Source organism: Arthrobacter sp. TMN-50 (assembly GCF_054511125.1).
The window spans coordinates 401,928-792,371 of sequence record NZ_JBTNDG010000001.1; the positions used below are offsets into that span (position 1 = coordinate 401,928).

The following is a 390,444-nucleotide window of genomic DNA, read 5'->3' on the forward strand; positions in this document are numbered from 1 at the left end:
TACCACAGGGTCCTGCTGGACCAGTTCGAAGAACGCTGACAGGCGGTCGACGTCGTAGAACTCGCGGGCCAGGGTGGACGCCAGGTCGAAGCGGAAACCGTCGACGTGCATCTCGGTCACCCAGTAACGCAGCGAGTCCATGAGCAACTGCAGGGAGTGCGGGTTGCCAACGTTGAGTGAGTTACCGGTTCCGGTGTAATCCATGTAGTACTTTTTGTCGTCCTCGACGAGCCGGTAATACGCGGAGTTGTCAATGCCGCGCATCGACAGGGTGGGACCCATGTGGTTGCCCTCGGCGGTGTGGTTGTACACGACGTCAAGAATCACTTCGATGCCCGCAAGGTGGAGTTCGCGCACCATGGCCTTGAACTCCTGGACCTGTTCGCCGGTGTCACCGGCGGAGCCGTAGGTGTTGTGTGGCGCGAAGAAGCCGATGGTGTTGTAGCCCCAGTAGTTGGTGAGGCCCTTTTCCTGGAGCGTGCTGTCATTGACGAACTGGTGCACGGGCATCAGCTCGATGGCGGTGATGCCCAGCTTCTGCAGGTGGGAGATGACGGCGGGGTGCGCGACGCCTGCGTAGGTGCCGCGCTGGTCCTCGGGGACCTCGGGGTGCAGTTGGGTGAGGCCCTTGACGTGGGCTTCGTAGATGACCGACTGGTGGTAGGGAATCCGCGGTTTCCGGTCGCCGTCCCAGTCGAAGAAGGGGTTCACGACGACGCCGAGCATCATGTGGGGTGCCGAGTCGTCGTTGTTGACGGAATTTTCGTCGCCGAAGTTGTAGCCGAACAGCGCGGGGTCCCAGTCCATCTGACCGTGGACGGCCTTCGCATACGGGTCCAGGAGGAGCTTGTTCGGGTTGCAGCGGTGGCCCTCTTCGGGGGCGTTGGGACCGTGGACGCGGTAGCCGTACTTCTGGCCGGGGACAATGTGCGGCAGGTACCCGTGCCAAACGTAGCCGTCCACCTCGTTGAGGTGCACGCGGGTTTCGGTGCCGTCGTCCTCGAACAGGCAGAGCTCCACCCTGTCGGCGATCTCGCTGTACAGCGCAAAGTTGGTGCCGGTGCCGTCATAGGTGGCGCCCAAGGGGTACGCTTCGCCGGGCCAAAGTTCCATGTGTTCTCCTGATGTGGGTATTTCGTGAGGTCGAAAAGTGAACGGTCCAGCTACCTTCATAGCGCAACTGGGTGACTATTGGGTGAATTGTGTCCTGGGCGGGGGGCCGCTGAGCAGGTCCGCGAGGACCTCGCCGACGTACCTCGGCAACTCCGAGACCATCACGGGTCCGAAGCCGGCCGCCCGCCTTCCCGCCAGGCCGTGCAGCAGTGCTGCCCCCGCGGCGACGGCCGCCCACTTGTCCTGGACCGGGACGCCGATACGCTCGACGGCAGCGTCGCCGTCATCGTCGGCGAGCGTCGCCACGAGGGCACCGAGGATGCCGGAGAGCGTGTCCCCCGACCCTGCGGTGGCGAGCCAGGGGGTCGCGTCGTCCTGGCTGAACAGCATGCCCGACGGCGACGCCACCACGGTTACTGCGCCCTTCAGCAGCACGGTGGCGCCGGTGAGCTGAGCCGCCGTGCGCGCGTAGTCGGCCGGGGTCGCTTCAATGTCGTGGCGGGTCGCCTTGACCCGATGGCTGGCCAGGACCGCCTGCAGTTCGCCGGCGTGGGGGGTCAGGATTACCTGGGGTCCCAGCCTGCGGGGCAGCAGGGGCAGCGCGCCGGCGTCGACCACTGTCGGCAGCCCAGAGGAGATGGCGTCGCGGGCTCGTTTCCGCTGCTCCGGGTCGTCTTCGGCGCCCGGCCCCACCAGCCACGCCTGCACGTGGGATCCCTTGACCGTTTCCTGCGAGCAGACGGCTTCCGGGTGGGTCCTGTTGACCAGGTCCGAGACCGACCGCGGGCCCAGATATCTGACCATGCCCAGTCCGGTGGCCAGGGCAGCGCCGGTAGCCAGCACGGCTGCACCGGGGTATTTGGCTGACCCTGCGGCGATGCCGAGCACCCCGCGGGTGTACTTGTGGTCGGTGGGACGCGGACGGCGGTACAGGGCGGCGACGTCGCCCGGTTCCAGGCGGTACACCCCCGGTTCCGGCAGGGTTGGGTCCAGCCCAATGTCGACGACGGTGACCCGTCCGGCGGCCCGCGCCCCGGGCCCCGTGAGAAGCCCGGCTTTGAGTGCCCCAAAGGTGATGGTCCGGTCGGCGCGGAGCACCGGGTCGTTGACCACGCCCGTGTCGGCGTCGAGACCGCTGGGAAGGTCGCACGCGAGGACGAGGCCGGTGGCCGTCGCGGCGAGCCCGCGGACGAAACTGGCGGCAGGTTCGCGCAGGGCGCCGGTGCCGCCGATTCCCAGGATGCCGTCGATGATCAGGTCGGCGTCGGTGCTGGACCTCAAGAGATTATCGGCGGACGCGGGGGTGAGCCATTCGACCCGGCCGCCGGCGCGCTGAAATGCGTCGAGCGCCTGCGGGTGGGTGGATCCGGACATCAGGACTGCTGTGGTGCGGACACCCCTGTTTGCCAGTCGGGCCGCCGCAAAGAGAGCGTCTCCAGCATTGTTGCCGCTACCGGCAAGAATGACAGCCGTCCGGCCATAACAGCCGCCGGTACTGCCGGTCAGTTCCGCCGCAGCGGCGGCGTAGAGTCCATAAGCCGCACGCTGCATCAAGGCGTCGCTGTGCCCGGCCGCGAGGAGGGGGGCTTCAGCCGAACGGATCGCACTGCCCGAATAGGCACTAAGCATACTGAGGAGTCTATCCCGGCGGACGGGGTGCGGATGCCACGGGCGCTGCCTCGGCGACCACCATCGCCGTCGCGACCCCTCCGTCATGACTGAGCGAGAGGTGCCAGCGGTGAACGCCCTTCAGCACTGCTGCCGTCGCAACGGTTCCCTTGACCTCAACCGTGGGGCTGCCGGCGGCGTTGAGCCCGATCCAGCAGTCCTGCCAGTTCATGCCCGCCGGAGCCCCCAGCGCCTTGGCCACCGCCTCCTTGGCGGCAAACCGCGCGGCGAGCGAGCGCAGATTCAGCGCCCGCTCCGCCGGCACGAACAACCGCTCACGCAGGCCAGGCGTCCGCTCCAGCTGCCTGCCGAACCGGTCAACGTCCACCACGTCAACGCCGATGCCCACGATCATTGGCAGTTACTCAACGGTGACTGACTTGGCCAGGTTACGGGGCTGATCGACGTCGTAACCCTTGGCCGAGGCCAGTTCGCAGGCGAAGATCTGCAGCGGCACGGTGGTTAGCAGCGGTGCCAGCAGGGTGGGAGTCTTCGGCACGTAGAACACGTGCTCGGCGTAGGCCTCCACAGACGCGTCCCCTTCCTCGGCGATCACAATGGTGACGGCGCCGCGGGCGCGGATCTCCTGGATGTTCGAGACCACCTTGGCGTGCAGGGAGTCCCTGCCGTTCGGTGAGGGAACGACGACGACGACGGGCTGGCCTTCCTCGATCAGTGCGATGGGACCGTGCTTGAGTTCGCCGGCCGCGAACCCTTCGGCGTGGATGTAGGCGAGCTCCTTGAGCTTCAGCGCACCCTCCATCGCTACCGGGAACCCGACGTGGCGGCCCAGGAAGAGCACCGATTTGGCATTGGCCATCTCGCGGGCCAGCTTCTTGACCTTGTCGGCGTTGTCCAGGATGTTCTGGATCTTCGCCGGCATGTCCGCCAGGTCAGCCAGAACGTCGGCAATCTCGTCTCCGAACTTGTTGCCGCGCAGCTGAGCCAGGTACAGGCCCAGCAGGTAGGCTGCGGTGATCTGCGCCAGGAAGGCCTTCGTGGAGGCGACGGCGATTTCGGGACCCGCGTGGGTATAGAGCACCGCGTCGGATTCGCGGGGAATGGTTGACCCGTTGGTGTTGCAGATTGCCACCACCTTGGCGCCCTGTTCACGGGCGTACCGCACCGCCATCAGGGTGTCCATCGTCTCGCCGGACTGGGAGATGGCCACTACGAGGGTCTTCTCGTTGACGATCGGATCCCGGTAGCGGAACTCGTGGGAAAGCTCCACCTCGGTGGGGATGCGGCACCAGTGTTCGATGGCGTACTTGGCCACCTGGCCTGCGTAGGCGGACGTGCCGCAAGCAAGCACAACAATCTTGTCCACTGACCGCAGGATGGCCTCATCGATGCGCAGTTCGTCGAGGATCAGCTTGCCGGCGGCGTCGGAACGGCCGAGCAGCGTCTGGGCAACAGCGTCGGGCTGGTCGTTGATTTCCTTCTCCATGAAGGAGGGGTAACCGCCCTTTTCCGCTGCCGCCGCGTCCCAATCGACGTGGAATTCCTTGCCGGTGGCGGGAGCGCCGAAGAAGTCGGTGATGAGGACCTCGTCGGGGGTGATGGTGACCACCTGGTCCTGGCCCAGCTCTACGGCGCGGCGGGTGAAGTCGATGAAGCCGGAGACGTCGGAGCCGAGGAAGTTCTCGCCGTCGCCAAGCCCGACGACGAGTGGCGAGTTCCGGCGGGCGGCAACCACGACGCCGGGTGAGTCCTGGTGCACGGCGAGCAGGGTAAAGGCACCCTCCAGCCGCTGACTGGCCTGGCGCATGGCGTTGCTGAGGGGGTCCTGGTCCCCTGCGGAGGTGAGTTCGCGGTAGATGCTGCCCAGCAGCGCGGCGGCCACTTCGGTGTCGGTCTCGGACAGGAAGGTTTCGCCCTGTTCCAGCAGCGCTGCCTTGAGCTCGGCGAAGTTCTCGATGATGCCGTTGTGGATGACCGCAAGGCGCCCGTTGTCGGCGAGGTGCGGGTGGGCGTTGAGGTCGTTGGGCGCACCGTGGGTGGCCCAGCGGGTGTGGCCGATCCCGGTCATTGAGGCGGGCAGCGGGCTGGCCTCAAGCTCGGCCACCAGGTTGCTCAGCTTGCCTGACTTCTTACGTGACTCGACGCCGTTGGGGGTCAGGACGGCAACCCCGGCGGAATCGTAACCGCGGTACTCGAGGCGCCGAAGCCCCTCCATGACAACGTCCAGCGCGCCATGCGTCGCTGATGTTCCGTCTGCTGACACTGTTGCTCGGCCTACATAGCCTACGATTCCACACATGGGCTTAAGACTACCGTCAGCCCGGGGTATCGGGCGCAGCGTGCCGTCGGATCGGGGCACCCCACTCGGGCAAGGTTCGCATCTGGGGCCGCCAACGGGCACAATTCAGACGGTGAGTGAAACAAATCCCGGGGCGACCGCGGGCAATGGTGCGGAGAGCAACTTCACACCCTTCGTCGAATTGGATCGCCAGACCTGGGCCCGGCTATCCAACGAGATCACCTCTCCCCTCAATCTGGAGGACATTCTCCGGCTGCGGGGGTTGGGCGATGAACTCAACCTTGATGAGGTGCGCGAGGTGTACCTTCCCCTCTCTCGTCTCCTGTCCCTGTACGTTGCGGCGGCCGGCGAACTGCACGCCGCCACCACCACCTTCCTGGGCGAGCAGCGCACTCGCACCCCCTTCGTCATCGGTGTGGCCGGTTCGGTCGCGGTCGGCAAGTCCACCACGGCCAGGGTGCTCCGTGAGCTGCTAAGCCGCTGGCCTGACACCCCCAACGTGGAATTGGTGACGACCGACGGCTTCCTGTACCCGAATGATGAGCTGGAGCGGCGCGGCCTCATGCAGCGCAAGGGCTTCCCTGAGTCATACGACCGGCGCCGGCTGCTCAGGTTTGTCAGTGAGGTCAAGAGCGGAGCCGAAGAAGTGCGCGCCCCCTGGTATTCCCACCTGACGTACAACATTGTGCCGGACCGTGAGGTGGTGGTGCGGCGCCCCGACGTCCTGATCGTGGAGGGCCTGAACGTGCTTGCCCCCGCCCGAACCCGGGCCGACGGTCGGTCGGGTTTGGCTTTGAGCGACTTCTTCGACTTTTCCATCTACGTAGACGCCAAAACGTCCTACATCGAGCAGTGGTACGTCCAGCGTTTTCAGTCACTGCGGACCGGGGCCTTCGCTAACCCGCTGTCCTATTTCCACCGGTATGCGTCCCTGACCGACGACGAGGCGCGCGAGACTGCCCTCGGCATTTGGCGCCGGATCAACGAGCCGAACCTGATGGCCAATGTGCTGCCTACCCGTGGAAGAGCACAACTGGTGTTGACCAAAGAAGCCGATCATTCAGTGCGGCGAATGCTGCTTCGTAAGACATAACACGCAGCGCGACTGCCGGACTGCGGGCAGCCGGGTATCCTAGGCGGATGCTAAACGGATTTCGTCATTTCATCATGAAGGGCAATGTGGTGGACCTAGCGGTCGCCGTTGTCATCGGCGCCGCCTTCACCTCAGTGGTTCAGGCTCTGGTCAACAGTGTGCTGATGCCCCTGATCGCGCTCATCTTCGGGGTGCAGAACTTCGATCATTTCCTGGCCTTCGGCGACGTGCAATTCGGGGTGCTACTGACCGCCGTCGTGAACTTCCTGCTGGTCGCCGCGGCAATCTACTTCGGGATTGTGCTGCCCATGAACAAGATGATTGAACATCGGCACCGCCGACTCGGTATCACCGAGGAGGAAGCCGCTGTGGATCCGCAGATTGCGCTGCTGACCGAGATCAGGGACAGCCTCGCCACCCGCCGCTAGGCCCGCCCTAGAAACAGGACGGGCCGCGCGGCCCCGCGCTAGGCCGGGGTTAGAGCCAACCGGAGCTGAACAGTCTCGGCGAGCCGATCAGCGGTAAGCTGAGCGGTTTCCATGTCGGCGGCCTCCACCATCACCCGTACCACGGGCTCGGTGCCGGACGGCCGAAGCAGCACCCGGCCGCTTTCACCCAGTGCCTCCTGTGCCTCAAGCACTGCCTGCTGGACGTGTTCGTTGGTGGTTACGGCTCCCTTATCGACGCCTTTGACGTTGATAAGTACCTGCGGCAGTTTGTTCATGATTTGGGACAGCTCTTTGAGCGACCGTCCGGTGCGTGCCACCTGGGCTGCGAGCTGCAGACCGGTCAGGACGCCGTCGCCGGTGGTTGCGTACTCGGCGAAGATGACGTGGCCCGACTGTTCGCCGCCGAGGCTGTAGCCGCCGTCGCGCATTCCTTCAAGCACATACCGGTCCCCGACGCCGGTTTCCCTCAGACTGATCCCTGCCTCCCTGAGGGCGAGCTTCAAGCCGAGGTTACTCATCACCGTTGCCACGAGCGTGCTGTCCTTCAGGGTGCCTGCAGCGTTCATCGCGACCGCCATGATCGCCATGATCTGGTCGCCGTCAACGATGTTGCCCTCGTGGTCGACGGCGAGGCACCGGTCGGCGTCGCCGTCGTGGGCGATGCCCAGATCGGCGCCGTGCTCGAGCACTGCGGCCTGGAGGGGGCCCAGGTGCGTGGAACCGCAGCCGTCGTTGATGTTGATCCCGTCCGGATCCGCGCCGATGACGACGATTTCAGCTCCGGCGTCGGCGAACACCTGCGGCGAGCAGCCACTAGCGGCACCGTTGGCGCAGTCCAACACCACTTTGACGTTGTCCAGGCGGTTCGGAAGGGTCTGCAGGAGGTGCACCACGTAGCGGTCCTCGGCGTCGGCGAAGCGCTTAATCCGACCAACATCGGCGCCGATCGGCCGCAATGCGGGACGAGTGAGCTCAAGCTCAATAGCGTCTTCGATCCGGTCATCGAGCTTCTTCCCGTCGCGCGCAAGGAACTTGATCCCGTTGTCCGGCGCCGCGTTGTGGGACGCGGAGATCATCACGCCGAAGTCGGCGTCCAGGTCGGCTACCAGGAATGCCGCAGCGGGGGTGGGGAGGACGCCGGCGTCGAACACGTCGACACCCGCACCGGCCAGGCCCGCCTCGACGGCGGCGGCGATGAAGTCGCCGCTGATGCGGGGATCCCGCGCAATAACCGCGGTGGGCCTCCTGCCGTCAGTGGTGCTGTGACCCAGGACCACTGCAGCCGCCTGAGCCAGGCGCATGGCCAGCTCGGGTGTGATCAGTTCATTGGCCAGTCCTCGGACCCCGTCGGTCCCGAATAATCTACTCATCGATGTACATCCTAATTCAGAGGGGATCGATCCCGATCTTAAACACCTAACGCCCGTCCGGTAACCGGACGGGCGTTAGGACCACTGAAGGCCGGGCATCCGAAGTGGAAGCGCGCCGGTCCACGTGGTTGGTTAGCGCTTGGAGTACTGAGGTGCCTTGCGGGCCTTCTTCAGACCAGCCTTCTTACGCTCGATCACTCGTGCGTCGCGGGTCAGGAACCCAGCCTTCTTGAGGATGGCGCGGTTGTTCTCCCGGTCAATCTCGTTCAGGGAACGGGCGACGCCGAGACGAAGCGCTCCGGCCTGGCCCGACGGGCCACCACCGTGGATACGGGCTACCACGTCGTAGGATCCGAGGAGGTCAAGGATCTTGAACGGATCGTTGACTTCCTGCTGGTGCAGCTTGTTTGGGAAGTACTCGGCCAGTTCGCGGCCGTTGACAATCCACTTTCCGGTTCCCGGTGTGAGCCGGACCCGTGCAACTGCTTCCTTACGACGGCCAACGGCTCCGCCGCCAACGGTCAGGGCTGGACGTTCCTTGGCAGCTGCCTCGGTGGTCTCGCCGGTTTCTGAGGTGTAGCTCGTAAGCTCCTCAGTTGGTTCATTCAGCTCTTCAGTGTTCTGAGCCACGGTTCTCCTTGAATTAATTTCTTAGTGTGTGGTGGCCAGGACTACTGGGCGACCTGGGTGATTTCGAAGGTCTTCGGCTGCTGTGCAGCGTGTGGGTGCTCGGCACCGCGGTAGACCTTCAGTTTCCCGATCTGCTGGGCAGCCAGGGAAGTCTTGGGAAGCATGCCTCGGATGGCCTTCTCCACAGCGCGGACTGGGTTCTGTTCCAGCAGCTCTGCGTAGTTGACCGACGAGAGACCACCCGGGAAACCGGAGTGGCGGTATGCACGCTTCTGCTCGAGCTTGGCGCCGGTGAGGGCAACCTTCTCGGCGTTGATGATGATGACGAAATCGCCCATATCCATATGGGGTGCAAAGGTCGGCTTGTGCTTTCCGCGCAGCAGTGTTGCGGTCTGGCTGGCAAGTCGGCCTAGGACAACGTCGGTGGCGTCAATGACGTGCCACTGGCGGTTGATGTCGCCTGGCTTCGGGGTGTACGTACGCACGGTTTTTGCCTTCGTTTCTTGTTCGGTGACGCCTTCACAGCCGGGACATAGTCCCCGCGCGAAAGCTCAGCTTATGCATGCGCTACCGGAACTTCAGGTGAGGGCTGAAAGCCAGTGATCCCGGTTATCTCGGCCATTCCCGCGGGCCAGGTGACTCTGCAACCGAGTCGCCACGCGGGCATGGACGTATCGAGGTGGGATACGCACAACGACTACCAAGATTAGCGCGAAGTAACTGCCTAGGTCAAAACCGTCAAGGTATTAGGTGTCAGACTGTGACTCACGCGCGATCCCGCGGATGGTCTCCCGGGACGGGGACTCCCGCCGAACCAACGCGACCTGCGCCAACACCCTCGCCCTGCCCCGAGGTGGGTACCCCGACCTCGGCCTGGGTCTGCCGGTGCGCGTGGTCGAACGCGACGATACGGGCCTGCACCCCGGCAATAGCGGATTTGAGGTCCTCCACCCAGCGAAGTTGATCGATCATCCCGGCTGAGGCCCTAGTTGGCTTCAGTGCCTCAAGGGGAGTTGATCAAAACCCGCATCCCGGCATCCGTGACAGCGCCACCGCCACCAGCAGGGCCCGGGCCAGAAGCGCACGGGGAGCCGTTCCTGGGAGGGGAAACCCCTTTCGAATCACCGCACTACCCGTGCTGCCGTCCATACAAAGGGTGCCTCAGGCCCCTCTGACATTCTAGGAAAGTCAGAAGCGTGGCGACAATCGCTGATCATGCCCTCCGCGCCGAGACTCGTTGACCTACCGAATCGGCTTCCACCGGAGTGAAACCCGGCTACAAGTACAGACCCCGGGCCGAACCGGCTATTCCGCACATCGGACGATTCGGTACGGAATTAGCGAAGCGTTACCGCAGCAAAGGCAGCCTCTGCGCAGCGTTTGCACAGTATAGGGAAAGCATCAGTAATGAGCGGTTTGGTAATGCTACTTTCTATTCAGCGACGGTATGGTGCCGACGCATCCGTCTCATCTTCTCAGGAGCATCCCATGGTCTCTCTCTTTGCCGCCCTCCACGTCCTCGGCCTCAAAGCCACCGAGCGCCTCCACCGCGAACAGACCGGCGCCACTGCCGTCGAGTACGGCATCATGGTCGGCCTCATCGCCGTCGTGATCATCGTCGCGGTAGGCCTGATCGGCGGCGATCTGACCCAGCTGTTCAACAGAATCGTTACAGCCATCCCCGGCGGCACAGCATAACAAGACGGCACTCGTCGCTGGGGTGGCAAAGACATAACCGTCCTGCCACCCCAGCTTTATGCACAATCATGGAGACTTCCGATGGGCAAGCAGAACGAGACCGGCGCCGTCGCCGTTGAATTCGCCCTGATTCTGCCCATCCTGCTCCTCCTGGTATTCGGCACAGTGGAATTCGGTCGTGCCTATAACACCCAGGTTACGTTGACGCATGCTGCCCGAGAGGGTGTCCGTGCAATGGCTATCCACAATGATCCGGCTGTCGCCCGGACGGCAGCGAAGAACGCCGCCGTGTCGGTGAACCCTAGTCTCACAGACGCTAATTTTCGGTCTATTGCCGCTTGTGTGCCCGGCGCCCAAACCACCGTCACTATCGACTACAGCCTGAATACGCTGACGGGAATCACAGGGCCGATTCTGATGAAAGGTGTCGGGGTCATGCGATGCGGCGGGTGAGGGCCCCCGAAACCTCAGAGCGTGGAGCGATCAGCATCATCGCCGCGCTCCTCATGGTGGTGCTGCTGGGTTTCGCTGCCCTCGCCGTCGACGTTGGACTGCTCTATGCCGAAAAGGCTCAGCTGCAGAACGGGGCCGACTCCGCAGCCCTCGGTGTTGCCCAGGCCTGCGCCGATGTGCCCGTCTCTACAGATTGTTCTGCGTCGTCTCCCCTCGCCGCAAATCTCGCCGACTCGAATGCGCTAGACGGGTTCACCAACGTTCCCCCCCTCGTGCTCGATACAGCCGCTCAAAAGGTCACGGTAGTGACCGGCGCTCAGGAGGCCAGCGGGGAGAATCATGTGTCGTTGTTCTTCGCTAACGCGATCGGCATTCCGACCGCCGAGGTTGGCGCCCGTGCGAAGGCACGATGGGGCACCCCGATTGGGGGGCCCACGGTTTTTCCTGCGACCTTTTCGATCTGTCAGGTTAAGAACAGAGTGGATGGGTCTCCGCAGCGACTCGGGCTGCATGGCGGCCCCTATGCAGAAGACCCTAAGGTCTGCCCCGAGGGACCGTCCGGAGCTCAGGTCGCGGGAGGGTTTGGCTGGCTTGCCCAGGATGCCGGGGAGTGCGGTGGCAGGATCGATGTCCTTACTAACGAGGGCGGGAGCGGCACCGGCAACAACGAGCCACCGAACTGCACTGCTGTTTTCGAGAAGTGGATTTCGGAGATCAACGCCGGCCGCAAGCCGACGGTGTTGCTTCCGGTCTTCGATGCGGTCAGCGGAGAGGGATCCGGTGCGGTCTATCACATCAAGACTTTTGCGGCGTTTGAGGTGAAGGGCTGGAAATTCAACGGATCGCCGGAGGGTCCGAGCAACCCGGGTACTTTCCATAACACCGCCGCCCATGTCGGTGCGCTGGAATGCCCCAACCCTTGCCGCGGGATCATCGGCACCTTTGTCACGTATGTGTCCCTGGCCGAGGGTTATGAATTAGGCACGGTAGACGAGTATGGCGCACGTGTAGTGAAGATGACGGACTAGGAAGCAACAGTGAAATCACGATTGATAGGCGGTGCGATCGCCGTTGTGCTGGTGCTGGTTGGTGCAGTGCTGGTCTTTTCCTACACACAAGGTGCTAACGAGCGGGCAATGGCTGGTTTGGATCCGGTTGGGGTGTTGATCGTTCAGGAGGCTGTTCCGGCGGGCACACCGGTCGAAGATCTCGCGGCCTTCGTGAGTAACGAACCTCAACCATCCGGGGCGGTTCCTGCCAGCGCACTTCAGGATCTTGAAGGTTCAGCGGGCACAGTCACCGCCGTGGACCTGGTCCCCGGAGAGCAGTTACTGGCCGAAAGGCTAGTCGATCCGGCGGAGCTTGAAACGCCGGGAACGGTCCCGGTTCCGGATGGCCTGCAGGAAGTCACCTTCGCCCTGGAACCCCAGCGTGTGGTCGGAGGAAAAATTGTCGCCGGGGATACCGTGGGACTATTTGTCTCCTTCGAAGGAGTCCTGGAAGAGGGGCCTGGTCAGGCTGTCACGCAGCAGGTATTCCATAAAGTCCTGATTACGGGGTTCCAACGCGCTGAAGCCAGTGCCGAACAACCAGTGAACACTGAAGCCCTTCCCACCGGCACGATGCTCGTTACCGCAGCCGTCAACGACATCGATGCGACGAAGATTATTTTCGGTGCCGAGTTCGGCCGGATCTGGTTGACAAAGGAACCCGACGAAGCAACGGAAAGCGAACCGACCCCCATTACCTTCGATGAGGTGTACCCGTGAGCCGGTTTGTCTTGATCACTCCGGATACGCAGTTTGAGCAGCGCCTGCGTACCGCCGTATCAGGCGGGCTGGAGGGAGAGGTCCGCGCATTCATCACCGCTGCGCTACCGGAAGACCCGCACCAGCTGTTTTCGTCGCTCCCGAACCACCCGGAAGTCCTGATCCTGGGCCCGGAGGTTTTAGTCGAGGAAGCACTGCGGTTGGCGACGATCTTTGACGTGCAGTTTCCCGAGATCAGCATCATCCTCGTGGGTGATGCCGATCCGGAGCTTGTGGTCCAGGCCATGCGCGCCGGCATCCGGGACGTCCTTGCCCCCACTGCTGACGCTACCCAAATCAGGGTAGTACTTGAACGGGCATGCCAGGCGTTTGCCACCCGGCGCCGAACCTACCGGTCCGCTCCGGAAGAATCCCAGGACAAGGGCCTGGTCATTGGCGTGTTTTCCCCGAAGGGAGGAGTCGGTAAAACCACCGTTGCTACCAACATCGCTGTGGGCCTGGGCAAGCTTGCTCCCATGGGCGTGGTTCTTGTCGACCTCGATTTGCAGTTCGGCGACGTCGCTTCAGGACTTTACCTCACCCCGGAACACACCATCACCGATGCGGTGTCCACCTCGGCCAGCCGCGATCCCCTCGTGCTGAAGGCGTTCCTCACTGTCCACCCGGCCGGAATCTACGCTCTCTGTGCTCCCAAGAATCCGGCTGAAGCAGATGATATCTCCCCCGACCAGGTGGCGCATCTGCTGGACCAACTCGCCGAGACGTTCCAGTACGTCGTGGTGGACACCGCGCCGGGGCTGCCCGAGCTCGGCCTCACAGCAATGGAACGCTGCACCGATGTTGTCTGGGTTGCCGGTATGGATATTCCCAGCGTGCGCGGGCTGCGGTCCGGACTCGATATTCTCAAACAGCTGGACATCCTGCCTGCCACACGGCACGTGGTCCTGAACATGGCCGATTCAAAAACAGGACTATCCATCCAGGACGTCGAAGCCACCATCGGCGCGCCGGTGGATGTCAGCATCCCCCGGTCACGCGCCGTAGCCTACTCCACCAACAGGGGAATTCCGCTGCTGCAGAACACTCGCAGCGACCGTGCCATGAAAAGCATGAAACGACTGGTCGAGCGCTTCGACCCGGCCTGGAGAACCAAGACGCAACGAAAGCTACACCGCAGGGTCGAGGTCTGATGAAACTTTCCGAACGTCTTAACGCCGTCAACCAGAAGACCGAGCCCGCTGCCGCATTGGTTCCGGAACCATCCGTTATGCCGGAAAATCAGCCGGCGTCAACGGCGAACGAGATACCGGTGGCGCCTGGCCCGTCGAACAACCCGACGTCGGTGTTCGCCAAACAGAAAGTGACGCAGAACAACGCTGTGAAGGGCAGGAGCCCCCAACAGCCGGTGGATGCCCTGGCCGGGCTGAAACAGCGGGCCGCAACGGCACTCTTCGATCGGATGGGCGCTCGTTTCAACGACTCGAACCTGACCGAACAGGATCTTCGGGCGTCGGCGCGGGAAGAGCTGACCCAGGTGATCGACGCCGAACAGGTTCCCCTGTCGGCAGAGGAAAGAACACGGTTGATTCAGGATGTTGCTGACGATGTGCTGGGCTTCGGCCCGCTGCAGCGGCTCCTCGATGATCCCGAAGTCACTGAAATTATGGTGAACCGGATGGACCGGATCTACGTGGAACGGAAGGGAAAGCTGGTACTGACCGATTCCCAGTTCAGTTCGGAGGATCACTTGCGCAGAGTGATCGAACGGATTGTGTCCAAGGTCGGTCGACGCATCGATGAGTCATCTCCCCTGGTCGATGCCCGGCTCGAGGACGGGTCCCGCGTGAACGCGGTGATTCCACCCCTGGCAGTGGGTGGTTCGTCACTGACCATCCGTAAGTTCAGCAAAGTGCCGCTCACAGTACAAAATCTCATCGAGTTTGGCACGCTGACCCCAGGGATGGCCGAACTGCTTAACGCCTGCGTCAAAGCGAAACTTAACATCATCGTTTCCGGAGGAACAGGCACCGGGAAAACAACTCTTCTGAACGTCCTATCCTCCTTCCTGCCCGCAACGGACCGGATCGTCACCATCGAGGACGCCGTGGAACTGCAGATCCAGCAGGATCACGTCGTCCGGCTGGAAAGCCGCCCCCCGAACACCGAGGGGAAGGGCGAGGTGACGATTCGCGAACTGCTCAGGAACTCGTTGCGTATGCGCCCAGACCGTATCGTCGTCGGAGAGGTACGCGGTGGGGAATCCCTGGACATGCTTCAGGCAATGAACACCGGTCACGACGGCTCCCTCTCGACCGTGCACTCCAACTCACCACGTGATGCTGTGGCCCGATTGGAGACCCTGGTCCTGATGGCCGGGATGGACCTCCCCTTGCGGGCCATCCGTGAGCAGATCGCGTCGGCGGTGCACCTGATCATCCAGATTTCGCGGCTCCGGGACGGCACCCGCAGGATCACCCATGTCACCGAAGTACAGGGCATGGAAGGAGACGTTGTGACCTTGCAGGATGCCTTCGTTTTCGATTACTCAGCAGGAGTGGATAAGCACGGAAGGTTTTTGGGCGCTCCTATTCCCACCGGAATACGGCCCCGATTCATCGACCGTTTTGAAGACATGGGCATCCATGTTTCGGCAAGCGTTTTCGCCAGTAAGGAAACCAGCAATGGACGATGAGACAGGAGTGCAATGCAGCTACTGATTGGTACGATCCTGACGATTGCGGCGATGCTGCTCGTGCTCACAGTGGTCCTGAACCCACAGCCGGACGTGCCGTTGGAACGGAGGCGCCCCTACAAGGACGAATCTGTGTCTTCCCTCTCCCGGCTGGCGGGAAGCAGCACAGATGCCGTGAACCGGTACCTCTCAAAAAACAGCCTGAAACTGTTCAACCGGGAGTCTTTGGAGAACGCCGGTCTGAAACACAGCCAGGCCGATTTCCTCATCCTCGTGTTGTCCGCCTCCCTGGCGTCAGCGGTGATTGGATTCCTCGCCGGTGGTTTTCCGGGCGCCGTCGTTCTGTTCCTGCTTACCCCCGCCGGCGCGAGATTTATGGTCACCCAAAGAGCAGGGAAAAGACGAGCCAAATTTGACGCCCAACTCGGAGACACCCTGCAGCTGCTGACCGGCAGCCTGCGGGCCGGTCATAGCATTCTCCGGGCCATCGACGCCGCAGCCGTAGAATCAGCTGCGCCTACGTCCGAGGAAATGCGCCGGGTAGTCACCGAAACCAGCCTCGGAAAGGACCTCCTGTCATCGCTGAACGACACCGCCGCCAGAATGCGTAATGAGGATTTCATGTGGATCGCGCAGGCAATCCAGATCAATCGGGAAGTGGGCGGGAACCTCGCTGAAGTACTCGATCAGGTCAACGAGACGATCCGCGAACGCAGTGAGATCAAGGGCCAGATCAAGTCCCTGGCGGCCGAAGGAAAATTCTCGGCCTACATCCTCATGGCGATGCCTTTCTGCATTGTCGCCATGCTTCTTCTGATCAGCCCCGGTTACATGACCCCACTATTCTCCAGCCCCCTGGGCTGGACGATGATCGGTGTGTCAGCAGTCCTGATGACCATTGGTGGGCTTTGGATGCGCAAAATCATCGATCTGAAATTCTGAAAGGTACGCAATGGACGCGATAGTGCTGATCGGAATGCTGCTGGTCGCACTCCCCCTTGGCTATCTGGGCTGGTCAGGGTTTTCGGTGGACCGGAAAACTTCGGCGGCTATTCAGCTGAACCTGATTAGGGGGAGGGAACGGGAAGACGGTGGGAGCCGGAACCGATCAGGCCTGCTGATGCAACTCGGTCGCCGACTCACACCGGATAACTACGCGAAGAAGTTGGACAGAATGCTCTCCCTCGCCGGGCGTCCCTCCTCAATGCCGCTCGCCCGGCTCCTCGCGGCGAAACCGGCGCTGGCACTTGCAGGGGCTCTCATAGGGTTCCTGCTCAGTCTTAACGGTGCACCTATCCTTAAATTGCTGGGCTTTGGCATGGTGGCTTTCGGATATTTCCTGCCCGATCTCCTACTGCTCAGCAATGGACAGAAGCGCCAGAAAGAGATCCAGCTGGAACTTGCCAATACCCTGGACCAGATGCTGATTTCGGTGGAAGCGGGTCTGGGTTTTGAAGGCGCAATGGCTCGTGCTGGGGAAAACGGCAAAGGGCCTCTGGCCGAGGAAATTATTCGAACACTTCAGGACATGCAGGTGGGTCGCTCCCGCAGGGAATCCTATCTAGCCTTGACCGAGCGGACCAGCGTCCCGGAACTCCGGAGCTTTGTCCAAGCGGTTGTCCAGGCCGATGCCTATGGCATTGCCATTGGCCAAGTCCTTAGGGTGCAGGCGAAAGTTATGCGGGTTAAAAGACGCCAACGGGCTGAGGAAAAGGCCATGAAACTCCCCGTCATGGTCCTATTTCCGCTCTTGTTCTTTATTTTTCCGGTGCTCTTTATCGCGATCCTCGGGCCCGCTGTGATCAACGCTATCGCAACGTTCAGTGGGCAGTAGTACCATCCGGTAAGGTTTCTCAGACTACCTCCGCCCGGTACGCAGCGAACCATTCAGGAACCCGCTCGGCCGGAATCGCGGGAGACCACAAGTACCCCTGCGCAAGCTGCACCTGGATCCGGGACAGTTCGCTGAGCTGTTCATGCGTCTCTACCCCTTCAGCGACCACCCGCAGACCCAGCGCCCGACCCAGCGCGGCAATGGCCTCCACGATGGGGCCGGCATGCGCATCGGTTCCCCCAAGGCCCTCGATGAAGGTCCGGTCAATCTTCAGCGCCGTCACAGGAAACCGCTTGAGGTAGCTTAGCGACGAATATCCGGTACCGAAGTCATCGACAGCTATACCCAGACCGAGGCTACGAAGCTTCGTCAAGGCCTTCAAGGATTGGTCAGCGTCGTCCATCAGCACAGATTCGGTGATCTCCAGTACCAACGCTCCTGGTTCAATCCCGGCAGCGCTTATAGCCTCGGCTACGGCGGCATGAAGCCCGGGATCCTGAAGTTGCCGCGCTGAGAGGTTTACTGAAATTCGCCAGTTTTCAGCACCGGCGATGTCAGCCTTCCAACGCTGCATCTGCCGGATTGCCTGGTTGAGCACCCACAACCCAATAGGAACAATCTGACCGGTTTCCTCGGCGACCGGAATGAAGAAGTCGGGGCTGATCAGACCGTGCTCCGGATGCAGCCATCTCAGCAGCGCTTCGAATCCAATCGGCTCGCCGCTGGCTACATCCATGATCGGCTGGTAATGAACATGCAATTGGTAACGTTCGATAGCACGGGGTAGATCCGACTCCACAATCAAGCGAAGCTCCGCCCTCTGGTGCATTGCCTCGTCGAAAACAACGGCCTTGTTTCGGCCGCTCACCTTCGCCCGATACATGGCGGCGTCGGAGTTGTGCAGCATGGATTCGGGAGTGTCGCCGTCCGAGGAGATCGCAATACCGACGCTTACATCGACAAAAACCTCCCGGTCCGAAAGCTCGAAGGGAGTTTGCACAGCGGATCGAATCCGGTGTGCCAGCTTCTGCGCTGTTTCCTCCGACATGTCCGCGCAGACAATGACGAATTCATCGCCAGCAAACCGAGCCAAAGTGTCTTCTGGTCGCACGACGGTGAGCAACCGCGACGCCAATTGGACCAGCAGACTATCCCCGGCAGCGTGGCCCAGACCGTCATTGATCACCTTGAAGCGGTCGACGTCAAGGAACAGCACACCCACCCGAGTCCCCCGGTTCCCGCACTCTGCAATAGCCTGTTCAATGCTCTCCGTGAGCAGGGTGCGGTTGGCCAGACCGGTCAGCGAATCGCGGAAGGCTAACCGTTCCAGTGCCTCCTCACCAAGCTTCCGCTCGGTGATGTCGAGAGCGGTGCCTACCAGCTTGATGGGTTGGCCGTCGTCGTCCCTCTCCATAGTGGCTCGGGCGAAGACCCACCGGATACCACCATCGGGCGCCCCCACCCGATAGGTGAAATCGGTTGACGTGCCGCGGACCAGCAGGTTTTTCCACAGCTGATAAACCCGGTCGCGATCCGCTGGATGGACGGCACGCAACAAGAGGCCCTTCAAGCCCCCGGAGGTCGCGGGTAGCCCATGGATCTTGCAGTACTCGTCAGACCTCCACACACGATCAGCCACGGCGTCCCATTCCACCGAGCCGACATTTGCCATCTCCTGAGCGGCTGCGAGCCGGTCCCGCTCCAATTCTGATGCTGCCCGCAACGCGTTCAGTTCAGTGACGTCGCGAGCGACCGCCGAAGACCCGATCAGCAGCCCAGCTTCGTCATACATCGGCGATAGGGTTAGCGAAATATCCAGCAGCGTGCCGTCCTTACGCCTCCCCCGAACCTCGTGGCCGATAACCGGCTCGCCGTGGCGAAGCCGGTCACGTAGCGCTTGATCCGGCTCCGAGCGTTCCTCCGGCGAGAGGATCAGCACACTCCGGCCGAGTGCCTCCTCCGCCGTGTAGCCGTAGATCCGCTCGGCTCCCGCATTCCAACTCGTAATGATGCCATCAAGAGTGGCGCCATTGATTGCGTCATTCGAAAACTCAACGAGGCTCGATAGCCGCCTCATCTCCGCCTGGGCTTGCTGTGATCCAGTGATATCGGTCGACACGTCGATGACCCCTATCACGGTTCCGGCTTTGTCATATAGGGGTGTGATCGACGAATACACCCGTAGAGGACGACCGTCACGATGCCTTGTCCAGTGCTCCCCTGTCCACGGCTCTCCGGCAGACACCTGAGCGATAATGTCTACAGCTTTCGAGCCGTCTTCGAAAAGCTGTAGTTCCGCAAAGTGGCGATCCACCGCGTCGCTGACACTCCAGCCCAGCATCAGCTCCGAGGCACTGTTCCAGTAAGTAACCCTGCCCCGCAGATCGATGGCGATGATTGACTGCCCGACGGCGTCGAGCAGCGACGCCTGAAATGAAACTCGCTCCTGTGCCAGCCGCTTCTGAGTGATGTCGATGTGAGTGATAACCAGTCCGCCGCTGTCACTTTTACAAATCCGGGTACGGATCCACCGTTCGCCGCCCTGCGCCGGGTATTCCAGGGCAAGGTTCTGCTGCTTGCTGTTGAGCACCCGATGAAGACCAGCCGAGACCTTCAGCGCCGCGCTGTCTCCACGTTCGGCGGCCAGCTCACACTCCGCGAGGTAGGAAACGCCCGCCTCCTGCGGGACCATAACCTCAGCAAAGGGTTGGATGAAACGCTTCCACTCCCGGTTGACCGCGCAGATCACACCGTCAACGGTCAGGAGCGCCACCGCCACCGGCAGAGCGTCGAGGGTTTCACGCAATCCTACCTGCGCGCGATCCGCGGGATTACCGTCGGCCGGGACCGAGCATCGGTGGATGGTCATAACGACAGCCTATGCCCCCTGCGCGCACTACCACGGAAACCGCAGCTCATAGGAATGGCGCAGCTTTTACGCAGGGTAACGCCTACTATCGCCCACAACCAAGCCAAGGGAAGTATCCTCAGGGAATGAACCCCGGAAACTGCGCCGTGCGTGAGGCGGTGACAACGGTAATCACGGTGGCGGACCTGTCCGCTCCACACACACAGTGCTGCCCGTGATTGATCCGCCGAAGAGGCGGGTCCCCCTCGTCGACCAGGACACCCTCAGGTCTCTCGGCGATCAGCTGGAGAACCCGTCCGCCGTGAGGTCCTTCGTCGCGGATTTCATCCAGGTGTGGGACGAAAGGTATCTGAAACTCGCCGACACCGTCGAACGCCGTGACCGTGACGCGGCCTTGGAGGCAGTACTTAGCGTCAGAACGACGTCGACCATGGTTGGCGCTGCCAGGCTGGCCAACCTGGCAGCAAGCCTTGAGGAACTGATTCGCCTCAACGACATGGCTGAAGCCCTCGATGCGCTCCCGTTTGTGCAGACCTGTGGACTCCAAACGATCCGCGAACTCATCCTCTGCTCTGAATCCGCTGACGGATAGTCCCCATCGCTCGATCTGAGCTAGTCCCGTTTGGGCGCCAACCGGTACCCCACCCCACGGACGGTCAATAGCCACTTCGGTTGCCGGGAATCCTCCCCCAGCTTGCGGCGGAGGTTTCCCATATGCACCTCCACCGCGCGCTCATCGGCGTCGCTGATATAGGCGTCATCCCGGTAGTGGTGGCCCCGCACCACCCGCACAAGGTTCGCCTTGGTACGCACCGATCCGGCGCTGCGCAGCAAATCATGCAACAGATCAAACTCACTCCTGGTCAAGCTGAGCTTGTTACCGGTCAGCGTTGCGGTCCGGGTTTCATGGTTCAGGGCCAGACCGTTATGCTGCAGCACGCCCGGCTCGCCGTCGTCCGGACCTGGCTGAGTGGGCTCAGCCGCTGGCCGCGCTTCCTCACTCCGGGGCCGGCGAAGCATTGCGGCAACCCGTGCCCTCAATTCCCGGGGGCGGAACGGCTTGGTGATGAAATCATCGGCGCCCGACTGCAGGGCAGTGAGAGTGTCCAGTTCGTCGGTGCGGGCTGTCAGCATGATGACGTAGCAGTTGCTTGCCTGGCGAATCCGGCGGAGCACCTCGTACCCATCGATATCAGGGAGCCCGACATCGAGGGTGACGATTGCCGCGTCGTACTTGTGGACCAGTTCAACACCTTCTCGGCCTGAGCTGGCGGAGTGGACCTCGAACCCCGATTGGGTGAGGACTGCGTCGACCAGGTTGCGCACGTCAGCATCGTCCTCGATAACTACTGCCACTCCGGGATCGCTCATATCTCATTCCCTATTGTCCGCTAGTCCAGCCGCTAGGGCCATTGCGCCGCTTAAGGATCCATTCCTCGTATTTCACCATACGTTTCTTTGGTTCTCCAGCATACTCGTTGATTCAACTGCTGATTTTAGAATGCCCTTTATGTGTCGAATGCGCGTCGATCCACCAAAATGCGCGGCTGGAGGGTAGCTAATCCCGGGACACGGGAGATAATGGATCAATGCACCTCTCGCGGCCTGGGGACGCCGATAATCGAATACTCTCGCCCTACTTCCGGAAAGTCGGCCGTGCCTGAGCGGTTTCTGCTGCCCAAAACCGGATGGTACGGGTACAGCCACAGCCTTCGCCGAAAAGCGATAATGTATCAACTGCCGCTTGCGGTAGCTATGGTAATCATCGCCGGAACCGCACCGCTCCTGAATCCAGAACTGCTACAAAGCGGTCTCTTTCTTGCTGGGTTACTGTTGCACGTCATCCTCTTCGTGGCGTGTCTGGTCACTCCGTGGTCGCGCGTACCAGAGCCAGCATTGCTGGCCATTCCAATGCTGGACTTCATCGCCATTGGCCTGTGTCGGAACGGTGCAGTTGATATCCTCCCCGGGTTAGCGGCACTGGCGGCTTTCCCGGTGATCTGGCTAGCCGCCTCAGGTCTGATGCCGGCCGTCAGCGGCGTCCTGAGCTTTGTTGGACCATTCCTCATCGTGCTGTTTCCGCAACTGGTGGACTTCACCACCACCTACTCACTCCTGGTGGAGACACTTCTACTGCCCACCATGGCTCTAGCGCTCTTCCTGATTATGCGGGTCTTCGGACTGCAGGTGCGTATGCAGCAGTTGGAACTGGACCGCAAGGCGGAGAAAGTGCGTGAGCTTGAGGCTGAAAGCGGCGACCGCGAACGGCTGCTGACCGCCGTTTTGGACACTGTCGACGTCGGCGTCCTCGCTATCAATACTGAGGGCAGCGTTCTGTTGTCCAACCGACAGCAGCAGTTGTTCCAGCGAACTGTTGCATCGCCCGAGGACGGCGACGAGCTTAGGTTCTCCGGCAGCAAAGGCTCCACACCTCTTCCTGAGGCACGGCACCCGATCCGCCGGGCAATTAACGGCGAGTCCTTCTCGAATAACCTCCTCTGGCTTGACGACGGCGAGTCACAGCGTGCCGTCTCAACTGCGGCACGGCCCATGACCGATCTCGGCGGCGATTTCACCGGCTCGGTGATCGTGTTCAACGACGTGACCGACCTGGTGACGGCGCTGACAGTCAAGGAAGACTTCGTCTCAAATGTGACGCACGAGTTCAGCACCCCGCTCACCTCCATCCTTGGCCACCTTGACCTGGTCCTTGAGTCGCCCGACACCCTCTCCCCTACGGCATGGGAGTCGTTGACCGTGGCCCGACGGAACGCTGAGCGCCTCTCCATTCTGGTGTCCGATCTTCTTTCGGCCGCGTCTGCGTCCATGAACCTCCACGCCAAGCCGACCGAGCTGTCAGGATTGCTGACAGCCCGGCTACGTTCCGCCCGTGCCCATGCCGCGAACGCAGGAGTCACCCTCGTCTCCGAGGTTCCGGAGCGACTCTGGGCCATCGCCGACCCGCTCCGAATGGGCCAGGTGGTGGACAACCTGCTTTCCAACGCCATCAAGTACTCCCCCGACGGCGGGGACGTTACCGTCCGGGCGCATGCGGGCAAGGACACGGTCTGGCTGGAGGTGGAAGACTGCGGGATCGGCATGACGCAGGATGAGACTGAGCTCATCTACGGTAGGTTTTTCCGTGCACACAGTGCCCGCGAATCGGCAATCCCCGGAGTGGGTCTGGGTCTCGCCATCACCAAGGCGATCGTCGAAAGCCACGGTGGCACAATTCAATGCGCAAGCTCACCGGGAGCCGGCACGAAGTTCACCGTCACCCTGCCCACGTCCGTGGCGCGCGCCCCCGCCACCGCCAACTGATGGATCCGTCCATGACGGAATCCGTGGTCCGTTCCCTGCCAGTTCGCGCGAAGGCGCTGACCGCTGGGGCAGTCGTACTGTTCAGCGCGGTGGTGGTGTGGCGGTTCGGGTGGGTTCCGGAAGTTTTTGCGCTGCTGCTCCTGACAGTTTTTGGGGTGCTGCTGGCGACGATCGACCTGAGAACACGCCTGTTGCCGAATGCGCTGCTAATGCCGTTTGCAATCGCTGCAGTGGTTCTGCTGACCGTGGCCAGCGTTCTGTCGGGAGACTGGGGCCGGCTGGGTGGAGCAGCCATCGGCGGTGTCGCCATGTTTGGCTTGTATCTTGTGCTGGCTCTGGTTTCGCCGGGTAGCCTCGGCATGGGGGACGTGAAGCTTGCAGCAGTGCTTGGCCTCTACGGCGGTTACTTCGGGATGACTGCCTGGCTGGCGACGGTACTGGGCGGCTTCGTCCTCGGCGGCGTGGTCAGTGTAGTGCTGCTCGTCCTGACCAAGGCGTCGGCGCGTTCCGTGTTCCCCTTTGGCCCGCCAATGATCGTGGCCTGTTTCGCCGCGCTGATGGTCTTCGGTTAGAGCAGTTGTTCCCGGACGCTGCCGTCCCGCCGGGCGCGCGTTTCGTCGGCGCGGGAACCGATGGCGTGGTCGTCCGGGTAGCGGACCTCTTCAAGCACGAGCGGGTGCGGGGCGGCCAGCACTGAACGGGCTTCCTTGGTGCGGGCATGCAGCCGTTCGAGCAGCCAGGCCGGTTCCTTCTCACCAACGCCCACCCGCAGGGTGGAGCCAATCAACCCACGCACCATGTTGTGGCAAAAAGCATCCGCTTGGACGGTCGCGATGATCACGCCATTATCAGCCCGCTGAAAATCGAAGCGTTGCAGTTCGCGAACCGTCGTGGCTCCCGGCCGCGGTTTGGCGAAGGAGCGGAAGTCCTGCAGGCCCAGGAGCCGCCGGGCGCCGTCGTTCATCCGGTTAACCTGCAGTTCGTCGGGATGCCACAACGTCACCCCGCGGGTCAAGGGGTCCCGCAGCTCCGGTAGGTCAGCGATTCGGTAGCTATACCGACGCCACAGCGCGGAGAATCTGGCATCGAAACCTGAGGGTGCCAGCGCAACCTTGAGCACGACGACGGCGGGAACCTGGTGCCGCTGTCGGTCGGCCTGATCGAGTTCCCGGCTGATCGTCGCGCCCAGCCGCCGCAGCATTGCCGTTTCGGGTGACAACTCCCGGCCGCGTCGTAGGCCCTCCCACTCCCCCGGGGTGACGTCCACGTGCGCTACCTGGCCGCGGGCGTGGACCCCGGCATCGGTGCGCCCGGCAACGGTCAGCCGGGCCGGACGCCTGAACAGCGTCTCAAGTCCGGCCTCAATGACTCCCTGAACCGTTGGTAGTCCAGGTTGCAGCGCCCACCCGGAGAAGGGGCGGCCGTCGTACGCGAGGTCCAGGCGCACACGCAAAAGCCCGCCGTCCTCACGTTGGACAGCGGGCTTTTGCTCAGTCATGGTGCGCGGGAGTGGCGGAAGAATTACTTCTTGCCGTCGTCCTCGGTGGTTCCTTCTTCAACGACAACAACCTCGTCAGCGCCGGCCTCGGCGCTGATGTTGGTGTCCTCAGCCGCAACCTCGTCGGCCGAAGAAGCTGACTCTGCGGAATCCGCTGACTCGGGTGAGTCTGAAGAATCAGCTGACTCAGGCGAATCCGCAACGACCGGCGCAACTGGAGCTGCGTTGGCCTTGGACTGCTCGGCTTCGGCAACAACCGACTGCTTCGCCGACATTGGCTCGAGAACCAATTCGATGACTGCCATCGGAGCGTTGTCGCCCTTACGGTTGCCGATCTTGGTGATCCGGGTGTAACCGCCTTCGCGGTTCGCAACGGCAGGAGCAATGTCGGTGAACAGCTCGTGGACGATGCTCTTGCTGCTGATGATGCCAAGAACGCGACGCCGTGAGGCCAGGTCGCCCTTCTTCGCGAAGGTGATTAGGCGCTCCGCGTAGGGACGAAGCCGCTTCGCTTTGGTCACCGTGGTGGTGATGCGCTTGTGCTCGAACAGTGAGGCGGCCAAGTTGGCGAGCATCAGGCGTTCGTGCGCCGGACCGCCTCCGAGACGTGGGCCCTTTGTTGGTGTGGGCATGATTGTTTCTCCTCTAAGTGGTCCTGTCCGCCGCTTCCCAGCGGCGGACAGGTCTTTCTAACGTTGTTAGAGCTCGTCGTCGCTGTAGGCGGCGTCGTCTTCTTCAATGGCTGCTGCGCGAGCTGCCAGATCGAACCCTGGAGGGGAATCCTTCAGGGACAGGCCTAGTTCAACCAGTTTCGCCTTGACCTCATCGATGGACTTGGCACCGAAGTTACGGATGTCCATCAGATCAGCCTCGGAGCGGGCAACGAGTTCACCCACGGTGTGGATGCCCTCGCGCTTGAGGCAGTTGTAGGACCGAACGGTCAGTTCAAGATCTTCAATCGGCAGCGCCATGTCGGCTGCCAGGGCAGCGTCGGTCGGCGATGGGCCGATCTCGATCCCCTCGGCCGCGGTGTTCAACTCACGGGCGAGACCGAACAGCTCCACCAGGGTGGTACCCGCTGAAGCCACTGCATCGCGGGGGGCGATAGCGTCCTTGGTTTCGACGTCGACAATCAGACGGTCGAAGTCGGTGCGCTGCTCGACACGGGTTGCTTCAACCCTGAAGGTGACCTTCAGTACCGGCGAGTAGATCGAGTCGACCGGAATACGGCCAATCTCGGAGTCGCCGGACTTGTTCTGCGACGCTGACACGTAGCCGCGCCCACGCTCGATGGTGAGTTCGAGCTCGAACTTTCCCTTCGAGTTGAGGGTGGCAATGTGCAGATCCGGGTTGTGGAACTCGACACCGGCTGGCGGTGCGATGTCCGCAGCGGTGACGACGCCGGGACCCTGCTTGCGCAGGTAGGCGACGACTGGCTCGTCGTGCTCGGAAGACACGGCAAGGTTCTTGATGTTAAGGATGATCTCAGTGACATCTTCCTTGACACCCGGCACGGTGGTGAATTCGTGCAGCACGCCGTCGATGCGGATGCTGGTAACGGCTGCACCCGGGATCGACGAGAGCAGCGTGCGGCGGAGCGAATTGCCGAGGGTGTAGCCGAAACCGGGCTCCAGCGGTTCGATGACGAACCGTGAGCGGTTGTCGGCGACGACTTCTTCAGTCAGGGTGGGGCGCTGTGCAATAAGCACTTACATTTCCTTTCAGGGAGCATCCGCTATATGACGCAACACAAATGGTGGAAAGGGACAGCTAGCAAGCAACGCTTATTAGCTTTAGGGGCGGTGTCGAACGCCGCCCTGCGTTAGCCCAGGTAATGGGATCAAACGCGGAGCGGCATTCGCACCAGAAAAGCTAATTAGACGCGGCGGCGCTTTGGCGGCCGGCAGCCGTTGTGTGCGCTGGGGGTGACGTCCTGGATGGAGCCAACCTCAAGGCCCGTGGCCTGCAGCGAGCGGATTGCCGTTTCGCGACCTGAACCTGGACCCTTCACGAAGACGTCGACCTTGCGGACGCCGTGTTCCTGTGCACGCTTGGCAGCAGCTTCAGCAGCCATCTGTGCAGCGAACGGGGTTGATTTACGAGAGCCCTTGAATCCAACTTCACCAGCGGAGGCCCAGGAAATAACTGCGCCTGAAGGGTCCGTGATGGACACGATCGTGTTGTTGAACGTGCTCTTGATGTGCGCCTGTCCAAGCGCGATATTCTTCTTATCCTTGCGACGCGGCTTACGGACCGCTCCACGAGTCTTGGGGGGCATTGCTTCTCCTACGAAAGGTGATGGGTGAGGTGCCGGGACCGGAGGCCCTGCGGCGAAGTTGCTTGATGTGACGAGCCAGAGCCGGTCACTTCAAGGAGCAGCCAGTTAGCGCGCGGCCTTCTTCTTGCCGGCGACGGTCCGCTTTGGACCCTTACGGGTACGCGCGTTGGTTTTCGTGCGCTGTCCACGCACTGGAAGACCTCGGCGGTGGCGGATGCCTTCGTAGCTTCCGATTTCCACCTTCCGGCGGATATCGGCGGCCACCTCACGACGGAGGTCACCTTCGACCTTGTAGTTGACCTCAATATAGTCACGCAACTGCAGCAGTTCCGCGTCGGTGAGGTCCTTGACGCGCGTGTCCGGGCTGATCCCGGTCTCTGCCAACGTCTTGTCTGCACGGGTCTTGCCCACGCCATAGATATAGGTAAGCGCTATCACTACCCGCTTTTCGCGGGGAATGTCTACGCCAGCGAGACGTGCCATAGTGGCGGTTCTCCTTTGGTATTACTGGAGGTCTGAAACAGAGCGGCCTGCTGAAAATCTCAGCTCCCCGGCCTCCGTGCCCGGGGGTGTGCTCCCTCGAATCGAGGGAACTGCTCTGCTTTTATGGTTGTACTACTGCTGCGTGCGGGCTGTACTTCTCGACAAGAGAAGGACGTTAGCCCTGACGCTGCTTGTGGCGCGGGTTTTCGCAGATCACGAGTACGTTGCCCTTGCGGCGAACCACCTGGCACTTATCGCAGATCCGCTTGACGCTCGGCTGGACCTTCATGGTTTTCCTTTGCGTTGTTTGCAGATTGTGCTGTAACTACACTCCCTACCCTGAGTCAGGATGGGAGAATTCCTTATTTGTAGCGGTAGACGATCCGACCTCTGGTGAGGTCGTAAGGGCTAAGCTCCACTACCACCCGGTCCTCAGGGAGGATCCGGATATAGTGCTGACGCATTTTTCCCGAGATGTGGGCAAGGACAATGTGTCCGTTGGCCAGCTCAACGCGGAACATCGCGTTGGGCAGAGCCTCGTTCACAGTGCCTTCAATCTCAATGACACCGTCTTTCTTGGCCATATCCTCCGCTAACGTCTATGCCCACCGCTCTCGCGGCGGGCGCTTGGGGTTGTGATCGTTGGCCTACTTCCGCCACAGCTCCGGACTACCGGACCGTGCACGCGGGGGCACCCTAAATGGGCACAAGAGTAGAGACAACCAACAGACAACACTACGCCATGGGTACTGAAATGTTAAATCTTGCAGTTCGGCGCAGCTCAGGACAGTGCGACGGGCGTGACGCCGAGCGGCTTGAGCTTGGCTGCGCCCCCATCCTCGGCGCTGAGCACCCAGATGCCGCCGTGGTGCACGGCGACTGTGTGCTCCCATTGGCAGGCGCGTCGTCCGTCGGCGGTGACTACTGTCCAATCGTCGTCGAGCAACGTGGTCTCCAGCCGCCCAAGGACGAGCATGGGCTCGATTGCCAGACACAGCCCCGGCCGGACTTTCGGGCCCCGGTGCCCGCTTCGGTAGTTGAGGACATCTGGCGGCTGATGCATGGCCGTGCCGATGCCATGCCCTACATAGTCCTGCAGGATGCCCATGGGTTCGCCGTCGAGACCTGACACGTAGTCATCGATGGCATTCCCAATGTCCCCGACATGCCGTGCGTCAGCAAGCGCGGCAATTCCGTGCCACATGGCTGACTCGGTTGCGTCGGACAGGCGCCGGTCCTCGGGCCGAGCCTGTCCCACTATGACCGAGCGGGCGGAATCGGAATGCCACCCATCAACAATGGCGCCGCCGTCAATGGACAGGATATCGCCGTCCTGTAGGACATAGTCACCGGGAATGCCGTGGACCACTTCGTCATTCACTGAGGCGCAGATGGATGCAGGGAACCCGTGATAGCCCAGGAAGTTGGAGGTCGCGCCGGACGCTTTGAGCACCCCCGCGAACACTCCGTCGAGCTCCCGCGTCGTCACTCCGACAGCTGCTGCCGCGATCGCTTCGTCGAGCGCCGTCGAAAGCACCAGGCCAGCCTTCCGCATGGTACGGATCTGCTGATTGTTCTTGTATTCGACTTTCGACTGGCGAAACATTTGACCTACCGCGAGCCGTTCAGGGCGGTGACGACTCGTTCGGTCACCGTATCGATAGCACCGATCCCGTCAACCCGTTTCACAATGCCGCGCCCCTCGTACTGGGAGACGACACCCTCGGTCTGCTCGTGGTACAGATCCAGCCGGTGTCGGATCACGGTCTCGTTGTCGTCGCTGCGGCCGTCGAGCTCCGCGCGGCCGGTCAACCGGCGCACCAGTTCCTCGTCGGGTGCCGTGAGCTGCAGGACCGCGTCAAGGGCGAGATGGTTTTGAGCCAGAATGTCATCCAACTCGGTAACCTGGGCAGCTGTCCGCGGGTAACCATCGAGGAGGAAACCCTCACGGACGTCGTCCTCTTTGAGCCGGTCCCGCACCATGGAGTTGGTGACGCTGTCGGGCACGAAGTCACCGGCGTCCATGTACTTCTTGGCTTCCAATCCCAACGGGGTTTCGCGCTTCACGTTGTCGCGGAAGATGTCTCCGGTGGAGATCGCTACCACGCCGAGTCGTTCGGAGATCCGCGCGGCCTGTGTGCCTTTGCCGGACCCGGGAGGACCGATTATGAGCATGCGTGTCATCGCAACAACCCTTCGTAGTGACGCTGCTGAAGCTGAGCGTCGATCTGCTTCACCGTCTCGAGTCCAACGCCCACCATGATGAGAATTGAGACACCGCCGAAGGGGAAGTTCTGGTTTGCGTTGATCAACACGAGCGCAATCAACGGGATCAGTGCGACCAGGCCCAGGTAAATGGCGCCAGGAAGGGTGATGCGGGACAGCACGTACTGCAGGTACTCAGCCGTGGGCCTGCCAGCGCGAATGCCGGGGATGAACCCGCCGTACTTCTTCATGTTCTCGGACACCTCGTCCGGGTTGAACGTGATCGCTACGTAGAAGTAGGTGAAGAAGACGATCATTGCGAAGTAAAGAGCCATGTACAGCGGGTGATCGCCGTTGGCCAGGTACGTAGTGATGAAGTTGACCCATTCCGGCGGTGGTGTCTGTCCGTCGGTCGGGGTGTTGAACTGGGCGATCAGCGTGGGCAGGTAAAGCATGGAGGACGCGAAGATCACTGGGATGACGCCGGCCATGTTGACCTTGATCGGGATGTAGGTGCTGCTCCCCCCGAGCGTGCGTCGCCCAACCATGCGCTTGGCGTACTGGACGGGGATTCGCCGCTGCGACTGCTCAACGAAGATCACCAGCGCAACGACTACCAGACCGATGGCAATGACCGCAACGAAGACCGTCCACCCCTGGGTCCGGAGGATCTCGCCGAGCGAGGTGGGGAAGCCAGCAGCGATGGCGGTAAAGATCAGCAACGACATGCCATTGCCGACGCCGCGCTCGGTGATGAGCTCACCCATCCACATAATTAGTCCGGTACCGGCGGTGAGCGTGATGATCAGCAGCAGGACGGTGATGATGGTGTCGTCGGGGATGATCGGCACTGGGCAGTCGCCGAGCAGTGCACCCGATCGTGCCAGGGAAACAAGGGTGGTGGCGTTCAGCAGGCCTAGCGCGATGGTCAGGTAGCGCGTGTACTGGGTCAGGGTGGATTGACCCTGCGCGCCTTCCTGGTGCAGTTCCTGGAAACGGGGGATGACTACCCGGAGGAGTTGGGTGATGATGCTCGCCGTGATGTAGGGCATGATGCCCAGCGCGAAGATAGACACCTGGAGGAGTGCGCCACCACTGAAGAGGTTCACGAACTCGTAGAGGCCGCCCTCCGTGTTACCGAGCTGCAAACATTGCTGAACATTGCCGTAATCGACACCCGGTGCGGGGATAAAGGCACCCATCCGGAAGATGGTGATGATTCCAAGCGTGAACAACAGCTTGCGCCGCAAGTCTGGCGTCCGGAAAGCCCGGCCAATAGCGCTAAGCAAGCGTCCTCCTGAAGGTCTTGGTGTCCATGGCGGACAGATACACAACAACCGAGTCTAACGGTTGAAACCCGGTGCGTCGGACCCGGGGGTGGCTCGGTGAGCCTATTGGCCATAAAAAACTCTTGGTGAGCCGGAATGTTCCGGCCCACCAAGAGTCTAGTTGCTGGATCGGTTAGATCACAGCGGGTCTGCCTAGAGTCCGGTAACCGAACCGCCGGCTGCAGTGATTTTTTCTGCAGCGCTGGCCGAGTAGGCGTGGACCGTGACGTCGACCTTGACGGTGATGTCGCCCGTGCCCAGTACCTTTACGGGCTGGTTCTTGCGAACCGCACCGTTGGCCACCAGGCTGTCGACCGACACCTCACCGCCGTTCGGGTACAACTCCGAGATTTTGTCCAGGTTCACTACCTGGAACTCGACCCGGAACGGGTTCTTGAAGCCGCGCAGCTTGGGAAGGCGCATGTGCAGGGGAAGCTGACCACCTGCGAAGCCTGCCTTGACCTGGTAACGCGCCTTGGTTCCCTTCATACCGCGCCCTGCGGTCTTACCCTTCGAGCCTTCGCCACGGCCCACACGGGTCTTGGCGGTTTTGGCTCCCGGGGCGGGACGCAGGTGGTGGACCTTGAGTGCGTGAACGCGCTCTGTGTCCGTTGCTGTGGCTGTTGCCACTTTCTTCTCTGCCATTAGTTGGCCTCCTCAACCTTCACGAGGTGCGGAACCGTGTTGACCATGCCAACGGTGACGGCATCAGCGGTCCGGACAACAGTGTGTCCGATGCGCTTCAGACCGAGTGACCGCAGCGTGTCGCGCTGGTTCTGCTTGCCGCCAATGACGGACTTGATTTGGGTGATTTCGAGCTTCGCTGAGCTTACTAACACGCGCTTGGGAGTTGCCATTACGCACCTGCCTTTTGTTCCTGCATTGCGCGCAGCATTGACGAGGAAGCTACCTGGTCCAGTGGCAACCCACGTCGGGCGGCTACTGCCTGAGGCTCTTCCAGCCGCTTCAGCGCGTCAACAGTTGCGTGAACAATGTTGATGGCGTTCGAGGAGCCGAGTGATTTGGACAGGACATCGTGGATGCCGACGCATTCCAGTACAGCGCGCACTGGACCACCAGCGATAACGCCGGTACCTGGGGAGGCCGGGCGGAGCAGGACTACGCCTGCAGCCGCTTCGCCCTGAACCAGGTGAGGAACTGTGCCACCGATGCGGGGAACCTTGAAGAAGGACTTCTTGGCCTCTTCAACGCCCTTGGCGATTGCTGACGGAACTTCCTTGGCCTTGCCGTAACCTACGCCGACCATGCCGTTACCGTCGCCGACGACAACCAGGGCGGTGAAGCTGAAGCGCCGTCCACCCTTGACCACCTTTGACACCCGGTTGATAGCAACCACGCGCTCGACGAACTTGTCCTTGTCGTCGCGTCCGCCGTCGCGGCCACCACGGCCACCATCGCGGCCGCCACGGCCACCGTCCCGACCGCCAGCACCGCCGGCGCCGCTGTTACGGCCACCGCGTTCTCCGCGGGCACCGCCCTTGCGGTCGTCGGCTGCTGCCGTTGCGGGTGCTTCTGCAGTCGAAGCTGCAGCAGCAGGCTGTTCAGTACCTGTACTCAATTCAGGTTCCTTTGCATTGATTTCCTCGGTCACAGTGCCAACCCACCTTCGCGGGCGCCATCTGCGATGGCGGCAATGCGGCCGTGGTACTTGTTGCCGCCACGGTCGAAGACGACAGCTTCGATTCCAGCAGCCTTGGCGCGTTCTGCGACGAGGTTGCCCACGCGCTTGGCCTTGGCGGTCTTGTCACCGTCGAATGCACGGAGATCGGCTTCCAGGGTGGAGGCCGACGCAACCGTGACACCCAGTCCGTCGTCGACGACCTGAACGAACATGTGCCGTGCGGACCGGTTGACTACCAGACGCGGGCGAACCGCGGTTCCAGTGATGCGCTTGCGCACACGGAGGTGGCGACGTCCACGCTGGGCGGACTTGCTCTTGGAGCTTCGCTTCTTGTTAATGCTGATAGCCATGATTATTTACCAGACTTTCCGACTTTACGGCGAACAACTTCGCCTGCGTAGCGCACGCCCTTGCCCTTATAGGGGTCCGGCTTCCGCAGCTTGCGGATGTTAGCGGCGACTTCGCCGACCTGCTGCTTGCTGATGCCGGAGACGGAAACCTTGGTGGGTCCCTCAACGGTCAGAGTGATGCCTTCCGGTGCCTTGACTGCTACCGGGTGGCTGAAGCCCAGTGCGAACTCCAGATCGGAACCCTTGGCCTGCACGCGGTAACCGGTGCCGACAATTTCGAGGTTCTTCTTGTATCCGTCGGTCACACCGATGATCATGTTGGAGATCAGGGTGCGGGTCAGGCCGTGCAGCGAACGCGATTCGCGCTCGTCGTTGGGCCGCGTGACGGTCAGTGTGCTCTCATCAAGTTCAACCAGGATCGGGCTGGGCACGGTGTGGCTCAGCTCGCCCTTGGCTCCCTTGACGGACACCAGGTTACCGGCGACTTTTACCTCAACACCCGCGGGAACGGAGATGGGGAGACGTCCAATACGTGACATGTGTTTACTCCTTCTCTGTTCCGGCTACCAGACGTAGGCGAGGACTTCCCCACCCACGCCCTTCTTGGATGCCTGGCGGTCTGTCAGCAGCCCTGAGGATGTGGACAGAATGGCGATACCGAGCCCGCCCAGAACGTGGGGCAGGTTGGTGGACTTCGCGTAAACGCGCAGTCCCGGCTTGGAGATGCGGCGGATGCCGGCGATTGAACGCTGGCGTTCAGGACCGAACTTGAGGTCGATGGTCAGCTTCTTGCCAACCTCCGCTTCCTCTTCCTTCCAGCCCGCGATGTAGCCTTCAGCCTTTAGGATGTCGGCGACGCGAGCTTTGAGCTTGCTGTATGGCATGCTCACGGTGTCGTGGTATGCGGAGTTTGCGTTGCGCAGACGTGTCAGCATGTCTGCCACAGGATCTGTCATTGTCATGTGGGCTCTTGCCCTTCCTCGTAACGGTTTCCGGGGCCCGGTTTAGGGTGTTCGGCTTGCGCCTTGCCCTGCCCGGTACGGACCTGGAACGTAGTTAGATTAATCTTCGGATTTGAACGGGAAGCCGAGCGCTTTGAGCAGTGCACGGCCTTCGTCGTCGGTCTTTGCTGTGGTGACAACGGTGATGTCCATGCCACGTACGCGGTCGATCTTGTCCTGGTCGATCTCGTGGAACATTGACTGTTCCGTGAGGCCGAAGGTGTAGTTACCGTTTCCGTCGAACTGGCGGCCGCTGAGGCCACGGAAGTCGCGGATACGGGGCAGTGCGAGCGAGACCAGACGGTCGACGAATTCCCACATGCGGTCGCCACGAAGGGTTGCGTGGCAGCCGATGGGCATTCCCTCGCGCAGTTTGAACTGTGCGATGGACTTGCGGGCCTTGGTGACCTGAGGCTTCTGACCGGTGATCTGGGTCATGTCGCGCACAGCGCCGTCAATGAGCTTGGAGTCCTTTGCGGCATCTCCAACACCCATGTTCACAACAACCTTGACCAGGCGTGGAACCTGGTTGACGTTGGTGTAACCGAATTCTTCCTGCAGGCCGGACTTGATTTCGGCGGCGTAGCGCGTCTTCAGGCGCGGGGAGATCTTTGTCTCTACGGCTTCGGTAGTCATTAGAGATCCTTCCCTGATGCCTTGGCGACGCGGATCCGGACCGTACGCTCTTTACCGTCTTTTTCGACGGTATCGATGCGGTAACCGACACGAGTCGGCTTGTTGGTCTCGGGGTCAACCACTGCAACGTTGCTGATATGGATGGGGGCTTCAATGACCTCGATGCCACCGGTCTTGGAGCCGCGCTGCGACTGGCCAACCTTGGTGTGGCGCGTGACGCGGTTGATTCCCTCGACAAGTACGCGGTTGTTTTCGCGGAAGACGCGAAGAACCTTGCCCTGCTTGCCACGGTCTCCGCCGCGTTCCTGCTTGGCACCGCTGATGACCTGAACCAAGTCACCCTTCTTGATCTTGAATTTCACTGTCTTGTTCGCTCCCATGGGTTAGAGCACCTCCGGCGCTAGCGAGATGATCTTCATGAAGCGCTTGTCGCGAAGTTCGCGACCAACGGGACCGAAGATACGCGTACCGCGTGGGTCGCCGTCTGTCTTCAAGATCACCGCAGCGTTCTCGTCAAACTTGATGTAGGAACCATCCGCACGACGGCGTTCCTTCTTGGTGCGGACGATGACCGCCTTGACGACATCGCCCTTCTTGACGTTGCCGCCGGGAATTGCGTCCTTGACGGTGGCGACGATGACGTCACCGATGCCTGCGTAGCGGCGTCCGGATCCACCGAGAACGCGGATGGTCAAGATTTCCTTGGCACCCGTGTTGTCGGCGACCTTTAGCCGCGACTCCTGCTGAATCACTTATTACTCCTGTCGTCGCGCTGGTTCTCTCAACGAGCCTTGCGGAACGGATATGGGTTGGCCCCGTAATACTGGTCCTCAGCCTGCGCGGGCGCGAACACGCCAACGCGAAGAATGCTGAACAAGATTATCGGGCTTTTGTCTCAATCGCCGGTGTGGAAGCACATACCTAACCCACAGGACAGACAAGATTTTCATCTTATCGCGAAAGCGCCCCGGACGCGAAATCGCTGCTGCGATAACTCGTCCGGGGCGCAGTCGTCAACTGCTGGATCCCTGAATGGGCCTACTTGGCGCGCTCGATGATCTCGACCAGGCGCCACCGCTTGGTAGCGGACAGCGGGCGGGTCTCGCTGATGAGAACGTGATCGCCGATGCCGGCGGTGTTCTCTTCATCGTGGACCTTGACCTTGGTGCTGCGGCGAAGAACCTTGCCGTACAGCGCGTGCTTCACACGGTCTTCAACCTGCACCGTGATCGTCTTTTCCATCTTGTCCGAGACTACGTAGCCACGGCGGGTCTTACGGTAGCCGCGGGCGAGATCGTCCGACGTCGTTGCTTCACTCTTCTGTTCACTCACTTGGCGTCCTCCTTAGAAGCCTCGGTACCTGCAGCAGGTGTGCCTGCGTCCGGCGTGCCCGCATCCGGGGCGTCTTTGGTGGAGGCCTTCTTGGACTTCTTGGCCTTTTCAGGCTTTGCTTCCTCAACGGGAGCAACATAGTCAGGCCGAATGCCGAGCTCGCGCTCACGCATCACCGTGTACAGGCGTGCGATGTCGCGCTTTACCGAGCGGAGACGCCCGTGGTTTTCCAACTGTCCGGTTGCGGACTGGAAGCGCAGGTTGAACAGCTCTTCCTTGCCCTTCCGGAGCTCCTCGACCAAACGATCACGATCGAAGCCGTCCAGCTGCTCGGATGTCAGTTCCTTTGAACCAATAGCCATATCTACTCACCACCTTCACGACGCACAATGCGTGCCTTCAACGGCAGCTTGTGGATTGCTAGGCGCAGGGCTTCGCGGGCTACCTCTTCTGATACACCGGAGAGTTCGAAAAGAACCCGACCCGGCTTGACGTTCGATACCCACCACTCAGGGGAACCCTTACCGGAACCCATACGGGTTTCAGCAGGCTTCTTGGTCAGTGGGCGGTCAGGATAAATGTTGATCCAGACCTTGCCGCCACGCTTGATGTGGCGGGTCATGGCAATACGTGCAGCTTCAATCTGACGGTTGGTGACGTATGCCGGGCTCAGAGCCTGGATACCCCATTCACCGAAGCTGACCTGCGTGCCACCGGTAGCAGCGCCGGAACGACCCGGGTGGTGCTGCTTACGGAACTTGACTCGACGTGGGATAAGCATTTAAGCCTGTCCTCCTTCCGCTGCTGCCGGAGCTGCAGCTTCAGCCGGTGCGGCAGTTGCCTGCGCCTCGGTGGGAGCGGAACCGGCAGGGTTACGACGACGACGGTCAGCGCCGCGGTCTCCGCCACGGTCAGCTCCCGCTGGGCCACGGCTCGGACGATCGCTTCCGCCGCCACGTCCACGGGACGGTGCAGCTGCAGCCTGGGCTGCGAGCTCCTTGGCAGTGATGTCGCCCTTGTAGATCCAGACCTTCACGCCGATACGGCCGAAGGTGGTCTTGGCTTCGAAGAACCCGTAATCGATATTCGCGCGAAGGGTGTGCAGGGGCACACGGCCTTCACGGTAGAACTCGGAACGGCTCATTTCTGCGCCACCCAGACGACCGGAGCACTGGACACGGATGCCCTTTGCGCCGGCGCGCTGCGCTGACTGCATAGCCTTCTTCATCGCACGGCGGAACGCCACGCGTGAGGAGAGCTGCTCTGCAACGCCCTGGGCTACAAGCTGAGCTTCCATCTCGGGGTTCTTGACCTCGAGGATGTTCAGCTGAACCTGCTTGCCGGTCAGTTTCTCCAGCTCGCCGCGGATGCGGTCTGCTTCGGCGCCGCGGCGACCGATAACGATACCGGGACGGGCAGTGTGGATATCCACGCGGACACGGTCACGGGTGCGCTCGATCTCAACCTTGGCGATACCGGCACGGTCCATGCCTGTGGCCATCAGTTGACGGATCTTGATGTCCTCGCGGACATAATCCTTGTACCGCTGACCGGGCTTGTTGCTGTCGGCAAACCAGTGCGAACGGTGGTCCGTGGTGATACCGAGCCTGAACCCATGCGGGTTTACTTTCTGTCCCACTAGCGGACCTGCGCTTTCTCAGGGGTGGCTACTACAACTGTGATGTGGCTAGTCCGCTTCAAAATGCGGAATGCACGGCCCTGGGCGCGCGGCCGGAACCGCTTCATCGTGGGGCCCTCATCAACAAATGCCTCGCTGATGAACAGGTTATCTTCGTCGAATGCGACGCCATCCCGGTCCGCGAGGACTCGGGCGTTGGCGACGGCCGACTGTACTACCTTGAATACCGGCTCTGAAGCTGCCTGTGGGGCGAACTTCAGTATTGCCAGAGCCTCATTCGTCTGCTTGCCACGAACCAGGTTGACGACGCGCCGGGCCTTCATAGGCGTGACACGCGAAAAACGCGCAACTGCCTTGGCTTCCATTGCTTTCCTTCTCTCGTCTTCTGCCGCTCGAGCAGCGCCTAGCGGCGCTTGCCCTTGCGGTCGTCCTTTACATGGCCGCGGAAGGTCCGCGTCGCAGCGAATTCGCCGAGCTTGTGCCCGACCATTGACTCTGTGACAAACACCGGGATGTGCTTGCGCCCGTCGTGCACGGCGATCGTGTGCCCCAGCATGTCGGGGATGATCATTGAGCGGCGGGACCACGTCTTGATGACGTTCTTGGTGCCCTTGTCGTTTTCACGAGCGACCTTCACAAAAAGGTGCTGATCGACGAAGGGGCCTTTCTTCAGGCTGCGTGGCATGTCTCCAGGCTCCTATCGCTTGTTCTTGCCGGAACGACGGCGACGCACAATCAGTGAGTCGCTCTCTTTGTTTTTGCGGCGGGTACGGCCTTCGGCCTTACCGTTCGGGTTCACCGGGTGACGGCCACCAGAGGTCTTACCTTCACCACCACCATGTGGGTGATCAACCGGGTTCATGGCAACGCCACGAACGGTTGGGCGGACGCCCTTCCAGCGCATACGGCCAGCCTTGCCCCAGTTGATGTTGGACTGTTCTGCGTTTCCAACTTCACCGATGGTGGCCCGGCAGCGAACATCCACATTGCGGATTTCGCCGGAGGGGAGGCGGAGCTGCGCGAAGCGGCCCTCCTTGGCAACCAGCTGGACCGACGCACCGGCCGAGCGAGCCATCTTGGCCCCGCCGCCTGGACGCAGTTCCACAGCGTGGATCACGGTACCAACCGGGATGTTACGCAGTGGCAGGTTGTTGCCTGGCTTGATGTCAGCGCCTGCTCCGGCTTCCACCGTGTCGCCCTGCTTCAGGCGGTTCGGTGCAACGATGTAGCGCTTAGTGCCGTCAACGTAGTGGAGAAGCGCAATGCGAGCCGTGCGGTTGGGATCGTATTCGATCTCAGCAACACGTGCGTTGACGCCGTCCTTGTCGTGGCGACGGAAGTCAATCAGGCGGTACTGGCGCTTGTGGCCACCACCCTTGTGACGGGTCGTGATCCGACCGGTGTTGTTACGACCACCCTTTTTAGGGAGGGGACGCACCAGGGATTTTTCCGGGGTGGACCGAGTGATTTCTGCGAAGTCAGCAACGCTCGAGCCGCGACGGCCGGGGGTTGTTGGCTTGTACTTAAGAATAGCCATGTGTCATTTCCTCGTTAAAGTGGTCTCCGCCCTAAGAGAGCGGACCGCCGAAGATGTCGATCGTTCCTTCTTTGAGGGTCACGATGGCACGCTTGGTAGCCTTCCGCTGACCCCAGCCGAAGCGGGTGCGCTTGCGCTTACCCGAACGATTGAGAGTGTTGATCGAGTCGACCTTGACGGAGAAAATCTTCTCCACGGCCAGCTTGATCTCTGTCTTGTTTGAGCGCGGGTCGACCAGGAAGGTGTACTTACCTTCGTCGATCAGGCCGTAGCTCTTTTCCGAGACGACCGGCGCAAGGACGACGTCGCGGGGATCTTTGGAGATGGTCGCGCTCACTTGGCGTCCTCCGTAGCTGTTGTGCTCTCGTCAGCATCTACGGTCGTGTCGGTGGAACCGACGAACGTGTCGTAAGCGGCCTTCGTGAAGATCACGTCATCGGAAACCAGCACGTCATAGGTGTTGAGCTGGTCAACATAGAGGACGTGTACTTCCGGGACGTTCCGCACGGACAGTGCCGTGAGATCGTTGGCGCGCTCAATAACGATGAGCAGGTGTGGACGCTCCGAGATGCTGCGAAGCGCGTCGATTGCACCCTTGGTGGACGGCTTCTCGCCGGATACCAGGGATTCAAGAACGTGGATACGGCCGTTACGTGCCCGATCAGAGAGTGCACCGCGCAGGGCGGCTGCCTTCATCTTCTTGGGGGTGCGCTGGCTGTAGTCGCGTGGGGTGGGTCCGTGAACAACGCCGCCACCGGTCATGTGAGGGGCGCGGATCGAACCCTGACGGGCGCGACCTGTTCCCTTCTGCTTGAACGGCTTGCGGCCTGCGCCGGATACCTCTGCACGGGTCTTCGTCTTGTGCGTACCCTGGCGGGCAGCTGCAAGCTGAGCCACGACGACCTGGTGCAGCAAGGGCACGTTGGTCTGCGTGTCGAAGATCTCTGCGGGGAGATCGACCTTTACAGTGTTGACAGCCATTTGGCTATGCTCCCTTCACGGCGGTGCGTACGAGGACGACCTGGCCGCGGGCGCCGGGGACGGCACCCTTGATGAGCAGCAGCGACTTCTCGGCATCCACACCGTGAACCGTGAGGTTCAGAGTGGTCTGACGAACGGCACCCATACGGCCTGCCATTTTCATGCCCTTGAAGACGCGGCTGGGGGTGGACGCGCCACCGATCGAGCCGGGCTTGCGGTGGTTCTTGTGGGCACCGTGGGATGCGCCGACGCCGTGGAAGCCGTGACGCTTCATAACACCGGCGAAGCCCTTGCCCTTGGTGGTGCCGATGACGTCGACCTTCTGGCCGGCTTCGAAGATCTCCACGGAGAGCTCCTGGCCCAGCGAGTAGGTGTCAGCATCGGAGGTACGCAGCTCAACGACGTGGCGGCGCGGCGTGACGCCGGCCTTTTCGAAGTGACCGGCCAGAGGCTTGGTCACCTTGCGGGGGTCGATCTGGCCGAAGCCGATCTGGACGGCGGTGTAGCCATCCTGGTCCGCTGAACGGAGCTGGGTAATGACGTTGGAGTCAGCCTGGACGACGGTAACCGGCACGAGCAGGTTGTTTTCGTCCCAGACCTGGGTCATCCCGAGCTTGGTGCCCAGAAGACCCTTGACCTGACGCGTAAGTGAAGTAGACATTATGATCCGCTCTCCCTTACAGCTTGATTTCGATGTTCACGTCCGCAGGCAGGTCGAGACGCATCAGCGAATCAACGGCCTTGGGCGTGGGGTCAATGATGTCGATCAGACGCTTGTGTGTACGCATTTCGAAGTGCTCGCGGCTGTCCTTGTACTTGTGCGGTGAGCGGATAACGCAGTACACGTTCTTCTCCGTCGGCAGTGGCACTGGGCCAACAACCGTAGCGCCTGCGCGCGTCACCGTCTCAACGATCTTCCGTGCTGATACGTCGATGACCTCGTGGTCATACGACTTCAGCCGGATGCGGATTTTTTGTCCCGCCATGGCGTCTCGACTCTCTCTCTCAAGAATTCTTGAATATCTGTCAGTTCCTGCACGTGCTGCGCCCGTTGCACTGGCGCTCCTCCCACAGACTGAATCCGGAAGTTTCCGGGTTCCTCACCCTGTGGAGGTACCGACCCCCGCGCTCGGGCGTGTCGTGGATTCTTCGCAAACTGATCCTCAGAATGCATCCACGTTTCCAGCCCAGCTGAAATGAGGGTGGTTATATTTGGGCTAACCGCCCGGTGAACACTGACCCTGCATCAGGCATTATCCTGACCGGGACGGTATCTCAAACCGCGCGCGCAAGCGCTTGAACAACTTGTCCAGTTTGCCAGATATCAGTGCAGAAGGCGAATCAGGGTTCCGACACGCCGCCAGCTGTGCTCCGACCGTGGATGACGCCAGCACCCGCCGTCGCCGTCGGCACGCTGGCCTACGCGCAAAAGTGGCAGAGGCGCAGAATCACTGTGGGGCAACCCACCCCCCTCCACCACTCCCGAAGCCTACCTGGCCCTCCCCTACTTTCCGTGCCTTCCCCACTCTCAGTGTCTTCCCCTCTTTCCAGCGGGCGGGCGGGCCGGCGCCGGAGCTCTGCGCCTGGGCTACTCCCGCGCCACTTTCCAGCGGGCGAGCCCAAAAGCGGCAAGCGCGGCACATATAGTAGGGGCGCTTGCCGATTTCTGCGGCGTTAGTCCGATTCAGCAGCGCTGGCCGCGGGACCTACGGCCTCCCCCTGACCGGACGACCGGCTTCCAGCCCCTTGGAGACAAGCAAAGCGAGCAGCCGCTCCGGCTTGTAGACGTCCTCCCAGATCCAGCGCACCACAGTGAACCCCAGCGCGCGCAACCGATCCTCGCGGATCTTCTCGTCGACCACCACCTGGCTGGCACTACGCCCGCCCATGTACTCGGGCTTCTGGTACTTCACCAGACCATCAAACTCGCCGATAAGTCTCCGCTCCCGCCAGTAGAAGTCGGTCTGGGCGACGAACCCATGTGCATCGTTGAACGTTGCTTGAAGCTCCGGCCGCTCTATACCCAAAAGCGCCATCTGTGCCCGGCTGGCAGATTCGCCCGGTGAGCCCGATACCGGATCGCTAAAGGTTAGCACCGTGTCCATTCGTCTTCTCGATGCCGCCGATCCTAGACTTTCTGCGGCTGTTCGAAGCCGCGCTGCATCAGTTCTGTTTCGCCGGAGTGAGTCATCCAGCGCGACGACCGCGCTGGCAAAAGTCGACTCGGTGGCTAGAGCGAGAAGCGTGTAGTCCAAGGAGGTTACACGCAGGCCATCCAGCCGTACCGTGGCCGGCGTATAGCCTTCAGTGAAATGACGGCGGATGTCTTTCCTTGACCTGTCGGACCGCCGGCCCTCCTGTTGTGTGTGCACACGCGGAGGGACACCCAGGATCGGAATTGAATGCAGCACGGCTGCGCTCTCATGAGAGAAAAGGGGCGGGCGCTGGGCGCTGAGGTTGACTGCAAGAACCAGGACCCGGTATCGGTCCCAGCGATTCAGGACCTGCCACTCCCCCGCGTTAATGTAGACACCCTGCCTCACCCTCATCAGAGTTCCGGAACGGCACTGCCGCTGCAGCGCAGTGGGGTCTACGCCTTGGAGCGCCATCTCAGCCGAAGTTCTCAGGTGATTCCGCAGTTCCACTAGTCGACTCATACCCCGAGTCTTGCGGTCCGGCACCGGGCCGGGAGCCGACGTCGCCGTTATGTTGACAACCCTCCTCCGCCAGGGGTCCCAGGACTCTGCTCCCGCCGCCGAAAACCACCCGCGCAGCACTATTCGACAAACGGTGCAGTTATACGTGGGGCGTCTGCAGATTGCGGGGGCATTTGCCGACATGTGCCGCGCTAACGCAGAGCCACCCTGGAGACCCACGACAAAGGAGAGGCCCCGCTGCAGGTGCAGCGGGGCCTCTCCTCAGTGACTCGTGGAGAGTTACTTGATGATCTTGGTAACGCGTCCTGAACCTACGGTCCGGCCGCCTTCGCGAATAGCGAAGCCGAGGCCCTCTTCCATAGCGATTGGCTGGATGAGCGCAACGGTCATCTCAGTGTTGTCGCCAGGCATAACCATTTCAGTACCCTCGGGGAGAGTAATGACACCGGTTACGTCAGTTGTACGGAAGTAGAACTGAGGACGGTAGTTGGAGTAGAACGGGTTGTGACGCCCGCCTTCGTCCTTTGCCAGGATGTAGACGTTGGCATCGAAATCGGTGTGCGGGGTGATTGAACCCGGCTTGACGATAACCTGTCCACGCTCTACATCTTCACGCTTGATTCCGCGGAGCAGGAGACCACAGTTCTCGCCTGCCCATGCTTCGTCGAGCTGCTTGTGGAACATCTCGATACCGGTGACGGTGGTCTTCTGGATCGGACGGATACCGACAATCTCGATTTCCGAGTTGATCTTCAGGGTTCCACGCTCGGCGCGGCCCGTTACAACGGTTCCACGGCCGGTGATGGTGAAGACGTCTTCAACCGGCATCAGGAACGGCTTGTCCTTGTCGCGGATTGGGTCCGGGACGCTGTTGTCGACTGCATCCATCAGTTCCTCGACGGACTTGACCCACTCAGGGTCGCCTTCGAGTGCCTTGAGGCCGGAGACGCGCACCACTGGTGCCTCATCGCCGTCGAAGCCCTGCGCGCTGAGCAGCTCGCGGACCTCCATCTCGACGAGGTCAAGCAGCTCCTCGTCGTCGACCATGTCGGACTTGTTCAGCGCGACCAGCAGGTAGGGAACGCCAACCTGGCGGGCAAGCAGAACGTGCTCGCGGGTCTGAGCCATCGGGCCGTCAGTCGCAGCAACCACGAGGATTGCTCCGTCCATCTGTGCAGCACCGGTGATCATGTTCTTGATGTAGTCAGCGTGGCCGGGAGCGTCTACGTGTGCGTAGTGGCGCTTCTCGGTCTGGTACTCAACATGCGAGATGTTGATGGTGATGCCGCGCTGCTTCTCCTCGGGGGCCGAGTCGATGGACGCGAAGTCGCGTGCCTCGTTGAGATTGGGGTACTTGTCGTACAGCACCTTGGAAATGGCAGCCGTCAACGTCGTCTTTCCATGGTCAACGTGACCGATGGTTCCGATGTTAACGTGCGGCTTAGTCCGCTCGAACTTTGCCTTCGCCACGGGTTCCTCCTAGAACGTTTTGAGAAGATTTGCTTCCCAGCCGCGCTGTTCGCGGCTGAAACTGTTGCAAGTCTACTGGGGGCTTTTACTTTGATGAAATTACTGCATGCCGCAGGAACCGGGTGGCTCCGTTGACGGGTCTACGTTTGGGCTATTCGCCGCGGGTCTTTTGGATAATCTCGTCGGCTACAGCCTTCGGAACCTCCGAGTAGCTGTCGAACTTCATCGAGTACACCGCACGTCCCTGGGTCTTCGACCGCAGGTCACCGATGTATCCGAACATGCCCGACAGTGGAACCATGGCCTTGATGACCTTGACACCACTTGCGTCCTCCATGGACTGCATCTGCCCACGACGGGAGTTGAGGTCACCGATAACTTCACCCATGTATTCCTCAGGGGTGCGGACTTCAACTTCCATCAATGGTTCGAGCAGCACTGGATTGGCCATCCGTGCGGCTTCCTTGAACGCCATCCGGCCGGCAATCTTGAATGCCATTTCAGATGAGTCGACATCGTGGTACGCGCCGTCGAGCAGCACAGCCTTGATGCCAACAACCGGGTAGCCGGCGAGAACGCCGTCGTTGAGGGCATCCTGGATGCCCGCGTCGACGCTGGGGATGTATTCGCGAGGGATGCGTCCACCGGTGACTTTGTTGTCGAAGGCGTACAGGACGCCGTCTTCAACTTCCATCGGCTCGATGGCGATCTGGATCTTCGCGAACTGGCCGGATCCACCCGTCTGCTTCTTGTGGGTGTAGTCGTGCTTGGGAACTGCGCGCTTGATAGTTTCGCGGTAAGCAACCTGGGGCTTGCCCACGTTGGCCTCGACGCGGAACTCGCGGCGCATCCGGTCCACCAGGATGTCCAGGTGGAGCTCGCCCATACCAGCAATGATGGTCTGACCGGTGTCCACGTTGAGGGAGACCTGGAAGGTCGGGTCCTCAGCGGAGAGCTTCTGGATAGCTGTTGAGAGCTTCTCCTGGTCGCCCTTGGTCTTGGGTTCGATCGCGACCGAGATCACTGGATCCGGGAAGCTCATCGACTCAAGAACAATCTGCTTGGAACTATCCGACAATGTGTCGCCGGTCGTGGTGTCCTTCAGACCGATCGCTGCGTAGATGTGACCTGCAAGGGCTTCCTCAACCGGGATTTCCTTGTTGGCGTGCATCTGGAACAGCTTCCCGATGCGCTCCTTCTTGTTCTTCGTGGAGTTGGTCACCTGGGTACCGGCAGAAATCTGACCGGAGTACACGCGGATGAACGTCAACTGTCCGAAGAACGGGTGGGTAGCCACCTTGAACGCCAAAGCCGAGAACGGCTCTTCGGTGCTCGGCTTACGAGTCAGTTCAACTTCCTCGTCCCGGGGATCGTGACCGATCATCGGGGGAACATCGAGCGGGTTCGGCAGGTAGTCAACAACTGCGTCGAGCATGGGCTGCACGCCGCGGTTCTTGAACGCCGAGCCACACAGCACCGGGTAGATTTCCGAAGCGATGGTGAGCTTACGGATTCCAGCCTTGATCTCCGCAGTGGAGGGCTCTTCGCCGGCGAGGTACTTCTCCATGAGCTCGTCGTCGGCTTCAGCAACGGCTTCGAGCAGGCGTGCCCGGTAGTCGTTTGCCTTCTCCACGAGGTCAGCAGGGATCTCTTCGATCTCGTACTTGGCACCCATGGTGACGTCACCCTTGGAGTCGCCGCGCCAGGTCAGCGCGCGCATCTCGACCAGGTCGACGACGCCTTCAAAGTCGTTCTCTGCGCCGATAGGCAGCTGGATAACCAGCGGCTTGGCGCCGAGACGGCTGATGATGGTGTCGACGGTAAAATAGAAGTCAGCGCCCAGCTTGTCCATCTTGTTGACGAAGCAGATGCGGGGAACTTCATACTTGTCGGCCTGGCGCCAGACGGTTTCGGACTGCGGTTCTACGCCTTCCTTACCATCGAACACCGCTACTGCACCGTCGAGGACGCGCAGTGAGCGCTCAACCTCAACGGTGAAGTCGACGTGGCCGGGGGTATCGATGATGTTGATCTGGTTGTTGTTCCAGAAGCAAGTCACGGCGGCACTCGTGATGGTGATGCCGCGTTCCTTTTCCTGTTCCATCCAGTCAGTCGTGGAGGCGCCGTCGTGCGTCTCGCCGATCTTGTGGTTGACACCCGTGTAGAACAGGATGCGCTCGGTAGTAGTGGTCTTGCCAGCATCGATGTGGGCCATGATGCCGATGTTGCGGACCTTGTTAAGGTCGGTAAGCACGTCCTGTGCCACGGTGTCTCCCTAAATCTTGGGTTCGTAGAAGTCGGAGTCTGGTTACCAGCGGTAGTGTGCGAAGGCTTTGTTGGACTCAGCCATCTTGTGCGTGTCTTCGCGGCGCTTCACAGCTGCACCAAGACCGTTGGACGCATCCAGGATCTCGTTCATGAGACGCTCGGTCATGGTTTTCTCGCGACGAGCCTTCGAGTAACCAACGAGCCACCGCAGGGCCAGGGCCATGGAGCGGCCCGGCTTAACCTCGACGGGCACCTGGTAGGTCGCGCCGCCGACGCGGCGGGAGCGAACCTCGAGGGAAGGCTTGACGTTGTCCATAGCCTTCTTGAGTGCTGCGACAGGATCGCCGCCACTCTTGGCACGGGCACCCTCAAGTGCTCCGTAGACGATGCGTTCTGCTGTGGACTTCTTGCCGTCAACGAGCACCTTGTTGATCAGCTGAGTGACCAGAGGGGAACCGTAGACGGGATCTACAACTAGCGGCCGCTTAGGGGCCGGGCCCTTACGTGGCATTACTTCTTCTCCATCTTCGCGCCGTAGCGGCTACGAGCCTGCTTGCGGTTCTTGACACCCTGGGTATCAAGCGCACCACGGACGATCTTGTAACGGACACCGGGCAGATCCTTCACACGACCGCCGCGCACCAGCACGATGGAGTGTTCCTGAAGGTTGTGACCGACACCTGGGATGTAAGCGGTAACTTCAATGCCGCCGTTGAGGCGCACGCGGGCAACCTTACGGAGCGCCGAGTTCGGCTTCTTGGGGGTGGTCGTGTAAACGCGGGTGCAAACGCCGCGCTTCATGGGGCTGCCCTTCAGTGCGGGCGCCTTGGTCTTGACGACCTTAGGTGTCCGGCCCTTGCGGACCAGCTGGTTGATAGTAGGCACTTCTGCGTTCTCCGTAATGTCTAGAGATATTGACTGTCGTTTACGCCGAACCTACATCTGTAAGCCATCGCGACTTGACCGTAGGCGTGCGAAAATGTGGCATTCGTTGTACAAGTTCCCTACAACGCGGAGATACGCCCGCTAGGGCGCCGATCCTCTGCCACACAAACAATTACCTATTACCTTACCAGAGATCGGTTGGCGACCCCGACGCGCTCTGGAACCTGATGCGGCTACTGGCCTCTCCCCCGGTTAAAGCAGCAGGCCCCGCCCACCCGAGGGTGTGCGGGGCCTACTTTGGTCAGTACCTCTTAGCGAGTGCTTCGCTTAGCGGAACTCGGAACCCATGTCGTAGTCATCCAGTGGGATGGCGTGGAACTCTGGCGCCATCGAACCTTCGACTCCTGCGTAGTCAAAGTCGCTGAAGGCGCTAGGACCGGTGAACAGGTTGGCCTTGGCTTCCTCAGTCGGTTCAACAGTGATCTTCGTGTAACGATCCAGACCGGTGCCGGCCGGGATCAGCTTACCGATGATCACGTTTTCCTTCAGACCCAGCAGAGGATCGCTCTTGCCTTCCATGGCGGCCTGCGTAAGGACACGCGTGGTCTCCTGGAACGACGCGGCTGACAGCCACGACTCGGTGGCGAGCGACGCCTTGGTGATACCCATGAGCTCGGGACGGCCTGACGCCGGCTTCTTGCCCTCGGAGACCACGCGACGGTTCTCGTCCTCGAAGCGACGGCGTTCGGCCAGCTCTCCGGGGAGAAGGGTCGACTCGCCTGATTCGATCACGGTGACGCGGCGAAGCATCTGGCGAACGATAACCTCGACGTGCTTGTCGTGGATACCCACACCCTGGCTGCGGTACACGGTCTGTACCTCATCGACCAGGAATTCCTGGGCCTTACGGGGGCCGAGGATCCGGAGGATCTGCTTCGGATCGACAGCACCGAATACCAACTGCTGTCCCACCTCGACATGCTCGCCGTCGGTGACCAGCAGGCGTGCACGCCGCAGGACCGGGTAGGCAATTTCTTCGGAGCCGTCGTCGGGCGTGACAACCAGGCGAAGCTGCTTCTCGCCGTCCTCGATGTTGACCCGTCCCGCAACCTCAGAGATCGGAGCGACACCCTTGGGGGTACGCGCTTCGAAGAGCTCCTGGATACGGGGCAGACCCTGGGTGATATCTTCCGCCGAAGCAATACCACCGGTGTGGAAGGTACGCATGGTCAGCTGCGTGCCTGGCTCACCGATCGACTGTGCGGCGATGATGCCGACTGCCTCACCGATGTCAACGGTCTTGCCGGTAGCCAGCGAGCGGCCGTAGCAGAGGGCACAGGTGCCGACGCTCGACTCACACGTGAGCACGGAGCGCACCTTGATGTCGGTCACACCGGCAGCGAACAGCTCGCCGATGAGAACGTCACCGACGTCGGAGCCTGCCGGAGCAAGCACCTTACCCTTGGAATCCAGTACCTCGGAGGCCAGCGTCCGCGCATAGGCGGAGTTCTCGACCTCTTCGTGCAGGACCAACTCGCCGTCGCTGTTCGGCACCGCAATGGTGACGTTCAGTCCACGCTCGGTGCCGCAGTCGTCTTCGCGAACGATGACGTCCTGCGACACGTCCACCAGACGACGGGTCAGGTAACCCGAGTTGGCGGTACGCAGTGCGGTATCGGCGAGACCCTTACGGGCACCGTGGGTTGCGATGAAGTACTCCAACACCGACAGGCCCTCACGGTACGAGGACTTGATCGGACGAGGGATGATCTCACCCTTGGGGTTCGCCACCAGACCACGGATACCCGCGATCTGACGGACCTGCAGCCAGTTGCCTCGAGCACCAGAGGACACCATACGGTTAATGGTGTTGTCCTTCGGCATGGCACCGCGCATGGACTCGGCTACCTCGTTGGTGGCCTTGTTCCAGATGTCGATCAGTTCCTGGCGGCGTTCCTCATCAGCGATCAGACCCTTGTCGAACTGGGACTGCACCTTGGCGGCCTGCTTTTCGTAGACCTCCATGATGCCAGCCTTGTTGATCGGCGCGGAGATGTCGGAGATTGCCACGGTGACACCGGAACGGGTTGCCCAGTAGAAACCGGCATCCTTCAGGTTGTCCAGCGTTGCCGCGGTGACCACCTTCGGGTAGCGCTCGGCGAGATCGTTGACAATGGTGGACAGCTGTCCCTTGTCGGCAACTTTCTCTACCCAGGGGTAGTCAGCGGGCAGGGTGTCGTTGAACAGTACCTGTCCGAGCGAGGTTTCGATCAGCGCCGGGGTTCCTTCGACCCAGCCTTCCGGTGCAGCCACGTCCGCGCTGGGCACGAAGTGTGGGATCCGGATCCTGACTACCGAGTTCAGGTGCAGCACACCCATGTCGAAGGCCATGATGGCTTCGGCGGGGGTGGTGAATACGCGGCCTTCGCCGGCTGAACCTTCACGCTTGGTGGTGAGGTGGTGCAGGCCGATGATCATATCCTGCGAGGGCAGGGTGACCGGACGACCGTCCGAAGGCTTCAGGATGTTGTTCGAGGAGAGCATCAGGATGCGCGCCTCGGCTTGGGCCTCTGGGCTCAGCGGCAGGTGAACTGCCATCTGGTCGCCGTCGAAGTCAGCGTTGAACGCGCCACAGACGAGTGGGTGCAGCTGAAGGGCCTTACCTTCAACCAGCTGTGGTTCGAACGCCTGGATACCCAACCGGTGCAGGGTAGGTGCGCGGTTCAGGAGCACTGGGTGCTCGGTGATGATCTCTTCGAGAACATCCCAAACCTGTGGGCGGTAACGCTCAACCATCCGCTTGGCGCTCTTGATGTTCTGCGCGTGGTTGAGATCGACCAGGCGCTTCATCACGAACGGCTTGAAGAGTTCCAACGCCATCTGCTTGGGCAGACCACACTGGTGCAGCTTCAGCTGAGGGCCGACGACGATAACCGAACGTCCCGAGTAGTCGACACGCTTACCCAGAAGATTCTGGCGGAAACGACCCTGCTTGCCCTTGAGCATGTCAGAGAGCGACTTCAACGGACGGTTGCCCGGTCCGGTGACCGGACGGCCACGACGACCATTGTCGAAGAGGGAGTCCACAGCTTCCTGGAGCATCCGCTTTTCGTTGTTGACGATGATCTCGGGCGCACCGAGATCGAGCAGGCGCTTCAGACGGTTGTTGCGGTTGATCACACGACGGTACAGGTCGTTGAGGTCGGAGGTCGCGAAGCGGCCACCGTCCAGCTGGACCATGGGGCGCAGTTCCGGCGGGATCACTGGGACGGCGTCGAGCACCATGCCCAGCGGGCTGTTGGTGGTGGTAAGGAACGCGTTGACAACCTTCAGGCGCTTCAGGGCACGCGTCTTGCGCTGCCCCTTACCGTTCTGGATGATGTCGCGGAGCAGCTCGGCCTCGGCCGGCATGTCGAAGTTCTCAAGACGCTTCTTGATCGCCTCTGCACCCATGGACCCCTCGAAGTACAGTCCGTAGCGGTCACGCAGCTCGCGGTACAGGCCCTCGTCACCTTCAAGGTCAGCGACCTTGAGGCTCTTGAACCGGTCCCAGACCTGCTCGAAGCGCTCGATCTCGATGTCAGCGCGCTTACGCACATTGGCCATCTGGCGATCGGCGGAGTCGCGTGCCTTCTTCTTCTCGGCTGCCTTCGCGCCCTCGCCCTCAAGCCGGGCAACCTCATCCTCAAGGTCCTTGGCAATGGTGGCGATGTCGGAGTCACGCTGGTCGATCATCTGCTTCTTCTCCAGGTCGTGCTCAGCCTGGAGGTTTGGCAGTTCGGCGTGACGGTTTTCCTCGTCGACGGCGGTGATCATGTAGGCAGCGAAGTAGATGACCTTTTCGAGGTCCTTCGGTGCCAGGTCAAGCAAGTAACCCAAGCGCGAAGGGACGCCCTTGAAGTACCAGATGTGGGTAACGGGAGCCGCAAGCTCGATGTGGCCCATGCGCTCACGGCGTACCTTGGCGCGGGTGACTTCAACGCCACACCGCTCGCAGATGATGCCCTTGAAGCGGACGCGCTTGTACTTACCGCAGTAGCATTCCCAGTCGCGGGAAGGTCCGAAGATCTTCTCGCAGAAGAGGCCGTCCTTCTCAGGCTTGAGGGTACGGTAATTGATGGTTTCCGGCTTCTTGACCTCGCCAAAAGACCAACCACGGATTTCGTCCGCAGTGGCTAGGCCGATTCGCATGAGGCCGAAGGAGGATTCGCTGGACATATGGTCCCTGTTCTCTCTTTGTTCTCTAAATTCTTGAAGTCTTCATAAGGGGCGGGGAGGAGGTCCGACGGCGGCTGGCCGGGTGCGTTTGCAACCCAGCGAGCCCGCTGGTTCAGGGAGGTGCCCGGAGGAAGGCGGCTTTAATATTTCTAGGCCGCCCACGGCCGACGAAATTTCGTTGCCGCCGTTCCGGGCACCGGACTGAACCGGACGTTCGAGCTAAACCTCTTCGACAGAACTCGGCTCGGCCCGTGACAGGTCGATACCCAGTTCCTCCGCGGCCCGGAAGACTTCTTCATCCGAGTCACGCATCTCTATCGTGGTTCCGTCGGTGGAGAGTACTTCCACGTTCAGGCACAACGACTGCATTTCCTTGATCAGCACCTTGAAGGATTCGGGGACACCCGGTTCTGGAATGTTCTCGCCCTTCACGATCGCCTCGTAGACCTTGACGCGGCCATGGATATCATCCGACTTGATGGTCAGAAGTTCCTGCAGCGTGTAGGCGGCGCCATAGGCCTCAAGGGCCCAGACTTCCATCTCACCGAAGCGCTGGCCGCCGAACTGAGCCTTACCACCCAGCGGCTGTTGGGTGATCATGGAGTAAGGTCCGGTGGAGCGTGCGTGGATCTTGTCGTCCACCAGGTGGTGAAGCTTCAGGATGTACATGTAGCCGACCGAGATGGGGTCCGGGAACGGCTCGCCGGAGCGACCGTCAAAGAGCAACGCCTTGCCGGATTCACCGATGAGGCGCTTTCCGTCGCGGGTTTCCTTGGTGGACTTCATCAGACCAACGATTTCGTCCTCAGTTGCGCCGTCGAAGACGGGGGTTGCAACAGTGGTCGAACCGCTTTCGCGGGGCAGGTTCGGGAGGTTCTTCAACCACTCCGGCTCGCCGTCGATCTTCCAGCCCTGCTTGGCCACCCAACCGAGGTGGATTTCCAGGACCTGGCCGACGTTCATTCGGCCTGGTACGCCCAGCGGGTTGAGCACGATGTCAACAGGGGTTCCGTCCTCCATGAACGGCATGTCCTCGATCGGCAGGATCTTGGAGATAACCCCCTTGTTGCCGTGACGCCCGGCCAGCTTGTCGCCGTCGGTGATCTTACGTTTCTGCGCAACGTAGACGCGGACCAGCTGGTTTACACCGGGCGGCAGCTCGTCGTCGTTGTCGCGGTCGAAGATCCGCACGCCGATGACCGTTCCGGACTCGCCGTGGGGAACCTTCAGTGAGGTGTCGCGGACTTCGCGGCTCTTCTCACCGAAGATAGCGCGCAGGAGGCGCTCCTCAGGGGTCAATTCCGTCTCACCCTTAGGGGTAACACGGCCAACCAGGATATCGCCGGCTTCAACCTCTGCACCGATGTGGATGATGCCACGCTCGTCCAGGGCCCCCAGGACCTCTTCGGAGACGTTCGGGATGTCGCGGGTGATTTCCTCGGCACCAAGCTTGGTGTCGCGGGCGTCAACCTCGTGCTCCTCGATGTGGATCGAGGTCAGGACGTCGTCGGAGACGATGCGCTGGGAGAGGATGATCGCATCCTCGAAGTTGTGACCTTCCCAGGACATGAACGCAACGAGCATGTTCTTGCCCAGTGCGAGCTCACCCTGATCAGTTGACGGACCGTCAGCGATCATCGTGTTGTACTCGACCCGGTCACCCTCGGAAACCAGCACGCGCTGGTTGTAGGCATTGCCCTGGTTGGAGCGGGCGAACTTCATGATCGGGTAGTTCGTCTCGGTGCCGTCGTCGTTGAGGATGCTCACCAGATCGGCTGAGACCTCCTTGACAACGCCAGCCTTGACGGCGGTGACAGCGTCGCCGGCGTCGACTGCTGCGTTCTTCTCCATGCCGGTGCCCACGAGGGGACGCTCGGAACGGAGCAGGGGAACAGCCTGACGCTGCATGTTCGCACCCATGAGGGCACGGTTCGCGTCATCGTGTTCCAGGAACGGGATCATGGCGGTAGCCACCGACACCATCTGGCGTGGGGAGACGTCCATGTACTCGACCTCGATGGCCTCGACCAGGACGGGCTCGCCCGAACCGCCTCGGGTACGCACCAGAACCGTTGGTTCGATGAAGTTGCCCTTGCCGTCGAGTGGGGCGTTCGCCTGTGCGATCAGGCGCTCCACCTCGTCGTCGGCGGTGAGGTAGTCGATCTGCTCCGTGACGATTCCGCCGACAACCTTGCGGTAAGGAGTCTCAATGAAGCCGAACGTGTTGATGCGTCCGTAGGATGCCAACGAGCCGATCAGACCAATGTTCGGGCCTTCAGGGGTTTCAATGGGGCACATACGACCGTAGTGAGACGGGTGAACGTCGCGAACTTCCATGCCTGCGCGGTCACGGGACAAACCGCCCGGGCCCAGCGCTGACAGGCGACGCTTGTGCGTCAGACCTGCCAGAGGGTTGTTCTGATCCATGAACTGCGACAGCTGGGACGTTCCGAAGAACTCCTTGATTGCCGCAACTACCGGACGGATGTTGATCAGGGTCTGAGGCGTGATGGCCTCAACATCCTGGGTTGTCATGCGTTCGCGGACAACGCGCTCCATGCGGGAGAGACCGGTGCGGACCTGGTTCTCGATGAGCTCGCCGACCGCGCGGATGCGGCGGTTGCCGAAGTGGTCAATGTCGTCGACCTCGACGCGCAGTTCGACGTCGCCGCCGTCGCGCTTGCCACCCAGAGTTTTCTCGTTGGCGTGCAGGGCTACCAGGAATTTGATCATCGCGACAATGTCGTCGATGTTCAGGACCGAGGCGTCCTTGTCGTCAAGGCTCTTGTCGATGCCGAGCTTGCGATTGATCTTGTAACGACCAACCTTCGCCAGGTCGTAGCGCTTGGGGTTGAAATACAGGTTGTCGAGGAGCGTCTTGGCGGCCTCAACTGTGGGCGGCTCTCCCGGGCGAAGCTTCCGGTAGATGTCCAGCAACGCGTCTTCCTGTGTTTCGGTGGTGTCCTTCTCCATGGTGGCGCGGATGGAGTCGTAGTCGCCGAACGTTTCGAGGATCTGACCTTCGGTCCAGCCCAGTGCCTTCAGGAGCACGGTGACTGACTGCTTGCGCTTCCGGTCGAGGCGGACGCCGACCTGATCACGCTTGTCAATTTCGAGTTCGAACCAGGCGCCGCGTGACGGGATGATCTTCGCGCTGAAGATGTCCTTGTCACTGGTCTTGTCAGCGGTGCGCTCAAAGTAGGCGCCCGGCGAACGGACCAGCTGGGATACAACGACACGCTCGGTGCCGTTGATCACAAACGTGCCCTTCTCCGTCATCAACGGGAAGTCACCCATGAACACTGTCTGCTGTTTGATTTCGCCAGTGTTGTTGTTCATGAACTCGGCCTTGACGTACAGGGGGGCCGCGTACGTTGCGTCGCGGTCCTTGCACTCGGCCATCGTGTACTTCGGATCAGCGAACTCCGGCTCCGAGAAGCTCAGGGACATGGTGCCCTGGAAGTCCTCGATCGGGGAGATCTCTTCAAAGATGTCAGCGAGACCCGATGTGGAGGCCACACCCTGCAGCTTCTGCTCCAGAGCTTCCTGCACGCGCGCCTTCCAGCGCTCGTTTCCTACCAGCCAGTCGAAACTGTCGGTTTGGAGCGCGAGGAGGTTAGGAACGTCCAGCGGTTCGTGAATCTTTGCGAATGAAAGCCGGGGGGCGACGCTATCGGCGTCGACCTGGCTGGTAGCGGTTGCATTATTAGAGGTGCTCGAGGCGACCAAGAGGGATCCTTCCACAGACCTTCAGGCTTGTTCAGCTATATCCGCCCTCTTTGCACTGCCGCCGCGTATCAACGCGGGGATTGTGTGTGCGAACCAAATGCCTGCCGTCAAGGACCGGAGATGGTAATCTGCCGTTAAATGACGAATGCAAGACAAAGCCCACCGCTATATGAAGGCCGAGGTTAAGAGGAAAGACGCAAATATCTACTGTACGCGAGTGCGCCCGCCGTGTCCAGCCGGGGTGTGGTATACGTTATGCGCTAGGTCAGCCGCATTAAATCAGCCAGATCAAAAGGATAGTCACCGGGAAGCCGGTGAGGAAGTTCAACCTGATAAAGCGCTTCCAGCCTCCGGTTGGCGTCCTCGCCGTTCGCGTCGCTGAGGGTCTCCACGTCCGTAGGTAAAGTAAACACTGGCCCCACATTTTTTAGTTCAACGACCGGGTCGGAGGGTGGTCCCACGGTGGCAGTAGCAGGAGACAGTTCCGCGTCCGGTGCGGAACTGGTGATCCTGGTGGATGAGAGCGGTGTACCCATCGGCACCGAGGCGAAGTCGCAGGTACATCACAGGTCGACGCCGCTGCACCTTGCCTTTTCCACCCACGTCTACAACGACGACGGCTTGATCCTCGTCACCCGGCGCGCGCTCTCCAAACGGACCTGGCCGGGGGTGTGGACCAACTCGTTTTGCGGGCATCCCGGCCCTGGGGAGAGCACCGTCGATGCCATTAGCCGGCGTGCCAGCTATGAACTGGGAATTACGCTCACCGATCTGGCCCCGGCTCTTCCTGATTTCCGTTACCGGGCGGCGGACTTTTCAGGGATTGTCGAGAACGAGATCTGCCCCGTCTACACAGCCCAGTGCGCAGGGGACCTGTCCCCACGGGAATCAGAGGTGAGCCAGTGGGAATGGGTTGACCCGCGGCAGTTGGTCAGGGCGGTGCAGCTAACCCCCTGGGCCTTCAGCCCGTGGCTGACGCTGCAGTTACCCTTGCTCTATCCCTCCGGGTAGGCGCGCCTGCCATCGCCGCCCGATCCGCCCGATCCGCCCGATCCGCCCGATCCGCCCGATCCGCAGAAACGTGGCTCACCTGCGGCTTAGTGGTTGGGCTACCACTTTTTCGCGGCGTAGCCACTTTTTTGCCCGTGCGCCCGGGTGACCCGTCGCTGGAGCCCCACTTCCCCGGCCAGCGTCCGGGGTGCAATGCCACCAGTTAACGAGAAGTCACAGACGATCCGGTCCCTGGGGCCAAGTACGAAGGCCACGTCGGCGTCGTCGTGCACTTCTGGATCGATGATCTTCTTCGACCGCCGACCGCCCTGGGCTTTGGCGGCCGAACTCGTCCGCGGCGCCGCCCTGTTCGGCGTCCTCGCCGCGCTCCTCTGGGGGGGCCGGTGGAGTCGACCGTGCTTGGACTGGTGCTCGGCGGGGTCCTGGCCTTGGGCCGCAACCCCAGCGAGGTGTGGAATTTCGCCGAATGGACCGGCTACACCTACGTCACCGACGAAATCAACCTCGGTTATGCGGACACTCTGGGGGATTTCGCGACGGGAGGGTTGGGTATCTGCTCTCCGGAATGCCTCTGACCTCCGCTACGACGCGTCCCCAAGGTCTAATTTCAGTTAGTACTTCCTAGCTGAGTTGCGCGGGAGGGAGTAGCCTTATCGCAACTGCTTCAAAGACGAAAGTGAGCGATCCACTAGATGAACACTCAAGCTATGTCACAAGCCGACGTCGTGATTGTCGGCGGTGCCCGGACCCCACAGGGCCGTCTGAACGGGCAGTTAGCGTCCTTCACCGCTGTCGATCTCGGAGCCATCGCCCTTGCTGGCGCGCTGGATAAGGCGGGGGTCGACGCCGGTTCGGTTGACGCCGTCATTATGGGCCACGTCATCCAGGCCGGATGCGGCCAGAATCCCGCACGGCAGACCGCGCTGAAGGCCGGGATCGGTTGGGATGTCCCGACGGTCACCATCAACAAGGTGTGCCTCTCCGGTCTGACAGCGGTCATCGACGCCGCCCGGCTAATCCGCAGCGGCGAGGCCACCGTGGTGGTAGCGGGAGGCCAGGAATCGATGACACGCGGACCGCACCTCCTTCCCGGCTCCCGTCAGGGCTGGACCTACGGCAACATCCAGGCCATCGACTCGGTGGCAAACGATGGCCTCACCGACGCGTTCGACAACGAATCGATGGGCGCCTCGACCGAGCGGGGCAACTCAGGACTCGGCATTAAGCGCGAGGATCAGGACGCCGTCGCGGCTGCGTCCCACCAGCGGGCTGCCGCTGCGATCGAGTCAGGTGTCTTCGACGTCGAAATTGTTCCCGTTTCAGTGCCCCAGCGGAAGGGCGACCCGGTCGTTCTGAGCAAGGATGAAGGCATTCGCCCGACGACGACAGCCGAGTCGCTCGCCGGGCTGCGGCCAGCGTTTGATAAGGCAGGGTCCATCACCGCAGGCAACTCGTCACCGCTTTCCGACGGTGCGGCAGCCCTAGTTCTGACCACCAGAGCCCACGCTGAGGCGAACTCACTGGCAATTCTTGCTGTGGTCGGCCAGCCGGGTCAGGTGGCAGGTCCCGATAACTCGTTGCACTCCCAGCCCTCACGGGCGATCGAACAAGCGCTGGGCCGTGCCGGCTGGCAGACTTCGGACCTGGATTTCATCGAGATCAATGAGGCCTTCGGCTCCGTGGCTTGCCAGTCCCTGAAGGACCTGGACTATCCCCTGGACAAGTGCAACATCCATGGCGGTGCGATCGCACTGGGTCACCCAATCGGCGCTTCGGGTGCACGCCTGGCGTTGCATGCAGCCCATGAGCTGAGCCGTCGCGGAACGGGTAAGGCTGCTGTCTCCCTGTGCGGTGGCGGCGGACAGGGAGAGGCCCTGCTGCTCTACCTCGACTGACCAGCGACATGAAAAAACCCCTGACTCTGTGAGCCAGGGGTTTTTTCGTGAAACCGGGAAAAGACTACTTCAGGGTTACCGTCGCGCCAGCGGCCTCGAGGGATTCCTTGGCCTTCTCGGCAGCTTCCTTGGTTGCGCCTTCCAGCACAGCCTTGGGGGCGCTATCGACAACGTCCTTGGCTTCCTTCAGACCCAGTGAAGTCAGGGCACGAACTTCCTTGATCACTGCGATCTTCTTGTCGCCTGCTGCTTCGAGGATAACGTCGAAGGAATCCTTCTCCTCTTCAGCAGCTTCGCCCGCGCCGCCGCCGGCGGGTGCAACTGCAACTGCAGCAGCGGTGACGTCGAAGGTCTCTTCGAACAGCTTGACGAACTCGGAGAGTTCGATAATGGTCAGTTCCTTGAAAGCTTCAATGAGCTCTTCGTTGGTGAGCTTCGCCATGGCGAGAGCCTTCCTTCCTATAGTGGTGCCTGGCATCGAAATCGACGCTGGGCACCGGAGTTTGGTGGATGAAGAAAACTACTTCTCTTCAGGCGCTGCGGCAGCTTCGGGAGCGGCCTCTGACTCGGCTGCTGCGGGTGCAGCTGCTTCCTCTGCAGCAGGAGCGTCGGCGGCTGGCGTCTCTGCTGCTGCAGGCGCTCCACTTTCCTCCTCTTGCTTGATGCGCAAGGCATCGAGGGTGCGAGCGAGTGCTGCCATCGGTGCTTGCAGCACTCCGGCAACCCTGGCCAGCTGAAGTTCGCGCGACTCGAGAGCAGCGAGGGCCTTCACACCGGCAGCGTCAAGGGCCTTACCCTCGAAGATACCGGTCTTGATGATGAGCTGTGGGTTGGACTTCGCGAAATCCGTGAGGCTCTTTGCCGCCGCGATGGCGTCACCCTTGATGAAGGCGATTGCAGTAGGTCCGGCAAGCTGGCTCTCGAACGCGTCGATGCCGGCTTCCTTGGCTGCAATGCCCGTCAGGGTGTTCTTGACGACAGCGTATTTGGTGTCCTGGCCGAGTGAACGGCGCAGTTCCTTGAGCTGTGCAACGGTGAGCCCGCGGTATTCGGTTAGGACTGCAGCATTTGAGTCTTTGAAATCGGTGACGATTTCCTCAACTGCGCTTACCTTGATTGCGGTTGCCATAACCCTCCTTCCGGGGAATTGATGCCGGCTGTGACTGCCCCAATAAAAAACGCCCCGCGCAGATGCACGGGGCTTGATCCAAAAGTCCGGTTTTCACCTGGTCTTCTGGGAAGCTTCGTTCACCTACGCTGGCCGCCCTTTACGGGAACCTTCAGATACATGTCCCGGCCCGCACACCACAGGAGGTCCTGGGAATTAAGGGTGGGATACGCATCGACCGACGGTCTTTGGTTCTTCAAGGGTACGTCACGCCCGTGAGGGTAGCCAAATCCGGCGTAGTCCCGGCCGTCGCGCTACTCCCTGGATGCCGGGCTGCCGGGCCTGCCGGGCCTGCCGGGTCTGCGAAACCCTCTCTCCGGGTTCATTAACCCAGGGCATCGCGGCTAGGCCGAGTCAGTAGTCCAACGGTGCTCGCTCAATCACGAGGTGCTGCGCCCGAGCCGACCTAGGAGCCGGGTCTGCCGGTCAGCATCCGCAGGGACCGGTACGGCCGGTCCGCAGATACCGTCCATGTACAACGCGTTGCCGAAGCTGTCCGCGCCAGCTTCGATGCGGTCCATCTCTTCGGGGAAGATGACCTCGTTCCCACCTGTGGCTCGGGCGATGTCCCAGCGGTGGACGAGCATATCCCAGACATAGAACTGCTCCAGGGTGGCGCCCACGGTGGAGGGTCCGAAGAAGCCGTCAAACGCGGCGTCTGTAACGTCGTCGCGGCTTAGCAAGATCGATACTCGCTCGGCGTGGTCTCGGAACCCAGCGGCGGGATCGGTCAGGTCGGGGGTCGGCCCGAGGTCGTGGCCATGCTCGGTGAGCAGGTTCCGCTGCGTGTCAATCATGTGCGCGACAACGTGCCGTGCGGTCCATCCGGAGCATGGCGAAGGGTCGGCCCATGCTCCGGCCGGAACCGAGTCAAGAATGAGGGAAAGGGGACGGAGGGCGGCCTCGTAGGCGATGGCAGTGGAGTTCATGTGCTCAACGGTGCCAGATAGGGCATCCTAGGTATTGATGGAACCCGACACAGCACCGCGTACCCTGAACGAGATCGAGCGGGCTCATCTCAAGGCACCCGACGACGCTTCGCACGTGATGTACCGGTATCCGGCTCCGTCCGAGCTGGCGAGCCTCGTGCAGCGGTTCTGGATACCGGTCTGGTCCGTCCCCGCCGGCGAGCAGTCCGTGCAGCGGGTTCTGCAATACCCCGTGTCGTTGCTCGTGATCGCTTCGGACTACGCTCGCTTCTACGGCGTCACGACCGGCCTGTCGCAGACCGTACTGACCGGGAACGGGTGGGCCGGAGGTGTCATGTGCACTCCGGCCGCCGGCTCACTCATCGGCCGGGGCTCGATGGCCCGATTCACTGACCGGCACGTCGATGTGTCCGACGTCCTCGGCCGGGCCGGGAAGGAGCTGACCGACCGTGTCCGGGCAGCAATGTTCGATGACCCGCATTCCACGGGCACCGGGCAGTGCTGACTGCGTTCAGCGAGGCCTCCTCCCGCTACTGCCCGTCGACCCGGAAGGTGAACTCGTCGACCGCGTCGTGGCTCTCGTAGAGGAACGCTCCGACTTACTGACAGTCGCCCAACTCTGCGCCGAGACAAAGCTTTCTGAACGTACCTTGCAACGCCTGATCCACCGCCGACTCGGGTTAACCCCGAAGTGGCTCATTCAACGACGCCGTCTCCAAGAAGCCGCGGAGCGACTGCGCACCACGACGGGAACCTTGGCCGGGACCGCCGCAATGCTGGGCTACGCCGATCAAGCCCATTTCACTCGCGATTTCTCCCGAGTCACCGGAACCACGCCGAGCAAGTTCGCCACCGAGCACCGGACGACGGGCACCTGAACAATGTCCCGATAGCCGACCCCCTGGCTGATATGGCACTCGGCTTGCCGTTTTGCGCAGTCAGCTTCTGACAAAGACCAGGATTGTGCAGGGGACTTCGGACATTCGAATGTCAACACTTCATTGGAGTGTCTGGAGCGCCATAGTGTCGGTTGGATCGACGCACGGTCACCGCCGGGTGATCGAAGTGGCTGAGCGCGATGGCGTGCAGCACATCTTCTATACAAGTCTTGCACCGAGGGAGACCTCCTCAGCTTTGCCCTTGCTAATCGGCGGACAGAAGGACGGCTCAGGGCAGACACAACTGCGTGTACTGCGCTACCCCGACGGCCTAACCGCAGAACTGGTAACACTTGCGGCGCTTGTCTCCCGCGTAGGAAAGTGGCCCACCCGCAGAGCCGTGGTTGAGCAACCACTTTCCTGCGGGCGGGCCACTTTCCTGCGTGACGGCCTGCGGGCGGGCCACTTTCCTGCGTGACGGCCTGTGGGGTGGCCACTTTCCTGCGTGACGGTCAGCTGCCTTTCTTCTGCCACGCAGCGGTGTAGCCTGCCGGAACGAAACCCAGCTCGACATTCACTGCAAGCATGTGTTCGTTCTCTTCGGCATTCCAGGTGTAGACCCGGCGTGCGGAAGGCCAAAACGAGGGCACATCGAGGAGGTTAGCCGCCTTCAGCCACATGCCCAGGCGCTTTCCGCGGTGGGTGCGCAACACCAGGGTGTCATCCTGTGACACCACCTCGGGCCTCTCCGGCTGGTACTCGAGGATGGTGTGGCCAGCCAGCAGCCCAGTGGGGAGGTGGCGGACAGCCCGCACCAGGGAATGCCCGCCGGACCGAAGCAGACGGTCCTCACCCTCCCGAATCCGTGCGGCATCCCACACCTCTTCTTCCCACTCCAGCTCTCCCATGGGCACGTCGGTACTCATGGTCTTCCGCAGCTGGGCGTATTGGTCCACCAGCCCATCGGGGCAGCGATCACGCCACTGCACCAATTCGTAGTCATCCCCGGCCACCTCGTGTGCGGCCTGAGCCTGCGCAGCCGCGCGGGGTAGCGAGGTGGTCAAATCCAGCACGCTGCACCGGTCGACCTGCGCCAGTTGGAAACCGTTCCGGAGGGCGAGGGCCGTCGTCGCGCAGTCCCGGGGGAAGGCTCCTGCTCCGGTGGCCGGAACGAGGACATTGGCTGGTGCCGAGATGAAGCCGGCAGGCACGTCGAACCAGGCCATAATGGTTGACCGTCCCACCGATGCCGCATGATTCTCTAGTGCGGCGTAGAGCCGTGCCCCCAGACCCCTCCCCCGATAATTGGGGTGAACCAGCACGAAGACGTAGCAGGTGTTCGAATTGTCGGTCAGCGGGATGTCAATGATTGCCTTCCCGACGACGGAACTGGCGTCCCGGGCCACGAACATCACCCGCGCCTCGTAGTCGTTGGGCCGGGACGCCTCGTAACGTGCCTGGGGACTATAGAAGTGGTCGTCGTTTCCCCACAGGGACCTTTCCACCAGATTGCTCAACTCCGCGGCCGCAACAAAGTCCGCGCCGCCGGGGAGATCAAGGGTTGCCGGGCGGGGCAGGTGATCAATCGTGACGGCTGAGGTTGTCATAGCGACAGCCTAGTCGAGTGATTGATAAATGCCAATCACTGATTCCGGAGCGACAATTCCGGGAGGTTAACAACAAAGGGCCGCAGCTAGTGAGCTGCGGCCCTTCGAACAACGCCCGAAGGCGTCCCGAGACTTACGCCTCGGCGAAGACCTTGGTGACGCTGGGGTCAACGGTGATGCCAGGACCAAAGGTGGTCGAGACGGTCGCCTTCTGGATGTAGCGGCCCTTCGAAGCCGAAGGCTTCAGGCGCAGCACCTCTTCGAGAGCGACGGCGTAGTTCTCGCCCAACTTCTGCACATCGAACGACACCTTGCCGATGATGAAATGCAGGTTCGAGTGCTTGTCGACGCGGAAGTCGATCTTTCCGCCCTTGATGTCGGTGACAGCCTTGGTGACGTCGGCCGTAACGGTGCCGGTCTTGGGGTTAGGCATCAGGTTACGGGGACCCAGTACCTTACCCAGACGGCCAACCTTACCCATGAGGTCAGGGGTGGCGACGGCGGCGTCGAAGTCGACCCAGCCGGCCGCAACCTTTTCGATCATGTCGTCGGAACCAACGAAGTCGGCGCCGGCAGCGATTGCTGCTTCGGCCTTCTCGCCCGTCGCGAAGACCAAAACGCGCTTGGTCTTGCCGGTGCCGTGAGGAAGGTTGACCGTGCCACGGACCATCTGGTCGGCCTTGCGAGGGTCAACGCCCAAACGGAAGGCTACCTCGACGGTCGCGTCGAACGTGGATGGGTTGGTTTCCTTGGCCAGGACTACTGCCTCGAGCGGGGCGTACTGCTTGTCTGCCTCGATCTTGGCTTCGGCCGCCTTATATGCTTTGCTGCGCTTTGCCATCTGCTTTTTCTCCTTATGCAGTTGTGGTCTGCGGACCGCGCGGGCCCTGCCACACTCCGAAGCCCGAATCCGCCTGACCGGCGGTTCGTGCGTCTACGTTTTGTTGGTGAGGTGCACGGCGGACGATGCCGACGCGCGGAGGGTGGAAGGCTTTAGCCCTCTACCGTGATGCCCATGGAACGAGCGGTGCCGGCGATGATCTTGGCAGCTGCCTCGATGTCGTTGGCGTTAAGGTCTTCCATTTTCATGGTGGCGATCTCGTTGACCTGGTCCTTCGTCAGCTTGGCAACCTTGACGGTGTGCGGCGTGGGCGAACCCTTGGGGACTCCGGCAGCCTTCTTGATGAGCTCAGCTGCGGGAGGGGTCTTGGTGATGAACGTGAATGAGCGATCCTCATACACGGTGATTTCGACGGGAACAACGTTTCCGCGCTGGGATTCCGTTGCAGCGTTGTACGCCTTGCAGAATTCCATGATGTTGACGCCGTGCTGGCCAAGAGCTGGACCAATGGGAGGTGCCGGGTTGGCGGCGCCTGCATTAATCTGCAACTTGATCAGGCCGGTGACCTTTTTCTTCGGGGCCATGAAAAGTCCTTCTTTCACATTACGTCATAGGACAGGAGCGTCCCATGGGTTGTTGGTCACCATGGCGTGATGACCTACCGCACCACCTGAGCTAAGCCGGCCCGGGTGGAACGAAAATTGATTACTGCAGCTTCGTTACCTGGCTGAACGAGAGCGTCACCGGAGTTTCGCGCTCGAAGATGGAGACCAGAACAACAAGCTGCTGGGACTCAGGCTTGATCTCGGAGATGGTCGCCTGGAGAGTCTCGAAGGGGCCTTCGTTGACCGTGACCGGCTCGCCGACCTCGAAGTTGACTGTTGCGGGCGTGAGCTGGTTCTTTGCTGGCTTGCCCGACTCAGGATCGGTGTGGACCACCGTGTGTTCCAGCATGGAGAACACTTCACCGAGGCTCAGGGGCACCGGGTTGTGGGCGTTGCCCACGAAGCCAGTGACGCCCGGGGTATGCCTGACGGCACCCCATGAGGCGTCGGTAAGATCCATGCGTACCAGGACGTAGCCCGGGATGCGGACGCGGTTGACGATTTTCCGGGTGGTGTTCTTGATCTCCACCACCTCCTCCATCGGCACCTGGATCTCGAAGATGTGCTCTTCCATGTCCAGGGTTTGGATACGGGTTTCAAGGTTCGCCTTGACCCGGTTCTCGTAGCCAGCGTAGGAATGGATGACATACCAGTCACCCTCCTGGCGGCGCAGCAGCGCCTTGAAGACCGCTACCGGATCCTCAGCTTGAACTGCCTCTTCAGCGGCTTCGTCAGCTTCTAGAACCTCGCCCTCAGCGGAGTCGCCTTCAACAGCGGCGTCGTCAGAGGAGGCGCTGTCGTCGTCCTCGTCGGAGGAGGTGTCCGCCACCGCTGAGTCCTCCACGTCGACGTCGTCTGCAACAGTCTCGGTCTCGCTGTCGGCCGGGGCAGCACTGTCAACCGGGGTCGCTTCGACACCGGAATCAGCTACCTGATCCTCGTTCTCCAGATCATCCTCAACAGAAGTGATCTGCCGTTCGAGTTCTTGCTCGGACACCTAGCCGCCTGCTTTCTAAGATTCTTCAGCTTGTTTACTGCATTACCGCACGGGTCCCGCTATGCGCCGCCGAAGACCCACACCGCAGCCGTCCCGAACAGGAAGTCCAGGGCGGTCACTATCAGCATCATGATGATCACGAAAATCATCACAGTGATGGTGTACCGCACGAGTTCCTTGCGGGTCGGTACAACTACCTTCTTGAGTTCGGAGACAACTTGCCGCACAAAGAGGAAGATTCGGCCGAAGAAACCCCGCTTGGGAGCGTTCTTTTCGGAAGGGCTACCCTGTGGGCTGCCCGCAGCCGTTTCGGTCACCTTCAACCTCTTCCATTTGTGTCGGATTCAGTAGCCCGCACGGACTAATGTGTTACATCGAATGCGCAGGGCAGACAGGACTCGAACCTGCAACCTGCGGTTTTGGAGACCGCTGCGCTACCAATTGCGCCACTACCCTATGGAGTCATTTCGCCGATCCTGCCTGAGCTAACTCAGGCACGGACCATCATGGCGATTTCAACACCGAGGAACAAGTCTACGCAATCACCGCCCCGGCGTCGAACCGAACCATAAGCAGCCCGGCAGTCACCGCTCAACTGGGTGAATCAGCAACGTTGCCCGATGCCGACAACGGCCTAAGCTTGAATCACGTCACAGTCCACAGCACCGCCAACCCAAAGGGAAAACTATGACCGTCACCCCTGCCACCCAGACGCAGGACACCGCGAACGTGCCAGCGCGGCGGATCTCGCAGCGAATTGCCGCCATCGCCGAATCGGCCACGCTGGCTGTTGACGCCAAAGCCAAGGCCCTGAAGGCCGCAGGCCGTCCGGTGATCGGGTTCGGAGCCGGTGAACCCGACTTTCCCACTCCCGATTACATCGTCGACGCCGCGATCGAGGCGGCACGTCAGCCCCGTTTCCATCGGTATTCGCCAGCGGGGGGGTTGCCGGAGCTGAAGCAGGCAATTGCCGACAAAACACTGCGGGACTCGGGCTACACGGTCGACCCCTCCCAGGTGCTCGTGACCAATGGTGGCAAGCAGGCTGTGTACGAATCCTTCGCCACCCTCCTCGATCCGGGCGACGAGGTGCTGGTTCCTACGCCTTTCTGGACCACCTACCCTGAGGCAATCCGCCTCGCCGGCGGCGTCCCAGTGGAAACATTCGCTGGCCCGGAGCAGGGCTACTTGGTGACTGTTGATCAATTGGAGGCGGCCCTGACCCCGCGTACCAAGATCCTGCTGTTTGTCTCGCCCTCCAACCCCACCGGAGCCGTCTATAGCCCTGAGCAGGTCAAGGAGATCGGCGACTGGGCCGCCGAGCGTGGCCTATGGGTGGTCACCGACGAAATTTATGAGCACTTGACGTACGACGGCGTTCCGTTCACCTCGATTGCCACCGCCTCACCGGCGATTGGGGACCGGATGGTCATCCTCAACGGGGTTGCCAAGACCTACGCCATGACCGGGTGGCGGGTGGGCTGGATGATCGGCCCGAAAGACGTGATCAAGGCCGCCACGAACCTGCAGTCCCATGCCACCTCGAATGTGTCGAATGTGCCCCAGATGGCGGCGCTGGCAGCAGTGGCCGGCCCCCTCACCGCCGTGCACGAGATGAAGGCGGCGTTTGACCGCCGTCGTCGGGCAATGGTTGACGGTTTGAACGCTATCGACGGCGTGGAGTGCCCGGTCCCGAAGGGTGCGTTTTACGCGTACGCCGACGTGCGCTCCCTGCTGGGCCGGGAGATCGGTGGTGTCCGCCCGGCAACGTCGGCGGAACTGGCGGCGCTGATCCTCGACAAGGTGGAGGTAGCCGTAGTCCCCGGCGAGGCGTTCGGGCCTAGCGGCTATCTGCGGCTCTCCTACGCGCTGGGCGACGCTGATCTAGCCACCGGCGTCGCGCGTCTACAGGAGTTCCTCGCTACCGCACGATAGTCCGAAGGTTGCCGACCGGTGGCTTAGAGCAACCGCCGCTCGGCAGCCCACCGGGTGAGCTCGTGCCGGGAGGATAACTGCAGCTTGCGCAGGACCGCAGACACGTGGGTTTCGACCGTCTTGATCGAGATGAACAGCTCCTTGGCGACTTCCTTGTAGCTATACCCGCGGGCGATCAGGCGCATCACCTCCAGCTCTCGGGCCGAGAGACGGTCCAGCTCGCTGTCCACTGATGCCACGGCGACTGTGCCGAAGGCATCCAGCACAAACCCTGCCAGCCGCGGCGAGAACACGGCGTCACCGGAGGCGACCCGCAGGACGGCATCGGAAATCTCGGCGCCGGAGATGGTCTTGGTGACGTAGCCACGGGCACCGGCCCGGATCACCGTCACGACGTCTTCGGCGGCGTCGGACACGCTCAGCGCCAGGAACCGTGTTTCGGCGAGCAGCGCGGCGCAACCGGCGAGGACCTCGGCGCCGCCACCGCCGGTTCCGCCCGGCAGATGGACGTCCAACAGGACCACCTGAGGCCGGTGTTCGTGGATGGCAGTGATCGCTTGCTCGACTCCGGCGGCTTCGGCGAGCACCGAAATCCGGTTGTCCAGGTCCGCGCGGAGACCGGAGCGGAAGATGGCGTGGTCATCGACCACCACAACGGTGACGGGCTGCTCTGGGTTATTCACTGGGTTCCATCTGCTTCCTTCTCGGGCATCATCAGCTTAACCTCGGTGCCCTCTGTGTTGCTGCGGATGGATACCTCGCCACCGTGGCGGTCCATCCTGCTGTACAACGAGACCTTGATTCCCATCCGGTCCTCGGGGATGGCCTTCGGATCGAACCCGTGGCCCCGGTCCCTGACGAAAATCGTCGACCCGGTGGGCCCGGCCTCGAGGTAGACCGAAATGCTGCCGCTGGCATGCTTGGCCGCATTGAGGACTGCTTCACGGGCGGCCTGCGCCAGAATCTCCTGCCGTGCGGTCAGCTCGGAGTCTCCCACCACGACGACGTCGATCGGAGTGCCGTAGCTGTCCTCGATCTCGGCGGTGACTGCTCTGATCCGTTCGGCGAGGTTTCCCGACTGGTGGGTGGCATCGGCGTACAGCCAGTTTCGCAGCTCGCGTTCCTGGGCGCGGGCCAACCGCACCACGTCCTGCTCCGAGCCTGCACGGTTCTGGATCAGGGCTAGTGTCTGCAGCACCGAGTCATGAAGGTGCGCGGCTATTTCCGCGCGTTCAGTTTCCCGTGCCCGCCCTGACCGTTCGATCTCCAGATCACGCCAGAACTTGAGGCCCCACGGCGCCAGCACGAGAAAAACCCCAGCCAGCACCGCGCCGGTAGCTACCAGGGTTGACCAGGTGAGCTCCCAGGAGGTGGACCCGGACACCATGATCAGCACACCGACAGTTACCAGTAGCAGGCCAGCGACAAGCCGGGCCAGGCCGCTGGCCTGCGACGCCCCGGCCCGATTCATCAGTCCGGCTCGACGGGTTTCGTCCAACTGAGTCCAGGCCAGCACTGCCCCGGCAACCACAACCCCGACCGGCAGCAGGGTGTCGAGGGGCAAATTAGCGCCGAGTTGCTGGGCAATCGCCACTGCCGCCACCAGCAGGAGCGCTGTGCCCAGCAGAACTTCGCGTTTGCCAATGAGGGAATGTGGGTTGACATGCGACCCAGCCGAGGAATCCGCCGTCGGGCTCGAAGAACGTCCAGAGGTTCCCCCATCCGGGCTGCCAGATACCCGCCCAGCGGGTCTGGTGGCGGTGTCAGGTGGGTTTTGAGACTTAGGAAAGGCAAGGCGTGGGCCCACCGGGTTCGGACCCTGGCGGAGTTGTTCCTCCTGGGTGGGAACCAGGACCCATAACCAGCCATACAGGAAGATCCCTGCGCCGCCCGCGAGGGCCAGCGCCGCCATCGCGAGGCGCGTTGCCCTGACGGTGATGCCCAGGTGGGCCGCCAGTCCTGCACATACCCCTGCAATCATCGCGTCGTTGGAGCGGAGCAGGGCTGGTCTCATGCCCCAATCCAAGCACGATCCGCACCCCACCGGGGCGGGTTTCAGGGAAAGTCAGCCGCAGGTCAGGGACAGCTCAGGGTAGGCCCCGATAGCAACCCACCTCCCCCGGCCGACAGGATTGAGGTATGAACCCGCATCAGGACCCGAATGACCCCCAGCCCGAGCCGTCGGCCGACCAAACTCCTCAACCCGAGCCTGCCTCGCGATCTGGGCAGGCCCCGCCTTCCGGTAACGACACGAACGGGCCGCACGGACTACCCACGGCTGAGCAGTTACCGCCCCAGACCACCCGAACCTCACCAGCGACGTCCACCAACTTTTTCGACTGGCTGCGCGGCCTCGGCGTGGTCAGGGGCCAGGACCGCTGGATCGGCGGCGTCGCCACCGGTATTGCCGCCCGCACCGGTTTGGATCCCGTCCTGATCCGCGGCGGGTTCGTCTTGCTGGCCATCTTCGGCGGCATTGGCATCCTGTTATACGGACTGGCCTGGGCGCTGCTGCCCGAACCAGACAGCCGCATCCACCTCGAATCCGCAACCCGGGGCAGCTGGACCTCGGGCATGACCGGCGCGCTGATCCTCACCATCGCAGGGATCGGCCGCCCCAACTTCCCCTTCTTCTCAGACGGTGGCGGCGGAGCGTTTTTCTGGACCATCTTTTGGATCGGCGCCGTGATCCTCGCGGTGTACCTGGTGGCAACCAGGTCCAACAGGAAGGCTCGGGCTACCAACACTGTCGGCCGGACTCACACCGTCGCCGCTGAAAAACTGGGCTCAGCCCGCCCACCGGGCTCTCTCCCCCCGCCTCCCCTGTACAGCCAACTGTCACCCCCGACAGCTCCGCGGTACAGCCCGCCCGTCCCCCGCAAACCACCAACTCCCAAACCGACGGGGGCCGAGCTGGCCCTCTACCTCGGTGGCGCACTGATCGCCGTCGGGTCCGTCCTGATGCTTGATTACACTGGGATCTTCGACCTGGGAAGCTCGGTGATCCCGGTGGCGATTGCCGCAGGTCTAATCCTTCTGGGACTGGGGATAGTCACCCTGGGCATCCGTGGCCGCGCGTCGGGTTTCCTTGGGTTCATGGCGGCGGTCGGCATAGCGGCAGCAGTGGTGACCGGGTCAACGTTCGGCGATGGAACGATCATCGTTGGCAGTAGCGCCGTCTGGACACCTGCCACCGAGGATCCCGCCAGCGAAGGATACACAGTAGTTGCAAGCCAGGGCACTATAGATCTCAGCAACCTCACCAACCTCGACGATGACGTGGTGGTCCCAGTGAACTCGCTCGCCGGAAACGTGGGCATCCTGATTCCCGACGACGTCCCGGTCCAGGTGCGCTCCTCCGTCGCCCTCGGAGCCCTCAGCACAGTGGACAACGGCCAGGAAGCAACGGCGGGCGGGATGTGGCACCCCGCCGAAATCGATCTGAACCAGAGCGCCTCCGGACCGTCAATCATCCTCGAAATCCTCGGCGCTATGAGCCACACCACGGTCGCCGCTACCCAAACCGAACTTGAAGACGTAGGAGGCATCTCCCGATGAGCACACCCGAGTACACCGCCAAGAACGACGACGGTGACAGGTCAGTCCGCACCGGAACCGTGGTCTGGGGGCTGATAGCAATTGCCGTGGGAGTCCTGGTGCTGTTGTCGCAGCTGGTAGACATCAACCTGGACACCGGCCTGGTGCTGATGGGGCTGCTGGTCGGCACCGGCGCAGCACTGGTGGTCGGCGGTCTGGTCTCCATGGCCAGCCGCAAGTAGCCCTCCGCCCCAGCCTCCTGTTTCTTGCCATCCGGAATCCGGCCCCCGGCATCCTAATTCACCACTCGACTACCAAAAAGGGTTAGCCTGAACCATGGAAAAATTCTTCGATATCCTTCGCAAATCCCCCGTCAAGCGCGCTCCAGGTGGTTGGCTCGGCGGTATCGCCTCTGGCATTGCCGCCCAGTTCAACTGGCCCGTGGCCTACGTGAGGATCGGCATTCTCCTGAGCTTCCTCCTGCCGTTCATCAGTATCCCCATGTACTTTGTGCTGTGGCTGCTCCTGCCCAAGACTGACGGCACCATCGCCTTGCAGAAAATGATTGCTAGCAACTAGCCCTTACCGGTAGCCTCATCTCCCGCCCCCGCTGTTTAGAAGGGTGGTGGGGTTTCCGGTGGTGGTGTTGGTGGTGGGTCTGGTTTGGTGAGGTAGGTTTCCCCGGTAGGGGAGATCGCGATGATGGTCCCGGGTTCGGGTTGGGTGTAGTGCCAGTAGCCTTCGGTTTTGAACATGTGGTGACGTTTACATAGGCAGGCGAGGTTACCGTAACTGGTTTTCCCGCCCCTGGCCCAGGGGGTGGTGTGGTCGAGTTCGCAGAACACCGCCAACCGGTTACACCCCGGATGCCGGCACGTCCCATCCCGCACCCTCACCACGTCCTGTAAGTCCTTCGGCACCCGATACGTGCCCGCATCAGCGCCGAGCCTGGCCCCGGTGTAGGGGTGGGTGAGGATCCTCGTGAACGAGGACGCATGCCCGGCAAGTTTCCGGGCGGTCTCCGGATCGATCGGCCCATACCCCTCCAACTCCCCCGGCGTATCCCCGCCCAACAGGGTGAGCACCGGGACGGTGACGAACACTCTCGCCTGAACACCCCAATACCCGTCACCGTCCCGCGAAGAGCTACTGCCCCCGTCACCACGAGAACCGTTGCCACCATTGTTCTCGACGCCGGTGTCAGGATCGCTACCAGGTTCGGATTCCGACCCGGCAGACTCCGGCCCGCTAGCCGTGTCCCCGGCGGATTCCGACCCGGTGTCCCCGGCGGGTTCGGGTCCGTCTGTCAGGTGTCTGTCTGTCAGGTGTCTGTCTGTCAGGTGGCCGGTGGTTCCGGCGCTGGTGAGGACGTCTACCAGGACGTCGGCGCGTAATTGGGTGAGGGTGCGGGGTTCGTCGGGGCCTTGCAGGTTCCGGGCCGCGGTATCGACCCGGTGGAAAATCCCTGCCGCCTGCTCAACGGGAAGGAACGCTTGAAACCAGGCCATCCCGTCCGGGGCCGGGTCGAGATACACGCGACGATCCAGGACGGCCTTCCGGTGCCGGATCGTAATCGATTCCGGGTGGAGTTTCTCCCGTAACCGTTGGGCCTGGCCGCAAAACTTCCGCACCGTGGTCTTCGCCGCCATCATGATGAGCGTGGACTCGAACACTGCCCTCACGGCGGGGACCGTGTCCGGGATGCTGATCGCTTCCCCGACCACCGCCCACGCGTGGCGCTTGGATAACCTGCCATCCTCCAACGCCGTCAGGGTGGTCGGGAAGTCCCGGACCAAAAGTTCACTATGATCGATCAGGATTCCCGTAGTCACCTCCGGCACCCGTGTGGCCGCCCCGATCTCCGCCGCGGCCAGGGCCCTGACCCGCCCCGGATCGTCGACCCCGGGGTACTCCGTAGCGGTGAGATCGTTGACGTGGGTGACCGCTTTGGCTTCCTGCGCATCGACCCAGGACCGCAACCCTCCAAGACCCTTCAAAACCCCCAGCGTCTGCTCAACATCCAGGCCAGCCACCGCCGTCAAAACCACCCGACCCATCAACCCCGCCACCCCCGGCAACCCCGTCAACCCACCACCAGAGCCCACCCACGCACCAAAACCAGCAACCCCGGAATCAGGAACAGGATCAGGATTAGCCGGGCTCTCCGACGGATCGTCTACCGGGGCACCTACCGGGGCCGTCCACACCGCGTCAACACCCAACGGATCCCCCGGACCATACCCGCCGGAACCGTCCGTAGCAGTCCCCGTAGCAGTGTCCGCGGGCCCGCTCGTGGGGGCGGGATCCGCGCCAGAATCGGGAAAGAATCCCGTCCCGGTAGAAGAAGCTCTACTGCTTTTCATACCCCCATTCCATCACCCGCCACCGACATTATTAGGCCCGGAAAGAGACCCCACCAAAACAATTTCAACAATTTTTTCGGACCACACAACCGGTCCAGAAAGACCTCGGAGGTGGTGCGGTCGCGCGCTCGGAAACATCTCAAGCTGTCTGAGGAGTCCGCGGAGTCCTGTCCTGCTGTAGTAGGACACCGGCAATCGTTCTACCGGACCTATCCCGTGGGCTGGCCCCGGTGACACGCTGGTGCAATGAAACAGTCAGCTGCGACCAGCCGCACCGAAACGTCAGGTTCCGCGCCCCCGAGCTGCCAGCACTGTCCCCGCGCGAACGGGAGGCGCTCCAACGCGTGGCGCAGGGTCTGAGCAACCCCGACATCGCGGTCAAGCTATTCATTGCTGAAACCACAGTGAAGACACATCTGCTGCGGATCTTTGCCAAGCTGGACGTCGATGACCGGACGCGGGCCGTGGTGGTGGCGATGGAACACGGCATTCTGCACGGTGCCTTCCCCAGGGCGCGATAGGGTCCCTCCGCCCAAAGTGTGTTTAGAATCATAGCTGAGCTCAATGGGGCGCTCCGACCCGTTCACCCTCCCCAATCTGCAAGGATCCAGCGCCACATGAAAATCGGAATACTCACCAGCGGCGGCGACTGTCCAGGACTCAACGCAGTGATCCGGGGAGCTGTCCTCAACGGCATCAAGACCCATAACCTTGAGTTTGTCGGGTTCCGCGACGGCTGGCGTGGAGTGGTTGAGGGCGACATCATCGACCTCCCGCGCAGCGCGGTTCGCGGTATCTCCAAGCAGGGTGGCACCATTTTGGGTACCTCTCGTACCAACCCCTTCGAGGGTAACGGCGGACCCGACGCGATCAAAGCCACCCTTGAACGGCTCGGCATCGACGCGATGATCGTCATTGGCGGGGAAGGTACGCTTGCCGCCGCCAAGCGACTCACCGACGCTGGCCTGAAGATTGTTGGAGTCCCCAAGACCGTTGACAACGATCTCGACGCCACCGATTACACCTTCGGCTTCGACACGGCGGTGCAGATCGCCACCGAGGCCATCGACCGGCTGCGAACGACCGGCGAGTCACACAGCCGTTGCATGGTTGCCGAGGTGATGGGACGCCACGTGGGCTGGATCGCCCTGCACGCCGGGATGGCGTCCGGCGCGCACGCCATTCTCATCCCTGAACAGCAGACCAGCCTGGAGCAGATCGCCGACTGGGTGACCGAGGCCAATCACCGTGGCCGGGCGCCGCTGGTCGTGGTCGCCGAGGGATTCGTCCCCGATCACCTGGACCAGGCCCACTCCGAACGCGGTCTCGACACCTTCGGGCGACCGCGACTCGGTGGGATCGCCGACCAGCTGGCACCGGAAATCGAATCCCGAACCGGGATCGAAACCCGCGCTACGGTACTGGGTCATATCCAGCGCGGCGGGGTCCCGTCGGCGTTCGACCGCGTGCTCGCGACGCGCCTGGGAATGGCGGCCGTCGACTCAGTGGTGGACGGGCTGTGGGGCACGATGGTGTCGCTGAAGGGCACCGAAATTGCCCGGGTAGGCTTCGAGTCCGCCCTGGGTAACCTGAAGGTGGTCCCCCAGCACCGGTACGACGAAGCAGCCATCCTCTTCGGCTAACCTTGCCTAAATGGAACTCGATCCCGGCACTGTCTCAATCATCCACCTTGGCTGGTCCCGGCTACTGCAACTCAACGACACCGCGTTTACGGAGGCGGCGGGTGAGCGGATCTACCGCAGGGACGACGACGCCGAGCTGCTGACCTTTGTGCGGTTGTTCGGCGAGGAAGCCCTCGTGGGCCCGGGGTGGGCGCTCGACGCCGCAGCGGAGCTCGACGGCGAAGTCCTCGCCCGCCACTCGACTCTCCTGCGGCTGACCCGACCCCACGGCGGGCGGGGTCTGGGCGAGGCGAACCTGTACTTCTGCGACGATCTGCCGACCCTTGAGCCCCGCGACGACGTGGCGGTGAGCGATGACCTGGCCTTCGCCGTCGACCTTGAACGGCTGTGCCCACCCGATGACGCCGCAGAGGTAGGGCTCAGCGAGCTGGAGCATCGCACCATTCTGGTGGACGATGCCACCGCTCCCCCCACCCCGTTCGCCGGGGCGGGCTACGACATCTGGAGCGGCATCCTGGCCCATCTCGGCGTGCTGACCGCGCCCGAACGGCGAGGTCAGGGGCTCGCCACCTTCATCGCGAAGGTGGCCGTCGAGGACGCCATGGCCGCGGGCCTGATCCCCCAGTGGCGCGCACGCACCGACAACACCGCGTCGATCAGGACGGCACTGCGTGCCGGTTTCATCGCGTGCGGCAGCCAGACCAGTGTGCTGCTGCCGAAATAGCCTGCATCCGAAATAGGCCCGTGCTGGCTGGAGGCTAGACCGGACCGAAGAGGTCGAGGAGTTCCTGACGATTGAACATCTGTGCGGTCTGCCGCGCGGTCGGCTGACCCAGATCGGGGTCACCTCCTGCGCCCAAAAGCACTTCGGCCACGTCCCGGTAGCCTTTAAAGGCCACCCCCGCCAGTGGCGTCTGGCCCTTGTCGTTGACCGCGTTGACGTCAACGCCTCTGTCCGCCAAGTCGGCCACGATGCCCGAATGCCCGTGGTAGGCGGCGAGCATCAGGAGACCGTCGCCCGCAATGTTGGTGAGCGTCGCCGGGACCCCCGCATCGAGGTAACGGCTGAGAGTGGCGGCGTCGCCGGTTCGTGCGGCGTCGAACAGCTGGTGGGCCAGCGCTATAGCCTGATCCGCTCCGTCGTCGGGCGAGCTGGTCTCAACCACGGTTACCTGCGTCCTTTAAGGAAGCCTGTGGCGCGTCCCACCACCTGGCCGGCGTCGGGGGCCACGATGATTTCCTGGGCCGCTGCGTACACCTCGTCACCGTCCTGCACCAACAGGTCACCCAGCGGGTCAACCGAGCGCTTGACGACGGCGAGCGCTACCGCGCCCATCTCATAATGCTGAGCCACCGACGTGACCGTGCCGACGGTGCGGCCGCCCGCGACCACGGCGCTCCCCACTGCGGGGAGTGTGTGCTGGCTACCGTCAAGCTGCAGGAAGACCAGACGGCGGGGCGGATGTCCCAGGTTGTGCACCCGGGCCACGGTTTCCTGGCCCTTGTAGCACCCCTTCGACAGGTGGACGGCGGTACGAATCAGGTCCAGCTCGTGAGGGATGGTCTTCTCATCGGTTTCAGCTCCAGCCCGCGGGCGCCACGCGGCGACCCGCAGCGCCTCGGACGCCATTGCTCCGGCGAGGCTCAGTCCGCCCTCGCCGAGCGCGGCGGCGGTGGAAGCGAGCTCGGCCTGCGGGATCAGGTATTCGAACCAGGGGCGCTCCAACCCCGGGTGGTCTTCCTCGGTCACCACGGAGTAGCCGTAGCCCCCCTCGGCAATATGGGGCCAGGGGTCTACCCAGACGACGCGTTCGGAGAGCACAGCAACAGGTCTCACGGCACCCAGGACCGCCCAGTCCCCCGACACATCGGCAATCTCAACCCGGAGCATGAACTTCATCCGGTCCAGCCAGGCGGCCATGCCGGGCGCCTCGAAACCTTCGACGATCAGCCAGGTAGTGGTCCCGTCGTCGACCACCCGGGCGTTGTACTCGATCCGGCCCTGCACGCTCAACAGCAGGGTTTCCGAACTGCTGCCCGGTTGCAGGCCCAGCAGGAGCTGGGAGGAGAGGGTGTTCAGCCAGCTCAGGCGGTCCGGTCCGGTAACAGTCACGATGCCCCGATGGGACAAATCGACGACGGCGGTACCGCGGGCCAGCGCGCGCTGTTCCTTGAACGGGTCACCGTAATGGGAGGCGGTGCCCTGATCGGGTGCGCCAGCGGCGACCGCGCCGGGCAGGGACAGCAGCGGGCTGAGGTAGGTCATAGTGATGTCAACGCGTCCTTGGGCTTGGCGTATTCCTTGGCCTGCCCCCTGAGGGCACGGCTGATCAGGATTCCTTTTTGAGAATCGCCGAGGCGTGGGCCTTGAGTGGTTGACCATCAGCGGCCACATCCCACCGCCAGTAGAGGTCACCCTCCACCAGGCCATACAGCCTCGTGGCGGCGGTGTATTCCTTGGAGTTCTGGCCCCGCATCACCAGATCGGTGCTGAGCTGGATCTGCGGTCCTTTAATGACGCCGTAATACAGTTCAGCAATTCCGCCGGGGTGCACGATGGTAGCGGTGATATCGAAGCCGTCCTCGGCGTTGCGGAGCTGTTCCACCTCGTCGGCGCTCTTCAACGCGGGAACGATGTCGGCTGGTTCGAGTCCGGGGCCCCCGTCGGCGTCGTTCAGTTTGCGGTCCAGCGCCCAGAATCCGGTTTCCACCGACAGTGGGCGCAGCCGGGTGCCCTGCTCGTCGGTGAGCCAGCTTTCCGCCGTGTACTGGAGATACGGGAGCCCGTTCTGGGTGAAGCTGACCCGCTGTTCAAAGTGCTCGGACTCCGACGAGCCTTCGCCCAGCCTGCCGGACCCTTCCCAGACACCCAGCAACCAAGACAAGGGCACTAACTCGGGCGTAAGGTCGGTGGGAATTTCAAACGACATGACGCGGTGGCAGCCTTACTTCTGACCCTTGTACAGGCGGCTGATCACCAATGCCGCTACTCCGGCCATTGCCAGTGAAGCGAGTACCAGTAGTCCAATGAAGAAGATTTCAAGCGCAAGAATCGACATGCGTCCATCCTAACGCGACGTTTCTGCGGCTCTCGACCTCGTCGCTGCAACGGAGCGGCGCAGACGCGTGAGAGGGAGCGCGAGCGAAGGTTCAGGCGGTGAGCAGCTTGCCCAGGAAGTAGACCAGTGAGCCGATCACCAAAACCGGTGCGACCCCGATGGACAGTGCCGCTGGCAGGCTGGCTGGCGTATCGCGGGCCAGGAGCAGCCGGCGGGCACACACCACCACGGCGCCGCTGACCGCCCCAATAATGCCTCCGGTCAGCCCCGACACATCGGTGAACAAGATGGCTCCGAGCGGTCCGGCGGTGGCGGCCAGCACGGTTCCGAGGGGGGCGATGACGCGATCTGGCCAGGGCAGTAACGATACGGCGAGGGCGATCATGACGCTGATCCCGGTGACCAGCATCATCCCGCTGTTTCCGGCGTTGACGGCCAACCGATCGGCGGCAACCCAGCCGGAGCCAAGGCAGGCCAGGAACACGCCAACACCGCCGCCGAGGGTGGACTCAAGCCGGTGGCTCTGGCCTGTCCCGCGGAAGAGCTGGATAAGAAAGATCCCGCCGAGACCAAGGGCCGTTGCCACCGGCATCCAGCGCATGAAGTCACTGTCGGGGACGGCCAGGGCCGCGGCCGCGGCAGCGACAGCGCTGAGTCCGATCACGGCCGACTGACTCTTCCTGGCTGGGACGCCAAGCACATGGGGCCAACCAACAGCGAACACGAGGATTAGCACGGTGGCGACGCCCAAGACGGCACTGAGGGACAGATAGGAGGCGGCCACTACCGAACTGACGGCAACTGCCGCCGCGACGGCTACACTCCATATTCTCACCCGAGCAATACTGCCTTACCGCTCCGGCAAGTGAAAACACCGCCCCCGGCGTGCGACGCATCACACCCGGTATACTGGATCAAATCTGCCAGGGCTGCGGAGCACAAGATTTACCCCCTTGGCCCGACATAGTCGCCCGATGATGCGCGTCCGAATATATGGAGGACACATGCCGCACATCTTGATGTTGACCAACAGCCCCGGCTCGTCGGTGGGTGTGCTGCCCGCGCTCGAGCTGCTCAACCACAAGGTGCATATCCTGCCCGCCGAGCCAACGGCGCTGCTCGAAACCGAACCCTGCGACGTGGTCCTGGTCGACGCCCGCAAGGACATGGTCGGTGCGCGGTCGCTGACGCAACTCCTGAAGGCCACCGGTCTCAGCGCCCCCTTGATGTTGGTGCTCACCGAGGGGGGAATGGCGGCGGTCGCCGCTAACTGGCTGGCCGACGACGTCGTCCTCGACTCCGCGGGTCCCGCCGAGGTGGAAGCACGGCTACGCCTGGTTATCGCGCGGTCGAGTGCGGCCGAGACTGAGACCAGCAACGAGATCCGGGCCTCCGGCGTCGTGATCGACGAGGCCAGTTACACCGCGCGGGTGGGTGGGGAGCCGCTGAACCTGACCTACAAGGAATTCGAGCTGCTCAAATATTTGGCGCAGCATCCCGGTCGGGTATTCACGCGGGATCAGCTGCTCCACGAGGTGTGGGGATACGACTATTACGGGGGCACCCGCACCGTTGACGTTCACGTGCGGAGGCTCAGGGCCAAACTGGGTGCCGACCACGAGCAGCTGATTGGCACGGTACGCAATGTGGGATACCGGTTCACACTAAACCGCGCAACAGACGATCGCCCAGCCGTGGACGCCTGAGACTTGGCCCTCCAGAACCCGCGCCCATACACACACCGCTTAACTGAAGAAGTCCCTCCCCCATTTGCGTGGCGGTGGGACTTCTTCAGTTAAGCGGTGTTTCGCTTTTACGCTGCTTTTGCCTGTAAAAAGTGGAGGACATACGGGTCGAACGTATCGCGGGCACCCCACTGGTGCATCCCCCGTGAACGATCACTTACGTTACCCCACCGGCGGCGCCACGCCAAAATTGGCCCCCGCGCTGGCCGCCCATGGGCGTTAGGCTGACTGCATGACCACAGCTCACGTCCCGACCTGGCCTATCCTTCACGCCGCTGGCGCCCCCGAGCCCCGATTCCTGCAGGACATCCTCGGACTCGCCGCAGCTGCCGCGGAAGCCGACGGTAATCCGCCGTTGTCCGAACAGACTCTGGTCAACCTCAAGACCGCGGGCGCCCACCCCGGGTCCCTCCTGGTCTTCGCTACCTACGCGATCGACGACGATTCGCCAGCGGCAACCAAGGGAGACCCCGCTGGCGCCTCGAACGACGCCGAGGAATTGGCTGGGGTGGCCGTGGTCAGCCTGCCCCGCGAAGGAACTGATGATGACGCCGGAGTAATTGAACTGGTGGTGCGGCCCACGTACCGCAGCCAGGGTGTGGGGAGCGCACTGGCCGATGCCGTCAAGGCGCACGGTTTGCCCGCGCTACGCGCCTGGTCCCACGGCAATCATGCGGCGGCCGTCAGCCTGGCAACAAAGAACGGCTTCGTTCCCGTCCGGGAACTGTGGCGGATGCGCCAGAGCCGTGCAGCGCTGGAAGCGTCGGTACTAGCCCCGACCGCTGACGCAATCACTCTTCCCGACGGCGTCATCCTGCGTGCGTTCCAGCCTGGCGTCGACGAGCAGGCCTGGCTTACCGCCAACCGGGCTGCCTTTGCCCATCATGCCGAGCAGGGCGCAACCACTCTGGAGGACCTCCAGGCGAGGATGGCCGAGGACTGGTTCGATCCGACCGGGTTCCTACTGGCGGTGCGGGAAGCCGACGGGCAGTTGCTCGGCTTCCACTGGACCAAGGTGCATCCACGGTCCGGTGACCACCCCGCCCTCGGGGAGGTCTACGTCGTCGGGGTCACCCCTGAGGCGCAGGGACTGGGGTTGGGTAAAGCCCTCACCATCGCTGGGATTGAGCACCTCCATTCGCTGGGACTGCAGGCGATCATGCTCTATGTTGATGCCGACAACATTGCCGCCGTGGCGCTCTACCGCAAGCTGGGCTTCACCCGCTGGGACGTTGACGTCATGTATGCGCCACAGGTTGCCGGGGCAAGCTTGTAAGGTGGATCCTGATGCCGTCAAACCCCTCGCGAGAGGGGCGGATACCGGCAACCCACCCGCTGTCAGGAGACACCATGGAATCCGAAACCGCAGCACGCGTTCCGGCACGGTATGGCTCGTCCGAGGTTGCACCCGCGCGTGCCACCCAGGACCGCATCGACATCCCGGAGTTCGCTCCCAGCCTGCTTCCGGAGGGCGCCATCACACCTGACCGGTTTCTGGACCGGGAATCAAGCTGGCTCGACTTCAATGCCAGGGTCCTTGAGCTCGCCGAGGATCCCGACCTGTACCTGTTGGAGCGCGTCAGCTTCCTCTCCATCTTTGCGTCTAACCTGGACGAGTTCTTCATGGTGCGCGTCGCCGGGCTGAAACGTCGGATCGCCACCGGGCTGGCTGTCCCCTCGGCTGCGGGGCTGAGCCCCATCGAGCAACTCGAGCAGATCATGGCCGACGGCTATAAACTACAGCAGCGCCACGCAGCAGTTTTCGCCGAGAACATCCGGCCCGCGCTGGCCGCTGAGAACATTCACCTGACCACCTGGGACGAACTCGACGAGGCCGCCCGCGCTGACCTTAACAAGCTCTTCGCGGAGAAGGTCTTTCCCATCCTGACGCCGCTCGCTGTGGATCCAGCCCACCCCTTCCCCTACATTTCGGGGCTGTCGCTGAACCTCGCCGTTGTCGTCCGCAATCCGGTCAGCGAAAAGGAACTCTTCGCCCGCGTCAAGGTTCCCGACCAGCTGCCCCGCCTGATCTCGGTGGACGGCCCGCGCGCCGGCAACGTCGCTGGGCGCATGGCGCGGTTCATCCCGCTGGAAGATGTCATTGCCGTCCACCTCGACCAGCTGTTCCCGGGCATGGAGGTGCTTGAACATCACACCTTCCGGGTGACCCGCAACGAAGATCTGGAGGTGGAAGAGGACGACGCAGAGAACCTCCTGCAGGCTCTCGAGAAGGAGTTGCTGCGCCGCCGCTTCGGGCCGCCGGTCCGGCTGGAAGTCACCACCGACATCAACCCGAGCATCCGCGCACTGCTGTCCCGCGAACTCGGGGTGGAGGAGGACGAGGTCTATGGTCTCCCAGCACCGCTGGACCTTCGCGGGCTCAGCGTAATCGGCCGGATCGACCGCGGTGAACTTCGCTACCCGAAGCACGTCCCTCACACGAACAGGGACCTCAAGGAGAGCGAGACGTCGAAGGCGGCGAACGTGTTCGCGGCCATGCGGCGTCGGGACATTCTGCTGCACCACCCGTATGACTCGTTCTCCACCTCGGTGCAGGCATTCCTGGAGCAAGCCGCGAATGATCCCAAGGTGCAGGCAATCAAGCAGACCCTGTATCGCACGTCGGGTGATTCGCCGATCGTGGATGCGCTGATCGACGCCGCCGAGTCCGGCAAGCAGGTTTTGGCCCTCGTGGAGATCAAGGCGCGCTTCGACGAGCAAGCAAACATTTCCTGGGCCCGGAAACTGGAGCAGGCGGGCGTGCACGTGGTGTACGGAATCGTGGGGTTGAAGACGCATTGCAAGCTCTCCCTCGTGGTCCGGCAGGAGATCGACGGGCTCCGTCGGTACTGCCACATTGGCACCGGTAACTATCACCCGCGCACGGCCCGCTACTACGAAGATTTCGGGTTGCTGACCGCCAGCGAGCAGGTGGGCCAGGATCTTTCCCGGCTGTTCAACCAGCTCTCGGGGTATGCCCCGAAGTCCACGTTCAAGCGCCTGCTGGTGGCCCCGAGGTCGGTGCGCTCCGGACTGATTGACCGGATTGAGCGCGAGATTGCCAACCAGAAGGCTGGTCTGGCGGCCCGGGTGGTGGTGAAGGTCAATTCGATCGTCGACGAGGCCATCATCGACGCCCTGTACCGTGCCTCACAGGCCGGTGTTACGGTCGATGTGATCGTCAGGGGGATCTGCTCGGTGCGCCCCGGCGTTCCGGGCCTCAGCGACAACATCACCGTCCGGTCCGTGCTGGGCCGGTTCCTCGAGCACTCGCGGGTGTTCGCGTTCGCCAACGGCGGCGACCCCGCCGTCTTCATCGGGTCAGCCGACATGATGCACCGGAACCTTGACCGCCGGGTGGAGGCACTGGTGCAGCTCAGCGCACCTGAGGACATCAGCTATCTCATGTCCCTGATCGACCGGTACATGGACGAAGGCACAGCGAGCTGGCATCTCGATAAGGACGGAAGCTGGACCCGGCACCACAAGGATGCCGACGGTACTCCGCTGGGCGATGTCCAGAGCTGGCTGCTGGCATCCCGTGCCCGCAACCGGTCAGCGGTCCGCCACTGATGGAGCCAATCGATGAGGCGGCGACCTTCCCGGCCCAGGATGCGGCGCCGTCGGTCCTCGCTGCGGGAGCTATCTGCTGGCGGAAGGAGCAGGGGCAGCTTGAGGTTCTTTTGATTCACCGACCGCGCTATTCGGACTGGTCCTGGCCCAAGGGCAAGATCGACCCCGGCGAGACCACCCCCGAGTGTGCTGTCCGGGAGGTCGAGGAAGAGGTTGGACTCCGGATTTCGCTGGGCATTCCTCTGGCGTCCACCCTCTACCCCGTTGCCTCGGGGCCGAAACTGGTCCACTATTGGGCGGCACGCACCGAGCGCATGGTGGTCCGTCCGGACGGCAAGGAGGTGGACAAGTTCCTGTGGGTCTCGCCTTTCCGCGCAGCTGAACTGTTGACAAACCCCACCGACCAGGAGCCCCTTGAGTCGCTGGTGGCGGCACACGAAGCCGAGCAACTGGAAACCTGGCCGCTGATCGTGGTCCGCCACGCCAAGGCGAAGCCTCGCTCATCCTGGACCCGTGCAGAGGGGGATCGCCCCCTGGCCGCAACCGGTCGACGCCAGGCCGCAGCCGTGAGTCGACTTCTCGAAGCCTGGGGTCCTGTGTGGGTAGTAAGCAGCCCCTGGGAGCGGTGCGTGCAGACCATCGCTCCGTATCTCAAGTTCAAGGACATCAAGCTCAAACTCGCTGATTCCATCACCGAGCGGAACGCTGCCCGCAAGCCGGACAAGGCCAGTTCGACTGTCGAGAAATTGTTCGACAAACGCCGACCCGTTGCGCTGTGCACCCACCGCCCGGTGCTCCCGCTCGTCTTCGGTGTGCTTCGCCGTCATCTGCCGGAGTCGCTCGCCGCCGCACTGCCGGTCGACGACCCGTACCTGGCTCCCGGCGAGGTGTTGATCTCCCATGTGAGCAGCAAAACCCCCGGGCGGATTGTCGCCTTGGAGCAGTTCAGGGCCTACGACGACTAGCACCTCCTCCGCACGCCGTCGTTCCCTGCCAAACGCCCCGAAACCGACCAACGCACCAGATATATCTAGCGCGCTTGCCGATTTCTGCTGCGCTGTCCGGGTCTGGCGCGCCTGCTGCGCTGGGTAGTGGGTTTTCGGGCACAGAGTGGCGCCTGAGAGCCCAACCATTAGAGTGGAATGCGTGAGTTCACAACCCATCCCCACACCGTACGAAGATCTGCTGCGCGATGTGATGGCCAACGGCTCGGTCAAGACCGACCGCACCGGCACCGGAACCCGCAGTGTTTTCGGGAGACAGTTGCGCTTCGACCTCGCTGATTCCTTCCCGCTGGTCACCACCAAACGCGTCCACTTCAAATCCGTTGCGCTGGAGCTGCTCTGGTTCCTCCGCGGCGATTCCAACGTCTCGTGGCTGCAGGAACGCGGCGTCAAGATCTGGAACGAATGGGCCGACGACGACGGCGAGCTCGGCCCCGTCTACGGCGTCCAGTGGCGGTCGTGGCCGACCCCCGATGGCGGTCACATCGACCAGATCGAGCAGGTCGTCGAGGCATTGAAGGTCACCCCCGACTCCCGCCGCCACCTGGTCTCGGCCTGGAACGTGTCGGAGCTGCACGACATGGCCCTTCCTCCATGCCATGCGTTTTTCCAGTTCTACGTCGCAGACGGCAAGCTCTCCTGCCAGCTGTACCAGCGCTCCGCCGACACTTTCCTCGGCGTCCCGTTCAACATCGCCTCCTACGCGCTGCTGACACTGATGGTCGCCCAGCAGGTGGGGCTCGCACCCGGCGAACTGATCTGGACCGGCGGCGACGTCCACATCTACGACAACCATGTCGAGCAGGTGAAAGAACAACTGACCCGGCAGCCGTATCCCAACCCACGGCTGCTGATCAACCGAAAACCAGAGACCATCTTCGACTACACGCTGGAGGACTTTGACGTGGTGAACTACCAGCACCATCCCACCATCAAGGCACCGATCGCCGTATGAGTTCAACCAACCGGGGCATCATCGACGCCATTGGACGGGAACCGTTCATCGGCATGATCTGGGCCCAGACGGAGAACGGGGTCATCGGGAAAGACGGCGGCATGCCATGGCGCCTCCCCGAAGACATGGAACACTTCAAGCGGACCACCTCCGGTCACCCGGTCATCATGGGTCGGCACACCTGGCAGTCGTTTCCCGCCAAGTATCGTCCCCTCCCGGATCGGACCAACATTGTGGTGAGTCGTCACGCGTTGGAGGCTGGCGACCTGGCGGGCGCCGTCGTCGTCGGCTCTCTGGAGGAGGCATTTGAGGAGGCCCGGCGCAGTCCCGGCGCTGAACAGATCTGGGTGATCGGCGGCGGACAGATCTATGAGGCCGCCCTGCCGGTGGCTCAGGCCGCGGTCGTCACCGTGATCGAGTCCACCACCAAGGGTGATACGTTCGCTCCCACGCTGGGTCCGGACTGGCAGCTCGACGGCGTGACCCCGCAACAGGGCTGGCTCTCCGGCGCCAACGGCACGCGCTACCGGATCAACCTGTGGACCCGCGGCCGGGACTAGCTGGATACGTCCGGGAAGCTGTTCGTAACCTATCGGGCCTCCCGGACGTGCTGACCTAGACTTGCAGCATGACTTCTGCAGTGAATAGTTTCTCAATTGCGCCCAGCGTTGGTTTCGTCGGCTGGCGCGGCATGGTCGGCTCGGTCCTGATGCAGCGCATGCAGGACGAGGGAGATTTCGACCTGATCAACCCCGTGTTCTTCTCCACCTCGAATGCCGGCGGCTCGGCACCGGGGTTCGCTGAGGGCGCGCCCGCACTCCAGGACGCGTACGACGTCGACGCGCTGGCCAAGCTGTCCACTATCGTCACCACCCAGGGCGGGGACTACACCGCTGAGGTCTACCCGAAGCTGCGCGACAGCGGCTGGACTGGGCTGTGGATTGACGCGGCGTCAACGCTGCGGATGGAGAGCAGCTCCATCATCGTGCTGGACCCGGTGAACCGGGATGTCATTGACGCCGGACTTTCGCGGGGGGTTCGTGACTTCATCGGCGGGAACTGCACTGTGTCCTGCATGTTGATGGGTCTTGGCGGCCTGTTCCGCAACGGCCTGGTCGAGTGGGGAACCTCGATGACGTATCAGGCGGCCTCCGGCGGGGGTGCCCGCCACATGCGCGAGCTGTTGAACCAGTTCGGCTCCATCCACGGTGCCGTGGCACCGAACCTGGACGATCCGGCGTCGGCCATCCTGGCCATCGATCAGGCGGTTCTCGCCCAACAACGCAATCCGGGCATGGACGCGTCACAGTTTGGTGTGCCATTGGCGGGTTCGGCCATCCCCTGGATCGACGCCGACCTGGGCAACGGGATGTCCAAGGAAGAGTGGAAAGCTGGCGCCGAGACCAACAAAATCCTGGGTACCGACGGTGTCGACGGCGCGAGGATCCCGTTCGATGGGCTGTGCGTCAGAATCGGGGCGATGCGCTCCCATTCGCAGGCGCTGACCCTGAAACTCACCGAAGACGTATCGCTGGCCGAGATCGAGCGGCTGATCGACGTCGACAACGAGTGGGCCACGGTCATCCCGAACACCAAGGAAGCCACGATGGCCAGGCTGACTCCTGTTGCCGCGACCGGCTCGCTGACCATCCCCGTGGGGCGACTTCGGAAACTGGAAATGGGTCCGCAGTACCTGAGCGCCTTCACCGTGGGAGATCAGCTGCTGTGGGGCGCCGCCGAACCATTGCGCAGGATGCTGCTGATCGCCACCGGCAACCTCTAGGCTCTGGTCGTTGAGTGGCTGCCGTCCTTTAGAGGCTGCAGCCGATCAGGAGCGGCTCGGGGTGCAGACGGATTCCGAACCGATCCTCGACGCCGTCGGCCACCAAAGCCGCTATCGCCAGGAGGTCTGCGGCCGAGGCACTCCCCCGGTTCGTGACGGCGAGAGTGTGCTTGGTCGACAAGGAGGCTCTCCCGCCAGCGGCCGCGAATCCGGCGTCCTCCGTCAGACCGAACCCCTTCCCGAAGCCTGCCTGGTCGATCAGCCACGCAGCTGAGAGCTTGATCTCTCCGTCCACGGCAGTGGGATACCGCGGAGCATCGTCGGGCAACGTCGCGGCGGTGGCGGCGTCGACAATCGGGTTGGTGAAGAAGGAGCCGGTACTGGAGGTGTCGCGGTCGTGAGGATCGAGCACCATTCCCTTGGCAGCGCGCAGCTTCAGGACGGCACGGCGGACGTCATTCGCGTAGGCCCTCTCCCCGATGGCTACGCCCACCTCCCGGGCCAGCTCGGAGTACCGCACCGGAGCGCTCATGCGACCCAGCGCCAGTTGGAACTCGACGGTCAGCACCACGTACCGCGGCGACCCGTTCGTGGTGGTGCGTTTCAGCAGTGAATCACGATAGCCGAACTTCAGCTCGAAATTGGTAAAGGACTTAACAGTATTGGTTTCGCGATCCCAGGTGCGCACCGTCGCAAGGGTCTGCGAGACATCAGAGCCGTACGCGCCAACGTTCTGCACCGGTGTCGCACCAGTAGACCCCGGAATGCCGGACAATGCCTCCAGCCCGGAAAAGGCGTGCAGCACCGTGTATTCGACAAGGGCATCCCACGATTGACCTGCCTCTGCCTTGACCATTACGCCACCGCACGTGGCGTCGTCGTCGTTCACCACGAATCCGGTCGAGGCCAGCCGCACCACCGTGCCGGCGAACCCGTCGTCGGCAATGATGAGGTTGGATCCGCCGGCGATGATCAGCAGGTGCTCGCCGGCAGCATCCGCTGACCGGATGGCGTCGATAATCTCCGCCTCGGTGCGCGCCTCAATGTACGTGCGGGCGGGGCCGCCGACGCCGGCCGTGGTGAGCTGTGCGAGCAGGGTCACCAGATGCGCACCACGGCCTGGGCCTTGACCAGCACCTTCTGCCCAACGGACGTCACGGTCAGGTCCACCCGGACCGTCGAATTATCCAGATCCACTGCACCGATTTTGCCGGCCACCTCAATGACCGCGCCGGGGGTACCGAGCGCCGTAGTGTCCTCTACGATGACGGGCTTAGTGAAGCGCGTCTGGTAGTCGACGACGGCGGCGGGGTCGCCAATCCAGTCGGTGACGAGCTGGACGGCGGCACCCATGGTGAACATGCCGTGGGCAATGACGCCCGGCAGCCCCACGCCCTGCGCAAAGTCCGAGTTCCAGTGAATCGGGTTGAAGTCACCCGAGGCCCCCGCGTACTTGACCAGGTCCTGACGCGTCGCCTCAACGGTGGCGGAACCGATCTCCTGGCCGACGCTCAGGTCTGCGATAGCGATGCCCATTACTGTTCCTCTCCGCGCACCAGCAGCGACGACGTGCTGGTGGCGGTCTTTTCGCCGTCGGTGGTTGAGATTTCGGCGCGGGTGGTGATCATTGCCCCGCCGCCCATTGCGCGGACGGTGTCCACATGGAGCTCGGCCACCAGCTCATCACCGGCCACGATGGCCCGGTGGTGAATGAATCGCTGGTCGGCGTGCACCACCCGGCTGAAGTCGATGCCGGCGTCGGGGTCGTCGATCAGCTGCGCGTCAGCCAGTTGCGCAACGATGATCGCGAAGGTGGGTGGAGCCACCAGGTCCCGGTGTCCGAGGTCCTGGGCGGCTTCCACGTCATAGTGCGCCGGATGGGTCGCCTTCACGGCGCGGGCGAACTCACGGATTTTTTCGCGGCCCACAAGGTACGCGGGGCCGGCAGGATAGCTGCGGCCCTGCAGCTCTGGATTGATGGTCATGGGACTCCTGACGGATGCGGTAGAAATTCGTTTCCAGCCTAGTGCAGGTGGGTTACTTCTTTTGGGTGCGGGCCTGGTGTCTCCGTTTGGCGTCCCGAGCGCGCACCACCAAGCCAGCCAGGTGCGTCACCAGCCCTGCCGCGAGCACCGGAATCCCCGTGAAGACTGTCACATTGCTGCCGGTAGCGGCGCCCAGGATGGCGATCAGGATTCCGGCCCCGGTCAGCACTAGCGCAGCGACGACCAGCCGTCGATACAGGTCGGATCCGGTGTCCCAGGGGGTGTTCAGCATGAGGTCAAGCGTACCGGGAATGGGTATCTGGCCCGGATTCGCTTGGAGGCTCCGTGGAGGAGCTTTGGAACGTGCCAAGAAATCCATGAAGCAGCGAGGCAGTTCCCTGCAAGTGATCCTCAGTGGCCTCGTACGCTTCCTCGTGGTTACCGCGCAGGATGGCATCGACGATTTTCTGGTGCTGCTGGTTGGAATGCTCAAGATTAGGCTCCAGCAGGGGTATGCAGTCCAAAAGATCACTGACCCTGGCGCGGGCATCAGCCACCGCAGCTGCCAGGCTCGGTGAGCCGGTTACTTCCGCGATGGCTACATGGAACCTTGCATCCTTGGGCCGGTAGGCATTAGCCGACGCCCCTGCCACCTCCGCCAGGGTATCGAGTAGGTGGCGACGCTGGGGAGGGGACAACCTCGCCCTGGCGGCCAGGGAAGCTGCGGCCGGTTCCAGGACACCTCGGAGGATCAGTACATCCTCCACCTCCGCAGGGCTGATGTTGGGATACGCCTCGGGTCCGGGAAGGCGGTTCTGTGCGATGTACGTGCCACCGTAACGGCCGCGTTTGACCTCGACGTATCCGGCTTTGTGGAGTTCGGCGAGGGCCTCCCGAAGGGTCGCGCGGGACACCCCCAGCAAATCGGCAAGCTCACGCTCGGCGGGGAGCTTGTCCCCAGCCGCAAGGATTCCTAGTTTGATGTTCTGCAGGAGTCGCTCGATCGTTTCCTCGAAGGCGTTCCCCTGCCTGACCGGCCGAAGGAACCGGGCAGCGCCCTCAAATGATTCGGCTTCCATCCCCCCATCCTATTCCGGTCTGGAACCAAACCAATCGTGATCGGAGCCTGACCGCACGGTACTAGACAACCATTGACGTACTCCGTGAAATAGCTCACACTGGGATCAACTTCATGGACTAATAAAAGACCATTAAGATCAGAGGAGAGGGAATCGGCATGCCATCAAGACAGCCAGACTCCGAAAAAGCATACCTTCAGCACCGCCAACTCAAACGTGGGGCCGCCGGGTGGGTGCTGCTAGCCGGCCTCGGGGTGGCGTACGTCATCTCGGGGGACTTCGCGGGATGGAATCTAGGCCTGGCACAAGGCGGCTGGGGCGGGCTCCTCATAGCGTTCGTGCTGATGGGGATCATGTATACCTGCATGGTTTTTGGTCTGGCCGAGCTGTCATCGACTTTGCCTGCCGCCGGCGCAGGTTACGGGTTCGCCCGCCGCGCACTGGGACCGCTGGGGGGATTCGCCACCGGAATGGCCGTACTCATCGAGTACGCGGTTGCCCCTGCGGCCATCGCGATCTTCATCGGTGGATACGTCGAGGCCCTCGGCCTTTTCGGTCTAACCAACTCCTGGCCCGTTTACCTGGTCACCTACGCAATCTTTGTGGGCATCCATCTCCGGGGTGTCGGTGAAGCACTCCGGCTGATCTTCGCGATCACAGCTATCGCCGTCGTTGCGTTGGTGGCCGCGGTGATTGGCCTGCTTCCACACGTCAGCGCAACGAATCTTTTCGACATTGTTCCGGACGGTTCGCCGGCATCCAGCGCATTCCTTCCCATGGGAATCAGTGGCATCGTTGGCGCCCTCGTCTATGGGATTTGGTTCTTTCTGGCGATCGAAGGTGTTCCACTGGCCGCCGAGGAGACGGCCGATCCGAAGAAGGACATGCCGCGGGGCATTATCGCCGCCATGCTGATCCTGGTGGTCTTCGGAGCCCTGATGCTGGTTCTGGTACCGGGTGCAGGCGGTTCAGAGGCCATGAGTACCTCCGATAACCCCCTTCCGGAGGCCCTTCGCCTGGTCTATGGCGAAAACTCCGTCCTCGCCGAATTCGTCAACTACGCGGGGCTTGCGGGCTTGGTGGCCAGCTTCTTCTCGATCATCTATGCATACTCCCGCCAGCTATTCGCCCTCTCCCGCGCCGGGTATCTCCCTCGGTGGCTGTCGCTGACAGGTAATCGGCGCACCCCCTACTGGGCACTTATCATTCCGGGCACTATCGGATTCATCCTGGCTGCCGCCACCGGTAACGGTGGACTCCTCATCAACATTGCAGTATTCGGCGCCACCGTGTCCTACGTTTTGCTCAACCTCTCCCACATTGTGTTGCGGAAGAAGGAACCGGATCTTCCCCGGGGCTACCGGACCCCCGGAGGGGTTGTGACCACCTCCATTGCGCTGGCACTTGCCGCCGTCGCCGTCGTGGCCACCTTTGTTGTCGATGTGCTTGCGGCATCGATCACAGCAGGAATCTTTGGTGCAGCCCTGCTGTACTACTGGTTCTACAGCCGTCACCACATTGTTGCTGGTGCTCCGGAGGAGGAGTTCGCCCGGCTGGCCGCTGCCGAGGCGGAACTGAAAAATTGAGGGCCGCTCTGTCCGGCGGCACCACACCCATTCATAAACCAAGTCAAAGTGACGGATAACAGATGACAGATCAGACACTTCCCACACAGGCGCAGCTCAGCATCGATGAGTTGAGGAACCAGGTGGCGGCCGGTGACATCGACACCGTGGTTGTTGCCATCACCGATTCACTGGGCCGGCTCCAGGGCAAGCGCTGCGGCGCCCGGTCCTTCCTTGAGGATGTCCTGGGCCACGGGGCGGAGGGCTGCAACTATTTACTCTCCGTTGACGTGGAAATGAACACCATAGACGGCTACGCGATGTCGTCCTGGGAGAACGGCTACGGGGACATGGTCATGCGCCCGGATATTTCCACGCTGCGCCTTGTCCCATGGTTGCCGGGCACAGCAATGATCCAATGCGACATCCTCTGGCCGGACGGCCGACCCGTAAGTCAATCCCCCCGGCAAATCCTCAGGGCCCAGATCGAACGGCTTGAAGCGATGGGCTACCGCGCCCATATCGGCACCGAGCTTGAGTTCATCATGTTCGATGACACCTATGAGGAAGCCTGGAAAGCCAACTACGAGGGCCTGACACCGTCCACCCGGTACAACATCGACTATTCACTCCTCGCCACGGCAAAGCTGGAACCAGTCATCCGCAGTATCCGCACGGGCATGGAAAAAGCTGGCCTGATCGTCGAGTCCTCCAAGGGCGAATGCAACTACGGCCAGCAGGAAATCACCTTCCGATATGCCCAGGCACTGACCGCCTGCGATAACCACGCGTTCTACAAAAACGGGGCCAAGGAAATCGCGGCCCAGCAGGGTAAGAGCATCACCTTCATGGCGAAGTACAACGAACGCGAAGGCAATTCCTGCCACATCCACTTCAGCCTCACTGACCTCGAGGGGAACCCCGTTCTGGCGGGCGACGGTGAACACGGGTTCAGCCCCATCATGGAGCATTTCATCGCGGGCCAGCTGGCCTCGCTTAAGGAAATGGCCTACTTTGTAGCCCCCAACATCAATTCCTACAAACGGTTCGTCGAGGGCAGCTTCGCGCCGACCGCGATTGCGTGGGGCCTGGACAACCGCAGCTGCGCGCTGCGGGTGGTCGGGCACGGAGCTGGCCTTCGGGTGGAAAACCGCGTAGGTGGCGGGGACGTCAACCCCTATCTCGCCGCCGCTGCACTCATTGCTGCGGCCATCCATGGCATCGAAAATGAACTCCCACTGGAAGCCGTCACCCAGGGCAGCGCCTACCAGTCGGAGGCAGACAGGATTCCCACAACTCTGCGCGACTCCCGCGATTTGCTGGCAGCCAGCGAGATCGCCCGGAAATCTTTCGGTGACGAGGTCGTTGACCACTATGTGCACGCCGCTGGCGTCGAGCTCAAAGCCTACGACAGCGCCGTCACGGATTGGGAGCGGAGGCGTGTCTTTGAACGTCTCTGACCCCTACCGCCCCCGCATCGGGTTGACCACTTATTATCAGGAGGCCGCGTGGGGGGTGTGGACGGCAACTGCCGCCCTTCTCCCGGGTACGTACGTGGAAGCGGTCGTGGCTGCGGGGGGAACCCCGGTGCTCCTGCCGCCCGTCGGCTCCGACCCCTCCATCGTCGATTTGCTTGATGGGCTGATCATCGCTGGCGGGACCGATGTTGGCCCTGAACACTACGGCGCGGAGCCGCATGCACTGACGCATGCGCAACCCTCCCGGGACAGCCATGACCTCGCCCTGACCCGCTCGGCAATGGCGGCAGGACTGCCCCTGTTCTCTATCTGCCGTGGTGCCCAGATCCTCAACGTCGCCCTGGGCGGCTCGCTCATCCAGCATGTTCCGGATGTGTTGCCGAACTCCCGATATCAACCCGCGCCCGGCGTCTTTGGACGTGTCGAGTTCACGACAACGCCCGGAACTATCAGCGCGGCCCTGTTGGGGCCGCGCGGCAGTGCTCCCTGCTATCACCATCAGGCTCTCGACCAGGTTGCTGCAGGACTCCGCGTCACCGCTACGGCGGCTGACGGGACCATCGAAGCCGTCGAGACCACGTCGGACGGGTGGGTCCTCGGGGTACAGTTCCATCCCGAGCAGGATCCCGGCGACCTCCGGCTGTTCGAGGGATTCGTCGAAGCCGCCCGCACCTACTCCAGAACACGAACGGAGGGAACCATCAATGTCGACCAGCACATTTGACGTAGTGAACCCAGCCACCGAAGAGATTATCGAAACCGTTTCCCTGGCCAGCCTGGAGGACACCGACCGGGCCATCGACAAGGCGGCCCGGGCCTTCGAGACCTGGCGACACGTCGCCCCGGCTGACCGCGGCATGCTACTGCGCCGTTTTGCCGCGGCGGTGGACACCGATCTGGAAAACCTTGCCCAGCTGGAAGTCCGGAACGCAGGACACACCATCGGCAATGCCCGGTGGGAGGCAGGAAACGTTCGGGATGTGCTGAACTACTACTCCGCTGCCCCGGAACGCCACCTTGGCCAACAGATCCCAGTGGCCGGCGGAATCAACATCACCTTTCACGAACCTCTTGGGGTCGTGGGAGTGATCGTCCCCTGGAATTTTCCGATGCCCATCGCAGCCTGGGGTTTTGCTCCCGCACTGGCCGCCGGCAACACAGTGGTCCTGAAGCCCGCCGAGGTGACACCGCTGACCGCGCTACGGATCGGACGGCTCGCCGAGGAGGCGGGCCTTCCAGAGGGAGTCCTGCAGATCATCCCGGGGAAGGGTTCGGTGGTCGGCGAGCGATTCGTCACCCACCCGTCCGTGCGGAAGGTGGTGTTTACCGGCTCGACCGCAGTGGGCAAACGGATCATGGCTGGCTGTGCCGAACAGGTCAAACCCGTCACTCTGGAACTCGGGGGCAAGAGCGCCAACATCATCTTCGGCGACGCCGATCTGGAGGAAGCAGCCGCAGCCGCGCCCGGGGCTGCCTTCGATAACGCTGGCCAGGACTGCTGTGCCCGTTCCAGGATTCTCGTTCAAGACACCGTGTACGAGAGGTTCCTCGAACTTCTGGAACCGGTGGTGAAATCCTTGAAGGTCGGGGATCCCCGCGACGAAGACTCTTTCATGGGGCCGCTGATCTCCGCCGCACAGCACCAGACGGTCTCCGGTTTTGTGCCTTCCGGCGCCGCCATCGCCTTCCAGGGGACTGCGCCGGACGGTGAGGGGTTCTGGTTTCCCCCAACGGTGCTGACCCCTTCCCGGGAGGACAGGGTAATGCGCGAGGAGATTTTCGGACCGATCGTCGCCGTCGTTCCTTTCTCTGATGAATCCGATGCCCTCCGCCTTGCCAACGATTCGATCTACGGCCTTTCGGGCTCCATCTGGACCCGGGACATTGGCCGCGCGCTGCGGATGGCGCGCGGCCTGGATTCCGGGAACCTCTCAGTGAACTCCCATTCCTCTGTCCGTTACTCCACGCCCTTCGGGGGTTTCAAACAGTCAGGACTGGGCCGCGAACTCGGCCCCGATGCCCTGGACGCCTTCACCGAGACCAAGAACGTCTTCATTGCCACCCACCCCGTGACTCCAACATCAGCTATAGGGAGCCAGAAATGACCCAGCAGATCATCTCCAACCGCCTCGAGGGCCGCAGCGCCGTGATCACCGGCGGCGCCAGCGGCATCGGTTTGGCGACCGCCCGCAGGTTCGCCGCCGAAGGAGCGCATGTTGTCATCGCGGACGTCGACCCGACCGCGGGCCAGCGTGCCGCTGAAGAGGTCGGCGGCCTCTTCGTCAAAGTCGATGTGACCAGCGAGGAGGAGGTCAAAAACCTCTACGCGGTCACGAACCAAACCTACGGACGGGTCGACGTCTCCTTCAACAACGCCGGCATCTCCCCTGCCGCCGACGGTTCAATTCTGGATACCGGCATCGATGCCTGGCGCAAAGTACAGGAGGTAAATCTCACGTCGGTATTTTACTGCTGCAAGTACGCCATCCCCTACATGCAGGCCCAGGGCAAGGGCTCTATCATCAACACGGCGTCGTTTGTCGCCGTCATGGGTGCCGCAACCTCCCAAATTTCCTATAGCGCATCCAAAGGAGGTGTCCTCGCCATGAGCCGGGAGCTCGGCGTCGAGTTTGCACGCCAGGGGATTCGAGTCAATGCACTGTGCCCCGGCCCGGTCAATACGCCCCTGCTGAAGGAACTTTTCGCCAAGGACCCCGAGAAAGCCGCCCGGCGCCTGATCCATGTTCCGCTGGGTCGCTTCGCTGAACCTGAAGAACTTGCCGCTGCCGTAGCGTTCCTGGCCAGCGACGATTCATCCTTCATGACCGCATCTACTTTCCTGGTAGATGGGGGCATTTCCGGCGCGTACGTGACACCCGAGTGAGCTGCGCTTAGGCTGTCTGACCCGCGTGCTCGCCCTCGGCGATCTCCTCGATCATCTTGTCGTTGAAGGCCGGAAGGTCGTCAGGGGTGCGGCTGGTGACGAAGCCCTGGTCGGTGACCACTTCGTCGTCGCTCCAGTTGGCCCCGGCATTACGGAGGTCGGTCTGCAGCGTGTGATACGAGGTGAGGTCGCGGCCGCTGACCACACCCGCCTCGATGAGCAGCCAAGGTGCGTGGCAGATCGCCGCGACCGGCTTGTGCTGGGCGAAGAATGCGCGGGCAAACTCCTGGGCATCCTTGTCCACGCGGAGATGGTCGGCATTGATGACGCCGCCGGGCAGTACCAGCGCGTGGAAATCGTCAGCGTTGGCATCAGCTACCGCGACGTCGATGGTGAAGGTGTCGCCCTTGTCCGTGCCGTTGAAGCCCTGCACGGAGCCGGAGCCCGGCGCGACCAGCACTGGCTCGCCACCAGCCTGCTTGACTGCGTCCCAGGGGCTGGTGAGTTCAATCTGCTCCACCCCGTCAGTGAGTAGGAACGCTACCTTTTTACCGGAAATGTTGTGGGGGGACATGCTTCCTCCTGTGTTCAGAACGTCGATGTCTTACACCCCAACCCTATGGACAAGCAGGGGTAGTAAGCAAACTGTCTAACTCCTACAGGTCGTCGGCCGCCGCGACTTCGAGCGGAGGGCCAATACAACTACCCGGAATGTAGAGCCGGGGAACATTGCTCCCGACAGCACTATCCCAGGAGCCACCGCTGAGCCGAGTACTTGGGCAAAAGAAAGCAGGTCAGCGGCTCTCAGCCTCTGACCTGCTTGTTTGTAGCGGTGCCGGGACTCGATCCCGGGACCTCACGATTATGAGTCGTGCGCTCTAACCAGCTGAGCTACACCGCCACAAATGAGTGTGCCCGCAGCCGGACCATTTGGCCTGCTTGCGGGACTCCCACTTGAGAGCCCCCCACCGGAATCGATCCGGTGACCTCGTTCTTACCAAGAACGCGCTCTACCACTGAGCTAGGGGGGCAACAGCAGAAAACTTTACCAGCTTCTGCGACCTACACGAAATCAGGTTTCGGCCATTCGGGCCGGTCCCTGATTTCACCGTCAGATCCCCGGAAAACCGGGGATCTGACGAAATCAATCAGCTCCTAAATTACCACTTGTCGCGACGCTGGGTGGTGCCCGCGCCCGCGCCCTTACCGTGACGTTCCTTACGGTCTGCGCCACCGCTGCCAGCGCTGTGACCGGAGGAGCGGAAGCCGCCGTCGTGCCCGCGGTCCTTGTTGAACCCGCCGCCCTCGCCCTCGCGCTTTTTGAACGGCTTCTTGAAGCCGTCGCGGTCACCGGTTGGCTTACGGCCCTTGTCCAGTTCGAGGTGGATCAGCTCGCCGCCGATACGCGTCTTGGACAGGGCACGCCACTGGTCCTTGGACAGGTCGGCGGGCAGTTCAACCAGGGTGTGGTCGGCGCGGATGTCGATGCCGCCGATCTGCGCTGAGGACAAGCCACCCTCGTTGGCAATGGCGCCGACGATGGAGCCGGGCATGACCCGCTGGCGACGTCCGACAGCGATGCGGTACGTGGCGTTACCCTCGGTGAGGCTGCGGGTAGGCCCACGTGAGCCGAAGCCATCCTTGCGCCCTGCTGCGCGTTCCTTCTGCCCTGCCGGTGCAACCGGGATGTCCTTCACCAGGATCGGGTTGCCACCCTGCGCCATGACGGCGAGGGCTGCAGCGATCTCGGTGGCTGGCACGTTGTGCTCGGTCTCGTAGCTGGAGATCAGGTCGCGGAAGATTGACACGTCCTCGGTGGCGATCGTCTCGGTGATCCGGTCAGCGAACTTGTTCAGCCGTAACGCGTTGACGGCGTCGGAGGACGGCAGGTGCATCTGCTCAACAGGCTGGCGGGTTGCCTTCTCGATCGAGCGCAGCAGGTACTTCTCCCGCGGCGTGATGAAGAGGATCGCATCGCCTGAACGGCCCGCACGACCGGTGCGGCCGATTCGGTGCACGTAGGACTCGGTGTCGTGAGGGATGTCGTAGTTGACGACGAGTGAGATGCGCTCGACGTCGAGCCCGCGGGCCGCGACGTCGGTAGCCACGAGGATGTCGAACTTACCGTCGCGTAGGCCTTCGATGGTCCGCTCGCGCTGCTGCTGGGGGATATCACCGTTGATTGCTGCAGCCTGGAAGCCCCGTGAACGCAACTTGTCCGCCAGGTCTTCGGTCGCCATCTTGGTACGCACAAACGCGATGATGCCGTCGAAGTCTTCGACCTCGAGGATGCGCGTCAGGGCATCCAGCTTGTGCGGGCCCATGACCTGAAGGAAGCGTTGGCGCGTGTTGGTGCCGGTCGAGGTTTTGCCCTTGACCGTGATTTCGGCTGGGTTGTTCAGGTACTTTGACGCAATACGGCGAATGGCGCTGGGCATCGTTGCCGAGAACAGCGCCACCTGCTTGTCATCAGGGGTACCCGAAAGGATCTGCTCGACGTCGTCGGCAAAGCCCATCCGGAGCATCTCGTCGGCCTCATCCAGCACCAGGTACTGAAGGTTGGACAGGTCGAGTGAGCCCTTGGAGATGTGGTCGATGACGCGACCCGGGGTCCCCACCACTACCTGTGCGCCACGGCGCAGGCCGGCCAGCTGTGGGCCGTAAGGCGCTCCACCGTAGACGGGCAGGACCGTGAAGTTGTCGATGTGCTTGGCGTAGGAAGCGAATGCCTCAGCAACCTGCAACGCCAGTTCGCGGGTTGGTGCGAGCACCAGGATCTGCGTGAACTTGCTGGGACCGTTCAGGTCAGCGAGCTCGGCCATCCGGGACAGCGCGGGGATAGCGAACGCTGCGGTCTTGCCGGTACCCGTCTGTGCCAGCCCGACGACGTCGCGCCCTTCAAGCAGCACCGGAATGGTGGCGGACTGGATGGGGGAAGGCTTTTCGTAGCCAACATCGCTCAGGGCTGCGAGGACGCGTCCGTCGAGGCCGAAGTCGGTGAACTTGATGTCGTCAGCTTCCGGAGCTTCAGCGTTCTGGGGGGCGTCCACTGCGTCGGGAGCTACAGCGTGTTCTTGTGTCTGGTTTTCAGGCATGAGGGATTGACCTTCAGGTAGATGCCGGACAGCTGGAACAAGGGATGATTCCAGCTGATGTACTAAGAAATCCGGCACTGTTTCAATCCCGCGGCAGGACTTCGCGTCATAACTGGCGGCCGCTATCTCAGCGGTCTGTATGACGTTTTCTTCTAGCCGGCGCTCCCTGATGAATCTGCCCGCATGCTTACTCTGCGAGCCCCAACACAACCTATCCAGCCCAGCAAAATGGGCGGAATTTTAAGGGAATACCGGTGTGGGGGATGATCCAAGTGTACTGCATGGCCGCGCCCGCCCACAGCCGGAACGACGGCCGCGACGCGTGAGCCTGCCCACACTCCCCCGGGTGGTGGTTTACTGAGCCCTTCTCAACACCGCGGCCACTACCTCGTGGATCTCGGGGCTCAGCCTCACGCCTTCCGCTTCGGCTGCTAGGAGCCGCCGGGCGTCGTCGGCGTTGAGCCCTGCGAATACCTGGTTTCCGGTGATGCCGTGCTCTGGGCGCGTCACCACGGCAACGCTGTCGCCTGCCTGGATCGACCCTTTCGTGATAACCCGTAGGTAGGTTCCCACCCGGTTCTCCCCAGCGAACCGCTTCACCCATCGCGGTTCTTTCAGGAAACGAGCGAAATTGACGCAGGGGGTGCGCGGCGCCGTCACTTCGAGGACGACGCCGTCGCCCACCTGCCAGCGTTCACCAATGACCGCGCGGCTGGCGTCAATGCCGTCCACCCTGAGGTTCTCCCCGAACATGCCGGGGGTCATCACTCGACCCAGCTGAGCGTCCCAGAAGTCGGCGTCCTGCTGGGAGTAGGCATAAATGGCCTTGGATTCCCCGCCGTGGTGTTTGCGGCTCGCCTGCACATCACCGGTGAGGCCGAGCTTGTGCACGTTGACGGGCCCATCGACGGCACGCTTGTCGATGGCTGTGACGCCGGTGGAATCCGTCGTGGGAAGCAGCGCGTGGACGCGACACACAGCGAGCAGGGAACCTGTTGTCATAACGTCCATCCTAAAGAGCTTCAGGGTTCAAACCGGTACCCCATCCCGCTTTCGGTGATGAAGTAGCGGGGTCTGCCGGGGTCCGGTTCCAGTTTCTTGCGCAACTGGTTGAGATAGACCCTCAAATACTGCAGTTCTTTGGCGTAGGCCGGCCCCCACACCTCCAGCAGCAGTTGTCGCCCGGAGATCAGCCGACCCGGAGTGGCCACCAGCAGGTCGACAATCTTCCACTCGGTGGGAGTCAGCCGTACCTCGGCGTCGCCGCGTAGGGCCGTCCGGGCACCGGTGTCGAGGATGAAGTCGGGGGTTCGGACGATCGGCGAGGCCGGGACGACGGCGCGACGGCTGGCCGCGCGGAGCCGTGCCAGTAGTTCGTCGAGGCCGAACGGCTTGGTGACGTAGTCGTCCGCCCCCGCATCGAGGGCGTCGACCACATCATCCGATCCATGCCGTGCGGACAACACGATGATGGGGGTCTGGGTCCATTCCCGCAGGGCAGCGATCACGTCCATTCCGTCAATGTCCGGCAATCCAAGGTCATGCACCACGATGTCGGGGCGGTGCTCCGCTGCTGCGGCGAGCGCCGAAGCCCCGTCGACCGCGGTGATCGGGCGGTAGCCGTGGGCCCGCAGGTTGATCTGAAGGGCGCGGAGGATCAGCGGTTCGTCGTCGACAATGAGCACCGTGGTCATGGGATCACGCTCATGACCCGACCCCGGTGGCCAGCGGCAGACGGATCCGCAGGGTCAGCCCGCCGCCCGGTGTTGCTTCGGCGACCAGTTGACCATTCATCACCTCGGTAAACCCCTTGGCGACGGCGAGTCCCAGGCCGACGCCCGCTCCGGCCGGGGCGTCGCTCGCCCGTTGAAAGGGCAGGAAAATGGTGGCGGCGTCGCCGGCTCCGACCCCCTGTCCGTGGTCGACGACGCGCAGTTCCCCGGCCGGCACACCGTCGGTGCCGTCGCCAACTGTCCCTTCCACCGACGCGCTGATCACAATGTCCTCGCCACCGGCATACTTGTCGGCATTTTCGAGGATGTTGGCGATGACCCGCTCCAGCATGCCGGGGTCGGCGTCGACCGGCGGCAGGTTACCGGGTACCTCCACCCGGACCCGGCGGTCCGGAAGGCCAGCCAGCGCACCGGGAATGATATCGGCCCAGTGCACGGCACGGAGGTGCGGGGTCACGGTGTCACCGGTAAGCCTGGACATGTCGAGCAGATTGTTGACTAGCGCATCCAGCCGGTCGGCGTAGTTCTCGATGGTTTCCAGCAGCTCCTTCTCCTCATCGGCAGGGAGTTGGACGGCGTCGTGCCGGAGGCTGCTGACGGCGAGTTTGATACCTGCGAGGGGAGTGCGCAGGTCGTGGGAGACGGCACGCAGGATCGCCGTCCGCATGACGTTGCCTTCGGTGAGCCTGCGGTTCGTCAGGGTACTGGTGATGAGTTCCTGGCGTTGCCGCATCGCGGTGAGCTGGGATCCGAAGGCGGTGAGAAGGCGACACTCCCGTGTGTTCAGGGCCCTGCCGTAGAGGGCCAGCACTAGACCGTCGGGCAGATCCTCGGTGGTATCGGCGGAAAACAGGGATGGGTCGTTTGCTCCGGTACCCGCACTATTTGGCAAGACAGCCCAGTCGCTGGCGATTAGCGTCGGAGCGGCGCCACTGGGGACGCTCCGGTCAAACAAGGCCACCGCCTCCACCCGAAAGTGGTTGCGGACGTGCGCGAGGAAGCCCTGCAGGGTGTCTTCGGCAGCCAGCACACCGCGAGCCAGTTCGCCGAGTGTCGCGGCTTCGGCGGACGCCGCCGCGGCCTCACGGGAACGTCGGGCGGCCAGACCGACCACCAGCGACACCGCGACGGCCACCGCGACAAAGATGATCAGGGTGAAAAGATTCTGCGGGTCGGTGATTTCCAGCGAGCCCACCGGGTCGGTGGAGAAGTAGTTGAGGACCAGCGTGCTGAGTAGGGCAGCCAACAGGGCTGGCCACAGCCCACCCACCAGGGCCACGGCAATGACTCCTGCCAGCTGGAGCAGCACATCGACCGCAAGGAAGTTGCTGCCAATGGTGAACATCGCCCACTCCAGCAGCGGCGGAAGAAGCAAAGCCAGGGCGAACCCGGCGCCCACACGCACGCGGCCCAGGGTGCCTAACGTACTGAGAGGAGATGACGTCATGCCAGCATTCTGTCAGGGATTCGGGCCAGTAACCGTAGCCAAGCGCCGGAGGTTAGCGCCGGCGCTAGGCTGAGAAGCCGCCGTCGGCCTTCACCAACTGACCATTTATCCACCGGCCGTCCCTGGACAGGAGGAACGCGATTACTCCCGCAATGTCCGCCGGGGTGCCGAGCCGACCGGTGGGCTGCCGCTGGGTGAGTGTGTGCCGCACCTCATCGGTCATCCATCCGGTGTCGACAGGACCCGGGTTGAGCGCGTTGGAGCTGATGTTGCGATCGCCGAGTTCCCGGGCAGCGGCGAGCACAATCCGGTCCAGCGCACCCTTGGAGGAACCGTAAGGCAAGTTGTTGACTGTGTGATCGCTGGTCAACGCGACGATCGCCCCTCCGTTGTCGTTGCACTGCAGCGCGAAGGCGTTGATCAGCTGCCAGGAGGCGCGCACGTTGACGGCGAAATGCCGGTCGAAACTTTTCACCGACGTGGTCAGGAGCCCCGAGTCGACGCCTTCGCAATGCGAGAGCACCAACCCGCTCAGGGTGCCGAGCTCCATGCGGGCCGCCGCGACGAGCGCCCCGGGAGTCTTGGGGTCCTCGAGGTCACCCGGGAGTGCAACCACCCGGGAGCCAATGGCCTCCAGTTCGGGGATCAGATCCTGCAGTTCGGACGCCGGGTTGGTGGTGCCGTTGACCCGCTGGTCGTAGGGGTGCCAGTAGCTCAGGGCCAAATCCCACCCATCGACGGCAAGCCGGCGGGCAATCCCGGCGCCGAGGCCTACCGTTCGTCCCACGCCGGTAATGAGCGCAGCTTTCCGTGCCATCGCCTGTTTGTCCTTCCCTCAAGTCAGTTTTCAGTCTAGGCGGCGTGGCATGATGCGCGGGCTCGCCGTGGGGCCCGACCCGTCGCAAGGCGAAGACGGTAGGTTGGAGATCACAACACTTTCTGCCGAAAGGTCACCATCCATGACTGTCACAGCAATCGTCAACGCCCACGTTGTTCCCATTGAAGACGCTCCCTTCGACGGCGCAGTGGTGATGGGAGACGGCAAGATTATTGCGCTGGGGGCGGGCATCTCCATCCCTGACGGCGCACAAATTCACGACGCCGCCGGCCAATGGCTGCTGCCCGGCCTGATCGACGCCCACGTCCACCTGGGCACCCATGAGGAAGGCGAAGGATGGGCCGGCGACGACACCAACGAAATGACCGACCCCGTCACTGCCGGTGTCCGCGCGATCGACGCTGTCAACCCCTACGACCCCGGGTTTGACGACGCCCTGGCTGGCGGCATCACCGCCGTGAACGTTAACCCTGGTTCGGGTAACCCCATCGGCGGTCTTGCCGTCGCCATCCACACCCACGGCCGCTACATCGAGGAAATGGTGCTTCGCTCCCCCAGCGGACTGAAGTCAGCGCTGGGTGAGAACCCGAAACGGGTGTACGGCGACAAGAAGCAGACCCCATCGACCCGGCTGGGCACCGCCATGGTGATCCGCAAGGCCTTCATGGACGCCCAGAACTATATGGGCAAGGCCGACGAAAATGCCCGCGACCCCAAGCTCGAGGCGCTCGCGATGGTGCTGCGCAGGGAAATCCCGTGGCGCCAACATGCGCACCGGGCGGACGACATCGCCACAGCTATCCGGTTGGCAGACGAGTTCGGCTACGAACTGGTCCTCGACCACGGTACCGAGGCACACCTGCTGGCCGATGTCCTCGCCGAACGGGGCATCCCGGTGCTGATCGGCCCGCTGTTCACCACCAAGTCCAAGGTGGAGCTGCGCGGACGGTCAATCGCCAACCCGGGCAAGCTCGCCGCTGCGGGAGTGGAAATTTCCATCATCACGGACCATCCGGTGATTCCGATCAACTTCCTGATCCACCAGGCGACCTTCGCCATCAAGGAAGGCCTCGACCGCGAGACAGCACTGCGCTCAATCACGATCAACCCGGCCAAAGTGCTGGGGTTGGCCGACCGGATGGGGTCACTTGAGGTCGGCAAGGACGCCGACCTCGTCCTGTGGAGCGGGGATCCCCTGGACGTCATGCAGCGGGCGTTGACCGTCTGGATTGGCGGCCGGCCTGTGTACAGCTATGACGTCGAAACCCGGGCCGGCGTCGTCGTCCCGCGCGGCTAGCATGGCCCGTACCCCGCGGGTGACTTTACCCCCGCTACCCTGGACGCTGAAGCTGGGTATTTTCGTGTGGCTGGTGGTGGGGGTCCTGTTCCTGGTGGCGTCGGGCTCGTTCCTGGTGTCTGCGCGACTGCAGGAACAGGACCGCGCTGGTCTGGTGGGACTCGGCGTCGTGATGGGGGTCCTGGCGTTGCTGCAGTTCTTCCTCGTGTTCCGGCTGCGGCGGGGAAAGCGCAGTGCTCGGGAGCTGTTGACGACGCTCGGCATTATTGTGGGCCTGCCGGTGCTGTTGCGTGGGACGCCTGGGCTGTCGGTAGTCGCCGTCGTGATGCTGCTGGCAATGGTGCCGCTGTGGCTTCCACCGAGCGGCGCGTGGCTTCAGAAGGTGGATGCGAAGCCCGAGAACAAGTGGGTGCGACTCATCCGCAGGACACTGAGTCCATTTAGACGGTCTTAGCTGCACCCTTAACTGACAACGCGCCCGGCGTTCTAACCGCGGGCGCGTTGTCAGTTAGGAGTGCTAGAGGGCGGTGAAGGCCTGGTCGAGATCGGCGATCAGGTCCGCGATATCTTCAATGCCGACCGACAGACGGATCAGGTTCTCCGGCACAGCGAGCTCGGTGCCGGCCACTGACGCATGGGTCATGGCGGACGGGTAGTTCATCAGCGACTCGATGCCGCCGAGTGATTCCGCGAGGGTGAACACGTGGGTCGACTCGGCAACCTTGCGGGCAGCTGCCTCGCCGCCCTTGAATGACACGGAGATCATGCCGCCGAAGTCCTTCATCTGTGCTGCGGCGAGATCGTGTCCGGGGTGTTCCGGCAGACCAGGGTAGAAGACCTGCTCCACCTCGGGACGGGCCTGCAGCCATTCGGCGATCGCCCGGGCGTTGGAGCTGTGCCGGTCCATCCTGACGCCGAGGGTTTTGAGCCCGCGCGTCGTCAGCCACGCTTCCATCGGTGCGGAGACAGCGCCGACGGCGAATTGGATGAAGCCAACTTTCTCGGCGATCTCGTCGTTGCTGGTGATCACGGCGCCGCCGCTGGCGTCAGAGTGCCCGCCAATGTACTTGGTGGTGGAATGCACCACGACGTCGGCCCCGAGCGAGAGCGGCTGCTGCAGGTACGGCGTGGCAAAGGTGTTGTCGACCACGAGGATGGCGCCGGCGTCGTGCGTAATGGCAGCAATAGCGGCTATATCCGAGATCTTCATCATCGGGTTCGACGGCGTCTCCACCCACACCATGCGGGTGTTGCCGTCGACGGCGGCCCGGACGGCGTCGAGATCAGACATGTCCACCGCTGCGTTCCTGATCCCCCACGGTGAGAGGACCCGGTCAATCAGCCGGTAGGTGCCGCCATAGACGTCGTTTCCCATCACGATCCGGTCTCCCGGCGCCAGCAGCGCACGGATGAGGGAGTCCTCGGCGGCCAGACCCGACGAGAAGCTGAACCCGTGGGTCGCCCCCTCCAGCGCGGCGAGCTGGGTCTGCAGCGAGTCACGCGTCGGGTTGGTGCCGCGTCCGTACTCGTACCCGTTGCGCAGCTGCCCGATGCCGTCCTGCGCAAATGTGGTGGTCTGGTACAGCGGGGGGATGACAGCGCCCGTCGTTGGATCCGGCGTCTGGCCGGCGTGAATGGCCCGGGTGTTGAAGCCCTGGTTCTCGGCGTGCGTCATGGTGCTCCTTAAAGAGAAAGTCAGATACTCATATAGGTCAGCAAATCGTGGCGCGTCAGAATTCCCACGGGTGACCCAACGAACGTGACCATCAGCGTGTCGGAGTCCACCAGCCGCTCCCGCGCGGTGGCCACTGATTCCAGCGACCCGATGAGCTGCAGCTTGTCATTCATGTGCAGGGAAATCTTGTCGGTGAGTTTCGCCTCACCGTGGAAGAGCTTGTCAGTGAGCAGGCGTTCGTCCACCGACCCGAGCACCTCGCCCATCTTGACCGGCGGCTCCTGTGAGAGGACCGGGATGTTGGAGACGCCGTACTCGTTCATAATATGGATAACGTCGCGCACCGTCTCGGTGGGATGCGTGTGCACCAGGTCCGGCATATTGCCGGTCTTGGACCGCAGAATCTCGCCCACAGTGGCTTCGTCGCCGCTCTCCATGAAGCCGTACGACTTCATCCAGTCGTCGCTGAAGATCTTGCCCAGGTAGCCGCGGCCGCCGTCGGGCAGGAGGACGACGACGACGTCGTCCTTGGTGAGGTTCTTGGCCACCCGCAGCGCGGCGACCACTGCCATCCCGCAGGACCCACCAACGAGCAGTCCTTCCTCGCGGGCGAGGCGTCGGGTCATGGCGAAGCTTTCGGCGTCGGTGACGGCCAGGATCTCGTCGGCCACCGTTTTGTCATAGGCCTCGGGCCACATGTCCTCGCCGACGCCCTCAACGAAGTAGGGGCGGCCGGTGCCCCCGGAGTAGATGGACCCCTCGGGGTCGGCGCCGATCACCCGGACCCTGCCGCTGGGCCGGTCCGCCGAAACGTCCTTGAGGTAGCGGCCGGTGCCGCTGATAGTGCCACCCGTGCCGACTCCGGTGACGAAGTGAGTGACTTTGCCGTCGGTGTCGTTCCAGATTTCGGGTCCGGTGGACTCGTAGTGGCTCAGCGGGCCGTTGGGGTTGGAGAACTGGTCCGGCTTGAACGCTCCGGGGATCTCGCGGGTGAGCCGGTCGGAGACGCCGTAATAGGACTGGGGGCTGTCAGGTGCGACGGCGGTGGGGGTGACCACCACCTCGGCGCCATACGCGGCCAGCACGTTGCGCTTGTCTTCGCCCACCTTGTCGGGCACCACGAACACGCACCGGTAACCGCGCTGCTGGGCGACCAGCGCGAGCCCGACGCCGGTGTTCCCCGAGGTCGGCTCCACGATGGTGCCGCCGGGCCTGAGTTTCCCCTCGGCTTCGGCGGCGTCGATGATCTTCACAGCGATGCGGTCCTTGACGGAGCCGCCGGGGTTCAGGTACTCCACCTTCGCCAGGACGGTGGCCGCAATTCCTTCGGTCACACTGTTAAGTTTGACCAGCGGGGTGTTGCCGATCAGATCCACTACTGAGTTTGCGTACTTCATACCTACAAAGTTACCGCGAAGTGTTCCTGTCCCATGACGGCGCGGACCCGCCGGTCACGCTCCTTTCTGGTTCTCCGGTGCCCCCTACCGCCATCGATCCCGTTTCGGTGGTCAACCTGGACCTCGGTGGCCGATATTTCCCTCCCCGATCTCCACCTTGCTGACCGATGTCCAGATTGCTAACCAGATCACCGTCAGTTCCTCTGGACGTCAGTCCAGCGTGACACCATTGAGCCATGACCGTTTCCGTTGCCCAGGACACTCCTGGGTCGCCTGCGCCCGAGTCGCTGGTGTGGGAGCCGCAAGGGCCTTACAACCTCAAAAGCACGATCGGTCCGTTGCAGTGCGGCGCCTTTGACCCGGCGTTTGTTCACCATCAGGGCGGCGTCTGGCTGGCTTTCCGGAACGACGACGGCGCCGCCACCCTTCGGCTCGAGCAGCGCGGAACCCTACGCGACGCCCGCGTCCATGCACGGGCGTGGGGCCCCGGCGCCCACGCCGCCATTGACTCGGTGCCCACCCTGCTCGGCGACGGCGACGACTGGAGCCACTTCGATAGCCCAGACTTCCTGACTGCCCTGCCGGAACTGGCCCGCAAGGGCCGCTACCTCAATCCCGGGTTACGGTTGCCCTCGACGGGACGGATGCTTGACGCCGTCGTCCGCGTGATTCTTGAACAGAAGGTAACCGGGATCGAAGCCAAGCGGGCGTGGCGCTGGCTGCTGACGCGGCATGGCGATGCGGCTCCGGTCGCACCCGGGGCTCCGAGCGGATTACGGCTGCCGCCCACCCCCGCTCAGTGGCGGCGCGTGCCGTCCTGGGACTGGCATCGTGCGGGCGTCGATGCGAACCGGTCGGACACCATCATGAAGGCCGTGGCGATGGCCAGCGGGCTGGAGCGGCTGGCGGGGGTTCAGTCGTCGGGCAGGGTCACCGCCGCTCTGTGTTCGGTACCGGGGATCGGAGTCTGGACGGCGGCGGAGGTGCTGCAGCGAACTCACGGCTGCCCAGATTCGATTTCCGTGGGCGACTACCATCTGGCTGCTTACGTCGGCGTGGCCCTGACCGGACAACGGACCGACGACCCGGGGATGCTGGAGTTGCTGGCGCCGTGGTGCGGTGACCGGCAGCGGGTGGTGCGGATGCTATATGCGAGCGGTTTCCGGAAGCCTACCTACGGGCCGCGGCTGGCGCCCGAAGATCATCGCCACCGCTAGGCTTAACGGCATGACTGAACCAGTAGATGTGACAGCCGTATTTCTCCCCAACCCCGGTGAAGTGTTCAGGGTGAAGTTGGCCCTGGATATTGCCATCGAGCAGGTGGTCAGCGAGCCAGGATGCATGAGATACGAGATCACTGATGTGGCCGAAGACCGCATTGTCCTGACGGAGCGGTGGGAGTCCGAGGAGCTGTTGACCAAGCATCTGCGGGGTCCCGCGGTGCAGGATCTTGGCGAATCGCTCAGCGCTCTATTAGCCGAGCCGGCCCAGATCACCAAGAGCGCCTGAGATCAAAAAACCCCGACCCTGTGCCAGGATCGGGGTTTCTCTTGAACTTCGCGAGCCCTGGAACTAGCCGGTCTTCTGATTGTCCTGTACCGGCGCGTCGGCTGCTGGCGTCTCTGTCGGCGTGCCAGCCTGGGCCGTGGCCTGCTGCTGGGTCACCTGCTCGTGGACCTCTTTCATGTCGAGACCCTTGACAGCGTCGACAAGCTCGCCAAACTGGGTCGCGTTCATGGCGCCAGGCTGCGAGAACACCAGCACCTTTTCGCGGAAGGCCATCAGGGTGGGGATCGAGGTGATCCCGGCTGCGGCGGCGAGGGATTGCTCGGCCTCGGTGTCGACCTTGGCGAAGGTGATGTCATCGTGCTTTTGCGACACGGCGTCGTACACGGGAGCGAACTGCTTGCACGGGCCACACCATTCGGCCCAGAAGTCAACGAACACGATGTCGTTGGTTTCAATGGTCTCGGGGAACGTTGCCTCGGTTACTTCAATAGTTGCCATGGCTTTAACGCTAACGAAGTTACGCGCGGATGTCTCCCCGTGTTCGCTCTCGATGAAGATCGACGGTCTGCGGTGCTGCAAGTACCGGGTCCGGCACCGAGGCCACCGTCCCGATGGTTTCACGTTCTATCGTTTCCCTGTTTCGCTAGAACGTAGTTGTTTTGGTTCAAGTGGACTTGAATCCATCGGGCCACGTTCTATTGAAACCGTCTGCCTCGCTTCCAGCGGTGCGGAACTTCGGGGCCGCACCGGCCAGTTATGCCCGCGAGCATCCTTCTGTTTCCTGCTGTGGGTGCTCACGAAGAGATCACACAGCGATCCGGTAGATAAGCCACTCAGCGATCTGATTTACGTGCCAGCTCTCGGCGACCGCCTGCTCCACGAAGGTAGCTGCCTGCTCATCGTCTACTTGATATAGGGATGATTGATTGCTGGCCAAGAACACTTGGGCGCAGTTCCATCCCGTCCTCTTATTCCCATCCCTGAACGCATGGTTGTAGGCAATCCCTCGGAGCAAAACCGCGGCCTTTACCGGCGGCGTCTCATAGAGATCGACACCCATATAGGTAGCCTGAAGTTGTTCCACGGCCGAGGCCAGAAGATGCGGGTTATCCAGGGGTGCCGGCGACCAATCGTTGTGGATGGCTACTACACGCCATCCACAGTCAAATACGAGATCAACGATCAGCGAGAAGCTGCATAACGCCGCGCCAGCGAGGAAGCTCCACGGCCGCAACCGCGCGTGTCTCCTCAACAGTCATTTGGCGACCGTGTCCGGTGGGCTTGACTGGGCGAGGATCATCCCTCATCGCCGCGATCGAGTAGTGCCGCCGCATCACAGTTGGTTTGATCTCCACCGACCCTCGCATGATCGGACTGACATCTTCATAAGCAGACTTCCACGGATATTCGTCGTGAGTGAGATCACTCAGTTGCCCGCCAGTCATCCGCCCGTAAAACGCGACAATAGCGTCGACAGTCGCCTTTTGGTCATCACTTAAATCATCACCTGCTGGAAGATCCGCTTCATTCGAGAGGGCGTTATCTGCACGCCATGCGTCGCGCGCGACTGGACCCAACTCCCAAGCTTCAACAGCGTCCTGGAATAGAGGCGAACCGTTCCAGGTGAGGTGCCAAGCCTGAGAGTAGTAGAGGAGCTTTTGGCGCTGCATCCTGCCCGTGGTCGGGTAGCGGCTGCGCAGGTATCGCAACACATCTGTTGAGTTGGTCATTGCAGCCCCCTCCACCGATTGTTTGGTCAAATAGTAAAACGGAACTCAGACGTACTGAATTTCCGAACCTGTCCACAGGGTGTCCCCAAGTTATCCACAAGGTCGTCCACAGGCTCATTTATAGTGAGAGCAACGAACGTTGCGATATCAGGTTGTCCTGCGCGAAACTTCTCGGGGTGCCGGCGGCTGCTCCGGCTAACCTTTGGAGGAAGGTTGGACAGGGCAAAAACGATCGCGGTTTAGACCTTGGCAGGGTGCGACTATCCGATCTGAAAGCGTCGGAAGTGGACGCATGGCGGAGCGTGTAGGGCTTCCAAGAGTGGCATTTCATTATCTCCGGCACTTGGCCGCAACAATCATGCTGCAGAACGGTCTGCAGCTGGGGCAAAAAAAGTAGCCCGCCCGGACCTTCGAAAAGATCCTGACGGGCTTACTTCCCCGGTATACCGGCGTTTGTGGCAGATACTGGATTCGAACCAGTGAAGGCGTTGCCAGCTGATTTACAGTGATTTCACCGCTGTGATCTGCTGGCATCGCCAATGCCAATATGTACGGAATACAACGATTCAGGCGCGTTTTCCTAACCCTGCCGTGTTGCCACGTGGCCACCTGTATCGTGGCGTGTGTGCTCACAAAGCGATCACACGATGGGGGATTCGGAACAAATGGTCGACGAAGTACACCCATCTGTGCCCGTCCTTCCCATCGGCCGCCGTCAGTGGTCGACGGATGAGATTCGGGCCAAATTCTGTCCCACGCCAGAATTTGGCCAAACCCATCGCCAAGTCTTGTGGCAACACTTTGAACTTGCCACCCAGACGCTGCGCTCTGTCGTTCCGGTCGCAGCCGTGTGGATTGGGGGGTCGTTCCTTACCTCGAAGGAATCTCCTGGAGATGTCGATGCTGTCTACATTGTCCGTGCCAGAGCGTACGATAATCTCACCGACGTTGAGAAGCAGCAGGTAAGCCTTTTCAGCGGCGGGGAACAACTAAAAGCGCGCGGGTTATCCGTTGACTCGTACGTCATACATTGGGCACCTAGGGCAAGCAACAGGCCTACAACCGATGAGGAACTCGAACAACTCCTAAGCCGGGGCTATTGGGATGACTGGTTGCAACGCCACAAAGTCGACCGGGCCGTGCCGGCGAGCGACGAAGATTCCTATCCAACACGAGGCTATGTGGAGGTGATCCTGGATGGTTACGCTACCGACAAACCCTGAGGAATTCCTCGCCTACTTCGCCAAAGACATAGCAGAGCAACCGGTCCTCTCGGCCGCCGATCTGAGTCGTGTCAGCCGCGAGCGGCACGAAGGGCTCCAGAGTTTGATTCGAGAAGTCCCTTCGGCTGGTGCGCTTAAGCTGTCTGGCGGGGGTGTAGTAGGCCACGAAGCTCCATTAGACGACGTCACGATGGTCGGGATGGCGCTTCAGCGCCTTTTCACGGCCGTTGGTGCATCCCTAGAAGGGTTCAAAAACATCAGAGGCCCCTTGCCCAGGGATCTTATGAGCAAAACCCGATTGGGATTGCGGGCAGCACCTCGCCCAGGGTCTCTCATTCTGGACTTATCTCCTACGATCTCGCCCTCTGATGAGCTTCGCAGCAACGGAGAAGCGTTCAACGATTCTGATACGCAGCTAGTCGATTCAGTCGTGAGCAAACTTAGCGACGTGATCGCTGCCGCGCTTGTACATGAAGGAGGTGCGGCAGACGACACGGCTTTCAGTTCAGAGGTTCGAGCATTGGGCCCGCGTGCTGCCGGTGCCTTGAGGAGCTTCGCTCACGCTACGTCATCGAGTAACTTCAACGTCGATATGACATGGATCCAGCCATTGCATCACACCGTGAAATTCAGTCTTTCAACTAAAGATGCGGTATGGATCGAAAGCATCATCTCGGGTAGAGAACTAGACGTTGAAAGTGTCACGATCCACGGTGCATTGAAAACTGTTAGTCACGGAAAGAAGTGGGACATCCTGAACTCCGAGTTTGGGAACGTCCGAATCGACATTTCCGAGATCGAAGGACGACCCTGGGCCGATTGGAATCCGGATGACCTTGTGGAAGTAGAGGCGTCGATGACGATCACCGATGCGCCTGGGCGGCCCCCATCTCGAGCGCTTCTTGCCCGACATATCCGCCCGTGGGATGGCTCGCTGGAAGACATTGAACGAGTCGTTGAAGATGACTCAGGTTCAGCCTCACCGATGCCAATGCCGCCGTGGGTTATCTGATTCCCTATCAGCCAACCGGCCTAGATTCCTTTTATTTGCTGGTCCGTTTTGCCTGTGAACACATAGTGAGCACAGTTGAGTCCACGGGATGGCGGAAGAGTCGCCCTCGTACTATCCCGGAAGCCTCCCTACGTGGTGCGGATTGATCGTGTGGCTTCCATGAACTGGCGGCCGTTCAGGTTGAATACCGCGCGCTTGTCTGATGCGGCGATGAATTCGCGCATCAGTTTCCGGTCCTCGGTGCTGAGACCGCCGCCGCTCACCTTCACCTGTTGCGGTTGATAACCACCGGCAGTCCCGCCGGTCATGGTCTGGACGCCAAGCCTCCCGTTCCCCGACACAGCAATTGATGGATCTAGTCGACCGAACAGGCTACCGACGCCGTCGATGGTTCGTTCGAGCTGCTTCTGCTCACCACGCAGCCCCTTGTTGAGTCCGCCCATGATCCATTTGCCAGCGGGCACGAGGAGTTGCTGGTCGTACCGTTTCGGGCCCTTGTTGTCGGCGATCCACTGGCCGATGCCACCAACGAAATCAGTGACAGCTCCCCAACTGTTTTGGAGTCCTTGGAGGAAGCCGCCCATGATCTGACCGCCGGCGTCGAGGAGGAGGCCGCCGAGGTTGCCCAGGGCTGAGACGATCCGCCCTGGTACGCCGCTGACCCAGTCGACGAGGCTGAGGAACCGGTCGACCGCCCCGTCCTTCACGGAGGACACCCAGGCGCCGACGGTTGCGGCGAGGTTGGCCATCGCGGATAGCGCCGAGACGATTCGGCCGGGGATGCTTTGCATGAAACCGACGACGGCGTTGAAGATCGACGTCGCCGTGTTCTGCGCTTCGGTGAACCGGGTCCGGATAGCGGTGACTACGTTCACGGCCGCCTGGGTTACCCAGGCGACGATGTTCGCCCACACATCTTTGAGGAATCCCCACACGGTGTTGAAGACGTCGGTGGTGACTCGGGAGACGGTGTCCCAGTTCGCGATGATCAGGGCGACCAGGCCGACAACGGCGCCGATGACCCAGCCGATAGGGCCGAGGGCGATGAACCAGGCTGCGGCCATCCGTGCAGCTTGGATGAGGGATTGGGCGCCCATGAGGACCCAACCGCCGACGACACGGGCTGACTGGATGACGAATGACGCCGCGCCGGTGACCGCGGATGCGACAACGGTAGCGGTCCACACTGCGGCGGTTCTAGCGCCCGAAATGACGGCTGCGGTGGACATGGCCACCCATGCGGCCGCGACCCGTGCTGCGCTTGCCGCCGCGCTAACTCCGAGGGCAAGGAAGCGCCCGATCATGGTGTAGCTGGTGGCAACGTAGACGGCGGCTGTCCTGACGGCTCCACCGGACATGAGCACCCAGGCCGTGACGTTCGCTGCGGCTGTTATGCCGGATTGGATGGCTAGGCGGATGAACACAGGCAACAGCACGGCGCCAATGATCCCCGCGAAGAGTGCGATGGTCGACTGGTTGGCAGCGAACCACCCACCGAACGCCGACAGGGCCGGCATTGCGGTGCCGGTTATCCACTCCCCCACTTGGATCAGGGCTGGACCCATGGTGCCGGCAAGGAATCCGGCAAAGAGAGTCAGGGCTGGCATGATGCCTGCGTTGACTACACCGATGAGCGCTGTTTCAGCTTGGCGCTTGAAAGCGCCGAACCCGGATTGGGCGTTGCTGTACATGTCCTCGCCGGCTTTATCGACGGCGCCGGACACATCGCCGAGCCCGGACTCCACCGAGGTAAGGGATGCGAGGAAGGCCGGCACATCTTTAGCGGAGAGGTCCTCGAGCGGTACGCCGAAAAGCGCGAGCGACGCCTCATATTGTTTCGCTGGGTCTTCAATGCCCTGCAGGCCCGTAACGATTTCGCTGAAAGCACCGTTTGCGGTGTCTCCGCCTTGAACAATTTTCCGGGCCATATCTTCGCCGGATAGTCCGAGATCGGCGAGAGCTTCTTGTGCGCCTGCATTCCCAAGGTCTGCTGCGATAACGGTGAACTCTTTAAGGGCGTCACCGGTCTTGTCGATGCCATACATACCCTTTTCGGAAGCGGCCACCAGCATGCCCATGGCCTGTTCGCCGCCGATACCGAGTTGCTCGAAGAACACGCTGTACTCGTCGGTAGCGTCGAGGACGTCCTCGCGCAGCGCTACGGGTACCTTCTGCAGGCTTGCCATGAGCAGGTCAGCAGCTTCAGCTCCGTTGCCGGCGAGACCGGTAGTGATCATCTGCCCTGCGACCTGCGAAGCCCGGACGACGTCGATGCCCATGGCATCCGACAGGATCAGCATTTTCTCAGTCATCGCTTGGATGTCAGCGTCGGAAGCGTCACGCATCCCTGAGATTGAAGACATCACCGCTTCGACGGCGCCCGAAACTTCACCTATGGACTCGCCGTAGTTATCGGCATACAGCGCACCCGCTGCCGCACCAGCCGCTGCTGACTGCTTCTCAGTGAGCCCGAGAGACGCCTGGAGCTTGTCGTTGGTGGCTTCCATGTCCATGGCGCCGGCGATACCGACGCCGAGCGCGGTACTGATCACCACGGCCGCCGCGCCGGCGATCACGGCGCCCTTCGCGCCGAAGCCTGAGAGGTTGCCCTGGGCTTTGGCGAGGCCCTTGTCGAAGGCATCAGAATCGAGACCTAGAGTCCCGGAAAGCTCACCGAGCGAAAGTGCCATTGCGGCCTCCTAGAACAAACTGATCCAGAAACGCGACCCAGAATGTTTGAGCCGCTGGCAGACCTTGCAGATGCCAGCGCGCCGCCGTCAGAGTGGCACCTTGAATCCACCCGCCGCCCGGCTTGTCCTCGCGCATCAACTGCAGCGATTTACCCAGCACCAGCTTCGTGAGCTTTCTGTCCGACAGGCAGAGACTGGGGTGAGGATCCTGGTCGGATTCCTCCGCTGCTGCGACTTGAGCGAGGAACCAACTCTGATCCACGTCAAGAGGTTTGATCTTGTAACGCAGCCCTCGGACAGGTATCCACAGGCAGCGCTCGCCAGCGTACCCGCGTTCAAAGAGATTGGCATGATGGTCTGGCTGACCCATGTGGAGAGGTCCTTAACGAAAAGGGAGCCAGACTATCCGCACCGATTCACGATGCGGATAGCCAAGCTCCAAGGGTTATTAAATTCTTCCACCAGCCTATCGACCCGCCACTGACAAAATAGGAAGCCACCCTATGTCGGGAAGCTTCCTATTCGGTAGGACTGTGATCTGGATGGATTAGTGGCCGTCCGGGTGCTTCTCAGCTATGCCTGCCTGGTCGCTTGGCGGGACGTCGAGCTCTATGTGATGGAAGTTCGCTAACCTGTCGCGTACGGTATCGAGTACTTTCTCGACACTCATGCGATCGGTCATTGCTGTCAGGTAGACGAGATGCGCGAGATCATCACGTAGATCTGTTTCGGCGGTTCGAGTTAGAAGTGCTTCCCAAAACCCGTTATCAACCGCCGGCGCCATTTGAAGGCGGTAGCTGAACTTCGCCGCGAACTTAGCGACCTCCGCAATATCTTGTTCGTCGGTAAGTAGGTCGATTCGTGTTTGGCTCTCTGACAGTGCGCGCATTATTCCCCTCGTAATGTTCGGTGTGCTCGATGTAGCCAGCATATGGGTCTCTACGATTGAGCGTCGCGCCTTAGAGGGAATGGCCGCGCAAGGGAGCTGATCGGGTTTCAGCTGACCAACCTTGAATCGTTGCTGCAGCAGGGATGTTCAAGGTCGTGATCACACTGTGAGCACACCCGGTTCGTTCGACTCCCCAGGAGCCTAACCTGGGCGATTCGTGACAGAATTAAGGTGAAGCTGGTGCGGGTTCCCGGAATCAGGACAAACGGGGCCACCCCTTCGCGTAGGGGGCACATGGTGCGTTGAGCGATCGGATAGGCATGGAGGTTCAAATCCTCCCCCGCGCCAGCTTCTCCAATATCACCAGGGCGTCGATCACCAGGGCGTTGGTAGCTTGGCGTGTATGAATCCCCGGCTAGAACGTGACCTGTCCGTCAAGGAACTCGCTGAAATCCTCGGCCACCACCCAACCTTCGTGTCCGAACTCGTCCGCTCAGGAACCTACTTCCCCAACGCCTACAAAGGCGGCAAAGGAGGGTCCCACCGGTCACCCTGGCGGATCCCCTGCAGCGACGTTGAAGCGTACCGGCGCACGCAACCGAGGGCCGGTCAGTGAGGGAACCGGATCTCACGATCAAAGAGCTTGCAGAGCAGCTCCGTCTCAGCGCAGACGGAGTCCGGGACCTTGTGTCCCGCGGGTACTTCCCCAACGCTTACAAGGCCGGGCGGGGTGGGACCACCAGCCCCTGGCGAATACCCGTGACAGACTTGGCCGACTACAAATCGAAACAGCCCAAAGCTCCGCGTCGTACGACATGACAGAAGGATTCGAAAATGGACTTTAGTGATTGGGTCACCGTTGTTGTCAGCCTGATCGTTGGGCTGGGATCAGCGGGGATCACAAACTTCGTCAACACGAAGAAAGCGAAGCAAGATCGGGCCGACGCGATTGCTAAAGAGCAGAGGGACGCGGGCATTGAACGGACGAGGGTACTTCGCAATTATCAACGGGTCCTTGAGGACGTACTAGGCGATTTTGAAGACGAAACCGTATATCAACAGGACGGGCCGATTACGGTTCGGTACGAAACCTATATCCAGGACGCCCGCGCTGAAGCCTTCCACTACTTCCACCTTTTCTCCGAAGAAGAACAAAGATCACTTCGATGGCCCATCGATGTTCCGGAACCGACTCATTCAGGCCCTCCCCCCCAGCACAATGGCGCGAGGAAAGCGGTGGAAACAATAAAGAACTATCTGGCACCTGTACCTGAATAAAGCAACCGCCCGCCGTCGCGCCTTGGAGGGAACGCAACGGCGGACCGGCCCTTATTCGCTGGGCGATTCGGAATCCACAGTGGCAGGCTCATATCGCTGCCCGGATACGAACGGCGTGTTGCCGCTGGCAGGGCTCACCGCCTGGACGCTGACCACATTCGAGCCATGCGGATTACCCCCAGGTCCTGCCGGGCCGGCGTTTACCGGTGCGAGGTAGTCCTCCCGATGGGGATCCACCGCGGCATCCCTCAACGGCGACCCGATCTGCTCAAAGGACCCGCCATCCAGGACGCCGACGGCGAGAGCGTACTCCCCCGGCACACCGTCAACCTTCTCGATCATGTAGCCGGCCGTCCGGGCATACGCCACGAACGCATCATTCTCCGTGTAGCCGACGCCGTCAATGATCCGCACCCGAGGCGCACCCTTGGCCGGGGAACCGATAAAGCTTGTGGTCTTGACCTTGCTGGTGAGCTTGTAGACGGTCATGCCGCGCCGCCCTTCGATTCCTGCGGCTCGGACTCGGTACTGCTGCCCAAGTCCCTCGCCGCGGCCTCCCCCACGTATTGGGCGTCGATGGCGGCATGCATGTCCGAAACACCGGGGTTGGATCCGGAGATCTTCGCCTCGAGGTGCTGCGCTGTCCTGGTGAACTGTGCAGCGTCCACCTCAGCCGCCAATCCTGCCTGGACCTTGCCGGCAGCGTCGCTGTCCAGCACTTCGGTCCAACGTTTGGTGATAGACCGCTGCAGGTGCTTCGGATCGACAGGGGTGTCCCGCAGCCCTGCGAGGCCGGTCTCGCGGGTGGTGGCTGCCTGTGCTTGCAGGTAGGTGGGCCCCCACTCGGCGATGGCGTGGAGCTGGGGGGTGTCAGCGCTGCGGACGATCTCTTGAAGGCTCTTGCCTGCGTCGAGGAGCATCTTCACCTTCGCCCACGCCGTGGAGGTGTCGGCCGGCGGCGCGGGGATAGCCTCGCTGCCTGACTCCTGTGCCCGGCGTGCGTCTGTTTCGAAGTCGCCGCGCAGGGTGTCCAGATGCGCCTTGTACTGCTGGTTCGCACGATCAGATAGCTCTGTCCGGCGGTCCTGCAGTCCCTTGGCGGAGAGGGAGTCGTCGGTGAAGGCTTGCGCCTCGCGGAGGGCCGACTGATGGTTCTGTTGTAGCTGCGTGAGCTTGGTCAGGTATTCGTTTCTTGCCATGGTTGGTGCCTCCTGGGCGGTTGGTGTTGTGCTCACAGTGTGATCACTGCTGCAATTTCCCTTGTATTTATGGGTCTTTTGGGCTGGTGTGCTGATCCTCAATCAGTTCACCAACGGTTGATCTTGGAGCGAGGAGCTGGGAACCGATCGCTTCGAACGCTTGGGCGCGTCCCAGGTCTGCTCTCGCCTGGCGCAGCTGGTTGTCGAGGAACTCACGTTCACGGTCAGTGAGCGGCCGCTGCTGCCGGATCGCCGCGCGCTCGAAAGATCGTGCGGTGCGAACAACTTCCTTCAGATTCCAATCGGCTTTCCTGACCGTGATGGCCGGCCGCAACGGCGCCCTCCTCTTATGGCTTGTACGCCAGGACTTACCAGCCAGCTTCCTCAGCTCGTGGAACGCCTGTTTGCGTAGCGGTGCCGGCGGGGCGAGGACAGCGGCCAGTGCGCGGACGGAATCGGCAGTCGGCCGACTTCGACCGTTCTCAAGGTTCGCCAGGCTGGCGCGGTGCATCCCTGCGAGTTCACTGGCCCGGTCCTGTGAAAGGCCAGCCTCAGCGCGCAAATCCTTTAGCCGGCGCCCGAATCCTGTCGCCAAGTGGATCCGCTCATCGTCTGGCACGCGGCCACGGTCATCCATCGCGCGTGCCCGCTGCGCACGGGGACCCGCTTGGACCGGGCCACCAGCTTCCGGTGGTGGCGCATCGCGTGCGCCCGCCTGCGCATGAGGGGTGGTTCGACCGGTTGCAGGCTGGGACTGGGGCGTCACTGAGGGCTCACTGCGGAGTCTGGTAGGAGTATGACTAACGGAAGTCTGGTGCACTCGTAGTGCAGGACCTCGATCAGTGCCTTCTCCTCCTGGAAGGCGATGTCCTTCGCATCTACCGGTCTCAGCGAATCAGGTGAGGGGACAACGAGCCGGACTATGTCTCCGTTGGGTAGCCAGGTGCCGACAATGTGTAGACCGTGCTCGTATTCCATGTCCGGTTTGCACCGGCCGGTTGCTTGGAATTGGTCCCATTGTTTGTAGCTCACACGGTCGAGTTGGCTGAAGATCCTTTCGGTGAGCGGCATGTCGTTGAGGGCGATGGTTTTGATCGTGATGGTGACTGTTTTGGTGGTCATGGTTTGCCTATGTTCTGGTGGTTCTCGTTGTTGGCTCTGTGGTTAGTGACGTGAGTGACGCGTCCCCGGTATGTCGAATAATGTGTGCGCGCATAGAGCGAACAGGTAAACGCGTCACTCACGTCACTAATCCGCGTCATTACTGGGAATCACCCAAATCGAAGCTGACAGGCAAGGTGTTAGGTTTGATCTCAATTCCTTGCCTTACCCTTACCCCGCCCGACCGGCGCGAGGCGTGGAAGCCTCGCGCTTCCAGTGCTTCACCAAATGGTTTCTTGCCCAGAGGTTTGGCACCGTCTTGAACCGCCCAGGTCGCCCATGCTTGGTGCAAGGACTCTGTGAGTGAGGACAGCCCGGATCCTGTATTGCAGCACTCGGTGATGAAGCGTCCGATCGTGTCGGAGTCGGCCTTGTAGTGCTCTGTTGCGGCGATTACCGCGCCGGGTTCGGCTAGGCCGGTTCGTTGGTATTCCTGCCAGCCGGTGATTGCCCAGGTGAGGACTGCGTCGAGCTCGAGGTGCAGTTTGTCGGGGAGGCGGCTGTCCTGCTCTGCGTCCGGGATGACGACGTCGAAGGGAACGACGCGCAACCGGGCCCAGATCGCGGCGTCGTCGCCTGAGACTTTAGGTAGATGGTTGGTGACGAGTGCTGCGGTGTGGCTGGGTTCGAACTCGACAAAGTCCTGACGCATGCGTCGTGCTTTGATCCGGTCGCCACCGGTGAGCCGCTTTACGGTGGCTTCGGCCAGTTTCCTGCCTTGGTCGGATTCTGAGACGACGATCCAGCGGCGCCCGCGGAGGTCCATTTCTCCTGTTGGGTGGGCTCCTTCTCTGTGCATGAAAAGGTCTGGTTCGGCGACGGCCGCATAGTCTCCGAGTGCGCCGGCGAGCGCCCCGTAGAAGACGCCTTTGCCGTTGCGCCCGGTGCCGGTGAGGATGGCCAGGACGTGTTCCAGTACCCTCCCAGCTAGTCCGACGCCGGCGTAGCGTTGCAGGAACTCGCGGACCTCTTGGTCGGGCAGGACTCGGGTGAGGAACGCTTCCCAGGTGTCCCCTGGGGCGTCGGGGTCGTAGGCTGCGTTAGCGACCTTGGTAATGCGGTCTGCGGGGTTGTGGGGTCGGAGTTCCATCGTGTGTAGGTCCAGGGTTCCGTTGGCGACGTTGAGGACGTAGGGGTCCGCGTCGAGGTCGGCGATGGTGGCTGCGAAGGGTTTGAGGGCGGCGGCGATGTCGAGGACTCCCGCGATGCCTGCAGCTGATTCGCATTTGCGGACGTCGGCGCGCAGGTCAGTGTCGTCGAGAGAGTCGGTGAGCGCGGCGCGCAGGACGTCGAGGACTCCCTGCTTGTTGTGCCCGGTTTGATCTTCCGCCCAACGTCGACCGTCCCAGTAAAGCCAACCGATTCCATGCACATGGAGGAGCTTGCCTTTGTAGGCTTCAGCTAACCTGTAGGCGATTCTCACCTGACCACGGTGTGCAGCGGTCGCAGGTTGTACCGCCTTGGACCGGGGGGCCAAGTTGAGGCATGCATCGTAGGCCTGTTGTCGCAGCTCCGCTTTCCGCTCGTCGGATACGTTTGCCGAGCCGATCCCTTCTGCGGTCAAAAGCTTCGCGAACCGGTGAAGCCACTCGGTTTGATGCTCTTGAGGCACATCAGTCATGCCTGTGATCGTCGGTGTGGTCATGTAGGTTCCTCGGCGGGTTTCGGGATTGGTGGGAGGCTTTCAGCACTGCGCCTCCTTCGGCGTAGCGCCACATGGTTCATACTCATTGGATCGCGGCGCCGCATTTCCATGACCAAATCGCCGCGGTCGTGGCGGTAAAGAAACCTTTCGACGGCAAGGGTGGTCCGGCGGTTCACGCGCTGAGGGATCTCCCAGATTGGGGTGCCCCAGCTGAGCAGGAACTCAATATTCTCGATGTGCGCCTGGGCTTTCGCATCGCATGTTTCCTTGTGCCGGCGAATCGCCTCCGCTGGCCGGGACTGACGAGGAGAATGTTCTGGATTGGTCAGGACAGTCACTGCGGGATCACCTCAGGCATCCGTTCGTCGACTGCCCGTAGGAGGCAGTTCGCCAGGGCGAGGGCTTCCTTGTCTGTGAGGTGGATGCCGGCTGCTTCCCCACGGCCGATGAACACCCCCGACTCTCCCGCGATCACGTGGTGATGCTCAGCATGAACGTTGATGACGTCCATCTTCTCGGTGCCGTCTCCCATGTCTACCCATTCGTGCTGGGAGAGCCTGATCCCCAGGTCCTTGCCGACGCAGTAGGCGTCGTCGCCTAGGTAGTGGCCGTCTCCGTAGATGCACCACGGGACGCAGGCGATCTCTTCGGCCTGAGTGCTCAGCTCGAAGTCTTCTTCGGATGCGGTGATCACATAGTCAGCCGGGCCGTCGAGGTCAACGACTAGCTCCCACTCCCCTGGCTTAGTTTGGGCGGCTGCAACCGGGGTGTTGGTGGGTATAGAAGCGGGACGAAGTTTGGAACTGGGGTCGACGGGGCGGAAAGTCATCCGGCGCTTGGTCGTTGCGTTGTGATCGCTCATCGCCGGGCCCCCTGGATGAGGCGCGTGTACTCGTTGCCGCGTTGCGTGTAGACGACGCCGGGGCCGGTGGGACGCTTTTTGTCAGTCGGTGTTGTTTGAATCTTGATTAGCATGGTGATGGATCCTTTTCTTGACTGTTGAGGATTCGGGTGGCGGTCCTGGACGAACTTTGGTCGGTGAGTCCGGGGCCGCTTTTTTCTTGGGGTTCAGGCCGCGTCCTGTGGCTGGCCTTCGAGCATGTTGACGAGTGCTTTGGTCGGAACGATGATCTTTCTGCCGATCCGCAGGGACCGGATCTGGCCGGTTCGCACCGCTGCATAGGCGGCCTGACGACCGAGACCGAGGACTTGGCCCGCTTCGCCTACTGTTGCCGTCGGGCGGGAGAGGATCCTCTCGACGTCCGCTGCGTACTTGGTTTCCATGTTTTCCCTTTCGGAATATTTTGTACCGTTTCGGTACATCACCATCATGCCTGTTCGCATCTTGCGGTGTCAACCCGTTTCAGTGCATACTCGTTCCGTATTGGAAAATATTTAACGAGGGAAACATGCCACCAAAATCGAAACGCACGCTAGAGGTTGAGAATGGCCTAGCCAAGAAGCTGGCCCACATGCGAATGGAGCGGGGCCTGACCTACGAGGGGCTCTCTCAGCAGATGAGGGCTGTGGGGTGTGACATCCATGCCAGCGGCATTCAGAAGACGGAGAAGTCGGGCCGGCGTATCACCGTTGAAGAGCTCGTGGCCTATTCGCTGGTCTTCGATTGCTCGCTCGATTCCCTGCTTGGACATCGCGACCAGACCGTCGATGTTAAAGCAGGTATGAGCAACTTTGGAGCTGCCCGCCGATTGAAGAAGATCCAGCAGCTCGTCGACAGTGAGTACCGACTGACAGTCGATGCGCTACGCCAACAGATCAGTGAGAGCCCAGAGCTGCGCGGACAGATCGAGGATCGCGTCGAAACAGAAACCGCATTGTTGGCTGAAGAGATGTTCGACGGTTCAGACATCTCTCTTGAGCACCTCGAGGAAAGATTCTGGTCAGAAAGCAGCTCTCCCACGCTGGCAGCAGCCTGGGACATATTGAAGGACGACGACCATGGCTGATGTAAACCGACGATGCGGGTGCCGGGACGAGAGTGGCAAACAGTACGGCGCGCGCTGCCCCAAGCTGAAGAACTCCAGGCATGGAACCTGGGGGTATCGGATGTCTGCCGGCTTCGACCCGGCAACGGGGAAGCGCCGGTACGTCACCAGCTACAAGTTCGACTCAGCCGATGCCGCCAAGAAAGCCAGGAACGCGGACGAGAAGAAGCTCCTGGCGAAGGCCTACAAGTTCGAGAAGGTCGGCGTCGGCGAGTACCTGGTGCGTTGGCTTGACCGGCAGGAGAAGCATGCCCAGCTCAAGCCATCAACGATCAGGATGTACCGCCGGTACATCGACGTCGACATCGTCCCAGCAATCGGCCGGCTACAGCTCGTCAACCTCCGCAAGTACCACGTCGCCCAGCTCGTCGCAGACCTGCAGGACGCCGGCCGCGGCCCCGTCACGATCAAACGCATCCACGCCACCCTCTCCTCCGCGCTCTCAGACGCCGAGGATGAGAACCTGATCGACGACAACCCCGCCGCCCGCGTACGCCTCCCCCGCGTGGAAAAGAAGCGCGTTCAGGTGTGGGAGCCAGCCGAGGCCGGCGCGTTCCTCGACGCGGCCACCGAACACCGCCTGGGCAGCCTCTTCGAGCTGGCTATCCTATCGGGCATGCGCCGCGGGGAACTGTGCGGGCTCCGTTGGTCCGACGTTGACCTGCCCGGCCGGCGCCTCACCGTCCGTGTGCAGCTCGTCCAAGTGGGCAAGGACATCGTGGAGGGGACGATCAAGACCGACGCCGGCCAAGACCGTGTGGTCGCGTTGAGCGACGACGCCGTAGCGGCCCTCGTGGCCTGGCAGATCCAGCAGTCCGGAGAGCGCGACAAATGGGGCGACGCCTACCAACCGTCGGGGCGCGTGTTCACCTACGAGGACGGCCGGCAGCTGCGCCCAGGCTACGCGTCGAAGCTATTCGATCAGCTGATCGACAAGGGTGGGTTCCGTAGGATGCGGTTCCACGATCTGCGCCACCTCCACGCGTCGCTGATGCTGGCCGCCGGTGAGGATATGGCGATCGTTTCCAAGACCATGGGGCACGCCACTAGCCAGATCACCAGGGACCTCTACGCGCACATGGTGGGCGATGCTGCACGGTCGGCAGCGGAGGGCGCAGCGGGGATTCTGCCCCCGCGGACGGCGAAGAGAAACAGCGGTGTGCTCACAAGTGTGATCACCGGTCAATAAAAAAGGCCCACCGGAACCTCCGAAGAGATCCCAGCGGGCCTAATTTCCCGGTGCACCGGCGTTTGTGGCAGATACTGGATTCGAACCAGTGAAGGCGATGCCAGCTGATTTACAGTCAGCCCCCTTTGGCCGCTCGGGTAATCTGCCAAACGTCCCCATTAAATGAGGTTCACCCACGGTAACCGCGGGCAAGACAACTTTACAGAAAATCATCCAAAGAATCGAATCGCGTTGAGAGCAGCTCTCGTTTGACCTACAGTCCCGCGTGGACTCGACGTTCAATCTGCGCGTAGAAGGCATCTGCCTGACCCGCGGTCACAGAGCCGAGCGCGACGGCGTCGTCCAGTTCTGACCTGACGCCCGCCAACCGCTCGGTGCTGGCTGACATCTCGTAGGTGATCTCAACCGTCGAGGACGGGCCGAACGCCACCGCTGGCATCGCAGACAGCCCCGCAATAGACACCGCCGATGAGGCCGCGAGGAACGTGCCCGCGACGGCGTGCCGGACTCGAACTTGGTACTGTACGCGCCGCTTGTGGCTCATGGTCTTCCCTCCAGATTGGTCACTGGAGCAAGACTTCCACCAGCGATTGTGAGAAGGCACCGGAGTTCCTGTTGGTCTGCTGTGAACCGTTGCCAAGAGCCGATCCGCGGAGAACCGATTAGGCTGAGACCAGATCCTTCTCACTACCCCCCAAGGAGACATTGTGGCGAGCGAATCCACTTTCGATGTTGTCAGCAAAGTAGACAAGCAGGAGGTTGCCAACGCCCTGCACCAGGCGCAGAAGGAGATTGTCCAGCGTTACGACTTCAAGGGCATCGGCGCAGAGGTCGACTTCAGCGGCGAGATGATTCTGATGAAAGCCAACTCGGAGGAGCGCGTCCTGGCGGTTCTCGACGTGCTGCAGTCCAAGATGATCAAGCGGGGCATCTCACTAAAGTCGCTGGACACCGGCGAGCCCTACGCCTCAGGCAAGGAGTTCCGCCTGGAAACCACCATTAAAGAGGGCATCGCCCAGGATGTTGCGAAGAAGATCAACAAGCTGATCCGCGACGAGGCCCCCAAGGGCGTCAAGTCCACCATCCAGGGCGACGAACTGCGGGTCAGCTCCAAATCCCGCGACGATCTGCAGGCCACCATGTCGCTTCTCAAAGGCTTCGACGAAGCCGATCTCCAGTTTGTGAACATGCGCTAGGCACCAGCACATCGACCAAAAAAGGTGGCGTCCCGGTATCGGGAACGCCACCTTTTTTTTGCTTCACGGGTCTAAATTAGATGAATCCTTTGACATTTGTTAGCTGAATCACCCACACTTTGAAAACAAAAGTTGCACTTCAGGCTACAAGGCGACAACCCGCCGTCGACCTTTCGAAGAAGGAATGCCCTTTATGACCGACCATTCTGGCCTGATCCAAGAGGACGTCGAAGCCGCTGCTGCGAGCCTCGTCGCAGCGTTTTCGCGAACGGACACAGAAACCTATTTCGCGTCGTTCACCCCCGATGCCACGTTTGTGTTCCACACCGAGGACCGGCGACTTAAACGGCGGGCCGAGTATGAGGCGCTTTGGCAGTCATGGCTCGCCGGGGGCTGGCGGGTGACCGAATGCCTCAGCAGCAACCAGACGATCCAACTGCTGGGAGACGCCGCCGTCTTCTGCCACGACGTTAGGACCACCATCAACACGGGCGAGACCACCCTCGAGCGGGAAACGATCGTCTTTCACCGGGACGATGCTGGCTCCCTCCGCGCCGTCCACGAGCACCTGTCACCCCTCCCCGACTCACCCGAATCCAGGTAGCGCCATGACCACATCACAAAGCACCGGACGTTCCTCCGGCTCGGCATTCTCCCGGCTGTCGGACCACCTAGAGAAGAACTCCGAGGGCTTCGGCCCCATCAGGGGCACCCTCGGCGCGGGCCGGATGGGCATGATCTGGCTGGCCGCCAACCTCGTGGTCACCACCCTGCTCACCGGAACACTCTTCGTTCCCGGGGTGAGCTGGCCCCTCGCCGTCGGGCTGATCATTCTCGGCACGGTAATCGGGGGCGCCGTCCTCGTCCTGGTGGGCAACATGGGTACCCGCACCGGGCTTCCCACCATGTCGCTGACCAAGGGTTCCTTCGGGCTCCGCGGTTCGTTCCTTCCAGTGGCCGCGAACGTGGTGATCCTGATGGGATGGAGTTGGGTTCAGGCCATGCTGGCCGGAGTCACCGTCAACTTCCTGGTGGAGCAGGCGACCGGCTTCTCCAGCCCGATCCTGTTTTCAGTGCTGTGCCAACTGCTGGTCGTGTGTCTGGCGATCTTCGGCCACGCCGGCATCGCCCGTGTCGAGCCGTGGCTCGCCCTCGTGATCCTCTCGTTCATGGCGTACATCTTCGTTACCGCTTTCACGAGCTTCGCGCCGTCGGCGTTCACGGATCTACCTGCCGATCCCGAACTAGGCTGGTCCGGGGTGGTAGTGCTCGACGTCGTCATCGCCACCGCGATCTCCTGGACAGTCCTGTCCGCCGAGTTCAACCGCCTTGCGAAGTCACAGGCCGCTGGCATGATCGGTTCGGGCGTCGGCTACACGCTGTCGACGGTCCTGGCGATGGTGCTCGGCACGACTACCGTGGCCTATCTGGTGCTCGACGGCGGCGAGGCAGTGCCGTTCGACCCCACCGCCATCGTGGCGGCCTTCGGAACGCCGCTCGCCGTCGTGATCTTCCTGTCGGTCATGGCAACGAACACCATGGTGGTTTACGGCATGGTGTCCTCGGTGGTGAACATGGTTCCGTCCAGCAAAGTGAAGTTCCTGCCCACCGCCTTGGTCCTCGGCGGAATTTCCATCCTTGGGTCCACCTGGTTGGCGCTGCTGGACCAGTTCACTTCATTCCTCGTCATCATTGGTTCGCTGTTCATTCCGGTGTTCGCGGTCATGCTGGTGGACTACTACATTGTTCGCAAGCGTCACTACAATCGGGACATCCTGCGCGGCTCCGGCGGTGACTACTGGTACTCCAAGGGCGTCAATATCGCTGCCGTGGCTGTCTGGATCATCGGGGCCAGCGCGTCGCTGCTCCTCACCTACTCAGTGCCGAGTCCTATCGGCGCGACGATTCCAACCTTCATCATCTCCGCTGGCCTGTACCTCGCGTGGGCCATCGTGGCCAAGCGGATTGTGTCCGGGACACCCGAGCATTCGCACCTCAGCGACGAGGTGCCATCCGCCGGCGCAGATTCCCGGCGACGTGCGGGTCGTTGATCTTTCGCATCCCATCGTCACTGGGATGCAGGTTTTTCCCGGCGACCCGGAGGTAACGATCACCGTTGCTGCCGAGCTCGTGGCGGATGGGTTCCAGGTGGCTGCGGTGCACGCGGGCACCCACACTGGAACCCATCTGGACGCTCCGCTACACACCGTGTCGGGAGGGGCGTCGGTGGATCAGATCGACCTCAGCCGGCTAGTCGGCGTGGCGCGGATCATTCGGTTTCCTGTTGTTGCCCCGGGGTATACGTTTGGTTGGCCCGATGTCCAGGCGCAGCTTTCCGATCTGGGCGCCGTAGCCATGGTGTTGTTCCAGACGGGTTGGTCTGCGCACTTTGGCACGGAGTTGTATCTGCGGCATCCAGCGTTCGACGCCGAGATTGCGCTTGGTCTGTTGGATCGTGGTATTTCGGTGGTTGGCGTGGACACCCTCAACCCGGATCCGACCGATCTCTCCGGCGCCGAGGTGGATCTTCCGTTTCACCGGGCTCTGCTGGGCGCTGACGGCGTGATTGTCGAGAACCTGACGAATCTTTCGTCTGTGGATTTTGCTGACCCGTGGGTGTCGGTGCTGCCGCTGCCCTATCTGGGGATGGATGGTTCCCCTGTCCGGGCCGTGGCGATGGAGCTGGGCGCCGGTTAGCGTCAGACCAGCACGCTACCGATGGTCATGACGCCATCGGGGTCGTAGGTGCGGATCGCTCGGCGCAGCCGCGCGATCGTCACGTCGTCATACGCGTCGGCATACTCCTCCGAGGTGAAAGTGAAGTTCGGCAGCCGGTAGCCGCCGCTCCACGCACCCATCGCAGCCAGGATGGCAGCCGCATGGTCCTCCCCTCCGGGCGTCTCAGCGACGCCGACGATCAGGAGAGAGTACGCGGCCCCGCGGGACGAGAACGCGCTGGCGTGCTCGCCGGCCCGGGCGAACGCCCCGCCCATCTGACGCACTTCCACCAACACCTGCGGCGATGTCGTCCCCGGCCCCGCCAGGCAGAGCAGCGTGTCGATGGCCTCCTTCCTTGCCAGCCGCATGGCCTCGGTGAGGAGCCGTGACTTACCAATGCCGGCTGTTCCCTCGACGAGCACGCAGCCGGGGTCCCGGGGGCCACCCCGTCCACCATCCGATGCAATGCAGCTACCTCCTTGACGCGGTCAACGAGGTCGGTCGGTCTCACCGGCTCGGCGGCGGCCCATTCGGGGACGGTCGGTCCAGGGACGGTCGGTCCAGGGACGGTCGGTCCGGAGACGGCAAGCAGATCCACCTGGGCCGCTGCACCGGCCCATCGAGGGCGGGCGATTGGGCGAGCACCGCGGCTTCGAAGGTCCGGAGTGCTGGCCCGGGGTCAACGCCCAGCTCCTCGGAGAACGTCTCGCGTGCCCTCCGCAGTGCCGCCAAAGCACCTGCCTGCCGCTGCGCCCGGTATAGGGCAAGCGCCAGGAGCCGCCAACGCTCCTCCCTCAGCGGGTCCTCGGCAACCAGTGCCTCAAGTTCGCCGATGATCACTGCGGCGTCGCCCTGTTGGAGCCGCGCCTCCAGCCGTCGCTCGCGAGCCACTTCTCGAAGGTCGGTAAGCCGCAGGGCCTCTGGCTCCACCCATGGCTCGCCGTGATACTCGGCGTACGCCGGACCGCGCCACATCCGGAGTGCGTCGTCCAACGCGCGCATCGCCTCTGCCGGCGCGAGGCCAGCCGCCGAGTCCACGGCTCGTTCGAAGCGCCAGGCATCGACGGAGTCGGGCCTGAGCCGGAGGACGTACCCAGCTGCCTCGCTGGCGATGACGCCGTCGCGCGTTCGGGCCACCGCATCGGGTTGCAGGCGTCGTCGCAGGTGACTTACGTACGCCTGAAGGGCGCCGGCTGGGTTGGCGGGCGGGTGATCACGCCAGATGCAGTCGGCCAGACGTTCTGCAGGGACAACCTGGTCACGCAGGATAATCAGGGCGGCAAGGACGGCGCGTTGACGTCGCCCGCCGAGGTGAACAACCGCGCCGTCGCGGGTGGCCGTGAGTTCCCCGAAAACCCGGAGCCCCACCTTCGCTTCGCCGTCCACCCCGCTCCTAGGCCTGATTCGTCGAACGGGCGGCGATCGCCCGAACGGGTACGGTCCAACGGACGCCCCAAACCACCGTTCAGGACCGGGTTCAAGCGTCTCTCGGCAGGACCGACTTGGCAAGACCCTTCGCGGCGCCGTAGATTCCATCTACTCCATCTACTCCATCTACTCCATCACGAGCTTGATCGCGGCCGGTCATCCCCTAACGCCCCGACTGATCTAATCCCGGCAGAGACTCCTGCACGGGATTAGATCAGCATTCTCGGGGTCCGACAATGCCGTCTAGCTAGGCTTTGATCAGACCATGAAAAATGTTTCAAATTCTTTCTCCCGGGACCTCTCCCCGACCTTATTTTGTCAGAGCCCGATGATGGAATGGGGGTATGGAAAGCCGTAACGCTTCTTCTGCCGGGTCGGGATTCCCTGCCGATTCCGGTCCGGGTTCCGCCCACGACGGCGGGGCCACGGACACGGCTGCTGGGACTACCGACGGAACATCTGGCGTGTTTGGTCCCGGCGGCCCGTTGAGCGTCGACGCCATATGGACCGCGCCGGTGGTCAAGCCGCCGGAGCGCCTGCCGAAAAAGGATTTAACTGATTCTCAGACTGACATTCTGAATTTCTTTAGGGTCGGATCGGATCCGGATGAGCGGGCGCGTTCCAGTGAGGAACCACCAGCATTGACTGGTCGGCTCGGGTTGGCGGCGGTCGCCGGTTTGGACTCTGCCCAGGCACTGGATGCGTTGAAGGACATCGGCGAGGCCAGATCCTGGCTTGATGCGCAGGAAGCCAAGCTCGCCACCCGGGTCCTGGATCTTCAAACTGAACGGGGCCACGCAGGCAGCGGAGAATTGGGCTACGAACAAACCCTCGCCGCGAGTGAGATCGGCGCCGCCCTGCACCTGCCGGAACGCACCGCTGCGTTCTTACTGGACCACAGCGTGCTGCTCACCCGGCATTGCCCGACGACGTTGAACGCGCTGGAGCGGGGCAGGCTCTCACGCCGTCACGCGTGGGCGGTCGCCGAAGAGACCAGCAGTATGCCCAACACCATGACCGGCGAGTTTGCCGCCGGCTACGAACAAAGGCTCATCACGTTGGCGGGTCGGACGACGGTGGCGAAGTTCTGCCGCCAGGCCCTCCGGTTACGGGAGGAACTCCACCCGGAATCGATCACGATCCGGCACCAGAAGGCCGCCAGGGACCGCGGAGTCTTCCTCAACCCGGTCCACGACGGGATGGCCTGGTTCGAAGCCTATCTTCCCGTCGAGCAGGCGGCAGGGATTTTCCACCGGGTCGATACCGCGGCCCGGAACCTGCAAGGCCCCGACGAACCCCGCACCCTCACCCAGTTACGCGCCGACGTCCTGGTAGACGTCCTCACCAGCGCCGGAACCACCGGCCACATGACCAGCGGACACCTGAGTGATCCCGAACCCGCCGGGGACACGGCTAGCGGGCCCGAACCCGCCGGGGACACGGCTAGCGGACCCGAACCCGCCGGGTCGGAACCCGCCGGGTCGGAATCCGCTGGGGGTGCTGGGTCTGCACCGATTACCGTTCCCGAAACCAGCACCCCAGGTGAGGATCGCCCGTCGCGGGATGGTGACGGGTATTGGGGTGTTCAGGCGAAGGTGTTCGTCACCGTCCCGGTGCTCACCCTGTTGGGCGGGGATACGCCGGGGGAGTTGGAGGGGTATGGGCCGATCGATCCGGAGACCGCCCGGAAACTTGCCGGGCATGCGTCCTCGTTCACGAGGATCCTCACCCACCCCTACACCGGGGCCAGGCTCGGCGCTGATGCGGGCACGTATCGGGTGCCGAAGGACTTACAGGATGCGGTGAGGGTGCGGGATGGGACGTGCCGGCATCCGGGGTGTAACCGGTTGGCGGTGTTCTGCGAACTCGACCACACCACCCCCTGGGCGCGGGGCGGGAAAACCAGTTACGGTAACTTCGCCTGTCTATGTAAACGTCCCCACGTGTTCAAAACCGAAGGCTACTGGCACTACACCCAACCCGAACCCGGGACCATCATCGCGATCTCCCCTACCGGGGAAACCTACCTCACCAAACCAGACCCACCACCCACACCACCCACACCACCAACACCACCACCACCACCGGAAACCCCACCACCGTTCTAAGCATCCCGGTGGCCCGGCGCAGCTCCAATGCGCCGCACAGCCAGAATCGGTTCCGGACCCTCACAGGCCAACGCCTGCAGCCCGAAGCGCCGGTAGGCTCAGGGCATGCCGAGAACAAAACGAACCAGGGTTTGATCAAAAGAAGCACTCGGTGAAGGTCTTGGTGGTGCGGCTCTTGCGGTGCTGGCGTCATGCTGGCGATCGTCGCGCTGCGCCTCGACTAGACCGGTGCAGCCCGCCGGGCAGTCCCAATCGCAGACACACCAAACACGCAGAACCCTACCTGCCGAGGTGTGAGGTCACGAGACCCGAAACGCCGTCAACCCGCCAGATGTAACTTCTCGGCGGAGGGGGGAAGGCGGCACTCACCCAATGTGAGGACTATCACCTTATTAGCCAATAACGCCCGTCTTTGGCATAGTCGGCGGCTGCACTCAGCAAATTCCAAGCGAAATATGAGAGGACCTCGTCATGCCCGACCAGACATTCCAAATCATCGCAATGGTGATCTATATGGGCGCCATGCTCGGAATCGGATGGTATGCCTTCAAGAGAACCTCGGACCTCGACGACTACATGCTCGCCGGCCGTGGACTCAAGCCGGGCGTGGCAGCCCTCAGCGCCGGAGCCTCCGACATGTCAGGATGGCTCCTCCTCGGACTTCCGGGAGCCATCTATGTGTCGGGTCTGATTGAAATCTGGATCGCCATCGGTCTGACCGCTGGCGCCTGGCTGAACTGGAAATTTGTTGCACCACGGTTGCGCAGTTACACGGAAGTGTCGAACAACTCGATTACGGTGCCGAGCTTCCTCGAGAACCGGCTGAAAGACAAGACCCGCATCCTGCGGATTGTCTCCGGAATCATCATCCTGGTGTTCTTCACGTTCTATGTCTCATCCGGCATGGTCGCAGGCGGACTCTTCTTCGAAAGCTCCTTCAACTCGAACTACACCGCTGGCATGATCATCGTCGCCGCAGTCACCATCGCCTACACCGTGTTTGGCGGCTTCATGGGCGCCACCTACACCGACGTCGCACAGGGTCTGCTGATGTTGGTCGCCCTGATCCTCGTCCCCATTATCGGCCTCGTGCAGGTCGGCGGCTTCGGCGGCCTCACCGCCTCCATCCGCGAAGTTGATCCGTCTCTCCTGAACATCGTTGCCGGCGGCTCAACCGTCGCCATCATCTCCGCAGCGTCGTGGGGGCTCGGTTACTTTGGCCAGCCCCACATCATCGTCCGCTTCATGGCCCTGCGCACCCCGCAGGATGCCGTCGCCGGACGGCGGATCGGAATCGGCTGGATGGTCCTAACCGTAGTCGGCGCCATTTCCACCGCACTCGTCGGCATCGCCTACTTCCAGCAAAACCCGAACCTGTCACTCACCGACCCCGAAGCTGTGTTCCTCGACCTGTCCCAGGCCTTTTTCCACCCGTTCGTGGCCGGCATCATCCTGGCTGCAGTCCTCGCAGCGGTCATGAGCACCATCTCCTCCCAACTGGTGGTCTGCTCCTCGGCACTCGTCGAAGACCTCTACAACATGGTGTCCAAGCGCACCCTGACCAACAAGCAAGGTGTTGTCCTCGGCCGTCTCGGCGTCCTGGTAGTTGCAATCGTTGCCATCGTCTTGGCCTCGGGTCGCAACGAATCGATCCTGTCGCTGGTCGCGTTCGCCTGGGCCGGTTTCGGTGCGGCCTTCGGCCCCACCGTCCTGCTGTCGCTGTACTGGAAGAAGCTCACCATGCCCGGCGCCCTCGCCGGCATGATCGCTGGCGCCGTCGTGGTGTTCACCTGGGGCAACTCGCCCCTCGCCGACACCATGTATGAAATCGTCCCCGGCTTCTTCCTGAACCTGATCATCGCCCTCGTCGTCAGCAAGCTGACCTACAAGCCCAACGCCGACATCGACGCCGAGTTCGACCTCGCCGTCGAAGGCACCCGCTCCTTCAAACGAATCGCCGCCGAGGAGAAGGTCACCGTCTAACCCAGCACCCCGCAACACCCGAGTACGACGACGGCGACGCCTCCCACGCGGAGGCGCCGTCGTCGTACTGGTCAAAAGCCTACCGAAGCGGCTGGCCCGCCATTCGCTCGAGGCGCTGGACGCGATCGTCCATGGGTGGGTGGCTAGCGAACATCTTCTGGACGCCACCACCCCTGAACGGGTTGGCGATCATCAGGTGCGAGGTGTTGACCAACTGCTGGCTTTGCGGCAGGGGCGCCTGCTGCGTGCCGCGCTCCAACTTGCGCAATGCCGAGGCAAGAGCGAGCGGATCGCCGGTCAGTTTGGCGCCGTCCTCGTCCGCATCGTATTCACGGGTTCGCCCAATCGCTGAGCGCACCAGGACTGCCGCAAACGGGGCGAGGACTGCCAGCAAAATCGCTGCGATCGGGTTGCCGCCCGAGTTGCGGTTGCCGCCCATCATGCCGGTGAACGCGAACATCTGCGCCACCGAGGTAATGACGCCAGCCACCGCCGCGGCCATGGAACTGAGCAGGATGTCGCGGTTGTAGACGTGCATCAACTCGTGGCCCAGCACTCCACGCAGTTCGCGCTCGTTGAGCAGATTCAGGATGCCCTGGGTGCAGCACACTGCCGAGTTTTCGGGGTTACGGCCGGTGGCGAAGGCGTTGGGCGCCATGGTGGGTGAAACATACAGGCGAGGCATCGGCTTGTTGGCCTTGGTGCTCAGCTCGCGCACAATCCGGTACATGGCCGGCGCTTGTTGCTCGGAGACCGGCACCGCCCTCATGGCGCGGATAGCCAGCTTGTCACTGTTCCAGTAGCTGTAGGCCACCGAGCCCACACCGATCAGGGCAAAGATCCAGATGAACGCCGAGCTACCCGTGGCGCTGGCAATGACTGCACCGAAGACCAGGAAGATCCCCATGAGAGCACCGAATAACATGATGGTCTTCGGGCCGTTGAAATGATTGTGCACGGAAACTGCCAACTCCTTGAAGTATCGATCAATCACCCAGTACAACGCACTAAAATACTGTGCTGTTCCAGGGGTGTGGCTATGGTTCGGGGTTACGTGAATCGTACTGTGCGAAACGAGGCTGACGCCTCATCAGGACAATTACCAGCAGGATGCAGAGCAGCCCGCCAAAGACGGCCGTCCACCCCTCCCCCAACCACTCGGCGTTCCCACCCGCCACCATGTCGCCCAGCCGCGGGCCGCCGGCCACCACCACGATGAACACTCCCTGCAACCGCCCACGCATCGCATCAGGGGTCGCTGACTGCAGGATGGTGCTACGAAACACTCCGCTGATGGAGTCCGAAATCCCGGCAAACACCAGACACAACGCCGCGGGAATGATCCACGGAGACAGCTCGTCCGGCGGTGCGGCCTGGGAGCTGCCGGCCATCACTACCACCAGCCCAAAAGCACTGATCGATGCGCCCCAACCCACCACCGACCACATCACGGCCAGGCCCTGGCGATGGATGTGGCCCAACGGTCCCGAAAACAGCCCAGCGAGGACAGCACCGACTGCAACAGAGGCCAACAGAATCCCCACGGTCAGTTCTCCGCCGCCGATCAGCACTGCGCCAATTGCTGGGAGCAGCGCCCTGGGCTGCGCCATCACCATCGCGGCCAAATCGATCAGGAAGGTCATCCGGATATTGGGGCGGGTGCCCAGATACCGGAACCCCTCCAGCACGGTCGCGAGGCCGGCCTTCCGGACCTTGCCCTCGGGCGGCAGGGGCGGCAGCCTGAACAGCGCCCACAGAGCGCCGGTGAAGGTCACGACGTCGATGGTGTAGGTCCAGCCGTAACCCACCTGCGCCACCAGCAGCCCCGCGAACAGCGGGCCCACGGTCATGGCGAGCCCGAACGTGATCATGCTCAGCGCGTTGGCGGCCGGCAATAGTTCGGGGCGTACCAGCCTCGGAATGATTGCCGTGCGGGTGGGCTGGTTGATGCCTGCTGCCCCTGAGTGGACAGCGACCAACGAGTAAAGCAGCCAGACGTTGTCGAACTCTGCCCACGCCTGCGCGGCGATAGCCATGGTGCTCCCCCACAGGAAGAACCCGGAAACCAGAGCCACCTTCCGGCGGTCGTGGGCATCGGCGATCGCGCCACCGTAGAGCCCCGCCACGACCAGGGGCACCAGAGCGAACAGCCCAAGGAGGCCGACGCTCAGACTGGACTGGGTCAGGCTATAGACCTGAAGACTTACCGCCACCAGGGTCAACTGGGTGCCGACAGCCGAAAGAGCCATCCCGAAGAACAGCCGACGGAACGCCCGGCTCTCCTTGAGGGGCGTGATGTCGGCTAAAAGTTTGGGCACTTACGAAGTGTAGCGGCGAAATGGTTTCCCCCAGCAACCATAACCTCGGGGTGAATCAGCTGGACTGGTGGTCGGCAATGGCCTGGTCGACGACGTCGAGCAGACGCCCGTCTCCAATGATCCTGAAGTGCCCCATTGTCTCCAGTTCGATGTTCACGGCGCCGGGGAGTTCGCTCCCCTGCGGAATGTGTGGATCAAAGCTGCTGTAAATGGAGGTGATCCGTGCGTTCGACCCAATGTTGGCTAGCTGCGTCCGCAGGAACTTGTTCCGCGGGGAAAACGCCCTAATGCTCGGCAGGATAAAGAAGTCAGCGTAGATAGACCCGGAGAACGGGGAGTTGATGGCTATCAGTTGCCGCACCCGGTCTCCGCTATGGGGCTGCGTCATCACGTACTTGCCGATCAGTCCGCCCTTGCTGTGGGCTACCAGCACGACGTCGGTGAGATCGTGAGCAGCCAGGTAATCCGCCACGAATCTGCCCATGGACTGGACGGATCCGCGGTTGTACCCCAGTTGCTGGACCACATGAACCGGGTGGCCTGCCGCCGCCAAATGAGCCGCGACCGGCCGCATGAACTGCCAGGTTTCATAAATGCCGGGAATGAGCATCACAGGCGGACCGGCCTCGTCATCAGGACCGAGATCCGGCGTGAGGTACCGGGACGGGTCGTCACGAAAGAGGAAACCATGCACCTGCCAGAACCCCACATAGGCGTAGTCCAGCAGCCACGACCAGCCGCGCTTAACGAGCAGCATGGGAAGTTTCCCCGAGACAATGCCGGGCGGTGGCCTCGGGCGAACCATACATCATCACATGCGGCTCGCCAGGGACCTCTGCGGGGATCACGTCGTGACCGGCCGCGGCGAGTCGCAGTACCCAGTCGGCTGGCACCGCGCAGGCCACCTCACCCACAACAACGGTTTGGGAGTGCTCCCAGATAGACCGGCTCATGGACACCCCTCTCAGTGATTCATCAACGGTACCCAACGCCCAGCCATTTCCAGGTAACTGGCACACCTATTATGAGTTTCTCAGAATAAATGGTTGACTGAGGTCATGGCTGAGACAGCAACATCACGGGACGCCGCGGAGGCCCGATGGTCCGCCGCCCTGCGTGCCCACGGTCGTCGGGTGACCCGACAGCGCCTCGCAGTGCTGGCCGCCGTCGAGCTGTCTCCGCATGCCACCACCGAGGACATCGCCGCCAGCGTGCGGGCCGGGTTGCCGGACATCACCGTGCAATCGGTCTACGTGGTGCTGGCTGACCTGACCGAACTGGGTTTGCTGCGACGGATCGAAACGCCCCACTCCCCTGCCCGCTACGAGACCCGGGTCGACGACAACCACCACCACGCGGTCTGCACCGGCTGCGGGCGCATTGAGGATATTGATTGCGCTGTCGGTCATGCCCCGTGTCTCACCCCGCAGTGGCCAGCCGGCACGGCACCCATGACCATCCAGATTGCCGACGTCGTCTATCAGGGTCTCTGTGCGGACTGTCGCTAATTTTCACCTGCCCACAAATCGCCCCAATTCAGAACCGAAGAAACAAAGGAGCCAGATGTCCCCGAACTTCAGCACTACCCAATCAGGTGCACCAGTCGTCGATGACGCCAACTCATCCAGCCTGGGCCGCGACGGTGCGATTCCCCTGACTGACCATTACCTGATCGAGAAACTGGCGCAGTTCAACCGCGAGCGCGTCCCCGAGCGTGTGGTCCATGCCAAGGGCGGCGGAGCTTTCGGCGTCTTCGAAACCACCTCAGACGTCAGCCAATACACCAAGGCGTCGCTGTTCCAGCAGGGCGCAATCACCGAAACGCTGCTGCGCTTCTCCTCGGTCGCTGGCGAGCAGGGCTCCCCCGACACCTGGCGCGATCCCCGCGGGTTCGCCCTGAAGTTCTACACCAACGAAGGCAACTACGACCTGGTCGGCAACAACACCCCAGTGTTCTTCATCCGCGACGGCATCAAGTTCCCCGACTTCATCCACTCACAGAAGCGCCTGCCCGGCACCAACCTGCGCGACGCCGACATGCAGTGGGATTTCTGGACCCTCAGCCCCGAGTCCGCACACCAGGTGACCTGGTTGATGGGCGATCGCGGTCTACCCAACTCGTGGCGCACCATGAACGGCTACGGTTCGCACACCTACATGTGGATCAACGAGGGAGGCGAGAAGTTCTGGGTCAAGTACCACTTCAAGTCCAACCAGGGCCACGAGGTGCTCACCGGCGACGAAGCTGAGGCCCTCGCCGGCTCAGACGCCGACCATCACCTCCGCGATCTGTCAGAGAACATCGCTGCGGGCAACTTCCCCAGCTGGGATCTCAAGGTGCAGGTCATGCCCTACGACGACGCAAAGAACTACCGCTTCAACCCGTTTGACCTCACCAAGGTCTGGCCACAGGGCGACTACCCGCTGATCCCGGTCGGCAGGCTCACCCTGAACCGCAACCCGGAGAACTACTTCGCGCAGATCGAGCAGGCGACATTCGCCCCGTCGAACTTCGTTCCGGGTATCGCTGCCAGCCCCGACCGGATGCTACAGGCCCGTATTTTCTCCTACGCGGATGCCCACCGCTACCGCGTCGGCACCAACCACGCGCAGTTGCCGGTGAACGCACCGAAGAACGAGGTTCGTAACTACTCCAAGGACGGGGCTGCGCGGTACTCCTTCAACTCGCCATCCACCCCGGTCTACGCCCCGAACTCGGTGGGCGGCCCGGCCGCGGATCCGGCACAGTACGGTCCCCACGGCGGCTGGGAGAACGACGGCGATCTGGTGCGTGCCGCTCACACTCTTCACGCCGAGGACGACGACTTCGGCCAGGCCGGAACCCTGTACCGTGAGGTGTTCGACGACGGCGAGAGGGCCCGCTTCCTCGACACCATCACCGGTGCCGTGGGCGGGGTGACCATTGACGCTATCCGGGAACGCGCAATCCAGTACTGGACCAACGTGGACGCCGAACTTGGTGCCAAGCTCCGCGCTGCGCTGGGCCGCGACCCCAATGGTGGCAACACCGAGGCTGAAGCAGCCAACAAGCTCTAACCCAAGCAGCAGCTACCGATGCAGCCAGGAAGGGCGGACCACTGAGGAGCCCGCCTTTCCTGGCTGCGGTCGGCGCTTAGACCGTCCCCGGTGGCGGTTTGACCGCCCGGTCGGCGATATCGAAAAAGGAGCCCAGCATGAGGTGCAGGGCAGCCTCGACGGCTAGCCGGTCCTGGTGGAGGATCAGGTCATACTGCAACCCGTAAAGGGTCGAAATAAACATCCGGGCCGCCGAGTCCGCAAGCTCGGGAGCCACACCCTGTGCCCGCAGCCAGTCTTGGGTGAACCCATGCCAGTAGTCGAACTTTACCCGCGCACTTTCCCGGGGTGATGAGCTGACGGCATCATGGAGTGCAGCTTCAAACTCCAGCCGCTGCAGCTGACGGTTCCGTTCTATTACCGCCCAACTCCACGTCATCAGGATCCACTCCTGGAACTCTGCCCGGCTGAGTCCGGCGGGATTGGGCAGCTTTACTGCATCATCACGACGCTCAATGTGGTTGACGATCTGGTTGACTAGTTCCTCGCGATTACCGAAGTGGTACACCAGCACATAGCTGCTGATGCCTAGCCCATCCGCGAGCGTGCGGAAGCTGAGCCCGGCAAAGGTCTTATCCAGCAAGTAGTCGAGGATCTGGTCGAGCAGTTCCTTCTTGCGTTCTGGGTTGGGGGGTCGAGCCATATCTGGAATAGTACGTTGGCCCAGGACCTATCCGCACCTCAACCTAGGGTGAAACCCTCTCAACCCCTGATCGCGACCTTGTTGACACTGTTTGACGCGTTCGAGGTTTCCGGCTCCAGGCGGGACAGCCGGGCGCCTTCCACATCGACGTCGGGAAGAATGCGGTCCAGCCACTTCGGCAGCCACCAGACATACCTGCCGAGCAGGTACATGGCCGCCGGCACCAGGGTCATCCTGACCACAAACGCGTCGACCAGCACGCCGAAGGCCAACCCAAAGCCGATGGGCCGCACCATGGTCAGGTGCGAGAACACAAACCCGGCGAACACGGCCACCATGATGATGGCTGCGGCGGTCACCACCCGTGCGCCATGACTGAAGCCCACCCGGACCGCGCTCTTCGCGCTGCCGCCGTGCACCCAGGCTTCACGCATGCCGGACACGAGGAACATCTGATAGTCCATGGCCAGCCCAAACAGGACACCGATCAGGATGATCGGCAGGAAGCTCAGGATCGGCCCCGGGTTGGTCACCCCGAAGATGTCACCAAACCAACCCCACTGATAGATGGCCACGGTGGCGCCAAAGCTTGCCAGCAGCGACAGGAGGAAGCCCGCCGTCGCAATCAGGGGTACCAGGATCGACCTGAACACGAGCAGCAGCAGGACCAATGACAGACCCACAACGATTGCGAGGTACAGGGGCATTGCGTCCATCAGCTTCGCTGACACGTCAATGTTTGCTGCCGTCTGGCCGGTCACGGAAATCAGCACACCGGTGTCCGATTCGATGACCGGAGCCGACTCGCGCAGGTCGCGGACCAATTCCTCGGTGCTTTCGCTGGCGGGCCCCTCGGTGGGGATGACCTGGAAAATGCCGGTGCGCCCGTCACGGCTTACCCCGGCCGGAACCGCAGCGGCAGTGTTGTCCACTGTCGCCAGGCGATCCGCGACCTCCAGCTGAAGTTCACTCAGCTCTGCGTCGGTGTCGGTGGCGGGAAGATTGGCCACGACCAGCAGCGGACCGTTGGTCCCTTCGCCGAAGTATTCCCCAGCCAGCTCGTAGGCCTGGTACGCGGTCGAGTCGACGGGCTCGGATCCGCCGTCGGGCAGGCCCACCCTCAGCTCGAGCGCCGGCAACGCAACGACCGCCAGCACTGCGACACCCGCGATCAGCGTGAGGATCGGCTTGCTGGTAGCGAAACCACCCCAGCCGCGACCTCTGGCGGCCCGGCGATCAGCCTCCCGCTGCAACTGCCCGTGGGAGGCACCCAGACCGGACTCGGCTTCGGCTTTGGCCCACCGACGGCGGGAAATGACCTTGCTGCCCATGAAGCCAAGCAGCGCGGGGGTGAGGGTGAGCGCCACGAAGACCGCGACGGCGACTGTGCCGGCGGCGGACAGCCCGAGGAGGGTAAGGAAGGGCAGGCCCGGGACCGCGAGGGCGGCGAGGGCGATAATCACCGTGATGCCGGCGAAGAGGACGGCGTTGCCTGCGGTGCCGGTGGCACGGCCGATCGATTCCTGCAGGTCCATGCCGCGGAGCAGCTGGGTCCGGTGCCGGTTGACGATGAACAGTGAGTAGTCGATCCCGACGGCGAGGCCGAGCATCAGCGCCAGCACGGGAGTGATGGAGCTCATCGAGATGACACCGGTCAGGGCGAACGTCACGCCGACACCCACTCCGACGCCGACGATGGCCATCAGCAGCGGCAACCCGGCGGCGACCAGGGTGCCGAGCATGACGATCAGGACGACGACCGCTACCAGCAGACCGATGATCTCGGCGAATCCGAAGATTTCCGAAATGTCCTGGACGATTTCCTTGCTGTAGTACACGTTGACGCCAGTCTCGGTGGCTGCGTCTGCTGCCACCTGCACCGCTTCACGGGTTTCGGGCGTTACAGCGTCGACCGGTGAGTCGAACTGGACGCTGGCCACCGCCGCAGCGCCGTCGTCGGAGACGAACTGGATTCCCGACGACGCGTCGAGGGTGCGCTCGGCGAGGTCGAGTTCGGTGCGGCCGTCCTCCAGTTGGCTTCGTCCGTCCTCAATCTCGGCCAGTGAGGCGTCGAGCTGTGCCTGACCGTCGTCTAGCTGGGCTTCGATGGCCTGGGCCTGCTCCGGCGGGAGGAGATTGCGGCTCTGTTCGAAGTCGGCGCGTTCGGCGTCGAGCTGCGCCCGTCCCGCCTCGGCCTGCTGCGCGCCGGCCTCCAGGTCAGTAGTGCTTTGTTCGAGTTCCGCCCGGCCCTCCTCGATGCCGGTCCGACCTTCCTCCAGCTGGCGGGATACGTCAAAGGGATTGATCACCGCTTCGACCCCCTCCACCTTTTCGAGGTCGTCGAGGGCAGCTTCGACGGCGGTCTGCTGTTCGGCGGTGATGGCCCCATCGGGGCTTTCGAAGACAACTGTCCCCATCCCCCCGATGGCGTCGGGCATGGTTTCGCGCAGCTCGTCGAGGACCCGCTGGGACTCGGTGCCAGGGATGGTGAAGTTGTTGCTGAGCGTTCCCGAGAACGCGGCAGCCGAGCCTCCAACCGCCAGCAGGATGGCGAGCCAGGCTGAGACGACCCACCAGCGTTGTCGTGCTGCAAACTTGCCTAGGCGATACAGCAGGTGTGCCATGAAGTGTTCCTCGGTTCGTTCAGGTGACTGATGTAGTAGAGGGGAGAAAGCAACGGGAGGCGACCGACGGGCTAGCTGGGGTTGTCGAATCCGTCGCGCAACATCGACAGGGCACGGACAATCTGGTCTTCCAGTTCGGCCGCTGAACCGTCCAGCAGATCCTCGGCGGCTGCGGCCCAGACCTGCATTGCCGCCTTTACGCAGGAGAGCACAGCTCCCACAAGGGACAGCAGGTAGAGCGGGTCAAGGTTGCCGCCCATCCGTTCACTCACGGCCTGGCCGATCCGGGCTTCCGCCCGTTCCCAGGCGTGCAACTGACTGCGCATCAGTTCGGGGCTTCCCTCGGCCATGCGGAAGAGCTCTCCGCAGACGCTGAGGTTGTCAGTCTTGGCGATCGCTGCCAGCGCGGCAATCATCGCGTCCAGCAGTGGTTCATCGGCGGGCCGGGCCATGAATTCCGCAGCGGCCAACTCGAGCAATGCATCGGTGGAGATGGTCAGTGCTTCCTCGGCGCTGTGGAAATAATTGAAAAAGGTTCGACGGGAGACTCCTGCCTCCGCCGCCACCTGATCGACAGTGAAATTTCCCAACCCGTGGGCGCGCGCCAAATCCAGGGCCGATGCCGCGATTGCCCGCCGCGTATCGAGCTTGTTCTGCTCTCGGCGGCCTGGCGCCACAGCGTCAGCCGTCTCCGTCGGCAGCGTCGCGTCAATTGGCACGGACAAATTATTCACATAGTTACACTAAGTGCAAGTTTGCATTTTGTGCAAGTTTCGCGAAGGGTCGGCGACACCAGCGCGCGCTGCCATTGCCGTCGAGCGCTGCAGAAATCGGCGAACGCGCCCCGGTATAGCTGGGGCGCCTGCCGGTTTCTGCAGCGTCAGGCGAACGCACGGCGAACAGAGGTGCCAGTTAGAACATCAGCCGGGATCGGATAAGGAACCGCACTCCTTCTGGTGCTTCGACCGAGAATCCGCTACCTCGGCCGGGCACCACGTCGACAGTCAGATGCGTGTGCTTCCAGTACTCAAACTGTTCACGGGACATCCAGAACTCGATCGGCTGAGCTGGCTCTCCCGATCCCGATCCCGGACCGATATCCAGCACGCCAAGCAGGACGTCGGCCTCTGCGGTGATGAAGTCGTCGGCTGGGTAGCACATCGGCGACGAACCGTCGCAGCAACCACCCGACTGGTGGAACATCAGAGGACCGTGGAGGTCCCACAGCTTCCTGAGCAGTTGCACCGACGGCTCAGTCAGGGCCACCCGGGAGAAGTCCTCGCCGGGCAGCACAATGGTGGCTTCGACTGTCATGGCTTCTCCTTAGAAGAAGCCCAGCTTGTTTTCGCTATGGCTCACCAACAGGTTCTTGGTCTGCTGGTAGTGGTCCAGCATCATCGTGTGGTTCTCGCGGCCGATACCCGAGGACTTGTACCCGCCAAACGCAGCACCGGCTGGGTAGGCGTGATAGTTGTTCACCCAGACCCGCCCGGCCTGGATTTCACGTCCCGCACGGTACGCGACGTTGCCGTTGCGCGACCAGACGCCGGCACCCAGCCCGTACAGGGTGTCGTTGGCAATCTGCATCGCCTCGGCGTAGTCGCTGAACCGGGTTACCGAGACTACCGGGCCGAAAATTTCCTCCTGGAAGACCCGCATGGCGTTGGTGCCCTCGAAGATGGTGGGCTTTACGTAGAAGCCCTCGGACAGGTCGCCGTCCAGAGTGATCCGTTCACCGCCGGTGAGGATCTTGGCGCCTTCCTGACGTCCAATGTCGAAGTAGGAGAGGATCTTCTCCAGCTGGTCGTTGGAGGCCTGCGCGCCCACCTGGGTGTCGGTGTCCAACGGGTTGCCCTGAATCATCTTTTCGGTGCGGGCAACGGCGTCGGCCATGAAGGAGTCATACATCGACTCCTGCACCAGGGCCCGGGATGGGCAGGTGCAGACCTCGCCCTGGTTGAACGCGAACAGGGCGAATCCTTCCAGCGCCTTGTCGTAGAACGCATCATTCTTTTCGGCGACGTCGCCGAAGAAGATGTTGGGGCTCTTGCCGCCGAGTTCGAGGGTGACCGGAATGAGGTTCTGGCTGGCGTATTGGCTGATCAACCGGCCGGTGGTGGTTTCACCGGTGAAGGCGATCTTGCGGATCCGTTTCGACGACGCCAGTGGCTTGCCAGCCTCCACACCGAACCCGTTGACCACGTTCAGCACGCCGGGCGGGAGGATGTCGCTGAGGAGCTCCATCAGCACCAAAATTGACGTCGGCGTCTGCTCTGCGGGTTTGAGCACGACGGCGTTACCCGCGGCAAGCGCCGGGGCGAGCTTCCACATGGCCATCAGGATGGGGAAGTTCCAGGGGATGATCTGTCCCACCACGCCGAGTGGCTCATGGTAGTGGTAGGCGGTGGTGTCGTCGTCGAGCTGGGATAGGCGACCCTCCTGCGCGCGGACGGCGCTGGCAAAGTAGCGGAAGTGGTCGGCGGCAAGCGGCAGGTCGGCGGCAAGCGCCTCACGGATGGGTTTGCCGTTGTCCCAGGTTTCCGCCACCGCCAGCATTTCCAAGTTTTCTTCGATCCGGTCGGCGACCCGGTTGAGGATGGCCGCACGCTCGGCCACCGACGTCTTACCCCAACCCGGAGCAGCCTTATGGGCGGCGTCCAGGGCCAGCTCAATATCCTCGGCGGTACCCCGCGCTACCTCGCAGAAAACCTTGCCGGTCACTGGGGAGATGTTCTCGAAGTACTGGCCCTTGACCGGGGCACACCATTCGCCGCCGATCCAGTTCTCGTATCGTGGCTTGAAGGTAATCTTGGATCCATCCTGGCCAGGCTGGGCGTAAACAGTCATTTGTTTAACTCCTTGGGTTCCGAGGAGGACGTCATCGTCCTTATCCCGAAGTGTAGGCAGGCGTCAGTTGCACGAGGGTTGCACCAGCGCTACCGCGTCCGAACCTCCGGTCAGGGTAGGTTGAGCTCGGCTTCCAGGCGCTCGACATGGGCGACGACGGCCGCCCGCCGCGGCGACCGTGGCGGGAGCACTTTCAGCGCTGCAGTCCACGCCTCGGCGTCGTCGTTAGCCTCAGGCAACTGAAGGTACTGCAGGACCGCGTCGGCCGCACCGTCGTTGAGGACTGCTTCGCGGAGCAGCGAACTGACCTCGGTGCGGAGCCGCACAATGGCAGGCGCCTCAGACCGGGGCAGCACCGGCCCGCGATAGAGGTTCAATGCCATCCGGTGGGCACCACGCTGCAGGTAGTCCAAGACCTGGGACGCGTCGACCGACACCTCGCGGGGCATGCGGTAGGGCCGCGAGCGCGGGACCAAAGAGGGCAACTGCTGCGAAAGGACGCGTCGCAGCCGCAGCATCTCGGCACGCACCGTGGTGACAGAAACGTGTTCGGGGTAGACCATGGCGGCGAGTTGTTCGGCACTGAGCCCGTCCGGATGCAGGGCAAGGAGGGTTACCAACTCTGCATGCCTGGCACTGAGTTCGACCGATCTACGTCCCATCTGGAGGACACCGTGGTCGAGTCCGAGGATGCGCAGGCCCTCCCGAGACACCGGGTTCGCCTTTGTGGCGGCCAGCTTTCGGGCGGGCTGCCTGGCCTGCAGCCGCTGCAGGCTGAGGTGGGCCTCGGCCGCTGCGACGGTGGCTTCCACCAGGGACAGGGTGTGGGTGGCGACCGCGTCGTCGGTCCCCGTGATATCGACGACCCCGAGCACCATTCCCGAATCCGGGTCGTGGACGGGGACGGCAGTACAACTCCAGGGATGGACCTGGCGGCTGAAATGTTCGGCTCCAGCGATCTGCACGCTCCGCCCCAGCGCTAACGCGGTGCCGGGAGCGCTGGTGCCGACGGCGCGCTCCGACCAATCGGATCCGGCAACGAACATCATGCCCTCGGCTCGGCGTCGCAGTTCCCGATCGCCGTCGACCCACAGCAGCCGTCCCTTCTCGTCGCCGACGGCTACCAGCAGGCCACTGCCGATGCAGGGTTGGACCAGAAGTTTCTGAATGATGGGCAGGACCGCCGCAAGGGGGTGGCCGAGGCGGTAGGCCTCAAGTTCGTCATCCGAGTAAAACAGGGGGGCCTGGACGACGTCGGGGTCGGGCAAATGCTTGAGAGAGCGCAGCCAGGATTCCCCGACTAGAGTCCGCACGCCGTAGGGCGTGGCGCTGCCAAGCCGTTCGTGCGCACGGTGGGCGTACTGCTGCAGGGTCCTCGACATGAGTCCCCCCGGACTCGGCAGTTGCTGCTGCGTCATCGACACTCCGCTTCATGGTCTCCCCGCCGGTGGGGTGGGATCAGTCTAGTGCCGGTGCTGACCCTCTGTCGCGGGTTTTTCCTAAGCGGCTTGTTCTCGCGAGAGGTTTTCCCCGTTGCGGTGCCCCTTAGTCCATCTGCTCGGCTACTCGTCGCGGGAGATGGCGATCATCTCGTCCCGGGGAACCACCTTCACACGTTCCCTGACCAGCTCGGCCTTGGCGCCGCCGTCGTGCACAAAGTTGGCGCCGAGCTTCAGCTCGTGGGCGTCCAGCTTGAGCCAACCCTCCCAGGTGGTGTACCGGATTCCCCGCTCGGTGAGCAGATCGATGATGGCGTTTTCGGACGGGTCCTGGGCCGGCGGGAGGTTCAGACGGTCTTCGAGAAGGAACCCAATGGTTTCCAGGGCGTCACCCTTGGTGTGGCCAATCAGGCCCACCGGACCGCGTTTGATCCAGCCCGTGGCATAGATCCCAGGGACGGGGGCGCCCTCCTGGTCGATGACGCGCCCGCCCTCGTTGGGGATGACGCCGCGCTGGCTGTCGAACCCGACCTCGGGCAACTCGGAGCCGAAGTAGCCGATGGCCCGGTAGACCGCCTGCACTGGATAATCGATGAACTCTCCGGTCCCGCGGACCGTGCCCTCGCCGGTGAGTTCGGTGCGCTCGAACCTCATGTTGGCTACCTTGCCGGGGGTCTCGGGCGAATCGGTGATTTCGACCGGAGAGTGCAGGAAGTGGAGGTGCAGCCGGCGGGAAGCGCCGGTCGGCTCGTCGTCGACCAGCCAGTTGGTGAGAGTCTTCACCATGGTTTTGGTCTGGTTGTTACTGGCGATCTGCTGTTCGGAGGCTTCGTCGAAGTCGAAGTCCTCCGGGTAAAGCACAATGTCCACGTCGCGGGAGTGGGACAGTTCGCGAAGTTCCAGCGGAGTAAACTTCACCTGCGCCGGGCCGCGGCGGCCAAAGACGTGGACGTCGGTGACGGGTGAGGCCTTCAGTCCCGCGTATACGTTGTCCGGGATCTCGGTGACAAGCAGGTCGTCGGCGTGTTTGGAGAGCACCCGGGCGACGTCGAGAGCGACGTTGCCGTTGCCGATCACGGCGATTTCCGTGGCGTTCAGCGGCCAATCGCGTGGCACATCGGGGTGCCCGTCGTACCAGGAGACGAATTCGGCGCCCCCGAAGGACCCCTCGAGACCGACGCCGGGGATGTCCAGTTCCGCGTCCTTGATTGCACCGGTGGAGAAGATTACTGCGTCGTAAAATTTGCGGAAGTCCGACAGGGTGAGGTCACGGCCGTAGTTGATGTTTCCGAGGAACCGGATGTCGCCGCGGTCCAATACCTTGTGCAGCGCGTTGACGATGCCTTTGATCCGCGGATGGTCGGGCGCCACTCCGTAGCGGATAAGGCCATAGGGTGCCGGGTGCTGGTCGAAAAGGTCAATGCTGACGGCGAAATCGCCCCCCTGAACTTCCTGGGATTTCGTCAGAATGTCGGCGGCGTACACGCCTGCCGGACCGGCACCGATGATCGCTACCCGCAGCGGACGACCCGCAGCTGAGCTGGACACTGATTGGCCTTCTTCCTAGTCGACTAAAAGAGACGCACGTTTAGCGCACAGTTTCCTATTCTAAATGCCTCACGAGGTGCAGTCTAAACCTGTGATGACGGTCTCCCCCGCGGCCGCCAGCACCGAAACCGGTGTCCGCTGGAATAAATTGGACGGGACCGGCGTTCGAGCCGATGTGACCCCTACCGAAACCACAAGCAAGCGCGAGCCCCGGAGCGAAAACTCGACGGGCATCCTGTACGGAGTCGGCGCGTATGGCCTGTGGGGTCTGCTCCCCCTGTACTTCCTGATCCTGCTGCCCGCCAGCGCAATCGAAATTGTCGCGAACCGCGTTCTTTGGTCGCTGGTGTTCTGCGCTCTACTCCTGACGGTGATGAAGTCCTGGCGGGCCGTCCACACCGCTGCGACGAACCCACGGATCCTTGGCACGCTGGCCCTGGCAGCCATGCTGATCGCGGTGAACTGGTTCGTGTACACCTACGGTGTCACGACCGGCCACGCCATCGAAGCAGCTCTTGGCTACTTCATCAACCCGATCGTTTCGGTGCTGCTCGGCGTCGTCGTGCTGCGCGAGAAGCTGCGCAGGCTGCAGTGGGCAGCGGTCGGCGTCGGAATCGTTGCGGTGGTGGTGCTGGCGATTGGCTACGGCAATGTGCCCTGGATTGCGTTGACGCTAGCCTTCTCGTTTGGTTTCTACGGTTTCGTCAAAAAGCGGGTTGGGTCCAAGGTCGACGCGGTATCGAGCCTCAGCATTGAGACCGCCGTGCTCACCCCGATCGCGGCAGGCATCATGATCTGGCTGACAGCCACCGGCACGGCGACTGTGCTGACCGAAGGCCCGGGGCATTTCTGGATCATGGCGGCGTCCGGGGTCATCACGGCTGTCCCGCTGATCTTCTTCGGCGCGGCGGCGCGCCGGCTGCCGCTGACCACCATCGGGCTCCTGCAATACCTTGCCCCGGTGCTGCAGTTCCTGCTGGCGCTCTTCGTGATCAAGGAAGACATGCCGCTTGAACGTTGGGTTGGTTTCGGGCTGGTCTGGGTGGCCCTCGCAATGCTCACCATCGACATGCTGCACTCGGTCCGCAAGAATGCCAGGCCGCGCCGGCCCCGCGGTTCAGCTCCGGTCGAGGAAACCGCCGCCGCCTAGCGGCGAAGTTCTAGGCGGCGGGGAGATTCCAGTCCCGGGGGACAACAATCATCGGAACGGGCAGCGCGCGGAGCATCTTGTTGGCCGTCGACCCCAGGAACAGTTGGCTGCGCTTCGCGAGGCGGCTCGACCCAACAAAGACAATCTCTCCGGGATCCCACTCGATGTCATCGATGGCTTGCTCGATGGTGCGTCCGTGGGCGACAGTAATCGTTGTTTGGTGCCCTTCGGGGAGCTGCTCCCCTGCGCGGGCCAGCACCGAGTTGGCATGCTGGTGTGCCAGATTAATTGCCTCGCCGGAGTCAGATTGCTCATTGACGTCGAGTGCCACCAGGGAGATCAGCCGTAGTGGCATTCCCCGGCGTGCTGCTGAGTCGACTGCCACGTCCAGGACCGCCTCGGCGCCCGCACGGGTGCCGACGGCGCAGGAGAGCCTGGTCATCCGGTCACGGTGGCGGTAGCCGCGCGGCGCCAATCCCACTGGCACCGGGGAGGAGTGCAGCACCGCGTTGGCCACGCTGCCCACGGTGAACCGCCGCAGCAGGCCATTACTGGCGGCCCCAATGACGATCAATCCGGCGTCAAGATCGGCTGCCACTTCCAACAGGCCCTCAGCGAAGGAGTCGGCCAACTTGATATGGGGCACCACCTCGACGCCGCCGGAAACCCCCGCGATGGCTTCCTCCAAAGCGGCGAGCGCGCGATTGGTCCCGGCGCCGACGCTGCCATCCTGGGGCCGGTCGAGGACCGTCACCAGGTCGATGCTCGCACCCTGGGTCCGCGCCAACGACGTTCCCAAAGCCAACGCGTCGCGGCCACGATCGTTGTTGGTAAAGCCCACTACATAGCGCATACTGCGTGCCTTCCGGTTCGGATGCTGACCGGCGCATCGGGAGTACCGCCGCAGATCTGCTCCCGCAACCTTATCGCGATCAGCGGCCAGGGCAGGCTTCGCGCTGGCCGCCGGGCTCGTCGCTACCGAACGTCAGCCGACGCGCTTCCCTTTCGGAGGGTCTCGCCGCGGAAGAAGCCGGGATTGACCCGGTACATGACCACCATCAGGACTGCGCCTAGAAGAATCACGCCGGTGCCGAGAATGAACACCAGCCCCACTCCTCCAATTTCCGATCCTGAGCCGTACCCAGGGTCCATCGAGTCGGTTGCCGTCTTCACGAACATCACCAGCAGGATCACGCCACCCAGCAGCGGTGCGAGGAACTTCAATGCAAAGTTCCGGGCACTGCTGAATGCGACTGCCCTGAAGTACCAGACGCAGGCCATCGCGGTAATCCCGTAGTAGAAACAGATCATGATGCCAAGCGCGGTGATGGTGTCATACAGAGCGTTTTCGGACACCACCCTGGTGACCACATAGAACGCTGAAGCCGCAATGGCCGCGGCGACGGTGGCGTAGCTCGGGGACTTGTAGGTGGGGCTGATCTTGCCGTAATTCGCGGGTAGCGCTCGGTAATGGCCCATCGCGAGCAGGGTGCGAGCAGGTGAGACGAAGGTTGACTGCAGGGAGGCAGCCGAACTGCTTAGCACCGTCAAAGACATCAAAATGGCGAACGGCCCCATCACGGGCCCCGCTAGTACAGCGAAGATGCTCCCCTGGTTGTCTTCGTTTCCGGCTCCGAACTCGCCGTCGCCGACCCCGGCAAAGGACAGGGTGGCCAGCGCAACAGTCAGGTAGATCACCACGATCACCACGACGGTGAGCGTCGCTGCCCGGCCGGGAGTCCGCTCTGGATCCTTGGTTTCCTCGTTCATGGTCAAGGTAACGTCCCAGCCCCAGTAGACGAAGATCGACAGGGATACACCGGCGGCGAAGGCTGAGAAGGATTCGACCGCAAACGGGTTGAACCAGTCGGGGCTGATGGCCGTGGCATCGAAGGCAGTGCCGTTGGCCACGTGGATAAACGCGGCGATCGCGAACCAGCCCAGCACCAATAGTTGGAAGCCCACCAGCACGTACTGAACCGCCTTCGTGGTCTCCATACCCCGATACGAGACCCAGCAGGCCAGTGCAACAAAGATCAGGGTGGTGGCGATGTTCAGCGGCAGATTGAGGGTTAGGTCTGCCAAGGACTCGTTACCCGTCAGCTGGGCGAGCATGAGGTAGAAGAAGTCGACGGCGACGGCCGCCAGATTCGACAACACAATCACCGTCGCAGCGATCAGCCCCCAGCCGCCCATCCAACCAATCCAGGGCCCGAACGCTCGGGTGGCCCAGGTGAAGGAGGTGCCGGCGTCGGGCATCGCATTGTTTAGTTCGCGGTAGCCGAGGGCGACCAGCAGCATCGGAATGAATCCGGCCAGGAAGATGGCCGGCAGTTGCACACCCACCTCAGCGACTGTGGGGCCTAGCACCGCGGTCAGCGTGTAGGCCGGCGCAATACATGACACACCAATCACCACAGCACCAAGCAAGCCAACAGATCCGGAGCTCAGGCCTTTCTGGCTCAGTCCGGTGGCGGAATTCTTCGTACGCATAGTGCTCACTGCTTCACCTCGGTGGGTTGGACGTCCATGCCCTCTCCGGCATCGGAGCGCTTGTTGACGAACCGCTCCGGCTGGCGCGGCGGATCCTCGGTAGATACGTAGCCGCGCGGGACAACGACCATCGGTACGGTCAGCCCGCGCAGGATCTTGTTGGCGGTGACCCCGAGGAAGAGGCGGCTGTGCTGAGCCAGTCGGCTGGATCCGACCAGCAGGACTTCGCCTTCGTCCCAGGCCAGCACCCCGATTGCTTCCTCGACGGTAGCGCCGTGCACCACTTCGACGCTGACTTGGCCGCCGGCGGCGAGCGACGCTGCGGCCTCAGCCAACCTCGTGTTGGCATGCTCGTGGGCGGCCTCCACGGCTGCGGCGTCCGCGGCTCCGTCGGTGCCGGTCGCCGGGTCGAGTGCGACCAGCGAGACCAGGCGCAAGGGCAGTCCCCGCCGGGCAGCGGAATCGACGGCGACGGCGATGACCTCGTCGGCACCTTCCCGGGTACCGACGGCGCAGGTGAGCCTGGTGATCGGGTCGAGGTGTCGATAACCCTGGGGTGCCAATGCAACGGGCACCGGCGAGGCGTGAAGGAGAGTGCCCGCGACGCTGCCCACGTTGAACCGTTTACTCAGCCCGCGGGAACTCGCTCCGATAATGATCAGGCAAGCGCCGGAATCGACGGCGGCATCAATAAGGCCACCCGCCTGCGAGTCGGCGCTGATGACGTGCGCCCGGGCGGTGACGTCGTCGGGAATCAGAGCGAGGCCTTCGGCCAACCATTCCTGCAACTGCGCCGAGAGGATGCTTTCGAATCCCCGCTGGGGAGGGTAGACGGCATTGTAAGGCGAATGCTCCGGCATCACCATCACGAGCTGAAGGTTGGCGTCCTGGCGGCGGGCGAGCGCGACGGCGAGGCTAACGGCGTCGCGACCGCGTTCGTCAGCCGTGTACCCGACGATGTAATCCATGCGGATCATGCTCCCTCGGCTGCGATGCTCATGATGTTGCGGGCAGTTTGCTGACCCATGCGGACCGCTCCCTCAACGTGCTGGTAGCCCTCCGCCGCAAGGTCAGAACAGGACCAGTGAATCGGGCCGACGGGGGTCAGCTGGTCCGGACCGTAGCGGTGGAGGCCGCCGAGGTCGTAACTGGTGGCGTAGGCGCCCCTGGTCCATTCCTCTGAGCCCCAATCCGACTCGTAGTAGACCTCGGGGGTGAGCGCCTGCGGTCCAAGGAATCCAGCAATGGATTCGAGGATTGCGTGTTTGCGGGCCGCCGGGTCCAGGGCGAACATGGCGTCGGCCTTCTCATCCGACACGAATCCGACCAGCGTTCCGCGGGAGTCCTCGTGATTGGTGTTGTCGTAAACCTCCTGCACAATCGATGAGGCGCTGAACCCGGTGCCGGACAGACCGTCGGCTCGCCAGAACGGTGTCGCGTAGACTGCGTGGACCTTGATGACCAACCCCAGGGACTGATGCTGGTGCATCTGGTGCTGGCGGCGGGGCAAAGGTGGTTCGTAGGACACCCGCGAGTACAGGTTCGGTGGAACTGCCATCACGGCATGGCGGGCCCGGACGGTCACGGTGTCGGAGACTGCGGTCACGCCGTCGTCGTCGGACCAGCGCAGGGTACGGACTGGGCTGCCCAGGACGACGTCGTCACCCAGACGGTCCGCGAGGCGTTCCGAGACCTGCTGCATGCCCCCGATGACCCGTTTGTCGAGGATGAAGTTCTCGTCGACGAGGTTGGTAAAGGAACCGGCGGAGGCTGCCATCAGTACCGCCTGCAGGGTGGAGAAGGCATGCGCTGGTTTGGTGAGCATCCCGCCAGCGATGAAGAGCCCGATGTTGTTGCAGGCTTCCTCGTCGGGTGACTGTTGGCGGAGCCAGTGGTGGAAGGAAATGGTGTCCAGAGCCCTGGCCTCGGGGTGGGTCCAGGGGGCTTCGGGGCCGGCCTCTGCTGCCAGCCGATCAAGCAGTTCGATCAGTCGGTTCATTTCAGCTTCGGTGGCAGCCGACACGGGGAACATGTCGCCCGTGTAGCGGGTGCGGGTGCCGTCGGCGCCGATGTACACGGAGTCGCCGGTGCGGTACCGGTCATAGGTGTCCAGTCCAAGTTCGGCGAGCATTCCCTTGAGTGCTGTTTGATCCGGGGACACCCATTGGCCGCCGATCTCCAGCACGGCACCGTCAATGGTGTCGGTCCAGGTGCGTCCACCGACGCGGTCTCGCGCCTCCAGGACTGCGACGCTGAGCCCTGCCTTACTTAACTCCCATGCCGCGGTGAGGCCCGACGGCCCCGCTCCGACGATCACTACGTCACGTTCCAAATACTCCACAGTTGCCTCTCACACACGGTATGGCCCACGCCACAAAATGAACGTCATTCATTTACTAGGAATACTGTAGCGATACTGTCCCGGTTTGAAAAGGGCGCAGTAGACTGATTCCCCAGCACGGGACAGCGAAGGAGCGGCTATGGGAACTGTGGGAGCGCCGACCAGTCGTCGTCGGGCGGGTCGACCACCGCGTGGGCTGCTGTCGCAGGACCTAATCACCGACGCGGCGCTCGGTCTGATCGCCAGCCAGGGGTATGAGGGGTTGACCATGTCGGCCCTCGCGCAGCGTCTCCGGGTGGCGCCGTCTGCCTTGTACAACCACGCCGAATCCAAGCAGGAGGTGCTGCGGTGGGTCGAGGACCGGGTGATGGCCCAGGTAGATTTCAGCTCGTTCGCCTCGGCCCCATGGGAAGAGGCGGTCCGCGCCTGGGCGTGGTCCTACCGGGGCGTGTTCGCCGCCCACGCCCCCCTGATTTCGGTGATCGCGGTCCTGCCGGTAACCGGCGCCCCCGAAACGCTGGCCATGTATGAGGCTGTGACTACCGGATTCCTCGACGCCGGGTGGCCCGAGGATCGCATCATCCCGGCCATCGTGGCGCTCGAATCGTTCATCTTCGGCTCGGCGTTCGACGTCGCCGCTCCCGAGGACATTTTCGAGTCCGGCAGTCTCGGTCCCGATTACCCGCGGTTCACTGCAGCCGTTCGCCGCCGCAACACCTCGCAGGCCAATTCCGCCGACTCAGCCTTCACCATCGGCCTTGAAGCCCTTATCGCGGGTCTCCGGGCGCAGCTGACGAGCTGACGCCGTCATCTCCGCGCCATGGAAAAGAGTGCCGTTACTTCGCGGCGCGGATGGCCGCCTCGAGGACGTCGAGACCGTCGTTCAGCAGCTCATCACCGATCACAAGCGGCGGCAGCAGCCGGACCACATTGCCGTAGGTGCCACAGGTCAGGATAATGACGCCTTCCTGCAGGCACGCCGCAGCGATGGCTTTGGTGGCCTCCGGGTTCGGTGTCTTCGTCCCGGGCACCACGAACTCGAGCGCGAGCATCGCGCCCCGGCCGCGGATCTCTCCGATGATCGACTCGGCTCCCAGGTCTTTCTGCAGCGCACGGAGCCGGGACGTCGCCAGTTCCTCGATCGCCAGCGCGCGGGCACCAAGATCCTGCTCCTGCATCGTGTCAATTGCCGCAAGTGCTGCGGCGCAGGCCACCGGGTTGCCGCCAAAGGTGCCCCCGAGGCCGCCGGGGTGGACGGCGTCGAGGAGGTCCGCGCGGCCGGTGATGGCAGACAGCGGCATACCGCCAGCAATTCCCTTGGCCATGGTGATGATGTCGGGCACTACGCCTTCATGATCGACGGCAAACCAGGCGCCCGTTCGGCAGAAGCCTGACTGCACTTCATCGGCGATGAACACCACCCCATTGGCCTTGGCCCAGGCGGCCAGCGCCGGCAGGAAGCCCTCGGCCGGAACAATGAAGCCGCCCTCGCCTTGAATCGGTTCGATGATGATCGCGGCGAGTGAACTAGCCCCGATCTGCTTCTCCATCATGGTGATGGCGCGCTGGGCTGCCTCGGCACCGGTGATCGAGGGGTTTTCCTCGCGGAACGGGTAACTCATCGGCAACCGGTAGACCTCGGATGCGAACGGACCGAAGTCACCGGCAGGACCGCCCTTGTACGGCAGGGACTTGGCGGTGAGCGCCATCGTGAGGTTGGTACGCCCGTGGTAGGCATGATCGAACGCGGCGACGGCGGTGCGGCCGGTGGCCAGGCGCGCCACCTTCACAGCGTTCTCGACCGCCTCGGCACCCGAGTTGAACAACACGGTGCGCTTCTCGAAGTCCCCGGGGGTCAGCTCGGCCAGTTTCTCGGCGACCGCGATGTAGCCCTCGTAGGGGGTCACCATGAAGCAGGTGTGGGTGAAGTGCTCCACCTGCTCCTTGACGGCACCGACAACGGCGGGATCGGACGCCCCGACGCTCGTCACCGCAATGCCTGAGCCGAGGTCGATGAACGAGTTGCCGTCGACGTCGTGGATGATGCCGCCGTCGGCGTCGGCCACATACACCGGCACGCCGGAGGCGACCCCTTTCGCCACCACAGCCGCGCGGCGTGCGGCCAGCTCAGTAGACTTAGGGCCGGGAAAGTCGGCGATGATCTTGCGCTTCTGCTCGAGCCGGAACTGCGGCTGGATTGCCTGGGTGGTCATAGTGAAACTGCCTTTCTAAACATCCAGCGCGCTCATGACGTGCTTGATCCGGGTGTAGTCCTCAACGCCGTACATCGAAAGATCCTTGCCGTACCCGGAACTTTTGAAGCCGCCGTGCGGCATTTCCGCGGTGAGGAGAATATGGGTATTGATCCAGACGGCGCCAAAGTCAAGGTCCCGGGAGACCCGCATGGCGGTGCCATGATCGGTGGTCCAGATGCTCGACGCCAACGCATACTCCACGTCGTTGGCCAGTTCAACTGCCTCGTCCTCGGTGGTGAACTTCTGCACCGTGATGACCGGGCCGAATGTTTCCTGCTGGACGATGTCGTCGTTCTGCCGTGCTCCGGTGATGATCGTCGCTTCGTAGAAGTACCCCTTGTCGCCGGAACGCTTGCCGCCAATCTCCACCTTGCAGTGCTCCGGCAGGGCGTCCATCGCCGCATTGACTGCATTGAAGTGGTTGATGTTGTTCAACGGCCCGAAGTAATTCTGGGAGTCGTCGGCGTTGCCCGTCTTCAGCGTCTCGGTGTGCGCCACCAGAGCCGCCACCAGTTCGTCATGCACCGAATCCTTCACCAACACACGGGTGATCGCCGTGCAATCCTGGCCGGCATTGAAGAACGAGAACTCCGCGATCGCCGCGGCGGTCTTCTTGATCTCCGCATCGGCGAACACGACGGCGGGAGCCTTGCCACCGAGCTCCAGGTGGGCTCGCTTGAGGCTTTTGGCGGCGCCGGTGGCGACGGCGATTCCAGCGCGTACGGAGCCGGTGATCGACACCAGCCCGGGCACCGGGTGGTTCACCATGGCCGCGCCAGTCTCGCCGGTACCGAGCACCACGTTCAACACGCCGGGAGGCAGTATCCCCTGGGTCAACTTCGCCAGCACCAGGGTGGATTCAGGGGTGGTGTCGCTGGGCTTGAGGACCACGGTGTTACCGGCCGCGAGCGCTGGGCCAATCTTCCAGATGGCCATCAGCAGCGGATAATTCCACGGCGCCACCTGGGCGACTACACCAATGGGCTCCCGTCGGATATAGGAAGTGTGGCCTTCGACGTACTCGCCAGCTGACTTTCCTTCCATCAAGCGTGCGGCGCCAGCGAAGAACCGCAACTGATCGGCGCCCACCGTCACCTCCTCGGCTGCGATCAGGTCGCGGACCTGACCGGTATTGCGGTGCTGAGCTTCGACGAGTTCGTCGCTTGCCCCTTCAACGGCGTCAGCCAGCTTTAACAACATCAGCTGTCGCTGGCTGGGAGTGACATGTTTGAACGTCTTGAAGGCAGCCGACGCAGCGGTCATGGCGGCATCGACGTCCGAGGCCAGCGAAACGGGCGCCTTCGCCACAACTTCACCGTTGGTCGGATTGACGACATCCAGCAATTTGGTCCCGGCCGGCGTCACGAACTCGCCGTTGATAAAGTTTTGGAGGGTGGTTACCACGGTATTCATCCCTTTTCTGGTGATGGGCCGACGAAGCGCTGCGGACTCGTCGCAGTTCAAATCCATTGCAGACCCTACGCCCCCTCGCGTTCCCCGGCCTAGGGTAATAAGCACAACAACCTTGACCGACCATGGTGCAACCGCACAGGGCACTGGTTCTATAGTTGGGGGATGGCCATTAACCTCCCCACGCTGCTCACGGCCGCCGGTCTCGGACTTCAACCGGTGGGGTCCACCCATGCGCCGGCGATCCCGATCCAGTGGGTTGCGGTCACCGAGCTTGAGAATCCCCTTCCGTTCCTCAGCGGCGGCGAGGTGGTGCTGACCACAGGCCTGCGGCAGAAGACGACGGCGGCGCAACGCGCGTTCGTCCGTCGTGTCCACGAATCCGGGGCGTTAGGAATCGGCTTCGGCACTGGCCTGAGCCATCGACAGGTTCCAGCGGCGCTGATCGATGAGGCCGACACCCTGGGACTTCCCGTTTTCCGGGTGCCCTATGAAACGCCGTTCATCGCGATCGGGAAAATCGTCGCCGATTCCCTCTCCGCGGACCACTACTCACGGCTTGAAAGTCTTCTGAAAGGCCATCAGCTCCTCGCTTCGGCGCTACTCGGCGGGGGCGGTCTCCCCCAGCTGCTCCGCGAGCTCGCCACCATACTCGGCACCGACGTCGCGCTGTCCCAATACGGCGCCCAGCTGTTCACAACGTCTCCAGGCGCGCCACCCCGCCAGACAGGACCGGCTGACGGGCGCTGGTACCGCCTCCCGGTTGGCACCGGGCTGAAGGACCGCTGCACCCTGGCTATCGCCGAGCCGTATACCCCCGAGCCCATCGTGGCGTATGCGCAAAGCTTGATCAGCGTCGAGTTGAGCAACCAGGCCCGACGACGGGCGAGCGAGCGGACCGTGATGGGTCAGCTCTTCCAGGATGTCGTGCGTGGCACTCTCGCAGGGGCCGACGCCGTCGTGCGCCTTGGTGGCGCCGGTATCGATACCGCGCTACGCCAGGTGGTGGTGATTGTCGAGGTCGCCTCGGGGCAGCGTCGGGCGCTGCGGACCCTGCCGACACCCTCAGAATTCGCGCCAGGTGTTGCCGCGCTGGTCGATGAGCGTCTGGTGATCGCTGTGCCGGATGGTGACGGCGCCGCCCTGGGCCAGCAGATGGGGGCCTACCTGCATGGTGCCGGGCTGACCGCCAAGGTGGGGTTTGGGGGAGCGTATGCGCAGGCCAGCGGATTCCGGTGGAGCTACTTCGAGGCGCGTGAATCGCTGACCCGCGGGCAAGCGGTCAACACTCCGGACCGGCTGAGCCTGACCTCCCTGCTGATGGCCAGCGAGGATGTGCCGCTCGCCGATCTTGCCGCCGAAGCGCTGGACCCGGTAGCAGCGTTCGACCAGCGCCACCACGCCGAACTGATGGTCACGCTGGAACGATATCTGGCGCTGAACGGGTCGGTAGCTGCGGTCGCCGAAGCCCTGCAGTTGCACCGGAACACCGTGCGGTACCGCCTGCAGCAGATCCAGGATCTGAGCGGCTACGACCCCGGCATCACCGGCGACCGCGTCCACCTCTACCTCGCCCTGAACGTGAGGGGATTGCGGTAGCCGGTCAACGATGCAATGAACTGTTCGAAAAGGAATTGTCCGAAAAATGCTGGTATTTCCTGATGTGGCGTGGTCAAATTACGTCAGCCAGACAGCACCGCTCCCAGCGTCGCGCATCCGGCGGACGCCACTCAAGGGGGACTTGAGGGCCTTTCTCAAGGAAAAGACGTGGTCTCATGACGCACCGTAATCGCCTGCTGACTTTTGGCACCTGCTCCGCACTCATTGTTGGTTCAGCCTTTATAGCTGCCTCACCCGCTGCCGCCGCGCCCGCCTCGGCGTCCTGCGTCTCCGCCCAGACAGCGCTCGGGGCAGCCCTGGACTCCGCGTCAGTGGACATCGGCCTGGCCTACGATCTGAAAGCCGCTCTGGCCGCCGTCGAGGCTGCCGGTCTGGCCCTTGAAGCGGCCTGGATTGAAGCCGATTTGGCGGCCACTGAGGAGTACGCCGCCGTGGAAGCCGCGTACGCTGCCTATGACGAGGCAGCAATGGCGCTGGAGGCCACCGCTGCGGCTGTCGACGCAGCGCAGACGGTGAAGATCCTTGCCGACGATCGGGTTAAGGCCGCCGAGCTGGCTCTCGCAGCGGTGGCAGCCGACGACACCGCTGGCCGTGTCGCCGCCGAAGCCGAGCTAACCGCAGCACTCGCTGCCCAAGCCGAGGCGACCACCGCGCTGACTGCACGCCAAGCGGAGCGGGACGCTGCACCGGCCGCGCTCGCAGCCGCTGAAGAAGTGCTGATGGAGGCCGAGAATGCCTTGAACCTGGCTACTAATAGCGAAGCAGTGATCGCGGCTGAGAACGCCTACTACGCCGCTGTCGAGGTGATCGAGGCGGTCCTCGCCGACCTGGACGGTGCTGGGACCAGCCCCGAAGAGGTGCAGGTTCTGGTGAACGCCGCACTCGCCGCCTGCGCTGCGACCGGCACGGAAGAGGGAACCGGCCAGGACTTTGAGGTGCCGGTTGTCGCCGTCACTCCCAGCACTCCGCCGGCGCCCGGCGGGGCCGCCCCGGAAACCACAGCCGTAGCCGGGAGGGGGCTGAACATTCAGTCCGCCGCCGCCGATTCAGCGCCTGACAATGCGAGCGTTCTGACCTTCGGCGGGGCAGCGGGAGTAGTGCTGGTCCTGCTGTCGGGTGCTGTCGGGTGGCTACGCCGCTCCGCCAGGGCCTGAGCGTGCGAGGGAGCGTGCGCGGCGCCGCCGGGCCTGGCTCCGCGGCCCGGTGGACGGGCCTGGCGCTGTCCGCTGCCCTGATCATGGGTGCCGCGCCGGTTGTCGGCGCGGCACCCCCGGCGGCTGATTCAGGACGCCAGGTGCAGGCTACCGCGTTCGTACCGACGTCCGCAGCACCCACCGCTGCTTCCCCTGCACCCACCCCGACGACGGCCCCCGCCACCGAGCCAGCCGCTTCGCCGCCGGGCTGGCTCACCGTGGAGGCCGCCGGTATCGACCAGTCAATCCTGCCCCTCACCCCCTCAGCGGAGGAGTTTTCCTCCCAGTCGATCGTGCCGCCCCTAACAGAGGACGCGTATTGGCTGACATCCTTCGGAAAACCCGGCTTAGCGTCGGAGGACACGACGTACATCACCGGCCACAGCTGGGAGGGCCGCGACGCCCCCTTCAATCGGCTGAGCACCGACGCCGAGGTCGGCGATTCGATCGTACTCACCACCGAAACCGGTGTCCTCGAGTACGTCATCGATTCGGTGACCACCCACGACAAGAACACCCTGAAGGACAGTGAGATCTGGGATATCGTGCCTAACCGGCTGGTGCTGATCAGCTGCTACACCGAGGACATCTGGGGCAAAAACGTGGTACTCACAGCCAGCCCAGCCGGGAGCGGCTAGCAGCCGTGCCGGTCCAGTACGTTGCCGCGACTGCGTTGGACGTTGCCCGGGCCCTTGAGCCACTGGGTGGACTCGACAGGTTTCTGCCAGCTGGGGTCCGCGCGGCTGCCGGTCGCCATCGGCATGAGCAGGACCGGTTGACCTACCGTGCGGCGCACGCGGTGTTTCGCCTCCTGGCAGCTCGCGTCCTCGACACCACGCCGTCCCGGGCCGCCGAACTGCCGGTGACACGCTCCTGCCGGACCTGCGGCTCGGAGCTGCACGGCAAGCCTGCGGTTGACGGAGTCGAGCTGAGCCTGTCCCGTTCCGCTGGGACGCTCCTGGTTGCCTCGGCTCCGGCCGGTTCCTCCGTCGGAGCCGATATCGAGCGCGTCCCCGACGCCGTCTTCGATGGGTTCGATGCGTACGCCCTCTCGACTCTGGAGCGGTGTCAGCTCAGGCCCGACGACGCCGAGTCCCGGCTCCGGCTGTGGGTCGCCAAGGAGGCGGTGCTGAAAGCAACTGGGCATGGGCTCAGCATTGAACCTCATACGCTCACCATCTCGGGAAACTCCTGTATGGGGCCACCCGGAGCTCAGTACCTGCGACTGACGTGGGTCGACGCACCTGCTGGGTATGCCGCGGCGATCGCCGCGCCCGCCGAATCGGAGATCACCCGGATGGGGATCGCCCGGTTGGTGTAGCGGACCTGGAACCTCCTCGCGCCCAGCTATCTACCGGACGCGTGATCAATGCAGTATGGTGTCCACGGCCTGGCCTCGAGGCGTCCTGCGGCGATGGCCTTGCCGCAGGACGTGCACACGCCGTAGCTCCCGCCGTCGAGCCGCTGCAAGGCAGCCCGGATCTCGGCTGATCTCTGTCGGGCGTCCCGGGCCAGGACTACTACCTGCGAGAGCTCAGAGGCGATGGTGGTGCCCTCCGGATCATGTTCGTCGTCGACGTTCGAATTATCCCGGGCAGCGCTCACCGAACGGCTATCAGCATCCAGGGCGGCAAGGCTCGCACGGGTGCGGGCAAGCTCAGCGTCCAGGAGCGGCCGATAGCGCTCAAACCGGGTCTCTGATGTCATGCAGCCATGCTACGGGTGCGGCGACTACCGGTACCGGTCAGTGACCGGGCAGCTGAATGAAGCGGCTCCCGGACCAGTTCCCCGGCACGATGCAGCTCGGGCCGCGCCATGTCGGGAAACAAGCGGTGTTCCATCTGGTAGTTCAGCCCGCCCATGAGCAGCCGGACACCGAAGTGAATCGACGTGCAGCAAGTAACCGAGGAAGAGCAGTAGTTGGTGCACACCGGGTGGTCTACGAAATTGCGGCTGCAGCGGAGAAACCGGGGCGTTATTTCTTCGGCGTCGATGGGTGAGTCGACTATCCTATGACTACAGGCACACCCCGCCCCAGGGGTTAGCCGTTCGGCTTGAAAATTGCCCAGCCACAAGGCAGGAGCGGCAGGGATGTCAGGGATGTCAGGGATGTCAGGGATGTCAGGGAATCATGGTTGAGCGGTCTCCCTTCACCACAGATGGTGACAGTGCGAACCTCTGTACTCCCTATCTGGAGGAGCTGCCGGTCACTGGTGCAGCGATCTCAGTTTTCGGCGGTTCCCTGCAGGAGACCGTCTGTTGTAGTGACGATTTGGCCCGCAAGCTAGACGAACTGCAGTTTGAACTCGGGGAAGGCCCGCGCTGGGAAGCCTCGGCGAGTCGCCTGCCGGTCCTGATCCCAGATGTCACTGATGACTGGCATACCCGCTGGCCCGTTTTCGGCAACGCCGTACGAGCAACAAAGGTAAGGGCCGTGTTCGTCTTTCCTCTCACCCTCGGGGCCATCGATATTGGAGTCGTCGAGCTATACCGGATCCGTCCGGGCGGACTGAGCAGCGCCAGCCAGGCCGCGGCGTCGGTCCTCACCGATAGAACCTCATGGATACTGCTACGGCGGATGTTGTCTCGGGAACCCGGCCTCGTTGATTCATTCGGCGGCAACGACGGGACGTCCCTTTCCCGACGGGAAATCCATCAGGCCACCGGGATGGTGCTGGCTCAGGCCAACATCAACGCCACCGATGCCTTGCTGTTACTGCGTGGTTACGCCTTTTCCGAGGGGCAACCCCTTAAAGAGGTAGCGCAGTCAGTTATTGATCGCAGGCTGGACTTCACGCCGAACTCGCGATAGCGGAGTAAACTTTAGTCATGGTTACTTCGACCCGGGCAGAACGCGTGAGCGCTGCTTTCGTAAAGATCGCTGACACGTTGGTCGACGACTACGATGTTCTCGACCTTCTGCATGCCCTGGTCGAGGAATCGATAGCGATCCTCGACGCGTCGGCTGCGGGGCTGCTGCTCGTTGACCAGTATGGCGAACTCCAGGTGCTGGCGTCCACCAGTGAGGAGAGCCAGCTCGTGGAGGTGCTGCAGCGCGAAGCTGGCGCTGGCCCTTGCGTGGAATGTTTCCAGACTGGCGTTGTGGTCACCGTGGACAACATCTCCGAGTTGGGCGATCGTTGGCCCGAATTCAAAGAGGCAGCCCTCTCCCAGGGATTCCTTTCGGTACACGCCATCCCCCTGCGTATCAGGGGGAGGACCATCGGTGCTCTCAATCTCTTCGGGGTGGTCGCTGGAGCCATTTCCAGTGAGGACGCCGCGATTGGCCAGGCACTCGCCGACGTGGCAACGATCAGCATTCTGCAGGAGCGCGCAGTCCGCGAGGCGGGGATGATCAATGATCAGCTCCAACGTGCCCTGACCAGCCGTATCCTCATTGAACAGGCGAAGGGCGTGGTCGCCCAACTTAGTAACGTTGACATGCATGAGTCGTTCACCCGGATCCGCAACCACGCCCGGCAGAATCACCTCACTCTGCATGACACCGCGTCGCGGATCGTCGATCGGTCACTATCGCTGTAGTTTTTACATCATCGCTGTAGTTTTTACATCGTTTTAGTTTTCACCGGGAGTGAGCGGGGCTCGGCGGGTAGGCCCTGAAACGCTTCGTTAACTGAAGTGCGCTGCCAGTCGGCCCGGTGGCTGGGGGGAATACCGGGCCGGCTGACAGCGCAAGTTGTCAGATTGCCGTCAGTGAGTCGATGTACCTAACCGACTTACCGACCGCGGTTTAGCTGCCATATGGTCTCCATCTAAGAGTCGTTTGACTGTCTCAGAACGCATTACTCATATACCTCCCCGAATACCGACGCTTTTGAGGATTAGCTGTACTGCCTTAGCTGGTGAGCTGGAACCGCCCGAGTAAATGAATCTCCACGAGGCTCAGGATCTCTTTGCTTCGAGAGATTATAAAAATGCCCCGTCCGGATACATCCGTGGAATTTCTTTACTCAACACGGTGCCGGGGTCTAGGGCAGTACCCTCATCCTAGTCGGTCGATGGGGTGCCGTCTATGCCTGAGCTGATCTATCTCAAAGCGCAGGTGGGCCAACGATAGTCAGGCGAATGTCCTTGAACACAGCACGCGACTCGGGTAGCCACGGTAGTCCTACGAAAACATGGAAAGCCCCTGGATACCGGTGGAAGGCAACGTCGCCGCCCGCGTCGCTCATCAGGCGGTCGAAGGCCACAGCATCCGCCATGCAGATGTCCCGGTTCCCCTGATACAGCGAGACTGGCGGAAGGGCGGCCAGCGCCTCCGGGGCAGCGAAGACGGGGCTCAGCAGTTGCTCCCGGGTGTTCTCTCCCCCGGCCCACCAGGTGCCCGCCTCAACTGCGCCGGGGACCGCCAGCATCGGGTCCACCCGATCGTACTGGGGGATGTCCGGGTTGGTGCCGGTGATATCCAGCCACGGTGAAAAGAGGATTAGTCGGCCGGGCCGCGGCAAACCGAGCGCGGCAAAGTGTAGTGCCTGGCCTACCGCCAGCCCGCCGCCCGCGGAATCGCCAGCCAAGACGACGTCGTCGGCGTTGGTGGTGCTGAGCACCCCCCGGTATACAGCCGTGAGGTAGTCATATGCTTCCCTGAAGGTATGCTCGGGCGCCAACCGGTACAGCGGCACCGTCACTGTTGCCCCCGTGGCTCTGACCAGCGCTGCGATGATCCACCAGTGGGGGCGGGTAAGTTCGTTGATGTAGGTTCCGCCGTGGGTGTAGATGATGTGCTGCCTCGACGCGCCGGACCGCGGACGCAGGGTGAGCGTGCGGACGCCGTCGACCTCCCGGTCCTCAACAGTGCACAGCCGCCGCAGCGATCGCGTCAACGGTGCGGCGGCTGGATAGCTGCGCTGCAGATACTGCCGGCGCAGCCACTCGGGCGACGAGTAGTGCCTTTTGGTGGACGTCAAGCGCAGGGCCGCGCTGACCAGTCGCATGGGGGCACTTGCCAACGGTGCTCTTGCCGGGCGAAGAGTCGAAGTCATGGGTCTAACCCTGCCACGGACTCGTTCCCACACTTTCACGGCTTCGTCTCCGGAGTCTGGCGCCGATGCGCGCCGCTCCCTAAGGTAAGAGAATGGCACACCCATTGCACACCAGCCTCCAGCACAGCTGGCAGGGCGAGGACGACCCCGGCCGACTCGACACGGCAACAATCAATCTAGAGGCCGACCGGCTCACTGCCCACGGCACCTCAAGGACAGCTGACTACGCAGTCAGCTGGGCGCTCGCGACGGCGTCAGACTGGGTGAGTCACCGGCTCACCGTGACCGTCCACGGGCAGGGCTGGAGCCGCCACCTCGAGCTCGTGAGATCGGACGAGGGTGTCTGGTCCAGTGAGACTCTCAGTTCCGGGGACGCTGACCTTCCCGAGCCGGGCATTTCCGACCCCGTTGGACTGGCGGGTGCCCTTGATTGCGATCTCGGACTGTGCCCTGTGACCAATACGATGCCGATCCTTCGGCTCAACCTGGTCTCCGGTGACGGTGCCCCGGTCGATGAAACCGAGCTGACCATGGCGTGGGTTGAGGTGCCGAGCCTGCGGGTAATCCCGAGCACCCAGGTCTACCGTCTCGTGCGGACTGCGCGGGAGGACAGCCCCGCCATTGTGTTGTACAGCTCGGGGAACGGCGGCCTCACCACCGAACTGACCGTCGACGACGATGGCGTGGTATTGGACTATCCGGGGCTGGCACGGCGGATCCTCTAGAGTCCGCCCGGGCGGCCGTCCGTCGGTAGCTAACATTGGGTAAAATCATGCTGGCCGGGATGCCTCTCGCGCAGACCACAGCCCTATGCAAGCCCGGACGGCGAGGATCCCCATGATTAACGCAGTGGACGTTGCCCTGATGATCGATCTGCTTGGGGTCTTCTTCTTCGCCGTTTCTGGATCCCTGCTTGCGGCCCGCAAGGGCTTCGACCTGGTGGGATCGCTGCTGCTGGCTTCCCTGGCCGGGTTGGGTGGCGGTGTGGCCCGGGACCTGATTATCGACACCGTTCCGGCAGCGTTCTCCGACCCTGCCTACCTGATTCCGCCAGTGCTTGCGACCCTGCTGGTGTATTTCCTGTTCTCCGGTGTGGAGCGGGTGAGCAACCTCCTGGTAATTTTCGACGCGGCGGGCCTGGGCCTGTTCTGCATCACCGGCACGGTGAAAGCCCTCGAATTTGGTCTTCACCCGGTGGCAGGCATCCTGCTGGGGGTGACCACGGCCGTGGGCGGTGGGCTGCTGCGCGACGTGGTGGCCAATGAGGTACCGCAGCTCTTTGATCCACGGGATATTTACGCGCTACCGGCGATGCTTGGGGCCGGGCTGACCACCCTGCTGGTGAGTAACGGGTGGTTCAACGTGGTGACCGGCGCCGTCGTCGCTACCCTGGTGTTCATGCTGAGGGTCCTCGCCTGGCGCTTCAGTTGGCGCGCCCCGCTGGCGGTCCTGGGCTGGAAGCGGACCGGGACGGCGTAGCCCAAGCCGCGGCGGGGGCTAGGATGGTGGTATCCCCCAACCCCAGCCTGGAGTTCCAATTGACTGAGCTATTCCTGGACAAATTCCGTGCGCTGGTTCCGGCGTACTTCGATGACCAGTGGTCGGCGGAAGATGGCTTGTCGAAGGAGGAACTCCAGGACCTGATGGATGGTCAGGACTTTGACCTTCCACTCGCCCTGCGCGACTTCTACCTTGCGGTCGGTGCTGTCGAGGACATCATGGAGGCCTACCACTTTTTTTGGGATCCCGATGAGCTGACCGTCGAGGACGGGCACCTGCTGTTCCTCGAGGACGAAGAGGAAAAGTACACCTGGGGAATCCGCGTGGACCAGTTGGATGTCCCGGATCCCATCATCTGGCGGCGTAACAATGCCCGGGGCACCTGGAAAAGCGAAGAGGGCACGTTCAGTGAGTACGTCCTCGACATGTTCGAGTGGGTGTTCGAAGAAGACACGGACGAAGAGTGACCGGTTGGGTGGGGCACGCGCCTGAAGGTTACCAGTGCCCCTTCTGTGACCTCGCCTCCGGCGAGTTCCGCGTGCCCAGCAACCTCTGTCGTCCCGGCGATGTGGTCTACGCCGACGATTTGGTGCTGGCGTTTATCGCCTCGCATGGTTTCGACCCGCGCCCCGGCCACGTGCTGGTGACACCGCGGGCCCACTTCGAGCTGCTGTATGAACTGCCCGACGACGTCGCCGCCCGCATCATGACCGTCACCCGTGACATGGCGGTAGCCATCAAACGGGCGTGGTCTCCGGACGGCATTTCCACCCGCCAGCACAACGAACCGGCCGGCAGCCAGCACGTGTGGCACTACCACCAGCACGTCCTCCCCCGCTGGCACGATGACGGCTTCTACTTCACTCCAAAGCGGCCCATTGTCGATCCGACGGAGCGGGCCAGGAAAGCAGCAGAACTGCGCGCCGTCCTGTAAGCCCGCCGAGGTCCGGGTTCGCCTGCAGGTTTAGCCGGGTGAAGTACTGCTCCAGGTGGGACGGCGAACGCACCCGAATCCGGCCAGCGCCGCAGATTACTGCGAACGCGGCAGGTATATGTGGGGCGTTTGCCGGAATGTGGGGCGTTTGCCGGGTGGGTGCGTTCGCCGGGTGGAAGCGGAGGCTCGGTGCGGCCTAAACGTCCCGGGTCACCACGGCCTGGGCAAAAGCGGTCAACGCCTCTTTGACGGTGCTCTCCGGGAGTGGCTCGAGGGCGGCGACGGCGTCGTCGGCCCACTGCTGAGCGACCGCCCAGGCGTCCTGCGTTGACGGATGGGCGCTGACGGCGGCGACTGCGTCAGCCAGCGCCTCGTCGGAAGTGAGGTCACCATCGACCAGATCAATCACTGCAACAGCTGAGGCGTCCCCTGCGGCCGCCGCCTGCCGGATCAGGAGAATCGGCAGGGTTGGCACGCCTTCGCGAAGGTCGGTCCCGGGCGACTTGCCGGAGGTGACCTTCACGCCGGTAACGTCGATGACGTCGTCGGCAAGCTGAAAGGCCACTCCAACCTTCTCGCCGTAGGAGAGCATCACATCGATCGCCGACTGCGGTGCCTTACCGAACAGCGCGCCGAGCTGGCCCGACGCCGCGACCAGTGAACCGGTCTTGTCGGCGATAACTGACAGGTAGTGCTCCACCGCGTTCTCGTCGGCGCGGGGCCCCACTGTCTCATGCAACTGGCCCAGGCAGAGCCGTTCAAAAGTGCGTGCCTGGATGCCCAGCGCCCGACCTCCCAGTTCAGACACGAGAATGGACGCGCGGGCGAAAATCAGGTCCCCGGTCAGGATGGCGACGGAGTTACCCCACACCTCATGAGCCGTCGGCGCACCACGGCGGTATGGTGCGGAGTCCATGACGTCGTCGTGATAGAGCGTGGCGAGGTGGGTCAGTTCGACGACGACGGCGGCCTGCACCACCTCGGGGCGACTGGAGTCGCCGAGGTGCGAGGCGAGAATAGTCAGCAGTGGCCGGATCCGTTTGCCGCCCGCTTCCACCAGGTGACGGCTGGTGGCGTCGGCGAGGGGATCGGAGCTGGCGATCGCTTCCCGCAACTGCTTCTCCACCTTGGCCAGGCAGGTGGACACCGCCGGACCCAGCTCGGGATCCTCGGCGATCAGGGCGAACCCGGGAGGCAGCCGGAGGCCGGTGGCAATGGCACCGGTGGCAGTGTCGAGCTCGACGCCGTCGGAGCGTGGATGTCCAGCGCTGGTCCAGCCGGGGTTAGCAGATTCTGTCACTGTCCAAGACTAACTAGTAGAGCGCACGGAGCTGGTATGAGTCCGTGTGCGTGGATGAGATTGGTTGCTGACGGCGGGCACCAGCTGCTCCAGCAGGTGAATGACGCGATCCTCGAAGCCTTTACCGCCAGTATCGGTCAGGTTGGCGAGCATCCGTACCACAAAACGCATCAGGACCGGGATGGGCATGCCGGTCCTGAGCGCGAGTCGCAGGATCGCTGGCTTGCCGATCAGCTGGGCAAAGATCGTTCCGAGAGTGAAATGGCTGCCCCAGAGACCCCGTAGGTGCGGGGCATATCCGGCCAGCACCTGGTCGCGGCCCAGCGGGGAACTCACCCGCTCGGCGCTGACGATAAACTCGGCAGCGTACCGCGCCGATTCCATGGCGTAGGAAATGCCCTCCCCGTTGAACGGCGAAACCATCCCGCCGGCGTCGCCGAGCAGCAGCATTCCCGGACTGTAGTGCGGCGTCCGGTTAAACCCCATCGGCAGCGCGGCGCCACGAATCTCGCCGACCTGCTGCTCTGGGACGAACCCCCATTCGGCGGGCATTCCGGCGGTCCAGTCACGCAAGACCTGCTTGTAGTCGAGCTTGCCGAACTCGGCCGAGGAATTGAGGATGCCCAGGCCCACATTGGAGGTGCCGTCCCCGACGCCGAAGACCCAGCCATAGCCCGGCAGCGGCTTGCCGGTGGCGTCGGGCAATTCAAGCCACCCCTCCATCCACGGGTCCTCGTGGCGCGGGCTGGTGAAGTAGGTGCGCACCGCGACGCCGAGCGGGCGGTCGTCACGCTTGGCCAAGCCGAGACTGACGGCGGTGCGGGTCGAGTTGCCGTCGGCGGCAAGGATGGTGTCGGCATGAAACTGCCGGGTCTGACCCGTTTTGCGCCCCGCCGGATCAAGGATATTGACGACGACGCCGGTCACCCGGCCGGCGTCGTCCCGGATCGCTGAGCTCACCGAATGCCCCTCAAGAATGACGGCGCCCGCCGACCGGGCGTGCTCGGCAAGTTCCTGATCGAACCCGATGCGGGTACGGACCAAGCCGTAATCGGGAAAGTCGGTCAGGTCCGGCCAGGGCACCTCAACAGTGCGTCCCCCGGCTTTAAGCCGCAGTCCGACGTTGCGGCGCCATCCCGTCGATTCCTCATGAGGCAACCCGAGCAGCCGGATTTCGCGAACTGCTCGCGGCGTAAATCCGTCGCCGCAGACTTTCTCGCGTGGAAATATAGACTTCTCGACGACGGTGACGTCCACGCCAGCGCGCGCCAAGTAGTAGGCGGCGGTGGAGCCGGCGGGGCCGGCCCCGACGATCAGTACCGACACCTAGTTGACTGACCGTGTGCTGCGGCGTCGCAGACGGACCTGGGCTGGTGTGGCATCGTTCGCGCTGACAGGCTTGGTGGCACGGTGGATTGCGACGATCCCACCGTTGAGGTTACGGTAGGCAACGTTTTCCCAGCCCGCGTCGGTGAGCCAGCCGGCGAGTGAGTCCTGATCCGGCCAGGCCCTGATCGACTCGGCCAGGTAGACATAGGCGGTCGGGTTGGAACTGACCTTCGTGGCGATGGCCGGAAGGGCCCGCATGAGGTATTCGGTGTACATGGTGCGCCACAGCGGAACGGTCGGTTGGGAGAACTCGGCGATCACCAATTTGCCGCCGGGCTTGGTGACCCGCAGCATCTCCGCGAGGGCCTGCTGTGGGCGGTGCACGTTGCGCAGGCCGAAGGAAATGGTCGATGCGTCGAAGGAGTCGTCGGCGAACGGAAGGTCAGTGGCGTCGCCGGCGATGAAATCGATGTCCGGGCGGCGCCGTTTGCCGACGCGCAACATGCCTAGGGAGAAGTCGCAGGCCACCACGTACACGCCATTGTCTGCGTAGGGTTCGCTGGAGGTGCCGGTCCCGGCCGCCAGATCGAGAACCTTCTGGCCCTTCAGCGCACCGACTGCATCCACCACGATGCGTCGCCAGCGGTGGGTCTGTCCGAGGGACAGGACGTCGTTGACGACGTCGTATTTGGGCGCCACGTCGTCAAACATGGCTGCTACTTCTTCGGGACGCTTTTCCAGAGAGGCACGGTTCACCCTTGTATTGTCTCAAACAATTCACTGGTCCCGAATCGGGCCACCCGACGGCGCTGCCGCCGCGCAAGAGTAGGCTTGGAAATCATGAGCACCCCGTCCCCCCTCGCGGTCGCGCCGCCACTGACACCAGCGCGCGGCCTCCGCAGCATCACCATTCCCCGGGGACAGCTTGACGACACTACCGGGCTGCTCGACTATGTGGCACGGAACGACATTCACACCTGGGTCCGGCGCGGAGACGGTCTTGTGGCCTTCGGCGAATGCGCCCGGTTCACGGCAGCGGGGCCCAACCGATTCATCGATGCCCAGGAATGGTGGCGCACTCAGCTTCTGGACGCGGACACGATCAATCCGCTGGCTGTTCCCGGTTCGGGGCTGGTGGCCTTCGGCTCGTTCGCCTTCTCCAAGACGTCCCGGCACCTGTCCCGGCTGATCGTGCCACGCGTGGTGGTCGGCTGCCGCGACGGCCACAGCTGGTTGACCTATATCACTGACGACGAGCAGTCCGAGGTGAGCGCCGACGCCGCTGAGGCGGCCCTGGCCGAATACCTTGACGAGACCGCCGTTGAACGCGAACCGAACCCCGCGGACCGGCTCGCTCCAGGCATCCTCTCGGAAGAGCAGTGGATGATGGCGGTGAAACAGGGCGTCGAGCACATCCGGACCGGTGAGCTGAGCAAACTGGTGCTCGCCCGTGACGTGGTGGCCGAACTCGGTTCACCGGTGGCGACAGCCCAGGTGCTGCGCGAGCTAGCGGTCAGGTATTCGGACTGCTGGACGTACTCGGTGGACGGGCTGATCGGTTCGACACCGGAGATGTTGATCAAGGTGGAAAACTCGACAGCGCGGGCCAGGGTCCTGGCCGGAACGCTGGACCGGGCAAATGCCCCGGCCGACGACCCAGACTACGCCCAACGGGTGCTCGCTGGCTCGGAGAAGCAGTTGCACGAGCACCAGATTGCTATTGACTCTCTGACCCAGCAGCTCGAACCGTTCACCAGCACCATGACCTCGCACAGCGAGCCGTTCGTCCTGGAACTCCCCAACGTATGGCATCTGGCCTCCGATGTGACGGCGCAGCTGGAACCGGGCGACGACGGCAACGTGCCGACGTCGCTGGCCCTGGTCGGCGCGCTGCATCCGACGGCGGCCGTCTGCGGCACCCCGACCACTGTGGCGGGCGCCCTGATCCGGGAACTTGAGCATCTGGAGCGGGGACCCTACGCGGGACCGGTCGGCTGGGTGGATGCCCGCGGAAACGGAGAGTGGGGTATCGCGTTGCGTGGCGCGGTAATCGAAAGTCCCACTCGGGTGCGGATGTACGCGGGGTGCGGGATCGTCGCCGCCTCGAATGCGAAGGCCGAGCTGGCGGAATCGTGGAGTAAGTTCAGGCCCATGATCGAGGCCCTGGGGATCCGGCGGTAGCATCGCCTGCCGGTCGCAACCAACTACACCCTGTTGATTACCAATACGCAATACCTGTAGCCTGTGATGCACATCTCGATTCAGCTAGAATTTGATACGAAGTTTTCCCGTCCACCAAAGAGGTATTTGCATGTTCGCCAAGCGCTCGACAGTTCCCAAGACCCTTGCCATCGCAGCGATCGGCGCACTGGCGCTCAGTGCCTGCGGTGGTTCCGACGAGCCAGCGGCCGACGATTCCGGGCTCACCCTGATTTCCGATGGCGCCCTCACCGTGTGCTCGGACATCCCCTACGCACCGTTCGAATATGAAGAAGATGGCGAGTACGTCGGTTTCGATATGGACGTCATGCGAGCCATCGCCACCGGGATGGACCTCGAGCTTGAGGTGGTGGACGTCGGATTCGACGGTCTCGCCAGCGGCGCGGTCCTCGCCGCGGGCCAGTGCGATGTCGGCGCCAGCGCCATCACCATCACCGAGGAACGCGCCGCGAACCTGGGCTTCTCCGAGCCGTACTACGATTCCCTGCAGTCACTGCTGGTGCCCACTGACTCCGATGTCGCTTCGATCGACGACCTGGCCGGCGAGTCGGTAGGAGTCCAGGCTGGCACCACCGGCGAGACGTACACCCGTGAGAACGTTCCAGCTGACACTGAGGTAGTGGCCTTCCCAAGCGACGCCGAGCTATACGCGGCACTTCAGGCCGGCAATGTTGCAGCCATTCTCCAGGACCTCCCGGTCAACCTGAATCACACCGAAGACGGCACCTACACCATCGCCGAAGAGTTCGAGACCGACGAGCAGTACGGCTTCGCAATGAAGAAGGAGGGCAGCGAGGAACTTCTCGCTGCGGTTAACGAACAGCTTGCCGAATTGCGGGACAACGGCGAGTACGACGAGATCTACAACACCTACTTCACGGAGTAGAAACCCTGGTCCGGAACCCGTCGCGATCCTGACGGGTTCCGGACCGAAAGTCTCCTGACAACGATTGGCTTCCTCTTGAAACGCTCAACCCGCAGACGCCTGACCCGCGGCGCCCTGTACGCGGTCTTTATCCTCGCGGTCGTCGTCGTCGTGTCGCTCGCCGACTGGACCGCGATCCGCACCTACTTCTTCGATTTCGACATTGCTGCCGAGTCGTTCCCCGACATCATCCTGGTAGCGGCGAAGAACACTATCCTGTACACGGCTATCGCATTCATCGGCGGCTTGATTGTTGGCCTAATCCTGGCCCTGATGAAGCTGTCACCGGTGCTGCCTTACCGCTGGTTGGCGACCGCCTACATTGAGCTTTTCCGCGGCCTGCCAGCACTGCTGGTGATCTTCGGTTTTGCGTTCGCTGTGCCGATTGCGTTCGGGTGGCGGCCACCGGGCGGCAGCGCTGGAGCTGGCCTGATCGCGTTGATCCTTGTCTCCTCCGCCTATATTGCCGAAACCATCAGGGCCGGGATCGAGGCTGTTCCTCCGGGGCAGGTGGAAGCCGCACGGTCGCTCGGGATGCGGCCCTCCTGGACCATGATCTCGGTGGTCCTCCCCCAGGCGTTTAGGATCATTACCCCGCCGCTGACCAATGAGCTGGTGATCCTGATCAAGGACACATCTCTGCTGTTCATTGCGGGCATGGCCCTGGGCGACCGGGAACTGACCACCTTCGCCCGCGACATGGTATCCGCCTCCGGCAACGCTACACCGCTGGTGCTGGCGGCACTGATGTACCTGATCATCACCCTGCCGTTGACCCAGCTGGTGTCCAAGCTCGAACGACATAACAAGAGAGGGCGGTGAGCGCGGTGACTGAAGCAGCGCTCCGCAAGGAGGTGCCGGCCATCGAGGTCCGCAACCTACACAAAAGCTTCGGCGAGAACGAGGTCCTCAAAGGAATCGACTTTCATGTGGACCAGGGGGAGGTGGTCTGCGTCATTGGCCCGTCTGGTTCGGGCAAGTCGACCCTCCTGCGTTGCGTCAACCGCCTGGAGGAACCCACCAGCGGCACCATTGTGGTGGAGGGCGTTGACATCACCGACGGCGAGACCGACCTGGATCAGGTTCGTACCCGGATCGGTATGGTGTTTCAGCAGTTCAACCTCTTCCCTCACCTCAATGTGACCCGCAATCTGACGCTCGCGCAGATTCGGGCGAAAAAACGTAAGAAGGGCGACGCCGAAGAAATCGCCCTGCGCAACCTCGCCAAGGTGGGTCTCGCCGAAAAGGCTACGGCCTTCCCTACACAGCTATCCGGTGGGCAACAGCAGCGCGTGGCGATCGCCCGCGCACTGTCAATGGACCCGGACATGATGCTGTTTGACGAACCCACCAGCGCGCTCGACCCCGAGTTGGTGGGAGACGTGCTCGATGTGATGAAGCAGCTGGCCAAGGACGGCATGACCATGATGGTGGTCACCCACGAGATGGGCTTTGCCCGTGAGGTCGGGGACCGGGTCGTGTTCATGGATGGCGGAGTGGTTGTTGAACAAGGCACGCCCGACGAGGTCCTCGGCAATCCGCAGCACGCACGCACCAAAGAATTCCTCTCCAAGGTCCTCTAGCGGCAGAGTGGGGCACATGGGACGATAGTTCCACCAGATCCACCAACCCGCGGGAATCCTCATGTCCTCCTCTACCCGGGCCGAGCGGCTTCGCGCGCGCCTAGCCTGCGTCATCGTCCTGTGCTGTGCGCTGCTGGGCGGGTTGCTCACCGACCAACCCGCGACCGCTGCCGTTCCCGTGAGTGACCCGAACAGCTATCACGTGCTGGTCACCAAATCCCGCCCACTGAACCCGCTCAACTACGTTGCACCGGATCTGACGTACTACCCGGGCACCAACTATGTGCTGCGGCGCGCCGTCTCGGCGAATCTGCAAAGCCTCTTCGCAGCCGCCCGCAACGCCGGGGCGCCGTTGAGTGTGGTGAGCGCCTACCGTTCCTACAGTGAACAGGCAGCCCTGTACAACTACTACGTGTCCCTCTACGGGCAGGCTGTGGCCGATACCCTCTCGGCGCGGCCCGGGCACAGCGAGCATCAGACGGGGCTCGCCGTCGACGTCGGTAATGCTGACGGCTCGTGCGGGCTCGGCTCCTGCTTCGGGGACACTCCCGGCGGTCGGTGGGTGGCCGCCAATGCACACAAGTACGGTTTCATCGTTCGCTACCCTGCCGGCTACCAGTCGACTACCGGGTACACCTATGAGCCGTGGCACCTACGCTATGTTGGCCAGTCCCTCGCCACCGAGATGAAGACCCGCGGCATCCCGACGCTCGAGCACTATTTCAACGGCTCCAACCCAACCATCAAAAGCGCAACCAGTCTCACCGCGGTCGATTCCTCTGGTGTGCTGTGGACCTACCCGACCAACTGGTCCGGCGGGTTCCACTCGCGTTCCCGGGTGGGCAGTGGGTGGGGTGGGTTGAAGGCGGGCTTCGCCACCGATTGGAACGCCGACGGGGTCCAAGACATCCTGGCCCAGTGGCAGGATGGCAAACTGACCCTATACCGCGGATTGCGCGCGGGCGGGTTCCGGCCGCCCATCACGATTGGCAGCGGATGGGGTGGCCACGAGATTACCGTCGGCACCTGGTGGCGTGGAAGCCGTTATCCGTCGGTGGTGACTAGAGATGGCGCCGGCCGCCTCTGGCACTATGCCAACAACGCCGGTGGGACCCTCTCGTCGACGGCGCGGGGGCAGATCGGTTCGGGCTGGCAGAATCTACGGCTGACGCTGGCGGATTTCGACCGGGACGGCAACCAAGACGTCCTGGCAACCCGCACCAACAGGGAACTGGTGCTCTACCGCTCGGACGGCAAGGCACGGTTCATCGCCGAAAATCGACGAACCATCGGCTCCGGATGGCACAACATTGACGGCGCCCGAGCCGTCTCGGGCTTCCAGGGCCCAGGAACCTACGGACTGACCGGTCGGACCAGTTCCGGCGCGCTCAAGCACTATCCGATCACCAGGAACGGCTGGGGTGGCTCCTTCACCATCGGCACGGGATGGCAGAATTACCGGATTTTCCGGTAGGGCTCAGCTGCTTTCCCCGACCCTTCCCTCCGGGTGTTCGCGCTAGAGGACCCTTTCCTCCGGGTGTCCGCGCTAGAGAACCCGGGCGATGCGCGCCCGGATTGAGGCGTGTAAGGTACGCAGCCCCGATCGGTCGGCGCGGACCTCGACGACCGAGCGTCCCCGAATGGGCCTCGCCAGTGCGGCATCGAGGTCCGCCGCCGAAATGACGTGCTGGTAGCTGACCCCGTAACCACGGGCCAATGCGCCAAGATCGGCTGTCTGGGGGGTGCCGAACAATCGCTCGACGGCGGCGCCGTGGCGCCCGATGTTTCCGTCCTCGCCGTGTTCCAACAAGCCAAAAATGCCGCCGCCGGCGTCGTTGAGCACCACCACCTGCAGGTCAGCCTCGTCCTCGCCTGGCCCTAGCAGCAAACCCCCGGCGTCGTGCAGGAAGGTTAGATCCCCCACCAGGAGGCGCGTGGGGATACCCGTTGCGAGCGCTATCCCGGAGGCGGTGGAAATAGTCCCGTCGATCCCTGCGAGGCCCCGGTTGGCGTACACCTCCAACGGGTGCCAGCCCGGGGACGCCATCAGATCGGCGTCGCGAATGGGATTGGAGGATCCCAGTACCAGGTTGCCGTCGGTGGCCTCCCAGACGGCGTCGGCCACCTGCGGCCCATTCAGCGAGGTGCTCTCCGCGAGCAGCGAACGTAGTGCGGCGTCGGCGCGTGAACCGGCCTGCTGCCACCGTTCCAGCCAGCCGGGCTCGCCCTGACCGGCAAACCGCAGCAGCTCCGGAAGAGTCTCAATGATGCGTTCCCGCCGTCGACCCGCTTCGAACCAGGCCACCGGGCCCGGAAGGTAGAGCGCCTGCTCCACATCCGGCCGAGCCAGCAGCGCGGCAACAGGGCGGGAGAGGGTGGGGCGACCAAACACGACCACCCGCTCGACGTCGGACCCCAGGTGTTCTAACAGCAGCCGGTACTGAGCCACTGCGTTTGGGCCAAAGCGGGCGTTGGACGAGGGCTCAGCGAGCAGCGGAAGGTTGAGATGCTGGGCGAAAACCGCTGCCAGCTCGCCGGCGCCGTGACCTGCCACGACGACGGTTCGGGCAATCGTGGTGGGCGTTGCTGCGGAGAGGGCATCCGGACGCAAGGTGGCGGCAGCCGGTTCGCTGGCGGGCTGCGCGACGGGTGCGAAGGCTGTGGCGGCTGGGTCGGGGATCAGGGGGTCGCGGAACGCGAGATTCAGCTGGACCGGACCGCGGGGACCGGAGAGCGCCTCCGCGAGCGCTCCGGCCACGAATGCCGAGGGGTCGGCGCCGGCCGGGACGTCGAGCGCGCATCTGACATGCGAGCCATAGAGGCCCACCTGATTGGTGGTCTGGTTGGCGCCGCTCCCCCGCAGTTCCTCTGGGCGGTCGGCGGACAACACCACCAGCGGCACCGCGGCGTGGTTGGCTTCCATCACCGCCGGCAGTAGTTCACCTGCGGCGGTGCCCGACGTCGTCAGAACCGCGGCGGGCCCCTGCGACCCCAGCGCCAGACCGAGCGCGGTGAAGCCTCCCACCCGTTCGTCGATGCGCACATGCAGCCGCACTGCGCCGACGGCTTCAGCCTCCGCGAGGGCGTACGCCAGCGGGGCGCTGCGCGACCCCGGAGCGACGACGACATGGCGCACGCCAGCGGCGGTCAGCGCAGCGACGGTCAGCCGGGCGGCATCGATGGAGTTCAGCTGCTCGTTCACGCCTCCATCCTCACACAATCCGGCCGGGCCCCGGCGCGCCCGGTCCAGCCCGGCCGGTTATTGGGTGGGGTAGGAGTCGCCCTACGCTTTCGCGTCCCTGCCGCCGCGGTTGTCATCGTCGCGCGACTTTCCGCGGCCTCGGCCTCGGCCTCGGCGCCCATTGTTGCCTGGGAAGACCTGCACCACTGATGGCCGCGGCACTGCTGCATCTCCCCGGCGCGGTTCGCTGCCTTCTGCCACATAGTCGGGGAAGAGCGAGGTCTGGTTTCCCCAGACCCCGTCCTCACCCGGGTGTTGGACAGCGACGAAGACGTGGCGATCCTTATCCTTGATGATTGGCCCGCAGGTTTCGCCGTCCCGAGGCACCGCCAGGAACTGCTCTACCTTGCCGCGTTCCTCACCCTCAAGCGTGACCTGGAACAAGCCGTCGCAGTAGCCGATAGTGCCGGGCTGCCCATCAGTGGAAATCCAAAGGTTGCCCACCGAGTCGAAGGCCAAATTGTCCGGGCACGAGATGGGTGAGACCTTGTCTGCCGGGAAGCCACTGAAGTAAACGGTGGGGTCTTTGGCCGGGTCTCCGCAGACCATCAAAAGGTTCCAGGTGAACCGGGCTGACGTTTGATCGCCGCCGTTCTCGGATATCTCGACCACATGGCCAGCCCGGTTGGCGGTTCGTGGGTTCGCCTCGTCGGCAGGTGAGTTAGCGCCGACGCCGCGGTTGGTGTTGTTGGTGCAGGCAACGTAGACCTTGCCGGTGCGTGGGTTGGGCTCGACGTCCTCGGCCCGGTCCATTTTGGTGGGCCCCACCTTATCGGCTGCCAGGCGCGTGTAGACGGCCACTTCCGCCGCGCTCATCCCCGCCACTGCCGACTCGTTGTTGATGATCAGCGGCAGCCACTCGCCGACGCCGTCGAACGATCCGTCGGTCGGCACCCTGCCCGACCCGTCGATCTCAACTGTCGAATTGCCCTGGAACCTTGCCACATAGAGTGACCCCTCGGAGAGCAGGGACATGTTCTTCCGCCGAGCGGCGGGCGTGCCGGAGGTATCCATCCGGTTTTTGGAAACGAACTTGTAGAGATAGTCGAACCGCTCGTCGTCGCCGGAGTAGGCGACCACCCTGCCGTCTCCGGCCACGATCACATTGGCACCCTCGTGCTTGAAACGGCCCAGCATCGAGTGCTTCTTCGGCGTCGAGTTGCTATCGAAGGGGTCCACCTCAACGATGTAGCCGAAGCGGTTCGTTTCATTCTGGTACCCCGGGTTGCGGGTGTCCAGCCGAGGCTCGTCGAGCTCCCAACCGCGGGCTGTTGGCTTCGCGGTGAGCCCGTAACGGCGGTCCGAGGCACTGGTTCCCGGGCTGACAAAGTACCCGTTGAAGTTTTCCTCACCGGACAGGATGGTCCCCCAGGGCGTGGTGCCGCCAGCGCAGTTCCCGAGGGTTCCAAGAATGGTGCGGCCCGCGGGATCGTCAATGGTTTTGACCAGATCGGATCCAGCTGCGGGGCCGGTCAGTTCATAGGGTGTGTCCAGGAGGAAACGGCGGTTCAGTGGAGCACCCTGAACATACTTCCAGGGCTTTGACGCGTTCTGCCGTTCCAACTCGACGACTGTCAGCCCGTGCGCGGCGCGGCCGATACCTCGCACCTCGGCGGCGGGCGTGGTAGGTGGCACCATGATGGACTCGTTGGTGTACTCGTGATTGACGAACATCACGGCCCGTCGCCCTTTACTGCCGGGCAGGTCCAGGATGTCCGTGTAATCGCAGTTGTAACCAAATTGCAGTTGCTGTGCAGCCGCGGACTGGTTGAATACATCGAATGCAGGGGAATTGCGGAACAGCGGGTCTCCCCAGCGGATAACTGGCTGCCAGGTGAAGCCCTTCGGCACCGTAAAGTCATCGACCAGCGCATCCACCGGACGGATCGGCGTGAACTTGAGGTTGCTACGGGGCCCGCGCTTCTGCACGGCGACGGCGGGTGCCAGCTGAGGGCCGGCCGGCTGCAACTGGGTGCTTGTCTGCCCCCCAACCATAAGGGCCAATGCCCCAACCGCTCCGACACCGAGTACGTTCCGTCGGGAAAACTCGGTTGAGACAATGTCCCGAAAATAGCTGTTATCGGTGGTGTTGCAGACCGCCGACGCGCAGGCGTTGTCACATTTCAACGCGCAGGTCACAGCACTGCGCTTTCCGTTGGTGTGGCCAAGCATGGGCAGAAAACGCTTCTTAATGTCACTCATGGGGTGCCTTCCAGCAGTGGAACAGGGTTAGCCGCTCCCACACTGGCAAGCTCAGGCAAATTCCACGGGTCTCCAAGGTGACGAAAGGGTGAACTTCCTCCCCCGCTCCGCCGAGCCGCGGGCCACCTGCCGACTTCGGCCCCGCCGAGACATCTAGGGACAGCCGAGGATCCCCCCTACGCGATCCAGCCGGTCCAGCCACCAGGCAGTGCGCTGGGGGTCGGCGGCATGCCGTTCCAGCAGTTCCTCGGACACTTGCACCTGCCCTACCGGCAGCCAGCCGCCGTCGGGCACCAATGGGTTCGCTGTCACGTCACCGCGCATAAGCGACACTGTGCCCAACCCGCAGGCATAGGGCAGGTCAGGGAGGGCTGCCGCAAGAGCCACGCCAGCGCCGATCCCTACTGACGTATCGAGGGCCGAGCTGACGACGGCGGGAAGCCCGGCCTGCGCGACGATGTCGATAGCCCGCCGCACACCGCCGAGGGGTGCCGCCTTGATCACCAGGAGATCGGCAGCGTCTTCCCGTGCGACGCGAAGCGGATCGGTTTCCTTGCGGACTGATTCGTCGGCGGCGATCAAGACCGGGATACCACGACGGCGCAGCTCGAGCCGGACCTCCCGAAGCCCGTCAACCGCCATCACCGGTTGCTCAGCATATTCGAGGGTGTGTTCGGCGAGCAGCGTCAGCGCCGTCACTGCTTGCGGAACCGTCCATCCGCCGTTCGCGTCCACCCGCAGTCCGGCATCCGGCAGCACGCGTCGGACCTCGGCGACGCGTGCCAAATCGTCGGCGAGCGTCTGGCCGCGCTCCGCAACCTTCACCTTCACGGCCGTGGCTGGACCGAACCGCGTCAGGATGGACTCGACGTCGGCTGCAGGGACGGCAGGAACGGTCGCGTTGACTGCCACCCGGGTACGCAGAGCAGGAGGGAAGCCCTCCCAGCCCGCTTCGATAGCTGCGTGCAACCATGGTGCTGCCTCGGCGTCGACGTACTCAGGGAAGGGGCTGAACTCGCCCCAGCCCGCTGACCCGTGAATCAGCAAGGCCTCGCGATGCAGCACGCCGCGAAACTTGACCCGCATGGGAATAGACACCACTTTCGCGGCGGAACGAAGCTCGGCGCTGGAGGGAAGGGTGCTCACTCGTTTAGGGTACCGGCCCGTCGCCGGGGTGCCCGGCCCATTAATCAGGGAACCGGCCGGAGCGCCGACTGGACGATGACCGTGTTCGGCCCATACTCGGCGTCGTAGTGTTCCTGAAGAGTGCCGTCGTCGTACATGGCTGTGACAACGAGGTATCCGTTGGACACAGTGGAGCCTACGATCGTGGGTCCTGCGGCGTCGAACAGCTCGATCTGTAGTCGCTCGAGGTCGGCCTGGTCGCCCGGACCAGGGCTGGCTGGATCCAGTCTCGGATCCAGGTCTGCGATCGGGTCGTAGAGCGAAAGCGGCGTGGCGACGCCAGTCCAGGTGAAGGCAGTGCCGTCCCAGGTGCCCTGCATGGCGTAGGCGCCCCACGTCACTCCGGAAGCGGTTTCCTCCTGGTTCACCCTGCCCCAGTCCCAGTTGAGCAGGTCAGGCCCAGAGCATTGAGGCGGGTAGGACTCCGCAACACCGCCCAGACATAGTTGGGGCAGCGAATCACCCTGCTGCAGGACGGTTCCCTGCGCCAGCACCTCCCCTGCCGCAGCTATGCCGCCGGGCGTCGTAGAAGGGGTGGGCGACGAGTCCGGCCCCGTTGAACCAGAAGAACTGGGAGAATCGGGGGCCGACGGTGCCGAAGCGGGAACCCCGACCGCGCCGCACGCTGACAGCACCGCCGCGGCCGTAGCCAGGGCCGCCGACAGAAACACAGCATGCCGTCTCATGAACTAATTGTCCCGGGTCAGTGGGCGGCCGTGAGCCCGGCAAGATCACGATTGGATTGCAGAAGGGCGACGCCGATGTGAAAGTCTTGCAGGGTGAGCCCACAGAAATCCGCGAACTCGACGGCGCGGCGATTCCCTGCCGCACGCAACCCAGCCCTGTTCCTGCTGGGTTCGCTGCTATGCGCCGTGGCTCTGGTCTGGACCTACTGGGCTTTCGTAAGAACGAGCACGGGTCAATTCGCTGACGAATCGGCGTGGCGTGAAGCTGGCTTTGCCGCCCCGGACACGCAGGAGCCCTTCCTGCAGTTCCTGGATAGCCTGCCCACACTCTCAGTGCTGATCGCCGCCGCAGTCATCCTTTTCGTCACCCTGCGCAGGCAGCGTTGGTCGGCCGCAGTCATCGCCCTCGGAACCATTGCCGGTGCCAATCTCACCACCCAGGTCCTCAAGAACCTGCTGTTCGACCGACCCGACCGTGGGGTCCCGACCCTTGACTTCAACTCACTGCCATCCGGTCATACGACCCTCGCCGCATCGGCGGCGGCGGCAATTTTTCTGGTGGTGACGCCACGTTGGCGGCCCCTGGCGGCCGCGGCTGGTGGTGGCTACTCGGTGGCTGCGGGCGCCGCCACCTTCCTCAACCTGTGGCACCGTCCGGCCGACGTCATCGCCGCATTCCTCGTAGTGGGCGTCTGGACCCTGCTGGGCGGACTGCTGATTATGCGGTTCGGCAACGCCTGGAATGTATGGAGCGGCTTCGGCGAGCACTGGGCAGCCTCAAAACTCTGGCTGACATTGTGCTGGGCAGCGGGGGTTGCCGGTCTGGCGCTTGGTATGATCCTCTACCTGTACGTCCAACTCATTGGTCCCGCCCCCGTACCGGGAACCGCACAGATCCCCTTGTTCTTCTGGTCCGGACTATCGATGATCCTGGGCGTGGGATTTACTCTCAGCGGCGCTGCTGGCTGCCTTTTCGCTCATCAGGCACGACGGCGCGAGCTCTAGTTCCGGGCGGTCGACGTCGACGATGTTGGCTCGCGCGGCGGAACCCAGAACCACAGGACCGCGGCTGCCACCAAGCCCAGGCCACCGGCCGTCCAGATTCCCGCCGAGAGCGTGGCGACGGCGGTTACCGCCGCAAGGACTCCTGGACCCGACATGGTGCCAATATCGCTAAGGAGGCGCCAGATTCCCAGGAATTGTGGCCGTCCCGGACTCGGCGAGAAGTCAGCTCCGAGGGTCATCACGATGCCAGACCCGATCCCATTACCGAACCCGATCAGCAAGGCAACCAGCAGCAGCCCCACCGCGTCTGCGGTGAACGGCAACAAGATCAGGGCTACCCCCATAATCAGCATGGAGGGTACTGCGATCCACCGGCGTCCCTTGACGTCCATGAGCTTGCCTGCGGGGTAGAAAATCAGCATGTCGATGGCACCGGACAGGCCGTAAATCAAGGCGGTGGTGGTGACGTCGAGACCAATATCCTGCGCCCAGAGCGGCAGCACCGCCTGCCGCGTGGCCCGGGTAGCAGCAATCAACACCACCCCGAGTCCCACGGTGGTGAGAATCCTCTGGTGGGAGCGCAGGATTGACCTTACGGTAGGTCTCGTCGGCGGCTCATCGACCGTCCCCTGGACGACGCCGGATCGGGTCATGGCAACCCTTCCAGAGGCGGCCAATTTGGGGACTGCACTGCTCAGTACCGCTGCAGCCAGGGCAGCCCCCGCCCCCACCCAATAAGCGCCGGCCAACCCGGCAAAGCTCATCACCAGGGCGGCAGCGAAGGGTCCGATGAAAACCCCAATCCGCGTCACACCACCCAGCGTAGACAGCGCCCGGGCCCGAAAATGGATGGGCACCACCTCGGTGAGGTAGCTTTGGCGGGCCAGACCGAACACGGCGCCCGCCATCCCGACCATGAAGATAGCCGCCGCAAACACTGAGAGGGTGGGGGCAACCAGCCCCAACACCATGGCCGCGGAGCACCACAGGGACGCACCTACCAGGGCCCGGCGTTCGCCGAACCTGGTGGCGATGAGGGTGGCTGGCACATTGGTGACCAGCGAGCCGATCCCGGTCAGGGTGATGACGAGGGCTGCCGTAGCAACATCTGCCCCGAGACCGCGGGCGGAAAGCGCTATCACCGGGAGGGTTGCACCGGTCGCCATCCCGTACAGCAAGGATGGCCCGTAAGCCCCGACCGCTATCGACGTGAGGTTAAACTGTTCCGGCGGCACGCCTCCACCTTAGCCACCGGGCGGAGCGCGGTCGGGCCGGCACCAGCGTACCGACCCAACAGTCAGGACCGTTAGCCCCTCCTGGTGCGTCGTCCCACCAGAATCACGCCGACGACGGCAAGCACACCTGCAATGCCTTCGGCGACGGCGCTGAGCGCTTTGTCGAAGAACCAGATGGGCTCATACATCGCCGGGATGGGCCCGATCGCCGGCAACTGGATGTATACGGACGACACGACGGCGGCGAACGCCGACAGCGCGACCAGAGCGGCAATCAGGTAGGAGAGCCGGCTACCGCGGATCAGCACATAGAGGGCCGCGAGGATCGCCGCCCCCGCCTGAATGCGGAACAAGTTGCCACCGCCGATTCCCCCAGGGAAGGCCTGCTGGTAGGTGGCGGCCAGCTGGAAGTGGACGAAGGCGTCGATAGCGAGCCCGACGGCGATTGCCACCCTCAGCAACACGAGCGACCGTCCATTGCGGGCCCGGGCGCTGACCGGGTTACTCATCCTTCAACGACCAGCGTGCCGACCATTGCTGGGTGGTAGGTGCAGATGAACGAATAGTCTCCGGGCTCATCAGGGGCGGTAAAGGTGACCGTCTCATTGGGGCCGAACACGGAGTCGAACATTCCCTCTTCGTCAGAGGTCACCGTGTGCGCCGCCGAATCGTTGTTAATGACCGTCACTTCGGCGCCCGGGGCCACTGGACCGGAGATTTCATATTTAAAGTCGGTGATCGTGATGGTGACCTCTTCGGCGGCCGCTTCGGGCTCCTCGGATGCACTCTCCTCGGTTGTAGCTTCGGTTGGGGCTTCGCTGGTCTCCTCCGCCTCGTCCGCCGGGGTGGTGATGGAGGTTTCCGGCTCAGGGGCCGGGCTGCCGGAATCCTCCGACGCGCCACAACCGGCAACTCCAACCAGTGCTCCGGCCAGAAGTACTCCCAAAATGCTCTTACGGATATCCATGATTAGCCTTTCCAACAAGATCCCGATCGGGGCCGTTCTCCAAAGCCCCGGGCACTGACAGCACCATGATCCTCTTCATTATGAGGTTCGTCACGGGCGACCTCACGGATGGCCCGGTAGCGGCCCCGGTCAGGGGGTGGCACCTTGATGCCACTTCCAATGCGCCAACGTGCGGAGGCGGATCAGGAGCGCCCGCGACTGTTCGGGACCGTAGGGCAGGATCGGGATGGCCTTGGTCATGTCTACTGACGCCTCGTCCATGGCCATCTTGGTCACACGCACCGCGGTCCGCATCTTGTAAAGCTGGGCGGTTACAAACTCGACCCCGACGGGGGTGCCGTGGCCGGGGACAAAAACGTCGTAAAGATCCTCCAGAGCGACGATCTTCCCCAGAGTTCGGATCCAGTCAGCCGGGTAGGAGTCGGCGAATCCGGGGTCGCCGCCCTCTTCGACCAGATCGCCGGTGAACAGCACATTGCCAGCACCAACCAGGAGATCGTGATCGGTGTGGCCCCGGCCCAGGTGAAATAGGGTGACCGAGATACCCCCCAGATCGAGGTCGATCGGGCCGCTCTCGACAATACGGTTTGCGGGGTGGATGGAGGTGTGGGGACCGGCGTCGGAGGCCATGGCCGGCTCGCGTTCAGCGGTGAGAGGGCGCAGGCGCTCACCGGTCTCCGCGAGATCCTCGGCGCAGCGCGCGGTGGCCCAGATGTCGTCGACACCGCGGGCCGCGAAGTAGGCATTGCCGAATGCATGGTTGAAATGAGAGTGAGTGTTCACCGCTGTCACCGGCAGGGTGGTCAGCTCCCGCACTGCCTCGAGGATGGCTGCCGCCTGCGCCGGACCAGCTCCGGTGTCAATGACCAGGGCTCGCTCGGTGCCTACCACCAGCCCGGCGTTGATGCCATGTCCGGGGGCGCGCAGGATCCACGTCTGCGGCCCAATTTCCTGCCAACGGGACACAGTGCCCACTGGTTCGGTGCCGACTGGTTCGGTTTTTGCTGCTGGCGTCATAGACATTGATTCCTCTCGACTTCTTTTGGTGTGCGACCGCTTATGCGGTGGATCCCGCACCCAGCATCAAGACGGCCTGCACCGGTGCGTGATCGGACGGCCACGCACCACCGTACCGGGTGACGTTGATTCCTGCCCGCAGCACGGTGAAGCCGGGACTGGAAAGGATCCAGTCGATCCGCTTGGTCCCCCGCTGGGGTTTTCGGTAATGCGGGAAGGTGCCCCACTGTTCGGTGAGCTGACGGTGTGCCGCGGTCCAGGTGTCCTGCAGGCCCCCCGACCCGGTCAGGATGTCGTAGGGGCCAGAGGGTACGTCAATGTTGAAGTCGCCCATCACGATGCCGGGAAGCTTGGAGTCCCGCACCAAACGACGCAGGGTGTCCGCCGAGTATAGCCGCGACCGCCGGGACAAGTGATCGAGGTGCGTGTTGAGCACCCCGAATTCCTTCCCGGTGGTCAGATCACTGAAAACGGCGCTGACCGCAATGCGCGGGATCCGATTCCCCCACGACGTTGAGCCGGGAACTGTTGGGCTGTTGGACAGGGCCAGCTGCTCCCAGCTCAGCAGCGCGAGCCGGTTCCTGTCGTAGAACAGCGGGCACTGCTCGCCGTTGCCATCCGCGTTGCGCCCCTTCCCGATGTTCGAGTAGTTCGGCCCGAGCCCGGCGCGCACGGCGTCCAACTGGGACGGCAGCGCCTCCTGCACACCAAGCAGCGTGGGCTGCTCATCGCTGAGAAGTTGCGTCACCAGCGGCGCTCGCACGGTCCAGGAATCCCGGTTCCCGGGTAGCAGATGAGGCAAAGACCGTCGGATATTGAAGGTCATGACGTGGTGTTCTGGGGCTGCCACCGGGCCGATGAGCGGGGTGGTTACCGCTGGGCCGCGCGCTTCAAAGGTCCGCAAGCACGGTGCCTGGATTCTCGATCGCGTCCGCAACATAGCGCAGGAATCCGCCGGCGACCCCACCGTCACACACCCTGTGGTCGAAGCTGAGGGTGAGTTCGGTGACTTTACGGACCGTCAGGGCGCCGTCTACCACCCAGGGCCGATCGATGATCCGGCCGATGCCCAGGATCGCCACTTCGGGGTAGTTAATGATCGCCGCGCTGCCATCCACGCCAAACACGCCGTAATTATTCAGGGTGAACGTCCCCGAAGTCAGCTCGGCGGGTGTCGCTTTGCCCGCCCGCACGACGGCGGCGAGTCGCCGAATCTCTGTGTCCAGGTCGCGGGCGCTCAGGGTGTCGGCGCGGCGGACACACGGAACCAGCAGCCCGCGGTCAGTCTGGGCGGCGATTCCCAGATTGACTCCTGCGACGCTGAGGATTTCCTGGTGGCCCTGGTCGTCGGTGAGGATGCGGCTGTTTAGTTCCGGGTATCTGACCAGGCCAGCGGTCACGAACCGGGCAACAAATGCCAGCAGCCCGGGCGTGTTTGCCGGGTGTGAACGCTTGAGGGACGTTCTGAGCTCCATCAGTGCCGTGGCGTCGACGTCCACCCACACGGTCGCCTCGGGGATCTCCCGTCGGCTACGCGACATGGCTTCGGCCACGGCCTTCCGCACCCCCCTAACCGGCGTCCGGGAAGTGATGGCAAGCCCAGACCGGCGATCCGTTTCAGCGGTCCCGCCCAACGGTCCGGTCGATCCAGCATCGGGCGCACCGCCGGCGTCGATGCCGGCACTATCTGTGTCACCGGTGGAGGCACCAGCCGCACGTCGGATGGCGAGGTCCACATCCCGCCGCAGCACCAGTCCGTCGGCGCCTGATCCGGCCAGGTCCGCCAGTGGAAGGCCAGCGTCCCTGGCCAGTTTGCGCACCAGTGGCGAAATGAACAGGGGCGCCCCTGGAGGTGAGTCAGCGGAGACCATGGCGTTCTGCGCGGGCCGCGGGGCCGGGCTTGCAGATTCATGGCTTGTGACCGGCAGGTTTTTGGGGCGTCTTCGCCGGCCGGAGGTGATCCCCCCGGGGGTACCGTACCCGATCAGAACGTTGCCGGAACCCTCGTCGGGCGTCAACACGGCTACCGGTGCAGCATTCCCGGACGGGACCATTCCAGCCGCGCGCACTGAAATAAACGGCTTTCCGACGTCCATCGTCTCGCCGACGCTGCCGTGTAGTCTTTCGACGACACCGGCGAACGGTGACGGCACCTCGACCACTGACTTGGCGGTTTCCACTTCGGCGATGGCCTGGTCAACGACGACGACGTCGCCCTCGGCAACCAGCCAATTGACCAGTTCCGCCTCGGTGAGGCCCTCGCCCAGATCGGGCAGGTTGAAAACCTGCAGCGCAGGCGCGCTGGTGGTTGTAGCACTCACGCCTGGTCCTCCCACTGCAGTTCGTCGACAGTGTCAAGAATACGGTCGACACTCGGTAGGAAGAAGTGTTCCAGCTTTGGCGAAGGGTACGGCACATCAAACCCGGTGACACGCCGCACTGGTGCTGCGAGCGAGTGGAAACAGCGTTCCTGGATGCGCGCCACAATTTCCGCTGCCACCGACGCGAACCCTGGTGCTTCAGCGATGACCACGACCCTGCCGGTCTTGCGCACGCTGGCGCACACGGTTTCGTCGTCGAACGGGACAATGGAGCGCAGATCGATGACCTCAAGCGAGCGACCCTCCTCCGCGGCGGCAGCGGCGGCAGCCATGGCGGTGGGCACCGACGGTCCGTAGGCCACGAGAGTGGCGTCAGTTCCCGCACGGGCAACCGTGGCGCGGCCGATGGACGGCGTCCCGGTAGTTGACTCGAAGGCGTCGCGGAGTTCTTCCAGGTCAAGCACTTCCTTGGACCAGTACAGTTTCTTCGGTTCGAGGAAGACCACCGGGTCGGGACAGCGGATCGCCTCACGCAGCATGGTGTAGGCGTCGCGGACTGTTGCTGGGGCGAGGACAGTCAGCCCGGGAGTGTGGGCGTAATAGGACTCGGACGAATCACAGTGGTGTTCAACTCCGCCGATGCCGCCTGCGTAGGGAATGCGGATCACGATCGGCAGCTTGACCTTGCCCTTCGTGCGGTTCGGCATTTTGGCGACGTGGCTAACCACCTGCTCGAAGGCGGGGTAGGCAAACGCATCGAACTGCATCTCCACCACCGGGCGCATTCCGTTCATCGCCATCCCCACGGCCATTCCCACGATGCCGGCTTCGGCCAGCGGGGTGTCGAAACAGCGTCCGGTGCCGAAACGGGCGGTGAGCCCGTCGGTGATCCTGAAGACCCCACCGAGGGCTCCGACGTCCTCACCGAACATCACTACTGACGTGTCGGCAGTCATCGTGTCGGCGAGCGCGGCATTCAGCGCTTTGGCGAAGGTGACTGGTTGTGCACTGCGCGGTTCGCCCCGTACAGGGGCTGCCGCCTCGCTTCTCATCCGTTCGGTGGTATCGGTCATGGGGTCACGTGCTCGGGGGGATGTTCGCGCCTGAGCTCTCCCCGCAACAGGTCGGCTTGTTCGCGCAATTGGCTGGTCTTCTCGGTAAAGACATAGTTGAACAGATCTTCGGGGTCCACCACCGGATCGGCGTTGAGGCCGTCCCTAAGGGTGGCTGCCATCACCTCGGCGTCGGCAGCGATGCGGGCCTCGCCGTCGTCGTCGAGCAGGTGCAACCCGCGCAGGTAGGTGCGCATCCGGCTGAGGGGATCCTTGGGGATCCACTTCTCCACGTCATCGGCGGAGCGGTAGCGGGAGGGGTCGTCCGCGTTGGTGTGGGCCTGCATCCGGTAGGTGTGGGCTTCAACCAGGGAGGGGCCGCCGCCGTCGCGCGCCCTGTTCACTGCCTGCCCCAGCACCGAAAGGAGGGCTGCGAGGTCGTTGCCGTCCACCCGCTCACCCGGCATGCCGTACCCGATCGCCTTGTGGGCAAGCGACGGCGCCACGGTCTGCGATTTCAGCGGAACCGAAATGGCGTACTCGTTGTTCTGGATGAGGAACACCACTGGGACGTGGAAGACTGCAGCGAAGTTCAGCGCCTCATGGAAGTCACCCTCGCTGCTGGCGCCGTCGCCGCACAGCGCGAGCACGACGGTATCCTCGCCCTTAAGCTTGGCCGCGTGCGCCACCCCGACGGCGTGTAGCAGCTGAGTGGCCAGTGGGGTGGCCTGCGTGGCGACCTTGTGCTTGAGGGGGTCATAGCCGGAATGCCAGTCTCCCCGCAGCAGGGTGAGGACTTCCAACGGGTCCACCCCGCGGGTAATCACGGCTACCGTGTCACGGTAGGTGGGGAACAGCCAGTCCTGGCGGTCGATGACGACGGCGGCCGCCACCTGGCACGCTTCCTGGCCGTGGGATGAGGGGTAGACAGCCATCCGCCCCTGTCGGACCAGTGCGTTCGCCTGATCGTTGATGCGACGGCCAATGACGAGCTTCCGGTAGGCGGCCAGGAGTCGCCGGCCTTCGGGCAACGGATAGGTGTCGTTGGGGGTGTGGATTCCGTTCGGGTCCACCAGTTGCACCGGGACGGTCGAGGGAAGCATGGTCGCCTCGGCCAATCCGGGGCGGTCCGTAATGTCTACGGAGCCCGGGGTCACGTTGTTGCCGCTCGAGATGGTCATATCCGCCTCCGTCGTACCGTCCGGTGGGGCGGCGATTCGCCTGATCCCACCCGCCCGGCTGATGCCGGGCGCTGGATGCTGTGTAATCCAATTATGATCTTGAGCGGCTTTTCGTATCTACTAAAGGGGAAGATTATGGACTTTTATCTTTAAAATATCGATTATCGTAGACAAATCGACAGTGTGAGCTGGGTTACCCGGGAAGGCGTAGACAAATGGTGGATCAGCCCTTGGACGAAGTGGACCGGCGGATCCTGGCTGAGCTCACCCGGGATGGCCGATTGTCGGTGACCACGGTGGCCGAGAACGTCCATATTTCCCGCGCACACGCCTACTCAAGGATTGCCCGGCTCACCGAATCGGGAGTACTCACCAAGTTCACCGCGCTGATCGACCCGATCAAAGCCGGGCTCCGATCCTCCGCCTACGTCACGCTCAAGGTTCAGCAGCACGCGTGGCGGGAGCTGAGGGAACAACTTCGCCTCATCCCGGAGATTCACCATATCGCCCTCGTGGGTGGGGACTTCGACGTCATCCTCCTGGTGCGGGCCGAGGACAATGTGGGGCTCCGGCGGGTCATCTTCGACCAGTTGCAATCGATGCCGGGCGTGATGGACACCCAGACCTTCCTGGTGTTCGAGGATATTGACACTCGCTGAGCTGGCGCGTCCAGGTGTGGCCAAGGGACGGCTCCTGACTGGTGGTGACATCCCGTTCTGAATGCCACCCTCCCCCATGAGACGCTAAGGAACCGCCCCTCGACCACGTATCCAGTAAAAGTCATTGCCTAGGGAAAATACTTTGAAAACGCCCTAAGTCCACAAATATTTTCCCAAAAGTTATAAAACTCTTGCCTCCAGTGATTTGCTGGATGATGGTGCTAGGCCGTCTCAGCCCGCTCCCCTGTGGTTTAATTCGATCACCGGCCACAGTAAAAGGCCAACCGTGCCGTCACCAGGCCGGCATCAAAGGGGAACAGCATGACCGAGAACGGTGAGCCGGCCGCGGAAGCGACCAAAATTGATGGTATTCCAGAAGCCAAAGCAGCGGCTCTGTTCGAATCCATTGTGGTCAATGCCAATGATGTGGTCCTGGTAACCAAGGCAGAACCCGTCGATCTCCCCTCAGGCGGCCCTGAAGTGATTTACGTCAATCCGGCATTCACCCGGATGACCGGGTATGAGCCGCACGAGATTGTGGGAAAAACCCCGCGCATCCTGCAGTCGCCGAAGACAAACCAGGCGGAACTGGACCGCCTGCGTGCTGCCCTCAAAGCCTGGGAGCCCGTCGAGGTGGAGTTGCTTAATGTCCACAAGGACGGGCAGGAGTTCTGGGTCCAGCTCAATATCACTCCCGTGGCCAACGCGCGGGGCTGGTTCACCCACTGGGTCGCTATCCAGCGGGACATCACCCACCGCAAGCACCATGAGATCGCCGTGCAGACCATGCTCGCCAACACATCGGATCTGCTGGTCATTCTTGACTACCAGCACCGGGTCACGTCGGTCAGCCCCACCTCCAACCAGCTGCGGGGCACGCCTAGCGTGGCGCCGACCGGTGGTCCCTTCCTCGACCTGGTGCATCCCGACGACGTCCACAGCGCCCGTGACTTTCTAGCGGTCCCTCCCGGGCTGCGGCTGGGCCGCAGCTCCATTGCTGAGCTGCGCCTCCGCCGCAACGACGGCGACTGGCGCTGGTTTGAGGTAAGCATCGCCGACCTCGACACAACCGGTGCTGATCCCGCAAGCTCCCTCATACTGGCCTGCAGCGATATCACCGGCCTCAAGCTGACCGAACTGGAGTTGGAAAAATCGAACCAGCGTTTCCGTAGCGCGTTCGACGACGCACCAATCGGCATGGCAGTAACATCGCACTCCGGTAAATTCATCCAGGTCAACCGGGCGCTGACCGAGTTGTTAGGCCGCGACGAGCAGACCCTCCTCTCCATGTCGGTACAGGAGCTGACCCACCCCGACGACCAGGATCCTGCTGAGCGCCAGCGCCAATCGCTGCTACGCGGTGTCTCCGGCCGACGGCGGCACGAAACCCGGTTCCTTCATGCCGACGGCACTGTGGTGGGCATCCTGCACTCCTCCTCGATGGTGCCCGACGATGACGGCGGCCCCGGGATGCTGATCGACCACATCGAGGACATCACCGACCGGAAGGCCCTCGAAGCGATGCTGCAGCACCAGGTGCTGCACGACACCCTGACCGGCCTCCCGAACCGCGCCCTGCTGGTGGACCGTGTTGGTCAGACCCTCAACGCCGCCCGGAACGGCGGAACCGCCGTCGCCGTCCTGTTCTGCGACCTGGACCGGTTCAAGGCCATCAACGACACGCACGGTCACCAGGCCGGCGACGCCGTGCTCACCGAGGTGGCCCGCCGGCTCCGGTCAGCAGTGCGCCCCGCCGATACGGTGGCCCGGCTGAGCGGGGACGAGTTCGTCGTGCTGTGTGTCGACTCGACCAAAGAGCAGGCCACCGCTGCGGCGGCCAGAGTTCTCGCCGCACTGAAGCCGCCCATCCTGGTGGGCGGGACCGAGGTCTTCGTCTCGGCATCCATCGGCATCGCCCTCTCGGGTGCCGATCGCACCACTACTTCCGAGCTGCTCCGCGACGCCGATGACGCCATGTATGCGGCCAAGGAACAGGGTCGCAGCCGGTCCTCTGTTTACGACGAGGGGCAGCTCAGCCAGGTGAAAACCCGCAGCCACCTGGAGAACGATCTGCTGGAGGGCATCCGGGAGGGGCAGCTTCGCCTGCACTACCAGCCCGAAATGAGCCTAGCCGACGGCGACGTCGTGGGCCTTGAGGCCCTGGTCAGGTGGCAGCATCCTGTCCGAGGTTTGCTGATGCCTGGCGAGTTCATTGATCTTGCGGAGGAGACCGGGCTAATCATCGACCTCGGCGCCTGGGTGCTGGAGGAAGCGCTGCGCGAGGTTGGCAGGCGACGCGCCTCCGGTGTTGACTGCCCGGTGATATGGGTCAATGTGTCGGCGTTTGAGCTGCGGAGCCCCGACTTCGCTGCCACGATCCAACGCGCGCTCGACGCTCATCATCTCCCGGGGAGCGCCCTCGGCCTGGAGATCACCGAGAGCGTCCTGATGGTCAATTTCGACCGTGCCAGGACCACGCTCGACCAGATGCGGGCCATGGGAGTGCACCTGGCAATCGACGACTTCGGCACCGGCTACTCGTCGCTGTCCTACCTCGCCCAGTTCCCCGTTGATACGGTAAAAATTGACGGCTCATTCACTGCGGGGCTCGACGACAATGCGCGACGGCGGGAGAGCTTCGCCGTCGTCAACGCCGTGATCGGGCTGGCAAATGCCCTCAAGCTCAGGGTGGTAGCCGAGGGAATCGAAACCACCAGCCAGGCCCAGGCACTACATGGGCTGGGGTGCGATTTCGGCCAGGGCTATTTGCTGGGGCGGGCCTCTGAGCAGGGACTTCCCACTGAGATATCGGCGCCGCTGAGCATCGACGACCCGAGGGCACCGGCGTTCAGCCCCTAAAGACCGGTTTGCGCTTCTCCTGGAAGGCGGTAAATCCCTCGGCGTAATCATCGCTGCCGCACAGGTCGCCCTGGGCCCTGTTCTCCTCGCTGATCGACTCCCACAGGCCGAGCCGTCGGTCACGGATCCCCGCTACGAGTTCCTTTGAGACCCGGAAGGCACCCGTGGCGCCGGAGGCAACTCGCTGCGCCGTGTCGCGCGTACGCGGCAGGAGCTCATCGGCGGGCATTACCCGGCTGAACAAACCGGCGGCGACGGCATCAGCCCCGCTCATCAGCTCGGCCGTATAGATCAGGTCAAGGGTGCGGTGCGCACCCAGCCGCTCGGTGAAGAGCCAGTGTCCGCCCGAATCCAGGGTGGCCCCCAGATTGGCAAAGGGCGATCCGAGCTTCGCGTTCTCCGCCACATAGACCACGTCAGTGGCCACCAGGAGGCCGAGCCCGACGCCGAGGCAGGCCCCGTGTGCCGCGGCGAAGGTCGGCGCCGGAAAGGTAGCCATTTTCCGCAGCAACGGTGTGACGAGGCCGCCAAGGTAGGCGACGGCGTCGTCGGTCTCGGGGTGAACGTTGGAAATGTCGCGGCCAGCGCAGAACGCGCGTCCTTCGCCGCGGAGCACCAGCGCACGGACGGTGCCGTTGGCTGCGGCCCGGGCAGCCTCGTCGTAGACGTTGGATAGTTTGGCGAGCGCTTCCTCGTTGAGGGAGTTCAGTTTCGCTGGAGCGTTGAGGACAATTTCGGCAACATTGTTCTCGATGGTCAGTTCAATCATTGCCACAGCCTTCCGGTCATTTTCCCCAGCCTAGTGCGGGAATCCAGTTAGGCGTCGTAGTCCACTGCCACGGTGTCGCTGGTGGGACGGGACTGGCAGGTGAGGACGTAACCCTTGGCAATCTCGTCGGGCTCCAGCGCGTAGTTCTCTTCCATCTCCACGGTGCCGGAGATCAGTTTGGCCCGGCAGGTCCCGCAGACGCCGCCAGCGCAGGCGAAGGGCACATCCGGCCTGACCCGCAGGGCGGCGTTGAGGATGGATTCCCTCGCGTGGGTAGGGCTGGACACCCTGCCCTGCAGCCCGTCGAGATTAAACGAGATCGTGAAATTCTCGCCGCCGTCGTCGGCGTGGACGGGACGGCCAATCTGGCCCTCGGGGCGGGTGGGTTCACCGGCGGAGAAGAGCTCGAACCTGATGTTCTCGGGGGCGACGCCGCGCTCCCCCAGGGTGTCGCGGCAGAGTTGGACAAGTTCGAAGGGGCCGCAGAGGAACCATTCGTCGACGTCGTCGGTGCGGATCACGGTGCCCAGCAAAGTCTGCAGCTTATCGGCGTCGATGCGACCGCTCAGCAACGGGGAGATGCGCTGCTCGCGGGACAGCACATGGTGCAGCGCGAACCGTGCGGGGTAGCGGTCCTTCAGGTCGGCGAGTTCCTCGAGGAACATCACGTCCATGGCGGCTTTGTTGGCGTAGATCAGGTCGAAGCGGACGAAGGTGTTCGCGGCCAGGACCGTGCGGGCAATCGCGATCACCGGGGTAATCCCTGAGCCCGCAGCCACCGCGACGAACGAAGTCTCCGCGGCGGCGTCGAGGTTCGCCTGTAGGTCCTCGGGTCGGTTGAGCTCGGCCATCTCATGCTTCGAGATGAATTGGCCCATGGGGCTCATCACGTCGAGCCGGTCCCCGGCCTTCAGGAACTCGTTCGCCCAGCTGGAAAACACGCCGCCAAGATCCTTCTTGATGGCTACCCGGATCTCGCCTGTCCGGGGCTCAGCGCAGATGGAGTAACTGCGGCGAACCTCCACCGGGGAGCCGTCGACGTCGAGCGTGGTGCGCAGCGCCACGTACTGGCCGGGCAGGTAGTTGTACTTGCCGGCCAGGTGGTCGGGTACGGCGAAGGTGACCTCGACGGCGTCACCGGTGAGCCGCCGGACTTCGGAGACGGTGAGCTCGTTGAATGCCGTGCGGCGCTGGGTGGACGGGGCGAGCTTGACTGCCATCTAGAGCACCTTGAAATAGTCGAAGGGTTCCGTGCAGTCCTGGCAGACATAGAGCGCCTTGCAGGAGGTGGAACCGAAGCGGGTGAGTTCGCGGGTATTGAGAGAGGAACATTGCGGGCATTTCACGCTGATGCCCACCCGGACGGGGCCGGTCGCGGCGAGCCCGGTGGGAGGTGCGATGCCGTAGTCGTCCAGTTTTGTTTTGCCGGCGCTGGTCATCCAGTCAGTGGTCCAGGCCGGGGCGAGGGTGAGACGGACCCGGACGTTTCGGTACCCGTGGGCAGATAGGGCGCTGATGACGTCGTCGCGGATGGCGTCCATGGCCGGGCACCCCGAGTAGGTGGGGGTGATGGTCACGGTGATGACGTCGTCCTCGATCTGGGCCGCCCGCAGGATGCCCAGGTCCTCGATGGTAAGGACCGGGATTTCGGGGTCCACCACGGTGGCGGCGATGTCCCAGACCTCTGCGGCTTCGGCGTCGGCGGGACGGCGGGCGGTGTTGGTGTTGGTGGTGCCGGTTGTCTCAATGCTCATGGCTGCACCCAGCCCTACCAGGTGGCGCCGGGATGTTCGCGGGCGAGCACCTGCATCTCGGCTAGCAGGTAGCCCAGATGTTCACTGTGCCTGCCACTGCGGCCACCGCCGACAGCGCCGGGCACGGCAGGATCCTCGAGGTCCGCCTCGGCAAAGAGGGTGGCGATGAGCGCGTCGAACGGTGCACGGAGGGCGCTTGGGCGCACTGCGGCGTCGCCGAGGTCGTCGATGAGCTGGTCGTCGACGAACAGTTCCTTCACATAGGGCCAGGTCAGCTTCAGTCCGGCGATCATGCGGCGGCGGGATTCGTCGGTGCCGAGGGCCAGACGGAGCACCCACTGGCTGCTGTGGTCGCGGTGGTAGTCGACTTCCTTGACGGCCTTGGCGGCGATGGCGGCGAGCGTGGCGTCGGAAGAATGCGCCAGCCGGGAGTAGAGCTCGAACTGGTAGTGCGAGACCACCAGTTGGCGGGCGATGGTGCGGGCAAAGTCCCCGTTGGGCTGCACAAAGAGGTGGGCACAGCGGAATTCCGGTTCCCGGCGGAAGTAGGCAAGATCGTCCTCGGTCTTGTCCAGGCCATGCCCGGCGTAGCTGAGGAATGACCGCGCGTGCCCGATCAGGTCCAGGGCAATGTTCCCGAGGGCCACATCCTCCTCCAGCTCAGGTGCCCGGGAGATCCACCAGCCGAGCCGCTGGGCCAGGATCAGCGAGTCGTCGCCAAGGCGCAGCGCGTACTCGGCGACACCGGCGCTCGGTCTAAGGTCCGACGCGGCGATGTCCTCGGGCCGCAAAGCGTTGCCCGGGGTGATGCGGGTGGCGCTCGCGTTCGATTCGTTCACAGGTGCTTCACCCCGTCGCTTTTCGTGTAGTACGTGGCATGCCGGTAGTCCTTGCCCTGCGGTGATTCAAAAAACTGTCCCTTGGCGTCCGGGTCGCTGGCGATGATGGACGACGCCGGCACCACCCACAGGCTCACACCCTCGTTGCGCCGGGTGTACAGATCGCGGGCGTTGCGGACTGCCATCTCGGCGTCGGGCGCATGCAATGAACCGGCGTGTACGTGGGATAGCCCGCGCGATGACCGGACGAAGACCTCCCACAGAGGCCAGGGCTGGCGCTTCTCAGGAGCTGCCGGGGTCGGTGCTACCGAACCGTCGTCACCCGTCGTTGAACCGCCGGTCATTTAGGCCGCCCGCTGTTCTGCAGCTTTGGCCCGCTTGTCGGCGTAGGCTGCGGCTGCTTCGCGCACCCAGGCGCCGTCTTCGTGGGCTTCGCGCCGACGTTCCATCCGCTGCGCGTTGCAGGGCCCCCGGCCTGCGAGAACTTCCTTGAACTCGCTCCAATCCAGTCGTGCGTGCTCCCACTGCTGGGTGTCGTCGTTAAACCGGATCTCGTCGTCGGGCAGGGTCAGGCCAAGCACCTTGACCTGCTCAACCATCATGCCGACAAAGCGGGAGCGCAGTTCGTCGTTGGAGAACCGCTTGATGTTCCAGGCCATGGACTGCTTCGAGTTGGGCGAATCGTCGTCGGGCGGGCCGAACATCATCAGCGAGGGGGCGTACCAGCGGTTGACGGCGTCCTGCGCCATCTCCTTCTGGGCGGGGGTGCCGTTGGCGAGTTCCAGCAGGATCTCGAAGCCCTGGCGCTGGTGGAAGGATTCTTCCTTGCAAATCCGCACCATGGCCCGACCGTAGGGACCGTAGGAGGCCCGACAGAGGGGCACCTGGTTGGCGATCGCTGCACCGTCAACCAGCCAGCCGATGGCGCCCATATCGGCCCAGGTCACGGCCGGATAGTTGAAGATACTGGAATACCGGGCTTTGCCGGCAATCAGGTCCTCGGTCATTTTGTCCCGGGGGGTGCCGAGCGTTTCGGCGGCCGAGTAGAGGTACAGGCCGTGGCCCGCCTCATCCTGGACCTTGGCCATGAGGATGGCCTTACGCTTCAGCGAGGGCGCACGGGAGATCCAGTTGGCCTCGGGCTGCATGCCGATGATCTCGGAGTGGGCGTGCTGGGAGATCTGCCGGGTGAGGGTTTTCCGGTAGGCGTCCGGCATCCAGTCGCGGGGCTCGATCCGCGAATCTTCACTGATCAGGCGCTCGAACTGCTCTCGACCGGCCTGCTCGTCGGGTGTTTCGGACGGCGTCTGGTCAACCGTTGGTGCTGCTGCCATGGTGTCACCTCACTGTGAGCGTCAAAGTGCGTTGTTGTCGGTCACAGATTAATTACCGACCGTTCGTTCAGGATATCGGGGTGGCGGTCGGACAGTCAACAGCCACTGTCGTCGACCACACACCGGCGTGTCGCCGCCCTCCCCAGGATCCGGTTCCCACAACCCGGGGGAGTCTGCCCGCCTGACTCTCTGGCAGGATGGTTTCCATGACTGCAGAGACTCACTTCCCCGCCCCTCCCGTTGCCAAAAAGGTGCCGACGGAACGCACCCACCACTCGGATACTTTCGTGGACGAGTACGAGTGGTTGAGGGAAAAGGACAGCCCCGAGGTGGTCGCCCACCTCACAGCGGAGAACGCCTACACCGACGCCGTGACGGCCGACCAGGAGCAGCTTCGCCAGGACATCTTTACCGAGATCAAGAACCGGACGCAAGAAACCGATCTGTCCGTACCCTCCCGCAAGAGGGGCTGGTGGTACTACGCCCGCACCGAGGAGGGCAAGCAGTACGCCATCAACTGCCGGGTAGCTGCCACTGGGACCGGTGACCTCGCCAACGACTGGACGCCTCCGGAGATTATCCCGGACAAGCCGATTGATGGGGAGCAGGTCATACTGGACGGCAATGCGGAGGCTGAGGGCAAGCCGTTCTTCTCCCTCGGCGGTCTGGCTGTCACCGAGGACGGAAACCTATTGGCCTACTGCGAAGACAACGCGGGCGACGAGCGCTTCACCCTACGGATCAAGGATCTGCGTACCGGCGAGTTGCTCCCCGATGTGGTGCCGAACATCTTCTATGGGCTGGCCTTCTCCCCCGACGGCACCCAGGTGTTCTACACGGTGGTGGACGACTCGTGGCGCCCCTACCAGGTCAGGTCACACACCCTCGGCACCCCGGTGGAGCAGGACGCGGTGGTGTATCAGGAGGACGACGTTGCCATGTGGACGGGCTTCGACCTGTCAGCGGACCGGTCACTGCTGCTCATCGGCATCGGCTGCTCCGAGTACAGCGAGTACCGCGTGTTTGACCTCGCCAACCAGTCAGCCGGCCTGCTCACCCTGATCCCGCGTAGCGACAAGATTCTCTACGAGGCTGATCCGGTGACGATCGACGGCGAGCGCCACTACGTCCTCACCCACAACCGGAATGCCAAGAACTCGATGGTCAGTCTCGCCGGCGAGGCCGAGTTCAGCAAGCCCCTCTCCGACCAGCACTGGCACACCGTAGTGGAGCACGACGACGCCGTGCGGGTTGGCGGCGTTGCCGTCACCTCCACACACCTGATCGTGTCGGTCCGTAAGGACACCATTGAACGCGTTCAGGTGCTACCGCTCGCGGGTCTAGGCACGCCAGACCAGGCCGTCCCCGAGGAACCAGCGTTCGATGACGAGCTCTTCACCTGCAACCTTGCCGACGCCGAGTTCGATTCACCGATCATCCGACTCTCCTACACCTCCTTCTTTACTCCCCCACGCGTCTACGATTATGTCCTCGACACCGGGAGCCTACTGCTGCGTAAGGAAACCGAGGTGAGAGGCGGCTACCGCCCGGAGGATTACACGGCCGAGCGGCAGTGGGCCACAGCGGTTGACGGCACGCTCATTCCCCTGTCAGTCCTGCGGCGGACCGACCTCGCCGACGACAGCGCAAACCCGGCGCTGGTCTATGCCTACGGCAGCTACGAAATCAGCATGGACCCAGGCTTCTCGATCGCCCGATTGTCGCTGCTGGACCGCGGAGTGGTCTTCGTGGTGGCCCATATCCGCGGCGGCGGTGAAATGGGCCGCACCTGGTACGAGGGCGGCAAGAAGCTCAACAAGAAAAACACGTTCACCGACTTCGTCGACGCAACCCGGCAGGTGGCGGCGTCGCCCTATGTCGACCCCCACCGGATCGCCGCCATGGGCGGATCCGCTGGCGGCCTGCTGATGGGCGCCATCACCAACCTCGCCCCCGACATGTACCGCGCGGTGGTAGCCCAAGTTCCGTTCGTCGATGCGCTGACCACCATCCTCGACCCCGAGCTGCCGTTGTCAGCCCTCGAGTGGGAGGAATGGGGCAACCCAATCACCGACCCCGAGGTGTACCGCTACATGAAGGAGTACACCCCGTACGAGAACATCAAGGCCACCCGTTACCCGCGGATTGCCGCCGTGACCAGCTTCAACGACACCCGGGTGCTGTATGTCGAACCCGCAAAGTGGGTAGCCAAGCTGCGCGACACGACCACCGGCAGCGAGCCGATCGTGTTGAAGACAGAGATGGACGGCGGCCATGGCGGCGCCAGCGGTCGGTACGAGCGGTGGAAGGACGTCGCCTGGGACTACGCCTTCGTCGCGGCGGCCCTCGGCGCCGAAGACCTCCGCACCACCAGTTCCGCCGGATAAACCACCGGGTCCGGGTGGGTGCCGGGAGCCTCGATCTCCTCCAGGAGCATGGCGCCGGCCTTGGTCGCCATCTCCACCATGGGCTGGGTGATAGTGCTCAGCGCCGGCGACGCGAGCGCCGAGATGCTGTGGTTGTCATACCCGACCACTGCGACGTCGTCGGGAACTTTGAGTCCCCGGGACCGCAGGACCTCCAGCACACCGACGGCCATCAGGTCGGACGCAGCGAAGATCCCGTCGGTGTCGGGTGCGGCGTCGAGCAACCGGCGGGTCGCCTTGGCCCCACCCGCCGTAGTGAAATCCGCGAATTCGACCGGGCCTGGCGCCACTCCGGTGCCAAGCAGCCCGTCCTGCCAGCCGCGGAGCCGGTCGACGGCGGCGGTCATGTCCGCGGGTCCAGCAATGGAGGCCGGTCGCTGGCTGCCCGCTGCTAGCAGGTGCTGTGCTGCCAGGATACCGCCGCCATAGTTGTCGGTGTCCACGTAGGTCAGTGGATGCCCACTCTGCCAGGGCCTGCCGATAAAGATGATCGGCAGGCCACTTTCGGCGAGCGGTTCTACCCAGGTGTCCCCCTGATGGTGCGAAACCACGATGGCCCCATCCACATGCCCGCCCCGGAGGTACCGGACCGTCCGCGCCGCGTCGACGCTCCGGGACATGAGCAGGACCAGCTGCACATCGGTTTCCCGGAGCGACTCAGTGACTCCCGTGATAATCATGGCGAAGAATGGGTCCATCATGACGCGCATGTCCGGTTCGGGGATTACCAGGGCAATCGACGAGGTGCGCCGGGTGACCAGCGATCGTGCGGCACGGTTGGGCGTGTAGGCGAGGGCGACGACGGCGGCGTCCACCGCCGCCTGGGCCTCCGGGCTGACCCGGCTGCCCCCGTTGATGGCGCGCGACGCCGTCGACCGGGACACGCCGGCTGCTGCCGCCAGATCCTCGAGGGTGGGACTGTGTTTCGCCCCCGGCGGGTGGGCGAGTTCGGCCCCTGATTGCTGATCATCCATCACCTAGAGAATACGACACGATGACCCGCCATCGGTGGCCTACCTGATGGCAGCCATCGCAGCGTCCCCCGGCTTCGCCACCTCCACGGTGGGGTCCGGCTCCATCAGCTGCGCGGGGCCGGAGGCGGGCAGCGCGTTGGCCGCAGCGACCCGGGCGTACCAAAGCGCACTGGCCTTAGGGGTGCGCTGCTGGGTGTCATAGTCCACCCGGACCAGACCAAAGCGCTGGTGGTAGCCCCACGCCCATTCGAAATTATCCAGGAAGGACCACGCGAGGTAGCCTCGCACGTCGGCGCCGTCGTCGATCGCGGCTCGTACCGCCCGGAGGTGACTGTCGAAGTACGCGAGCCGGTCCTGGTCGTCGACGAACCCCGCCGCGTCAGGAGAGTCATCGTAGGCTGCGCCATTCTCGGTGATGTAGACGGGGATCGCAGCCGGCCCAGTGTACTCAGCGTGCACCCGCAGCAGAAGACGGTGCAGGCCTTCGGGCTGCACCTCCCAACCCATGCCGGTGACAGGGAGTCCGCGGGGAGCGGACCGGACGCCGTCGGCTGCCACATAGGGAGAGGCCGCTGGCCGGCCCTGTGGCGCTTGCTCGCCGTCGTCACCAGCTGGGTCGGCTGCCGTCGTCACCGCCTCACCGTGGTAGTAGTTCACGCCCAGCAGGTCAAGAGGTTCGGAGATGACCGTCAGGTCGCCGTCGTGGATGAACTCCTCCAGTCCGAGGTGGCGGACGTCGTCGAGTACGTCCTGCGGGTACCGGCCCCGGAACACGGGGTCCAGGAAAATCCGGTTGAACTGTCCATCGATGCGGCGGGCAGCGTCGACGTCGGCCGCGCTGGTCGGATCGACGGGATCCGGGACGGTGAGATTCAGCGTCAGCCCCAGCTGCGCTGCGGGGTCACGACGGCGCAGCTCCTGCGCGGCCAGGCCGTGGCCGAGGAGGAGGTGGTGGGCTGCTGCGAGCGCGGCGCGCGGATCCTGGCTGCCCGGCGCGTGAACCCCCGCGGCGTAGCCGAGGAAGGCAGAGCACCACGGCTCGTTGAGAGTGGTCCAGATGCGGACCCGGTCACCGAGCGCCTCATGCAGCACTGCCGCGTACTCAGCGAACCGGTAGGCGGTGTCGCGGTTGGCCCAGCCGCCCTGCTCCTCGAGCGCCTGTGGCAGGTCCCAGTGGTAGAGAGTCAGCCAGGGCTTGATGCCGGCAGCGACCAGCTGGTCCACCAGCCGGGAGTAGAACCTGATGCCTTCCACATTCGGCGTCACGCCGTCCGGCATGCACCGTGCCCAGGAGGTGGAAAAGCGGTAGGCCTGCAGGTTGAGCTGCTTCATCAGCGCCACGTCGTCGCCCGAGCGGTGGTAGTGGTCGCAGGCAATGTCACCGTTGTGTGCGTCGGCGACCGCGCCGGGAACCCGGGAGAACACGTCCCAGATGGAATCCTGTCGGCCGTCCTCGTGTGCCGCGCCTTCGATCTGATAGGCCGCGGTGGCTGCGCCCCAGAGGAACCCCTCTGGAAAGGTGGTGTCGATGTTGGTCATCCTTTGACTGCTCCTTGCATGATTCCTGAAACGAGTTGGCGACCTGCAATAGCGAAAACCAGCAGGAGTGGAATGGTCGAAAGCACCGCACCAGCGAGAACCACAGAGTAGTCGACGAAGTGCGCAGCCTGCAGCAGCTGCAGTGCCACGGGAAGGGTGGGGTTACTCGGATCGAGCACGATGAACGGCCAGAAAAAGTTGGTCCAGGTGGCCATGAAGGTGAACAGCGCCAGCATCGCCGCTGCCGGCCGGGCTGCTGGTAGCCCCACATGCCAGAACGCGCGGATCATCGACGCACCGTCCACCCGTACCGCGTCAATCAGCTCATCGGGAAGGGCGTCCCTGATGTACTGCGTCATCCAGAAGACACCGAACGCGGTCACGAGGGCGGGGATGATCACCGCCCAGAGCGACCCGGTCCAACCGAACCTGGACATCACGATGAACAGGGGAACCACGCCGAGTTGGGTGGGGACCGCCATGGTGGCAATCACAAACACCAGCAACAATTTGCTGCCCCTGAACTTCAGCTTGGCGAAGGCAAACCCGGCCAGTGTGGAAAAGAACACCACCGAGAACGCCGTCACGCTGGAGACCAGCAATGAATTGCCGAGCGCGGCCCAGAACGGAATGCTGTCCAGCACCTTCGCAGCATTGGCCAGGAAGTTCCCACCCGGCAGCAACGGAATGCCCCTCGACAAGACGGTGCTGTCGTGGCTGCCGATCAGGAAAGACCAGTAGAGCGGGAAGAGCGAGCCCAGCAAGACTGCGCCAAGGAACCCGTAAGTGAGGAACCCAGGACGTCGGCCGGTCCCGCCGGAGCCTTTCCGACGACGTCGATCACCCCGGCGGGCAGCAGTACGCGCCGCACCCCTACCGGCGGTCTGTGCGGTCAACGGGATGGAGCTCACTTGGTACCTCCCTGGTTGGCGATGCGCCGGGTGATGAAGTAGTTCAGTACAGCGATCAGGACGATGATAAGGAATAGCAGCCAGGCGACCGCTGACGCGCGACCGAAGTTGCGCTGCCCCCACCCCAACTCCCAGATATACATGGTGAGGGTCTGCCACTGCCGGTCGGCTCCGCCCACCCCGTACTGGTCAAAGACCCGTGCCTCGTCGAAGATCTGCAGCCCGCCAATGGTCGAGGTGATCACCACGAAAATCATCGTGGGGCGCAGCATCGGCACTGTGAGGGAGAAAAACTGGCGGAGCCTGCCCGCTCCGTCAATGGCCGCCGACTCGTAAACGTCCCGGGGAATCGCCTGCATCGCCGCGAGGAAGATCAGGGTGTTGTAGCCGGTCCAGCGGAAATTCACCATGGTGGCTATGGCGATGTGGCTGGCAGTAGCATCGGAATGCCACCGGACGCCTTCAAACCCCAAGGACCGTAGGATCTCGTTGACGAGACCAAACTGGTCGGCGAACAGGTTGTTGAAAATCAGTCCGACGGCCACCGGAGCGACGACGAACGGCACCAGCACTCCCATCCGCCAGAACGTCTTTGCCCGCAGATTCGCGTCAAGGAAGGCTGCGATGACAAGGGCTGCGATCACCTGCGGCACCGAGGACAACAGGAAAATGCTGAATGTGTTGCCCACGGCGTTCCAAAAGAACGGCTGGGACAGGATGAACGTGTAGTTCTCCAGCCCGGCGAACTCCCCCTGTCCGCCGATCAGGTTCCAGTTGTGGATGGAAACCCAGGCCGTGTATCCCAGGGGAAACAGGCCAGTGATGGCGAACAGGAGGAAGAACGGCGAAATGTAAAGGTACGGGGAGAACTTCACATCCCACTGGGACAGCCGGTGGGAGAGTGCAATCCGCCTGACTTTTCTGGACGCCGACGACGGGCGCCGGGGTGGGCCTGGTTTCAGCGCCCGATCGGTGACGGCCATGATGTCAGAGCGCGTTGACCGCGGTGACGAACTTCTCCCAGGAGGATGCGACGTCGTCAGTCTGGTCAACGTCAACACGTGTCAGGGCCTGCTGCATCGCGTCGTTGATGGGGAAGTACTTCGGCCCCTTGAACGGGGTGACATCCACGGCCAGCGCCCGTTCGGCGAGAATTTCACCTGTGGGTGCGTCGTTGAAGAACTCGTTAGTCGCGCCGAGCAGATCGGGGCTCTCCAGAGCCTCGACCTGGCTGGGGAACGTGCCTTTCGCGTTGAACGCCTTGATCTGCTGCTCCGGCGCGGTGAGCCAATCAGCAAGCTTCTTGGCCTCGGCCTGGTTCTCTCCCTGTGTCGGAACGGTCAGATATGATCCGCCCCAGTTACCCCCGCCACCGGGGAAAACATTCGCAATATCCCACCCGTCGACGCCGTCAGCGTTGCCCTCAATGACACCGAGCATCCACCCGGGGCAGAGCATGGTGGCAAAAGCGTCCGACTGGAATCCAGCCGTCCAGTCTTCGCTCCACTGGCCCAGGTGGGCCGAGAGGTTGTCATCAACCGAAGCGGCGAGAACCGTTTCGTAGATCTCCTTCACCTCTTCGTTGTCGGCGGCGACGACAGCGCCGTCCTCCGTCTCATAGGCGTTCTCAACCTGGTTGATCATTCCCTGGTAGGTCGCTCCGGCGGAATCGAACCAGGCAACTCCGTCGCTGGCTGCAACGAACTCACGGCCAGCCTCAAAGTACTCCTCCCAGGTGCCGCCCAACAGTGCTGCGACTTCCTCCCGGTCGGTGGGTAGACCTGCCTCCTCAAAGAGGTCGGCCCGGTAGCAGACGGCCTGTGGGCCGGAGTCCGTGCCGTACCCGATGAGCTTGCCCTCCGGGGTGGTTGCGGCTTCAGACTTCCAGTCCAGCCAGCGGCCCTCGACAGCGGGATCGGCGAGGTCGGCGAACTGGTCGGGGTATTCCATCAGCTCGGCCAGCCAATCGACCTCGATGGCTTCGATGTCGGCGAGTCCCGACCCCGCGGCCAACCGGGTAGTGAGGTTGTCGCGAGCCTCGTTGGTGGTGGCTGCCTTCTTGTGTTCGATGGTGACGTTGTCGTTGAGTTCTTCGTATTCGGTGAAGAGATCTTCGTACCCGAACTCGTTGAAGGTGGCAACGGTCAGGGTGACATCTGATTCACCGGTTGCGCCGTCGATGTCGCCTCCAGTGGTGGAACCGGTGCCGCAGGCTGACAGGGCAAGGGCCAGGCAGGCTGCGCTCGCAGACAGCGCGGTAAGTTTGGCTCGATTTTGCACGGGTGACTCCTTTGTCGGGTGATTGCCAAGCGGCGTGAGAGCGCTCTCACGCTCATGAATAACCCTGAAACGACACGGCTTTCCTGTCAAGTGGGAGCGCTTCCACTCATAAGCAATGAAACCGATTTGTGATCAAGATACCCGACCAGGAGTATGTCCCCCGACTGATCGTGACCTAACTGTTATGTCCGGTACGCCAGTCGAGATTCCAGGACCCGACCCCACAGGCGTCGTCGCTTGACACTGAACCGTGGGCCGGTATTACTTAAGTGGATTACCTAATGACCATTCGGTCACTAAAAGCCAGCCGGGTCGTTCACCTCTGGACTCAGCTCGGTCAGTCAACTCGGTTAGCCAACGCGGTCAATCAATAGTGAGGATCCTATGGCGGACACCGGCGTCCAACCCACGCATCCTATCCTCGAACAGGACCCTGCCTCCCGTTGGCTAGGCATTGAGGTGGTTGATCTTGCCGACGGGCATGCCATCATCACCATGCGCCTCCGCCCCGAAATGCTCAACGGGTTTGGGATCGCCCACGGCGGCATGGTGTTCGCGTTCGCCGATTCCGCCTTTGCCCTGGCCTGCAACCCGGTCGGTGAAACCGACACGATCACTGTCGCATCCGGCGCCGACGTCACCTTTCTCGCGTCGGCTCTACCCGGCGACCTGCTGACCGCCACAGCCAACCGGCGCGGGGTGGCGGGTCGCAGCGGCCTCTACGACATCTCCATCACGGCGCGGAACGACAACGGCATCCGAGCGATTGCCGAGTTCCGCGGCCGCTCACGCACCGTCCCGAACCCGCGCCGTGCCATCCCTGCAACCACTCCGGAAAAGAGTCTCACATGACTAGCACAGCACTCAGGGCCAGCCCTGCCGACCCCTCGACCCTCGACGCCGAGGAGCTGATGACCAGGGACCAGATCGAGGCTATCCAGCTCACTCGGCTTCAGCACACCGTGCAGTATGCCTACGACAACGTTCAGCTGTACCGGGACAAATTCGATGCGGCAGGGGTACATCCGTCCGATCTCAAGGAACTCAGCGACCTGTCAGCCTTCCCGTACACCACCAAGGAAGACCTGCGACGTACCTACCCATTCGGAATGTTCGCCGTCCCGCAGGATCGGGTGGCCCGGATCCATGCGTCGTCGGGCACCACCGGACGCCCAACGGTGGTCGGCTACACGGCTGGTGATCTGGACCACTGGGCTACCTTGGTCGCCCGGTCACTCAGGGCATCGGGCGTCAAGAAAGGCGACAAGGTACACAACGCGTACGGCTATGGACTGTTCACCGGAGGCCTGGGCGCCCACCGCGGAGCCGAGAGGCTTGGCTGCACCGTCATCCCCATTTCGGGTGGGCAGACCGAACGCCAGGTCCAGCTCATCAAGGACTTCGAACCCGACGCCATCCTCGCCACCCCCACTTATCTGCTCACCATCCTGGACACGATGGCCGCGGCGGGCATTGACCCATCAAGCACCTCGTTGAAGACAGCGGTCCTGGGCGCCGAGCCCTGGACCGAAGAGATGCGCCACGAGTTGGAAGGCCGAACGGGGTTCGACGCCTGCGACATCTACGGTCTGTCCGAAGTGATGGGCCCAGGCGTGGCAGGCGAATGCGTCGAGAGCAAGGATGGCTCCCACATCTGGGAAGACCATTTCCGGCCCGAAATCATCGACCCTTTCACCGACAAGGTGCTCGACGACGGTGAACACGGCGAGCTGGTCTTCACCTCCCTCACCAAAGAAGCGCTGCCCATCATCAGGTACCGCACCCACGACCTGACCCGGCTGCTGCCCGGCACCGCGCGGCCCGGGATGCGGCGGATGGGGCGCATCACCGGACGCAGTGACGACATGATCATCCTCCGCGGCGTCAACCTCTTCCCCACCCAAATCGAGGAAATCGCTCTTCGCATCCCGGCGCTCAGCCCGCATTTCCAGCTCGAGCTCACCCGACCGGAGGGCCAGCGGATGGATGCGATGACCGTCAGGATCGAGCCGCGCGAAGGGGTGTCTGACGCCGACGCCGAGGCAGCCGCCGGCCAACTCAGCGAACAGATCAAGATCCACATCGGCTCCAGCTGCGCGATTACCATCGCCGAGCCGGGTTCACTCGCCCGGTCCAACGGTAAACTCCGGCGGATCTACGACCTGCGGCCCAAGGGCGGCGCCTGATGCCCACCACTATCCCGCAGGCGGCCAACCGCCGCGGTCGGCCCGGTTATGACCAGCAGGCTGTCCTCACGATGGCCGTCGACGTGTTTAACCGGTACGGCTACGAGGCCACCTCGATGGGCGTCCTCGCCGAGAACCTGGGGATCAGCAAGTCCGCGATCTACCATCACGTGCCGTCCAAGGGAGACCTGCTCCGCCTGGCGTTGGACCACGCCCTGGGCGGGTTGGAGGCCGTACTGATCGATCCTGCAGCCACGTCCGGCAAGGCGGATGCCCGGCTGGAATTCGTGCTGCGGGGCACGATCGCTGTCCTGATCGAGCGCCTGCCCTTTGTGACACTTCTCCTGCGGTTGCGCGGAAACACGGAGATAGAGCGCGGCGCCCTGGAACGCCGTCGTACCTTCGACCATCAGGTGTCGGCGCTGGTGGACGCGGCCCGGTCCGAAGGTTCACTGCGGTCCGATATTGACCCGCGCACCACCGCCCGGCTGCTGTTCGGCACCATCAACTCGATCGTCGAATGGTACAAACCCGGCGGTGCGGTGTCGCCGGAGGGGTTGGCCGACGACGTCATCACCATGGTCTTCGACGGGCTCCACCGCGTCTGAACTCCCGGCGGAAGGGGTTGAACGTTTCGCTTCGGCGGAGGACGGGGCTACTTCTCGACGAGGGTCAGGACGTCGTAGGTGGCGACGATGTCGTCGTCCTGGTTGTGCAGCACGGCGTCCCAGGCAACCTCGCCATATTCTTCGTCCTCGCGCGGGGTGATGCGCTTGGCGGTCAGGGTGACCCGGATGGAATCGCCGGCCGCGACCGGGGTGATGAAGCGTAGGTTCTCCAGCCCGTAGTTGGCCAGAACGGGACCGGGGGCTGGGTCGACGAACAGCCCGGCACCCCAGGACAGCAGCAGGTAGCCGTGCGCCACGATGCCCGGGAAGAACGGGTTGGCTGCCGCGGCTTCCTCATTAGTGTGCGCATAGAACGTATCCCCCGTGGTGTTGGCGAACGCGGTGATGTCCTCAAGGGTCACCTGCCGCAGGTCCGAACGGACGGCGTCACCAATCTGCAGGGTGGCGAGGTCCTTCCGGAACGGGTGGGTGTCATCAAACTTTTGGTCGGCGCCGGCGTGCCACACCCCCGTGACCGCGGTGAGCATGTTCGGCGACCCCTGGATGGCGGTGCGCTGCATATGGTGCAGCACGGAGCGAATCCCTCCGAGTTCCTCGCCCCCGCCGGCGCGGCCCGGTCCGCCGTGGACCAGGTGCGGCACCGGTGAGCCATGGCCGGTGGAACTGCGTGCGTCCTCCCGGTTGAGCATCAGCACTCGACCGTGGTGGGCCGCGATGCCGAGGACCAGCTCCCGGGCGGTAGCAGGATCGTTGGTGCAGACTGTCGCGACCAGTGACCCGGCCCCCAGGGCGGCGAGCCGCACGGCGTGTGCGGCGTCGTCGTACCCGATCACCGAGGCCACTGGACCGAAGGCCTCGATGGTGTGCAGTTCGATCGCTTCAGCGTTGTCCCAGGTCAGGAGGACCGGGGACATGAAGGCACCGTCGACGGCGGTGTCCACTGTGCCGTCGGCCCGGGTAACGCGTGGTGCGTCTAGGGTACCGTAGGCCAGCTCCCCGCCCGCCGCCAACATGGTCTCGACCGCGGACCGGACGTCGCGAAGCTGCTCCAGGGAGGCGAGGGCTCCCATGGTGACGCCCTCGGCTCGCGGGTCGCCGAGAACGGTGCGCTGCTCGATGCGATCCTTCGCGGCGGCAACGACATCGTTCACCAGCGCCCTGGGCACGATGGTGCGGCGGATGCTCGTGCACTTCTGCCCTGCCTTGACGGTGATCTCGGTGACGAGGGACTTGATGAAGGCGTCAAACTCGGGGGTGCCGGGAACGGCGTCTTCGCCGAGGATGGCGGCGTTCAGCGAATCGGTTTCGGAGGTAAAGCGGACGCCGCCGTGCACCACGTTGTTGTGGGATTTCAGCTGGTTGGCGGTGGCCGCCGACCCGGTGAAGGAAACCAGGTCCCGGTAATCCAGGTAGTCCAGGAGGTCCCGGGCAGACCCGGAAATCAGCTGCAGCGCACCCTGCGGGAGGATAGCGGACTCGATGATGAACTTCACGACGGCGGCGGTCAGGTACCCGGTGGGTGTCGCCGGTTTCACGATAGTAGGAACGCCCGCCAGGAAGGCTGGGGCCAGCTTCTCAAGCATGCCCCAGACCGGGAAGTTGAAGGCGTTGATCTGCACGGCTGCGCCGGGGATGCGGGTGTAGATGTGCTCGCCGAGGAACGTGCCGTCCTTCGACAGAGTCTCGGGTGGGCCATCCACCACGACGTTCGAGTTAGGCAGCTCGCGGCGGCCTTTCGAGCCGAAGGTGAAGAGCACACCGATCCCACCGTCAATATCGACCATGGAATCGATCTTCGTTGCACCGGTACGGGCCGACAGCTCATACAGGGAGCTGCGCTGGTCGTTGAGGAACTGCGCCAGAGCCTTGAGCATCAGGGCACGTTGGTGGAAGGTAAATTGCCCGAGACCACGCTGCCCAGTGGCACGCGCGTAGTCGACCACCCGGGACACATCGAGTCCTTCGGTGCTCACCATTGCAAGGGTCTCGCCGGTGCTGGCATCCCGAACCTCGGCGCTGTTGCGTTCCGTCAGGGACGCAGCGTCGGGTGTCCACCAGGCGTCCTCAATGAAACTGGGAACCGTCTCCACGCGGACAGCTGTTGAAGTCATCGTCGACTTGCCTTTCACCTCTGAGTGTTTCGGGCGCCGAGCGTCCGTACCTCGGGGGATAACTGAACGGACGTTCGGTAATATGTCCAGCGTACATTAATAGAGATTTCCGTATCCCTGAAAAGGAGTCCCCGGTGACCCACCAGCCTTGGCAGATCCAGCTCGGCGAACTCGACGAGAAGATGGGCGTGAAGATCGTTGAGCAGTCAATTGAGCGGGTCGTCGCCACGATGCCGGTGGAAGGCAACCGGCAGTCGTTCGGGCTGTTGCATGGTGGCGCGTCACTCGCCGTCGGCGAGGCGGTGGGTTCGTGGGCAGCGGTGATTCATGCCAGCACCCTGGGCAAAACGGCCGTAGGCGTTGACGTGTCAGCCACCCACCACAAGTCCGCCCGCGAGGGTCTGGTCACCATCACCGCCACCCCCGTCCACCTGGGCGGCACCCTCACCACCCACGAGGTAGTGCTGACCAACGACGACGGTGCACGGCTCTGCAGCCTGCGGATCACCAATCTGCTGCTCGACCGCCGCCAGGGCTAGCGGGTTTTCGACACCTGGTGATTGAGCCCCGCCTTCACCATGGGCCACTCCGCAGCAACGATTGAGAACACCACGGTGTCCCTGAGGCTGCCATCGGATCCCCACCGGTGGGCCCTCAGCACACCGTCCTGTTTCGCGCCCAGCCGAGCGATCGCTTCCCGCGACTGGTGGTTCATCCAGTGCGTACGGAATTCCACGGCTGTGCAACCGAGCTGTTCAAAGGCGTGGGTGAGGAGCAGCAGCTTGCTCTCGGGATTGGTCCCGGTGCCCTGGACGGAGGCCCGGTTCCAGGTGTAGCCGATCTCTACCCGCGGGGTGTCCACGTCGATGTTGCAGTAGGTGGTCATGCCGAGGAGCTGGTCGGTGCCGTTCCGGCGGAGGGCGAACGGCAGCATCACGCCGTGCTCCTGGAGGGCTAGTCGGCGGCCGATTTCCGCTGACATTCCCGCAGGGGCGGGGACCGACGTGTACCAGAGATTCCACAGGTCGCCGTCACAGGCGGCGTCGACCAAGCCGTCGTGGTGGTCAGGCGTCAACGGTTCAAGGGTGACGGTCGGTCCGGTGAGCGTTACCGGCTGAAGGAGGGTCATTGCCTCATTCAACCACGCCCTTTACCGCTCAGCCTGACCCTTAGCGCTGCGAGCTCCGCGGCTGTTAGGCCGGCCTTCAGCAGATAATCCTCGGCGTCGAAGCCAGCCAGCAGGTCCCGCAGGTGCGTCACCGCCCGCTCGAGACACTCCACCAACTCTTCCTCGGATAAGGGTGGCTCCCTCGGCTTCTCCTGGGATGAGTGGAACTCGTTGATCCCTCGTACCCCCAGCGCGTAGTCGGTCACGATTTCCTCGCCCGGCACACCTACCGCGGAGAGCATCACTGCCATTATCATGCCGGTGCGGTCACGGCCAGCGGAGCAGTGGACCACTACGCCACCCTCGGGCGCATCAACCACCGCCCGCACGACAGCGATAATCTTGTCCGGCCAGCGTCGCAGATTCTCCGGGTAGTACTTGGGTGAGCTTAGGTACGGGCCAACCAGCGCCATGAACTCGCCATCAGACTGATCCTCGGTGGGACAGTTGACGATCTTAAAACGGCCCAAACCGTCACCGGTGACGACCGGGTCACTATCCCGCCGCCCAAACTCTCCGGGATTACGGAGGTCAACGACACTGCGCACGCCGTCGTCGTGGGCCTGCAGCCAGCCGGTAGCCGTGAGCCATTCGTGGCGACCCATCCGGTAGATCCGGCCCGGCTGAATGAGGCCACCGACACCACCGAGATCGCGGGCGTTGACTGCGCCCTCCCAGCGGACGGAGCGGGTTTCGGCGATGTGCTGGCCATAGGAATTGCCAGGCCGAGAGGTCATGCACACAGCCTAGCAATTTGGTGCTGCGCGCCGTTGGGAAAGGATCTTTCGGCTGGCCATATGCAAGGTTCTGCCGCAGGAGTAACTTGGTCCCATGAAAACTCCCTACCGCTCCCATTTCGGACGCTGCGCTGCCGCAGCCGTGCTATCGGTCGGCCTGATGGCCAGCGCTGTCGCGGGCCCCGCCGCCGCGACGAATCCCGACAAACATTCTCCAGTCGACTATGTGGCGTTGGGCGATTCCTATGCTGCGGGATTCGGCGCCGGCTCGTACCTCAACGCCTGCGGGCAATCGGCGCTCGGTCTGCCGGGATTGCTGGATGACCGTCGGGGAATTGACCTGACCTTCAACGCCACCTGCAGCGGAGCGAAGGCTGCAGCGAACCGCACCGATGCCGTCCCCGACCTTCCCGAGCAGTTGGAACAGCTCGTCGGCGCCAGCCTGATCGGAGCCGACACCGATCTGGTGACCCTCTCGGCGGGCGGCAACGACCTGGACTTCGGGGCCGTGGTGGGCGCGTGCGCTGCGTTGCCACTGGCAATCTGCGAGCAAGTGGTCGGCGGCCGCACCGTGCAGGCCCAGACCACCCTCGCCGTCGCACTGGATGACCTCTACGGGAACCTGCGCGCTGCCGCTCCGACGGCGAAGATTGTGGTCACGGGGTACCCCCACCTCTTCTCGCCGAAGTCCGGGGCGGAGGTATTGCTCAGCACCGAGGCGCAACAGCTGTTCAATGAGGGGACCGATGCGCTCAACACGGTCATTCGGCAGAACGCCGAAGCCAATGGACTGCAATACGTGGACGTGGTGAAGAGGTTCAAGGGCCATGGCATCGGCGCCAAGGACCCGTGGATCACGTTTGCTGGCGCGTTCGACGACCTGCATCCCACCGCCGAAGGGTACGAGGCCGGTTACCTCAAGTCCTTCCGCAGTACGGTCAATCTGGCTTCCTGGTGAGGGCAGACATCGCCTACCCCAGGAGTTCGTAAAAGCGCCAGAATCCGAAGTCTTCGATCGGGAGCACTTGCGTGTCGGCGAAACCTGCTGCCACGGCATAGGCATGAAAGACGTCGGGGCGCATAACTGTCCCAGTCGCCGTACTCAACGGGTGTGACATGCCGTCGGGCAGGCAAATGAGCAGGCTAAACCCGTACATCAGGCGTTCCAGCTCGTCCCCGGGCGCAGTGAACACGTCAGCGACCGCTTCGTCCATGACGACGACGGTCCCGGTGGGCACCAGCGAGTGGCGCGCCGCGGCGAGAACCTCGACCGGGTGTGGCAGGTCGTGGATGCACTCGAAGGCGAACACGGCATCGTAGGCGGCCGCCGGCATCTGTTTGGCGTCCGCTTCCTGAAAAGTGACCCTGTCCGTAACGCCCTCCCGAGCTGCGTTCGCTGTTGCCAGACTTACTGACGCCGGGTCAATGTCGAAACCCTCCACCGTGGCCCCGGGGTAGGCGCGGGCCAGGGCTATGCTCGACCATCCGCCCCCGCATCCGATGTCAGCAATCCGGGCGCCGGGTCTGCTGAGCCGATGGTCCAGATGCTCGATCCCCGCCAGCGCTCCAGACAACTTCGACTCGAACCACGGCCGGTTCATATCGGCCTGTGACTCCCTGGCGTCCTCCCCAAAGTCCGACCATCCCACACCACCACCCGTTCGGTAAGCGGCGAGGAGGGCCGGTAGCTGCACGGCGGAGCCAGCCAACATGCGCGCGAGCGGGGCCAGGTAGTTGAGGCTGCGCTCATCGGTCAACGCTTCGGCCGTCCCCGGCGGGATCCTGAAGCGGCGTTCCCGCGCTAAGGCGTCGGCACCCGCATCTGGGCCGGGGTCAATGGTGAGCAGCCCAGTAATCGCCTGCTGCTCCAGCCACTCTCGCGTATATCGTTCGGAGGTACCGGACCTCCGGGCCAGCTCGGCGGCCGTTGCTGGCCCGTGGGACTTCAACTGGCGGTACCATCCCAACCGATCCCCAAGGTGGATAGCCAGCACGTCGACCATCCCGAGTGACGCATCGATCACCCGTTGGGCCACCGCGTCGGCGGTAGGCCCCTCGGCCTGCAGGTCGCTATTCTGTGGACTGGGCTCGCTCACGATGCGCCTCCTGGATCACCACATCAGGACTGTGGCTTGCCACTATGGCCCAGTCCGCGATCGCTGGCAAGGCCAACCCCACTCACTCGGTCCAGTCGAAGAACCCCTTGCCCGATTTTCGACCCAGCTCACCGCGAGCTACCTTGTCCCGCAGCAGCTGCGGCGGCGCGAACCGCTCCCCCAGAGTCGATTCCAGGTATTCGGCGATGCCGAGCCTGACATCCAATCCCACGAGGTCGGTGGTTCGCAGCGGGCCCACCGGATGTTTGTAGCCCAGCACCATGGCGGTATCGATGTCTTCGGCCGACGCGACACCCTCCTCGACCATCCGCATCGCTTCGAGTGCAATCACCACTCCCAATCGGGAACTGGCGAAGCCCGGCGCATCGTTGACGATCACCGGGGTTTTCCCCAGCAGTCTCACCCAGCCGCGGGCTGCTTCGGCGAGCTCGTCAAGGGTCCGCGGTGCAAGGATCACCTCGATCAGCGTGGAAGCAGGCACCGGGTTGAAGAAATGCAACCCACAGAACCGGTCCGGGCGTTGCAGTTTTTCGGCTAGTCCACCAACCGACAGTGATGAGGTGTTGGTCGCCAGCCACGCGGTGGGCGCCAACCGTGCTTCGACAGCCGTCAACGTGGCCGACTTCAGGTCGAAATCCTCGGGCACCGCCTCAACCACTAGCCCACAGGCTTCGAACGCCGCGTAGTCTGCCGACACGGAGACTCGCGCGGACAACGCCTCAAGGTCTTCCGATGTGGTCCCGCGCTGCACACTTTTACCCAGTGCGTCGAGGACACGCTGCCTGGCCGCCTCGGCGGCGGCGTCGTCGCGCTCGACGACGACGACTGCGGCGCCCGCAGTGCAGAACGCGTGGGCGATGCCAGCGCCCATCCGGCCGCCGCCCAGGACACCAACCGTGCGGGGGATTGCTGGCGATGGGTTCATTTGTTCTTCCTGTCGAGGAATGCCTGCATCCGGTCGAACTTCGCGTCGGATTCGAACAGGATGCCCTGAGCCAGCTGGTCGATGACCGGGTGAGCCTCGGGCGGGGCGTGGAAGACAGACTTGGTGATGCGGACCGCCAACGGGTCCTGCCGGGTAATCCGGTCGGCGAGCGCATTGGCCCCTGTAAGGAGGGCGTCTGGTTCGTGGATTTCGGTGATGAGCCTGACGGCGAGCGCCTCGTCGGCGCCGAGGATGCGCCCGGCCAGCAGGATCTCTTTCGCCAGTGGTTCGCCGACCAGGTCCCGGAGCCGCCAGGTGGCGCCGGCGGCAGCCAGGATGCCGAGGCCGGTCTCGGGGTTGCCGATCTTCAGGGTAGGCGTGCCGATCCTGAAGTCAGCGGCGTAGGCAAGTTCGGCCCCGCCGCCAAGCGCGTACCCGTCCAACGCGGCGATCACCGGCAGAGGCAGCCGGCCGATGCGTGCGAAGAGGGTGGAGTTGATCCCGGCGAACGCGTCGTCGCGGCGCCGTTCCCGCAACTGGGCGATGTCGGCGCCGGATGCAAACACGCCGTTACTTCCCGCGAGGATGAGGACGCGCGGCTGCCTCTCCAATGATTCACAGACCGCATGGAGCTCATCGACCATGGTCTGGTCGATGGCGTTGCGGACCTCGGGGCGGTGCAGTTGGACGGTGAGGCGGTCGCCGTCGTCAGTGACCTGCAGAGTGGTGAACCGGTCCATCAGACGCGCTCCAGCAGCATGGCGGTGCCCTGCCCCACGCCGACGCACATGGTGGCCAGACCGATGGCCCGACCTTTGCCGGGCGCCTCGCGCTCCAGACGGCCGAGCAGCGTGATCGCGAGCCGGGACCCTGACGACCCGAGGGGGTGGCCGAGGGCGATGGCGCCGCCGTCGCGGTTCACCAGTTCCTCATCGAGCCCGAGCCGTCGGATGCAGGCGATGGATTGGGTGGCGAACGCCTCGTTAAGTTCAACAGCGGTGAGGTCGCCGATGCTCAGCCCCGTCCGCTGAAGCACCTTCTGTGTGGCCGGCACCGGCCCAATGCCCATGATGGCCGGCGGGACGCCCGCTGATGCGCCGTCGAGGATGCGGGCACGGGCGGCGAGGCCCAATCGGTTGACTGCCGCCTCGGACGCGACGATGACGGCTGAGGCGCCGTCGTTCAGTGAGCTGGAGTTGCCAGCGGTGACCACTCCGTCCTTCCTGACGACCGGCCGGAGTCCGGCGAGCACGTCGAGGGTGGTGTCGGCGCGGGGTCCTTCGTCGGTGTCGACGGTGACCTCGCGCTTGCCGTAGCGGGTCTGCACTGGAACGATCTCGTCGCGGAAGTGGCCCGCTTCAATAGCTGCGAGTGCCCGCTGGTGGGACCGAAAGGCGAAGGCGTCGGCGTCGGCGCGGGTGATGCCGTCCACTGACGCGAGCTCCTCGGCCGTCTCTGGCATCGAGTAGGTGGTTTTGTCCTGGGCGGCGAACACCGGGTTGGTGAAGCGCCAGCCGATGGACGTGTCGAAAATCTCCCCGGGCTTGGCGAAGGCCTTGGCGGGCTTCTCCATTACCCAGGGCGCACGGCTCATCGATTCCACGCCGCCGGCGACGACGATGTCGGCGGCGCCGGACTTGATCATGTGGGACGCCATGATGATCGCTGACAGGCCCGACGCGCAGAGCCGGTTGACGGTGATGCCGGGGACCGTGTCCGGGATTCCGGCCAGGAGCGATGCCATGCGGGCGACGTTGCGGTTTTCCTCGCCGGCACCGTTGGCGTTGCCGAGGATGACTTCGTCGATGTCGCCGGAGTCGATTCCTGCGCGGGCCACCGCTTCGCGGATCGCCAGCGCTGCGAGGTCATCGGGCCTGACCCCGGAAAGCGCTCCACCGTAGCGACCCACCGGGGTACGAACCCCGTCGACCAGAAATGCTTCGGCCATGCCTGCCTCCAGAATCATCAGCGATTGTGTTAGTCATCCGGGCAGCTCAATTACTGACCGTTCGTTCTATATTACAGACGTGCCAGGAATGGTGGCGTCCCCGCACACCCGCTGTTGCGCCACCACTCGACTACGGGTGCGCCACTATTCTGGCGGCGTGAGCTGGTGCTCCGCCCCGACGACCCGTCCCGCCTTGAGCCGAAGCTCGCGACCGGTGGGAAGACCGCCGAACCACCGCCGCAATTCGCGGTCGTGGCTGACGACGAGTGTCCCGTCATAACCGGCCAGAGCGTCCTCAAGCTCGCCCACCAGGACCGGGGCGAGGTGGTTGGTGGGTTCGTCGAACAGGATGACGTCGTAGCGGCCTACCAGGAGCCGGGCCAGGGCCAGCCGGCGGTATTGTCCGGCCGAGAGGGTTCCCACCGGGACCAGGAAGTCGGCAGTGCGGAAGAGCCCCAGGTTGAGCAAACGGTCGGCGTGTTCGTCCAGGTCCCCGTGCAGGCCTGCGGCGAAGGCCGGGAGCAGCCGTAACGACGGTTGCCGGTGCGGTGCCAGTTCCTGCGGAAGATACCCCAGGCGACCCCGTTGGGTGACAACGCCCTCGTCGACCGGACAGACGCCTGCCAGGACGTTGAGCAGGGTGGTCTTACCCGCGCCGTTGGGCCCGGTAATAAGGAGGTTCTCCCCCGCCCCCACGCTGAGGGACTCCACCGCCAAGCGCTCACCCACCGAGACACCCGCCAGCTCCAGCACGGGGCCAGTCACCGACTGGCCGCCAAACTGCGCCGACAGGACGAGCGGCTGAGGCGGCCGGTCCACCGGCTGCTCCTCCAGCCGGCGCAGCCGCTCCTGTGCGTTGCGTTTTTGGCTGGTGATGGCTTCCTGCACGGTGCCCTGTTTGAAGTCGTAGCCCATTTTGTCGCCGTCGCGCCGGCGACCGTACCCCATCCGCCCCTCCACCACTGCGGCCTTGGCCCGTTCGGCTTCCTTGGCGTCGAGCCACTGCTGGTAGTCCTGCTCCCAGCGGCGGCGCTCAGCAATTTTGGCCTTGAGATACCCCTCGTACCCGTCGCCGTAGCGCCGCAACTCGCGGCGGTCGCCGTCCACCTCGATGATCGTCGTAGCAAAGGTGCGCAGGAAGGAGCGGTCATGGGTGACTGCGACGACGGCACCACGGTGCGCTGCGAGCTCGCGCTCAAGCCAGCCGACGGCGTCGTCGTCGAGGTGGTTGGTCGGCTCATCCAGGAGCAGGATGGCGGCCGGGTCGGCCAGCAGGCAGGCTAGGGCCAGGCGCTCCTGTTCACCGCCGGACAGGGTGTCGAGGGTACGCGTCCGGGAGAAGTCGCCGAGCCCGAGCTGGCTGAGGGCAGCGTCGACCCGGGAGTCAACGCTGTACCCCTCGTGCAGGTCGTACTCGGACTGGGCGACGCCGTAACGTTCCAGCTCGTCGGCATCGGCTGAATCAAGCGACGCCTCGCGGGTCCGAAGCTCGGCTTCGAGGGCACGGATGCCGCTGAGGGCCGCGTCGATCACCGTACCGACGGTGTCGGTTGGGGCGTGGTCGAGGGTTTGTGGGAGGTGGCCCACCGCGCCATGCACGGCGACCTGGCCGCCGTCGGGAACCTCCACCCCGGCGATCAGGCGGAGCAGCGTTGATTTGCCGGCACCGTTCTCGCCTACCACCGCGACCCGTTCGCCGCGGCCGATGGTCAGCTCCACATGGTCGAGGAGCAGGCGGTCGCCGTACCCATGGGATACGTCGGAAAGTTGTAGATGTTCGGTCAAGAGGTCCTCGCAGTGTCGAAAAGGGCGCCGGCAGGGCAGCACAGGGGCCGGGCGGTCGTCGCCGGCGGGTCAGACGGATGCAAGGCTATTTCCTCATGGGACCAGCGTGCTCCCGTGTGGCCAAGCCGTCAACCTGATACCGGTTGTCGGGCCTGTCGCGGTGGGGACGGATCTCCGACAGGATGGGGCCATGACAGTCTGCCGCTTGCCCTGGTACTGGACAGAGACCAACCCCGGCATGCCGCCGGATCCGGCCCACGACGCCGCCACCGCGTCCAGTCAGCACTGGATACGTGCGGTGGACGTTGAGTGCACAGCGGACCTGCTTTTTGCGTGGACCACCCAGCTTCGCCGGGCACCCTACAGCTACGACCTGCTGGACAACTTCGGGCGGCGCAGTCCCCAGCTGCTCGATCCGCGGCTGATCGACGTTCGAGTGGGAGATCCGGTAATGCGGATCTTCACTGTGTCGGCGGTCGATCCGGGACGGTCGTTCGCGGTCGTACCCCGTTCAGAGCGGGCCGCCCATCTCTTCGGCGCGCTAGTGATCGAGTACGCGGTGGAACCTGTGGATTGTGGGTCGCGACTGGTGGCCAGCCTTTCGGTACCGCTGCCCGCCGGGCCGCTGTCCGGGCTGCGGCAGGCGGCACTCGCGTGGGGTGACCTGGTGATGATGCGCAAACAACTCCGTGAACTTCGGCGGCTGGCCGAACGGGATCATCGCACCCTGGACTCCGGCCCCTGACCGAGGAGCGCGACCGGCAACGCCCGGCGGGGTGGACGCCCTCAGTCGGCCCGGAGTCTGCGGCGCAGCACCAGTAGGGCGGCGACGACGCCCGCACCCGCGACGACCACCGTCGTCGGTCCCTGATCGAACCCACCAATTGTGGCGCCCGTATCGGCGCCACCGACCGGTACCTGCGCTACCTGCGGGACAGGAAGCGCCGGACCGGGGACGGTGGTGAAGGTCTGGTCAAAATCGATGAAGCAGGGGTACCGACCGTCCGAAAACACGATGTTTCCGGGATTGGCTGTGCAGAGGTTCGTTCCGTCGGCGGCGATGACACCGCCCTGGACGAGGGTCACGGTGTGTGGATCGACGACTGTTGCCTGATCGAATGGGACGAGCTGAATGGTGTCCACGGGACGGGCCTCGGCTCCGGTGGCGCCCATCAACGCGAGACTCCCAGCGATTGCGCAACCGGTCAACACTCTGGTGCTGTTCGCTTTCCCCCTCCGGGTGCCCGCCCCTGTGGTGACCTCCTGGTACCGGCACATCAAGCAATCGGCTCATCCGCGAGCACAAGAGGATAACGAAAAGCCCACGGGACCCCGGCGCACCCGCGATCACCCCAAGAGGACGGCGCGAAGCTAGACTCGATGGGTGACTATCGACCTTCCCCCACAGGTTTCGGACCTCTTTGACCCTGCCCGCTGGCGACTCGTGTCAGGGTTCGGAGACCTGCAGGATATTACCTATCACCGTCAGGTCGAGCGGAGCCCCGGCGGGGCGGCGCGGGATCTCCCGACCGTCAGGATTGCGTTCAATCGGCCGGAGGTCCGTAATGCGTTCCGGCCGGGAACGGTTGACGAGCTGTACCGCACCATGGATCACGCCCGGATGACGTCCGACGTCGCCACCGTGCTGCTGACCGGCAACGGGCCATCCCCGAAAGACGGCGGCAATTCGTTCTGCTCCGGCGGCGACCAACGGATCCGCGGCCGCGACGGGTACCGGTACGCTGACGGCGAGACCAGCGAGAGTGTCGACCCCGCCCGTGCAGGACGGCTCCACATTCTTGAGGTGCAACGGTTGATGCGGACGATGCCGAAGGTAATCATCGCCGTCGTCAACGGGTGGGCTGCCGGCGGCGGGCACAGCCTCCATGTGGTGGCGGACCTGACGATCGCCTCCCGCGAGCACGGAAAGTTCAAGCAGACCGACGCCACCGTCGGTAGTTTCGACGCCGGGTACGGCTCCGCGCTGCTGGCTCGCCAGATCGGGCAGAAGAAGGCGCGTGAGATCTTTTTCCTGGCCCGCGAGTACTCGGCCGAGGAGATGGTCGCCATGGGTGCGGTCAACGAGGCGGTGGATCACGCGGAGCTGGAGAACGCTGCCCTGCAGTATGCGGCGGACATCGCGCGGCAAAGCCCCCAGGCGATCCGCATGCTCAAGTTCGCCTTCAATTTGGCCGACGACGGCCTCGCCGGCCAGCAGGTCTTCGCCGGTGAAGCCACCCGGATGGCCTACATGACCAACGAGGCAGTCGAGGGCAAAGAGGCCTTCCTGGAAAAACGGGCGCCAGACTGGTCCGCCTACCCCTACTATTTCTAGGCCACCATGGAATTGCTACCGATCCACACGCCGTCCGGCGCCGACCCCCATGCCGTCCTCACGCCGCTGGCCGCCGCGCTCTCTGGGGAGGGCCCCGCCGTCGCACCCCATGCCGACGCGGGGCAGCGCTTCGAGGGAGAATTGCCCAACGATGAGATTGCCGCGGTCCTCAGCACCTCGGGATCGACCGGCGTCCCCAAACAAACGATGCTCAGCGTCGATGCGCTGGCGGCCTCAGCGATGGGTACCGCCCTCGCACTCAAGGCTGAGGGGCAGTGGCTTCTCTGCCTGCCGGTCCACTATGTGGCAGGTTTCCAGGTGCTGGTCCGGTCGCTGTACGCAGGAACCCGGCCCTGGGCCATGGATCTGGCCGCGCCATTTACCGCCGAGGCGTTCATCCAAGCTGCCGGGGAGCTCACCGACAGGGTCCGCTTCACCTCACTGGTCCCCACCCAGTTGCACCGTCTCCTCCAGGACCCGCGGCCCGAGACGCTTCAGGTACTCCGCCGGTTCGACGCCATCCTGCTGGGCGGCGCCCCGGCCTCCCCTGCACTGCTCGGTGACGCCCACAAGCACGGGCTGAACTTGGTGCTCACGTATGGCATGAGTGAGACGTGCGGGGGCTGCGTGTACGACGGCGTCCCCCTGGACGGGGTCGACCTCACCACCGAGGAGGACCGACTGTGGATCAGCGGACCAGTCCTGGCTGAGGGGTATTTGGGGCAGCCCGAGCTGAGCGCGGACCGGTTCGCGTTCAACTCCGGTCGCCGCTGGTTCCGGACCGACGACGCCGGTGACTTCACCGACGGGATCCTGACCGTTTCCGGGCGGCTCGATGATGTGATTGTGACCGGTGGTCTGAAGGTGTCAGTCGCGGCGGTAACTTCAGTTATTGAAAACATGCCCGGTGTCCGGGAGGCCCTGGTGCTGGGCATCGACAGTGCCGAATGGGGCACCGTGGTGGCCGCCGCCGTCGTCGGGCAGGTCAGTGCCAACGAGGTGCGCCAGCACACACGGGCCTCCCTTGGTGCTCACGCGGTGCCCCGGATCATCCTGGGTCTCGAATCAATTCCACTCCTGTCCAACGGCAAACCTGATCGACTGGCTGTTCGGTCGCTGCTCGAACAATCCGACGCCTAGACTCACCACTCCCCCAAACGAGAAGGACAGCACCGTGGCTACTGCCGCACAATGGCTTGAGGGCGCCCGCCCGCGAACCCTCCCCATGGCTATTGCACCAGTGATCGTGGGTTGCGCCGCTGCGTTCGACCTTGAGGCATTCAGACCCGTCAATGCCCTGCTGGCCGCGGTCGTTGCCATCATGCTGCAGATAGGGGTGAACTACGCCAACGACTACTCCGACGGCGTCAGGGGAACCGACGCGGACCGGGTGGGTCCGCTCCGCCTGACCGGATCCGGCGCCGCACGGCCCGGACAGGTCAAGTGGGCGGCGTTCGCGTGTTTCGCGCTGGCAATGATCGCGGGTACCAGCCTCATTGTGCTTTCCCAGACCTGGTTCCTGCTGCTGGTGGGCGTCGGATGCGTGGCCGCCGCCTGGGGGTACACCGGCGGGCGCAACCCCTACGGGTACATGGGGCTCGGAGATGTGTTTGTGTTCGTGTTCTTTGGCCTGGTCGCGACACTCGGCACCACCTTCACGCAGGCGGGCCAGCTGAACGCTGCAGCCTGGATCGGGGCGATCTGCACCGGGATCATTGCGATGGCGCTTCTGATGGCCAACAACGTGCGCGATATCCCGACGGACCGCGAGGCGGGAAAGATCACCCTTGCCGTGCGGCTCGGGGACACCGCAGCACGGATCACCTACGTGATGATGCTCGCCGCGGCACTGTTGCTGCCCATGTTTTTGGTGTACGACTACCCGTGGGTGCTGCTGGTACTGCTGCTCGTTCCGGCGTGTCTGATGCCGAGCTGGCTGATGCTCAAGGGCAAAAAGCGGCGCAGTCTGATCCCGGTTCTGAAGCAGACCGGTCTGATCAACCTGGGGTTTAGCGTACTGTTCGGCGCCGGAGTGGTCCTCACGACAGTGCTGGCTTAGCCGCGGGGCTTGCGATCCGCGTTGACCGACGTGTTCGGGTCATAGACGTCCTCGGCGGCGGCGTCGTCGAGCTCGGAGAGGTTACGCCGCGGAGGCGCACCGTCCTTGAGCCGGCGCTGCAACGACGAGGAGGCGGCATCACGCAGGGACCGGAAGAACAGGTAGGTCACGCACCAGGCGAGGATGGCTGCGACGACTGCCGAGAAGATGGCACCGAGGCCCAGCCAGTAGGAGATGACGAAGAAAACCACGACGAGGCCGAGGCGGAGGGCAGTGAATTTGAAGAAGGGCACTCATCAAGTTTACTCGCCTACAATTGACAGATGCCTCGCCTGTTGTTGTTTCTCATCCTCGTTGCGGTCGCCGTCATTGTCTACGCGCTGATCGACTGCATTATGACCAAGGCGCACTCGGTGCGCAGCATTTCCAAGCCAGCCTGGATCGCAGCGATCGTCCTGGTACCCCTGCTCGGCGCTGGGCTTTGGTTCCTGTTTGGACGCCCCCGCCCGAGCGGCACCCGCGGTCGTCAGCGTCCCGCTCCCCGGCATCCCACAGCACCCGATGATGACCCCCAATTCCTGCGGAACCTTGAGGCGAAGCGCCGCCAGGAGGCACGCGAGAAAGAGAACCGGCGCAAGGAACGCGAACTCCGCGCAGCGCAGGAGAAGAAGGCCCGCGAGGACCAGCAGAAAGACGACGGCGAAGCCGGCAACGAGCCGGGCGGCAAGACCGTCTGACCGTCGCGTTCAGCGCCGTCACCGGGCCGGGGAGGCAGCACCTGACGGGAGGTCCACCGGCGGATCGCGTTCGCCGTCGTCGTCAACGCCTCCAAATCGGTGAGCAACCCGGACTTTGGTGGCGGCTATACTCAGCACCGATGTCCAGGTTGACCCCCGCGGACCGGATTGCTCACTCAGGCGTAGCTGTGCAGGCCCGAGAAGTAGATGTTCACAATCGTGAAGTTGAAGACAATGCACAGGTAGCCGATGATGCACAGCCAGGCCGCGCGAGTACCGGTCCAGCCGCGGGTTGCCCGTGCGTGCAGGTAGCCGGCGAAGACCACCCAGATCACGAAGGTCCACACTTCCTTGACGTCCCAACCCCAGTAGCGACCCCAGGCTTCCTCTGCCCAGATGGCCCCAGCCATCAGGGTGAACGTCCACATCACGAAGGCGACGGCGTTGATCCGGTAGGAGAGGTTCTCCAGACTGAGCGCCGACGGAACCAGGCGCATGAAGGGCGCGCGGTCGGCGCCACCCGCAGCGAGCTTGCGGATCCGGCTCGTCTGAATGAGTTGCAGGACCGACATAGCGAACGTCAGGGTGAACAGCGCCGAAGCGGCCACCGCAACCGATACATGGATGATGAGCCAGTAGCTCTGCAGCGCGGGGACCACGTTGCCTGCCGGGGTGAAGAACCCGATCGTCGCGGCACACAGCATCACCAGGGTCAGGCCGATCACAAAGGTGCCCAGGAACCGGAGATCCTTGCGAATCAGCACCACGAGGAACACCAGCACCACGACCAGCGCACCGGTGGTGCAGAATTCGTACATGTTGCCCCAGGGAACCCGGTTCGTCGCCAGTCCACGGGAGACCACGCCCGCCGCGTGAATGACCGCGGCCACCACGGTCAGGACGACGGCGATGCGTGCCAGCTTCCGCTGGCCCGAGTAGTCCATCGCGTCGTCGGCGGTGGTGCCGTTGGTAACCCCGGTGGAACCGGCGCGGATGGTCGGCCGGCTACCCTGGTCGGCACCCACGCGCACAAGCCGCTCGGCTTCCTGTGCGGCGGCCAGATTCTCCTCGACCGCGCGGATCCGCTTGCTGCTCTTCACCAGGTCGAGCGTAAAGATAATGAACGCGACCGTATAGGTGAGGGCAGCGAGCAACATGAAGCGCTCGCTAAACTCCCCCAGGGTCTGATTAATTGTTGGCATTAGCTGTCCTTACCATTTCCTGCCTGGTGTGATGCGTGTTCGGTGGTGGTGCTGTCTGAGACGTCAGGCTTTCCATCGTGCTCCTCAACCCGGCCTTCCACCAGCCACCGCTCCCGCAGCGCCTTGTCGATGGCCGCCCCTTCGCCAATAAGCCGATGATCTTCACCGCGGGCCAGTAGCCCATACTCAACCATGATGCGACCATCGGGATGGGTCCCAGTGCGGACCCAGACCCGGCGTCGGCCGATGAACAGGGACGCGCTGAGCCCGGTCAGCGCCAGGGTGGCAAAGATGAGGGCACCCAACTGGCCCGGGTCGTGGCGGACGTCCACGGCAATGTAGCGATCCAGTCCGTCGAAGGTGATCGACCCTCTGCCTTCCGGCAGGTCGTAGGTCTGTCCCGCCCCAAGGACGATTCCGCCCTCGTCGCTGCTGCGGCTGTTGAGCTCGGTCAGGTCCTCGGTGTCCAGGACATAGACGCTGCGCGGTTCGCCGTCGTCGAGACCCAGGTCACCGTAATACGAGTTGAGGTTCAGCTGTGGGTTGAACGGGTCCGGGTCGCGGGAGAAGGCGACGCCGTCCTCACCAACGAACGCCGTCGGAAGGAAGAACCCAACGAAGCCCAGCTGGTCCGGCGCTGCATCGGGAGCCTTGATGACCATGAGCGAAGTGAATAACCCATCCTGCGGGATCGTGACCACCGGCCCCTGCATGGCAATGTCACCGTTGCCATCGCGGACAGTGACTACCGGCGCATACCCGTTGCCGACCAGGTAGATGCCCGTACCGCCGATACTCAGTGGCGAGTTGACCTTCAGGACCTGTTCCACTTCCTCTGCGCCAGGGCCATCCTTGGTGGTGACGTTGGCAGTGAAGTCGAGGGGTTGGCCGTAGTGGGTTTCCTGACGATCGAACTGCACATCGAACTTGTCGAGCCGCAGCGAATACGGTTCGAGTTGGCCAGCACTGAAGTTAGCGCCGGGGGTGAACGTGTCGTAGCCCACCAGGGTATTGACGAAGCTGTCGCCTTCCACAATGATTTTCTGCCCGCTGTAGCCGAACAGACCACCGAGCGCCACGGAGATCAGAACGCCGATCAGCGAGAAGTGGAACACCAGATTGCCGACCTCTTTGAGGAAACCGCGTTCGGCGCCCACCGAGGGTTGCGCCGATTCCATGTCACGCAGGTCCACCCGGTAACCACGCTTCCTCAGCATGGCCGCGGCGTCTGAGGCAGCTGAGGCTGCGGTGATCTGCGAGCCGCCGACCTGTGCCGCGGCGGGGAGAACGAGTGTCCCGTAAATCGGCATCCTGGAGAGCTTTCGGGGCGTCCGGGGCGGCTTCGACTTCATAGCCCGGCCGTGGGCGATGGCCCGCGGGATGACGCAACCGATCAAGGAAATGAAGAGCAGCAAATAGATGGCCGAAAACCAGACCGACGAGTACACGTCGAAGAGCTGGAACCAGTCGAGGATCGGCCCGGTGTCCGGGTTGTCCTGAATGTATTGGGTGACCACCGCCGGATTGGCCGGGCGCTGCGGGAACAGTGATCCGGGCACCGCAGCAACCGCAAGGAGGAGCAACAGAAACAGGGCTGTCCGCATGCTGGTGAGCTGGGTCCAGCCCCAGCGCAAGCTCCCGCGGACGCCAAGAGCGGGCAACGCGACATCTGGCTTGTCACGCTCGGGAGAATCGGGGGTCACTGTCTGCCCCCTTTCGAAATGGTCAGAAGTCATTAGATGGGAAGGGTCACCCCTCCGAGCCAGTTCTGTAGTTCATTGATCCACAGGTTCCAGACGCCGGTGGTCATGAGCACGCCGACCACCACCAGCATGCCGCCGCCGCCGCGTTGCAAGGACAGCCGGTGCTTTCTGAAGAAGGCCATCGCACCCATGCCGCGGCGAACCCCTAACGCGATCAACAGGAACGGGAGCCCCAGCCCCAGGCAGTAGACGAAGGTGAGGGCCGCCCCTTTGGCGGCGCTGGCGTCGTCGTTGGAGAACGCCAGCAGTTGCACAGCCGACAGGGTGGGGCCGATGCAGGGTGCCCAGCCCAGACCAAACGTCAAGCCGAGTAACGGGGCACCCCAGAGACCGGTTGGAACCTTCGTCCGCAGCTTCTTTTCGGTCTGGAACCAGGAAAAGCCGCCCATGAAGATCAGCCCCATCAACACCACCACGACACCCATAACGGGGATGAGCCAACTCTCGGAACCCACCATCCACGCCCCCAACTGGCCAAACAACGCACCGTATGCCATGAAAACCACCGAGAATCCGAGGACAAACAGCGCAATCCCGGTCAACATCCTGCCGCGCTTCTGTTGTTCAAGGTCGACGCCGGTAAGCCCCGTGACGTACCCCAGGTAGCCAGGCACCAAGGGAAGAACGCACGGGGACGCGAAGGAAACAAGCCCGGCGAGCAGTGCCACCGGTAATGCAAGGAGCATGGATCCATTCAGCACCGTATCGGCGAACACGTTGCTGGTGGCCAGCGGAACGGATCTACCGACGGCGGCGCTGAAATAGAGGGGAAAGGTCACAGTCGGTTACTCGGCCAACGCGGCTTCGATGAGGGCGCCGAGCGTACTTTTGTCGGCCAACCCGAGAATCCTCGCGGAGACGCGGCCTTCCCTGTCGATGACGAGGGTGGTGGGCACGGCCTGCGGAGGAACGTAGCTGGTCATGGCCAACAGCAGCCCACCGTCCTGATCATTGATGCTCGGGTAGGGAATGTCGAAGGTACGTTCGAACGCCTCGGCGGTATCTCTGGTGTCGCGGATATTGACCCCATAAAACTGGGCTCCCGCTGACTCGTGTTCCTCGTGCAACGCCACCAAATCGGGTGCTTCTTCGCGGCAGGGCGCGCAGGCGGCGTACCAGAAGTTCACTACGGTGACCTGACCAACCCAGTCCGCCGAGTCCACGGTGGTTCCGTCGTAGCTAGTTCCAGTGATGTCCAAGGGCTCGCCCCGTTCAGCCACCGAATACTCGGTCACCGAACCATCGCCGGCAATGTAGTTTTTGTTGTCGCCGACGACGGCTTGCTGAGCCAACGGATCGTCGGCGGCGCACGCTGAGAGGGCGATTGAGGCGGTTAGCCCAATGGCCAGCGCCACGCCCAGCTTCTGTAGGCGGCCGGCGGATCGATCAGTATTGTTCACAGCTTCTTCCACATTTCTACAACGTGTAGTAATACTATTATGCTCCCGGCAGGTTTGCTGCACCGGCCAAAAGGTCAGCGCCGGGCTCCTCGTAGCGCACCCCGGTCAGGCGCCCGGCGTCGAAATCGAGGGACGTAATCGAGGTCAGCGTGCATTCGCGTTCGCGGGGGTCATGCCAGAGCCTGCGGTTCTCCGCGGCGAGTCGCGAGACCCAGATGGGCAACTGGTGGCTCACCATAATCACCTCGGCTGGCCCTGCGGACCCGTCGGCTTCGATTTGCCCGACGGCGGCGCGCCGGGCGTCGTCAACAGCCGCCATCATCCGCCCGACCTGCTGACTGTAAGGCTCGCCCCAGGACGGGCGAAAGGGGTTGGCGAGCAGCGGCCAGTAGCGTGGATACCGCAACTGGCGGGCAACCTGGGCCATGCCCTCGAAACGGCTATAGGCCTCGATGACCCGGTCATCGGTCACAATATCAAGTCCAAGCTGCTCGGCGATGGGGGTAGCGGTCTCCTGCGCACGGGTCAGCGGGGACGCCACCAATCGGACGATGTGGGCGCCGTCGTTGACTCGCCCGGCGAAGTGTCCCGCAACCCGCTGGGCCATTTCCTGGCCCAGGGCGGAGAGGTGAAAGCTCGGCAGCCTGCCGTAAAGCACGCGCTCGGGGTTGTGGACTTCGCCGTGACGCACGAGGTGGACAGTAGCAAGGGACATGGGTCCAGTTTCTCAGAGTTCGGGCGGGCAGCTAAATCCGCCATGTCGGATTTATTTGAACATTTGAGTAACTTGGGGAATAATTGATGCAAATGCATGTTTATTAGAGGTGACGGCCTTCCGGCCGCCACGGCTGCATAACCCCAGACCGCATTACGATCAGGAGAACCATCATGGCAATTCCCACCGGACTGAACAACGGCACCTGGACCTTCGACGGCTCACACAGCGAGGTCGGTTTCAGCGTCCGGCACGCTGGCATCAGCAAGGTCCGCGGCAACTTCGACACCGTTGACGCCGCCCTGCACGTCGGATCCTCACTCAACGATTCCAAGGTCACCGCCACCATCCAGACCGCTTCCTTCAATTCCAACGACGCCAACCGCGACGGCCACGTACGCGGGGAAGACTTCTTCGATGTCGAGCGCTTCCCCAAAATGACCTTCGAGTCGACCTCCATCGAGGGCGCTGGCGAGACCTACCAGCTCGCAGGCAACCTGACTATCCGCGACGTAACCCTTCCCGTGGTCTTCGAAACCGAATTCAATGGCGTTGCAGTCGATCCGTTCGGTGCAACCCGCGCCGGGTTCTCCGGCAAGACCGTCATCTCCCGCAAGGACTTTGGTCTGACCTGGAATGCAGCACTAGAAGCCGGCGGCGTGCTCGTCGGCGATAAGGTGACCATCAACCTTGATGCGGCATTCGTAGCCCCGGCCAAGTAGTCATTTTCCGCTGGCGGCTGTCGCTCTCCATTGGAGGGCGACAGCCGCTTCCGTTTAATCCCACCGGCGCCCAACCCTCCGCGCTAGGGTTGGCTGTGTGACCCCACAGGGTTTGTACCAGTCCGTCTCTAATGAACAGGAACCGGCAATGAGCACACCTCCCAATGACCACAATTCCGGTCAGGACATGCCTCCGCGCAACAACCCAGAGACACAGCAGCCTGCCTCAGGACAGCTCGCGCCGGACGGCCAGGCGGCCCCCTATGGCTACCAGACAGCTCAGCCTTCCGCCTACAGCTACCCGGGGAACATGGGACAGGTGTCAGTGACGGAGAAGGGCGCTGCGCCGAAGGAAGTGGAGCGGGCCTTCTGGCTGATCATCGCGGCCGGTGTACTGAGCTTCATCTCGAGCATCATCGGCGTGCTATCCATCCCGACGCAGGGGCCTGCCGGGGGCGCTGGCATTGCGTTGACTCTGGTTTTCGCCGCTGTAGCCACCGGAATCTATATTCTGCTTGCGATCTTCATCCGCAAAGGTCACAACTGGGCCAGAATCACTGCAACCGTGCTGGCGGTACTTTCGGTCCTGTCCTACCTATTCGGCCTCCTATCGTTGTCAATGCTCGAGGGTAGTGACTTGCTGCAGGGGCAGGAACTCACGACTCCGGGGCCACTGGAGACCGGCATCGGGATTCTTGCTCTCGTACTTGGTGTGCTTGGGGTCGTTATGACCTTCCTGAAGCCGGCACGCCCATATTTCCAAAAGCAGATAGTTCCCGGTCAGTTCTAGGGGCAAGCAGCCCCTCAGAGACTACTGGGCGGTTCGGGTGCGGGAGTCGGCAGCACTGTCCGGCTCCTGCGCCCGCTGTGCGTGATAGGCAAGGATCTGCAGTTCGGTAGCCATGTCAACCTTCCGCAACTGGACGCTCGCCGGCACCTGCAACACCACGGGGGCGAAGCTCAGGATGCTCGTGATGCCTGCAGCGACCAGCCTGTCGCACAGCGATTGAGCCACGGCCGCGGGGACCGCTAGCACCGCCATATTGGCGCGGGTCCGTTCCAGCACCTGCTCCAGGTCGCCGATCGGGCTCACCCGCAGCCATCCGACTTCTGCCCCGACCACCAACTGGTCAGCGTCGAACAGGGAGACAATTTCAAAACCTCTTGATTCAAAGCCAGAGTAACCGGCCAAAGCCCGGCCGAGGTTGCCTGCCCCGATGATCGCCACGCGCCAGTCCAGGGTAAGCCCGAGCGCGGCGGAGATCTGCCGGTTCAGATATTGCACGTCATAACCCACGCCCCGGGTCCCGTAGGAACCGAGGTAGGACAAGTCCTTGCGCAGGATCGGTGAGTTGACACCAGCCGCTTCCGCCAGCCGATCGGAGGACACTCGTTCGGTTCCCTCGGCCAACAGCGAGGTGAGTGCCCGCAGGTAGATGGTCAGGCGCGTCAAGGACGCTGTCGGGATCTGCCGTGCGGCGGCACCGCTTCCCGACAGGTGTAGCTCTGGTACGTCCGGCGTCGTCACTTTCAATCGCTCCGTTTACTGTCCGCCCACCGCTTGACGGCGAGGCCATACGACGATGGACTGGCCGACGTCGTAGGTATCTCCACCTTAGGGCGCTTGGCGTGCGGCACAAAGCTGGCCATCCTGCGGTCGGTCACTGCGTGATGAGCCGACGAAGGCGCGCCCCGTCGATCTTCCAAAAGTCCCGTTGCACCCCATTGATAAGTAGTACGGGTATCTCCTCGGCAAACCGTTCCAACAACGCCGGCTCGTCGGCGGTCGAAACTTCGCGCCAGGGCACCCCTAGCTCGTCGCAGACCGAGGCGACCACAACCAAAGCGCCGGCGCACAAATGGCACCCGGGACGGGTCAGCAGCTCAACCGTCGGGGGGTTAGGACCGGGCGCTGGCCGCCCGGTCTGCGAAGGATTAGTCATGCCACTCAAGCTACCGCCTCACCATGCACCGTATGACATCACACCCCCTGACCGGGCTCAAGTGATTTAGACTCACACTATGTCCGCTGCCAGCACCGGGCCCCTGCGGGTCATTCCAGGGGTAGCCGCCACCCTCCCCGGACCGGGAGGCGACGCCGCCTTTTTCGACGTGGACAACACCCTGATGCGCGGCGCAAGTCTCTTCCATGTGGCGCGAAAAATGTATCAGCGTAAAGCGTTCACGCTTCGCTTTGCCAGTGGCCTGGCCTGGAAACAGCTACGCTTTGTGATGCGCGGGGAAAATATGACCGATATCAACTCGGTGCGCGACGCTGCGCTGGCCTTTGCTATCGGGATTGCGCACGAGGACGTCAAGGCGCTCGGCGAAGAAGTGTATGACGAAATGATCGCTTCGAAAATCTGGCCTGGAGCGCGCGCACTGGCTGAACAACACCTCAGGTCGGGTCGGCGGGTGTGGCTGGTCACCGGCACCCCGGTGGAGGTAGCGAGCGTTATCGCTAACCGCCTTGGGCTCACCGGGGCCCTGGGCACTGTCGGCGAGGTTGCCGACGGCTTTTACACTGGAAAGCTAGTGGGAGAATTCCTGCACGGCCCGGCCAAAGCGGTGGCCGTGCGCGCCCTGGCAGAAAAAGAGGGCCTGAACCTGCAGCGGTGCTGGGGATACAGCGACTCCTACAACGACATTCCCCTTCTGACCATCGTGGGGCACCCGGTAGCTATCAATCCGGATCGCAGGCTCCGGCGACATGCGCGTGACAATAACTGGCCCATCTACGACTTCCGGAGCGGCCGCCGGGCAGCGACCCTCGGTCTCAAAGCGGCCACGGGCGCCGGCGCGGTGTACGGACTGTGGCGAGGATTCACCAGGATGCGCGGCAGCTAGACAGCCCGTTAACAGTGGAAGGCCCGCCACCAGGGCGAGCCTTCCAACGAAAGTTTATCTACTTCTTATTGCGACGCTGGTGACGGGTCTTGCGAAGCAGCTTGCGGTGCTTCTTCTTGGCCATACGCTTGCGGCGCTTTTTAATTACTGAACCCATAAAGTCCTCACAAACTGATTTTCGGTTTCCGATACGCCGCCCGGGTGGGCGTCACGAACGGATGCTGACAATAACGCAACTACCTACGCGGATCGGCCCTTTCGCCACAAGGGCGCCTAGCCGATAGCGCGTAAAACGCTCCTTAACAGGGTACCGCTTATTGGCGGCACTCCCGACCGGCCCACTTGAAGCATCGCTTCACCGACTATCCGGCTTCCGACTGACCTTCGACGGCTGCACCTTTGACAAACTGTTCAACGGCCGATTCGGGAACCCGATACGAGCGGCCAAACCGCACTGCCGGCATCTCGCCCGCGTGAACCAGGCGGTACACGGTCATTTTGGAAACCCGCATCATGTCGGCGACTTCGGCTACGGTCAAAAATCTGACGTCAGAGAAATTACTCGCTTCTTCCATCCCACATTGCTCCTAACACTGAGGTCTGCACCCCCAACGTGTGCAATCTGAGGCGTGCCACATAGCAGCCGCACGGCGTGTCGTCCAGAATATCAAGGCTTCCCGCCATCACATACTGTAGTGGCTGCTGTGGCCAAAGTGAAAGTGGCGGGAGGTCACAATCCGGCGCCACACCGCGCGAGGCTAGTCCCGGCGGCGTCGAAGCTTGGGCAACTGCGCGAAGAGATCCGCCGCCCGCTCGGCCGCCCGCCCGACTGTGCGTCCGAAGGCAGGCTGACCGACAAGGTCTGTGGCCGGGTCGACAGCCGCTGCAAGCGCTGATGCATGGTGGTGTGCAAGTGCTGCCGTCTCCGGGGCCACCGACTGCGGGACAGATTGGTCAAACGATCCGAGCCATAACTCGATCTCGCGCAGTGGACCCGGCGTAAGGGAGTAGAAGCGACGTTGGCCCTGGGCACGCATCGACACTAGTCCCGCCTCGCGGAGCACTTTGAGGTGCTTGGACACGGTAGGCTGGCTGACTTCCAGTTCGATCACCAGTTCGCCGACCGCTTTATCTCCGGAACGCAGTGATCCGAGAATTTCGCGGCGGGTACCCTCCGCCACGACTGCAAACACATCCTCGATTACCATTCCATTACCCTAACGGCATATATGGGGTTGGTGCTAGTCAAACCAGGGGTCGAGTCCATGGAACGGGAAGACAGCCTTACGGGTCGCCATCACGGTGCGGTCGAGGTCGTCATTCGGGTCGTAGCCGACCTCCCATGAACGCCACCAGGTGTCTGCCCCATCCCCCATCAGCCGTGGCGCATCCGTGCCGTAGTGCTCCAGCACATGGGCGCGCCACGATTCAGGCACGGCCGTCTGCGGGCCGACCGGGGCTCCGGCGGCGACGGCGATTAGTGTCGACCAGGCGCGCGGGACAACGCTGGTGAGGTTGTATCCGCCCCCTCCGGTGGCGATCCACCGCCCCTCGCAGAGCCGGGCGGCAAGATCCCGAATACTGAGCGCCATCTCGCGCTGCGCGTCGATGCTGATCCTGAGATTGGTCAGCGGGTCGTCGACATGGCTGTCGCAACCGTGCTGGCTGAGGATGACCTCGGGCTGGAAAGCCTCGGCCAGTGGCGGGACCACTGCGTGAAACGCCCGCAGCAGCCCGCCGTCGCCAGTGAGAGTGGGCAGAGCGACATTGACTGCCGTACCTTCGGCGCGCGGGCCGCCCGTCTCATTGGCAAATCCAGTGCCGGGGAACAGACTCATCCCGGTCTCGTGCAGTGAAATGGTCATCACACGAGGGTCATTCCAGAAGATGCTCTGGGTGCCATCACCGTGATGGGCATCCACATCGATATAGAGAACCCGTTGCGTACCAGCGTCGAGCAGTCGCTGAATCGCGGCGGCGGCATCGTTATAGATGCAAAACCCGCTGGCCGCCGATCGGCCAGCGTGATGCATGCCACCCCCAAAGTTCACCGCGTGCACGGCGTGTCCACTGAGGACCGCATCCGCAGCTGCAAGTGACCCGCCGACCAGACGCGCGCTGGCCTCATGCATCCCCACAAACGCCGGATTATCCGGGGTGCCCAAACCAACGGCGGCATCAGCCTGATTAGGGTCGCTACCGGCTGTTCGCACCGCCGCAATATAGTCACCGCTGTGCACGGTACCCAACTCGACGTCGGTGGCGACGAAAGGTACCGCCAGTGTGACGCCCTCGCGGTTGAGGAGCCCCAGGTCAGCGGCAAGGCGCGCCGTGAGCGCCAACCGCTGCGGGTTCATCGGATGCGTAGGCCCAAAGTTATAGGCCAGCATGGAGTCGTCCCAGACAACGCTGGTGGGGAACGACGGGGATTCGCTACTCATCATTGACAGGCTACGTGATTTACTGGATGTCTGGACACGCTGGCCCGGTGAAAGTGGTTTACTACTCGAAGGTCATCTGGAGTGATCCATCCGAAGTCGAGACCGCGGAACCGGGGCAAAGCGAGCGCAATGGCAAGAGGACAGCCATCCTGGCTGCGGGAAGAGCAGAGCGTGTACCTCAGGGTGCTGGCTCGTATCCGGGATTTCATCGATGGTGTAGTCAATAGCTCGCCCGCGCGGGTAGCGTTAATCGTCTTTTTCGGCGTCGTCGTCGTCTTCACCGCGTTGCTCAGTCTGCCGATTGCCTCCAGCGACGGCACCGCTACCGCCCTCCACGACTCGCTTTTCACTGCCGTCTCGGCTGTCTGCGTGGTGGGCCTGACGGTCGTCTCGACTGCCGTCCACTGGTCATTCTTTGGCCAGCTGGTGATCCTGATCGGCATCTTCGTTGGCGGTTTGGGGACGCTGACGCTGGCATCCCTGCTTGCCCTGATGGTGAGCAAGCGCCTTGGCGTCCGGGGGAAACTCCTTGCCCAGTCCGCGATGAACAACGCCAGCCGGCTTGGCGAGGTGGGCACCCTGCTGCGGATCGTCATTACCACCTCGGTGGTGGTGGAGATTGTGCTCGCCCTCATGCTCATCCCGCGGTTCATGGTGCTCGGCGAACCTTTCTGGCTTGCCGTATGGCATGGCGTTTTCTATTCGATATCAGCCTTCAATAACGCTGGATTCACGCCTCATTCGGACGGGCTGGTGCCCTACGAAACTGACCTGTTCATCCTGGTGCCGTTGATGGTCGGCGTGTTTCTGGGCAGCCTTGGCTTCCCGGTGATCCTGGTACTCATCCAGTACCGCTTCCACGTCCGTAAGTGGACCCTGCACACCAAACTGACGATGAACGTGTCACTGATCCTCCTCGTCCTGGGCGCCGTCGCGTGGGGAGCACTGGAATGGTCCAATGACAGGACCATCGGAGGTCTCAGCGGCAGCGACAAGCTGATCCATGCCCTGTTTGCATCGGTGATGACCCGGTCGGGCGGTTTCAACCTGGTGGACCAGGCGGAGATGGATTTGACGACCATGCTGCTGACCGACGCCCTGATGTTTGCGGGCGGCGGGTCTGCTTCTACCGCGGGCGGCATCAAGGTCACCACGATCGCCGTGATGTTCCTGGCGATCGTGGCCGAGGCCCGCGGCGACTCGGATGTGAAGGCCTACGGCCGCAAGATTCCCGAAGGCGTGATGCGGGTCGCGATCTCCGTGATCTTCATGGGTGCCACCATTGTGCTGCTCGCGACCGGCGTCCTGCTGTGGATGACTGAAGAGGACCTCAACCGGGTGCTCTTTGAAGTGATCTCGGCGTTCGCTACCTGTGGGTTGAGCACCAATCTCAGCGCTGAGCTGCCACCCGAAGGCAAATACGTCCTTTCCGCCCTCATGTTCGCCGGCCGAATGGGAACCATCACCCTTGCGTCGGCGCTCGCCCTCCGACAACGCAGCACTCTGTACCACTACCCCGAAGAGAGGCCGATCATTGGCTGAAAGACCAGCACACAACGCCCCGGTCCTGGTGATCGGGCTCGGCCGCTTTGGCTCGGCCACCGCCGACCAACTGGTGAAGCAGGGCCGCGAAGTTCTGGCCATTGAACGGGACACCCAGCTCGTCCAGAAATGGTCGGGGGTGCTCACCCATGTGGTCGAGGCCGACGCCACCAACATCGATGCGCTTCGCCAGCTCGGGGCGCAGGAGTTCACAGCCGCCGTCGTCGGGGTTGGCACATCTATCGAATCAAGCGTGCTCATTACCGCGAACCTCGTGGACCTCGGCATCGATCATCTGTGGGTGAAAGCCATCACGCCAGCGCATGGCAAAATCCTGAAGCGGATTGGTGCCAATCACGTCATCTATCCCGAGGCTGACGCCGGGGTGCGGGCAGCGCATCTGGTCGGCGGGCGCATGCTGGACTTCATCGAGTTCGACGACGGCTTTGCGATCGTCAAGATGTATCCGCCCAAGGAGACACAGGGCTTCACCCTGGGCGAATCGGCCGTGCGGTCCAAATACGGGGTCACTGTGGTCGGCGTGAAGTCGCCCGGGGAGGACTTCACTTACGCGCGACCCGATACCAAGGTGACGAGCCGGGACATGCTGATCGTTTCCGGGCACGTCGACCTCCTGGAGCGGTTCGCGGCCCGCCCCTAGCTGACGACGTCGTGTGCGCCGTCGTCGGAACCCCCAGGTTAGGCGCGCTCGGGGTCTAGCTGCCCAATTCCTCCGTGATGGCCTGGGCACGGTTACTGGCCGCCCGCGCTCCAGCGGCGATGATGACCGGCAGATCCAACCGGTCGAACGTCGCGATGGCCTGCTCCGTGGTGCCATTGGGGCTGGTGACGGCACGGCGGAGCGCGGTGGGATCGGCATCCGGTTCGGCCAGCATGAAGCCAGCCCCTGCCACCGTTTCCGTGGCAAGGATTCTTGCCAGTCCCGGGTCCAATCCCAGCTCTACGCCCGCCGCCGCCATGGCCTCCGCAAGATAAAATACATAGGCGGGCCCCGAGCCGCTGACGGCGGAGAGAGCATCCACCTGTTCCTCGGGGATGTCGACGACGGTGCCCGCTGCGCTGAGAATCGCGCGCGTCTGGGCCATCAACGATGCGTCAGCATGGGTGCCCGCCGAGATGGAGAGCACGCCCTTGCCCAGGCGAGACGGGGTGTTGGGCATCGAGCGGATCACCGGCTGCCCGGCAGGGAGCGCAGCCTCCAGCATGGCCAGGGAGATGGCGGCTGCAACGCTGACGACCGTCGTCGTCGATCTCAGGGCCGGCCCGATATCCCGGGCCAGCTCAAGCGTGCCAACTGGTTTGACGCCCAGGATAACGACGTCGGCACTGGCGGCGGCACGGCGGTTCGCCGCCGGGTCCTCGGATGTAGCCAGCACAGTGATTCCATGCGACCGGCGGAGGTCGGCGGCGCGCTCGGCGCTCCGGACGGTGGCGGTCACCAGGCTCGGGGACATCCCACCGGCGAGAAGCCCGCCAAGAATCGCCTCATTCATGGATCCACAGCCAAGGAAGGAAATGGTGGGTTCAGTCGGGTTGCTCATCATCCCATCCTGCCACGGGGACATTCCCGGCGTTGTCCCAGCCTGCCGTGGCAGCAATGAGGAAAAAATAACAGTACACTCGTTATTGCCTGAATAAGGTGCGAGAGATGACGGTCAGACTTTCCTTGGTCTGATCGTCAGGTGCCGGTGAACGACGCAGGATTGCCCCCCACTTTCCTGGACTGCTCACCGGCACCGTCTGTCCGACACATTGAGCTAACAGGTGCCTCCCTGCTAACTCACAAATAGTTGTCCTAATGTTGGTAACACCTCCTAGAGGTGCGAGTGATGAACCGTCAGGTTTCCTTGGCCTGACCCAGGTGCCGTCGAGCAAAAGCGAGTGTGTCCCCCAACCACTTGTCCCGCTCGTCGGCACCTTTCGCTTTTCTGGTGCTCACTTCGACCGCGACGACGCCGCTGAAGCCTGCACCAGCCAGGAACTGCAGCGACTCGGCGCAGCGCTGTGTTCCCTGGCCCGGGAGCAGATGTTCGTCTTTCCCGTTGGGGGTGCCGTCGGTCAGGTGCACGTGGGATAGCCGGTCGCCCAAGATACGCATCTCGTCCAGCGAGTCCATCCCGGCGATCGCCGCATGGGAGAAGTCCCAGGTGATTGCCTCATAGGCCTGCGGCACCGGGTTCCAGTGCGGCAGGTAGGCCTTGGCTTCACGCCCCCGCACCCGCCACGGATACATGTTCTCGACGGCGATCGTCACCCCATACTCGTCAGTAATGCGCCGCACTCCCTCGGCGAAATTCTCCGCGTAGCCGCTCTGCCATCTAAACGGCGGGTGGACTACCACCGTCGTCGCGCCAACCTCGGCCGCCATCGCTGCTGACATTTCCACTTTGGTCCACGCCTTGCCCCAGACCTGCTGCGTGAGCAGGAGAGTGGGCGCATGGATGGCCATGATCGGCTGGTCATATTGGCGGCTGAGCGCGCTGAGCTTGTCAGGGTTCTGGCTCACATGGTTGTTGGTGACCATCACTTCGACGCCGTCGTACCCGAGGCTGCGGGACACAGCGAATGCCTCGTGGACCGCCAATGGATAGACGGACGCACTGGATAGTGCCACCCGCACATCATTACGCTCCGGTGCAGCGTCCCCGTTCACAACGCCGCGCGTCCTGCCCACGGTTCATCCTGGAGGGCTGAACTCAGTTTCACGTGGCCCACGCCGACCGCGGGCATCGGTTCCTGTGCTTCGAACATCAAAGTGTCAAACCTGCGAAGCAGCAGGCCTTCGCGCAGCGCCCACGGGCAGATCCCCACGCTGTCCACTCTGAACGCTTCCAGGGCTGCCTCGGCCACCAAGGCTCCTGCCAGGACCTGAGCGGAGCGAGTTTCCGAGACGCCGTCGAGATTCACGCGGTCACTCACCGACATCGCCGCTAACCGCTTGGTCCATAAGGACAGATCCTCCAGGCGCAGTTCCCGACGTACAAAGGGTCCTGCAGCGGAGGGTGCGGCGCCTGCCAGCCGGGCCAGGGACCGAAAAGTCTTCGACGTGCCAGCCACCAACTGTGGTTCGCCGAGCGCGCTGAACTTCGCGGCGGCTTCCTTCATGGTGGCGCGGACGTACCGGCGGAGGCTTTTCACACTCTTCGCGGTCGGCGGGTCTTCCGAGAGCCAATCCCGGGTCAGCCGGCCAGCGCCCAGCGGCACCGAAATGGCAACCTCTGGCAGCTCATCCTCGCCCATCGCCATCTCGAAGGAGCCGCCACCAATGTCGAGGTTCAGAATGGACCCGGCGCTCCAGCCGTACCAACGCCGAACCGCCTGGAAGGTCATGGCTGCTTCCTGGTCCCCAGTGAGTTCCTGCAACACCACAGCAGTTTCCGACCTGACCCGCTGCAGCACTGCTTCCCCGTTGGCTGCCTCGCGGATCGCCGAGGTGCAAAAGGCCAGGAAATCCTCGGCGCCGTGGCGGCTGGCGAACTTCCGGGCGTCCTTCACGAATGCGATCAGCTCGCGTTGACCACGATCGGTGATGGCACCGGAGTCGTCCAGATGCGCAACGAGCTGGAGCGGCCGCTTGTGGGAGGCGAAGGGCACTGGGCGTGCCCCAGCATGTGCATCCACCAGGAGCAGGTGCACAGTATTTGATCCGATATCCAAAACGCCTAGACGCATGATTCCATTATTCTCGTCGATACTTTCGTTGACGACGCGCCCCACGGCGTCCTGTCCCTCTTGCGGGCCTGGCTGAGAATCCCCGTCACCAGCACTACTTGCGCGCTGCGACCTTGCGCTTGGCCGGCGCACGGCTTGCAGTCTTCTTAGGTGCCGGTCCCTTGGCCCGCTTCTCCGCCAACAGTTCCAGTGCCACCTCACGGGTGAGCTCCTCAATGGCCGTCGAGCGAGGCACGGTGATGTTGGTGATCCCGTCGGTGATGTAGGGGCCGAACCGGCCGTCCTTGACCACCACCGGCTTCTCGGACACCGGGTCGTCGCCGAACTCGGCGAGCGGCGGCGCCGCAGTCCGGCCACCTCGCTGCTTGGGCTGCGAGTAGATCTCCAGTGCCTGCTCTAGGGTGATGGTGAAGATTTCCTCCTCCGACCCGATGGACCGCGAATCAGTCCCCTTCTTCAGGTAAGGACCGAACCGGCCGTTCTGGACCGTGATCTCCTTGCCTTCTGCGTCTGTTCCGAGCACCCGCGGAAGATTCATCAGCTTCAGGGCGTCGTCGAGCGCCACCGTCTCCAGCGTCATGGAAGCGAACAGGGAACCCGTTCGGGGCTTTTCCTTGACCGGCTTCCTGGGCGGCTTGGGCTTGCCGTTCTTGTAATACTCGACCGGCTGCTTCGCCAGCTCTTCCTCCGTCACCTCGGGGATGAGCTCAATGACATACGGTCCATAACGACCGTCCCTCGCCACGATCGAGCGGCCCGTCTGAGGGTCCTCGCCGAGAACCCGTTCTTCGGTGCCCGAAGAGTTCATCAATTCGATGGCCTTCTCGACGGTCAGCTCATCAGGGGCCAGATCTTCCGGAACGTTCGCGCGCTGCGGCTCGGTTCCCTCCTCGGCGTCGGCCGGGAGCGGTTTCTCCAGGTACGGTCCGAACTTACCGACGCGCAAGGTGATGCCCTCGGCGATCTCGATCGAGTTGATCTTGCGTGCGTCGATCTCGCCCAGGTCATTGACGATGGTGTGCAGTCCGGTGACCTTACGGTCCCCGTAGTAGAAGTGGTTCAACCAGTCGACTCGGCCCGCCTCGCCGCGAGCGATACGGTCGAGGTCCTCCTCCAGTTCTGCGGTGAAGTCGTAGTCAACGTAATCGTGGAAGTGCTCCTCCAGGAGCCTGACCACCGAGAATGCGATCCAGCTGGGGACCAGGGCCTGCCCACGGGTCCGCACGTACCCCCGGTCCATGATGGTGGAAATGGTCGCTGCGTAGGTCGAGGGCCGGCCGATACCCAGCTCCTCCAGCACCTTCACCAGTGACGCTTCGGTGTAGCGCGGGGGCGGTGAGGTCTCGTGCCCGACGGCGGTGACCTCCTCGGCACCCAGCTTGTCGCCCGCTGTGAGGTTGGGAAGCCGGGCTTCCCGACCGCCGTCGTCAGTCGCATCCTGCTCGTTGCGGCCCGCGTCCTTGCCTTCCTCGTAGGCGGCCATGAAGCCGCGGAAGGTGATGACCGTACCGGAGGCCGAGAACTCGGCGTCGCGGGTCTTTCCGTCAGGGCCGGCCGCCAGCGCGCCGAGTCGGAGAGTGGCGGTGGAACCCTTGGCGTCGGCCATTTGGGACGCGACGGTGCGCTTCCAGATAAGTTCATACATGCGGAATTCGTCCCCCCGGAGCTGGCCCGCCACCTGGGCCGGGGTGCGGAAGGAATCCCCCGCTGGGCGGATGGCCTCATGGGCTTCCTGGGCGTTCTTCGATTTGCCTTTGTAAACGCGGCGGGCGTCAGGAACGTACTCGGCGCCGTACAGTTCGGACGCCTGACGACGGGCGGCGTTCACTGCCTGGTCCGAGAGCGCGGGCGAGTCGGTACGCATGTACGTGATGTAACCGTTTTCGTACAGACGCTGGGCAACCTGCATGGTGACCCGGGAGGAAAACCGTAGCTTCCGCGCGGCTTCCTGCTGCAGGGTCGACGTTGTGAACGGTGCCGCGGGCCGACGCGTGTAGGGCTTGGTATCCACTGACCGGACAGCGAACTCGGAGTTCTGCAGTTCGGCTGCCAGTGAACTGGCCGTCTCGGCGTCTAGCCGTGCCACAGTCGATGACTTCAGTTCACCGAGGTCGGTGAAGTCCTTGCCGGTGGCCACGCGTGAACCGTCGAGGCTGACCAATTTGGCGCCGAACGACTGACGTTCGTCGCCGCTTTGCGGTGAAAACGTACCGGTGAGGTCCCAGTAAGATGCGGCGCGGAAGGCCATCCGTTCGCGTTCGCGTTCAACCACCAGCCGCGTGGCGACCGACTGCACCCGGCCGGCGGAAAGGCCGCGGGCCACCTTGCGCCAGAGCACCGGTGAAATTTCGTAGCCGTACAGGCGGTCAAGGATACGACGGGTTTCCTGGGCGTCCACCATGGGAATGTCGAGTTCCCGCATTTCCAGCAGGGCGCGCTGGATGGCTTCCTTGGTAATTTCGGGAAAGGTGAGTCGGTAAACCGGGACCTTGGGTTTGAGGACCTCCAGAAGGTGCCAGGCGATGGCTTCACCCTCGCGGTCACCGTCAGTGGCGAGGTAGAGAGCTTCGGCGCCTTTGAGGGCGGCCTTGAGCTCGGCGACGGTCTTCTTCTTGTTGGCGGAGACCACATAGTAGGGCTCGAAGTCGTTGTCCAGATCCACAGCGAACTTGCCGACACCGGTCTTTTTCAGCTCGGTGGGCAGGTCTGAGGGCTGGGGAAGATCCCGGATGTGCCCCATGGACGCCGTGACCTCGAAGCCCTCGCCAAGATAGCCCGCAATGGTCTTGCTTTTCGCGGGTGACTCAACAATGACGAGCTTGCGGCCGGGCTTCTTGTCCGTTGCCTTAGTGGGCACTTCTCTCCTATATATAAGGTAAAGCTGAATGGGTAGCGTTTCAGCGGTAGTCGTACCGGGGGACCCCAGCGATCGGACCCCACACCCTTCACAGTATGCGCTATGCGTTCCTGCAATAGGGTAACGGCTCCGGTGTACCAGTGCTCACACACGGGGGGTAACTGTGCACAAACTCTCCTCACCCGGGGCCACCCGGCGACCCCGCTGCGGGGCCGGGATCCGCCGGGTTTCCGGGGGTCAGGCCTCTACCGGAATCAGGAATCCGTTCACGACGAGCTCGCGGACATCGGACAGCAGCGCGGCCCGGAGGGTGTCGTCGTCCTGGCCCAAAAGGGCCCCGAGTGCGATGGCGATCTGGCCGGCCGACAGCTCGCCGTCGCAGGCAGACACGAACCCAGCCAGCTCGGTGCTGAGCAGGGTGGTGCGCCGGAATCCGGCCCCCTGGCGCAGCAGGATCACACCGGGATGTTCCGCTCCCGGACGTTGGTGGCGTTCCTCGGTGACATCGTCGGCCACCATCAGGTGCTGATGGGCGAAGTCCCCGGCGTGGGACACGGTCCAGTCATGCCGGGCGACGGCTGCCGCGACGTGCGGAGCGATAGGCTGCTCGAGCGCGTGGGTGATTTCCTCGAAACGGCTCAGCGGTGCCGAGGCCTGCCGGGAGCGGAGCAACACCGAGCCGAAGCCAATGAATTCAACAGCCCGGGACGCGAAATCGTCCAGGTAGGCGGCGTAACGGTCAGCGAACCGGACTGGGTCCCGGGATTCAGCGGCGTCCCGCAGCCACGTCTGGGCATAGTCCGACGGTGAAAGCTGTTCCCGTTGAAGGACCCAGCAGTCCACCCCTGCGGGGATCCAGGTCTCGATCCGGTCATGCCAACGACCACCCGCGGGAATCTCCCAGTTGCCCAGCAGTTGGGCTGTGCCGCCCCGAGCAAGGATGCTGGGAAGCTTTTTGATCAAGGTGGAGACAATGTCATCGCCCGGCAGCCCGCCGTCGCGGTAGGTGAACTGGCCGTCAAGGGTTTCGCCGGACTCGCGCGGCGTGATGACGAATGGCGGGTTGGAGACTGCCAGGTCAAACGTCTCCCCTGCCACAGGTTCCAGTAGGCTCCCCTGGCGGAGGGTCACCCGCGCGCCGAGATCCGCCGGGTCAAGGCTGAGACGGTCGGCGTTCAGCAGAAGGTTGAACCGGGTGAAGGCGAGCGCCCGGGCCGAGACGTCGGTGGCGGTGACGTGCTGCGCATGGCCGAGGAGGTGGAAGGTCTGGATCCCGCACCCCACCCCGAGGTCCAGGGCACGATCCACTGCCGGCCGAATGGTCAGCTGGGCTAAGGTGAGCGAGGCCTGGCCGATCCCGAGGACATGATCTCGGCGGAGGACTCCGGGGCGTTGATGCTGGCCGAGGTCGCTGGCGACCCAGAGGTCCCCGCTTGCGTCGGACGAGTAGGGGCGCAGATCAACGATCGCCCGCCACCCGCTGGCGTCAACGCGTTCCGCAAGACCCAACCTGCCCAGTCCGTCGGGTGTGGTGCGGGGAAAGGCCCTGCCCAAATGTGCGTCGGGTACCGGCTCGCCGAGCAGCCAGAGGAGCACCGGAGCCGTCCGCTCAGCCCCGGTGGTTGTCCCCGGCTGACGGCAGGCGAGCAGCGCCGGAATCAGCTGGTCTTTCTCCAACGCTTCCCAGGCATCGAGTCCGATCAGGTCCGCGACGCCGTCGACAGTGTAGGTCAGCGCCCGGAGATCGGCGCGGAGTCGTTCCAGGAGGGCGGGGTCACTGCTGAGTGGGGCGTCATGGACGTCAGCGGTGAACTCGGGGTGCGTCACACGGCACCCGCGGCTGTGGCCTCGGCCTCGTCGGATTCGCAACCCTGGGGGCAGCGAAGCGTCGACGGGGACGCCGCGCAGGTGGCGCAGTAGAGGGTGAGGTTACGGCAGGAAAGGTTGGTGCAGTTCTCAAACTTGTTGGTCGGCGTCTCACACCGGACACATTTACCGATGGTTTTGGCGTCCTTCGAGAACTCGACGTGCATGCGTTTGTCGAACACGTAGAGCGAACCCTCCCAGAGGCCCGCGTCGCCGTATTCCTCGCCGTATCGCACGATCCCGCCGTCAAGCTGATACACCTCGGTGAAACCTCGGTTGATCATCAGGCTGGACAGGACTTCGCACCGGATGCCCCCGGTGCAATAGGTGACCACCGGTTTGTCCTTGAGATCGTCATACCTGCCGGAGTCCAGTTCGTTGACAAAATCCTGCGTGGTTGCGACGTTGGGAACAATGGCGTTCTTGAACCGGCCGATCTGCGCTTCGAGGGAGTTGCGGCCGTCAAAGAAGACCACTTCGTCGCCGTCGGCCTTCTTCGCCTCGACCAGGCGGTGCAGCTCGGCTGGCTTCAGATGCGTTCCGCCGCCCAGCACGCCGCCGTCGTCGACCTTCAGTTCGCCAGGGGCGCCGAAGGACACGATTTCATCCCGTACCTTGACGCTTAGCCGGGGAAAGTCGGCCGCCCCGCCCTCCGACCATTTGATGTCCATCTTCTTGAAGGCCGGATATTCGCGGGTCGCTTTCACGTACTGCTTCATCGCGTTCAGCTCGCCGCCCACCGTCCCGTTAATACCGTCCTTTGACAGCAGGATGCGGCCGCGGAGGCCGAACTTCTCGCAGAGGGCGCGCTGCCATAGGCGGACCGCCTCCGGATCGGACAGCGGGGTGAAGACGTAATAGAGCACAATGCGGTTCATGGACACGCATTTAAGCATAACGGCCTGCTGTCGGGCAGGTCTCAAATCAACTACGGCTGGTACTTCCTATGTTCAATGGAAGCCGTACAAACTATGGTCATTCCATGAGTGCACATCTGTCGAGGGAATTGTTGGCCACGTGGATTTCCGGCTGGTCCTCCTGCCGGGATTATCAGCCGCACGACGACGGCCGCACCGTGTCCGTTTCGTTGACGGATAATGGCAATCAGCAGGAGCATTTCCTCTATGACCCAACCGATGAGCAGGCTCTGGAGCTCGCCGCCGAGACGAAAGCCGATCCGAACCGGCTGCTCACCGTGGTGACCACCCGAATGGACGATCTGCTCGCCACCCTCAACCCGCTGAGGATGAGAGTCATCGACAACCGGCAGGCGCTGATGACGGTGAATATGGATGGACAGGACGTCGAAGATCCTCGGCCACCGGACGACCTGTTCTCGCTCACCCATCTGCGTGAACCGTCGTGCCGCCGGGTGATCGTCACCGTCGATGGTAAGGAAGCTGCCCGTGGATCGGTGGCGGTGGAGGATGGCTTCGCCGTCTACGACCGGATCATCACCGCTGAGCAGTATCGCCGCCGCGGCCTCGGCAGCTATGTGATGCGGGCGCTCACCTCGGCCGTCCTGGAGGACGACGTGGAACACGGGCTTCTGATGGCATCGGCCGACGGGCAGGAGCTCTACCAGTACTTGGGCTGGCAGCACCTGGCTGACGTGTTTGTAATACGCGCCTGACCGCACGGGCCCGGCGGGGTGACAGGTCTGCGGAGTGACACAATGGCAACGTGGCACTACATGACTCCCTGGTCCCCTTACTCGGCGGAGGTGCCGAACCAGAGCAGCTGGTTCACGTGCGGGAGATCCCGGCCCGGAAAGCCATCACGCAGCCCTGGCCGGACTGGGCGCACCCGGACATCATCGCCGCCTACGGGGCGCTGGGCGTGACCACCCCGTGGCGGCATCAGGTTGTGGCGGCCAATACGGCCCACCGCGGCAGACACACGATTGTGGCCACGGGCACGGCATCGGGTAAGTCGCTCTGCTACCAGTTGCCCGTGTTGGACGAAATTCACCGGACGGCCCTGGGCGAACGGGTGTCGCTCGAACCGACCGGTTCGGTGGCTCTCTACCTAGCCCCCACCAAGGCGCTCGCCGCTGACCAGCTGGCGGCGGTGAAGGCACTGAAGATCCCAACCGTTCGTGCCGAGACCTACGACGGCGACACCGCCCCCGCAGCACGTCGCTGGATCCGGGACCACGCGAACCTGGTGCTGGCGAACCCCGACATGCTGCACTACGGGATCCTGCCCAACCACGCATGGTGGGCACGATACTTTCGACGCCTGAAGTACGTGATCATCGACGAGGCCCACAGCTACCGCGGGGTCTTCGGCTCCCACGTGGCCAACCTCCTGCGGCGCCTACGGCGGGTCTGCGAATACTATGGCGTCTCCCCCGTGTTCATCGGCGCCTCCGCGACGTCAGCTGATCCTGCGGTTTCCTTCGGAAAGTTGATTGGTGGCGAGGCGACGCCGGTGGTGGAGGACAGTTCCCCGCACGGGTCAACGACTGTAGCCTTCTGGGAGCCCGCGCTCACCGAACTCAGGGGCGAGAACGGGGCGCCCAAACGGCGGACCGTTATCGCTGAGACCTCCGATCTGTTGGCGAACCTGGTTTCCGCCCAGGTCCGGACGATCGCGTTCATCAAGTCACGGCGAGGAGCGGAAGGCATCGCCGCCACAGCGAAGCGCCTGCTCCACGAGGTTCATCCGAGCCTGCCCAGCAGGGTGGCCGCGTACCGGTCGGGCTATCTCCCGGAGGAGCGCCGGGAACTGGAGTCGGCGCTCCGCAACGGACGTCTTCTGGGGGTGGCGAGCACCCCCGCCCTTGAACTCGGCATCGACATTTCCGGGCTGGATGCCGTGCTGGTCGCCGGCTGGCCCGGCACCCGCGCCTCGCTCCTGCAACAGATCGGCCGGGCCGGTCGGTCCGGTCAGAACGCGCTTGCCGCCTTTGTCGCGAGCGATGACCCGCTCGACACCTACCTGGTGCACCATCCGGAAGCGGTGTTCGACGTCGGGGTCGAAGCGACGGTGTTCGACCCGACCAACCCCTATGTGCTTGGCCCGCACCTGTGTGCCGCAGCGGCCGAGTTGCCCCTCGCGGCGGCGGAGTTGGGCCTTTTCGGTGCTGGGGTTGAAGATCTCCTCGCGAAATTGGTGAATCAGGGCTTCCTCAGGCAGCGGCCTGCCGGCTGGTTCTGGACCCACCCGCAGAGCGCTGCCGGGATGGTGAATTTGCGGGCCGACGGCGGCGGTCCCATCAGCATTGTGGAGACCGGCACGGGCACCATGCTGGGCACCATGGATTCACCACAAAGCCACTATCAGGCTCATGCCGGCGCGATCTATGTGCATCAAGGCCAGACCTATGTGGTGGACGAACTCAACGAGCAGGATCACTGTGCAATGGTCACCAGGTCCAATCCCGATTACTACACCCAGGCCCGGGACATCACTGAAATTGAGGTGATCGGGGCCAGCCGGACGCAGGACTGGGGTGGGGTGCAGATCCGGTTCGGCGAGGTGCAGGTGACCACACAGGTAGTGTCCTTCCAGCGGAAAGCCTTCGTCTCCAACGAAATCCTGTCAGAAGAGGCATTGGAGCTTGGCGCGCGTGACCTTCACACCAAGGCGGTCTGGTTTGAGTTTGACCAGCGGCTCCTCGAGGACGGCGGTCTGACCGCCGCCGACCTTCCGGGCGCATTGCATGCGGCTGAACACGCTGCCATTGGGCTGCTCCCCTTAGTCGCGTCGAGTGACAGGTGGGACATCGGTGGGGTGTCGACCGCCCTGCATGCCGACACAATGCTGCCCACCATTTTCGTCTACGACGGTCACCCGGGCGGGGCGGGGTTCGCCGAACGGGGGTACGAAGCGGTGAGGATCTGGATCCGGGCCACCCTGGACGCGATTACGGCCTGCGAATGTGACACCGGCTGCCCCTCCTGCGTCCAGTCGCCCAAGTGCGGCAACCGGAACAACCCCCTCAGCAAGTCCGGCGCTGCAGCACTGCTGGCCCTGATGCTGGTCCAGGACCCAGCCGCGCGTCTGGCTGACTAACTAATTAGGCTGGCTGCCTGACTGCCTGACTCAGGGTGGCGCCATCTTCCGACTCTAGGGTGGCGGCCCTGCGCGCGCCCGTCCCGTTGCATCCGGGAGGAGCGGGTACCCGGCGACGCCGTTTACCTTCAGGCTGGTCCGCACTTCAACAATGGTGCCCGCCGGGCCGTCCCGGTCGCACGACCGCAAAGATGCACCGTGGGCGGCAGCCGTTGCCGCTGCCACGGCACAGGGATCTCCGGGGATCAGGCCCCGTGACGCATCAGCGGCGGCGAGCGCGGCGAGATCCGCTGCGGTAGCGGCCTGGGCCGCCGCCGTCCCAGCCTGCGCGAGCACGACCACCGCTGCAATCAGCGTGATCACGACCAAAGCGAAGCCGCACGCCAATACCGTACCGGCCCCGGTTTCCGTTCGAGGTCCTCGCGTCATCCTGGGCCTTTCATGTACTGATCGTCACCGGCGAATGCCCGGAAGCTCAGCGCGCGCTGACGCCGAGGCCGACAGTTCCCACCCCACCAGGTCCAGCAACGGCACTGCCAGGCTGGAACTGACTGTCACGGTGGACCAGTCACCGTCCCCGGTCAGCTCCAACCGGGCCTGTCCGCCAGCGAGCCTACTCACCGTCGCCTGCACCTGGACCGAGGGCTCACCCCTCGCCACCTCTCTGGCACCTGCCCGGGCTGCCTCCTCCAACCTCAGCTGCGTTAGACCCGCCGTTGCGGCGCCAAGGAGGAGCGCGAGGAGCAGGACCAGTGACGGCAACGCAACCGCCACCTCTGCCGTCACTGCCCCCCGCTGCGGTGTGTCTGCCGTCACTGCCCCCCGCCGCAGTGTGTTCGGGCGCGGTGTATTCTGCGGCAGCCGCGGCGTGTTCGGCCGCAGGGCATCCAGCGGGACCGGAACCGGTTGCGAGGGGGCCAGCCGCGACCCGTTAGGGTGCCGGTTCCATGGCTTCAGCACGTTATCCGAAGCTCAATGCTGAACTGATCAGGGACATCAGCATTCCCCTGACCTCGCCACTGGACAGAACCGCCACCAGGAGCGCAGCGAACCCGACCGCGGCGAGGGTCGCAATGGCATACTCGGCGGTGGCCATCCCTGCCTCGGAGCCGGTCAGACGGCGCAGCCGGACAGCTAGCCGACGCCCCTCGAAGAAACCCCGTACTTTTTTTGCCAACATATTTTCCTCCAGGTGATTTCTTGGGGTGAGACCAATCACGGCGAGGGCCTCTGCCCGATCGAGCACGTATGCGCTCCGTCATGACTCTGCCCGGTCGCGCCCCGGAGCGGGGCCCGAAAGTCGGTTATGTGGATAAATCTCAGTACTGCTTGACCCGCAGTCATCCCCACTGTGGGACCAGGGCGAAGACCACGGGGAGCACGCCAAGGCAGATGAAGGCTGGCAGGTAGCAAAGGCCTAGCGGCAGTACCAAGCGGACGCCCAGCGTTGCCGCGCGTTGCTCAGCTTCGCTGTTCCTCCTGCGGCGAAGTTGCCCGGCACAGGCATGCACAATACCCGCCGACGACGCACCGGTGAGTGCAGCAAACCGGAGGGCGCCGCCGAGCTCCCGAAGGGTTTTGCCCGTCGTGCCGTCGGTCTGGGCGACAGCTGTGCTCCACGCCGTTTCCCAGTCCGCACCGAGGGCGAGAGCGCCCTGAACCCGCTGCAAGCTGAGCGACAACGATGGTGGACAGGAATCGCCGAGGACCGCCAGCGCGGCCCCGATTGGCGCTCCAGCTGCAAGCATGGCACCGAGCAAGTCAATCATGAGCGCCGGGTCGATCTGGTCCGGATCCCGTTGGGCGGGTCGGCTGGAGGTTCCAGACCGGCCTTGACGAGGCGGGGGCTTGGCCCCGGGGTCAGCCCCGGGGCCTCCCCGGATCCCTGGCGGCTGACCGCCAGTCCCCGGCCGCCAACCGCCGGACCCGCGCACCCCGTATCCGGTCAGTAGGAGAACCACCATAGATAGCAGTACGAAGAGCATCAGGCCGGTCATTTCAACCCTCCTTCGCAGCCGCAGCGACCAGCCGGGCGGACCAGAGCCGACCTAGTGCCATCAGGGACACTCCTACTCCCAGCAACCCCAGACCGGGGACCGATCCCAACAGGATGGCGAGCGGTTGCGCGCCGGTCAGGTAGCCCAGCCCCAGCCCGAAAAGTGGAAGCCAGCCGAGGAGGCGGGCGGTGGCGGCCGGACCGGCCAACGCCGTCGCCCGAGCCGTCGCAGCGTCGAGAGATTGATCGAGTTGGACGGCATACCGCCCCAACACGTCAGCCAGCGGAGCGCCGCTACGTTCAGAAATTTCCAGGCACACGGCCAAATCCCGCCAGAGGCCCAGTCCGTCGGCAGGCGGGGTTCTGGCCCGGCCCGGACGCCACCGCCCAGGCGATGACCGGTCGGCGGCGGCCCGGCGAAGCACTTCCGGCACGCCCTCGCCGATCGCCGCTGCCTGCTGCGCTGCCCAGAGCACGTGCGACGCCCGCGTGCCAAACCCTAAACCAGTTCCTGCGGGGGGCTCATCGTCAGCCGCTGAGTAGACCACGGCAATGTCGTGCCATAGCTGGCGGGGGGATCTGCCCGCCTGCAGCAGCGCCGTCAGCTGATGGACGAAGAGGGGTAGTTCCAGCGGGTCCACCGGAGCCCATCGGCGCGCGGACCACAGTCCTGCCAGCCCGCGCGAAACCGTAGTGGACGTCGCGCCGCTGCTGGTTCCCACACTGCGTCTGTTGGGAAGGGCAAGGAGCAGGAAGGCCATCATCAATAAGACGCCCACGGCAGCCCCAGTCACGGTGGCGGTCCCAGACTCAGCAGTCCCTGAAGTCGGGGCCATCCCGAGGATGGCTCGCATGCGGCGCCGTGCCGAATGAGGGCAGGACGCACGATCAGCGCTCCAGTATCGTCCACTTCCATCAGGCCAATCACGGCCACGCACCGGCTGGTTTGCCCGCGGGTCAGGTGCACTACGACATCGAGAGCGCTGGCCGCCTGTACCGTGACAGCGTCGCGACTCAACCCGGCCAGAGAGCCCAGGGCCATCAGACGGGCGGGGACGGATTCAGCAGAATTGGCGTGGATTGTCCCCCCGGCGCCCGAATGCCCCGTATTCATGGCGGAGAGGAGGTCCCGCACCTCTGCCCCACGACACTCGCCGACAATCAGACGGTCTGGACGCATTCGCAGGGCTTGCCGCACCAATTCGGCCAGGTCGACTGCGCCCGCCCCCTCGGAGTTGCCGTGGCGGCTTTGCAACGGGACCGTGTGTGGATGGCGCGGGTTCAGCTCGGCCGAGTCCTCAACGGTCACCAGTCGTTCGGTGGGTGCACTCAGCGCCAGCAGGGTTGAGAGCAGTGTGGTCTTACCGGTGCCGGTTGCCCCGCTGACCAGAAAATTGAGCCGCCGTTCAACTACTGCCCGGAGCGCGTTGGCCATGAAAGGGTCAAGTGTTCCGGACCGGGTCAGCTCCTCGATGCTGAACTGCCGCTGACGCTGGACGCGGATGGATAACAGCGTTCCACGGGTGGACACGGGTGCAAGGACTGCGTGGACACGAAAGCCCGCGAAGCGGACATCGACGCACGGGTTGCCGTCGTCGAGTCGCCGGCCTCCGGCGGAGATGAGTCGCGCCGCCAGCGCACGCACTTCGGCGTCGGTGCTGAAGCGATCAGTGGTTCGCCGCAGTCCGTCGGCGCCGTCCACCCACACTTCATCGGGGCCGTTAACCAGAATGTCTGTGACAGCAGGATCGACCACAAGATGTTGCAGCGGGCCGAGTCCCTGCAGCTCGGCCTGGACCCGATCCACCGTTCTGAAGGTCCCTGCGGAGCCCAATAATCTGCCGGTAGATTGGACGGCTGCGGCGAGGCGTGCTCCGGTGAGAGGCAGCTGATCCGCCAGGACGACCTGGCGCACCTCATTGACCATGGTGGCCGCGGTGTCGTCGTGCGCCTCAGCACGACGCGGGGCACGCGGCAAGTCATTCATGATGCTGCCCTTTCAATCCCAGCGGGCACGGTGGCCAGCGTTTGGGCGGTGAGCCGCCGAATAGCGCGGTGCCCTCCGACCGTCAGGAGCCGCCCCTCCCGTTCAGCCTCCGGCACGCCGCGCAGGTGGGGAAGGTAGCCGATTAAAGGTTGTCCTACCAGCTCAGCGACCCGGTGCGGATCAAGGCCCGGGCCCAAAGACCCGCGGGCTATCACCGAAATGGGCAAGGACTGCAGGTGTTCCGCTGCTGAGCGGGCTGCAGTTATTGGTCGCGTCCGCCCCGGCACCAGGAGGATGGCTTCATCACAGAAGGGGAGCAGCGGACCGCCCCACGGCCAGCCGGCGGGCAGATCAATTAGTGTCAGATCAAAAACGCTGCGCGCGGCAGCCAGCACCGAGTGAACTGCTGACGAGGCCACGATGCTCGGCTCTCTCGTGGGTGACCCACCCATGGACAGCACGGCGAAACCCCTGACCGTGGGGAGTGCCGCAGAGAGCTGGTCGGGGTTGAGCGTGCCGCTGATTTCTCCGAGGTCCGCCCAGCGGACGCCGGAATGTGTTTCGGGTAGGGCGAGGTGCAGTCCTCCCCCAGCGCAGTCGCCATCGATCAGCAGGGTGGACCGGCCCGAGCGGGCCGCGGCGAGCGCGAGCCAGCAGCCCAGCGAACTCGTTCCGACGCCACCCGAACCTCCGATCAGACCAAGAATATGACCGCGTGACCCCGCGGTCCGGAGGCGCGCGAACCGTTCTGCGAGCCAATCCCCCGCGGCGGGCAGAATCGCGACCCGGGTGGCGTGGAGCCGGGCCGCGACCTCCCATACACTTCCCTCCTCGCCCGACAAGCCCACGAGAATTAGCTCGACGTCGGTGTCCAGTCGGCTCTCTGCAATGTCACTGCCCACCAACACCACTGCTGGGCGCTCCTGGAGCGCCTCGGGTAGGGTCGCCATGACGGTGAGCTCAAGGCCCGCCGCTGCGGCCACCCGGGCCGTCTCATCGCGGATAAGTTGCGAACCGGTGACCAGCGCTGCGCCAGCCCGCCCGGGTGCAGGAAGCCAGGGCCGTCCATCTGTCATGGATCAAGCCTGCACCGGGCCCCCAGCCGAGAGCAGGCTCCGCGGAGGTTTGTGGACAAACCTCCGCTAGCAGGTGCTGTGGAGGACGAGTGCGGTGCCGAAGTCGGACCAGGTCCCAGGCGACGCTGGGGACCGGGAACGCGCGAATGCGGGAGACAATGTAACCATGTATGTTGTCGTGTCCGCGCCGCTGGACAGAACCGCCACCAGCACCCAGGCAGACGCCGGCGCGGACCGGACACAGGATGCCGCCGCCGTGCTGCAGCCTATTGATGTTTCAGGCGCTTCCATGGGGAACACCATCGTGGTCGGCCGGGAAGAGCTTCCCTCGGCGGTCCGCCACTTCGAAGCCCAGAAGGTGCGGTGGGTGTGGGATTCCACCCGCGCCTGGTATCCGGCGCTATTGAATCAGTCGGTCAGTGTTGAACGATGCCATGACCTGAGCCTATGCCGCGACATCATTCGCCACTCCAGCTTCAGCGCCGACCGACCGTACGTCGCCGCGCTCCGGAAACGCGGCGACGTGCAGGGTCAGCTTCCAGCCCGGCAGCTGCCCCCGCTACCCACCCCCGCCGGCCAGTTCAGTCTTTTCGAAACACCCAGCATCCCCAGCGGCCCAGGTCCGACAGATGTCCTCGCCGAGTTCCGCCAGCAGCAGCAGGCCGTTGCTGGCGGAACTCGACCCCAGCGGCTGGCCCTGCTGCTCGCTGCGGAATCGGCCGGTGCCCTGTTGGCTGCCGAGATGGAGGCGGCCGGAATTCCCTGGCGCCGCGACCTGCACGAGGCGCTCCTCGAATCCGAGCTGGGACCCCGACCCCGTGACGGAGTCCGGCCGGCCGAATTGGAACGGATCGCCGGGGAACTGCGCGGCCACCTGAATAATCCGGGGTTCAACCCTGATTCGCCGCAGGAGCTGCTGCGCGCCCTGCACCGGGCTGGCATCGAGGTGACCAGCACCCGATCCTGGGAATTGGAGCGGCATGAGCATCCGGGAATCGAACCACTGCTGCGCTACAAGAAGTTGTCCCGACTGCTCACCGCCAACGGCTGGACCTGGCTGGACGCGTGGGTGCAGGAGGGCCGCTTCCGCCCCGAGTATGTGGTGGGCGGCGTCGTGTCCGGACGGTGGGCGTCACGGGGCGGCGGCGCACTGCAAATCCCCAAGCAGATCCGCGATGCGGTGCGACCCGACGCCGGCTACCGGTTTGTGGTTGCCGACGCGGCGCAGCTGGAACCGCGGGTACTAGCGGCACTCGGACGGGATTCGGCACTTGCGGCGGCGGCGCGCGGCAAGGACCTGTATCAGGGGATCGCCGAGCAGGGCTTTGGTGACCGGGCCAAGGCGAAACTCGCGATGCTGGGTGCAATGTATGGCGCCACGACCGGCGAATCGGGGCGGCTGATGCCACAGCTGGCCCGCACCTACCCGCAGGCTATCCAGGTAGTGGAAGGCGCGGCACGCACCGGTGAGGCGGGAGGGGTGGTGAGCAGTTATCTCGGTCGTGGGTGTCCACCGGCGACCGACGCCTGGGTCGCAGCCCAGCAGACCTCGTCCGCCGACGAGCAGCGCCGGGCCGACAGCCTGGCCCGGTCCCGCGGCCGGTTCACCCGCAACTTTGTGGTGCAGGCAACCGCTGCGGAATGGGCCCTGTGCTGGCTGGCCGAGCTGCGCCGTCGGTTGCGGGCGTCGGCAACGCCTCCGCCGGTCGATCAGCTAGTGTTTTTCCTGCACGACGAGGTGATGCTGCATGTCCCCGAAGGACAGGTCGACGAGGTTTGTCGCCTGGTGACCGACGCCGCCCTGTCGGCGACCCGGCTGATGTTCGGTGACATTCCCATCGAGTTCGCGGTCAACGTGATGGTGGTGGATTCCTATGCCGACGCCAAGTGACAGGTGCTTCGCTGGGGCAGTGGCGCCTCCGGGCACTGCTCCTACAGCGGCGGTGGGATTTGCCGCGAGTCATCCCACGGGATGGTCCACCCCAGGTCGTTGAATAGCGCGTCGAGCAGGATGGCGGTGAAACCCCACACGGTGACGCCTTTGACGAGGAAGGCGGGAGTGGTCCAGGTGACGCCGTTCCGGTGACTGACCACTGACCGGCGATCGGTCGGATTGAGCAGGTCGGCGACCGGGACCCTGAAGACATGCTCAGATTCCGCCTCGTCGACGGCGGCGACAGGCGACTGGCGTGCCCACCACGCGAGCACCGGGGTGACCAGGAAGTTGCTAATCGGCAGCCCCGATTCAGGCAGCGCACCGAGCACCTCGATCCCGGTCGTGTCGACGCCGGTTTCCTCCCACGCCTCGCGGAGCGCCGCGGCCACTGGGCCGGCGTCGTCGTCGTCAATCCGACCCCCGGGAAACGCCACCTGGCCCGGATGATCGGCCAGCGCTCCGGATCGCAGCACCAACAGGACGTCGAGGTCATCCGGCACCGCCTGCGCGTGATACTGCGCCGGCCGGTTGTCGAGCGTACCGAAGAGAATCAGCACAGCTGCGGCACGAGCCCTGGCGGGGTCAATGCCGCGCAGCGTTCCCGGCTTCCCCACTGAGCGCGTCGCCAGGCTGAGCAATTCCTGCCGGGCGCTCATGCCCCAAGACTGTATCCGGCGGCCTGCAGTTCGCCTCGCGTCGCGCCGTTTCTCATCAGGTGCAGCAGGTCTTCCCTGCCGGGCGCCAACTCGTATTTGAGCAGTTTGGCGGCTTTGACGGGGTCCACTTCACCCTCACCATAGGCCGGGCAAAGGGCCGCGAGGGGGCACACGCCGCATGCGGGTTTGCGGGCGTGGCACACCCGACGGCCGTGGAACACCACCTGGTGGGACAGCATGGTCCAGTCCTGGGGATCGAACAGACCGGCGACGTCGGTTTCCACCTTCACGGCGTCGTCCGACTCGGTCCAGCGGAACCGTCGAGCCAGCCGACCGAAGTGCGTGTCGACGGTGATGCCCGGGATGCCGAACGCGTTGCCGAGCACCACGTTGGCGGTTTTGCGTCCCACCCCGGGGAGGGTGACGAGGTCCTCAAGGCGGGCCGGGACAGCCCCGTCAAAGTCGTCAACCAACCGGGTGGACAACGCCAGTAGACTCCTCGACTTGGCGCGGAAGAACCCGGTGGGCCGGATCAGGTCCTGCAGCGCCATTTCGTCGGCTTCGGCCAGGCTGCGGGCGTCTGGATACCTGGCGAACAGGGCCGGGGTGGTGAGGTTGACCCGCACGTCGGTGGTCTGGGCGGATAACACCGTTGCCACCAGCAGCTCGAAGGGGTTCCTGAAGTCGAGTTCCGCCACCGCGTAGGGGTATTCCTCAGCCAGCCTGCGGTGGATCCGGCGGGCGCGCCGCTTTACGGCGAGTGGGCTGGGATCCGATCTCCCGGCCCCCACAGTCCTGACCACCACCGACCGCCTAGCCGTCGCTCGGCGCGCGCTCAATGTTCGTCAGATCCCGCATCACTCCGACCCGGCCAGTGCGCTTGTCCTGGACCAGGAACTCCTCACCGCGGTCCTCGATCCCCACTTCCCAGTCACCTGGCCGCAAGACGAAGAGCTCAACACCCGAGGCCTCGTCAACCACCGGGCGGGATGTCCCGACGGCGAACCAGAATGCCTCGACAACCGGGGCGTCGTTGTCTGATTCCTTGGTCGCCGAGATGGAGTCCTGGGACCCGGCACCCGTCCGTTCAACCACCGGCTGGGCGGTGGTCGCCGCGACGGTCGTTGCTGCCGCCGCCGTGGCTGCTCCCTGGACGGCCCGCTGACCACTCGTGTCCACCGCCGCCTGACCATCTACCGGAGAGCTGGACTCCGGGGCAGCGTTGATGCTCCCCTTCGCCGCCGTCCGATGGCCGGCCGTCGCGTCGACGGGCCGGGCTGTGTCAGTCGACTGTGCCGAATCCGGCGATGCGCCATAGGGGGCGAAATCTTCGTCAGCGAAGCGTGGGTAGCTTGCCGAATCGGAGCCCGCCAGTTCCTTGTCCTGCACCCCGGGGACGGCACCGACTTCGCTGGTCAGAGAGGCATCAGGGGTGCCTTCGGAGGCGCTGGCCGCGGAGGACTGCGACGGGCCGCCGAAGCCAAACCTGCCACGGCCGGTAGACTGCGCCGCTGGTGATGCTGCGGTAGCGGCGACAGCCGACGACGTCGTCGTCGTGCCCTGCAGTTCGCTGAACTCGGTGACCTGCTCGGCGGGAACGGGCTTGGGTGTCTTGGGTTCCTTCGGGGTCTTGGGGGCGACTGGCAGAACACTGCGGGCAACGATGTGGGCGTCAGACGTCGGTCGGCCAGCAAAGTCCGCGGAGAAGCCGGGCAGATGTGGACCGCCCACCGTCGCGGCCAGCATACCGATCGCGCCAAGCAGGCAGATGAACGGTCCATAGTGGAAGGCAGTTACGGTCTGCAGAAAGAAGAAGGCGGTCGCCAGGACTGCGACCACGGAGGCGAACTGGTCGACTGACAGCGAGCCAACCCGCAGGTCGGTGCCGAGCCGCCGGGCGGCAAGCAAGCCAGCGGCTGCCACTGGGAGGATGATTCCGATGCCAAGGAAGAACAGCGACGAGGCGTTCCACAGGTTACCGAAAAAATCTCCGGCCTCGAAGAAAGGTAACAACGAGCCGATGAAAATGACGAGCACCGAGCCGCCGATCACCGCCTCGCGGAGGGTAAATGGACCAACGACCGCCTCGTTGGTACCGGGCACCTTCGATACAATGCGGGTGGATGATGCGTCTGTATCACTACTGCTGTCGGTAAACCGGTCCGTGTTCGGATCTGTCATGTCGAGATTCCATTCGTCGCAGCGGCCGGGCGGGCCGCAGTCGCCAGCATTATTTTCCTCTCACCAGAGTAGTCAACCCTCCCGTCCTCTACTACCCATGCGCGCTGCCGCCCGGCTCACGGGCCGCCGTTCACCGCAGAAACTCAACCATTCACATTTACGGGTGTGAGCGCGCACACACTAGAACAGCGCTCGCAGTTAGTCTGGTCAGCAGTATCGCGGTGCTGCGTGCCGGTTTCGGACCGGGCGCTCGCCGCCTAGAAATCCGGCACGAAGAAGGGTTGAATATGTCTGAGAACACCCAGACCACGCAAGGCGACGCATTCGAGAATCTGCTCCACGAGGAGCGCCGCTTTCCTCCAACACCAGAGTTCGCCGCGAACGCAGTGGCTCAGCCTTCCCTGTATGAGGAGGGCGAGGCCGGACCGGAATTCTGGGCCTCCCAGGCCCGGGCACTGTTGACCTGGGACGAGGACTTCACGCAGGCTCTCGATTTCTCCGATGCGCCGTTTGCCAAGTGGTTCGTCGGCGGGCGGGTCAACGCCGCGTACAACGCACTGGACCGCCACGTCGAGGCAGGCCTCGGCGATCGGGTGGCCATCCACTTCGAGGGCGAGCCCGGAGATACCCGTTCGTACACGTATGCGGAGCTCACTGAAGAGGTCAAGAAGGCGTCCAACGCGTTCCTGTCCCTCGGCGTCGAGAAGGGTGACCGCGTGGCGGTGTACCTGCCGATGATTCCCGAAGCCGTCATCACGATGCTCGCCTGCGCGCGGATCGGAGCCGTGCACTCGGTGGTGTTCGGTGGCTTCTCGGCTGAAGCGCTGCGCAGCAGGATCGACGATGCTGAAGCCAGGCTCGTGGTCACCTCGGACGGCACCTACCGCCGGGGCAAGCCGAGCTCGCTGAAGCCCGCCGTCGACGGCGCCCTGGAGCGTGCGGGGCATACGGTCAGCAACGTGGTGGTGGTCAAGCGTAATGGTGAGCCGGTCGAGTGGACCGAGGGGCGCGACGTCTGGTGGCACGATGTGGTTGGCAACGCGTCCTCCGAGCACATCGCTGTCGGGCATGATTCGGAGCACCCGCTGTTCATCCTGTACACCTCGGGCACCACCGGGAAGCCCAAGGGCATCCTCCACACCACCGGCGGTTACCTGACCCAGACGGCGTTCACGCACAAGAACACGTTCGACCTGCGGCCTGAAACCGACGTGTTCTGGTGCACGGCCGACGTCGGCTGGGTCACCGGGCACAGCTACGTCACCTACGCGCCCTTGGTCAACGGGGCCACCCAGCTGATGTACGAAGGTACCCCTGACACACCTCATCAGGGCCGCTGGTGGGAGCTGGTGGAAAAGTACAAGGTCTCCATCCTCTACACGGCGCCGACTGCCATCAGGACCTTCATGAAGTGGGGCCGCGACATCCCCAAGAAGTACGACCTCACCTCGATCCGTGTTCTGGGCTCCGTCGGCGAACCCATCAACCCCGAGGCGTGGATGTGGTACCGCGAAATGATCGGCGGCGGCAGCGCCCCCGTGGTGGACACCTGGTGGCAGACCGAGACCGGCGCGCACATGATCGCGCCGATGCCGGGCGTCACCCACGCCAAGCCAGGCTCCGCGCAGGTCGCGGTGCCTGGTATCGCCGTCGATGTGGTGGACGAGATGGGCCAGTCGGTGCCTAACGGCTCGGGCGGGTACCTGGTAGTCCGCGAACCGTGGCCGTCCATGCTCCGCGGCATCTGGGGCGACCCGCAGCGGTTCAAGGACACCTACTGGTCGCGGTTCGACAACATGTATTTCGCGGGCGATGGCGCCAAGAAGGACGAGGACGGCGATATCTGGCTGCTGGGCCGGGTCGACGACGTCATGAACATTTCGGGTCACCGGCTGTCGACGACGGAAATCGAGTCGGCGCTGGTGAGCCACCCGTCGGTGGCTGAGGCCGCCGTCGTCGGCGCATCGGATGAGACGACGGGCGAGGCAGTGGTTGCGTTTGTGATCCTGCGCGGTTCGGCCGTGGATGACGACGACATCGTCACCACCCTGCGCAACCACGTGGCCAAGGAGATCGGTCCAATCGCCAAACCACGCAACATCCTGGTGGTGCCGGAGCTTCCGAAGACCCGGTCCGGCAAGATCATGCGCCGGCTGCTGAAGGATGTAGCCGAGGGCCGTGAGGTCGGCGATGCTACGACCCTGTCCGATCCCACGATCATGGCGCAGATCGCCGCTTCGCTGCGGAAGTAGCCACCGAACCACTACCACCCGGGAACGCGCCCGGGTGGTAGTGGTCACCGACCTGATGCCGCCTGCGCCCCGTTGTCATTGCTTCCTGAACATGAGGGAGCGGCGGGGAGCGTGGGGCATAGTTAAGCCATGCCGAAGACCACCACGCTCTTGATCATCAACGGACCGAACCTGAACCTCCTGGGCACCCGCGAACCCGCGACCTACGGGACAGCGACCCTGGCCGACGTCGAATCGCTCGCCGCCAACGCCGCAGGACGTCACGGCTGGGCAGTCAACTGTCTGCAGTCCAACCATGAAGGTGAGCTGGTCGACGCCATCCACGCCGCGACCGGCACCGCGGCCGGCATTGTCATCAATGCCGGCGCCTACACCCACACCTCCATCGCCCTCCGGGACGCGCTCACCGCCGTAGACCTCCCCGTCGTAGAGGTGCATATCAGTAATGTGCACCGGCGCGAGGAGTTTCGCCAGCACTCCTACCTGTCGGCGGTCGCTGATGCGGTCATCGTGGGCGCGGGGATCAGCGGCTACCGGTTCGCCGTCGACTTCCTGATCGAAAAACTCTCCTCCGGATCCGTCGGTTACGGCCCGTCATGAGGGACGATAGGAGCATGATCGACATCACACCCATCGGCGGCGGCACCAGCGACGCCCCGCTCCTCGAGGTCAAAGACCTCGCCGTCACCTTCAGCACCACTTACGGCGATGTGAAGGCCGTCGAGAATGCGAGTTTCACGCTTCGGCGCGGAAAAACCCTCGCGATCGTCGGGGAGTCAGGGTCAGGCAAGTCGACGACGGCGATGTCCTGCATCGGCCTGCTGCCGTCCAACGGTCGGGTCACCGGCGGAAGCATCATGTTCGAGGGCCAGAACCTCGTCACGTTGCCTGAATCCAGGATGCGCGCCATCCGCGGGCGGGCCATCGGCCTGGTGCCACAGGACCCGATGTCCAACCTCAATCCGGTTGCCAAGATTGGCACCCAGGTGGCTGAGACACTGCTGGTCCATGGGATGGCGACCAAGAAAGACGTCAAAGAACGCGTCATCGAGGTCCTGACAGCCGCAGGGCTGCCGGACGCCGGGGAGCGCGCCAAGCAGTACCCTCACGAATTCTCCGGCGGTATGCGCCAGCGCGCCCTGATCGCCATTGGGCTTGCCTGCCAGCCACGGCTCCTGATCGCTGACGAGCCGACCAGCGCCCTCGACGTCACCGTGCAGCGCACCATCCTCGACCAGATCGATAAAATGACCGAGCAGCTGGGCACGTCGGTGCTGCTCATCACCCACGACCTGGGGCTGGCCGCTGAGCGTGCTTCGGATTTGGTGGTGATGCACCGTGGCCGGGTGGTGGAAGCCGGCCCGGCGCTGCAACTCCTCAACGATCCCCAGCACCCCTACACCCAGTCGCTGGTCCGCGCGGCCCCCAGTGTTGCCGCGGTCCGCCTCCAGCCGGGCACCTACAGCGCCGACGCCGGCAAGCGGACGAAAGTGGCTGAGGCTGCGTTCGCCGAACACCAGACCGACGACGCGTCAGCTGTCTCTGCGGCCACCGGACCGGGCCGGAACATTGTGGAAATCCGGGACCTGACCAAGGTCTACCGACGGCGCGGCAGTTCGGAAGACTTCTACGCGGCGAAGAACGTCACCCTTGACGTGCCCCGCGGGCAGACCGTCGCCATCGTGGGGGAATCCGGGTCGGGGAAAACCACCACGGCGCGGATGCTCCTGAAACTGATTGAGCCGACGTCGGGCACCATGACCTTTGACGGGATGGATGTCGGAACACTCAATAAGGACCAGCTGGCCGATTTTCGGCAACGGGTCCAACCCGTGTTCCAGGACCCGTACTCGTCACTGAACCCGATGTTCACCATTGAACGGATTGTTGAGGAGCCCCTTAACGCCTACAAACGTGGCTCCAAGAGTGAACGGCGGGCCAGGGTCCGCGAGCTGATGGACCAGGTGTCTTTGCCGCAGACCGCCCTGCTCCGGTACCCGTCGGAGCTGTCCGGCGGGCAGCGGCAGCGCGTTGCGATCGCCCGCGCGCTGGCGCTGAAGCCCGAGCTGATCATCTGCGACGAGCCGGTGTCGGCGCTGGACGTCCTGGTCCAGGCGCAGATCCTCAAACTGCTCGGCGACCTGCAGGCTGAACTGGGCCTGAGCTACCTGTTCATCTCCCACGACCTCGCCGTGGTTCGGCTGATCTCAGACTACGTCTGCGTGATGAAGGACGGCGAACTGGTTGAGGCCGCCAGCTCCGAAGAAGTGTTCCAAAATCCGCGCCACCCGTACACCCGCCAATTGTTGGCGTCGATCCCCGGCAACGAGCTGAACATCGCCTAGATCGGCACCAGCGAATAAAAAGGATCCCGGCACCAGTGGTGCAGGGATCCTTTTTATTTTGGGTCCTGTCTTGCTACATTCTGCTACTTCTTGCGGGTCTTTGGGTCAAGGGACTCGCGCAGCGACTCGCCCAGCAGGGTGAAGCCTAACGCAGTGACTGCTATACAAATGCCTGGCAAGAACGCCAACTGCGGTGAGTTGGCCAGCTCGCTCTGGGCGTAGGTGAGCATTCTGCCCCACTCCGCCGTTTGCGGCAGCCCACCGCCCAGCCCCAGGAACGACAGCGCGGCAGCGTCGATCACGGCAGTGGCCAGACTAAGCGTTGCCTGAACAATGACCGGTCCGACGCTGTTGGGAAGAACGTGGCTCAGCGTGATGGTCGAGCGGCTCAGACCCAGGGTCTGGGCGGCGAGAACGTAGTCCGATCCGCGTTGGGAGAGCATGGACGCCCTCAGCAGCCTGGCGAAGATCGGTACCTGCGCCACACCGATCGCAATCATCACCGCGTACGGGCCTTGGCCGAGGACCGCGGCGATACTGACGGCCAAAAGCAGACCTGGAACGGACAGCAGGATATCGACGAACCGCATGATGAGACTGTCTACCCACCCACCGAACCCACCGGCGAGCAGGCCCAATAGCATTCCACCTGCCAGGCCGAGCGAAGTGGAAATGACACCAATTAGGAGGGATGCCTGCGCGCCCCAGATGAGCTTGCTCAATAGGTCCCCACCGAACCGGTCCAACCCCAGCGGGTAGGCATCGATCTCGCCGGGCCCCGGGATATTGATGGGCGTGATCTCGGTCCGGCCCGGCAGCTCATTCCCACCGTAGGGCGCCAGTAGGGGCGCGAGGATGGACACGAGGATGAACAATCCCACGATGATGGCACCCGCGATCGCCTGGGGGTTCCGCTTCAGCCGTCGGAAGGAGTCTTTCCAGAGGCCAGTGCTGGCGCCGTCGGGAATGGTTGGGTCGATAGGCGACGCCCCGCCGCCCGGCGCTGGAGGCAAGGTAGTACTCATTGCACACGCACCCTAGGGTCGATGATGCTGTAGGAAAGGTCCACCAGGAGGTTGATCAGGGCGTAAAGGACAGCTATGAAAATGATGAATCCTTGCAGGACAGGGTAATCAAGGCCGAAGATGGCATCACGGAGAAATCTGCCAATCCCGTTGAACGCGAACACCGTCTCGGTGAGTACCGCCCCGGAGATGAGGAGTCCTAGCTGCAGGCCGATGGTGGTCACGACGGGCAGCATGGCATTCCGCAGGATGAAACGGTTCCTAATCGTCTTCTCCAGCAGGCCTTTTGCGCGGGCGGTGCGGACATAGTCGGCGTTTTGCACCTCGAGCACCGAAGCCCGGGTGATCCGTACGATGATGGCCAGGGGGATGGTGCCGAGCGCGATACCCGGCAGGATAAGGTGCTGGAACGCATCCCAGGCGGCATCCCACTCGCCCGTCAACATACCGTCGAGGACGTAGAAGTCGGTGACATGGGTAGCGTCCATCCGTGGGTTCTGGCGTCCGTCCGGCGGGAGAATTGGCCATTGGATGGCGAAGACGTACTTGAGGATGAAGGCGAGGAAGAAGACGGGGACGGTGATACCTAACAGGCTGAGCACCACCGAACCATGGTCCACGAAACGTCCATAGTGGCGTGCGGCGAGGTAACCCAACGGGATACCGATGCCGATCGCGAAGATCAGCGCGACAATCGTCAGTTCAACGGTGGCGGGAAACCGGGTGGCAAATTCCTCCAGCACTGGTCGGCCGGTGTTGATCGAGGTGCCAAAGTCACCCTGCAGAAGCTTGCCCATATAGGTGAAGTATTGAGAGACGATCGGCTCGTTGAAGCCGTAGAGCTCGTTCACCCTTTCCACCGCTTCAGGGGTGGCCCGCTCGCCCAGTAGAGCCGTTGCCGGGCCGCCAGGAAGGTTGCGTACCCACAGGAACAGAAGGATCGACAGGCCGATCAGGGTGGGTATCAGTAGCGCGAGCCGCTTACCTATGACGCGTAGCACGGGGTCCTTTCAAGAACAGATCAACATTGTCCGGTAAGTAGGGGAGCCGGGCCTGAGTGGGCCCGGCTCCCCTACTTACCGACGGACTTACTCGCTGAGTTCGATCTCCGTGAAGACCTCGTCATTGACGGGGCTGGCCGGGTAGGAGGTTACCCGGGGGGCAAAGGCCAGGGACGGCGCCGGGTGAGCCAACGGGATGGCCGGGTTGAATTCGGCAATTTGTTCGTTGATCTCCATGTACGCTTCCGATTGCTGTTCTCTGTCGGTGAGTCCACGGGCTTCGTCCAGGGCTGCAAACAGCTCGGGGTTGTCAAAACCAAATTCCAGTTTCTGCTGCCCGAAGAATACGCCGACGAAGTTGTCTGTGTCGTTGTAGTCGCCAGTCCAGCCCAGCAGGTGCATACCGTGATCCTCGGATCCCTGGATTTTGTCCAGGTAGTCCGGGCTCCACACATCCGGTGAAGGCGTGGCGGTAATGCCTACCTCGGCTAGTTGAGCGGTGATGTTGGTGAAGACCTGCTCAGGGGTGGGCATGTACGGCCGCGAGACGCCCGTCGGGTAGTTGAATTCGACTTCGAAGCCGTCTGGGTAACCCGCTTCCGCAAGCAGTTCCTTGGCGCGTTCCGGATCGTACTCGTAGGTGGTGACATCCTCGTTGTAGCCTTCGACGACGTCGGGGATGAACTGCGTCGCCAACTGCGTTCCCGCTGGCAAGGTCTGATCAATCAGGGCCTGCTTGTCGATGGCGTGGTGGATCGCCTGACGGACCAAGGGATCACCCAGCTCCTCGACCGCGTGGTTGAGGCCTAGATATAAAATGGTAAACGGGTCGCGCGGAACGATCATGAAACCCTCTTCTTCGAGGGTCGGGGTGTCCGCCGGGGAGACCAGATCGAAGCCGTCGATGGTTCCTGCTTGCAGCGCCTGGGTGCGGGCCTGTGGGTCATCGATCATCCTGAAAATAATGGTTTCAATCTGGCCCTGCTCACCCCAGTAGTCCTCATAGGTAGAAAGCTGAAGCTGTTCGCCTACGTTCCACGAGTCAAATTTAAACGGCCCAGTACCGACCGGGTTGCCCTCGGCATAGGTGCTGAGCGACGGAGACTCCGCCGATCCGCCGATATCATCCGCTGTGAACTCCTCCAGCGCGCCGGGGCTCTGCATCGCGAAAGCCGGCAGGGACAGCGCCGGAATAAACCCGGCAAACGGCTTCGCGAGGGTCACTGTGGCTTCAAAGTCACTGTTCACCTCACACGATTCATAGACTGCGGCGTCTGGTGAGTCAGCGAATCCGCGGAACAGGTTGTTATAGAAATAGGAGACGTTGGGCGCCTGCGCTACACCGGTCCAGTTATACCAACGCTCGAAGTTGAAGCAGACTGCTTCGGCGTTGAAGTCGGTGCCGTCATGGAACGTGACACCCTCCTTCAGAGCGAACGTAGTCGAAAGGCCGTCCTCGGAAGTTTCCCAGGACTCGGCGAGCAGCGGAGCCGGGTCGGCTGTCCCCGGTTCAGTACCCACCAGACCCTCAAAGATCTGGCGGCTGACCCGGAAGGTTTCACCGTCGCTGGCGAACGCCGGATCGAGGGTCTTCGGGTCCGTGGAGGCGGCGAAGACGAATGTCGAATCGACGGTCGCTTCACCGCCGTCGGCCGAGCCTTCGTCCCGCTGGCTTTCGACGCAGCCGGAAAGCAACAGCGCACCGACCGCCAATCCAGCCGTCACTGCAAAGGCCCGCTTCCTGACGGGGCGTAAGCTGCGCGAGGGTGTAGCGCTTTCTTGCATGTTGAGCTCCTCATATGCGAATGGTGAGGCAGTGCACGTGACGTGATGCCCTGATGGCGACGCTGAGCGTAACAATCTGTGGAATGAGCGTAACCCGGGGGGAGGACTGTTATGGGATTTACATCACAGAAGAGATTACGATTTGATCACGCGCCCATCGCCCGAAGGCCTTTGATTGGGTGGCCTGGGAGGCGCTCGACCCAGCTATCCGGAGGGGAGCAGCATGCCCGAAAAACTCGACACTGCCGCCAGGTACCGGCGGTTCGCTCGCATTGAGACCCGCGGATATTCACCCACCTACGACGAGTGGTGCACCGGGATCAGCCAGGATAGAGAAGTTTTGGCCATGCTCGACCGCCTGCCCGCAGCGAAACGTCAACCGAACCTGCTGCTGGGCGCCGCACGGTTTCATGGTGCCCAGCCTGAGCCATACCGGAAGTTCCGCGCATTCCTGCTGGAACACTGGCCGCAGGTGCGCGCGACGGTGCTCGCCCGAAGCACCCAGACCAACGAAGCGGGCCGGTGCGCGGTCCTCCTGCCGCTGCTTGCTCGGATTGCTGCGGTCTCCTGCGAGGAAGACACGCCGCTAGCCTTGATCGAGGTGGGCGCCTCAGCGGGCTTGTGCCTATACCCGGACCGGTACGGGTACTCCTACGACGGCGGCCTGGTCCTGTCTGCAGGCGACCTTCCGGACGCGCTGGTCATGGAATGCGCCACAACCGGCAGCCCACCACTGCCCGACAGGGTGCCTCAGGTGACGTTCCGGGCCGGTCTCGACGTGAAACCGCTCGATGTGGCGAACGACGACGACGTCGCCTGGCTTGAGGCCCTCGTCTGGCCTGAACACGCCCGCCGACGGGACCGGCTGCGCGCCGCCGTCGCGGTGGCTCGACGCGAACCGCCGCTGCTGGTCGCGGGTGATCTGGCCGTCGACCTTGAGGATCTGGTGAACCGGGCGCCGGCCGATGCCACGGTGGTCGTGTTTCACAGTGCTGTCCTTGCCTACGTTGATGAGGCGGGCCGGAACGCGTTTCGGGACACGATGCTCCGGCTGACAGCGGATCGCAACCGGCCCCTGCATTGGCTGTCCAATGAAGGTTACGGTGTGCTGCCGGGCGTCGAGGGGGCGCTGCAGAAAGATGACGTCGAAGTGGACCGCTTGTTTGTCCTCGCCCACAATGGGCGGGCGGTGGCCCGGACGGGCGGCCACGGTCAGACCCTCGACTGGTTGAGCTGACCCATTAGCGGCGGTTGCACTGACCTGCCGACACGGTGTCCGTGAAGGTGCCCGCCTGCTCGGCGATCGGCCGCAGTTCCGCCAGGGTGAGTGCGTAGCCCACTGGGGCGTCCTGAATGGATTTGGCGAAGATCACTCCTACCACCCTGCCCTGCTGGTCCAGCAACGGACCGCCTGAATTTCCCTGCTGGACATTCGCGGCGAGGCTGTAGACGTTGACCGACGACGGCTCTGCTCCATAAATGTTGGCAACCAGGACGTCACTGCGATTCTGGATGCTTGCTGGCTGGATCTGAAACGGCCCGCCTGCAGGGTAGCCGGCGAACGCAGCCGTGTCCCCGGTAGCCAGGTCCGCACCGAGCGGCAGGGCCGCGCGATCCAACCCCTCGACGGCGAGAACGGCAATATCCCGGACTGCGTCGAAGTGGACAATCCTGCCGGGCAGGGCCCCCCCGTCGGGAATCTCCACCACCGGCTCGTTGACCCCCGCCACCACGTGCGCGTTGGTCACCACCAGGCCCGGAGCGATGACGAAGCCCGAGCCGGTCTGGTTCTGACCGCATTGAAAAGCCGTCCCAGCGATCCGCAGCACCGACTCGGAGGCAGCGGCTAGTTCCGGGGTGTCCACGGCCGCGTCGGGGACCGGCATTGGGTCCGCCGGGGCAACGCTCTCGAGGATGGTGGGGATCCCGTCGTCGACGGCGATGGTGCGCAGCTGCGCCAGCCAGGTACGCACCGGCGACGGAGTGAGATTGTCAATTCCCCGGATCACCTGGGACGAGGCGATGGCCTGGGAGAGAAAAGGCACACCGAGCGTCCCGATGCTGAAGGCCAGCATGGACATCACCAATGCGGCCACCACCACGTTCACTGCGCCGCCCAGCAGGCGGTCCATCAATCGGATCGGCCGGAAATTGAGGGCGCGGCGGATGCCTCCTCCGAGACGTGAACCGATCGCCTGTCCAGTTACCACCAGCACTAGAGCGGTGAGGATAATCGCGGGAAGCCGCCAGGCGTCGTCGGGCACCCATTCGCTGACGAGGGGGATAGCGAAGAAAGCCGCTACCGCTCCCGCGACGAAGCCTGCGATTCCACCGAGGGTAACCAGGAACCCGTTGCGCGAGCCAGCAACGAGATATCCGACCAGTGCCAGCACCAGCAGGATGTCCAGAATGGTGAAGTCCGGCACGTACGATCTCCCTGATCATCGAGAGGCCCTTCGCCTCTATTTCCTGTGTGAGTCTATCCGGCGGCACTGACAATCCCCTGAGCGCCCGCCAGCTCCCCGATGGGGCAGCGCCCAGCGCCAATTGAGGCCGTTCAGGCCCGATCAATAGTCAATTCAGCTATTCCGACGGCGAACACGGGTGTAGCAGGTGTCACAACTTCGTTATGTACGGCAAGATGGAACGAGTCGACAATTTATCAGGAGCATTCATGGACATCGAGGTACTGCGCCGAGCGCCACTCTTCGCTTCACTGGGCGATGACGTTTTCGCCGCACTCACCGACGAACTGACCGAGGTGGACCTCTCCCGCGGTGCCTCAGTCTTCCGCGAGGGCGATCAGGGTGACCAGCTGTATTTCATCGTGTCCGGGAAAATTAAGCTGGGCCGCACCGCTCAGGACGGGCGCGAGAACCTGCTGGCCATCCTCGGTCCCGGCGAATTGTTCGGCGAGATGGCGCTCTTCGACCCGAGCCCACGCACGGCAACGGCCACTGCCGTCTCCGAAACCCGTCTGGCTGGCTTGAAGAATGAAAACCTGCGGACGCTGCTGGAGACGCGTCCCGAGGTTTCGGCGCAGCTGCTGCAGGCGTTGGCCCGCAGGTTGCGCCGCACCAATGAGTCTCTGGCTGACCTGGTGTTCTCGGACGTCCCGGGCCGCGTCGCGAAAGCCCTGCTCGATCTGGCTGACCGGTTCGGTCGTCCGGCCACCGACGGCATCCTGGTCGCGCATGAACTGACGCAGGAGGAACTCGCCCAGCTGGTTGGCGCTTCCCGCGAGACCGTGAACAAGGCACTGGCCGAGTTCGTGCAGCGTGGGTGGCTGCGCCTTGAGGCGCGCGCCGTCGTCATTCTGGACATCCAGCGGCTGCGTCAGCGCAGCCGCTAAACCTTTTGCGCACCTGTGGCGGGTAGTCGCCACCGTGTTGCCGCCAAAGGTAAAAAATTGTGCAGTTGTGGTGGGTTAGGATGCGTCCAACCCACCACAGCTGCACAATTGTTTAACGCCACCCACCAGAGCTGCACTAATCATTCGGCGGGGATCCTGCCACGGCAGGGAAGGCTGAGGGCGGAGGTGGGTTAGCGGCCGCGCTGACCAGATCCGCCCTCGGTGGCTACCGAACAGGCGACCTCCAGGAGCGGGTCGGCATCCTCGGAGGGCGTGACCAGGTGTGGGTAATAGACCTTCATGGGCCGCTTGTGCGTTAGGTAGGCAACGCACCCCTTCGACGACCCGATCTTCTCCAGCATGAGTTCGACGGCAGGAACCGCTATCTCGTCGAGGGTGCGGCCTACGGAATTGGGCTGGCCCACGTCGTCACCCAGCTCTGTGGTCTCGGCGCGCGCCACTTCCCGGGCGGCACACCGCCACTCACCCCAGATGCCCTTGCTGCCGAGCACCGAGGCCTCCTGACCGGTAGGCTGCGCTGCAGCAAAATAGTGGGTGTCGAACCGGCGGTGAGCGTAATCCGGGCTAAGCCAGTGAGCCAGCGGCTTTAGCAGGTCGGTGCGTAGTCCGAGACCCCGTCGCGTCAGGATTTCGGAGAAGGACCGTTCCTGGGTGGCAATGTCCTCGCGGGCCTTCATCCATTCGGAATTCTTGCTGCCGTCGACGAGGGACACAGCGTCCGGCCCGGCCAGCAACACCCCGGTTTCTTCGAACAACTCGCGGATGGCTCCGACCACATGGCGGCGCGCCACGAACAGGTCGTCAATGCCCATCGCTTTGGCCCACTGAGCCGGCGTGGGGCCAAACCAGGCGACGTCGTCGTCGTCAGACTCCTCGATACTGCCGCCCGGAAACGCGACGATTCCCAGCGGAGACTCGCCCCGCCGGTACGACAGATAGGTTTCCGTGCCAGCCGGGGCGTCCCGGATCAGCACCACCGACGACGCCAGACGGGGTTTGACCGGCGTACGCTCGCCGTGTTCCACCCAGCTGCGCGCCGCGTCAAGCTGGTCTTCAGGAACCGGGAAAAGACGATTGCTAATATGGCCCACAGGAATCAGACAAACTCCGCGATAATCTCGACTTCCACCGGCGCATCGCGGGGAAGAACAGCGACGCCGACGGCGGAGCGCGCGTGTGCGCCGGCGTCGCCGAGCACCTGCCCCAGCAGATCGGATGCTCCATTAATGACCTGTGGCTGGCCGGTGAAGCTAGGATCCGAGGCGACGAAACCCACCACCTTGACGATCCGGCTAATCCGGTCCAGGTCCCCGATCTGGGACTTGATGGCCGCAAGGGCGTTGACCGCGCAAGTTGCTGCATACTCTTTGGCGGCTTCCGGGGTCACCTCGGCGCCCACCTTGCCCAAAGCTGGGAGTTCACCGTTAATAAGGGGGAGTTGCCCTGCGGTGTAGACGTAGTTGCCCGTCACCACTGCGGAAACGTAGGAAGCCAGAGGCTGCACCACGTCCGGGAGGGTGATGCCGAGATCCAGCAACCGCTGCTCGACAGCTGATGTGGGGTTGTCGGTGCTGGTCACGACTGGTTCTTCTCTCGTTTCAAGTAGGCGACGAGGCCCTTGCCATCCGGCCCAGGAACTACCTGCACCAGCTCCCAGCCGTCCTCTCCCCACTGATCCAGAATCTGCTTCGTGGCGTGGATGATGAGCGGAATTGTGGAGTACTCCCATTTGGTCATGGTTCACAGACTAGCGCGTGCTTGTAAACTGGAGTAATGGCTGCTCGTAAATCACCGATCTTTGACACGGCAACCACCCTGGGGAAGATGATTGCGTTTCTCGGAATCAGTGCTTTGAGCGGGGTGCTTGCTGCGGGGCTACTGGTCCCCATCGCTGCGGCGGCGGGTACCGGGGCTTCCGCATCGATTCAGTTCTTTGAGGAACTGCCGGCAGAACTGGAGCGCGGCGCACTGGCCCAGCCGTCCAGGATTCTTGCCTCGGATGGCTCACTCATCGCGACCTTGTATGAGGAGAACCGTCAGCCGGTCACCCTCGACCAGATCTCCCCGAACATGGTGAACGCCCTGCTCGCTATTGAGGACGCACGGTTCTATGAGCATGGCGGCGTGGACCTGCAGGGCATCATGAGCGCCGTGGTGAGCAACGTCAGCAGCGACACCACCCGCGGCGCCTCCACCATCACCCAGCAGTACGTCAACAACGTTCTGATCGATGCCAGTCTGCAGAGCGGTGACGAATCGGTCACGTTCAGCGGCGGGAAGACCCTTGGCGACAAGCTTCGCGAAGCGAAACTAGCCATCGCTGTCGAAAAGGAACTCAGCAAGGACGAGATCCTTGAGGGCTACCTCAACATTGTGCCGTTCACCGGTACCACCTACGGCGTGCAGGCTGCAGCAAAATACTTCTTCAACGTTGAAGCCGTGGACCTGAACATCCAGCAGGCGGCTCTCCTCGCAGGCGTGGTCAATGGCCCCACCTTCTATAGCCCGGAGCTCAACCCGGAGCGCTCCCTTGAGCGTCGGAACCTGGTGCTCGGCGCCATGTTGTCGAACAACCACATCACGCAGGAAGAGTACGACGCGGCCGTGGCCACTGATCTGGGGTTGGTCGTCACGCCCACGCTCAGCGGTTGTGTTGGCGCGGAGCAGGCACCGTACTTCTGCGACTACGTCACCCACCTGATTCTGAACGACCCCGCCTACGGTGACACCCTCGAAGCGCGTCAGGACACGCTTTACCGCGCCGGTCTTACCATTACGACGACGCTCGACACCGCAGCGCAGAACGCCGCGCAAACGGCCATCTCTGAGACTGCCGCCCGCGATTCCACCGACCCCTCGGTCGGCCACTCGATGGTCAGCCTCGAGCCCGGCACCGGAAACATCCTGGTGATGGCGCAGAACACCCGATACATGCCGGGCACTGAGCCAGGCGATTCGGTGCTGAATTTCAACGTTGACGTCTACCAGGGTGGAGACCCCGCTCAGCCACTCGGTGGGGTTGGTGGATTCCAACCCGGGTCGACGTTCAAACCGTTTGCGGTGGGGGGTTGGCTTGAAGACGGCAGGGCCCTGAACACGGTGGTTGACGGCAGTAAGAAAAAGTATCCAGTGGGAGACCGGTGGGAGGCTAGCTGCCTGCAGAATGGTTACTGGGAAAATCCGGGACCCGAAGCCTACGAGCCGCAAAACTACGGTGACATCAATTACGGCAATTACACGGTTCTAGAGGGCCTCGCACAGTCCTATAACACCGTTACCATGGAGACGGCCGACCAGATTGACCTCTGCATGCCGTTCGAGATCGCCGCTGATCTGGGTGTGCATGACGGCAAAAGCGCGGACGGCGAATACACGCCGCTGCAGGTGTTGCCCTCTGCGTTGATCGGTGGCGGCAGCGAAGTGTCTCCGATGTCCATGGCAACGGCCTACGCCGCTTTGGGAGCGGAGGGTCTGACCTGCGAACCACGGGCACTGACCGAGGTGGTTGCTGTTGACGGCACCAGCTTCCCCGTCCCGGAACAGAAGTGCGATCAGGCGATCCCCAAGGAGCTGGCGCGAGGCATCAACTACGCCACCGAAGCCGTAATGGACCGTGGATCGGGTCAACTCCTGGAGTACGGCGACGTGCCTATGGCTGGTAAAACTGGAACCAATGATGATCGGTCACAAACCTGGTTCATGGGCTACAACTCAGGTATGGCGACGGCGAGCTGGCTCGGGAACTGGAAAGCCAACAGCGTTTCTCTTTCTGACTTGCAAATAGGCGGCGAGATTTACGAGGAGATTGATGGAGCGTTTGTTGCGGCACCCTCCTGGGAACGCTTCATGCAGCAGATCCCCGGCCTGTACCCGGCCGAGCCGTTCGCGGATCCTCCTCAGCGGATGCTAAACACGCAACGCCCCACTATCACTCAGCCACGCGACGGTGATCAGGCGGGGCGGCCAGGGAACAACCAGGGTGACCCCGGGAACAGCGGACCACCCGCCGATGCGCCCCCGGGAAACAGCCCCGAGAATCCAGACAACAACGAAGACGAAGGCTGACCTTGGGTTCATCGAAGCTGCTCGATGCCACTACGATCGCGCTGGGAGGTACCGCTGCGGTCGCCGTCGCTGGCCTCGGCTACGCCTCACTCGTGGAACGAAACCTGTTCCAACTGCGCGAGGAAACCCTGCAGATTCTCCCTCCGGGCAGCCGTCCGCTGAGGGTTCTGCACCTCTCTGACATTCATATGGCGCCGCGGCAGACAGCCAAGACGCAGTGGTTGGAGGGCCTGGCCCGGCTCAAACCAGATCTCGTGGTCAACACGGGCGACAACCTCAGCCACCCCAAGGGTGTCGCACCGTTGCTTGAGGCCCTCGGCCCGCTGCTGCAGTTTCCCGGCGTATTTGTCCCAGGGTCCAACGACTACTACGCCCCGGTGCTGAATAACCCGCTGCGGTACTTCTCCGGCCCCTCACAGCACCGCACTGGGCGGGAACCGAAAGCCCTGCCGTGGGCCGAGCTGTTCAGAGGCTTCGGGAACGCGGGCTGGATCGACCTCTCCAACCGCTCCCAGTCGGTAGCCATGGGAAACCTCCGGCTCGACTTCACCGGCGTGGATGACCCGCACCTCAACCGCGATAGTTACGCGGGCTACCCTGCCGGGAGCAGCACCTCCCGCAACGCGCCGCACCTACGGATCGCCGTCGCCCACGCTCCCTACCAGCGGGTGCTGGACTACTTCACCGCCGACGGCGCCCACCTCATCCTCGCCGGCCACACCCACGGCGGGCAGGTCTGCATCCCGGGCTACGGTGCGTTGGTCAGCAACTGCGACCTCCCCACCTGGCGGGCCCGTGGCCTAACTGATTGGGAACACGAGGGCCGCAGCATCCCGTTGAACGTGTCCGCGGGCATCGGGACTTCCCGGTTCGCGCCGGTTCGTTTTGCTTGCCGTCCCGAAGCAGTGCTACTCACGCTGACCCAGCGGTAACCTGCGGCCGCCCGGGACAGCGGTTGAGCTCTGACATAGGATAGTTGCTACGGGACACAAAGTGTCCGCCTCTCGGTAATTTCGCCTCTCAGTGCCAAAGACAGAAGCATGCAGACTCAAACCACCCTGTGGGAATCGCTCGGCCGACTGTACCCGCACATCAAGCCCATCCTGCCGCGGCTGATCCTGGGCCTCGCCTGTGCACTGGGGGCCAGCCTGATGGCGCTGGCCATCCCGCAGGTTTTCCGCGTACTGATCAACGATGCGCTCGCCGTTGGAGGCGCGACGTCGACCGTCTGGATCGCCGCGGGAGTGGTCCTGCTGCTGGGCGTTCTCGAGGCGACCTTCGTGGCGTTGCGGCGCCAGTTCGTCATCGCGCCGGCGACCACAGTCGAGACGAAAATGCGGACTTCCTTCTACCGCCACCTGCAGGATCTGACCGTCGCTTTCCACGACCGCTGGGGCAGCGGCCAGCTCCTCTCCCGGGCCATGTCTGACCTTAACCTGATGCGCCGGTGGATGGCCTTCGGGTTGATCATGCTGGTGGTGACGTCGCTGACCGTAGTGATCGGCGTCGTCGTCATGTTCCTGACCTCCTGGGTGCTGGCCCTGATCTTCCTTGCCGCGGCGCTGCCGATCATGGTCTACGGCTTCCGGTTCCGCACCTCCTATAGCAAGGTGTCCCGCAAGAGCCAGGACCAGGCCGGCGACCTGGCCACCACCGTCGAGGAATCGGTACACGGCATCCGGGTACTGAAGGCGTTCGGCCGCAGCCGCGAAGCCCTCGAGGGGTTCAACCTGCAGGCCGAGGAGCTCCGGCAGACGGAAATCTACAAGGCCCGCTCGCTGGCCAACTTTTCCCTGATCGTGACCCTGCTGCCGGAGCTGGCGTTGGGCACCTCGCTGGTGGTCGGCGTGTTGTTTGCCGCCAACGGGGAGCTCTCGATCGGCGCCCTGGTGGCCTTCTTCGCCACCGCAGCAGTGGTGGCCACCCCGGTCGAATTCATCGGTCCGCTGCTGGCCATGACCTTCGCCGCCAAGACCGCCATCGACCGGCACTACGAGGTGATGGAGTTCGTCAACACCATCACGGACCCCGAGGAGCCGGTACGGCTGGTTGATCCCCGCGGTGAGGTGACCTTCACCGACGTGCATTTCCGTTACCCCGATGCCGAGGACGACACCGCTGATGTGCTCAACGGCATCAACCTCACCATGCGGGCGGGTGAAACGATGGCGCTCGTCGGCGTCACCGGGTGCGGTAAGAGCACCCTCCTGCAACTGGTCCCCCGCCTCTATGAGGTGACCGGCGGTTGCATCAGGATCGATGGGACCGACCTGCGCAGCATCTCCATCGCTGACCTGCGCACCCACGTCTCGGTCGCTTTCGAGGACACCACGCTGTTCTCCAGCTCGGTCCGCGAGAACGTCCTGATGGGAGCAGAACCCCGGGATGACAAACATGCCGAGAACATTCTGGATGAGGCGCTCGACGTCGCCCAGGCGCACTTCGCGTATTCGCTGCCCGACGGCGTCGATACCCTGATCGGCGAAGAGGGCCTGAGCCTCTCCGGTGGACAACGCCAGCGGATCGCCCTGGCCCGTTCCATCGCCGCCAAACCACGCGTGTTGGTGCTCGATGATCCACTCTCGGCCCTCGATGTGCGCACTGAGGAGCTCGTCGAGGAAGGCCTGCGCCAGGTCCTCGACCACACGACCACGCTGATCGTGGCCCACCGGCCCTCGACTGTCGCTCTCGCCGATCGGGTGGCACTGCTCGAAGATGGCCGGATCACCGACGTCGGCACCCACACCGAGCTCCTGGCCCGCAACACTCACTACCGTTACGTGATCGCGAGCCTTACGGATGAGCCAGCCGACCTGGACACCGAACTTGAGGACCTGAAGAACGACGACGAGGGGGCGATCGCGTGAGCACATCACCACAGCCGGACAGTGGGAAGGCACCGGCCGGGGGAACGTCGTCGGGCGTCGCCAACGAGGACGACGTCCTCCTCTCCAAGGCCCAGAACAAATCGGTCCGTTCCCGCTCATTCCGACTGCTGGGGTCCCTGATCAAGCCCAACCGGCGCCAGTTCAGCTGGACCATCTCACTTGTGGTCAGCTCCCAGGCCGCCCGCGTGGCCGGCCCGGCGATCATCGCGTTCGGCATCGACAACGCCCTGCCATCACTACTCGACGGCGACCCGACCTACCTCTGGCTCGCCGGGCTCACGTATCTGATCGCCGCAGTCCTGACGGCCACCCTGACCGCCGGGTACGTCCGGGCCATGGCGCTGCTGAGCCAGGCGATGCTGCTGGACCTGCGGCTCCGCGTCTTCCGGCACACCCAGCGGCTGAGCCTCGAATTCCATGAGAAATACACGTCGGGGCGCATCATCTCCCGGCAAACCTCCGACCTGGAGGCGCTACGCGAACTCCTCGACTCCGGAGTCAGCTCCCTGGCATCCGGCGTCATGTACATGCTGTTTACCGCCATCACCATCTTCATCCTCGACTGGCGGACGGGTCTGCTGATCCTCGTCGCCGCAGTGCCAATGTTCCTGCTGGCGCGCTGGTACCAGAAACACTCGCAGCTCGCGTTCCGCTCCTCACGAGTGGTATCGGCGCGGCTGATCGTCCACTTTATCGAGACCATGACCGGGATCCGCGCCGTCAAGGCCTTCCGGCGTGAGGAAGTCAACGCCGCCAAATACGACGAACTGGCCGAGGACTACCGCAAAGTCACCGTCCGGTCCATCAACCTCAACGGGATTTTCCAACCAGGTCTGGTGCTGATCGGGAACGTGACCGTGGCGGTGGTACTCCTCGTCGGCGGGTTCCGGGTGCTGGACGGTTCACTGGCCGTCGGCGCACTCCTCGCCCTCCTGCTTTACAGCAAACGGTTCTTCCAGCCGGTGGACCAGATGGCCATGTTCTACAACTCGTTCCAGTCGGCGTCCGCGGCGCTGGAGAAGGTGTCGGGCCTGCTTGAAGAAGTGCCCACCGTCCGGCCGCCCAGGAATCCTGTGCCGCTGAAGGATCCCCACGGGGAGATTAAGTTCGACGGCGTGGAGTTCGGATACGGCGACGGTCCGGTCATCCTGCCCACCATGGATTTGCACATCCCTGCTGGCCAGACCGTCGCACTGGTGGGTCAGACCGGTGCCGGCAAGTCCACCCTGGCGAAGGTCATTGCCCGGTTCTACGACGTCTCGACCGGCAGCATCACGCTTGACGGCGTCGACATCCGGGAGGTTGAACCACGCGACCTGCGGCGCGCCGTCGTCATGGTGACGCAGGAAGCCTTCCTCTTCAGCGGCAGTGTGGCGGACAACATTGCGCTCGGCAAGCCGGAGGCCAGCCGGGAGGAGATCGAAGAAGCGGCCCGGTCCGTGGGTGCCGACACGTTCATCAGGTCCCTGCCCGATGGTTACGACACCGATGTGAACAAGCGTGGCGGCCGGGTGTCCTCGGGGCAGCGGCAGCTGATCAGCTTTGCCCGCGCCTTTCTGGCGAACCCTGCGGTGCTCATCCTGGATGAAGCCACCTCCTCGCTGGATATCCCGAGCGAACGGCTGGTGCAGGAGGGTCTGCAGAAGCTGCTCGGCAACCGGACCGCCCTGATCATCGCCCACCGACTGTCGACTGTCTCGATTGCCGATCGCGTGCTGGTGGTTCACGATGGGGAGGTCGTTGAGGACGGCACCCCGACTGAGTTGATCGGCGGCGATGGCCGGTTTGCGACCCTGCACGCGGCCTGGCAGGAGACGCTCGTCTAGCTTTACATCGAAGGGTGCTCAGGTATCCTTTAGGGGTTGCTTCGGTGGCCGCTTTCGACGGTCGCAGAGCGCATTCGGGGTGTGGCGCAGCTTGGTAGCGCGCGTCGTTCGGGACGACGAGGTCGCAGGTTCAATTCCTGTCACCCCGACCAGTGATAAGGTCTCGCGACCCTTTCTCTGCGCGTCGCTGTCACGGTTTCCCACCCACCGCGCACAATCACCGGGAATGTCTAGACTATCCCAGTGATGGAGGCTGATCGGTGGGAGAATCGGCGACGCGACACGAAGGCTAGACGAAGGTGAGTCCGGTCAGCCGCTCGTAGGCCTCGATGTAGCGGCCGCGGGTCTTCTCGATGATCTCGGCGGGGAGTTCCGGTGGCGTGGAGGCCTTATCCCAGCCGGAGGCATCCGAGGTCAACCAGTCCCTCACGAACTGCTTGTCGAAGGACGGCTGCGCCTGTCCCGGCGCATACAGAGCCGCATCCCAGAAGCGCGACGAGTCGGGGGTCAGCACCTCATCGCCGAGGGTGATCTGTCCGTCCGTGGACAGTCCGAACTCCACCTTCGTGTCAGCGAGGATGATCCCGCGGGACCGGGCAATTTCCTCGGCCCGGTTATAGATGGCCAGGGTCAGGCGCCGCAGCTCCTCTGCCACGGGTGCGCCAACGGTGGCGACAACGTCGTCGTAGGCAATGTTCTCGTCGTGCTCCCCCACCGCTGCCTTGGCCGACGGCGTGAACACGGCCGGTTCCAGCCGGGATCCATCCACCAGCCCGGTCGGCAACGGGAGCGAACACACGGTGCCCACTGACCGGTATTCCAGCAGCCCAGACCCTGTCAGGTAGCCGCGGGCGATGCATTCCACCGGAAACATGTCCAGCTTGCGGCAGATCATGCCCCGGCCAGCCACCTCGGCGGGAACGTCAGTGGACAGCACATGGTTCGGTACCTCCGCGAGCTGCTCGAACCACCACAGGCTCAGCTGGGTGAGGACCCGGCCCTTATCAGGAATCTCCGACGACAAGACGAAGTCATAGGCGCTGATCCGGTCGCTCGCGACCACCAGCACCCGGTCAGCCGGCCCGGTCAGCGGGGAGTACAGGTCCCGTACCTTCCCAGAATAGGTGTGCTTCCACCCGGGAATCTCAATGAACGACGGAGCGAAGGTCACGCTCAGGCCCCCGCAGGGCTAGCTGCCGAGGCAGCGGAAGCGGGCGTCAGCGGTGAGGCAACGGTGGGTGCCGCCACGTTCCCACGCGCCGCCTTGAGCGCGATGTCGGTGCGGTACTGCCCACCCTTGAGCTCAAGCAGCGCCATACCGCTGTACGCCTTCTCGCGTGCGGCAGCGAGGTCATCCCCGAGCCCGACGACGGCGAGCACCCGCCCACCGGCCGACACCACCTTGCCGTGCTTCAGTGCGGTTCCGGCGTGCAGCACGTGCACGCCGTCGACGGCTTCGGCCTTCTTCAGGCCGCGCACCCGGTCGCCGATGCGGGGTGCATCCGGGTAGTCTGCCGAGGCGAGGACCACCGCCACCGCTGACTGCGGCGACCAGTTAAGGCTTTCGATCCGGTCCAGCCCGCCCTTGGCAGCGGCCAGCAGCACTCCGCCGAGGGGTGTTCGCAGCCGGGCCAGGACGGCCTGCGTCTCGGGATCCCCGAACCGGGCGTTGAACTCGATCACCCGCAGGCCACGGGCGGTCAGCGCCAGCCCAACGTAGAGCACACCGACGAACGGGGTGCCACGGTGGGCCATTTCGTCGATGGTGGGCTGAGCCACCCGGTCAATCACCTCGTCGACCAGTCCGGCGGGGGCCCAGTCGAGGGGTGAGTACGCCCCCATGCCACCGGTGTTGGGGCCCTGGTCGCCGTCGTGGATTCGCTTGAAGTCCTGGGCTGGTGCGAGCGGCAGCACGTTCCGGCCGTCGGAGAGAACGAAGAGTGACACCTCGGGTCCGTCAAGGAATTCCTCAATCACCACGGTGCCGCCGGCGTCAAAGCAAGCCTGCGCGTGTTCAAGGGCCTGGGTCCGGTCGGAGGTGACCACCACACCCTTTCCGGCAGCCAACCCGTCGTCCTTGACGACGAAGGGAGCACCGAAAATGTCCAGCGCCTCTGCTGCCTCCTCGGTGGTCGAAGCCACCCGGGCCATCCCGGTGGGGACGTTTGCTGCGGCCATGATTTGTTTGGCGAAGGCCTTCGAGGCTTCGAGCTGGGCGGCCTCCTGCGACGGACCGAACACGGGGATCCCTGCCTCTCGCAGCGCGTCGGCCACTCCTGCGGCGAGCGGCGCTTCAGGACCAATAACCACTAGATCCGAACCCAGCAACTGGGCCAGGGCGGTCACGGCTGCGGGGTCTGTTGCGTCGACGTCGTGCGTGGGCACAATGCTCGAGATACCGGCATTGCCGGGGGCTGCGTGCACGTCGTGCACGAACGGATCAGTAAGGAGTGCTCGGACAAGGGCGTGTTCGCGGCCGCCGGGGCCTATCACTAGAACCTTCACAGTAGATCAGCGTACTGTCTCCGCTGAATCCTAGCGAAGCTGTGACGGTCGAATCACCCCTATGACAACCCATACTCGCGCCACGCCACTCCGAATCAAGTGCATGAAAGCTTTACGGCGCCCCGGGCGCAAGGAATCCCTGCTGGCAGCACTGGCCGGAATCGTCTCGGCTGGCCTGGTGCTGGGCGTTGCCGAGTTGCTCGGCGCCTTCCTCACCGCACGCGCCGCGCCGCTGATCGCACTCGGCTCGACTTTCATCGACTTCACGCCGCCGTGGCTGAAGGACTTCGCCATCGCCACCTTCGGCACCAATGACAAGGCGGCACTCTTCGTCGGCATGGGCGTCACCATCGTCATCCTTGCCGCCATCCTCGGGGTCGTCGCCTACCGCAAATGGGTGTTGGGCGTGGCGGGGGTCCTGCTGATGGGCGCGGTCATTGTTGCCGCAGTGATTTCCCGTGCCGGCGCCACCCTGCTGGACGCCGTTCCGACAGTTATCGGCACCGCCGTCGGGCTGCTCGCCTTGCGTTACCTGATCCGTGCACTCCATGCAGCCCACGACGACGGCGCCCAGCGGGCGGACACCGGCGGCGCCAGTAGCACCGCCGCCACCGCCTACGCCGACAGCCCCGCGACCACCGCCGGCGCCAGCCGTCGTACTTTCTTCGCCGCCGCCGGCATCACCGCAGTCATTGCGGGTGCCGCGGCTGCTGGCGGGCGTGCCATCGCTGGCGCCCGCAACACGGTCAACATGGCCCGCGAAGCCCTCACCTTCCCTACCCCGGCCAGCCCAGCGCCCCCGGTACCGTCCGGCGTGGACGTGAATGTCGACGGCGTGGTCCCCTGGCTGACCCCCAACCCTGACTTCTACCGGATCGACACTGCCCTGAGCGTGCCTCAGATTGACCTGGAAACCTGGGAGTTGCGGGTCCACGGCATGGTCGAGGAAGAGATCACCATGACCTTCCAGGACCTGCTCGATGCGGATCTGATCGAACGCCACGTCACCCTGACCTGTGTCTCCAACCCCGTTGGTGGCAACCTGGCCGGCAACGCCAAGTGGCTCGGCTACCCGATCCGCGAGCTGCTGGCCCGGGCCAAGCCCACCGGCGACGCGGACATGGTGCTCTCCACCAGCACCGACGGCTTCAGCGCCTCCACTCCCCTGCCGATCCTGCAGGATGACCGCGACGCAATGCTCGCGATCGCCATGAACGGTGAACCCCTCCCGCTGGAACACGGATATCCCGTCCGCATGGTGGTCCCTGGTCTGTACGGTTACGTGTCAGCCACCAAATGGGTCGTCGATCTTGAGGTCACCCGGTTCGCCGACAAGACCGCCTACTGGACCGACCGCGGGTGGTCCGAAAAGGGTCCTATCAAAACCATGGCCCGCGTCGAGGTTCCCCGCTCCTTTGCCCAGGTCCCGGCCGGCACCTCCACCATCGGCGGGTCGGCGTGGGCGCAGCACCGCGGCATCACCAAAGTTGAAGTCCAGATCGACGACGGCGACTGGGAAGAAGCGACCCTCGCCGCCGAAGCCTCGGTGGACACCTGGCGCCAGTGGTCCCACGAGATCAACCTCGAATCGGGCTCACACACCGTCCGCGCCCGAGCCTACGACCCCGACGGCGTCCAGACCGAGGAGCGGGCAGACACCGTACCCAATGGCGCTTCAGGCTGGCAGTCGGTGCAGTTCACCGTCGCATAAGCCCGCAAAGCTTCCAATCTTGTGCCCACCGGATGTCCGTTCACTCCGGTGGGCACAAGCTCCACCCCGTACCCCCTCCGATGGGCGATACTAGTCTCATGCCTCAGACTTTCTCCTCTTCCGACGCTGTCGACCTGGCTGTCCTGGAACGTAACGGCTTCATCGAATCGCGCCATCTGGGTTCAGCAGTGATCCTGGCCGCCGATGGCTCGGTTGTCACCGAACTGGGTGACATCAACGCGCCCGTCTTCCCGCGCTCCACCCTCAAACCCTTCCAGGCCCTCGCGACCATGCAGTCCGGGGTCCCGCTACGCGGCCCGCAGGTGGCCCTGGCAGCCGCCAGCCATGTTGGCTCACACGAGCACATGGACGTCGTCCGCACCATGCTCAGCGCGGCGGGGGTCTCCGAGGAGCACCTTCAGTGCCCTGCCGACTGGCCCCAGGACGAGGAAGCCCGCAACTGGCTGATCCGCACCGAGAAGGGCAAGCAGCGCATCGCCTTCAACTGCTCCGGCAAACACGCCGCCTTCCTGTGGGCCTGCACCGAAAACAACTGGGACCACTCCACCTATCTCGACCCCTCCCATCCACTGCAGCAGCGCATCGCTGCAGTGATCGAGGAATACACCGAAGAGAAGGTCTCCCACTGGGGAGTCGACGGCTGCGGTGCTCCCCTCGCCGCCGTGTCACTCAAGGGTCTGGCCCGCGGCATCGGGAAATTCTCCCGCGCCCCGTCGGACAAGCACGCCGACGCCCGCGCGGCGACGATTGCCACCGCCATGCTCGATTACCCCTGGGCCGTCCACGGACGCGGTAGGGAAAACTCGGTGGTCATGGAAGACCTGGGCATCATCTCCAAGAACGGCGCCGAGGGGGTGCTGGTCATGGGTACGGACACCGGCGTCTCCCTGGCCCTGAAGATTCTTGATGGCAACATCCGCGCCACCACCCTGGTGGGACTCACCCTGCTGGCCGCAGCGGGCGCCGTCGACGTCGACAAGGTTGGTGCCGTCCTCGACAAGGTCGTGCCACCGGTGCTCGGCGGCAACGAACCGGTCGGCAAGCTCCGGCTCGCCGCGCCGGTCATGGCCCTCCTGGACTAGACCCCATGGCACGACGACGGATCCCCGCCTCAGTCGGCAAACCAGCCCTCGACGCAGTAAGGTCCGGGTCTGCCGCCCGGCCCGACACAGCCACGGCCGTGCGCTACGCCCTGGAGGAACTGGCCGAGCGCGCCCCGGGCAACAGCGTCGAGGTGCGGGTGCCGCCGTTCGGGGTAGCCCAGTGCATCGCCGGTCCCCGCCATACCCGCGGCACGCCGCCCAACGTGGTGGAGACCGACCCCGACACCTGGCTGGCCCTCGTGACCGGAGCCATGCCCTGGGCCGACGCCGTCGGTGCCGGAAAGGTCGCTGCCTCGGGCCAACGGGCCAACCTCGGCGCTCTGCTGCCGTTGTTCGCCGCCCAGGATCACCCGACGTCATGACCGCCCAGCACGCACTCCCGCGGACCTCCTTTATCACCGGGGGAGTGCGGTCCACCGCGTCGGCCATCCGCAGACAGCCTCCCGCAGCCATCATCACCGCGCTCCTGGTCACCGTCCTGTACACCGTCTATTCGGTGGCGCAGTGGAACCGGCTGGACACCCCCTCCTGGGATCTCGGCATCTTCACCCAGCTGGCCAAGGCTTACGCCGGGTTCGATGCGCCGATCGTCCCGATCAAAGGCGACGGCTTCAACCTGCTCGGCGATCATTTCCATCCGCTGCTGGTGTTCCTTGGCCCCGCCTACGCCTTCTTCCCCTCCGGGCTGACCCTGCTGGTGGTCCAGAACATCCTGATCGGGCTGTCCGTCCTGGTGATCGCCCGGCTGGGCATCCGACGGCTCGGGACGGTCACGGGCGTCTGCCTTGGTGTGGCCTACGGGCTGTCGTGGGGCCTGCAGACCGCGGTCGCCGCACAGTTCCACGAGATAGCCTTCGCGATCCTGCTCCTGGCCCTTGGCCTCGAGGCGATGATCAACGGGAGGCTGCGCGCCGCCGTCGTCTGGGCCGGGCTATTGGTGTTCGTAAAGGAGGATCTGGGCCTGACCGTTGCGGCGATCGGACTGGTCATCGCCTGGCGGTATAAGGATCGGATCGGTCTGTGGCTCGCTGCCTGGGGCATCGGCTGGCTGCTCCTCTCCGTGACGGCGATCCTGCCCCTCCTCAACAGTAAAGGCCAATATGACTACTCCGACCGGATCGACGTCAGGGGAATGCTCGCCGATCCTCTGGGCGCGCTGGTCACGATCTTCTCCGCGGGTGCCAAATACGAGACGGTGTGGCTGCTGCTGCTGGCTGGAGGTTTTCTGTTCCTCAGATCACCGCTGACCCTCATCATGGTGCCCACCCTGGCGTGGCGCTTCGTCTCGGGCAATGACGTCTATTGGGGTCCTGAATGGCATTACAGCGCCGTCCTGATGCCCGTCCTGTTCGCCGCGCTGATCGACGCGATTGAGACGTCCCGCCGGTCGCGACGGCGGTGGCTGCGCTCTGCTGACGCTGCAGTTGTTCCCGCCGTCGCCGTCGTCGCTCTCCTGATACTGCCGACCCAACCCCTGGGCGATCTGGCGGACGCGGGCACCTTCCGTCAGTCCGAGCGGTGGGAGACAGCGCACCGGTTGATGGACCTGTTCCCTCAGGGTGCCAGCGTCGAGAGCGGCGTCGTGCTGATGCCATACCTGGTCCCGGACACGGAGGTGTTCTGGCTGGGCAACGACAATCCGCCGCCGGACTACCTGATCGTCGACAACCTGGACTGGAGCTGGGGGCCCACCCATCCCGAGGACGCGGTGGCCCATGCCGAGGAGACCTATCCCGGGTCCTCCTACGAGCTGATCTTCCAGGAAGACGGGTATCAGGTGGTCAGGCGGGCTGGCTAAACGCCGGTAGCCTTAAAGCATGAGTTCAGAGCAACAGCCACCCCGCGACGATGCCAAGGCAGCAACGCCCAACCGCGAAACACCGGTCCGCGAGACACCAGCCGCCACCGACGGCCCGGAAGAAAGCCCCGTCCGCCGTCAAGTGACGGTGCGGCGCGCACCGCGGTTCGCACCGTTCATGGGACTCGGCGTCCTCGTGGGGGTTATTGTCGCGGCGATCGTCGCGTATGCCGGCCCCGGCGATGCCACCCTGACCCGGGAATCCATCTTCGGATTCTTCATCATGGTGTTTGCGATCCCCGGCCTGCTGCTGGGCGCCCTCCTGGTCCTGGTGCTGGACCGGATCAGCGTCCAACGCACCCAGCGCGCGATCGCCGAGCGCACGTACGACGACGAGCTTCACACCGACTGACCGATGGGTGCGCCGACGCCAACGCGTGAGAGAATGATTCAATGGTTCGCGGTGACGGAAATCTTTCCCATGACCTTCTTCCAGGCGAGAAGGGCCCCCAGGATGCCTGTGGCGTTTTCGGTGTCTGGGCTCCCGGCGAGGAGGTGGCCAAGCTCGCCTATTACGGGCTCTACGCGCTTCAACACCGCGGCCAGGAGTCTGCCGGTATCGCCACCAGCAACGGTGAGCGGATCAGCGTCTACAAGGACATGGGCCTTGTCTCACAGGTCTTCGACGAGACCACCCTCAACACCCTTGAGGGGCACATCGCCGTCGGCCACTGCCGGTATTCGACGACCGGCTCTTCCAACTGGGCCAACGCACAGCCCACTCTGGGCGCCACCGCCGTCGGCACGGTAGCTCTCGCGCACAACGGAAACCTCACCAACTCGGCTGACCTGTACCAGATGGTCCTCGCCCGGCATGGGAAGCCCCGCAGCGGCGAGATGGCCCAGGGCAACACCTCCGACACCGCCCTCGTGACCACCCTCCTGGCAGGCGATGACGGCCGGTCCCTCGAGGAGACCGCCCTGGAGCTGCTCCCCAAAATCAGTGGCGCCTTCTGCTTCGTCTTCATGGATGAAGGCACCCTTTATGCTGCACGCGACCCTCACGGCGTCCGGCCGCTGGTCCTCGGCCGCCTGGAGCGGGGCTGGGTGGTCGCCTCCGAGCAGGCCGCCCTGGCCACCGTGGGCGCCAGTTTCATCAGGGAGATCGAGCCCGGCGAGTTCATCGCCATCGACGAGGACGGCGTCCGCACCCGGAAGTTCGCCGAGCCCACCAGGGCCGGCTGCGTCTTCGAGTATGTCTACCTGGCCCGGCCGGACGCTGCCATTGCTGGCCGCTCGGTATACGAAGCCCGGGTGGAAATGGGCCGACAGTTGGCCCGTGAGAACTCTGCCGAGGCCGACGTCGTCATCCCCGTCCCCGAATCCGGTACCCCAGCCGCCGTCGGGTTCGCCGAACAGTCGGGCATCCCGTTTGCGCACGGGTTCGTGAAGAACTCCTATGTGGGCCGCACCTTCATTCAGCCCAGCCAGACCCTCCGGCAGCTTGGCATCCGGTTGAAGCTCAACGCGCTGGAATCGGTGATCCGGGGTAAGCGGATCATTGTGGTCGACGATTCGATTGTGCGCGGGAACACCCAGCGGGCGGTGGTGCGGATGCTCCGCGAGGCCGGGGCCGCCTCGGTGCATGTGAAGATTTCCTCCCCGCCGGTACGGTGGCCCTGCTTCTATGGGATCGACTTCGCCTCCCGCGCCGAGCTCATCGCCAACGGGGCTGCCGTGGAGCAGATCAGCAACTCCATCGGCGCTGACAGCCTGGCTTACATTTCCGAAGATGGCATGATTGCCGCCACCGAGCAGCCCCGCGAACGGCTGTGCACCGCCTGCTTCACCGGCAACTATCCCATCCCGCTGCCCGCGGAGGAGCGCCGCGGCAAGAACCTGCTGGAACGGCTCGATCCGGCCGACGACCCGGGATCCAACGGGTGCGACCCTGGACCCGACAGCGAGTTCGAGGCAGTGCTGACCGACGAAGACAAGAAAGAACGGGTATGACCACCAACTCCCCTATTACGTATGCCAGCGCCGGAGTTGATGTCGAAGCCGGCGACCGCGCCGTCGAGCTGATGAAAGCTGCTGTGCAGGCCACCCATGGCCCGCAGGTGGTCGGCGGAGTCGGTGGGTTCGCCGGTCTCTACGACGTTTCCCGCCTCCTGACCTATCGCAAGCCCCTGCTGGCGACGTCGACCGACGGCGTCGGCACCAAGGTGGCCATTGCGCAGGCGATGGACATCCACGACACCATCGGGTTTGACCTGGTGGGCATGGTGGTCGACGACATTGTGGTGGTGGGCGCTGAGCCGCTCTTCATGACCGACTACATTGCGTGCGGCAAGGTGGTGCCGGAGCGCATCGCCGACATTGTCCGGGGCATCGCGGCGGCCTGCTCGGTCGCCGGGACCGCTCTTGTCGGTGGCGAGACCGCCGAGCACCCCGGCCTGCTGGGGGAACACGAGTACGACGTCGCAGGCGCCGCCACCGGCGTGGTGGAAGCCGATGCGCTGCTCGGCCCAGACCGTGTCAGGGAAGGCGACGTCGTCATTGGGATGGCCTCCTCTGGGCTGCATTCCAACGGGTACTCACTGGTGCGCCGCATCATCAACCAGGCCGGCTGGGCCCTCGACCGTCAGGTCAGCGAGCTGGGGCGCACTCTCGGCGAGGAGCTTCTTGAGCCCACCCGGGTCTACGCCGCGGACTGCCTCGATCTGGCCCGTTTCCTGCCGGTCGGTAACGACTCAAGCGTTCACGGCTTCAGCCACGTCACCGGCGGCGGTCTCGCAGCCAACCTGGCACGGGTGTTACCGCACGGGTTGGAAGCAACAGTGGACCGGTCCACCTGGGAGCTGCCGGCCATCTTCAAGCTGGTCGCGGAGCTTGGGGCGGTACCCCTGCCGGACCTGGAACGCACCCTGAACCTCGGCGTCGGAATGGTGGCCATCGTTTCCGCTCCGGCCGCTGATGCAGCGATTGCCCGGTTGACCGAGCGCGGGGTTCCCGCCTGGGTGATGGGGCAGGTGGCAGCAGCCTCCGCCAGTTCCACTGATGGACCCGATTATGTGCAGGGCGCCAAGGGCGTCGACGGCGGATCAGTGCGCCTGATGGGCCACTACGCCTAGGCTTTCAGCCCCCGTGCGGGTACCCCACTTTTGTGGTGCTACGGGCGATGAATCAACCAGTGCGGCGCGATCCGCCGTCATCCTCGTCGTCATCGTCCACATCGTCATACTTGTCCGCATACGCCGAATAGTCCGGTTCGACCGGCTCCATCGGACCTGCTGAACGTTTGGAGGCTCGCTCTCCTGGGCCTGTGAGCTCTCGCTGCAGTGCCGTGTAGTCAGTTGCGGGACTGAAGTACTTGATGTCCCGAGCCTGCTTGGTAGCTTTTGCCTTTTGACGGCCGCGCCCCATGGCGTGACCCCCTTTTGCGTCGATCCGGAGGTGGTCACTGGGGCCCTATCGGCCCAAGGCTGCAGCGAGGCCCCGGAGTATTTGGTCAGTTTGTCGTACCTATAGATTACATGCTTTCCCGGCTTCCGCGTGCGCTGCCCGGGCCACCCGCAAAACGTGATGCGTCGGTGGGGTTTCGACTCTGGGCAGGCCCTGCGTGGTGTGGGGGAAACTTGGCTAAAGTCGTACCAAACGAGCCTGCTTTTTTAGGCAGCCGCACGAGAACGTAGAAGGCAGGGCGGAACACCATGAGCGATCAGGAGCACACCCCACGGGGCTCCGCATCCAATCCGGAGCAGGACAGCGTTGAGGCGCCGCGGCCCGAACCTGTCGGGGCCGACGAAGTGCAACCTGTCGACCTGGATACCATGCAGCCCAGGGACGCCGATGTCTCTCCGGAGGGCATCGAACCGGAACTGACAGTGACCGCCGACGACGTTGAACTGGTGGAACCGTCCCTCAGCCCGGCTCAGATCAGTGAGGACGCGGCGCGGGACGCTTCTTTGGAGGAGACCGCCGCAGAGGCCCGGCGGGTGGAGCAGGAAGCGCTCGACGCCGGCCAGCTCGTGGCCGGGGCAGGGTCGGTCGTGGACCCGACGGCCGCGGCAGCATCCGCCGGCGGCGCGGCAGGCGACACTGAGGGAGAGAGCTCCCCTGAAGCTCCCGGTGCAGAAGATGGGAACGACGACGCTGTCAACACCAGCAATGTCGCTCCCACTGCAGTGAACTCCGTGGATGGGAACTCCGGAGATTCGAATTCAGGCGATGCAGACGATAATGACGGGCACCCCAGCGAATCCGGCCTGGCGCTGCCCAGTTTCGCCGCTGACGGGGACGCCCCACTGTGGACCGCTGCGGCAACCGATGAGGAACGGTGGGACCGGCTCTTCCACGACGCTGACCCCGAATCCGACGCCGACGCACCCGGCCCAGCCCCAGCGGTCAGTGCCGCCGCTGACCCTGACGCCGACGCCCCCGCCATCGCGGTCCCCACCACCGACCCCGCCGGATTGCCCGGCGGCGCAGCCGAGCCCCAGGGTAGCTACCCCGAGCTACCCCCTGAACAGTCAACCGAACCGGCTGGCGGACCGTATGGACTACCCCCGGCGGGCACCCAGCCTGTCCGACGCCGCGACGGACGACAGGCGGCAGGCAAAGGACAGCGGAAGAAGGGCCTCCTGATCGGCGGGGCGCTGCTCGGACTGCTGGCCCTGGGACTCCTCATCTGGGGTTTGGTATCCCTTATCGGCGGCCTGACGTCGGCGCCGGACAAGGAGCCGATCAGCAACGGCACACCGGGCGCCGACGGCATCATCGCCGAGAACGTCCTGCCCATCGACATCGAGGCGGGCCAGTGTCTGCGGGACTTCGTCGACATCAACACCGGGTCCACAGTGGTAACCTGCTCGACCCCACACAACGCCCAATTGCTCGCCACCGAGTTCTACGCCGACGGTGACGAGTTCCCCGGCGAGGACGCGCTGGCCCTCCGCGCACAGGAGGTGTGCGACGGCGTCGACCTTGATGAGGGTGCAGTCTCCCGCTACGAGAACCTCGAACTCCTGCGCGTCACACCGCAGCAAAACGCCTGGTCCGACGGCGACCGCCGGGTGGACTGCCTCGTGACCAGCAGTGAGGGCAATGTCATCAGCGATACCCTGATCACCGACTAACCCTCCTCCAGCACCTCAGCGGCCACGGTGAGACCGTCCGTTTCGCCGGTGCGGTCCACCAATACAGAGTCGCCGTCGTTGATGGTTCCAGCCAAGATGCCCCGGGCCAGCCGGTCTCCGATTTCCCGCTGTACCAGCCGCCGGAGGGGCCGCGCACCGTAGGCAGGGTCGAATCCAGTGAGGGCGAGCCATTCGCGTGCGGCTTCGGTCACCGCCAGGTTCAGTCGACGCTCGTGGAGCCGGGACGCCAGGGACTGCACCTGCAGATCCACGATGCGGGAGAGCTCGTCAAGGCTCAGGGCGTCGAACAGGACCACATCGTCGAGCCGGTTCAGGAACTCCGGTTTGAAGCTCGAGTTCACCACGGCCATCACCGCGTCGCGTTTCGCAGCGTCGGATAGGGACGGGTCAACCAGGAACTGGGATCCGAGGTTGGAGGTCAGCACCAGGATGACATTACGGAAATCAACGGTGCGGCCCTGCCCATCGGTGAGGCGGCCGTCGTCGAGCACCTGCAACAGGATGTTGAAGACTTCGGGGTGGGCTTTTTCCACCTCATCGAGCAGCAGCACGCTGTAGGGGCGGCGTCGCACCGCCTCGGTGAGCTGTCCACCCTCCTCATAGCCGACGTACCCGGGAGGTGCCCCCACCAGCCGGGAGACCGAGTGCTTTTCGGAGTATTCGGACATGTCGATCCGCACCATCGCGTGCTCGTCGTCGAACAGGAAGTCGGCGAGGGCCTTCGCCAGTTCGGTCTTCCCCACCCCGGTGGGTCCGAGGAACAGGAACGAGCCGGTGGGCCGGTCGGGGTCGGCGATGCCGGCGCGGGCGCGGCGGACCGCATCCGAGACGGTGGCAACCGCGGTGGACTGCCCGATCAAGCGGGATCCGATCACCTGTTCCATGTGCAGGAGCTTCTGGCTTTCGCCCTGCAGCATGCGTCCGGCGGGGATACCGGTCCACGCTGAGATCACCTCGGCAATATCGGCGGCGGTCACGTCCTCGGCGACCATCGGCAGCGGGGTGTCATCAGGCTCCGCGGCCTGCGCAGCATCGAGGTCGCGTTGCAGTGCGGGGATTTCGCCGTAGAGCAGCCGTGAGGCGTGCTCGAGGTCGCCGTCGCGCTGGGCGCGCTCGGCCTGCGAGCGCAGGTCCTCCAGGGCCGCCTTGAGGTCGCCGACCCGGTTCAGCCCCGCCTTTTCGGCTTCCCACCGGGCGTTGAGTGCCGCTAGCTTCTCCTTCTGGTCGGCCATGTCGGCGCGGAGGGCGTGCAGCCGGTCCTGGGAAGCGTCGTCGTTCTCCCCGGCCAGGGCCAGTTCCTCCATGGTCAGCCGGTCAACCGAGCGGCGCAGCTGGTCGATTTCCTCGGGCGCCGAGTCGATTTCCATGCGCAGCCGGGAGGCCGCCTCGTCCACGAGGTCGATCGCCTTGTCCGGGAGTCTCCGACCGGAGATGTACCGGTTGGAGAGGGTGGCCGCCGCCACGAGGGCAGAGTCGGCGATGGTCACCTTGTGGTGCGCCTCGTAGCGTTCCTTGAGTCCGCGGAGGATGCCGATGGTGTCCTCGACGCTGGGCTCGCCGACGTAGACCTGCTGGAACCGTCGCTCCAGGGCCGCATCCTTTTCGACGTTCTTGCGGTACTCGTCGAGGGTGGTGGCGCCGATCAGACGGAGCTCGCCGCGGGCCAGCATGGGCTTGAGCATGTTGCCGGCGTCCATGGAGCCCTCGGATGCTCCGGCGCCCACCACCGTGTGCAGCTCGTCAATGAAGGTGACCACCTGGCCGTTCGCCGACCTGATTTCCTCGAGGACGGCCTTGAGCCGCTCCTCGAACTCGCCTCGGTACTTTGCCCCGGCGATCATCGATCCGAGGTCGAGGCTGATCAGGGTTTTGTCGCGCAGCGACTCCGGAACATCGCCCGCCACGATCCGCTGGGCTAGACCTTCGACGACGGCGGTCTTTCCGACGCCCGGCTCGCCGATCAGCACCGGGTTGTTCTTGGTACGGCGGGACAAAACCTGGATGACCCGGCGGATTTCGCTGTCCCGTCCGATCACCGGATCGAGTTTTCCCGACCGGGCTACCTCGGTCAGATCGACGCCGAATTTCGCCAACGCCTGAAACGTGTTCTCCGGGTCAGCAGTGGTCACGCGCCGGTCGCCCCGAATACCCGGCAGGGCCGCCTCCAGCGCATCCCGTGAGGCACCAGCGGTGCGCAGGAGGGTACCGGTCGCGCCCGCGTCCGCAGCGACCCCCAGGAGCAGGTGTTCAGTCGAGATGAAACTGTCCCCCAGGACCTCGGCCTCCTGCTGGGCGGCTTTGATGGCCTGCAGGGTATCCCGGGAAAATTGCGCCTGTGCCGTCGATGTGCCCGACGACGACGGCAGCGCCTTGATAGCCGCGCTCGCCCGCGTGCTGACCGCGTCGGGGTCTGCGCCCGTTGCCTTGAGGAGTGCCACCGCAACGCCGTCGCGCTGATCCATCAAGGCTTTCAGTACGTGCGATGGGTCAACCTGCGGATTGCCTGCAGTGGAAGCATTCATCGCGGCTGCAGACAGAGCTTCCTGGCTTTTGGTGGTGAACTTGGCGTCCATAACTCAACCTTTCGAACAGCAGTAACCTTCAAGTTGAGTCTACCTCGCTCAACTTCGTCGCAGGAACGGTTCGCTGAAAGCATACGGACCTGCTCCGACCCCCAGTAGAGCACCACGGTCCGTCGATCGGTAGGGGACTAAGACTCCCTTCCCTGCGACACCCAGTTCAAATCGGCGCTCCGCTCCCCTACGACAAGAGCGGCGGCACCGTCAAGCAGATCGAGCTGGGCGTCGGAGAGAACAACAGCTGTGGCGGCAGCGTTCTCGTCGATGCGGGTGGGCTTGCGCGTGCCCGGGATGGGGACCACTGGGAGCCCGAACCGAAGACCCTGCGCCGTCAGCCAGGCGAGCGCTACCTGCGCTGCGGAGGCTCCGGCGTCGGCCGCAACCGCTTGGACCGCCTCGACGACCGACTCGTTGGCGGACATCGCGTCAGCCCCGAATCGTGGCACCCGGTGACGGAAGTCGCCGTCGCCCAGCGTTGCCGCCTGGACAGTACCGGTCAGGAAGCCGCGCCCCAGCGGAGAATAGGGGACAAATCCGACGCCCAGCCGGGCGGCCATCGGCACCACCAACGCCTCGACATCGCGGCTCCAGATGGACCACTCACTCTGGACTGCTGCAATAGGGTGCACCGCATGCGCCGTCTGGAGCTCAGCGGCAGTAACCTCGGACAAGCCAAGGTGGCGCACCTTGCCAGCGGTCACCAGTTCGGCCATGGCCCCTACCGTCTCCTCGATAGGGACACGGGTGTCACGCCGGTGCAGGTAATACAGGTCGATGACGTCCGTTCCGAGCCGGCCAAGGCTCGCTTCGGCCGCTTCACGCACATAACCGGCGTCGCCGCGGATTCCGGAATACCCCTGCGCGGGACTGCCCTGGATCCCAAATTTGGTGGCGAGCTGCACCTCACCGCGCCGATGCACGAGCAACCGGGAAATCAGCTGCTCGTTACTGCCCGCGCCGTAGACGTCAGCGGTGTCGATGAAGGTCACACCGATGTCCACGGCGTGGTGGAGGGTGGCCAACGCCGTGTGCTGGTCCGTTCCCCCGTAAACATCGGTCAGCGCCATGCCCCCGAATCCCTGGGCGCTGACAGTGAAACCGTTGGCAAGGTCAATTCTTGGAATCGTCATAGCAGGCATCGTAAGCCTTGCCCCGGTGGCGCGCGCAAGACTTACCAGCGGGCTACCGAACCCTGCCCCCTGGGCTCACCGCGACGACCGCGACGAGTAGGCAATAATGACTGGATGGGGAAATCTCGACGACCAACATCAATCCTGACGATTGCGGCGCTCGCGCTCGCGCTTACTGCCTGCACCGACACCCGTCCGACCGCCGACGACGCCGCCGCAAGGTTAGCTGAGGGCCTCAGCACCCTCGACGTCACCGGCACATCGTTCTCGACCGGATCCGTGTCCGCGGTCAATGAGGAACTCGCCACCATCACCGCAGCGCTCGACCCGCTGACACCCACCGTGTCCGTCGACGCCGTCGAGTCCGCCTCTGAGGATGAGGCCACCGTACAGTTGAACCACGTCTGGGATGTGGACGAGACCGACGATGACTGGACCTACAGCACCACCGTGAAGCTCACCCGAACCGACGACGTCTGGCAGGTCGTCTGGGACCCGGCCATCGCCGTCGCCGGTCTGACGGCCGGAGAAATCCTTGCTGTGGCAGCAGTGCCGGCCTCCCGCGGCGACATCCTCGGGGCGGGTGGCGAGGTGCTGGTGACGGATCGTCCGGTACTCCGCATCGGCATCGACAAAACCCAGTTCGACGGCGATCAGTTGGCAAGCTCGGCCGCCGACCTTGCCGACCTGGTAGGTGTCGACCCGGCGGGCTTTACCGCCCAGGTGGAAGGATCCGGACCGGAAGCCTTCGTTGAGGCAATAGTGCTCCGGGACGACACGTCACGGACCGTCACTGACGAGGCACTCGACGCCATCCCCGGGGCTCGGGCCGTCCCTGACAAGATTTCGCTTGCCCCCACCCGGACCTTCGCCCGTGAGCTGCTCGGGTCTGTGGGGCAGGCCAGCGCGGAAATGATTGACCAATCCGATGGGGAGCTCGAGTCCGGTGACATCACCGGACTGTCCGGGCTGCAGCTGCAGCACAATGCGCAATTGGAAGGCACTCCCGGGCTGGTCATCTCCGCTACGCCGTTGGAACCTGCCGACGACGGCGAACCCGAGCCGACTGTGCTTTTCGAAACGGAGCCATCGGAGGGAGTTCCGCTGGCTCTGACCCTCGATCCGACGCTGCAGTCCCTCGCCGAAGAAGTCCTTCAGGACGAGCCGTCGGCGTCGGCGCTGGTGGCGCTCCGACCCTCCTCCGGGGAGATCCTCACCGTGGCCAACGGCCCGGGCAGCGCGGGCCTGCAGACCGCACTGCTGGGCCAGTACGCGCCGGGCTCGACCTTCAAGATCGCCACCTCCCTAGCCCTGCTGCGCGAAGGCTTCACCCCTGACTCCCCCACCCAGTGCACCGAGGAACTGGTTGTCGACGGCAGGACTTTCAACAACGCCAGCACTTTTCCCGCAGCGTTCCTCGGGGACATTCCGCTGTTGCAAACCTTCGCCCAGTCCTGCAACACCGGGTTCATTGCGACCCGAGACTCCGTCTCCCAGGGAGAACTTTCGTCGGCCGCCGCTGACCTCGGCGTGGGCATCGAAGCGTCAATCGGCATCCCCGCGTTCTTCGGGTCGGTGCCGGACGTCGCCGACGGCACCGCTCACGCGGCGTCGATGATCGGCCAGGGCGAGGTTCTGGTCTCGCCACTCGCGCTGGCGGTCATGACCGCCAGCGTTGGAGCCGGCGAACGGGTTACTCCTACGCTCCTTGCTTCCGAACCAACGGAGGAAGCGACCGCACCACCGTCGCCCGCGGGCACCCCGAGCGCCCTCACCGCGGAGGAGGCTCAGACGCTGCGCACGCTGATGGCCGCCGTCGTCGCTGAGGGCGGTGCTACTGTGCTCGCTGGTGTGCCGGGTGAACCTGTGCTCGCCAAGACGGGGACCGCTGAGTTCGGCGACGATGTGCCGCCGCGCACCCACGCCTGGATTGTTGCGTTGCAGGGCGATCTGGCAGTCGCCGTCTTCGTGGAGGAAGGCGATCTGGGGTCGACGTCCGGTGGGCCGCTGATGGAGGCCTTCCTGCGGGGCGCTGAGGGCTGACAGGTCAGGGTTTTCCCATGGTCGGTCGACAACAATCGTGGCATGTCCGTCGACAACGTATCCCCCGGAGCGGATTCCGCTCGCGCCCGCGCGAAGACGGGTCTACGTCACCGAGCCCTGATCCCTGCCGCTTTGCTCCTCATCGTCAGCGCCCTCGTCGCTATTGCGCTGTCCGACGAGGAAACTCCTAGCGTTCCACTCGGCGCCTCCGCGGCCGTCACCGGCGGGCTAAGCCGTATTAACGGGATCATTCCCCTCGAAGCGGACAACTGGGACCCTGCGGGAAGCCCCGGCTGGCTGGACGACCCCGTCGGGGACGGCTCACATCGCATCAGGGTGACGCTGGAACTGACGGCTCTGGAACTCGCTGGTATGAACTTTGCCGCCGACGACTACACTATTGCGGGCGTAGGAACCGGCCGCTATGAGGTGGCGTGGGCTCCGGTCGAATCGGCGTTAGTCAATCAAGGGGAGAACCTCACCGTTGACTTGATCTTTGAACTACCGGATCAGGCAGTCCTTTTGTCCCTCGAGAACGACGACGGCGTACGCCTCTCCCTCGGCACCGAGCACCACTCCCGCGGGCAGTAACGCGCACCCCCAATTTTGGGGGTGCATACCCACCCCAGATGGGGCTTTTTGGCGGCGGCGGGAGAGCGGAAAATTTGAGCCATCCACTTTAGGGGGTTTCATCATGGATGCTATAGATCAACCAATGGCCAACCGTCCTGGCCCAGCACCCGTTCACCTATCAATCCAGATCATCGGCAAGCTGCGGGTCCACCGTGGGGAGGATGTCCTGGAAGCCGACCACTTCGGCGGTCCCAAATCGCGCCAGATCCTTGAGATCCTGTTACTGACACTAGGAACACCGGTGTCGAAGGATCGACTCGTCGAGAAGCTCTGGGGGAACCACCCCCCAGCCGAGTCAATGGCAACCCTGGAGAGCTACGTGAGCGTACTGCGGCGCCACCTTCAACCGGGCGCAGGCAAGGCAGGTCCCCTGCGCACATCGAACGGCGGCTATGTCATGGATCCGTCGTTGGTGGATCTTGATCTGGATCGTTTCAATTCCCTGGTGCGTGCGGCACGGGTGTCCTCACCCCCGGTTGCCTATCCTTTGCTCCAGCAGGCACTCGAACTGTCGGCTGACCCGCTGCTGGCCGACGAGCTTCGCCCCGAATGGGCGCAGGAGGAACGGGTCCTGCATTCTGCCCGGGTCACGTCCGCCCTGATCCTCGCTGCCGAAATCGCGTGTGTGCTGCAGCAACCGGGCGACGGAGTCCGTTGGGCACAGCGCGCCGTAGACGCAGATTTCCTCAACGAGGGCGCCTGGGCGGCGCTGGTTTTGGCCCTGGAGCAGGCGGGGCGGCACACCGAGGGCCTCCAGGCGTACGAGCGGTGCAGGCGTGCACTGGATCTTGAGCTCGGCTGCACTCCCGGACCTAAACTTCGGGATGCCCAGCTCCGATTGCTTCGCGCCACGGCGGACGGCCAATCTGAACTGGCCGACGTGCTTGCAGCCCTGCTGATTCTGCATGGCCGGGTGGAGGAGCATGCGCACCAAAATGTGGTCCCCCCTGAGCCCGCAATCGGGAAGACCGTTCGAATCGCGGGAGAGGTATTGTCTTCCTTCCTGCAGAAAGCTCTAGCAATCGCCTAACCCCCAGGGTGATGCTCAAGATTAGCGTAGTTTTTCCTCAAAGTTTCTACAAGATTTACTGGTTTCGCCGCTCCTGAGGATGCATACTCAAATTACACACACAGCTGTTGGGGCGTGACACCGTAGGGGTGATTGTCATGACAGTTCTTGCAGCCGATTCTGTTTCCGTCGAACTGAATCAGATCCGCGTCCTCATCGTCGACGATCACGCAACCTTTGCCGAATTGCTGGCCCAGGCGCTGGCACGGGAACCCGATTTGGCCAGCGTCGGTTTCGCGACCAGCATCGACACTGCGCTCACGCAATTCATGCTGCTGCGTCCCGACGTCGTCGTCATGGATTATCACCTGCCTGACGGTGACGGCATCACCGCAGCCGAACAGGTCCTTGCCCTGGCCCCGGACACCCGGGTGATCATGTTGACAGGCGATCCGGACCTGCAGGCGCTGGCCCGGGCGGCCAGCACTGGCATCTGCGCTTTCCTCCCGAAGGATGGCTCCCTGGTCACGTTGCTTGAGACACTCAGGCATGCCAGGAACGGGGGCATGATGGTGCATCCGCTTCTCGTTACCCAGCTCGCCGCGCGCAGAAAGCGGCCACCTTCCGACACCGGCTTTGCCTCTCTCACCCAGCGGGAGTTGGAGGTCCTGTCGCTGATGGCCGCGGGTAGCGATGTGCGTGCCAATGCGAGAACCCTGGGGATTACCGAAAACACTTGTCGAGGGTATGTGAAGTCAATTCTCGCGAAACTGGGGGCCCATTCACAGCTCGAAGCAGTTGCTGTTGCCGCCAGGCTGGGCCTCCTGATTGACCCCCGGCATGGGTAATAGTATCTGGCGCCGACGGACATCGATGGGCAGTGGGACCGTCGCGCAGCGCTCAGAGGTTCGCAGCGCGGTGGGGCGTTTCCTCCTGACCGGGCTGCTTGTCACGATGTTGATCGCCACGCCCGTCGCTTTTTGGATTCGGGCGGAAGCCGAGAACCATGCACTCGATAATGCGCAGCTCATCACCCAACGCCTCGCCGACTATGCGATCAGCCCGCTGATTAACGACCGCCTGGTCGCCGGCGACCCCGCGGCGATCGAGGAACTTGACGCACGGTTGAAACCATGGCTGGAACGGGGCGCCGTGTTGAGGATCAAGGTGTGGGACGACGACGGGCGGATCGTCTATTCAGACGTGCCATCCCTCATCGGCCAGCAATTCGACCTCCCCGACCGCGGTTTGGGTCTGCTCGCCGGAGCCAGTGGAACCGCCTCTTTGGAGAGTCAACGAGGTTTGGAGAACGAGTACGAAGCGGATTCCGGTGAACTGGTGGAGGTGTACGTCGGCTCGATGGCGGCTACCGGGGCACCGCTGATTTTTGAGGCGTATTACGACGACGACGGCGTTCGCGAGGAGCAGACCCTGGTGCTTTTGGCGATCGCGCCGATCTTCCTGCTCTCCTTCGGCGTCCTCCAACTGGCACAGTTGGTTCCAGCGGTCCGGCTCGCCCGCCGGATCCAGGCACACGAGGTGTCCCGACGCAAACTGCTGCAATACGCTATTGAAGCGTCGGATCTGGAGCGTCGGCGGATTGCCCGGGACCTCCATGACGAGGTAATCCAGGACCTTGCTGGGCTGTCCTACGCCATGGAAGCCGAGGAGAAACGGGGCGCGGCCTCCCAACGTCCCCTGTTTGGCCGGGTCCGGTCCATTCTTCAGGAAAACCTTCGGACGTTGCGCGCCATGACGAGTGAACTCTATCCCCCCGATTTGGACAAGCTGGGGCTACCCGCGGCTCTGACCCGGTTAGCGGAGTCTCTGCGCGAACAGGGCATCGACGTGGCGCTTCAGGTTCCGGACAATTACGAGATGGATCGCGACCACGCGGTCATGCTGTACCGGGTGGCCCGGGAGGTACTCACCAATACAGTGAAGCACGCTCATGCGAATACCGTCCATCTTTCGCTGCTGAGGGAGGATGGAAGTACTGTCCTGACCATCAAGGACGACGGCCGCGGTTTCAACCCGGAGGACGGTTCGCCGGACGGCCATCTGGGACTTCGGATCATGCATGACACCATCAGGGAAGCTGGCGGTTCACTTCAGGTGCTGTCCGGTGGAGGCAGCGGCACCTCGGTGATTGCAACCCTCAGCCACGTGCCCTCTGCAGCGTAGCCGCAGTCAGTTTTATACAGGCTTTTCACAAGCTAGCCCTGAGATCCTCAGCTAACCCAGATCAAAGGAGTTAGTGATGTCCATTTCACGTCGGCAGGTGCTCGTGGGCGGTGGGCTGGGAGCTCTGGGCGCAGGCGCCCTGCTCGTGCCGACTCGCTCAATCGACGCCAAATCCATTAGCCGGCTACCCTCGTGGGAAATGCCCCTCCCGTTTCGGACGGCGTTCGTCCAGGCCCCCATCCTTGAACCAGATTCCACGAGCATCGATCCGGTTGACGGCGCCCCGATCAATCACTACACGATCACCCAGATGGCCGCGACTGCGGCTATTCTCCCCCGGCTCAAAACGCCGATTCTCAGCTATAACGGCATATTTCCTGGCCCCACGATCAGTATTGACCAGGGCACCAAGGCCACGGTGAGGGTACGCAACCAGCTTCCACCGACCCACCCCTTCGATGGCCATCCTTTGACCACATCAACCCATTTGCACGGTTCTGCTTCCCTCCCCCAGTTCGACGGGTATGCGAGTGACATCACCCGCCCTGGGTTCCGCAAGGACTACCACTATCCCAACTTTCAGCCGGCCCGGACCCTGTGGTATCACGACCATGGTGTTCACTTCACCGCCCTCAACGTGTATTTCGGGCTGATGGCGCAGTATCACCTTCACGATGCAGTGGAGCGGGCACTTCTCCCCCAGGGCAAGTTCGATGTGGCCCTCAGCATCTCCGACGCTATCTTCGCAGCAAACGGCACCCTCGGCTACGCAGACAATGCTCACTCGGGGCTGTGGGGGGATGTCATCCTGGTCAACGGCCGCCCGTGGCCCGTGATGAAGGTACAGAAGCGCATCTACCGTTTCCGAATCCTCAACGGCTGCATTTCCCGCTCGCTGAGGCCAACGCTGAGTACCGGAGATCCAGTAACCTTTGTTGGCGGCGACGGCGGGCTGCTGCCGCTGTCCCAGACAGCGGCGATCTGGCGCCACGCCTCCGCGGAACGATACGAGATCCTCATCGACTTCCGGAAGTATTTCACCGGGCAACGCGTCCTGCTGCGGAATCTGTCGAACAAAAACAATGTTGACTACGACCACACCGACAAAATCATGGCCTTCGATGTCACCGACGAACCGGTCGACCGGAGCGACCCCACCTGGAACACCATCCCCGGCGTTCTCGCCACCAATAGCCCAGTCATGGCCCTCACCCCTTCCCAAGCCAAGAAGGTCCGCAGATTCCGGGTCAAGCGTGACGACGCCACCAACCTCTGGACCATCAACGGAGAGACGTGGCAGGACGTCATCACCAGCGGATATAAGCGAGTCATTGCGGATCCCGGGCTCGACGACGTCGAAATCTGGGAGTTTGAGAACAGTTCCGGGGGCTGGTTCCATCCCATCCACCTCCACCTCGTCGACTTCAAAATTCTGAGCCGAAACGGACGGGCTCCCTTTCCCTACGAAAAGGGACCCAAGGATGTGGTCTATGTCGGCGAGGGGGAGACGGTCCGGCTACTGATGAGGTTCGGCCCACACAAGGGGCGTTACATGATCCATTGCCATAACCTTCCGCATGAGGATCACGACATGATGGTGCAGTTCAGGGTCGGGTTGGACGAAAACACGGTCGATCCCAACGACCCACTCACCGCGGCTCCAGCCTCGTGGGACGAATAGGGGCAGCACCCCGCTGGGTCATCGCGGCAGCATTCGTGGGTGCCGCTGCCGTCCTCGGGCTTCGATTGACGGTTTTGGAACCCATCATCGTCACGTCGGACAGCATGGAGCCGAGTGTGCCCCGGGGCAGCATCGTGTTGCTCGTTAAAATGACGCCGAGCGGGGAGGCGGGATCCCTGGTCGCGTTCGACAACCCGGTAGATGGGGCGCTGACCCTCAAGCGCGTCGTCGCGATTGAGGGACAAACCGTAGCCATCCGGGATGCGGAGCTTTACATCGACGAGATCCGCTCCGACGAACCGTTTGTGGACCACGAAAGCATTGACGGCACCTACTACGGACCCGTCACGGTCCCGAAGGGCCACGTTTTCGTCCTGGGTGACAATCGGGCCACGTCCATCGACTCACGGGACTTTGGGCCGATCGCCGTCGGCCAACTGACCACTTCCGTCGTCAGGTTCTTGCCTATTGGCGCGCCCTAGCGCAGCTGCGGAACCGTGCTGCCGCGCGTCTCGATGATTTCCTTGCCAAGTGGTGTCAGCGAGATTGGGATCATTTTCAGGTTTGCGATGCCCAAAGGAATGCCAATGATGCTGAGGAACATGGGAATCGCCGTCAGAACATGCCCGATGGCCAGCCAGATGCCTGCGACAACAATCCAGATGACATTGCCCAGCGTGGAGAACGTGGAAGCCCTGCCGCCCCGGTCCACTATCGACCGGCCGAAAGGCCAGATAGCGTAGGCGGCAATCCTGAAGGAAGCAATCCCAAACGGGATGGTCACGATCAGCAGGCAACAGATCACACCGGCGAGGACGTAGCCCAACGCGAGCCAGATACCGCCGAAGATCAGCCAGATGACATTCAGAATTGCGTTCATGGGTTCAATCTTCCTTCAGAGGACTCGGCTGGTCTATGGGGGACAACCCTGAACAAGCGTTCGCGCACCCGCTCGCTACTCTGACGAGGTACCAAGGCCCAGCATACTGGTCTGTCCTGTTTCGGTGGTCAACCTGGACATTCGTGCCCGATATACGGTATGTCCAGCCCCAATATCCAGGTCGACCCCGCGCGTCCTGATAGCTCACCGTCAAGCGGTCGCGTAAGACGAAAGTGCCCCTCCCCGGAAGGGGGAAGGGCACTTAGCGAGGGCTAGCTAGTTCGAGCGGCGGTCATTCGACGCCGGCGCGGTGGCGCGACGCGGCCCGCTGGGTCGGCGTCCTGCGCCAGTCGACGGGGTGTGGTTGCGCTGGTTGCCCGGCTCCTGCTTGGCGGTCGCGGCACCCGAGCGGTGCACTGACTGCCCGTGGGGCGCGACGTCGGCTGCCCTGGCGCCGCTGGCCGGGCGACGGGTGCGGTTGCCGCCACCGTTACCTGAACCGGCTGGACGGTCGTCGTCGTCGCGACGGCGTGCGCCGCCGTTTGCGGCGGCGGTCTGGCCGCCGAAGCGGGCCGCGCGCGGCTGATCCTGGCGGCGATCGGACCGGTTGCCCTGGGGCTCAGCGGCAACCCTTCCGCGCCCTCCGCGTCCACCACGGCCACCCGTCGAGGGTGCAGCGGTACCGCGGCGCTTGCGCTGGGCATTGGCTCCGGTGGAGGTACCACCACCACGCTGGGCTTCGCGAGAGGCGACCAGCGACGCACGGGTGCGAGGGTCGATCTTCTCTGCGACATCACCGATCAGCTTGCCGACCAGCGGCGACGTGGCCTTTACGTTCTCAAATGCAACGTCGACGCCGGCAGCGCGCATCAGCTTCTGCACCTCGGACTTCTGCTCCGGCAAGGTGATCGTGACGACGGTGCCTGACGAGCCAGCCCGCGCTGTGCGACCCGAGCGGTGCAGGTAGGCCTTGTGTTCGGTGGGTGGATCCACGTGGACCACCAGTTCGACGTCGTCGACATGCACTCCGCGGGCGGCGACGTCGGTGGCGACCAGGACACGCACGTCGCCGGAGGAGAACTCGGCGAGGTTGCGGTCACGTGCGTTCTGCGACAGGTTGCCGTGCAGATCGACGGCCGGGATGCCGGCGTCGGTCAGGGTCTTGGCCAGTTTACGGGCGTGGTGCTTGGTGCGCATGAAGAGCAGGCGGCGTCCGCTACCGGAGGCGAGCTGAACGATCAGCTGCTTCTTCTGGGTCTGGTCGCCGACCAGCAGCACGTGGTGCTCCATGGTAGTGACCGAGGCCTGAGGGTCGTCAACCGAATGGGTCAGCGGATTGGTGAGGTACCGCTGTACGAGCTTGTCCACGCCGTTGTCCAGCGTGGCGGAGAACAGCAGGCGCTGGCCTTCCTTGGGGGTCGTGTCGAGGAGCTTCTTCACGACCGGAAGGAAACCGAGGTCGGCCATGTGGTCTGCCTCGTCCAGGACGGTGATCTCGACGGCGTCGAGAGTAATGATCTTCTGACGCATCAGGTCCTCAAGGCGGCCCGGGCAGGCGATAACAATGTCGACGCCGGCGCGCAAGGCTTTCTCCTGGCGGGCCTGGGAGACACCACCGTAAATGACAGTGGTGTTCAGACCAAGCACTGTGGCCAACGGCTCGATGGTGGCGTTGATCTGGGTGGCGAGCTCGCGGGTCGGGGCGAGGACCAGGGCCAGCGGACGGCCCGGTTTCCGGCGGTACGCGGCTTCCTGCTCGGCCAGGCGCGCCACCATGGGGAGCGCAAAGGCGAGGGTTTTGCCGGAGCCGGTGCGGCCACGGCCCAGGACGTCACGGCCAGCGAGGGTGTCCGGGAGGGTCTTGACCTGGATGGGGAACGGTTCGGTGATTCCCTGGGCGGTAAGGGTTTGGACCAGTGCCTTGGGCACACCGAGGGCGGCAAAAGTAGTCATGTAGGTACACGAACTTTCTTCTCATCTTCCCCACGAATCGGTTGACGCGAGGGGTTCGCCGAAGAAAAGTCAGACAGTGTCAACCGCGCTCACGATATTGGGAGCTCAAATGCGGGACAAAAGAAAGCGTTCATCGACGCAAGCTGCGGTAATAACCGGCTGCCTGGGAGTTTTTCCAGGCAAGCCGACACGCAGGCAAGTCCCCCAACTCTATCAGCGAATGCTCCCACCGACTTGCGCACGGGTCGGTTTGGCCGTGAACTGGGGGTGGAAGTGACTGACACCACAGCTACCGGGAGACCCGATGACAGACTCCACCGAGACAGTGCTGGCCGACGCGCACGGCATCCATGACGATCTGGTGCGGTTGCGACACCGGCTGCATCGGGAACCGGAGATCGGCCTGCAGCTGCCCAGGACCCAGGAGAAAGTGCTCGAAGCGCTCGACGGCCTGCCCTACGAGATCACCCTCGGCCAGGACACGACCTCCGTGACCGCGGTGTTACGTGGTCACGGCTCCCCTGCGTCGGCCGAGAAACCCGTGATCCTGCTCCGCGGAGACATGGATGCCCTACCGGTGCAGGAACAGACCGGAGTGGATTATTCGTCAACCATCGACGGTGCTATGCACGCCTGCGGCCACGACCTGCACACCGCCATGCTGACCGGTGCCGCCACTCTCCTCGCCGACCGGCGGGACCAGCTGCCGGGCGACGTCGTCCTCATGTTTCAGCCCGGCGAGGAAGGGTTCGACGGCGCCGGGGTGATGATCCGCGAGGGAGTGCTGGACGCTGCCGGGCGCAGGCCCGACGCCGCGTACGGGCTCCACGTCATGTCGGCACTCGCACCCAATGGGCTGATGTCAACGCGCCCCGGCACTTTGATGTCCGCCTCGGATGGGCTGCACGTGACGGTGCATGGGGCGGGTGGGCACGGATCGGCTCCGCATCTGGCGAAGGACCCGGTGACCGCCGCAGCGGAGATGGTGACCGCCCTGCAGGTGATGATCACCCGGCAGTTCAACATGTTCGATCCGGTGGTGGTGACCGTCGGAGTACTCAGGGCGGGCACCAAACGCAACGTCATCCCCGAGTCGGCCATGTTTGAGGCGACGGTCAGGACCTTCTCGGAGGCAAACCGGGAGAAGCTGCAGCACGTGATCCCGCGGCTTCTGGCGGGCATTGCCGCCGCCCACGGGGTTGAGGTGACTGTTGTCTACTCGACCGAGTATCCGTTGACGGTCACTGATGAAGCCGAGACGGAGCGCGCCGAATCGGTCATTGCCAACCTGTTCGGCTCCGACCGGTACAGCAGAATGGCCCAGCCGCTGAGCGGGTCGGAGGACTTTTCCCGGGTCCTGGCCGCGGTACCCGGCAGTTTCGTCTTCCTTTCGGCGGTCACCCCGGGAACCGACCCGTTGCAGAGCCCGTTCAACCACTCCCCGTACGCCACCTTCGATGACAACGTCCTGGCCGACGGCGCAGCCCTGTACACCCAGCTGGCCCTGGCACGGATCGCCGAGCTGGCCGCCGTCGTGAGCTGACTGGGGCCTCCGCTGCAGATACCGGCAGCCGCGCCCAATATGACTACCGCGGCTGCAGGAATCTGCAGCGCTGGCCGGTTCCTGCAGCGTTGGCCGGTATGGTGCACCGCCCGGCGCGAGGTGCACTGTGAGGGCTCCTCGCCTAGGGTGGAATCAACGACTAAAGGAGCATTCAATGAAAAAAGTCCTGCTTGTACTGACCAGCGTTTCCGAACTCGGCGATACCGGCGAGAAGACCGGGTACAACGTGGCTGAGGCTGCCCATCCATGGAAGGTTTTCAAGGATTCAGGCCACTTCGTTGACTTCGCCTCCATCAAAGGTGGCCAGCCTCCCCGCGACGAAGTTGATACCTCCGACCCCATTCAGGTGGCCTTCACCGAAGACGAAACCACGAAGGCCGGCCTCTACAACACGGCCCGGGTCGACGTGGTTGACCCATCACAGTACGACGCCGTCTACCTGGTGGGCGGGCACGGCACCATGTGGGACTTCCCGGACAGTGAAGGCCTGCAGAAGCTGGTGGCCAGCGTGTACAACGCCGGCGGTGTGGTCGGGGCGGTCTGCCACGGTCCTGCCGGCCTGTTGAATGTTGAGCTGGAGAATGGCCTGCGGCTTGTTGAAGGCAAGCGCGTCGCAGCGTTTACCAACGAGGAGGAAGTGGCTGCCGACAAGGACAAGATCGTTCCGTTCTTCCTGGCGGACCGCCTGGAAGAACAGGGCGCCACCCACGTATCCGCGGGTGTCTTCGAGGAGAAGGTCATCGTTGACGAGCGCTTGGTCACGGGCCAGAACCCGGCCTCCGCCGGCGGCGTGGCCAAGGAGATGGAGAAGCTGCTCGCTGAGGTCATCCATCAGGAAAAGGCCGAGGAACAGGACGAAGCCGCAGCCCTGCGCGCCGAGAAGGATGCCGAAAAGGCAGCAGCCGCTGCCGCAGCCGAGTCCGACCACTAGCCACCTCCCTGCGACGGCAACACCGTCAGGGCGCGCCCGCAGCAGTGGTTGGAATAACCCGCTTTGGCGGTTCTGTTCCTTCCACTGCTGCGGGCGCGTTTCGTTGTCTTGGATACCCTTAGACCAATGACTACTCATCCAGCAGCCCCGACTCCGGCCGAACCGCACCTGTCCCAACCGGTTTCCTTTGTGCGCAGGGGCTCCCGCCTGCAAGGCCGGCGTCGTCAGGCGTGGGCGGAGCTGGATGGGTTTGTGGTCGAGGTGCCGCGCAACACGATGGCCGATACCTCGGTGGATCCGGACTACCAGTTCGACGCCGCAGCCGAGTTTGATCGCGACGCTCCCCTCGTCGTCGAGGTGGGTTCGGGGCTCGGCGAGGCAATTACCCACGCCGCCGAACTGCACCCGGATTTCAACTTTCTGGCGCTGGAAGTCTACAAACCGGGCCTCGCGCAAACCCTGCTGCGGATCGAGCAGAAGAGACTGACCAATGTGCGCGTGGCGCAGGCGAACGCTGCCGAAGCCCTCGCCACCATGCTGCCGGAGGGGTCCGTCAGTGAACTCTGGGTGTTTTTCCCCGACCCGTGGCACAAGACCCGCCACCGGAAGCGTCGCCTGGTGAAGGCCGACTTCGCCGAGACCGCGGCCCGGGTCCTGGCGCCGGGTGGCCTCTGGCGGCTGGCAACCGACTGGTCCGACTACGCCGTGCAGATGCGCGACGTCCTGGACGGCTCAGACCAGTTCACCAACGTGCACGACGGCGAACGCATCGACGCCGACAGCCCCCTCACCCAGGTGTGGGAGAGCGGGGTGGAACTCGTGGTCGGTGGCGCTCCAGTGCGTGAGGGCAAAGACCCCGTCAGCACCGGGAACACCGGCATCAATGAGGGCATCGACACGCGCGGCGGGTGGGCCCCCCGCTTCGACGGCCGAATCCTCACCAGCTTCGAGAACAAAGCACACGAAGCCGGTCGGATGATCTTCGATCTGACCTATCGCCGGGCCTAGGCAAAAAGGTTTGCCATCCTTGTCCGAGCGCGCCCGCCTGCCGGACCTAAGAAATCCTGCTCAGCGAGACCCTCGGTGAACCGTCGCGGGGCGTGGGATGGGCATCCCAAGGGCAGCCGGGCATACAACCGGATGCTTTGGGCCCTGTTCTTCGCCGGGGTGGCGACCTTCTCCCAGCTCTATTCGGTGCAGAGCGTTCTCACAAGCATCGCCGACGACTTCGCCATTTCCGCTGCCGACGCCGCCCTGACCGTGTCGGCGGCGACGGTTGGTCTTGCGTTGGCGGTGCTCCCCTGGTCCTGGGCGGCAGACCGTGCGGGTCGCAAACGCGCGATGACCTGGGCGATCAGCGTCGCCGTCGTTTTCGGCCTGCTGGTGCCGTTGGCACCCACTTTTGGGCTGATGCTGGTGTTGCGCTTCCTGGAGGGCGCGGCATTGGGTGGGATCCCCGCCATCGCCCTGGTTTATCTCAACGAAGAAGTGCAGCGACTGCACGCCGCGGTCGCTGCCGGGACCTATGTCGCGGGGACAACCATCGGTGGGCTGTCTGGTCGGCTGGTGGCGGGGCCGATGGCGGACCTGTTGGATTGGCGGGCTGGCGTCCTCACGGCGAGCCTGCTGGCAGCGCTAGCGGCAGTGGCGTTCGTCTGGCTTGCACCGGCGCCGCTGGGATTTACTCCGGTGGTCCGGGGCGTTGGTCCCAGGCTTTCGGAGCGCATTGTCCACAACATTCGGTCACTGCGGCAGCTCGGTTTGTATGCCCAGGGGTTTCTGCTGATGGGTGGGTTCGTGGCGGTGTACAACTATCTGGGCTTCCGGCTTGAGCTGGCCCCGTTCGGGCTCCCGGTGGCGGTGATTAGCCTCCTGTTCCTCGCCTACCTCGCTGGGACGGTCACCTCCCGGGTGGCGGGAACCCTCGCCATCCGCTTTGGTCGGCTGCGAGTCATGCTGGCCGGGATCCCGGTCATCGTCGCGGGGCTGCTGATTACCCTTGCCGATTCCCTTCCCCTGATTGTTGTCGGACTGGTGATCTTCACCGGTGGATTCTTCACCGTTCATTCGGTGGCCGCCGGATGGACGCCGCGGCTCGCGGACGTAGGGAGCGCCCAGGCGTCCAGCCTGTATAACCTCTTCTACTACGCCGGGTCCAGTCTGGTCGGCTGGATTGGAGGCTTCTTTTTTGTCGGGTGGGGCTGGACCGGGGTAGCCCTATTCGCCTGCGGTCTGGCAGTAACCGCCGGCGTTCTCGCTGCTTCCACCCTCCGTGGCGCTCCAAACAATTGACAAATGACCGGTCAAGCTTCAGCTCGTCGATTGGAAGGTCTCGAAGGTAAGCGAGAGAACTGTAACCGGCGTCGAAATCATCGATGGATATCTCTATGCCAGCGCGCGCAACTCCCGGAGCACGCCGACCGCCTGAGGGCCGTCCAGCATCAGTCCGACCTCCGCGTCCAGCGCACCCCGGTTCGTCAACTCGGTGAGATCATCTTTCCGGGCAAGAGTCTGCTGCAATCTATGCCTGAAACTTAGGGGCGCCGCTGCAGCTGCAAGGGTCAACCCAGCGAATACGACGGCGAGCAACAGCCCAGCCGTCCGGTAGCCTTCGCCCCGTGGAGCAACGCTAGCTGAACTCCGAGGCGGGCAGATCTTTCTCGTCGCTGCTAATTGCCTCAAGGATCCGGGCCGCTACAGCTTCGGGGTCCTTCCCCTGAGGTAGACGTGGGGCAGACCCCGCAATCGCACGGTTCACCAGCCCAGTCTCGGTATGCGGCGGCCGGGCATCGAGCACTCGGATGCCCTGCCGTCGGGCTTCCAGCGCCAACGCCTTCCCGAAAGCACTCAGGGCCGCCTTACTGGCAGAATACGCGGCCATGCCAGCGGTGGGGCTCTCGGCCACCACGGCACTGATCTGAATCACTATTGAGTCCCGCCGCAGGTGCGACGACACCGCACGGATAAGCCTGATGTAGGCCATGAGGTTCACTAGGAGGAGCTCATCCAGGGTGTCGTCGTCGAGTTCCGCGGCGGGACCGAATGCGACCACACCGGCGGCGTAGACCAACCCGTCGATGTCCCCGCAGGCGTCAGCTATCTCAGCTGGTGCACCGGGTTGGGTGAGATCGGCGGCGATGATACCGGCTACGGAAGCCCCGAGCTCCTCGGCAAGACTGCCAAGCTTTTCAGCGGACCGCCCGGATAAGGTTACGCGTGCACCAGCGGCGACCAACTGCCGCGCCACGGCAGCGCCGAGCACCCCCGTCGCACCGATGACCAGGTAATGGCTGCCACTGATTGTTGTCATGCCGCAGAGTCTACCGACGCCGCCGCCGCGCTATCGGCGTGATCAACCGGAATACGAAAACTAGTCGCCTGGGCGACGGTGCTTCAGCCGCTCCAACTCCCGGTCGGCTGCGGAGCTGGCCTCCAACTCCTCGAAAGCTTCCTCAACCCGGCGGGAGTTGGGGTCGGACCAGGATAGCTCGTCGTGTGCTGCAACCTGGGCCTGCATCCGCCGGGCTTCCAACTCGGCCTGCCGGGCCGCAGCTTCGGCGCCTGCGGCCGCTTGCCCAGAGCCGGTTAGCGCATCCTGCATCCCGAGCTCGGCCTGCGCTGCGCCGTGCCTGGCCTTCAGCGTCTGGTAGCGGATGCCGTTGTCTTCTACCCGGGTCTCCAGCCGTTGAAGGTTTGAGTCGAGCTGGCGTACCTGCGTATCAAGCTCGTTGCGCTGACGCGTAAACGTCTCCAGGCGCTTGGTTACGGCCATACTGCGTCGCAGGGCAGCACGGGCGGCGTCGTCGTCGCCCGCGTTGACAGCGTCGGAGGCAAGGTGCTCGAGCTGATCGAGCTCTGCGCGGGCTTCTCCTGTGAGCAGCTCAAGGCGGTGACGGTTGGCGGCCAGGTCGGCGACGCTGCGGCGGGCCTTATCCATCAGGTCGAGTTGCTGGCGGTGCGCTTCATCGACTGTCTGGATCGGGTCAGCAGGTTTTTCCTTGGCCGCAGTGCGGTTGGCCCGAACGATGCGGGAAAGGCGGCGGCCAATTGACATGGTGATGGTCCTCTCAGCCTCTACTGGATCTGGTCACGGGTGCCGTAAGACGTGCTCCACGCCTGTAGCACATTGATTTCACGCTTGAGGTGGGTGCTAGCCCGATGGATTTCGTTCGCGCCCGTCGGCTGGCCTGCCTCCATCAGTGACCGGCGGAGTTCAGCGGACAGGGTGATATAAGACTGGACCTGCTCGCCGACCCGGCCAGCCAAATCACGTTTTAGCTGTCGGTCGGGTTCGCGTTCGGCGATTCGCAGCTGCTCCTCAAGTGCACGCTCGGCCCGGAACAGGTCTTCAGCCACCAGTGGAAGTTCACCAATCGGACCGCCGCTTCCGGCGGCAGCGTCGAGGGCCCGCCGGGTCGCTTGACCGGAGCGCCGCAGATCCAGTCGGAGCCGTGCGATCCGCCGGACGCCGTCGTCGACCGCGTAGGAACGGGCCGTCAGCACTCCGTGCGAAAAGCTGCGCTGTACGACGCCGGATCGACGCAGCCGCCGGACAATGATCCAGGTGGCGAAGGCCATGCCAAGACCAATCACCAACAGCGTCGCCCCACCGATCAGGAGCAACTGCATGAGCATTTCGCCGAAGTCACCGGCGTCGGAGAACTGTTGAGGCATACTTCCAGTCTGCACCGTAACCGAACGGGTTTCCAGTGGGGCGTCAGCTGGCTGGATCGGCCTCACGGTCGCCACACGACCATTGCCTGGCTGCGCGGGCGGGGCCGCTGTCCGCGGGCGAGGGTGACAACGTCTCCCGCGAGACCCGCTGCGAAGACCCTGCTGGCATCGGGCTGTCGACGGCGGGATGCCAGCTCGGTGGCCAGCTCCTGCACCCGGTACTGAAGGGCCGCCACCTGGTTCTCAAGTTGCAGGATCCTGCGAATGCCTTCCAGTGACACGCCCTCCTGGGACAGCCGCTGCACCTCCCGGAGGGTAGTCACGTCCCGCTGCGAGTAGCGTCGGGCACGGCCGGGCGCCCGGCTGGGGGTCACCAGCCCGAGCCGGTCGTATTGGCGCAGTGTTTGCGGGTGCATGTCCGCCAGTTCGGCAGCGACGGAGATCACGTAGATCGGCAGGGTTGCGTCGATTGGCATCGTGACCTCCTTTTCGCAGCAGTTTGGGTTTTAGAGTTTCGCTTTGGCGGCGAGACCGGCGCGCGGGTCGGCGTCCGCGGTCGCCGCAGCAAACGCCTCCACGGCAGCTTCGGCGTCCTTGTTCAGCTTCTGGGGGACGACGACGTCGATCATCACCAGCAGGTCACCCGACGCCTTCGCGGTAGACACGCCGCGGCCCTTGACGCGCAGAGTGCGGCCCGATGGCGTTCCGGCCGGAACCTTGACCTTGACTGAATCACCCGTGAGCGTGGGCACATCGATCAGCGCACCCAGGGCGGCCTCGGGGAAGGAGACCGGGACGTGCACCCGAATGTTGTCACCGTCGCGCTGGAAAAATGGGTGCGGCTTGACGCTGACGCTGACCATCAGGTCGCCGTTTCCGGCCGCGCCAGCCTGCCCTTTGCCACGGACGCGGACCTTCTGCCCATCTTTGATGCCGGCGGGGACCCGGACATCGATGACCTCGCCGGATGGTTCGCGCAGCCCGATAATGGTGCCGTTGATGGAACCGGCGAAGGAAATGTTGGTGGTGGCCGTCCGGTCGGCACCCTTGCGCGCAGGGGGCTGGTATCCGCCGAATCCACCGCCACCGCCCTGTCCGAACAGGTCCGCGAATTCCGGGGGAAGATTGTTGTAGCCGCCTCCCCCACTGCCGGCTCGTTGGCGTCCGGAGCGTTGCTGCCCGGCACCCTGGCCGAAGAGGTTGCCGAACATGTCCTCGAAACCAGCACCGCCGGCTCCCCCGCCAGGACCGCCAGCGGTGAAACGTGCACCGCCGCCCATCGCCCGGATGGCATCGTACTGTTGACGATCTTCGGGATCGGAGAGCACCGAATACGCCTCCGAGATGTCCTTGAACATCTTGTCGGACCCACCGGTCGCCTGGTTCTGGTCCGGGTGGTGCTTGCGCGCCAGCTTGCGGTAGGACTTCTTGATGTCGGCAGCTGTTGCATCTTTGGGGACACCGAGGATCTTATAGAAGTCCTTGTCCACCCAATCCTGACTAGCCAATTGGTATCCCCTCTCGTAATGAATTCAAAGCTTAGGTGAGTATGTCGGAAGCCGGGGCAGTCCCCGAACGGGCGGCTTTAATATTTTCCGAGCGAGCTTGCGAGCCCAGAAAATTTCGTTGCCGCCGGTTCGGGAACTGCTCCGGCTCAGTAAGACAACTACTCGGGTACTGCGACGATCACCTGCGCCGCCCGAAGGACGCGGTCGCCCATCTTGTAGCCTGCGCGCAGGATCTGACTGACGCTGTCAAACTGCACATCGGCGTTGGGCTGCTGGATCAGGGCTTCGTGGATGTTCGGGTCGAACTCCACGCCGGTCTCGTCGATCCGGGTCAGGCCGTAGGTCTTCAGCGCGTTCTCCAGTTTGGTGGAGATCGCGGCGAAGGGCCCGTCGGATAGGTCGCCGTGCTGGCGGGCGGCATCGATGTCGTCCAGGACTGGCATCAGGGAATTCAGGACCCCGATTACCGCCATATCCCGGGCAACATCCCGGTCACGTTCAACCCGCTTCCGGTAGTTGACGTACTCGGCCGAAAGGCGTTGCAGGTCGGTGCGCAGCTCGGCTTCCAGTGCGGAGGCCGATTCGGCGACGGGTTCGGTGAACCCCTCGCCATCGATCCCGTTGAGGATGGCCTCGGCCTGGGCGAGTGCATCGCTGTCGGCAGGCTGCTCCCCGGCGTCGGCCACCTCGACTGGATCCTGGACGGAGTCCGGTGTCACAGGCTGGTCGGAGGGACCAGCCTGTGCGCCGTCGTCGTCCTGATGCTGCCCACGGACCTTACCTGTCTCAGGATCGATCTTCCGGTTGTTGCGGAAGTTGACCGGTTCTGACTGGTGCTCTTCTTCATTTCCGTGGTGCGGCATGACTACTTCTTTTCGGTGGTGTCGTCTTCGTCGACTACCTCGGCGTCGACGATGTCCTCGTCGTTCGATGAGGAGCCAGCGTCCGGCATCGTCCCGTCCTGCGGGGCGTCGCCGCCTGGAGCGGCCGCGTCCTGTTGGGCCGCTGCGTAGATGGCCTCGCCGAGCTTGGTCTGGGATGCCTGAAGCTTCTCAAACGCTGCCTTGACCGAGTCGGCCGATCCGGCATCCTCGGGGTTGGCTTCCAGCGCCTTTTTGAGGTCGTCGACGTCGGCCTGGACTTCGGTCTTGACGTCCTCGGGCAGCTTGTCTGAGTTGTCAGCAATCAGCTTGTCGACCGAGTAGGCCAACTGCTCGGCGCCGTTGCGGGTATCCGCCGCTTCACGCCGTTCCTTGTCCTCGGCTGCGTGTTCCTCGGCTTCGCGGACCATGCGGTCGATGTCTTCCTTCGACAGTGCGGTGCCGCCGGTAATGGTCATCGACTGCTCGGCGCCGGTGCCCTTGTCCTTGGCGGACACGTGGACAATGCCGTTGGCATCGAGGTCGAAGGTGACCTCAACCTGTGGCACGCCGCGGGGTGCCGGAGCGATACCGGTCAATTCAAAGGTACCCAGTGGCTTGTTGTCCCGGGTGAACTCGCGCTCGCCCTGGAAGACCTGGATAGCCACCGATGGCTGGTTGTCATCAGCTGTGGTAAAGGTTTCGCTGCGCTTGGTGGGGATGGCCGTGTTGCGCTCGATCAGCTTGGTCATCATGCCGCCCTTGGTCTCGATCCCGAGGGACAGAGGGGTGACGTCGATGAGCAGTACGTCCTTGCGCTCCCCCTTCAGCACGCCAGCCTGGAGTGCGGCGCCAACGGCGACTACCTCATCAGGGTTGACGCCCTTGTTGGGCTCCTTGCCGCCAGCAAGTTCCTTGACCAGTTCGACGACTGCTGGCATCCGGGTGGAGCCACCGACGAGCACGATGTGGTCGATGTCAGCAACCTTGATGCCGGCTTCTCCAATGACGTCGTGGAACGGCTTCTTGGTCCGGTCCAGCAGGTCCTTGGTGAGGTCCTGGAATTTGGCGCGCGACAGGTGCTCGTCCAGGTGGACAGGGCCGTCGGGGGTGACCGAGAGGTACTGCAGGGAGATGTTAGTGGAGCTCGCCGAGGAAAGTTCCTTCTTGGCCTGCTCTGCCGCTTCCTTCAGACGCTGCAGCGCGATCTTGTCCTTGGACAGGTCGACCCCCTTGGCCTTCGCCTGGGACAGCAGGTAATCGACGACACGCTGATCCCAGTCGTCGCCGCCGAGGCGGTTGTCGCCGGAGGTGGAACGCACCTGGATGGTGGAGAAATCGTCTTCGTCCTTGCCAACCTCAAGCAGGGACACGTCGAAGGTGCCGCCGCCCAGGTCGAAGACCAGGATGAGCTCGTCTTCCTTGCCCTTGTCCAGGCCGTACGCCAGTGCCGCAGCGGTTGGCTCGTTGACAATGCGCAGCACGTTCAGGCCCGCAATCTCGCCGGCTTCCTTGGTGGCCTGGCGCTCAGCGTCGTTGAAGTAGGCGGGAACGGTGACGACGGCGTCGGTCACCTTTTCGCCCAGGTAGCTCTCGGCGTCGGTCTTCAGCTTCTGCAGGATACGCGCGGAAATTTCCTGCGGCGTGTAGTTCTTGTCATCAACCTTGACACTCCAGTCGGTGCCCATGTGGCGCTTGACGGAGGCAATGGTGCGATCAATGTTGTTAACAGCCTGGCGCTTGGCGATCTCGCCAACCAGCACTTCGCCGCCCTTGGAGAACGCAACAATTGAGGGCGTAGTCCGTGCGCCTTCAGCGTTGGCGATAACGGTGGGCTCGCCACCTTCAAGTACGGAAACCACTGAGTTGGTGGTTCCGAGGTCAATACCTACTGCACGTGACATGCGTATTTCCTTTCAACAGCCCGTAATGAGGGGAGCGCCCGGCCAGCGGACTCCGCGAATCTTCTTTCGAAAGTCGAGGCTTGAGCGTTCTTCACTCAACTGTACCCAGACTTGGTTGTGAGTCAAATCAAAGTTGAGTCATCCCGACTCAACTTTGGGAAAAATGGCTTCCGCGATGGCGGAATGGCGGGGATCCGGCGCTTTCCGGGATGGTTCAGCCGTGAGAGAACGGGCGTCGTCCGGGTTCGAGCCAGAATCGGCTGGGCACGCCCCAAACGGAGCCACCGTCTTTAGGGGCGTCGGGTGACTCCGTTCGGGATACCGTCACTCGTACGGCGTCCAGAGGCGTAGGTGGCGGTCTCGGTACCATCGACTCCTCTTGGATGAGTTTCCACTCCGGGCCTTGGGAAATACCTATGTCAAGGCGGAAGCGCATTCCCTGCCTGTTCCAACGCTCCGACCCGCAACCGAGACACCCCCGCCCCCACCAAACGGGTGGGGCGGGGGTATCTCACTTCGCTGCTCGGCGGGTTACTGACGGTATTACCCGCGGTGGGCTGGCTCAGTGCGGGTCTCATGCTCGTGCCCGCCCGCCGTGTCTGGACCCGACGAGTCTGACGACGAGCCTCGGTGTACCGGCCCGGACTCCCGGCCCAGCCGTGACGGCCACCAGATGCGGTGGCCCAGGTCGTAGGCGAGGGCAGGTACCAACAGCGAGCGCACAATGAGCGTGTCAAGAAGCACACCGAAGGCCACGATGAACGCGATCTGGGCCAGGAACAGGATCGGAATAACCCCGAGGGCGGCGAAGGTCGCGGCCAGCACCACACCTGCCGAAGTGATCACGCCGCCGGTCACGCCCAACCCGCGAAGAATTCCCGGTCGGGTACCGATCCGCAGCGACTCCTCCCGGACGCGCGTCATCAGGAAGATGTTGTAATCCACGCCCAGCGCCACCAGGAACACGAATCCAAAGAGCGGCACCGAGGCATCGGCCCCCTCAAACCCGAACAGGATGTTGAACACCAGCGCCGAAACGCCCAGCGCCGTGGCATAGGACAACACCACGCTCGAGATCAACAGCACCGGCGCAATCACAGAGCGGAGCAACAGCATGAGAATGACCAGGATCACCGCGAGCACAATCGGGATGATCTTCACCAGGTCGGCCTGCGCCGTGTCATTGGTATCGATGGCAATCGCCGTCACGCCGCCCACCAGCGCCTCCGGGCTGGCGTCGTCGAGCGCGGTCCGCAGCTCCCGCACGACCTCCTCGGCCGCCTCGGAATCCGCCTGGGATTGCAGGGTTCCAGTAATCAGCACGTTGCCGTCGCGGACGATGACGGCGGACCCAGGTTCCGGTGACTCAACAGTCAATGCGGCGTCGGCGATGCCTGACTGGTTTTGCACCACCTCCAGCACAGCATCCTGGTCCTGTTCCGGGGCGATGACCGAGACCGGACTGCCGGAGCCGGCGTCGAAGTGGCGTGCCAGGGCGTCCTGCCCGTCCACAGCATTGGATTCGGTCAGGATCAGGGCTGACTGCGGCACCCCATTGGCCTGCAGTTGGAACAAGCCCAGCGATCCTGCGACCAGCGCCAGGAAGGACGCCACCCAGACGGTCCGTGCATGCCGGGAGATCAGCGTCGCAGCCCGCTTCCAGATACCCTGCAGACCTTCCAGGCCGGTGGCGTCGACGCCGTCCGGCTGAACATGGTGGGAGCCGGCCTTCGGCCGCAACGGCCAAAAAGCGGCCCGGCCAAAAAGCAGCAGGAACGCTGGTAGCAGGGTCAGGGCGGCGCCCAGCGAGAAAACGATCCCGATCGCAGCGATCGGTCCAAGGCTCCGGTTGGAGTTCAAATCGGAGAACAGGAGGCAGAGCAGGGCCAGGATGACTGTCGCCCCGGAGGCCAGGATCGGTTCGAACGAGCCACGGTACGCCACCCGCATTGCATCCCACTTGGACTCAAACTCGCCGAGGGCCTCCCGGAACCGGGCCACCAGCAGCAATGCATAGTCGGTTGCAGCGCCGATGACCAGGATGGACAGGATCCCCTGACTCTGGCCGCTGAGCTGGATCCATCCCCAGCTGGCCAGGGCATAGACCAGCAGAATGGACGTCGCGAGCGCAAATACTGAGGTGAGCAGCACCAGGAACGGCAGAATAATGGACCGGTAGACCGCCAACAGGATCACGAAGACGGCCAACAAAGCGACGCCCAACAGCAGCCCGTCAATACCGCCAAACGCGCTGACCAAATCTGTAGCGAAACCGGCAGGTCCCGTGACGTACCCGGTAGTGCCCTCGGGGATCTCTGCGGTAAGCACGTCGCGGAGCGACTCCACCACCCCACCCAGTTCGGCGCCGTCGGCCACGAACGCGATGTATTGAATGGCGAAGGAATCCTCAGACGGCACAGGCCCAATGACCGTGGGGCCAACAGCCTCCACCGCTTCCAATCCGTCGACGGCGGCGAGTGAGGTGGCCAGTTCCTCGTACGGCCCCAGCTCCGCCAGCGGGATCTCTGTTGCCGATTCGACCACGATCACCGCGGGCAGGGCGTCCGAATCGGTGAACTGTGCCTGCAGTTCCCCAGCCTCCGTGGACTCCGCGCTCGCTGGCAGGAACGACGCCTGATCATTGCTGGAAACCTCCTCCAGCTTGCCGAACGTTGGGCCGCCGAACGCCGCGCCGATCAACCAAATCAGGACGACGACGGCGGGGAGCAGAACCCGTAACCACTTGCTATGCATGATGAACGCCTTTCAAAGTACTTATCTCTAAAAAAGACTATATCCATCATGGAGATAAATAAATAGACGGTCTAGAGTTGTTGATGCGGCAATAGGTTAAACGACGAGGTGAAAGTACACATGGCAGAGAATCCAGGGCCCGAACTGATGGCGCTGCTCCAACAGTTCACTGTTGAAACGGATCGGTACGTCGATGCCGTCAGCGCGCGCGATTCGCTCTACCGCACCGATCTCAACGCTCTCGGTGTGATGATGGGCGCTGCACGCTCCGGGACCACGGTGACCCCCGGGATGCTCCGCTCCGAACTGCATCTGAGCTCCCCTGCCACCACCGCGTTGGTGGACCGCCTGGACAGCGCGGGCCATGTGAAGCGCACCAGGAGCGACGTCGACCGCCGACAGGTCCACCTCGAGATGACCGAAAAGGCCATGGTGACCGGAGGCAAGCTCTTCGCCCCCCTGGCGCAGCACATCAGCGGCGCACTGAGGAACTTCTCGACCGAGGACCAACTGCTGCTCGCCGACATGATGCGCCAGATCACCGCGGCGACCATTGCGGCGCGGAATGACGTAGTTCAACCCCCACCGGTTTAACCGGCTTGCTAGGGTACTGCAATGGATCGATCACGGGCCGGACAGGATCATTTCGACGCAGTAGTGGTGGGCGGCGGACACAATGGGCTGGTCGCTGCCACGTATCTGGCCAAGGCGGGCCGATCGGTAGTGGTCCTCGAACGCCAGGACCACGTCGGCGGCGCGGCAGTGTCAGCCGAGGCGTTCCCCGGCACGGGCGCCCGGCTGTCGCGCTACTCCTACCTGGTGAGCCTGCTTCCGCAGCAGCTCATCGACGAACTGGGACTCGATCTTGAACTGGTCCGCCGACGCTACTCCTCCTACACGCCGATGCCCGACGGAGAATCGGGGCTGCTGGTCGACAACCAGGACCGTAAGGCGACCCGCAACAGTTTCCGGCGCATCGGCGCTGGCCCGGATGCAGTGTCCTTCGGCGAGTTTCACGGCCGCACGGCGATCCTCGCCGAAAAGCTCTGGCCCACCTTCACCAAACCCCTGCTCAGGCGATCCGAGGCGAAGGACCTCGTGGACGACGAGGAGCTCTGGCTCGACTTCATCGAGCGGCCGCTCGGCGGGGTAATTGAGCGGGCAGTGGACAGTGACCTGGCCCGCGGCGTACTCCTCACCGATGGGCTGATCAGTACTTTCGCCCGGGCGCACGACGAGGACCTGCAGCAAAACAAGTGCTTCCTCTACCACGTGGTGGGTGGAGGCACCGGGGACTGGGATGTTCCGGTCGGCGGGATGGGTGCCGTCAGCGGCGCTCTGGAACGCGCCGCGCGGACCGCGGGAGTGATAATCCGCACTGGCGCCGAGGTGACCGGAGTGGCGCCGAACGGCGTCGTCCACTACCAACCAGTTGGCGAGAGTTCACCGATGCAGCGCGTCACCGGCGAGTACGTACTCGCCAATGTCACTCCGACAGTGCTGGGCCAGCTCATGGGGGGCCACCACGGTGATGGCTTGCTGGCCCACGGCGGCGGCGCTGAGGGCGCCCAGGTCAAGGTAAACCTATTACTCTCCCGGCTGCCGAAGCTCAAGGACCCGGCGGTCCAGCCGGAGCAGGCCTTCGGCGGAACCTTCCACATCAACGAGCTGTACTCGCAGCTCGACGCCGCCTACACGGCAGCCGAACACGGTGCAATACCGTCGCCGTTGCCCATTGAGATCTACTGCCATTCGTTGGCGGACCCCTCGATCCTGTCGGAATCGTTGCGGGACTCGGGCGCTCACTCCCTGACCGTATTCTCCCTCCAGACGCCGCACCGGCTCACCCACGGCGTGGACCACGACGCGCTCCGTGCCGAACTGCAGGCCGCGGTGCTCGCCTCACTGAACAGCGTGCTCGCCGAACCCGTCGAGGGCTGCGTCCTGCTCGACGGCGACGGTCAGCCCTGCATCGAAACGAAGACCACCCTCGATCTCGAGGAAACCCTGGGCCTGACCGGTGGCAACATCTTTCACGGTCCCCTGTCCTGGCCCTTCGCTGAGGACGACGCATCCCTGGACACGCCCGCCCAACGGTGGGGCGTTGCCACCGACCATCCGCGGGTGCTGCTGTGCGGTGCGGGGTCCCAGCGCGGCGGCGGTGTGAGCGGCCTGGGTGGGCACAGCGCGGCGATGGCGCTCCTTGAGGACCATTAGAGCTTGATGAGAAAACGCCGACCCGGCCAAGTAACCAGCCAAGTCACTGATCTCGCCAGTAGAGTGAAAGTCTGTTGAACGTAGATTGACAACGAGCGTCCGCACCAGTGCGGAGCATCGGACGGCCGCTCACCCCACCTTGAGGCGAACGTGAAAAACACACCACACGACGGGCCACGCGCCCTGGTCGTCAGCACCAGCCGGGACCGAGGTGCGCTTGCCGGAGTCCGGTCGCTGCGCCGGTCCGGCTGGCTGGTGGGCGTCGGCACGCCGGACGACGGCGGAATGCTGGGCGCTTCACTCGCCTGCTCGGCCCGGCATGTGGTCCCACGCCCACGTCAGGACGGGACCGCGTTTATCGAGGGCATCCGTCGGGCGGTGGCACTCGGGTCCTACGACGTCGTCTTCGGCGGCGGGGACGACTGGATGGCAGCGCTCGCAACCTATCGGGGTGACATTCCCACCCGCGTGGCGCACCCGCCCGTCGAGGTAGTCGACGCTGCCCTCAACAAGGTGGACCTCACCGAACGCGCCCACCGATTCGGTCTCGCGGCACCCCGCACCCTGCCTGCCACCGGGCAGGCTGTGGCGGAGTGGCAGGGTCCGGTAGTGGTCAAGTGCCTCTCACATTGGACCCGCGGGCAGACCCGCCCCCACCGGATCGAAGCGAAACTCTTCCCCGACGTCGTCTCGGCTGGTCCTCAGATCGACCGGGTCCGAAACGCCGGTGCCCAGCCGATCCTCCAGGAACCGGTTAAGGGTCATCTGGGTGCACTCATCGGGGTTTTCCACGACGGCCGTCTGAATGGACGGGTTCAACAGGTCACCTCGCGGCTCTGGCCCACCCCCAACGGCGTATCAGCCCGCGCAGAAACTGTGACCGTGAACGAGGAACTGTCCGCCCGCGCCGAGGCGCTGCTGCGGGACCTGGGCTGGTGGGGGCTGGTGGAGTTGCAGTTTCTAATCGACGACGACGGCGTCCATCACCTGATCGATCTCAACGGCCGGTTCTTCGGTTCCATGGCTCTGACCAACGCTTCGCGCCCTGGTCTGACCGACCTCTGGGGACGCCTGGCGCTCGGCGAAAACGTGGATCGGCTGCCCGACGCCACCCCGGGGATTCGCTACGCGTGGACCGCCGGGGACCTGCGCCGGGCCCGCGCCGAACGACGCGGCGGGCGGATTACTGATGTGGTGGACACCCTGCGGTGGGCGGGTCGGTCCCACCACAGCGTGTGGGATGTCAAGGATCTGGGACCCACTTTGCACCTTGCCTCAGCCCGGCTGCGGCGGGTGGACAGCAAGCCCGCGCCGGCCACAGCCGTCAACTGATCCAGCTGGGCTAATCCCGCCGTCCCCGCCGCGCAACACCCTTGACCAGGTCGAGGGCGAGGAGCCGCTCCGGCGCCTGCAGCAGCACCAGCCCCGCCAGGTACACCCCGCACACGACCAGCGCCACAGCACCGCCGGATACCAGCGCGGGTTGCTCCGCCACCACCGCAAGTACGGCGACGCCGGCCACCCCGGCGATCGCCGCGAGCCCCACTGCGCGCGCCAGCAACCCTGTAGCCGCCCGAAGGTCCATTCCCTGATGACGGCGATGCAGCAGCCAACTATTCACCAGGGCGGCGAAGCCCAGGGAGGCAGTGGTGGCCAACGCAATACCGGCGATGCCCATGATCGGGGCGAGTAGGATGTCACCGACCACGTTGATGACCATGGCGATCACCGCCACAACCACCGGCGCCCGCGCATCGCCCAGGGCGTAGGAGGTGCTGACCACCACCTGCCGGCATCCAAGCGCCAGCAGGGCGGGCGCATACCAGGCCAGCGCGGTCGCTGTCGCAGTAATGTCATCGCCGGTAAAGGCACCGCGGCCGAACGCCACCTCCGCGAGCGGTTCAGCGGCAATCATCATCACCACGCACAGCGGCGTCAGCACGGTCACCGCCACTGCCAGTCCACGCCCCACCAGCCGGCGCACTTCGGCGATATTGGTCGAGGAGGCGCTCAACGCCGGATACAGGGGAACGAGGAGGGACGCAATGATTAGGGTCTCGGGAAGATTCACGAGCCGCCAGCCATAGGACAAGGCGGTAATGGCGCCTTCGTCGAGGGTTGAGCCCACCGCGCGATCCACGAGCGTATTGATATTGCCGATAGCGCTTCCCACCAGCATCGGCGGCATCAGCCCCGCCATTTCCCTAAATCCCGGGTCGCGAAGATTCAACCGGGGACGCACCCGGGTGCCCAGCACGAACAGCGGCGGAAATTGCAGAAGCAGCCTCGCCCCCGATCCGATGACGAAGCCCACGGCGAGCGCGGCGATCCCGTAGGTGGGACCGAACAGTCCCGCGGCGCCGATCATGATGATGTTGAACGGCACCCCCTGCAGCGCCGACCAGACGACCCGCCCGTGTGACTGCGAGAGGGATGCGAGCAGATCAGTTCCGGCGATCAGCACCGTGGCGATCAACACAATGCGGGTGAGGGCTGCGGTGGTTTCGGCCTGGGCGCCGTCGAACCCCGGGGCAATTATTGCGGTGACGGGACCGGCGAAGATGCTCATCACCACCCCGCCCACACCGAGCACAATCATCGTGACGGTAAGGGCGGTGTCGAACCCGGGGTGACCCCGGCACCCGTCCTTTTCCTCGGCGGCCTCCCGGGACGTGACCGGGATCGCTGACCGGGCCATCGCATAGGCGATCAGACCCAGCACAATGTTCATCAGGCCTTGCGCCACCAGATAGGAGTCGAGTTCGGCACCGGCGCCGAACACGGCGGCGATGACAACGTCGCGGACAAACCCGAACAGGGTGGACACGGCAGTCAGACCGGTCACCAGCAGGGCTGCCCTCCGTATACCTGGTCTAGTCACCCTATGACGATACATTTCATGGCCGGGATCCCCCGCACCGCTGGGCCAGCACCAGCGATAGGATCAAATCGTGACTTTTTCCGTCTGGCTGGCTCTACTCGGAGCGCAGGCCCTCATCAGTTTCAGCCCCGGCGCGGGGGCCGTCAACACCATGAGCAACTCGCTGACCGTCGGCTTCCGCCGGTCGATGTGGGGCATCCTCGGGCAGCAGCTAGCGCTCCTGGTGCATATTGCGGTGGTGGCTGCCGGCGTCGGGCTGCTCGTGGCAAGCTCACCGGTGGCGTTCAACGTGATCCGCTTTGGCGGCGCCGCTTACCTGGTCTATCTGGGCATCCGGAAGCTCCTGCAGCCCCCCGATCTTGAAGAGCAGGCAGCAGTCCGCCGCGTAGAGGGCGCCTTTTCACTGTTCCGCCGGGGCCTGTGGGTGAACCTGCTCAACCCGAAAGCGATCGTCTTCTTCCTCGCCTTCATCCCCCAGTTCATCAGGCCGTCCGAACCGCTGCTGGGCCAATACGGCATCCTGGCGGGCACGGTGGTGGCGATCGACGTGCTGGTGATGTGGTTCTTCTACGCGGCCGCCGCCAAATCGTTCAGGCGGTTTACGCAGAACCCGCGCGGGCAGATCGTCCTCAACCGGGGCTTTGGCCTACTGTTTGTAGCCGTGGGCGTCCTGCTCGCCGTCGCCTAACGACACCCCGAAGGATTCACCGCCCATGGCACCAACCGCCGGGACCGCCATCGCCCCGTTGATCGTTGCTGTTGACGGTCAGTCGGGGGCCGGCAAGACCAGGCTCGCTGTTGAGCTGGCTGCGCTGCTTCGTGAGCACCACACAGTGAGCCTGTTTCACCTCGAGGACATTTACCCCGGCTGGGATGGCCTGGCATCCGGCATGGACCGTTATATGTCGCTCGTGCTCATCCCGCTCGCCGCCGGACGCACCGCCAACTGGCGGGCCTGGGACTGGACCGCCGACGACGACGGTCCGGAGCACCGCACCGAGCCGGCCGACGTCGTCATCGTTGAAGGGGTGGGTTCCGCGTGCCGGGCCGCGCTGAAGTTCCTCGACGTCAGCATCTGGGTGGACGCCGGTGAAGACGTCCGCCGTTCCAGCGCGTTAGCCCGCGACGGCGCCACGTACGCGCCCTTCTGGGACCGTTGGGCCGCGCAGGAACAGGAATGGCTTAGTCGCGACCAGCCGCAGGCCACCGCTGATCTGGTGGTCAACGGGCACGAGGGCACCGCGGCGCCGGAACGGGTCCGGGTAGCCCTGACCGGGCTGCCCCAGTGCGGATCGCTGCTCGCGGTGGAGCGCGCGCAGCGCCGCGCCGCAACCCTCGAGGTCGAGCGGCTGGCCGGCTATCCCGACGGGGCCGCCTTGTTCACCGCCCTCTATGGCGCTTCCGGGTCCGCGGTCTGGCTGGACAGTTCGGATGCCGAGCCGGGCGTGGGCGGGCGGAGCCGGTTCACCATCATGGCCGACGACGGCGGACAGTTCGGCCAACTGGCCCGGCATACCGCGGGCAGCACCGAGATCGTCTCGGGTCCGGTCACCGCGCGGATCCCCGGGCCGTTCTTCCGGTGGCTCGACGCCACCTGGGGGCGCCGGGCCGTGCCCATCCCCGATGACTATCAGTGCGGCTTCACCCTGGGCTGGCTGGGCTACCTCGGCTATGAGCTCAAACGGGAGACGGGAGGCAGTGCCGTTCCCGCCGGCCCGCTCCCCGACGCGGCGCTCCTGTTCGCTGGCCGCGCCCTCGTCCTGGACCACGAGCAGCGCGCCACCTACCTGCTGACCCTGGCCGGACCCGGTACCGATGACGAGGCACAGGAGTGGCTCACCGCGGCACGCGCGGCCGTCACCGACGCCCGCCCGATGGACCCGGCACCGGCCACCGGCCCGGCACCGGTCTTCACCTCCCGCGACACCCGGGGGGGCTACCTGGACAAGGTTCGCCAGGCACAGGCGGAAATCCGGGAGGGCAACACCTACGAGGTGTGCCTGACCACCTCCCTACAGGCCCACACCGCAGAGCCCCTGCGGCCCCTCGACGTGTACTGTTCCCTGCGCCGGGTCAGCCCGGCGCCCTTCGCCCATTTCCTCAGCTTTCCGGGTTTCGCTGCTGCCAGTACCTCCCCTGAACGGTTCCTGCAGCTCAGCGCCAGCGGCGCCCTGCGGGCCGAGCCGATCAAGGGCACCCGCCGTCGTTCCCCCGATCCGGAGGCGGACCGAGCCCTTCGGGAGGACCTGCTGACCTCTCGCAAGGATCGCGCCGAAAACGTCATGATCGTGGATTTGCTGCGCAACGATCTGTCCCACGTTGCCGTCCCCGGCAGTGTGAACGTCAGCCGGTTGTGCGAAATTGAACGGTACGCCACCGTCTATCAGATGGTGAGCACCATCGACGCCCAGCTGCGACCAGGGACGTCCCGCACTGAAGCCGTGGCGGTCGCCTTCCCCGCCGGGTCGATGACAGGCGCGCCCAAGATCAGCACGATGGCCATCCTCGACCGGTTGGAGGGAGCTCCGCGTGGCCTGTATTCGGGCGCCGTTGGCTACTTTTCCCTGAACGGCGCGGCCGATCTCGCCGTCGTCATCCGTACGCTCGTATTCGAGGACGACGACGGGGGCACCCGCCTCACGCTGGGCGTTGGCGGCGCGATCACCGCCGACTCGGACCCGGCGGACGAGTGGGATGAGGTCCGGGCGAAGGCGTTCGGTGTGTTATCCGGTCTCGGCGCCGAGTTCCCGGATAGCTAGGGCACCAACCCCCCAGAGTCTTCGCGCAGGTTTGGCCAGGTTTCGCGGCCCGTTCAGCGTGTTGCGGCGCGCCACGCCGGAGCCCAGTGCGGCACCAGTATCTCGGCAAGCCTGCAGTCCGTCAGCAAAAACTACGCTGCCGGAGCCGGCTGCTGTTTAGCGGCGGACTTTGCGGCGGCCGCTGACGCCCTCGGCGACGCCGATCAGCAGTACGGAGGCGATGACCGCTACCACGAATCCGAAGACGTTCAGTTCGAAGATCCGCCCGGTACCCAGGAGGCTGGCAATGACGCCGCCGATCACCGAGCCGGCCAGACCCAACAGTAGCGTCGCGAGCAGGCCAAGGTTCTGCTTGCCGGGCTTGATCAAGCGCGCCAGGGCGCCGATGATGAGTCCCGCAATGATGAATCCGATCACAATAATTGTCCGTTCTTTGAGGGTATCTCCCGTACCACGGGGATGCGTGCCATCGGTAACACTACTGAGGACATTCTATCCGGCGCGGGTTGCCGCGGGAAAAGAGGTCGAGATCGCCATCGCCGTCTGCTGGGGCGCAACTATGCTGATGCCATGACTGTTCTCGTATTCCTTGATCCTGCCTACGACAGCGGCCGCATCGCTGATGCCTCGGTGCCGCAGCTGATGGCTACCGACCTCGGCGCCACACGCGGAGACGGCATCTTTGAGTCGCTCCTTGCGCTCAATGGCGAGGCCAGGAAGGTACAGGCACACCTCGATCGGCTCGGTTCGTCGGCGCAGGCGCTCAATCTGGACCTACCTTCCCAAGACGCGTGGCGCCGGGCCATCGCCACCGCGCTCGACGCGTACGCCGCCGGGACGACCGGTTCGGCCGACGCCGAACTTGCGGTGAAGCTGGTGGTCACCCGCGGCGTTGAGGGTGCCGACGCCCCCACAGCCTGGGTGCAGGTGACCCCGGTTCCCGCCAAGACGCAGCGTCAGCGCCAGGACGGGCTGGCAGTGCTACTGCTGGACCGCGGCTATGACAGCACCGTGGCGCAACGAGCGCCCTGGCTACTGATGGGAGCGAAGACGCTGTCCTACGCGGTCAACATGGCGGCCGTCAGGTATGCGCACGACCACGATGCCGACGACGTCATCTTCACATCCTCCGACGGCAAGGTTCTTGAGGGGCCGACGTCAACTGTGTTGCTGGCCCGGGTCCGGAACGGCGTCAAGACGCTGCTGACTCCGCAGCTGGAAAGCGGGATCCTTCCGGGGACTTCGCAGAGCGCGTTGTTCACCGTGGCGAAGGCTGCGGGCTGGGACCTCGGGTACGGCCCGCTGGTCCCAGCGGACCTGTTTGACGCCGACGGCGTCTGGCTGATCTCCAGCATCCGCCTCCTCGCCCCGGTGAATTCCCTCGACGGGCGGCAGATTTCCCCTGCCGCCGAACTCACAGCTGAACTGTCGGAATTGGTGGCAAAAATTTCCTGACGCCGGCTGTCGATTTCAGCTCTCTTCAGCCTGGCGGGAAGCGACGGCCGAGCAACGAGCCGCGACCTATGGCCGGCACACAAAGTTCGCCCAGCGGTGCGCCGAGGTGCGGGCGGATCTTCTGGTCTGCGCCGGGCGCGGCCGGCGGAGGCGGATTCGTCCTTCGACGTTGCCATCACCTGACGCTGGAACGAAGCGGAACGCGACCATCGCCGCCGGCGGGCCGCCGAAGTCAGGAAGCACTAGCCTGGAGCTAAGCCTGACGCCTATTTCGATCCGAAAGCGGAGGTCTGCTGGCGTCGATGTTCCTGGCCGCTGCACTGGATGATCGGCCCACCACCGATATCTATATTTGGGTCACTGTTCAGGTCAGCAAGGAACCTGTGCAGATCCTTGAACCTCACGACTACCCATTGAAAGCTGCCGGGCTGGAGGTGCTGACTAACATTGCGCCGAAGCAGCGAGACGGTGTTTTCGGTACAACCGAGAAAAACGGTCCAACGCCTCAAAAACCGGAGCACCTCACGCTGGGTCACCCCCAGCGGCGGGGCAACTGTCCCAACGGATCAGCGGGTGTAGTTCAACCCGCGTAAGTTCGCTGCCAGCAAGGAAAAGCTCTACGTCCCCTCCAAAGAAGGGGCGGGAACCGCTGGCCCCTGACGACGGCGCTGACCGCCGCTGCGGCAGAGGCTAGGGAAGAACGCGCCAAACGGCCCGGCGGGCGGATGGACGTTCCCGCATTGCTGGCGTTGGATGAGCCGGAGAACGCGGCCCACTGGCTGGCCTGCCCGATCAGTCCAGCTACTACGGCTCCCGCGGGATTATCGTCATGGTGATCTTGCAGCCCTGGCCACAGTACGGACCCGGATTAGTGGTCCGTACTGATGGTGGTGTTCGGCAATCCTTCCTCTTGGACAAACCAGTCTGTAACCGGTCCGCTGAAGCCGAGAACGCAGATCGCGATTGTAGCTACGAGCGCAAGCGAGCGGACATGCGCTGACACTGCTGTTCGACCCGGAATAGCAGGCGAGACCGGCAGGGCTTTGCTTCGACGGAGCGAGGTAACAGCAATGGCGAGTGCGGCGAGTTCGAGGATGAAGGCAGCGCTGTCGGGCATACCGACGGGTTCGGGAGTCCCAGCTTCGGGACCGAACGGAAGCCCAAGTGTGCGGGAGTACAGCCAGGTCGTAAGGGGGATAATCGAGACCACGGCGACGCCTGGGAGCGCTCAGCTCCACTGCTCGCTAAGGACCAGCAGGCCTATGATGCATTCCATAACTGCGAGGATTACGAAAAAAGCCGCGGCAGGACCCCAGTGGGAGAGATGCTCGGGGACGACCGCCGCGTGGATGGTTGCGCTACCGAATAGTGCTGTCGCCACGAGCAATCGCCGGTGGTCGGTGATTGCGATTGACGGGTTTCCGTCGATTCCGAGCGATATCCAGTCGGCTAGAGTGCGGGTGAACGCCGCTTGGTGCTCCAGGCGTACTCCCGGTGGTCAGACGATCGTCAGTGGCGCACCTCGACCTCGGTGTTCATCCAGGGGTGAATCATGCACATGAACCGGTGGATGCCTGCCGACATCTCGTGGGTCGCGACTGTTCCGCTCGCTCCGGCGGGAAGCGCAGTTCGAGGATCACTGAAGGCTGCACCGCAGTCAGCTGCCGGAGGTCCGACTAGGCCAAGAACATCATTGATCTCGGGCACGCAACCCGCCCCGAACTTCGCTACCTCGGTGAACGTATGAAACTCGCCCCCGGTGTTGGAGATGACCAGGTCGCTGCCCTTGCGGACGTGCGTCCGCTCGGGATGGTTGCGCCAGTGCCCGTCTGGGTTCCGCTCGGCCAGGCTCTCGAAAAGTTCGTCAAAGGTGGTGTCACCGTCTCCAACGCACGCTCCCTCCCCCAGCGCCGCATTGAACGTGGCCGGGTCGCAATCGTCCTGCATCTCGATGTGTCGTTGGCTGGGGCCGCTATCCGCCGCAGATGGTAGTCCGCCGACATTGAGGGCGAGGAAGACCGCGACCGCAGCTCCGCTCCTCGTGATGAATGCTTTGTTCATGTCACACGCTCCTAATGGTCTCGAGACCCATTTCACGGTGGTCAAGCCTCCATCCTTACCTGCCGACCTTGGGAAATCCTTGGGGCCGGAATGGCATCGGCGCGCATCGCTCGACAACTCGTGTACCGAGGCGCCAGGCCAGTTCCCGTGCCTTTTGCCAGGAGCAGCTTCGCGGTCGATATTCCGGGTAATGGCCGCATCCTGCTGCGCAACGGCAAACGCGTGCTATCAATGGAGCCGATATTCGCGCGACCGCAGCATCGATCGGTGCAGCAACATTCGCGTTCGCAGCGATCGCACCGTTAATCGGCGCTGATATGTCCGCTTCAGCAGCCAAATCTGCGTTGACGTTGAGGAGGTTCCCATCAAGCGAAGACCCCAGGTCGGTAGGCACGGCCCCAACATCCGGCACGGTGGCATCATGCAACAATCCGGTATCGGTGGTTCCCGTCTGGGCGTTGGCCCCGGCGTCGCGATCGAGACCGCCTGATCGAGAGTTGTTGCTTGCTTGTTCACACCGGAACCTCAACTCCAACACTGCCCCAAAACGGGAAAGGAACCCCTCCGATGAACTAACCCACAACCCGGGCAGACACCCCCAACTCCAGCTTCAGCGTTGTGCTGGTTGCTTATGCGTTGGTGTAAGGCTAATGGCCCTAGGACGCGCCGAGGAGGAAGTTCCAGGTTCCCGCGAGCACCGCTGCGGTCACCGCAGCGCCGGCAATGAGGATGCCGGCGAGGCAGACCCAGATGTCGATCCGACTGAAGGTGCTTTCCCTCGCCCAGGTGCGTTCTCCCGCCCCGAATCCGCGTGCCTCCATGGCGATGGCCAGCCGGGTGGCCCGGCGAATCGCCTGCACTATCAGACCGAACCCCTGCCCGAGGAAATTCCTCAGCCGGGCTACCGGATTGCCTTCAAACCCGACGCCGCGGGCGTGCCGGGCCAGCCCGAGGGTCCGCCATTCGTCCACCAGCAGCCCGACGAGGCGCAGCCCCGCCAGCGCGCCGAGCACAAACCGGTGCGGCAGCCGAAGCTTTTGCGCCAGAGCGTCGGCCAGATCCGTTGGATCGGTGGTGGTCAGCAGAAAAATTCCGGGCAGGGCGATGGCCAGCCCGCGCAACCCGATGGCGATCCCCGAGTTCACCGAGTCCTGGGTGAACAGGATCGGCCCTACCTCCAGCAGGACCGCGCCGGTCTTGTCCGCCAGCAGCGCCGTGCCGTAGGCAGCAACCATCGCGGCCAACACCAACGGCCAGGTCCGCTTCAGCAGGTGCCAGGCGCTGATGCCGAGCAGCGGCAGCAGTAGCAGTTGGCTCCCGAGGACGGCGGCGGCGCTTACCCAATCGATGCTGAGCATCACCACGATGGTTACCAGCACAGCGGCGAACAGTTTCGACAACGGGTTGGCCCGCGGAAGGAACCGTCCCGTGAGCTGGGGGGTGAGGACGTCGACGCTCACGGCGCCACCTTCAGCACGGCCTGGTGATCGGCGACCCGCAGCACACGACTCCCGAGCGCTTCGGTGAATTCCTGATCATGCGTGACGGCCAGAAGGCTGCCGCCGTTGTTGATCAGTTCGGCCAGCAGCGCCACCAGCTCCGCCCACGTATTGGCATCCTGCCCGAAGGTGGGCTCGTCCAGGACCAGGATGTCCGGGTCGGTTGCCAGCATGGTCGCCACCGAGAGTCTCCGCTTTTCGCCGCCGGATAGCGTAAACGGGTTGGCCTGTAGCAGCGAGGTCAGCCTCAGCCGTTCGGCGATGGGATCCACCCGCCGCCGGACCGCTGCCTCGTCGGTGCCCTCCAACCGCCGAGGACCAAACTCGAGCTCGTCGATCACCCGGTGGGTCAGGAACTGGTGTTCGGGTTCCTGAAAGACCGTCCCGATGCGAGTCACCAGTTGCGCCGACTTCCAGGCATGCGGATCACTGCCCGCGCCCCGGTTCAGCGCTGGAGCCGCCTCCAGCCGTCCGCCCCGCGCGGGCAACAGGCCGGCAAGGGTCAGCGCGAGCGTCGACTTTCCGCCCCCGTTGGGACCGACAATACCCAGCGATGAGCCGGCGCTGAGGGTGACGTTGACGCCGTCGAGCACGGCCGGGCCGCGTTTGGTCCGTGCTACTGCGAGCCCGCTGGCGGCGAGCAGCGCGTCCCCCGCCACGGGCTTCAGCACAGGGTGTGGGGGTTGATGGCCGGGTATCCACACTCCCGCTTCCGCCAGCCGGGCGCGGGTGGCCGGGGCGGTGAGCACAGTGCCGGGCGGCCCGTCGGCGAGGATGCCGCCGTCGGCCGCCAACACCACCACCCGGTCCACCACGTCAGCCCACACGGCCACCCGATGTTCCACCACCACTAACGTGGCGCCGGTGCGGTCCAGGACACGCACGACGGCGTCGCGCACCTCCAGTACGCCGGCCGGGTCGAGGTTGGCCGTCGGCTCATCGAGCAGCAGCAGCCCGGGCTGCATCGCCAGCACCGCCGCCAGCGCCAGGCGCTGCTTCTGCCCACCGGAGAGCGCCGTTGTCGGATGGTTCAATGGAACGTCCAGCCCGACGTCGTCCAGCGCGCGTCGGACACGTTCCCAGATCTCCGTCCGCGGGACGGCCTGGTTTTCGGCGCCGAAAGCCACCTCGTCGCCCACTCTGGCGAGCACGATTTGCGTGTCAGGGTCTTGAAGGACCAGGCCGGCGCGCCCCCGCGCTGCCTCCGGGGGTCGGCCATCAAGGGTGAGGGACCCCTGCTGTTCGCCCTGCCCCTCATCGCCCAGGACCCCCGCCAGCCCGTGCAGAAAGGTTGATTTCCCCGAGCCGGACGCACCCAGCAGTAACACCCGTTCGCCAGGCGCGACCGCCAGCTCAAGGTCACGGACTGCAGGGATCCTACGCCCGGCGTGGCGCCAACTCCAGCCCTGTGCGCTGATGCCGACGGCCTGCGTTCCGACGTGTTCGGCCATACCGGTTAGACGTCGGCCGTTCGTCCAGAGGCGAACGCGGAGAGCACTCCCGTTTTGGCCAGGGCGCGGACTGCCAACCACGAAACCAAGCCGGCAATCACTACCCCCGAGATGGCAGCGAACAGCACGTACATCAGCTGCCACTCCACTGCCCACAGTGCGTTGTAGAGGACGTTCTCGCTGATTGCCAAGGCGAGCCCGGCACCAAGACCCGCAAGCAGCGCCACACCGAGGTTCCACTTGCGGTACAGGAAAAGCAGGAAGATCAGTTCCGCGCCAATTCCCTGAATGAGCCCGGACAGCAGGGTGGTCAGCCCAAACTGGGTGCCGAGCAGCGCGGAAACGGCCGCTGCCAGCACCTCGCAGTAGATGGCGGCCCCCGGCTTCCTGATGATGAGGCCCCCGAGGACGCCTGCGATCAGCCAGCCCCCGGTGTAGAGGCCGGCCAGTGGCGGGAAGGCTGCCGTGAGGGCGGAAATGCCCGTGTAGCCAGCCGACCAGGCGAAAAATACCACTCCGACGGCAACTGCCACCACCGAGGCAACCACGATATCGACCACCCGCCATTGATACCGGGCCCGGAAGGTGGGGTTGCTGTGGGTTGGTGCTGTTGATGAAGCCATGTGAAATCCTCCTGAGGTACAGGAGGGGAGGGCATCCCTGCCCGCAGCAAATGCTACCGGCCGGGCACCCTGAGATACTCGACTCCCTTCGCCGGTACTAGCCGGATCAGGTTCGAGGGTCTGCGGTAGTCCGCACTCTCAGCGCTCGTCCACCAAAATGGACCGCGCTCCCCTGTCGTATGTTTAGCAATCTCAACTCTACACCTGTGGTGTTGGGGCTACCTGCGGGGCTGCCTGCGGAGCGCGTCGTCGTAGTCGGAGGGAAACGCTAGGCTTGGAAAAAGCCACCATAAAAAGGAGACACTGTGAATCAGCTGATGAAACTGCTGGGCGTAGCACTGAGCCTGGGCGCCGGCATCGTGGGCGCGAAGCTTGTAGATTTCGTCTGGACGAAGACCACCGGCAACGCATCGCCGAAGGACGAGGATGGCCTGGAGAACAGCCTGCGGTCGGCGATCGTCTTCGCTCTGATCTCCGGTGCTGTGCGTGCTGTCCTGCAGGTGCTGACCAACCGCACCACGCAGCGCGCCGCCAACCGGTTCGCGAAGACCCGCGACCTGACGTAGGTGGGTTCTACGTCTCGTCAGGGCGCTCGGTCGGTTTCCGGCCGGGCGCCCTTTTGTTGGCCGCCTTCTCCACCACCTCGTCCAGTTCATCCATGCTGAGCAGGTCTCGTCGCAGGTGTTTGGTGCGGTATCCCGCCCGGCCCACCATGTGGGCTGAGACGGGGACGGTCAGGAGCATGAAAATCCAGCACACCAGCAGGACCGGGATCAACACCCAGCTACGCAGTTGCAGCCCCATGGCCAGGAGGAACAGCAGTAGTCCCAGCACCTGCGGTTTGGTTGCCGCGTGCATCCGGGTGAGAAGGTCAGGGAAACGGAGCAGTCCGACGCCGGCAGCAACCGACATCAGCGCCCCACCGATCAACAGCACCGCGGTTAGGGCCTCCATCACTGTGTCAGACATGCGCTACTTCCTGTCCGTCACGAATCGGGCCACGGTGACCGAGCCGATAAACCCGATCACCGAGATTGCCACCAACAGCATGATGTTGTCGAGGTGCCGGTTGACGGCCATGTCCATGGCGAGCGCCCCGCCGATGGTGGCAAGCAGCACATCAATGGCCAGCACCCGGTCCAGGATCGACGGACCGCGGGCAATCCGGTACAAGGCACACAGGGACGCCAGGATCAGGAGTCCCGCGGCGACGGTGATGGCGACGATCATCATGTGCCGGCACCGTCCCGACGGTTCGCGTTTTCCGCGTCGAAACGCATTTCGGTCTGCAGCAGCGCTAGATCATCCCGGGTTCCCATAATTTTGATCAGCCAGGCTTCGGTGGCCCGCACATCGGCCCTGATCTTCGCCGCGTCCTCCGGCGTATTCACATCCAGGCAGTGCAGGTACAGGGTGGAAGTAGAGCGATCCACCTCCACAATCAACGATCCGGGGATCAGGGAGAGCGCGTGCCCGGTGACTGTCACCAGGAGGTCGGACTGACTCCGTAGCTGCACTGCGACCACCGCGTTGACAAGCCTCGGGCCCTGCGTGAGCGAGAGCCAAAACACTTCGAAACTCGCCACCACGAGCTTGTACAGGAACCGTCCGATGAACGGGACCGCGTATAGCACGTTGAATCGACCGCTGAGCTCCACCGGAGGCAGGTACAGCAGGTTGGCCACTGCGTAGGCGATCAGTCCGCCAAAAATAAGGTTCCCCGGGCTGAAGTCCTGCCACAGTGCGCCCCAGACGATGACCAGCCAGATAATCAGGGGCAGTTCCGTGATGAATGGGATCTTCTGTCGGCTCATGGCGCGCTCCCTTCGCCCAGGACCGCTTCAATGTAATCGGTCCGCTCCAGCATGTTCTGCGCAGCGTTGTCGCTGATCTCAAACAACGGACCTGCCAGGAGCGTGAGGAGCACTCCCAGGCCCACCAGGCCCATGGTGGGACCAACCATGGTGCGGGGTAGCAGGTTCACCGGGTTGCGTCCAGAGAACCGCCCAGTGGTCTCGCCGTTGACGCGGTGCGAGGTGCGAACGGCTGACCCGTCTGCCTTGGTGGCGAGCAGGATTGGATCCGGGTGCAGCGCGTCTTCAGGGCGGCGCCAGAAGGCACGGTTCCAGACGCGGGCAATCGCCAGCAGGGTCAGGAGGCTGGTGAGCACACTGGCACCAACCGCCACATAGGCGATGGGCGAGCCCAGTTCGACGCCGGCCTGCAGGATACCCAGCTTGCCGACGAACCCGGAGAAGGGCGGTATCCCGGCCAGATTCATTGCCGGGATGAAGAACAGTACGCCGAGTAGCGGCGACAGCTTGGCGAGCCCACCAAGACGGTCCATATTGGCGGTCCCACCGCGGCGTTCGATGAGCCCCGTGACCAGGAACAGACTGGTCTGCACCGTGATGTGGTGGGCCACGTAGAAGATCGCGGCGCCCAGCCCGACGACGGTGGAGATCGCCAGCCCGAAGATCATGAACCCGATGTGGCTGACAAGGGTGAAGGACAGCATTCGTTTGATGTCCGACTGCGCGAGGGCACCCAGGACGCCGACCACCATGGTGAGGATGGCCACCACCATCAGCAGCGTGTTTATCCGGTCCCCTGGGAAAAGCAGGGTCTCGGTGCGCACCATGGCGTACACCCCCACCTTGGTGAGCAGCCCTGCGAACACTGCGGTGACGGGCGCCGGCGCCGTGGGATAGGAGTCCGGGAGCCAGAAGGATAGGGGGAACACCGCTGCCTTAATCCCGAAGGCGACCAGCAGCATCAGGTGCAGCATCATCTGGGTGGCGGGGTCGATCTCGCCGAGCTTGATCGCGAGGTCGGCTAGGTTGATGGTTCCGGTGGCGGCATAGATCATGCCGATCGCGATCAGGAAGAGCAGCGAGGACAAAACGCTGACCACCACATAGGTGACCCCCGCCCGGATTCGTGGCGTGGTTCCGCCCAGGGTCATCAGGACGTAGCTCGCGGTCAGCAGGATCTCAAAGCCCACGTACAGGTTGAAAAGATCGCCGGACATGAACGCGTTGGAGACGCCGGCAACCAGGATCAGGTACGTGGGGTGGAAGATCGAAATTGGTCCGTCCTCATCACCGTCCGCCATGCCCTGGCCGGTGGCATAGATCAGCACGGCGAGGCTGACGGCGGTCGAAATGACCAGCATCAAGGCGGAGAACTGGTCAACCACCAGGGTGATCCCGAACGGCGGCAGCCACCCGCCGATGAAGACCGCCGTCGCCCCGTGGTTGGCAGCGTTCTGCAGCAGGATCAGTTCGAGCACCAGGGTGATGCTGAGCGTGGAAATGCTGACCGCACGCTGTGACCGGGAATGACGAATCAGGAGGAAGGCGATCGCCGCTCCGAGGAACGGCATGACCACGGCCAGCGGTGCGAGGCTTGCGATGTTCACCGTGGCTCCTTCGGGTCGGTGGAAAGGTCAAAGACTCCTGCGTTCTGAGACCCGGGGGCTTCCTCGGCTTCCTCCAGCGGAGTGAACTCCGTGGTCTCTTCGGGCACGTCGGCGTCGTCCTCGGCATCGAAGCTGCCCTGGCTCGCCACTCTGCGGTCCTCCAGGTCGTCCTGGATCTCGTCACGACGGCCCAGGACCCAGGACCGGTAGATGATGCCCAGCATGAAGGCGGTCACGGCGAAGGAAATCACAATGGCGGTCAAAATCAGGGCTTGGGGCAGCGGATCCGAGTAGGCGTCGGCAGCGATTTCCTCCGAGTAAAGGGGTGCGACGCCGGCCCGACCTCCAGCTGAAAGCAACAGGATGTTGGCGCCGTTGGCCAGCAGGATCAGACCCAACAGGACCCGGGTCAAGCTACGCTCCAGCAGCAGGTAGATGCCCCCCGCGAAGAGGGCTGCCATGACCACCAACAGGGTGATGTTCACGCTCATCGAACCACTCCCTCGCCGGTCTCGGTATGTTTTTGCTGTTGTAGCTTCATCTCGTCGGGGTCGTTGCTCGCCGAGAGGCCCTCGCTGCGTTCATCGATCTCCGAGCCGAGGCTCCGTAGCACGTCGAGGACCAGCCCCACGACCACCAGGTAGACACCAATGTCGAATATGGTCGACGTGACAAACTTGACGTCGCCGAAGACCGGCATCCAGAACTCCAGGATGGCCGTCTGGAGAACCTGGCCTCCCAGCAGCAGTGGGATCAGCGCGCTCAGGGAGGTGGTCGCCATACCCGCGCCGAGCAGGACGCCCGCGCTCACCGGGCTGGCTTCCGCCAGTTCAAATCGCCCACCCGCCAGATAGCGCACGGTCAGCGCCAGCCCTGCCAACAGTCCACCCGCGAATCCGCCGCCCGGCAGGTTGTGACCGGCAAGGAGGAGGTAAATGGAGAAGATAATGATCGAGTGGAAGAGCAGCCGGGTGACGACCTCGAAGATGATCGATCGGCGCTCGGGTGCGAGGGTCCGGCCAGCGACCAGCCACGCGTCCCGGGAGACTGACGAGAACTTCTTCGCCAACGCCAGCGCTGCGGCTTCCCGCCCGAACTCGGCAATGGGCTCCTGGCCACGATCGACGGATCCGGATTTGACGGTCTCTGCCCGCTGGCGGGTATCGCCCCGACCGCGGATGAAGATCAGGCTGGCGATGCCGGTGGCTGCGATGGCCAGCACTGAAATCTCCCCGTACGTGTCCCAGGCCCTGATATCGACCAGGGTGACATTGACGATGTTCTCTCCACCGCCGCGCTCGTAGGCCAGACCCGGGTACTCCAGTGACACAGGGGTGGCGACTCGTGATGTCATGGATGACATGGCGATCGCCGCCATCACCAGCCCGAAGGAGATTCCCAGCACGGCCCGAAGCAACCGGTACCGTCCCGGCTCCCGCTGCCACAGCCGGGCGGGTAGCGAGCGGAGCGCGAGCACGAAAGCCACCAGCACAATGGTTTCCACCAGCATCTGGGTCAACGCCAGGTCCGGCGCCCCCTGCAGCGCGAAGATGAGTGCCATCCCGTACCCGGTCACCCCGACCATGAGCACTGCCATGAACCGCTTGGTGGCGCGGACCGCAGCCAGAATGCCGAGAATGATGACGACGCCGGCCGCCACCTGTGCTGGTGAATCAGCGATATGCCACCGATCCGGGAGCGGCGCGTCGTAGAACACGATAGCCGTCAGGGGGGTCAGGATGGCCATGGTCAGAATGACGAAAAGGTAGAACGCCAGCGAACCGCGCTGGGTGCGGCCGGTGATCCAGACGGCGACGTCGTCGAGCGTGCCGATGGTGTACTTGTAGCCGCGTTCGGCGTCGACCAGTGAGGGAACCTTGGATTGGGCTCGCTCGACGTGGGCGCGGAACCAGAACAGCAGAATGCCGACGGCGACGGTGATTGCGGAGAGCAGCAGCGCGGGAGTGAACCCATGCCAGAGGGCGAGGTAACGTTCCTCACCGTCGGCCTCAAAGAGTGTCACGTACGGCTGGATGATGGAATCCAGCGGGGCCGGCCAGAGCCCGAGGACTACGGTGAACACGGTTAGCAGCGCCGGGGCGAAGAGGAAGGACTTCTCGACGGTCTCGAACGGGGTGGGTTCCTTCCCTTTGTCGGCGAACCCGCCCCACACGAACCGGGCACTGTAGGCGAAGGTGAGGGCCGAACCGGCGACAATGCCGACGAGTAGTATCGCCCCAAGGGGTGTGGGGTCGGTCTCTGCCTGGTGGATGAAGGTCTCGAAGACGGATTCCTTGGCGACGAACCCCAGCAGGGGCGGAAGCCCGGCCATGGATGCCGCGGCAATGGTAGCGACGACGGCCAGGACTGGCGCGGTCCGGCGGATCCCAGCGAGTTTGCGGATGTCGCGGGTGCCCGACTGGTGGTCAATGATGCCGACGACAAGAAACAGGGTGGCCTTGAACAGCCCGTGGGCAACGAGCAGGCCTAAACCGGCCAGGGCCCCGCCTGGCCCGCCCAACCCGACCACCATGGTGAGGAAGCCGAGCTGGCTGACCGTCCCGTAGGCGAGGATCAGCTTGAGGTCGTGCTGCCGCAGGGCACGCCAGCCACCGATGAGCATGGTGGCCAGTCCCAGGGCCATCACCATCGGCGTCCAGGATGCGGCGTCGGCGAACCCTGGGGCAAACCGGGCCACCAGGTAGATACCGGCCTTTACCATCGCTGCGGCGTGCAGGTAGGCGCTCACCGGGGTGGGCGCCGCCATTGCGCCGGGAAGCCAGAAGTGGAAGGGGATCAGCGCGGATTTGGTGAGCGCACCCACGAGGATCAGGCCGACGGCGACGTCGACCACCATCCCGGCGGAGAGCAGCGACCCGGATTGGGCCATGATCTCCGAGATGCGGTAGGTCCCGGCGGTCTGGCCGAGCATGATCATGCCCACCAGCATCGTCAGGCCGCCGAAGGTGGTCACTATCAGGGCCTGCAGGGCTGCGCGTCGGGCCGCCAGACGGTGCCGCGAGTAGCCGATTAGCAGATAGGACAGCACCGTGGTCAGTTCCCAGAAGATGAACAGCAGGATCATGTCGTCGGCGGTGACCAAACCGAACATCGAGCCAGCGAAAGCGAGCAGTTGGGCGCCGAACGGCCCGATGTTTGGTTCGTCCTGTTTGAAGTATCGCGCGCAATAGAACAAAACGAGGGCGCCGATGCCCAGGATGAGGAGCGACAGCACCGCCGACAGCGTGTCCATTCTGAATGCCAGTTCAAGGCTAAGATCGGGGATCCACCGGAAAACTGTCGAAGGCGGTGCGTTGGGCTGGCCTTCGGGGAGGCTCTGGCCCTCCCCCGTGTACTGACCGAACGTGGCAATCAGCCAGACGAACGCCGCCGCGGGGATGGCGGCGAGCACATAAAAGGCCGAGCGGCCGAGCCGCCGGAAGATCAACGGCGCGACAAAGGCTACCGCGAATAACGCGATGAGCACGATTAGCACGATGATCTCCTGATCTCTCAGATGAGACGGTCAGCTGTTACCAGCACGGACGGTCAAGGGCTTCGATCTATTCTACCTGCGGAATACAGGCAGGTAGGCCGCGGTACGCCGTCGTTGGCTGTCCACAGATTCGCGGAATACCAGCTGGAGTCGACGCGTTTACGCGACCGCGCGCCTCTGTTCACCTTATTCGGGGACCACAGAGATAGCATTCACCGTATGAGCGTGGATCCTCCCCAGCCGGTGCCGTCCCATCCAGTTCCAGCTGCCCGGCCGGAGGGAACGACATCGGGAACGACGGCGTCCGGTGCGGGCCGTCTGCTTTCCCGGCCGGTCCTCGCGTGGGCCTCCTGGGACTGGGGATCGGCCGCCTTCAACGCGGTGATGACTACCTTCGTCTTCACCGTGTACCTCACCAGTGATGCGTTTGGCGGGGAAGACCGGGCGTCAGTGGTGTTGGGATGGGGGCTCGCCACCGCTGGGGTGCTGATTGCTTTGCTGGCACCCGTGACCGGCCAGCGGTCGGACAACGGCGGCCGACGCAAGCTCTGGCTCGGTGTGAACAGCCTCCTCGTGGCAGTCCTGACCGGGCTGTGCTTCTTCGTCTATCCCCAGCCCGAGTTCCTGGTCCTGGGTGTCGCGCTGATCGCGCTAGCCAACGTCTTTTTCGAGTTCGCCGGCGTAAACTACAACGCGATGCTGACCCAGATCTCCACCCCCGGGAGTATCGGCCGGATCAGCGGGTTCGGGTGGGCCATGGGCTACGTGGGCGGAATCGTCGCCCTGATTCTGGTGCTCGTGGCCTTCGTGGAGCCGGTTTTCGCCTGGTTCGGCTCCGATACCACCGACAGCCTGAACATCCGGCTGGTCGCAGTGTTCTCGGCAATCTGGTTCCTGGCCTTCGCTCTGCCCGTGATGTTCGTCGTCCCGGAGGTACCGCGCAAGGAGAAAGCAGCCCAGCTGGGCTTCTTGGCGTCCTACGGCCTCCTCTTCCGGCGGGTTAGGGCCATCTACCGCACCAGCCCCCACACCATCTTCTTTCTGCTGGCCAGCGCCATTTTCCGGGACGGTCTCGCTGCCGTCTTTACCTTCGGCGGCATCATCGCGGCGGGCACCTTCGGTTTCACCCTGAGCGAGGTGATCGTCTTTGCCATCGCAGGTAACCTGATCGCCGCCGTAGGGGCGATTATCGGTGGCTTCCTGGATGATCGGGTGGGGCCAAAGCGGGTCATCATCATTTCGCTGATCGGTTTGCTGATCGCAGGGTCCGCCGTGCTGATTCTTGGACCCGGCACCCACGACGTCTTGGGTTACACCTGGACCGGCGATGTGACGTTCTGGGTCTTCGGCCTGATGCTTACCCTCTTCGTCGGCCCGGCGCAGGCCTCATCCCGGGCGTACCTGGCCCGGCTGGCACCGGCTGGGGAGGAAGGAGAACTCTTTGGCCTTTACGCGACCACCGGCCGTGCGGTCAGCTTCCTCGCCCCGGCCTTGTTCGCCGCGTCAATCACCATCTTCGGTGAGCAGCGGTACGGGATCATCGGCATTCTTGTAGTGCTGCTGGCCGGCTTGCTGGTGTTGCTCCCGGTGAGGCCACCCGCCAGGGTGGCTATCGCCGTCGTACCGTCCCACTGACCTCATTGGACCGTGGACCTTCAGATTGCGGTGCGGTGGAAATTCTGGTGGCTGCGTGACGCCGTTGGGCCGCGCTGCCCCTGGTACCGGTTGCCGTAGGGTCCTGAACCGTAGGGGTGTTCCGACGGGGAGGTGAGCCTGAAGAAGCAGAGCTGGCCAATCTTCGATCCAGGCCACAACTTGATGGGCAGGGTGGCCATGTTGGAGAGCTCGAGGGTGACGTGACCGGAAAAGCCTGGATCGATGAAGCCGGCGGTGGAGTGCGTCAGCAGGCCGAGCCGGCCGAGAGAGGACTTGCCTTCCAGCCGGGCGGCGATGTCGTCGGGAAGGGTCACCGTCTCGTAGGTTGAGCCGAGGACGAACTCGCCGGGGTGCAGGATGAACGGTTCATCCGAGGCAACCTCCACCAGCCGGGTCAGCTCGGGCTGGTCCTCGGCCGGATCGATGTGCGCGTACTTGTGGTTGTCGAACAACCTGAAATAGCGGTCAATCCGGACGTCCACGCTGGAGGGCTGGACCATCGCCTCATCATAGGGATCCAGCACAATTCGCTGGTGGTCAATTTCGGTTCGGATGTCGCGGTCGGAGATCAGCACGGTTCAAAAATACCGCAGTCCTCGGTGTTAGTGGTTATTGGCCGATCTCGGTGCGTACGGCGTAGAGCTCGGGGAAGAAGGTGAGCTCGAGTGCCTTCTGCAGGAACCCGACGCCCGAGGACCCACCGGTGCCGCGCTTGAATCCGATGGTGCGTTCGACGGTTTTCAGGTGGCGGAAGCGCCAGAGCTGGAAATTGTCCTCAAGGTCCACGAGTTCCTCGCAGGCCTCGTAGAGATCCCAGTTATCACCGGCGTTCTCATACACCGCCTTGTAGACCTGAACGAGCTCCGGGTTGAACACGTGTGCGGTGCGGACGTCCCGGTCGAGCAATTCGCCGGGGACGGCGTGACCCCGGCGGTAGAGGAATCTGATGAATTCGTCGTAGATGCTCGTCTGGTCCAGCAGCGTGGCCAGCAACTCGCGGGCAGCCGGATCATTGGCGAAGACCTCGAGCATGCCGGCGTTTTTGTTGCCGAGCAGAAATTCGACGGCACGGTACTGGTAGGACTGGAATCCGCTGGCGGCGCCCAGGTCCCCGCGGAACTCCGCGTATTCGGAGGGGGTGAGGGTCGCCAGGACCGACCACTGCTCGGTCAGGGAACGCTGGATGTGCTTGATCCGCGCGATCCCTTTCATCGCGGACCGCAGGTCATCAACCTGCAGTTTGACCCGGACCGCACGGAGCTCGTGCAGGACGAGCTTCAGCCAGAGCTCCGAGGTCTGATGCTGGATGATGAACAGCATCTCGTCGTGGTGCTCGGGGCGGCTGACCGGGTGTTGCGCTGACAGCAGCTCACCCAGCGACAGGTACGAGCCGTAACTCATGGTGGCAGTGAAATCCTTTTTGATGCCCGCTTCAAGGTCCCGGGTGTTCTTCTCGACGCTCATGGTCTCAGGGTACCCACGAGACAAGCCTCGACGGCCTACGGATAGCTGGGCAGGTGAAGTATCCGCCCACGGGGCGCCTGACTTCCCGGATGCGGTGTTTCCGGGAGCGCACGGGTGGGGTAGGCTGAATCTCGTTGTTTTGCAGGGATTCACGCCACGGTTGTGGCTGGTCTTCAGGCGGGCGTAGCTCAATGGTAGAGCGCTAGCTTCCCAAGCTCGATACGCGGGTTCGATTCCCGTCGCCCGCTCCACTTTTGCCCGGCTCCCGCCCCTTGGCGGGAATGTTCCCGGCCGACGTCATTTCAGGCCACCGGCCGCGGAGCGAACATAATTACTGCCACCCCCACGAGGCACAGCGCCGATCCCGCGATGTCCCAGCGGTCGGGCCTGAATCCGTCGAAGACCATGCCCCATGCCAGCGAGCCCGCAACGAAGATCCCGCCATACGCGGCGAGGATCCGACCGAAGTTTGCATCCGGCTGCAGGGTGGCAATGAATCCGTAGGCGGCGAGCGCCATGACACCCAGCCCGGCCCACCACCACGGCTTTCCCTCCCTGATGCTCTGCCACACCAGCCAGGCCCCGCCGATCTCTGCAACGGCAGCGAAAAGAAAGAGAATCACGATGCGGGCAATAGTCATACCGCATTATCGCCCAGCGGCGGCCGACTCAGGTTCTGCGCAGCTATGGCGGGTGGCCTCAAACAACTGTGCAGCCGTGGCGGGTCAGGACGAACCTAACTCGCCACACGTGCGCAAACCTTTCCACCGACCGGACGCCACCACAAGACCACCCACCACACGTGCGCAAACCTTTCCTCCGGCCGCGCGTCGGGCGGGGTGACGCGGTTAGACGACCGCGTGACTGCGCGCTTCCGGGGACTTGGGGACAATCGCCAGCAGCCGCCGTCGTCGTCGCGGCGTGTTCGTATAGCGGAACCGCAGCGTCAACTGACCCCTCCGGGCCAGGACGACGGCGAACACGCCCGATGCGAGCAGCGGCACCCCTCCCGCGATCAGCACCGTGGGCTGGGCACCGATGTTCTCGGCAAGCCAGCCGATCATGGGCCCGCCAATTGCCTGGCCGCCGATGAGGACCATCATGTACAGCGCCATGACCCGTCCCCGGATGGCCAGGTTGGACGATATCTGCACCAACTGGTTGGCCCCGGTGATGAACCACAGGCAGCCAACGCCGGCGAAGAACATCAGTACAGCGAAGACGCCCTGGTTGGGTGCGATGGAGCCGAGCGCCATGAAACCGCCGAACGCCGCGGCGCCGCCGAGCACCCCGCGTAGCCTCAGGGTGGTTCGCCGGGTGGAAGCGAGGGCACCGACCAGCGACCCCGTGGCCAGCGCGGTATTGAGGAAGCCATATCCCTGGGCACCTGAGTCGAAGACTGTGGCAGCGAACGCAGCCATCAGGACGGGAGTGCTCATGGCGAACACGGAGACGAACGCCCCGGTGAGCATGCACCAAAAGATGGCCGGTTTACTCATCACGTAGCGGATGCCTTCCCGGAGCTGTCCTTTGGCCCGCGGCACCCGGGTTGCAACCGACAGCTGGTCGGTCTTCAGCAGGGCGAGGGTCAGGACGGTGTAGAGGCAGGCGACGGCGTTGACCGCGAACGCCCAGCCGCCACCGATCGCCGTGATCAGCACGCCGCTGACGGCGGGACCCACCATCGCGCCAACCTGGAAGATCGACGAGTTGAGACTGATCGCGTTCCGCAGGTGAACCGGCCCCACCAGATCGTTGACGAAGACCTGCCGGGCCGGTGCATCCACGACAGTTACCAGTCCCAGCACGAAGGCGATGACGTAGACATGCCACACCTCCACCACCCCGGTGAGGGCCAGAACCGCCATCGCTGCCGCCATCAGGCCGGCCAGGCTCTGCGTGATGATCAGCAGAATCCGTTTGGGATAGCGGTCGGCGATGATGCCACCCCAAGGACCGAGCAGCAGGAACGGCGCAAACTGCAGTGCCACGGTGATGCCGACGGCGGTGACCGATCCGGAAAGCTCCAGCACCATCCAGTCCTGGGCGATCCGCTGCATCCAGACGGCGACGACGGCGATCAGATGGGAGATCGCGAAGCGGCGGAAGTTGGGGATGCGGAGCGAGATGAAGGTATCGCGCCAGGCTGGTCGTTGGGTGGTGATTGGGAGGGGTGCGGTGAGCGTGGGGTCTCCGGCCGGGCCGGCGGAGGGCGGTGGGGGTGCCAAGGTGTCTTTCCTGTGCTGGTGGGTGGGGACGTTTTCCACGCTACGCACCACCAATCCATGATGAAAGCGTATGGTGGCAATAAGTCGTATTCGAAAACATAATAGGCGGATAGTGCATGTACGATCCGGTTCAGCTGAAAACCTTCCTTGCCGTCGCTGAAACATTGAGTTTCACCGGCGCCGCGGGCCGGTTGAACCTCAGCCAGCCCACAGTCAGCCAGCACATCAGGAAGTTGGAGGAAGCTGCCGGGCGACTTCTGGTCTCGCGTGACACCCGCGGCGTCAGCCTGACTGACAACGGGGATGCCATGGCCGGCTTCGCGCGGACCATCCTCGCAGCACAGGAGCAGGCGATGGTCTACTTCTCCGGTTCGGCGATGCGCGGACGGCTCCGGTTCGGGGTGGCCGATGATCTGGCTATCACTCAGCTACCGCGGATCCTTCGGCATTTCCGGCAGCTTTACCCGCAGATCAGCCTCGAACTCACGGTGGCCCAGAGTCCGCTCCTGCTGCGCCGACTGCGTGCCGGCCAACTGGACCTGATCTTCATCAAGTACATGAGCGGCACCGGAGAGGGAACTCTGGTGCAGAGCGATCAACTGGTCTGGGCCGGGCATGGGAAAACCACCCTCGAGGATGGAGCGCCCGTGCCGTTGATCGTCTACCAGTCCCCCAGCCTGACCCGCCAGATGACCATCGACGCCCTCGAAAAGGCCGGCCGGATCTGGCGCATCACCTGCAATACCCGCGAGATCAACGGCGTCCTGGCCGCCGCCCGGGCCGGAATAGGCCTGGCCGTGTTCCCGCAGTCCCTGATCCCTGAAGACCTGGTGCAGGTCAGCAACCGCTTCAACCTGCCGCCGGTAGGTGCCGTCGACTTCACCCTCCTCAGCAATCCCCTCGCCAATCAGGAACTGGTGGCAGCGCTGACCTCGGCGATCATGGGCCGCGCCCTCCGAAAGGCACCGGACTCCTGACTTCTGTCCATCCCCACCCACGACGGGCAGCATCCCACCGCTAATGCCACGTTCGGCGAGCGGTGGGCTCCGGTGGGTTGGCGGTTCTCCGGTTCACCGCGGTTCACTCTTCGGCGGCGGTAACGGGATAACGGGGTGCAGCCGTGGCGGGTCCGGCAACTGGGAGACGACCACCACGTGGGCGCCATCACATAGCCTGGCACTCCGCGGCGGCGGTAGACTTGGTGCTGATGAATCGCACAATGTTCAAGTCTAAAATCCACCGCGCAACGGTAACCCACGCTGACCTGCACTACGTGGGTTCTGTCACCGTGGACCTCGACCTGCTCGAGGCCTCCGACATCCTGCCCGGTGAGATGGTGTCCATTGTGGATGTCACCAATGGCGCCCGGCTGGAGACTTACACCATCGCCGGCGAGCGCGGTTCCGGGGTGCTGGGAATCAACGGACCGGCCGCCCACCTCGTCCACCGCGGCGACACCGTCATCCTGATCACCTACGCGCAGCTTACCGACGCCGAGGCACAGCACTTCCTGCCAACCGTGGTTCACGTCGACGGGCAGAACCGCATCGTCGACCTCGGCCATGACCCTGCGGAGAGCGTCGTTGACGGCCTTGAACGACCTCCGCACGCTCTGGATAATTCAGCTCTCGCCTAGCAGTCGCTGACATTCGCGCAATCTTCCTCGCTCACCCTCTCCCGGTTTGCAATCGGCTATTCTGGCGGATTTGCAGCTCAGGGCATAGGGTCTCAAAGACAAGGTTGCTTCGGATCGCCTGCTGTACCTGGGGCGACCAGGCTTTCTACAACGAGGTGGAGGCACGGTGGGAATGCCGAAAAGGCGTAGAAAACGCGATCCAATCCGGAGCCAGCCAAAGTCTGCGGCTGCGGCAACTCTGGTGATGGGAACAATGCTGCTGACCGGCTGCGGCCCGGCGGAAAGCGATACAACGCTCACCTGGTACATCAATCCGGATGCCGGCGGACAAGCCGCAATCGCGGCCAGCTGCACCGAGGCGGCCGACGGCGCCTACCGCATTGAGACGTCGCTCCTGCCCACCGATGCCGCCGCACAGCGCGAGCAGCTCGCGCGCCGGCTAGCTGCTCGCGACACATCGATGGACATCATGAGCATCGACCCGCCGTTCATCCCCGAGCTTGCGGAGCCAGGCTTCCTGGCACCAATTCCCGAAGATTCGGTCGACGCCTTCTCCGAAAACGTCCTGGAGGGCGCCCTCGCCGGTGCCACTTGGAAAGAGGAACTGGTGACGGTGCCATTCTGGGCGAACACCCAGATCCTGTGGTATCGGGAGTCGGTGGCCGAGGCAGCCGGGCTGGACATGTCCCAACCGGTGACCTGGGATCAGATTATTGAAGCCGCTGCCGAGCAGGACAAGCTCCTCGGCGTGCAGGGCTCCCCCGCCGAATCCATGACGGTCTGGATCAATGCCCTGGTGGAATCGGCGGGCGGCCAAATCCTAGAGAACTCCGAGGCTCCGGCTGACGAATTGCAGCTCGGTCTCACCTCCGAGGCCGGCCGCGAAGCGGCACGCATCATCGGCACGATCGGCACCGAGGGATTGGGTGGACCTGGCCTGCCGACCTCCACCGAAGGTACGTCGCTCACCCAGTTCCAGGGCGACGAGGGATCCTTCATGGTCAACTATCCCTTCGTCTGGCCGGCCACTCTCGGCGCCGTTGAGGCGGGTACTCTTGACCCATCGATCATCGATGACATCGGTTGGGCCCTGTACCCGTCTGTAGCCGAGGGCGAGGACACCGCGCCACCGCTGGGTGGCATTAACCTGGGGGTTGGCGCAGCCAGCGAGAACCCCGACCTTGCGTACGAGGCGATCGAATGCATCGTCCAGCCGGAAAACCAGACCGAGTATTTCATCACCAACGGCAACCCGCCGTCGAACTCGGAAGCGTACGACGACCCGGCAATCGAGGAAGACTTCCCTATGGCTGAAACCATCAGGGATTCACTCGAACTCGCGGCTCCCCGTCCACAGACACCGTTCTACAACGAAATCTCCACCGGACTCCAGCAGGAATGGTCGCCGCCCAACGAAGTGGACCCCGACGTAACTCCTGAAGAATCTCAGGAGTTCATCACCGCAGTGCTCAGAGGGGAGAGGCTACTGTGAGTAGCTCAACGATCAACAGACCTGACGTCGGCGACAAGTCGAAGAAACAGAAGATGCAGTACAGCGATCGGGTCAAGGCCGAACGCCGGATGGGCTGGTATCTCGCCGGCCCCGCCTTCGTGGTGATGCTCCTGGTGACCCTGTATCCGATCCTGCAGGCTTTCTTCGAATCCCTGTTCGCCTTCCGGCTCACCGCCCCCGATGAGCGGGAGTTCATCTGGTTCGCCAACTACATCACCATCCTCTCCGACAGCGTGTGGTGGCAGGGCCTCCTGGTAACCGTCCTCATTACGGTTATCACCGTCGCCGTCGAACTGGTCCTCGGATTCGCCCTGGCATTGGTGATGAGCAAGGCGCTGAAATCGCTGAAGGGCATCCTCCGGACCGCAATTCTGGTGCCCTACGGCATCATCACCGTGGTCTCGGCGTACGCCTGGTTCTACGCGTTCGATATCAACTCCGGGTACGTGAACGCCTGGTTTGACTGGGTGCCCGGCATCGATTCGGATCTCAACTGGTTCGCGCAGACCGGCACCTCGTTGTTCGTGATCATGGCGTCCGAAATCTGGAAGACCACCCCCTTCATTTCGTTGCTGCTCCTCGCGGGTCTGGCCCAGGTGCCCGATGAGCTCACCGAAGCCGCCAAGGTCGACGGCGCCACCTGGTGGGAGCAAATGCGCAAGGTGGTCATCCCCAACATGAAGGCAGCGATCATGGTCGCCGTCCTCTTCAGGGCTTTGGACGCTTTCCGAATCTTCGACAACGTGTTCATCATGACCAACGGCGAGAACAACACGGAAGTGCTCTCCCTTCTCGCCTACCGGACGTCGATCAGCCGCCTCGAGATCGGCCTGGGCTCGGCCGTGTCGGTCCTGCTGTTCGTCTGCGTCATCCTGATCAGTTTCGCCGCCATCAAGATCTTCAAAGTGGATCTTGCCGGCACGAGAGGAGAAAAGAAATGAAGAACTCTTCCCGGCGCGAAAAGATCTGGTGGGCGGTCATCTCCGTTCTGGTGTTGATCTACGCCCTCTTCCCGGTGGCCTCCATCCTGGCCACCTCGTTCAAGTCCCCAAGCGATCTCACCAACGGCAGCTTCCTGCCGTCCCCGGGAGCTGCCACCATCTCGAACTACGAGCAGATACTGGTCGGCGATGCGCAGGAATTGTTCCTGACGTCCCTGCGAAACTCGATCGGCATCTCGCTGATTGCAACGGCCATCGCCGTCGTGCTAGCCACCCTGTGCGCCTACGCGATTGCACGGCTGGACTTCCCCGGCAAGAAACTGATCCTCACCACTGCCTTGGCGGTCTCCATTTTCCCGGTGATCTCGATCGTTACTCCCCTGTTCAACCTATGGCGCAACATCGGGCTCTATGACACCTGGCTTGGACTGATCATCCCCTACCTGTCCCTCACCCTGCCGATCTCCATCTGGACCCTGGCGGCGTTCTTCCGGCAGATCCCGTGGGAACTGGAGCAGGCAGCTCAGGTGGATGGTGCCACCACCTGGCAGGCCTTCCGTAAAGCCATCGTTCCGCTGGCAGCACCGGGGGTGTTCACGACGGCGATTATCGCGTTCTTCATCGCGTGGAACGACTTCGTCTACGGCATCTCGCTGACGTCGACTGAGGCCGCGCGACCGGTGCCGGCGGCGCTGGCGTTCTTCACTGGGGCCTCGCAGTTCGAGTCACCCACCGGCGCTATCTCGGCTGCGGCGATCATCGTCACCATCCCGATCGTGTTGTTGGTTCTGCTGTTCCAACGCCAAATCGTTTCAGGCCTGACCTCCGGCGCCGTCAAGGGCTAACGGCTCAGTCCCCGCCGCTTGCGCCAGTCACATAGAAAAGGATCACCAGAAAATGGCTTCAATTACCCTCAACAACCTGGTCAAGAAGTATGGCGACGGGTTTCCCGCCGTCAATGACATCAGCATTGACATTGCCGACGGCGAATTCATCATTCTGGTGGGCCCGTCAGGCTGCGGCAAGTCGACCCTGCTGCGCATGATCGTCGGTCTTGAGGACATCACCGACGGTGAGCTTCTGATCGACGGCGAACGCGTCAACGACAAGGCACCACGTGACCGTAACCTGGCCATGGTGTTCCAGAACTACGCCCTGTACCCTCACCTGACCGTGTACGAGAACATTGCCTTCCCGCTGCGCCTTGCCAAAGGTAAGCACACCGAGGAGCAGGTGAACAAGCTCGTCACCGAGGCGGCTGCCACCCTGGAACTCACCGACCACTTGCGGCGCAAACCAGCAAACCTCTCCGGCGGCCAGCGGCAGCGAGTGGCCATGGGCCGGGCCATCGTCCGCCAGGCTGACGCGTTCCTCTTCGACGAGCCACTATCCAACCTCGACGCCAAACTGCGCGGCCAGATGCGCTCAGAAATCTCCCAGATGCAGCGCAGGCTTGGCGTCACCAGCGTGTATGTCACCCACGACCAGACCGAGGCCATGACTCTGGGCGACCGGGTGGCGGTGCTGAAGATGGGCGAACTGCAGCAGATAGCCTCGCCCCGGGAACTCTACGAGCAGCCAGTCAACCTCTTCGTGGCAGGATTCATCGGCTCGCCATCAATGAACTTCCTTCCCGCGACCATCGAGGGCGGCAAGCTGAAAACTGTCCTCGGTGACCTCGACATCCCGGCAGAGAAGATCGCGCAGGCCGAGGGAAAGAAGCTCGTGCTCGTGGGGGTGCGGCCCGAGTTTTTCGAGGACGCCAAACTCGTCGAAGAATCCAAACGTCCCCACGGCTCGGTCTTCTCGGCCACTCTTACCCACACGGAGTGGCTCGGCAACGAACAGTACGGCTACATCAACTTCGATCCGGACCCCGAGGTGCGTGAGTTGCTCAACAACCTGGCCCGGGAAATGGACGCCGACGAGCTCCGCCCCCAGATTGTGGTGACCCTTGACGCCGCCAGCAGGATCCGCGGCGGCCGCGAAGCCGAAATCTGGCTCGACACCCGGAAGCTCCACTTGTTCGACGTCGAGACCGGCGAGAATCTAACCCGTGACGCTGAGGCCGGCGCAGCCCTCACCGCCGAGGCCGGCGAGGAACGGGCCGAAGAAATCGCCAACGCCCGCGAGGCGGACCGCGCCAGCGGGCACGGGACGGGCAGCCAGCAGGGGCGCGACACCGCAGGTGATGGCCAGAACGGGGGCGGAAAGCACGCGGCCGCCAGCTGAACTGCCATTCAACGGAGGCGTCGTCGTCGTTGGTAAACCTCAACCGCCCGACAGGTAACGTAATAACGTGCAAACGTCCTCTGTGATCAAGGTCCTGGCAGCCTGGCTGCTGGGCCTGATGGTCGTGGTTGCCGGTGCCATCACCACTGTGGTGCTGGTGAACGCCTACATTCTCAGCCCCGAAGAACAGGTCCACGACTACCTTGAGGCGCTCTCCGAGGGCGACGGTGAACGCGCCCTGGGACTGCTCAACGGCTCGGTGCCGGCAGCCAACGCGGCCATGCTTGACGGCGCCCCACTGCAGCAGTCCATGGAACGGGTGGAAAACGTCACGGTGAGCGATCCCGTTGACGTCGGTGACGGGCGGGTGGACATCGCCATCACCTACACGGTTCGCGGCACCGAACATACCTCGACGTTCCCGTTGGAGCGCACCGGGACCGAATGGCTGTTCTTCAACACCTGGGAGTTTGTGCCCTCGGTGTTGCCCACGCTTGAGCTCTCGGTGATCAACCAGGGCGAGGCTACTCTGAACGGCACCCGGGTTGGCATGCCCGGGGGCAGGAACCAGTTCGCTGTGTTCTATCCCGGCGATTTCGAAGCCCACTACACCAGCGAGTTTTTTGCTGCTCCCGCCCAGACGGTGGCCGTCACCGACCGGATGGCCACCGACAAGCGCATTGCATTGGCCACCGCAGCGACCGACGCCCTGGTGGAGACCGTAGACGGTCAGGTGCGGCGCTTCCTCGACGAGTGCGCGTCGCAAACCGTGTTCCAGCCAGCCAACTGCCCGTTCAACTTCCAGACCGAAAACCGGGTGGCCGGTGACATCCGGTGGGCGATCACAGAATACCCAACAGTCGTTATTGAACCCTTCGACGGCAACTGGGTGATGGCACCCCTCTCGGGCACCGCCGAACTGTCCACCTCGCTGCAGGACCTCTTCACCGGCACCATCGAAGCGGTGACGGTCGCCCGGGAGTTCGGCTTCACCGCACGACTGTCAGTGAGCGACGACAAAATCACTGTCACCCCCGTCGTCCAGTACTAGCTGGCCTGGACTAGTCCAGGCCCCGCAGGTCCAGCGTCAGTTCGGTTTCACCGTCGGCACTGAGCCGCACCGGGATGCCCCAGTCCTGCTGGTACAGGTGGCAGGCCGCGTGGTCGGGGATCTCCCCGCCCGGCTCGCCGTCGCAGGCCGCAGCGCGCGCGGTGATGTGCAGGACGCCCTCGCTGACGGTGTCGGACAGCACCAGCTCCCGGGTCAGTCCCACTGAGGTCCCCCCGCCGGACACCAACAGCTCCTCGGGCGACGACGAAATTTTCAGCTGCGTGGGATCACCCCAGCGGTCGTCGAGCTTTTGACCCTTCGGCGCAGCGAATCTGATGGTCAGTGCGTGCAACCCCGGGACGACGGCGGTCTGCGGCCGTTGCGTCTGGGAGGCGCCTTCATCGACGGCGAGCGCCTCTTTGGGAATGGGCACCCGAACCAGCTGATGCCGGTTGGCCTCCACGACGATCAGCAGCGGTTCGCTGCCGGTCGCGGTGGGGGTGAGGTCCAGGAGCACATCGCAGGGCTCTGAGAGGCCGCGCGCCAGCGTCGAGACCAGCCCGGTGACGGGGTCGAAGCGGCGGACAGCCCCGTTGTAGGTATCGGCGATGGCCACCGATCCGTCGGGGAGGGCGGTGATGCCCAGGGGATGCTGAAGGCGTGCCTGATCGGCGGGACCGTCGCGGAACCCGAAGTCGAACAAGCCGGTCCCCACGGCGGTCTGCACCTGGGTCCGCCGGTGGCCGTTGACCTCGGGAAAGGACAGGGTCCGGATCGCCGAGGTTTCCGAGTCGGCGACCCAAATGTTTCCGCTGGCGTCTTCGGCGAGCCCCGAGGACTGGGCGAACCAGGCTTCGGCCGCGTCGCCGTCGAGCAGTCCCTCTAGCCCGGTGCCCGCGAGGATGTCCACGGCCCCGGTAAGTGGGTTGAACGTGAAGAGCTGGTGGGTGCCCGCCATCGCGATGACCACGCGTTCGAGCACCGTGGACCACAGGACGTCCCACGGGGAGGACAGCGAGACCTCCAGTGGCCGGGTCCCCAACTGGGTGTCGGTGAGGCGCGGGGTAGCGTCTTCGGGGGTCTCGACGTCGTACCCGGTCGCCTGGTCGGCGTTCTCCTGCAGCTCTGACGGGCGGGCCTTCACATGGTTGCCTGCGTCCAGCAGCCGCTGAACGCCGTTGCCCGCGATGGTGCGGACTGAGCCGTCGGCCAGTGCGACGCCGCGGAGCCGGTGGTTGACTGAATCAGCGACCACGACGTCGTACCCCGCCTCGCGGGCGATGTGGGCGGGGAGGACGGCGAGGCCCTGCGGTTCGTTGAACTGGGCTGTGGCGGCGGCCCCGTCGACGAAGCCCTTCTCCCCCGACCCGATGGTGCGGCGGACGGTGACCAGATCCGCGTCGAGTTCCACCAGACGGTGGTGGCCGGTGTCGCCGATGAGGAGGGAGCCGTTATCCAGCGGAACAGCTTTGCCGGGAAACCGAAGGACGCCGGCTGTGCTTTCGGCGGGAACATAGGGCCCGTCGCCGCGGTGCAGCGTGCCCTTGGAGGTGTGCTCCTCGACGAGTTCCTGCACCAGCGACTCCAGACCGGCCGCATGGCCTTCCCCGGAGAGGTGAGCCACGATGTACCCTTCGGGGTCCACTACAACCAGGGTGGGCCAGGCGCGGGCGGTGTAGGCCTGCCAGGTGGTCAGCTCCGGGTCGTCCAGCACCGGGTGCTGGATGTCGTAGCGTTCCACGGCGGCGGCCAGGGCGTCCGGATCGGCTTCGTGTTCGAACTTGGGCGAGTGGACTCCCACCGTGACGACGACGTCGCTGAACTTTTGTTCCAGCGGACGGAGCTCGTCGAGGACATGCAGGCAGTTGATGCAGCAAAACGTCCAGAAGTCGAGGATGACGATTTTTCCGCGCAGATCCTCCAGGGTGAGCTGACGCCCCCCGGTGTTGAGCCAGTTGCGGCCCACCAGTTCGGAGGCACGCACCCGGTAGTCGGTGCGGATCGAAGTCATCGATGTCTCAGTCATTCACGCTCTCCTGGTCGGTCAGGTGTGGGGGATGGTGCTGACTCACCGGCTCCGGGTTTCCCCGAACTGCGGCGGGTGTCGCGTTTCGCCAGCGAGGCGAACATGTTGTTGTAAGCGGTGAGATCGGCGTCGTTATTCCTGTCCGCGGCGCGGTCGGTCCGTTTGGACTCGCGGGCGTCGTCGCGCGACCACATGATCGCAACGCCAATCGCCACCAGCAGGGTGGGGATTTCCCCGATGCCCCAGGTGAGCGCGCCGCCGAGCTGTTGGTCCTCCAGGGCTGACGGCCCCCAGTCCCGGCCCATGTTGCCGAACCAGGACGCCTGGAGCAGCGACGTCGACCCCATGAGCGCTACGCCGAAGAAGGCATGGAAGGCCATCGTGGCGAACAGGAGCAGGATCCGGAGCGGGTACGGTGCCCGGCGCGGCACCGGATCGGAGCCCAGCATGGACAGCACGAAGATGTAGCCGGTAATCAGGAAGTGCACATACATGATCTCGTGACCCACATGCTCGCGCACCGCGAAACCGAACAGCGGGGAGTAGTAGAAGATCACTATGGAGCCGGCGAAGTTCGCCGCGGCGAACAGCGGGTGGGTGACGAGCATCGAGAAACGGGAGTGCACCACCACGAGAATCCACTCGCGGAGACCCCGGGAGCCATCCCCGCGCGGGGTGAGGGCTTTCAGCGCGAGGGTGATCGGTGCGCCAAGCACCAGGAACAACGGGACCACCATGGTCAGGGCCATGTGGCCCACCATGTGGGTACTGAACAGGACCATGCCGTAGACGGCGGGGGCGCCGGAGGTGACGTAGGTCAGCAGCGCCAATCCCACCAGCCAGCTCGCGAAGCGCAGGAGGGACCATTGGTCTCCGCGTTTGCGCACCTTGATGACACCGCGCAGGTAGGCGACACCCACGACCGCCACGAAAGCAACCCACAGCCAGTCGAAGCGCCATTCAGTGAACCACCGCTCGGGGGTCAGCTCGGGCGGCAGGTCATAGCCGGAGAGGATGCGCGCGGGGGTTGCGTCGGGGGTGATCTCCTCACTGACGGGAGGCGCGGTGCGTGCCAGGGCTACAGCGACGCCGGAGACGGCGCCCATGATGAGCAGCTCCACAGTGATCAGCTGCCACAGGACCCGCCGAGCCGAGAACTGACCATTGGTGGGCGAACCACTGCCGTCACCGAGCTGGGGCATAATCCACTGCCGGTGCATCAGACCGATCCCGCCCAGCAACAAGGTGGCGACGGTCTTGAAGGTAACCAGCAGCCCCCATTCCGAGCCGAGCTGACCCAGATCGTTGATCCGCAGGCTGGCGTTGACTACTCCTGACAACACCACCAGGACGAAAGCGAACCCTGCCAGGGCCGAGAACCGGCGCAGCACACTGGGGGTCAGTGAACCCAACCGACCCCCGATCACTGCCAGGACAATGATGCCGCCGATCCACAGGCATACCCCCACCAGATGCAGGGCGATCGAGTTGATGGCCGCGTAGTGGTCATCACCACTGGCCGAGTGGCCGATCAGGGCCATTGGCACCAGTCCGAGGAGGGACAGGATGCCCGTCAGCGCCAACCAGCCACTGGACCGCGCACCGAAGGTCATGGTGGCGACGACGGCGGCGATCATCACGGTCGACAGCCAGGCACGGCCGGTATCGAAGTCGGTGAGGTAGGACGCCAGGCCTTCGGTGTAGCCCGGATCGCCGCTCAGCGGCAGTCCGGCGGCGTCGGAATAGGTAAACAGCAGCACGCCGACGGCGGCGAGCGTCCAGGACACCGCAGCAACCGAGGCGAGCGTCATGACCGCGCTGAACGCCGGATGTTCCTCGCCGGGCGCCTCGACCTCGCTGGCGCGGCGCCGCGAAGAGGCGACCCGCCGCGGGAGAATCATCACCGCGAAGACCAGCGACCCGATGACCGCGGCGGCCGAAACGTTATTGAGGGCCTTGGCCACGGGTAGACCCCAGCGGGTCAGGGCTCCCGGATCGCCGAGCTGACGCGGGCCGGCGGCACCGGTGAACAGCAGCGCAAGGATGAGGCCCGTCACGACGGCGGCTCCACCCGCAATGAGCCAGGCACCCTTTACCCTGGGGGTGGGTGTACCCGGACGGTCGGTCTGCCGGGGCACCTTAGTTGTAGTAGCCACGCTCCCTATTGTCTACCCTCCGTAGAAGCGGTAACAATTCGGCGTCTCCTGACCCGCCCGTACCTCCCATAGCAAGGCAGGTTAAAAGGTAAGGCCGCCACCGGAAAGGGTGGCGGCCTTAAGTCCTTAATGGACCACGTGACTGACTACTTGACAGCAGCCTTCAGCTTGGAGCCGGCGGTCAGCTTGACGCTGCTGCCTGCCGCAATCTGGATGGTCTCGCCGGTCTGGGGGTTGCGGCCGGTGCGGGCGGCACGCTCGGTGCGCTCGACAGCGAGCCAACCTGGGATGGTGACCTTGACGTTGTTGGCAGCCGAGGTTGCCAGTACATCGAACAGTGCGTCGAGAACGCCGTTGACGGCGGTCTGACTGGTGTCAGCCTTCGCTGCTACTTCTGCTACCAGTTCGCTGCGGTTCTTGGTTTCTTTCGTAGCCAATTTACGTCCTCCTGGACTTGTCCGTTATGGGTAAAGCCTTCACGGTTCTGAAAGCCTCTCTGCGAAAACTTACCAGCTTGAGCACCAAACTCCGGTCGTTTACGGCAATTTTAGGGGTTTTGGGTACCAAAGGGCACTATTTCAGGCAGTAGCCCGGGGAAAACCCCGTCTGACACCCGTATAGACCACCACCACCGCGACCAGCGCCAGCGCTGCCGCCGCGTAGCCGATCCCCGAGGGGTCGGTCACCAACAACAGCCGCGCACCCACCAGCGCCCCGGCGCTGATCCCAATGTTGAACGTCGAGTTATGCACGGCGGCCACCGTATCCGGGTGGCCCCGGAAGGCGCTCATCGCGGCGGTCTGCACGTAGGCGGGTACCGGCCCGTACAGCAGCCCCCACAGGATCACCATGGCCAGCGTCCAGCCGGGTGCACCACCCAGCACCGCGATCCCCAGAAAGCACACGCTCATCGCGAGCAGGGACACCAGCAGCGCCGGCCGCAACGCCGAATCAGTGAATCGACTGCACAGTGCCAGCCCCAGGATCCCGGCTCCTCCATAGGCGAGCAGCGCGAATCCCACATTGCCTGCGGTGAAGCCCGACTGCAATAGCACCGGCGTGATGAACGTGTACAGCGCGAACTGCGCGGTCATCATCACCACGACGGCGACAATCACCCGCCGCAACGCTGGTTCCGCCAGCGCCTCCCGCAGTTGGGTGCCGCCCGAAACCGTTGAGCCGCCAACCGCTGGCATCACGACGGCGGCGCCCACCGACAAGAGCAGCGCGATGATCGCCGCGCAGCCGAACGACCAGCGCCACCCAACCGTCGCCCCCAGCCAGGTGCTTAGTGGCACGCCGACGGCGATCGCGACGGCGTTGCCCGCATTGACCAGCGCCATCGCCGCACCCATCCGGCCCGGCGGCGCCAACCGGCTCGCATACCCAAAGACCACAGCGAAGAAGAGGGCGTGGCAGGCACCGGCCAGGATCCGCCCGGTCAGGGCCACCGGGTAATTCTGGGCGAGGCACAGCACGATGTTGCTGACCCCGTAGCCGGCAAGCAGACCCACCAGGAGCGGTTTCCGCGGCAGTGCACTGGTCCACGCGTTCAACGGGATGGACGCGAACACCACCACCGCAGCGTAGGCGGACACCAGCAACCCGATCGAGGACTCGTTCACGCCCAGGTCCGCGGCCATCAGCGGTAGCAAACCGATCGGGAGGACCTCGGTGGCTACCGCCAGGAACCCACCAACCGACAACAGCAGCATCGGGGGTTGGAGCAGTTTCTGCTGCCGCACAGGGGTTCCCTTCATGACGGGGCGGGTCGCTTAACGCAAGAGGACGGCGACCCCGGGGTCGCCGTCCTCTTGCAAACTGGTAGGTACCAGCCAGCGGGTGTTACCAGCTGGACTTGGTCACACCGGGCAGCTCGCCGCGGTGAGCCATGTCGCGGAAGCGGACACGGGAGATACCGAACTTCTGCAGCGTGCCGCGGGGGCGACCATCGATCTGGTCGCGGTTACGCAGGCGAACCGGTGAGGCGTTGCGGGGAAGCTTCTGCAGGCCCAGGCGTGCAGCTTCGCGAGCTTCGTCCGACGCGTTGGCATCAACCAGGGTCTTCTTCAGTTCGAGGCGCTTTTCAGCGTAGCGCTCAACAATGACCTTGCGCTGTTCGTTGCGGGCAATTTTAGACTTCTTAGCCATGTGTTTAGCGCTCCTCTCGGAATTCGACGTGCTTGCGGATCTTGGGATCGTACTTCATCAGGACCATGCGGTCCGGGTCGTTACGACGGTTCTTGCGGGTCACGTAGGTGTACCCGGTACCGGCCGTCGACTTCAGCTTGATGATCGGACGTACGTCTTTATCTTTTGCCATTAGAGCTTCACTCCCCGAGCCAGGATCGACGCGACCACGGCGTCAATTCCGCGCACATCGATGGTCTTGATGCCGCGGGCCGAGACCTGCAGCGTGACGTTGCGGCGCAGGGACGGAACCCAGTAGCGCTTCTTCTGGATGTTCGGGTCAAACCTGCGCTTGGTGCGGCGGTGTGAGTGGGAAATGCTGTGCCCAAAGCCCGGCTCGGCTCCAGTCACTTGGCAGTGAGCTGCCATGACGATCCTCCAAAGAGTAAATTATCGGCAGTCTTACCTGCCATGGAATGCGATCAGGGGCGACCCAAACAACAGCCGAAGCTGTTGGGATAACTAACGGTTTTCGCGCAACCTGAGCCCCTAACTACCGACTCCCCGGGAGAAACTTCCCCGGAAGTCGGAGCAATTGCGCACGCTCCGCCACCTGATGCCCTCCTATTCTAGGAGCTGGCGGGATTTAAGGCTAATCGCTGGTACTGGCACCGTCGCGGTCGACCACCGTCACGGCGTCGCCGTCGCCCACCTGCGCAGCGGTTTCCAGCGTCGCCCCGGAATCCACAATGGCTCGAACCACCCGCGCTCCCGCCGGCACCGTGATCGCGTCTAGCAAAATCGAATCGACGACGACGGCGCCTGCCTCCACTACCGTGTCGGGGCCGATCACGCTACGGGTCACCTCGCCGAGGATGCGGCTTCCCGGGGACAGCAACGAGTCGGTGACAACGGCGCCCGCACCGATAAACGCGGGCAGTCGGCGGGGGCTGCCCGTGATAATGGGCCACTCCGGGTCGTCGAACCGTAGCCCCTCACCGGCCAGCAGGTCCATATGTGCCCGGTGATAGTTTTCGGGCGTGCCAAGGTCGAGCCAATACCCCTCGAGGCGGTGCTCCACCACCGTCGAGTGTTCCACCAGGTGGGGCAGCAACTGGTCGCCGTAGTCGTCGAGCCCACCCTCGTCCTTCTCGAGCAGCTCCAAGGTGTCGAGGAGGTGCCTGGCGTCGAAAAGGAAGACCTCGGTGGCCACCAGATCGGTCTTGGGACGTTCAGGCTTGTATTCAAACCCGGTCACCACCCCGGCGGAGACTTCCACCACCCCGTGGGCTGAGGCGTCGCCGTCGAACCGCGTCGTCACGATCGTTGCGGTGGCACGCGCTTCCAGGTGGGTCCGCACCACGTCGCGGAAGTCCAACTGGTACAGGTGGTCAGCGCTGAGCAGGAGGACGAGGTCTGGGTTGAATTCCCTGATGAACGCTGCCTGCCGGAACAGACTATCGGCGTTTCCGTCAGCGAACCCCTCGCCCTTGCGGCCCTCGAAAGGCGGCAGGACGTGCAGCCCGCCGTTGGTGCGGTCCAGATCCCACGGCCTGCCGTTGGCGAGGTGGTCATTGAGCGACTTCGGTTGATACTGCTGCACCATCCAGACGTCTGAGAAGCCACTGTGGTGCAGGTTCGACAAGGGAATGTCGATCAGCCGGTAGGTACCGGCGACGGGCAGGGCCGGTTTGGCGCGCCGGTCAGTCAGCGTGCCCAGGCGTCCTCCGGAGCCTCCCGCCAGGACAATGGCGAGGACTTTCGGCTGTTTCATGACGACGACCCGGCTGAGGGCTGGTCGAGGATCCAGTGGCTGTCGTCGAGACTGGCCAGAATTTTCTTGCCGATCCGCTCCAGATCGTGCACATCGTCCTCGGTCAGAACGTCGAAGACCGCCTGCCGAACGTGCTCAACATGCTCCCTGGCCAGGAGTTGGACGTTCCTCAGCCCCTCCTCGGTGATCTTCGCGGTGGTTACCCGACCATCGTTTGCACTAGGGAACCGGGCTACCCAGCCCCGCTGCTCGAGCTTCTTCACCACGTGGCTCAAACGGGACAGGGAGGCGTTCGATCTCGCCGCCAGGTCGCTCATCGCGAGCGTCAGGTCGGTGGTTTCGGAGAGCATCGCCAGCACGTGGTAGTCGAACAGGGTGATCTTCGCTTGCCGGAACAGATGCGCGTCTAGGGAACCCGGCAAAATGGTGGCAACCGCATAGAGGGCCAGCCACGCCTGCCGCTCATCGGGGTTGAGCCATCGAACACCAGTCATCAAGCAAGTCTGGCACAGAACGATCCAGCGGTGGGGTGGGGTTGGGGTCTCACCCTAGGCCCAGGCCGGCCGGGTGAGTTCCGGATACTTGGCCGTCAGCACGTCCCCCGAGGAGACGCCCCGCAGGCGCCGACCCACCCATGGCGACAGGTAATCCCTTGCCCACTGGGCGTCCGCTCGCAACTGATCGATGCGCGACGCCGCCGGCACCGCCTCCAGCTCGGGCAGGTCGATCTCGTGGGAGGCCCTGAGCACTTCGAGCACCCGTTTGGCCATCAGGGTATGCCCGGCGGTCGACATGTGCATGCGGTCAGCATCCCAGTAGCCCCAGTTCTGAAACTCCCTGAATCGCCAGTAATCCACCACGTCGGCGTGGTGCCGGTCGGCAATCTCCCGCACCAGCTCGTTGTAGATAGCGGTCCGGCCGCGGGTCTTGCCGAACACAGCCGACGCCACCGAATCAAACCCTGTGAACAGCACGACGGCGGCCCCCGAGCTTGCCAGCCGGGCGACGCCGTCGTCGTACGCGGCCATCAGAGCGTCGATGTCGATCCGCGGCCGGAGGATGTCGTTACCCCCGGCGTAGATGGTGATCAGGGTGGGCTGCAGAGCGAGGGCGCGGTCAACCTGTTCATCAAGGACCTGGCGCACCTTCTTCCCCCGGACCGCAAGATTTGCGTAACCCCACGAGGCATCGGCGAGGATCAGCTGCTCGGCCACCCGGTCCGCCCATCCGCGCACGCCGTTGGGGCTGGCTTCATGCCAGTCGCCGACGCCTTCCGTAAACGAATCGCCAAGGGCCACGTAACGTTGAGAGAATTCCACTAGATGAGGCTACCTGCTCCCGCCACGGGATAGACTGGATTAGCAAGTATGCTGATAAGTTTGCAGCAGTGTGCCCCCTGCATCTCATCGACCTGAGAAGGACATTATGACTCTCCCCTCCGATACTCGGACCAAGCGTGCCGCGTTGATCGTCAACCCGGTCAAGAACACCGGCGCTGATATTCGCGCAATCGTTTCGGGGCTTTGCGCTGCCGATGGCTGGGACGAGTTGCTGTACCTGGAGACCACGGCCGATGACCCGGGCCGCGGCCAGGCGCAGGAAGCCGTGGATGCCGGAGTGGATGTGGTGATCGCCGCTGGTGGCGACGGAACGGTCCGCTGCGTGGCCGAAGTGGTCAACGGCACCGGCGTCGCACTGGGCCTGATCCCGCTCGGCACCGGCAACCTCCTGGCCCGCAACCTGGACATCGCCGTCGACGATCCTGAGGAGGCAGCCAAAGCTGCCCTCTTTGGCACCGAGCGCAAGGTGGACGTGGTGCACGTCACCGTCGACCGCGCCCAGGACTCCCATGTGTTCCTGGTGATGGCGGGCCTGGGGTTCGACGCGTCGATCATGGCGGACACCCGCGACGATCTCAAGGACAAGGTGGGCTGGCTGGCCTACGTCGACGCTGGCATCCGGAACCTCAGTGGTAAGCCTGCCCGCACCCGGATCACCCTGGACGGCGGCAAGGTTATCGAGCGGAAGCTGCGCAGCGTGATGGGCGGAAACTGCGGCAAGATCATGGGCGGGCTGGAAATTTTCCCGGGGGCGAAGATCGACGACGGCCTACTGGACATCATGACCGTGGCACCGACCGGCCGGCTCGGCTGGTTTGGCGTCGTGGGCAAACTGTTTGCCCGCGGCAAGGGCAAAGACCCATCGCTGGAGTATTTCCAGTGCAAGAGCGCAGAAATCCAGCTCGACGAGCCGCAGGAGATCCAGCTCGACGGCGACCCGCTCGGCAAAGGCACGCACATGGCCCTGAAGGTGGATGCAAACTCGCTGCGGCTGCGGATGCCGTACGGCAAGAAGGATCCCGCAGTCGTCACCAACCCGGTGCCCTGAGCCGCTCCAGTTTCCCACCGATCGGGCACGGTGGATGGGATTGTCCAGACAATCCCATCCACGGGGCTTGACCAGCGGGAACGACGGCGGGATTCCCGAGTTTCCCTCGGGCTAGAGCCGCGTCTGCGGGTCGACTTTTTCGCCGTCGACCAGGAGCTCAAAGTGGAGGTGGCAGCCGGTTGAGTTGCCGGTGCTGCCGACGGCTCCAAGGCCTTGTCCCTTCGCAACGGTGTCCCCGACGCTAACTCCAAGGGTGCTCAGGTGGTTGTAGGACGTTTCAAGGCCGCCACCATGGTCCACCACAATCCGCTGGCCGCCCCCATAGGCATGCCACCCGGATTCCACCACGGTGCCGGTGCGCGAAGCCAGGACGGGTGTTCCGCAGGCGCCCGCGTAGTCGGTGCCGGTGTGCAGTTCTTCGCCGAACCCACCCATCGGGTTCACCCGATAGCCAAACGATGAGGCGATCGTAGCGTCCTTGATGGGCGCGGCGAAGCTGGCAGCGTCGCTCGAGAGCACAGTGGTTTTGGCGGCCAACGTGGAGGCCGTGGCGAGCGGTGACTCTTTGCTGAAATCGATCTCGGCCTGGGAGTCAGCGGTGACGGGCGCGGTGGGGACCGCTACCTGTTTGGCGGCTGGTGAGGGAGGAGCCTCTACCGCGGGAGAGAACGCCGTCAGGGCAAGGCCCGCCGCTGCGGCGAGCACACCCGCGGCAATTACGGCAGACCGACGGGTGGAGGTGTGCGGGGCGGACGCGCGGCGGCGCCCGGAAGTGACCGGCTGGAGCAAAACAAGTGCCTCTCTGCAACGCCGGTGAAGTTAGCTGTCGGATTCGAGCAAGAGTTGACTCGGCCCACTGCTGCTTTCCGGCACGAGAGCGGGAAAGCGATTTGCGAAGGGCTGCACCCCGAAGGCAGGAAAACTGCCAGAAGATGGGTCCTCCACCCCTGCCACGGTGAATTGGGGGCCGGCTGCTGACAGGGTTAGGCGTGCAGTCCGGGAGCCACAGTGATGCAGATGGCTCCCTACAAAGGTAGGCCATCTTACGGAAAAGTTATAATTCCGTAACACAACTCACGGCGTGGCGCCTAGGTAAGCTCTGACCGTCCCTTGCGCCAGTACCCCATGAAAGCAACCTGCTTACGGTCGATGCCGACGTCGCGCACTAGGTAGCGCCGCAGCCCTCGAACCACTGCGGCTTCGCCGGCGATCCACGCGTAGAACGGGAGCGCGCCGGACGGCCGGTCGGGGTTAAGCGAGCTGGTGAGGGTCGAAGCGTTCAACCGCTGGGGTGTCTCCCAGAGAATTGTCTCGTCGATGTTCACCTCTTCCGGTTCGGGGCCGGCCGCCGCCGCGGCAGCAGCGGCGAGCGTCAGGCCGGCACCCGAGGTGGGCTCCACCCCGGAAGCGAAGGGTGCCGCCAGCGACACCCACCCCGGCACACGGACCGCGTCACGGACCGCGGCGTCGAGAAGCTCCCCATGGGATCGCCGTGCCCGTGCCAGCCAGGTGATCTCGACCGACGAGCCGGTGAAAACGTCCTGGAAGTCCGCCGGGTCCGGCACCTCAAGGAAGGCGTGCCCACCCACATGGGCGGGCAGCGACTCGAGGATGGCACTGATGGCGGGCACCGCTGTCTCATCGCCGGCCAGCAGGATGTGCTGGGCCAGCCCGGGACGCCATTCAATCCCACCGTAGGAACCGGCGGTGGCGCAGGTGGCGGCGTGGACGTTCGGTCCGATTAGCCAGATCCGGTCCCCGGGTGTTGCCGCGGCGGCCCAGAGCGACGCCGGTCCCCCGTTGCCGTCCGCGTCGAAGTGCATCACGAAGTCGACGTCAATTTCGGGTTGGTCAGCGTCGCACCGGGTTTCCCTGACGGTGTAGGTGCGCATCGACCCACGATCGGTCGGATCCATGGCCAGCCACTGCTGGTACCAGCCGGGCCCCTCGGTGGGTGACTCCAGCAGTTCCCGCAGGTTGAGGCGGCGTGCGTCGTCGTCCCGGGTGGCTGGGATTATCACCTTGATACGCAAATCAAGGGTTGGGCCCTGCACGCCGAAGTCCGTAAGGCAGGATCCTCCGAAGGTGACGCGTTGGAAGTTGTCGCTCAGTCGCTGCACCCGGGTCACAACGACGTCGAACGCTGTCACTGCCGAAACTGCTGCTTCGGTGCGCTGGGCCTGCCGGGCGGGACGGTTGCTGACTTCGGTCAAGATGCTGCCTCCAGATGCTGCGCGGACAGCGCGTCCTGCGGGTTAGGCAGGTACCCCTGCCCGGTGGTTGAGTCTGATGGCTCCAGCGTTGATCCGGCCTCGGAGTGGTGCCGGCCCACCGGAATCACCATGGGTGTGCCGGACACGGGATCCGGGATGACGCGGCACTGCAGGCCGAAGACCGAGGTGACCGTCTCTTCGGTCACGACGTCGGCCGGGTTCCCCTGGGCCGCAATTTGGCCGTCCTTCATGGCGATCAGGTGGTCGGCGTAGCGCGCGGCAAGGTTGAGGTCATGGAGGACGATGGCCACGGTGGTGCCAACGCGCCGGTTCAGATCGGTGATCAGGTCCAACACTTCCACCTGATGGGTGACATCGAGGAAGGTGGTGGGTTCGTCCAGCAGCAGGATGTCGGCCTGCTGGGCCAGGGCCATGGCAATCCAGACGCGTTGCCGCTGACCGCCGGACAGTTCGTCAACAAAACGGTCGGCGAGTTCGAAGGTGTGGGTCGCCTCGAGGGCGTTCGCAACGGCGTCGTCGTCGTCGTCGGTCCATTGCCTGAACCAGCCCTGGTGCGGGTAGCGGCCCCGCCCCACCAAATCTGCGACGGTGATCCCGTCCGGCGCCAGAGGGGTCTGCGGCAACAGGCCGAGGGTGCGCGCAACGGCGCGGGTGGGCAGCGAGTGGATGTCCTTGCCGTCGAGGCTGACGACGCCGGCCGTCGGCTTGAGCAGCCGGGCGAGGCCGCGCAGCAGAGTGGATTTGCCGCAGGCGTTGGCACCTACGATCACGGTGACCTTGCCGGCCAGCAGCTCGAGTGTCAGGTCCTGGACTACTTTGCGGTCATCGTACGCGAGTGTCAGGTCACTGGCTGTCAGCGCCATATCAGCCTCCCTGGCCTGTGCGGTTGGCTGTCACAAGCAGCCACAAGAGAAACGGTGCCCCGAGAATGCCCGTCACCACGCCGACCGGCAGCGACACACCGGGAATGAGATTCGCAGCAACGAAGTCAGCGCCGAGAACGATCACCGCGCCGACCAGGGCGGCGGCGGTCAGTGAGACGACACCCCTCACGAGCCGCCGGGCGATCGGACCCGCGAGGAACGCGATGAACGCCACCGGGCCGGCCGCGGCAGTGGCGACGGCGGCGAGGGCAACTGCCACGGTAATCAAGGCCAACCGGGAGGGCTCCACCTGGATGCCGAGGCTTGTGGCGGTGTCGTCGCCCAGTTCCAGGGCGCGCAGCCCCCGCGAGAGGACCGCTGCGACGGGGACCAGCAGAGCCATGGCGAGCAGCAGGATGGTGGCACGGTCCCAGTTGCTGGAGTTCAGGGAACCGTTCAGCCAGACCAGCGCATCGGACGCCGTGCGAATGTCGGTGCGGGTAAGCAGGAAGCTGACCAGGGCGTGCAGGACTGCGGCGAAGCCGATCCCCACGAGGATCAGCCGGTAGCCAGCCACCGAGCCGCGACGGGAGAGCAGATAGATGGCCGCGGCAACGGCGAGCGCCCCGATCAGTGCGGCGAGGGACACGGCAACGCCAGCGGCTCCGAAGAGGACGATCGCGCCCACCGCCGAGGCGCTGGCGCCGTAGCTGATCCCGATGATGTCCGGGCTGGCGAGCGGGTTGCGCAGCATGGTCTGGAAGATGGTGCCCGCGAGGCCGAATGCCACTCCAATGAGGACGCCAATCACCGCTCGGGGCAGCTTGTTCTCCAGCACGATGAAGGATGCTCCAGGAATGTCGGCGCCGCCGAGGATCCTGAAGAAGTCGGGAATGGTCACCGTGTAGGTGCCGAGGAGGATGGTGACGGCGAACAGGACGACGGTGATCCCGGCGAGAATGACGATAACCCGGCGGCGCTGTGCCGTCTGGCGGTGCCGGCCAACGCTGATCGCGGTGGCGCTCGACGTCGGGCTGGTGGGGGCCGCTGGTGGCGCGGTGTAAAGGCTCACAGCTGGGCCAGCTTTCGCCGTCGGACCAGCCAAATGAACACAGGAGCGCCAACGACGGCGGTCATGATGCCTACCGGCACCTCCCCCGGTGGGAGGATCAGCCGACCGATGATATCGGCGCCAATCAGCAGGACCGGCGCGACCACCACCGAAAATGGCAGGATCCAGCGGTAGTCGGGGCCGGTGAACACGCGCACCATGTGGGGGATCACCAGACCAACGAACGCGATGGGCCCGGCGACCGCGGTGGCAGCACCGCAGAGGATGACGACGCCGAGGGCCGTGACGCCGCGGGCGGCCGCCACGTTCTGGCCGAGGCCCTTGGCGATGTCGTCGCCCAGGGACAGGCTGTTGAGGGCCTTGCCGGTTGCCAGGGTCAGCAGGATCCCGACGATCAGGAACGGCAGAACCGGAAGGAGGACGTCCCAGCCCCGACCGGAGACGGTGCCCACCTGCCAGAACCGGAACCGGTCAAGGGTCTCCTGGCTGGCGACGAGGACGGCGTTCATTAGGCTGCCCAACCCGGCGGACAGGGCAGCCCCGGCGAGGGCCAGTTTGATGGGTGTTGCGCCATCCCGGCCCAGGCTCGCGATGGCATAGACGACGACGGCGGCAACCGCGGCACCGGCGAAGGCGAACCAGAGGTAGCCGGTCACATCGGCCACCCCGAAGACGTAAATACCGGCGACGATGGCCAGAGCTGCGCCAGCGTTGACGCCGAGGATGCCTGGATCAGCCAAGGGATTGCGGGCCACCCCCTGCATGGCGGCGCCCGCAAGGCCAAGGGCGGCGCCGACCATCACGCCGGTCACCGTGCGGGGGATCCGGGAGTGGACCACCGCATGGTCCCCGTTGGTCGGGTCGAAGTTGGTCAGCGCGGCGACCAACACGTCGAAGCTGATGGGTCGGGAGCCGAACGCCAGCGACGCGACGCAGATCAGGGCGAGGACAAGCACCGCTGCCCCGAGCTTGAGGGCCCGCCTCTGACCGCTGGGCCTGATCCTGGGCGGGACGAGAGGATTTTCGGAAGAGACTGACGCGGTCTGCATTGCCACGGCGCGACTCCTTCCCGTCAAATCTCGGACAGAAGTAAGGCTAGCCTATCGTTACCTTCATTAGGAAACGGTTCTGTATCCTAATGGGAAAGGTTCGGGAGCGGTCCGACGCAAACGGCACGCAGGTTTCAAATCGACGATTCTGACCTTTAGACGGCGGCTGGAGGGGTACCCCGACCGAAGGGGCGCCCTCCCAGGCCTTCCCGCCGGTGCTCGGTGTGCCAGCTGGCCAGGTCCGGACCCTTGGGCACGATCCCGGTAGGGTTGATGTCCTCGTGGACGATGTAGTAGTGGTCCTTGATCTGGTCGAAGTCCACCGTGTCACCGAAGCCGGGCGTCTGGAACAGGTCGCGGGCATACCCCCAGAGGGCGGGCATCTCGGTGAGCTTGTTACGGTTGCACTTGAAGTGCCCATGGTAGACGGCGTCGAAACGCACCAGCGTGGTGAACAGCCTGACGTCGGCCTCGGTAATGGTGTCGCCGACCAGGAACCGCCGGTGCCGCAGACGCTCTTCCAGCCAGTCAAGGGCGCTGAACAGCCGGTCGTAGGCTGCGTTGTAGGCCTCCTGCGAGCCGGCAAATCCGCACCGGTAGACCCCGTTATTCACCTCGGTAAACAGCCGCTTGCTGACCTCGTCGATTTCCTCGCGGCGTCCTGCCGGGTATAGATCGGGGGCGCCGTCCCGGTGAAAGTCCTTCCACTCGGTGGAGAAATCCAGGGTGATTTGCGGGAAGTTGTTGGTGACTACCGCCCCGGAGGGCACATCGACTATCGCGGGTACCGTGATTCCGCGCGGATACTCGGGGTCCCGCTTGAAGAATGCCTCCTGCAACCGCTCGATTCCGAGCACTGGGTCGCGCCCGTCCGGGTCGAGGTCGAAGGTCCAGGACCGCTTGTCGTGGGTCGGTCCCGGGGTGCCCAGCGAGATGGCGTCTTCAAGTCCCAGTAGACGACGCACGATGATGGCGCGGTTAGCCCAGGGGCACGCGCGCGCGGCGATCAGCCGGTACCGGCCCGCCTCCACCGGATAGCCCTCGGCCCCGTCCCGGGTGATCCTGGTCTCGATGTAGGCGGTGTCGCGGGTAAATTCCTTGCCCGTGTCGACGTAGGCGCCACGGGTGCTGTGCTCGTTCTCGGTCATGGGTTCAGCCTGATCGTCGTCGTAATGAATGTGATTGCCGTGCTCTTGTCGGTGGCGGTTAGCTGCCGTTGCCGTGCTGGCCGGATTCGCGCTCGTACTTCCGGCGCAGTTCCCTGCCATCGTCGATGTCCTTGAGCTCCTTGTCGAGCTTCTTCTTACTCAGCTTGTCGTCCCGCGGCGGAAGCTGCAGGCTCTCCTCCGCTTCAATTCCGGCCTGGAGTTGACGTCCGCGCTCCAGTTCGGCGTCGAACTCTGCCCCGAAGAGCAGCGAGATGTTGGCTAGCCACAGCCACAACAGCAACACGACGACGCCAGCGATTGCACCGTAGGTCTTGTCGTAGCTGCCGAAGTTGGCCACGTAAAAGGAGAAACCGGCGGTGGTCAGGGCGAGAACCAGGAGCGCGACAAACGCGCCAAGGCTCATCCAACGGAATTTCGGCTGCTTCACGTTGGGGGCACCGTAGTAAAGGAGGGCGATCATCAGCACGGCGAACCCCACCATCACTGGCCATTTGGCAATGTTCCAGACCAGCAGCGCGGTGGAGCCAAGGCCGATCGCATTACCGACCGATTCGGCGATAGGACCAGACAGGACCAGTAGCAGAGCCATCAGAACCACCAACAGCAGCACGGCGAGGGTGATTCCCAGCATCACTGGGCGCAGCTTCCAGAACGGCCTGCCCTCTTCAACCTCGTAGACCCGGTTCATCGCTCGGGCGAAGGCGCCCACGAAACCAGAGGCCGACCAGACGGCGCCAAGGATACCGATCACCAGGGTCAGACCCGCCCCGGAAGATGACGCGAGTCCCTCGATGGTTGGTTTAAGGTTCTCGGAGGCTCCAGGTGCTACCCCCTCAAGGATGTCGAGAACCGCAGCGGTCGTGGTCTCTGCCTGCCCGAACACGCCAAGCAAGGACACCAGCGCCAGCAGGGCGGGGAAGATGGCCAGCACCGCGTAATAGGTCAACGCTGCAGCCAGATCGGTGCACTGGTCCTTGCCAAATTCCCGGATGGTCCGCCGGAGGACGTACCCCCAGGCGGGCTTTTTCAGGTCCGCAGGGCTATCCGGTTTCCGGTCATCGTCAGGATGTGGCGCGTTCTGGGCCTTGTCCAGAGTCTGCGCTTCCGGCGAATCCGCCGCTGTGCCGCCGCTCCGTGCCATTGGTACCTCCTCATAGTTCTGTCCAGGTCTCGTAAGTCATTGTAAGGACCCTTACTAGTGCATAAGCCTACCTAAGGATTACCGTTGACGAATGGCTTCTTCACCATTTTCTCCCTCCGGTCCGCTCCGCGTCGCTGTGATTGGTGCCACAGGCAACGTCGGAACGGCCGTGCTGCGACGGTTGCAGCGAGCCGCGGGTGAACATCCTGGGGGCGTCGAGGTGGTCGGATTCGCACGCCGGCTACCCGACGTCACCCGGGCACCCTACGCCAACTGTGAGTGGCACGCCTTGGATATCGGGACCGACGACGGACGCCTGGCGCTGACCGCTGCGCTCAAGGGCGTGGACGCCGTCGTCCATCTGGCTTGGGCGATCCAGCCGAACCGCAACGAGCCGGCGATGCACCGCACCAATGTCACCGGTACCGCCAACGCGCTGCAGGCAACCGCCGACGCCGCCGTGCGCCACTTTGTCTGCGCCTCCTCAGTTGGTGCGTACAGCCCAGCTTCCAAGGGGCAGCGTGTGGACGAGAGCTGGCCCCACGGCGGGATCAACACCTCACATTACAGCCGGCATAAGGCGGAGCAGGAGGCGCTGCTTGACGATTTCGACCGGCGATACCCGGAAATCCCCGTCACCCGACTGCGTCCCGGCCTGATTTTCCAGTCGGACGCGGGAAGCGAGATTGGCCGGTACTTCCTTGGACCGCTGGTGCCGAAGTTCCTGCTGGACCGGTTACGGCTCCCGCTGCTCCCCATTCCGGATCGGCTGATTTTCCAGGCGGTCCACGCCGACGACGTCGCCGACGCCTACTGGCGGGCCGTCACCCGACGCATTGGCGGCGCGTTCAACATCGCTGCCGAGCCGGTGCTGACTCCGGCGAAAGTCGCTGGCCAACTGGGTGCCAGACGTGTGGTGAACCTTCCGGTGAAGGTGCTGCGCGCCGTCGTCGGCCTGACCTGGGTGATGGGGCTGCAGCGCACCGATCCAGGGTGGATCGACATGGCAGCGCAGGCCCCGGTGATGGACACCGACCGGGCCCGCGCGCTGCTGGGGTGGGAGCCCGAGCATTCCTCGCTGGACGCCATGCGCGCGGCCCTGACCGGGCTGGCCGCCGGCGACGGCGTCCCGGGCTCCCCCGCCCTCAAGCCCCGGGGCTGACCCCTCCCCGGGGTAGACCCACCACATCCCTGGCTCGACACGCTGCCCGGGGAATGCTACTCCTTCACGGCTCCAGCTGAGGCGTTCATGATCTTTTTCTGGAAGATGAAGAAGACAATGGCCACCGGAATGGTCATCAGTGCGGCTGCGGCCAGCTTCAGCGGATATTGATTTCCCTGGCTCAACTGGCCGGACGCCAGCTGTGCTACGCCCTTCGTGAGGGTGGTCAAACCTGGATCCTGGGTCGAGATAATGAAGTGGTTCAGTTCGTTCCAGGACCCCTGGAACGACAGGATCACAATGGTCATGACCGCGGGCCTCGCCATGGGCAAGACGATGGACCAGAACGTGCGGAACGTCCCGGCCCCGTCCACTCGGGCCTGTTCTTCGACACTGGGTGGGATGGATTCGAAGAAGTTCTTCATGATAAAAACTCCCGCTGCGTCGGCCAGCAGTGGCACGATCATGCCAACGAAGGTGTCATAGATGCCAAGCTGGTTGATCACGAGGAACTTGGGAATCAACAGTACGACGCCGGGCACCGCCATGACACCGACCAGGAGGGCGAAGACAAGGCCCCTGCCGCGGAAGTTGATACGGGCCAGCGCGTAGCCTGCCAGGCAGTTGAAAAATACCCGTCCGGCGGTCACGAAGACTGTGACGATGAAGGAGTTCCGCCCCCAGATCGGGAAGTCCGAGTTCGCGAAGAGCGTCTCGTAAGCGGCGAAGGTCCAGTGTTGCGGGATGAGCCCCAGCGGATCCTGGGCGGCATCGGGTTCGGTCTTGAAGGACGTGGCCACCTGGATGACGAACGGGAAGACGTAGATGACCGCTAGGACGATCAGCAGAATGTAGGTGATCCAGGCGCCGCGGGTGACTTTCCGCCGGCGGTTCAGGGGCCGATTTGACGCATCGGGTGCCGGAAAAGGTGCTAAGACGGTACTCATCGCCGGTCTCCCTTGGTGGTTGCTGTGTCATCCGGGCCGTCGTCGGAATGACGGTTCGGCCCGGTGCGGTCCTCGTGGCGGACGGCCGACCTGTGGGCGGCGGCAGTCTTGGGATCGGCACCGACCGGTACCATCCGGTTCCGTCTGGGAACGTCCCGTTCCCGTAGCGCGTATCGCTGCAGCAGGGTGAGCGCCACAATGATGCCGAAAAGAATGAAGGCTATCGCCGCGCCTTCACCCCAGTTCTGGTTGTTAAATGCCGTGTTGAAGGACAGGTAGGCCGGGGTGAGCGTAGTTTTGGCGGGGCCGCCCTGGGTCCCGGTGTAGATCTGGTCAAAAACCTGCCAGGTACCAATGAGCCCGAGGGTGAGGACCGTGAACAGGGTGGGGCGCAGCATGGGGAGGGTTACCTGCCAGAACCGCTGCCAGCCGGTGGCGCCGTCAACCAGGGCGGCCTCCTGCACTTCGCCGCTGACATTCTGCAGCGCCGCGATGAAGAGCAGCATGAAAGTGCCCGAGGTGGTGAAGATGGCCATCAGCACGAACGCGCTCATCGCGACGGATGGCCCGGCCAGCCATTCCCAGCCGGAAATCCCCAGAAACGCGGGATCCTGAAGGGTAGCCGGCGCGCGGTCCAGCCCGAATACCGAAAATACAATGTGAAAGACACCACGAGGGTCCTGGAACCAATTGGGTCCGTCGATCGCAAAATAGGACAACACCTTGTTCACCACACCCGTTGCACTGAAGAGGAACAGCCAGAGCACGGTAATCGCCACGGAACTGGTGACCGAAGGAAAGTAAAACGCGGTGCGGAAGAAGCCGCGCCCTTTGAGGAACTGTCGGTTGACCATCACCGCAAGGAACATGGCCAAGGCTGTCTGCAGTGGGACCACCAGCAGAACGTAGTAGAAATTATTGCGGATGGCAGTGCCGAAGTCCCGGGCAGCAAGGCCCTCCCCTCCGAGGATGCTGGAGTAGTTCTCCACCCCGACGAATTCGACGTCCCCTGAGAAGGGACTCCCTCGACCAGTCCAGCCAGAGAGGCTGACCCATATCGCCATCAGGACCGGGATAACCAGGAACAGTCCCAGAATAAGGACAACGGGTGAGATGAATAGCCACCCTGTCAGGCCTGTGCGGCCCTGAATGCCCGTACTTTTACGGTATCCAGGCTTTGCATCTGTCGTGTTAGCCGGCTTCTTTGCCGCTGTACTTCGTGCCACTGCGTCCTCGCTCTGTTACCTGCTGGTCTTGAATGCGGCTACTGGTTCTCCAACGATGGGATGGACCGCGGGAGCGCCCCCCAAAAAAGCGCTCCCGCGGCTGTTTCACTGCTTCCTCATGCTCTATCCAGCGTCTGCGACGACCGCTTCCATGTCAGTCTGAAGGGTGTCAAGAACTTGCTGGATGTCGGCAGTTTTGATCGTTTCCAGCTGTGCGTTCAGCTCTGCGAGCACGTCCGACGCACCGGGCTGGGCTGGCAGGTTCTGCGCATAGTCACCACCGGCGATGAACGCCGCGAAGTCCGGGTACGTGGTGGCCCATTCCTCGGCGGCCGACTGCACCGACGGCATGACACCGAACGCTTCGGCGAAACCTAGCTGACTCTCTACCGAGGTTAGGTGCGCTACTAGTTCCTTGGCGCCCTCGATGTTGTCGCTGTCAGCGGCGATGCCCCAGCAGTTGGTGAACTGCAGGGTGCCCGGTCCGGCAGGGCCAGCCGGAAGTTCGGCTACCTGGTAGTCGACGTCGGGAAAGTCATTCGTCATGGCTCCTGTGATCCAGTTGCCTTCGATCACCATGGCGGCCAACCCCTTCCCGAAGGCCTCGCCACCCCAGCCCGCGCCGAGTTCTGATGAAAAGGCGGCAGCGCCGTCGTTCATGAGCTCCTGCACATAGGTGAGGCCCTCGAGATTCTCTGCGCTGTTGACGGTGGCTTCACCGTCGGTGACCAGTCCCCCGCCAGCCTGTGCGGTGAAGACGCCGAGGCGCTGGAATTCGGGGCCGATTCCGAGCCCAACCACGTCATCGGTGGTGAGCTTTTCGGCGACGGTGCTGAGCTCTTCCCAGGTGGTGGGGATGTCGTCCTCAGTGAGGCCCGCTTCCTCCCACAGCGTGTTGTTGATGATCAGGCCCAGGGTGGAGAAGTCCTTGGGTGCACAGTACAGCTGGTCCTCGTAGGTGAAGGCCTCCCGTAGGGCGGGGTAAAAGTCGTCCTTGTTCTCCAAGTCGTCACCGTAGGGTTCCAGGGAGCCGTTTGCCGCGTAACCGGCGAACAGGTCGGTGGACACGTAGAACACGTCGGCTGGTTCGCCGGAGGCGAAGCCCTGGCTGAGCTGTTGCGGCAGGTCGGAAGCCACGCTGACGCTGGCGTCCATGCCGGACTCGGTGGCCCAGGCGTCGACGGTATCGGTGACGGCCGTGGTCTCGGCGTCGCCGGAGGAGCCGATCAGCACGGAGATCGGGGCGTCGGTGGCGCCCTCGGATTCGGTGGACTCACCGTCCGATCCCGAGAATCCCGATCCGCCACAGGCGCTCAGTGCCAGGGCCGCTGCGGCTGTAACGGCAACGGCTAACGTCTTCCTGCGGGTGCGGAAGTTTCCAGTCTTCATTGTCTGTTCCTCATTCTTTTGTTTACTTCGGGCTATCTAGGGGGATGAAGTGTGTGGGTCACGTCAGCCAGCCGTCGCCGGCCAGAGGGTGGGGGAACCGCTGCGTCAGGGTGGGCCGCAACAGCAGGTGTTTATCTGGACGGCCGCTTTCCGCATCGCCGGATAGGGTATGGGTGAGTACCCGGATGATGTGACGGGCGGCGTCCTCAATGGGCTGGGCAACGCTAGACAGCCCGACGGCGGCAGCGACCGGGGTATCGTCAAAACCAATGACATCGGGGGTGACCGGGGCAGGACGATGCTGGCGAAACGCCGCGAGTGCGCCCAACGCAAAGCTGTCGCTCGCGCAGACGACGGCGGTGGCTCCCGCCGCCATGAGCTGTTCCGCAGCCCGGGCACCGGCGGGGACACCGTCGTCGGCCCTCACCTCAAGACCGGCCGCTCCGCCAACGGAAGCGTTCATGGCACGACGCCACCCGTTGCGGCGGTCATCGCCGGCGCCGGAACCCTCGGGCCAACCAATAAACCCGATGGCGGTGTGACCCTGGTCCAGCAGCAGGCGGGTGGCCTGCTCGGTCCCAGCGCCCCCGTCAACATCCACCCAGGGATGAAGTGAACTAAAAGGATCCTCAGTGTCGCTCCAGGGCCGTCCGAACGAAGCGAACGGGATCTCATTTTGGAGCAGCCACGTGGTGCGTTGGTCCCCGTGGTGGGTACCGGTGAGAACAAACCCGTCGAGGTCTGCGACGTTGAGGAGGTCTTCGTACTGGCGGACTTCCTCATCGTCGGTCGCTGCGCTAAACAGGGTCAGACGGTAGCCGCCCTCCTGGGCCGCCTCGGTGAGAGCGTGAAGGAAACGGTCGAGGATAGAGCCGTTGATGCCGTCCACCACAGGCATCATGCGGATGCCGAGGTTCATGGAGCGGCGGGTCCTCAGCTGCCGAGCGGCAGCGCTGGGCCGGTATCCGCTCTCTGCGATGGCGTGCTCCACCCGCAGGCGGGTCGCTGGTTTGACCCGATGAGGGGCATTGATAACGTTGGAGATGGTCTGGCGGGAAACGCCAAGGGACTCAGCCAGACTCACCAGCGTTGCCTTTTCCATTTCACTCCCTCGTGTGCCCGAACCCTCGTGTGCCCGACCGACTGCGATTTCCGATCGATTCGCAACTTCATAATGTCGCTGCCTGTTTACAACAATATGAACGTTCAAATATGATGTCAATCACTAATTTGAACGATCCAATAACGTTTTGGCGATAGCGTCAAGGCGACACCACCCAGCACCAAGGAGTTCATGTGGCCCACCGCCAGCCGTACTTGCACAACCTCACCGGAGTTTTCAGCGCGCCGGTCCAGGCCTGGGCAGACGATCATGGGCAGATCCGGGGCCACGGGGCGCAGGGCATTCACTGCGGTGATGACCGGGTCATCAGGGAATCCATCCTGACCGTCAACGGGGAGGAACCTGAGTGGGTGTCGACCCAGGTTCGTTCTGCTAGCCAGGTGGACTACCTCTACTTCGTTCGGGTGCAGTCCCCCGTCGCCGACCCCCTGCTTTACCTCACCCGGTCCCGCATTGCCGATGCTCACGGCGTCAGCGAGGAGATCCGAATTGAATCAGCGCATAGCTTTTTGGCACACCTCGAGGTTCAGTGCCACTTGCTGGCGGACAGCACTCCGATGGAGAAAGTCAAATCCGGTTCCGCTCCTGAGCCCGACCTCAATATCTCAGGGCCACAGTGGAACTGGCGCGGCTCGGACACGTCGATATCTTTGGATTCTGGTACGGCCCGCACCGAATACGATGGCAGCCAGATTCGGCTGAGCTGGATGATCGAGGTGGAACCGGGCGGAACGGTTGTCCTTCCCTGGCGGGTTTCCCTCGCCGACTCAGCTGCTCCCATGATCGCCCCTAGCACCCCGGCGCTGACGGCCCCGAGAGTTCCCGAGCCGCGGCTACAACGCCTGATGAGCCGGTCGATCTCCGACCTCAACGGCCTCCGGATGGCGACCGCCGATCGTCCTGAAGACACCTTCCTGGCGGCCGGTGCCCCGTGGTTTTTCACCATGTTTGGGCGGGACTCCCTGATTGCTGCGCGGATGCTCCTACCCCTCAACACTGCCTTGGCGGGCAGCACCCTGCGTGCCCTGGCCTCACGGCAGGGTGACAGCACCGATCCGCAGACCGCCGAGCAGCCGGGCAAGATCTTGCACGAGGTGCGCCGGGGAACGTTGCAGTTCGAAGAGGGCGGAAATGGGATGTCCCTCCCTCCCGTCTATTTCGGAACTATCGACGCCACGCCCCTGTGGATCTCCTTGCTGCACGACGCGTGGCGAGCCGGTCTGCCCTCAGCCGAAGTGGAAGCGCTGCTTGATCATTTGGAAGCGGCGCTGGTCTGGCTGCGTGACCACGGGGATTCCGACGGCGACGGCTTCCTCGAGTACCTTGACACCAGTGGGCATGGGCTGGCCAACCAGGGATGGAAGGACTCGGGGGATTCAATCCGCTGGCACGACGGCGCACTTGCCGATGGTCCGATCGCCCTCGCAGAGGTCCAGGCCTACGCCTACGAAGCCGCCGTGGGCGGGGCTGCCCTCCTTGACTCATTTGGCCGGCCGGGCGCGGGCGACTGGCGGGACTATGCCGACAAACTCGAGCTCCGCTTCCGCGAATCTTTCTGGTGCAGCGACGAGCTGGGAGCCTACCCGGCCATTGCGCTCGACGCCGCGAAGCGACCGGTTGACGGAGTCACAAGCAACATGGGCCACCTGCTCGGCACCGGCATCCTGAACCGTGAGGAGCAGACCGCTGTGGTCCGCCGGTTGATGGACCCGACCATGTTCTCCGGGTATGGCATCAGGACAGTTTCCACCACCAATGGTGGGTTCTGGCCCACCCGCTACCACGCCGGTTCCGTGTGGAGCCACGACACCGGCATGATTATCAGCGGATTCATCAAGGACGGCTTCGCCGACGAGGCTCGAACCCTCGCCTCCGGGCTGCTCCGTGCCGCCGAAGGCTTCGACTGGCGCCTCCCCGAGCTGTTCTCGGGTCACGCGTCCGACGACGTCTGGCCACCAGTGCCCTACCCGGCCTCCTGCCGCCCACAGGCGTGGGCCGCGGCGTCCGCGGTCCCAATCGTGACGGCGCTCGGGGGCTTCGCCTAACCCTCGTTACCTTTTTGGATCAGTAAAGGAAGATGTCGAACCATTCGCGGTTGTGCGCGTGAATGAGCACCAGGAACAGCACGAAGTCGAACAACAGGTGGACCGCCACGATGTAACTCAATGACTTGGTCTTCTTGAAGATCCATCCCTGCACCAGCGCGAACGGATAAATCAGCAGCGGCCCCCAGGCGTGGAAACCGAGTTCCCAGAGGAACGAGGTGAACAGCACCGCCTGCAGCAGGTTGGCCTGCCAGTCCGGCAAGTGCCGCCGCAGCAAGGTGAAGGCGGTGCAGATGAAGAACAGCTCGTCCCAGATGCCCAGCACGTTGGTCCCCAGGAAGAGCCTCGCCACGGTACTCCCGTCGGATGCCGCGGGCCAGTTCTCAAACACGCCCGTAGGAATCATGTAGACAGGAAGCAGGAGATACCCCATCATCACGACGGCCACCAGATACCAGCGTTCGGTCCGGGTCCACGTTTGACCCGTGAAGACAGGGAAACGAATCGCATGGTCCTTGAACACAAAGCGGGAAATCGAATACGGCAATCCCACCGCAAGGATCATCGCGGTCCCCATGATGAGCATGTGACTGAAGCTGATATCGGTGGTGATGGGCACGAGGCTCATCATGACCAGGCCCAGCGCCAGCAGGGCCAGATCCTTGAACAACTGCCGGCCAATGAAGAACGACGACACCAGCGCCGCCGCGAGCAGCAGGTAGCCCAGCCACCGCTGATCGAGCCCGAACATGACAAACCCCGAGAAGGCAACGAGCACCGCCGGAATCAGGTTCGCCGCGCTCTTCCGGGTGTCCCGGAGGGTATCCGGTTGGGTTGTCATACCCCGAGATTACCGGTACGGCCGGAAGGATGGGAGCAGGTGCGTGAGCTTCGGAGTGATTGCCTGCTATACAGGGAACAGGAACGCCATCACACCAGTCACCGTCGGGAGCTATGCCATGGAATACGACTTCGATGTCCTCATTATCGGTGCGGGTCCGGCGGGCATGGCTGCCGCGGTGCGGGCCGCAGAGTTAGGCGCCCGGGTGGGCGTGGTGGAGCGTGCCCGTCTCGGCGGCACCTGCGTGAACTCCGGGTGCGTGCCCACCCGGGTCCTGGCGAAGACGGCCCGCCTGTATCGGGAGGTCCGCACCGCCTATGACTATGGAATCGTGGTCGCCGAACCGTCGGTCGACTGGCCCCAGATTGTCCGCCGAGTCAGGTCCACCGTAGACCGGGTGCTTGCAGCGAAGGGGTACGACGACGTCGTCGCCCGGCTGGGCATCACCCTGCTCACCGGGGAGGCATCATTCGCCAACTCGCGCACCCTCACCGTGAGCGGCCGCCCGGTGACCGCAGGATCCGTCATCCTCTGCGTTGGGGGCAGCGCACGGCGGCTGCCCATCCCCGGCGCCGAGCATGCAGTGCTTCCGCCGGACATTCTCGACCTGCCGGCTCTTCCTGGCGCGATCGCCGTGATCGGCGGCGGGCACACCGGCGCTCAACTGGCCACTATCTTTCACGCGCTCGGCTCCCGCGTGCTGCTGCTGGATCTGGCGCCGCGTATCCTCACCACCGAGGACGCTGCTGTCTCGGCAGCCGTCACCGACGGGTTCCGCCGTCGTGGCGTCCGTGTCGAGACGGGAATTGCCGGAATCGACCGGCTCACCAAGGACGACGACGTGCTGCGCCTGCATTGGCGCAATGAATCCGGGGAGCACGAGGAGGTGGTAGACACGGTGGTGATGGCGGCCGGGTGGCCTGCGAACACCGACTTCCTTGCCCTGGAGACCGCCGGGGTTCAGGCTCAACGCAACGCCATACCGGTGGACGATTATCTACGGTCGAATGTACCGCACATCTTCGTTGCTGGCGACGCGAATGGTTCAAGCATGCTGGTGCAGGCCGCGGTCTTCGAAGGCGAAACTGCCGCAGAAAATGCAGTACTCGGCGCGCACCGGACCACCCCGCACCATCTGCTACCGGCGGGCGGTTTCACCGACCCGGATTACGCGGGGGTGGGACTCACGGAGGATGCGGCGCGTCGGCGTGACACCGACGCGGCCGTCGTCGTCGTGCCCTACGGCGAGGTGGAGCGTCCGATCATCGACGACCGCGAGCAGGGGTTCCTGAAACTCGTGCTCGATCGGCACCGCGAACTGATCCTGGGTGCACACGCGGTGGGCGAGAACGCCGTCGAAGTGATCCAGGCGGTCGCGGCGGCGATGGCCGCGGGGACCGACGTCGCTACGCTCGCTCGGGTGAAGTTCGCCTACCCCACCTACACGGCGATCATCGGAGTGGCGGCCCGTGCGGCACTCCGGCGTGAGCCGCATGACTAGGACCGGCGGCCCACCGCCCATCGGGAACGGGGTGCTGCTAGGGTTGGAGCATCCCGGAACTGCACAGTGGGCTTACCATTATTTGCCGTGGGCGTGGAACCACCATCCCGCTGGCTATCCCACTGCAGAGACTTAAGGAGCACAATGGCAACTATGGACAGCAAGTTCTCTGTAACCGAAGAGTCGTCAAGCAAGCACCCGCATGACTGGGGCCGGGCCATGGCAGTGGCAATCAGCCGACTGGTCGAAATGGCGCATGAGGCAGGTGACGTGGTGGAGCACGAGAACCTCTATGGTGAGGACCTTCGCCTGTTTGTGCGTGAGACAGAAGAGGGCGCCGATATCACCATGTCCTGGACGCCCAAGGAAACCAAGGATCCATCGCCCAAGAGGTCTGAATGGGAAATCTAGGAGGAACTCTATGACAGAACCAAACCCCGATCCGCAGGGCGACAAAATTACCGGGCTCGAGCCGGGCGGCGGAGTCCCACCGGGAGAAACACCCCCAGGCGAATCGTCGACCGTAGGCCCACAGGGTCACGACGAAGGAACCTCCAAGGGAAACAACCCGCTTCCGTGGCTGGTCGGCATTGGGGTGGTCTTCGTGGCCTGCGTCGTGTTGTTTATTGTTGGCCGGCTGGTCGACGTCTTCTGACCCACTCAGCATCAGGAACGCGCCCGCAGTAGGATACTGCGGGCGCGTTCCTGAATGAAGCGCAGCTACAAGTTGTAATAGTCCCGCAGAGTCGCCGTCTGCTCATCGGTCAGTTCTGACTCCGCCGTCAGATCAGGCGCATCGGCGATCGTGTCCTTGGTGTACGCGACATACAAGTCGCCGCCGTCGAGCCGGGCGCCTTCGAACGGAACGAAGTGCTCGCGGGTATTAAACAATCCCAGCGCCACGGTCACAAAGGCGGGCTCGCGGGTTCGCGCGTCGACGTGAACCTGTGACACCTGGCCCAGCTTCTCGCCGTCGGCATCCCAGGCGGTGGCTTCCTGCAGGTCGTGAATGTCGAGCTGTGCCATGGTGATTCTCCATTCTTCGGTAAAACTAAGTGAGCCGATCCTATTTCAGCCCACACGCGTCTGGAGAGCAACCGGAGCCGCCAAAGGCGCCCCCTATTTGAGGGAACGCCTTTGTCACAGTGGGGAGGCCGTTTAGCCCTCGGCCTGCTGGGCTGCCTCATCCAGCATGGGGAGGAACGTATCCAGCGCCCAGGGGAGGCTCAGCGGGTTGGCTGCCGAAATCGACAGGGTCAGGGTGTTGTCCGGGTCGGCCACCAGAGCTCCGGACTCGACCGCGGGGATCTGGCTCAACAGCGGGTCTTCGGCGATGGCCTCGATGGTTGACTTGTCGGGTACCCAGGTGACAAAGATGTCCGATTCCAGCTCGTTGGCTCGCTCAGCCGACCAGGGAATGAAAAACTCCCCCGTGCCCTCTGTGTTCTCGGTGACGACATCGGCCTGCACCATGCCGATCGACTCGAGGAACCGTGGCCGGTTATCGTTGGCCGTGTAGATGCTGACGCCTTCGGCGCTGGCGGGCTCAAGGTTCCCGTAAATGAAGGTTTTACCCACAATCGATGGGTAGTCTGCGGCCGCAGAGGCGACCGTCTCCTCAGTCTCGGTCACCAGTTCCTCGGCTTCCTCGGTCAGGCCTAGCGCTTCACCGATGATCCGGGTGGATTCCTGCCACGGCGTGCCATAGGCAACTTCGGGGTACGCAACCACTGGAGCGATCTCACTCAGGGTGTCGTAATCTTCCTGCGTCAGTCCTGAGTAGGCCGCCAGAATGACGTCCGGGTTGGTGGCCGCAACTTCGTCGAACGCGTAACCGTCGGCCTCCGAGTACTGCACCGGTGCGTTCTCGGTACCGATGGCCGCGCCGAGTTGTTCCAGCTTGGCGTCTTTCCATGGCGTGGAAGCGTTCTGGTTGCCCCCGTACTCATCACTTTGCATGCCAACGGGAACGACGCCGAGGGCCAGCGCCACATCGGCGTTCACCCAGTCAACGGTTGCCACCCGCTCAGGAAGCTCCTCGATGACGGTCTCTCCGAAGGCATGCTCGAGGGTGACGGGGAACTGATCCGCCGCACCCGCAGCCTCGAGACCCTCGGAGCTGGAGCCGCCGTCCGCGGAGCCGGTACTGCAGGCGGACAGGGCAAGGATAGCGGCGACTGCGGCGGCGGCAGCGGCCAAACCGCGCATGCGGGTGGGGGCCATGGGGGCTCCTCGACTTTCGGGAAACAGTGACTCACGCCCGTCCGGACGCAACGGAAGTAAGGCTACCCTACCCTCAGGCCTATTACGAAATGTTTATGTTGCGTAATAGGAGCTCAGCTACGGCTGGTACGTCTGTCGGGCTCCGGGGGCGGTAGCAGCCAGAGAGGAGAGGTACGTGACGAGCGCGGCCGGGGCGGACCGGGGCGCCTGAGCCTCGACCACCGCGTTGTAGTTGGTGTTGGTGTTGACGTCGTAGGTCAGCACCCTCCCGTCGGCGGTTTCAATGAACTCGATCCCACACACCTCGATGTTGTTCCGGCGGGCAAACTCGAGGTATCTTCCAATGATCGGGTGATCGAAGCCCACGCGGAGGCTGAACAGCTGCTGCCCGTCCTCGGGTTCGATCGTAGCGCCGGGTGGCATGACTGGCTTGCCGGTCACCGGATCGATCGCGCAGGCGTCCGCCGGACACAGCTGGAATCCGCCGCGCGCCGTGTCGGCCTGGATGGCGTAGATAAACTCGCCGCCGACAATTTCCACCCGCGTAATAATGGGTTCTGCCGCCTGAATGAACTCCTGGATCAGCGTGATGCCGTCCTGGGGTTCTTCGAACTCGGGCGATCCCACGTAGTCGGCCAGCTCCTCGTGGCTCTCGAACTTCCGCACGCCCAGACCCTTGCCGCCCTGGTTGTGCTTGGTGATGAACGGCGTGGGGAAGCTTGCCGCGGCGTCGAGAATCCGGTGCTTCCCGATGGCGGCGACGGTGCGCGGCGTCTCGATACCTGCGGCCTTCAACGCGGTCAGCTGGTCAATCTTGCTCATCTCCAACTCAAGGATCCGCCGCCCGTTGACCGTTCGGCGGCCGTGGGCCTCGAGCCACGACAGCACTGCCCGGGCGTAGTCCTTGGACAGTCCGTGGCCCCGGGTATGCGACGACGCGCTGATCCGCGACCAGAAGATGCCCTCGGGCGGCTCCCGGTCGAGGTCGAGGATGCCGTCGGTGAGCAGCCACTCCTCGACGTCGACGCCCTCGGCTTCGAAGGCCTCGGCGAATGGTGGGAACCATTCAGGATTTTCATGCAGGGCATAAATCTTGGTCACGACGTACCTCCAGCTTGGGTTCACTAGCCACAACGGCGCCTACGGCGGACCTATTCCGCGGCCAGTGAGGGCGGGCTACTCGGGCAGGAAGATGCCGTTCCCGGGCTCGGGCTCATACTTCCTCGACGGCCTTGCGGCGGTGGTGGACATGACTGGTGCTCCCTTGACTCGAGTCGCGCGGGTTTCGTTTCGGAGGGTTGTGCTGGTCAGTCGAAGTAGGAGGGAACGTCGATGGCGCCCCCCCCCCTTGCTCCTCAAAGTCCTGGCGCACCTGCTGCTGAAGCGTTGGGTCCATCAGGTAATCCAGTGCCGTGAGCGCGAGCCGGCTGCGCCGTCGTAGGCTCCCAGCACCGCTGCCTCGGAGGCGGCTGCGACGGCGAAGTCGGTCGTGTGTAGGGCGGTAGCCTGGTCGGCGATCTTGATCAGCGGGTGGATGCCCGGGATGCGGTAGCTGACGTTACCGAAGTCGGTGGACGCCGCCAGGTGTCTGAGACGACGCCGGCCGGGAGCGGGTTGCGTCCGCGCCACTGCTGGGATTGAACCCAGCGTCCGGTCAGCGCACCGTTGGTGCGGATGGGGAGCGACGGCCCGTCACCGGCGCCGTGAAGTTCGGCCCCGACGGCGGTGTCGACGCCGTGGGCGCCGAGCGCGGCGCGGAGGTCTTCCGGTGCACCCTCGAACGATGACTCGGGCGAAACTGCCGTGAGCAGACGGCGTTGGGTCTCGGAATCGATCTGGGTGAGGTATGCCGGGTCCGGCAAGGCTGGTTCGGTCATCTTGGTAGCTTAAGCAACTATTCGGTGGTGTGCCGGGAGCGACCGAAATACTGGTTAACACGGGTGGCTGTCCCCCTGCAGGAAGGGCTAGGTGTATTGACCATAGAGGTTGGTGACGGTCGGCGTGGTGTGGTGACATGAAGAAGACCTCCGGGTGTAGTGGGGCTTGTCAAGAGCATCCACCGACCAGGAGGTCTTCAATGTCCCACCCTAAC

383 protein-coding genes, 6 tRNA genes, 2 pseudogenes and 2 riboswitches (1 of these 393 cut by a window edge) are annotated in these 390,444 nt (G+C 63.7%); of the genes and pseudogenes, 146 read left to right on the plus strand and 245 right to left on the minus strand.

Translation table 11 applies throughout. From position 1 onward, the window contains the following. The 4 genes from glgX to glmS all read right to left on the minus strand — a co-directional run. Positions 1-1,113, minus strand: the 5' portion of a protein-coding gene (gene glgX, locus ACX80A_RS01885) for a glycogen debranching protein GlgX (RefSeq protein WP_459258001.1). It extends 1,068 nt beyond the left edge of the window; 1,113 of the gene's 2,181 nt are visible here — the first part of the coding sequence; it begins with the start codon at positions 1,111-1,113; its stop codon lies off the left edge, out of view. A 75-nt stretch (positions 1,114-1,188) separates the two neighbouring features. Beyond that, the gene (locus ACX80A_RS01890) at positions 1,189-2,742 is read right to left on the minus strand and encodes an NAD(P)H-hydrate epimerase (protein ID WP_459258002.1); all 1,554 of its coding nucleotides are present in this window, start codon (positions 2,740-2,742) and stop codon (positions 1,189-1,191) included. A gap of 10 nt (positions 2,743-2,752) precedes the next feature. Continuing rightward, a complete protein-coding gene (locus tag ACX80A_RS01895; RefSeq protein WP_459258003.1) occupies positions 2,753-3,136 on the minus strand; it encodes a holo-ACP synthase in 384 nt (127 codons plus the stop codon). 6 nt (positions 3,137-3,142) lie between these two features. Then, entirely contained in the window at positions 3,143-5,041 is a 1,899-nt protein-coding gene (glmS, locus tag ACX80A_RS01900) for a glutamine--fructose-6-phosphate transaminase (isomerizing) (protein ID WP_459258004.1), read from the minus strand. A gap of 112 nt (positions 5,042-5,153) precedes the next feature. On the opposite strand from glmS, the gene coaA reads away from it, so the two are divergent. Together coaA and mscL are read left to right on the plus strand one after the other, a co-directional pair. Then, complete coding sequence (gene coaA / locus ACX80A_RS01905) at positions 5,154-6,134, plus strand: type I pantothenate kinase (protein WP_459258005.1); 981 nt, start codon at positions 5,154-5,156, stop codon at positions 6,132-6,134. Between the two features lie 47 nt (positions 6,135-6,181). Further along, positions 6,182-6,562 carry a large conductance mechanosensitive channel protein MscL gene (mscL, locus tag ACX80A_RS01910; RefSeq protein WP_459258006.1) on the plus strand — a complete coding sequence of 127 codons (381 nt, stop codon included), beginning with the start codon at positions 6,182-6,184 and terminating at the stop codon, positions 6,560-6,562. A gap of 38 nt (positions 6,563-6,600) precedes the next feature. On the opposite strand, the gene glmM is transcribed toward mscL, so the two are convergent. From glmM to ACX80A_RS01930, 4 genes are all read right to left on the minus strand, one after another. After that, positions 6,601-7,953 (minus strand): phosphoglucosamine mutase, encoded by a 1,353-nt coding sequence (gene glmM, locus ACX80A_RS01915; protein ID WP_459258007.1) that lies wholly within the window; start codon positions 7,951-7,953, stop codon positions 6,601-6,603. A 132-nt stretch (positions 7,954-8,085) separates the two neighbouring features. Continuing rightward, on the minus strand, positions 8,086-8,583 hold the full coding sequence (gene rpsI, locus ACX80A_RS01920) for a 30S ribosomal protein S9 (protein ID WP_459258008.1): 498 nt from the start codon (positions 8,581-8,583) through the stop codon (positions 8,086-8,088). A 41-nt stretch (positions 8,584-8,624) separates the two neighbouring features. Next, positions 8,625-9,068, minus strand: coding sequence for a 50S ribosomal protein L13 (rplM, locus tag ACX80A_RS01925; RefSeq protein WP_019481538.1), 444 nt, complete (start codon positions 9,066-9,068; stop codon positions 8,625-8,627). Positions 9,069-9,348: 280 nt separating this feature from the next. After that, a complete protein-coding gene (locus tag ACX80A_RS01930; RefSeq protein ID WP_459258009.1) occupies positions 9,349-9,555 on the minus strand; it encodes a hypothetical protein in 207 nt (68 codons plus the stop codon). A gap of 516 nt (positions 9,556-10,071) precedes the next feature. Here ACX80A_RS01930 and ACX80A_RS01935 point away from each other — a divergent pair. The 8 genes from ACX80A_RS01935 to ACX80A_RS01970 all read left to right on the plus strand — a co-directional run bounded on the left by ACX80A_RS01935 (position 10,072) and on the right by ACX80A_RS01970 (position 17,029). Next, the gene (locus ACX80A_RS01935; RefSeq protein WP_459258010.1) at positions 10,072-10,281 is read left to right on the plus strand and encodes a Flp family type IVb pilin; all 210 of its coding nucleotides are present in this window, start codon (positions 10,072-10,074) and stop codon (positions 10,279-10,281) included. Positions 10,282-10,362: 81 nt separating this feature from the next. After that, entirely contained in the window at positions 10,363-10,734 is a 372-nt protein-coding gene (locus ACX80A_RS01940; RefSeq protein ID WP_459258011.1) for a TadE/TadG family type IV pilus assembly protein, read from the plus strand. Beyond that, positions 10,722-11,762, plus strand: a complete 1,041-nt coding sequence (locus tag ACX80A_RS01945; protein WP_459258012.1) for a pilus assembly protein TadG-related protein — start codon at positions 10,722-10,724, stop codon at positions 11,760-11,762. The genes ACX80A_RS01940 and ACX80A_RS01945 overlap by 13 nt, the downstream gene beginning before the upstream one ends. A 9-nt stretch (positions 11,763-11,771) precedes the next feature. Further along, positions 11,772-12,503 (plus strand): Flp pilus assembly protein CpaB, encoded by a 732-nt coding sequence (gene cpaB, locus ACX80A_RS01950; RefSeq protein ID WP_459258013.1) that lies wholly within the window; start codon positions 11,772-11,774, stop codon positions 12,501-12,503. After that, positions 12,500-13,693: an AAA family ATPase gene (locus ACX80A_RS01955; protein WP_459258014.1), complete on the plus strand. Its 1,194-nt coding sequence runs from the start codon at positions 12,500-12,502 to the stop codon at positions 13,691-13,693. The genes cpaB and ACX80A_RS01955 overlap by 4 nt, the downstream gene beginning before the upstream one ends. Beyond that, a complete protein-coding gene (locus ACX80A_RS01960) occupies positions 13,693-15,195 on the plus strand; it encodes a CpaF family protein (RefSeq protein ID WP_459258015.1) in 1,503 nt (500 codons plus the stop codon). Before ACX80A_RS01955 ends, ACX80A_RS01960 begins: the two co-directional genes overlap by 1 nt. Positions 15,196-15,207: 12 nt before the next feature. Then, positions 15,208-16,137, plus strand: a complete 930-nt coding sequence (locus ACX80A_RS01965; RefSeq protein WP_459258016.1) for a type II secretion system F family protein — start codon at positions 15,208-15,210, stop codon at positions 16,135-16,137. Positions 16,138-16,147: 10 nt separating this feature from the next. Next, on the plus strand, positions 16,148-17,029 hold the full coding sequence (locus ACX80A_RS01970) for a type II secretion system F family protein (RefSeq protein WP_459258017.1): 882 nt from the start codon (positions 16,148-16,150) through the stop codon (positions 17,027-17,029). A 19-nt stretch (positions 17,030-17,048) separates the two neighbouring features. Here the strand turns inward: ACX80A_RS01970 and ACX80A_RS01975 are convergent, their stop codons facing one another. After that, complete coding sequence (locus tag ACX80A_RS01975) at positions 17,049-19,898, minus strand: EAL domain-containing protein (RefSeq protein ID WP_459258018.1); 2,850 nt, start codon at positions 19,896-19,898, stop codon at positions 17,049-17,051. A gap of 214 nt (positions 19,899-20,112) precedes the next feature. Between ACX80A_RS01975 and ACX80A_RS01980 the strand changes: the two genes are divergently transcribed. Further along, positions 20,113-20,490: an Hpt domain-containing protein gene (locus ACX80A_RS01980; protein WP_459258019.1), complete on the plus strand. Its 378-nt coding sequence runs from the start codon at positions 20,113-20,115 to the stop codon at positions 20,488-20,490. 20 nt (positions 20,491-20,510) lie between these two features. On the opposite strand, the gene ACX80A_RS01985 is transcribed toward ACX80A_RS01980, so the two are convergent. Beyond that, on the minus strand, positions 20,511-21,269 hold the full coding sequence (locus ACX80A_RS01985) for a response regulator transcription factor (protein WP_459258020.1): 759 nt from the start codon (positions 21,267-21,269) through the stop codon (positions 20,511-20,513). Between the two features lie 285 nt (positions 21,270-21,554). Here ACX80A_RS01985 and ACX80A_RS01990 point away from each other — a divergent pair, with 285 nt between their 5' ends. Both ACX80A_RS01990 and ACX80A_RS01995 read left to right on the plus strand, forming a co-directional pair. After that, on the plus strand, positions 21,555-23,219 hold the full coding sequence (locus ACX80A_RS01990) for a sensor histidine kinase (protein ID WP_459258021.1): 1,665 nt from the start codon (positions 21,555-21,557) through the stop codon (positions 23,217-23,219). 11 nt (positions 23,220-23,230) lie between these two features. Continuing rightward, entirely contained in the window at positions 23,231-23,791 is a 561-nt protein-coding gene (locus tag ACX80A_RS01995) for a prepilin peptidase (RefSeq protein WP_459258022.1), read from the plus strand. On the opposite strand, the gene ACX80A_RS02000 is transcribed toward ACX80A_RS01995, so the two are convergent. The 38 genes from ACX80A_RS02000 to ACX80A_RS02185 form a co-directional block, all read right to left on the minus strand. Beyond that, positions 23,788-24,717, minus strand: coding sequence for a tRNA pseudouridine synthase A (locus ACX80A_RS02000; protein WP_459258023.1), 930 nt, complete (start codon positions 24,715-24,717; stop codon positions 23,788-23,790). The genes ACX80A_RS01995 and ACX80A_RS02000 overlap by 4 nt on opposite strands. A gap of 23 nt (positions 24,718-24,740) precedes the next feature. Further along, positions 24,741-25,349, minus strand: coding sequence for a 50S ribosomal protein L17 (gene rplQ, locus ACX80A_RS02005; RefSeq protein ID WP_459258024.1), 609 nt, complete (start codon positions 25,347-25,349; stop codon positions 24,741-24,743). 66 nt (positions 25,350-25,415) lie between these two features. After that, on the minus strand, positions 25,416-26,426 hold the full coding sequence (locus tag ACX80A_RS02010) for a DNA-directed RNA polymerase subunit alpha (RefSeq protein WP_019481518.1): 1,011 nt from the start codon (positions 26,424-26,426) through the stop codon (positions 25,416-25,418). 167 nt (positions 26,427-26,593) lie between these two features. After that, positions 26,594-26,995 (minus strand): 30S ribosomal protein S11, encoded by a 402-nt coding sequence (rpsK, locus tag ACX80A_RS02015; protein WP_049829160.1) that lies wholly within the window; start codon positions 26,993-26,995, stop codon positions 26,594-26,596. A 105-nt stretch (positions 26,996-27,100) separates the two neighbouring features. Beyond that, positions 27,101-27,478 (minus strand): 30S ribosomal protein S13, encoded by a 378-nt coding sequence (rpsM, locus tag ACX80A_RS02020; protein WP_196840181.1) that lies wholly within the window; start codon positions 27,476-27,478, stop codon positions 27,101-27,103. A 175-nt stretch (positions 27,479-27,653) separates the two neighbouring features. Further along, entirely contained in the window at positions 27,654-27,767 is a 114-nt protein-coding gene (gene rpmJ / locus ACX80A_RS02025; protein ID WP_024475611.1) for a 50S ribosomal protein L36, read from the minus strand. Between the two features lie 73 nt (positions 27,768-27,840). Then, positions 27,841-28,062 (minus strand): translation initiation factor IF-1, encoded by a 222-nt coding sequence (gene infA, locus ACX80A_RS02030; RefSeq protein ID WP_019481515.1) that lies wholly within the window; start codon positions 28,060-28,062, stop codon positions 27,841-27,843. A 197-nt stretch (positions 28,063-28,259) separates the two neighbouring features. Next, positions 28,260-29,084 (minus strand): type I methionyl aminopeptidase, encoded by an 825-nt coding sequence (map, locus tag ACX80A_RS02035; RefSeq protein ID WP_459258025.1) that lies wholly within the window; start codon positions 29,082-29,084, stop codon positions 28,260-28,262. Positions 29,085-29,089: 5 nt separating this feature from the next. Beyond that, positions 29,090-29,662 carry an adenylate kinase gene (locus tag ACX80A_RS02040; protein ID WP_459258026.1) on the minus strand — a complete coding sequence of 191 codons (573 nt, stop codon included), beginning with the start codon at positions 29,660-29,662 and terminating at the stop codon, positions 29,090-29,092. Further along, on the minus strand, positions 29,659-30,972 hold the full coding sequence (secY, locus tag ACX80A_RS02045; protein ID WP_459258027.1) for a preprotein translocase subunit SecY: 1,314 nt from the start codon (positions 30,970-30,972) through the stop codon (positions 29,659-29,661). The genes ACX80A_RS02040 and secY overlap by 4 nt, the downstream gene beginning before the upstream one ends. Before the next feature lie 192 nt (positions 30,973-31,164). Continuing rightward, positions 31,165-31,656 carry a 50S ribosomal protein L15 gene (rplO, locus tag ACX80A_RS02050; protein WP_459258028.1) on the minus strand — a complete coding sequence of 164 codons (492 nt, stop codon included), beginning with the start codon at positions 31,654-31,656 and terminating at the stop codon, positions 31,165-31,167. After that, positions 31,656-31,868, minus strand: coding sequence for a 50S ribosomal protein L30 (rpmD, locus tag ACX80A_RS02055; RefSeq protein WP_019481510.1), 213 nt, complete (start codon positions 31,866-31,868; stop codon positions 31,656-31,658). The genes rplO and rpmD overlap by 1 nt, the downstream gene beginning before the upstream one ends. Then, positions 31,868-32,623, minus strand: a complete 756-nt coding sequence (gene rpsE / locus ACX80A_RS02060) for a 30S ribosomal protein S5 (RefSeq protein ID WP_459258029.1) — start codon at positions 32,621-32,623, stop codon at positions 31,868-31,870. The genes rpmD and rpsE overlap by 1 nt, the downstream gene beginning before the upstream one ends. Further along, the gene (gene rplR, locus ACX80A_RS02065) at positions 32,620-33,003 is read right to left on the minus strand and encodes a 50S ribosomal protein L18 (protein WP_019481508.1); all 384 of its coding nucleotides are present in this window, start codon (positions 33,001-33,003) and stop codon (positions 32,620-32,622) included. Before rplR ends, rpsE begins: the two co-directional genes overlap by 4 nt. A gap of 2 nt (positions 33,004-33,005) precedes the next feature. Next, positions 33,006-33,542: a 50S ribosomal protein L6 gene (rplF, locus tag ACX80A_RS02070; RefSeq protein WP_459258030.1), complete on the minus strand. Its 537-nt coding sequence runs from the start codon at positions 33,540-33,542 to the stop codon at positions 33,006-33,008. 24 nt (positions 33,543-33,566) lie between these two features. Next, on the minus strand, positions 33,567-33,965 hold the full coding sequence (gene rpsH, locus ACX80A_RS02075; protein WP_019481506.1) for a 30S ribosomal protein S8: 399 nt from the start codon (positions 33,963-33,965) through the stop codon (positions 33,567-33,569). A gap of 99 nt (positions 33,966-34,064) precedes the next feature. Next, positions 34,065-34,640, minus strand: a complete 576-nt coding sequence (rplE, locus tag ACX80A_RS02080; RefSeq protein ID WP_019481505.1) for a 50S ribosomal protein L5 — start codon at positions 34,638-34,640, stop codon at positions 34,065-34,067. Then, positions 34,640-35,020: a 50S ribosomal protein L24 gene (rplX, locus tag ACX80A_RS02085; protein WP_196840172.1), complete on the minus strand. Its 381-nt coding sequence runs from the start codon at positions 35,018-35,020 to the stop codon at positions 34,640-34,642. The genes rplE and rplX overlap by 1 nt, the downstream gene beginning before the upstream one ends. A 3-nt stretch (positions 35,021-35,023) precedes the next feature. Beyond that, the gene (rplN, locus tag ACX80A_RS02090) at positions 35,024-35,392 is read right to left on the minus strand and encodes a 50S ribosomal protein L14 (protein ID WP_019481503.1); all 369 of its coding nucleotides are present in this window, start codon (positions 35,390-35,392) and stop codon (positions 35,024-35,026) included. A gap of 286 nt (positions 35,393-35,678) precedes the next feature. Further along, a complete protein-coding gene (rpsQ, locus tag ACX80A_RS02095) occupies positions 35,679-35,972 on the minus strand; it encodes a 30S ribosomal protein S17 (RefSeq protein ID WP_459258031.1) in 294 nt (97 codons plus the stop codon). Further along, entirely contained in the window at positions 35,969-36,334 is a 366-nt protein-coding gene (rpmC, locus tag ACX80A_RS02100) for a 50S ribosomal protein L29 (RefSeq protein WP_459258032.1), read from the minus strand. Before rpmC ends, rpsQ begins: the two co-directional genes overlap by 4 nt. A 2-nt stretch (positions 36,335-36,336) precedes the next feature. Further along, positions 36,337-36,753 carry a 50S ribosomal protein L16 gene (gene rplP, locus ACX80A_RS02105; protein WP_196840170.1) on the minus strand — a complete coding sequence of 139 codons (417 nt, stop codon included), beginning with the start codon at positions 36,751-36,753 and terminating at the stop codon, positions 36,337-36,339. Further along, positions 36,754-37,611, minus strand: a complete 858-nt coding sequence (rpsC, locus tag ACX80A_RS02110; protein WP_019481499.1) for a 30S ribosomal protein S3 — start codon at positions 37,609-37,611, stop codon at positions 36,754-36,756. It lies immediately after the preceding gene. After that, entirely contained in the window at positions 37,611-37,976 is a 366-nt protein-coding gene (gene rplV / locus ACX80A_RS02115) for a 50S ribosomal protein L22 (RefSeq protein WP_026553530.1), read from the minus strand. Before rplV ends, rpsC begins: the two co-directional genes overlap by 1 nt. Positions 37,977-38,014: 38 nt before the next feature. Further along, on the minus strand, positions 38,015-38,296 hold the full coding sequence (gene rpsS, locus ACX80A_RS02120) for a 30S ribosomal protein S19 (protein WP_019481497.1): 282 nt from the start codon (positions 38,294-38,296) through the stop codon (positions 38,015-38,017). 12 nt (positions 38,297-38,308) lie between these two features. After that, the gene (gene rplB, locus ACX80A_RS02125; RefSeq protein WP_196840169.1) at positions 38,309-39,148 is read right to left on the minus strand and encodes a 50S ribosomal protein L2; all 840 of its coding nucleotides are present in this window, start codon (positions 39,146-39,148) and stop codon (positions 38,309-38,311) included. A gap of 31 nt (positions 39,149-39,179) precedes the next feature. Further along, positions 39,180-39,485, minus strand: coding sequence for a 50S ribosomal protein L23 (gene rplW / locus ACX80A_RS02130; RefSeq protein WP_196840168.1), 306 nt, complete (start codon positions 39,483-39,485; stop codon positions 39,180-39,182). Further along, positions 39,482-40,129: a 50S ribosomal protein L4 gene (gene rplD, locus ACX80A_RS02135; RefSeq protein WP_459258033.1), complete on the minus strand. Its 648-nt coding sequence runs from the start codon at positions 40,127-40,129 to the stop codon at positions 39,482-39,484. The genes rplW and rplD overlap by 4 nt, the downstream gene beginning before the upstream one ends. A 4-nt stretch (positions 40,130-40,133) precedes the next feature. Continuing rightward, positions 40,134-40,790 carry a 50S ribosomal protein L3 gene (gene rplC / locus ACX80A_RS02140; RefSeq protein ID WP_196840166.1) on the minus strand — a complete coding sequence of 219 codons (657 nt, stop codon included), beginning with the start codon at positions 40,788-40,790 and terminating at the stop codon, positions 40,134-40,136. Positions 40,791-40,806: 16 nt separating this feature from the next. Further along, on the minus strand, positions 40,807-41,115 hold the full coding sequence (gene rpsJ / locus ACX80A_RS02145; protein WP_003803825.1) for a 30S ribosomal protein S10: 309 nt from the start codon (positions 41,113-41,115) through the stop codon (positions 40,807-40,809). Between the two features lie 720 nt (positions 41,116-41,835). Further along, positions 41,836-42,225: a PDDEXK family nuclease gene (locus ACX80A_RS02150; protein ID WP_459258034.1), complete on the minus strand. Its 390-nt coding sequence runs from the start codon at positions 42,223-42,225 to the stop codon at positions 41,836-41,838. 840 nt (positions 42,226-43,065) lie between these two features. Continuing rightward, the gene (gene tuf / locus ACX80A_RS02155) at positions 43,066-44,256 is read right to left on the minus strand and encodes an elongation factor Tu (RefSeq protein WP_196841992.1); all 1,191 of its coding nucleotides are present in this window, start codon (positions 44,254-44,256) and stop codon (positions 43,066-43,068) included. A gap of 151 nt (positions 44,257-44,407) precedes the next feature. Further along, positions 44,408-46,522 (minus strand): elongation factor G, encoded by a 2,115-nt coding sequence (fusA, locus tag ACX80A_RS02160; protein ID WP_459258035.1) that lies wholly within the window; start codon positions 46,520-46,522, stop codon positions 44,408-44,410. 42 nt (positions 46,523-46,564) lie between these two features. Next, a complete protein-coding gene (gene rpsG / locus ACX80A_RS02165; protein ID WP_019481489.1) occupies positions 46,565-47,035 on the minus strand; it encodes a 30S ribosomal protein S7 in 471 nt (156 codons plus the stop codon). Then, a complete protein-coding gene (rpsL, locus tag ACX80A_RS02170) occupies positions 47,035-47,409 on the minus strand; it encodes a 30S ribosomal protein S12 (protein ID WP_019481488.1) in 375 nt (124 codons plus the stop codon). The genes rpsG and rpsL overlap by 1 nt, the downstream gene beginning before the upstream one ends. Positions 47,410-47,736: 327 nt before the next feature. Continuing rightward, positions 47,737-51,627 carry a DNA-directed RNA polymerase subunit beta' gene (locus ACX80A_RS02175; protein WP_196841994.1) on the minus strand — a complete coding sequence of 1,297 codons (3,891 nt, stop codon included), beginning with the start codon at positions 51,625-51,627 and terminating at the stop codon, positions 47,737-47,739. Between the two features lie 219 nt (positions 51,628-51,846). Next, positions 51,847-55,356, minus strand: coding sequence for a DNA-directed RNA polymerase subunit beta (gene rpoB / locus ACX80A_RS02180; protein ID WP_459258036.1), 3,510 nt, complete (start codon positions 55,354-55,356; stop codon positions 51,847-51,849). Positions 55,357-55,616: 260 nt separating this feature from the next. Beyond that, positions 55,617-55,769 (minus strand): hypothetical protein, encoded by a 153-nt coding sequence (locus ACX80A_RS02185; RefSeq protein ID WP_459258037.1) that lies wholly within the window; start codon positions 55,767-55,769, stop codon positions 55,617-55,619. 49 nt (positions 55,770-55,818) lie between these two features. Between ACX80A_RS02185 and idi the strand changes: the two genes are divergently transcribed. The 3 genes from idi to ACX80A_RS02200 all read left to right on the plus strand — a co-directional run bounded on the left by idi (position 55,819) and on the right by ACX80A_RS02200 (position 58,262). Beyond that, positions 55,819-56,367, plus strand: a complete 549-nt coding sequence (gene idi / locus ACX80A_RS02190; protein WP_459258038.1) for an isopentenyl-diphosphate Delta-isomerase — start codon at positions 55,819-55,821, stop codon at positions 56,365-56,367. A gap of 395 nt (positions 56,368-56,762) precedes the next feature. Then, on the plus strand, positions 56,763-56,942 hold the full coding sequence (locus ACX80A_RS02195; RefSeq protein ID WP_459258039.1) for a hypothetical protein: 180 nt from the start codon (positions 56,763-56,765) through the stop codon (positions 56,940-56,942). 132 nt (positions 56,943-57,074) lie between these two features. After that, positions 57,075-58,262 (plus strand): acetyl-CoA C-acetyltransferase, encoded by a 1,188-nt coding sequence (locus ACX80A_RS02200; protein ID WP_459258040.1) that lies wholly within the window; start codon positions 57,075-57,077, stop codon positions 58,260-58,262. Between the two features lie 64 nt (positions 58,263-58,326). Here ACX80A_RS02200 and rplL read toward each other — a convergent pair whose 3' ends face one another. The 3 genes from rplL to ACX80A_RS02215 all read right to left on the minus strand — a co-directional run bounded on the left by rplL (position 58,327) and on the right by ACX80A_RS02215 (position 60,359). After that, positions 58,327-58,704: a 50S ribosomal protein L7/L12 gene (rplL, locus tag ACX80A_RS02205; RefSeq protein ID WP_171583887.1), complete on the minus strand. Its 378-nt coding sequence runs from the start codon at positions 58,702-58,704 to the stop codon at positions 58,327-58,329. Positions 58,705-58,782: 78 nt separating this feature from the next. Beyond that, positions 58,783-59,391, minus strand: a complete 609-nt coding sequence (rplJ, locus tag ACX80A_RS02210) for a 50S ribosomal protein L10 (protein WP_459258041.1) — start codon at positions 59,389-59,391, stop codon at positions 58,783-58,785. Between the two features lie 419 nt (positions 59,392-59,810). Beyond that, positions 59,811-60,359: a TIGR03086 family metal-binding protein gene (locus ACX80A_RS02215; RefSeq protein ID WP_459258042.1), complete on the minus strand. Its 549-nt coding sequence runs from the start codon at positions 60,357-60,359 to the stop codon at positions 59,811-59,813. A gap of 37 nt (positions 60,360-60,396) precedes the next feature. Here ACX80A_RS02215 and ACX80A_RS02220 point away from each other — a divergent pair, with 37 nt between their 5' ends. Together ACX80A_RS02220 and ACX80A_RS02225 are read left to right on the plus strand one after the other, a co-directional pair. Beyond that, positions 60,397-60,864 carry a DUF6597 domain-containing transcriptional factor gene (locus tag ACX80A_RS02220; RefSeq protein WP_459258043.1) on the plus strand — a complete coding sequence of 156 codons (468 nt, stop codon included), beginning with the start codon at positions 60,397-60,399 and terminating at the stop codon, positions 60,862-60,864. Then, positions 60,830-61,237 (plus strand): helix-turn-helix domain-containing protein, encoded by a 408-nt coding sequence (locus ACX80A_RS02225; protein ID WP_459258044.1) that lies wholly within the window; start codon positions 60,830-60,832, stop codon positions 61,235-61,237. The genes ACX80A_RS02220 and ACX80A_RS02225 overlap by 35 nt, the downstream gene beginning before the upstream one ends. A 512-nt stretch (positions 61,238-61,749) precedes the next feature. Here ACX80A_RS02225 and ACX80A_RS02230 read toward each other — a convergent pair. The 6 genes from ACX80A_RS02230 to ACX80A_RS02255 form a co-directional block, all read right to left on the minus strand. Further along, a complete protein-coding gene (locus tag ACX80A_RS02230) occupies positions 61,750-62,844 on the minus strand; it encodes a GNAT family N-acetyltransferase (protein ID WP_459258045.1) in 1,095 nt (364 codons plus the stop codon). 133 nt (positions 62,845-62,977) lie between these two features. Further along, a complete protein-coding gene (gene rplA / locus ACX80A_RS02235; RefSeq protein ID WP_196842006.1) occupies positions 62,978-63,685 on the minus strand; it encodes a 50S ribosomal protein L1 in 708 nt (235 codons plus the stop codon). Between the two features lie 152 nt (positions 63,686-63,837). Then, positions 63,838-64,269 (minus strand): 50S ribosomal protein L11, encoded by a 432-nt coding sequence (gene rplK, locus ACX80A_RS02240; protein WP_196842007.1) that lies wholly within the window; start codon positions 64,267-64,269, stop codon positions 63,838-63,840. Between the two features lie 121 nt (positions 64,270-64,390). Beyond that, positions 64,391-65,287: a transcription termination/antitermination protein NusG gene (gene nusG / locus ACX80A_RS02245; protein ID WP_459258046.1), complete on the minus strand. Its 897-nt coding sequence runs from the start codon at positions 65,285-65,287 to the stop codon at positions 64,391-64,393. 59 nt (positions 65,288-65,346) lie between these two features. After that, positions 65,347-65,604: a preprotein translocase subunit SecE gene (gene secE, locus ACX80A_RS02250; RefSeq protein ID WP_459258047.1), complete on the minus strand. Its 258-nt coding sequence runs from the start codon at positions 65,602-65,604 to the stop codon at positions 65,347-65,349. Positions 65,605-65,670: 66 nt separating this feature from the next. Further along, a tRNA-Trp gene (locus tag ACX80A_RS02255) sits at positions 65,671-65,743 on the minus strand. A gap of 231 nt (positions 65,744-65,974) precedes the next feature. Between ACX80A_RS02255 and ACX80A_RS02260 the strand changes: the two genes are divergently transcribed. Further along, positions 65,975-67,222, plus strand: a complete 1,248-nt coding sequence (locus ACX80A_RS02260) for a pyridoxal phosphate-dependent aminotransferase (protein ID WP_459258048.1) — start codon at positions 65,975-65,977, stop codon at positions 67,220-67,222. Between the two features lie 23 nt (positions 67,223-67,245). On the opposite strand, the gene ACX80A_RS02265 is transcribed toward ACX80A_RS02260, so the two are convergent. Together ACX80A_RS02265 and ACX80A_RS02270 are read right to left on the minus strand one after the other, a co-directional pair. Then, complete coding sequence (locus ACX80A_RS02265) at positions 67,246-67,905, minus strand: LuxR C-terminal-related transcriptional regulator (protein WP_459258049.1); 660 nt, start codon at positions 67,903-67,905, stop codon at positions 67,246-67,248. After that, the gene (locus ACX80A_RS02270; RefSeq protein WP_459258050.1) at positions 67,902-69,236 is read right to left on the minus strand and encodes a PspC domain-containing protein; all 1,335 of its coding nucleotides are present in this window, start codon (positions 69,234-69,236) and stop codon (positions 67,902-67,904) included. Before ACX80A_RS02270 ends, ACX80A_RS02265 begins: the two co-directional genes overlap by 4 nt. Before the next feature lie 125 nt (positions 69,237-69,361). Between ACX80A_RS02270 and ACX80A_RS02275 the strand changes: the two genes are divergently transcribed. From ACX80A_RS02275 to ACX80A_RS02285, 3 genes are all read left to right on the plus strand, one after another. After that, the gene (locus tag ACX80A_RS02275) at positions 69,362-70,780 is read left to right on the plus strand and encodes a PspC domain-containing protein (RefSeq protein WP_459258051.1); all 1,419 of its coding nucleotides are present in this window, start codon (positions 69,362-69,364) and stop codon (positions 70,778-70,780) included. Then, positions 70,777-71,001 carry a hypothetical protein gene (locus ACX80A_RS02280; protein WP_459258052.1) on the plus strand — a complete coding sequence of 75 codons (225 nt, stop codon included), beginning with the start codon at positions 70,777-70,779 and terminating at the stop codon, positions 70,999-71,001. Before ACX80A_RS02275 ends, ACX80A_RS02280 begins: the two co-directional genes overlap by 4 nt. Positions 71,002-71,095: 94 nt before the next feature. After that, positions 71,096-71,338 carry a PspC domain-containing protein gene (locus tag ACX80A_RS02285; RefSeq protein ID WP_459258053.1) on the plus strand — a complete coding sequence of 81 codons (243 nt, stop codon included), beginning with the start codon at positions 71,096-71,098 and terminating at the stop codon, positions 71,336-71,338. A gap of 35 nt (positions 71,339-71,373) precedes the next feature. Here ACX80A_RS02285 and ACX80A_RS02290 read toward each other — a convergent pair whose 3' ends face one another. Continuing rightward, complete coding sequence (locus tag ACX80A_RS02290) at positions 71,374-73,122, minus strand: HNH endonuclease signature motif containing protein (RefSeq protein ID WP_459258054.1); 1,749 nt, start codon at positions 73,120-73,122, stop codon at positions 71,374-71,376. Positions 73,123-73,352: 230 nt separating this feature from the next. Here ACX80A_RS02290 and ACX80A_RS02295 point away from each other — a divergent pair, with 230 nt between their 5' ends. The 3 genes from ACX80A_RS02295 to ACX80A_RS02305 all read left to right on the plus strand — a co-directional run bounded on the left by ACX80A_RS02295 (position 73,353) and on the right by ACX80A_RS02305 (position 75,489). Continuing rightward, on the plus strand, positions 73,353-73,643 hold the full coding sequence (locus ACX80A_RS02295; RefSeq protein WP_459258055.1) for a response regulator transcription factor: 291 nt from the start codon (positions 73,353-73,355) through the stop codon (positions 73,641-73,643). Between the two features lie 96 nt (positions 73,644-73,739). Beyond that, on the plus strand, positions 73,740-74,765 hold the full coding sequence (locus tag ACX80A_RS02300; RefSeq protein ID WP_459258056.1) for a 6-phosphofructokinase: 1,026 nt from the start codon (positions 73,740-73,742) through the stop codon (positions 74,763-74,765). Between the two features lie 10 nt (positions 74,766-74,775). Beyond that, a complete protein-coding gene (locus ACX80A_RS02305; protein ID WP_459258057.1) occupies positions 74,776-75,489 on the plus strand; it encodes a GNAT family N-acetyltransferase in 714 nt (237 codons plus the stop codon). A gap of 34 nt (positions 75,490-75,523) precedes the next feature. Here the strand turns inward: ACX80A_RS02305 and ACX80A_RS02310 are convergent, their stop codons facing one another. The 4 genes from ACX80A_RS02310 to ACX80A_RS02325 all read right to left on the minus strand — a co-directional run bounded on the left by ACX80A_RS02310 (position 75,524) and on the right by ACX80A_RS02325 (position 78,659). Next, positions 75,524-75,931, minus strand: a complete 408-nt coding sequence (locus tag ACX80A_RS02310; RefSeq protein WP_459258058.1) for an ankyrin repeat domain-containing protein — start codon at positions 75,929-75,931, stop codon at positions 75,524-75,526. A 2-nt stretch (positions 75,932-75,933) separates the two neighbouring features. Beyond that, positions 75,934-77,031, minus strand: coding sequence for a CAF17-like 4Fe-4S cluster assembly/insertion protein YgfZ (ygfZ, locus tag ACX80A_RS02315; protein WP_459258059.1), 1,098 nt, complete (start codon positions 77,029-77,031; stop codon positions 75,934-75,936). Between the two features lie 64 nt (positions 77,032-77,095). Then, on the minus strand, positions 77,096-77,695 hold the full coding sequence (locus tag ACX80A_RS02320; protein ID WP_459258060.1) for a nitrobindin family protein: 600 nt from the start codon (positions 77,693-77,695) through the stop codon (positions 77,096-77,098). Positions 77,696-77,915: 220 nt separating this feature from the next. Continuing rightward, entirely contained in the window at positions 77,916-78,659 is a 744-nt protein-coding gene (locus ACX80A_RS02325; protein WP_459258061.1) for a hypothetical protein, read from the minus strand. Between the two features lie 169 nt (positions 78,660-78,828). Between ACX80A_RS02325 and ACX80A_RS02330 the strand changes: the two genes are divergently transcribed. The 7 genes from ACX80A_RS02330 to asd all read left to right on the plus strand — a co-directional run bounded on the left by ACX80A_RS02330 (position 78,829) and on the right by asd (position 86,884). After that, positions 78,829-79,530 carry a winged helix-turn-helix transcriptional regulator gene (locus ACX80A_RS02330; RefSeq protein WP_459258062.1) on the plus strand — a complete coding sequence of 234 codons (702 nt, stop codon included), beginning with the start codon at positions 78,829-78,831 and terminating at the stop codon, positions 79,528-79,530. A 271-nt stretch (positions 79,531-79,801) separates the two neighbouring features. Next, positions 79,802-80,845, plus strand: coding sequence for a mycothiol synthase (gene mshD, locus ACX80A_RS02335; protein ID WP_459258063.1), 1,044 nt, complete (start codon positions 79,802-79,804; stop codon positions 80,843-80,845). Between the two features lie 74 nt (positions 80,846-80,919). Then, entirely contained in the window at positions 80,920-83,142 is a 2,223-nt protein-coding gene (locus ACX80A_RS02340; RefSeq protein WP_459258064.1) for an RNA degradosome polyphosphate kinase, read from the plus strand. Further along, positions 83,142-84,107, plus strand: coding sequence for an NUDIX hydrolase (locus ACX80A_RS02345; RefSeq protein ID WP_459258065.1), 966 nt, complete (start codon positions 83,142-83,144; stop codon positions 84,105-84,107). The genes ACX80A_RS02340 and ACX80A_RS02345 overlap by 1 nt, the downstream gene beginning before the upstream one ends. Positions 84,108-84,339: 232 nt before the next feature. Then, complete coding sequence (locus tag ACX80A_RS02350; RefSeq protein WP_459258345.1) at positions 84,340-85,101, plus strand: thymidylate synthase; 762 nt, start codon at positions 84,340-84,342, stop codon at positions 85,099-85,101. Beyond that, positions 85,098-85,661, plus strand: coding sequence for a dihydrofolate reductase (locus ACX80A_RS02355; protein WP_459258066.1), 564 nt, complete (start codon positions 85,098-85,100; stop codon positions 85,659-85,661). Before ACX80A_RS02350 ends, ACX80A_RS02355 begins: the two co-directional genes overlap by 4 nt. A gap of 68 nt (positions 85,662-85,729) precedes the next feature. Beyond that, complete coding sequence (gene asd / locus ACX80A_RS02360) at positions 85,730-86,884, plus strand: aspartate-semialdehyde dehydrogenase (protein ID WP_459258067.1); 1,155 nt, start codon at positions 85,730-85,732, stop codon at positions 86,882-86,884. Positions 86,885-86,912: 28 nt separating this feature from the next. Here asd and ACX80A_RS02365 read toward each other — a convergent pair whose 3' ends face one another. The 5 genes from ACX80A_RS02365 to ACX80A_RS02385 are packed head-to-tail and all read right to left on the minus strand — an operon-like array spanning position 86,913 to position 89,948. Next, on the minus strand, positions 86,913-87,986 hold the full coding sequence (locus ACX80A_RS02365; protein ID WP_459258068.1) for a UDP-N-acetylmuramate dehydrogenase: 1,074 nt from the start codon (positions 87,984-87,986) through the stop codon (positions 86,913-86,915). Continuing rightward, on the minus strand, positions 87,983-88,420 hold the full coding sequence (locus tag ACX80A_RS02370; protein WP_459258069.1) for a MaoC family dehydratase: 438 nt from the start codon (positions 88,418-88,420) through the stop codon (positions 87,983-87,985). Before ACX80A_RS02370 ends, ACX80A_RS02365 begins: the two co-directional genes overlap by 4 nt. Then, a complete protein-coding gene (locus ACX80A_RS02375) occupies positions 88,420-88,869 on the minus strand; it encodes an FAS1-like dehydratase domain-containing protein (protein ID WP_459258070.1) in 450 nt (149 codons plus the stop codon). Before ACX80A_RS02375 ends, ACX80A_RS02370 begins: the two co-directional genes overlap by 1 nt. A gap of 52 nt (positions 88,870-88,921) precedes the next feature. Next, complete coding sequence (locus ACX80A_RS02380) at positions 88,922-89,161, minus strand: hypothetical protein (RefSeq protein WP_459258071.1); 240 nt, start codon at positions 89,159-89,161, stop codon at positions 88,922-88,924. Between the two features lie 4 nt (positions 89,162-89,165). Next, positions 89,166-89,948, minus strand: coding sequence for a FadR/GntR family transcriptional regulator (locus ACX80A_RS02385; protein WP_459258072.1), 783 nt, complete (start codon positions 89,946-89,948; stop codon positions 89,166-89,168). Between the two features lie 158 nt (positions 89,949-90,106). Here ACX80A_RS02385 and eat point away from each other — a divergent pair, with 158 nt between their 5' ends. From eat to ACX80A_RS02410, 5 genes are all read left to right on the plus strand, one after another. Beyond that, the gene (gene eat, locus ACX80A_RS02390; RefSeq protein ID WP_459258073.1) at positions 90,107-91,534 is read left to right on the plus strand and encodes an ethanolamine permease; all 1,428 of its coding nucleotides are present in this window, start codon (positions 90,107-90,109) and stop codon (positions 91,532-91,534) included. 62 nt (positions 91,535-91,596) lie between these two features. After that, complete coding sequence (locus ACX80A_RS02395) at positions 91,597-92,973, plus strand: glutamine synthetase family protein (protein WP_459258074.1); 1,377 nt, start codon at positions 91,597-91,599, stop codon at positions 92,971-92,973. Beyond that, on the plus strand, positions 92,954-93,715 hold the full coding sequence (locus tag ACX80A_RS02400; RefSeq protein ID WP_459258075.1) for a gamma-glutamyl-gamma-aminobutyrate hydrolase family protein: 762 nt from the start codon (positions 92,954-92,956) through the stop codon (positions 93,713-93,715). The genes ACX80A_RS02395 and ACX80A_RS02400 overlap by 20 nt, the downstream gene beginning before the upstream one ends. Beyond that, a complete protein-coding gene (locus ACX80A_RS02405) occupies positions 93,696-95,096 on the plus strand; it encodes an aldehyde dehydrogenase family protein (protein WP_459258076.1) in 1,401 nt (466 codons plus the stop codon). Before ACX80A_RS02400 ends, ACX80A_RS02405 begins: the two co-directional genes overlap by 20 nt. Continuing rightward, on the plus strand, positions 95,093-95,875 hold the full coding sequence (locus ACX80A_RS02410; protein WP_459258077.1) for a 3-oxoacyl-ACP reductase: 783 nt from the start codon (positions 95,093-95,095) through the stop codon (positions 95,873-95,875). The genes ACX80A_RS02405 and ACX80A_RS02410 overlap by 4 nt, the downstream gene beginning before the upstream one ends. A 7-nt stretch (positions 95,876-95,882) precedes the next feature. Here the strand turns inward: ACX80A_RS02410 and ACX80A_RS02415 are convergent, their stop codons facing one another. The 8 genes from ACX80A_RS02415 to ACX80A_RS02450 form a co-directional block, all read right to left on the minus strand. Continuing rightward, positions 95,883-96,449 carry a type 1 glutamine amidotransferase domain-containing protein gene (locus ACX80A_RS02415; RefSeq protein ID WP_459258078.1) on the minus strand — a complete coding sequence of 189 codons (567 nt, stop codon included), beginning with the start codon at positions 96,447-96,449 and terminating at the stop codon, positions 95,883-95,885. Positions 96,450-96,702: 253 nt separating this feature from the next. Next, positions 96,703-96,776: transfer RNA gene (locus ACX80A_RS02420), tRNA-Met, on the minus strand. Between the two features lie 58 nt (positions 96,777-96,834). Then, positions 96,835-96,906, minus strand: a tRNA-Thr gene (locus ACX80A_RS02425). A 129-nt stretch (positions 96,907-97,035) separates the two neighbouring features. Beyond that, a complete protein-coding gene (locus ACX80A_RS02430) occupies positions 97,036-98,970 on the minus strand; it encodes a DEAD/DEAH box helicase (protein ID WP_459258079.1) in 1,935 nt (644 codons plus the stop codon). 354 nt (positions 98,971-99,324) lie between these two features. Further along, entirely contained in the window at positions 99,325-99,972 is a 648-nt protein-coding gene (locus ACX80A_RS02435; RefSeq protein ID WP_459258080.1) for an MOSC domain-containing protein, read from the minus strand. Between the two features lie 20 nt (positions 99,973-99,992). Continuing rightward, positions 99,993-100,664 (minus strand): response regulator, encoded by a 672-nt coding sequence (locus ACX80A_RS02440; RefSeq protein WP_459258081.1) that lies wholly within the window; start codon positions 100,662-100,664, stop codon positions 99,993-99,995. Between the two features lie 10 nt (positions 100,665-100,674). After that, positions 100,675-102,150 (minus strand): ATP-binding protein, encoded by a 1,476-nt coding sequence (locus tag ACX80A_RS02445; RefSeq protein WP_459258082.1) that lies wholly within the window; start codon positions 102,148-102,150, stop codon positions 100,675-100,677. Positions 102,151-102,214: 64 nt separating this feature from the next. Next, complete coding sequence (locus ACX80A_RS02450; protein WP_459258083.1) at positions 102,215-102,967, minus strand: SDR family oxidoreductase; 753 nt, start codon at positions 102,965-102,967, stop codon at positions 102,215-102,217. Positions 102,968-103,109: 142 nt separating this feature from the next. Here ACX80A_RS02450 and ACX80A_RS02455 point away from each other — a divergent pair, with 142 nt between their 5' ends. Both ACX80A_RS02455 and ACX80A_RS02460 read left to right on the plus strand, forming a co-directional pair. After that, positions 103,110-104,285 carry an amidohydrolase gene (locus ACX80A_RS02455; RefSeq protein ID WP_459258084.1) on the plus strand — a complete coding sequence of 392 codons (1,176 nt, stop codon included), beginning with the start codon at positions 103,110-103,112 and terminating at the stop codon, positions 104,283-104,285. Between the two features lie 19 nt (positions 104,286-104,304). Beyond that, entirely contained in the window at positions 104,305-104,739 is a 435-nt protein-coding gene (locus ACX80A_RS02460; RefSeq protein ID WP_459258085.1) for a hypothetical protein, read from the plus strand. A 63-nt stretch (positions 104,740-104,802) separates the two neighbouring features. Here ACX80A_RS02460 and ACX80A_RS02465 read toward each other — a convergent pair whose 3' ends face one another. Then, positions 104,803-105,960 (minus strand): cystathionine gamma-synthase, encoded by a 1,158-nt coding sequence (locus ACX80A_RS02465; RefSeq protein WP_459258086.1) that lies wholly within the window; start codon positions 105,958-105,960, stop codon positions 104,803-104,805. A 20-nt stretch (positions 105,961-105,980) separates the two neighbouring features. Then, positions 105,981-107,357: a cystathionine beta-synthase gene (locus ACX80A_RS02470; protein WP_459258087.1), complete on the minus strand. Its 1,377-nt coding sequence runs from the start codon at positions 107,355-107,357 to the stop codon at positions 105,981-105,983. A 236-nt stretch (positions 107,358-107,593) separates the two neighbouring features. Between ACX80A_RS02470 and ACX80A_RS02475 the strand changes: the two genes are divergently transcribed. Beyond that, positions 107,594-108,574: a DNA-3-methyladenine glycosylase family protein gene (locus ACX80A_RS02475; RefSeq protein ID WP_459258088.1), complete on the plus strand. Its 981-nt coding sequence runs from the start codon at positions 107,594-107,596 to the stop codon at positions 108,572-108,574. A 10-nt stretch (positions 108,575-108,584) separates the two neighbouring features. Beyond that, on the plus strand, positions 108,585-108,866 hold the full coding sequence (locus ACX80A_RS02480) for a putative quinol monooxygenase (protein ID WP_459258089.1): 282 nt from the start codon (positions 108,585-108,587) through the stop codon (positions 108,864-108,866). A gap of 63 nt (positions 108,867-108,929) precedes the next feature. On the opposite strand, the gene trxA is transcribed toward ACX80A_RS02480, so the two are convergent. The 3 genes from trxA to ACX80A_RS02495 all read right to left on the minus strand — a co-directional run bounded on the left by trxA (position 108,930) and on the right by ACX80A_RS02495 (position 110,596). Then, the gene (gene trxA / locus ACX80A_RS02485) at positions 108,930-109,364 is read right to left on the minus strand and encodes a thioredoxin (RefSeq protein ID WP_459258090.1); all 435 of its coding nucleotides are present in this window, start codon (positions 109,362-109,364) and stop codon (positions 108,930-108,932) included. A gap of 307 nt (positions 109,365-109,671) precedes the next feature. After that, on the minus strand, positions 109,672-110,118 hold the full coding sequence (locus ACX80A_RS02490) for a type II toxin-antitoxin system death-on-curing family toxin (RefSeq protein WP_459258091.1): 447 nt from the start codon (positions 110,116-110,118) through the stop codon (positions 109,672-109,674). Further along, positions 110,042-110,596, minus strand: coding sequence for a Panacea domain-containing protein (locus ACX80A_RS02495; protein ID WP_459258092.1), 555 nt, complete (start codon positions 110,594-110,596; stop codon positions 110,042-110,044). The genes ACX80A_RS02490 and ACX80A_RS02495 overlap by 77 nt, the downstream gene beginning before the upstream one ends. A gap of 665 nt (positions 110,597-111,261) precedes the next feature. On the opposite strand from ACX80A_RS02495, the gene ACX80A_RS02500 reads away from it, so the two are divergent. Beyond that, positions 111,262-111,819 (plus strand): DUF6932 family protein, encoded by a 558-nt coding sequence (locus tag ACX80A_RS02500; RefSeq protein ID WP_459258093.1) that lies wholly within the window; start codon positions 111,262-111,264, stop codon positions 111,817-111,819. Then, complete coding sequence (locus ACX80A_RS02505) at positions 111,794-112,831, plus strand: hypothetical protein (protein ID WP_459258094.1); 1,038 nt, start codon at positions 111,794-111,796, stop codon at positions 112,829-112,831. Before ACX80A_RS02500 ends, ACX80A_RS02505 begins: the two co-directional genes overlap by 26 nt. A 128-nt stretch (positions 112,832-112,959) precedes the next feature. Here ACX80A_RS02505 and ACX80A_RS02510 read toward each other — a convergent pair whose 3' ends face one another. The 3 genes from ACX80A_RS02510 to ACX80A_RS02520 all read right to left on the minus strand — a co-directional run bounded on the left by ACX80A_RS02510 (position 112,960) and on the right by ACX80A_RS02520 (position 116,410). Further along, positions 112,960-115,521, minus strand: a complete 2,562-nt coding sequence (locus tag ACX80A_RS02510) for a phage tail tape measure protein (protein ID WP_459258095.1) — start codon at positions 115,519-115,521, stop codon at positions 112,960-112,962. Then, positions 115,502-115,891: a DUF7426 family protein gene (locus ACX80A_RS02515; RefSeq protein WP_459258096.1), complete on the minus strand. Its 390-nt coding sequence runs from the start codon at positions 115,889-115,891 to the stop codon at positions 115,502-115,504. Before ACX80A_RS02515 ends, ACX80A_RS02510 begins: the two co-directional genes overlap by 20 nt. Positions 115,892-116,068: 177 nt before the next feature. Further along, positions 116,069-116,410 carry a hypothetical protein gene (locus tag ACX80A_RS02520; protein ID WP_459258097.1) on the minus strand — a complete coding sequence of 114 codons (342 nt, stop codon included), beginning with the start codon at positions 116,408-116,410 and terminating at the stop codon, positions 116,069-116,071. 403 nt (positions 116,411-116,813) lie between these two features. On the opposite strand from ACX80A_RS02520, the gene ACX80A_RS02525 reads away from it, so the two are divergent. From ACX80A_RS02525 to ACX80A_RS02535, 3 genes are read left to right on the plus strand one after another with little or no spacing between them, the layout of a single operon-like run. After that, a complete protein-coding gene (locus ACX80A_RS02525) occupies positions 116,814-117,026 on the plus strand; it encodes a helix-turn-helix domain-containing protein (RefSeq protein WP_459258098.1) in 213 nt (70 codons plus the stop codon). Beyond that, positions 117,023-117,229: a helix-turn-helix domain-containing protein gene (locus ACX80A_RS02530; RefSeq protein ID WP_459258099.1), complete on the plus strand. Its 207-nt coding sequence runs from the start codon at positions 117,023-117,025 to the stop codon at positions 117,227-117,229. The genes ACX80A_RS02525 and ACX80A_RS02530 overlap by 4 nt, the downstream gene beginning before the upstream one ends. Positions 117,230-117,244: 15 nt before the next feature. After that, positions 117,245-117,688: a hypothetical protein gene (locus ACX80A_RS02535; protein ID WP_459258100.1), complete on the plus strand. Its 444-nt coding sequence runs from the start codon at positions 117,245-117,247 to the stop codon at positions 117,686-117,688. A gap of 51 nt (positions 117,689-117,739) precedes the next feature. Here ACX80A_RS02535 and ACX80A_RS02540 read toward each other — a convergent pair whose 3' ends face one another. The 8 genes from ACX80A_RS02540 to ACX80A_RS02575 all read right to left on the minus strand — a co-directional run bounded on the left by ACX80A_RS02540 (position 117,740) and on the right by ACX80A_RS02575 (position 122,977). Then, positions 117,740-118,177 (minus strand): hypothetical protein, encoded by a 438-nt coding sequence (locus ACX80A_RS02540; protein WP_459258101.1) that lies wholly within the window; start codon positions 118,175-118,177, stop codon positions 117,740-117,742. Continuing rightward, complete coding sequence (locus tag ACX80A_RS02545) at positions 118,174-118,923, minus strand: hypothetical protein (RefSeq protein WP_459258102.1); 750 nt, start codon at positions 118,921-118,923, stop codon at positions 118,174-118,176. Before ACX80A_RS02545 ends, ACX80A_RS02540 begins: the two co-directional genes overlap by 4 nt. A 31-nt stretch (positions 118,924-118,954) precedes the next feature. After that, the gene (locus ACX80A_RS02550) at positions 118,955-119,653 is read right to left on the minus strand and encodes a helix-turn-helix domain-containing protein (RefSeq protein WP_459258103.1); all 699 of its coding nucleotides are present in this window, start codon (positions 119,651-119,653) and stop codon (positions 118,955-118,957) included. Beyond that, positions 119,650-120,009 carry a hypothetical protein gene (locus ACX80A_RS02555; protein WP_459258104.1) on the minus strand — a complete coding sequence of 120 codons (360 nt, stop codon included), beginning with the start codon at positions 120,007-120,009 and terminating at the stop codon, positions 119,650-119,652. Before ACX80A_RS02555 ends, ACX80A_RS02550 begins: the two co-directional genes overlap by 4 nt. Before the next feature lie 139 nt (positions 120,010-120,148). Further along, positions 120,149-121,471 carry a DNA primase family protein gene (locus ACX80A_RS02560; protein WP_459258105.1) on the minus strand — a complete coding sequence of 441 codons (1,323 nt, stop codon included), beginning with the start codon at positions 121,469-121,471 and terminating at the stop codon, positions 120,149-120,151. Between the two features lie 218 nt (positions 121,472-121,689). Further along, positions 121,690-122,031: a hypothetical protein gene (locus tag ACX80A_RS02565; protein WP_459258106.1), complete on the minus strand. Its 342-nt coding sequence runs from the start codon at positions 122,029-122,031 to the stop codon at positions 121,690-121,692. Further along, the gene (locus ACX80A_RS02570; RefSeq protein ID WP_459258107.1) at positions 122,028-122,555 is read right to left on the minus strand and encodes a hypothetical protein; all 528 of its coding nucleotides are present in this window, start codon (positions 122,553-122,555) and stop codon (positions 122,028-122,030) included. Before ACX80A_RS02570 ends, ACX80A_RS02565 begins: the two co-directional genes overlap by 4 nt. 206 nt (positions 122,556-122,761) lie before the next feature. After that, a complete protein-coding gene (locus ACX80A_RS02575; RefSeq protein ID WP_459258108.1) occupies positions 122,762-122,977 on the minus strand; it encodes a helix-turn-helix domain-containing protein in 216 nt (71 codons plus the stop codon). A gap of 125 nt (positions 122,978-123,102) precedes the next feature. On the opposite strand from ACX80A_RS02575, the gene ACX80A_RS02580 reads away from it, so the two are divergent. Together ACX80A_RS02580 and ACX80A_RS02585 are read left to right on the plus strand one after the other, a co-directional pair. Beyond that, positions 123,103-123,660, plus strand: coding sequence for a helix-turn-helix domain-containing protein (locus ACX80A_RS02580; protein WP_459258109.1), 558 nt, complete (start codon positions 123,103-123,105; stop codon positions 123,658-123,660). Then, on the plus strand, positions 123,653-124,888 hold the full coding sequence (locus tag ACX80A_RS02585) for a tyrosine-type recombinase/integrase (RefSeq protein ID WP_459258110.1): 1,236 nt from the start codon (positions 123,653-123,655) through the stop codon (positions 124,886-124,888). The genes ACX80A_RS02580 and ACX80A_RS02585 overlap by 8 nt, the downstream gene beginning before the upstream one ends. 65 nt (positions 124,889-124,953) lie before the next feature. Here ACX80A_RS02585 and ACX80A_RS02590 read toward each other — a convergent pair. After that, positions 124,954-125,035: transfer RNA gene (locus ACX80A_RS02590), tRNA-Tyr, on the minus strand. A 106-nt stretch (positions 125,036-125,141) separates the two neighbouring features. Then, positions 125,142-125,432 carry a hypothetical protein gene (locus tag ACX80A_RS02595; RefSeq protein WP_459258111.1) on the minus strand — a complete coding sequence of 97 codons (291 nt, stop codon included), beginning with the start codon at positions 125,430-125,432 and terminating at the stop codon, positions 125,142-125,144. Between the two features lie 163 nt (positions 125,433-125,595). Between ACX80A_RS02595 and ACX80A_RS02600 the strand changes: the two genes are divergently transcribed. The 4 genes from ACX80A_RS02600 (at position 125,596) to ACX80A_RS02615 (ending at position 128,781) form a co-directional block, all read left to right on the plus strand. Next, positions 125,596-126,084, plus strand: a complete 489-nt coding sequence (locus tag ACX80A_RS02600) for a YajQ family cyclic di-GMP-binding protein (protein ID WP_196842058.1) — start codon at positions 125,596-125,598, stop codon at positions 126,082-126,084. 193 nt (positions 126,085-126,277) lie between these two features. Beyond that, positions 126,278-126,688, plus strand: coding sequence for a YybH family protein (locus ACX80A_RS02605; protein ID WP_459258112.1), 411 nt, complete (start codon positions 126,278-126,280; stop codon positions 126,686-126,688). 4 nt (positions 126,689-126,692) lie between these two features. After that, complete coding sequence (locus tag ACX80A_RS02610) at positions 126,693-128,135, plus strand: purine-cytosine permease family protein (protein ID WP_459258113.1); 1,443 nt, start codon at positions 126,693-126,695, stop codon at positions 128,133-128,135. Between the two features lie 25 nt (positions 128,136-128,160). Next, positions 128,161-128,781 carry a cyclase family protein gene (locus tag ACX80A_RS02615; protein ID WP_459258114.1) on the plus strand — a complete coding sequence of 207 codons (621 nt, stop codon included), beginning with the start codon at positions 128,161-128,163 and terminating at the stop codon, positions 128,779-128,781. A gap of 2 nt (positions 128,782-128,783) precedes the next feature. Here ACX80A_RS02615 and ACX80A_RS02620 read toward each other — a convergent pair whose 3' ends face one another. Together ACX80A_RS02620 and ACX80A_RS02625 are read right to left on the minus strand one after the other, a co-directional pair. After that, positions 128,784-129,092, minus strand: coding sequence for a hypothetical protein (locus ACX80A_RS02620; protein ID WP_459258115.1), 309 nt, complete (start codon positions 129,090-129,092; stop codon positions 128,784-128,786). Between the two features lie 217 nt (positions 129,093-129,309). Beyond that, the gene (locus ACX80A_RS02625; protein WP_459258116.1) at positions 129,310-130,188 is read right to left on the minus strand and encodes an AfsR/SARP family transcriptional regulator; all 879 of its coding nucleotides are present in this window, start codon (positions 130,186-130,188) and stop codon (positions 129,310-129,312) included. Positions 130,189-130,574: 386 nt separating this feature from the next. Here ACX80A_RS02625 and ACX80A_RS02630 point away from each other — a divergent pair, with 386 nt between their 5' ends. Next, entirely contained in the window at positions 130,575-132,338 is a 1,764-nt protein-coding gene (locus tag ACX80A_RS02630; RefSeq protein ID WP_459258117.1) for an HNH endonuclease signature motif containing protein, read from the plus strand. A gap of 471 nt (positions 132,339-132,809) precedes the next feature. Beyond that, a complete protein-coding gene (gene putP, locus ACX80A_RS02635) occupies positions 132,810-134,321 on the plus strand; it encodes a sodium/proline symporter PutP (protein WP_459258118.1) in 1,512 nt (503 codons plus the stop codon). 79 nt (positions 134,322-134,400) lie between these two features. Here the strand turns inward: putP and htpX are convergent, their stop codons facing one another. The 4 genes from htpX to ACX80A_RS02655 form a co-directional block, all read right to left on the minus strand. Beyond that, positions 134,401-135,279 carry a zinc metalloprotease HtpX gene (gene htpX, locus ACX80A_RS02640; protein WP_459258119.1) on the minus strand — a complete coding sequence of 293 codons (879 nt, stop codon included), beginning with the start codon at positions 135,277-135,279 and terminating at the stop codon, positions 134,401-134,403. Positions 135,280-135,358: 79 nt separating this feature from the next. Further along, positions 135,359-136,639, minus strand: a complete 1,281-nt coding sequence (locus ACX80A_RS02645) for an MFS transporter (RefSeq protein ID WP_459258120.1) — start codon at positions 136,637-136,639, stop codon at positions 135,359-135,361. 55 nt (positions 136,640-136,694) lie between these two features. Then, positions 136,695-137,396: an esterase/lipase family protein gene (locus ACX80A_RS02650; protein WP_459258121.1), complete on the minus strand. Its 702-nt coding sequence runs from the start codon at positions 137,394-137,396 to the stop codon at positions 136,695-136,697. Next, positions 137,383-137,592: a hypothetical protein gene (locus ACX80A_RS02655; RefSeq protein ID WP_459258122.1), complete on the minus strand. Its 210-nt coding sequence runs from the start codon at positions 137,590-137,592 to the stop codon at positions 137,383-137,385. Before ACX80A_RS02655 ends, ACX80A_RS02650 begins: the two co-directional genes overlap by 14 nt. A gap of 105 nt (positions 137,593-137,697) precedes the next feature. On the opposite strand from ACX80A_RS02655, the gene ACX80A_RS02660 reads away from it, so the two are divergent. Both ACX80A_RS02660 and ACX80A_RS02665 read left to right on the plus strand, forming a co-directional pair. Then, the gene (locus tag ACX80A_RS02660) at positions 137,698-138,147 is read left to right on the plus strand and encodes a Fur family transcriptional regulator (RefSeq protein WP_459258123.1); all 450 of its coding nucleotides are present in this window, start codon (positions 137,698-137,700) and stop codon (positions 138,145-138,147) included. 55 nt (positions 138,148-138,202) lie between these two features. Next, positions 138,203-139,696 (plus strand): catalase, encoded by a 1,494-nt coding sequence (locus ACX80A_RS02665; RefSeq protein WP_459258124.1) that lies wholly within the window; start codon positions 138,203-138,205, stop codon positions 139,694-139,696. A 76-nt stretch (positions 139,697-139,772) separates the two neighbouring features. Here the strand turns inward: ACX80A_RS02665 and ACX80A_RS02670 are convergent, their stop codons facing one another. From ACX80A_RS02670 to ACX80A_RS02700, 7 genes are all read right to left on the minus strand, one after another. Then, entirely contained in the window at positions 139,773-140,378 is a 606-nt protein-coding gene (locus ACX80A_RS02670; protein ID WP_459258125.1) for a TetR/AcrR family transcriptional regulator, read from the minus strand. A gap of 59 nt (positions 140,379-140,437) precedes the next feature. Then, entirely contained in the window at positions 140,438-143,002 is a 2,565-nt protein-coding gene (locus ACX80A_RS02675) for an MMPL family transporter (RefSeq protein ID WP_459258126.1), read from the minus strand. Between the two features lie 71 nt (positions 143,003-143,073). Further along, positions 143,074-143,721, minus strand: coding sequence for a TetR/AcrR family transcriptional regulator (locus ACX80A_RS02680; protein WP_459258127.1), 648 nt, complete (start codon positions 143,719-143,721; stop codon positions 143,074-143,076). A 193-nt stretch (positions 143,722-143,914) separates the two neighbouring features. Next, the gene (locus tag ACX80A_RS02685; RefSeq protein WP_459258128.1) at positions 143,915-144,316 is read right to left on the minus strand and encodes a DUF779 domain-containing protein; all 402 of its coding nucleotides are present in this window, start codon (positions 144,314-144,316) and stop codon (positions 143,915-143,917) included. A gap of 9 nt (positions 144,317-144,325) precedes the next feature. Further along, a complete protein-coding gene (exaC, locus tag ACX80A_RS02690; RefSeq protein ID WP_459258129.1) occupies positions 144,326-145,849 on the minus strand; it encodes an acetaldehyde dehydrogenase ExaC in 1,524 nt (507 codons plus the stop codon). Positions 145,850-145,959: 110 nt separating this feature from the next. Continuing rightward, positions 145,960-147,267: a GAF domain-containing protein gene (locus tag ACX80A_RS02695; protein ID WP_459258130.1), complete on the minus strand. Its 1,308-nt coding sequence runs from the start codon at positions 147,265-147,267 to the stop codon at positions 145,960-145,962. Between the two features lie 144 nt (positions 147,268-147,411). Further along, entirely contained in the window at positions 147,412-148,836 is a 1,425-nt protein-coding gene (locus tag ACX80A_RS02700; protein ID WP_459258131.1) for an FAD-dependent oxidoreductase, read from the minus strand. Positions 148,837-148,930: 94 nt separating this feature from the next. On the opposite strand from ACX80A_RS02700, the gene rarD reads away from it, so the two are divergent. Next, positions 148,931-149,986, plus strand: coding sequence for an EamA family transporter RarD (rarD, locus tag ACX80A_RS02705; RefSeq protein ID WP_459258132.1), 1,056 nt, complete (start codon positions 148,931-148,933; stop codon positions 149,984-149,986). A 10-nt stretch (positions 149,987-149,996) separates the two neighbouring features. Here the strand turns inward: rarD and ACX80A_RS02710 are convergent, their stop codons facing one another. The 4 genes from ACX80A_RS02710 to ACX80A_RS02725 form a co-directional block, all read right to left on the minus strand. After that, positions 149,997-150,839: a universal stress protein gene (locus tag ACX80A_RS02710; RefSeq protein WP_459258133.1), complete on the minus strand. Its 843-nt coding sequence runs from the start codon at positions 150,837-150,839 to the stop codon at positions 149,997-149,999. Positions 150,840-150,961: 122 nt separating this feature from the next. Continuing rightward, a complete protein-coding gene (locus ACX80A_RS02715; RefSeq protein ID WP_459258346.1) occupies positions 150,962-152,479 on the minus strand; it encodes an APC family permease in 1,518 nt (505 codons plus the stop codon). A gap of 5 nt (positions 152,480-152,484) precedes the next feature. Next, positions 152,485-153,447, minus strand: a complete 963-nt coding sequence (locus ACX80A_RS02720) for a universal stress protein (RefSeq protein WP_459258134.1) — start codon at positions 153,445-153,447, stop codon at positions 152,485-152,487. Between the two features lie 5 nt (positions 153,448-153,452). After that, positions 153,453-154,820, minus strand: a complete 1,368-nt coding sequence (locus ACX80A_RS02725; protein ID WP_459258135.1) for a flavin monoamine oxidase family protein — start codon at positions 154,818-154,820, stop codon at positions 153,453-153,455. 139 nt (positions 154,821-154,959) lie between these two features. Here ACX80A_RS02725 and ACX80A_RS02730 point away from each other — a divergent pair, with 139 nt between their 5' ends. Then, complete coding sequence (locus ACX80A_RS02730) at positions 154,960-155,622, plus strand: TetR/AcrR family transcriptional regulator (protein ID WP_459258136.1); 663 nt, start codon at positions 154,960-154,962, stop codon at positions 155,620-155,622. Positions 155,623-155,656: 34 nt separating this feature from the next. Here the strand turns inward: ACX80A_RS02730 and gabT are convergent, their stop codons facing one another. Then, complete coding sequence (gabT, locus tag ACX80A_RS02735) at positions 155,657-157,033, minus strand: 4-aminobutyrate--2-oxoglutarate transaminase (RefSeq protein WP_459258137.1); 1,377 nt, start codon at positions 157,031-157,033, stop codon at positions 155,657-155,659. Positions 157,034-157,048: 15 nt separating this feature from the next. Beyond that, a complete protein-coding gene (locus ACX80A_RS02740; RefSeq protein ID WP_459258347.1) occupies positions 157,049-158,488 on the minus strand; it encodes a gamma-aminobutyraldehyde dehydrogenase in 1,440 nt (479 codons plus the stop codon). 162 nt (positions 158,489-158,650) lie between these two features. Here ACX80A_RS02740 and ACX80A_RS02745 point away from each other — a divergent pair, with 162 nt between their 5' ends. The 4 genes from ACX80A_RS02745 (at position 158,651) to ACX80A_RS02760 (ending at position 162,619) form a co-directional block, all read left to right on the plus strand. Beyond that, positions 158,651-160,084, plus strand: a complete 1,434-nt coding sequence (locus tag ACX80A_RS02745; protein WP_459258138.1) for a PucR family transcriptional regulator — start codon at positions 158,651-158,653, stop codon at positions 160,082-160,084. A gap of 176 nt (positions 160,085-160,260) precedes the next feature. After that, positions 160,261-161,259 carry a hypothetical protein gene (locus ACX80A_RS02750; RefSeq protein WP_459258139.1) on the plus strand — a complete coding sequence of 333 codons (999 nt, stop codon included), beginning with the start codon at positions 160,261-160,263 and terminating at the stop codon, positions 161,257-161,259. After that, positions 161,232-161,936: a class F sortase gene (locus ACX80A_RS02755; protein WP_459258140.1), complete on the plus strand. Its 705-nt coding sequence runs from the start codon at positions 161,232-161,234 to the stop codon at positions 161,934-161,936. The genes ACX80A_RS02750 and ACX80A_RS02755 overlap by 28 nt, the downstream gene beginning before the upstream one ends. A 5-nt stretch (positions 161,937-161,941) precedes the next feature. Continuing rightward, positions 161,942-162,619: a 4'-phosphopantetheinyl transferase family protein gene (locus ACX80A_RS02760; RefSeq protein WP_459258141.1), complete on the plus strand. Its 678-nt coding sequence runs from the start codon at positions 161,942-161,944 to the stop codon at positions 162,617-162,619. 26 nt (positions 162,620-162,645) lie between these two features. On the opposite strand, the gene ACX80A_RS02765 is transcribed toward ACX80A_RS02760, so the two are convergent. After that, on the minus strand, positions 162,646-163,005 hold the full coding sequence (locus ACX80A_RS02765) for a TraR/DksA family transcriptional regulator (protein WP_459258142.1): 360 nt from the start codon (positions 163,003-163,005) through the stop codon (positions 162,646-162,648). 424 nt (positions 163,006-163,429) lie between these two features. Between ACX80A_RS02765 and ACX80A_RS02770 the strand changes: the two genes are divergently transcribed. Both ACX80A_RS02770 and ACX80A_RS02775 read left to right on the plus strand, forming a co-directional pair. Further along, positions 163,430-164,110: a GAF and ANTAR domain-containing protein gene (locus tag ACX80A_RS02770; protein WP_459258143.1), complete on the plus strand. Its 681-nt coding sequence runs from the start codon at positions 163,430-163,432 to the stop codon at positions 164,108-164,110. A 17-nt stretch (positions 164,111-164,127) separates the two neighbouring features. Then, positions 164,128-164,841 (plus strand): GAF and ANTAR domain-containing protein, encoded by a 714-nt coding sequence (locus tag ACX80A_RS02775; RefSeq protein ID WP_459258144.1) that lies wholly within the window; start codon positions 164,128-164,130, stop codon positions 164,839-164,841. Between the two features lie 509 nt (positions 164,842-165,350). On the opposite strand, the gene ACX80A_RS02780 is transcribed toward ACX80A_RS02775, so the two are convergent. Continuing rightward, the gene (locus ACX80A_RS02780; protein WP_459258145.1) at positions 165,351-166,253 is read right to left on the minus strand and encodes an alpha/beta hydrolase; all 903 of its coding nucleotides are present in this window, start codon (positions 166,251-166,253) and stop codon (positions 165,351-165,353) included. A gap of 140 nt (positions 166,254-166,393) precedes the next feature. Here ACX80A_RS02780 and ACX80A_RS02785 point away from each other — a divergent pair, with 140 nt between their 5' ends. The 4 genes from ACX80A_RS02785 (at position 166,394) to ACX80A_RS02800 (ending at position 168,735) form a co-directional block, all read left to right on the plus strand. Then, a complete protein-coding gene (locus ACX80A_RS02785) occupies positions 166,394-167,026 on the plus strand; it encodes a putative glycolipid-binding domain-containing protein (RefSeq protein ID WP_459258146.1) in 633 nt (210 codons plus the stop codon). Between the two features lie 112 nt (positions 167,027-167,138). After that, positions 167,139-167,780, plus strand: coding sequence for a trimeric intracellular cation channel family protein (locus tag ACX80A_RS02790; protein ID WP_459258147.1), 642 nt, complete (start codon positions 167,139-167,141; stop codon positions 167,778-167,780). 59 nt (positions 167,781-167,839) lie between these two features. Next, positions 167,840-168,268 carry a hypothetical protein gene (locus ACX80A_RS02795; RefSeq protein WP_459258148.1) on the plus strand — a complete coding sequence of 143 codons (429 nt, stop codon included), beginning with the start codon at positions 167,840-167,842 and terminating at the stop codon, positions 168,266-168,268. Further along, entirely contained in the window at positions 168,265-168,735 is a 471-nt protein-coding gene (locus ACX80A_RS02800; RefSeq protein ID WP_459258149.1) for an HIT family protein, read from the plus strand. The genes ACX80A_RS02795 and ACX80A_RS02800 overlap by 4 nt, the downstream gene beginning before the upstream one ends. Before the next feature lie 196 nt (positions 168,736-168,931). On the opposite strand, the gene ACX80A_RS02805 is transcribed toward ACX80A_RS02800, so the two are convergent. The 3 genes from ACX80A_RS02805 to ACX80A_RS02815 are packed head-to-tail and all read right to left on the minus strand — an operon-like array spanning position 168,932 to position 172,120. Further along, positions 168,932-170,035 (minus strand): polyprenyl synthetase family protein, encoded by a 1,104-nt coding sequence (locus tag ACX80A_RS02805; RefSeq protein ID WP_459258150.1) that lies wholly within the window; start codon positions 170,033-170,035, stop codon positions 168,932-168,934. 9 nt (positions 170,036-170,044) lie between these two features. Further along, a complete protein-coding gene (locus tag ACX80A_RS02810; RefSeq protein WP_459258151.1) occupies positions 170,045-171,361 on the minus strand; it encodes a geranylgeranyl reductase family protein in 1,317 nt (438 codons plus the stop codon). Then, complete coding sequence (locus ACX80A_RS02815) at positions 171,362-172,120, minus strand: demethylmenaquinone methyltransferase (protein ID WP_459258152.1); 759 nt, start codon at positions 172,118-172,120, stop codon at positions 171,362-171,364. An 84-nt stretch (positions 172,121-172,204) separates the two neighbouring features. On the opposite strand from ACX80A_RS02815, the gene ACX80A_RS02820 reads away from it, so the two are divergent. From ACX80A_RS02820 to ACX80A_RS02840, 5 genes are all read left to right on the plus strand, one after another. Further along, positions 172,205-173,545 carry an isochorismate synthase gene (locus tag ACX80A_RS02820; protein WP_459258153.1) on the plus strand — a complete coding sequence of 447 codons (1,341 nt, stop codon included), beginning with the start codon at positions 172,205-172,207 and terminating at the stop codon, positions 173,543-173,545. Positions 173,546-173,675: 130 nt separating this feature from the next. Then, on the plus strand, positions 173,676-174,470 hold the full coding sequence (locus ACX80A_RS02825; protein ID WP_459258154.1) for a transporter substrate-binding domain-containing protein: 795 nt from the start codon (positions 173,676-173,678) through the stop codon (positions 174,468-174,470). Positions 174,471-174,545: 75 nt separating this feature from the next. Further along, positions 174,546-175,331, plus strand: coding sequence for an amino acid ABC transporter permease (locus tag ACX80A_RS02830; RefSeq protein ID WP_459258155.1), 786 nt, complete (start codon positions 174,546-174,548; stop codon positions 175,329-175,331). After that, complete coding sequence (locus ACX80A_RS02835; protein ID WP_459258156.1) at positions 175,328-176,092, plus strand: amino acid ABC transporter ATP-binding protein; 765 nt, start codon at positions 175,328-175,330, stop codon at positions 176,090-176,092. The genes ACX80A_RS02830 and ACX80A_RS02835 overlap by 4 nt, the downstream gene beginning before the upstream one ends. A gap of 61 nt (positions 176,093-176,153) precedes the next feature. Then, on the plus strand, positions 176,154-177,566 hold the full coding sequence (locus ACX80A_RS02840) for a D-alanyl-D-alanine carboxypeptidase family protein (RefSeq protein ID WP_459258157.1): 1,413 nt from the start codon (positions 176,154-176,156) through the stop codon (positions 177,564-177,566). Between the two features lie 72 nt (positions 177,567-177,638). Here ACX80A_RS02840 and menD read toward each other — a convergent pair whose 3' ends face one another. From menD to ACX80A_RS02860, 4 genes are all read right to left on the minus strand, one after another. Beyond that, positions 177,639-179,294, minus strand: a complete 1,656-nt coding sequence (gene menD, locus ACX80A_RS02845; protein ID WP_459258158.1) for a 2-succinyl-5-enolpyruvyl-6-hydroxy-3-cyclohexene-1-carboxylic-acid synthase — start codon at positions 179,292-179,294, stop codon at positions 177,639-177,641. A gap of 81 nt (positions 179,295-179,375) precedes the next feature. Then, entirely contained in the window at positions 179,376-181,535 is a 2,160-nt protein-coding gene (locus ACX80A_RS02850) for a PhoX family protein (protein WP_459258159.1), read from the minus strand. Positions 181,536-181,688: 153 nt separating this feature from the next. Next, positions 181,689-182,681 (minus strand): o-succinylbenzoate synthase, encoded by a 993-nt coding sequence (locus tag ACX80A_RS02855; protein WP_459258160.1) that lies wholly within the window; start codon positions 182,679-182,681, stop codon positions 181,689-181,691. Between the two features lie 44 nt (positions 182,682-182,725). After that, complete coding sequence (locus ACX80A_RS02860; protein WP_459258161.1) at positions 182,726-183,406, minus strand: hypothetical protein; 681 nt, start codon at positions 183,404-183,406, stop codon at positions 182,726-182,728. A gap of 93 nt (positions 183,407-183,499) precedes the next feature. On the opposite strand from ACX80A_RS02860, the gene ACX80A_RS02865 reads away from it, so the two are divergent. Continuing rightward, positions 183,500-184,411 carry a phosphatase PAP2 family protein gene (locus tag ACX80A_RS02865; protein WP_459258162.1) on the plus strand — a complete coding sequence of 304 codons (912 nt, stop codon included), beginning with the start codon at positions 183,500-183,502 and terminating at the stop codon, positions 184,409-184,411. Here the strand turns inward: ACX80A_RS02865 and ACX80A_RS02870 are convergent. From ACX80A_RS02870 to ACX80A_RS02905, 8 genes are all read right to left on the minus strand, one after another. Further along, on the minus strand, positions 184,408-185,646 hold the full coding sequence (locus ACX80A_RS02870) for an MFS transporter (protein ID WP_459258163.1): 1,239 nt from the start codon (positions 185,644-185,646) through the stop codon (positions 184,408-184,410). The genes ACX80A_RS02865 and ACX80A_RS02870 overlap by 4 nt on opposite strands. 71 nt (positions 185,647-185,717) lie before the next feature. Then, a complete protein-coding gene (locus tag ACX80A_RS02875) occupies positions 185,718-186,155 on the minus strand; it encodes a hypothetical protein (protein ID WP_459258164.1) in 438 nt (145 codons plus the stop codon). Further along, positions 186,152-186,613 (minus strand): cupredoxin domain-containing protein, encoded by a 462-nt coding sequence (locus ACX80A_RS02880; RefSeq protein WP_459258165.1) that lies wholly within the window; start codon positions 186,611-186,613, stop codon positions 186,152-186,154. The genes ACX80A_RS02875 and ACX80A_RS02880 overlap by 4 nt, the downstream gene beginning before the upstream one ends. A 129-nt stretch (positions 186,614-186,742) precedes the next feature. Continuing rightward, the gene (locus tag ACX80A_RS02885) at positions 186,743-187,630 is read right to left on the minus strand and encodes an MBL fold metallo-hydrolase (RefSeq protein WP_459258166.1); all 888 of its coding nucleotides are present in this window, start codon (positions 187,628-187,630) and stop codon (positions 186,743-186,745) included. Between the two features lie 40 nt (positions 187,631-187,670). Next, positions 187,671-188,534: an endonuclease/exonuclease/phosphatase family protein gene (locus tag ACX80A_RS02890; RefSeq protein ID WP_459258167.1), complete on the minus strand. Its 864-nt coding sequence runs from the start codon at positions 188,532-188,534 to the stop codon at positions 187,671-187,673. Next, on the minus strand, positions 188,521-189,951 hold the full coding sequence (locus ACX80A_RS02895; RefSeq protein WP_459258168.1) for a dihydrolipoamide acetyltransferase family protein: 1,431 nt from the start codon (positions 189,949-189,951) through the stop codon (positions 188,521-188,523). Before ACX80A_RS02895 ends, ACX80A_RS02890 begins: the two co-directional genes overlap by 14 nt. Then, positions 189,948-191,003, minus strand: coding sequence for an alpha-ketoacid dehydrogenase subunit beta (locus tag ACX80A_RS02900; RefSeq protein ID WP_459258348.1), 1,056 nt, complete (start codon positions 191,001-191,003; stop codon positions 189,948-189,950). Before ACX80A_RS02900 ends, ACX80A_RS02895 begins: the two co-directional genes overlap by 4 nt. Before the next feature lie 17 nt (positions 191,004-191,020). Further along, entirely contained in the window at positions 191,021-192,184 is a 1,164-nt protein-coding gene (locus tag ACX80A_RS02905; RefSeq protein WP_459258169.1) for a thiamine pyrophosphate-dependent dehydrogenase E1 component subunit alpha, read from the minus strand. A gap of 215 nt (positions 192,185-192,399) precedes the next feature. Between ACX80A_RS02905 and ACX80A_RS02910 the strand changes: the two genes are divergently transcribed. Then, positions 192,400-192,843, plus strand: a complete 444-nt coding sequence (locus ACX80A_RS02910; protein ID WP_459258170.1) for an Lrp/AsnC family transcriptional regulator — start codon at positions 192,400-192,402, stop codon at positions 192,841-192,843. A gap of 321 nt (positions 192,844-193,164) precedes the next feature. After that, complete coding sequence (locus ACX80A_RS02915) at positions 193,165-195,702, plus strand: sensor domain-containing protein (protein WP_459258171.1); 2,538 nt, start codon at positions 193,165-193,167, stop codon at positions 195,700-195,702. On the opposite strand, the gene ACX80A_RS02920 is transcribed toward ACX80A_RS02915, so the two are convergent. The 6 genes from ACX80A_RS02920 to paaA are packed head-to-tail and all read right to left on the minus strand — an operon-like array spanning position 195,692 to position 200,398. After that, positions 195,692-196,471 (minus strand): enoyl-CoA hydratase/isomerase family protein, encoded by a 780-nt coding sequence (locus ACX80A_RS02920; RefSeq protein ID WP_459258172.1) that lies wholly within the window; start codon positions 196,469-196,471, stop codon positions 195,692-195,694. The genes ACX80A_RS02915 and ACX80A_RS02920 overlap by 11 nt on opposite strands. Positions 196,472-196,518: 47 nt before the next feature. Then, positions 196,519-197,691 (minus strand): 1,2-phenylacetyl-CoA epoxidase subunit PaaE, encoded by a 1,173-nt coding sequence (paaE, locus tag ACX80A_RS02925; RefSeq protein ID WP_459258173.1) that lies wholly within the window; start codon positions 197,689-197,691, stop codon positions 196,519-196,521. Then, positions 197,692-198,225 (minus strand): 1,2-phenylacetyl-CoA epoxidase subunit PaaD, encoded by a 534-nt coding sequence (gene paaD / locus ACX80A_RS02930; protein ID WP_459258174.1) that lies wholly within the window; start codon positions 198,223-198,225, stop codon positions 197,692-197,694. It lies immediately after the preceding gene. Positions 198,226-198,239: 14 nt separating this feature from the next. Further along, positions 198,240-199,064: a 1,2-phenylacetyl-CoA epoxidase subunit PaaC gene (paaC, locus tag ACX80A_RS02935; RefSeq protein WP_459258175.1), complete on the minus strand. Its 825-nt coding sequence runs from the start codon at positions 199,062-199,064 to the stop codon at positions 198,240-198,242. After that, complete coding sequence (paaB, locus tag ACX80A_RS02940) at positions 199,061-199,408, minus strand: 1,2-phenylacetyl-CoA epoxidase subunit PaaB (RefSeq protein ID WP_459258176.1); 348 nt, start codon at positions 199,406-199,408, stop codon at positions 199,061-199,063. Before paaB ends, paaC begins: the two co-directional genes overlap by 4 nt. Next, positions 199,409-200,398 carry a 1,2-phenylacetyl-CoA epoxidase subunit PaaA gene (gene paaA, locus ACX80A_RS02945; protein ID WP_459258177.1) on the minus strand — a complete coding sequence of 330 codons (990 nt, stop codon included), beginning with the start codon at positions 200,396-200,398 and terminating at the stop codon, positions 199,409-199,411. Positions 200,399-200,604: 206 nt separating this feature from the next. Here paaA and ACX80A_RS02950 point away from each other — a divergent pair, with 206 nt between their 5' ends. Beyond that, on the plus strand, positions 200,605-202,785 hold the full coding sequence (locus ACX80A_RS02950) for a S9 family peptidase (RefSeq protein WP_459258178.1): 2,181 nt from the start codon (positions 200,605-200,607) through the stop codon (positions 202,783-202,785). On the opposite strand, the gene ACX80A_RS02955 is transcribed toward ACX80A_RS02950, so the two are convergent. From ACX80A_RS02955 to ACX80A_RS02975, 5 genes are read right to left on the minus strand one after another with little or no spacing between them, the layout of a single operon-like run. Next, positions 202,722-203,798 (minus strand): LacI family DNA-binding transcriptional regulator, encoded by a 1,077-nt coding sequence (locus tag ACX80A_RS02955; protein ID WP_459258179.1) that lies wholly within the window; start codon positions 203,796-203,798, stop codon positions 202,722-202,724. The genes ACX80A_RS02950 and ACX80A_RS02955 overlap by 64 nt on opposite strands. Positions 203,799-203,837: 39 nt before the next feature. Further along, positions 203,838-205,337 carry a GH1 family beta-glucosidase gene (locus ACX80A_RS02960; RefSeq protein ID WP_459258180.1) on the minus strand — a complete coding sequence of 500 codons (1,500 nt, stop codon included), beginning with the start codon at positions 205,335-205,337 and terminating at the stop codon, positions 203,838-203,840. Beyond that, positions 205,334-206,248 carry a carbohydrate ABC transporter permease gene (locus tag ACX80A_RS02965; RefSeq protein ID WP_459258181.1) on the minus strand — a complete coding sequence of 305 codons (915 nt, stop codon included), beginning with the start codon at positions 206,246-206,248 and terminating at the stop codon, positions 205,334-205,336. The genes ACX80A_RS02960 and ACX80A_RS02965 overlap by 4 nt, the downstream gene beginning before the upstream one ends. Continuing rightward, positions 206,245-207,231 carry a carbohydrate ABC transporter permease gene (locus tag ACX80A_RS02970; RefSeq protein ID WP_459258182.1) on the minus strand — a complete coding sequence of 329 codons (987 nt, stop codon included), beginning with the start codon at positions 207,229-207,231 and terminating at the stop codon, positions 206,245-206,247. The genes ACX80A_RS02965 and ACX80A_RS02970 overlap by 4 nt, the downstream gene beginning before the upstream one ends. Before the next feature lie 4 nt (positions 207,232-207,235). Next, entirely contained in the window at positions 207,236-208,528 is a 1,293-nt protein-coding gene (locus tag ACX80A_RS02975; protein ID WP_459258183.1) for an ABC transporter substrate-binding protein, read from the minus strand. 384 nt (positions 208,529-208,912) lie between these two features. Between ACX80A_RS02975 and ACX80A_RS02980 the strand changes: the two genes are divergently transcribed. The 3 genes from ACX80A_RS02980 to ACX80A_RS02990 are packed head-to-tail and all read left to right on the plus strand — an operon-like array spanning position 208,913 to position 211,322. After that, positions 208,913-209,380: a hotdog fold thioesterase gene (locus tag ACX80A_RS02980; RefSeq protein ID WP_459258184.1), complete on the plus strand. Its 468-nt coding sequence runs from the start codon at positions 208,913-208,915 to the stop codon at positions 209,378-209,380. Next, positions 209,377-210,714, plus strand: a complete 1,338-nt coding sequence (gene paaK / locus ACX80A_RS02985; RefSeq protein ID WP_459258185.1) for a phenylacetate--CoA ligase PaaK — start codon at positions 209,377-209,379, stop codon at positions 210,712-210,714. Before ACX80A_RS02980 ends, paaK begins: the two co-directional genes overlap by 4 nt. Beyond that, the gene (locus ACX80A_RS02990) at positions 210,714-211,322 is read left to right on the plus strand and encodes a TetR/AcrR family transcriptional regulator (protein ID WP_459258186.1); all 609 of its coding nucleotides are present in this window, start codon (positions 210,714-210,716) and stop codon (positions 211,320-211,322) included. The genes paaK and ACX80A_RS02990 overlap by 1 nt, the downstream gene beginning before the upstream one ends. A gap of 47 nt (positions 211,323-211,369) precedes the next feature. On the opposite strand, the gene paaZ is transcribed toward ACX80A_RS02990, so the two are convergent. Next, positions 211,370-213,454, minus strand: a complete 2,085-nt coding sequence (gene paaZ, locus ACX80A_RS02995; RefSeq protein ID WP_459258187.1) for a phenylacetic acid degradation bifunctional protein PaaZ — start codon at positions 213,452-213,454, stop codon at positions 211,370-211,372. A gap of 182 nt (positions 213,455-213,636) precedes the next feature. Here paaZ and ACX80A_RS03000 point away from each other — a divergent pair, with 182 nt between their 5' ends. Further along, on the plus strand, positions 213,637-213,993 hold the full coding sequence (locus ACX80A_RS03000) for a PaaI family thioesterase (RefSeq protein WP_459258349.1): 357 nt from the start codon (positions 213,637-213,639) through the stop codon (positions 213,991-213,993). Here ACX80A_RS03000 and ACX80A_RS03005 read toward each other — a convergent pair. Continuing rightward, the gene (locus tag ACX80A_RS03005) at positions 213,990-214,583 is read right to left on the minus strand and encodes a GNAT family N-acetyltransferase (RefSeq protein ID WP_459258188.1); all 594 of its coding nucleotides are present in this window, start codon (positions 214,581-214,583) and stop codon (positions 213,990-213,992) included. The two genes, ACX80A_RS03000 and ACX80A_RS03005, sit on opposite strands and share 4 nt — an antisense overlap. A gap of 8 nt (positions 214,584-214,591) precedes the next feature. Beyond that, complete coding sequence (locus ACX80A_RS03010; protein ID WP_459258189.1) at positions 214,592-215,359, minus strand: tyrosine-protein phosphatase; 768 nt, start codon at positions 215,357-215,359, stop codon at positions 214,592-214,594. Positions 215,360-215,453: 94 nt separating this feature from the next. Here ACX80A_RS03010 and ACX80A_RS03015 point away from each other — a divergent pair, with 94 nt between their 5' ends. Beyond that, entirely contained in the window at positions 215,454-216,317 is an 864-nt protein-coding gene (locus ACX80A_RS03015) for an SGNH/GDSL hydrolase family protein (protein ID WP_459258190.1), read from the plus strand. A 13-nt stretch (positions 216,318-216,330) separates the two neighbouring features. Here the strand turns inward: ACX80A_RS03015 and ACX80A_RS03020 are convergent, their stop codons facing one another. The 5 genes from ACX80A_RS03020 to ACX80A_RS03040 form a co-directional block, all read right to left on the minus strand. Beyond that, a complete protein-coding gene (locus ACX80A_RS03020; protein ID WP_459258191.1) occupies positions 216,331-217,455 on the minus strand; it encodes a class I SAM-dependent methyltransferase in 1,125 nt (374 codons plus the stop codon). Between the two features lie 82 nt (positions 217,456-217,537). After that, entirely contained in the window at positions 217,538-218,401 is an 864-nt protein-coding gene (locus ACX80A_RS03025; RefSeq protein WP_459258192.1) for a 3-hydroxyacyl-CoA dehydrogenase family protein, read from the minus strand. Then, positions 218,398-219,141 carry an enoyl-CoA hydratase/isomerase family protein gene (locus tag ACX80A_RS03030; RefSeq protein ID WP_459258193.1) on the minus strand — a complete coding sequence of 248 codons (744 nt, stop codon included), beginning with the start codon at positions 219,139-219,141 and terminating at the stop codon, positions 218,398-218,400. Before ACX80A_RS03030 ends, ACX80A_RS03025 begins: the two co-directional genes overlap by 4 nt. Further along, positions 219,141-220,349 carry a thiolase family protein gene (locus ACX80A_RS03035; RefSeq protein WP_459258194.1) on the minus strand — a complete coding sequence of 403 codons (1,209 nt, stop codon included), beginning with the start codon at positions 220,347-220,349 and terminating at the stop codon, positions 219,141-219,143. The genes ACX80A_RS03030 and ACX80A_RS03035 overlap by 1 nt, the downstream gene beginning before the upstream one ends. Before the next feature lie 144 nt (positions 220,350-220,493). Further along, a complete protein-coding gene (locus ACX80A_RS03040; protein ID WP_459258195.1) occupies positions 220,494-222,134 on the minus strand; it encodes an ABC-F family ATP-binding cassette domain-containing protein in 1,641 nt (546 codons plus the stop codon). Between the two features lie 190 nt (positions 222,135-222,324). Between ACX80A_RS03040 and ACX80A_RS03045 the strand changes: the two genes are divergently transcribed. Further along, the gene (locus tag ACX80A_RS03045; RefSeq protein WP_459258196.1) at positions 222,325-222,879 is read left to right on the plus strand and encodes an SRPBCC family protein; all 555 of its coding nucleotides are present in this window, start codon (positions 222,325-222,327) and stop codon (positions 222,877-222,879) included. 41 nt (positions 222,880-222,920) lie between these two features. On the opposite strand, the gene ACX80A_RS03050 is transcribed toward ACX80A_RS03045, so the two are convergent. Beyond that, on the minus strand, positions 222,921-223,307 hold the full coding sequence (locus tag ACX80A_RS03050; protein WP_459258197.1) for a hypothetical protein: 387 nt from the start codon (positions 223,305-223,307) through the stop codon (positions 222,921-222,923). A gap of 211 nt (positions 223,308-223,518) precedes the next feature. Here ACX80A_RS03050 and ACX80A_RS03055 point away from each other — a divergent pair, with 211 nt between their 5' ends. Genes ACX80A_RS03055 through ACX80A_RS03065 form a run of 3 tightly spaced genes read left to right on the plus strand, consistent with a single transcriptional unit; the run spans position 223,519 to position 226,528 of the window. Beyond that, on the plus strand, positions 223,519-224,469 hold the full coding sequence (locus tag ACX80A_RS03055) for a 1,4-dihydroxy-2-naphthoyl-CoA synthase (RefSeq protein WP_459258198.1): 951 nt from the start codon (positions 223,519-223,521) through the stop codon (positions 224,467-224,469). Between the two features lie 6 nt (positions 224,470-224,475). Further along, entirely contained in the window at positions 224,476-225,609 is a 1,134-nt protein-coding gene (locus ACX80A_RS03060) for an AMP-binding protein (RefSeq protein WP_459258199.1), read from the plus strand. Positions 225,610-225,643: 34 nt separating this feature from the next. Then, a complete protein-coding gene (locus ACX80A_RS03065) occupies positions 225,644-226,528 on the plus strand; it encodes a 1,4-dihydroxy-2-naphthoate polyprenyltransferase (RefSeq protein WP_459258200.1) in 885 nt (294 codons plus the stop codon). On the opposite strand, the gene ACX80A_RS03070 is transcribed toward ACX80A_RS03065, so the two are convergent. After that, positions 226,525-226,821: a DUF4229 domain-containing protein gene (locus ACX80A_RS03070; protein ID WP_459258201.1), complete on the minus strand. Its 297-nt coding sequence runs from the start codon at positions 226,819-226,821 to the stop codon at positions 226,525-226,527. The two genes, ACX80A_RS03065 and ACX80A_RS03070, sit on opposite strands and share 4 nt — an antisense overlap. Positions 226,822-226,851: 30 nt before the next feature. Here ACX80A_RS03070 and ACX80A_RS03075 point away from each other — a divergent pair, with 30 nt between their 5' ends. Next, the gene (locus ACX80A_RS03075; protein WP_459258202.1) at positions 226,852-227,265 is read left to right on the plus strand and encodes a PLD nuclease N-terminal domain-containing protein; all 414 of its coding nucleotides are present in this window, start codon (positions 226,852-226,854) and stop codon (positions 227,263-227,265) included. A 176-nt stretch (positions 227,266-227,441) separates the two neighbouring features. Here ACX80A_RS03075 and ccsB read toward each other — a convergent pair whose 3' ends face one another. The 5 genes from ccsB to ACX80A_RS03100 form a co-directional block, all read right to left on the minus strand. Further along, positions 227,442-228,467: a c-type cytochrome biogenesis protein CcsB gene (gene ccsB / locus ACX80A_RS03080; RefSeq protein ID WP_459258203.1), complete on the minus strand. Its 1,026-nt coding sequence runs from the start codon at positions 228,465-228,467 to the stop codon at positions 227,442-227,444. Beyond that, the gene (gene resB, locus ACX80A_RS03085) at positions 228,467-230,170 is read right to left on the minus strand and encodes a cytochrome c biogenesis protein ResB (RefSeq protein WP_459258204.1); all 1,704 of its coding nucleotides are present in this window, start codon (positions 230,168-230,170) and stop codon (positions 228,467-228,469) included. Before resB ends, ccsB begins: the two co-directional genes overlap by 1 nt. A 32-nt stretch (positions 230,171-230,202) precedes the next feature. Further along, positions 230,203-230,916 carry a cytochrome c biogenesis CcdA family protein gene (locus tag ACX80A_RS03090; RefSeq protein WP_459258350.1) on the minus strand — a complete coding sequence of 238 codons (714 nt, stop codon included), beginning with the start codon at positions 230,914-230,916 and terminating at the stop codon, positions 230,203-230,205. 99 nt (positions 230,917-231,015) lie between these two features. After that, positions 231,016-231,630: a TlpA family protein disulfide reductase gene (locus ACX80A_RS03095; protein WP_459258205.1), complete on the minus strand. Its 615-nt coding sequence runs from the start codon at positions 231,628-231,630 to the stop codon at positions 231,016-231,018. 37 nt (positions 231,631-231,667) lie between these two features. Further along, positions 231,668-232,345, minus strand: a complete 678-nt coding sequence (locus ACX80A_RS03100) for a histidine phosphatase family protein (RefSeq protein ID WP_459258206.1) — start codon at positions 232,343-232,345, stop codon at positions 231,668-231,670. A gap of 173 nt (positions 232,346-232,518) precedes the next feature. Between ACX80A_RS03100 and ACX80A_RS03105 the strand changes: the two genes are divergently transcribed. Next, the gene (locus tag ACX80A_RS03105) at positions 232,519-233,067 is read left to right on the plus strand and encodes a YceI family protein (RefSeq protein WP_459258207.1); all 549 of its coding nucleotides are present in this window, start codon (positions 232,519-232,521) and stop codon (positions 233,065-233,067) included. 148 nt (positions 233,068-233,215) lie between these two features. Further along, positions 233,216-233,857, plus strand: a complete 642-nt coding sequence (locus tag ACX80A_RS03110; protein WP_459258208.1) for a hypothetical protein — start codon at positions 233,216-233,218, stop codon at positions 233,855-233,857. A gap of 21 nt (positions 233,858-233,878) precedes the next feature. Here the strand turns inward: ACX80A_RS03110 and ACX80A_RS03115 are convergent, their stop codons facing one another. Both ACX80A_RS03115 and ACX80A_RS03120 read right to left on the minus strand, forming a co-directional pair. Then, entirely contained in the window at positions 233,879-234,595 is a 717-nt protein-coding gene (locus ACX80A_RS03115) for a redox-sensing transcriptional repressor Rex (RefSeq protein WP_459258209.1), read from the minus strand. A 133-nt stretch (positions 234,596-234,728) separates the two neighbouring features. Continuing rightward, a complete protein-coding gene (locus ACX80A_RS03120) occupies positions 234,729-235,010 on the minus strand; it encodes a glutaredoxin family protein (protein WP_459258210.1) in 282 nt (93 codons plus the stop codon). A 79-nt stretch (positions 235,011-235,089) separates the two neighbouring features. On the opposite strand from ACX80A_RS03120, the gene ACX80A_RS03125 reads away from it, so the two are divergent. Then, on the plus strand, positions 235,090-235,914 hold the full coding sequence (locus tag ACX80A_RS03125) for an HAD family hydrolase (RefSeq protein ID WP_459258211.1): 825 nt from the start codon (positions 235,090-235,092) through the stop codon (positions 235,912-235,914). A 58-nt stretch (positions 235,915-235,972) separates the two neighbouring features. On the opposite strand, the gene ACX80A_RS03130 is transcribed toward ACX80A_RS03125, so the two are convergent. From ACX80A_RS03130 to ACX80A_RS03145, 4 genes are all read right to left on the minus strand, one after another. Beyond that, positions 235,973-236,071: a 30S ribosomal protein bS22 gene (locus ACX80A_RS03130; RefSeq protein ID WP_003792170.1), complete on the minus strand. Its 99-nt coding sequence runs from the start codon at positions 236,069-236,071 to the stop codon at positions 235,973-235,975. A 205-nt stretch (positions 236,072-236,276) separates the two neighbouring features. After that, entirely contained in the window at positions 236,277-236,489 is a 213-nt protein-coding gene (locus tag ACX80A_RS03135; RefSeq protein WP_459258212.1) for a helix-turn-helix domain-containing protein, read from the minus strand. Between the two features lie 183 nt (positions 236,490-236,672). Continuing rightward, entirely contained in the window at positions 236,673-237,122 is a 450-nt protein-coding gene (locus tag ACX80A_RS03140; protein ID WP_459258213.1) for an ArsR/SmtB family transcription factor, read from the minus strand. Between the two features lie 33 nt (positions 237,123-237,155). Continuing rightward, a complete protein-coding gene (locus tag ACX80A_RS03145) occupies positions 237,156-238,355 on the minus strand; it encodes an acetoin utilization protein AcuC (protein WP_459258214.1) in 1,200 nt (399 codons plus the stop codon). A 129-nt stretch (positions 238,356-238,484) separates the two neighbouring features. On the opposite strand from ACX80A_RS03145, the gene ACX80A_RS03150 reads away from it, so the two are divergent. Both ACX80A_RS03150 and ACX80A_RS03155 read left to right on the plus strand, forming a co-directional pair. Beyond that, the gene (locus tag ACX80A_RS03150) at positions 238,485-239,897 is read left to right on the plus strand and encodes a TrkH family potassium uptake protein (RefSeq protein ID WP_459258215.1); all 1,413 of its coding nucleotides are present in this window, start codon (positions 238,485-238,487) and stop codon (positions 239,895-239,897) included. Beyond that, on the plus strand, positions 239,890-240,558 hold the full coding sequence (locus ACX80A_RS03155) for a potassium channel family protein (RefSeq protein WP_171585775.1): 669 nt from the start codon (positions 239,890-239,892) through the stop codon (positions 240,556-240,558). The genes ACX80A_RS03150 and ACX80A_RS03155 overlap by 8 nt, the downstream gene beginning before the upstream one ends. Before the next feature lie 55 nt (positions 240,559-240,613). Here the strand turns inward: ACX80A_RS03155 and proC are convergent, their stop codons facing one another. The 6 genes from proC to trhO all read right to left on the minus strand — a co-directional run bounded on the left by proC (position 240,614) and on the right by trhO (position 249,197). Then, on the minus strand, positions 240,614-241,459 hold the full coding sequence (gene proC / locus ACX80A_RS03160; protein WP_459258216.1) for a pyrroline-5-carboxylate reductase: 846 nt from the start codon (positions 241,457-241,459) through the stop codon (positions 240,614-240,616). Positions 241,460-241,755: 296 nt separating this feature from the next. Further along, a complete protein-coding gene (locus ACX80A_RS03165; protein ID WP_459258217.1) occupies positions 241,756-242,592 on the minus strand; it encodes a sugar phosphate isomerase/epimerase family protein in 837 nt (278 codons plus the stop codon). Next, positions 242,568-243,590 (minus strand): Ppx/GppA family phosphatase, encoded by a 1,023-nt coding sequence (locus tag ACX80A_RS03170; protein WP_459258218.1) that lies wholly within the window; start codon positions 243,588-243,590, stop codon positions 242,568-242,570. The genes ACX80A_RS03165 and ACX80A_RS03170 overlap by 25 nt, the downstream gene beginning before the upstream one ends. 94 nt (positions 243,591-243,684) lie before the next feature. Beyond that, a complete protein-coding gene (gene topA, locus ACX80A_RS03175) occupies positions 243,685-246,447 on the minus strand; it encodes a type I DNA topoisomerase (protein ID WP_459258219.1) in 2,763 nt (920 codons plus the stop codon). 237 nt (positions 246,448-246,684) lie between these two features. Further along, a complete protein-coding gene (locus ACX80A_RS03180; protein ID WP_459258220.1) occupies positions 246,685-248,274 on the minus strand; it encodes a DUF7059 domain-containing protein in 1,590 nt (529 codons plus the stop codon). Further along, the gene (gene trhO, locus ACX80A_RS03185; RefSeq protein ID WP_459258221.1) at positions 248,271-249,197 is read right to left on the minus strand and encodes an oxygen-dependent tRNA uridine(34) hydroxylase TrhO; all 927 of its coding nucleotides are present in this window, start codon (positions 249,195-249,197) and stop codon (positions 248,271-248,273) included. Before trhO ends, ACX80A_RS03180 begins: the two co-directional genes overlap by 4 nt. Before the next feature lie 98 nt (positions 249,198-249,295). Between trhO and ACX80A_RS03190 the strand changes: the two genes are divergently transcribed. Both ACX80A_RS03190 and ACX80A_RS03195 read left to right on the plus strand, forming a co-directional pair. Beyond that, positions 249,296-249,946: a GNAT family N-acetyltransferase gene (locus ACX80A_RS03190; protein ID WP_459258222.1), complete on the plus strand. Its 651-nt coding sequence runs from the start codon at positions 249,296-249,298 to the stop codon at positions 249,944-249,946. A 50-nt stretch (positions 249,947-249,996) separates the two neighbouring features. Further along, complete coding sequence (locus tag ACX80A_RS03195; protein ID WP_459258223.1) at positions 249,997-252,333, plus strand: DEAD/DEAH box helicase; 2,337 nt, start codon at positions 249,997-249,999, stop codon at positions 252,331-252,333. Between the two features lie 54 nt (positions 252,334-252,387). Here ACX80A_RS03195 and ACX80A_RS03200 read toward each other — a convergent pair whose 3' ends face one another. The 7 genes and pseudogenes from ACX80A_RS03200 to ssd form a co-directional block, all read right to left on the minus strand. After that, on the minus strand, positions 252,388-252,762 hold the full coding sequence (locus ACX80A_RS03200; protein ID WP_459258224.1) for an Rv3654c family TadE-like protein: 375 nt from the start codon (positions 252,760-252,762) through the stop codon (positions 252,388-252,390). A 24-nt stretch (positions 252,763-252,786) separates the two neighbouring features. Continuing rightward, positions 252,787-253,149 (minus strand): TadE family type IV pilus minor pilin, encoded by a 363-nt coding sequence (locus ACX80A_RS03205; RefSeq protein ID WP_459258225.1) that lies wholly within the window; start codon positions 253,147-253,149, stop codon positions 252,787-252,789. A 145-nt stretch (positions 253,150-253,294) separates the two neighbouring features. Beyond that, positions 253,295-253,453: pseudogene (locus ACX80A_RS03210) on the minus strand (DUF4244 domain-containing protein); the annotation flags it as partial. A 220-nt stretch (positions 253,454-253,673) separates the two neighbouring features. Continuing rightward, positions 253,674-254,330, minus strand: coding sequence for a type II secretion system F family protein (locus ACX80A_RS03215; RefSeq protein WP_459258226.1), 657 nt, complete (start codon positions 254,328-254,330; stop codon positions 253,674-253,676). 1 nt (position 254,331) lies between these two features. Continuing rightward, a complete protein-coding gene (locus tag ACX80A_RS03220; protein ID WP_459258227.1) occupies positions 254,332-255,123 on the minus strand; it encodes a type II secretion system F family protein in 792 nt (263 codons plus the stop codon). After that, positions 255,120-256,316, minus strand: a complete 1,197-nt coding sequence (locus ACX80A_RS03225; protein WP_459258228.1) for a TadA family conjugal transfer-associated ATPase — start codon at positions 256,314-256,316, stop codon at positions 255,120-255,122. Before ACX80A_RS03225 ends, ACX80A_RS03220 begins: the two co-directional genes overlap by 4 nt. Continuing rightward, positions 256,313-257,392: a septum site-determining protein Ssd gene (gene ssd, locus ACX80A_RS03230; protein WP_459258229.1), complete on the minus strand. Its 1,080-nt coding sequence runs from the start codon at positions 257,390-257,392 to the stop codon at positions 256,313-256,315. The genes ACX80A_RS03225 and ssd overlap by 4 nt, the downstream gene beginning before the upstream one ends. A 166-nt stretch (positions 257,393-257,558) precedes the next feature. Here ssd and ACX80A_RS03235 point away from each other — a divergent pair, with 166 nt between their 5' ends. Next, complete coding sequence (locus ACX80A_RS03235; protein WP_459258351.1) at positions 257,559-259,283, plus strand: bifunctional 3'-5' exonuclease/DNA polymerase; 1,725 nt, start codon at positions 257,559-257,561, stop codon at positions 259,281-259,283. 41 nt (positions 259,284-259,324) lie between these two features. On the opposite strand, the gene ACX80A_RS03240 is transcribed toward ACX80A_RS03235, so the two are convergent. The 3 genes from ACX80A_RS03240 to ACX80A_RS03250 are packed head-to-tail and all read right to left on the minus strand — an operon-like array spanning position 259,325 to position 262,165. Further along, a complete protein-coding gene (locus ACX80A_RS03240) occupies positions 259,325-259,984 on the minus strand; it encodes an NUDIX hydrolase (protein ID WP_459258230.1) in 660 nt (219 codons plus the stop codon). Beyond that, positions 259,981-260,787, minus strand: coding sequence for an endonuclease III (nth, locus tag ACX80A_RS03245; protein WP_459258231.1), 807 nt, complete (start codon positions 260,785-260,787; stop codon positions 259,981-259,983). The genes ACX80A_RS03240 and nth overlap by 4 nt, the downstream gene beginning before the upstream one ends. A 10-nt stretch (positions 260,788-260,797) precedes the next feature. Further along, complete coding sequence (locus tag ACX80A_RS03250) at positions 260,798-262,165, minus strand: hypothetical protein (RefSeq protein WP_459258232.1); 1,368 nt, start codon at positions 262,163-262,165, stop codon at positions 260,798-260,800. Between the two features lie 287 nt (positions 262,166-262,452). Here ACX80A_RS03250 and acs point away from each other — a divergent pair, with 287 nt between their 5' ends. The 3 genes from acs (at position 262,453) to ACX80A_RS03265 (ending at position 266,762) form a co-directional block, all read left to right on the plus strand. After that, positions 262,453-264,417 (plus strand): acetate--CoA ligase, encoded by a 1,965-nt coding sequence (gene acs / locus ACX80A_RS03255; RefSeq protein ID WP_459258233.1) that lies wholly within the window; start codon positions 262,453-262,455, stop codon positions 264,415-264,417. 129 nt (positions 264,418-264,546) lie between these two features. Next, on the plus strand, positions 264,547-265,017 hold the full coding sequence (gene aroQ / locus ACX80A_RS03260) for a type II 3-dehydroquinate dehydratase (protein ID WP_459258234.1): 471 nt from the start codon (positions 264,547-264,549) through the stop codon (positions 265,015-265,017). Positions 265,018-265,031: 14 nt separating this feature from the next. Continuing rightward, positions 265,032-266,762 (plus strand): dipeptide ABC transporter ATP-binding protein, encoded by a 1,731-nt coding sequence (locus ACX80A_RS03265; protein WP_459258235.1) that lies wholly within the window; start codon positions 265,032-265,034, stop codon positions 266,760-266,762. Positions 266,763-266,845: 83 nt separating this feature from the next. On the opposite strand, the gene ACX80A_RS03270 is transcribed toward ACX80A_RS03265, so the two are convergent. From ACX80A_RS03270 to ACX80A_RS03280, 3 genes are all read right to left on the minus strand, one after another. Next, positions 266,846-267,787 (minus strand): ABC transporter permease, encoded by a 942-nt coding sequence (locus ACX80A_RS03270; RefSeq protein WP_459258236.1) that lies wholly within the window; start codon positions 267,785-267,787, stop codon positions 266,846-266,848. Next, positions 267,784-268,788 carry an ABC transporter permease gene (locus ACX80A_RS03275; protein WP_459258237.1) on the minus strand — a complete coding sequence of 335 codons (1,005 nt, stop codon included), beginning with the start codon at positions 268,786-268,788 and terminating at the stop codon, positions 267,784-267,786. The genes ACX80A_RS03270 and ACX80A_RS03275 overlap by 4 nt, the downstream gene beginning before the upstream one ends. Before the next feature lie 87 nt (positions 268,789-268,875). Further along, a complete protein-coding gene (locus ACX80A_RS03280) occupies positions 268,876-270,573 on the minus strand; it encodes an ABC transporter substrate-binding protein (RefSeq protein WP_459258238.1) in 1,698 nt (565 codons plus the stop codon). A gap of 223 nt (positions 270,574-270,796) precedes the next feature. On the opposite strand from ACX80A_RS03280, the gene ACX80A_RS03285 reads away from it, so the two are divergent. Then, positions 270,797-271,810, plus strand: coding sequence for a DUF2332 domain-containing protein (locus ACX80A_RS03285; RefSeq protein ID WP_459258239.1), 1,014 nt, complete (start codon positions 270,797-270,799; stop codon positions 271,808-271,810). A gap of 4 nt (positions 271,811-271,814) precedes the next feature. Here the strand turns inward: ACX80A_RS03285 and ACX80A_RS03290 are convergent, their stop codons facing one another. After that, a complete protein-coding gene (locus tag ACX80A_RS03290; RefSeq protein ID WP_459258240.1) occupies positions 271,815-272,999 on the minus strand; it encodes a MarP family serine protease in 1,185 nt (394 codons plus the stop codon). A 248-nt stretch (positions 273,000-273,247) separates the two neighbouring features. Between ACX80A_RS03290 and ACX80A_RS03295 the strand changes: the two genes are divergently transcribed. After that, positions 273,248-273,925, plus strand: coding sequence for a Crp/Fnr family transcriptional regulator (locus ACX80A_RS03295; protein ID WP_019483148.1), 678 nt, complete (start codon positions 273,248-273,250; stop codon positions 273,923-273,925). 191 nt (positions 273,926-274,116) lie between these two features. Here the strand turns inward: ACX80A_RS03295 and ACX80A_RS03300 are convergent, their stop codons facing one another. From ACX80A_RS03300 to ACX80A_RS03310, 3 genes are read right to left on the minus strand one after another with little or no spacing between them, the layout of a single operon-like run. Continuing rightward, entirely contained in the window at positions 274,117-275,037 is a 921-nt protein-coding gene (locus ACX80A_RS03300; RefSeq protein ID WP_459258241.1) for an NUDIX hydrolase, read from the minus strand. Positions 275,038-275,042: 5 nt separating this feature from the next. Continuing rightward, a complete protein-coding gene (locus ACX80A_RS03305) occupies positions 275,043-275,525 on the minus strand; it encodes a RidA family protein (RefSeq protein ID WP_459258242.1) in 483 nt (160 codons plus the stop codon). Beyond that, positions 275,522-275,683, minus strand: a complete 162-nt coding sequence (locus ACX80A_RS03310) for a DUF4177 domain-containing protein (RefSeq protein WP_019483144.1) — start codon at positions 275,681-275,683, stop codon at positions 275,522-275,524. The genes ACX80A_RS03305 and ACX80A_RS03310 overlap by 4 nt, the downstream gene beginning before the upstream one ends. A gap of 36 nt (positions 275,684-275,719) precedes the next feature. Here ACX80A_RS03310 and ACX80A_RS03315 point away from each other — a divergent pair, with 36 nt between their 5' ends. The 5 genes from ACX80A_RS03315 to ACX80A_RS03335 all read left to right on the plus strand — a co-directional run bounded on the left by ACX80A_RS03315 (position 275,720) and on the right by ACX80A_RS03335 (position 282,877). Further along, positions 275,720-278,011 carry a transglycosylase domain-containing protein gene (locus ACX80A_RS03315; protein ID WP_459258243.1) on the plus strand — a complete coding sequence of 764 codons (2,292 nt, stop codon included), beginning with the start codon at positions 275,720-275,722 and terminating at the stop codon, positions 278,009-278,011. 2 nt (positions 278,012-278,013) lie between these two features. Then, positions 278,014-278,943, plus strand: coding sequence for a metallophosphoesterase (locus ACX80A_RS03320; RefSeq protein ID WP_459258244.1), 930 nt, complete (start codon positions 278,014-278,016; stop codon positions 278,941-278,943). Positions 278,944-279,051: 108 nt separating this feature from the next. Continuing rightward, positions 279,052-280,878: an ABC transporter ATP-binding protein gene (locus ACX80A_RS03325; RefSeq protein ID WP_459258245.1), complete on the plus strand. Its 1,827-nt coding sequence runs from the start codon at positions 279,052-279,054 to the stop codon at positions 280,876-280,878. After that, positions 280,875-282,725: an ABC transporter ATP-binding protein gene (locus tag ACX80A_RS03330; RefSeq protein ID WP_459258246.1), complete on the plus strand. Its 1,851-nt coding sequence runs from the start codon at positions 280,875-280,877 to the stop codon at positions 282,723-282,725. The genes ACX80A_RS03325 and ACX80A_RS03330 overlap by 4 nt, the downstream gene beginning before the upstream one ends. A 75-nt stretch (positions 282,726-282,800) precedes the next feature. Next, positions 282,801-282,877: transfer RNA gene (locus tag ACX80A_RS03335), tRNA-Pro, on the plus strand. Between the two features lie 137 nt (positions 282,878-283,014). Here the strand turns inward: ACX80A_RS03335 and ACX80A_RS03340 are convergent. Both ACX80A_RS03340 and purD read right to left on the minus strand, forming a co-directional pair. Beyond that, a complete protein-coding gene (locus ACX80A_RS03340) occupies positions 283,015-283,896 on the minus strand; it encodes a phosphoribosylaminoimidazolesuccinocarboxamide synthase (RefSeq protein WP_459258247.1) in 882 nt (293 codons plus the stop codon). 2 nt (positions 283,897-283,898) lie between these two features. Next, positions 283,899-285,230 (minus strand): phosphoribosylamine--glycine ligase, encoded by a 1,332-nt coding sequence (gene purD, locus ACX80A_RS03345; RefSeq protein ID WP_459258248.1) that lies wholly within the window; start codon positions 285,228-285,230, stop codon positions 283,899-283,901. 103 nt (positions 285,231-285,333) lie between these two features. Between purD and ACX80A_RS03350 the strand changes: the two genes are divergently transcribed. The 7 genes from ACX80A_RS03350 (at position 285,334) to purM (ending at position 292,997) form a co-directional block, all read left to right on the plus strand. After that, on the plus strand, positions 285,334-286,941 hold the full coding sequence (locus ACX80A_RS03350; protein WP_459258249.1) for a molybdopterin-dependent oxidoreductase: 1,608 nt from the start codon (positions 285,334-285,336) through the stop codon (positions 286,939-286,941). Between the two features lie 98 nt (positions 286,942-287,039). Next, positions 287,040-288,044 carry an asparaginase gene (locus tag ACX80A_RS03355; RefSeq protein ID WP_459258250.1) on the plus strand — a complete coding sequence of 335 codons (1,005 nt, stop codon included), beginning with the start codon at positions 287,040-287,042 and terminating at the stop codon, positions 288,042-288,044. A gap of 5 nt (positions 288,045-288,049) precedes the next feature. Next, positions 288,050-288,427 (plus strand): sterol carrier family protein, encoded by a 378-nt coding sequence (locus ACX80A_RS03360; protein WP_459258251.1) that lies wholly within the window; start codon positions 288,050-288,052, stop codon positions 288,425-288,427. Next, positions 288,424-289,863: a DUF2079 domain-containing protein gene (locus tag ACX80A_RS03365; RefSeq protein ID WP_459258252.1), complete on the plus strand. Its 1,440-nt coding sequence runs from the start codon at positions 288,424-288,426 to the stop codon at positions 289,861-289,863. Before ACX80A_RS03360 ends, ACX80A_RS03365 begins: the two co-directional genes overlap by 4 nt. A 19-nt stretch (positions 289,864-289,882) precedes the next feature. Continuing rightward, positions 289,883-290,275, plus strand: coding sequence for a hypothetical protein (locus ACX80A_RS03370; protein WP_459258253.1), 393 nt, complete (start codon positions 289,883-289,885; stop codon positions 290,273-290,275). Positions 290,276-290,316: 41 nt separating this feature from the next. Continuing rightward, positions 290,317-291,876 (plus strand): amidophosphoribosyltransferase, encoded by a 1,560-nt coding sequence (gene purF, locus ACX80A_RS03375; RefSeq protein ID WP_459258254.1) that lies wholly within the window; start codon positions 290,317-290,319, stop codon positions 291,874-291,876. Further along, positions 291,873-292,997 carry a phosphoribosylformylglycinamidine cyclo-ligase gene (gene purM / locus ACX80A_RS03380; RefSeq protein ID WP_459258255.1) on the plus strand — a complete coding sequence of 375 codons (1,125 nt, stop codon included), beginning with the start codon at positions 291,873-291,875 and terminating at the stop codon, positions 292,995-292,997. The genes purF and purM overlap by 4 nt, the downstream gene beginning before the upstream one ends. A 52-nt stretch (positions 292,998-293,049) precedes the next feature. On the opposite strand, the gene ACX80A_RS03385 is transcribed toward purM, so the two are convergent. After that, on the minus strand, positions 293,050-293,289 hold the full coding sequence (locus ACX80A_RS03385) for a DUF3073 domain-containing protein (RefSeq protein WP_459258256.1): 240 nt from the start codon (positions 293,287-293,289) through the stop codon (positions 293,050-293,052). A gap of 287 nt (positions 293,290-293,576) precedes the next feature. Between ACX80A_RS03385 and ACX80A_RS03390 the strand changes: the two genes are divergently transcribed. Then, positions 293,577-295,001: a hypothetical protein gene (locus ACX80A_RS03390; protein WP_459258257.1), complete on the plus strand. Its 1,425-nt coding sequence runs from the start codon at positions 293,577-293,579 to the stop codon at positions 294,999-295,001. On the opposite strand, the gene clpB is transcribed toward ACX80A_RS03390, so the two are convergent. Then, positions 294,998-297,595 carry an ATP-dependent chaperone ClpB gene (gene clpB / locus ACX80A_RS03395; protein WP_459258258.1) on the minus strand — a complete coding sequence of 866 codons (2,598 nt, stop codon included), beginning with the start codon at positions 297,593-297,595 and terminating at the stop codon, positions 294,998-295,000. The two genes, ACX80A_RS03390 and clpB, sit on opposite strands and share 4 nt — an antisense overlap. A 137-nt stretch (positions 297,596-297,732) precedes the next feature. Then, positions 297,733-298,731, minus strand: a complete 999-nt coding sequence (locus ACX80A_RS03400) for an aldo/keto reductase (protein ID WP_459258259.1) — start codon at positions 298,729-298,731, stop codon at positions 297,733-297,735. A gap of 114 nt (positions 298,732-298,845) precedes the next feature. Here ACX80A_RS03400 and ACX80A_RS03405 point away from each other — a divergent pair, with 114 nt between their 5' ends. From ACX80A_RS03405 to lepB, 7 genes are all read left to right on the plus strand, one after another. Further along, the gene (locus tag ACX80A_RS03405; protein WP_459258260.1) at positions 298,846-300,774 is read left to right on the plus strand and encodes a penicillin-binding transpeptidase domain-containing protein; all 1,929 of its coding nucleotides are present in this window, start codon (positions 298,846-298,848) and stop codon (positions 300,772-300,774) included. Positions 300,775-300,816: 42 nt separating this feature from the next. Then, the gene (locus ACX80A_RS03410; RefSeq protein WP_459258261.1) at positions 300,817-301,365 is read left to right on the plus strand and encodes a hypothetical protein; all 549 of its coding nucleotides are present in this window, start codon (positions 300,817-300,819) and stop codon (positions 301,363-301,365) included. A 124-nt stretch (positions 301,366-301,489) separates the two neighbouring features. After that, a complete protein-coding gene (locus ACX80A_RS03415) occupies positions 301,490-302,437 on the plus strand; it encodes an AfsR/SARP family transcriptional regulator (RefSeq protein ID WP_459258262.1) in 948 nt (315 codons plus the stop codon). 137 nt (positions 302,438-302,574) lie between these two features. After that, the gene (locus ACX80A_RS03420) at positions 302,575-303,264 is read left to right on the plus strand and encodes a response regulator (RefSeq protein ID WP_459258263.1); all 690 of its coding nucleotides are present in this window, start codon (positions 302,575-302,577) and stop codon (positions 303,262-303,264) included. Next, positions 303,257-304,600 (plus strand): sensor histidine kinase, encoded by a 1,344-nt coding sequence (locus tag ACX80A_RS03425; RefSeq protein WP_459258264.1) that lies wholly within the window; start codon positions 303,257-303,259, stop codon positions 304,598-304,600. The genes ACX80A_RS03420 and ACX80A_RS03425 overlap by 8 nt, the downstream gene beginning before the upstream one ends. A gap of 76 nt (positions 304,601-304,676) precedes the next feature. After that, positions 304,677-306,281 (plus strand): multicopper oxidase family protein, encoded by a 1,605-nt coding sequence (locus ACX80A_RS03430; RefSeq protein ID WP_459258265.1) that lies wholly within the window; start codon positions 304,677-304,679, stop codon positions 306,279-306,281. Next, positions 306,269-306,763 carry a signal peptidase I gene (gene lepB / locus ACX80A_RS03435; RefSeq protein ID WP_459258266.1) on the plus strand — a complete coding sequence of 165 codons (495 nt, stop codon included), beginning with the start codon at positions 306,269-306,271 and terminating at the stop codon, positions 306,761-306,763. Before ACX80A_RS03430 ends, lepB begins: the two co-directional genes overlap by 13 nt. Here the strand turns inward: lepB and ACX80A_RS03440 are convergent. Further along, on the minus strand, positions 306,760-307,161 hold the full coding sequence (locus ACX80A_RS03440) for a YccF domain-containing protein (RefSeq protein WP_459258267.1): 402 nt from the start codon (positions 307,159-307,161) through the stop codon (positions 306,760-306,762). The two genes, lepB and ACX80A_RS03440, sit on opposite strands and share 4 nt — an antisense overlap. Positions 307,162-307,437: 276 nt before the next feature. Further along, complete coding sequence (locus ACX80A_RS03445; protein WP_459258268.1) at positions 307,438-309,114, minus strand: DEAD/DEAH box helicase; 1,677 nt, start codon at positions 309,112-309,114, stop codon at positions 307,438-307,440. Positions 309,115-309,418: 304 nt separating this feature from the next. Here ACX80A_RS03445 and ACX80A_RS03450 point away from each other — a divergent pair, with 304 nt between their 5' ends. The 4 genes from ACX80A_RS03450 (at position 309,419) to ACX80A_RS03465 (ending at position 313,901) form a co-directional block, all read left to right on the plus strand. Continuing rightward, positions 309,419-310,657, plus strand: coding sequence for a M20 metallopeptidase family protein (locus ACX80A_RS03450; protein WP_459258269.1), 1,239 nt, complete (start codon positions 309,419-309,421; stop codon positions 310,655-310,657). Between the two features lie 175 nt (positions 310,658-310,832). After that, positions 310,833-311,609, plus strand: a complete 777-nt coding sequence (locus ACX80A_RS03455; protein WP_459258270.1) for a type 1 glutamine amidotransferase domain-containing protein — start codon at positions 310,833-310,835, stop codon at positions 311,607-311,609. A gap of 126 nt (positions 311,610-311,735) precedes the next feature. Further along, positions 311,736-312,617: a tRNA (guanosine(46)-N7)-methyltransferase TrmB gene (gene trmB, locus ACX80A_RS03460; RefSeq protein WP_459258271.1), complete on the plus strand. Its 882-nt coding sequence runs from the start codon at positions 311,736-311,738 to the stop codon at positions 312,615-312,617. A gap of 132 nt (positions 312,618-312,749) precedes the next feature. Continuing rightward, complete coding sequence (locus tag ACX80A_RS03465; protein ID WP_459258352.1) at positions 312,750-313,901, plus strand: MFS transporter; 1,152 nt, start codon at positions 312,750-312,752, stop codon at positions 313,899-313,901. 46 nt (positions 313,902-313,947) lie between these two features. Here the strand turns inward: ACX80A_RS03465 and ACX80A_RS03470 are convergent. The 10 genes and pseudogenes from ACX80A_RS03470 to ACX80A_RS03515 form a co-directional block, all read right to left on the minus strand. Next, positions 313,948-313,998, minus strand: a pseudogene (locus tag ACX80A_RS03470) (hypothetical protein); the annotation flags it as partial. Further along, the gene (locus ACX80A_RS03475) at positions 313,995-314,129 is read right to left on the minus strand and encodes a hypothetical protein (RefSeq protein WP_459258272.1); all 135 of its coding nucleotides are present in this window, start codon (positions 314,127-314,129) and stop codon (positions 313,995-313,997) included. The gene ACX80A_RS03475 and the pseudogene ACX80A_RS03470, both read right to left, overlap by 4 nt. A gap of 109 nt (positions 314,130-314,238) precedes the next feature. Further along, positions 314,239-314,919: an SDR family NAD(P)-dependent oxidoreductase gene (locus tag ACX80A_RS03480; RefSeq protein ID WP_459258273.1), complete on the minus strand. Its 681-nt coding sequence runs from the start codon at positions 314,917-314,919 to the stop codon at positions 314,239-314,241. 60 nt (positions 314,920-314,979) lie between these two features. Then, on the minus strand, positions 314,980-315,663 hold the full coding sequence (locus ACX80A_RS03485) for a PspA/IM30 family protein (RefSeq protein ID WP_459258274.1): 684 nt from the start codon (positions 315,661-315,663) through the stop codon (positions 314,980-314,982). A gap of 20 nt (positions 315,664-315,683) precedes the next feature. Further along, positions 315,684-316,283, minus strand: a complete 600-nt coding sequence (locus ACX80A_RS03490; RefSeq protein WP_459258275.1) for a hypothetical protein — start codon at positions 316,281-316,283, stop codon at positions 315,684-315,686. Between the two features lie 62 nt (positions 316,284-316,345). Further along, positions 316,346-316,759, minus strand: coding sequence for a heat shock protein transcriptional repressor HspR (locus ACX80A_RS03495; RefSeq protein ID WP_459258276.1), 414 nt, complete (start codon positions 316,757-316,759; stop codon positions 316,346-316,348). A 30-nt stretch (positions 316,760-316,789) separates the two neighbouring features. Next, positions 316,790-317,791 (minus strand): DnaJ C-terminal domain-containing protein, encoded by a 1,002-nt coding sequence (locus ACX80A_RS03500; RefSeq protein WP_459258277.1) that lies wholly within the window; start codon positions 317,789-317,791, stop codon positions 316,790-316,792. A 158-nt stretch (positions 317,792-317,949) separates the two neighbouring features. Beyond that, a complete protein-coding gene (locus ACX80A_RS03505) occupies positions 317,950-318,654 on the minus strand; it encodes a nucleotide exchange factor GrpE (RefSeq protein WP_459258278.1) in 705 nt (234 codons plus the stop codon). Positions 318,655-318,656: 2 nt separating this feature from the next. After that, positions 318,657-320,555 (minus strand): molecular chaperone DnaK, encoded by a 1,899-nt coding sequence (gene dnaK / locus ACX80A_RS03510; RefSeq protein WP_459258279.1) that lies wholly within the window; start codon positions 320,553-320,555, stop codon positions 318,657-318,659. 543 nt (positions 320,556-321,098) lie between these two features. Beyond that, positions 321,099-323,309, minus strand: a complete 2,211-nt coding sequence (locus ACX80A_RS03515) for an MMPL family transporter (protein ID WP_459258280.1) — start codon at positions 323,307-323,309, stop codon at positions 321,099-321,101. 120 nt (positions 323,310-323,429) lie between these two features. On the opposite strand from ACX80A_RS03515, the gene ACX80A_RS03520 reads away from it, so the two are divergent. From ACX80A_RS03520 to ACX80A_RS03530, 3 genes are all read left to right on the plus strand, one after another. Next, entirely contained in the window at positions 323,430-323,903 is a 474-nt protein-coding gene (locus tag ACX80A_RS03520) for a MarR family winged helix-turn-helix transcriptional regulator (protein ID WP_459258281.1), read from the plus strand. A 21-nt stretch (positions 323,904-323,924) separates the two neighbouring features. Continuing rightward, positions 323,925-325,526 (plus strand): phytoene desaturase family protein, encoded by a 1,602-nt coding sequence (locus tag ACX80A_RS03525; RefSeq protein ID WP_459258282.1) that lies wholly within the window; start codon positions 323,925-323,927, stop codon positions 325,524-325,526. Positions 325,527-325,676: 150 nt separating this feature from the next. Next, positions 325,677-326,858, plus strand: coding sequence for an ATP-grasp domain-containing protein (locus ACX80A_RS03530; protein ID WP_459258283.1), 1,182 nt, complete (start codon positions 325,677-325,679; stop codon positions 326,856-326,858). A gap of 10 nt (positions 326,859-326,868) precedes the next feature. Here ACX80A_RS03530 and murJ read toward each other — a convergent pair whose 3' ends face one another. Then, positions 326,869-328,407: a murein biosynthesis integral membrane protein MurJ gene (gene murJ, locus ACX80A_RS03535; protein ID WP_459258284.1), complete on the minus strand. Its 1,539-nt coding sequence runs from the start codon at positions 328,405-328,407 to the stop codon at positions 326,869-326,871. A gap of 70 nt (positions 328,408-328,477) precedes the next feature. Between murJ and ACX80A_RS03540 the strand changes: the two genes are divergently transcribed. Continuing rightward, on the plus strand, positions 328,478-329,095 hold the full coding sequence (locus ACX80A_RS03540; protein WP_459258285.1) for a LysE family transporter: 618 nt from the start codon (positions 328,478-328,480) through the stop codon (positions 329,093-329,095). 25 nt (positions 329,096-329,120) lie between these two features. Next, positions 329,121-331,166 (plus strand): aminodeoxychorismate synthase component I, encoded by a 2,046-nt coding sequence (gene pabB, locus ACX80A_RS03545; RefSeq protein ID WP_459258286.1) that lies wholly within the window; start codon positions 329,121-329,123, stop codon positions 331,164-331,166. A 156-nt stretch (positions 331,167-331,322) separates the two neighbouring features. Here the strand turns inward: pabB and ACX80A_RS03550 are convergent, their stop codons facing one another. Further along, a complete protein-coding gene (locus ACX80A_RS03550) occupies positions 331,323-331,583 on the minus strand; it encodes a GlsB/YeaQ/YmgE family stress response membrane protein (RefSeq protein WP_459258287.1) in 261 nt (86 codons plus the stop codon). 153 nt (positions 331,584-331,736) lie between these two features. Here ACX80A_RS03550 and ACX80A_RS03555 point away from each other — a divergent pair, with 153 nt between their 5' ends. Then, entirely contained in the window at positions 331,737-332,621 is an 885-nt protein-coding gene (locus ACX80A_RS03555; RefSeq protein ID WP_459258288.1) for an aminodeoxychorismate lyase, read from the plus strand. Between the two features lie 1,509 nt (positions 332,622-334,130). Here the strand turns inward: ACX80A_RS03555 and ACX80A_RS03560 are convergent. The 4 genes from ACX80A_RS03560 to ACX80A_RS03575 form a co-directional block, all read right to left on the minus strand. Further along, entirely contained in the window at positions 334,131-334,682 is a 552-nt protein-coding gene (locus ACX80A_RS03560) for a cupredoxin domain-containing protein (RefSeq protein ID WP_459258289.1), read from the minus strand. Between the two features lie 656 nt (positions 334,683-335,338). Then, positions 335,339-336,142, minus strand: coding sequence for an energy-coupling factor transporter transmembrane component T family protein (locus ACX80A_RS03565; protein WP_459258290.1), 804 nt, complete (start codon positions 336,140-336,142; stop codon positions 335,339-335,341). After that, positions 336,139-337,632 (minus strand): ABC transporter ATP-binding protein, encoded by a 1,494-nt coding sequence (locus tag ACX80A_RS03570; protein WP_459258291.1) that lies wholly within the window; start codon positions 337,630-337,632, stop codon positions 336,139-336,141. The genes ACX80A_RS03565 and ACX80A_RS03570 overlap by 4 nt, the downstream gene beginning before the upstream one ends. Positions 337,633-337,637: 5 nt before the next feature. Then, complete coding sequence (locus ACX80A_RS03575; protein WP_459258292.1) at positions 337,638-338,255, minus strand: ECF transporter S component; 618 nt, start codon at positions 338,253-338,255, stop codon at positions 337,638-337,640. A 66-nt stretch (positions 338,256-338,321) separates the two neighbouring features. Further along, positions 338,322-338,439, minus strand: a riboswitch (TPP riboswitch). 121 nt (positions 338,440-338,560) lie between these two features. Between ACX80A_RS03575 and ACX80A_RS03580 the strand changes: the two genes are divergently transcribed. After that, the gene (locus ACX80A_RS03580) at positions 338,561-338,821 is read left to right on the plus strand and encodes a DUF4235 domain-containing protein (protein ID WP_459258293.1); all 261 of its coding nucleotides are present in this window, start codon (positions 338,561-338,563) and stop codon (positions 338,819-338,821) included. A gap of 7 nt (positions 338,822-338,828) precedes the next feature. Here the strand turns inward: ACX80A_RS03580 and mnhG are convergent, their stop codons facing one another. Genes mnhG through ACX80A_RS03610 form a run of 6 tightly spaced genes read right to left on the minus strand, consistent with a single transcriptional unit; the run spans position 338,829 to position 345,172 of the window. Beyond that, entirely contained in the window at positions 338,829-339,224 is a 396-nt protein-coding gene (mnhG, locus tag ACX80A_RS03585) for a monovalent cation/H(+) antiporter subunit G (RefSeq protein WP_459258294.1), read from the minus strand. A 3-nt stretch (positions 339,225-339,227) separates the two neighbouring features. Next, on the minus strand, positions 339,228-339,488 hold the full coding sequence (locus ACX80A_RS03590) for a monovalent cation/H+ antiporter complex subunit F (RefSeq protein WP_459258295.1): 261 nt from the start codon (positions 339,486-339,488) through the stop codon (positions 339,228-339,230). Then, complete coding sequence (locus ACX80A_RS03595) at positions 339,485-340,069, minus strand: Na+/H+ antiporter subunit E (protein ID WP_459258296.1); 585 nt, start codon at positions 340,067-340,069, stop codon at positions 339,485-339,487. The genes ACX80A_RS03590 and ACX80A_RS03595 overlap by 4 nt, the downstream gene beginning before the upstream one ends. Next, the gene (locus tag ACX80A_RS03600) at positions 340,066-341,676 is read right to left on the minus strand and encodes a Na+/H+ antiporter subunit D (protein WP_459258297.1); all 1,611 of its coding nucleotides are present in this window, start codon (positions 341,674-341,676) and stop codon (positions 340,066-340,068) included. The genes ACX80A_RS03595 and ACX80A_RS03600 overlap by 4 nt, the downstream gene beginning before the upstream one ends. Beyond that, positions 341,673-342,167: a Na(+)/H(+) antiporter subunit C gene (locus ACX80A_RS03605; protein WP_459258298.1), complete on the minus strand. Its 495-nt coding sequence runs from the start codon at positions 342,165-342,167 to the stop codon at positions 341,673-341,675. The genes ACX80A_RS03600 and ACX80A_RS03605 overlap by 4 nt, the downstream gene beginning before the upstream one ends. Further along, positions 342,164-345,172: a Na+/H+ antiporter subunit A gene (locus tag ACX80A_RS03610; RefSeq protein WP_459258299.1), complete on the minus strand. Its 3,009-nt coding sequence runs from the start codon at positions 345,170-345,172 to the stop codon at positions 342,164-342,166. The genes ACX80A_RS03605 and ACX80A_RS03610 overlap by 4 nt, the downstream gene beginning before the upstream one ends. Before the next feature lie 219 nt (positions 345,173-345,391). Here ACX80A_RS03610 and ACX80A_RS03615 point away from each other — a divergent pair, with 219 nt between their 5' ends. Continuing rightward, positions 345,392-346,807 (plus strand): MFS transporter, encoded by a 1,416-nt coding sequence (locus ACX80A_RS03615; RefSeq protein WP_459258300.1) that lies wholly within the window; start codon positions 345,392-345,394, stop codon positions 346,805-346,807. 20 nt (positions 346,808-346,827) lie between these two features. Here ACX80A_RS03615 and dcd read toward each other — a convergent pair whose 3' ends face one another. Both dcd and ACX80A_RS03625 read right to left on the minus strand, forming a co-directional pair. Further along, on the minus strand, positions 346,828-347,403 hold the full coding sequence (dcd, locus tag ACX80A_RS03620; RefSeq protein WP_459258301.1) for a dCTP deaminase: 576 nt from the start codon (positions 347,401-347,403) through the stop codon (positions 346,828-346,830). Between the two features lie 34 nt (positions 347,404-347,437). Continuing rightward, on the minus strand, positions 347,438-348,292 hold the full coding sequence (locus tag ACX80A_RS03625; protein WP_459258302.1) for a tryptophan 2,3-dioxygenase: 855 nt from the start codon (positions 348,290-348,292) through the stop codon (positions 347,438-347,440). A gap of 177 nt (positions 348,293-348,469) precedes the next feature. On the opposite strand from ACX80A_RS03625, the gene ACX80A_RS03630 reads away from it, so the two are divergent. After that, positions 348,470-348,543 (plus strand) — tRNA-Gly (locus ACX80A_RS03630). A gap of 51 nt (positions 348,544-348,594) precedes the next feature. On the opposite strand, the gene ACX80A_RS03635 is transcribed toward ACX80A_RS03630, so the two are convergent. Together ACX80A_RS03635 and ACX80A_RS03640 are read right to left on the minus strand one after the other, a co-directional pair. After that, positions 348,595-348,933 (minus strand): YnfA family protein, encoded by a 339-nt coding sequence (locus ACX80A_RS03635; RefSeq protein WP_459258303.1) that lies wholly within the window; start codon positions 348,931-348,933, stop codon positions 348,595-348,597. 207 nt (positions 348,934-349,140) lie between these two features. Next, the gene (locus ACX80A_RS03640) at positions 349,141-350,520 is read right to left on the minus strand and encodes an MFS transporter (protein WP_459258304.1); all 1,380 of its coding nucleotides are present in this window, start codon (positions 350,518-350,520) and stop codon (positions 349,141-349,143) included. Positions 350,521-350,636: 116 nt separating this feature from the next. Here ACX80A_RS03640 and ACX80A_RS03645 point away from each other — a divergent pair, with 116 nt between their 5' ends. From ACX80A_RS03645 to ACX80A_RS03675, 7 genes are all read left to right on the plus strand, one after another. Then, a complete protein-coding gene (locus ACX80A_RS03645; RefSeq protein WP_459258305.1) occupies positions 350,637-351,497 on the plus strand; it encodes a LysR substrate-binding domain-containing protein in 861 nt (286 codons plus the stop codon). Between the two features lie 230 nt (positions 351,498-351,727). Continuing rightward, positions 351,728-352,156 carry an aspartate 1-decarboxylase gene (gene panD, locus ACX80A_RS03650; protein WP_459258306.1) on the plus strand — a complete coding sequence of 143 codons (429 nt, stop codon included), beginning with the start codon at positions 351,728-351,730 and terminating at the stop codon, positions 352,154-352,156. A 244-nt stretch (positions 352,157-352,400) separates the two neighbouring features. Next, positions 352,401-353,648, plus strand: coding sequence for an extracellular solute-binding protein (locus tag ACX80A_RS03655; RefSeq protein WP_459258307.1), 1,248 nt, complete (start codon positions 352,401-352,403; stop codon positions 353,646-353,648). Positions 353,649-353,701: 53 nt separating this feature from the next. Then, positions 353,702-354,610: a carbohydrate ABC transporter permease gene (locus ACX80A_RS03660; protein ID WP_459258353.1), complete on the plus strand. Its 909-nt coding sequence runs from the start codon at positions 353,702-353,704 to the stop codon at positions 354,608-354,610. Beyond that, positions 354,607-355,455 (plus strand): carbohydrate ABC transporter permease, encoded by an 849-nt coding sequence (locus ACX80A_RS03665; RefSeq protein WP_459258308.1) that lies wholly within the window; start codon positions 354,607-354,609, stop codon positions 355,453-355,455. Before ACX80A_RS03660 ends, ACX80A_RS03665 begins: the two co-directional genes overlap by 4 nt. 52 nt (positions 355,456-355,507) lie before the next feature. Then, positions 355,508-356,842 (plus strand): ABC transporter ATP-binding protein, encoded by a 1,335-nt coding sequence (locus ACX80A_RS03670; RefSeq protein ID WP_459258309.1) that lies wholly within the window; start codon positions 355,508-355,510, stop codon positions 356,840-356,842. Between the two features lie 67 nt (positions 356,843-356,909). Next, a complete protein-coding gene (locus ACX80A_RS03675; RefSeq protein WP_459258310.1) occupies positions 356,910-357,893 on the plus strand; it encodes a hypothetical protein in 984 nt (327 codons plus the stop codon). A gap of 10 nt (positions 357,894-357,903) precedes the next feature. Here the strand turns inward: ACX80A_RS03675 and ACX80A_RS03680 are convergent, their stop codons facing one another. The 10 genes from ACX80A_RS03680 to ACX80A_RS03725 all read right to left on the minus strand — a co-directional run bounded on the left by ACX80A_RS03680 (position 357,904) and on the right by ACX80A_RS03725 (position 367,298). Then, on the minus strand, positions 357,904-359,919 hold the full coding sequence (locus ACX80A_RS03680; protein WP_459258311.1) for an NHL domain-containing thioredoxin family protein: 2,016 nt from the start codon (positions 359,917-359,919) through the stop codon (positions 357,904-357,906). Then, on the minus strand, positions 359,916-362,075 hold the full coding sequence (locus tag ACX80A_RS03685; RefSeq protein ID WP_459258312.1) for a cytochrome c oxidase assembly protein: 2,160 nt from the start codon (positions 362,073-362,075) through the stop codon (positions 359,916-359,918). Before ACX80A_RS03685 ends, ACX80A_RS03680 begins: the two co-directional genes overlap by 4 nt. Positions 362,076-362,221: 146 nt before the next feature. Continuing rightward, positions 362,222-362,512, minus strand: coding sequence for an HU family DNA-binding protein (locus ACX80A_RS03690; protein WP_019481737.1), 291 nt, complete (start codon positions 362,510-362,512; stop codon positions 362,222-362,224). A gap of 141 nt (positions 362,513-362,653) precedes the next feature. Next, entirely contained in the window at positions 362,654-363,835 is a 1,182-nt protein-coding gene (locus ACX80A_RS03695) for an MFS transporter (RefSeq protein WP_459258313.1), read from the minus strand. 85 nt (positions 363,836-363,920) lie between these two features. Continuing rightward, positions 363,921-364,226 carry a 30S ribosomal protein S14 gene (rpsN, locus tag ACX80A_RS03700; protein WP_196840064.1) on the minus strand — a complete coding sequence of 102 codons (306 nt, stop codon included), beginning with the start codon at positions 364,224-364,226 and terminating at the stop codon, positions 363,921-363,923. A 4-nt stretch (positions 364,227-364,230) separates the two neighbouring features. Next, positions 364,231-364,398 (minus strand): 50S ribosomal protein L33, encoded by a 168-nt coding sequence (gene rpmG, locus ACX80A_RS03705; RefSeq protein ID WP_019481734.1) that lies wholly within the window; start codon positions 364,396-364,398, stop codon positions 364,231-364,233. After that, positions 364,398-364,634: a 50S ribosomal protein L28 gene (gene rpmB / locus ACX80A_RS03710; protein WP_019481733.1), complete on the minus strand. Its 237-nt coding sequence runs from the start codon at positions 364,632-364,634 to the stop codon at positions 364,398-364,400. The genes rpmG and rpmB overlap by 1 nt, the downstream gene beginning before the upstream one ends. A 223-nt stretch (positions 364,635-364,857) precedes the next feature. Further along, the gene (locus ACX80A_RS03715; RefSeq protein ID WP_459258314.1) at positions 364,858-365,979 is read right to left on the minus strand and encodes a glucose-1-phosphate adenylyltransferase family protein; all 1,122 of its coding nucleotides are present in this window, start codon (positions 365,977-365,979) and stop codon (positions 364,858-364,860) included. Continuing rightward, entirely contained in the window at positions 365,976-366,473 is a 498-nt protein-coding gene (locus ACX80A_RS03720; RefSeq protein ID WP_459258315.1) for a MarR family winged helix-turn-helix transcriptional regulator, read from the minus strand. The genes ACX80A_RS03715 and ACX80A_RS03720 overlap by 4 nt, the downstream gene beginning before the upstream one ends. Before the next feature lie 54 nt (positions 366,474-366,527). Next, positions 366,528-367,298, minus strand: a complete 771-nt coding sequence (locus ACX80A_RS03725; protein ID WP_459258316.1) for an SGNH/GDSL hydrolase family protein — start codon at positions 367,296-367,298, stop codon at positions 366,528-366,530. A gap of 106 nt (positions 367,299-367,404) precedes the next feature. On the opposite strand from ACX80A_RS03725, the gene ACX80A_RS03730 reads away from it, so the two are divergent. Further along, on the plus strand, positions 367,405-368,367 hold the full coding sequence (locus ACX80A_RS03730; RefSeq protein WP_459258317.1) for a diacylglycerol/lipid kinase family protein: 963 nt from the start codon (positions 367,405-367,407) through the stop codon (positions 368,365-368,367). A 111-nt stretch (positions 368,368-368,478) separates the two neighbouring features. On the opposite strand, the gene ACX80A_RS03735 is transcribed toward ACX80A_RS03730, so the two are convergent. The 7 genes from ACX80A_RS03735 to ACX80A_RS03765 form a co-directional block, all read right to left on the minus strand. Continuing rightward, on the minus strand, positions 368,479-369,156 hold the full coding sequence (locus ACX80A_RS03735; RefSeq protein ID WP_459258318.1) for a M23 family metallopeptidase: 678 nt from the start codon (positions 369,154-369,156) through the stop codon (positions 368,479-368,481). Between the two features lie 4 nt (positions 369,157-369,160). Continuing rightward, a riboswitch (cyclic di-AMP (ydaO/yuaA leader) is annotated at positions 369,161-369,350 on the minus strand. Positions 369,351-369,455: 105 nt separating this feature from the next. Continuing rightward, positions 369,456-370,580 carry a siderophore-interacting protein gene (locus ACX80A_RS03740; RefSeq protein ID WP_459258319.1) on the minus strand — a complete coding sequence of 375 codons (1,125 nt, stop codon included), beginning with the start codon at positions 370,578-370,580 and terminating at the stop codon, positions 369,456-369,458. Continuing rightward, the gene (locus ACX80A_RS03745) at positions 370,577-371,464 is read right to left on the minus strand and encodes an ABC transporter ATP-binding protein (RefSeq protein ID WP_459258320.1); all 888 of its coding nucleotides are present in this window, start codon (positions 371,462-371,464) and stop codon (positions 370,577-370,579) included. The genes ACX80A_RS03740 and ACX80A_RS03745 overlap by 4 nt, the downstream gene beginning before the upstream one ends. A 1-nt stretch (position 371,465) precedes the next feature. Continuing rightward, complete coding sequence (locus ACX80A_RS03750) at positions 371,466-372,476, minus strand: FecCD family ABC transporter permease (RefSeq protein WP_459258354.1); 1,011 nt, start codon at positions 372,474-372,476, stop codon at positions 371,466-371,468. 56 nt (positions 372,477-372,532) lie between these two features. Continuing rightward, positions 372,533-373,585: a FecCD family ABC transporter permease gene (locus ACX80A_RS03755; protein ID WP_459258355.1), complete on the minus strand. Its 1,053-nt coding sequence runs from the start codon at positions 373,583-373,585 to the stop codon at positions 372,533-372,535. 155 nt (positions 373,586-373,740) lie between these two features. Continuing rightward, on the minus strand, positions 373,741-374,733 hold the full coding sequence (locus ACX80A_RS03760; protein ID WP_459258321.1) for a glutathione S-transferase family protein: 993 nt from the start codon (positions 374,731-374,733) through the stop codon (positions 373,741-373,743). A 58-nt stretch (positions 374,734-374,791) separates the two neighbouring features. Then, the gene (locus tag ACX80A_RS03765) at positions 374,792-375,895 is read right to left on the minus strand and encodes a YihY/virulence factor BrkB family protein (protein WP_459258322.1); all 1,104 of its coding nucleotides are present in this window, start codon (positions 375,893-375,895) and stop codon (positions 374,792-374,794) included. A 91-nt stretch (positions 375,896-375,986) separates the two neighbouring features. On the opposite strand from ACX80A_RS03765, the gene ACX80A_RS03770 reads away from it, so the two are divergent. Then, a complete protein-coding gene (locus ACX80A_RS03770) occupies positions 375,987-377,057 on the plus strand; it encodes an NAD-dependent epimerase/dehydratase family protein (protein WP_459258323.1) in 1,071 nt (356 codons plus the stop codon). A 56-nt stretch (positions 377,058-377,113) separates the two neighbouring features. On the opposite strand, the gene ACX80A_RS03775 is transcribed toward ACX80A_RS03770, so the two are convergent. The 4 genes from ACX80A_RS03775 to ACX80A_RS03790 all read right to left on the minus strand — a co-directional run bounded on the left by ACX80A_RS03775 (position 377,114) and on the right by ACX80A_RS03790 (position 381,721). Beyond that, on the minus strand, positions 377,114-378,004 hold the full coding sequence (locus tag ACX80A_RS03775; protein ID WP_459258324.1) for a carbohydrate ABC transporter permease: 891 nt from the start codon (positions 378,002-378,004) through the stop codon (positions 377,114-377,116). Then, positions 378,001-379,155, minus strand: a complete 1,155-nt coding sequence (locus ACX80A_RS03780; protein ID WP_459258356.1) for a carbohydrate ABC transporter permease — start codon at positions 379,153-379,155, stop codon at positions 378,001-378,003. The genes ACX80A_RS03775 and ACX80A_RS03780 overlap by 4 nt, the downstream gene beginning before the upstream one ends. A 198-nt stretch (positions 379,156-379,353) precedes the next feature. Then, positions 379,354-380,619 (minus strand): sugar ABC transporter substrate-binding protein, encoded by a 1,266-nt coding sequence (locus tag ACX80A_RS03785; RefSeq protein ID WP_459258325.1) that lies wholly within the window; start codon positions 380,617-380,619, stop codon positions 379,354-379,356. Between the two features lie 58 nt (positions 380,620-380,677). Then, a complete protein-coding gene (locus ACX80A_RS03790; protein WP_459258326.1) occupies positions 380,678-381,721 on the minus strand; it encodes a LacI family DNA-binding transcriptional regulator in 1,044 nt (347 codons plus the stop codon). Between the two features lie 194 nt (positions 381,722-381,915). On the opposite strand from ACX80A_RS03790, the gene ACX80A_RS03795 reads away from it, so the two are divergent. Continuing rightward, a complete protein-coding gene (locus ACX80A_RS03795; RefSeq protein ID WP_459258327.1) occupies positions 381,916-383,787 on the plus strand; it encodes a glycogen debranching N-terminal domain-containing protein in 1,872 nt (623 codons plus the stop codon). 19 nt (positions 383,788-383,806) lie between these two features. Here ACX80A_RS03795 and ACX80A_RS03800 read toward each other — a convergent pair whose 3' ends face one another. After that, a complete protein-coding gene (locus ACX80A_RS03800; RefSeq protein WP_459258328.1) occupies positions 383,807-384,628 on the minus strand; it encodes a CPBP family glutamic-type intramembrane protease in 822 nt (273 codons plus the stop codon). Between the two features lie 43 nt (positions 384,629-384,671). Here ACX80A_RS03800 and ACX80A_RS03805 point away from each other — a divergent pair, with 43 nt between their 5' ends. The 3 genes from ACX80A_RS03805 to ACX80A_RS03815 all read left to right on the plus strand — a co-directional run bounded on the left by ACX80A_RS03805 (position 384,672) and on the right by ACX80A_RS03815 (position 386,784). After that, complete coding sequence (locus ACX80A_RS03805; RefSeq protein WP_459258329.1) at positions 384,672-386,129, plus strand: dihydrolipoyl dehydrogenase family protein; 1,458 nt, start codon at positions 384,672-384,674, stop codon at positions 386,127-386,129. Positions 386,130-386,273: 144 nt separating this feature from the next. Then, the gene (locus tag ACX80A_RS03810) at positions 386,274-386,540 is read left to right on the plus strand and encodes a hypothetical protein (RefSeq protein WP_459258330.1); all 267 of its coding nucleotides are present in this window, start codon (positions 386,274-386,276) and stop codon (positions 386,538-386,540) included. Between the two features lie 10 nt (positions 386,541-386,550). Then, the gene (locus ACX80A_RS03815) at positions 386,551-386,784 is read left to right on the plus strand and encodes a DUF6480 family protein (protein ID WP_459258331.1); all 234 of its coding nucleotides are present in this window, start codon (positions 386,551-386,553) and stop codon (positions 386,782-386,784) included. A 65-nt stretch (positions 386,785-386,849) separates the two neighbouring features. On the opposite strand, the gene ACX80A_RS03820 is transcribed toward ACX80A_RS03815, so the two are convergent. The 4 genes from ACX80A_RS03820 to ACX80A_RS03835 form a co-directional block, all read right to left on the minus strand. Further along, positions 386,850-387,155 carry a PRC-barrel domain-containing protein gene (locus tag ACX80A_RS03820; protein ID WP_459258332.1) on the minus strand — a complete coding sequence of 102 codons (306 nt, stop codon included), beginning with the start codon at positions 387,153-387,155 and terminating at the stop codon, positions 386,850-386,852. Positions 387,156-387,287: 132 nt separating this feature from the next. Beyond that, complete coding sequence (locus ACX80A_RS03825) at positions 387,288-388,352, minus strand: ABC transporter substrate-binding protein (RefSeq protein ID WP_459258333.1); 1,065 nt, start codon at positions 388,350-388,352, stop codon at positions 387,288-387,290. A 117-nt stretch (positions 388,353-388,469) separates the two neighbouring features. Beyond that, entirely contained in the window at positions 388,470-389,453 is a 984-nt protein-coding gene (locus ACX80A_RS03830) for an ATP-grasp domain-containing protein (protein WP_459258334.1), read from the minus strand. Between the two features lie 422 nt (positions 389,454-389,875). Then, the gene (locus tag ACX80A_RS03835) at positions 389,876-390,229 is read right to left on the minus strand and encodes a hypothetical protein (RefSeq protein WP_459258335.1); all 354 of its coding nucleotides are present in this window, start codon (positions 390,227-390,229) and stop codon (positions 389,876-389,878) included. Positions 390,230-390,444: the final 215 nt, after the last annotated feature.

Bases quoted from the DNA above. Each gene is read 5' to 3' on its own strand.
- ACX80A_RS03505 (WP_459258278.1), bottom strand. From the start codon at position 318,654: ATGCCGCACCACGGAAATGAAGAAGAGCACCAGTCAGAACCGGTCAAC.
- ACX80A_RS03050 (WP_459258197.1), bottom strand. From the start codon at position 223,307: ATGGGCGCCACCGGAGCCGAGGCCCGTCCCGTGGACACCATTCAGCTC.
- ACX80A_RS02270 (WP_459258050.1), bottom strand. From the start codon at position 69,236: ATGAGACCAGCCCTGCTCCGCTCCAACGACGCGATGATTGCAGGGGTA.
- purM (WP_459258255.1), top strand. From the start codon at position 291,873: ATGACCACCAACTCCCCTATTACGTATGCCAGCGCCGGAGTTGATGTC.
- ACX80A_RS03015 (WP_459258190.1), top strand. From the start codon at position 215,454: ATGAAAACTCCCTACCGCTCCCATTTCGGACGCTGCGCTGCCGCAGCC.
- ACX80A_RS03590 (WP_459258295.1), bottom strand. From the start codon at position 339,488: ATGATGATCGTCGCCATCACCGTCGCCGCGGGACTCCTGATCCTGGCG.
- ACX80A_RS02215 (WP_459258042.1), bottom strand. From the start codon at position 60,359: ATGAACTCCACTGCCATCGCCTACGAGGCCGCCCTCCGTCCCCTTTCC.
- ACX80A_RS02840 (WP_459258157.1), top strand. From the start codon at position 176,154: ATGTCCTCCTCTACCCGGGCCGAGCGGCTTCGCGCGCGCCTAGCCTGC.
- rpmD (WP_019481510.1), bottom strand. From the start codon at position 31,868: ATGGCAACTCCCAAGCGCGTGTTAGTAAGCTCAGCGAAGCTCGAAATC.
- glmS (WP_459258004.1), bottom strand. From the start codon at position 5,041: ATGTGTGGAATCGTAGGCTATGTAGGCCGAGCAACAGTGTCAGCAGAC.
- ACX80A_RS02710 (WP_459258133.1), bottom strand. From the start codon at position 150,839: ATGCGCTATGTAGTGGGCTTTACCAACAACGATCGTGGCCGCGACGCG.
- paaZ (WP_459258187.1), bottom strand. From the start codon at position 213,454: ATGACTTCAACAGCTGTCCGCGTGGAGACGGTTCCCAGTTTCATTGAG.
- clpB (WP_459258258.1), bottom strand. From the start codon at position 297,595: ATGGACGCCAAGTTCACCACCAAAAGCCAGGAAGCTCTGTCTGCAGCC.
- ACX80A_RS02450 (WP_459258083.1), bottom strand. From the start codon at position 102,967: ATGGCACGGAAAGCTGCGCTCATTACCGGCGTGGGACGAACGGTAGGC.
- ACX80A_RS03140 (WP_459258213.1), bottom strand. From the start codon at position 237,122: ATGGTAATCGAGGATGTGTTTGCAGTCGTGGCGGAGGGTACCCGCCGC.
- ACX80A_RS03555 (WP_459258288.1), top strand. From the start codon at position 331,737: ATGACTGTTCTCGTATTCCTTGATCCTGCCTACGACAGCGGCCGCATC.
- ACX80A_RS01945 (WP_459258012.1), top strand. From the start codon at position 10,722: ATGCGGCGGGTGAGGGCCCCCGAAACCTCAGAGCGTGGAGCGATCAGC.
- ACX80A_RS02345 (WP_459258065.1), top strand. From the start codon at position 83,142: ATGGAGCCAATCGATGAGGCGGCGACCTTCCCGGCCCAGGATGCGGCG.
- ACX80A_RS03765 (WP_459258322.1), bottom strand. From the start codon at position 375,895: ATGGCACGGAGCGGCGGCACAGCGGCGGATTCGCCGGAAGCGCAGACT.
- ACX80A_RS03615 (WP_459258300.1), top strand. From the start codon at position 345,392: ATGAGCGTGGATCCTCCCCAGCCGGTGCCGTCCCATCCAGTTCCAGCT.
- ACX80A_RS03720 (WP_459258315.1), bottom strand. From the start codon at position 366,473: ATGACTGGTGTTCGATGGCTCAACCCCGATGAGCGGCAGGCGTGGCTG.
- ACX80A_RS03190 (WP_459258222.1), top strand. From the start codon at position 249,296: ATGAGTGCACATCTGTCGAGGGAATTGTTGGCCACGTGGATTTCCGGC.
- ACX80A_RS03240 (WP_459258230.1), bottom strand. From the start codon at position 259,984: ATGAGCGCCCGGCAGGAATTGCTCAGCCTGGCGACGCGCTCAGTGGGG.
- rplV (WP_026553530.1), bottom strand. From the start codon at position 37,976: ATGGAAGCCAAGGCAGTTGCGCGTTTTTCGCGTGTCACGCCTATGAAG.
- ACX80A_RS02885 (WP_459258166.1), bottom strand. From the start codon at position 187,630: ATGACGCCAGCAGCAAAAACCGAACCAGTCGGCACCGAACCAGTGGGC.
- map (WP_459258025.1), bottom strand. From the start codon at position 29,084: ATGTTTCGCCAGTCGAAAGTCGAATACAAGAACAATCAGCAGATCCGT.
- ACX80A_RS02575 (WP_459258108.1), bottom strand. From the start codon at position 122,977: ATGGAAACCAAGTACGCAGCGGACGTCGAGAGGATCCTCTCCCGCCCG.
- mscL (WP_459258006.1), top strand. From the start codon at position 6,182: ATGCTAAACGGATTTCGTCATTTCATCATGAAGGGCAATGTGGTGGAC.
- ACX80A_RS02495 (WP_459258092.1), bottom strand. From the start codon at position 110,596: ATGACCAACTCAACAGATGTGTTGCGATACCTGCGCAGCCGCTACCCG.
- ACX80A_RS03495 (WP_459258276.1), bottom strand. From the start codon at position 316,759: ATGCCAATCGACGCAACCCTGCCGATCTACGTGATCTCCGTCGCTGCC.
- ACX80A_RS03745 (WP_459258320.1), bottom strand. From the start codon at position 371,464: ATGGCGCTGACAGCCAGTGACCTGACACTCGCGTACGATGACCGCAAA.
- ACX80A_RS02355 (WP_459258066.1), top strand. From the start codon at position 85,098: ATGAGTTCAACCAACCGGGGCATCATCGACGCCATTGGACGGGAACCG.
- rpmJ (WP_024475611.1), bottom strand. From the start codon at position 27,767: ATGAAGGTCCAGCCGAGCGTCAAGCGGATCTGCGATAAGTGCCAGGTG.
- ACX80A_RS02500 (WP_459258093.1), top strand. From the start codon at position 111,262: ATGGTCGACGAAGTACACCCATCTGTGCCCGTCCTTCCCATCGGCCGC.
- rpmB (WP_019481733.1), bottom strand. From the start codon at position 364,634: ATGGCAGCTCACTGCCAAGTGACTGGAGCCGAGCCGGGCTTTGGGCAC.
- ACX80A_RS02910 (WP_459258170.1), top strand. From the start codon at position 192,400: ATGGTGGATCAGCCCTTGGACGAAGTGGACCGGCGGATCCTGGCTGAG.
- ACX80A_RS03835 (WP_459258335.1), bottom strand. From the start codon at position 390,229: ATGACCGAACCAGCCTTGCCGGACCCGGCATACCTCACCCAGATCGAT.
- ACX80A_RS02415 (WP_459258078.1), bottom strand. From the start codon at position 96,449: ATGTCCCCCCACAACATTTCCGGTAAAAAGGTAGCGTTCCTACTCACT.
- ACX80A_RS02785 (WP_459258146.1), top strand. From the start codon at position 166,394: ATGGCACACCCATTGCACACCAGCCTCCAGCACAGCTGGCAGGGCGAG.
- ACX80A_RS03645 (WP_459258305.1), top strand. From the start codon at position 350,637: ATGTACGATCCGGTTCAGCTGAAAACCTTCCTTGCCGTCGCTGAAACA.
- paaE (WP_459258173.1), bottom strand. From the start codon at position 197,691: ATGGCAGTCAAGCTCGCCCCGTCCACCCAGCGCCGCACGGCATTCAAC.
- ACX80A_RS01940 (WP_459258011.1), top strand. From the start codon at position 10,363: ATGGGCAAGCAGAACGAGACCGGCGCCGTCGCCGTTGAATTCGCCCTG.
- paaK (WP_459258185.1), top strand. From the start codon at position 209,377: ATGACTAGCACAGCACTCAGGGCCAGCCCTGCCGACCCCTCGACCCTC.
- rplX (WP_196840172.1), bottom strand. From the start codon at position 35,020: ATGGGAGCGAACAAGACAGTGAAATTCAAGATCAAGAAGGGTGACTTG.
- rplO (WP_459258028.1), bottom strand. From the start codon at position 31,656: ATGGCAGAGAAGAAAGTGGCAACAGCCACAGCAACGGACACAGAGCGC.
- rplA (WP_196842006.1), bottom strand. From the start codon at position 63,685: ATGGCAAAGCGCAGCAAAGCATATAAGGCGGCCGAAGCCAAGATCGAG.
- ACX80A_RS03635 (WP_459258303.1), bottom strand. From the start codon at position 348,933: ATGACTATTGCCCGCATCGTGATTCTCTTTCTTTTCGCTGCCGTTGCA.
- ACX80A_RS03100 (WP_459258206.1), bottom strand. From the start codon at position 232,345: ATGTCCCTTGCTACTGTCCACCTCGTGCGTCACGGCGAAGTCCACAAC.
- ACX80A_RS03480 (WP_459258273.1), bottom strand. From the start codon at position 314,919: ATGACAACAATCAGTGGCAGCCATTACCTGGTCATCGGTGCGACGGGG.
- ACX80A_RS02955 (WP_459258179.1), bottom strand. From the start codon at position 203,798: ATGGATGATCAGCAATCAGGGGCCGAACTCGCCCACCCGCCGGGGGCG.
- ACX80A_RS02000 (WP_459258023.1), bottom strand. From the start codon at position 24,717: ATGACTGAGCAAAAGCCCGCTGTCCAACGTGAGGACGGCGGGCTTTTG.
- ACX80A_RS03170 (WP_459258218.1), bottom strand. From the start codon at position 243,590: ATGCGTCTAGGCGTTTTGGATATCGGATCAAATACTGTGCACCTGCTC.
- ACX80A_RS02970 (WP_459258182.1), bottom strand. From the start codon at position 207,231: ATGGCCGTCACCGATCGGGCGCTGAAACCAGGCCCACCCCGGCGCCCG.
- ACX80A_RS03365 (WP_459258252.1), top strand. From the start codon at position 288,424: ATGACCGCCCAGCACGCACTCCCGCGGACCTCCTTTATCACCGGGGGA.
- ACX80A_RS03815 (WP_459258331.1), top strand. From the start codon at position 386,551: ATGACAGAACCAAACCCCGATCCGCAGGGCGACAAAATTACCGGGCTC.
- ACX80A_RS02300 (WP_459258056.1), top strand. From the start codon at position 73,740: ATGAAAATCGGAATACTCACCAGCGGCGGCGACTGTCCAGGACTCAAC.
- ACX80A_RS02595 (WP_459258111.1), bottom strand. From the start codon at position 125,432: ATGAGCCACAAGCGGCGCGTACAGTACCAAGTTCGAGTCCGGCACGCC.
- ACX80A_RS03625 (WP_459258302.1), bottom strand. From the start codon at position 348,292: ATGAGCGTCGAGAAGAACACCCGGGACCTTGAAGCGGGCATCAAAAAG.
- ACX80A_RS03120 (WP_459258210.1), bottom strand. From the start codon at position 235,010: ATGACTAATCCTTCGCAGACCGGGCGGCCAGCGCCCGGTCCTAACCCC.
- ACX80A_RS03825 (WP_459258333.1), bottom strand. From the start codon at position 388,352: ATGGCCCCCACCCGCATGCGCGGTTTGGCCGCTGCCGCCGCCGCAGTC.
- ACX80A_RS02260 (WP_459258048.1), top strand. From the start codon at position 65,975: ATGACCGTCACCCCTGCCACCCAGACGCAGGACACCGCGAACGTGCCA.
- ACX80A_RS02220 (WP_459258043.1), top strand. From the start codon at position 60,397: ATGGAACCCGACACAGCACCGCGTACCCTGAACGAGATCGAGCGGGCT.
- ACX80A_RS02820 (WP_459258153.1), top strand. From the start codon at position 172,205: ATGAGCACCCCGTCCCCCCTCGCGGTCGCGCCGCCACTGACACCAGCG.
- ACX80A_RS03820 (WP_459258332.1), bottom strand. From the start codon at position 387,155: ATGGCACAGCTCGACATTCACGACCTGCAGGAAGCCACCGCCTGGGAT.
- ACX80A_RS03385 (WP_459258256.1), bottom strand. From the start codon at position 293,289: ATGGGGCGCGGCCGTCAAAAGGCAAAAGCTACCAAGCAGGCTCGGGAC.
- ACX80A_RS02990 (WP_459258186.1), top strand. From the start codon at position 210,714: ATGCCCACCACTATCCCGCAGGCGGCCAACCGCCGCGGTCGGCCCGGT.
- ACX80A_RS02665 (WP_459258124.1), top strand. From the start codon at position 138,203: ATGTCCCCGAACTTCAGCACTACCCAATCAGGTGCACCAGTCGTCGAT.
- ACX80A_RS01930 (WP_459258009.1), bottom strand. From the start codon at position 9,555: ATGATCGATCAACTTCGCTGGGTGGAGGACCTCAAATCCGCTATTGCC.
- ACX80A_RS02605 (WP_459258112.1), top strand. From the start codon at position 126,278: ATGACCGACCATTCTGGCCTGATCCAAGAGGACGTCGAAGCCGCTGCT.
- ACX80A_RS02915 (WP_459258171.1), top strand. From the start codon at position 193,165: ATGACCGAGAACGGTGAGCCGGCCGCGGAAGCGACCAAAATTGATGGT.
- ACX80A_RS01975 (WP_459258018.1), bottom strand. From the start codon at position 19,898: ATGACCATCCACCGATGCTCGGTCCCGGCCGACGGTAATCCCGCGGAT.
- ACX80A_RS03350 (WP_459258249.1), top strand. From the start codon at position 285,334: ATGAAAGCTTTACGGCGCCCCGGGCGCAAGGAATCCCTGCTGGCAGCA.
- ACX80A_RS02685 (WP_459258128.1), bottom strand. From the start codon at position 144,316: ATGACAGTCGAAGCCACCATTGTGCTGCCCGGCGAGGACTTCTCCCGG.
- trmB (WP_459258271.1), top strand. From the start codon at position 311,736: ATGACTACTCATCCAGCAGCCCCGACTCCGGCCGAACCGCACCTGTCC.
- ACX80A_RS03450 (WP_459258269.1), top strand. From the start codon at position 309,419: ATGACAGACTCCACCGAGACAGTGCTGGCCGACGCGCACGGCATCCAT.
- rpsM (WP_196840181.1), bottom strand. From the start codon at position 27,478: ATGGCACGTCTCGCTGGCGTAGACATTCCCCGCGAAAAGCGGGTAGTG.
- ACX80A_RS02350 (WP_459258345.1), top strand. From the start codon at position 84,340: ATGGCCAACGGCTCGGTCAAGACCGACCGCACCGGCACCGGAACCCGC.
- putP (WP_459258118.1), top strand. From the start codon at position 132,810: ATGCCCGACCAGACATTCCAAATCATCGCAATGGTGATCTATATGGGC.
- ACX80A_RS02465 (WP_459258086.1), bottom strand. From the start codon at position 105,960: ATGACGCACGCCGAGAACCAGGGCTTCAACACCCGGGCCATTCACGCC.
- ACX80A_RS02370 (WP_459258069.1), bottom strand. From the start codon at position 88,420: ATGGGCATCGCTATCGCAGACCTGAGCGTCGGCCAGGAGATCGGTTCC.
- ACX80A_RS02230 (WP_459258045.1), bottom strand. From the start codon at position 62,844: ATGACAACCTCAGCCGTCACGATTGATCACCTGCCCCGCCCGGCAACC.
- ACX80A_RS02275 (WP_459258051.1), top strand. From the start codon at position 69,362: ATGAACCCGCATCAGGACCCGAATGACCCCCAGCCCGAGCCGTCGGCC.
- ACX80A_RS03570 (WP_459258291.1), bottom strand. From the start codon at position 337,632: ATGGCCGAACACGTCGGAACGCAGGCCGTCGGCATCAGCGCACAGGGC.
- ACX80A_RS02480 (WP_459258089.1), top strand. From the start codon at position 108,585: ATGACTGAACCAGTAGATGTGACAGCCGTATTTCTCCCCAACCCCGGT.
- rplP (WP_196840170.1), bottom strand. From the start codon at position 36,753: ATGCTTATCCCACGTCGAGTCAAGTTCCGTAAGCAGCACCACCCGGGT.
- ACX80A_RS03755 (WP_459258355.1), bottom strand. From the start codon at position 373,585: ATGCAGACCGCGTCAGTCTCTTCCGAAAATCCTCTCGTCCCGCCCAGG.
- rpsK (WP_049829160.1), bottom strand. From the start codon at position 26,995: ATGCCCCCCAAGACTCGTGGAGCGGTCCGTAAGCCGCGTCGCAAGGAT.
- ACX80A_RS02320 (WP_459258060.1), bottom strand. From the start codon at position 77,695: ATGTCGTTTGAAATTCCCACCGACCTTACGCCCGAGTTAGTGCCCTTG.
- ACX80A_RS03200 (WP_459258224.1), bottom strand. From the start codon at position 252,762: ATGACGCGAGGACCTCGAACGGAAACCGGGGCCGGTACGGTATTGGCG.
- ACX80A_RS02285 (WP_459258053.1), top strand. From the start codon at position 71,096: ATGGAAAAATTCTTCGATATCCTTCGCAAATCCCCCGTCAAGCGCGCT.
- ACX80A_RS03035 (WP_459258194.1), bottom strand. From the start codon at position 220,349: ATGGCCGAAGCATTTCTGGTCGACGGGGTTCGTACCCCGGTGGGTCGC.
- ACX80A_RS03520 (WP_459258281.1), top strand. From the start codon at position 323,430: ATGGCAGAGAATCCAGGGCCCGAACTGATGGCGCTGCTCCAACAGTTC.
- ACX80A_RS02950 (WP_459258178.1), top strand. From the start codon at position 200,605: ATGACTGCAGAGACTCACTTCCCCGCCCCTCCCGTTGCCAAAAAGGTG.
- ACX80A_RS02655 (WP_459258122.1), bottom strand. From the start codon at position 137,592: ATGAGCCGGTCTATCTGGGAGCACTCCCAAACCGTTGTTGTGGGTGAG.
- ACX80A_RS02405 (WP_459258076.1), top strand. From the start codon at position 93,696: ATGTCGACCAGCACATTTGACGTAGTGAACCCAGCCACCGAAGAGATT.
- acs (WP_459258233.1), top strand. From the start codon at position 262,453: ATGTCTGAGAACACCCAGACCACGCAAGGCGACGCATTCGAGAATCTG.
- ACX80A_RS03560 (WP_459258289.1), bottom strand. From the start codon at position 334,682: ATGAACAAAGCATTCATCACGAGGAGCGGAGCTGCGGTCGCGGTCTTC.
- ACX80A_RS02375 (WP_459258070.1), bottom strand. From the start codon at position 88,869: ATGACCATCAATCCAGAGCTGCAGGGCCGCAGCTATCCTGCCGGCCCC.
- rplJ (WP_459258041.1), bottom strand. From the start codon at position 59,391: ATGGCAACCGCAATCAAGGTAAGCGCAGTTGAGGAAATCGTCACCGAT.
- ACX80A_RS03270 (WP_459258236.1), bottom strand. From the start codon at position 267,787: ATGAGTACTACCTTGCCTCCAGCGCCGGGCGGCGGGGCGTCGCCTATC.
- exaC (WP_459258129.1), bottom strand. From the start codon at position 145,849: ATGACTGTTTACGCCCAGCCTGGCCAGGATGGATCCAAGATTACCTTC.
- ACX80A_RS02435 (WP_459258080.1), bottom strand. From the start codon at position 99,972: ATGACAACAGGTTCCCTGCTCGCTGTGTGTCGCGTCCACGCGCTGCTT.
- ACX80A_RS03430 (WP_459258265.1), top strand. From the start codon at position 304,677: ATGTCCATTTCACGTCGGCAGGTGCTCGTGGGCGGTGGGCTGGGAGCT.
- ACX80A_RS01960 (WP_459258015.1), top strand. From the start codon at position 13,693: ATGAAACTTTCCGAACGTCTTAACGCCGTCAACCAGAAGACCGAGCCC.
- ACX80A_RS03355 (WP_459258250.1), top strand. From the start codon at position 287,040: ATGCCTCAGACTTTCTCCTCTTCCGACGCTGTCGACCTGGCTGTCCTG.
- ACX80A_RS03465 (WP_459258352.1), top strand. From the start codon at position 312,750: ATGCTTTGGGCCCTGTTCTTCGCCGGGGTGGCGACCTTCTCCCAGCTC.
- ACX80A_RS02470 (WP_459258087.1), bottom strand. From the start codon at position 107,357: ATGAAGTACGCAAACTCAGTAGTGGATCTGATCGGCAACACCCCGCTG.
- ACX80A_RS03760 (WP_459258321.1), bottom strand. From the start codon at position 374,733: ATGACCGAGAACGAGCACAGCACCCGTGGCGCCTACGTCGACACGGGC.
- paaA (WP_459258177.1), bottom strand. From the start codon at position 200,398: ATGGCAGCAGCACCAACGGTTGACCAGACGCCGTCCGAAACACCCGAC.
- ACX80A_RS03265 (WP_459258235.1), top strand. From the start codon at position 265,032: ATGATCGACATCACACCCATCGGCGGCGGCACCAGCGACGCCCCGCTC.
- ACX80A_RS02515 (WP_459258096.1), bottom strand. From the start codon at position 115,891: ATGGGTCAGCCAGACCATCATGCCAATCTCTTTGAACGCGGGTACGCT.
- ACX80A_RS03670 (WP_459258309.1), top strand. From the start codon at position 355,508: ATGGCTTCAATTACCCTCAACAACCTGGTCAAGAAGTATGGCGACGGG.
- rpmC (WP_459258032.1), bottom strand. From the start codon at position 36,334: ATGGCTATTGGTTCAAAGGAACTGACATCCGAGCAGCTGGACGGCTTC.
- ACX80A_RS02615 (WP_459258114.1), top strand. From the start codon at position 128,161: ATGCAGGTTTTTCCCGGCGACCCGGAGGTAACGATCACCGTTGCTGCC.
- ACX80A_RS03775 (WP_459258324.1), bottom strand. From the start codon at position 378,004: ATGAGTACCGTCTTAGCACCTTTTCCGGCACCCGATGCGTCAAATCGG.
- ACX80A_RS03025 (WP_459258192.1), bottom strand. From the start codon at position 218,401: ATGAACCCATCGCCAGCAATCCCCCGCACGGTTGGTGTCCTGGGCGGC.
- gabT (WP_459258137.1), bottom strand. From the start codon at position 157,033: ATGACCACCCAGGCAATCCAGCCGCAGTTCCGGCTCGAGCAGAAGCGC.
- pabB (WP_459258286.1), top strand. From the start codon at position 329,121: ATGGCACCAACCGCCGGGACCGCCATCGCCCCGTTGATCGTTGCTGTT.
- ACX80A_RS03310 (WP_019483144.1), bottom strand. From the start codon at position 275,683: ATGACCAAATGGGAGTACTCCACAATTCCGCTCATCATCCACGCCACG.
- rpsG (WP_019481489.1), bottom strand. From the start codon at position 47,035: ATGCCACGTAAGGGCCCGGCCCCTAAGCGGCCGCTAGTTGTAGATCCC.
- ACX80A_RS02715 (WP_459258346.1), bottom strand. From the start codon at position 152,479: ATGCGTACGAAGAATTCCGCCACCGGACTGAGCCAGAAAGGCCTGAGC.
- ACX80A_RS02675 (WP_459258126.1), bottom strand. From the start codon at position 143,002: ATGGCACACCTGCTGTATCGCCTAGGCAAGTTTGCAGCACGACAACGC.
- ACX80A_RS01965 (WP_459258016.1), top strand. From the start codon at position 15,208: ATGCAGCTACTGATTGGTACGATCCTGACGATTGCGGCGATGCTGCTC.
- ACX80A_RS02905 (WP_459258169.1), bottom strand. From the start codon at position 192,184: ATGACCATCTCGAGCGGCAACAACGTGACCCCGGGCTCCGTAGACATT.
- glmM (WP_459258007.1), bottom strand. From the start codon at position 7,953: ATGAGTAGATTATTCGGGACCGACGGGGTCCGAGGACTGGCCAATGAA.
- trxA (WP_459258090.1), bottom strand. From the start codon at position 109,364: ATGGCAACTATTGAAGTAACCGAGGCAACGTTCCCCGAGACCATTGAA.
- ACX80A_RS03410 (WP_459258261.1), top strand. From the start codon at position 300,817: ATGTCCGTCGACAACGTATCCCCCGGAGCGGATTCCGCTCGCGCCCGC.
- rpsJ (WP_003803825.1), bottom strand. From the start codon at position 41,115: ATGGCGGGACAAAAAATCCGCATCCGGCTGAAGTCGTATGACCACGAG.
- ACX80A_RS01970 (WP_459258017.1), top strand. From the start codon at position 16,148: ATGGACGCGATAGTGCTGATCGGAATGCTGCTGGTCGCACTCCCCCTT.
- ACX80A_RS02455 (WP_459258084.1), top strand. From the start codon at position 103,110: ATGACTGTCACAGCAATCGTCAACGCCCACGTTGTTCCCATTGAAGAC.
- ACX80A_RS02650 (WP_459258121.1), bottom strand. From the start codon at position 137,396: ATGCTGCTCGTTAAGCGCGGCTGGTCGTGGCTGCTGGACTACGCCTAT.
- ACX80A_RS02920 (WP_459258172.1), bottom strand. From the start codon at position 196,471: ATGATTGAACTGACCATCGAGAACAATGTTGCCGAAATTGTCCTCAAC.
- eat (WP_459258073.1), top strand. From the start codon at position 90,107: ATGCCATCAAGACAGCCAGACTCCGAAAAAGCATACCTTCAGCACCGC.
- ACX80A_RS03030 (WP_459258193.1), bottom strand. From the start codon at position 219,141: ATGGACCGGTTCACCACTCTGCAGGTCACTGACGACGGCGACCGCCTC.
- ACX80A_RS03665 (WP_459258308.1), top strand. From the start codon at position 354,607: ATGAAGAACTCTTCCCGGCGCGAAAAGATCTGGTGGGCGGTCATCTCC.
- ACX80A_RS03420 (WP_459258263.1), top strand. From the start codon at position 302,575: ATGACAGTTCTTGCAGCCGATTCTGTTTCCGTCGAACTGAATCAGATC.
- rpmG (WP_019481734.1), bottom strand. From the start codon at position 364,398: ATGGCAAAAGATAAAGACGTACGTCCGATCATCAAGCTGAAGTCGACG.
- ACX80A_RS02200 (WP_459258040.1), top strand. From the start codon at position 57,075: ATGTCACAAGCCGACGTCGTGATTGTCGGCGGTGCCCGGACCCCACAG.
- ACX80A_RS02780 (WP_459258145.1), bottom strand. From the start codon at position 166,253: ATGCGACTGGTCAGCGCGGCCCTGCGCTTGACGTCCACCAAAAGGCAC.
- ACX80A_RS03075 (WP_459258202.1), top strand. From the start codon at position 226,852: ATGCCTCGCCTGTTGTTGTTTCTCATCCTCGTTGCGGTCGCCGTCATT.
- ACX80A_RS03215 (WP_459258226.1), bottom strand. From the start codon at position 254,330: ATGACCGGCCTGATGCTCTTCGTACTGCTATCTATGGTGGTTCTCCTA.
- ACX80A_RS03695 (WP_459258313.1), bottom strand. From the start codon at position 363,835: ATGAAGGGAACCCCTGTGCGGCAGCAGAAACTGCTCCAACCCCCGATG.
- ACX80A_RS01995 (WP_459258022.1), top strand. From the start codon at position 23,231: ATGACGGAATCCGTGGTCCGTTCCCTGCCAGTTCGCGCGAAGGCGCTG.
- ACX80A_RS03490 (WP_459258275.1), bottom strand. From the start codon at position 316,283: ATGCCTCAACAGTTCTCCGACGCCGGTGACTTCGGCGAAATGCTCATG.
- ACX80A_RS02410 (WP_459258077.1), top strand. From the start codon at position 95,093: ATGACCCAGCAGATCATCTCCAACCGCCTCGAGGGCCGCAGCGCCGTG.
- rarD (WP_459258132.1), top strand. From the start codon at position 148,931: ATGACGGTCTCCCCCGCGGCCGCCAGCACCGAAACCGGTGTCCGCTGG.
- ACX80A_RS02850 (WP_459258159.1), bottom strand. From the start codon at position 181,535: ATGAGTGACATTAAGAAGCGTTTTCTGCCCATGCTTGGCCACACCAAC.
- ACX80A_RS02740 (WP_459258347.1), bottom strand. From the start codon at position 158,488: ATGAATACCGTGGTAACCACCCTCCAAAACTTTATCAACGGCGAGTTC.
- ACX80A_RS03285 (WP_459258239.1), top strand. From the start codon at position 270,797: ATGCCCGAAAAACTCGACACTGCCGCCAGGTACCGGCGGTTCGCTCGC.
- ACX80A_RS02730 (WP_459258136.1), top strand. From the start codon at position 154,960: ATGGGAACTGTGGGAGCGCCGACCAGTCGTCGTCGGGCGGGTCGACCA.
- ACX80A_RS02380 (WP_459258071.1), bottom strand. From the start codon at position 89,161: ATGCTGAACACCCCCTGGGACACCGGATCCGACCTGTATCGACGGCTG.
- ACX80A_RS02980 (WP_459258184.1), top strand. From the start codon at position 208,913: ATGGCGGACACCGGCGTCCAACCCACGCATCCTATCCTCGAACAGGAC.
- ACX80A_RS02900 (WP_459258348.1), bottom strand. From the start codon at position 191,003: ATGAGAAGCGAGGCGGCAGCCCCTGTACGGGGCGAACCGCGCAGTGCA.
- ACX80A_RS03515 (WP_459258280.1), bottom strand. From the start codon at position 323,309: ATGCATAGCAAGTGGTTACGGGTTCTGCTCCCCGCCGTCGTCGTCCTG.
- ACX80A_RS01895 (WP_459258003.1), bottom strand. From the start codon at position 3,136: ATGATCGTGGGCATCGGCGTTGACGTGGTGGACGTTGACCGGTTCGGC.
- ACX80A_RS02040 (WP_459258026.1), bottom strand. From the start codon at position 29,662: ATGACACGCATGCTCATAATCGGTCCTCCCGGGTCCGGCAAAGGCACA.
- ACX80A_RS03785 (WP_459258325.1), bottom strand. From the start codon at position 380,619: ATGAAGACTGGAAACTTCCGCACCCGCAGGAAGACGTTAGCCGTTGCC.
- ACX80A_RS03125 (WP_459258211.1), top strand. From the start codon at position 235,090: ATGTCCGCTGCCAGCACCGGGCCCCTGCGGGTCATTCCAGGGGTAGCC.
- ACX80A_RS02475 (WP_459258088.1), top strand. From the start codon at position 107,594: ATGACCGTTTCCGTTGCCCAGGACACTCCTGGGTCGCCTGCGCCCGAG.
- rpsH (WP_019481506.1), bottom strand. From the start codon at position 33,965: ATGACAATGACAGATCCTGTGGCAGACATGCTGACACGTCTGCGCAAC.
- rplC (WP_196840166.1), bottom strand. From the start codon at position 40,790: ATGTCTACTTCACTTACGCGTCAGGTCAAGGGTCTTCTGGGCACCAAG.
- ACX80A_RS02610 (WP_459258113.1), top strand. From the start codon at position 126,693: ATGACCACATCACAAAGCACCGGACGTTCCTCCGGCTCGGCATTCTCC.
- mshD (WP_459258063.1), top strand. From the start codon at position 79,802: ATGACCACAGCTCACGTCCCGACCTGGCCTATCCTTCACGCCGCTGGC.
- ACX80A_RS02580 (WP_459258109.1), top strand. From the start codon at position 123,103: ATGCCACCAAAATCGAAACGCACGCTAGAGGTTGAGAATGGCCTAGCC.
- ACX80A_RS03770 (WP_459258323.1), top strand. From the start codon at position 375,987: ATGGCTTCTTCACCATTTTCTCCCTCCGGTCCGCTCCGCGTCGCTGTG.
- ACX80A_RS03060 (WP_459258199.1), top strand. From the start codon at position 224,476: ATGGAATTGCTACCGATCCACACGCCGTCCGGCGCCGACCCCCATGCC.
- ACX80A_RS03405 (WP_459258260.1), top strand. From the start codon at position 298,846: ATGGGGAAATCTCGACGACCAACATCAATCCTGACGATTGCGGCGCTC.
- ACX80A_RS03130 (WP_003792170.1), bottom strand. From the start codon at position 236,071: ATGGGTTCAGTAATTAAAAAGCGCCGCAAGCGTATGGCCAAGAAGAAG.
- infA (WP_019481515.1), bottom strand. From the start codon at position 28,062: ATGGCCAAGAAAGACGGTGTCATTGAGATTGAAGGCACTGTGAACGAG.
- ACX80A_RS02875 (WP_459258164.1), bottom strand. From the start codon at position 186,155: ATGAGTAACCCGGTCAGCGCCCGGGCCCGCAATGGACGGTCGCTCGTG.
- ACX80A_RS03445 (WP_459258268.1), bottom strand. From the start codon at position 309,114: ATGACTACTTTTGCCGCCCTCGGTGTGCCCAAGGCACTGGTCCAAACC.
- ACX80A_RS03280 (WP_459258238.1), bottom strand. From the start codon at position 270,573: ATGCAAGAAAGCGCTACACCCTCGCGCAGCTTACGCCCCGTCAGGAAG.
- rplF (WP_459258030.1), bottom strand. From the start codon at position 33,542: ATGTCACGTATTGGACGTCTCCCCATCTCCGTTCCCGCGGGTGTTGAG.
- ACX80A_RS02570 (WP_459258107.1), bottom strand. From the start codon at position 122,555: ATGAGCGATCACAACGCAACGACCAAGCGCCGGATGACTTTCCGCCCC.
- ACX80A_RS02960 (WP_459258180.1), bottom strand. From the start codon at position 205,337: ATGACCAACATCGACACCACCTTTCCAGAGGGGTTCCTCTGGGGCGCA.
- ACX80A_RS03135 (WP_459258212.1), bottom strand. From the start codon at position 236,489: ATGGAAGAAGCGAGTAATTTCTCTGACGTCAGATTTTTGACCGTAGCC.
- rplD (WP_459258033.1), bottom strand. From the start codon at position 40,129: ATGGCTGTCAACACTGTAAAGGTCGATCTCCCCGCAGAGATCTTCGAC.
- ACX80A_RS01890 (WP_459258002.1), bottom strand. From the start codon at position 2,742: ATGCTTAGTGCCTATTCGGGCAGTGCGATCCGTTCGGCTGAAGCCCCC.
- ACX80A_RS03295 (WP_019483148.1), top strand. From the start codon at position 273,248: ATGGACATCGAGGTACTGCGCCGAGCGCCACTCTTCGCTTCACTGGGC.
- rplL (WP_171583887.1), bottom strand. From the start codon at position 58,704: ATGGCGAAGCTCACCAACGAAGAGCTCATTGAAGCTTTCAAGGAACTG.
- ACX80A_RS03150 (WP_459258215.1), top strand. From the start codon at position 238,485: ATGGCAAGAGGACAGCCATCCTGGCTGCGGGAAGAGCAGAGCGTGTAC.
- rplE (WP_019481505.1), bottom strand. From the start codon at position 34,640: ATGACTACCGAAGCCGTAGAGACAAAGATCTCCCCGCGCCTGAAGACG.
- ACX80A_RS02535 (WP_459258100.1), top strand. From the start codon at position 117,245: ATGGACTTTAGTGATTGGGTCACCGTTGTTGTCAGCCTGATCGTTGGG.
- ACX80A_RS01935 (WP_459258010.1), top strand. From the start codon at position 10,072: ATGGTCTCTCTCTTTGCCGCCCTCCACGTCCTCGGCCTCAAAGCCACC.
- ACX80A_RS02290 (WP_459258054.1), bottom strand. From the start codon at position 73,122: ATGAAAAGCAGTAGAGCTTCTTCTACCGGGACGGGATTCTTTCCCGAT.
- ACX80A_RS02395 (WP_459258074.1), top strand. From the start codon at position 91,597: ATGACAGATCAGACACTTCCCACACAGGCGCAGCTCAGCATCGATGAG.
- ACX80A_RS03400 (WP_459258259.1), bottom strand. From the start codon at position 298,731: ATGACGATTCCAAGAATTGACCTTGCCAACGGTTTCACTGTCAGCGCC.
- ACX80A_RS03525 (WP_459258282.1), top strand. From the start codon at position 323,925: ATGGATCGATCACGGGCCGGACAGGATCATTTCGACGCAGTAGTGGTG.
- asd (WP_459258067.1), top strand. From the start codon at position 85,730: ATGACTTCTGCAGTGAATAGTTTCTCAATTGCGCCCAGCGTTGGTTTC.
- ACX80A_RS03680 (WP_459258311.1), bottom strand. From the start codon at position 359,919: ATGACTGAGACATCGATGACTTCGATCCGCACCGACTACCGGGTGCGT.
- proC (WP_459258216.1), bottom strand. From the start codon at position 241,459: ATGAGCAACCCGACTGAACCCACCATTTCCTTCCTTGGCTGTGGATCC.
- rplK (WP_196842007.1), bottom strand. From the start codon at position 64,269: ATGGCCCCGAAGAAAAAGGTCACCGGCCTGATCAAGTTGCAGATTAAT.
- paaB (WP_459258176.1), bottom strand. From the start codon at position 199,408: ATGACCGGCGGTTCAACGACGGGTGACGACGGTTCGGTAGCACCGACC.
- ACX80A_RS02585 (WP_459258110.1), top strand. From the start codon at position 123,653: ATGGCTGATGTAAACCGACGATGCGGGTGCCGGGACGAGAGTGGCAAA.
- ACX80A_RS03455 (WP_459258270.1), top strand. From the start codon at position 310,833: ATGAAAAAAGTCCTGCTTGTACTGACCAGCGTTTCCGAACTCGGCGAT.
- ACX80A_RS02860 (WP_459258161.1), bottom strand. From the start codon at position 183,406: ATGAGACGGCATGCTGTGTTTCTGTCGGCGGCCCTGGCTACGGCCGCG.
- ACX80A_RS02340 (WP_459258064.1), top strand. From the start codon at position 80,920: ATGGAATCCGAAACCGCAGCACGCGTTCCGGCACGGTATGGCTCGTCC.
- ACX80A_RS02280 (WP_459258052.1), top strand. From the start codon at position 70,777: ATGAGCACACCCGAGTACACCGCCAAGAACGACGACGGTGACAGGTCA.
- dnaK (WP_459258279.1), bottom strand. From the start codon at position 320,555: ATGTCACGTGCAGTAGGTATTGACCTCGGAACCACCAACTCAGTGGTT.
- ACX80A_RS03325 (WP_459258245.1), top strand. From the start codon at position 279,052: ATGCAGACTCAAACCACCCTGTGGGAATCGCTCGGCCGACTGTACCCG.
- ACX80A_RS03595 (WP_459258296.1), bottom strand. From the start codon at position 340,069: ATGAGCCGACAGAAGATCCCATTCATCACGGAACTGCCCCTGATTATC.
- ACX80A_RS02750 (WP_459258139.1), top strand. From the start codon at position 160,261: ATGACGCACCGTAATCGCCTGCTGACTTTTGGCACCTGCTCCGCACTC.
- ACX80A_RS02520 (WP_459258097.1), bottom strand. From the start codon at position 116,410: ATGCGCGCACTGTCAGAGAGCCAAACACGAATCGACCTACTTACCGAC.
- ACX80A_RS02765 (WP_459258142.1), bottom strand. From the start codon at position 163,005: ATGACATCAGAGACCCGGTTTGAGCGCTATCGGCCGCTCCTGGACGCT.
- ACX80A_RS03235 (WP_459258351.1), top strand. From the start codon at position 257,559: ATGTATGTTGTCGTGTCCGCGCCGCTGGACAGAACCGCCACCAGCACC.
- ACX80A_RS02720 (WP_459258134.1), bottom strand. From the start codon at position 153,447: ATGGATTACATCGTCGGGTACACGGCTGACGAACGCGGTCGCGACGCC.
- ACX80A_RS02510 (WP_459258095.1), bottom strand. From the start codon at position 115,521: ATGGCACTTTCGCTCGGTGAGCTTTCCGGGACTCTAGGTCTCGATTCT.
- ACX80A_RS03315 (WP_459258243.1), top strand. From the start codon at position 275,720: ATGGCTGCTCGTAAATCACCGATCTTTGACACGGCAACCACCCTGGGG.
- ACX80A_RS03425 (WP_459258264.1), top strand. From the start codon at position 303,257: ATGGGTAATAGTATCTGGCGCCGACGGACATCGATGGGCAGTGGGACC.
- ACX80A_RS02430 (WP_459258079.1), bottom strand. From the start codon at position 98,970: ATGCCTGAAAACCAGACACAAGAACACGCTGTAGCTCCCGACGCAGTG.
- ACX80A_RS02305 (WP_459258057.1), top strand. From the start codon at position 74,776: ATGGAACTCGATCCCGGCACTGTCTCAATCATCCACCTTGGCTGGTCC.
- panD (WP_459258306.1), top strand. From the start codon at position 351,728: ATGAATCGCACAATGTTCAAGTCTAAAATCCACCGCGCAACGGTAACC.
- ACX80A_RS02445 (WP_459258082.1), bottom strand. From the start codon at position 102,150: ATGACGTCATCTCCTCTCAGTACGTTAGGCACCCTGGGCCGCGTGCGT.
- ACX80A_RS03655 (WP_459258307.1), top strand. From the start codon at position 352,401: ATGGGAACAATGCTGCTGACCGGCTGCGGCCCGGCGGAAAGCGATACA.
- ACX80A_RS03660 (WP_459258353.1), top strand. From the start codon at position 353,702: ATGCAGTACAGCGATCGGGTCAAGGCCGAACGCCGGATGGGCTGGTAT.
- aroQ (WP_459258234.1), top strand. From the start codon at position 264,547: ATGCCGAAGACCACCACGCTCTTGATCATCAACGGACCGAACCTGAAC.
- ACX80A_RS02175 (WP_196841994.1), bottom strand. From the start codon at position 51,627: ATGTCCAGCGAATCCTCCTTCGGCCTCATGCGAATCGGCCTAGCCACT.
- ACX80A_RS03440 (WP_459258267.1), bottom strand. From the start codon at position 307,161: ATGAACGCAATTCTGAATGTCATCTGGCTGATCTTCGGCGGTATCTGG.
- ACX80A_RS03790 (WP_459258326.1), bottom strand. From the start codon at position 381,721: ATGGAAAAGGCAACGCTGGTGAGTCTGGCTGAGTCCCTTGGCGTTTCC.
- ACX80A_RS03110 (WP_459258208.1), top strand. From the start codon at position 233,216: ATGAGCACACCTCCCAATGACCACAATTCCGGTCAGGACATGCCTCCG.
- ssd (WP_459258229.1), bottom strand. From the start codon at position 257,392: ATGACAGATGGACGGCCCTGGCTTCCTGCACCCGGGCGGGCTGGCGCA.
- purF (WP_459258254.1), top strand. From the start codon at position 290,317: ATGGTTCGCGGTGACGGAAATCTTTCCCATGACCTTCTTCCAGGCGAG.
- ACX80A_RS03360 (WP_459258251.1), top strand. From the start codon at position 288,050: ATGGCACGACGACGGATCCCCGCCTCAGTCGGCAAACCAGCCCTCGAC.
- ACX80A_RS02385 (WP_459258072.1), bottom strand. From the start codon at position 89,948: ATGGAAGCCGAATCATTTGAGGGCGCTGCCCGGTTCCTTCGGCCGGTC.
- ACX80A_RS03105 (WP_459258207.1), top strand. From the start codon at position 232,519: ATGGCAATTCCCACCGGACTGAACAACGGCACCTGGACCTTCGACGGC.
- ACX80A_RS02825 (WP_459258154.1), top strand. From the start codon at position 173,676: ATGTTCGCCAAGCGCTCGACAGTTCCCAAGACCCTTGCCATCGCAGCG.
- ACX80A_RS02225 (WP_459258044.1), top strand. From the start codon at position 60,830: ATGACCCGCATTCCACGGGCACCGGGCAGTGCTGACTGCGTTCAGCGA.
- ACX80A_RS02525 (WP_459258098.1), top strand. From the start codon at position 116,814: ATGAATCCCCGGCTAGAACGTGACCTGTCCGTCAAGGAACTCGCTGAA.
- ACX80A_RS03715 (WP_459258314.1), bottom strand. From the start codon at position 365,979: ATGAAACAGCCGAAAGTCCTCGCCATTGTCCTGGCGGGAGGCTCCGGA.
- ACX80A_RS03730 (WP_459258317.1), top strand. From the start codon at position 367,405: ATGACTCTCCCCTCCGATACTCGGACCAAGCGTGCCGCGTTGATCGTC.
- ACX80A_RS02880 (WP_459258165.1), bottom strand. From the start codon at position 186,613: ATGGATATCCGTAAGAGCATTTTGGGAGTACTTCTGGCCGGAGCACTG.
- ACX80A_RS03605 (WP_459258298.1), bottom strand. From the start codon at position 342,167: ATGAGCGTGAACATCACCCTGTTGGTGGTCATGGCAGCCCTCTTCGCG.
- rplB (WP_196840169.1), bottom strand. From the start codon at position 39,148: ATGGCTATTCTTAAGTACAAGCCAACAACCCCCGGCCGTCGCGGCTCG.
- ACX80A_RS01985 (WP_459258020.1), bottom strand. From the start codon at position 21,269: ATGAGCGATCCCGGAGTGGCAGTAGTTATCGAGGACGATGCTGACGTG.
- ACX80A_RS02775 (WP_459258144.1), top strand. From the start codon at position 164,128: ATGGTTACTTCGACCCGGGCAGAACGCGTGAGCGCTGCTTTCGTAAAG.
- ACX80A_RS02540 (WP_459258101.1), bottom strand. From the start codon at position 118,177: ATGACCGTCTACAAGCTCACCAGCAAGGTCAAGACCACAAGCTTTATC.
- ACX80A_RS02790 (WP_459258147.1), top strand. From the start codon at position 167,139: ATGATTAACGCAGTGGACGTTGCCCTGATGATCGATCTGCTTGGGGTC.
- ACX80A_RS02745 (WP_459258138.1), top strand. From the start codon at position 158,651: ATGGCCATTAACCTCCCCACGCTGCTCACGGCCGCCGGTCTCGGACTT.
- ygfZ (WP_459258059.1), bottom strand. From the start codon at position 77,031: ATGACCTACCTCAGCCCGCTGCTGTCCCTGCCCGGCGCGGTCGCCGCT.
- ACX80A_RS03485 (WP_459258274.1), bottom strand. From the start codon at position 315,663: ATGTCAATTGGCCGCCGCCTTTCCCGCATCGTTCGGGCCAACCGCACT.
- ACX80A_RS03145 (WP_459258214.1), bottom strand. From the start codon at position 238,355: ATGAGTAGCGAATCCCCGTCGTTCCCCACCAGCGTTGTCTGGGACGAC.
- ACX80A_RS03800 (WP_459258328.1), bottom strand. From the start codon at position 384,628: ATGACAACCCAACCGGATACCCTCCGGGACACCCGGAAGAGCGCGGCG.
- ACX80A_RS02695 (WP_459258130.1), bottom strand. From the start codon at position 147,267: ATGACGCAGCAGCAACTGCCGAGTCCGGGGGGACTCATGTCGAGGACC.
- ACX80A_RS02670 (WP_459258125.1), bottom strand. From the start codon at position 140,378: ATGGCTCGACCCCCCAACCCAGAACGCAAGAAGGAACTGCTCGACCAG.
- ACX80A_RS03250 (WP_459258232.1), bottom strand. From the start codon at position 262,165: ATGACAGATCCGAACACGGACCGGTTTACCGACAGCAGTAGTGATACA.
- ACX80A_RS02630 (WP_459258117.1), top strand. From the start codon at position 130,575: ATGGAAAGCCGTAACGCTTCTTCTGCCGGGTCGGGATTCCCTGCCGAT.
- ccsB (WP_459258203.1), bottom strand. From the start codon at position 228,467: ATGCCAACAATTAATCAGACCCTGGGGGAGTTTAGCGAGCGCTTCATG.
- ACX80A_RS02660 (WP_459258123.1), top strand. From the start codon at position 137,698: ATGGCTGAGACAGCAACATCACGGGACGCCGCGGAGGCCCGATGGTCC.
- ACX80A_RS03000 (WP_459258349.1), top strand. From the start codon at position 213,637: ATGGGCGTGAAGATCGTTGAGCAGTCAATTGAGCGGGTCGTCGCCACG.
- ACX80A_RS03005 (WP_459258188.1), bottom strand. From the start codon at position 214,583: ATGACCCTCCTTCAGCCGGTAACGCTCACCGGACCGACCGTCACCCTT.
- rplR (WP_019481508.1), bottom strand. From the start codon at position 33,003: ATGGCTATCAGCATTAACAAGAAGCGAAGCTCCAAGAGCAAGTCCGCC.
- rpsN (WP_196840064.1), bottom strand. From the start codon at position 364,226: ATGGCTAAGAAGTCTAAAATTGCCCGCAACGAACAGCGCAAGGTCATT.
- ACX80A_RS02555 (WP_459258104.1), bottom strand. From the start codon at position 120,009: ATGACCACCAAAACAGTCACCATCACGATCAAAACCATCGCCCTCAAC.
- ACX80A_RS03045 (WP_459258196.1), top strand. From the start codon at position 222,325: ATGACAGTCTGCCGCTTGCCCTGGTACTGGACAGAGACCAACCCCGGC.
- ACX80A_RS02505 (WP_459258094.1), top strand. From the start codon at position 111,794: ATGGTTACGCTACCGACAAACCCTGAGGAATTCCTCGCCTACTTCGCC.
- rpsS (WP_019481497.1), bottom strand. From the start codon at position 38,296: ATGCCACGCAGCCTGAAGAAAGGCCCCTTCGTCGATCAGCACCTTTTT.
- ACX80A_RS02770 (WP_459258143.1), top strand. From the start codon at position 163,430: ATGGTTGAGCGGTCTCCCTTCACCACAGATGGTGACAGTGCGAACCTC.
- paaD (WP_459258174.1), bottom strand. From the start codon at position 198,225: ATGAGCATTGAGACAACCGGCACCACCAACACCAACACCGCCCGCCGT.
- ACX80A_RS03415 (WP_459258262.1), top strand. From the start codon at position 301,490: ATGGCCAACCGTCCTGGCCCAGCACCCGTTCACCTATCAATCCAGATC.
- ACX80A_RS03810 (WP_459258330.1), top strand. From the start codon at position 386,274: ATGGCAACTATGGACAGCAAGTTCTCTGTAACCGAAGAGTCGTCAAGC.
- ACX80A_RS03090 (WP_459258350.1), bottom strand. From the start codon at position 230,916: ATGCTCCTTGCATTACCGGTGGCACTGCTCGCCGGGCTTGTTTCCTTC.
- ACX80A_RS02330 (WP_459258062.1), top strand. From the start codon at position 78,829: ATGCCGCACATCTTGATGTTGACCAACAGCCCCGGCTCGTCGGTGGGT.
- ACX80A_RS03370 (WP_459258253.1), top strand. From the start codon at position 289,883: ATGAGTTCAGAGCAACAGCCACCCCGCGACGATGCCAAGGCAGCAACG.
- rplQ (WP_459258024.1), bottom strand. From the start codon at position 25,349: ATGCCCACACCAACAAAGGGCCCACGTCTCGGAGGCGGTCCGGCGCAC.
- ACX80A_RS03225 (WP_459258228.1), bottom strand. From the start codon at position 256,316: ATGAATGACTTGCCGCGTGCCCCGCGTCGTGCTGAGGCGCACGACGAC.
- mnhG (WP_459258294.1), bottom strand. From the start codon at position 339,224: ATGTCTGACACAGTGATGGAGGCCCTAACCGCGGTGCTGTTGATCGGT.
- ACX80A_RS02440 (WP_459258081.1), bottom strand. From the start codon at position 100,664: ATGACCACGGTGCTCATTGTCGACGACGAACCGCTGATCCTCCGCGCC.
- ACX80A_RS03390 (WP_459258257.1), top strand. From the start codon at position 293,577: ATGAGCGATCAGGAGCACACCCCACGGGGCTCCGCATCCAATCCGGAG.
- ACX80A_RS03575 (WP_459258292.1), bottom strand. From the start codon at position 338,255: ATGGCTTCATCAACAGCACCAACCCACAGCAACCCCACCTTCCGGGCC.
- ACX80A_RS03010 (WP_459258189.1), bottom strand. From the start codon at position 215,359: ATGACCTCTCGGCCTGGCAATTCCTATGGCCAGCACATCGCCGAAACC.